We start from the raw sequence: 461,373 nt of genomic DNA, 5'->3' as shown, positions 1-461,373 counted from the left end.
CGTTCAACGTTCCGATCGAACCGGCACCACCGGGTGTGTTGACGATGATGAACTTTCTTCCGAGCAACGGTTCCATCTGGGACGTGATCATTCTCGTGACTTGATCGGTCGAGCCACCGGCAGCCCAAGGAACGATTACGGTGATAGACTTTGCGGGTTTCCATTGGGCGAACGAAATTACGGCAAGAACCGCGATCAGAGCCACCAACAACTTTCTCATGCTGACCCCTCCTTTCGAAATGAAATCTACTGTCAACATTCTACAACAAATTTTAGTGCTCTTCAATGTGATAAACTTTTAGGAAACATGGAGGTGGGACGTTGAAAGTCGGTGTGGTGGGAGTCGGAAACATAGGTGGAATCATCGCGAACAGATTGGTCGAATCGGGACTGTTTGAACCCAGACAAGTGTTTCTGAGCAACAGAACCAGTGAAAAGCTCAGATCTTTCATTGAAAAAGGTTATTCCGTGGCGAGTACGAGTCAGATGGGCACGTTGTGCGATGTCATCTTCTTGTGTGTCAAACCTCAGGACAGCGAGCGGATGTTTGCTGAGCTGGGTAAAGTGGAGGACAAGATGTTGATCAGCACGATGACCGCAGTGAGCATCGAAAGGATCTCCAAAAGGACCGGCGCGAAGAGGATCGTCAGGATCATGCCGAACGTTCCGGCGATGATCGGAAAAGGTTTGGTTGGTGCCTGTAGATCTGTCCATATCGATGATGGAACGTGGCAGACATGCTTGAAGCTGCTATCCTGTCTGGGAACTGTCGTCGAAGTGAAGGAAGAACAAATGGAAGCGGTGACTGCGCTTAGTGGCAGTGCGCCTGCGTTCATCTTTGTCATCGTGGAAGCTTTGATAGATGCTGGTATAAGAATGGGATTATCGTACGAAAAGTCTCGTTTGATGGTGCTCGAGACGATGGCAGGTTCTGCGGAACTTTTGTTGAAGCTTGACAACCACCCCGGCGAGTTCAGACATGTCGTGACCTCGCCTGCAGGTACGACGATCGAAGGCATCTACAGGATGGAAAGAGAAGGTGTTAGAGGCGCTCTGATGAAGACCATTCAGGAAACGTACTTGCGTGCGTTACAATTGAGAAAGGAACTCAACGACCAATTTGGGGGGTGAACTCGTGGCGAACGCGAAGAGGGTCGGTCTTCTTTTCGGAATCGTTTTCACCATTCTTGGAGTCGTTCTGTTGACGAAACTCAGTGCGAATTATTTTTGGTCGATTTTCTTGATTCTTCTTGGTCTCCTCTTCGAGTTCGGCGTTCTCGGCAGAGGTGCCGGTAGTTTCGTACCAGCTGGGATCCTTCTCGTGATAGGCTCAGTGCTGTTGGTCTGTAACATCTTCGGCTACGATAAGATGAACTATCTGTGGCCAGCGTTCGTGCTTGCACCTGGATTTGGACTGTTTCAAGCTTATCTGGTGAAGAAATCGAAAGGACTCTTGACCGCTTCCATAGTCTTGATCGTTCTTTCAGCGATCCTCTTTATGGCTACGTTTTTCCATGTCAGTTGGGCGAGGGTGTTGTTTGGCATCGTTCTCATAATTTTCGGCGTGGTAATCTTAGTCAAGAGTTTAAGGAGAAAAGTTGAATGAAGCGAATTATCATCGTCTTACTGTTCTTCACAATCTCGATCATCGCACAAACATCGACGAAGATTCTGCTCAGAGAAGGATGGAAAGTCGTTGGAGAAGAAATTTTCGTTGAGAAACCCACCTTACCTCTGACGATGATCGTGTATGGAGACTCGAGATGGGGCAACGCAACGCACCGAAGGCTCGTCGAGATGATGGATAGGTACAAACCTTCCATCGTGGTTCATCTGGGGGACATGGTGAACAGTGGCGACAACAGAGAAGAATGGGAAATCTTCTTTGAAATAACGTCACCTTTGAGGAGTTACGCTTTCTTTCAACCCGTGAAGGGCAACCACGAAAAACCCGACGTGTACTACAGACAGTACTTCGGCTTGTACAACTACTGGGCTCGTGTGGGAAATTACGTGCTCATCTTTTTGGATCCCGACGTCGGTGTGAAGGGATGCGAAAGTTTTCTCAGATCTGTAGACCTGTCGAACAAGATTCCCATCGTCTTCTCTCACTATCCCATCTTCAGCGGCGGACCTCACGGTACCACACAGACGGTCAAGAACCTACAGGCCCTCCACGATGTACTTCGAGAGTTGAAAGTGCCACTCGTCTTTGGCTCACACGATCATAATTACCAAAGAGTAGTCAGAGACGGTGTGACATATGTCGTGACAGGTGGGGGAGGTGCACCGCTCTATCGAGTGAACCCCATCGAAGGACTCTTGGTGAGCGCAGTGGTTCATCACTTCGTGAAGGTCAGGCTCGAGGAAGATCGGATCGAGTGTGAGGCGATCTCCATAGACGGCAAGATCATTGATTCTTTCACGATCTCTGTCCGTAGTTCTTTCTGAGAAACTCCATCGCCTCGAGTGCATCCTTTTCATCGATCGTAAAGATCGTTTTGCCTGTTGATAGTGCCAAAACGTACATCTTCGCAGTTCTCTCTATCGTTTCACACATGTCGAAGGCTTCTTTAAGACTTTCCCCTGCACACACCAAACCGTGGTTCGCCATTATGACCGCTCTGCTCTGTCTCATCGCTGAAACAACGTTCCTGGCGAGCTGTTCAGTACCGGAATTTGCGTATTCGCTCACGGGCACGAACACAGAATACATCAGCATCGTTTCGTTCAAGGCGGGCAAGGGCAATCTCAGGATCGAAAGCACTCCACAGTAGATGGGATGTGCGTGCACGATCGCTTGAACATCTGAAAAGTTCTTGTAGATTTGCAGATGCAATCTGAACTCTATGGATGGTTTTCTGCTTCCCTCGACAACGTGTCCTGTCATGTCGAGGATGGGCACATCATCGCACTCGATTTCGTTGTACGGCATCCCACTGGGCGTTATCGCGAAAAGTTCCTCACTGACTCTAACGCTCAGATTTCCCGCCGTGCCACCCACCATGTTCGATTCGAGCAATCTTCTCCCATATTCAACCAACGATCTCTTCGCTTCCTCGAACACGTTCTTTCCCCCTCTTCATAGACTTGGCTCGGTACATGGCCTTGTCGGACGCTTCGATCAGATCCTCAAGGCTCTCCCCGTCCTTTGGATAAACTGCCGTACCAGCGCTCAAGCTCAGTTCGATCCTGACCCCATCTATGCCGAAAGGTTCTTTGAGTTTTTCGTTGATCCTTTCCAACACTTCTTCAGCCATCCTGACATCGGCACCAGCGAGAAACAGAACGAACTCGTCTCCTCCTATTCTACCCAGAAGGTCGCTTGATCGTATCGAAGATTTGATTCTCTTGGCAGCCGCCTGTAGTAACTTATCACCGAAAGAGTGGCCAAACTCATCGTTGACTTTCTTGAATCCATCCAGATCGAGATACAACAGACACGCCGTTTCATTTTCTTTGAGTGATTGAAGTTTTCTGCTGGCGAGTTTCATGAAAGTCTGACGGTTGAGCACACCCGTGAGATAGTCTGTGTACAAAAGTCTGTGGAATTCCTCGCTTATGAAGTCTTTGAACAACCACAACAAGCTGATCGCCACAACAAAACAGCCAGAAAGGCTCGACAGGGTCTCGATCAGTTCAGATGCCGGTAATATCAGATAACTGTCCAAGAAGTTTATCAGCGCAGAGAAGCTGATCAGAGACATCCCAATTTTCATTGGAACGTACCGATAACCGTAGACGATGTAGACCATCAAAACCCTGAAACCGAAATCCAGAAGCTTCAGATAGAGCAAAATCTCGTCAACTTCACCCCGTTTTGGAAGGACAAGAGATGAAACGATGATTAGAACTAAGAAGATGAGAACGGTCCTCAAAAACCCGGAACGAGCCACCTTGTTGATGTGTTCACCCCCGACCCTCAGAGACACCCCACGTTTTGATTTTATCAAACCACAGTTCCAAGATTTTGCTTTCCTACCTTCTTGTTGTTCTATAATAGTAGCAGACTTTCCAACGAAGGAGGGATCGCTGGTGGTGAAGAGACTGTTCGTGGTTATGCTGTTGGTTGTTTCGCTACTTTCGTTCGCCGCTGTCAAGATAGGATTCTTCGCGCCACTCACAGGTCCTGCGGCGGCGGATGGTGCGAGCGCGTTGCACGGAGCGCAGTTGGCCGTGGAGTACATCAACGCGCGTGGAGGAGTGCTGGGTGAACCTGTGGAACTGGTTTGGTACGATGACAACTTCAAGGCAGATCAAGCAGTCAGCATTGCGTACAAGCTCGTGCAACAGGACAGAGTCGCAGTCGTGGTGAGCGGTTCTTACAGCGGTATGACGCGCGCCGCGGCTGGAATATACCAGCAATTGAAGGTTCCAATGATCGCAGCGTATGCGGTTCACCCAGACATCGTGGCGACGGGAGAGTACATCTTCAGAGTGGGAACACTCGCCACAGTTCAAGGAAGAGCAGGTGCACACCTTGCCGTTGAAAAGCTCGGTGCTAAAAAGATAGCCATACTCACCATTGACAACGATTTCGGTGTATCGCTCACCGCGGGCTTCAAGGAAGAAGCTATCAAGCTCGGGGCAGAGATCGTGTTCGAACAGAAGTATCCCCTTGGGGAGACGGATTTCAGGCCACTCTTGACACGAATTAGAAGCGCAAGGCCAGACGTCATATACGCGACGGGTTATTTTTCTGAGGCTGCGAGGCTCGTCACGCAAGCAAGACAGATGGGTATCTTCATCCCGATCATCGGTCAGGAGGGTTACGACTCGCCACAGTTTGCAAAACTGGCCGAAGCTGGTGCCGCAAATGGTGTGGTCATTACAACTGACTTGGACAGAGACAGTGAGAAACCCATCGTTCGCTGGTTCATCGAGGAGTACGCCAAGAGGTACGGCTTGGACGCCGACATGGTCGCCGCTTCGGCCTTCGACGCCGTCATGGCCGCAGCGAAAGCCATCCAGATAGCTGGTAGCTACGATCCAGCTAAGATAAGAGATGCACTGGCGACCATCAAGGCTGGAGATGAAGAGCTGGAAGATTTCGTCACGGGATTCAGAGGTTTTACAGAAAAGAGAGAATCGCTCAGGACCGTGACTTGTCAGATATACCTTGGCAACAGGTTCCACTGGTTCTGGGAAGTTAAGGATCCAAAGATTGTGACTCCGTGAAGAATGGGGGCTTCGGCCCCCATCCTCTTTCTCACAAACTTGAGAAGGTGGGGAATCGAAGTGTTGCAGAACATCGTTAACGCTTTGGTCCTCGGTAGCAGTTACGTGATGATCGCCGTTGGGCTGACGCTCGTGTACGGAATTTTGAAGATACTCCACATAGCACACGCGGGAATATATGCATTTGGAGCGCTCTTTGCGGTTTACCTTTGTGAACTTGGTTTACCCTTGGTCTTTGCAATCGTGCTGTCTTTGATCTTTTCCTCGTTGCTTGGCGCGTTCATTTACAAAGGTTTCTACAAGCATGTCTTGGATAGGGGACGTATCGTTCCCCTCGTGATGAGTGTGGGTTTGTTCGCAACGCTTGAAGATCTCTACAGACTCATATGGGGACCGTACAAACGTCCCTTCGATGCCTACATCGGTTTACCGGATGTGATGAGCCCAACGCTGTATCTCAGTTCCAAAGGCGTCCTGATGCTCATCGTCACAGCCGTTGTCATCGTGTTGCTCTATCTATTGTTGATGAGGACGAAGCTTGGAAAATCTCTCAGGGCGTGTTCGAACGATCTCAGCCTCGCTGGGGCATTTGGTATAAACACGGACAGGAGTGTGACGTTCGCATTCCTGATCGGTTCGTCCCTTGCAGCTCTGGGTGGAATTCTGGTAGGACTTTACGACAACACGGTTTATCCAACGATGGGTAGTGTTCCATCTTACAAAGCCTTCGTTGTGGTTGTGCTCGGTGGTTTCGGGAGTATCAAGGGTGCGGTGCTCGCCAGCTACATTCTCGCATTGGTGGAAACCTTCGTTGTTTATTACTTTGGCTTTCTCTTGCCCAGGGATGCGATCGCGTTTCTAACGATGATCTTGCTACTGATGTTCAAGCCTGAAGGCTTGTTCGGGAAGGTGCGAAGATGAGCCTGGACTATTTCTTGACGGTTTCGGTTTTCACCATGATAAACATGATACTCGCGCTGAGTCTGAACATCCTGACCGGCTATGCGGGTCAAGTTTCTTTGGGACATGCAGCATTCTTTGGCATTGGAGCCTACACTTCAGCGGTTCTCACCGTTAAGCTCGGCATGGGTTACTGGCCCGCTCTGTTGTTGTCAGTGCTGATAAGTGGCTTGGTTGGACTGCTCCTTGGTCTGCCAGCACTCAGGGTGAAAGAAGATTTCCTGGTTCTGGCAACGATCGGGGTCAACTTCGTCGTTGTATCGATTTTCAACTACGTGCAGTTCTTCGGTGGACCTTACGGTATCTTGGGTTTGCCCAGACCGAGTCTGTTCGGTCACGCTTTCACCACGAAGGAATATGCACTCTACGTGCTCGTATGGACGCTCGTGGTCGTGTTCTTTGTGAAGTATCTTTCCAACACTTATTCGAAACTTGGATTCGATGCTCTGAGAGAAGACGAAGACGCTGCCGAATCTGTGGGTGTTAGCTCGCCGAGGTACAAGATGTACGCTTTCGCGATAGCAGGTCTTTTAGCGGGGCTGGCAGGCAACCTCTGGGCACACTACATGACTGTGGTCTTTCCAGATAATTTCTCTTTTCCCGTGTCTATAGGTATTCTGACCATGGTAGTCATCGGTGGAGTTGGAACGCTCGTTGGACCGATGATCGGTGCAGTCATAGTCACTGTTCTGCCTGAGGTGCTGAGGTTCGCCAGGGACTACAGAATGTTGATCTACGGTTTGATCATAGTCTTCACGATGTTCTTCATGCCGAAAGGAATAGTCGGGAGCATAAAGGGGTTGATGTTCGGTGACACTCCTCTCGGTAAGAAACGTGTCGAAAAGATTCGGAGGATTGCAAGCACTTAAAGATGTCTCGTTCGACGTCGATGCCGGCGAGATCAGGGCGATCATAGGACCGAATGGGGCGGGAAAGACGACACTTTTCAACATAATAAACGGTTTTTTGAGACCGGATTCAGGTAGCGTCGTATTCGACGGGAAAAACATTGTCGGTATGAGACCGAGCAAGATCACAAAAATTGGTCTGGGAAGAACTTTTCAGATCGTGAAGGTTTTTGCCAGCCTGAGTGTCCTGGAAAACGTTCTGGCAGGTCTTGGCGTGGATATCTATCCGAACATGGATGCCTTCCTCCGTTCGCCTTTCGAAAGAGAGTACATACGGCAGGCCTGGAGAATAATAGAAATGCTTGGAATAGAAAAGTACGCGTTCGCGGCTGCAGGTACCTTACCGCTGGGACTGCAGAGAAAAGTGGAAATTGCACGGGCTCTCGCTGTGAAACCGAAGCTCTTACTTCTGGATGAACCCGTGTCAGGTTTGAACGATCTCGAAACTCAAGAAATGATCGACGTGGTGAAGAAGATAAATCAATCCGGAGTGACGATCCTGTTCATAGAACACGACATGCACTTCACCGTGAAGGTTGCCCAGAGAATAACGGTTCTCGACTACGGCGTGAAGATCGCCGAAGGAACACCTGAAGAGGTCACAAAGGATCCGAAAGTCATAGAGGCTTACCTTGGGAGTGAGGAAGTTGCTTGAAGTGGAAAAACTCTGCGTTCGTTACGGTAAGATCGCGGCGGTCAACGGTGTCAGTTTTTCACTGAACGAGGGCGAGCTTCTGGCGATCGTGGGGGCGAATGGAGCCGGTAAAACATCGGTCTTGAACGCGATAATGGGACTTGTGAAGGTACACTCTGGCAGGATAGTCTTCGATGGCGTCGACATCACGCACTTAGAACCTTGGAAGCGTGCTCGTATGGGTATCGTTATAGTGCCAGAGGGTGCACGACCCTTTGCCGATATGAGCGTTATGGAGAACCTCGAGGTCGCAGCGATGAACATCGATAAAGCTGAAATGAAGAGAAAGATGGAATGGGTGTTCGAGCTCTTTCCGAGGCTGGCGGAGAGGAAAAAGCAACCTGCGAAGACCCTGAGCGGTGGGGAAAAGCAGATGCTCGCGATCGCCAGAGCGTTGGTTGGACCTGTGAAACTTCTCATCATGGACGAGGTTTCTCTCGGTCTGATGCCACGGCTCGTGACCGAGATGTTCAAAGTCATCGAGAGGTTGAAGCGAGAGAAACTGACCATGCTCTTGGCAGAGCAGAACACGAAAAAGGCACTTCAGGTGGCAGACAAGGTGTGCGTGATGCAGAACGGTTCGATAGTCCTTGAAGGAAAGCCACAGGATCTACTGGACAGCGAGGAGATCAAAAGAGCGTATCTGGGAGTTTGAGGAGGTGGACGAATTGGCGCCTGTGAAGATCAGTATCATTGGAGCAGGAAGCGCGGTCTTCTCGATGAGGCTCGTTAACGATCTGTGCAAGACTAAAGGTCTTGCGGGGAGTTTGGTTTCACTCATGGATGTTGACGAGCAGAGGCTGAACGGTGTGCATGAGCTGGCGAGCAGGTACGTCAGAGAACTCGGTGCCGATCTCAGGTTCGAAAAGACGACGTCCTTAGAGACCTGTTTGCACGAAGCGGATTTCGTGATCAACACTGCACTCGTTGGGGGTCACGCGTATCTCAACAAGGTGAGAGCGATAGGTGAAAAACACGGCTACTACAGGGGCATCGACGCTCAAGAACTGAACATGGTTACAGATTACTGCACGATAACGAACTTCAACCAGCTGAAATTTTTCGTCGACGTGGCGAGGCTCATGGAGAAGATATGCCCGAACGCTTGGTTGCTTCAGACGGCGAACCCCGTTTTTGAGGGTACAAACCTCATCAGTCGCTGTTCGAACATAAAAGTGGTCGGCTTCTGCCATGGTCACTACGGTGTCATTGAGATGGCAGAAGCTTTAGGGCTTGATGAAAACAAGATGGATTGGCAAGTTGCAGGGTTCAATCATGCGATATGGCTGAACAGGTTCATCTACGATGGAAGGAACGGTTACGAGTTACTCGAAAAGTGGATACAGGAAGGAAATCTGGAGAAATGGAGACCGAAGAATCCTTTCGATCTACAAATGAGTCCTGCGGCCATCGATATGTACAGATTCTATGGAATCATGCCGATAGGGGATACTGTGAGGAACAGCACGTGGTATTACAACAAAGACTTCGAAACGAAGAAAAAATGGTACGGCGAGCCATGGGGTGGGCCCGATTCCGAGGAAGGCTGGAAGTGGTACGAGCAGCAGCTGAAAACGACCACCGATGCGATCGATTTTCTCTCGAAGAACAGAACTTTGAAGTTGCTGTCTCTAAACACGTATTTGAAGTTCTTACCGAAAGGTGCCGTCCCAGTGGAGATGAAGAAAGAAGTCGAGGTCTTCTCCTCTCCGGACAAGTTGAGCGGCGAACAACACATTCCATTCATTGATTCGTTGGTGAACAACAATGCCAGAAGGTTCGTCATAAACGTGCCGAACGAAGGTTACATAGAGGGAGTTCCGAACGGGGTGTTCGTGGAAGTTCCCGCGATCGTGGACAAAGACGGTTGGCACGTGGAGAAGATCGAACCCAAATTGACGGACAAAGTTTTGAGGTTCTACCTGTGGCCAAGGATGATGAGGATGGAGTGGGCGTTGCATGCCATCATGAACGGCGATAAGGCGGCTTTGATTGAATTTCTGATGAGAGATCCGAGAACGAAGACTTTAGAACAAGCGAAGGCTGTCATTGAGGAAATTCTGAACTTGCCAGAGAATCAACAAATGAAGACGCACTATGAGAAAGGCTTGAAATTGTGATATACTTTCAGTAAGATGTCGGAAAGGAGGAGTTCGGAATGAGAAGGCTTGTCGTCATGGCCGTGCTCGTTGTTTCCGCGCTTGCGTTGGCAGCGGTGAACCTGGACGTCTTTGGAAACTACCACTTCACGCTCAGTGCAACCCCAACAGCCGCGGCGAGCATCAGCTATCTGAGTTTTGGCCTGCAGGTTGGTTATGAGGTGACGGAGGGCGTACAGATTGGAGGAGGCGTGGGCCTCGCGTACTTCCTGCCCGATGCAACAGCTGCAACCGCTTTCTTGGGAGTGGCGAGTCCAACACAGTGGACGCTGGATCTCACAGTCAGCGCCAAGTATGCCATACCGATCAACGACTTCTCAGCAGTTGTCGTCAAAGGTTACGGCGGATTGTCCATACCTGGTTTCACTGGATTCGACAAACTTGGCTACATCGTGGGAGCGAAGGTTCTCTACGTCTTCGACATGGTCGACTTCAATGTTGGCTTCGGTGCGGGCATCGAGATGAGAACCTACGGAACATCTTCGATCACCACAGTACCGGTTGGAGTTTTGGCAAACATAAAGTTCTGAGAGGCATCAAAAGTTTTAAAGCCCCGGCGAACGCCGGGGCTTAATCATGGTCAGGAATCACTTCACAACTTTCACGTGAGCAGCCTGCGGGCCCTTGGGACCTTCTTGGATTTCGAACTCGACTTCCTGACCTTCCTTGAGGGTCTTGAAGCCTTCCATCTCCACTGCGGACCAGTGGACGAAGACGTCTCCGCCCTCCTTCTTGGTTATGAAGCCGTACCCCTTCTTGGGGTCAAACCACTTGACAGTACCTCTCATGACACAACTCCTCCTTACTTGAATAACTCCCCTCTCGGGGCTTGAGACAATTATACACCTTTCACATGAAAAGTGAAGCTACACGGAAAGCATGAAGTTCACCACGCTGAAATATATCGCTATGCCCAGCAAGTCAACTATAGTTGTCAGAAGGGGGCCAGCCATTATTGCGGGGTCGATCTTCAAAGACTTAGCGATGAACGGCAAGAGTGCTCCAATGATGTTCGAAACGATGACAACGACAAAGAGCGCCGTCGAGACAGCCAGCATGATGTGTGTTACCCTCGTGACGAAGACCACGCGCAGTAGAACAGCGACAGCCAGAGTTGAAGCAAGCATCGCACCGATGAGCAATTCCCTGGTGAGCACTCTCCACCAATCCTTCTGATCGATCTCTCCCAGAGCCATTCCCCTTATCACGAGCGCAGATATCTGAGAACCAATGTTGCCTCCGGTGTCCACCATCGCTGGCATGAAGGCTGCGATTATGGGTAAAGAAGCGAGGAGGTGTTCAAACCTTGCGATGATCCCACTGCTCAGAGTTCCAAGCAACAGTAGCGCGGCGAGCCACGGCAAACGATTTATGAAGAACTGCCAAGAAGAAGTGTGAAAGTATGACTGTTCGGTGACGACGATCGAGCTCATCTTTTGGATGTCTTCCGTTGCCTCTTCGTCTATCACGTCCACCACGTCGTCTATGGTAATGATGCCTATGAGCCTCTGCTCGCTGTCAACAACAGGAACCGCAACCAGGTCATACTTTCTCATGATCTGAGCCACTTCTTCTTGGTCCGTGGTCGCGTAAACGTACACAGGCTGATCGTCCATCACCTGCTCTACGAGCATGTCTGGATCGGAAAAGATCAGGTCTTCGAGGGTGACGACACCAAGAAGTTTTCTTTGGTGGTCTATCACAGGCATAAGGTAAATGGTCTCCTTATCTCTGCCTTCCCTTCTGATCTTCTCGAGAGCTTCTTTCACCGACATCTCCGGATGCAGTTCGACGCATTTTGGAGTCGTCAGACGACCCGCCGAGTTTTCGGGATAGTTGAGCAGAGCAAGTGTTTCTTTTCTTTCTTCTGGGGTCAAATAAGAGAGGAGTCTGTTAACGACGTTCGCGGGCATCTCTTCAAGGAGCTCAGCGCGATCGTCGGGACTCATCGACGAGATGATCTCTTTCAATTTTTCTTCCTTGAACAACTCGATGAGGGCTATCTGATCGTCAGCTTCCAGTTCGCTGAAAACTAACGCCGCCTGATCTTTTGGAAGAAGACGAAAAACGACGATTTTCTCGTCGGGGGGTAATTCTTCAATCATTTCCAGTATGTCGGCAGGTTCTTGCTGGGAAAGGATTACCTTTAAGGTGCGAAAATCTCCTCTTTCGATGAAGCTCTTGATGTCGAGTTTCACCTTCACTTTCATCGATCCACCTCCTGACGCAGTTTATGGCGGTAAACTTAACGAACTACTGGTACCTTCCAAGGCATTTCACCTCCTGAAAGTGGTCTTCCTCATGCCTATTTTACGTTTCAGTCCGAGGGGCTTTGCCAATAAAAAATTGAAGATATGTGAATGAAAGCGTTAAGAATTCTCGGCATACGACAGGTTCGAACGAAAGAAGATTACAGAACAATGACTTTATCGAATCAAGAATTGCGTATCTGAAATAGTATGGTAAAATACAAAACGAAAAAGGACCATGAATATTTTTGAAAGGAGTGAGCACGTTGAGAAGGTTTTTCGTGTCCACGTTAATCACAGTTCTTTCTCTGGCTCTGATCGTGTTCATGTACGGCAACAGTTCCAGCAGAGTCTATAGGGATGGGACCTTCACCGCTGTCTCTCAGGGCGACAAGTACGGATACGCGATGGTCACCGTGACGCTCGAGAACGACAAGATCAAGAGTGTGGCGATCAAAGAATTCGACGGTTTCGGAGTCGAGAAACTCTACGAGGTTTACGGTCAGTTCTTTCCAGCGATAAGAGAAGCGCACGAGACCTTGGCCAAGCGCATCGTCGAGGCGAACAGCTATCAAGTCGACGTCTTCACAGGTGCCACTGGTACATCCAAAAAGGTCATGGAAGCGGTGAAGTTCGCGCTGGAAAAGGCGAAGATCGAACCGAGCAAGACGAAATACTTGGACGGCACCTTCATGGGCGTCTCTGACTTCACGGCCAGAGGTCATGCGGTGGCTTGGGTCACGATCGAGAACGACACGATAGTCAAAGTTGTGCTCGAAGAAACAACACCCTCGGTGAAGGACGGTAAAACCGTTGTGGATGCGGCTGGAAGAACGGTATGGGTTTTCAAAGGTGGAGATTATCCTTGGCCAGAATTTCACGAAGCGAAGACGGCCATAACGAAAGCCGTCATCGAAAAACAGACGTATCAGGTGGACGTGTACACGGGGGCGACTTCCAGCTCGAACAAGTTCATCCAGGCAATTCAAAGGGCTTTGGAGTGGGCCAAAGCGCGACAGTGAAGCAAAGATTTTTGGAAAGGGCGCCTCGGGGCGCCCTTTTCGTTTTATACTTCAACTTGGAGGTGTCGAAGAGTGCCACTCTACAGATACGTCTGCCCAAACTGCAAGGAAGAGCAAACTTTCTTGATGCGAATGAACGATGAAGATCCAAATTGTCCAAAGTGTGGCTCGAAAATGGACAAACAAATACCCCGGGTGCAGCTGAAAGGTGTGGGTGGTTCTTCCTGCACCTCCAACAGTTGCTCGGGTTGCTCGTCTTGTAGTTCGCGCTCTTAAGGGGGAATGACGTGTGGAGATCAGCTATCGTGACTTGATATACAGACTCGATCATATGCCCAGCTTCAAAACCACCGAGGAAATAGAGCCGGCACACGGGTTCATAGGGCAAGACAAAGCAAGAAGAGCGATCGATCAGGCTCTCGAGATAAAGGGGAAGGGGTTCAACGTCTTTGTTGTTGGGTTGCCTGGTACGGGTAGAAGGAGTTTCGTTAATTCTTACTTGAGACAGATCGCCGCGAACATGCCGACACCCAAGGACTGGGTGTACGTCTACAATTTCTCGAACCCATCGGAGCCCGAGGCCATCTCTTTGGAAGCGGGCAGGGGAAAGATCTTCAAGCAGGATATGCAACGGCTCGCGGATGAAGTAATGGAGGCGCTGGAGAAGATTTTCGAGAGCGACGAGTACGCACGGAGAAAGTCCGAGCTCGAGGACGAGTACATGCAAAAGAAAACACAACTCTGGGAAGAGTTGAAGCAGAAGGCCTCGGAGCTGGGTTTCGCAGTGCAGATAGCGCCCACCGGTGTGGTGACTGTTCCCGTCTACGAGGGAAAGCTCCTGACTCCAGACGCATTTGAAGCGTTGCCAGATGAAGTCAAGCAGGTCTTCAACGAAAACAGCAGGAAGTTGAAACTTATCGTTGAGGGAACGCTTTACAAGTCGCGCAGGCTGGACAGAGAGTACAAAGAAAAGCTCATGGCTCTGGACAAAGATGCGGCTCTGTTCACCGTTGGAGCGATGTTCGAGGAACTGAAGAATCAGTACGAGTCCAACCCGCACATCGTACGCTACCTTTCGAACGTTCAGAATGATATACTCGAGAATCTCGCACAACTGCGCAGCGGTGATGAAGAGGTCCGGCAGGCTTTCAAGAAGAGATACTCCGTGAACCTCATCGTCGACAACTCCGCGGTCGTCGGATCACCCGTGGTCTTCGAGAGAAACCCCACTTACGCGAACCTGGCCGGCAAGGTCGAATACTACAGCAAGGGTGGTATGCTGTTCACGGATTTCACGATGATAAAACCTGGAGCTTTCCACCGTGCGAACGGTGGCTTTCTCATACTGGAAGCTGAAAACGTGTTGAGGTATGCCTATGCCTGGGAATACGTGAAAAGATGCTTGATGACCGATCAGATCGTCGTCGAGAACCTGGAGACGGCCCTCGGACTTTCCAGCATAGTGTCGCTCCGGCCACAACCCATACCACTCAACGTCAAAGTGTTTCTGATCTGTTCACCCAGACTGTACTATCTGTTACAGATGTACGATGAAGATGCGGAGAAACTGTTTCGTATAAAGAGCGAGTTCGACTGGGAGATGGATGCGAGCAGGGAAAACATTCAAAAGTACCTCGGCTTTGTTGCTTCCACTTGTTGTAGATTGAACGCACCACATCTCGAAAGACAAGCGGTGGAGAAACTCATGTGGTACTCTGCGAGACTTGCAGGTGACCGAAACAAGCTTTCCATGAGGCTCGGTGAGATCAGCAGCCTTGTGAGGGAAGCGTGCACCGTTGCGATGAAAAGAGGTTCGAACGTGGTGAAGAGAGAGGACATGGTCGAGGCTATAAGGCAGCGCGAAGAAAGGGTGAATCTGCTCCAGACGAAATACGACGAACACATCAAAAATCGCGATCTGATGATAGAAACAAAGGGCAGTCGTGTCGGACAGATAAACGGTCTTACAGTGATAGATCTGCACGATCATTCCTTTGGTGTACCTGTGAAGATCACTGCGAAGGTTCACGTTGGTGAGCGTGGAGTCATAGACATCCACAGGGAGGTCGATCTGAGTGGTAGCATACACAACAAAGCTGTCCTAACGATCGAAGGATTCTTCAGAGAAAGGTATTCCAAGCACGTTCACTTCAGTCTCAATGCGACTTTAAGTTTCGAACAGGTCTACAGCGTTGTGGAAGGCGACAGCGCTTCGGTGGCGGAAGTACTCGCTTTGATTTCGGCCATCGCCAACGTGCCTCTGAGGCAAGACATAGCGGTGACCGGTTCGATGAACCAGCACGGTGAGGTTCAGCCAGTTGGTGGTGTCACAGAAAAGGTGGAAGGTTTCTACAGGGCTTGCAAGCTCCGGGGTTTTACCAAAACGCAGGGTGTGGTGATACCGAAAGCGAACTTGAAGAACCTCATCTTGAAGGACGAAGTTCTTGAAAGTGTCAAAAAAGGTGAGTTCCACATCTGGACGGTGGAACACATAGACGAAGCGATCGAATTGCTCACGGGTAAAAAGGCCGGTCGAACTACAAAGACTGGGGGCTTTGAGAAAGGCTCGGTGAACTACTTGGTGGTCCAAGCTCTAAAGAGAGCTGAAAGGATGAAAGAAGCCAAGAAGACCAAGAGAAAGAAAAAGAGTCACTGACCTTTGAGACGTTTTTCCAAATTCATCTCCGCTATGGATTTCTGTAGATAGAGTGGTTCAACCTCGTGAGGTTTTCTCACCACGTTCGCTTTGAAATTCTGCATGACCTCGTGCAGGAGAAACTCACCCCGTGGATATTGGAGTTCTTTCTTGCCGACGAGAGCGACCGATTCGAACATGTGGGCTGCGTCTCCGACCACGACGGGATCTTTGAAGTTTCTCAAAATATCGAACGCTTTCTCAATTTCCAACACGCTCGGTGCGAGAACTTCTTGAAGGCTTCTGTAACAAGAGATGTAAACGAAACCTTCTCTTGCCTTCTTCACTATGACCACGTCCTGCTCACAACCAGAAAGATTCATGGCAACGACTTTTGAAGAAACAACTGGAACGATGGGTTTAGACGTGACGCAAGCCATGGCCTGAACGAACGCTAAGCCTATCCTCAAACTCGTTAAACTACCTGGCCCGATGCCACAACCGAACACGTCGATGTCTGAAACTTTCACATCGCAGAGTTTTAGAAAATCGTTGACCAAAGGCGCAAGTTTCACCGCGTGTTTCTCAACACCAAAGTAGTTCATCGAATAGAAATTCTGTCCGTCGGTGTAGCCAACACAGATCGCCTCTGTGGACGTGTCCAGAGCGAAGATTTTCATTCGAGCGTATCCTCCAACCTCTCCAAGATTCTTTCAACGGAATCGATGGACAAGAAGATCAACCCTCGTTCCTGAAGTGAGTCTAAGGTCTGTCCTTCGCGTGAGACGAGGATTCTATCATCCTCTTGGATCAGTTTCGCGTCTGGAACAAGGCGTTTGCAAAGTTCTTCAAAGCCTCTGGGAACAAAACTGTTCGGCAGAGCGAGCAACAAGATCTTTCCACCAGCAGAAACGTAGTCCACCAACACATCTATCTCGAAGTCGTTCAGATCACTCGTTTCTGCAAAAGCACCCTTCTTTGGAAATGGAAGGATCACGAGAATGGCTTGTGGAACCCTTTTGAAGTATCTGTTGTTGAGAACAACTTGATAACCTTTTCTCTCAAGATATGCCTTCACGGTCTGCAAGAATTGTGGATGGTCGTTCTCGTGGGAAATATCGATCAATACAGGCTCTTTCTTGATCTCGACCTCGCTTTTCCAGCCAATCAAATCGTTCACGAGGATCGTGACGGAGTGTTTTCCAACATCGAGACCGCTGAAATCCACCGCAAAGCTCTTTTTTTCCTTTCCAGTGATGCGTTCTTCAAAGTTCTTCTCTAACCCTCCAACCTTGACGGTCAGTCTGACATCGCTCGCATCGCTCGAGTAGTTCACAAGATCGAAGAAGATTCCCACCGTGTTTCCTTGTACCCTCGTTCTTTCGTTGACGACGTATACCAGTGATTGCTTCACCCATATGGGTGAAGAGACGATCCTATCTCCATCACATTGGACGGCGAGCACGTAGTACCATTCGTTGATTTCCTTTGGTTCGAGCACAAGATCGATTTGAAACTCCTTTTCGTTCACTTTCCAGACTCTCTCCACACCGTGTTTGGAGATCAATCTGATTTCGTCGAAGGACTCAGTGTCTTTGAGAACAATCTTGAAGTTCAAACTCTTTTCTCCGAACAGGATTGAACCCATGGGATGCGAGTTGCATTCAAAGATCAATTTTGCGTTTTTGTCCTCGCTGGCATAGACTCTCCTTGACCAGAGGGCTTCCATTATCGCTTCGAAGCTCAACTCTTCGGCCAAGACGACGGTTCTGGTATCGTTTGCAGAGCCCCACTCTGCCCTGTGGTTGTCTTGGTTCGCCGTCGCGCCAAGATGCCAACCCTTTTTCAGTGCGAGTTGGTAATTTGAGAGCATCTCGTCTGTTATGGTCCTACCCCTCCAACTTCCATTTCCAACTTCTATGAGATTCATGAAATCGTCCACCAGTGGGTCGTATTCGAACTCGTTGAAGGTCCCAAAGGTTGATATCGGATGATTGAACTGCGCCAAGGCCCTCTTCTCGACGATCCATCTGTAAAGGCCCTTCAGGTCGACTTGGTTTCTGCTGATCCATTCATCTGTGCAGTAGACGTTTATGTGCCCGACTCCACCGGTCCATTCGAATCCCCACAGCGCGACGAATTCACCAATCTTAGTAGATTTCATGGCCTGTTCTTTCGTGAGAAGCAGTTTATCCAGGCCATTGAGCTTCTGTTCAAAGTAGTAGGCGTGGTCCGTGATCGCCTGAACGTGCACGTATCTTCTTGCATGTTGGAAAGCTTCTAAGGGTGTGCCGACCCCGTCCGAATAAGACGTGTGCGCGTGAATGTTGGCAAAATAGAAATTGTAGGCAAAGACGAAGATCGTCAGGGACAAAAGCACAAACAAGAAGATCTTTCTCATATCTATCACCCCGCATTCAGAACTTTTCTGAGAAACCTGCCTGTGTGTGAGCCCTCCACCTTCGCCACTTCTTCAGGTGTACCACAGGCAATTACATATCCTCCGTCGTCTCCACCCTCGGGCCCGAGGTCGATGATGTAGTCTGCGTTTTTCACAACGTCTAAATTGTGTTCTATCACGATCACGGTGTTTCCCTTGTCGACGAGCCTGTGCAAAACGTTGATGAGTTTCTTGACGTCTTCAAAGTGCAAGCCGACCGTTGGCTCGTCGAGGATGTAGATGGTCTTTCCCGTCGCTATCTTCCTCAGCTCAGAAGCGAGCTTTATTCTCTGGGCTTCTCCTCCGGATAAGGTTGTGGCAGGCTGGCCGAGCTTTATGTAACCGAGTCCAACCTCGTTGAGGAGGCTCAAGGTTCTATAGATCGTTGGAACGTTCCTGAAGAACTCCAAGGCTTCTTCCACAGACATCTCAAGCACTTCGTGTATGTTCTTTCCTCTGTATCTCACTTGCAGGGTCTCTTCGTTGTAGCGTTTTCCTTTACAAACATCGCACTCGACGTAGACATCAGGAAGAAAGAGCATTTCGATTTTCACAAGGCCATGTCCCTGACACGCTTCACACCTGCCACCCTTCAAGTTAAAACTGAACCTGCTTTTGGTGTAACCCCTCGCCTTCGCTTCGGGGGTCATCGCGAAGAGTTCTCGGATATCGTCGAAAACTTTCGTGTAGGTGGCCGGATTGCTTCTGGGTGTTCTACCTATGGGCGATTGATCTATCGCTATGACTTTGTCGACGTTCTCCAGACCCTCTATTCTGTCGTGTTCACCCACGAAAAGTTTGGTCCTGTAGATGGCGTTCATCAGGGCGGGATAGAGTGTGTCTATGATCAAGGAAGATTTTCCCGAACCAGAAACGCCGGTGACACATATGAAAGTGCCGAGCGGGAAGCTCACCGTTATGTTCTTCAAATTGTTGTGTCTGGCGCCGACGATCGTCAGAAATTTTCCGTTTCCTTTCCGACGAGCCACGGGATGTTCTATCTTCTTGATCCCTGCAAGGTATTGTCCCGTGAGAGATCCGTCCGGATTGTCGATCAAGCGTTGCACCGTGCCTGCGAATACGACCTTGCCTCCGCGTTCTCCACCGTACGGGCCAAGATCGACTATGTAATCTGCGCTCCTTATGATCTCTTCATCGTGTTCGACAACGATCACGGTGTTTCCAAGGTCTTTCAGTTTCTTCAGCGTGTTTATCAACCTGAGGTTGTCCCTCTGGTGCAACCCGATGGTCGGCTCGTCCAAAACGTATGTGACGCCGGTGAGTCCAGAGCCGATCTGAGTGGCGAGCCTGATCCTCTGTGCCTCTCCACCGGAAAGGGTGTTCACAGGCCTTGAGAGCGTGAGATAGCCCAGTCCTACATCGAGCATGAACTGAAGCCTTTTCTTTATCTCAATCAGCAAATCTCCCACGATTTTGGTTTCTCTGTCTGTGAGAGAGTTTTGCAGCTCTTCAAAGAAACTGTAAGCTTTTTCGATCGTCAAATTGGTCACATCGATGATGTTGAGTCCCCTTATGGTGACGGCGAGTGCCTCAGGTTTGAGCCTGTTACCGTTGCAGACAGGGCACACCTTTTGAACGATGAAGTTCTTTTCGATCCACTGCTTGATGTCTTCGGATGCGGTCTGCTCGTAACGTCTTTCGAGGAAATTCACCGCACCCTCGAAGTCCGCGTATCCGTAAAGGAGTGCCTCCTGAACGATGGTGGGCAATTCTTTGAAAGGCACTTTACTGGACGCACCAAACATCTTCACTATCTTTCTGAGAATGGGCATGTAGTACTCGCTTTGGCCGAAGGGAAGAAGCGCACCTTCCTCTATACTGAGATTCTCGTTGACCACGAGCGAGGGGTCTATTTGGAGATTGTAACCTAAGCCGTGACAGTTCGGGCACGCACCGTAGGGATTGTTGAAGGAGAAGAGCTTCGGATTTATCTCGGGAAGTCCTATGCCGCAGACTGGACACATCATGTGCTCGCTGAACATGAGGCTTTCGTTCGTGTCAACGTTCCTGATCTCGACGAATCCGTTGCTCTCTCTGAAGGCTATTTCTATATCGTCTGCAATTCTGTGTCTTTCCGTTTCCTCCAGAACAAGCCTGTCCACGACAAGCTTGATCGTGTGACGTTTGTTCTTGTCGAGTTCACCAACTTCCTCTATTCTGAACAGTTGTCCATCGACTTCGACGCGTACGAAACCTTTCGAGGCGAGATTCTGCAGTTCCTTTTTGAAGGTACCCTTTTTGTCGATTGCGATGGGAGAAAGCACGTAGATGCGTGATGATTGCGGAAACCTCGAAAAAACATCTTTGACGATCTCATCTATGCTCTTCTTCTCCACGGATCTGCCGCAGGAGGGACAATGGGGTTCTCCAATCTTGGCGAAGAGCACCCTTAAATGATCGTATATCTCCGTCGTAGTGCCCACCGTGGAGCGTGGATTGTGCGATGCGCTTTTCTGATCTATCGCGATCGCTGGGGACAAGCCTTCTATGTTGTCCACATCAGGTTTCTTCAATTCCCCGAGGAACTGTCTGGCGTAGGCCGAAAGCGATTCCAAGTACCTCCTCTGGCCTTCAGCGTAGATAGTGTCCATCGCGAGGGAAGACTTGCCAGAACCAGAGACACCCGTTATGACGGTTATCGTGTTCTTTGGTATCTCAACATCAATACTCTTCAGATTGTGCACACGTGCGCCCTTTATCCTGATGGAGTTCAAAGTGGTACTCCCTCCACGAACGATTATCTTCCACAGACGGTGAAACGATGTTGAAACTGCTTGAAAATTGTCTTAACATCAAACCCGGCCAGGCTCAACGAAATAAAACCCCCTGCGATGCAGGGGGTTTATCTTGGAGCGGGCGACGGGTTTCGAACCCGCGACCTTCTGCTTGGCAAGCAGACGCTCTACCGCTGAGCTACGCCCGCAATCTGGTGCGAGAGGTGGGACTTGAACCCACACGGACTCATCGCCCACTGGATTCTAAGTCCAGCGCGTCTGCCAGTTCCGCCACTCTCGCCCTGGTGACCCGCCTGGGACTCGAACCCAGGACCCCCTGATTAAAAGTCAGGTGCTCTGCCTGCTGAGCTAGCGGGTCAACCAGTCGACAGTGCAACTTAGATCTTACCACAGGTCCGAGACATTTTCAAGGGTCAAAAAAGATCTTCAAACTCTCTGCAACTTTTCGGCCAACTCTTTTATCGATTTATCCTCGTCGACTTGCCGATTGAAACCATGAACACCCAGAAGATTGTACTTCCTCTTCAAAGACCTGTACACGTCCTGCGGTTTCGTCACCTCCGAAACGGTCACGAGCAGGACCTTAGAAGGATCGAAATGGTCCAAGAACGACTTCGCCGCAGGTGTGATGGAACCTGCCCAGATCGGTGTGATCAGAACAATGCGATCAGATTCAAGCTTGCCCTCAACCTTGATCTTGGTTCGCTTTCCTGTGAGTGCGTAGAAACCAGCCTTCATGAAACCGAAGAAGCCCGACCAGTTCACATCGTCAATCATTCGTAGCGCGGGATAACCCGTCGTCTCCGCGAGCTTCTTGGCAATGCGCTCACAATTGCCGGTGCGTGTGAAGTAAACTATCATCCAGTCCATGCGATCACCGCAATGAATTATATCATTCCTGTTGCAGCTTGTACTGGATCGCCTCCGCCACGTGCTTGTAGTTCAGAGCCTCAGAACCCTCCAGATCTGCGATCGTTCTGGCCACCTTCAGTATCTTGTCGATGGATCTTGCGGAGAGGTTGTACCTCGACACCGTCAACTTCAACAGTTCTTCGGTTTTCTCGTCGAGCTGGACGAATCTCTTGATCAGTTTTGCGTTCAACTGCGAGTTGGTCGAAATGCCGATTTCTCTGTACCTTCTCTTTTGGATCTCTCTGGCCTTGATCACTCTTTCTCGAATCCTTTCACTCTTCTCTGAGGAATTCTTCGAAAAATATTCCTCAGGTTCGAGTCTTGGAAGTTGAACGAGAATGTCTATCCTGTCGAGTATCGGCCCGGAGACCTTCTTGTTGTACCTGACGATGTCATAAGGTGAACAGTTGCATACCGCCTTCGGATCACCGTAGTTTCCACACGGACAAGGATTCATCGCGGCGACGAGCATGAACCTCGATGGGTAGGTCACCGTCGTTTTCGCCCTCGCAACCGTGACGAAACCTTCTTCCAGAGGTTGTCTGAGTGCCTCAATCACGTCACGTCGAAACTCGGGAAATTCGTCCAAAAACAAAACACCATTGTGGGCCAGACTGATCTCTCCAGGCCTGGCATCGTTTCCGCCACCTATGATCGCAACAGTTGAAGCCGTGTGGTGTGGAGCGCGGAATGGCCTGGAGAGTTTTTTGATATCCGCTTGTCCAACGGCGCTGTAAATCGTCAGCACTTCCAAGGCTTCCTCATCGGAAAGCGGTGGAAGAATCGTACAGATACGTCTGGCGAGCATCGTTTTTCCCGCACCGGGGCTTCCTTTCATGAGCACGTTGTGCGCTCCAGCGGCTGCGACCTCGAGCGCCCTTTTCGCCAACGTTTGACCTTTCACGTCAGCGAAATCTACATCTTCATCGTAGGAGAATGGTGGCAGACCTTCGAACTTCACTGGTTCGTACTTGACGAGTCCGTTCATGAACTCAACGAGTTCTTTGATGTGCTCAAAGCAAAAGACCTTAAGGTTTTTCACCATCTTGGCTTCCGTCTCGTTCTCCTTTGGAACGACGATCGGTTTCGAGAAACCTTCTTTCGACAGCTGTGCGAGGATCGTGAGAACACCTTTGACCTTTCTGATGTGTCCATCCAGAGACAGCTCACCCACGCACAGAAAATCGCACTCGTTCAAATGTCCACAGGCTTGAAGTATTCCCATAGCCATTGGAAGATCTAACAGAGATCCTTCCTTTTTCAAATCGGCCGGTGCGAGGTTCACCACGATTTTGCCGTGAGGAAAGTCGAAACCGGAATTTTTCAGCGCACTCTTGATCCTCTTTTTACTCTCCTTGACGGCCGTGTCCCCCAGACCGACGATATCCACATCGTGTATCACGCTTTTTTTGTCTATGTCGACCTCAACCTCGACCAAAGACACGTTCAATCCCACGAGCGTTGCAGAGGAGAGCTTCGCAGGCATTTCTATCCTCCTTCACCAGAGTGGAATCCTTGCAGGCAAAAGGTGTGAAACAAGGAAACCAACACCGATCCCAGCGAAGGCTTCGATCCAACTGTGCCCCAGATCTTCACGAACGTACGGCCTTAGATTGACCGCGTCTGAGACCACGACCATAAGTAAAGCAACTGCAACCGCGGTGATGGGCGATGAGTATCCGACACACCTGCCAAGTGTAAAAGCCAGCCCGGACATCGCCGCGGCGTGACCTGAAGGCATCCCACCGTACTTCTTGAAGGCTTTCAAACTGCGGTGTGTGATGATCTTTATGAGCTGAGCGGTCAAAAAAGAAAGTACTGTAGCTACAAGTGGTGTGTTCTTGAACAGATCAAGCATGGAACAGAAAATGGACAACGTCTCCCTCCCTGATCACGTAATCTTTGCCATGAAATTTGACAGCTCCCGCTTCGCGCGCTTCTTTGAACGAAGAATAGCGAAGGAGTTCTTCGAAAGCGATGACCTCAGCCTTGATGAAGCCCTTTTGGATGTCTGAATGTATCAAGCCGGCGGCGTCGTACGCCGTGGTTCCTTCCGGAATCAACCAGCTTCGAGCCTCGTTCTTGGTCGCCGTGAGAAAACAGATGAGCCTGAGAGCTCGCTTGATGTGATCGAGAAATCTCTTTTTGAGACCCTCTTCGAAACCGTACGCCGAAAGCAACTCTTTCGCTTCGTCAAAGGGAAGCTCCCTCACTTCGCATTCTACCTGTGCGTTCACAACGATAGCTTCAGAAGATCTTTCTTTCGCCATCTTCTCGACGATCTTGTCCAGTTCCTGTTCCAAGCCCCATTCATCGACGTTCGCAACGTATATGACAGGTTTTTCTGAGAGCAAGAACAGCGAATCGAGAACAATTTGTTCTTGCTCGTTTCTTTCCAGAGTCCTTGCCGGTTTCCCAGATTCCAAATGATGCTTCAAGCGTTCAAGAAAATACAGCTCGAAGCGAGCATTTTCATCACCCGTTTTTGCTTGCTTCGCAATCTTCTCGATTCTCCTATTCACCGTCTCGAGGTCCTTCAACATCAGTTCGATCTCGACGACCTCGATGTCTCGTGCAGGATCAACACTTCCCATGGGATGAGAGACATCGTCGATCTTGAAACATCTCACGACGTGGAATATCATATCGACCTTACTTATGTGGTCCAAAAACTGGTTTCCCAAACCTTCGCCCTTGCTCGCACCTTTGACAAGGCCTGCGATGTCCACGATGTGGAAGAAGGGGTGGACTTTGTCCTTTGAACCCTCCAACTGTGCGAGCTTGTTGAGTCTTTCATCCTCGACGACGAGCACGCCCACATTGGGATCTATGGTGCAGAACGGGTACTTCTCGGCGGGAACGTTTTGGTTCGTGAGCGCGTTGAAGAGGGTCGATTTTCCACTGTTTGGAAGTCCAACGATGCCAGCCTTCTTCATGATTTCGCCTCTTTCGATTTGCTGTATTGATTGACGTAGTTCAGTTTCAAGTTTGCGACAACTCCTTCGAGCTCTCTCTTGATTTCATCGTCCAATTCGTCCTCGATTACCCTGAGCACGGCGTCCAGCACGTCGATTCCCAGACGCGCTTCCTTCAAGTCCTGTCTCAACTCTCCATACTCGTCCCTCGTGAGACCGAGCCTCGCCCAGCAACGCGCCGCGATCGTGTTGAAGAAAAGGATTATGAGCTGTTCCATCGAGAGTTTCACTGTTTCCTTTTCTTCCTCCTGCACCCTCTCACCTCCAGTACTTCTCAAAGACCGACAGGAAAATCTTACTTGTTTCTTCGTCTATGTTGCAGAGTCTTACGAGCTTCAAAGACGTGTTTTGATGCTCTTCGAGAAAATCTCTGATGGCTCTGCAGAAAACCTCCGCGCACTGATCCTTCGGAAAACCGAAAATACCACTGCTTATGGCTGGAATGCTGATCGAGCTGAGCGATAGCTCTTCGGCTTTTTTGAGAACGTTTTGCACCGCCATGTAAAGCTTTTCGTGCTCGTTCCCTTCGCCCCAGCGTGGTCCGACGACGTGCAACACGTACTTTGCCTTCAGTCTTCCAGCCTTCGTCACGGCGACTTGCGAGACGGGAACCGGCCCGTGCGTCTTCACGTATTCATCGCTTTCTCTTTGGATCTCTTCCCCTCCCGCGCGCACGATTGCTGCCGCGACACCTCCGCCGTGTTTCAGATAGGAATTGGCGGCGTTTACGATCGCCTCGGTGTCCTGTTTGGTTATGTCGTCCTGAACGATTTCGATGACAGTGCCCTGAAAGGTGAAACTCTTCAGGAGCATCGCACCACCTACTCGTAGACGATCTCGTAGGTCAGCTCAGCAGCTTTCTTCAACATTCCAGCGACGCTGCAGTACTTTTCCTGTGACAGTTGAACGGCCTTTTCGACCTGCTCCTTGAAAGGCTGGTTCTTGAACTTGAAGATGTACTTGAGGTGGATCTTGGTGTACACCTTCGGATGATCCTGAGCGCGTTCGGAAGAAACTTCCATCCTGAAGCTTTCGACCTCATCGAGCACTTTCATCTTCGAGAGGATCGAGACGACATCCATTCCAGTGCAACCTGTGAGTGCGACGAGAACCAATTCCATCGGGCTGGGACCGGCTGAAAGTCCTCCGCTTTCCTTTTTCGCGTCCATCAAGACTTGCCTTCCAGAATCGGTGTGTGCCAGAAAAGTCATTTTGCCGAGCCATTCGGTTTGCAAAGTCGAACACCTCCACTTATAATGATAACAGACAAATTCTGTGAGGAGGGATGCGCAGTGAGGAGATTTCTCTTTCTCGCTCTGGTGGTTTTGATTTCTGCGTTTGTTTTTTCTTCGCAACTGAACGTCGCTGTCCTTGGAGAAGTGAGATCTCTGAATCCTTTCTTGGTGAAATCCGCCGCCGAACGTATCGTCGTGGGTTACCTCTACGAAACGTTGCTCACCCAGCGATCAGGGCAAGTCGTCGGTGCGCTCGCGGAAGACTTTCAGGTTGACTTTTCGGACAACAGCCTGATCCTCAAGCTGAGGGATCGAAAGTTTCACGATGGTTCACCCGTGAGCGCCGACGATGTGGTGTTCTCGTTCAACTACATCCTTCAGAAGAGGTTGCCGTTGGGACCCATCTTGGCCTATTTCACGGGTGCTGAGAAGATCGATGAGAAGACCGTCAAGCTCAAGTTCAGAACGATGAACGTGTCGATGCTCTCCTTCGCACCCATGGCGATACCCATAATTCCAAAGTCAGTGTGGGAGAAGATCGAAAAACCGCTCGAATTTCCGAACATCGAAAGACCTATCGGTAGCGGTGTGCTCATGTTCGAAAAACTCACACCGCAGAGTGTGGTCATGAAATTCTTCAAGGATCATCCCGACGCCCCGAAACAGTTGGACGGCATGGTGTTTCACATCGTTCAGGACGAGACGATGGGATTTCTCGGCCTTGTGAAGGGTGATTACGACTATCTCTTCTGGAACCTCGATCCCGAGCTCGCAAAGCAGATCATGGAGAATCCGAACAAGTACCCGAACGTCAAGGTGGCACTCATCGAGGGTGGAGTCGTAAATGTGATTCTGTTCAACCACAGAAAGTTGCCCATGGACGATGTGAATTTCAGAAAGGCCGTGCTACACGCGTTGAACTACCGAGAACTGGTTGAAAAGGTCTACAGTGGGCTCGCAGACGTTGCATCGCTCGGTTTGATCCCAAAGAGGGCCAAAGCGGTCTACGATGAGAGCGTTGGACCTGTTCAGCAGAACGTTTCCATGGCGAAGGAACTTTTGAAAAAGAGCAATTACGATGGCAAAAAGCTGACGCTCTTGGTGTCTTCGGATAGGAAAGCCATGGACATGGCAGAGTACATAAAACTCTATCTGAAAAACGTGGGGATTCAAGTTGAACTCGACGTGCAAGGTCCAGAAGGTCTCACCACCAAGCTGAAGAAGGCGGATTTCGATCTCGCCCTGTACTCTTACAGTCTGGGAAGCCATCCGGAGATGGTGTTCTACCATCTGCACTCTTCCAGAGGTGAGATGAAGAATGGTCAAGTGGTTGGATTCAACTACGGTGGGGTGAACATTCCAGAGCTGGACAGCGCCTTACAAGCGATATGGATGGCGTTTTCCGAGAAGGACCGAGTCGAAGCTTTCTCAAGGTTGCAAAAGTTGCTCGCCGAAGTTGTCCCCGTCGTGCCACTGCTCGTACCGGTGGACATCGAAGCTTACAGTGTGAAGAACTTCACCGGTTGGGTCGTTTCTCCGACTGAGGGTGTGATGAACGTCGAGACGCTGAAATCGTTGAAGCCTGCAAGGTGATCCCATGAGCTTTTCGTACCTCGTCAAGAGAATAATTCAAATGCTCTTGACCATTTTGGTAGCGGTCACCGTCAGTTTCATACTCATAAGGGCTCTGCCGGGAGATCCGGCAGAGCGTTTCTATGGTGATCCCAGGATCCCGGAAGAAGTCAAACAGGAGATAAAGGCCGCTTTTGGTTTGGACAAACCAGTCTTGATACAGTATCTGAGCTTTTTGAAGCAGTTTTTGAAAGGTGATCTTGGGGTCTCTTACACTTACAACAGACGTGTCGTGGGTGTGGTTTTGGAAAGACTTCCATGGACCCTTCTTCTCACGGCGGTGCCTACGATTCTGGGAATGATCACATCGCTGAGTTTGGGCGTGTACATCGGTTGCAAGAGGAATTCTTTCGTCGACAAGTTGGTCCGTTACGTGGCGTTCGCACTCCATTCGGTTCCAACCTTCTGGTTTGCGCTCTTGCTCGTTTTGCTTTTCTCTTTCAAACTCGGCTGGTTCCCACTTCAGGGTATGATCGATCCTTCTGCGAAGGGTTTTTCAAGTTTCGTCAGCCTGTTGAGACACGCCTTCTTGCCTTGGCTGGTCATTTTCGTCGTCAATGTGCCTGGCTTTGCGGTGTACGTGCGAAACATGGTGATATCAATTTTGAACGAGGAATTCATTTTGACGGCGAAGGCGAAGGGGTTGACTGAAAGGCAGATAAGAAAGAGGCACATACTGAGGAATGCGCTTGGACCCCTCTTCTCGATGCTCACGTTGCGCATTGCAGGGATGCTCGGTGGAGCTGTGCTCATCGAAACTATCTTCTCTTGGAAAGGTATGGGCCTTCTCGTGTTGGAAGCATCGAGGAACTCGGATTATCCACTCTTGCAGGCAACGATCATAATAACGATCGTTTCGATCATAGTTGCGAATTTTCTTGCCGATGTGCTTCAGGCGGCTTTCGATCCGAGGGTGAGGTTCGAATGAAGAGACGAAAACCGAACTTTTTCCGCGAACTGTTCAAATCCTTTGAAGGCACGGTTGGTTTCGCGATTCTCTGTGTGATGGTTTTCTTTGCGATCTTTGCACCCATGATAGCTCCCTACGATCCTTACGACATCACACAGAGGAGCCGAAGGTTGCAACCACCTTCGCGGCAGCATATCATGGGCACGGACTGGTACGGTGTGGACATATTCAGCCAGATCGTCTACGGTGCCAGAACGTCCCTCACCGTCGGTGCGCTCACAGCAGTTGGAGTTACTGTCATAGGAGGTTTTCTCGGTGTTACTGCTGCGACCTTCGGTAGAGGGGTCGACGTCTTGATCATGAGAATCGTCGACTTCGTGATGGTGCTTCCGGGTTTACCCATAATGATAATGATCATGACCTATCTTGGGAGCAGCTTTTGGACGCTCGTGTTTGTGCTCGTCGTTTTTGGTTGGGCGGGCATCTCCAGGGTCGTGCGTGCGATCGTGCTCTCCGAGAAGAGAAGAGGCTACGTTGAGGCTGCCATCTGTGCCGGAGCGAGTAAGTGGTACATCTTGAAAAAGCACCTCTTACCGGCGTCTTATTCGGTGCTGGTCGTGAACGCCGCCTTCTCAGCGGCGGGCGCAATGCTCGCAGAGGCGGGGCTTTCCTTCTTGGGTTTTTCCGATCCACGCGTCGTGTCCTGGGGAAAGATGCTCAGCCTGGCGAGGACTTGCAACGCGCTCGTTCTCGGCGCTTGGTGGTGGATACTCTTCCCAGGATTGGCCATATTCTTGGCTTCTTTTTCCATCATGTCTCTGGGTGTGGCGAGCGAGAGGATACTCAATCCGAAGATCTCTAACAGGAGGGAGTAGTGTGAGGATCGAAAACGGTACGGTCCGATTAACGGTTCGTGGGCAAGAGAGAATTTACAAACTCCATGAGTTGGACGGGGAGTTCTTCAACTGGCAGATCCAGACTCGAACAAAGAGTCTGAAGATCTTTCTCGGTTTGGAGAAGGGTGTTCCCAACTTCTCACCACACACGGTCGTCATGTCGACGTTTTCAGACGAGGAAGAATTTCCCATCAACAGTTGTATCAAGGGCCTTGGCTTGGTGCCGAAAGAAGAGCACCTTGCAAGGCTCGCGAGCAGAGCCATGGAACTCATAGACCTTGCAAGACAAAAAGGTGTCAACGAAACCTTCAGAGAAAGAGTGAATTTCCTTTTAGAGCTTTACGAAAATCCTGATGTTTTCGATAGAAGTGTTCTCTCCATCATAGAGATGTTTTACAAGAGAAGCTACAAGAACGTTCTGAAAGATCCACGGGCAACGTTGTTGTTCTACGACCAGATGAGTGGTTACAGTGTCATGTTCAACGTGATCGTCGAATTGGTACCGAGGGGCACTGATTTCTACAACTACGTCACGGCGGTGCACGATCTTTTCCACGTGCCCAGGGATCCGAGTGTTAGGACGGACAGGTACGAGTATGTTTATAGATTTTGGCCTACTGAAGCGTACGATAAAACCCCAGGTCCGAAGGCGAGTCAGAGATTGTTCTGATCCAAGTGGCAAGTATCGTTCAAATAAACCAACCTTATTCTGTCCTGGAACTCGATCAAACTTACAGAGCCGTTGTCGAGCTTGAAGTTCCTGTGCTCGGTCAAGGATAGCCTCAGAACCCAGCAGATCAGTGTGCGCAGTGATAGGGCATGCGACACCACAACGACCGACTCGAAGGACTTTTGAAGTAATTCATTGAAGAACTGAACGATGCGGTTTTGAACGTTCTGCAGAGATTCGACTCCGTCTATCTGAGCGGCAGGATCGGTAGACCAGATTAGATACTCTCTTTCGAATCTCTGCAGCGTTTCTTGCATCGTCAAGCCGTTCCATAGGGATATTTCGCACTCTTTCAATCTTTCGTCCAGCACGACAGGAACTTTAAGCATCTCACTGATGACCTTCGCGGTCTGGTGGGCCCTTGACAGCGGGCTCGAATAAACGATCTGCACGTTCTGTTTCGAAAATCTTTCAGCGATCTTTCGAGCCTCTTCGAAACCTGCCCGGTTGAGCGGAACATCGCAGTTACCCTGCCATAAACCCAGATCGTTCCAATCCGTTCTGGCATGGCGAACGAGAAAGATTTTCAAGTCTACCACCGTCCTGTGTCGCTGATCACGATCCATTATATCCATAATGAAGACCCCCTCTCGTTTCACAGTTGAGTTTTTTGTGTTGCTGAAACATGCTGTATGTTATCTATGAACCAATAGTTGTAGATCGAGCCGAATGGATGAGAAACGCATATACTCATGATGTTGACATGAGATCGATCACTCTGTAGGCTAAGTTCGATGGTGAAAACACTTACGACTCGACAGATCCTGAGTAACATTCGTGGAATGTGTAAGTTTGGGGATACCAGCGTTTTGGCAGGTCAGGAAAGGAGAAGCGGGAAGGTCAACCGTTGGTAGAATTTTTTAATCATGGGAATTTTCCATTCGGCATGTGGGGTTGCGTTTTCAGCTTTGAAGAAGCTACAGCTGTGGACAGCGTAACAAAACCGCAGAAAATGGACATTCTCATCCACTGACAGAAACAACAACCCATCAAGTTTTCCCTTTCGGAAATGGCAAAAAAGCTTTGTGATATGTTATGGCTGCACGTTCTAATATGAACAATCCAAAGGGCAGAAACTACAAGTGTGATGTCTGTGGGTTTGGGTTTCACAGGAGTAGGAGCGGGATTGGCACTCATTAGAGGCGTAAACCTCTGTGGGCATGAAGTTAGAGTAGCTACAAAGAATCCCATTCGCTCCAGAAAACTGTGAGTGTGTCAAAACAACATGAGCCTTCTATTCGAGAGAGTTCGTTTGTCTTCTCGTGGCTGAAGACAAAAGGATCACCTTCCTGTCTATTTCAAGCAATGTCTGTTTTTAATCAATACGTTAAACAAGTGTGATCTATGGTATAGTAAAGTTAAGGCAAGACGAAAGGGGGATTTTCGTGAAGAAGTATTTGTTACTTACACTCGTACTTTTCGTGCTCGTTGTGGGCTATGCGAAGACACCCAAAGACACGCTTGTTATCGCAGGTAACACTGGTATCTTCACCACATTGGATCCAGCCGCGTGTTACGAAGGCTTTGCTATACAGATTGTGAGGGCTGCGTATGCCGGTCTAACGAAATTGCAAGTTGTTGACGGTGTAATAACACCCGTACCAGATCTTGCCGAAAGATGGGAGGTTTCACCAGACGGTACAATCTGGACTTTCTATTTGAGAGACGGCTTGATGTTTTCCAACGGAGATCCTCTTACGGCAGAAGATGTGGTTTTCTCCTTCAAACGAGTTTTAACGATCAGAAAATCTCCTGCATGGCTTTTTGAGATGCTTGGGTTGACGGCAGAGAACATGAACGAAACCATTGTTGCCGTTGATGGACGCACGGTCGTTTTGAAAACCAAACCAATGGCTCCAAACATACTTCTCTCGGTCATCGCTCCTCCCTGGGGTGGAATCGTTAATAAGAAGGTTGTGCTTGCGAATGAAATCGATGGTGATCTTGGAGAATCTTATTTACAGGACAAATCTGTCGATGCTGGTGCCGGCCCGTACGTCATTTTGGGATGGAAAAGGAATGAGGTCGTGACGATGACGGCCAATCCGAGGTACTGGGCTGGTTCAGTGCGCATCAAGAACATCGTAATTCGAGACGTTCCTGAAGAATCAACTCAGTTCTTACTTGTTCAAAAAGGAGACGTTGATGTTGCTTGGAACATAACGACAGAACAAGCGGCTCAGCTTCGAGACAACCCACTGCCGAATGTGAGACTGGTGACCACTTTATCACAGACGAGCGAATATCTTGGTATGAATGCTGGTTGGGGCCCGTTGGCTGATGAGAGAGTCAGGCTGGCCATCAAGTACGCCATAGATTACGATGCGATAATAAACAACGTAATGAGAGGTTTTGCGGTGCTCAACCAGAATTTCGTACCGATTGGATACTTTGGTTATGTCGAGATGAACCCGTACAAGAGGGATTTAGAGAAAGCAAAACAACTGCTGGCTGAGGCAGGTTATCTCGATGGCTTTGAAGTCGAACTTTTAATAGCGCCATACGATTTCAGAAAGAACGAAGCTGTTGTCATTCAATCCAACCTTGCGGATATAAACATAAAGGTTAACATAACGATCATGCCAGCGAGTGAAATGTACGCCAAATATCGTCGGCAAGGACACCAGTTGGTCCTCGCGGGTTGGCCTCCAGATTATCCAGACGTTGACAATCTCGCGAAAGCGTTCGCGAACTACAGAGTCAAGCAGCTCGCATGGCGAAACATGTGGTACGACGATTATGCGGCAGACCTTGCGGAGAAAGCAGGAATTGAACAAGATCCTGAAAAACGTGCGCAGTTGTACAAGGAATTGCAAGAGTACTGGATCTACAAAAGCCCGTTCGTCATGCTGTACCAAACCATTAATTTTTGGGCTGTCAGCAAGGATGTTCTGCATTTTGAAGAGGCCTGTCAGGGTTATCCTATGATCTTCGATTTCATCAAGATCGAGAAGCAGTAAAAGTTTCATGCTGGGTCGTACCATCTTGAGAGGATTTTGATCGTGTTCTTGTTTTGTTTGAAGCTTTCGTTCAGTGCACCGGGTTGAGGTCATGGCATATCGTCTGCTTGGATTGATGGATGTCTTTTCATGAGAGTAACTTGAACAACTGTGGCCAAATGTGGTATAGTACATTTAAACCAAGACGAAGGGGGGATTTTTGTGAAGAGGTTTTTAGTGCTGGCACTCGTAGCTCTCACACTCTTTGTGGCATATGCGAAGACGCCCAAGGACACGCTCGTGATCGCTGCCAACACGGAGATCTTCATCACGCTCGATCCGGCTGTGTGTTATGAGACCTTTGCCGCCGCAGTGGTCACCGCTGCTTATTCTGGTTTAACCAAGATCGAGCCAGTCAACGGTGTTCTGACTCCTGTTCCGGAGCTCGCAGAACGCTGGGAGGTTTCTCCAGACGGTACCGTGTGGAAGTTCTACCTGAGAAAAGGGCTCAAGTTCTCGAATGGAGATCCTCTCACGGCAGAAGACGTTGTGTTTTCGTTCAGAAGGGTACTGAAGATAAGGAAATCTCCAGCATGGTTGTTCGAAGAGCTCGGTTTGACCGCTGAGAACATGGAAGAAACGATCTACGCAGAGGATGACCATACAGTTGTTCTCAAGACCAAGCCTCTCGCAGCGAACATCGTTTTGTCTATCATTGCACCGCCATGGGGAGGAATCGTGAACAAGAAACTCGTGCTTGCGAACGAAGTGAATGGAGATCTTGGCGAAGCGTACCTGACAGACAAATCCATCGGAGCAGGAGCAGGTCCCTATGTGGTGACCGAGTGGAAGCGTAGAGAAATGATCACGATGGAAGCGAACCCGAACTACTGGCGTGGTCAACCACCGCTCAAGAAGATCATCATACGCGATGTCCCCGAGGAAACGACACAGTTCCTGCTGGTTCAAAGGGGTGACGTGGACGTAGCATGGAACATCACGACGGAACAGGCAGCACAGCTCAGAGACTCGAAGCCATCCAACATCAGACTGGTCACGACACCTGAGCAGTCCAACGAGTACATCGCAATGAACGTCGGTTGGGGTCCATTCAAGGATGAGAGAGTGCGCTTGGCGATCAAATACGCGATCGATTATGATGCGATAATCAACTCTGTCATGAGAGGTTTTGCTGTTTTGAACCAGAACTTCATGCCAATAGGTTACTTCGGTTACATCGAGTTGAACCCGTTCAAGAGGGATGTAGAGAAAGCGAAGCAACTTCTTGCTGAGGCAGGTTATCCAAACGGTTTTGAAGTTGAATTGATAACGAGCACCACAGAGATCAGAAGGAACGAAGCTGTGATCGTGCAAGCCAACCTGGCAGAGATAGGTATAAAAGCGAACATATCCTTGATGCCATCGGGAGAGATGTACAAGAAATATCGTCAGCAAGGTCATCAGATGATCATAGCGGGTTGGGGTATAGACTATCCAGATCCAGATGCGCTGGCGAAACCTTTTGCGAACTACAGAGTCAAGCAACTCGCATGGCGAAACATGTGGTACGACGATTATGCGGCAGACCTTGCGGAGAAAGCAGGAATTGAACAAGATCCTGAAAAACGTGCGCAGTTGTACAAGGAATTGCAAGAGTACTGGATCTACAAAAGCCCGTTCGTCATGCTGTACCAGCCCGTGGGATTCTGGGCGGTGAGCAACGACGTTGTGGGGTTTGAGGAAGCGTGTGAAGGTTACACACTCGTGTTTGACTTCACGAAAATAAGGAAGAAGTGATCCTGGCGGCCGGTGAAGGCCGGCCGCTTGCTCTCAATTTCTTCTAAGGAGGTCAACTCAGTCGCATGAAGCTTGCGTCTTTCATAATTAAAAGGCTTTTTCTGATGTTGCTCGTCCTTTTCGGAGTTTCCGTCTTAGTGTTCGTGATTTCCAAAGTCATTCCTGCAGATCCGGTTGGAGCGATTCTTGGGGGAAACGCACCTGTTGAATTAGTAGAAGACTTGAGAAGACGACTCGGCCTTGATAAACCATTGATCAATCAGTTCTACGATTACATGTCTGGCTTGTTGAGGGGCGATCTTGGCACATCGTTGAAAACCAACAGACCCGTGGTCAAAGACATCGCAGAGTTTTTCCCAGCCACTCTTGAACTTGCAATATCGGCGACGCTGCTCTCGATCGTTCTGGGTATCCTGCTGGGTATATTGTCGGCTGTCTATCGGAACAAATTCATAGATCATTTCTCCCGTGTTTTCTCGATACTCGGTGTGTCCATGCCAGTGTTCTGGACGGGTCTTTTGCTACTGCTTCTGTTCTATTTCCGCCTCGGTTGGTTACCCGGAGGAGGAAGACTCAGTCTGTTCGTAACACCCCCAACGAAATATACAGGTTTGTTGGTGCTCGATTCGCTTCTTTCGGGTAACATGGAGGCTTTCAAGGATGCCCTGGCTCACCTCGTCTTGCCCACGATCGTTTTGGGATACTCGGCAACTGCATCGATTGCCAGGATAACGAGAGCCAGCATGCTCGACGTTCTCCGGCAGGACTTCATCAGGACCGCTAAAGCGAAAGGTATAGGCAAACGCCTTGTTATATACAGACATGCTCTGAGGAACGCTCTCATACCTGTTGTAACGATCGTGGGTCTCACGTTTGGAGGCTTGCTCGAGGGTGCTGTACTGACAGAAACGATCTTCAGCTGGCCCGGTCTGGGCAGGTACATTGTGAACGCACTCCTTGTGCTCGACTACCCTGCGATAATGGGTGGCACGTTGTTCGTTGCGATCATATATTCACTCGTGAATCTCGTGGTGGACATCGTGTATGCAGTGCTCGATCCGAGAATGAGGATTTGAGAGGTGGTTTCGTTGGAGAACATGCAGGTTGAGAAGACGGAGATTTCGCGATGGAAACCGATAATTGAAGATTGGAAACACAGCCTTTATCTGTGGAGAAGAACCAAGCTTGCGATGGTTGGAACGTTCATCGTCATCGGTTTTCTCATCATGGCCCTTTTGGCACCGGTGCTTGCACCTTATGATCCTGTGAAAGTGGATCTGGTTAACAGGTTGAAACCACCGAGCCGACAGTTTCTTTTTGGAACGGACCAGTTCGGCAGAGACATACTGAGCAGAGTGCTGTACGGTGCAAGGATCGAGGTCTGGATCATATTGCTTGTGACGGTGATCAGCGGAACAATAGGCACAGCGATCGGTATCGTCGCGGGATACTTCGGTGGCTGGATCGATGAAGTCCTCATGCGAATCACTGATATCTTTCTGGCTTTTCCAAGGCTGATACTCGCAATGGCGCTGTCTGCTGTCCTTGGCCGTGGTTTGACCAACGCCATCATCGCGATCTCGCTCGTAGAATGGACGGTCATAGCGAGGCTGGCAAGGGCAGAAGCGATGCGCGTGAAGTCCCAACCATTCGTGGAGGCAGCGAAAGCTGTTGGTGCGAGCGATTTGAGAATTCTGCTCTTTCACGTTCTACCCATGTGCGTCTCACCGATTCTTGTGCAACTAACGATGAGAATGGGAACGATCATCCTCACTGCGGCAGGCCTTGGATTCCTTGGTCTTGGCGCCCAACCACCAACACCCGAATGGGGTGCTATCGTCAGCGATGGAAGAAGCTATCTGATAAACCATTGGTGGATTGCCACCTTTCCTGGGCTCTTCATAGCTTTAGTGGTTTTGGGATTCAATCTTTTGGGTGATGGCATCAGGGACATTCTCGATCCGAGACTGCGAAGGTGATCGAAGGTGCGCGGATCTCTCCTGAACGTAGAAAATCTGAGAGTGGTGTTCTACACCTATCGTGGGGTCATAAAGGCGCTCAACGGTGTCAGATTGTGGCTCAACGAGGAAGAAAGGCTTGCAGTGGTTGGTGAAACCGGTTGTGGAAAATCCGTAACGGCGTTGTCGATCATGAGGTTGATAGAACCACCCGGCGAAATAACGAGTGGTAAAGTTGAATTTCTCGGCGAAGATCTGTTGAGCCTGCCTGAGGAGGAGATGGAGAAAGTCAGGGGAAAGTCCATTTCCATGATTTTCCAAGAACCCGTTGCGGCGCTGAACCCTGTTTTCAAGGTGGGTTTTCAGATTGCCGAGGCGATAGCGCACAGTCAGAACATACCAATAAAAGATGCCTATCAATTGGTTCCAGAAGCCCTCACGATGGTGGGACTCGACTGGAAGAGGACGATGAATCTGTACGCTCATGAACTGAGCGGTGGCATGGCGCAGAGGGTGATGATCGCTATGGCACTGGCGGTGAAACCCAAGTTGCTGATAGCCGACGAACCCACTTCGGCGCTCGATGTGACGATTCAGGCGCAGATCCTTGAGTTGCTCGATAACCTCGTGAGAGTCGGTAAGAACGCCGTCATCTTCATTACTCACGATCTGGCGGTGGCTTCGGAATTCTGTGACAGGGTCGCGGTTATGTACGCCGGGAACGTAGTTGAAGTGGCGAAGAGCGATGAGATATTCGCGCGTCCTCTTCACCCTTACACGGTCGGTTTGATCGACTCGATACCACTCGTTGGACAGAGAAAGGAACTCAAAGGGATCGCTGGTGTGGTTCCAGACCTGGTCGATCCACCCAGTGGTTGCCGATTCCATCCAAGATGCCAAAAAGCCTTTGAAAGATGCAAGGTCGAACTTCCCGACCTGATAGAAGTCTCTGAGAACCATTTTGTGGCATGCCATCTCTACGCAGCGGGTGATCAAAATGGCAGTGTTGCTGAAAGTTGAAGGGTTGAAGAAGTATTTCGAGATCAGAAAGTCCATGTTCTCCAGGCCAATCTACGTGAAAGCGGTGAACGACGTTTCTTTCGAAATACAAAAAGGTTCGATCTTTGCAGTGGTCGGTGAATCGGGATCCGGTAAGAGCACGCTTGGCAGAACGGTGATCAAACTCATCGAACCCACCTCTGGAAAGATACTTTACGATGGACGCGACATCACACAAATTGAAAAGAAAGATTTCCTCGAGTTCAGGCGGCGAATGCAGATAGTTCAGCAGGATCCTTACAACTCGTTGCATCCAAGAAAGCTCGTCAAAGACATCGTTGGTGAAGGTCTGAAGATCCACTTCAAAATGCGTTCTGATGAGATCTACGTTCGCATAAAGGAAATTCTCGAGCTCGTCGGTATGCGCGAAGAGCACATGTTCAGATACCCTCACGAGTTCTCGGGAGGTCAGAGACAGAGGATAGCGATCGCCAGGGCGCTGGTTCTAAGGCCAGAGTTCCTGGTGTTGGACGAACCGACGTCTGCGCTGGATGTGTCGGTTCAGGCTCGAGTGCTCGCCCTGTTGAAAGAACTCAGGGAGAAGTTTGGTTTGACCTACATGTTCATCACGCACAATTTGGCAGTCGTTGACCACATGGCCACACACGTCGTCGTCATGTACCTTGGAAAGATTATGGAGATGGGTTCAAAGCAGGACATATTCGAGAGGGCCTCGCATCCTTACACGAAGGCCCTGCTCGATTCGATACCCTCCTTCGGCACGGGCAGACGCATCAGATCGATCCCGAGGGGTGAGATACCCAATCCAGCCAACCCTCCGTCCGGGTGCGTCTTTCACACGCGGTGTACCCAAGCCGTTGAAATGTGTAAGGTTGAGGAACCGAAACTCGTTGAAGTATCACCGGGTCACTTCTGCAGATGTCACTTTTGCGCTTGAGCTGTAGAAAATTCGACTTGTTCCTCCAGTTTGGCGACGTTCAAATTCACACCCGCGATGCCTTTGAATCTGCCATTTTCACGGATCGCGAAGGCGATTGTGATGACCATGTTGCCTGTTGCACGCGAACGTATCGGATCTGACATGGTCCATTCAAGATCGCTGTTCCTCAGGCGATGAAAATAGTTTCTGTCTTTGATGGAACCCTTCGTGCCTGTCGTGGTGATGAAATTTCCTTCGCTGTCGGCTATGAACGCAGCTTCGTAGATGCCTTGTTTTTCTGCGAGGAAGCGTTTGGCAATGGGTTCAAAGGCGTTCCAGTCGAGCTTCTGACACTCAGGTTTTGCAAACAACTCGGAGAGTTCTTTCACACGCTGCATGATCCATGATCTTGCCCCGGCTAAGCTTCTGAGTTTGAGCGATCTCAGAGTCAAAATCTGGGCCTTTTCTGCCAACTGGGAAGCCACCTTCTCGAGAGATGTTGCATTTTTCTCCATCTCCATGCTGAATTCCATCAGCTGTGATGCGGCGTTGGTGTTGCTGTTCACTGCGAGCTCGATCTCTCGCGTGGAGGTGACCTGACTCTCTATGGAATGAACTATTTCTTCTAAAGTCCTTGCGAAACTACCTGCCTGTTCCTTGAACTTTCCCAATTTCTCGGCGAACGTCTGACTCGTCTGAGCTGTTTCTTTCATCGTCCTGGCAACTTCCTCGTTCTTCTTCACCGAATCGGTGACCGCCTGTTCAACAGCTTGCACGTTCTCAATTATTGAACCGGCGAACTGTTTCGACTGTTCGGCGAGCTTCCTAACCTCTTCTGCGACGACGGCGAAACCTCGGCCATGCTCTCCCGCGCGCGCTGCCTCTATCGCTGCGTTGAGAGCAAGCAGGTTTGTTTGCTCTGAAATGTTCCTGATCAGTTGAACAGCCTGCACGATCGCTCCAGTTTTCTCCCTGAGATTCTCCATGGATGAGAGAAGTTCGTTCAGTTTTTCGAAAGTTTCGATGTTTTCCTTCGAAAGTTCGAGCAAGGCATCGTGTATTTGCTTCACCTCCAGTTCGAACGAGCTGAAATCCTGACGCATCCTCTGCGTATCCTCTCCCACAACCTTTGCGGTTCTCGCGATCTCGCTCGCACTGGAAGATGTTTCCTCCAGAGCGGCTGTCAAAGACTGGATCAGCTGGGAGATCTTCTTCGATTGTACTGAAAGATCTGCGGACATAGTTTGAGCTTGCTTCGAGATGTCACCGAGTTCATGAGCATCTTGTTTCAAAGTGTCTGCAGATGTGAATATCTCTTCGAAGACTCTCTCGTTGTTTGTGTCCTGAGTCACATTCTCGGTATGCCTGATGCGGTGGATCATCGATACTACCGCCAGAGCGACGAAGCAGCCTGCGACAACGAACTGTGACGATGGAAAGCCCCACAAGACTGAGACAACACCAACTGCAGCAACAGTAATAATTACAAGTCTCACGTTCGATCGCCTCCATTAGTAGATTTTATGAGCTCAAAAATATCGCTGCCCTCAGAGTCAATGGCCACTATGAGAGGAAAGTCTTTCACCTGGATTTCGTACACTGCTTCGGTCCCGAGATCTTCAAAGGCCAAAAGTTCTATGTTTTCAACATGCTCCGAGAGTGCCGCCGCGGCTCCACTCGGTGCGACAAAGTATATCCTGCGGTATTCTCGACAGAGCTTTCTCGCTATCTCGCTCCTTTGACCTTTCCCGACGGTGGCCAGGACTCCGAGTTCGAAAAGCATTTTCACATATCTATCCATTCGCTCGCTCGTCGTTGGACCTATGGAGAACCTGCCGTCCACGATTCTGGTTGGTCCAGCGTAGAAAACAATCTTTCCTTTTAGATCGATAGGCACATTTGACCCCTTTCTTAGAAGCATTTCAATCCTCTTTTGTGCAGCGTCTCTCATCACAATCATAGCACCTGTGTAGTTAATTCTTTCACCTGCTTTCAATTCTAACAGGTTCAACTTCCACCACCCCAATCCTGGAGAGATAACAGTCAAACGAAACGGCGACAGGAAGATTTGCTATATGTGTTGGTGCCTGCAGAACGTGAACAGAGAAGATCGTAGGACCAACTCCAAGGCCCTGAAAACCTATTCTCAGCTGGTTCAGTTTCTCCGAAATTCGTCGTTCGAGCGATTCGTAACGTGGATCGGGATTTACATCGCTTAAACTGTAAGTGAGTGCGAGCCTCGAAAGTAACATGGCCTTGTCTGCACTCCCACCCACGCCCACACCAACTCTGAGGGGCGGACAACCTTTCGAACCGTGCCGTGCGACGTGTTCGATTATTTTCCCCATGAGTTCCTCCTCGCCAGCTGTCGGCGACAACATGAAGAGCGTTGTCAGATTCTCACTCCCCCCGCCCTTGATCAGCAACCTGATCTGCACCTTTTCTTCGTCCCAGTGAAAGATGTGGCAGATCGAAGGCGTGTTGGTTCGAGTGTTTTTACGTTCGTAGAGTGGATCGGTCACAATGGAGTGACGGTAAGGCTTGGAGGAGTAAACCTTCTTGACAGCCTCATCGCAACTCTCTTGTATGGGTCTTTCGAAAATCGCGTTGAACGGAATGAAGATGAAGAACTCCACGAATCCTGTGTCCTGACATAAAGGAAGATCTTTGGTCCTTGCCACCTCGGCATTCCTGCGCAGCACGTCACAGAAAGGACCTTCGTAGGAGAGAACTTGCTGAAAGATCTCTTCGCGCATGATGTTGTTGGCTTCGATTATCTTTTGGGAAATCTTTCCCACGAGCTCTTCGTGCTTTATCAACAGCAATTTCACATACACTCACCTCTTTGTACCGTTTCAGTTCAGATGATACAATAGAGACGAAGGAGGTCGAAAGTGTGGAAATTGTGGAAAAACAAAAGATCATCAGGGCGCCGAGAGGAAATACCCTGACTTGTAAAAGCTGGCAAACAGAAGCAGCGATGCGCATGCTCATGAACAACCTCGATCCAGAGGTGGCGAGAGATCCGGCCAATCTGATCGTGTACGGCGGAACCGGGAAAGCCGCGCGCAACTGGGAGTGTTTCTACAAGATCGTTGAAACGCTGAAAAAACTTGAGAACGATGAAACGTTGCTCGTTCAGAGTGGAAAGCCTGTGGCGGTGTTCAAGACGCACGAATGGGCACCGAGAGTTCTGATAGCCAACTCGCTTCTGGTTCCAAAGTGGGCCACGTGGGAATACTTTAGAGAACTCGAAGAGCGCGGTTTGATAATGTTTGGACAAATGACCGCAGGTAGCTGGATCTACATCGGAACTCAGGGAATACTGCAAGGTACCTACGAGACTTTCTACGCCGTGGCCCAAAAGTACTTCAACGGTACTTTGAGAGGTAAGTTCGTCCTCACAGCTGGCCTCGGTGAGATGGGCGGTGCTCAACCTCTGGCGGTGACCATGAACGACGGTGTCATGCTCGCCGTGGAAGTGGACAAAAGAATGATCGACAGGAGATTGAAGACAGGATATCTTGACACCTGGACTGATGATCTTAACGAAGCACTGAGACTGGTCAAAGAGGCGCAGAAAGAAGGTAAACCTTTATCTGTTGCTCTGCTCGGCAACGCGGCAGAGGTCCATCCGAAACTTGTCAAGATGGGCATCATTCCAGATGTCGTGACGGATCAAACGGCAGCACACGATCCTTTGAACGGTTACGTTCCCAAGGGATTGAGCGTCGAGGAAGCCGCGGAGTTGAGAAAGAAGGACCCACAGGACTACCTCGAGAGAGTTTACGAATCCGTGGTCGAACATGTGAACGCCATCCTTGAGATGAAAAAACAGGGTGCGAAGGTGTTCGAGTATGGGAACAACATCCGAAGGCTCGCTTACGATCATGGCGTGAAGGATGCCTTCCAGATACCTGGTTATGTACCTGAGTACATAAGGGAATTGTTCGCGCAGGGTAAAGGTCCGTTCAGATGGGTTGCCCTTTCGGGCGATCCTGAGGACATCTACGCGACGGACAAAAAGGTTCTGGAGCTCTTCCCCGAGGATGAACATCTACGCAAGTGGATAGAGATGGCTCACGAGAAAGTCAAGTGGCAAGGCTTGCCTGCAAGGATCTGTTGGCTCGGTCAGGGTGAAAGAACGCTAATGGGTCTTGCGATGAATGAAATGGTGAAGAGGGGAGAACTCAAGGCGCCCATCGTGATAGGTAGAGACCATCACGACACAGGTTCTGTCGCGTCACCTTACCGTGAGACTGAGGCAATGAAGGACGGTAGCGATGCGATCGCCGATTGGCCCATTCTCAACGCTTTGCTGAACACGGCCAGCGGTGCCACCTGGGTTTCCGTACACCACGGTGGAGGTGTGGGTATTGGTTATTCGATCCACGCGGGTATGGTGATCGTCGCAGACGGAACGGATTTGGCTCGTCAGAAGCTCGAGAGAGTCTTGACGAACGATTCTGGCATCGGGGTCATAAGGCATCTCGATGCAGGTTACGAGATCGCTTTGGAAACGGCAAAGAAGAAGGGTTTGAGGTATCCAATGATGGGGTGATCATGAAGATTGGGAGGATTGTGCGATGCTGCAAGGTATCCTGGAAATGTTGAAACAGACAGCGTTCGCTCATTTCACCTTTGGAAACCTCCTCATGTTCGGAGTCGCCGCAGCTTTGCTCTACGTTGCTGTGAAGAAGGACGCCGAGCCGTTGCTACTGGTGCCGATCTCCTTTGGAATAATACTTGGAAACGTGCCGCCACAGCTGACCGGAATTCTGAACGAGGGCGGTCTTCTATGGTATCTGAACTACGGAGTGATCAAGGGCATCTATCCTCCGCTCATATTCCTGGGGATAGGTGCCCTCACAGATTTCTCCTTCATGCTCTCTTATCCGATAACCATTTTCCTCGGAGGGGCCGCACAAATCGGAATATTCACCGCGTTCATGCTCGCAAGGACCTTAGGCTTCACTTTGAAACAAGCTGGAACCATCGGAGTAATTGGTGGTGCAGATGGTCCAACGACGATCTACGTTGCAAGTCGGTTCGCTCCAGAGATACTCTCTGCCGTCGCCATAGCAGCTTATTCTTACATAGCCTTGATTCCAATCTTGCAGCCTCCTGTCTCTAAACTCTTGACGACGAAGAAGGAAAGAATGATAAGGATGGGCCCTCCAAGGAAGGTTTCCAAGTTCGAAAGGATCGTATTCCCGATAGTGGTCACGATCGTTTCGGCAGCCCTTGTGCCTCAATCCCTGTCCTTGGTTGGTATGTTGATGCTTGGTAACCTTCTCAGGGAAGTCGGTAACGTGAAGAGGCTCGTTGAGGCTGCGAGCAGGTTCATACTCGATACGGTGACAATCATACTCATGGTGTGCGTTGGAGCTTCCGCGAGGGCGGACATTTTTCTCAAGCCTGAGAGTTTGAAGATATTCAGTCTGGGTGCGTTCGCGTTCGTTTGCTCGCTCACAGGAGGCATCTTGTTCGCCAAGTTCATGAACTTGTTCCTGAAGGAAAAGATCAACCCACTGATTGGAGCTGCGGGCGTCTCGGCAGTTCCAGATTCGGCACGTGTGGCACAGAAACTCGCCAGCGAAGTCGATCCAACGAACTTCATACTGATGCACGCGATGAGTCCGAACGTTGCTGGTGTGATAGGTTCAGCCGTTGCTGCGGGTGTTTTCTTGACGTTACTCAAGTGAGGAGGCGAAAAATGTGAAGAAGCAGTACGACATACACATCAACTACGAATGGTGTAAGAGATGTGGGATATGTTACAGTTTCTGTCCGACGGGAGCGTTAGCGAAAGGCGAATTACTCAAACCAATTGTCACCGATCGCAACAAGTGCATCGGCTGTTTGATGTGTGAGAACCTCTGTCCAGATTTCGCCATCGCCATCAAACAACTCGAAGTGGTCCAAGGGAGTGTTGATAATGCCTGAACGTTTACTGGTGCAGGGAAACGAAGCGTGCGCTTTAGGTGCCATAAGGGCTGGGTGTCGCTTCTACGCAGGTTATCCAATCACCCCTTCGAGCGAGATCGCCGAGGTCATGGCGCGAGAGTTACCAAAAGTTGGGGGCGTGTCATACAGATGGAAGATGAGATAGCCAGTGCCGCGGCAATCATTGGTGCATCGCTCGCAGGTGTCAAGTCCATGACTGCAACGAGTGGTCCTGGTTTCAGTTTGATGCAGGAAGCGATCGGTTATGCTGTGATGACCGAAACACCCTGTGTCTTCGTCAACGTCATGAGGGGAGGTCCTTCTACAGGTCTTCCCACACAGCCGGCTCAGGGTGACATCATGCAGGCTCGCTGGGGCACCCACGGCGATCACGAGATCATCGCACTGTATCCCTGGAGCGTTGGAGAAACCTACAGATTGATCATTACAGCATTCAACTACGCTGAGAAATACAGAACGCCCGTGATCTTTCTGATGGACGAAGTTCTTGGGCACATGCGTGAGACTTTTGAACTCCCGGACGAAAAGGAGATCGTTGTTATACCCAGACTGCAAGAAACACAACTTGAAGAAGAAGAGATCTATACACCGTTTGTTGAAAAGGATTTCGGTGAACCAACACCTGTACCGCTCGTCGAGATGGGAAAGGCGCGGTTCCACGTGTCGGGGCTCGTTCACGACGAAGCTGGTTTTCCACAATCGAGCTTTGAGGTGAGTGACAAGCTTGTACGGAGGCTCTCGAACAAGATTCGCATACATGCAGATGAGATAGCAATGTACGAAGAGTACATGACGGATGACGCGGAGATACTCGTTGTCGCATACGGTTCCGTTGCCAGAAGCGCGATCAGGGCGGTCAAGATCGCAAGGCAGAGCAAGGTCAAGGTTGGTCTCTTCAGGCCCATAAGCATCTGGCCCGTACCGGCGACGAGGCTCAAGGAGTTGCTGGGTCGTGTCGAAGCGGTCTTGTTCGCCGAGATGAACCTCGGTCAGTACGCGAAGGAAGTTTTGAGCTTGACCAAGAAGAGTTTGAAGGTCAAACTGGTAACCAAAGTCGGGGGTGTGCTCATAACGCCTGAGGAAATTCTGGATGGCATCAACGAGCTTCACTTGGAGCTGAAAGAACTCTAACGGGAGGTAAGAGGGCATGGTGAACTTGTCGGAACTGCTTTCGATAGCTTTGAACATCGAGGCGGAAGGCTACGCGTTCTACACCAATCTCGCTTCGGCTCAGACTGATGAACAATCAAAGCAACTATTTCAGAACCTGGCACAGCAAGAAAGGGAACATCAGGAGATATTCAAAAAGCTGATCAATGAATTCTCTCAACCTGATTCTTCAAAAGACAACTGGGTTTCTGAAGAGGTGGCGGGTTATTTGAAGAGCTACGCCAACATGTCCATCTTTCCGACGATGACGAAAATGAAACAGATGAGTTCAACAGAAGCTCTCAAGCTGGCTGTGGAGGTTGAGAAGGACAGCATCATATTTTACTCGGAGCTTCTTCCGTACGCAGGAAACGAAAGAGAGACGATAAAGAAGGTCATATCAGAAGAGAAGCGCCATCTGATGGATCTTCTGGCCTTGCTCTCTTGACGATCCCAACGATCCTCGGTCTGAACTTTTTTCTGAAGCGTTTATCGTAGAGCCTGAGGAGAAAAAAGTAAGCCGCAACGAGCGATATTCCAAAGAAAAAAGCGGTGAGCTCGCCGAGTTTTTTCACCGTCAACACCACGGCGAAGATGAACAGGATCGTCGGGGCGGTGTAAACGAGGAAGGCTGTTCTGGTAGCACTTACTGCTGGTGTTTCGACCAGAACGACGTCACCTTCAGCTAAATCGAGACCGTTCCTCTCAACCACGAGGCGCACCTTCTGAGCCTCACCGGTGCACAACATGTTCGCTGGGCATTTTCCACACATGGAGGTTCTGTCTCTCTCCAGTACGACGTCGTCGTTCAGGATCGTCTTCACCACCATCGTTTCACGCGCCATGGTATCGTTTCATCCTCCTTTTCTTCAAGTTTCTTCTTCACGATTCTTAAGACCTCGTACACGTTCGATCCGTTCGATCGTGTCAGGCCACCTTCTCTCGAGAGGAAGAGAGCGCTCGCGATGAGAGTTCTCAGTGGAACGTAACGTCTCGTTCCAACTCTGCCAAGCAATCTCAGCGTGAATGCCCTGAGCAATCCCGAGGCCAAAAACATCAACTGAATTCCGTATATCGGAAGGTTGCTCGTGCCAAGGTGCACGTTCGCGAGAAGTTTTGCAATCGTTCCACCTGAGAGTGCACCGATCAAACCGCCGATGCCACCGAGAGCCGCATAAGTCGCGAAGTAGGCGCTCGAAGAACTCTGTGCGACTTCCATGGGTAAAGTCAGAAAAGATAGGTTTATCGCTGACCAACCGATGGCCGTTATCACTGCGTCCGCGATCATGAGGTAACGATAAGTGAACGTGTTCATGAAAAACCACATTGGAGGCAGGAAGCTGACGATCAACACACCCACCATGGCAACGGACTTGTGTCCAATGTTATCGGAGAGCCTGCCCCAGATGAAATAGAAGATTATTGCCACAATACTGCTGAGCACACCGGTGAAACCTATGTAGGAGAACGGTACCTGCAGGTTCTTCAGGAGGTGGTAAGTGAAGAATGGGGATGTGAACGCAATCACGACGTTCCAAACGAAATAGAACGAGCAGAGTTTCATGAAATTCCTGTCCTGAAAAACGAACTTGACTTCGGCGCTCGCACTCGAGCTCTTCAGCGGGACCTCCGGCACCTTTAGCATCGCCCAGAAAGACAGAAATGTTCCGAACATCCCAATGGCTATCGCAAGCTGATAACCCAAAGGATCTTTCAATTGATCGATCAGGAGCGAGTAAACGTAGAAAAACACGAGTGATGTGAGCGATACGTAAACGTTCCTCCGACCGAAGAACGTACCCCTTTCGGATTCTGGGATCAGATCTCTCACCAAAGAAGTCCAGGCGTTTCCCGCGAGTGTTCCAAAGATCTGCGAGACGGCGAAGATCAAAACGAAGAACATGGGACTGCGTCTTTCGAACGCAAGAAACACGAGCAAAAGCGCCCAAGGCAAGCGTGAGAGCAAGTTAAAGATGTTCACGAGAGTTCTGCGTTTGGGGAACTTCTCGACAACCAAAGGGGAAAGGATCTGAAATATCTGAGCTACCATCGGAAATGACGCGGTAACTCCTATCAGAAACTCATCGAGATTGAAGGCGATCGCCAGACCTGTGAAGATGGCACCCTGAGTCAGGAGAATGTACAGTGTCGAGGCGACGCCTTCAAGGTTCAAATAAAACTTCATCCTTTGACCACGCCCAAAGGAACGAGTCTTGCCACCTTTCTACTGAGGCCCACTTGATCGACGATCTCGACCACACGGTCCACGTCTTTGTAAGTTTCCGGAGCCTCTTCGACCAGTGTCTTCTTGCCTTTGCTCATGACTTCGATGCCTTTCTGTTTCAGTTCATTCAACACTTGTTCGTAGCTGAGGCTTCGCAGCGCTGCGCGCCTCCCGAGAGTTCTGCCAGCACCGTGTGCCGTGCTGCCGTAGGACATTTCCTCAGCCTTCTTCGTGCCGACGAGCACGTAAGAAGCACTGCCCATGCTCCCTGGGATGAGCACCGGTTGACCGACATCGCTGTAAAGACTTGGAAGCAATGGATTCTTGGGCCCCAAGGACCTGGTCGCGCCTTTCCTATGGACGATCAATTTTCTGTTGTTGTAGACTTCTACCTTCGCTATGTTGTGTGCAACGTCGTAGAGCAGCCACACCTGGGCTGTGGGAAAGATTTTCAAAAGGGCCATTCGGACCGCGTGTCCAATCATCTGCCTGTTCGCGAAGGCGTAGTTCGCTGCGCAGTTCATCGCGCTGAAATACTGCTGGCCTATCGGATGTTCGAACGGGGCATTTATAAGTTGCTTATCCGGCAAATCTTTGTTGTGGTGGGCAAGTTTGTCGCGCATGATCTGTATGTAATCCGTCGCGATCTGATGGCCGAACCCTCTGCTGCCACAGTGGACGGAGATCGCGACTTGCCCTTCGAAGATGCCAAACGCTTCTGCGACCTTTGGATCGAATATCCTTTCCACCTTCTGTATCTCTATGAAATGGTTTCCCGCTCCAAGGGTACTCAGTTCGTCGAGCCCGCGTTCGAAGGCTTTGGAAGAAACGTGATCCGGATTGGCGGGCGAAAGTTTGCCCGTATCTTCTATGCGCTCGAGATCTTCCTTGAAACCATAACCGTTCTCGACAGCCCAGTGCGCACCCTCGATGCATACCTTGCGTAACGTCTTCGCACTGACCTTCACTGCACCGCTCGCACCGACTCCCACGGGAACAGCGTCGTAGATCGCTTCAACGAGTCTGCGCAACTGCGGTTTGATCTCTTCAAAGGTCAAAGAAGTCAACATCAGACGAACACCACAGTTGATGTCGAAGCCTATACCGCCCGGCGAGATGACACCATCCTTCGCGTCGAAAACTCCAACACCACCGATGGGAAAGCCGTAACCCCAGTGGATGTCGGGCATCGCCAGTGCTGCGACGATCCCCGGCATGTGTGTGACGTTCACAATCTGTTGTAAGGCTTCTTTGAACTCTGGATCGTTGATCGTCTCTTGGTCCGTGAAAACGATGGCATCCACGTTCTTACCTTTGATACTGAAGATATACTTATCGATGCGCTTGATGTCCATGAAGACCACCTCGAGGGAGGACCGAGCAAAAAGGGAGGGAAGACCCTCCCCTGGAGGCGACGGTGGGATTCGAACCCACGCATAGGGATTTTGCAGACCCCCGCCTTAACCGCTTGGCTACGTCGCCTTCCGGCCACATTATAACACATCGTCGGGACAGGTCAAGCGTTGAAAACAAAGCTGGTCCAAACCTTTAAGATTTTCTCACCACGAAAAACAAAAAGCCCCGTTTCCGGTGCAGGACCTTACTCGTATTCGGCTGTCCATAGATAGTCTCAGCGTTTTTCGATTCCCTGTTTCGTGGTGGGTCTCAATAGCTCAATTGTGCTTTCGTTCAGATCGTTGAAGACACCACCTTCGCAGGTGTTCACACTCGGGAGCGTGAGCTGTATCCTAATTCATCCGAGCCATTACTTAGGATGAGACCAATGTACGGGCTTCACCGTCTGAGCGGTGCACTTTCTTAGGGGATGGCTGTTGAGGAGACGTAACGAGATAAAAGCGAAAAGGTGAAGTACAGAGTGCGCGGGGTCTGTGAATTTGAATGATGCTTGGAGCAAAGTAAATTCTCTGTCTGCGTTTGATGTTGCCGATTTGAAAGGAGGGGCCAGTTCACGAACGAATGGTATCATTTTAGTTGAACAACGTGTCGCGAAGCTTGGCGCACCGTGCATCGGTTTTTGAATGTCGTGTGCAACCGAACAGGTTCGGGGAGGTCTGAAAGATGAAGTGGGTCTACGTGGAGGATCTGAAGAATCACATCAACGAGGAAGTTGAACTGCGTGGATGGGTCTGGAATCTCCGCTCGAGTGGGAAGATACACTTCCTTCAGTTCAGAGATGGTACAGGCTTCGTGCAGGTGGTGGTCGAACGCTCCACGGTTCCCGAAGATGTGTTCGAGGTCGCGGGGAAACTCCGCATCGAATCGAGCGTGATCGTGAGAGGTTTGGTTAAGGAGGACAAGAGATCGCCTTACGGTGTCGAGGTACTGGCAACGGACATCGCAGCTGTTCAAATCCCCAAAGAACCGTACCCCATATCCAAGAAAGACCATGGGATAGATTTCCTCATGAGCTGTAGACATTTGTGGTTGCGTTCAAGAAGGCAGTTCCACATCCTTCGCGTCAGGGATGCGATCATATGGGCTATAAGAAAGTTCTACAAAGATAGGAACTTCGTCCTGATCGATACCCCAATCTTCACAGGTTCGATCGGTGAAACGGCCGGTAATCTCTTCGAACTCGATTATTTCGATTACGGAAAGGTCTATCTAACGCAAACGGGTCAACTCTATTTGGAGGCTGCCTGCCTGGCCTTCGGTAAGGTGTACAACCTCGGTCCAACGTTCAGAGCAGAGAAGTCCAAAACCAGAAGACATTTGATAGAGTTCTGGATGCACGAGGCCGAAGTAGCGTACTATGAGCACGAAGACAACCTGAGGCTCCAAGAGGAGCTGGTCTCTCACATAGTCAAATACGTGCTCGAGAACGCCTCTGATCATCTTTTGGCGCTCGGTAGAGACATCTCGAAGCTCGAGAAAGTGACCGTCCCATTCGAACGCATAAGCTACGATGAGGCAATAAAGTTCTTGCAGTCGAAAGGCGTGGACATACAATGGGGTGACGACTTCGGCGGAGACGAAGAGACCCTGATCGCTTCACAGTTCGAAAAGCCTGTCTTCGTAACTCACTATCCGCGAAAGGCGAAAGCGTTCTACATGCAACCGGATCCTTCCAGGCCAGAAGTCGTTCTGTGTGCGGATCTGCTCGCACCGGAAGGTTACGGAGAGATCATAGGAGGTTCTCAGAGGATTCACGACTACGACTTGTTGGTTGAAAGACTCAAAGAGTTCAACCTGCCTATCGACAAATACCAGTGGTATCTGGATCTGAGAAAGTGGGGAAGTGTGCCTCACAGTGGCTTCGGACTTGGTATAGAACGCACCGTTGCATGGATCTGTGGATTGGAGCACATCAGAGAGGCCATACCGTTCGCAAGGACACTCTACAGGGTGTATCCGTGATGAAGGAAGTTGAATCGATACTGAACTTCAGGCCGAACAACTTGGACGAGTACGTGGGACAGGAAGAAGTGAAGAGGAGACTGAGAATTGCTCTGGAAGCAGCGAAGCTTCGTGCAGAACCTCTCGACCACATCTTGCTCGCTGGACCTCCCGGTTTGGGGAAAACAACGCTCGCACACGTGATAGCCAAAGAGCTCAGGAAGAACATATACGTCACGAGCGGACCTGTCATCGAACGCGGTGGCGACATCGCTGCGATGCTTTCGAGCCTCGAGGAGGGCGATGTGCTCTTCATCGATGAAATCCACAGGATGAACAAAACTGCCGAAGAGGTTCTCTATTCAGCGCTGGAAGACTTCCAAGTAGATGTGATGATCGGCAAGGGCCCCACGGCGAGGTCCGTCAGGATAAGGTTGAAACCCTTCACGTTGATCGGTGCAACAACGAGGAGCGGCTTGCTCAGCTCACCTCTCAGAAACAGGTTTGGAATGATATTCGAGCTTGATTTTTACACTGTGAAAGAGCTGACGCTGATAATCAAACGAGCTTGTGAGATCATGAACATGTTTATAGAGCAGAAAGCAGCCGAGCTGATTGCTCAGCGATCGAGGGGTACTCCTCGCATCGCGCTCAGACTCTTGAAGCGCGTGAGGGACGTGGCAACCGTACGTGGCGAAGAGACGATAACGCAATCGATCGTTCTTAAAACCATGGATATACTGGAGATAGATGCGCTGGGATTGGACGAGATGGATCGAAAGATATTACGAACGATCATCGAAATCTACGAGGGAGGCCCCGTGGGTTTGGAAGCACTCGCGGCGACGCTGAACGTCGAGGTTGACACACTCAAAGAAGTTTACGAGCCATACCTGCTTCGCACAGGTTTGCTCGTGAGAACATCGCGCGGCAGGGTGGCCAGTGATCTCGCGTACCGTCATCTTGGATACGAGAGCAGGGTGAGAGGTGGACTCTTTGATGGCTATGTTGCAGAACATTCTGAAGATCAAAGAGAGGATAACTCAGGCGGCAGTCAGGGCTCATCGTGATCCAAATTCCGTTAGACTGATCGCAGTGGTGAAAGAGGCGAGTCTTGAGCAAGTGAAGGCTCTGGTGGATTTGGGATTGAGCGATCTTGCAGAGAACTATGCCCAGCAGCTCGTGAAGAAGTTCGAGATCGCTCCGAACGCCACATGGCATTTCATTGGGAGAATCCAGACCAACAAGGTCAAATACATCGTTCCGAGGTGTGAATACATACATTCTGTGTGCAGAGAGGAGGAGATCGTTGAGATAGATAGGATCGCTTCGAAACTGAAAAAGGTGCAGAAGATTCTCATCGAGGTCAACGTATCTGGTGAAGAGAGTAAAGCCGGCGTTGAACCAGAAGAAATTAGTCGACTTTTGAACTTTGCAAAAAACTTTTCGTCCATCGAAGTGGTAGGCCTGATGACAATGGCACCCCTGGTAGAAGATGCGGAGCAGGTCCGCTGGGTCTTCAGAAAGTTGAGGCAAATGCGCGACGAGATCGCGAAAGAATGGCCCAGCGTCGTTCATCTGTCGATGGGTATGACCAACGATTTCGAGGTGGCCATAGAAGAGGGAGCAACGATGGTTCGAATCGGTAGGGCAATCCTGAAGGGAGGATGAAGATGTTCGTGATCTCGAATCTCTTGTACGCAATCGCTGTGGTGCTGCAGCTTTTTATCTACGTGGAGATCTTCGCCGTGATTCTTTCAGCGCTGCTGAGCTGGATCACACCTTTCAGGTATTCCTCGTTCAGACAGTTCGTTGATGCCGTTGCGAACATCGTGCTGAGGCCTCTCAGAAAGTTCATTCCCCCGATAGGGCCTGTGGACATCACACCAATGATAGCCATCTTTGTGCTCGTGTTTCTGGAAAATTTCGTTGTCAGGACTCTGTTCGATCTGGCGGTGAGGCTACGTTGAGTACGTGTATCGTTCTGTACAAATCCGGAAAGGATAAGGAAGCACAGGAACTGTACGAACGCGTTAAAAACCAACTGAACGTGCTGAAGGTTGAGGAACTTTCCTGCCGACGCATTGAAACTGATTGTGACTTTGCAATCGTGGTGGGCGGTGACGGTACGGTTCTGAGGGCCGTGAAGTGCGTGTCGGTGCCGATAGTTGGCTTCAAGGCCGGCAGGATCGGTTTCTTGACGCCGTACAAGATAGAAGAGGCGGAACAGTTCCTCACGGATCTGCAGGATGGGAGCCTCGTGCTCGAGAAAAGATGGATGTTGAGAATCGTGATGGGTGAAAGGGAGTTCGACGCCGTGAACGATGCGATAGTGCGTGCGAAAACCAAGCCTATGAGCGAGTTCAAGGTTTCCATAGACAGTTGTAGCGATCTGGATTTTTTTGCAGATGGCGTGCTCGTGTCCACGCCCACGGGTTCCACCGCTTACAACCTCTCTCTGGGTGGGGCGATCGTCATACCAAGTTGTGAAGTTGTACAGATCATGCCTGTGGCACCGTACTATCTTCAGAACCGTAGCATAGTGTTGCCTGCGGACAGGAACATCCACATCGTGAGCCAGCTCGAGTCTGAACTCGTGGTAGACGGTGTCTGTGTGGGTACGACGAAGGAGATTTTCGTGAGCAGGTCCAGCAGAAGTTTTTCGTTGCTGAGACCCAAAAGGTACGACTTCTTCTCCGTGCTGAAGAACAAGGTTGGTTATGGAAAGGGTGTGAACGAATCTTGAAATGGCTTCTGGATCAGAAGATCGAGAGATTCAAGAAAGCCTTGATGAAGATGGGCTGGTTCGCCGAAAAGATGATGATAAGAGTGATCGAGTCGATGGAGAGCAGACAGATTGTTGCGGCGAAGCAGGTCGTTGAAGACGACGACATGCTTGACGCTATGGAGGTCGAGTTGAGAGAGGAAGCCACCGTGCTGCTCGGTACGTACACACCCACAGGTTTCAATTTGAGGTTCATAGTCAGTTCACTGGAAGTGGCAAACATTCTGGAGAAGATAGGTGACAAAACACGTAGGATGGCTCAACTCCTAATTTCTTTCTACACAGAACAGTCTGCAAGCATCGATCCGAACATCGTCAGAATGGCGAAAAATGTTGCGACGTTGTTTAGAGAAACCCTCGGTGTCGTGGCAGACATGCAATCTGAAAGGGCCTTTGAGGTGTGCACGAGGGACGAGGAGATAGACGAGTTGTTTGAGGAAATGAGATCGGAGCTCACGAACTTGCTGAAGGAGAAACCGGAGCAATCAGAGCGGATCCTTTGCTTGTTGGAGATCGCGCAGGAACTCGAAGAGGTGGCGGACCTATGCACGAACGTCGTTGAATCGGTACTTTACGCCGTTTCTGGGTCCAACTATAAGTGCTTCAGAGACCAGATGAAGCTTTTCAAGAAAGGGGAAGGTGTCCTGTTTGGCGATTCTGACTAAATATCTGTTCAAACTCTCGTTGGGTCCAGTCCTCATCGGTCTTGGGGGCTTCATAATTTTTGTGAGCGTTGAGATACTCTATCAACTTTCCGACCTGATCGTCAGACACAGAGTCAGTTTCTTCGTGCTTTTGAGAATCCTGTACTACTATCTTCCCTACTTCACCGCGCTCGGGGTACCTGTTGGTATCCTTCTTGCAGTGTTCTGGGTGCTATCGAAACTGTCCAACGATCGCGAACTCATGGCTATGCAAGTGCACGGTATTTCGATGAAGGTCTTGATCGTTCCTTTCTTGCTGATTGGCGCGATATTGAGTCTCGCGGCCTACGTGCTCAACGACAGGATCGTTCCCGTGTTCAACCAGAAGGCGGACCAAGTGCTCTCCAAGTACGTTTACAGAAAACCGGAGGTGTTCATCAGCGAGAACGTTCTGACCAAGGTGGATGAGAACCAGTACTTCTACGTGAAGAAGTACGACAGGCAGAACGGAGTTTTGGAGAATGTGGTCCTGTTCAGGAACGAGCCTTCAGAAGAAGAGATCATCACGGCACGACGCGTGACGAAAGAGGGAAACAAATGGTTCATGTACGACGGTCGAATGTACAGAGTCGATAAGGAAGGTTTCTTACGTTTCGACGTGAGTTTTTCGAAGGTTGAACTCGATCTCAAGCAAGACATCGAATCGATCCTGAGAACTGGTAAGACACCGAGGGACATGAAGAGCGAAGAGCTGAGGGAGAGGATCTCCACGCTCAGGAAACTCGGTATAGACCCGGCACCGTGGGTGGTCGAACTGCATTCGCGCTATTCCGTTGCACTCGGTCCCATCATAATAGCGCTCGTGGGAGTTCCTCTGTCCCTCATGTTTAACTTGAGGAGTAAATCCTGGGGTGTCATACTCACCTTCGTTCTGATCGTTCTGTACCAAGGCTCTGGTGCCTGGATCAGTGCCATGGGGAAGGAGAACCTCATCAACCCAGTCCTTGCGGCCTGGCTGCCTGATCTCAGCTTCGGAGTCGTCGGCACGGTGTTGTTCATATTGCTCGACACGCACGTCAGTTACAGATTGAGGGAACTCTTGACCAGATTTTTGGCCGTTCTCTTCGTGATACTTCTCGCCTCACATGCGCAGGCTGCGACTATGCAGCTCAAAGGTGGCAACGTGGTTTTCGAGGAGGGAAAGTTGATCCTCTCACAGGGGGTCGAAGCATCTTACGAAGACGTCTTCATCCAGTGCTCGACGTTGACCGCTTTTCTCAACGATGCGAACGAGGTTGAAAAGATCCTCGCAGAGGGAAACGTGTCGTACAACAGGAAAGATACTCAAATAAGGGCTCAACAGCTCTACTATGTCTTTTCCGAGAAATTGGCGCTCATCGTTGAAGCCAGAGGCAAGACGATCTTCTCGGACGAAGAGAAAGTGAAGCATACGATCTACTTCACCGCGAAGTCTTCACAAATGAAAGAAGGCATCGGAGAACTCCGAAGATCCTACCTGACGACCTGCGATCTCGAACGGCCACATTACAGGCTCCAGGCAACCAACGTGGAGATAAAGGAGAATGACTATCTCGCCGCTTACAACGTCGTCTTGTTTGTCTTCGATGTTCCCACGGTTTATTTTCCCGTCTATTTCGTCTCTCTGCGTGAAGGCCCACAGCCGTTCTCCGTGAAGATGGGTTATTCGAAGGGTGAGGGCTTCAACATCGAAAGCGTCTACAATTTGACGTACCCGAACGGGTACGTATCGGCTCGCGTTGGTTTCAGAGAGAAAGGGGACAAAGCTGGAAACTACTCTCAGTTGACGGTGAACTACAAGGCGAGCGAATGGGAGCTCACCAGCAATCTCTACAACCTCGAAGGACCGAATGGAAAAGATTACGAGATCAACGCGACGTTGTCCGTGCCATCGTTGTATTCGAAGTTGACGACGTATTTCAGCGATGAAAGATTCTCTCTGCAGCACACTCTGAATCCAGCCAAAGACTTCGTGATCCAGAGTTCGATCACAAAGACGCAAACCGTGACGCGTTGGACTTTGCCGAGTGTGTCGATCAAGAAGTTCACAGTGCTGAAAGATCCGTTCTCATTGATCATCAACTCCTTTTCACACGTTTCGTCGTCAGAATACACCGAAGGTAACCTGTTCGATCATTTGGACGAGTTCTACACCTTCGGTCGGTACAGCGCGTCGATGCAGTTCAAACCCGCTCACGTTTTCAAACAGATCGGTGTGTTGTTGAGCGGTGCTTACGAGCTGAGTGGAACGAATATTACGAGCAATTACTCGAGGAACTATTTTCAGATCGATTCGAGTTTGCCTTTCAAAACGGCGCTGCTGCGCGGAGGCTGGTTTGATCTTTCGTTTGACTCTTCTCTGCGCGTTGGTGTTTGGCTTGCTCAAGGAATGGATCCGGAATATCTTTTCTCTCAGACGAGCCGAACGGCTTTCACGATCAAACCCGTCGACTTCTTCTCCGCTTCGATTGGTTATCAGAATAGAGCCTCCCTGAACAACGTTTTTCGTTCGAGCCTTTCGGACTTTTCTGACCTTTCCAAGGCCACGTTTTCGACGAACTTGAAGGTTCCGACGAGCAGTGTCGAGCTTTCCACAAGCTACGATTTGATCGGGTACAAGTGGGACGATCTTTTGATCAAAACGTCGAGCACCTTCGACGTGTTTTCGCTCCGTTGGTCCATCTACACGGAAACAGTCTATCAAATTGAGAACGAGAGGTTCTACAAGACGGACTGGGACATAACGATGGGCTTGGGTTCCTTCAGTCACGAAACGAAGTTCACCTACCGATACGACAGAACAATCCCTGTGGACGTAGTGGAAAACAAACTGAACATCAGGGGTAAAAGCTTTCTGTTCATGGAAAGGCCGAATCTGTCCGTGAGATACAACTTGAGTGTTCAACCCTTCGATCTTCTCACCATCCAGGCCAGGGGTTCTTTCTACACGGGTCCTGCAAAGCACGCGTTCTCTGTGACCTACACGAGAAGTTCTTACAGACTCAGAGCTTCGTACGAACTTTCCAACTTCGACCCGTCGGTGAAGATCTCTTTTTCGGGCAGACTCGAGCCTTTCCAGATAAATTCTCTCGACCTGACGATGACCAAGGACCTACACTGTTGGGGATTGGTCTTCGAGACGAGTTTTTCGACGGTCGGCGGGTTCAGCCTTGAGAAACTCTCGTTCAAATTCTTCATAAAGGAATTTCCGAAGAAGAGCTTTTCGTTCGATCCCATCACTGGGTCGATCGGGGCTGACGTGTTCTGACGGCGGTGAAAAGAAGTGAAGATAGACTATCTGCAAGAACTCGATGAAGAACAGAGAAAGGCCGTACTGGAATCCGAAGGCAGGTCTCTCGTCATCGCGGGACCCGGATCTGGAAAGACCCGGGTCATCACGTACAAGTTGTTGCACCTTCTGATGAACGGTGTCAAGCCTTCGCAGATTTTGCTTGTCACTTTCACGCGCGCTGCAGCGAACGAGATGATAGAGCGAGCGAAGCAGGTCACGGGCATGGACCTCGAAGAACTCACAGCGGGGACCTTTCACCACGTGTGCAACTTGTTGCTGCGAAGATACGCCAACAGAGTGGGCATCTCGCCGAACTTCACGATACTCGACGAAGAGGACTCCTTGAGTCTCATAAAGCACGTCAGAACGAGAGTGCTCGACAGAATCTTCCAGGACGAAAAGGAGAAGCATTTTCCAGCACCATCTATCCTACAGAAGGTTTTCTCGTACAGTGTGAACACGATGAGCTCGCTCAGGCAAGCTCTGCTGACGCTGTATCCGAAACATGCCGAGTTTGAAAAGATCATCGAGGAGATCTACAAAGAGTACACCATAGAAAAGAGAACTCAGAACTGCGTCGACTACGACGATCTTTTATCTCTGACAGTCTTCCTACTCGAGAACGATCCACAGGTCAGATACAGGGAAGCCTCCAAATACAGATGGTTGCTCGTGGACGAATTTCAGGACACGAACATTCTGCAACTGAAGATGGTGGATCAACTGTCCAGCGTTCATAAAAACGCGTTCGTTGTGGCGGACGACGCTCAAAGCATATACTCTTTCAGAGGCGCAAGGTTCGAGAACGTGAAGGATTTCGCTCGATCCGATGCCAAGATATTCAAGATACAGACGAACTACAGAAGTACCCAGAGAATCGTCGAGTTCATCAACGCGATGATCCCAAGGACCAGCGTGCCGAAACTGCTTCGTTCGGTGAAACCGGACGGTCCAAAACCGAAGGTCGTTAGCACGTGGGACAGAGCGAGTGAAGCGAGCTTCGTGGCGAGACAGATCTTGAAGCTGATCGAGTTCGGATACGAGCCGAACCAGATAGGCATCCTCTACAGGAGCCACTCGCACTCCTTTGACGTACAACTGGAACTGACGAGGAATCAAATCGCCTTTCGGATCCTCTCTGGTCTTCGTTTCACGGAGACCGCTCACGTGAAGGACGTGCTGGCTTTCTTGAGGTTGTTGCAGAATCCAAAAGAGAAGGTCTCCTGGATCAGAGTGGCAAGGTTGTTCCCTGGTATAGGAGCAAAGACGGCCTCGGCTTTCGCTGATCACGCTTCTTCGGTGGAAACAATGGACTTTCAGGAGATGTTCGAGAGTTTTCCCTTGAAGAAACCCTCCTTGAGCAGACTCCGGGAGATCTTTTCTGAGTTAATGAAGGAAGAGGCTGTTTCAAAGAAAATAGAGAGACTCTACGAATCTTTTTACAAGGAATACTTGGAGGAAAACTATTCGGACTACACAGAAAGACAGCTCGACATTCAAAGGCTCATAGAAATGGCCGAGCGGTACAGGTCTCTGGAAAGGTTTCTGTCGGATCTGATGATCAGCGAAGACGTGAATCAGGAAAGGGGCACCAACAAGGTCACCTTGACAACGGTTCACCAGGCGAAGGGTTTGGAATGGGACGTTGTGTTCGTTCTCAGCGTGAATCCAGGAGATTTTCCAAGTTACTACGCCGTGATTGATGGGAAGCTCGATGAGGAGGAAAGGATCTTCTACGTTGCTATAACGCGAGCCAAAGAATTGCTCTACATCATGCGGCAGGAATCTGTACAGCGAAACTATTTCTCGTGGATGAAGTTGCCAGACTTCATCGATGGAATCCCGAGGGAACTCGTTGAATGGATCGATGCGACCGATTGAGAGAGTGGTGAGCCGATGATTCTGAGGTTTGCTGGGAAAAACCTGCTCTATTTCGATTCCTTCGATCTCGAGTTCAGTGAGGGACTGAACGTCATAACTGGTGAGACGGGTGCGGGCAAATCGATACTCTTGAAAGGTCTGCAGGCGTTGCTTGGAAAAAGAGTCGAACTGTTTGACAACGATGAGACATGGCTCGAAGCGCTCGTGCTGATAGACGCCGTTGACGAAGAACTCAAGGAACTGGGCATTCAACGAGGAGAGCACATCGTGAGTTTGAGCGCCGGTAAAAGGTGGATATACCGCATCGACGGAAGGATGTATCCCCAGAGTGTCGTCGAGAGAATGTTCGAAAATGATGTTCACTTTCACCAACAGAACACCCACGTGAACTTGCTCAGGAAGCGTTATCAGCTGTCTTTGCTCGACAGGTTCTGTGACAATCCTCAGCTCTTTTCTGATTATGCTGAGGCGTACGGAAGAATGATCGAACTTCGAAAAATCGTGGAAGAGCTCAACGTGGAAAATTTGGACCAGAGAATCGAGGAATTGAACAGAGAACTCGCTCTTTTCGAAAAGTACAAACCCAGCGAAGATGAAGAAAAAACTCTGAAAGAAAGATTTGAAAGGATCAACAAGGCCAAGCAAATCGTAGCACTCGTGGAAGAGATTTTGAACGCGCTCGATGAAGATCTCACGACACGAGTTTGGCGCTTGAGCTTTTCGGCGGAAAAAATGGCATCGCTCGTGCCGAAAGGCCTGCCCGGACTGTTGAGAGATATCGCCGAAAAGTCTGACGAGGTCAGGAAGTTGGTCACGAGGTTCATCAATGAAATGCAGCTTGAAGATTCACGCGAGGTGGAAGCAAGACTGAGTGTGTACAACGAATTGAAGAGACGTTTTGGACCTGATTGGGAAGACATAAAAAAGAACTGGGCGAAGTTGGAGAGAGAAAAGAGTGAGTTGCTCAGTAACAAAAGACAGCTGGAGCTCGCAGATCGTGAGCTTCGTTCGATCGAGAAGCGATGCTGGGATCTTGCGGAGAAATTGCACGATAACAGACTCAAAGCTGCTGGTGAGTTTGAAGGTTTCGTCAGACAGCATCTTCAAGAACTTGCGATGAGTCTAAAATTTTCGGTGAAGATCGGAAGACTGAATCAGCTGACTCCCAGCGGTATCAGTGATGTCGAATTTGTCGTCGAGGCAGGTGGTGAAGAGAAACCTCTCAGAGACGTACTTTCTGGAGGAGAGCTTTCCCGTATGGTGCTTGCGGTGCATTTGTCGGTCGCGAACCAAGCAGGCAACGTCTTTATCTTCGACGAAATAGACAGTGGCATAGGGGGCATGACGGGAAACGTGCTGGGAGAGAAGTTGAAGTCGTTATCGAGAACATCTCAGGTCATTGTCGTGACTCATTTGCCTCAGATCGCAAGGTACGCAGACACGCATTTCGTGGTGCTCAAGGAGGACAGAAGCATGCGAGTGAAATCTCTGACACCGGAAGAAAGAAGGTACGAGCTGCTGCGCATGATCGGTGGAGAAGACCTGTGGGGGGATGTCATGTGATTCTCTTCGGTACGGGTGGTGTGAGAGGAATCATGAGAGATGGTGAGTTCGACGAAAAGCTTATCGTTGACGTTTCGCGCGCCGTTGCCTTGTGGATGTATGAGGAGAAACTGGATGGAGTGGTCATCGCATACGATACGAGGAGGAACTCTAATCGTTTTGCAAAATTGGCTGCGCAAACTTTCGCGGACTGTGGCATAGAGACGTACCTTTTCGATGCTCCCACGCCGACACCCCTTCTGTCTTTCGCCGTTCGAGAATTGAGAGTCGGGGCTGGCGTGGTGATCACGGCGAGTCACAATCCTCCACAGTACAACGGTTATAAAGTTTACACAAGTGATGGGGTGCAAGCCGTTCCTAGCCACACCGAAAAAATCTCATCGTTAATGGGAAAATCCTTCAGAGTGAATAAAACTGCTCGAGTGCAACCTGTACCAAAGCAGGTCGAGGAGCGTTACATTGAAAGGCTCGTCCGACTGGTGGGGAAACACGTTGAAGGATCAACGAAGATCGTGTATTCCCCTCTTCAGGGTACGGGCGCTCGCTTTGTTCCTAAGGTTTTACGTGAACTCGGGTGTGATGTTATCTGTGTCGAACAGCAGATGGAATTCGATCCGAATTTCTCGAAAGTGGCATCGCTGAATCCCGAAGACGAGAGAGCCTTCGATATGGTGAGAAGAGTATGTCAGGAAGAAAAGGCGAGGTTTGGTATCGCAACCGATCCAGATTGCGACAGGGTTGGGCTGATCGTCGATGGAAAAAGGTTGTCGGGCAATCAGGTAGGGGTGTTGCTGACAGAAATGCTCAGACACGGTGCGAACCCTGAAAGTAACCTGATCAAAACCATCGTGACCACAGACATGGTGAAACCTATGTGTGAAGAACTGAATCTGCACGTGTTGGAAACCCCCACAGGGTTCAAATACATAGGTCATCTGATCGAGACCAAGTCGAAGGAGCCCAGCTTCAGCTACTTTCTCGCCTTCGAAGAGAGTTGCGGGTATCTGATTGGTGATCTGGTGAGGGACAAAGACGGCGTTCTGGGTTCTGCGTTGATCGCCGGGCTCTGTTCGAAGTACGACCCGATCGAACTGTTAAACAGCCTGTACGAGAGGTACGGTTACCACATCGAAGAACTGATCTCGATGTCTTTCGAAAGTCCGGAGCAAGCCAAGCAGAAATATGAAGTGCTGAAACTCAACCCACCTACGAGAATCGCTGATCAGGAGATTGTTCGTATCTTCGACTATGAAAACGATCCACAGATGCCGAACGAGACGCTTCTGTTCGAAACTGGAAGTGTTAAGATTTATGTCAGACCCTCTGGAACCGAGCCGAAGTTGAAGATCTACGTGAAGGTCGTAGGTTACGACGAACACGAAGCAAGATCGATTCTGGGATCCGTGAGAAAGGCTGTGACGGAATTATGAGAGCCTTGTTGAAAAACGCCTTGCTTATGTGCGATGTTCGTTCAGAACCGAAGGTTTCAGATTTGCTCGTGGAAGATGGTAAGATCGCTGGGATAGGGAATTTCACAGAAGGGGCTACCGACGAAGTTCATGATATGTCTGGAAAACTCATCATGCCGGGTTTCGTAAATGCGCACACGCACGCGGCAATGACACTCATGAGAGGCTCTGCGGAGGATATGAGACTGCAGGAGTGGCTTCTGACGAAGATATTCCCGATAGAAGAAAAACTGACCCCAGAGGACGTCTACTATGGGACGATGGTGGCTCAGCTGGAAATGGCGAGAAAGGGCGTTGTAGCTTATGTGGATATGTACTTCCATTGCGATGCGGTCGCGCAGGCGGTTTTGGACTTCGGGATGAAAGCTCTGATAACGCGTGGCTTGACCGATCACGATGGTGATAATGGTAGATTGAAGCAGAACATCGAGTACTTCGAGCGTTGGAACGGCAAAGAAGGTTTGATATCGATCGGTTTTGGTCCACACGCACCTTACAGCTGTTCACTGTCGTATATAGATCGAATCGCTCGTGTCGCTTTGGAGCTGGATGCTCCAATCACGATGCATCTTTTCGAGTCGTCCAAAGAGAATTACTCGCTAAAAGAGATAATGAAGACCAAACTCAGAGAGTGCAAAGTGATCTTCGCACACTGTGTTCACATCCCGGAGAAGGACATCGAACTCCTTTCTTCAGAAAACTTCTTCGTCGCACACAATCCAACGAGCAATTTGAAACTTGGAAACGGTGTGGCTCCACTTCAAAAGATGATCGAAAAGAATGTGCAGGTCTGTCTGGGCACAGACGGTGCTGCGAGCAACAACACTCTCGATGTTTGGTACGAAATGCGTTTAGCTTCCTTATTGCAGAAGGCTTCAGATCCGAGGAACATTTCCATCCAGCAGGCGTTGATCATGGCGATAGAGCAAGGTGCCAAGGCTGTGGGTCTCACGCCTGGCAGGATTGAAGTTGGCGCGGACGCCGATCTGATCGTTATCGATCTGAACAAACCGTGGTATGTGCCGTTGGATAGGATCAAGAATCACATCGTTCATTCTGGAAATTCGCTGGACGTCTTCGCCACGATGATTAAGGGTCGCTGGGTCTATTACGATGGAGAGTATCCCACGATCGATGCAAAGTATGTCTTCGAAAAATGTGAGGAGGCGATCGGCAGATTGATAGGTACAACAAGCTGAGCGAACATTTAAAACGCCGTTACGGTGCGAGGGTTCACAGGCTCGTCATAGACGCAGGTTTCACGTGCCCCAACAGGCAAAAGAATGGTCCGTGTATCTTCTGCGATCCTACAGGCAGTGGGTTCAACACGCTTCGTGGTCTATCTATCCGCGAACAGGTGCTCAGACAGAAAGAATGGGCGAGTAAGAAGTATGGCGCAAGCAAATTCATAGCTTACTTTCAAGCTTTCACAAACACCTACGCACCAGTGGATACACTTCGTGAGAGGTACTCACAGGCCTTGGTGGATGATTCCATCGTTCAGCTCGCAATCTCGACCAGACCCGACTGCGTTCCAGAAGAAGTGCTGAACTTGCTGGACGAGTTCAAAACTCGAGTGGACGTCTCGCTCGAACTCGGCCTTCAAACGATCAATTCAAAAACGCTGAGGATACTGAACAGGGGTCATGGTGTTGCCGAATTCGTGGATGCTGTACTCAGGGCAAAGGAACACGGTTTCGAGATCGTCGTTCACGTGATCGTCGATCTGCCGTGGGACGAACTGGAAGATGTCGTCGACACGGCGAAAACTCTCTCTTATTTGAATGTGGATGGTGTGAAGATCCACTCGCTATATGTTGTAGAGGACAGCCCTCTGGGGGCGATGCTCAGGGAAGGGAAATTCCAGCCAGTGAGTCTCGAATCTTTTCTTGAAAGGATCGTCGCCTTCCTGGAACATCTTTCTCCCCGCATCGTGATACATAGACTGGTCTCAGATCCTCCCAGGGTCGGGACGCTGTTCGCACGATGGGGTCTTTCGAAGAGTCAGCTCGTGAACATCGTAGAAACCGAACTCGAGCGAAGGAACACTTTCCAGGGTGCGAAATTTAAGCCCGCCAGAGGCGGGCAGGTCAATCCAGCTTGAAGCATTTCTCGGGATCGAAGATTTCGCTTTTCAGAAGTAGCTTTTGCTTGAAAAACTCAACGATCAATTTGTATCTCTTCAATCTGTGTGAGTAACTCGCCTGAACGCTGTGACCGTGTGCGCCTTTCTTGAAAATTGCTATATAGACTTCCTTTCCAAGATCCTTGAGTACGTGATAAAACATCAGCGATTGATCGAGTGGACAGCGATAGTCTTCGAGGCTGTGTATGAGCAACAACGGTGTTTTCACGTTCTTGGCGTGGAACAGAGGACTGAGTTTTCTGTAGTTTTCGTTCGTCAACGGATCATCGCCGATGAGACTTTTGTCGAACCAGAAGCCGATGTCAGAAAAGGCGTAACTCGTGAACCAGTAACTTATACCGTTCTCGCTCACCGCCGCTCTGAACATATCGGTCTGCGTTATCGCCCAGTTCGTCATGAAACCCCCGTAGCTGATCCCCGTGATGCCGATGTCCGTGACGGCTTCTCTTCTCTTCAGCTCCTCCACACCGCTGAGGATGTCTTTGAAATCCTCCAAGCCTGTCCTTTCTTTCACCGCGAGGGCGAATCCTTCGTCGTAGTTATCGCTACCGCGCGGGTTCGTGTAAAGAACATAGAAACCTTCCTGCGCGAGCAATTGTCCCATGAAATAGAGGCATCTACCGTACGCACCCTTCGGACCACCATGCACGAACACGATCAGAGGCGCTGGTGAGCTGTCGGGTTTGAGATACCAAGCATCGATCTTTGTCCCATCGAAACTCGCGTACTCGAAATGGTTCAACCTTTTCACAGTGACGGTTGCCAGGAACTGTTCGTTCAAGGATGTGATCCTTTCGTTTTTTCCGTCATGTAGAATGCAAACCTCTGCTCCGCGTTCATCGTCAACGGCCACGTAAGCAACCTTTCCGTCTTCACTTGCGTCGAAACAGCTGACAGCACCTTCGCTGAAAAGAGTTTCTTTCGCAAAGGAGCGCAGGTTCATTCGTTCCAACTTCACGATGCCGCGTTCACCACTCTTGAAGTAAACCCACTCACCAACGGCGATGGGATACCCCTCGCTGTCAGATGCCCACACCTCAAGGCTGATGTGTCCAGAATTGTCCAAACCGTACCGTTCGGTGAGTGGAAGGATCTGACCGTTCTTCAATAAATACACGTAGTCGTGCTGAAAAGCGTTTTTCTTCTCCCTTCCAAGTAGTATAAAACCCCATTGTGATTCGCTCGTTGCGATGAATCCAACGTCCTCAAGGACAGTCCTCTTCGATCCGTTGCTGTGAAGGAAAATGTCGAAACGCGTGAACGGAGCTTCCTCACGAAAGACCGTGTAGACTATGCCTTCTTTCGACCAAAATGCGTACGCCACGTTCTTTTCCTCAAATTGGGTCAGCTCTTGACGGGATTCAACGTCGAAGATGTGGAAAACATCCCTTTGATCATCGAGAAATCCCTTTGCATCGAACCAAACGGGAATACGCGTCTCAAAGTACAGGTCCGGGTCGTTCCTCTTCTTCTGGGTGACGACGAACAAGTTGCGCTCATCGTGGGACCAGCCGAAGAAACTCACGTTTGGGGTGGTCAACAAAGTGTAGCTTGAAAAGTTCGAAAGTTCCATGATGCAGAGACTGCTCTTGTCGTCCTCTTTCTTCAAATATGCCAGTTTTTTTGAGGTCGGCGAGAAGCGAGGTTTCGAAGTGTCTTCGGACAGGAAGAAACGTTCCCTGGTCTTGAGGTTGTACAGAATCAGCTGTCTAATGGCCCTGTTCTTTTCAGGATCGATCCTCTTAATTGTGTACGCGACCCAAGTTCCGTCCGGACTCATCCTCACCTCAGTCGGGACAACCAGCTTTGCGAAACTCGATACGCTCCACATTTTTCTTCCCTCCTACTGCGAGAATTCGAAACTGTTGATCCTGAGTTTCCTCTGCACCTCGAATTCCCTCTTGATTTGCTCGGCTTTCCGCTTCAGCCTTCCAACATCCACGTTGGGTTCGTACCCGACAGGTTCGCTGTTCATGAAAATCCGTGCTGTTTTGGTCACAAGTATTCCGACATTGTACGCATCCATGATCGCTTGAAGGTCCTCGGTTGGATCCTGCGAATGCGTGTACGCCATGGACCATGGTACGATGTGAACACCCATACTGTTGAGTGCCACGATCAAGTACGATATGGCCATCATGACACCGCTGTCCAGACCGGCCGCAATGAAACCCGCGACTTTCCCTTCGAGCAAACTCTTGCCCGCATGGTCAATCATGTTCTCCAAGCTCGTGAGTCTGTCGATGAAGTGTTTCAAAGTTCCGTTGGGTGCATACCAATACACAGGTGTTGCGATCACGAAGCCCTGTGCCTGGATCAGTTTGGAGGCGATCATGTTGAAATCGTCGTCTTGGATCAAGCAAGGATACTTGCAAAATTTCTCTTCGTCCGAGGCGCATCCTATGCAAGATTTGATGGTGTGATCCGATAGATGAACGATTTCGAACTCACCCTGTGCATCGCGCACACCCTCCGCAGCGATGTGAAGAAGTTGAGATGAGGAACCATACTTTCTCTCAGAGGCACTCAAAAGAACAATCACAGGTTTCACGGCAAACTCCTCCTTGAGTCTCTCTTGTAAAGAATCTTATCTCAAGGAGGGGCAAGCGTGTTGAAGACAAATTTACAGAAAGGGCCGTTGCCGGCCCTCCATAGTGACTCAGATCGATCTTGCTATCTTTGCTTGCACGTGCACAGGTTCTGTGAGAACTCTTTCGATTCGTTCCAGTGCCCAGTCAATCTCTTCCTTCTCAATCACAAGCGGTGGCGCGAATCTGATGACCTGTTCGTGAGTCTCTTTGCAGAGTATTCCCATCTGTGCAAGTTTCTCACAGAAGGGACGAGCAGTGCCGAACTCTTTCTTTATCTCGATACCTATCAGTAAACCTTTCCCTCTGATCTCCTTGACGTAATCGCTCTTGATGTGCTTGAGCTGGTTCATGAAATATTCGCCAAGTGTTCTCGCCCTCTCGTCGAGTTTCTCTTCCACGAGCACGTCTATCGCCGCCATACCAACTGCTGCGGCGAGTGGATTTCCTCCAAAAGTTGAACCGTGGTCTCCCGGCGTGAGCACGTCCATCACATCGTTGTTCGCAAGGACCGCAGAAACTGGATAGATCCCTCCACCGAGCGCCTTTCCGAGTATGAGCACGTCGGGTTTAGCATCCTCCCACTGCCAAGCGAACATCTTTCCGGTCCTGCCCAATCCCGTCTGAATCTCATCGAACATGAGCAGGATGCGATGTTTCGTTGCTATTCTTCTCAGTTCTGCCAGATACCCTTGCGGTGGTACCCTGACGCCGCCTTCACCTTGGATTGGTTCAACGAGTATCGCGAGCGTGCGATCGTCGATGAGGTTTTCCAGGGCACGTGCGTCGCCGAACGGAGCGATCTTGAAACCCGGCGTGTAGGGACCAAACCCATCTTTGTACTGATGTTCCGTCGAGAACGAGATTATGGTGATCGTTCTGCCGTGAAAGTTTCCCTCCAGAGCGATGATGTTTCCTTCGTTCATGGGGATGTTGCGCTTGTAATACGCCCACTTCCTCGCGATCTTCAATGCGCTTTCCACCGCTTCGGCACCTGTGTTCATGGGCAACACTTTTTCGTATCCCGCAAATTTTGCGAGTTTCTCTTCGAAGAGGCCGAGTACGCTGTTGTAGAAGGCGCGGGATGTGAGTGTGACCTTTTGAAGTTGGCGCTCGAGCGCCTCGATGATTTTCGGATGTCTGTGTCCATGGTTCAGTGCTGAGTACGAAGACAGCATGTCCAAATATCTTTTCCCTTCTACATCCCAGACCCAGACGCGTTCCGCTCTATCGATGACGACAGGTATCGGTTTGTAGTTGTGTGCACCGTAATTGTACTCCAGATCCATGTAGTCTTGACTCCTCATGAGCGGTCCTCCTTTCCATGCAACAAAATGATAACACTGGAGCCAAAAAAATCAAAGTCTGGCAAAATATGCCAATCATTTACCAGGAGGAACTAATCTTGACCAAGATGCTTATTCTTTCTCTTTCTCACGTATGCTCACGTATGCTCTCTTTTGCTTTCTTATGCTCACACCTTCGAATGGCGTGGTAAATTCTTCATGAGGTGATGCATATGAAGAGGTTCATGACTCTGGTGTGGCTCCTTTCTTTTGCAGTGGTTTTCGCTTGGTCTGCACACGAGACGCTGACCTATTTGGTGGTGAAGTCGTGCTTGCCGAACGCTGACGACCTGGTGGAAATAACACCTTACAGCTACGAAGAGAAAAGAATCTACAACACTGAGAGGTTGATCTTGGACGATGTTTGTGGTCGGTTCATGGTCAATTTCATTCCAAGCTGGGCCAGGTTCTATCCACCGGATCCTGCTCCCATCGATGGTAAGGTGCCGGTGTGGCAGGTACTGACCGTCTATTCGGTTGAACCCGATCTTGGAATGGATGAGGGTTTGAATCTGTCACCACTTCAGTCAATCATAGGTAACAGTCAGGGCGTCAGGCACATGAAGTACAAACTCCTCTTCTTTGATTTTTTCGAGGGGAGCGAGTCCTTCCTGTACTTCGTGGAGATGTCCAAGCAAGCTTTTGGCAGAAACGATCGATACTGGGGTTACAGGTTCCTGGCGAGGGCGATCCATCACTTGGAGGATCTGTCGATGCCCTACCACAACGCACCGGGCCGACTCGGAGAAGTTCTGGAGTCACTGCTGTGGAACAGAGAAAAAGGTATGGAACTGGCTTACAGACACTTCTCGTACGATGATTATTTGGCGTACCTGCTGTACCTCGAAGACGAGGAAGTGATAAGTTCGATCGTGGAATCTCAGCCGAAACGAGCGAGGAACATGCGAGAACTCATTCAGCGCGTGAGGTTGCTCGGTCTGAGAAATTTGGAGGCTGTGGACAGAATCTTTTCAAGCGTCTATTCGGGTCTCGACAGAACCCTCAGCTGGAACGATTTTGAAGCGAGCAGTGAGCAGTTGAAAGAGCTGAAGAGCATCACAAAACTTATTATGAAAGAGTTTTCTGGCTATCTGAAGGGGTTCCTTCTGGATTTTCTCACCCAGGTCGGCGAAATCTGAGGAAGCAGAAAAAACAATCTGGCCCTTTCGTCATTCGTCTGTTATAATGTTAACATGGTGAACGCTCACGAAAGGAGGTGTACCCGAAAGGGTGTGATTATGGCGAAAAAGAAGATCTTGGTTGTTGACGACGACCCTTCGATCATCGAGTTGGTGAGTTACAACCTGGCCCGTGAAGGCTACGATGTGCTCAAAGCCTACGACGGAGAAGAGGCACTCAAGGTTGCAACAAACGAAAGCGTGGACATGTTCATTGTGGACATCATGCTCCCACAGATGGACGGATTCGAACTCGTCAGGCAGCTCCGAGCCATGGAGAAGTACAAGAACACACCGGTCATCTTCTTGAGCGCCAAGGGCGAAGAGTTCGACAAGGTACTCGGCTTGGAACTGGGTGCCGATGACTACATCACGAAGCCTTTCAGCGTGAGAGAGATGATCGCTCGCGTCAAGGCGATCTTCAGAAGGATCCAGCTGAGCGCTCAAGAGCGGGAGGAAAGGCCCAAAAAGATCGTAGCCAAGGGGCTCGAGATCGACGTGGAAAGGTACGAAGTGAGGGTGAACGGCCAGAAGGTCGCGTTGACCCCGCTCGAGTTTGAATTGCTGAGGTTCCTCGCGGAGAACGAGGGCAAAGTCTTCAGCAGAGACGTTTTGCTCGACAAGCTTTGGGGTTACGATTACTACGGTGATACGAGGACTGTGGACGTGCACATCAGAAGGCTGAGAACTAAGATCGAAGAGGATCCATCGAATCCCAAGTACATCATAACGGTGAGGGGCAAGGGATATAAGTTCAGAGATCCTGGGAAGGAAGAATAATTCGTGATAGTCTTGCTCATCGTCGCCGCAGTCGCAGCGATAGGGTTTTTTTTGTACTCACTCTCGTTGCTGAAGATCAACAAAAATCTTCTTCGATTCTTCAGGAGGGTGGCAGAGCTTGCGGACGTGGTTGAAGACTCTCCACCCTCTTACGTCTTAGAACGACTTCGCAAAAAACTTAGGACGATAGAAGAAGAACTGTCGATAGCCCAGAGAAGCAGGGAGAACATATTGACTTTGCTCGATAACATCTCTGATCCGATAATCTTCGTTGAAGCGGACGGTACCATAACGTTTGCGAACTTAGCGGCTCAGAAGATCACGCGTTCCGAACCTATAGCGAGGAAGATATACGAAGCAATCGAGGATTACTACGTCATAGAAATGTTCGAAGAAACCGTGAGGACATGGCAAGCGCAGGAATCCAAAATAGTCCTGTACGTGAGCGACGAAAAGAGATACTACTCATGCAACATGATACCCGTGATACTGCCAAGGGGAGAACGAAGGGTAGTCATCATGATGAGGGATGTGACGAAGGAACACGAGCTGAACGAGCTGAGAAAGCAGTTCGTGTCCAACGTTTCTCACGAGCTGAGAACTCCGTTGACATCCATCCACGGTTATGCCGAAACTCTTCTCAGTGATCCAGAAATGGACGCAGAAACGCGCAAGAGATTCTTGACGATCATCGAGAACGAATCGGCAAGGATGTCGAGGATGATAAACGATCTGCTCGACTTGGAGCGCTTGGAGTCCGGTGAAGCGAGGTTCGAGTTCAAGGAAACGGACCTGTGTGTGGTCGTCAACTATGTTTTGTCCATTGTTGAGCCTCTTGCGAATGAGCACGGTGTTCAGGTTGAGATTCAGTGTGAACCTGTCAGCATATGGGCCGATCAGGACAGGATGGTGCAGATGATTCTTAATCTGGTTGACAACGCCATCAAGTACACTTCTTTGAAAGAGATTGGAGACAAACGCGTCAAGGTCAGGGTCACCAGAGAGGGCAAACATGCGATAGTTGCGGTTTCCGACACGGGTCCTGGAATCCCAAAAGAAGCGCTTCCGAGGCTGTTTGACAGGTTTTACAGGGTGGACAAGGGAAGGAGCAGGAAGATGGGAGGTTCCGGACTGGGGCTTTCCATAGTCAAATCGATCGTCGAAAGGCACGGTGGGGAGATCAGTGTGAACAGTGAAGTAGGTGTTGGGACAACTTTCATTGTGAAGTTGCCCATCGAGCGGGAAGTGGAAGCATGAGAATGTACGACATCATAAAGAAGAAACGAGATGGGGAAGAATTGACGACGGAAGAGATTCGATTCGTTGTGCATGGTTACACTCGCGGGGAAATTCCGGACTATCAGATGGCTGCGTTTCTCATGGCTGTCTACTTCAGGGGTATGAACGAGCGGGAGACCTACGATCTGACCATCGCGATGCTCGAATCTGGCGAACGACTGGATCTATCGTCGCTGAAAGGCGTCAAGCTCGACAAGCATTCGAGTGGGGGTGTGGGAGACAAGATAACGTTCGTTGTGCTTCCCATTGCGGCGAGCTTCGGTGTGAAGATCATCAAGATGTCTGGTCGTGGACTGGGACACACGGGTGGCACCATAGACAAACTCGAATCTATACCTGGAATGAAAACATCCTTGACAAGAGACGAGTTCATAAGGATCGTTGATGAAATAGGCTTCGCCGTTGCGAGCCAGACTGAGAACCTTGCCCCTGCCGACAAGAAGATCTATGCGCTCAGGGACGCAACAGCAACGGTGGAAAATTTGTCTCTCATCGCTTCGAGCATAGTCAGTAAAAAACTTGCCGCTGGTGCCGACGCGATAGTGTTCGATGTGAAGGTTGGATCCGGTGCCTTCATGAAAAATGTGGATCAGGCCAGAAGACTCGCACTCTTGATGCTGGACATCGTGAAGCGCAACGGGAGGAAAGCCAGGGCCGTGCTCTCCAACATGGATCAACCGCTCGGTAGGATGGTTGGAAATTCTCTCGAGGTGATCGAGGCTGTGGAATGTTTGAGAGGGGAAGGCCCAGAGGACGTCATGCAACTGTCCTTCACTCTCGTGAAAGAGATGCTGGATCTTGCAGGTGTGAGGGTGAATCTCAACGATATCGAAAGCATGGTTCGCTCACATGAACCGTTGAATCGCTTTAAGAAGTTCATCGAGCGTCAGGGAGGAGATCCGTCGGTCGTTGATGATCCTTCCAGGTTGCCGATCAGCAGAGATATCGTTGAGGTGCGAGCCGATAGAGACGGTTACGTCGCACGCCTTGACGCCGAGGCGATAGGCAGAGCCTGCGTGCTGCTCGGTGGAGGAAGGTCGAAAAAGGAAGACAGCATCGATCATTCTGTTGGTATAGAGCTTTTAAAAAAGGTCTCGGACCACGTCAAAGCAGGGGACGTGCTCGCGAAGGTGTATCATTCGAAAAGAAGTGATCTGAATTCGGCGCTCAGTCTTGTTCAGTCGGCATACGTGATTTTTGAACATCCAGTTGAATCACCACCGACTGTGCTTGAGGTGATCGGATGAGACATCTGTTCTTCCTCGTGCTCGTTGTTGTGGCGTCTTGTGCGCTGGGTCAAATCCTTGTGGGACTTCAAGGGAAGTTCGTTGTGCTGCAGGAATCGGAAGGTTACGTTGACGTGCAGGGTTTGCAGCAGCTGGGATTGACCTTTGTGCTTTCGGAAGTTTCCGGGAGGGCCTATTTGATCTTCGAAAAAAAGATCATTTTGCTCAACAAAGACGGCACAGTGAGTGTAGACTTCCTGGACGTCTATGAAGAATCTGCGAAGTTTGTCGGGAAAAGGGTCTTCATCAAAGCAGAACTTCTACAGAACATTCTTGGACTGAAGGCTTATAAAACGGTGTCCGGCCAGATTGTGCTTCTTGACAGTGTTCCCATCCTTGTTTCCGCAGTTTTTGAAAAGAACCAGCTGAAGTTAAGATTCGCTGGTTTCATCTCTGAGCAGATGGTTTCGGCTCGCACGTCCAAGGGTAAACTGACTGTCGAGATCTCGCCGTGTTTAAGTTCCGCGATGTCTCTTGAACCTGTGAAAATCCTGGCTGAGGGCACAAGTGTGATCATCGATGTCGATCTGGGCGTGGACGTCGAACCTGTGATGGTCATGAGAATGGAGGCGAGCGCTCTTGTCTTCGAACTCAGGATGCCCATGCTCGGCAAGGAATGGATCGCCAACGGTGTTTACTGGCAGCAGACGAGTGAACGTATCGGCAATAAGGAACTCTTAGTGAACTATTTGTGGATAGATCCGAGCATTGTCGAGCTGAAACCAGCGATCAGTTCTTCTGGCATCGGGACGATGGAGAGCGTGGAGTCAATGGTGGCAAGGAACGGCGCCATAGCGGGTGTGAATGCGAGCTACTTCGATCCAAACACCGCGATTCCGATCGGTTTGTTGATCGTGGATGGTAAGGTGTTGCAGAGCATCTACGGAGACAGGCCGATCTTCGTATACACTTACGCTGGAACGGCGCACATCGAGAGGTTTTACTTCGACCTGAACGTGCGTGTTGGGCAACTCTTGTTCATCGTGAAGGGTGTCAACACGGTTGCTCTGGGGGACGTACTCATCTTCACGAGAGAATTCGGCCTGCCGATTCCAAAGAGAGATGATACGATCTACCTTGTTGTCGAAGAGGGCAAGGTTGTGTCAAAGGGCTGGACGTCGAAAGCCCCAGACAGCGGTTTTGTGCTGGCGATTTCGAACAAGTACGAGAGATACCTACAGGAAGTCAGGCCTGGCGATCCGGTTGAGTATGTCGTCAACACCAACTTTCCTTACAGGATAAAGCATGCCGTTGAAGCTGGACCCCTGTTACTGTACCAGGGTGCTCCGATACCAGATCGGAACCAGGAAAAGAATCGCTATGGAGGTAACATCGCGAGAGTGAATGCGACCAGAACGCTGATTGCCACGACGCAGGATGGCAAGGTCGCCCTGATAGTCATAAGCGATCAGAATGGATCTGGGGGGGTCAACTACGATGAACTGGTTGACTTCTGTCTGAGTAAAGGATTCTACTCGGCCATGAACTTCGACGGTGGAAGTTCTTCGGTGATGGTCATAAGGGACAAGATCGTGAGCAGGACTCCAACTGGGTGGACGAGGGCTGTCCCTGTTTCACTGTTGGTGGTAGAGAAATCCGAATAAAAACGAAGAAGGTGGAGGTGTACAGGAATGGCAATCGCTGCTGAGAAGAAGAGAAACTTCGTACTGATTGGTCACAACGGTTCGGGGAAATCCCTTCTGACCAGCTCGATGATCAAAACAGCTGGCCTGGCTGACCGGATCTCAAACAAGCTCGTGGACGTTGATCCGCTGGAAGAAGCGAAAGGTTCGAGTATCAACTCACACGTGTTCACGTTCATGTGGAAGGACCACCTTTTGACTGCGATAGATACCCCTGGTTTCGGTGATTTCATTGCTGAGGTGATCAATTCCATCTTCGTGAGTGAGAACGTGGTGAGTGTGATCAACGCGGTTTCAGGGGTCGAGATACAGACCGAAAGAACTTGGCAAATAGCCCAGCAGATGTCTAAACCCATCATGGTTTTTGTGAACCAGATGGACAAAGAGAGGGCGAACTTCGAAAACGTTTTGGAATCAGTGAAGTCAGCGTTCGAGTGCAAGATCGTTCCACTCGTCTTACCGATCGGGTCTGAAGCCAATTTCAAAGGAATCGTTGATCTGGTGGGCATGAAGGCTTACGTCTATGAAGACGGTAAATCCAGAGCTGTGGAAGTGCCGTCAGACATGGCAAAACAGGTGGAAGAAGCCAAACTCAAGCTACTGGAAGATATCGTGGAGAGCGATGACGTCTTGATGGAGAAGTATCTGGAAGGACAGGAGATCAGCGAAGAAGAGCTCAGAACAGCCCTTGTTAAGGCCTACAAGTCTGGTGCCATCGTGCCCGCGCTCTGCGGTTCTGCCGAAAAGGGAATAGGAGTCGATCTGCTGCTGGACGCAATCGTCGATCTCGGAGCGAATCCGCTCGAAGCAAAACCATTGAAGGCTGTCCTCGAAAGTGGTGAGGAAACGTTGGTTTCAGCAAGTGAAACGGAGCCTTTCTGTGCTTACATTTTCAAGAATGTGGTGGATCCGTTTGTTGGTCGAGTGAGCTACATAAAGATCATTTCAGGTAACGCAAGGCCCGGAGACAACTTTGTGAACGCGAACCGCGGGACGAGCGATAGGATCAGCAAGCTCTATTGGGCTCGTGGAAAGGAACAAGTGGAGATAGAAGCGGCATCCTGCGGCGAAATCGTGGTCTTACCGAAGCTCAAGGAAGCCAGCGTTAGCGAGACGCTGACCCACAAAGACAGGAGGCTGAAGATAGTTCCACCACAATTTCCTGAACCCATGTTCTCCAGGTCCGTGAACCCCAGGAGCAAGACGGACATAGACAAGATAAGCAACGGTCTCTCGAGGCTCTCCGAGAGCGATCCCACTTTCAAGTGGGAATACGATCCTGAAACCGGCGAAACTGTCGTTTCCGGTCTCGGTACGATACATCTCGACGTGATGATAGAAAAACTCAAGAACATCTTCAGTGTGGATGTGGAGGTCGGCAAACCCAAGATCGCTTACAGAGAGACTATCACAAGAAAAGCCGTCGCAGAGTACAAGCACAAGAAGCAAACGGGAGGGCACGGTCAGTACGGTCATGTGAAGATAGAACTGGAGCCACTTCCGCGTGGAGCTGGCTTCGAGTTTGTCGATAAGATTTTCGGAGGAGCGATTCCGAAGAACTTCATCCCGTCCGTGGAGAAGGGGATAGTTGAAGCTATGAAACGTGGCTCTCTCGCTGGCTATCCTGTGGTGGACGTACGCGTGACACTGTTCGACGGATCTTACCACGAAGTCGACTCTTCGGACATCGCTTTCCAGATTGCAGCGATCCAGGCCTTCAGAAAGGGTATGGAAGAAGCCAGACCCGTCATACTCGAACCCATCATGGAGGTAGAGATATTCTGTCCGGACGAGGTTGCAGGAGATGTCATGGGTGAAGTAACGAGCCGCAGAGGAAGACCACAAGGAATGGAGCCAGCCGGTCGTGGTATGTCCAAGATAAAAGCCGAGGTTCCTTTAGCTGAGATGCTCGATTTCTCTGGTAGGCTCTCTGGAATCACGAGCGGTCGGGGTTACTTCACCATGAAGTTCTTGAAGTATCAAGAGGTTCCGCCGAACATTCAGGAGAAGATCATTCAGGAAAGGAAACAGGAGCAACAGAATGCCTGAGGTGAGAATCGGTCGATGCACGTGGCCGTGGTGAGCTTCAAGATCAAACTGTTCGGTATCAGCAGTTTGAAGGAGAAGCGCAGTCTCATCAAAAGACTCATGAACGAACTGAGGAGCAAATACAACGTCTCAGTTTCTGAAGTTGGCATGTGTGATTCGAAGGGTTGGGCTGAAATAGGCATCGCCGTCGTGAACTCTGCGAAGGAGGTCGTTGACAGCACGGTGGAACAGATAAGCAACGTCCTTGAATCAACGTACGGTCTACAGATCGTTGAACTGGAGAGAGAAGGATGGTGAGACGTGCAGCATATTGTCGAAGAACTGATCCAGACACTGAAACTTTTGGTGACTCCAAGGCGACTCCGTCACATATATTCTTGCTGTAACTTTGCAAGGAAACTTGCAAAATTACACCGTGTAGACGAACAGAAGGTTACGGTTGCCTGTTTGGCGCATGATGCGTTCAGGGACGTGCCTGCATCGAAGCTGTTGAAAATTGCCAGGGCATATGGGATCGAACCCAACGAGATGGAGCTGGCACATCCTGTGCTCTTGCACGGGAAAGTTGCGGCCGAGTATTTGAAAAGAAGATTCAAGATTGAGGATCAAGAGATTCTCGAAGCTGTTTCTGCCCACACGAGTGGAAAGCCATACATGAGCGAGATCGCGAAGATCGTTTTCCTTGCGGACTCACTTGAAGAGACAAGGGTTTACGAGGGCGTGGAGGATTTAAGAAAGCTGGCAGAGCAAGATCTGGACGAGGCCGTGATTCAGACGCTTCGAAACAAGATTTGTTACGCAGTGAAAAAAGAGTACCTTCTTTTTCCACAAACGGTTGAAATGTGGAACTGGTTGCTTTGGAACAAGAGGCCCAGGCCACTGACAGTGAACGATCAAGATGGAGTCGAAGGAGGCTGAGGTATGGCAATCAAGAAGAGAAGGACCGGGCTGTTCTGGGTGCTTTTAGCTGTTTTGATCGCAGGTGCGGGTTTCGGTCTGTGGTTCTTTTTGTCTTTGAACAGTCTGAAAGGATCTGCCGAATTCACTTCACCTGTGGTTCATTATGCCTTCATTTTGAAAGACCAACAGAAGGCTTACTTTATAAGAGTGGATTTGAGCAAACGGATGATATACGTGATCGAGTTACCTCAATATGCGTTCAATCCGTTGAACAACAGGTTGCTCGATGTTCAGAATCCTTTGGAGGTTTTCAGTTTTGCCGAGTCCATGATCGAACTTTCTTCCAGTTTCCGATACTACGCAGTGGTTGATTCAGAACAGATCAAGAGGTTCTCCAAGGCTCTTTTAGGTAACGGTGCCGAGAGCTTTGAAAACCTTTTGAGAAATCTCGCTGTGAGGAAATCAAATCCATTCGACCATGTCCTGACTCGAAAGTGGCTGGGGGAGTTCAGGAATGAAAACACAATGACCGTCGCAGCTCTCTACAAACTCGTGTATGAGTCTGGTAGGAACGCCTTGAGGTTTTACACGGTAAAAGGAGTACTCGAAAAGCCTTTGACGATAATCGTCGATGGTAAGAAGTACCAGAGACTGTACTTGAACGTTGAAAGCATTGAGGCAATCAAGCAGGATATGAGGAGGTGAGTGAATGCAACACATCAAAATAACAATTTACACCACACCCACGTGCCCATACTGCGCGAGGGCAAAAAGTTACTTGAGACAGCTCGGTCTCAAATTCACCGAGGTGGATGTCTCGCGTGATCCAGTGGCGGCGGAACGCTTGGTCAAAAAGACTGGTCAAACGGGAGTTCCCGTGATCGAGATCGGCAATCAAATAGTCATAGGTTTTGATAAAGAGAAGATAGACAGGATCTTGGGAGTGAGATGAAGGTTTGATCGACGTGATCTTTGTTCCGAAACAAAAGGTGAAATCGGATGTGTGCGTTCTGATAGACGTGCTCAGGGCCACGAGCGTCATAGTCACGGCTCTTGCGAACGGTGCAGTTTCTGTGAAGCCTGTCTCGAATGTGAGAAAGGCACTCGCAGAAAAAACATCAAACATGCTCGTGTGTGGAGAGAGGAAAAGTGTCAAGCCGAGAGGCTTCGATCTTGGAAATTCACCAACTGAGTATTCAAGGGAGAGAGTTGCCGGTAAGAGAATCGTTCTGACGACCAGCAATGGCACGCGTGCGGTCGAAAAGATCGAGTGCAAGATCCTCTACGCAGCGAGTTTTCTAAACCTTTCTGCCGTGGTTCAACAACTGAGAAGACACCGTCATTTCACGCTGGTTTGCTCTGGGCAGAACGGTGGCATCGCCGTAGAGGATGTGCTGTGCGCTGGTGCGATCGTCGCAATGTGTGGTGCGAAAGAAAAATCGGACTCGGCACTGATAGCCGAGTCCGTTTGGAAATGTAGCGATTCGGTTTTTCGAAGCCTCTGTGAATCAAAGCACGGCCAGGAACTGATTGAAATAGGGTTCCTGAAAGACATCGAATACTGTTCTCAAATCGATATTCATCCGATCGTACCTGTTTTCGACGGAACTTCTTTCACACTGCGAAAGACTGCACAATCTGGGCAAGTTTGACGAACTGTTCGTCCAGGCTCGCACCACCCACCAGGCCTCCGTCCACGTCAGGCTGAGCCATGATTGCGAAGAAGTTATCAGGTTTTATGCTTCCTCCATACAAGATCGGTATGCTCTCTGCGAGCTTTGTGTCGTAAAGTTCTGAGAGTAATTTTCTTATGAACCTGTGGACCTCTTGGGCCTGTTCGGGTTTGGCAACGACACCGGTGCCTATCGCCCAAACTGGTTCGTACGCTATGACGATGTTCTCCACTTCCTGCCTCGAGAGCCCATAGAGAGCGTGTCTGATCTGCATCTCAACAACGCAGAACGTCAAACCTTTCTCGCGTTCTTCCTTGGTCTCACCCACACACAGTATAGGTTTCATGCCCTCAGAGAGCACGGATTTCACCTTTCTGTTGATCATCTCATCAGTTTCGTTGAAGTATTTCCTTCGCTCAGAGTGTCCAACGATCACGTACTCGATGCCAATCGCCTTCAGCATCGCAGCGGAAACTTCTCCAGTGAACGCTCCACTGCGCTCGAAGTGGCAGTTCTGCGCGCCAATTGAGATGTTTGTGCCACGTGTTATTTCTACAACGTCTGTCAGAGAAACGAAAGGCGGGCAAACAACGATTTTGAAACGCTTGCCCGCCAAATCGTTAATCAATCGGTTAACGAAGAGCTTAGCCTCTTCGTTAGTTTTGTGCATCTTCCAGTTACCAGCGAGGATCAGTCGCTCTATTTTTTTTTATCGGCGATGCTCTTTATGCCAGGCAGTTCTCGACCTTCCAGGAACTCGAGCGAGGCGCCACCTCCGGTTGAAACGTGCGAATAGGCAGATTCCAGGTTGAATTTGGCAACGGCTGCCGCTGAATCGCCTCCGCCGACCACGGTTGTTCCCTTCACTCTGCTGATTGCGAGGGCGACTCTCTTGGTACCTTCCGCAAAGTCATCTATTTCGAAAACTCCCATTGGTCCGTTCCAGACAACGGTCTTCGCGTCTTCGAGTTCTTTTTCGAACAATTCAACCGTCTTTGGACCTATGTCCAGCCCCATCCAACCTTCAGGTATTCCATCCTTCAGATCGACGATCTTCTTCTCGGCATTTGCTTCTATCTTCTGTGCGATGACGCAATCCACGGGCAGAACCATTTTCACCTTCTTTTGTTCTGCTTGCTCGAGTATCTGCTTGGCCAGATCGAGCTTGTCATTCTCGACGAGTGACGAGCCAACGTTCAGGCCTTGCGCCTTGAGGAAGGTGAACATCATCGCTCCACCTATGAGGATCTTGTCGGCCTTATTCATGAGGTTCGTGATGACACCAATCTTGTCAGACACTTTCGCGCCACCGAGTACGACAACGTAAGGATGATCAGGTTCATAGGTCACTTTGTTGAGAAACTCGATCTCCTTTTCCATCAGGAATCCCGCCACACTCGGTATGAAAGAAGCAATGCCGACGTTCGATGCATGTGCCCTGTGGGCAGTACCGAACGCGTCGTTCACGTGGATGTCGGCCAACTCAGCCCAGGCCTTTGCCAGCTCAGGATCGTTCTTTTCTTCTCCGGGATGAAATCTCGTGTTCTCCAGGACGATGACGTCCTTGGGTTTGGCCTCCTGGACGGCCCTCTTCACCTCTTCCCCAACAACGTGTGGAACGAAGATGACGTTCAAACCCGATATCTGCTTCAGATGTTCAGCCACGGGTTTCATGCTGTATTTCGGGTCAACACCCTTCGGTCTTCCTAAATGTGAAAGCAGTATAACCTTTGCGTTGTGTTCCACAGCATACTTTATCGTTGGCAGGGCGGCCACGATGCGCGTGTCGTCTGTGACCTTGCCGTTTTCTACAGGAACGTTGAAGTCTACACGCATGATGACAGTCTTTCCGTTCAAATCAACATCCCTTATGGTCATCTTCTTCATCGTTTCACCCCCTCAAGAAATGAGGGAGCAACGCTCCCTCACAGAAGTTTTGCGAGCAATTCTACTGTATCGACGACCCTGCAAGAATAGCCGTACTCGTTGTCGTACCAGGAAAAGACTTTGATCAGCTTGCCCTTAACGTTTGTCAAAGTGGCATCGAAGATTCCAGAATAAGACGTTCCAATTATGTCACAGCTCACGATGGGATCGGTGTTGTACGCTATGATGCCCTTAAGTCGTGTCTCGCAAGCTTCCTTCATGACCTGGTTGACTTCTTCTATACTTGTCTCCTTGCTCACGAGGGCGACGAAGTCCGATATGGAGCCGTCTGGGACTGGTACCCTGAGAGCAACTCCATCGAGTTTACCTTTGAGTTCTGGGACCACGAGTGCCACGGCTTTCGCGGCTCCCGTAGTCGTTGGGATGATGCTCAACGCGGCAGCCCTCGCTCTTCTCAGATCTTTGTGTGGCAGGTCGAGCACCCTTTGATCGTTCGTGTACGCGTGTACCGTCGTGAGAAAACCGTTCTCGATGTTGAACTTCTCGTGGAGCACCTTTATGATTGGCGCGATGGAGTTGGTCGTACAGGAAGCACAGGATATGATGTCGTGTTCGGCCGTGAGTTTGTCTTCGTTGCAACCGATGACGATTGTGGTGACACCTTCACCTTTCGCTGGAGCGGTTATGACGACTTTCTTAGCTCCTGCTTGCAGATGTAGCGAGGCTTTCTCTCTATCGGTGAAGACACCGGAGGACTCGATGACGACATCCACACCGAGATCTTTCCATGGAAGCTTTGCAGGATCCTTCTCACTGAAAACTTTGTACGCCTTACCGTCGATGATTATGGAGTCATTCTCAGTTCGAACCTCTCCCGGGTAAATCTTGTGAACAGAATCGTACTTGAAAAGATGAGCCAATGTTGCGGCATCCGTGATGTCGTTGATGGCTACCACTTCAATGTTTGAAGAATTCCTCTTGAGAATTTCTCTGAACACCAACCTTCCAATCCTACCGAAACCGTTGATCGCTACTCTCATCCATTTGAACCTCCTTTCAGATTCGACGTTCATGAGAATGATACAACAACTCATTTGAATTAAGGGCACCATTGTGTAAAAATTCACAAACGCAACTGATCTTGCGTTATCCTCATCATCTCTTCATCTCTGCGTTTTTGAATCTCTCTGAGCGCCTCGTTCACCGCAGCGATGATCAGATCGTTCAGCATGTCCTTGTTCTGTAGCAATTCATCGTCGTACTCGATCGACACTATGCGATAGTCGCACGTGGCCCTCACCTTGATTGCGCCACCACCTGCCGTCCCAGTTACTTCCATCTGGCTGAAAGAAGCTTCGAGCTGTTCCAACTTCTTTGCCATCTCCTGCTGGACCTTCTGCAACGAACCCAAGTCGATTTCCTTCCCTTCTCCCTTTGCCGCTCCGTAACTTCTTCCTCCAAAGCCTTTGATCTTCTTCAAGCACATCACTCCTCTATCTTGATTCTACCTGGGAACAACTTCTGAAGTTTTTCGAGCAACTGTTTCTCGCGTTCTTCGTCAACCTTGAGCTCAACGGTAACGTTAGACTTGAGCTGAGTTTTGAAGAGATACTCCAGCTCGAAGAGTTTTTCTCTGAGATACTCGTATTGAAATCTTTGAGACGGAAGGAACGATACTTCTACTGTACCATCTTTCTTTGTGATGTTCGCCTGCACCAGTGCCACATACATCGCCATGTCGCCCTGATTTCTCAGATAGTCCAGTAACGGGCTGACATCGATCTGGTCAGAAAGGTCTGATTGTACCTTTACAGCTTCGTCTTTCTGTTCAATTGGCTCGATGCTTTTCGCCTGCTCCTTTGCAGACTGCGTCGGCTGCACCTTTGTTCCTCTCCTGGCTGCGATGTCGATTGAAAGCAGCTTGCAGGCGATTCGTTTGTTTTCGAAGAACCTCATCTCGCTTGCCAGGTTCATCAGGTCCCTGGCGAGAGAGATCGTCTCCGTGGATGGATGAGAAGCGATCTCTTCCTCCATTCGTTCCAGGCAGACCTGAACGAACTGTTCGATGTCGTAACCTTCTTCGTACATTCTGTCTACGATCTCTCCAACCTTCGTCGCATCGCCGTTCATCAACGCGTGAAGGTATTCTTCCACCGCTCCTGACGGAGCCAAGCCCAGCGCTCGCTCCACCGTTTCGACTGTGATTCTATCGCTGAGCGCATAACTTGAAACCTGTTCAAGCATCGTCAGCGCGTCCCGCATGCCACCCGATGCACGCTTGGCGATGATTTTGAGAGCCTCTTCCTCGGCAGGTATGTTTTCTTTGGATGCAACGAGTTTCAGCTGCTGTAAGATATCGTTTTCCTTGAAACTTCGAAATTCTATCAGTTGGCACCGCGATACTATCGTTGCTGGAACCCTCTCTAAGTTGGTTGTGGCCAGCACGAAGACCACACGCTCGGGAGGCTCTTCAAGCGTTTTGAGCAACGCGTTGAAGGCTTCTCTCGTGAGCATGTGAAACTCGTCGATTATGTAAACTTTGTACATTCCCATCATGGGTTTGAACATCACAGCATCTCTAATCCTTCTTATTTCGTCTATGCCCCGGTTCGATGCTGCGTCCAACTCGATAACGTCGGGGTGATTTCCCTTATCTATGGAGATACAGCTTTCACACGTGCAACAGGGTTCAAAATCCTTCCTGTTTGGACAGTTCAAGGCCTTGGCGAGTATCCTTGCAAGTGTGGTTTTCCCGCTTCCGCGCGGACCAGAGAATATGTACGCGTGCGATACACGATCGGTTAAAATAGCATTCTGGAGAACCAGCTTAGCTTGAACCTGGTCTATTACCTGGGAGAAGCTCTTGGGCCTGTACTTCCTATAGAGCGCTTCCATGCGATTCACCAACAATAGATTATATCAGAAACGGAGGATGAGCGAAGAATGAGAAGCTTGAAGTGGCTGACGACGCTGTTCTTGCTGCAGACATTTTTCGTTCTGGCGATCGAGGTGCCGGACTGGTTTGCAAAACTGATGGTCGAGACGCGTTCGAAACATGGATTGCTCACGGACGACGTATACGTTGCGAGCCTTTACGAAACGATACTCGAAGTCAGTGAGAAGTACGGTGTGGATCGTCTGTTGATAATTGCACTCATAGCTGTAGAAAGTGAGTTCAGGAATGTGGTGGGAATGCATGGTGAGCTGGGTTTGATGCAGATCAAGCCCGAGACCGCAGAGTTTGTGTGTCGAATCTACGGCCTTGATGAGCCCGAAGAGGGTTGGGGTAGACTGCTCTGGGATCACAAACTGAATGTGGAGCTTGGTACCCTTTATCTGAAATACCAGCTTGAAAGATTCTCAGGCAGCGTACTCAAGGCTCTCGAGGCTTACAACGGTGGCAATTCGAAAAGCCGTTACGCTGCCAGAGTGGTGGACCGCTACAGGGAGTTGATGAACCATTCGCTTGCTGATCGTGGAGGATGATCCGAAGATAGCACGACTTTTGCAGATCCTGTTTGAAAGCCATGGTTATGAAGTCAGGATCGCCAGGGACGGTGAAGAGGGTTGGCAGCTGTTTCACCTTTTCGATCCTGTGGTGGTCGTCCTGGATTTGATGTTGCCTGGTATGGATGGGTTCGAGGTGCTCGAAAAGATCAGGTCCATCGACGAGGAAGTTGGAGTGGTCGTGCTCACCGCGCGTGGTGAGGTCGAAAACAAGATAAAGGGTCTCAAGAAGGGAGCGGACGATTACGTACCCAAGCCGTTCCACCTCGACGAGTTACTCGCACGTGTGGAGAGTGTGGCAAGAAGAGTTAGAAAGAAGGACATCTTTCATATTGGCGATGTGATGTTCGTGCCGAAGATGAGGAAGCTGAGTTTTCCTGATGGAAAAGAAGTGAGCCTTTCAGATAGAGAAGTAGCCATACTGGAGTTGTTTTGCGAAAAGAAAGGCAGTGTGGTCAGCAGGGAGGAACTGCTCGAAAAGGTGTGGGGAGACACCTACAACATCAGTCGTAACGTGGTGGACGTGTACGTGAAGTATCTGAGAGACAAACTTGGAGAGAGTGCGAAATTTTTGAAGACCGTGCGAGGCGCTGGATATGTTCTCGACACTTAAATGGAAACTGACCGTAATCCAGACGGTTCTCTTCTCTCTCGTGCTGGGACTCGGATTGTTGCTGACCTACAACGTGACCAAACAAGTGCACATATCACGGTCCGTGGCACTTTTGAGGCAGGCGGTTTCGGCTTATCTGCGCAATCCGATGAGGAACGCGCCAAGATCGGGTTTACCGGCTGGAATTGCCATCATAAGCAGTACGGGTGAGGTGATCTTTGGTACGATAGACACACAACATGAGAGTTTCGAGAAGTTCCTTTCCCATGTTCTCTCAGTCAGGAAACCTTCGTACATCAAGTTGGGTAACGATGAGTATCTCGTTGTGAAACTCTCGGTTCAGACGTTCGCTGGGCAGAGTGAGTTGTTCCTGCTCTCACCTGCGGGAGGAATGGGTGACTTTCTTAAGCTTCTTTCACGCATGTTCTTGATCCTGTGGGCCATTTTCTCTCTGGCTTCTTTCTTGCTGGGGCACTATTTTGTGAACAGATCGCTCGCCCCAATGAAAAGGATCACCGAAGAGCTGAGAAACATAAGCGCATCGGATCTGAGCAGGCGCGTCTACGATCCGGGCACAGAGGACGAAGTTTCCAATCTTGCCAAAACGATCAACGACATGCTGAACAGACTTCAGCTTGGTTTCGAGATGCAGAACGACTTCGTGAACGACGTTTCTCACGAGTTGAGGACACCTTTGACGAGCATTCAAGGTTATGCCGAACTGATCGAGAAGTTCTCAAAGAACAGCGAGATCGTCACCGAGTCGGCGAGAACCATAAGAGAGACCGTTCAGCAGATCATAGATCTCACCGAGAACCTTCTGACACTCTCAAGGCCAGTCTCGAAGGTGGAACTCGTGAGGCTGGACCTGCGCAAATTCCTTCACGAAGAGGCTGAAGAATTTTCCAGACAGTTCAGAGATTTCACGTTCGAAGTCGAGGGCGAAGGTGAAGGTTGTAGTGATACGAGGGCGCTGCGGATCGTTCTGAAAGCGTTGGTGGAAAACGCGGTGAAATTCTCCACAAACGATAAAAGGATCATACTGCGCTGCGGAGACGGATGGATCAGCGTCAAAGATTTCGGAATCGGCATAGAGGACTCTGAAAAGAAGAAAATTTTTCAGAAATTCTACAAATCTGATCGATCGCGCTCAACACCGGGTTATGGACTGGGACTCGCACTTGCGGACAAACTCGTCAGGGCCATCGGTGGCACCATAGAAGTGGTGAGCGAAGTGGGCAAGGGCAGTGAGTTCATCGTGAAACTTCCAAAATGTTGAGGAGGTAGCGATGTGAAAGTTGGAGGGCAGGCAGTCATCGAGGGTGTGTTGATGCTTGGAAGCAGGGTGTCAATGGCAGTCAGGAACAAAGACGGTGAGATCGTCCTTGAGGATCTTTCACAAGGTTCTGTGGCGACGAAGAAGCTTTTCAGAGTTCCTTTCCTGAGAGGTTTCGTGAGCCTGTACTATTCTTTGTACTTCGGTATCAAAGCCTTGAACAGATCTGCAGAGATCAGCAGTGGTGAGAGTGTTAAGAAGTCGGAGCTCTTATGGACCACTCTCTTCGCTTTTGGTTTGGCGATAGGACTGTTTGTACTGCTACCCATGTGGATCACGGGATTGTTCGATGCTTTGAGAAAGAACGAAGTTCTCTTTGCCGTCGTTGAGGGGGCTCTGAGATTGACATTTTTCGTTCTGTACGTCTGGATCATATCGTTCTTTCCAGACGTAAAGAGACTCTTTCAGTACCATGGCGCGGAGCATATGGTGATCAACGCTTACGAAAACTCTGAACAGCTGGAGCTGGAGAACGTCAAGAAGTACGGCACGATCCATCCACGTTGCGGCACGAGTTTCATCATGATATTCTTGATCTTCTCGGTCGTGGTGCTCTCTCTCGCAAGCCCGATCGCCTCAAAGAGTTTCGTTTGGAGACTGGTCAGCAGGCTCGTGCTTCTTCCGCTCACAGCAGGTTTCGCTTACGAATTACTCAGAGTATCCTCGAAGAATCCAACTTTGCTCAGGATTCTGTTCTATCCTGGATTGTTCTTTCAAAAACTCACGACGGCTCAGCCAGACGATTCGCAGCTCGAGGTGGCCATCGCTGCACTGAAAAGAGTGTTACCCGACTCATCCAAGGAAGAAGGTCCCGACTACTTCGGTTGATTCACCAGCGAGTGGTGAGTTGAAGTTTCGCACTCGGTATGACGTTGTATCGGGTGAGCAACTCTCTCACGTCTTCAGTGACGTAGATTCTTACGATCTGGACAAGATTGCTCGCCAAAAGCCGATAGGCCGGATAGCTCTTAACGTAGTCTTCCAACGTGATAATGGTGTCCGTCTGCGGATCGTAAAGGAACACGTTGCTGTTCACAAACTCCTGCGGGTGCACCAGTGAAAGCTTGTAGGGAGTGTCTGACTTGAACACGACCTCGAAATCATCGAGAAGTCGTCTCATGATTTTTCGATCCTCGTCTGGAACGTCTTTCGAATCGACGAGTTTTTCCAGTCTCAGCCTGATCTTCTGCAAGGTGTCTGCCACTATTCCAACACTCAGCACGTAGGGATCCGCACCTTCTGCTGTAAAGGCGATCTCCACTATCACTTTCCACAAATCTCTGGTTTCAAGTCTGCGCAGGATTCTGTACGCTTCAATGAGGTTGTATTCGTCATCGCTCAGATCCGCAATCTCGATCTCAGCCTCGCTGTCGACCTTGTGCTTTTCGAGGATTTTCCTGGCTTCGAGCTTCACCTCAGCGAGCAGGGATTGATCGGTCAGGTCGAGGAACTTCTCCAACTCGTTCACCCTCTCTGGCAACGTTAGGGGTTTGTAAACCAGCGAGAGTATTTCCTGTATCATGAGATCGACAGCCCTGGAAGTTTTGTGGAAGTAGACGTTCTTGTACATCATGAACCTGCCAAACAGACTGGTGTAGATCTGGTCGAGTACCTTCACGTGGTAACACAGGATGGTTTTTGAATCCTTCATCTTAAGGTAAGCATTTCTGATGATCCGATCGACGGCTCCGACACCGAAATGGGTGGTCCCACTGTAATAGGCGTCCCGCAACAGAAAATCCAGTCTGTCCGCACCGAGTGGCCCCTGAACAACGTTGTACTCTGCGCTTCCTGACTCTTCACCCTTGAAGACGTTGTTCACTTCTTGCATAAGATGTGTTAAACTCTCGATGGAGACGTCCTCAGTGCCAATCGTTTGTTTCAGATCTTTTCGTATTGCTTCTTTTTTCCCGGGGTCAGACATCTTTTCATAGGCTCTGAACATCTCTTTTGGCATCAGTTCAAGCAAGATCCTTTCTCTGTGTCCATCGTGACCATCCTGCAAACCCATCCGCCTGTAAACTACGTCGTCAAACTGGTGGCTGAATGGTCCATGCCCCACGTCGTGTAGTAAACCTGCGAGCCGTACGATTCGCCGTCTGGAATGCTCTTGGAACAACCTTTCCGCATAAAGACCTGCAATGTGCATGACACCGAGCGAGTGTGCAAAACGAGTGTGGCTCGCCCCAGGATAGACCCATTCTGCACCCGCAAGCTGAGAAAGTTGCCTCAACCTCTGTACAGGTCTGGTATCGATCGCGAGTATCTCAAGAGGATAAAGAAATATTTCCGAATGTATGGGATCTCTCGAAACCTTGTGGTACAAGTTTTCGCCTCCAAGCATAGTATAATCGAGCGGACAAGATTTTGTCATGGACGTGATGAGAATGCGTGCCGTTGTGAGATACAAAAAGACTGGCCTGCTTCGTTTCCTGTCAGCCATAGAAACGGCAAACGCCATAGAAAGGAATCTGAGAAGGGCTGAAGCACCACTCGAGTTCAGCCGGGGTTTCCACAAGAAACCTAAGGTTTCGTTTCTTGATCCCACACCAACCGGTGTTTTCAATCTGGCACTCTACGTGACGGTCCACTTGCAGAGATACGATGAGAACCTGTTGGATCGGCTCAGGCGAACCGCAGTCAAAGGTTTGGAACCAGTCCAACTCTGGTGGACAGATTTGGACGTGAACAGAATCGTGAACGGCTATCTCTTCAGAGTGCTCTTACTGGAAGACTGCGTCGATCCTTCCCGGTTTGATCCACAGAGACAAATTTCCATTCTTGAGAAGAACAAATCCGGCAAATTGGAGGACTTTTTCAAACATGTTCACTTTGAAAAAGTTGGCAAATTCTTTATCGTAGTGTATTATCAAAACAGAGAGAACCTTGTCAGGGCGAGGCACCTGTACCAACCGATCCTTGTGAAGGAATGCCCTTTGGTGCTCGTGCAGAGACTGGAAGCGATCTGCGGTGAAAGTCAATTGAGCGAAGTTCTGGGGGCGAAATCTTGGGCTGTCGAGTGTTAGTCGTCGACGATTCTGATGTCTTGAGAAAGATCGTCAGTTTCAACTTGACCAAGGAAGGTTACGTTGTTGAAGAGGCACGAGACGGTTTAGAAGGTTTGGAAAAGATGAAATCGAACAGGCCGGATCTGGTGATCCTCGACGTTATGATGCCTCATCTGAACGGTTTCGAGGTGCTAAAACGTATGCGTGCCGATCCTGAACTTTCAAACGTACCCGTGATCATATTGACCGCCAAAGGTGGAGAAAACGATGCGAAGATGGCTCTGCAGAGTGGGGCTAACGGATTTCTCACCAAACCGTTCAGTCCTTTGAAGCTCCTCGAAGAAGTGCGGAGAGTGACCCAGCGTGGTGGATAACTTTGAAGCGCTGTACGAGAAACTGAACCGTCTTGCAAAAATGGCGTCGGATGACAGGATACTGAGCAAGAAAGAAATGTTCGGCTTTCTGGAGCAAGTTTTGAAGCAGATGGACCAGCTTCGCGAAGAATACACGAAACTTCTGCAGGACCATCTGGAAGAGTTGTCGAGGACCTACCAAGAAATAGCGACGCTCTTCGAACTGAACAGTATGTTTGCGAACGTCGTTGATCCATCGGAAATCTTTGAGCCTTTGACGCAGACGTTGAGACAAACGGTGGCGTTCAAAGCAATCATGATAGAACTTACTATACTGGGTAACGTCCTGGAATACGAGAAAAGCTTCGACCGGCAAAATTTGATCGCCCAGGCGAAGCATTTACTCAAGGACTTTGAAGGTGTTGTGCTCATAGAACCCGAGCATGGGATGGAACTGAAAAACTTGCTCTCTGTTCCCGTCAGAAGTGGTGGAACCGAATGGGGACGCATAACGTTGATCGAAAAGGAAGATGGTATTTTCACCGCGGCTGACAGAAAGATACTGGAGGCCGTGGCTTTCCAGATGGCCGCAACGTGCGAGAGATACACACGATTGCGAAGAGAGATTGAGAGGCAGAGAATCCGGGAACAACTGGAAATTGCCAAACGTATCCAGACAAGCCTGTTACCAAAGCGTTTGCCTCGAAGCCATCACTTCGAAATCGCAGCACAGATGGTTCCCGCCATACAGGTCGGTGGAGATTATTACGACGCAATATTGATAGGACAGTGTGTGCTTGTGACGGTTGCCGACGTGTCTGGCAAGGGTATTCCCGCAGCTCTGCTCATGACGTCCCTGAGAAGTACGTTGAGAGCACTTGTGAAGAACGCTTTTGGACTCTCGCGCCTGGCCGAAGAACTGAACAGCGTTTTGTGTGAAGATCTTGAAGAGGACAGGTTTGTGACCATTGTTCTGATGTGTCTTCATGAGAACGGTGAGGCACACATCATAAATGCGGGGCATAATCCCATTGTACACGTGCGCAACGGACAAATCGATCTGCTGGAAGCTCGCACGCTTCCCATGGGAATTATGAAGGATGTCAATTACGAGGAGACCGTGCTGAAGCTGGATCCATTGGACACACTCGTGATCTACACCGATGGCGTCACGGAAGCACGGAACCAGGCTGGGGAAGAGTTCGGTTTCGAAAGGCTTGTGAAAACTGTAAAGAAATGCTGGAACAAGAGTGCCGACGCGGTGATGAAAGAAATTCAGGACGAGTTGAGGTTTTTCTGTGGCGACGCACCACAGCATGATGATTCCACGTTGGTAGTGGTAAAATATTTTGGATAAGATGAAACTGAACTTTTGAAAACGGGAGGTTGGAACATGTCTGGTCACAACAAATGGGCAAACATAAAGCACAGGAAAATGGCCCAGGATGCGAAGAGATCACAGCTCTTCACGAAACTCATACGTGAGCTGATCGTTGCGGCTCGTGAAGGTGGTGGAAATCCCGACACCAATCCACGTCTCAGGGCTGCGATCGAGAGGGCGAAAGAGGCGAGCATGCCGAAAGAGAACATCGAACGAGCCATCAAACGTGGAACGGGAGAAATAGAGGGCGCCGAATTTCAGGAGATCATTTACGAAGCTTACGCGCCAGGTGGAGTGGCACTGTACATTCGTGCGTTGACGGACAACAAGAACAGAACAGCTCAGGAACTCAGACACATTCTGAGCAGGCACGGTGGCAGCCTCGCGGAACCAGGAGCCGTAGGATGGGTCTTCGAGAGAAAAGGCATAATCCAGGTACCGAGAGAACAGGTTGCAAACGTTGAGGAACTCATGATGATGGCCATCGACGCAGGTGCGGAGGACATAAAAGACGAGGAAGATCCGATCAGGATTTTGACGAGCCCCGAAGATGTGATGAAAGTCAAGGACACGCTCGAAGCAAGCGGTTACAAGGTCGAAGCAACCATCGGTTACGTTCCGAAGAACACGGTGCGGGTCACCGGGAAGGACGCCGAAAGGCTGCTGACGCTCCTGAACGCTCTGGAAGACATGGACGACGTGCAGGAAGTTTTCTCCAACTTCGAGATGGACGACGCCGAGATGGAGGCCCTCTTGGCACAGCTCGGGCAATGAGATTTTGCCTCGCTTCGCTCTTGATCTTCGCGTTTGTTGGTGTCGCATCGACAGTCAATTTTGATTATACCTTGGGCAGCGACGCGTATTTCGGGATGAGAATAGTTCCGCACGTCGAGTTCTGGCGCGTCGAGGCTCTTCTTGATTTCCCATTTGGTTTGAAACTGGCGGGAGGATGGTTCAGTCCCATCGTTTCTCCTCTTGAGAGTTTGAAATACCTCAACGTTGACCTCGACCCGGGAGGCGTACGTTTTAACGCGCCACATTTGGTGCAGACGAGTTTTGCGAACATCGATTTTCATGAACGTTCCTTGGTAGGCTGGGCTTTCAACGGAAGCCTCGGTGCGGTGGTTGGCCCGGAGAATGCACTGTTCTTCAAGACTTCATTTTTCAACGCGTGCATAGACTCTACTGGGCAACACCATGTGGGTTTGAATTTCCCGATCGGTTCAATCGAACTCGGCGGTTTCACTTCGAGTCGTGGTTACGGTTTCAGTGTACTGGTGGATCCGTTCATGTTCTTCTACATACCGGAAAGCGGTTTTCGATTCGCAGTAGAGAGAAAGAACGTTTATCTTGTTGGGCAATACCTGGATGAAACCTTCTCTGTCTCCATGGGCTGGTTTGGGAAAGAAGAATGGTTCCTGATAGGTACAAATGGTGTGGAAGCGAGGTTGAAATTCGGCGAACTCGCCTTAGTGATGAAACTTCAGAAGGAGCGGTGGTATGCAGGATTTTCTTTCCCAATCGTCTGGTGAACTACCGATCGAAGATTTTCAATGGTTCGTTAAAGAGGTACACAGGCACTTCGGGCTCGATCTGAGTGGATACAAGCCACACCGCATGAAACGCCGAATCGAGATACTGATAAGGAAGTACAGACTGTCCTCCTATCAAGAATATCTACGCTTGCTGTTGACGAACAGTTCCGCGAAGGAAGAGTTCCTCGATAAGATCACGATAAACGTCACAGAGTTTTTCAGAAATCCAGAAAAGTGGTGGGAGCTCAGAGACAAATACCTTCCGGAACTTCTCTCTTTTTCCAGATCGAGGTTCAAGGCATGGAGCGCAGGTTGCGCGAGTGGAGAAGAGCCTTACTCACTCGCCATACTTCTTGAAGAGCTGAAGGCGCCTGCCGGGGCGTACGTTCTTGCGACGGATATAGACGACAAAGCCCTTCAGGAAGCTAAGAACGGAGTTTACGAATCGCGTTCGATGATAAGCACACCGAAAGCGTACGTCGACCGTTACTTTGAGATCGTCGATGGCATGTACAAGGTCAAAGATGTTGTGAAGAAACGCGTGACGTTTCAGAAGCACAACATGTTGCAGGATCCTTTCCCGCAGGGTCTGGATCTCATCGTGTGCAGGAACGTCGTCATCTATTTCGAGGAGAACGCGAAAGCGCAGCTGTATCAGAATTTTGCCAAAGCTTTGAGGCTTGGAGGACTGCTGTTCGTTGGGAGCACCGAGCGCATCTTCAATCATGCCGAGCTGGGTCTGAAGATCGTGAGCCCGTTCTTCTACCGAAGGGTGACGTGAATGTTCTGGGTCACTTTCGTCGTGTTGATGGATCAGCTCAGCAAGATGTTGATCGAGAGATTCTTGACCATTCCGACCTTCGTCGTTCCAGGAATCTTGTGGTTCACTTACACGAAGAATACTGGCATAGCCTTCGGAATGTTCGCAAGATCTGGCTGGATCGTTTGGGTCACTTTCTTCGCAACGCTCTTTCTCGCTCTTGTCCCAAAGTTTGTGAAATGTTCAACGCTGACGAAAGCAGGTCTTCAGATGATCGTGGGTGGTGCCATTGGAAACGTGATAGACAGATTCAGGCTCGGATACGTCGTAGATTTCATAAACCTGAGATACTTTCCGGCCGTCTTCAACGTGGCGGACCTTTTCATCACCATCGGGGGGATACTCGTTCTTGTGAGTCTTTTGAGAGGTGAGCAGCCTCTTGACAATAAAGGTGAACAGGAATGAGGCTGGAGAGAGGCTCGATCTTTTCCTGCTTTCCAAATTGCCAAAAATTGTTTCGCGTTCTTTCCTGCAGAAACTCATTAAGGACGGACAGATCAAGGTAAACGACAGACTCGAAAAACCAAGCTACAGGGTCAAAGCCAACGATATCATCTCGTTGCCGGACCGTCCTGTACCCCAGCAGATAGAGATCCTCCCCGAACCCTTAGAGTTGAACGTTCTGTACGAAGATTCCGATATCATCGTTGTCAACAAACCTGCAGGAATGATCGTTCATCCGATTCCATCACACACGAGCGGTACACTCGTGAACGCCCTGCTCTATCACTGTAAGGACCTGCAAGGTATTGGAGGGGAACTCAGACCTGGTATTGTCCATCGTCTGGACAAGGACACCTCCGGGGTCATGGTGGTTGCGAAAAACGATCTTGCTCACAGGTCACTCTCACAGCAGTTCAAGAACAGAGAAGTGTTCAAGATGTATTTGGCAATCGTACAAGGTAAGCCAAACGAAACCGAGGGAGAGATACAGATCAAGGTGGCAAGGCATCCAACCTTGCGGGTGAAGATGACAGTCGCAGCGGAAGGAAGAATCGCCGTGACCTCTTACAGAGTTTTAAAGAGTTTCGATGATCTTGCTTCGCTCGTTGCCGCGTATCCCAAGACGGGTCGGACGCACCAGATCAGGGTTCACATCAAATACATCCAGCACCCCATATTGGGTGACAGGCTCTACGGCAGAGCCGACCCCATTTACGTGGAAAGACAGATGCTGCACGCCGCAATCTTACAGTTCAGACACCCAAAGAAAAACGAACAGATGAGATTCATCGCACCACTCCCTGAAGATTTCAAAGCCGCGTTGAGACGTCTACACGAGGTGTCGTCAAAATGATCTTCTGTTTCGTGTCTCCCTGCTCGTTCGACGGTTCGGTGATCCGACTGCGGCAAATGATAGAGTTTGCAAAAGAAAGAGGCATGAAGTCTTTGCTGCTGGCCGACACCAACTTTCACGCTGCCGTTCGTTTCAACAAGCTATGTCAAGAGAACGGTCTGATACCAATCCATGGTCTTCGAAAGGGCCAGAAGATCTTCTATGCACGTGATCGCGAAGAGTTCGAAGAGCTGGTGAGATCCTACAACGAGAATCGTGAGCCACGTCTTAATTCTTTAGACGTTAAAGAAGTGAGGCTCGTCTACTATCTGGATCGTTCTTCATTCGAGGCACACCGGTTCATGACCCGTTTGGTGGGCTCTGAGCCGTGCGAAGACTGTGAACCCTTTGGCAAGTTTCTCGATCCCGCGGAGGCTCTGGGGGCACGCCTCTATGATTTGAAGGTCAGTCACAAACTTCTGAATCCACCGGAGGGATGGCTCGACAAGCTTTTCGAAGAGCTCGATCTGGAGCGTAAGACAAGACTCATGCGCGAGGTCGAGGTTGTGAGGAAACTCGGTTTTGAATCGTACTTCTATACGGTGAAACGCATCGTGGACATCGCCACGCAGAACGGCATCTTGATAGGTCCGGGCAGGGGAAGTGTGGTTGGAAGTCTTTTAGCCTACCTTCTTGGCATCACATCGATCGATCCGATCTCTCACAATTTGATGTTCGAAAGATTCTTGCACGAAGAACGCAGAGAACCGCCCGACATCGATATCGATGTGGCAGACGAACAACGAGACAAACTGCTGGGTTTGTTGAAGGATGCCTTCCCTTATTTTGCCCAGATCTCAACGTTCGTGACACTGACTGAGAAGGGTCTCTTCAACGAGGTCAGCAGGTTGAAATTGGATGTGAGTTCAAATGTGACCAAAGCTCTCATCGGACTTCCCTTGAGAAGGAGTATTCACGCGGCAGGAATAGTCCTCGCGGCTGAGCCACTCAATCTGCCGCTCGTGCCATCCTCCGATCAACCCGTAATTGAGTACGATATGGATTCTCTCGAGTGCATTGGCGTGGTGAAGATAGATGTGCTTGGTCTGAGAACTCTGACGGTTCTTGACAAAATACGAAAGCGCGTGAATGTGAAAACGATGCCTTTCAACGATGGGGCAACTTTTGAACTTCTGGGACGTGGAAACACGTGTGGAATTTTTCAACTCGAATCGGAAACGGCGAGGAACCTGTGCAGGTTAATAAGACCAAGCAATCTGGAGGAGCTTTCCGTTCTGCTTGCTCTCAACAGACCTGGTCCGCTCGCTGCCAAGTTGGAAAAGACTTATGCTGAACGAAAGCGAGGCTGTCAGCGAGCCGAAGAAGACATGTTCCCCGAAACACACGGTGTCATTGTCTACCAGGAACAGGTTATGAGACTCGCCATGAGGACAGCAGGCTTCAGCGCTGCTGAAGCGGATCTCTTCAGGAAAGCGATTTCCGAAAAGGACCCGCGGATCCTTGAACCTGCACTGCAAAAGTTCAGGGATGCGCTCCATAAGAGGGGCTACAGACCAGATTTTGTGGAAAAACTGTGTGACGTTCTCGTCAAGTTCGCCGGTTATGCCTTCAACAAGTCCCACAGCGTGGCCTATTCTCACCTGAGTTACGAACTGGCGTATTTGAAAGCTCATTGGCCCAGGGAATTCTTCGATGTTTACGTGCGAGAGCATTCGTCGGAACAGTTCAAGGTCTTCCTCGCGGTGCAGGAGCTTCGTTCGTTAGGCTATGAAGTGCTTCCACCAAACGTGAACTTTGGAGGTTCTGAGGATAGAATTTTCCGCTTACCTTTGGAAGCCGTCGGTGGTATCGGTGAATCCTCCGCCCGCATCTGTCGAGAGCTGGCTCCCTTTTCCAATTTGAAGGATTTCGCCGAGAGGACCAGACTGCCCACTTCGACGATCCAAAGACTCGTTTGGGCGGGAGCTTTTGACGAACTCTATGGGAGCAGGTCGGCCGCCTTGGAAGACTTTGAAGCGTTTCAGAAGGGCCACGACCCAGAATTGAGCTTGGTTGCCGCCAAAGTCTTCGGCAAGCAAACCGAAAGGAAGCAGAAACTCTCTTACGACGAAGTGGATCTTGCGGAACTTGAAGAAAGAGCCTTCGGCTTTGCTCTCACACCGTTCGCGTTCGAAAACGAAAAAAAGTTTGCACCGCTCGCCGAGGTGTTCGCTTCATCTCGCATCTTACCTGTCGCGGTAAGAATTTCAAAAAATTTCGCGAGCGATGGGTACACGATTGCGCGTTTGAAGGATCGCCTTCCTGATGGGTACTACGCGCTGATACTCGCTCCCGACGGACGGATCGTTCAACATAAAAAGTTGGACGAGGTTCAGCGCGTCGTGTACAAGATTGAAAATTGTTTCGACGAACGAGACGTCGAGAGAGCTTCGGAACTCGAGTGTGTGGAAACGGTTCTGTGTGGCAAAAAGATCACCCTTTTTGGCCTCAGACCGCTCGTGGATTGGTACAGGATCGAATTCATATGAACGCACGAGTTTCGAACACACTTGCACCCTTCGGAACTTTTTGATATACTTGAGACGGTGCAGGCGTAGCTTCAAGCGGTGGAGCGCCGCCTTGGTAAGGCGGAGGGTGTGGGTTCGAGTCCCACCGCCTGCTCCATTTTATTTCTCGTACACCAGTTCTCCCGCCACGTACACCGCCACTGGGTCTTCATCCAGATCGAGAGGGTTTTTTTCGTAGAGGCAAAAATCTGCGAGAAAACCAGACTTTATTTCGCCGAGGTTGTTCAAACCTGCCATTCGTGCACCAGCAACTGTGTACAGCTCTATTGCCTGCTGTTTTGTGAAGCCCAGTTTCATCGCACACTCGATAACGTACTTCGGATCCTCTGGAGAAACCGGTGCGTCGGTGGAGAACGCGATCTTGAATCCCTGCTGGAAGAGCATCAGAAATGGATAACGCAGGGCTTTCAAGTTTTTAGGCAACACCGATTCGATAAGGTGACGGTCTTCAAAGGCGAAGTGGGGTTGAATCGAAAAGAAGCTTTTCCTCAACAGGGATAAGTCTTCGTTTCGAACCAGTTGTGCGTGTATGACCCTGTGATTGGGATGTCTGCTGAAAACCTTGCCCACCATGTGAAGCGCTTCGTCGCCTATTGCGTGTACGCAGAGCTGAACATTCTTTCTCTCACAAAGGATTGCGAATTTCTCGAGCTCCTCTTCGTCAATCAGCTTCGTTCCAAAGTTCGACGGATCGTCTGCGTATGGAACGCTGAGCCAGGCCGTTCTTCCTCCAACAGATCCATCCGCGAACAGTTTCACGGCTTTCACGATGACACGGTCGGAGATCTGACCGAAATCGTCGAATTTCTCAAGGTCACTCAAAGATGGAAAATACACCTTCTCGAAGACTCTCATCTTGGAGTCTTTCAAGATCTCCTTTAGATTCTCCCAGCTCAAACCGTGCAGATCGTCGGAATGGACGAAAGTCACCCCGTGCATCAAGAAATGTTCTTGCCCGATCTTGAAAAACTTCTCATCTTCCCGCGATGGCAGATCCTTCCTCAACTGCTCCAGATCCTGTTCCTTAAAGACTCCATCTTCCCTCCATCGTCCAGTCAACTCCATGAGGGATCTATTCGCAACCGCGACATGCCCGCACCTTCTGATGAGAAGAACAGGCTTCTCCAACAGGTCGAGCAGCTGCCTGGTAGGTCTCGTTCCAAGTTTTTCTTCACTCCATCCCCTACCGATGATCACACCGTGGTCTTCTGCCTGAAGTATTTGCAAAAGTTCTTCGATCGAGCCGACGTTCTCCAGATTCACATGGCCGTACTTGTGTCCTGTGCCTATCACGTGCGCGTGTGAATCCACAAAACCGGGCATGACATAATAACCAGTTGCATCGATCAGTGGTTCCGAAGGATTATCGACAAAAATACCTTTCTCGACGTTGAGGTCCATTTTGACGAAGTTTCCGTCTCGGTACACCAGACAGTTCTTCAAAGTCATTTCAGTCCCCTCCGTACGCTCTCTCCTCAAGCGTTCTTCTTTCCTGCTCGCTCATCGTGTACGCATCGTCTTCTCGCGTGCACCAGGCAGGCAACGGGAATCTCACGGTGATCGGTATCCTCATGAAGGGCTGGTCCACGATGACTTCTCCTTGTTGAAGCAACGCAGCCCTGGCCTTTTGTTCATCCGTTAGGTGTGAATACTCAGGTTTTGCGAGTTCGGCACCTTTCTGCCTTCCAACCACCGTCGTCGAGGACTGAGTTATGATTCGATAGTCAACCTCCGAAGCCGTCTGTTCCGCACCGATCAGTATCACTCTGAACGACCTGCCGCGTTCCGCGATGTCTCTGAAGATGGAAGAGAGTGGGCCCCCTCCAAAGCGTGGCGCGTACTTGTTGAGCTCGTCCAGGAATATGAACACAGGATCTTGGTTAGTTTTCTCCTCTCGTGATCGCATCACTTCAAGCAACACAGCACCAACCACGAAGCTTTGCGGACGGTTTTTCAGCTTGGAGATGTCGATAACCGTCACCTGGCCAGGTTTGTCCCAATCGATGCGCCTTGTGGCGTTGTAATTGAGGAAGTTCGTCCGTACCCAGAGAAGATCAAACCCAACTGCTTTTGCTGCCTTCAGCCTCCTGATGAGTGCTGCGACTGTGGCTTTTCCCTGCACCTCTTGTGCGATTCTCGTTTTGAAGTCTTCGTCCTCGTCAAACATCTTTATGAGTTCATCGAGTCCGTCAGGCAAGCGCGCCATCGTACTCACGTCAAAGCCATTCGCGATGGCCGTTCTGATGATCATCTCTGGATCGTTCGGAACCTTTATGCGGTTACGCTCACAGAATCTCTTCGCCTCCAGGATGGCCTCCTCGAAGCGCGATTGCAAAACTTCCTGAACGCTCGTGACGGCGAGTTGAAGGTTCTGGTTCTTTTCCAGTTCTTCCTGATCGAACAAAAGTTCGAACAGACCCAGTTTCATAATGTCAACGATGTCCCAACCATAGATCTGTACACCCTGGGACCTCTTGTTCACCCACGGTTCATCCTTGGCGAGTTTCCTGGGGGCAAAGAAGGCGACTTTTTCGAACGGTTCGGCTTTCATCTGCAGAGCTTCGTACATTCTTTTCCACGATTTTCCTGTGTTTGTTTCCTCCTTCTCTTTCCAATCCTTCGACCACTTGTCTAAGAACAACAACCCCTCACCTTTGACGTTGAAGATGATGAACCGCGACCTTGACAGGCATGCCATGAGTTCGTTCTTTTCCTTCAACCTGTTTCCCGTGTCGAGGAAAGACTTCACGAGAAAGGTCGCGTAGGAAGTCTTGGCTGCCACTCCGGATTGACCCGATATGTTTATGTGTGCACCGTTCTCGCCAAGTATGTACCTGACATCTGCGTATGCGCATCTGTTGTTTCTGAACAAACCTATCGGGATTGCACAGTGTTTCTGCAAGAGCTCGTCGAAACCAAGCGCCACATCGAGCTCCGATTCGCTTGCGACACTCACCTCTGATCCAGGCGGTGGTGGCACCTGCGGTGCGTCGGGTAGAATCTTTCCGCTTTCGATCTTCAACATTCTGGTGGTCATGACTGTGGCTATGAAGATAGGATTCGCCGGAGAGAGGCCCTTCAAGGCGAGCTCTTCTTCGTAGCCGGATATGGGACCAAAGTCCCACCTCGCCATTATCTTCACCACGATGCCGTAGTAGATGAGTGAACCTTGGGGATGGTAGTCGAACTGAACTTTGACGACATCGTCTATCTGGAGCATGTGACGAGGTCTTCCATCTTCCTGCTCGAGCCTCACGTAGAACACGTACGGATCGGAACTGTTAATACCCGTCACGACACCTACTCTCACAATCTTCCCTCCATGAATCTCAGATACAAGTACGTTCCCGGTGCGAGCCTCAGATCCTGAGAAACCAGCTTCGTTTCACCATTTAGGATCAAGGTTCCCCTGATTTTCAAGCTTTGTTCCTCGATCTGAAAAGCGCCAGATTGAGGTTTAACCAATTCCTTTGCAGTGTGCAGGAGAGCCACGCTCCTTGAGTTGAAACTGCTCACGTTCAAAACAACCGCTTCGAGCAGGTACTCATGTCCCAACAATCTCTCGGCTTGCTCAATTCTCCCATCTCTTATCATGTTCCTGATGCGAGAGCTGCTTATGCGTTCTTTGTTTTCATCCAAAACATCAGGGAAGGTCCTGAGAGTGATTTTTCTATCTTCACAGAGCTTCTCGAGCAAACTGAGATCTCCCAGAGCGTTCCTGCCAAATTTGAAGTCCCTTCCCACGACGAGCACGGCGGTATCTTTCGCGAGGATTCGTTCGAAAAAGTCGTTCGCTGTCATGTCTTTGATGCATCGCAAATCCAAAAGCTCGACTTCGTCCAAGTACTGCGAGAGCAAAAGGATTCGTCTCTCGTGACTCATGATCAGACCATCGAAGTTGCCAGTGAGATGTTCAAAGGGGTGAGAAACCACGAAAGCCCTTGATCTAAGATTCCTCTCCTGCGCGAGACGATTGACCTCTTTCAACAACGCCTTGTGTCCCAGATGAACCCCATCGAAGACTCCTATCGTCGTAACGTACATGATCAGCTCTCCCTGAAGACCTTGAACGGTTTGAGGACCGCTTCGTTTCTTTCCTGCTGTAACAAAGTTCTCAGAAACGTCGAACGGCGTTCGGCGCGTGCAAGGCACAAAAGCTCTTCTTCGTTGAACACTTGAACGATTGAGTCTTTCTCAAACTGTTCGTGATACAGAATGTCCTTCACATGGATCTTCATCCCGTTCAAAACTCTCTCTTTCGCTTCGTTGTTGATCCAGACTTTTGGAAAGTGGAGCACTTTCGAGATAGGGATGATTTTTTTCGTGATCTCCTCAGCGCTCAGGTTGTAAACGTCCACAGCGTCTTCAACCTTGAAGGGCCCAACGCTGAGTCTTCTCAGTTCCACGGCTGTTGCTCCACAACCAAGCTTGTAGCCGATGTCCATGCAAAGGGACCTCACGTAAGTGCCCGGACTCGTCTCAACTGTGAAGGAAACGAAGAGATCTTCGATTTCGATGTCCTCTATGCGATGGATCGTTACCTGTCTGGGTGGTAATCTCACGATCCTGCCCTGTCTCGCCAACTCGTAAAGTCTTTCACCCTTGTATTTCTTAGCTGAGTACGCGGGAGGTACTTGAACATAACTTCCCACAAAGCTTTTGATCGTTTCTATGATCTCCTCCCTTGTGGCGTTGCACGGCCTTTCTTCTTCGATCTTCCCAGTTATATCGAACGTGTCAGTGATGAGCCCAAGCTTCATCTTCACTCTGTAGACTTTGTTGTGGTTCATGAGATATTCCAGCAACCTGGTGGCATTTCCCACACCAACTATGAGCAAACCCGTGGCGAACGGATCGAGTGTCCCGGCGTGACCCACACGCCTCTGGTTGAGCTTTTTCCTGACTTCATCAACTACGTCGTGGGAAGTGGGTCCTTTTGGCTTGTCCACAAGCAGAATACCAGACACGCTCACTTCTTTTCCTCCTTGAGCCTGTTCAGCAATTCTTGCACGCGAACGCTCGCCTCTATACCTGGATCTTCCTTGAAGCGAACTTGGGGTGCGACGAACAAATCCAGATTGTTCGCCAAATAGGTCCTGAAATAACCCTTGATCTTGTTGAGATGTTCGACCAAAGCCTTCCGTTCGCTTTCATCTCCTATCGAACTGACGTAAACGTCAACGAACCTCTTGTCGGCGAAGAGTTCTGCGCGCGAGACTGTGATGATACGATCCTTGAGTTTTGGATCCTTCGCTTCCCTGAGCGCTTCGCTGATCAGTTTGACGATTTCAGATTCGAGCATAGCCTTTCTGTAATCTGGCCTCACGATACCGCCTCCTGCTCGATTTTGAGAAATTCATCTGCAGTCATTAACTTTTCCTTCAGCTTCTTCAGATAGTTTGTCAGCATCCTCGGCTTGAGCCCCAAAAGGTTCAGAGCGTACGGCGACAGCACGAACCCACCATACGAATATGACTCCCCGTAATTGATCGTGTTCACAAAAAAGTCGCTGACGTGGATCATGCTTATGACATCGGAATACAGACTCTCGGAGAAGGACTCCGGTGTGTGGTGACCACCACAGGATTGAGACACGAGCTCGGGAAGCCCCCATCGCTCGATAGTCTTCATACTTATTAAAGCGTGGTTTGGGAGATTCAACTTCTTCTCCGCTTCGAAAAAAGAGATCTTCAACGTTTTGGTGAGTTTTGCCACGGCCGCGAACATCTCCGGTGAGACGAACTCGAGTGTGACCTTTCCTATGTCGTGTAACAAACCCGCGACGAAAAGTTCCTCTTTGTTAGGATAACCCACCACCTGAGCCATCAACTCTGATGCGACCGCAACGCCTATGAAGTGCTTCCACAGCGCCGTGTGGTCTATCGTTGATCTTTTCCTTCTCATTAGCGAGTTGTAGGTGAAGACGCTCAGTGCCAAGTTCCTGACGGTCTTGAAGCCAAGGATCATCACCGCCTCGCTCAGTTGAGCGATCTTCCTTGGTAGACCATAATAGGCCGAATTCACGAGCCTCAGAACGCGCACAGACAAACTCGGATCGAGCTTGATGACATCAGCCAGATCCTTCGCCGAAGCGTTCGGATCGGAGGCCACCGCGATGATCTTTTGAACTATTGGATCGGGTGTAGGAAGTTCCTCTATCTTCGTGATGATCTCTTCCAGCTTCACCGTTCGTCACCCACCGGTAATTCCACGAAAACCGTCGTACCAACGTTCGGCTCGCTCTCCAGCCAGATGCGACCACCATGAAGTTCTACGATCTGCTTGGCGATGGTGAGTCCCAAACCGGTTCCCTCCACTCTATGGTCCATAACGGTTCCAACCCTGAAGAACCTCTCGAAGACCTTTTCGTGATACTCTTTGGGTATTCCTAAACCGTTGTCCGATATCTCGATCAGGACTTTATCGCCCTTTCTCTCTATTCTCACCCTCACGTACTTTTCCTGCGAATCTTCTTTCGAGTACTTGATACCGTTGTTCACAAGGTTCGTTATGACCTGTTTGATGCGCTTCTGGTCTGCTCTGATCAACACGGGTTCTTTGGTCAACAGTTCCAACCTGACTTGCTTCGACCTGGCGAGTTCCTCGATCGATCTCATCGTCTCCCTGACCAGTCCGGTCAAATCAAAGGTGGTTTTTTCGAGTGTCATCATCCTCTGCTCAAGTTTTGAAAAATCGAGCAAGCCTTCGAGGATGGATTCCAAATGCTGACTTTCCTTGTAGATGATCTGGACGAACTCGTTCAGAGTCTGTTGATCCAGCATTTCGATACTCATGAGTATGGTCTCCGCGTAAGCTTTGATCGCTGCGAGTGGTGTTTTCAATTCGTGAGAGATGTTCGCCACAAACTCCGTTTTCAGTTGATCTATTGCCTTGAGCCTCTCCACCTCTTTCGTGTTCGTGACGTCAGTGATGACGAGCAACACCTGAGGCTGGCCTTCGTATTCTATGGGTTCAGCAACGATGGAGTAAAAGTTCGCACCTTCTTCGACTTCGAGCGTCTGTCGTGATCCTGTCAGGAACGTCTTCTGAACCAATTGAGTGACCTTTGAAGCGATGTCTTCACCGAAAGATGACAGCGAGTAGCCTTTGTTGGCAAAGACGATCCTTGAGTCTTGATCAAACACGGCGATGTGCTGAGGGAAAGAGTCCAAGATCCTCTGCATGTAGTTCTTAGTTGCCTCGAGTGCCATGTGCTGTCTCTGCAAAGAAGAATAGAGTTCGAGGTTCTCGAGAACAACTGCGGACAAAAAGGCAAAGGTACGCAGCAGTTCGGAAGTCTCGACCACTATTTCTTCATTACTCCAGGCGAGCAGCACACCCAGAGTTTTGCCTGCTTTCACCAGCGGAAAGATGTGTATCATTGCATCACCTTTGGGCAAGGACATAGGAGAATGATTGTTCATGACCCACTGGATCATCTTTTTCAGGTCTTCATCGATTTCAGCTGTGTCTCCTTTGATCTTCTTGACATTCAAGTCGTTGTCCAGCACGACTATGCTTTCGCAGTCCACGAACCTTTGAAAGATCTTCATGAGTGCGTCGAGCAAAAGATCTGGCTCCGTCGCGTTCATTATTTCCCTTATGAAGCTTGAGAGGAGCGAATACAGCCGGTGAGAAGATATTTGATTCAACATATCGCACACTTCTCCTCAAAAACTTTTTCCTTAGTATTATACCCTGTTTTGGGGCCCTTACCGTTTTCATTCCGGGGGACTTGAAATCTTCGGTTAACTTGACTATAATTCTGGTCAGGGAGGAATGAGGTGAAGAACCAGCTCGAATTCTTCAGCCTTGCGGATGCGAAGGCAAAGCTTTCTGAAGTTCTGAAGAGAGTGCAGCAAAAAGACGTTGTGATAACGAAGAATGGAGTACCCGCAGCGGTTCTGATCGATTACGAGCGCTACCGAAAGATCATGAACTTTCTGGATCAGGTGTACGATCTTTACTTGCTCGACGTGGGTGATCCCTCAGCCCATGGGTCAGTGAATCAGAGAGAACTCTTTCAGGAAGACATCGAGGAGGTGTGAGTCAATGGCTAAGGTGGAACTCGAGAATGTAACGAAGATCTTTGACAACAAAGTCGTCGCGGTGAAGGATGTGACGTTGACCGTCGAGGACAAAGAGTTCGTGGTGCTATTGGGACCGTCTGGTTGTGGGAAGACCACGACGCTCAGGATGATCGCAGGTTTGGAGGAGATCACGAAGGGAACGATAAAGATCGATGGAAAAGTCGTCAACGATGTTGAACCCAAAGACAGGGACATTGCGATGGTTTTCCAGAACTATGCCCTCTATCCTCACATGACCGTTTACGAGAACATGGCCTTCGGTCTGAAGCTGAGAAAGTTTCCAAAAGACGAGATCGACAGGAGGGTCAAGGAAGCGGCAAAGATTTTGGGCATAGAAGAACTGCTCGACAGGAAACCCAGGCAGCTTTCCGGTGGTCAGAGACAGCGCGTCGCAGTCGGTAGGGCCATCGTGAGGAATCCAAAGGTGTTCTTGTTCGACGAGCCTTTGTCTAACCTCGACGCAAAACTTAGGGTTCAAATGAGAAGCGAATTGAAAAAACTCCATCACAGACTCGAAGCAACTATAGTTTACGTCACCCACGATCAGGTCGAAGCCATGACGATGGCCGACAAGATCGTCATCATGAAGGACGGAACTGTCCAACAGATAGGAACTCCCTATGAAGTCTACAACAAGCCGGCGAACACGTTCGTCGCAGGATTCATCGGAAGTCCTGCTATGAACTTCTTGAATGCTGTCGTGGTTGCAGAAAAAGGTGGTATCTGGATAAAGACGAGTGGCTTCAAAGTGAAGGTCATAAAAGAGCACGAACCTGTCCTCGAGCCATGGATCGACAAAGAGGTCATCTTTGGCATAAGACCCGAAAACATCTTCGACAAACTGTTTGCTATAGCACCGCAACCTGAGAACACCATCACAGGCATAGTGGACGTGGTTGAACCGCTCGGTAGCGAAACTCTGTTGCACGTCACGTGTGGAGAAGACTCACTCGTTGCCAGAGTTGATCCAAGAACGAAGGCTAAAGAGGGTGAAAAGATCGATCTTGTCTTCGACATGAATATGATACACGTGTTCGACAAAGAGACGCAGAAGGCTATTCTGTGAGCTGAGATAAAACCACCTTTTTGTTGGACTCGGGGGCCGTTGGCCCCCAAAGTTTTTTGGTAAGATAAAATCAACCAAGTTGTGGGGGGGTTCGAGTGCCGAACGTCTTGAGGTTGCTGAGGATAAAACAGTGGGTGAAGAACCTTTTCGTGCTGGCACCTTTAGTTTTTTCAAAGAGATTTTTTGATCCTTCATCATTTCTTCTTTCTTTCACAGCTTTCTTAATCTTCTGCTTAGCTTCGAGTGCTGTTTACATTCTGAACGACATAAGAGATGCGCCACTGGACAGGTTGCATCCGAAGAAGAGAAACAGGCCCATCGCGAGTAACCGTGTCAGCGTTCGAACGGCCTACGTTGTCTTTTCTATTTTGCTGTCTGCATCTGTCCTCATGGCGATCGAGGTCGGCCTGAAGTTCCTCGCCTGCATCGTGGTTTATCTCTCTTTGAACGTGTTCTACACTTTCTGGGGAAAGTATCTTGTCCTGATAGACGTTTTCTGTATCGCAGCAGGTTTTGCACTCAGAGTGATGGGTGGTAGCTATGCAATCCGGGTTTCACCTTCGGGCTGGTTGATCACCAGCACCTTTTTCCTGTCGCTTTTTTTGGGATTCAGCAAGAGAAAGGCAGAACTCGTATCTCTGGATGGAAACAACCATTTTCAGCGACCATCTTTGCAGTTTTACGATCTCGATCTGCTCACGAACGTTGTAGTTTCGACCGGTACTGGCGCGATCGTTTTCTACACACTCTACACACTCGACGTTCGAACCATAGAGCAGTTCGGTACGGACAAGCTGTATCTGACCGTTCCCTTCGTCTGTTACGGAGTATTCCGGTATATGTTCCTCTCCATGCATCGAGGTGAAGAAGATCCCACCGACGTTCTGACCAAGGATAGATCCCTTTGGATAGCGATCGGGCTTTGGTTCTTCAGCGTGATGATGATTCTGTACTTGGGGAGGTAATGCGATGAAAAGCTTTCTCGTCTTGCTGATGGCATTGACAGCGAACGCATTGGCAAACGTGTTTGTGAAAGTGGCAGCAGTTTCGTTGGTCAGAAGTGAGAACATCGCGCACTTCTTCCTCAACTCCATGAAAAACCTGTACACCTGGCTCGCTCTCTTCTGCTTTGCTGTTGCTTTTGTCCTTTACGCCCTGAGCCTGACGAGACTGAAGCTGAGCGTTGCGTATCCGATCATGACAAGCGCGGGATTCGTCTTGGTGTCGCTCTTCTCTCATTTCTTGTTCAAAGAGAGCGTAACGGTAACGAAGATCATCGGTATGATCGTCATCGTCGCAGGAATCTGGCTCGTCTCGGTGTGAAGGAGGTCTTCGCATGGGTAAATCGAAGGTCTTCGTGCTGAGAACCACACCAGAAAGGGTTGTTGAAGACATCGCTCAATTGCTGAAGGAAGCCAACGTCGATGTAATTCTTGACAAATCGCGCCCAGTGATCCTGAAGGACAACATCTCCTGGCATTTACCCATGCCATCGTCGAACACGACACCGTGGCAGCTCGAAGGAACCATACTGGGTTTGAAAAGACTCGGGTTCGAGCAGATCATCGCCGTCGAAAACAAGACTGTCGTGACGAAACCGCAGAAGGGTGCCCAATTGAACAAACTGGCATCTGTGTACAAGAAGTATAACGTACCAATCCTCCACAACTTCGAACCGAGTCATATGAAGTGGATCGATTATCAACCCAGGTGCGAGCTGAACGTGCTCCACAAGATATTCCCCGAAGGAGTGAAGATACCTGACTTCTTCGTAGGTAAAAACATCGTCCATCTACCAACGATGAAGTGCCACATCTACACGACGACCACCGGAGCCATGAAGAACGCTTTTGGAGGTCTTCTCAACACGAAACGACATTACGCGCACAGCTGGATCCACGAAACGCTCGTGGACCTTTTGAAGATACAGAAAGAGATCCACAGTGGTATCTTTGCCGTCATGGATGGCACCACTGCTGGGAACGGTCCAGGTCCGAGAACGATGAATCCTGTACGAACGGATCTGGTATTGGCGAGTGACGATCAGGTTGCCGTAGACGCGGTTGCAGCAAAGATAATGGGCTTTGATCCGATGTCGATAGACTACATTCGCATCGCGAATGAACAAGGCTTGGGCAACGGAAGGTTGGAGAACATCGAGATCGTTGGTTACGACGTGTCGAGTTTGAACTATCGTTTCAAAGTTGGTGACAACCTCGCGAGCAGGGTTGGGGACGTGCTGTGGTTTGGCCCTTTGAAGAGGCTTCAGCATCTGTTTTTCAGAACACCTCTGGTGTATCTGTTCGTGCTCGCTTCAGAAGTTTATCACGATGTTTTCTGGTGGAACCTCAAAGGTAGAAGAATCCTCGAAGACTGGAAAAAATCGAGTCCATGGGGAAAACTGTGGGAGAATTACACGTGAACAGGAAAACACTTCTCGTTCTACTGACCGTCGTGGTTCTCTCGTACGTAGTGACCTCGATTGGGTTTTGGATGGTAGAGGACACCTTCAGCATAGCTGGAAGGATCTTTCTGTATCACACGCACCGTAAATTGATCGAAGGCGTTGGACCTGCACCAAATCAATACAGATACGTTCCTTACCCACTCGTAGAGTATTTCTTCAAACATTCACCGATCAGGTGGTACAGCAACACTTACGTGAAGTTGAAACAGTGGCTCGGGTTCGATGCGCGTGAAATTGTTAAAAGAAACAACCAGCTCAGTTTGAACGCCCACGTCCCACCTGAGGAGAGAGAAAAGATGCTCACGGATGTGGAGAATTTCCTCAGGGAAAAACTTTTAGAGATAACGAAAAACCCCCTTACCAGCAATATCTTGCTTGGGATCTTGAACAACCTTGGTTGGAGAGATTGGGTGAAAGATCCGTTTAACGCTTTGGAAAAGATTTCTAAGGAACTTCCCAGCCCGATCATAGATGTGTTCGACAACGACAGCGATCTAACCAAGGTCGTGAATGGCTATGCCACGATGAGGTTCACGTTCACGATCTTGCTGTTCTTGGTCCTTCACGCTTGGATGAAATTCTTCGTTCGCGATTTCACTGCCTACGTTTCTCTGTTCGCATATTCCATCTTCCTTGCCTTCGGATACGGAGACTTTGCTCAGCAGGAATTCATCATCTCTTTACTCTTTTTCGTAGCTGGTTTGATCTTGATATATCGAAGGAAACCTTGGTGGGTCGTTTTGCTGCTCGTCATCGGCCAATGTTTCGTGAGAACGGACCACGCACTGTTCACGGCGGTGATCTACAGCCTGTTCAACTTCTCACGAGAGAAGAAGAAACTTCTTCGGCAAGGAGTATTGGTCGTGATCCCAGTTTTCATGATCCTCGTGCTCAGCGAGGTGATCTTTCCAAAGGCTGAGTACTACATCTCTGCCGTGATGATCATGGAAAACGTTCAAGATCCTTGGGCGTTAGTCTATCCTCTCTTCTTCTTCGCACTGCCACTCTTTTTTGTGAGAAAGATTAGGAACAACGATTTCTTCAGAAAAACCTGGCTTTGGATGATCCCCTTCATCGTCATGAACTTTGTCATGGGGTGCGCGAGGGAAGTGCGGCTTTATTTACCGATCATGGCGTACATCTTCCCAATGTTTTGGCTTGGTGTTGAGTCGTTGTATAATCGAACTGAAAAGTGAACAGCGAGGCGTCGGAGGGTACCGACGAGGTTCAAAAGGGAAGCCGGTGAAAGTCCGGCGCGGGGACGCCACCGTAACCGGGGACGAAACCCACAAGAGCCACTGGCGTAAGCTGGGAAGGCGTGGGGAGTAGGATGATCCGGAAGCCGGGAGACCTGCCCTTCGACAGAAACACCACCTTCTCCGGAACCGAGAGGGTGGTGAAAAACTTTGCCGGGAGGTGTTGGTATGAGAAGGTTTGCAACTTTGTTGTTGCTCATCGTGTTTCTCGCTCTGGTGTGGTCTTATCCGATCACGGTCGTGGATGACGCAGGAAGAACAGTCACGATCGTGCAAAAGCCGGAACGCGTCATTTGCGCTGCGCCTTCCACCACGAAGTTCTTGCAGTATTTGGGCCTGGAAGACAAGATAATCGCGGTGACGAACTGGGACGATTTCGAGGCCGAGAGGATCGGAGATCTGTTCCCGATAAACTTGGAAAAGATCGTCAGTCTCAATCCGGATCTGATCTTCACCTTCGGTGGCTTTCAGTTGCCTGAGGTTGTCAAGCTCGAACAGCACGGCCTGACAACCGTGGTTCTGAACGCCAACAGTGTGCAGCAGATTTTGAACGACTTGGTGTTGGTGGGGATCATCATGGGCGTTCCAGAGAAAGCCAAAAAGCTCGCCAACCAGTTGCAGGAACATTATCTGAACATCGCAAAGAAGGCCTACAACATACCTCTCGACAAAAGGGTGAAGGTGGCGTATCTGATGGACATCCCCGGTCCAGACGTGAGAGAGGTTTGGACCTGTGGTCAAGGCTCGTATCTGAACGATTTGATCGTGCTCGCTGGTGGAGCGAACATCGCGGCACTTTTCACAGGGCCAAACGGTTTTTTGCCCATCTCTCTGGAATACATAGTTTCGCAGGATCCGGACGTGCTCATTGTCGCAAGTTACGTCCCCAATTCCGAGGAACAGATCAAGGAGAAGGTCTCTAACCATCCGATACTCAAGTCCTTGAAAGCGGTCAGAAACAAGCGTATCTATGTTTACGACAACTATCTGTTGAGTTTGCCAGTTCCGCAACTCGTGGAATACATAGAGAAATTCTACAACGACTTTTACGGTGGTAAATGATGAAGTTTGGCAAATGGCTCGCCCTGGTCACGGTTTTTGTCGTTCTCGTTCTTCTGTGCTTGTCCGTTGGATCGGTTAAAGTTGATTTTGCTGACGTGCTCAGAGCTTTGTTCGACCAGACTTCCAAACACAGATCGATCGTTTGGGGTTTGAGACTTCCTCGCGTGCTCATGGGACTCATCGCGGGGGCGAGCCTTGCGGCTGTTGGAGCCGCCTTTCAAGGTTTACTGCGTAATCCTTTGGTCGATCCTTACCTCCTCGGTGTTTCCTCCGGCGCCTCTTTTGGTGCAGTCCTGTCCATTTACCTGGCTACGGTGAGTGGTTTTCAGTTTCTCTACAGACTGCCGACTTTGAGCTTCGCTTTCGCCATGATCGCATCGCTGGTAGCGATCGTCCTGGCAAAGAAGGATGGGACCATACCGATCGTGGAGTTGGTTCTCAGCGGTGTCATGGTCAGCGTGCTGTTCAGCTCTGCTACGATCACGTTGTTGATGCTACTAAGAAGGAACATAACGCACGCTTATGTTTGGTTGTTCGGAAGTTTGTCTGGTATGACTTGGAACGATCTGCTCAGTCCGTTCGTCTTTTTCCTGCTCTTCTTTTGGGCGAGCCTGGGTTTATCGCAACAGCTGAACGCGATGGCGATAGGCGAGGTTCAAGCGAAAATAAGCGGTGTGAACACAGAATTCGTCAAGCTGATCGTATACAGCCTTGGAAGCCTCGCAGCCGCTTCGGTGGTGTCAAAGACAGGTGTGATAGGTTTTGTGGGACTCATCACACCACACATGGCTCGAAAGCTCTTCGGAAGCGATCATAAAGTTTTGCTCGTCTCGAGCGCCTTGATCGGTGCGATCTTACTGTGCGTGTGCGATGCGATCGCAAGGGTGATAGTGAGTCCCTCGGAGATGCCCATAGGTGTCGTCACGGCTTTCGTTGGGGTGCCCGTCATGCTGGTGCTGCTGAAGAAGGGTGAAAACCATGGTTGAGATCAGTTTGAGGAACGTCGATTTTGCTTATGTGAAGGACCCTGTTCTGAGATCGATAGACCTGCAGATCAACAAAGGCGAGTTCGTTTCGCTCATAGGACCCAACGGTTCAGGTAAGACCACGTTGCTGAAGTTGGTGGCGGGTTTGTTGAAACCAACGTGCGGGACCGTGTTGGTCAGGGGTATGGAGCCTGGCAGAATGAGAAAGAGACAACTTGCGAGGATTGTGGGTTTCGTGACGGAGGATCTCAATCCTATCTATCCCTTTCAGGTTAAACAGATCGTGCTGACTGGAAGGCTCCCGTACAAGAGCAGTTTTTTCGCATCCTGGGACGAGCTGGACTTTCAAAAAGTGAAGGAAGCTCTTGCAAAGGTCGATGCACTCGAATATCTCGACAGATACTTCGGTCAACTGAGTGCCGGTGAAAAGAAAAGGGTGTCGATCGCTCGAATTTTGGCTCAGGACACACCGATTCTGCTTTTCGATGAGCCCACAGCTCATTTGGATCCCGGACACGCCGTCGAGGTGCTCGAGATAATGAAGAAACTACATGACGAAGGCAGAACCATCTTGACTGCATTCCACGAGATCAACTTTGCCGTGAGACTCTCTGACAGGATCGTGATGATGAAGGAAGGAAAGATATTTGCGGAGGGAAAGGCAGAAAAAGTGCTTACGAAAGAAAACTTGGAGCAAGTTTACAACACTCGCTTCAGACTCGTAAATGATCCTTCGACAGGTTTGCCTTACGTTATTTACTGAACCTGCGCACCGCTCAACATGTCTCGCTGAATCTGTAAAGCTCTTTCCAACTCATTCCTTCCGATGAGGTTGAGTTTGATCAGAAGTCTTCCTATCACGAGGTGTTCTGTCATTTTTTCCTGGACCTCCAGGGCTCTTTTCAGATCCTGTTCGCTCATGATTCCTAAGGCGATCAGGATCTCTCCCAGTTTCATAGGCGGCTGGACTCTGAGAACTGTACCACCGCATTTCTCGCACAGTGGAAACTTTTGCAACTCTAAAGGTGCGGCGGAGTAACTTATGTCCCCACAATTAATGCACTTGAACTTGTACGCCATCCTCGCCACCTCGTTTTCCACACTCAGTATAACGGTGACGCTCAAAAATGGCTGATTGTCCGCTCAAAAAAACCTCAAAGAATTCAGAAAATCAGCGAGCAAGTCTGAGAGAGATCTTAACTTGCATGGATCCTCCATCGAAGGCTTTCTCAACTCTCTTTCGAATCGATTCCGCAACTTCTCTGTCGACGTCCTTCACGAACAGCCCGATCTTTTGACTTGAAATGATCCTGACTTCGTCGTCTCCCCTGAGAACACTCTTGAGAATCTGCATCGCCTCGCTTACTGAGTTCGCTTCGATAGTGACGATCCAGATCATCCTCTTTCGGTGCGTCAAGAGTTCATCACGAAGATCTTTGACTTGCTGAGGCGGGAGAACTCCAAGTTCTTTCTCCATCCTCTCTGAAAAAGACTCATAGAAGCGCAATGCCTCCGTTTCTTGTCCAAGCTGGGCCAGAGCCTTCATGTAACTGAGGCAGGCTTGTTCGTTCAGGGGATCCTTTTCCATAGCACGTTTCGAAAGATCTTGAACTTCCGCGAAACTACCACTATACTCAGCATGTGCTATCAATTCCATCAGAACGTCGATGAAAAGATCTTTGTAGTGTTCACGCGCATGGACGATCCATTCTTCGTAGCAGTACTCGGGTAAAACATCGTTCGTGTACCCTTCGACGATTTGTTTCAGTCTCAGTATCTTCTTTTCCTCGTTTTGACAACTTCTCGCACTTACGATTGAACTTTCGAATTCTTCAGCATCAACTATCACTTTATCGTCCTTATCGAAACAGTATGTTGCATCCGAGTAAGTCAAAACCTCTTTGCCGAGAAAACGCCTGATCAACGACACCGCTGTCTGCAAATTACCTCGAGCGTAATCTTCCTCCATGCCGGGCCAGAAAGTTTCACACAACAGTTCTGCGGGGGATTCTTCTTTTGTGAAAGATGATGAAGTAAAGCAACAGCTCTCGAGCCTTTCTTGATCTGATTTTAGTTATATCTACGTTGTTTCCTCGATCGTCTTCGATTCTCAATTGACCAAAGACGTATACTCTCACAGCGTCCCCCCTTGGCTCAAATCATTATAACACCACTTTGAGACTTCCTATCTCGTGTGCTAATATTGAAACGTACGGGGGTAGAATATTGCTAAGCAAAACAGTCGTATTTGTGGTTCTGATATTAACTTTGACATGTTGGGCACTCCAGCTGCCCGATGCTTTGAACCTTTACCTTGAGCTGGTTCGCGAGTACGAGACCGGCTCGATCCAGAATCCATTCCTGATCAAAACCGTAGAATCTTTGGAGCACTTCGCGCTCTATCGTTACTACAGGTTTTTGATCGCTGGCAGCGTGGACAAGAGGGAAGCCACGCCCGATCTTGGTTATTATTTGAGTTTGATCTACTCCTCGTACGACTTCGAAACCGAGGAAGAACAACTCGCCGCAGCACTTTTTCTTTCGTACCTTTCCAGCAAACTCGCCAAGACTCGTTTAACGGCAGACTACGTCATGAAGGACGCTTCTTTCATCGACTTTTTCACACGATACAGGGACGTCATCAGCAGAGAAGCCAGATCCTTCTTTGCATGGATCATTGCCTACCAGGTTGGACTTACGGATGAGAAACCGCCACTGGATTTGGTTCAGAGATATCGGATAGAGATCACCGATTACAGTTTCACGCCTCCAATCGACTTGAAACACCTTGTCGATCTCACCACTTTTTATTCTGATCCCACCATTCAGTCAATTCTAACCCAGGCTCTGGAGAGGGTTGTGGAAAACGCAAAGAAAGACCCTGCAAGAATCGCCGCGCACATAAACAGAGAAGCGGCCTTTGTGGCGAGAGACATCGTCAAACCCATCACGAACTTTCAGACGTACGTGGCGCAGACGGTGCAGAAGATCACGCCAGCCGAGAAGAACTACTGGTGGTTGAGGTTGATAGTTTATACGTGCGCACTGTTCGCGGCCATCAGATTCGTAAAGCTTAGAAGTTTGCTCTTAGGTTCTGTGTTGGGCTTCGAGGCGATATATCTGTTCTTTTTCTTCGATCCGACTTCCATGTACGAGTCCTTGACTTACGGTCTGGTGTTGATTTTTGGCTTTGCGTTCGCAGCTCTGAGGTTGCCAAAAAAGCGCCCGATATGGTTAAACGTTGTGTGCATCATCCTGATAGTGCTCGCGGCTATCTTTCCACTGGTGCCCAGATGCGAGGAACTGTCTATGGATAAGCGCGAAGAATTCCTTGGTTCCAGATACTACGACCTGTTGAAACGAGAACTGTACGTCGATGAACTTTCTTTGGTCTCGCAGTACGTGAGGCGATTGTCTTCGACCATGTACACGAGTATGGAAGACACCAAAGCGATCGTCAACGATCTCGTCGAGACACTGGCAAATTTGAACTCACGCGGTGTTGTGACGGAAATTCTCCTCTCGTCGAATTACGGAGCGTTCTTCAACGATCTTTCCAGTTTCTTCCGCTATGGCGGCTCGAAGGGCAGAATGGAAATGTTCCAGCCTCTGTCGAACACGCTCAGGTTCTACCTGCTCGACGAGAGATCGAGAATGAAGAGCTTCGAAAGGGACCTCGATTCTTTGCTCAAATACAGTAAGAGGTTGGTGGAGTACTCGGCGCCCAGATTGAGACAAGAATTCAAACAACACATCGAAGGTTTGTTCAGCACGAAGTATCCCATTCTTTCGGATTTGCAGAGCACGTTCGAGAAACGAATTTTTCAAAATTCTCAGCGAACAGCATCCCCTCATATCAGAATTTTCAACAACAGAAGTTCGCTTTCCATCATTTTGATCACAATCCTGGTGTTTTTGACAAATTTCTTTCTGAACCCTAAAATATCTGTTGGACCATCGATCGTTCTCTTGATTGTCTCAGTGATGGGATGGTTGAACGTGCGCAATTTGATGTTGATCGTCGAGCAGACGTCACCCTTGCTCCAGTTACAGACATCTTCATCGATCAACCCGCTGGTCTTCTTGGTCGCCATGTTCGTGGCGAGTGTCAATCTTTTAAAACTTTTCAGAAAGGGGGAGTCAAGGTGAAAAGGCTGATCGTTCTGTCGCTAATAGTTATGCTCTCAGTCTTCGCAATGGCGTTCAAGGTCATCATGGTCACAGACGTTGGAGGTCTCGGTGACAAGTCGTTCAACGACGGAACCTGGGAAGGTATAGTCAGAGCAGCAAAGGAAATTGGTGCCGAGTACAAAGTCATACAGTCTTACGAGCAGGCGGACTACATACCCAACCTGACGAGAGCGGCACAGGAGGCCGATGTGGTCTTCGCAGTTGGGTTCATGATGACCGACGCGTTGTTCAAAGTCGCCAAGCAGTTCCCGAACGTGTATTTCGTCGGAATCGACATCGTTCCACCCGAGGGTACGAACTTGCCGAACGTGCTGTGCTACGTGTTCAAAGAAGAACATGCGGGCTTCTACGCGGGCTACATCGCAGCGGCGATGACTTCGACGGGAAAGATCGGTTTCGTGGGAGGCATACCAATTCCACCGGTCGAAAGGTTCCGCTACGGTTACGAAGCGGGTGCGAAGATCTACTCCACGCTTCACAAGAAAAAAGTGGACATCTTAAAAGGTTACACGAACGACTTTGAGGATCCTAAGAAGGGTAAGGACCTCACGATGGCCCAGTATGCGCAGGGCGCAGACATCGTCTTCTTGGCGGCCGGTGCCTGTGGAAATGGTGGCATCGAAGCTGCGAAGGAAAAAATGGTTGCCCTCGTCGGTTCTGACAAGTTGGTAGACATAATAGACTATGTTGTTATGAACAACAAAGGTTTCTTCGCGATCGGTGTGGACGTCGATCAAGACTACATGGCTCCCGGAGTCGTTCTCTGCAGTGCCATGAAGGGCATTTCCATGGCTTCGTACTACGGTGTCAAGTCTGCCTGGGAAGGCACCTTCGAAGGAGGATTGAAGGTCCTCGGTGTGAAAGAAGACGGTGCAGGTGTGAGCCCCATGAAGTACACCAAGGGCATGATACCGAACAGAGTCATCGCCGAGCTCGAATATCTGACAAAGCTCATAAAGGATGGCAAACTGGTGATTCCAGACACCGAGGATGCTCTCAAGGCCTTCCAAGTTCCTGCGATAACCTTCCCGTTCTGAAAATCGTGGGGCGCCTTCGGGCGCCCCTTTTCGAAGAGAGGTTTTTGCCGTGGAGAAAGCTGTCGAGATGATCCAAATAGTAAAGCGTTTTCCCCAGGTGGTCGCGAACGATCATGTGGATCTGACGGTGTTGAAAGGCGAGATACACGCGATCGTGGGAGAGAACGGTGCGGGAAAGACCACGCTGATGAACCAACTGTACGGCCTTCTGAGACCTGACTCTGGTGAGATACGCATCTTCGGCAAGAAGGTCAACTTCAGAGGTCCTCGAGACGCCATTTTGATGGGTATCGGGATGGTTCATCAGCATTTCATGCTGGTCAACAACCTAACAGTGGCAGAGAACGTCGTGCTCGGTTCCGAGACAGGTGTTGGCCCTCTTTTCGATCTCAAGCGTGCGCGTAAGAAAGTTTTGGAACTTTCGAAACTTTATGGCTTGCACGTGGACGTCGATGCGAAGATAGAGGATCTACCGGTTGGAACGCAACAGAGAGTCGAGATACTCAAGGTCCTTTACAGAGGTGCTGAGATACTGATTCTGGATGAGCCCACAGCGGTGCTCACACCTCAGGAAACGGAAGAACTCTTTGAAACGATGTTCAAGTTGAAAGACACTGGGAAAACGATCATCTTCATTTCGCATAAATTGAACGAGGTGATGCGCGTCAGTGATCGTATCACGGTGATGCGCCAGGGTAAGGTCACCGGTGTACTAAAAAAGAACGAGACCGATCCCAGACAGATAGCACGCCTGATGGTGGGTAGGGATGTGGTCTTCACGGTGGAGAAGACGCCCGCCAGACCCGACGGTGTGGTTTTGAAGGTTGAGGATCTCCACGTTAAGGATTACAGAAACTTGGAAGCCGTCAAAGGTGTTTCCTTCGAAGTGAGGGCCGGTGAAATTTACGCGATCGCTGGTGTTGCGGGCAACGGTCAGACGGAGTTGGTCGAAGCGCTCACGGGTTTGAGAAAACCCGTTTCGGGAAAGGTGTATTTCTTGGGAAAAGATATCACCCACGCAACACCCAGAGAGCTGAGGGAAATGGGCATGGGGCACATTCCTGAAGACAGGCACAAGTATGGCCTGATTCTCCAGTTCCCCGCTTATTACAACGTGATCTTAGGTAGGCACTACAGACCTCCTTTCGCAAACGGAGAGTTTCTCTCTCATAGCAAAATCTTGAATTTCGCAGAGGAACTGCTCAACAGGTTCGATGTTCGACCAAATAACGTAAGGATGCTCGGTGCGAACTTCTCAGGAGGCAATCAGCAAAAGCTCGTCATCGCGAGGGAAGTGGGACTCGAACCGAAGCTCATGGTGATTTCTCAGCCGACGAGGGGTCTGGACGTTGGTGCAACGGAGTTTGTGCACAGAACTCTCATTCAGTTGCGAGATTCAGGTGTCGCGATACTGCTCGTTTCGATGGAACTTGATGAGGTTCTTTCACTGGCGGATCGGATTGCCGTCATGTACAACGGTCAGATCATGGGAGAAGTGGAACCAAACGCTGTCTCCATCGAAGAGATAGGCCTCATGATGGCTGGCCACAGATTAGAGGAAATCAGGGGGCGTGTGGCTTGAACCAGAAGGTTTGGTCGTTTCTCGTACCCATACTTTCCATCATCGTTGCGTTGATAATCGCATCCTTCGTTATTCTGATGATAGGAAAAAATCCCATCATTGCGTACGCAGCTCTGATAAGAGGTGCTCTCGGCTCGAAGATGGCGATCGCATCGACGATCGTGAAGACGACGCCGTTGATCCTCACCGGGTTGGCCGTCGGATTTGGTTTCAGGGCGGGTCTGTTCAACATAGGTGCGGAAGGTCAAATGATCATGGGCGCTATGGCCGCAACGGCTTTTGCGATCAACGTTGGTTGGATGCCGGCAGTTCTGGCGATACCACTGACGATGCTGGTGGGCATGCTCGCAGGTGCTGGCTATGCTTCGATCGCAGGTTTTTTGAAGGCCAAAACTGGTGCGCATGAAGTTGTGACTACGATCATGCTGAACTGGATCGCGGATTATCTTTCGAGCTATGTCGTGACGGTACCCATGGGCGTGGGTTTTGGTACGCCCAAGAGTCCCGAGATAGCATCGAGTGCAAAACTACCACCATTGATGGTGGTCCAGGCAACGGAACTCACGAGCGGCATTATAGTCGCCGTGCTGGCCGCCGTTTTCATTAAGATCTTGCTTGACAAGACGAGCAAAGGGTACGAGTTGAAGGCGGCGGGTTTCAACCCGTACGCAGCGGAGTACGGGGGAATAAAACTGGCAGAGAACATAGTTCTGGCGATGGCGATCAGTGGTGCACTCGCAGGACTTGCGGGTACACTGGAAGTCATGGGTGTACATCACAGATTCTTGGGAACTCTCTCTGGTGGAAAGGGTTTCGACGGTATCTCCATAGCTCTGATAGGGCAGAACAATCCCATAGGCATCATCTTTGCTGCCCTGCTCATGGGCTCGTTGCGTAACGGCTCGAACGAGATGCAGTTCGTGGGGGTTCCAAAACACATCATCATGATCGTTCAGGCGATCATCATATTCCTTGTTGCCGCAGACCGCATCGTCAGAACGATCTTCTTGAGAAAGAAGGTGGCCAAATGAGGCTCTTCCTCGCTCTGATAGACATATTCACCAATCCAGCGTTCTACAAACTCACTCTGACGGCCGCCACACCGCTCGTCTTCGCTTCATTGGGTGGAGTTTTCAGTGAGATAACTGGTGTTGTGAACATCGCCCTGGAAGGTATCATGCTCATGGGTGCCTTCGTGTCAGTGGTCTTCACCTGGTTGACGGGAAATGCGTGGATCGGGGTTCTTTTCGCCGTTCTTGTGGGACTGGGCATGGCGTGGTTACACGCGTGGGCAAGCATAACGTGGAGGGGAAACCAGATAGTTTCAGGCACGGCGCTCATACTTCTCGCACAGGGGGTCACGGGCTTTCTAATGGAACCCATCTTTGGAAGACCCGGTCAAACAGACATCGTGGGTAAGATCCCAGAGGTCAGGATTCCACTTTTGATGAAGAACAGATTCTTAGCGCAGTCCATTGGTGAGCTGAGTCCGATGATATACATTGCTTTCGCTTCCGTTTTTGTTGCTTGGTTCATCATCTACAGGACGAAACTGGGTCTGAGAATGAGGGCTGTGGGAGAAAACCCGGAGGCTGCGGACACACTCGGTGTGAACGTGTACGCGGTGAGGTATTTTGGTGTGCTCATGAGTGGTGTGATGGCCTCGTTAGGAGGGGCATTCTTGAGCGTGGGTGAGGTTGGAAACTTTCGCGAGCTGATGACCGGTGGACGTGGTTTCATAGCGCTCGCCGCGATGATTCTCGGAAACTGGAATCCCGTGGGAGCGATGTGGGCCAGCCTACTGTTTGGTTTTTCGGAAGCCTTCGCAAACCAACTGCAGAGCAGTCCACTGCTCAGGGTTGCATCGACGACGAAACCGTTGTTCAACATGTTTCCGTTCATTGTCACGTTGATTGTCATTGCTGGCTTCATTGGAAAGACGCGACCACCTGCGGCTGACGGTGTGCCCTACGAGAAGTGAAGTTAAAGAAAAAACATACCCACCGATGTTGATGCTTTTCATGTTAGATGGTATTTTATGCGTTTGAACGATCGGTTTTGAACGTGACAGAAAATACTGCCCCGCAAGCCCTTCTTCTTCAGGGGAATGGGTAAGGGGCTTGATTTTTATTAGCACTTGTGTTATCACTGTAGCACGGGAACCATGCCATTTGGCATAGGTATCTTGGGAAGAAGTCCCAAGTAGTAGCGGGATTGGCACCCGCCAGAGGTGTAAGGTTTAAACCGCACCTCTGTGGCCATGGAGTATCAAATGCTCCATGGAAGGCAGCCTAAAGAGCTGCTAAGAATCCCATCCCCTTCAGGGGATTGGGAGTGTCAAAGGGGAGAATCTCTCTTCTTCAAAGTAGCAGAAAACGTGAGGTGAATGGAAAGATCGTCGCGTGGATGACCGTTGCAAATGAAGGTTGGAGCAACAGGCTCGGAATACACGAGTTGTTGGTTCTTGAAGATTACCGTGGCAAAGGCGTTGGCAAGATGCTCATCGAAAAAGCCAAGCAAGTTACGCAAGGGCTGAACTGTCGTGCGATCGTGTTAGAGACACAAACAAACAACAGCGCAGTTGAGTTTTACAAGAAACGTGGAAAAATTCCTCGGAGAAGTCTTCTTGGCGATGGATTCATTGGATTCATTCTCTGGAAGGTTCAGATGACTTTTCTGGCTCATCCAAAACCTTTGGGCTTGCGATGAATTCTATTTCGTCCCCTTCCTTGATTGGGTCCACGAAACTTGCCTCTCTTCCGTTCAGTGTGATCCTGTAGTCTTTCAGGTTTCTCGTGTTTATCTCCACGCAGGCCAGTACGTCGGCCACGATGGGTTCGAACCGAGGCAGTTGAATGCTCATGCCATCTGAAAGAACCCTGTCTGAGCTGACATATTCGCCGTTGACCATGACCATGTGGTTCTTCTGAGTGATCTCGATCTGCCTGCCATTGAACTTCACCCTGACACTGAGAGGTTGAGCAAGAAGATCTTTCACTTTCATCTCGACTCCTTCGAAATGGTAGAAAAATCCCTGTTCCGTTTCTTCAAACCTTTGGAGCGTCAACTTGAATCTTGGCACGACTTTGATTTCACCGTTCACGGTACATTTCACAAGGCCAACTTTTTCGTTCAAAAGCTGCTCTATCTCCTCTTTCTTTGGCCAGGAAACGACGATGTCGTCACCGTCGCTGACGAACCTTTCCAGATCTGCGACGTTCTGGCCGTTCACCAAAACGGTGGGAAGAATTTCAAAGATCTCGCTCCCGTTGAGAAAAACTCGAACAGGCTTGACCAAATCCTTCAACATCGGTGATTCGGGTGTTTCACCCTCAAGAAACTCCACTTCGACTTCATCTCCAGTCTTCAACGTTTCATGAAGCGCGCATTCCCTGCCGTTGATTTTTACACGATACTTCTTTCTGATAGATCCCCGCACGAGTCTTGCCTCACCGTTCAGCGTGTAGACGAACGACGGCCTGACTTCGCCTATGAGGTCTCTTATACTGTAACCAGACTGGGTGAGCAGCTGCAAGACCGTCGGAGCTCTACCGAAATTCAACAAACGCACTTCTTCGCCGTTCAATCTAACCACGTCGTAGATGGAACCAAGCTCTTTCGCCTTCATGTACGCAATGCCCGCCAGAGTGACGAACTCACTTCCGACGAAACCTTCCTTGATTGACTTGATCCTTTCAAACTCCTCAACCGATTTGAGCGCTACCCGCTCTTTCGGAAGTTTCAGCACTTCAGCGATCCTTTCTCTCAAAAGCGAAAGCTTCGCCCCTCCACCAACCAGCAGGACGGCGCTGGGTTTACCCAGGTTCAACGCCTCTATGCGCTGAGCTATGTTCTCTGCGATCTGTGTGACGATCGGATCTATAATTCTCTCCAGTTGTGATCTCTCTACGAGTATCGCTTCACCTGTGAGGTTGTTCACCTCGATGGTCTGCGTGGACTCGATTTTTCTCTTGAGCATCTCTGCCGTTTTGAAGTCGAGCAAGTAGTGTTTCGCTATGGCCTCCGTTATCTCGTCGCCGGCAAGTGCGACCATGTCGTAACCGAGGACCGTGCCACCCTTCGCGATTGCGATGTCGCTCGTGCCCGCCCCGATGTCAACCAAGGCTATGTTCAAAAACCTCAGATCATCTGGCAGAGCCACCTCCAGTGCTGCCATGGGTTCGAGGGTCAGAAAGGAGCACCTCAAACCGGCGAGATGAAGTGCGCTGATCATCGCATCTATGACTTGGTTGGGCAACATCGCAACGATGAGCTTGGTGTAAAGCTCATCGCCTCTATGGCCAAGAGGGTTCTTGATCCAGAAACCGTCGAGCTTGTATTCCAGAACAGAGTAGCCCGCACAGTAGAGATTGACCCCAGATTCGTCTGAAAAAGAAATCTGCGCCAGAGCACGTGCTTCAAGTTCTTTCAGTATCTTCTCATCGACCACGCCGGTGGGAACCTTTGTGCTGGCTTCGACGATCTGTGTCTTCAGGTATCTTCCTGCGACCGCAACTGCAACTTCTTCGAGCATGGTATCATTCCGACTCTCGAGGTTCTTCTTGATCTTCTCAACAATCCTCGCGACGCTCCCGATGTCGTGTATCTGGCCATCCAGCATGCTCCTCACCGGATGCTCCATAGATTCGTAGTCGACGACAGTCAAAACTTCGTCTTCGAAAGTTCCGATGAGTCCCGCTACCTTCCTCGTTCCAACGTCTAACGCGAAAACACTTTTCATATTTCGACCACCGTCACACCTGTTCCACCCTCGCTTGAGGTACCAAACCTGTAACGCTTGACCCTGCTATCTCTTCTCAATATTTCCCAAATACCAACGGCGAGCCTGCCCGTCCCCTTGCCGTGTATGATGTAACCGATCCTGAAATCAGACATGAGTAAATTGTCGATGAACTTCTCTATCAAAGGTTCTGCCTCCTCGACGGTCAAGCCACGCACATCAATCTCTGGTTTTTTCAAATCAGGTTTGATCGCATGGATTGCCTGTTGAACTTGTGTTCCTTTTCGGGCCACTTTTACCAGGTTCTTCGCACGTGCCTCCAGCCTCAATCCGTTGAAATCGACGATATACCTGTCATCCCTCACTTCGACGACCTTTCCAATCGCATCCCCGCTTCTCAGTCTCACCGTGTCACCGATCGATATCTGTGATTCTTCAGCGGGTTCCTGATTGAGTTGTATCTGTTTCACCTTCACCACATGGTTTTCGAACTGCTTCGATGCGCTCCTGAGGCTCGCCAGATCTTTCTTACTTCTGATCGAACGTATGGTCTCATCGACATCCCTTTTAGCTTGCTTTATGTAATCGTACAGTTGCTTGAGTTCTTTGTCGAGCTCTTCTATCTTTTTTTGCTTCAGTTCCTGATATTTCTGTTCGTAATCCTGCTTTAGCTTTTCGAGCTCGGCCCGCTCGGCCTCGAGTTCTTCGATCCTCTTTTCCATGAGAACCAACTGTTTTTGATACTCTTCCACAACTTTTTCCACTTCAAAGTAATCTTTTCCCAGATAATTCCTGGCCATCTCGAGTACAGTCTCGTCGAGCCCCAGCCTCTGGGCTATCTCGAGTGCGTGGGAACCACCGGGCACACCCATGAGGATTCGATAAGTCGGCCTCAGCGTTTCGGGATCGAACTCCAGAGAAGCGCTCATCAGTTTTTCGTCGTTGACAGCGCGGAGTTTTATCGGTGTCAGGTGGGTTGTTACAATGAATTTGCAACCTATCCGTTTCAACTGTTCTATCACGGCGAGTCCAAGAGCAGCCCCCTCCACTGGGTCGGTTCCAGCGCCCAGCTCATCGAGGAGGACCAGGCTATTCTCGCTGGCCGATTCGAGCGCAAGCACGATGTTTCTCAAGTGTGATGAAAATGTGCTCAAGTTCTGTTCTATGCTCTGCTCGTCACCGATATCCGCAAAGATGCTCTCAAAGGCAAAGATCTCACTTCCGTGTTCGCAGGGTAGGGGAATCGCAGCCATCATCATGCAGCAAAAGAGGCCTATCGTTTTGAGGGAAACCGTCTTTCCCCCAGTGTTGGGCCCTGTGAGGATCAAACCGTATTTGTCTTCGGGTAGGACCAGATCTATGGGCACGACCCTGGAGCGATCGAGCAAGGGATGTCTGGCCTGAACGACTCTCACGACCTTTCTCGATGAGGGATAGACGACGATGGCCTTCTGGTCGATGGCGAACAGGCCCCTGGCATGGAGAGAATCGACAGTCGCAACGAAGTTCAGGCCCTCTTCGATTCGTCTGACGTTCTGCCTGACGAGTGTGGTCAGTTCCCTCAGAATCCTGTTTATCTCTCTTTGTTCTTCCTCCCTGAGCTCGTAAAGCGTGTTGTTCAGGGGGACGAAATCGTCGGGCTCGACGAAGCAAGTCGCTGATGAGGACGAAAGCGCATGAACAATTCCTTTAACCTGTCCTTTGTAACTGGCCTTAATGGGAAAGACGTGCCTACCGTCTCTGAGAACGCAGATGGGATCTTGCAAGAAGACTTTGTTCGCCTTAATGAAAGAATCACTCTTCTTCTTGATTTCCGACAGAGTGGACCTCATCTGGTGTCTTATCTCCTTCAAGTTCTCAGACGCTTCGTCTTTTACCCAGCCGTTTGTATCAACGCATCTATGAATCTCCTCAACAACATGCTTGGCAGGCTCGACAGCTTGAGCCAGCATCTTCATCGTGAAGGTATCTGGCAGTCTCTCGAGCCTCTCCTTCAAAACTCTGACCACAGCAACGGCATCTGCGATCCTCAACAGCTCCTGTGGTTCGAGGATCGAACCCGAGTTCAGTTTCGTCAAGACATCTTCTACGTCCACACTGCCAGCGTTACTGGGAAGCAAGCTCTCGGAAGACCTCAACAACTCTATGGTTTCTTCCACGAACTTCAGTTCCTGTGTGGGATCTTTCTTGGGTCTCAACGAACGAACAAACTTTTTTCCAAGCTGTGTGACAGCATAGTTTGCGAGCAAGGATAAGAACTTGTCGTAGTCGAGTCTTTCCAACGTGTGAACTTCTATGTGAGAGCACCTCCAAATGATATTCTACTCGTTCACCTGCAATGTCGTTTCAAAGTCGAGTCGATCGTTTTTCGTGGAGACCTTTACCAAGAGTTTGTAGTTTCCTGGTTGGGTGATGGCAGGCACACTGTAAGGATAGAATCTGAAGATCTCGTACTTCGAATAGGGAGTCAGCCACATGCGCACGGGCCCTTTCTTGAAATTCAAAGAAGTGGGAAGCAGCGATACGATAATTTCTTCTATCTCAAGGAAGACATCGTCTCTCGATTCGTTCAAAAGATACACCGAGAACTGCAGAGGAGTCCTCAAGTTGTATATTTTTGGCGCATCCGTGTAGATCTTTACCTTTTTCAAGTTCTTTTCGGCATTACTGATACACGCGACCGGTAGGAGCAACGAATTCGTCGAACCGTTCACCACGCATTCGAGCTGTATCGAGTACACGCCTTCTCTGTCGAAGGGCACGACCAGGGCTTCCACCAATTCGACGATCTCACCGACCTTCACATCCTGCCAAAAGGGTTTGACCTGGACCGTGGTCTGCCAAACGATTTTCCCGTCTTGTTTCAGAGTGACGCTGAGAGAATCTATCCTCAGGTCTTGAGAACGCGAGGTTTGGTTGAGCAGGCTCACTTTCAACTGGGCCTTTTCACCAACGTAATAGAAGTCGTTGAAGTTTTCCACGATCAGCTCGTAACGTTCCACACTCGTGAACCTCTTCTCTGCGGAAACTTTTTTGCCATCCACAGTAGCTTCCACGTGTATGGTGTATTCCCCAGAAGGAAGATTGGTTATCTCTTTTTCCCTCTTGAGGTCGAAGAGCAACCGGCTCGTGAATGGTTCAAAAACGCTTCTCACAGGCTGAGTTTGTTTGAAACTGTAGACTTGCTGCTTCTCAGCGTTGAATATCTGAAAGGCGAAGTCCGATATGACGATCTCGCGCTTCTTTTCTGAATTGTTGTAGAGTCTGATTTGCACATCGAGTGGAGCACCAGCGCTATGGGTGTCCTCACACTGTATCAAAAGCTGATTCAGTGGGGACTTCTCTATGGAAAGCTGAGCATAGTAACTCCTGATGCCGAAAAAGAAGACGAACACAGCAACGAGGTTCAGCAATAAAAAATAAAACCCACGTCTGCGATACTTCTGGGTTTTCTCTTGCTCTCTCCTGGCGATCTCCTGTTCTTTTTTCCTCCAACTTTCAGGATCCCTTGAGTGATATTTCATATCGACGTCGTCACCCTTAGCACTTCCTCGAAGGATGTGATCCCCCTCAGGACCTTTTCAAAGCCGTCTATGAACATGGGGCGCATACCCTTTCGCAATGCGAGATCGTATATCTCCCTCTCGCTTCCACCAGCCACTATCACATCCTTGATCTCTCTGTCAAGAACCAAGACCTCACCGACTGCAACCCTTCCTTTGTAACCCATACCGTTACATTCTGCACACCCTGGACCAACTGTATATTCTACCGGATCCAGTTCCGGGAAGACTTCTTTCCACATCTGCAAGTATTCCGGCCTGAGCTGCGCTTTAACTCGACAGTTTTCACAGAGTTTCCGCACCAGTCTCTGGCTCACAACACCGACCAACGCTGTGGACAAAAGGTGCCTGTCGACACCGAGGTTGACCAGTCTGTCTACAGCGGCGGCAGCACTGTTCGTGTGAAGCGTGCTGAGCACAAGATGTCCAGTGAGTGCAGCTTCGACCGCCAGATTTGCTGTCTCTTTGTCCCTCATCTCACCGATCATGATGATATCTGGATCTTGACGCAGAAAAGACCTCAGAAACCTCGCAAAAGTTAAACCGATTTCCGGGTTCACTTGACACTGAGTTACGCCATCTATGGTGTACTCCACCGGATCCTCGGCGGTCACTATGTTCACGGTGATATCCTTCAATTTGTTTATCATAGCAACGAGCGTGGTGGACTTGCCACTACCAGTGGGCCCTGTGACCAGGATGATACCGTTGGGCCTCATGAGGAGCTGAGAGATCAACTTGTAATTGTACTCACTGAAACCAAGTTCTTCAAGCTGCTTGTACGCCGCAGAGACTCTGAGTATCCTCATCACCACTTTTTCACCGTGGACCGACGGCATCGTCGAAACACGGAAGTCGTACTGTTCACCATGTATGCTCATGTAGAACTTTCCATCCTGGGGCAGGCGCTTTTCGGATATATCCAGTCCCGATAAGATTTTTATTCGTGTGACCACCGCTCCGTGTTGAGCCTTAGGATAATCTATTATCTTGCGGAGAAGGCCATCAATTCTGTACCTCACACGCACGTAGTTCCTGAAGGGTTCTATGTGAATATCACTCGCTTCCATCTGCACGGCCTTCTGGATGAGGGCGTTCACCATCTTGATGATCGGCGCTTCAGGTTCTGCTTCGAGCTCTTCAGTTTCCTCGATCGTTAAAACCTCGGGTTCAACCTCTTCCGCAACTGGTATCTGTTGTGCCAGCTCAGCGATACCACCCTGAACGTGTTGTTTGTACATGAGTGCGAACAAAGACGGTGTCACAAGATAGATCAGTGGTTCCTTTCCGGTGATGAACTTGACTTCCCCTCTGATTCTGCTCAGGTTGAAAACGCTGTCGGTAACAAGCACAAGTTGATCATCGCGCTTATCGATAGGAATGATACGCAACTCCTCAATCAAAGCTCTGGGCAAACTGTTCAAAACTTCCGCAGGAATGGACCTGGGAAAATCTTTGAGCATGGGCAGGTTGTACTGTTCTGCCAGCGCTTCTGTGAGTTCTTCCCACGTCACGAACCCCAACTCGACTAAGATCTCACCGAGGGGTTTTTTGGTATGTTTTTGATGCTCCAGAGCTCTGTTGAGTTGTTCCTTCGCGATGATACCCTTCTCGAGGAGAACCTCACCGATCCTTCTGTACCTAATCCTGTCAGGCATTCGTCATGTCCTCCAGGCCCAACCTGTAGATCGCCGGTATGTCCGTTTCCGGGAAGAGTATCCTCTCTTCCTGATCGAAACCGGTCGCTATGACTGTGACTTTCATTTCGTCTTCCTTAAGATCATCGTCGATGATCAAGCCGAACTTGACGTCCGCTTCTTCGCTGCAACTCTGCCTCACAATTGAAGCGGCCAGATGGAGTTCCCTGAGTTGCACAGTCTTCGGTGCGGAGACGTTCAGTATTATTGCCTTAGCGTTCTCCACAGGTTGCTCCATCAACCTGCTCGTCATGGCTTTTTTCGCAGCCTCTGCCGCTCTGTTTGCGCCTTTTCCTATGCCTATACCAAGCATCGCAACGCCTGCGTTGCGCATGACCGATTCTACGTCAGCGAAGTCAAGGTTTATGTAACCCCTCTTAGTTATGAGTTCTGAGATGCCCCTCACACCCTGATGGAGCGTCTCGTCGGCCGCCGCGAATGCTTCGACTGCCGTCACGTCTGCGGGCAGCTCTTCGAGCAACTTGTTGTTGGATACCTTGATGAGTGTGTCCACACTCGACTTGACTTTTCTCAATCCTTCCATTGCCCTCTGCCATCTTTCCTTGCCTTCGAAGTAGAAAGGAGTGGTGACAACGGCAACCGTCAGCACACCCAGCTTTTTTGCCGCCTCGGCTATTACCGGCGTGGCACCTGTTCCAGTCCCACCGCCAAACCCGGCGGTGATGAAGAGCATGTCAGTGTCTTTGAGGACTTGTTCTATCTTGTCCAAACTCTCCAGGGCGGCTTCCTCTCCAATCTTTGGATTTCCCCCCGCTCCAAGACCACGCGTCCTGCGTTCTCCTATTTGAATCTTCAGATCCGCTTCGGTTTCTTCAAGAACCTGCACATCAGTGTTCACCGCTATGAGCACAACATTTTTCAAACCCATCTTGGCCATGCGGTTCACCGCGTTGTTGCCCGCACCCCCCACCCCTATGACCTTTATGATGGGGATTCGCTTTCTTGTCAGCTTCTCAGCTTCTTTACCTTTCTCTTGCTTGCTCAGCTCGAAAGGCATAGGATCGCCTCCTCAAGTTCACCACAAACTCTTGAACATCTCAACGAGCTTCCTGAAGAAACTTTCTTTCGAACTCGATGTTTTTGCTGAAACGATGGGTTGACTCTGCCTCAAGAGTTGGACTATTCCACCCAGCACACCACACAGTGCGGGATCGTCCGCAGCCTCGTCATCGTTCAAAATGGGCACGTTCGTAACGTTGAACGTTCCAACGCGCGCCGGACCTTCGAACACGTCTAAGGCCAGGTCTATGAGACGGGGTATTTTGGCTCCACCACCCACGAACACGATCCCACCGGGTAACTTTCCTACCATGTTGATCGGGCTCTGCATCGTGAACTCTCTGATCGTTCTTCTGACCTTCGTGAGAATCTCCCTCAAACGGGCGTGTATTATCCGTGCGAGTTCCTCCTTCGTGGTGGTCTTCAGGGTTCTGCCATCCAGTCCCCTGTACTCGATCTTTTGTTGCGCATAAGACGATTCTCCGTAAACGGCGCTTCCTTCGGACCTGAGCAGTCGCTCTGCTTCTTCTATCGATGTTCCGAGCACGATCGATATATCGCGAAGAACGTTCTTAAGTCCGAGCGGTATCACATGCACCCTGGTGGGAACAGAATTAAGGTAGATCACCGTGAAAGTGTGGGAGTATCCGAGATCGACGAGGCAAACACCATTCTCCTTTTCCACATCGCTCAAAGCACAATCAGCCGCGAAAAGGCTCGAATGTCCAACAAAAAGAGGCTCTGGAAGTGTATCGGACAGAAAATCGAAAACCGAACTGGAATCCTTTTCCATCACGACGGCGGCCGCTTCGAAACGAACCTTGTTTGCGTTCATTCCCACCGGGTTCAGCACATACTTTGTCCCGTCTACGATGTACCTCTTTGGGTAGAAATGCAACAGCCTGTAGTTGCTCGAGAGTTCTTCTTCTGCAGTTGTACTGAGCGAATCAGCTGTTGCTTCGTCCACTGTCTTCTTATCGTTTTCGGACAGGATCAACTCTGTGCCGTGATCGATCAATCGAACGTTACTGTGGCTGCTCGAAACTATGAATTCTGCACGCTTGATCCTCGATTCCTGTTCAAGTTCGTTGACCAGTGACTCGATCACTTCGATGATGGCAGCCACATCCCTGACATCGCCACCCTCTATACCCCTGGACTTCACAAATCCTTTCGCCAGCACTTCCAAACCTTGCGGTGTATGTCTGAGGACCACACCTTTACACGTGTGACTCCCAATGTCAATCAAACAGTAGTTTTCACCTTTTCTCATCGTCCCCACCCCTTAGCTTGTAGAAGAGCCCCTGTGGGGACAAAAAATATTCCCCTCTGGGCTCCATCCTTTTGATCGCCTCGGGTAACGCTTGCAGGTTCCTGAGTAAATCTTCCCAATCGTTGAACCTCAGCGACACACCTTTTAATAACATAACCCTCTTCTCGTTCGGAATTACCTCGACAATGTACAAACTATCCAAAGCTGGTTTCAGCTTTTCGATCAGATGCAAACTGCTTTCGTCGAGACGCGCGTTCACTATCTCCAAACCACTCACGTACGCTTTTGACAGAACATCCTGCGTCCTGGCAACCTCCAGTAATTCCCCGCTTCGTCCCACCCACCACAATCTTCCTTTGTGAGCTACCAAGAAAACACGCTCTCCACTCGTCGGTTTGGCTGCAACGTTCACAAATTTCGCCGTAAAAAAGAAGATACATAGTGAACAAAAAATACCAACCAAGGTCACCGCTTTCTTAAAATTATACATCCAAATAAGTCACCTTCAAAGCGTGTCGCTCGATGAAGTTCTTTCTCTCGACCGTGTCTTGGCCCATGAGTATCCCAAACAAAGCGTCCGCTTCCTCCGCATTCTCTATCGTAACACGAATTAAACGTCTTGTGACAGGATTCATCGTTGTCTCCCAAAGTTGTTCGGGGTTCATCTCCCCCAGGCCTTTGTAACGCTGCACTTCAACTTTCTCTGAACCGTTGAGCTCTTTCATCAAAGCTTGGTATTCATCGTCGCTGTACAAATACAGGATTCTGTTTGAAAACTGAACCCTGTAGAGTGGTGCAACGGCTATATAGATCCTTCCTTCTTCTATCAGTGGTCTCATGTACCTGAAGAAAAAGGTTAGAAGGAGAACTCTTATGTGCGCACCGTCCACATCGGCATCCGTCATGATGATGATCTTGCCGTAGCGCAATCTGGTCCGATCGAACTTCTCTCCAATCCCGGTTCCCACTGCGACGATTATGTCCTTTATTTGCTCGTTGCTGAGCAACTTTTGTATCGAAGATTTTTCAACGTTAAGAATCTTACCCCTCAGGGGTAATATCGCCTGGAATTCCCTGTCTCTCGCCTGCTTCGCAGAACCGCCAGCGGAGTCACCTTCGACAATGAAGAGCTCGGATTTTTCCACATCGTTCGTTACACAGTCTGCGAGCTTTCCGGGCAACGCTGCTCCATCGAAGGCGCTCTTGCGTTTCACGAGTTCTCTCACTTTTTTGGCCGCTTCTCTTGCCCTCTTTGCCTGTTGCACTCTCTCGAGTATGATCTTCAACACAGGCTTGTTGATCTCAAAGAATTCCGTCAGGCGTTCCTTTGCGATCTTGCTCACGGCTGTTCCTGCACTCTCGCTTCCCAGACGGCCCTTCGTCTGACCTTCGAATTCCGGATTGGGCATGAGAACGCTCACAACGGCTACAAGACCCTCTCTGACGTCTTCACCCAAAAATGCTTCATCTTTGCGCAGATAGCCCAGGCTCTTTCCATAATCGTTCAGCAACCTCGTGAGAACGTTTCTGAACGCTGACACGTGTGTTCCGTGGTCTATCGTTCGAATGTTGTTCACAAAAGAATACAGCGTCTCCTCGTCCTGCGAGGCGATGTAGACTAAGGCTATATCTACCTTTATGTTCTCGTATGAATCCGAAATGTATACGATGTCGTGCAACGGCTTTGAGTTGGTATTCTTCACTATGTAACTCACGTATTCTTTTATGCCACCCGCGTAGCTCATCTTAGATTTGTAGTCGTTGATCTTATCTTCGAATTCTATGGTCAAGCCCGGGTTGAGAAAGGCGAGCTCTCTCAGCCTGTTTTCGATGATGTCCGGATCGAACTCCGTCGTTGAGAATATCTCTGGATCGGGTCTGAACCTCACGACGGTTCCGCGTTCGGTTGTTTCACCGAGCTCTTTCACCTCGCAAATCGGCTGGCCCCTCGAGTACTTCTGATAGTAAATTCGTCCGTTCCTACGCACCCACACTTCCATGACTTCGGACAGTGCGTTCACCACAGAGGCTCCCACTCCGTGGAGTCCCCCACTGACTTTGTAAGCGGAATTAGAGAACTTTCCACCGGCGTGGAGCACCGTCATAACCGTTTCCAGAGTGCTCTTTCCGGTCTCGGGATGGATTTCGACAGGGATACCCCTGCCGTTGTCTTCAACTTCGGCGGAGCCGTCCTCATGAAGCACAACTCTAATTCTGTCACACGCTCCAGCCATGACCTCATCCATGCTGTTGTCGATGATCTCGTACAGCAGATGATGGAGCCCGCTCTTTCCAGTTGAACCTATGTACATACCGGGTCTCAGGCGGACCGCTTCGAGACCTTTGAGTACCCTTATGTCTTCCGGTCTATAATCGATCGCCATTTCGATCCCTCCTGAAGACAACGTCGTTGACCATTTTTTCACCCAGCTTTTCGTTGATTTTCTCGGTGATCTTCTTCGACATGAAGCGAGCTTCGGTCAACCACACATCACTGTCGCACACGAAGAAAACAGTTCCGTTGGAGAACTCCACGAAACGACAATGCTTAGCCAGTGATTCGCCCAAAATACCCGCAAGATCTGAGACCACCAACCTGAGTTTCAGCTGCTTGAAAAGTGGGTCGTGTCTGGTGAGACCTTCCAAAACATCGCTCAACTTCTTCATTCCCAGTTCTCCTTGACAGTCTTTATGAATTCCTCGAACCTGCTCGCCAAAAACTGTCCGATCCTGGTTTCGTAGCGCTTCCATTCATCGATTTCGTTTACCGGGACTATGCCCCTGCTTGTGTGTGTCAAAAACACTTCGTCGGCACCGTAAAGCTCAGCCAGCTCAACCCAGCGTTCTTCGACCGTCATACCGAGAGTTCGACAAAGTCTCAACGTGTTCAGTCTTGTTATTCCAGGCAGAATACCACTCTCAACGCTTGGTGTGATCAGCCTGTCCTTTTTCACGAGAAAGACGTTCGTGAAGGTTCCTTCGCACACCTGTCCACGATTTCCAATCATTATGACGTCGTAAGCGTCGCCTTTGGAACGTTTGGCCAAGAGTATGTCCGTTCTGCCTGCGACCTTCAAATCGGCAGGTGTAGACAGCGGATCTATTTTCCTCACGTTGCTCACCTTTATCTTAACGTAACCCAGTGGTTCCACCTTCAGCTCGCGCATGTAAACGATCAGCTCGCCGTGTTCGGGTGAGTACTCGAAGGCACTGAACCTTCCCCTTGGAACAACAATGACCCTGATTGAAGCCTCTTTTCCAAGCTTTTGAACACCTTCTTCCAGTATCCTTCTGAAGGTTGGATAGTCCAAAGGCAGTTCAAGGCCCAGATATGAGAGAGTGTTCAGCAGCCTTTCATAATGATATTTGGGGGCGAAGAGTTTCATATCGTACGTTCGCAAAGTTTCGTAAGCCACTCCTCCGTACAAGAACCCTGGTTCGTCTATATCCAGCTTGGTTTCAGCTTCAGTCAACCACGCTTTTCTCCAAACTAACAACCTGCGACACCACCCCTGCTCCGTTTGGTTTCTTCACGACAACTTTCGCGAGAACGTTGGTACTGAGGGAGACAAACTCGTGACGAACGTAATATTGGTCGTATCCGTAACTCACACCGTCCTTGTTCATTTCCACGAGCACCGTTCTGATCTTTCCCACCGATGCCGCACGGTAATCCGCTGCGACTTTCTCTGCGATCTCTCTGAGCAGTTTCATTCGTCTGTCTTTTTCTTCTGGTGGAACCTTATGTCTCATGCGTGACGCAGGTGTGTTCGGCCTGTCGGAATACTTGAACGCATGTACTCTGGAGAACATGGCTCTTTTGACGAGTGCCAGAGTTTCTTCGAAGTCTCCGATGGTCTCTCCGGGGAAGCCCACTATTATGTCGGTAGTTATAGAGAAAAACGGATCCAAGCTGCGCAGGCGCTCAAAAAGTGCCAAAGCTTGTTCGACAGTATAGCTTCGGTTCATGGCTTTCAAGATCTTGTTCGAACCACTCTGGATCGGTATGTGCAGATGGGGACACAACTTTTCATTGTTCTTGAACAGTTCTATGAGCTCAGCAGATATGTCCTGAACGTTGATCGAACTGAGTCTGATTCGAAAATCTTCCACGACCTCGTTCAGCAATCGTCTCACAAGATGGGCCAAGCTGGTGTCGATGTCTCGACCGTACCTGCCCAGGTTCACGCCGGTGAGAACGATCTCCTTGTAACCTGAGTTGACGAGGTTTTTGACTTCTCGTATTACGACTTGTGTTGGTTTACTTCTGATTTTTCTGCCTCTTGCGAGTGGTACGATACAGTAGGTGCAGTATTCGTCGCATCCGTCCTGCACCTTCACATAAGCTCTGACTCGGTCTGCGAGGAAACTGCTCACTTGTTCGCTGATTTCATAATCTGGTTGTGAGATCAACACTTTCTGTTCCTTGTTCCGGAACCATTCGTTGATGTGCTTCACGAGCTCCTTCTTTTCTCTGTTTCCAAGGACCAGGTCAACTCCACAGTCTTTTATGGACAGCGCGTCCAAATGGGGATAACAGCCCGTGGCTATGACAAGGGCATCTGGGTTCATTCTCCTAAGTTTTCTCAAAAGTTGACGGGACTGTCTCGCAGCCTCATTGGTTACCATGCAGGTGTTCACAACACATATGTCGACATCGACTGGTTGTGACGAAACCACTATTCCAGCACGTTCAAGCTGCTCAATGATCAGCTCGGTCTCGTACTGGTTCACCTTGCAACCCAAAAAGGTTACGAAGGCCCTCATAGATATCCTTCCATGGCCGCTCTAACGATATTCGTCCTCGTGATCACACCCAACAGCCGGCCGTGCTCGTCCACGACCGGGAGAATCTTCACATTGTGCTTTATCATCAGATCGGCAACGTGAGCCAGAGAAGCGTTCTCGTTCACAACGAGTGGAGGATGCGTCATGATTTCTCGAACCGGTTTGTCCCTCAACTTGGCAGCCATTTTGAGAAACTGGCTCATGTCGGGGATGAAAGTCGTAGATTGCAAAAGCGAAAAGTATCCTGGTATCGCGGCCCGGATTATATCGCTTTCGCTCACAAAACCTATCACCCTCATGTCTTCGGTAACGACAGGAACCCCACTCAAAAACTGAGTGGCCATGATCCGTACGACGTTTTCGACACTGTCTTCCTGCGTGACGGCGGTCACATCCCTGACCATGACATCGTAGACCCTCACGGCATCACCTCTACCTCATCTGAGACGCTCCAACTTGCATGAATTGAGAGCTTCACCTATTTCATCGTACTCGGGCATTTCCTTCGTGAGTTTCTTGGTCTTTGCAAGTGCGGCAGCGTAACCGAACTTTGCAGTCTCCAGCATGCTCGTATTCCTGTCTGTCAGTCTCTTGTAAACCATCGCCGCAACGTAAGCATCACCAGCACCTAAGATGTTCTCAGGCTCGACCTTCTCTTTGGTGCTGATCAACCATACACCATCTTGAGTAGCAACCACGTCGTTCTTGATTTCGTAGGAGACAACCACCAACTTGCAGCCCCTCTTCACGAGGTTGGCTGCGGCCTCAACGTAATCCTCAAGGCTTTCCAAACGTTGTTGCAAGATTGTGTAACTCCCTCTCACGTCGGGCTTGACCACATCCGGAACGCAGATCTCCAGAGCTTCCGTCAGGTACTCGTCAATCATATCGAAGAACACCATTCTACCCTTTTCCCTGGCCATTTTCGCCATCTTTCCATAGATTTCGCCCGTCAGTCCCTGGGGCAAGCTTCCAGACAGCACAACCGCCTCAGCTCTGGAAAGGTATATCTCGTAGCGTTTCAGGAGCAATTCGACAGCTTTCTTGTCCACTCTCGGACCTGGAGAGTTTATAGATGTCATGGTATGGTTGACGGGATCGACGATCACGATGTTTTCTCTCGTCTCCTCTTCTATGTGCACGAAGCTGGTGCTGATGAGTGGGCTCGTCTTGTTCAATTCGGTTAGGAGCACACGACCCGTGTATCCCCCGATGATACCTATGGCGATCGAGGAAACTCCCAGCTTCGCCAAAGCCATAGAGACGTTGATACCCTTGCCGCCAGGATTCATCACCATGTGGTCCTGAGTCTTGATCCTGTGATAGGCGTTCACGGCAAACCCTTCGATTATGAATTCCCTGTCGAGGGCGGGATTCAGCGTGACAGTTATGACCTTCAACGTTTCACCTCTCCAACACGAACTCTCTCGCAGCCCCTCTGTACTCAATTCTACCACTCTTCATCATCACGAACTGGTCAGCGATCGGTAGGAATCTCAGTTTTTGTCTGGTGCTGAGAACAACGATTCTGTCTTGCTTTATGTTCAACAACTCCTTCAGCACGGGAACCAGTGTGTCGTCGTCCAGGTGGTCCAGTATGCAGTCGAGCACCACCACGCTGGATTTCCTAACGATCGCCGCGAAGAGCAACAGCATGATCTTTTCCATCGTGTAGAACTGCTTGATCGGTGTTTTTAGCTCACGCTTGAGAAATTTGAGTATCCCGAGTCTGTCGAGTTCCGAAGCGAAATCTTCCAAGGAGGCTTCGGAGTCCGACAGGGTTATCTTTATGAAATCGGCGAAGGTCAGCTCGTCCATGGCTTCCACGAAAGATGGTTCAACGTACGAGACCATCTGTCTGAGCAGTTTCTTGTCGTAAGCCTGTATGGGCTTCTCGTTTATGAGCAGTTCTCCTGACCAATCAACGTTTTCATAGATTTCCCTGTTGAGTCGCAACAACGACCTCAACAAGGCAGATTTGCCCGCACCCCTTGGACCGTAAATGACCGTGAGCTGCCCCGCTTCAAAGGACAGATCTACGTCTTTCAGCACTACCACGTTGTCTATGATAAGGGAAAATTTTCTGAGTTCTACGCAGCTACGGTTCCTTGTTTTCTTTTGATTTTCTTGCATTTGTCTCACCGTTTTCCAAAGACATTCTTCTGAACATCTCCTCTTTCGCTTCTTTTTGCCCATCTTTGAGGAGTTTTAACAACTCGTATTGGGACAAAGTCTTGAGGTTCTTTTTCGACCTCTGCACGGAATCACCTCTCATTACAAATACTACGACTCGTGAATTACCTTAGCTTTTAGCAAAGTTTAAGACTGACGTCTCTTGCTCATCGGCCTGACGATCTGCAACAGTTTCATCCTATGATACAGCGTTCTGACACTCATTCCGATCTCTCTCGCGGTGTTTTGCACGTCCCAATTGTTCCGTTCCAGTGCCTTCATTATTAACCCCTTTTCGTACTCTCTCAATGCGCGTCTGAGATCTTTCACGTCACCCGGCACTTCTTGGGCTTGATAGGAGAGTTTCAAAGGTGGTAAATGATGTGCTCTGATGAACCTCTCATCCGGTTCCATCGTTATCATGGCTCTGCCTATGATGTTTTCGAGTTCCCTCACGTTACCGGGCCAATCGTACGACATGAGTCTGTGCAGAGCCTCGGGTGATATACCCTCGACGATCCTTCCATACTCCTGGTTGAGTTTCTTTATGATGTGTTGCACGAGCATTGGTATGTCCTCTCTTCTCTCCCTCAGTGGGGGTATGTGTATGGGGAAGACGTTCAACCTGAAGTAAAGGTCTGGCAGGAAGGAACCTTCCTGCACCATCTTCTCCAAGTCCATGTTCGTCGCTGCGATGATCCGAACATCGATCTTTATGGGTTTTGTGCCACCGACAGGTGTTATTTCCTTCGTTTCTAAAAACCTCAGTAATTTCGGCTGCACAGATAAGGGCATCTTCCCTATTTCGTCCAGAAAGATCGTGCCTTTGTGTGCTTCTTCGAACAGACCCTTTTTCCCCTCTCTCTTGGCACCAGTGAAGGCACCTGGGGCGTATCCAAAGAGTTCCGACTCCAGGACCGATTCCGGTATCGCCGCACAGTTCACACTCACAAAAGGTTGATCCTTTCTTTCACTGGCGTTGTGTATCGCATGCGCAAGCAGTTCTTTACCTGTACCGCTCTCACCCCTCAACAGGACCGTCGCGGGGGTCTGCGCGACTTTCATGGCCTGTTCTATGATGATCTTCATCTTGGTGCTCTCCGCAACTATGTCGTCGAAGGTGTATTTCGCACTCATGCGTCTCATGATCCGACGCATCTCTTCGAGTTCTTTGCTTAAACGGACGATCTCCGAAACGTCGTGTATCACACCCACACTCCCTCTGAACTCGCCTTTGACAAACAGAGGCGTGACATCCACCACGACCTCTTTTCGGGTCGGTCCCACGAGGAGTCTCGCTCCATAGATCGGCTGTTTGGTTTGTGCGACCCTGATGTGCATGCTTTCGCCCTCGGCGATGTCTATTGTGGCGGGCTTACCTATGACCTCCTGTGCCGAATAACCTGTTATCTTCGTGTAAGCCTTGTTCACCATGACGATCTTACCGTCAGCGTCTGCAACGGATATCGCATCGTTCGTGGACTCTATGATCGCCTTGAGCAGTGCTTCCATCTCTCTGAGGTTTGTGACCTCATCGAGCATCCTCTGCACACTCGTGATGTCCCTGAAGATTGCGACGGCACCTATGATTTCTCCGTTCTTGTCCTTGATGGGTATCCTCGAAGTTATGATCTTCACGTCTCCTATGTCCTGAACGTTGTCTATCTCAGCCTTGCCCGTCTGAACGACTATGTGCAACCTGGTGTTCGGTATGGCGTCGACCACATGTTTGCCAATCACACTCGAGGCTGGTATACCGAGTATGATGGAAGCTTGCTTGTTCATGTAGAGGACTCTTGCGTTTCTATCCACGATTATGATGCCCTCAACGATCGAATTCAGAACGGTTTCGAAGAGTTCTTCTCTCGTCATCCGACCACCTCATATAAATACTGAGCGCCTGTTCGACATTCAAATCCCAGATTCTCGCATCTTCGAAAGCCTCACACTGGTCCACACCCATCTCTTTGAGAACTGCCTTCGCGCTCCTGTTCGGCCTCAAGAAAAGCCTTTTTAGGAAATCTTCGTAGCTGTCCAGATCCACTTCTACATCTTTTCTAACGAGCTCGATCATGACTGAATCAACTTTTGGAGGAGGTTCGAAGCATCGTTTTGGCACTCGCCGAAGGATTGAGACATTGAAGTACGTCTGGCTCAGCAGAGTGATCAGAGTATGCTTTCTTCTTTCTCGACCCAGGACAAGCTTCTCTGCAAATTCTTTTTGAACTATGAAAAGACATCTCTCGAAACCAAGCTCGATCATTTTGCGAACGATTTTTGAAGATATTTGGTATGGGATGCTACCATAGCACAGTCGTGCACTCTCGATTTCTTTGGTTCCTACCTCGAGGAAATCTTTCAATCTGAGCTCGACGTTTTCGAAAGGTACGTTCCTCTTGAACTCTTCGCTCAGAGATTCGTCGATTTCGTAACAGACGAGCCGACAACCCCTCTGGGCAACAAACCTTGTAAGGAAGCCTTTCCCGCAACCTATCTCGACAACAACGTCATCGGTGCGGGGGTTCAACCTGTCCACGAGTTCGAGCGCCACATCTTCACACTTGAGAAAATGTTGACCGTAAGGTCTCACCGTTCGATCAGAACTTCCGCTTGTCCCTCGATCGCAAGTGTTCCATCGCTTTTGAACACGTTTGTTTGAAGGATGAGTCGTTGTTTTTCTTCTTTCTTGTCCATAACACTCACGCGAACTTCAACCGTTTCTCCAACAAAGACCGGAGCCCTGTAAGACAGTTGCTGCCTGACCAAGATCGTTCCAGGGCCGGGGAAATCCATACCCAGCACCTTTGAAATCATCGATGCCACCAGCATACCGTGACATATTCTCTTTTTGAACCGCGTCTTTTTCGCGTACTCTTCATCCAGATGGACGGGGTTCTTATCGCCCGTGATCTCTGCGAACGTTTTCACCATCTCATCAGTTATGGTGAAGCTCGCCGCGTGCTCTTGACCAATTTGCACTTCAGACAACTTCATCGTTTCACCCCACGACACATATTATCACGTCTCAGAGTAGAATGTTAATCGGAGGTGCGGTGTTGGAAAGGAAGATATACCTCAAGAAAATGGTGCTGGATAGAGCACTCGAACTGTATCTGAGCCGTTTGAAAGAAGCGGGCTTTTTTGAGCCGAAGACACAGAAAGTCAAAGTCGGCGAGGCGATCGACAGGGTTCTGGCCCGTGCCATTTTTGCACTCAGAAGTGTTCCTCATTACAACTCCGCCGCAGTGGATGGAATAGCAGTTCGGTCCTCTGACACGGTTCAAGCTTCAAAGCATGCACCGAAGAGACTCAACAGAGAGCAATTCATGATCGTCAACACGGGTCAGCCGATGCCCGAAGGTTTCGACGCGGTGATCATGATTGAGGACGTCCATTTCTTAGAGGATGGTTCGGTAGAAATCTTCGAACCTGTGCCGACCTTTCACAATGTCAGAACGATCGGTGAGGATGCCGTGGAGTACGACATGCTTTTCTGTAGATACCATCGGCTCACACCGCAGGATCTTGCATTGTTGCTGGCCGCCGGTGTGTTCGAGGTGGAGGTGCTGAAAAACCTCGAATGCGCAGTCGTACCCACGGGTGATGAGATCGTCGATCCTTCCAGTGAGCTGAAGGAAGGTTTCATACCTGAGACCAACTCCGTGCTCGTCAAGACTTTTCTCGAAAAGCTCGGCGTCGCTGTGAGGGTTCTCGATCCGGTCGGGGACGATCCAGAAAAGTTGGCATCGACTCTGCAAGGACTTTTGCCAGCGTATGATCTTGTTCTTTTCATTGGAGGTTCTTCGGCGGGGCGGAAAGATTTCGTCTATCGTGCGCTTGAAAAGCTCGGTGAAATTGTGGCGCACGGTCTCAGCATCAGACCCGGTAAGCCTACGGTCCTTGCCATCGTGGAGAAAAAGCCAGTCATCGGTCTTCCCGGTTTTCCAGCTTCGTGTTTCACCGTGCTCGAACGGGTGGTCAAACCTGTTGTGGAAGCTTGGTACCATCAGAGTGATTCAGCCGAGGATTTTCTGATAGCCGAGTGTGCCACGAGGATCTTCTCTTCCGCCGGTGACGATGAGTTCGTCAGGGTCGCTCTGGCGAAGGTGAAAGATCGTTACGTCTGCATTCCTCTCAAGAGGGGCGCTGCCACGATCTCTTCGTTGACAAAGATGGATGGTGTGCTCGTGGTACCCAGAGGTCAAGAAGTGATCGACGAAGGAGAGAAGGTTGAAGTTCGGTTGCTGGCCACAAAGAAACGAATAGACAACACTTTGCTCTTCGTCGGTAGCAACGATCCTCTCATCGATAGACTGAGCGATCTTTTGATCGAGCGCGGTGTGAGACTTTCGGTGGTGAACGTTGGTAGCCTTGGTGGTGTCAAGGCTATAGCGAAGTCTCATGCGCATCTTGCCGGCATTCACTTGTTCGACAGTGAGAGTGAAACGTACAACTTGCCTTTCTTAAAAAAGATGCTGAATGGTTTCGTCTTGGTGAAGTTTGCGAAGAGGCTCCAAGGACTCGTGGTTCAGAAGGGAAATCCAAAATCGATCAGGACACTTCAGGACCTTGTTAGAAAAGATGTGCGGTTTGTGAACAGGCAGAAGGCCTCCGGAACCAGGATCTTGCTGGACTACTACCTCTCAAAGCTTGGGATAGAACCGCGTCAGATAAATGGATACGAAAACGAGGAACTGACACATATGTCCGTCGCACTCAAGGTTAAGAGAGGCCTCGCAGATGCAGGTTTGGCCGTCGCGTACGTGGCGCAACTGATGGATCTGGACTTCGTACCTCTATGCTGGGAAGAATACGATCTTCTGATTCTGCCAGAGTTTCTTAACGATGAACGCTTTCAAACCATTTTCGATGTGATGACGTCGAGCGATTTCAGAAATGTTGTTTTTCAGTGCTCGGGATACGATATCTCCGATCTGGGAAAGATCGTCGAGGAGGATGAATCGAAATGAGGGTGGCCATTTTGGTGGTCAGCGACAGGGTGAGTCAGGGTGAGATGATCGATAAAAACGCACAGATCGTCAAAAAGCTCATGGGGCAGATCGGTGGAACGATCGAGGTTGAATCGATTGTCCCAGACGAGGTTGACTTGATAAAAAACGAGCTTCTCAAGCTGTGTGAAGCACAATTTGACGTGGTGATCACCTGCGGTGGCACTGGTGTATCTCCCAGGGATGTTACACCGGAGGCGACAATGAACGTGATCGAGAAAAGACTTTATGGAATGGAGATGGCGATGATGCTCGAAGCGATGAAACACACACCCACCGCCATGTTGTCACGAGCAGTTGTGGGGGTCAGGAAGGAGACACTGATCATCAATTTGCCGGGAAGTCCGAACGCGGTCGAACAGAATCTGAAGGCAATACTTCCAGCGATACCACACGGTCTGGAAAAAATCAAGGGTTCGACCAAAGATTGCCATCAAGAAGGTGAAACGCCTTGAAGTTTCTCAAACTGGCGAGTTTGGATCAGGTTTATTCTGAATACTTTCACAGAGTGAAACCGATCGATGAAACTCTGGAAGTTCCCACGTTGGAATCGCTCGGTTTTGTGTGTGCTGAAGACGTGCTCGCTTCGCAGAATCTTCCGGGTTTCGACAAATCCTTGGTGGACGGTTACGCTGTGAGGTCCAAAGACACGATTGGTGCGAGTACGAACTTTCCAGTCATGTTACGCGTTGCCTTCGAGGTGAAGGTGGGCGAAGAACCGAAAAGAGCGATCAACGAAAACGAAGCCGCTTGGGTTGCGACTGGGGCAATGTTGCCAGAGGGAGCGAACGCGGTGGTGATGGTAGAACACACGCAGAGGTTCGACGAGTACGTCGAGGTGATGAAGCCAGTAGCAGTCGGAGAAAACGTGCTTCGAATGGATGAAGATGTGAGAAAAAATGAGTTGGTGCTTGCGAAGGGTGAAAGGATCAAGCCAGGTCATCTTCAGTTGCTGCTTCAACTGGGTGTGGAGCGGTTGAAGGTGTTCAGACGAGCGAAAGTTGGCGTGATCTCCACAGGCGATGAGATCGTTGAACCTTTTGTGGAAAAAAAATCTCTCGTTCAGGTGCGGGACAGCAACGGCTATGGCCTCGTCGCGTGGCTAAGATCTTTGCATTTTGAGGCGAATCGTGTAGGTTTGTGCAGGGACGATGAAGATGAATTGTTCCGAACGCTCAGAAGTCGCTTTGACGAATACGACGTTTTGGTGGTCAGTGGTGGAAGTTCGATAGGCGCGAGAGATTTCACCGAAGCAGCTATCAACCGACTGGGAAAACCCGGCGTTCTTTTTCACGGAATCTTGATTCAGCCCGGAAAGCCCACGGTGCTGGCTATCGTGAACGGCAAACCCGTCGTTGGTCTTCCGGGGAATCCGGTCTCTTTCACGATCAGCGCCAAGTTCGTGCTCATACCGATCTTGAGGAAGCTGGAGAACGAAAAGGACTTTCTCTTCAAACCCTCTGGCATGGTGAAGCTGACGCGAAACGTGTACTCCAGACAGGGTAGAGAACAGTTCATCAGAGTGAAGCTTCTTGTGAGACACGGTCAGGTTTGGGCGGAACCTTTGGAGAGTGAGACCGCGCAGGTGTCCAATCTTGTGAAGGCGGAGGGCGTCATCAGGGTGCCCCCAGATGTTGAAGGTTTGTATGAAGGAGAGCTTGCAGAGTTCTACCCGCTATGGCTTGGATGGTGATCACACATGGTCAAACAGATCGTTGCGATGTTTTTGTTCTTCTTGGCCTACTACGTGATTCTCAGCAGGTCTCGGCGAACCTCGGTCAAGGTTTTCTTGCTGGGTCTAATCGCAGCCGTCTTGAAGCTATCGGAAGGTTTGACGACGGAAAATATATCCCGCGTGGTCGATTTCAACACCATAGGCCTCTTGCTTGGCATGATGATCATTGTCTCTGTTTTGAAGAGCACAGGTTTTTTCCAGATGGCTTCCGTTTATGCGGTACGTCTCGGTAGAGGAAATCTGAGAAGAACGGTGTCTATGCTTGCAGTCTTCATAGCGATACTTTCTGCGTTCCTGGACAATGTCACAACGCTCTTGATATTCGCACCGATTCTCTTTCTGGTCAGTGACGCAGCTGAAGTCGATCCGTCGAAGGTACTCGTGCTCGGCGTGATCGCGTCGAATGTCGGTGGGATGGCGACGATGATCGGTGACCCTCCGAACATCGTAATTGGCAACGCGAGTGGCCTTAGTTTCGCGAGCTTTATCGTTCATCTGGCACCGATGTCTTTCTTGATGTTGCTCATATCGCTTAGGATGCTTTCAAGTGTGGTTTCTGTTGATCGGGCGAGTGAAGCGGGGCTGAAAAGACTGGCTGCAACGAACCCGAGAGAGGCCATCACTGACAAAAAGTTGCTCTTGAGGACTGCGACGATCTTCGTAGCCACCATCTGTGCTTTCGCTTTTCACGAAGCGCTGGACATCGACATGGCTTTCATTGCTTTGCTTGGAGCGACCCTCAGTCTCATCGTCGCAAACAAGAGTTTCGAAGATGTGGCCAAGGAAATTGAGTGGGACACACTGTTTTTCTTCATGGGACTGTTTTCGCTCACGCACGTGATGCAGGAGCTTGGCCTTCTCAGCGGGTTCGCGAGTCTTATTTCGATGGTTCGTTCTCGCTCACTGCTACTCGTCGTCCTCGTCTGGCTTTCAGCTGTTATGGGTTCCCTGCTCAGCGCAGTGCCGACGACAGTCGTTTTGGTTCCAGTGGTAAAATACCTGATTGGGTTGGGCTACTCAACACATTTGTGGTGGGCTATAGCGCTCGGTGTGGGACTTGGAGCGAATCTGACGCCGATCGGCGCGGCTGTCAACATAGTGGGTATCTCTTTGCTGAAAAGATTCACGGGAAAGAGCGTATCGTTCAGAGAGTTCTTTCAAACATCTTTTGCCTGGGTCTTGACGGGCCTGATAATCGCCAGCCTCTACATGGTTGTGATGGCATTTGTAGGATGGTGATAGAGTCTTGGAGGATTTGCTCCGTGAATACGTGGAGTATCTGAAATACGTGCGCAGAGCTTCCGATCACACCATCATGGCATATGGGATCGACGTGTCGCAGTTTCTGAAGTCCTTAAAAGAAAGAAAACTGAGACTTGAAACTTTCAGTGTGAAGGACGCGGAGGACTATTTGAAGCACCTTTCGAAAAGCTTCGGCAAACCCTTGAGTGTTTCCACCTTGGCACGGAAGATATCCTCGCTCAGAAACTTCTTCGATTATTTGGTTCTGCGGAACTACGTGTCGAGCAATCCCTGGATGAAAGTGAAAGTACCAAGGCTCAGAAAAAGATCGCCGGATTTCTTGACGAAACAAGAGATGGAGAACATGCTGAGAGTTAGCGAGCAAAAGGAGAGGGATCATCTGGTCCTGTCCTTGCTATACTACTGTGGCCTGAGGGTCAGCGAGTTGTGCAATCTCAGAGTTTCGGACGTCTCCTTTTCACCTGCGTTCGTCAGGATCGAGATGGGCAAGGGAAGGAAAGACCGAATCGTTCCACTCAACAGCAGCCTTGCAAGCGAGCTGAGAGTGTACATAGAAAAATACAAAAAAGAGGCCGACGAATACCTTTTTGGAACTTCGTTGAGACTGCATCCAAGCACGGTGTTCAGGATCGTACGGAAATACGCAAAGTTGTGCAACATAAGGAAGAGGGTGCACCCGCACACCCTGCGTCATTCTTTCGCGACACACTTGTTGCAAAGAAGGGTGAACGTGAGAGTCGTTCAAGAGCTTTTGGGTCATGCGAATCTGTCAACCACGAGCACGTATCTGCATCTGCTGGATGAGGAAAAATTCGCGGCGGTCAACGCTTTGGTGGAGGAGGAATGAACGTTGTCTGGAAAGCTCACAGTGATTGTTGGACCGATGTACTCGGGGAAAACCACAGAGCTGCTCTCCTATCTGGAGATCTACAAGCTGGGTAAGAAGAAAACGCTGCTTTTCAAACCCGCTCTGGACGTTCGTTATGGCACTGACGTTGTCAAGACGCATTCTGGCCTCGAAGCACAAGCCGTGTCGGTTGAATTCTCTAAAGATATGCTCCCTCACCTTCAGGAGAAGATCGATGCAGTGTTCATCGACGAAGTCCAGTTCTTCGACAAGGACCTGATCAAGGTGGTCAGAAAGCTTCTGGACGAGAACGTCAACGTGTTCTGCGCAGGCCTCGACATGACCTTCAAGCAGAACCCCTTCGAAACGACCATGCTTTTACTCGCACTCGCGAACGAAGTTATCAAGAAGAGGGCTGTGTGTCACGTCTGTGGGGAGCACAACGCGACACTCACCTACAAGATATCAGATAACGATTCGGAGATCGATGTGGGTGGAAAGGAAAAATACATTGCAGTCTGCAGAGACTGCTACAACAAATTGGCGGGGAGTGGACATGGAGCAAGTTCTGGTGGTTCCGACGAAGATAATCGATGACCTGGTGAACGGCACCGATGGGATCTTCCCAATCGATTTGGAAAAGTTGAGAGATCTGATCGAAAAGAATGCGTTCTTCATCGACAGAGAAATCGCCGAGAACGACGAAACGCTCCACCAACTGATCCCTTACGTGTTGATGCGTCAACAGGGAAAGTTCCTCTTGCTCAGAAGAACGAAAAAACAGCAGGAAAGAAGACTCCATGGAAAGCTGTCTCTCGGTGTGGGAGGTCATATCAATTTAGGCGATGGTGACGCACCCTGGCGGGCTTTCTTGAAAGGCATGGAGAGAGAGATGCACGAAGAGGTCAACGTGGAAGTTCTTCAACTCTCCTACGTTGGCCTTCTGAACGACACGAGCAGCCCGGTGAGCAGAGTGCACGTCGGGCTGGTTTACCTGGCAGAGGTGAAGTTCCTGGGTCTGAACGAACCGGACATGTTTGATTTCTGGTTCATGGATCTGAAAGAGATAGAACAGCGAAGGGAAGAACTGGAAGGATGGTCGAAGTTGGCGCTGGATTTTCTGAAAAAGCTTATGCCAAATTGAACCTCTATCTCGACGTGGTCGGCAAACGTTCTGATGGTTACCACGACATAGTGGGTCTGTTCCAGACGATAGACATGTACGATGAACTGTTTTTCATTCAGACTGAAGACGTTGGCCAAATCGTTGTAGAATCGAATGTTCCCATCGAAGGTCAGAACCTCGTGGAAAGAGCCTTCAGAAAATTCAAGGAGTTTTACCCTGTCGATTTCGGACTCAAGGCGGTTCTGAAAAAGCGTATACCAATGGGATCGGGCCTGGGTGGTGCCAGTTCAGATGCTGCTGCCACGCTCAGGTTCCTTGCGCAAAGGTGTGGGATACCGCATTCGGACATTCTTGAGATCGCTGCGGAAGTGGGCTCGGATGTGCCTTTCTTTCTCATTGGTGGCACGGCGATCGTTGAAGGAAAAGGTGAGAAAGTCACGCCACTACCACAAATAAGTGGTTACACGGTCGATCTTTTCTGTCCGGGTGTGAGTGTGAGCACAGCGAAGGCTTACAGCATGCTGAAGGAAACGGACTTCAAAAAGGGACCAAGGCCGATCGAAAGACTGTATGAGGCCTACGTGAAACATGAGCATGAAGTGATCCTGCGTATGTCTTACAACGTCTTTCAAACCATAGTGTGTGAGGTCTATCCGGAAATCAAAACAGCTTTAGCTCAAGCGTGGAGTACTGATCCGATCGTTGCTCAGTTGACTGGCACAGGTTGCTGCGTCTTTGCATTGCGCGAACATTCGGGACTCTATAGTTTCTGTTGAAGCCCCATCAGTGCCGCACCGAGCGCGCCGGTCGTGACGGGATTTTTCGGGACGATGATCTCTACTTTGAGCAATTCTTCGAGAGCACGCTTCAGTCCCTCGTTGAGCGCCACGCCACCCGTGAGTACAACTGGTGGACGTCCTTTTACCCTTTCGTACATGGTCACGAGCCTTCTTGCAATTGCGTTGTGAGCAGCCCACAGAATCTCTTGCTTACTGTAGCCCTTGCTTCGTAGACAGATGATCTCGCTTTCGGCGAAAACCGCACAAACACTACTGATACTCAACTGAGTTTTCGCTTTCAGAGATTCTTTGCCCATGATCTGTAAAGGTGTTTCGAGTATCGAGGAAACGATCTCCAGAAACCTCCCAGTTCCAGCGGCGCACTTGTCGTTCATGACGAAGTCGACGATCTTGCCCTCTTCGATTCTCATCACCTTGCTGTCCTGACCACCGACGTCTATGATCGTTCTAACGTCTGGATACAAATGTTTCACTCCGACGGCGTGGCAAGTCAGTTCTGTGACTCTTGCGTGTGCGAAATCGATCGCGTCACGTCCGTAGCCCGTGGCAACTACAAAGCTCTCCTGCGGATCGAATTTCAGATGTTTCATAGCCTGAATCATCAACCGCTTTGCTGATTCTTTTGGATCTGCGCCCGTCCTGCACACCTGTTCGAATAAGATATCGCCGCGATTGTTCACAACCACTATCTTCGTGCTGGTAGAACCACTGTCGATCCCAACAAAGTGAAAGGCCTTGACGGAAACTCGTGGTCTGTCTTTTGTGTCCTCGAGAAGTGCCTCTATTCTGGTTCTGGCTTGTTCTAAGGCGTTGGTGAAATCGTTTTCGATCGTAACGAACGGAATTTTCAATTCTCTCAAGAGTCGCTCATCAAAATGGTAAAAATCACAGAACTTCGCCGTGTGCAAGACGATCGCTTCCGGTCTGAATCGTTCTATCAGCATCTTCAATTCCCTGGTTGAAGCGAACCTTCCGCAGGGAAGCCTCTTGTTCAAGATTCTTCTCGCGATGGATTCGAAGATGTCTCGAGCTGGTTCTGCCTCAAAGATCAAACTGTACGGCCCAGAACATGTCGCATTGAGTGCGAAACCTCCCGCCTTCTCCACGATCTCCACCAACTTGCTGTTCGCCCAAGAACCGAGCAACAAAACAGATTTACCTTTCCTGGCAACTGAACCTACCCACTCTTGGTTCGATAACTCTTCAAAGATCGTTTTCGCTTCGTTCAAATCTTTCTCGATGAGCCTTTCCAGATGGATCGACTTCTCAATGAACCACCTGTGCACTCTTTCAAGTTCGCTCAGAGGCACTTCGCTGTTGAAAACGGTTTTGAGAAACTCCCAGAGTCTCTTCAAATCTCTCGAAAGTGACAGCACGGCGAGTTCATCGTTCTTCACAGGTATGTGCAGATAGAACGATACGTTCTGGCTCAAGAAATCGTATGCCCGGCGCATCGAATCACACGAATCGGTCCAAACCAAAACGTCGGTGGGCTTCACGGAGCAAACAGCGCTCCTACAAAAAGAGCAGACGTTTGGATGGAGCTTCTGAAACTCAATCGAGATGGGTTCGATCCTTTTGAATGGAATTCTGAGTGCATGGAAGAACTCGAAGGGTACCAGAGGACAGTTGTAAACGATCATTCGATCATCTCCAGAAAGGCTTGGACTCTGGTTTTGAACTGCTCTGACGAACTGCTGGTGTGATCGACGCAGTCTCCGTCCAGAGAGAGAAAAGGAATTTTCAATTCGTCGAAGACACCCTTGATCAGCTCGATGGAGCCTGAGGACTGTTTACAACCGAATTGGTTGAAGTGTATCACCCCGTTGACTCTGAAATCTTTGGCCAGCTTCACCGCGAACTCTGCCCTCTTTCTGGCATCGTTGAGCAGGGGGTTGAGCAACAGCTTTTCAGCGATGCTCTTGAAACCACGTCGCACATCTATTCTCCAATCGAGCCAATCCCAGCAAAGTTCGCTCGCCACCACCGTGTGAGGACTGTCTTTGGAGAAGATCTCGTTGAGAACGTTGTCGTAGTAGGGGCTCAGATGCATCCAAAGGATTCTCTTAGCATCGTCGCTCGTTTCTGCTTTCAGATCCCTTTCGAGAGCTCTAACGGCTTTCAGCAGGTGAAAATCTGGTCTGACATGGATCGTGTACAACAGATTCACATGCTGATAAAGATGCATCTTGATCGGTTTTTCACACAGCTTTGGATAGAGTTCTCTCAGCGCTTCGAAGATCTCTGACTCGATCTTCATCTGTTCTTCGAACTTCTTCCAATCGAACCGCCTGTTCAACTGGTTTTCAAGTTCGTAAACGGCTTGTTCAAGCTGTTGGGAAACGTAATCAACGTTGAATTCATCCAGATTTCTTGGAACATCCAGAACGATGAGCTTTAGTCCGTACAGCGATGCGATCGTTCTGAAAATCGGTACGTTTCCATCGCACAGCATGTTTGTTACCGCAACAGCTCTCACGTTTTTCATCATGTTCAACAGGTTCAAACCCAACCCAGCCCTGTGGAAAGAACAAGTGTTCTTCGAAACACCGATCGACTCGGCACGCGCGAGTGCGAAGTCTTCCAAATGCATGGCCGCAAGCATTCCTGACAATCCCTCTGCCGAAACGCTCTTCAAAGCAAAACCAGCCATGATCTCACTCGGAAAGAACAGATTCACCAAAGCGACCTCTTCACCGCTGAATGCCGACGCAACGATGGAAAGTGCCGCAAAGTCCACCCAGCTTGAAAAGTCATTTCTGGTGGTTGCGACCACCTTGCGTCTCGTGTTTTCGAGCTTCAATCCCAAAGTGAGCAGATTTAGTGCCACCGTTGGTTTGTTCCAGAAGAATCTGACGAACTTGCCGTACGCGACACTTTTCTTACTCATATCATGGACAACCGAACAGAAGATCTTTGAACGAAACTCCGTTAGCCAGCTTTTCAACCTGGAAGATGTCGGCCACGGTTTGACCGAAATCAGCGAAAGATTCCCTAATGCCGAGGTTCACGTTTCGACAGACTTTTTCACCACACACCAGGATGGGCACTCTCTCCCTCGAGTGATCCGTCGAGGGCGTTGTGGGATCGCACCCGTGGTCCGCGGTTATGAAGAGCACATCGTCGTGTTCCATTGAGTCCCAGATCTCGGGCAACCTCGCATCGAACTCTTCGAGTGCTTTCGCATAGCCTTTCACATCGTTTCTGTGACCGTATTTCATGTCGTAATCGACCAGGTTGGTGAAGATCATGCAATCTTCTCTTTTGTTCCTCATCACCCAGATTGTTTTATCAACCCCGTCCATGTTGTCCTCGGTTTTGAAACTCTCAGTTATGCCCCTCCCTGCGTAAAGATCGTAAATCTTACCCACTGCGTACACTGCGATCCCGCTGTCCGTCAAGATGTCCAGAAGCGTTCGACCTTCCGGTGGCAGTGAGTAATCGTGTCTTCGAGGCGTACGCACGTAGTTGGGCCACTCACCCGTGAAGGGCCTTGCGATGACCCTTGCCACTTTGAACCCCATTTCGTCGAGCAACCCTCTCGCGATCTCACAGTATCTGTAGAGCTCTTCAACTGGGACGATTTCTTCCTTTGCTGCAATCTGAAAGACGCTGTCTGCAGAGGTGTACACGATCAAAGCACCCGTTCTTTCATGTTCCAAACCGAGTTCTTTGATGATCTCAGTACCGGACGCAGGCTTGTTGCCCAGCACCTTTCTATTCGTCCTTCGTTCGAACTCTTCTATCAGCTCTTTTGGAAAACCGTTCGGGAAAAGGTCGAACGGTTTTTTGAGCACGATACCCGCAAGCTCCCAATGTCCGGTGGTTGAATCCTTTCCTGGGCTCTTTTCCATCATGATGCCGTAAGCACCGATTGCATCCATCTTGGGCACACCCATGATCTCGTCCAGATTACCCAAACCCATCTTGGCCAGGTTTGGCAGGTTCAGCCCGCCGACGGCCCTCGCCGTGTTGACTAAAGTGTTGCTCCCCTCGTCTCCATAGAGGTGGGCATCAGGAAGTTCTCCTATACCGACGCTGTCGAGAACGATCGCAATAACCCTCATCTCCAGATCCTCCTCACGCGTACGCTTTTCTCGCGCGGCAGCAGTAGTGTTAGCAACACAACGCCGAGACAGAACCAGACGATCAAATCACCGTAGCGTGTGTAAAACGTCTCGTTCTTTTTCGGAAGAAGCTCTATTTCCATGGAATCGTACCTCTTCACGGGCAGGGTCTTGACGATCCTTCCGTAAGGATCCACCGCTCCCGTCACGCCAGCGTTGGAGACCTGAATCACCTGACGTCTCGTCTCCACCGCTCTGAAAACGGATTTCGAAAAATGCTGAATCAGGGCGGTGTTGTAATCGAACCATCCGTCGTTCGTACAAACTATGAGAACTTCCGCACCTTTTTTCGCAAGTTGGCGCGACGGCTCGCTGAAGTAAGACTCGAAGCATATCTGAATTCCGAGTGTGGGATATTCTTCAATCTTCAAAGGAAAGAAGCCTTCGCCGGGTTGAAGATAGACCAGTCCCCGCAGGAATTTGAACACAGAAAAGATCCTTTCGTACGGCAACATTTCTACGAAAGGAAAGAGTTTCACCTTCGAATACACCCGTCGCACACCCGATTCATCCGCGAGAAAGATGCTGTTTTTCGTCCCACTGTCTGTTGATATCGCTCCGAGGAGAATCTTGATGTTTCTTCTCTCTGTCAATTCTCGGAGCAATTCTCCAATTTCGTTGTTCCTTGGATCGGTGAAAAACACGTCCTCGGGAAGGATTATCAGCCCGTTCGAATGTTGTTCCAGATGTTCTACGAGTTTCGAATAAAGATCTATCGAGGAAGAAGAGTATTTTTCCTCCGGTCTGACGTAAGTTTGCAGAGCAACGAGTTTCGTTTCACCCTTCGCTGGAAATGGTAAGGCACGTTCTACCGTGTACGATATGAGCACGATCGCAAGAACGACGAAGGCTATCTTTTCGATGGATCTGGAACTCTTCTTCATCATAGTGTAGAGCAGCCTGTTCGTCAAAACGATCAAAAACGTCAGACCGTAGGAACCTATCAACGGGGCAAGTTGAAGCAATCCAACATCTTTGTAAAGTGCGTCTGCGAGTGTTCCTCCCGTGAAACCCATCTCACCGATACCCCTGAGAAAGTCCATCAGAGTGTAGAGTGACGCCACAAACAGAGCGTCCAGCCATGGACGGTTTCTGATCGAGTTTTTTCCGATCGAGTACAGCAGACCAAACAGTGCGAACGGCAGCGCTTCAATCGTGAGCATGAGTAAGAAAACGAAGAAACCCAGCCAGCCTGGAAACCTTGAAAAAGTCCTCGGCAAATTCTTCACCAGTACGGGCAAGACCCAGTACAAATTGATCGCGCTGAAGAAGTAGAAGTACAGAAAACCGTAAAGAGTGCTTGTGAGAACGTTCTTTTCTTCCAAAGCGATGAAAAGAAAGATCAAGCTGAACCAAACGAGGAAGCCAAAGAGAAAGCCTGGCATGGAGAGAGCCGTGACAACACTCGAAAGGACGAGAAAGAGAAAACTCATTCTTCAACACGCTCCCGAAGTACGAGTTTTTCCAAAGCTTTAGCGACACCGGACTCGTCGTTGCTGTCGGTAACGTGTGTGGCGATCCTCTTGATCTCGTCGGGTGCGTTCATCATAGCCACGGAGGTTCCCACCATGCGCATGATCGACGCATCGTTGAGGTTGTCTCCTACGTACATGACCTCTTCCGGCGTGACGGCATACATTTCGAGGAAGAATTCGAGCGCCCTTTCCTTTCCAACACCGGGTCCAAAGATCTCAACGAACGCTTCTGTATCTCTCTTCTGGTTCTCCACGACCGTGTAACCATTTTTCAGTTTTGCAGACGCTTCCTCGATCACGCGATTTACGTTCTCAATCTTCCCAACGAGCGCAACCTCTACGACGCTTTTCCTTTTGCTCAGTTCTTTGCTCAGATCTTCAACCATCCTGATGCGGTGCGAGTTCAACTGGAAGTATCTTTCAAAGGCACCCACGTATGGTCCCTCGACGAGCATGTCCTTCTCAAAAAAGAATGACTCATAGACCACTGGATAAACTGAATTCTCTCGCGCCTCCTCTACGAAATGTCTCGCCAAACCGGATTCAAGTTCGATGTTCCGAAAGACCTTCATGCTCACCGGATCGATTATCAGCGCACCGTTTTGAAAGACTACCGGTATTTTGATGCCAAGCTCCCTCACATAATGTGCGGCGGAGCCGAAGCTTCTACCTGTGAAGATCGTCACGTGCACGCCCAACTCGACCACACGCCTGATGGCCTCAATGTTATGCTGTGAGATGCGCTTCTCGCTGTCCAAGAGCGTTCCATCCAGGTCTATGCACACGAGTTTGATCAAGAAGATCACCTTTCAAAGTATAACAAAAAGAGGGAGCCTTCGCTCCCTCTGGTGCCGAGGGCGGGACTTGAACCCGCACGGGCCGAAACCCACATGGCCCTCAACCATGCGTGTCTGCCAATTCCACCACCTCGGCAGACCCTATAAAATTTTACCACGTGCCCGTTCGAGCTGTCAATCCACACACAGCGATCCCTTACCCAAGCTCTTAGCTTTGTACAGTCGCCGGTCTGCAACGTCTATCAGAGATCGAAGATCGTTTCCGTCGGTTGGGAATTCTGAGAGCCCCATCGAGGCGCTCAAATTCAAGGTCAGGTTCTCAAGGTGAAGCGGTTTCTTCAACACTTCTTGAAGCCTTTGAGCTATTTTCAAACCGGTTTCTCTGTCGGCGTTTGGAACGATCACAAGCATTTCATCACCACCGAAACGCACCAAGATGGTGTCTTTTCTGGCATTGTTGCTGAGTCTCCGTGCGAACTCTTTGAGCACTTCATCACCGACGCTGTGACCGTATCTGTCGTTTATCTCTTTGAAACCATCCACATCGAGCATGATCACACAGAATTTCTCACCGAGTACGTGTTGATCACTCAAAATTACGTCAAGAACGTTCCTGTTGGCCAAACCGGTGAGCGGATCGGTCTCTGCGCTGAACCTCCAGAATTCAATCTGTTTCACCTGATGTGTCGTCTCCACAAAAAGCAACACAGTTTCCACGACACGTTCACCACTGAACAGGGGCACGGCGTGTACGTCGAACCACTTCTTCTCTTGCCCCAACGCGATCTCCAGCGCTTTGACCAAGCCTTTCTTGGTCTTTCTCACCTCGTTCAAGGTTTCTTCGATCACTTGTGAGATCTTCTCTTTCAGCGCAGGTGAACTTTCAGCTTCTCGCACGAACGTCTCCTCAAAGGACTGGTTCATGAAAATGATCTGCGAATCTTTCAAGACAGCCACAGGTTGCGGGATCGAACTGAGAATGGTTTTCAGCCTTTCTCCTTCCTGCAAATGCAACGTCAAAAGTCTTTCCCTCTCTTTGTACTGACGATTCAACAAAACCAGCAAGAACGCAACGATGGCCGAATACATAGTCATCAAAAGGATCGCCACAGACTGAAACTCTCGCGCGATCTTTTTCGACTGTTCCATCAAAGTTTCACTGTAAAGACCGGTTCCGATTATCCATCCCCAAGGTTCGAAGACTCTGATTGCAGAGAATTTCTTTTCGACCTTCTTTTCACCGTAAAGATACCAATCGTACTCTACAAACTTCTTGCCTTCCTTTGCACCCTCAACGATGGTTCGAATCGCACTGGTGAAGACCGCATCGTCAGACATGAAAGCGTTCTGCCCTTCCAGGTCTGAACGGTACGGATGAACCAGGAGTACTCCATCCAGATTCAGCACGAAGAAATAGTCCTTCCCCTCAGGACCGTAGAAGAGGCTTTTCAGATGTCTCATAGCGTTTTGTTTAGCGGTCGATTCGTCTTCTAAACCTTGCACGAAATTAGAATAGTGAATGTTCACCATGGAGATGGCCAGATCCAGCTGATGGGTCAAGCTGTTCATGTGATAGTTCAGTAGAGTTTTCTGCAATCTTGGAAACATGAACACGATCCAGTAGAATATCAATGTGAAAAAAGCCATGAGAACAACCAACAATATGAATAAAACGCCGGTGATTTTGCGTCTCATCTCAATCGCTCCCAAGATGGGGTCTCGAGAAAATTATACAACTGTTATTGTGTTGGAGTGATCCGAATGCGCCTTCTTGGTGTAGATGTTGGTGGGACGAAGATGCACATCTTGATCGTGGACGAACTGGGCAACGTGATCGTTTTTGAAGAAGGTCCCGGAGCTAACTATCAAGGAGTTGGTGTTGAGAAAGCATACCAGACTCTGAAACGATTGATTGAGAAAGCTTTGAAAAGTGCCTCTTTGAGCCTTGATGAGTTGGATGCGGCTTTCTTTGGTGTTGCTGGTGCCGACTTCGAGTATGAAAACAGAATAGTTCGGTCCATACTGGAGCGACTCGGACTGAAGAGATACGCTTTCGACAACGATGGTAGAATCGCCCTCAGATCTGGAACTTTTGACGACGTTGGCATCATGATAAGCTGTGGTACAGGAGGCATCAACTATGCGTGCGACGGGAAAAGGATGGAAAGGATCGGAGGTTTTTCGTCCTTCTTTGGCGAGCGCCTGGGCTCTTACATCATCGCGGGGAAAGTGGCTTCCGCGATCGTGAGGGCGAAGGATGGCAGGTCCGAAAACACCGTGATGGTTGAAATGTTCGAATCACAAATTGCCTCAAAGATTGAAGATATCATGCATTATGAATACGAAGGTGACTATGAAAAAATGAGAGACTACGCTGTTCTGTTGATAAGAACACTCTATTCTGCTGCACGTGATCACGACTTCGTTGCTTTGAAGATACTGTGCGAGATTGTCGATGAGGTTGTCCGCATCGTCGAAGCGTTCAGAAAGAAGTTGAACTTCACACCTCCCATAAAACTCGTGCTCGAAGGAAGCTTCTTCAAGAACGCAGATCCGATACTCTTGAACATGATCTGTAGTGCACTGGGGAGAGATTATCGCTTGATCGTTCCAAAACATCCGCCCGTCGTTGGTGCGGTGCTCTTGGCCAGTGAGTTGGTGGGTTGCAGTTTCACCGATCGTGCGATTGAAAAATTGATAGGTTTCTGGGGGGATCAAACATGAAGATCGCGGTCATCGGGGCTGGAAGCAGTTACACGCCGGAACTGATCTCTGGTCTTTTGGACGTTTCCGAGCAGATCGATTTGCGAGAAGTCTGGATGCACGATATCGATGAGAGAAAACTTCAGATTATGTATGGTTTCTGTCAGAGATTGGTGAAGAACCGTTTCAAGTTGTTCGAAACGAAGGATTTCGTCGAGGCCGTCAGAGAATCGAGTTACGTGGTCTTCCAGTTCAGACCGGGTGGATTGAAGGCGCGCAAGTTGGACGAGGAGATCCCACTCAAGTACGGTTTGATTGGTCAAGAAACAACCGGCGTTGGTGGATTTGCAGCCGCGTTGAGGGCATTCCCCATAATGGAGAGGTACGTCGACTCTGTGGACAAGCACAGCGAAGCGATCGTGATCAACTTCACGAACCCGTCTGGTCATGTGACCGAGTTTGTCCTGAACTATCTCGGTTTCGAGCGATTCATCGGGCTGTGCAACGTACCGATCAATTTTCTCAATCATCTCGCGAGTCTTCTTTCCTGCGAGATGGAAGAAATTTTTGTCAAGTACTATGGTCTGAACCACTTGAGCTTCGTTGAAAGGATCTGGATGAACAACGAAGATGTTACGGAAAAGGTCTTTCAAATGCTTTCCAAGTTCGAAAGTCCCGAGCTTCCAAGTTGGTTGATCCTCTCTGCGAAGCTTCTGATGAACCCGTACCTTCGCTACTACGTCTCGACACAACAAATGTTCAAGAAGATTTACGAAGAGGGCACGCGTGCAGAGAAGGTTATCGAGATCGAAGAACGGCTTTTCAGGAAATATGAAACGGAGAACGAGATACCTGCAGAACTTTCACAAAGAGGTGGAAGCCTCTATTCTACCGCTGCGGCGAGGTTGATAAGAGATCTAACACTCTCGAACAACTCCGTGCACATCGTCAACACGAGAAACATGGGTGCGATCGCTAACTTGCCGGACGATTACGTGCTGGAAGTGCCGTGCTTGACAAAAGCCAATAGAGTTTTGCCCATCACCGAGGGCAGTGCCGATCCGTTCGCCGTTGGCTTAATCCACACCGTCAAGATGTACGAAAGACTCACCATCGAGGCCTATTTGAAAAAGTCAAAGGCTACGGCGATCAAGGCGTTACTTTTGCACCCTCTCGGTCCCAGATCGCACAACGTGAGAGAACTTCTGGAAGAGATATGCCAGGCAAACAGGGAGTACTTCGAGCTTCTTTGAAAAGGAGTGCTGTCCTTGCTCCAAATCACTGGAGGCTTTTTGAAAGGCAGGAAAGTGCAGCCTGTGCCGGATCCAAGAACACGCTACACGAGCTCCATGGTGCGCCAGGCACTCTTCAGCATGGTAGATGTGACCGATAAAAGCTTTTTAGAACTGTTCTGTGGCAGCGCAGTGGTCTCGCTCGAAGCCATCAGCAGGGGTGCAAGGAAGGCCGTCGCAGTAGACGTTTCGAAACTCGCCACCAAGGTTGCAAGACAGAACGCAGAGAAACTGGGGGTGCAGTTGACCGTTCTGTGCGTGGACTACAGAAGGTTCTTGGAGAAGAACTCAGAAAGCTTCGATGTAGCTTTCATCGATCCTCCGTACGAACTTGGCTTCGTGAATGAAGCGGTAAGACTGCTCAGTGAAAAGAAGGTTGCCGAAACGATCGTCGTGGAAAAATCGAAGAGAGAAAAGATCATCGTCCCCACAGAACTCGAAGTTCTGAAAGAGAGAAGTTACGGTGACAGTGATCTCGTCATTCTGAGACGTCGACCTGTTTAGGCCTGAGAAAGTATGGCAACTCACCTGGTTTGAGGTTCAATCTTACCCTCACGTCCGAGGGTGTCGCGTTCACCATGTCGAAACAGAGCTCGCCGATCTTCACACCCCAGATCCCCGTTTCTTCGTAAAAACTGATTGGCTTTTTCGATCTGTAGACCACGTTGGTGCCATCATTTGCAACCCTTTTCAACACGTAATCTCCTTGTTCCATTTCCACCCTGTACCACACTTTTTTCTCCTTGCCATCGACCTTCTCCCAAAAACTCATCGCGGAGGAGCTCACCTGTGCGGTGCTGATCGATTTGAACCAAAAATCGTACCTGAGAAAATCGATCGCCATCATCAGATCGATGTCTTCTTCCAACCGTTTCGTGATCTGAAAGAAATGCGTGATCACCGTGCTCAGACACATACCCGCGATGGCAATGAAACACAGAGAAACGAACAAATAGATGAGTAACTGAACCGTGATGAAACTCACACGCCCCTGCCGTAAAGAAATTCGTAGATTTCTGTGTTCAACACGGCACATCCCGCAGCACCTCTGATGGTATTGTGAACCAGCGCGACGAATCTCAAAGCACGCTCCGAGACCTTCACTAACCTTCCAACGCTCACCGTCATGCCGCCACCCAGATCTCTGTGGAGCCGTGGTTGTGGGGCATCTTTATCTGGTAGGTACACAACAGGGTTGTCTGGGGCCGTGAAAAGCTTGTAATCCTTCAGAGGGTTGAAATTATCTATGGCTCTTATCAGTTCGTCCAGATCCACCTTTTCACTCGTCTCGACGTAAGCACTGATCATGTGACCGTCTTGGACGGGCACCCTGTTGCATTGAGCGACGACGTCGAACGTCGCAAGATCGACGCCATCTTCCGTCAATCTTCCAAGGATCTTCTTTGGCTCACTGCACATCTTTTCTTCTTCGTTCTTTATGTAGGGTATCACGTTGTCAAGTATATCGAGCGATGCCACACCAGGATAACCTGCACCTGAGACAGCCTGCATGGTCACAACGTTCACGAACTCGATTCCAAAAAGGTCCATGATGGGTTTGAGTGCCATCACCAGACCAATGGTGGAACAGTTTGGATTCGTGATCAACCTGCCCAAAGTTTCCTGACGCTCAACAAGTTTGATGTGATCCAGGTTCACTTCAGGAACCAACAGTGGCACATCCTGGTCCATTCTGTGACTCGCCGCGTTCGAAAACACGATGTAACCTTGTTCTACCAGACGCGTTTCTATGGGTCCAGCCACATCGGAAGGCAAGGCGGAGAAGATGTAATCACACTCGAAGGTTGAGTCCATGCCAACGATCTTCATGTCGCGCACGTCTTCAGGAATCTCACAGGGAAGATGCCAGTGAACCGCTTCTGCATATTTCTTTCCAGCGGACGCTTCAGATGCAGCAAGTGCGACCACCTCGAAGAAGGGATGGTTTGCCAGCAACTGTACGAAGCGCTGTCCCACCGTACCCGTCGCACCCAGGATCACGACTCTCCTCTTCTTCATCCTCCACACCCCTCACACTTGTTTTGAATACAAAAGTTGCAACATTGCTTTGGTCGCCTTAGCCCTACCCATGGTGAAGACGTGAATCCCTGGAGCACCTGCTGCGAGCAGATCTTCCGCGAGTTTTGCGGCGAACCTCACACCGATTCTGAACTCTTCTTCACTGCTGCTGGCCTGATGCATCTGCGATACGAAGCTTGCCGGTATGGTCACGAAAAACTTTTTGGGAATCGAATAAATGCTCTTCAAATTCACTACAGGTTTCACGCCCGGAATGATGGGAACATGGATGCCAAAACTTCTGGCCATCTGGACAAATCTTTTGTAGATCTCCACATCGAACACCATCTGCGTCACAACGTAGTGAGCTCCGGCGTCAATTTTTCTTTTCAGGTTCATCAAATCCTCTTCCATGTTGGGTGCCTCGAAGTGTTTTTCCGGATAACCCGCAACGCCGATGCAGAAATCCGTTGGCTCGCTTCCCTCGGTGGGATAAAGGTAAACACCCCTGTTCAGGTTTGCGATGTGCTGAACCAGTTCAACGGCGTGCCTGTAAGAGCTTCTATCCTGTTGCTCGCTCAAAGGATTTTCGTACTCCCCCCTCACCACGAACACGTTCCTTATGCCGATCAAATGCAAGTCTATCAGTAAATCCTCAATCTGGTACTTGTCCATCCCGTAACAGATCACGTGCGGCACAACATCTATTCTGTAGCGGTGCATGAGTGCGGCAGCCAAACCCACCGTGCCTGGTCGTTTCACCTTCGTAACCTTGACGATCTGGCCATCAGATTCAACGTAGGCCAGCTCTGGTGCGTGTCTGGTCACGTTGATGAAACTTATCGGAAACTCCATCAGCTGATCGATCGTTCTGAAGATTTCCTCGACACCATGGCCCCTGCTTGGTGGTAGTACCTCTATCGACAAAATCGGTCCTTCCTTCAACTTATCGATGAGTTTCATCGCCATCACCATCCAACAGGACGATCTCGAACTGTCCTCTCACACCGAGCATATCTTCAAAGATCACCACTACACCCAGCACGTCTTCGTTGATCGCGGTCCTGAGCAAATCTTCGACGTCGTTCTTGTTCTTGACCATGTTACAGTAAGCTGTGGCGAATGCGTCGGCGATCGTTGCGTTCCTGCAGACCACAGTAACGGCGTCAGCGTTGCCGAAGCTCAAAGAGTGCCCCAACTTTGCCGAGGAAGTGCACACACCCCAAGTTCCCGATGGCAACTTCAACGCGATCTTGTTGGAAAGTGGAGAGTTTCCAGCGTAGATGAGCGAAGTTATCGGTCTCTCACAGTTGATGAAGATATCTCCCCCATTCTCCACCACAACTTCGTTACACTTGAACTCTTTCAACAGAAGCTGGCCAACCTCATCGGCGATGGCTCCTGCCACCGCCGCTGTAGGGCCAACGTTGGCACGATTTGCGGCCTGTGCCATTTTCAAAGCGATCTTCGGTCCTTCGAACAGCTGCACGGGCTCCAGCGATGAGAAGAACTGCGGCGCAACCTTCGCCAGTTCGTACAGTTCACAGTGGAGTTTCTCAACCAGTTCGAGCACCATGTCTGGCATGGTGGAATCGAACCTGTCCACACCAATCCAAAGGTCTGTCTCTCTGTACTGAACAGTGAAGGATTGAAACCTGCCTTCAGAACATTCCCTGTAAAACTTTTTCATAGTGGTGGCAATTTCACCCCGACAGGGCACACATCGTTACACAGACCACACTCTGTGCACAGCTCTTTTTCGAAAGAGAGTTCGTCGTTCACCAACTTCAGCGCATCGTACGGACACACACTCACACACATGCCGCAGTTCACACACGTTGGTTCTTCCATGTCGAATTTTTCGGCTTCTTTCACTTCCTCGAGCCCTTTCAGGCTGCGATGCTCATCGAACAACTTCGCAGGAACGGTAAGCGTGAATCGAGCTTCGGCGATCCATTTTTTCAGAAGCTGCGCAATCTCTCTCGCCATCGCAAGACTCGAGATCGGAGAGGTCTTCACCTTCTTGCCCTCTATCTCAATCCAGCCGGACCTCAGCTCCGCATAATTCGTCAATCTGATGACAGGTCTTCCGGCTTTACCGTAATCTCTGAGCTCCGTTGTTATTTCTTCGTTCGATCTGCTCACATAATAAGCGATCTCTTCGTTCAGCACAGGAATGGGCACACCTATCCCGATGAAGATCGTCACTCCGTAGTTTTTGAAGTAAGCGGCTCTCAAATATCGCGGATTCATCTTTTTCGCATCACCAATGACTGCCAGCGTTCTTGCGGCAGAAATGGGTATACCGTGCTCGTTCAACTTTACATCGTTTCTAAACTGTGTACCGGGCCAGACGATGTAACCTTCCGTGCCACAGAGGAATATCTTCGTTCCGAGACCGATCGTGAACATCTTTGGATCCTTCAGCAAAGGACTGAGCTCTCCAGATGTGGAATAGGTCACGTTGCCAAAACGTGGGAGCAGCTTGCCCATGTAAGTGTAGATAGTTCTGTCAGAACTGTTCGTCGCCGCCGCATAATTCTGGTAAGCATTCCTCGGGTTGAACATGAAGAAGTCGTTCACCATGTCTCTGTTTATGAAACCTTCGAACTGCTTTCTGGGATAACAATCTGTCCCCTTTCCTTCGGCCTTGAACCTCAAATTTTTCCCTTTGATCAAAAGTTCTATGATGTGCGCGCCTCCGAAACTCTTGTCGTGCTTCGACTCCTGTGTCGCGCCGATGTAACCATCCACCGCTGCTAAGCCACCGTAGACCTCCACGCCTTCGATCTCTATCTTCTCCATCCTCATCGGGGGCCTCGTGTGACCGAAGTTCACAAACGCACCGCTTGAACACATCGGAGCAAAGGTGGCTGTCGTCACCACATCGACCTTTTCAGCCACTCTCTTGACGCCCTCTTCCTTTGCGAGCTTCACGACCTCTTCCGCGGTGAGCACCACCGCTTCGCCACTCAGGATTCTCTTGTTGATCTCTTCAACGCTCTTCATTCTCTTTCATCTCCAAAAAATTCTTCGTGGATGGCCCTCAAGGCCCTGTCTCGGTCCTCAAGGTTTACGATGAAGTAGACTGTTACCTCTGAAGCGCCAGCGGAGATCATCAGCACGTTGATCTTTTCCTTTGAAACGGCCGTGAAAATCCTCGCCGCAATGCCGTGTCTCTGAAGGATACCGTTCCCAACGGCCGCGATCAGCGAGATGTTGGTCTTGAAATCGATCTGTTCGACTTCAGCAATCTTGATTCTTGAAACGATTTTTTGAGATTTTTCCAGATCCTGACGAGAGATGAGCACGTTTATACTCGTCTGAGCCGTGATCACTGATTTTATGTTCACGTTCTCTGCACCGAAGGTGGAGGCTATCTGTCCGAGCAGGCCGGGCACACGACCCACGTTAGAACCTTTGAACTGTATGACGGCGATGTCGTCGGTGAAGGAGATACTTTTCACCACGTCTTTTGTCATCGAACCGTTCGCTGTTATTATCGTGTCAGGCTCATCGATGCTTTTGAAGTTGTTTATGTTGAATATGTAAAGTGGTATGCCCTTCTTTCTGAGAGGTTCAACGGTCGCGTGGTGTAGTATCTTCGCTCCGAAATAAGAAAGCTCCGCAGCTTCATCGTAGGAGAGAGATCGTACGGGTTTGACGTTGTTCACGTGTTTCGGATCACAGGTCATGAAACCCGAAACATCCTTGTACAGATCGACACGCTCTGCGTCCAGACAATACGCAAGACAGGTTGCGGTGTAGTCGCTACCACCACGGCCCAGTATCGTGACTCTTCCCTCATGAAGGCCATAAAAACCCGGAACCACGTAGTTTTTTCCCCGCTCGAAGAACGAAATCGCGTTCTTGCGGCTTGTCTCCAATTCGACAGTTGCATTGCCAAATCTTCCGTCCGTCACGAGCCCAAACAGCTCTGGAAGAGCTTCTTCACAGTTAAATCCATGATCTTGCAGAAACTTGGTTAGCATCAGCGAGGAACATCGTTCTCCGTGACTCACGATACGGTCCTGGACTTGCACGGGAACTTCTCCTAAGAGTTTCGCACCGAGAAGCACGTTCTTGATTTCGAAAACCCTTTCTTTCAGTTGTTCATCATCTCTGCCAAGAAAAGAACGATAACGTTCGTAAAGAGACGTCAAGAATTCGTCGACGTTCAGTCGATCAATCTTAGCAACGGCGTCTATTAACTGGTTCGTTACATTGTAAGCGGCGGAGATCACGATGATCAAACTCTTGTTGTACATCTTGTACATCCTCACGACTTCTAAGATCTTCAAAAGGTCTTCTTTGTTCTTCAAGTTCGAACCACCGAACTTGACAACGAACACGCTCAAGCTTTCTCACCTCCGAGCAACTCTTTACACAATTTGAGTGCCTCGAGCGCATCTCTTGCGTAATAAACTCCGAACTGCTGTGCCAGCTGCTGGTTCATCGAAGCCCCACCAGCGATCACGAAAACTTCTACACCGTTCTTTTTCAACAGGTCTGCCGTTTCTTTCACGTACCCCACCGTTGTAGTCATCATCGCCGAAAGGCCGACTATGTTGGGTTTGAGCTCTTTCACGGCTTCCAGAACTCTTTCGGCCGGCACGTTCTTTCCAAGATCCACGACTTCGAAACCCCCACTCCTCAGGACTGTCGCGACGATCTTCTTTCCTATGTCGTGTATGTCATCCTGAACAGTTGCCAGGAGCACCTTTCCAAGCCTGTTCTTACCGGTTGCAATCAAGCTGTTCAGATGATCGAACACTGGTTGTACCGTCTCGGCAGCGAGTAACAGATGTGGTAAATAGATCTTGCCCGTGGCGTAGAGTTGCCCAACACGCTCCATTGCTTTTGCCAGCACGTTCTGGCTCACATCGAGCGGTTCACGATATTTCAACATTTCTTGAACCAGGTTCATTACTTGCTCGCGCTGTCCCTTGAGTATGTACTGTACCAAGGGTTCCTCTTCGATCTGGTCGATTTGCACCAACTGCTCACCTTTCAGCGTGAGCGCACCTCTTAACACGTTCATGGTCGTCTGCTCTTTGCTGTTCAGGATGGCCGCACTCAAACCCGCATCCACGCAGAGTGAAAGAAAAGCCGCGTTGACGCTTTCTCGCTCTGGTAAGCCGAAACTCAGGTTTGAAAGGCCTATGGAAGTCTTCAACCCCAGCTCTTTGAGCTTCCTGACAGTTTCCACCGTGACGCGATGGTCCTTCTTGGCGCCGATTGGGAGAACGAGCGGATCGAAGAAGACCCTTTCCAGCTCGATTCCTTCCGCCTTCAAAATCTCCACAGCCTTCTTTGCGAGTTTCACTCTCTCCTCACTGTGTTCCGGTATGTCTTTCTCCATGCACAGCACGATCAGCATACCACCATAGCGCTTTATCAACTCGATTCGTGGAAGCAAGTGTTTCTCGTCGCATGTTGCCGAATTCAGAACAGCTCTGCCTACGTACTCTCTGAAGCAGATTTCGAGAAAATTGAGTGTTTGAACATCTATCGAGAGCGGTAAGCTCGCATATCTGTCCAGTTCGTTGATCACACCTCGGAAATGCTCTTCGCTGAGTACTTTCTCAAGGCCCAAATTCACGTCTATGGCAGCACAGCCTTCTTGTTCCTGCTCCTGCGCGAGCTTGACCAAATGTGAAAAGTTCATCTGCCTTATCTCTTCCTGAAGCTTTTTCTTTCCCGTGGCGTTGATGCGTTCTCCAATGATCAGAAATGGTTCGGTTGGCTTCAAAACAGTTCTCGAAGCGATGAACTGCTCTTTTGTCACGGCTCTCTGTACGGGAGTTCTCTCTCCTATGTAGTTTCTCATCAGCTTTATGTGCTCTGGGCCCGTTCCGCAACAACCGCCGACGATATTTGCGCCTAACTCGACGAAATCTCTCATGTAAATGGCGAACTCCTCAGGACTGGTTCTGTAAACAAGCCTGTTGCCGACAAGCATGGGTTTTCCCGCGTTCGGTTCCACGCAGAGAGGTTTTTTGCTGTACTTCGCAAGCTTCGAAAAGACTGAAAGCATCTGTTTTGGTTCCAACGTGCAGTTGATACCAACCACATCCACATCGAGATCGTTCATGACTGTGGCAAAGATTTCCACAGACGTTCCCGTCACCGATTTACCGTCTTCTTCGAAGGTCATCGAAACGATCAGTGGAATGTCTCGTGAAACGTCACGCACCGCAAGCACAGCCGCCTTGAGTTCTTTCAAGTCACTCATCGTCTCGATTATGATTCCGTTCACACCAGAATCGATCAAAATTTGCGCTTGTTCTTTGAAAATTGTGTAAACTTCATCGAAATCTATCTCCCCAAGGGGTTTGACGAATGTTCCAGTGGAAGACATATCACCGAAGACGAGTTGGTCAGTCTTGCACGCGGACTTTGCTATCTCCACAGCCTTCGCGTTGATTTGTTCAATGAACTCGGCAAGTCCATACTGAGTCAGCTTCATTCTGTTTGCACTGAACGTGTTCGTCAGCAGTATGTCCGCTCCCGCACCCGTGTAGTCACACTGAAGTTCTCTGACCATCTCGGGGTTTTCCAGATTCAAAACCTCGACCAACTTTCCCCGAAAGCCCCTCTTGAACAATTCTGTTCCGTATGCTCCGTCGAGAAAGAGCACCCGTTTTTCGAGAAGCTTCAGAAATTCATCTCTTCTCATCGTACCACCCTATCATGCACGTCGTTGTTTTTCGAGGAAGCATGATCCCACTGCTCAGCACTTCGATACCTTCAACGTTCAGAAGTTCCACGATGTACTTGTTCCAACGCACATCAACGTTGCCATAACCTGGAGAGAAGCGCATCGTTCCATCGCCGAATCTTTCTCTCAACCTTCTATCGAAAGCTTCGTTCAGTGCCTCGAGCGCTTCTGAAGCCCACGCGTCGAGCACGGTTGCATCGTGAGTTTTACCCTCTTCGAGGAGTGAATTTATCAGTTCGTCTATGTCTTTTCCCAGGGTAGAGAGAAAGAGGCTGACTTGCTTCACACCGCTGAAGGAGTCGGGTATCAAAGCGCTGGGGAGTTCTTCGATGAGGCAAACGCGATGGTGAACGATCGGTCTTGAGATCTTCAGCCCTTGGAGGAAGAGTTCGTTGAAACGTACGAGCAAATCCGTCTCGCCAACGATGTTTTTGTAGCGCGCCCTCATTCGCGCGAGGAATACCACCTTGTCTGGCATGTACTCTTCGATCTTAGGAACGTAGAGTTCGACCAATTCTCATCCTCCTTTGATCACGATGATACAATGTCCGGTCAAAAATGTTTGTGAACTGCGTACGAACATAATTTGAAGGTTCTATTCGATCACCTGACTCGCAGCCTTCCTCAACCTGTTCATCACAGAAAAGAGTATGCCCCTTTCTGGTAAACCCACCACAATGGCAACGTCAGCAACTAACGTGTCGAGGGACCTGAGAACCCTGAAGAGGTTCTGCGCGATCGTGTAAGGTTTTGAAAGCTTCCCCATGTTGATGATCCTTCTGCCGTAGAAATTCTGCACCATCTCTTCGGGACACACTATGGGTGCGTCGGGATATTTCATCAGCACGATGTCCAACTTGTTCTCGTCTAAGACAAGAATGATCGGTTTGTTCGGTGCGTAGTGCCTGTACATCATGCCCGGTGACAGAGGTCTTTCGACCTGACCTTTCCCGAATAAAAAGTCCGGTACGTACAGATCGGGAACTACCCGTAGTATTTCCTCAACCGTTGCGGGTCCAGGCCTGAGCAGGGTTGGTCTGTCTCTGGAAAGGTCTATCACCGTAGATTCTAATCCCAAAGGAGTTTCTCCCGCATCGATGATCACGTCTACCATTCCGTAAAGGTCTTCTATGACGTGCTGAGCGTTCGTCGGACTTGGCCTACCCGAAAGATTCGCACTCGGTGCGGCGATGGGTACGTTGCTCAAGTCTATGAGCATCTTCGCCACGGGATGGCTCGGCATCCTGACCGCCACCGTTTCCAAACCTCCGGTGACTTCTTTCGGAACCTCAGCCTTCTTCTTGAATATGAGCGTCACCGGTCCGGGCCAGAATTTTTCGATGATCGCTTCGGCTCTTTCAACGTTGTCGTCGATGAGTAGATCCAGCTGGGCCAAACTGGACACGTGCACGATCAAGGGATTGTCCGGCGGTCTTCTCTTGATTTCGAATATGCGCAAAACCGCTGATTTGTCGAAACAGTTCGCACCAAGACCGTAGACTGTCTCGGTAGGAAATGCGACAGTTCCTCCTTTCTTTATCACCTCGGCTGCTCGTTTCATCACCTCTGCAGCCGGATTGATCGGATCGACCTTCAGTATCATGCTCAACTCGAACACCCCTCTCAGTTTATCAAGTCGATTCTACCTTAGGACTGACGCACATTCGTGTAGAAAAGTTCATCGGGAGGCGGAGCATGTTCAACACGAACTTTCAAACTCTGAAGGTTGCGATGGATGTTTCGATGCTCAGACAGAGCGTTCACGCTCAGAACATAGCGAACGCTGAAACGCCAGGCTACAAAAGAAAGTACGTTGTATTCGAAGAACTGCTCAAGGAAGCCTCGAGGATCAGACTTGCCACAACGCACGAGAGACACATACCCTCGAGCCAATCTCTACCGCGAGCAAGGATCGAATTGGACAAGCAAGCTTTTTACAGGAACGATCAGAACGGTGTCGACGTAGACTACGAGGTCACACAGATGGTCGCCAATGGCTTGAGATACGAGGTGCTCGCCAGACTCATGTCCAAGAACATCGAATACTACAACACCGTTTTGAGAGGTGTATAATATGAGCGAGTTCACGATATTCAGCGTCAGCGCTTCGGGCATGACGGCTCAACGTCTAAGGCTCGACGTTATTGCGAGCAACATAGCGAATTCTGAGACCACGAGAACGGAGCGTGGAGGACCTTACAGAAGAAGGGTTCCGATCTTCGCCGAGCACCTTTTAGACAAGAATCGTACTTCGGCGGTGAAGGTCGTGCGAATAGAAGAAGATCCTTCACCTTTCAGGCTTGTTTATGATCCGTCGCACCCGGACGCCGATGAGAACGGCTATGTGAGTTATCCCAATGTGAACGTGCTCAGAGAGATGGTGGATCTCATCAACGCTCAGAGATCTTATGAGGCGAACGTTTCGGCTTTCAACGTTACCAAATCGATGATAAACAGTGCGTTGCAGATCGGAAGGGGTTGATTTGAATGATAGATGGGATCAGCGGGGTCGGTCCATCCAACGTTCAAAGGCTGCAACAGGATAAGACGTTGAAGAAAGCTCCTGATTTTGCTGAAATACTGAAAGAGGCCTTCGACAAAGTCAACCAGGTTCAGAAGAACGCCGAGCAGATGGCTTCAGATTTTGCGTTGGGTAAGATAAGCAACATCCATGAAGTCATCATCGAGGCGGAGAAGGCCACGATCGCGCTGAGACTCACCACAGAAGTTCGAAACAGGATCGTCGAAGCTTACAGAGAGATCATGCGCATGCAGTTGTGATAGTTTTGTTCCTTTGAAGAAAACTTCTTTGGACACAAACATCGATCCTTTGCAGTCCAAAAGTGGCACAACGTAAGGGCTGCTGTTGTTCTCGTTTCAGCGGCTCTTGATTTTACAGACTTTAAGAACCCATCATTCTCGAGGATCGACAGTTAGAAACTCCAATCCAACCGTCGTTCTTGGTTTGAACCCCGGCCAGCTCGTGGGTGTCACCTCGAGATAAGTTTTGGCATTCTCGTCTCGCTTGAGGTAATAGTCGAAAAATGCAGTGACAAAATGTTGGTTGATGTTGTTTATTCTCCAGATGTCCCAAACTGGATCGGCGAAGCGATAATAATCGTCGAATTCCTTTGCGATCGGTGGTGCAGGATGTGGTGCCACGTTGTGCAGGGCGTTTAGGTAGGTGAGCAAATAGCGTTTCGAATTAACGGCGGATTCGAAGAGATTCACGATACCTCTGTAACCCGCTACATCGTCTTGAGAACCTGCGATCCACAAGGTTGGAACGTTTATCTTCGCGAGTGACTCCTTGTTCCATACACCGGTGGGACTCGTCCCGACAGCACCTCCCCAGGGGGCGAACAGTACCGCAGCTTTGAAGAGAGGATCAGGTTCATCCGAGGGTTTCGCAACAATCATTGGGGTGAACCTTCCAAAGTATCTCTTGACGATATCGTTTTCCTCAAGACCCGCACCAAGGGTTCTCAACGCCCCGAAAGCTCCCATCGAGTAACCGATGATACCCACAGCGTTGGGATCGCAGAGATCCTTCCAGATAGGCATTTTGAGTATCTCACGAGCCACGAACCTCTGGTCCAGAGATCTATTGACGACCGTGCTGACAAAACTTGCAACGTCCCTGTAAGTCGAATCGGTGTGATCGATCGAAGCCACAACGTATCCCTTGGAAGCGAGGTTCTCACAGAGATACGCGAGTAGATAGCGTGAACCTGGATAGCCGTGCGAGACCACCACGAGTGGATAGGGACCATCCGTGGTGTTTGGACGCGCGTCTCGCGTCGCCCGTCCCAAGAACGTGTACGGTCTCAACGAGCCAGGCTTATCGGACCGACCAAGGAAATCTGTGTAGATCGTCAACTGAACTTGTCCAGGTTCAAGGATCGCGGGGTACCACACTTCAACGATGAGTGGTCTGTCATAGACGATCGTCGAATCGCTGGTGAGAGTGTTGATCACGTCGATTTGGTTGGGATTGAACAGCTGAAGCGTTCGCACACCTACCATGAACTTCCCCCTCGCTGCGAGTGCTGGTGCGTCCGGTAAGGGATCACCCCATACCGTTCCCAGTGGGTGCTGAGTGTAGGCGAAAGGATCATAAGAGGTCGTACCGTGAACGTTACCGGAACTCTGAGCAACCACAAACGTGCCAAGAACAAAGAGTAACACCCAAAGAAATCTCCTTTTCACTTGCACCACCCCCCTGTAGTGAGGATCTGAACGTATTTCATCATGATCTTACCACAACACATGGTACAATACACAGCAAGGGGGGTACTTTCGATGAGAACGGCGGTGGCGATCCAGTTCGCACTGAACGTCGTTGAACCGATGATGTCCGGCATCGGTGGCGGAGGCTTCATGATGATTTACCTTGCCAAGGAGAACAAGATCGTCGTACTCGATTATCGTGAACAAGCACCGGCTGGTGCAAAACCAACGATGTTCCTCGATGCCGAAGGAAAACCGCTGCCGTTCAGAACAGCTATTCAGACTGGGCATGCCGTCGGCATACCTGGCACTTTGAAGGGTGTGGCGACTGCACTGGAGAACTTTGGCACGATGAGCCTCGCGCAAGTCATTGAACCAGCAATCGAGCTTGCTGAGAAGGGAATCATGGTGAACAAAGTTCTTGCTCAGTCCATTGTTGATAGCATGTACAAATTCAACGACGCGGCCAAGCAAGTTTTTGCACCCAACGGTCAACCTCTGCCAGAAGGGGCACTCTTGGTCCAGCCGGACCTGGCAAAGACCTTCAGGTTGATCAAAGAACGCGGAGTGGATGTCTTCTACACCGGTGAGATAGCTCAAGCGATAGTCGAAGTTGTCCAAGCCAGAGGAGGTACTATGACTCTGGAAGATTTGAAAAACTACGAAGTCAAGTTCCGAGAACCGATCCGTGGGACTTACAGAGGCTACGAAATTGTCTCCATGCCACCTCCGAGCTCTGGCGGCCTCACGCTCATTCAGATGCTGAAAATACTTGAAGGATTCGACATCAAGGCGCTTGGCCACAACACGACCCAGACTCTGCATTTGATGATCGAAACCATGAGATTAGCCTACGCAGACAGGGGAAAGTACCTCGGAGACTCCGATTTTGTGAAGATACCCTTCAAAGGTTATTTCGACGAGAAGTACATCGAAGAGAGACGCGCTCTGATAGATTGGCAGAAGGCCAATCCCAACATCAAGGCGGGCGATCCTTGGTTCTATGAGGGAAGCCCGACCTGTCCTGCGTCCCAGTTGAAGAACGTTTTCGCGATGGTCAACGAAAACGAGACATCTCAGACAACCCACTACACTGTGATAGACAAATGGGGCAACTTGGTCGCTTGCACGACGACCATCGAGGACGTGTTCGGTTCTGGGATCATGGTTCCAGGCTACGGGTTCATGTTGAACAACGAAATGACGGACTTCGACTTTGTTCCGGGTGGTGCCAACGAGGTACAGCCCGGCAAGCGTCCAAGGAGCAGCATGACGCCCACGATCGTGTTCAAAGATGGCAAACCTGTCTTCAGTGTCGGTTCGCCCGGCGGGGCAAGGATCATAACCACCGTCATGCAGGTGATCATGAACATGATCGATCATGGTATGAGTGTACAAGAAGCCATAAACGCACCTCGTATCTTCAGTTCGAGCTATCCAACCGTTCAGTGGGAGGCGGGTCTACCCGAACACGTGAAAAAAGAACTGGAGCTTCGCGGGCACAAGATCGCGGATGCACCGAGAATCATGGGAAGTGTTCAGAGTATAGTGATCGATCTGGAGACTGGAAAGATCTATGGTGGTGCGGATCCGAGGAGGGAAGGCACGGTCATAGGCGTGCCCTAAGGTTCTACACTTGACTGACATCACCATAACGTTGTAGACTGTTTATGGTGCCGGGGTGGCGGAACAGGCAGACGCTGCGGACTTAAAATCCGCTGGGGCGAGGCCCCGTGTCGGTTCGAATCCGATCCCCGGCACCATTTTTGTTTCAAGGGGGCGTGAAGATGGATCCATCGTTCTCTCTCCGACAGGCTCAACCAGAAGATGGGCCCGACTTCAGTGAACTCTTCTTGATTTCGGCACCATTTTTTGTTGAGCTGTTCAAGGATGATACGAAGAGAGTTTTGAAAAATCTTTTTGTCTCACCAAGAAATCTGTTTTCTTTTCAGCATGTCTGTTTTGCCGAAATTGATGGACAGATCGCTGGCATGATACTTTCCTACAGTTGGGAAACACACCGAAAGGAGTATCTCAGAACGGGCCATTTGTTTTTCAGAGTGCTGGGTTTCAAGATGCTTCGAATTTTCCGTGTTTTGCTCCGATTAAACGCAGAGCTTTGTAAACTTGCCGAAAGTGATTACTACATAAGCAATCTTGCGGTGTATCCCAGGTTCAGAGGAATTGGTATCGGCAGACTTTTGATGGAAAAGGCGGAAGAAGATGCCAAAAAAATTGGATCGAGAAGACTGGTTCTCGAGGTCGAGGAGAGCAATACTATCGCTCTGAGTTTATACAGAAAACTTGGGTTTGAAGTGGTAGAAAAATTCCAGACGAAACTCTCGAAAGATCATAGCCTGAACTTCTGCAGAATGATCAAACCTTTGGTCTGACCTTTTTGCGGTCCAAAAAACGCATCTTCAGTCTTCTTCGATCGCAAAGAGCAATTTTCCCGCTTGACACGTCCGGGGATGAGTGATATACTTTTGGCAAAGATCAAAACAGTGCGAGCGGGGGTTACTATGGACGTAAAAAAAGATCTCAGGTTTGGTGAATTTGCATACGCTTATTGGTGGTTTAGGGGAAAGCCCTCTTCCGGGATTCCCCCCAAACCACTTGGTACATAGAGGGGAATCTTAACAGAAAGGAAGAGGGCATCCAAAAAAGGATGCCCTCTTTTTTTAAACAATCCAAAGCGTGGAGGTGTGGGTATGTTGAGCAAATCTTTAGCCGCCGTGGTAGCTTTGCTGATCGTGTCAGTTCTGAGCTTCGGAACCGTGAAGATCGGTATCACGCAGATCGTAGACCATCCGGCACTCAACGCAGTTTTCGACGGTATCATCAAGGCAATCGAGGATGCAGGGTTCAAAGTCGGCACTGACGTGGTCATCGACAGACAGAACGCCCAAGGTAGCGTGCAGAACGCTGCGGCGATCGCACGAAAGTTCGCAAGTGAGAGAGTCGACATCGTTGTTGCTATCGCGACTCCGAGCGCCCAGGCTTGCGTTCAAGTGATCACCGACAGGCCCGTGATCTTCTCCGCGGTGACAGATCCGGTGGGAGCAGGCTTGATCAAGCAGTTGGGGAAAAACGAGTCGAACGTTGTTGGTATCTCTGACATGGTGCCGGTCTCGACCCATCTGAAACTCATCAAGGCGGTCTTTCCAAACGCAAAGAAGGTAGGGGTGCTCTACAATCCGGGAGAGGCGAACTCCGTTACGCTCACCAACATGGCGAAAGCCGCTGCTCCATCGCTCGCACTCACCATCTTGGACATGACGGGTACCAACGCGAGCGAAATGGTCGCGGCGGTGAACAGCGTAGGACCGGATGTCGATGTGATCTACATAGGAACCGATAACACCGCGGCTTCTTCGATGCAGGCCATAGGAGCGGCAGCTCTCAGATTGAAGAAACCAATCGTGGCTGCCGACATCGACATCGCCCGTCAAGGAGGATTGATAGGCTTTGGTTTCAACTACTTCCAAGTGGGAGTCGAGACGGGGAAGTTGGTTGTCGAGATCTTGAAAGGCAAAAAACCCAGCGAGCTCGAGTCACACTTGCTCGGACCCGAATCGCTGATGCTTTTCATCAACCTCGATCTGGCGAAAGAGTTGAACGTGAGTATTCCACAGGAACTCATTGACAGGGCGGACATCATCGTTCAAAACGGTCAAGAGGTGAAAAGATGATAGCGATCCTCGAACAGGGATTACTGCTCGCCCTGGCCGCCATGGGTGTTTACATATCGTTTCGACTCGTTGATCTTCCTGATCTGACGCCCGACGGTTCCTACATCGTTGGAGGGGCCGTCGCGGTGGTTCTTCTCCGCTCCGGTCATGGGTGGGTAAGTGCAACACTCCTGGCTGCGCTCGCCGCCGGCGCAGCTGGGTTCATCACCGCTTTGATCAGCACGCGTTTCAGAATCCATACGCTCCTGGCTTCCATCATGGTGATGACGGGTCTTTACTCGGTCGCGATAAGGGTCATGAACGCTCCGAATCTACCGATCCCCCGTTTCAGTACCGAAAAGATCCTTTCTTATGAACAGGTCGTTGGAAAAACTCCCCTGGACGACATACTCGGAGGGATTGGAAATCTGCAGTATGAGAGTCAGGGTATGAAGGCGGTGACAGTACCGTTCAACAACAAGGCTGATGGCCATGATCTGATTCTCATCGCTTCCTTGCTTCTGTTCATCAGTTTCCTGTTCTGGCTCTTTTTGCGCACCGAACTCGGCACGATGCTGAGAGGTTACGGCCGCAACAGGTTTGCCGTCAAGGTGCTCGGTGTGAATCCTAACCTCTTCGCACTCATGGGTCTGACCGTTGCGAACTTTCTTGTGGGTTTGTCGGGGGCTTTGTTCAGTATGTACAGCGGATTTGCGGATGTGAACATGGGCACCGGCATGGTCGTGGTGTGTTTGGCTTCGGTGATCCTGGGAGAGATCATCTTCGGTTCCAGAGAAGTTGCATACGGATTGTTCTTTCCCATCGTGGGTGCAGTGGTATATCAAATCCTGTTGACACTCGCGATGAAGTACGGTTATCGGATCGGCTTCAAACCAAGCGACATGAAGTTGCTCACCGCGATGTTCGTCGTCAGTGTCATAGCTGCGAGAAGACTCAAGAAGAGCGAGGTGACCGTATGATACAGCTCGAGCGTGTCACCGTGATCTACAACAGAGGCACTCTCGATGAGAAGGTCGCACTGAAGAACGTCGATCTTTTGGTGGAAGAAGGCCAGTTCGTGGTGATCGTTGGCGCGAACGGTGCGGGTAAGAGCACGCTCATGAAAGTGGTGGTTGGAGAGGTCAAACCGACCTTCGGAGTCTGCCGCATCATGGGGCAAGTACTCAGAGAAGAGAAGATTTTTAAGTGTGGCAGCATAGTCTGTCAGGATCCAAATTTGGGAATCTTTCCGAATTTGAGTATCGAAGAGAACCTCATGCTCGCCAGAAAGAAAGGCTTCAGGGGTTTGAGCTTCGGTCGTGTGGATCCGAGGGCGATCGAACTGCTCAGGTCCTGTGAACTTGGACTGGAGGAGAATTTAAAGAAAAAGGCCTCCAAGCTTTCTGGGGGTCAAAAACAGGCTCTCGCCATGGTGATGGCCGTCTCTTCAAACCCCAAGCTGCTCCTGCTCGACGAGCACACAGCTTCGCTGGATCCCAAGAGCACCGAGAAGATCATGGAACTCACCGACAGGATAAACAAGACACTCGGTACCACGATCCTCATGATCACGCACGATATGAACATCGCCGAACAGTACGGTGACACCGTGATCGTCATGGAGGATGGGAAGATCATCGCACGTATCGACAAATCGAAACAAAAAGTCCAAGCGAGCCAGCTCAAGTCGATGATAAAATCCAAACTAACAGCGACAACCTGACGATGAGGAGTGGTTGGTGAATGATCGATTCTTCCATTCTCCTTTCTGCAGCCGAAGTATTCGGCACGCCTTTTTATTTCTACGATCTGGACTTCATTCGTGACAGAGTCAGGAAGGTCTACGACTTTTTCAACCAGTTCGACTTTCACCTCGCCTACGCAGTGAAGGCCAACTTCAACTTTGAAATCCTCTCCATGCTCAACGAGCTCGGTACTATGGTGGATGTAGTCTCTTTCGGTGAGTACGAGCGCGTAAGGAAGGCTGGTTTTACTCCCGAGAGGATCGTCGTGAACGGGAACTGCAAGAGTGTAGGAGAACTGAAAAAGTACGTTGAAGATTCTGTCTATTGCATCAACCTCGACAGTCTTGAAGAACTGCTGAGACTTGAATCCATCGCGGACAGACCCGTGAGGGTTGCGATAAGGGTCAATCCAGATGTCGATCCAAAGACGCACCACCACATCGCAACGGGTTTGAAAGAGAACAAGTTTGGGGTGGATTACGACACTGCGGAAAGAATGATTCAGATCATCTCCAGAAGCAGGTTCGTTCGACTCGTGGGCTTGCACTGTCACATAGGCTCTCAGATCGTCGAGGTTGATCCTTATCGGCAGGCCTTCGAGTCCATGAGGGACTTCGCCTCGAAGTTGAATCTTCAGCTCGAGCTCGTCAACCTCGGTGGCGGATGGGGCATAGACTATGGAGATGGAAAACAGCTCGATCTGGAAGAGTATCGAAGAAACGTATTTCCAATACTTGAGGACTTCAACTGCAGAATTGTTCTCGAGCTCGGAAGATGGATCGTAGGTCCAGCGGGTTATCTGATTTCGAAGGTTGAGTACGTGAAGAAGACGAAGAACAAAAACTTCATCGTGATCGACGCGGGCATGTCGCATTTGATCAGGCCAGCACTTTACGGTGCAAAACACAGGATAGAACCGCTCTACGAGCAAAAAGATAGGCCCACCATCGTTGCGGACGTGGTCGGCCCGGTGTGCGAGAGTGCCGATACTTTTGCGAAAAATCTTGAACTCCCCGAACCACAAGAGGGAGAACTTCTAATCATAAGAGACGTCGGTGCGTACGGCTACGTGATGTCCTCACACTACAACTTGCTGAGAAGAGCACCCGAGATCCTGTACAGCAAGGAAACAGGTTTCAGAGTTTCCTCAGCTTGACGGCCGTACCGTAGGCGAGTACCTCGGCGGCCGATTGCATGATCGAGGAACCTCCAAATCTAAGGCCAATCACCGCATCGGCATTGAGTTTTTCAGCTTCGGCTATCATTCTCTGCAGAGCTATGTTCCTTGCCTCGGTGAGTAACTCCGTGTAGGACTTGATCTCACCTCCAGCCAATGTCTTGAAGGCTGCAGCGATGTCTTTGCCAAGGTGCTTCGAATAAACCACGTTGCCCATCACCAGTCCAAGCGTTTCTACAACTTCGTAACCCTCGAGCTTCTCCGTTGTTGTTAGAATCATGCTGACACCTCCTCAGAATTCCTTCTTCAAAAATATGGCATAACTCGACAGCAAGATGACAGCAATCACTGTCAGCAGGCTGACCGTGTAGATGACATCCATTTTTCCTGTGGAGATGATCTTGCTTCCCAGTATGTAGGAATAGGTGTTCATGAACCTGAGGGGTTTAAAAATTCCTATCACGGTGCTGCTTGCGAGGATTCCCACCGCAGTAAGGATGGGCTTGACCTGATCGTCGTACATCACGGAAAACAACATTGTGAGTGTGAACCAAAACAGTGCGCCGACGAGCGTGTGGATCGTGTAAGCACCGAGTAATTCGTACTTGAGATCTTTGGAGGCGAGCAAAGAGTAAATGCCTGGGAGTAAAGAAAACACGAGCATCTCAACGGTCAGGACAGCTATTGCGATGCATGATTTCGACCAAAACACTTTTTTTCTACTGCTCCGAGCCAGCAAGAACTCCATGGTTCCGTTCTCTGTCTCTCTTGCAAAAAGCGGAAAGGCTATAATGATTGCGAGAATGGGAACAAACTGGCCCAGATTCTTTCCGAACCACTGCGTATAGATGTAAAAGCTCCAGTCGGAGAGTCTCTCAACGAAATTCTTGGGAACAAATCTTTCGAGCAACTTTGGCATGTTCTCCAGCTGTGTGTATTCGTTCAGCATTTCAAGTGTCAGTCTATGAAACGGTGCGACAAAGAAAAAGAGGCCTGCACCGAGGAAGAATATCACTATGGATCTGAGTTTCATATCGGCAAGTTCCTTGTGTATCATATTTTCACTCCTTTCACTAAAGCTTCGAAGATCATGTCAAAATCCGCGGGCTGAATCTTCCCGTTTGCTTCACTCCTTTTTACAATGTACACGTCTTCCTCCTTTGTGGATCTGTAGAGGTAGCCGTTCAATTTCTCGCCTTTTGGTACGACGCACGCGACGTACTTCTCTTTCAGGTTGTCCAGGTTGTCCATTTCCACGATTCTGCCCTTCACCATGATTGCTACAATGTCTGCGATCTTCTCAACTTCGGATAAAATGTGGCTCGTGTAAAGAACGCTCTTTCCACTTTGTGGCATCGTTCTGACGAGCTCGAGCACCCTGTTTCGCATCAGTGGATCGAGTCCCCAGGTGGGTTCATCCATGAGGTAAAGATCGACGTCTTCCGCAAGTACCAGAGAAAGGTAAGCGAGCGTGTTCATGCCATGTGAGAGGTTCGCGATCTTCTCCTTCAAAGGTATCTGAAACTCTTCGAGCAGGTCGAGAGCCTTCTTTGCATCGAACCTCCGATTGATCCTGTTGTTGGTGCGAACCATCTTTTCCACAGTTAGATATCGATAAAGCTCTTTTTGCTCGGGCAAATACGAGTACGAACCGTTGATCGTTATCTCACCGGAATCTGCTTTCCTGAGTCCGAGGACACATTTCATGGTCGTTGTCTTGCCCGCGCCGTTTGGACCGAGCAAAGCGAAGATCTGACCCTTTTCGACGTCGAAAGAAACACCTTCGACAGCGCGTTTGTTCCTATAGCTCTTCACCAAGTTCTTCACGCTCAGAACCATCGTCCCGCCTCCCATAGATCTCTTTCAGTAGCGACATCAAACGTTCAATTCCTATCCCAACTTCCTTACACCTCTCAACGGCGTCAATGAAGTTCTCGATGTTGGAGCGTATGAACCCTTCTCCGTTCAACTGTCTGACAAGGTAACCTTCTCCACGCACAGGTTCCAGCACACCTTCCATGGCGAGCTCTCTGTACGCCCTCGCAACGGTGTTGACGTTCACCTTCAAGTCGTCGGCGAGCGTTCTTATGGATGGAACGAAATCACCTGGTTTCAACTCACCTGTGAGTATCAGCAGTTTAAGTTTTTCCTTTATTTGTTTGTACACAGGAACGTGGGACGTGAAGTCTATCTTGAACCACACACTTCTCACCACTGTAATATTACACTATGACAGTCTCGTTGTCAATGCAACGTCTGTCTACTTGATTTCATACTCTGAAAAATGTTACTTTAACCCATGAGAAAAATCTCACATAGGAGGGATCGGTGTGCTAAGGGTTCTCGGTGATGCTTTTTCAAAGTTTGCTAAAAAGTACCTGCCAGATGCTCTGATCTTCGCGATGATCCTCACTCTCATCACCTTCATCCTCGGAATAGTCATCCAGAAGAAGAGCCCCATCGACATGATCGTGTACATGGGCGATGGGTTCTGGAGCTTGCTGGCGTTCGCAATGCAGATGTGTCTCGTGCTCATGACAGGACACATTCTTGCCCAAACAAAGCCGATGGCTGCTGTTTTGAAGACGATCGCCAAGGCTGCGAACACACCGTTCAAAGCTGTCGCACTCGCGTGTGTTGTGATGATCGTCACGAGTTATCTGAACTGGGGCTTTGGACTCATATTCACTTCCCTGCTGGCCATAGAAATCGCCAAGAACATGAAAGGCAAAGGCTTACACTATCCGTTGCTGGTTGCCTCTGCTTACTCTGGTTTTCTCGTTTGGCACGCTGGTTTTTCAGCATCCGCACCGTTGTTGGTGAACACGAAAGGTCACTTTCTGGAATCCAAGATTGGCTTGATACCCGTCTCCCAAACGATCTTTTCACCTATCGGTTACGTTCCGGTGCTGGTGTTGTTGGTCACTCTGCCGTTCATCATGGCCGCAATGCATCCGAAGAAAGAGCAGGTCATAGAAGTTGATCCATCAGTGTTTGCTGAGAAGAAGGAAAAACCAAAGAAAGATCCATCACAGATGACGCCCGCCGAGAGAATGGAAAACAGCATGGTTTTGTCTTTGATAATCGCCATCATCGGCTTGATATACGTCTTCTACTATTTCTTCGTCAAAAAAAGGTTCTCTGGATCTCAACATACTCAACTTCATCTTCCTCATGTTGGGTATCCTGCTACATGGGACACCGAGGAACTTCATCGATGCGGCCATTGAAGCCGGTAAAACTGTGTGGGGCATTGTGATCCAGTTCCCGTTTTACGCGGGTATTATGGGTATGATGGTCAAATCGGGTCTGGCCGCAACGATTGCGAACTGGTTTGCGTCGTTCTCCACGGCAAAAACGCTTCCTCTTTACAGCTACTGGAGCGCGGGTCTCATCAACCTGTTCGTACCATCCGGTGGAGGTCAGTGGTCTGTTCAGGGTCCAATCATGGTCGATGCGGCGATGAAAATAGGCGCGTCCGTACCGAAGGTGGTCATGGGCGTCGCTTGGGGTGATGCATGGACGAACATGATTCAACCTTTCTGGGCTCTTCCGCTGCTCTCGGTTGCAAAGTTGGAAATAAGGGACATAATGGGTTACTGCGTAATGGCACTGATTTGGAGCGGTATCGTCACAAGCATCCTGCTCCTCATTCTTTGATCTGGAGGTGATCCCATGAGAAAGGTCTACATCGTTGGAGCAAAGAGAACCGCAATAGGAACCTTTGGAGGAAGTTTGAAGGACGTACCCGCAGTACAGCTCGCCGTCACTGCAGCAAAGGCTGCGATGGAACAGGCGAATGTTAAACCTGAATGGATTGACGAAACCATCGTAGGTAACATCCTCATGGCTGGCCAGGGCATGGGTCCAGGTAGGCAGGTTGGGATATACGCAGGTATTCCCGCGGAGAAACCCGGTTATACGGTGAACATGCTCTGCGGTTCTGGAATGAAAGCCATCATGATTGGAGCCACAGACATCATGATGAACGAAGCAGAGATAGTTCTTGCAGCCGGTATGGAAAACATGTCCATGGCACCGTACTTGCTTCAAAAGGCAAGGTTTGGCTACAGGCTTGGCAACGGTGAGATCGTCGATCACATGGTTTACGATGGCCTCACGGATGTGTTCAACATGTACCACATGGGTGTGACCGCAGAGAATCTGGTCGAAAAGTACGGCATAAGCAGAGAAGAGCAAGATCTCTTTGCTTACAAGAGCCAGATGAAGGCAAAGAAAGCGATCGAAAGTGGAAGGTTCAAAGACGAGATCGTGCCTGTGGTCATCAAGGAAAAGAAAGGTGAGAAGATCTTCGATACCGACGAACATCCAAGGTTTGACACGACGCTTGAAGCGCTCGCAAAGCTCAAACCTGCTTTCAAACCTAACGGAACCGTAACTGCAGGTAACGCTTCTGGTATCAACGATGGCGCATCCGCTGTGATACTCGCTTCGGAGGATGCTGTGAAAAAATATGGGCTCAAACCCATGGCGGAAATCGTCTCCTTCGCTCAACATGGCGTTGATCCGGCAATCATGGGCATAGGTCCGGTTGGCGCCATATCCAAAGCGCTCGCAAAAGCAAAGATGAAACTCACCGATATTTCCCTGATCGAACTGAACGAGGCCTTCGCTGCGCAGTCGATCGCCGTTCTGAGGGACGTCAAAAAAGAACATGGTGTCAGCGATGAATGGCTCGAAGAGCGCGTGAACGTCAACGGTGGTGCCATCGCACTTGGCCATCCAATAGGTGCCAGTGGAAACAGGATCGTTGTGACCCTGCTGTACGAGATGAAGAAACGCGGTGTTGAGCTTGGACTGGCGAGCCTGTGTATAGGTGGAGGCATGGGAACAGCCATAATCATCAAAAACGTTTGAGGAGGTTTCAGTGTATGAAAAACAAACTCATCAGTGTCGAGCAAGCGATCGAGATGATACCGGACGGTGCCGTGCTCATGATCGGAGGTTTTCTGGGTGACGGTACGCCCGAACTTCTCGTTGATGGCCTGATCAAGGCTGGTAAGAAGAACTTGACTGTAATAGCCAACGATACGGCCTTTCCCGACAGGGGCATTGGCAAGCTCATCGTGAACAAACTGGTCAAGAAAGTGATCGTGTCGCACATCGGCACAAACCCTGAAACCCAGAAGCAGATGATCGAGGGTACACTTGAAGTCGAGCTCGTACCACAGGGAACACTTGCCGAGCGTGTCAGAGCTGGAGGTTTTGGCCTCGGTGGTATTCTCACACCCACCGGTGTGGGAACAGTGGTGGAAAATGGGAAACAGAAGATCACCATAGACGGCAAGGAGTTTCTTGTTGAGACGGCTTTGAAAGCAGATTTCGCACTCATCAAAGCTAAGAAAGCAGATTTTCTGGGTAATTTGGTTTCAATTACACGGCGCGCAATTTCAACCCGCTCATGGCCTTCGCCGGAAACGTGACGATCGTCGAAGTTGAGGAACTTGTTCCCGTGGGCGGCATTGATCCGAACGAAGTTCAGGTGCCACACGCAGTTGTGGATTACATCGTGAGGGGGAATGCGAAATGATCCAGGATCCCAAGATCGCAAGAACTGTCATAGCAAAGAGAGTGGCGCTCGAGTTGAAAGACGGTGACATCGTCAACCTGGGTATAGGCATTCCCACCTTGGTGGCAAACTACATACCGAAGGGTGTGACGGTGTTCTTCCAGTCAGAGAACGGTATCCTTGGCATGGGTCCAGCGCCGGAACCTGGATACGAACATCCAAACTTGACCAACGCCGGTGGAGGTCCAGTGACGTTTCTACCGGGAGCTGCGGCCTTCGATTCTGCGACCTCATTTGGGCTGATTCGTGGTGGACACGTCGACATAACCGTTCTCGGCGGACTTCAAGTGGATGAAGAGGGTCATCTTGCGAACTGGATGATTCCTGGCAAACTCATACCTGGCATGGGTGGAGCGATGGACCTTGTCACTGGTGCGAAAAAAGTCATCGTGGCGATGACACACATTGAGAAGAATGGGGTTTCCAAGATAGTCAAGAAGTGCACGCTTCCTTTGACATCCGTTAGGAGGGTCGATCTCATTGTCACGGACATGGCGGTCATCGAAGTGACGGAAAAAGGCTTGCTCTTGAAAGAGATAGCGCCACAGACGACTCTGGACGAAGTACTCAATTACACCGCGGCAAGCTTGATCGTTCCAGAGAACATTCCCACGATGCCGATAGATCTGTAAAAAGTTTTGAAAAACAATAGAGGCGGGCAAACGCCCGCCTTTTCATTTGAGTGATGGAAGCATCTTTTTCGAAACGAAAGAAATGTTTTTTTGTGATTCTCGATGATTTCCAGCACATCTCGCTGTAAATCAGGTTGTGTTTCAAGTTCGATGTTCACTCATTCGTTGTTTAAGATCCTTTCAGTTGGGAAGATCAACACTTTGTTCATGTACATCACAGCAGAGTTCGAAGGCTTGAAGTATAACCCATGAGCTTCAGCATTTGCCAGGAACCTTTCCAGCTCTCTACTCTGCTTATCAGTTGAATCGATTCCCCATACGAATGTTCATAACTTCAACCTATGCTCGAGATCATGAGCTGAACCATGACGGAATAGACCTATCCCAGATTGCGTTTGACCTGTTCGGGATCTTGGTCGGTGCGCCTTTCCATTTCAAGGTCAATTCATGAGGCGTCGAATGCGTTGCTCTTTATCATTTACATATGCATCGGATTAGTGGCTGCGCGAGATTTGCTCAGTTTATACATCTTTACAAAAACCAGATTCGGTGGTAAAATTCAGATAAGAAAAGGGAGCTATTCGCTCCCTTCTTGGTGGGCTCGGGAGGCTTCGAACCCCCGACCACCCGGTTATGAGCCGGGCGCTCTACCTACTGAGCTACGAGCCCGTAACCACAGTTCATTATACAGCGAGCCCTTGTTCGTGTCAAGGGCATGAGGACGGTGATCACCTTGGAAACGAAGACCCTGAAACCCGACCCGATCCAAAGACTCATGAAACACTATCCTCGAATCGTTGTGATCAAAGCAGCTCTGATGATACTCCAGTCTGGACAGAAGATGAGCGAAGAAAACATAGAAAGAGCACTCAAACAGATACTCAGCGATGACGAGGAAGAAAGCAGGGATTAGTCCCTGCTTTCTTCGTTGTTGTGAAGGGAGGTAGGTGAATGCAGGAGAAGCTGGAAAAATTGCTGAACTTTTTGGTGAGCAAGGGTGCTCGGTACGCAGATGTCCGTTACGAGGAACATGCAAGGCAGGAGCTTTTTGTCGAGAACGGAGTTCTCAAGAGCTTCACACATTCCGTCGACGTAGGAACAGGCGTAAGAGTTCTGTACGAGAACGGTTGGGGATTCGCAGCAACCGATGAACGAGGTGACTCAGCGCTTGAGCGGACAGCACTGAAGGCCCTGGAAATCGCTATAGCTTCTAACAAGAGGGCGAACAAAGAAGTCAAACTGGCACCGGAGCCAGTCCACAGGGCTGCGTTTAAATCCTGGGTGATGAAAGATCCTTTTCTGATCAGTGACAACGAAAAAATCGAACTGCTCAAGTCGGCGACCTTGAAGATGAAGGAAAATCCAAGAGTGGTTCGTGCCACGGGTTCGATGAGTTTCCGAAAGATCGATAAACTGTTTCTGAACACGGAAGGTTCTGTGATATACCAGGAAATATACGTAACGGGCGCTGGGATCGAGGCGGATGCGCTTGGAGAAGCCGGTTTCCAAAGGAGATCCTATCCAGCGAGCTTTGGGGGCGATCATGCCACGAGAGGTTGGGAGTTCATCGAGGAGATGAAATTGCTGGATCACGCACCAAAAGTAGCCGAGGAGGCGGCCATGCTTGTGGACGCACCGGAGATAGAACCTGGAGAGTACGATGTGATCATCTCTGGCAATCAACTTGCACTACAAATACACGAATCGTGTGGCCATCCCAGTGAACTTGACAGAGTGATGGGTTCTGAGTTGAGCTTTGCAGGTGGAAGTTTCCTCACGCTTGACAAGCTTGGAAAGCTCAAGTACGGTAGTGAACACGTAAACATCACGGCAGATGCTACGATCGCTGGAGGACTGGGGAGTTTTGGATTCGATGACGAAGGTGTCGAAGCGCAGAAGAGCTACATCGTGCAAAACGGCTTGTTCGTCGGTTATTTGATGGACAGGCAAACTGCGGCTGAGCTGGGTCTGAGGTCCAACGGTGCTGCCAGGGCCGACAGCTGGTCTCATCCACCCATCATAAGGATGACGAACATAAACTTACTGCCAGGCAATTGCACGCTTGAAGAACTGATCGCCGGGATCGATTATGGCTTTTTACTGGACACAAACAAGAGCTGGTCGATAGACGATCTCAGACTGAACTTCCAGTTCGCCACCGAGATCGCTTACGAAATAAAGGGTGGCAAACTCACTGGCAAAATCTTCAAGAACCCAGTTTATTACGACATCACACCGAACTTCTGGAACAAGTGTGATGGAATTGCCAATGAGTCCTACTGGCACGTATGGGGTGTTCCGAACTGCGGTAAGGGTCAGCCCATGCAGGTGATGCACGTGGGACATGGAACATCTCCAGCCAGGTTCAGAAGGGTTAAGGTAGGTGTTAGAAGATGAGGGGCGAAGCGTTCTACAGGAACCTGTTCAGGCTCATGAACGAACACTTCATCGGTTTGAAGTTTCTTGCGGTTGTTTGGGAACAGGATCAGGCGCTGACGCGCTTTGCCAACAGTAGGATCCATCAGAACGTGGCAGAACGCAAAGCTTCACTTTCAGTCCTGGCTACCAGAGGCAACAAAATCGCACTTGCAACGAGCAACGATTTGACCGTTCCGGGTTTGAAGGCCTTGAAAGAGAAGCTTGAAACGATGCTTGAATTCGCAACACCTCTCGATTACGAGTTCAGTCTTCCAGAAGTTTCTGTGGGTTATCCCGTGGAAAACGTGGCCGAATCGCTCAAGAAAGTTTTCGCAGAGCAAAGAGCCAGCGTCTTTGATCGAATGCTCAAGATCGCGCCGAATGACGTTCAACTCTTTGGTTATGTGAGCGATAACGTGACTGAGAACGTCATCATGAGTTCGAACGGAACGTTCCTGTACCAATCTTTCGGTGGTGTTTCCTTCAACGTTGTTGCGATGTGCGATTCAGCGAGCGGCTATGCCTCTGGAGTAGCAAAAAGTTACGAGGAATTGAGCGTGGATGAGAAGGTCGAACGTGCTGTGAGGTTCGCGAAGATGTCAAAGAATCCTGTGGAGATAGACCCCGGAAGCTACACCGTTATACTCGGTCCGGAGGCGGTGAGTGATCTGTTCATGTACTTTGGCTGGCTCTGCACCAACGGATACACGCATGAACTCAAAATAAGCCCTTCTGCGAAGTATCTGGGCACCAAGATAGGTCCGAGCGAGTTAAACGTCTACGACGACCCCACACATCCGCTGCAGCTGCCGTTCGTCTACGATCTATGCGGAAAGAAGAGAGAGAAGATGGCGATCATAGAAAACGGTGTGTTCAAAAACGTGTTGTACGCGCATGGTGCGGCATTGAGGTTCAACAAGAAGCCTACAGGCCACACGTTCAGCTTGGACGATCTGGACAACAGTGTGCCTGTGAACCTGGTTGTGGACGCAGCCAATACGCCCGTCGAAGAGATACTCAGCAATACGAAAAGCGGGATCTACGTGAACAGATTCCATTACATGAACATCGTCGATCCGCAAGAGGCTATCTTCACGGGTATGACGCGAGACGGAACGTTCCTCATCGAGAACGGGCAACTCACCAAAGCCGTGAAGAACATGAGATTCAACGTCAAGTTCTTCGAGTTCACTCAGAACATAGAGGCGATCTCCAAAGAGATCGAGACCGTCGCCTCGGAGTACTTTCCACAGATCGCACCGTACATGAAGGTCCAGCAGTTCAACTTCACTTCGAAGACTGCGTGAAATCGAGAAAGAAGTGGCCGAAGGGTCTTGAAAAGAATTTTCCGTGATGGTATGATTTTTAACGTGGTCGGGGCGTAGCGCAGACGGCAAGCGCGCCTGCCTTGGGAGCAGGAGGTCGCTGGTTCAAGTCCAGTCGCCCCGACCAATTTTATTTGAACCCGACCTTCAAATTGGTCTTGGTAGCGAGCGCTTCGTCCAGATGGAGTTTTAGATGCTCGAATTCCACGTCTCTCAGCATCGAGCAAAAGATGTTTCTGTACTCTTCGTTAAGGAACATTCCACCGAAACCGAGCACTCTGTCGGCATTCGTTAGGGCAAGCACCTGACGGACCCTGTCCGTGAAGAGTTTCAGTTCTTTCTTCATAATTCTCTTCACCAGTTGGGTGTTTGGCATCACTCTGGCGAAGGAGGCAATCTTTTCTTTGAAATCGCTGAACCTTTGTAAGTTTGCCAGCTGTTCGAGCTTGTCAAAACCATAGTAGTTCAGCAGCTCGTGGAAAACTGGATCGTGACCAACAAGCCCGTCCACGTGTAGTAGTGCCTCCACTATGATACTTTTCACGATGCTGAACGCACTCGCTTCGTCATCGAAGAGATGACCCCAGCCACCTGCACGAACGAACCTGCCATTTTCATCGATACCGACCACTATCGAACCGGTGCCTGCGATCGCGATCGTCAAAGGTTTTCCCTCGTACAGGCAAGCGATTAGGGCCTCGGCGTCCGATAGAATCATGCGAGACGACTTTGCAAAGAACTTCTCCAGAACAGCTGTCAAGACTGCCTTCCGCTCGGGATCACCCGCGCCAGAAAATGCCGCCCTCACTTCATCCACCGGTCCAGACCAACCTCTCACTTCTTTGATCGTTCTTTCAAGCTCCTCAGCGCTCACTGCGCTTATGTTGACACCCTTTTCGAAGATCTTTCTTTTGATTGCCCTGCCATCCTTTGCAAGCGTGGCTTTGAGACTCGTTCCACCACCGTCCAGTCCGAGTACCAGCATTTGTGCACCTCCTTTTCAACGGCTCCACTTGCGAGTATAATATGAAATGGAGGCGTGTCCGAACTGGCTAAGGAGCCGGTCTTGAAAATCGGTGGGGGTGAAGCCCCCTTGTGGGTTCGAGTCCCACCGCCTCCGCCAGCTTTCAATACACCAATTGGGAGGTCTGCGTATGCCACTCGTCAGCTCGAAAGGAATGTTCGAGAAGGCTTACGGTAAGTACGCCATAGGGGCCTTCAACGTCAACAACATGGAGATTCTTCAGGGCGTCATTGAAGCAGCGAAGGAGGAAAGGGCACCCGTGATACTGCAAATCTCCGCGGGCGCCCGCAAGTACGCGAAGCAGGTTTATTTGATCAAGCTCATTCAAGCAGCCTTAGAAGATGCTCCGGACATTCCCATATGTGTGCACTTGGACCATGGAGATTCGTTCGAGCTCTGCAAGGCGGTAATCGACACCGGCTTCTTCACTTCGGTTATGATCGATGGCTCGCACCTTCCGTTCGAGGAGAACGTCAAGCTCACCAAACAGGTCGTTGACTACGCACACCCGCGAGGGGTCGTGGTGGAAGGAGAACTCGGGAGGCTTGTGGGGATTGAGGAGCACGTCGTGGTCAGCGAGAGAGAAGCTTTTATGACCGACTCGGACAAGGCTGTGGAGTTTGTGGAGAGGACGAATGTCGATTCACTTGCCATAGCGATTGGAACCAGTCACGGCGCTTACAAGTTCAAGGGCGAAGCGAAACTCGATTTCGATCGCCTGAGAGAGATTGCAAATAGGTTACCCAACTTTCCGTTGGTCCTTCATGGAGCTTCGAGCGTTTTGCCGGAGTTCGTCGAGAAGATAAACAAATACGGTGGAAAGGTCGAAGGCGCTCAAGGTGTACCTGAAGACATGATAAGGAAAGCCACAACGATGGGTATATGCAAGGTCAACATCGACACGGACTTGAGGCTTGCGATGACCGCCACGATACGAGAAGTGTTCGCACTGCATCCTGAGGAGTTCGATCCGAGAAAATACCTTGGACCTGCGCGCGAAGCGATAAAGCAACTTGTCAAGCACAAGATGAGGAACGTTCTTGGTTGCAGCGGTCAAGCTTGAAAGAGCTTGACCGCATCGCTCCATAGACCTTCAAGATCGTAGAATTCTCTGCCGCGTGTAGTGAAGATGTGCACAACGATGTCTCCAGCGTCTATCAACAGCCAGTCGTAGCCTTCTCCCTTGTCGTAGTAGATGAGCGAGTGACCGTTGGTCAAAAAGAACTCGACCACTGCATTTCTCAGAGTACCCATGTGTGTTTGAGAGTTCGCAGTGGCGATCACGAAGAAATCCGCTGGCATCGGTGTTTTTCTCATGTCAAGCACCACAGTGTTGATTGCTTCCTTTTCGTTCATGAGGTCGAACAGTTTCTTTAAAAATTCCATTGCATCACTCCACCGTCACGCTCTTCGCCAAATTTTTTGGTTTGTCCGGATCATGTCCAAGGGCATCGGCGATGTAGTAGGCAAAAAGCTGGATCACTGGTGCCATGAGTACGGGATACAACTGCTCAGAAAACGAGTTCACACTCAGCACATCGTCCGCGATCTCACGGACATCTTCACAGTCATCGCTGGTTAGCACTACAAGCTTCGTCTTTCGAGCCTTGCATTCGATCATGTTGTTCTTCATTTTGGCATACAGCGCATCGAATGGCGCGATCGCGAAAACCGGAAATTCTGGCCCAAGCAGTGCGATTGGCCCGTGCTTCAACTCACCTGCAGGGTACGCAGTCGCATGGATGTAACTTATCTCTTTGAGCTTCAGCGCTCCTTCGAGTGCCGTTGGATAGCCCAAACCCCTTCCTATGTACATGAAATGCTGAAAATCCTTGTACTTCAAGGCGACCTCCTTTATGTGTTCTGCCCTGCTCAACGTTGCATCCAGAACTTCGGGAAGCCTCAGCAAACTATCGATCAGCTTTGTGCAACGCTCGTTCCACTGATCTCTCAGCTCAACTATCTTCAGCCCAAGCAGGTACAACAGCACCAGTTGCGTCACGTAACTTTTCGTTGCCGCAACACTTATCTCAGGCCCTGCGTTGAGCAACAGCGTGTGATCCGATTCTCTCATCAGAGTTGAACCCACGACGTTGGTGATCGCCAGGACCTTCGCACCTTTCGACTTTGCCAGTCTCACGGATTCCAGAGTGTCCGCAGTCTCTCCAGATTGTGAAACGGCAACCAAAACAGTGTTTTCGTCAAAGTTCGGCCTTTTGTATCTGAATTCGGAAGAAACTTCCACATCGACACACACGTCGCTCAGATTCTCGAGAAAATACTTGAAGGAAAGCGCCGCGTAGCTGCTCGTTCCACAGGCAACAACTTTCAACGTTTTCGAACTCGCGAGCAGATCCTGTAGCTCTTCGATTTCCGGCAAATGTACCTTCGCAGATTTGATCCTTCCGGACAATGTCGCGGCAACACAGGATGGTTCTTCGAAGATCTCCTTCAACATGTAATGTTTGTAGCCAGACTTCTGTGCCGTCTCGTACGTCCAGTCGATGTGTGTTGGCTTTCTCTCTTTCTTGCGTCCGACCACGTCGAAAACTTCGAAACCACCCTTCGAGACGCAGAAAATGTCTCCATCTTCGAGAAAAACCATGTCCTTAGAGTACTTCAGTAAAGGTGTCACATCCGAAGCTATTCCTGCGACTCCGTTGCCAACGGTCAAGATCAAGGGAGAACCCTTCCTTGTACCCACGATGATGTCCGGATGATCAACGTGGATGACGGCTATTGCGAAGCTACCTTCGAGCAGTTTCACGGCTTTCCTCACAGCTTCCACGAGGTCTGTTGTGTAGTACTCTTCGATGAGGTGTGGAATCACTTCGGTGTCGGTGTCGGAGACGAACCTGTGGCCAACTTCCTCAAGTCTCTTTTTGAGCTCTTTGAAGTTCTCTATGATTCCGTTGTGTACAACACAAAGTTTTGATTGGCAATCCGTGTGCGGATGTGCGTTGATGTCATTTGGTTCTCCATGTGTTGCCCAGCGCGTGTGCGCGATACCCAGTGTGATCCTTTCGTTGAGCAGTTCGGAAAGCTTTTCCTTCAGCGAGGCAACCCTGCCCTTGTTTTTCTCAACACATAAAGAAGAGTCTCGAAGGAAAGCTACACCCGCCGAATCGTAACCTCTGTATTCGAGTTTCTCAAGGCCTTCTATGAGGTCAGAAACGACGATCTCACCTACCAGCCCCACTATCCCGCACACGAGCGATCTCCCCCGCAATCTTCTCAACGAGATTCATCTGAACACCTTTCAGTGCAACTTCCAGCGCGTTTTTTATCGCCTTCCTGTCGGAGGAACCGTGCGCCTTAATGACCAATCCGTTGACGCCCAGTATGAAACCTCCACCGTAGGTTCTTGGATCGAGTTTTTCCATCATTTTTCTCAGCGTTCGCGACAGCATCAATGCACCCAATTTTGCAAAGAAAGACGAACGCTTTATTTGTTCCTTGAGAATCGTAACGATCATCTTCGCTGTGCCTTCCATAGTTTTCATCGCCACGTTACCAGAAAAGCCATCGCATACGACCACATCTACCTTTCCAGCGTTTATGTCGTGTCCCTCAACGTTACCAGCGAAATTTTCGGCGAGGTGAGTCCTGAGAAGTTCGTAGGCCTCCTTCGTGGTCTCGTCACCTTTGTTCTCTTCTTCTCCCACGTTGAGCAATCCAAGTTTTGCCCGATCCTTCCCCAGGACCTTCGCGTACGCAAGACCCATGACTGCGAAATCCAGAAGATGTTCGGCCCTCACACGAACGTTTGCGCCGGCATCTATCAAGATCGTGAAATCTTTGAGAGATGGAACTGGAACGGCCAGCGCTGGTCTATCCACATGCTCGATTCTACCGAGCACGAACGTTGCTCCAGCAAAAAGAGCACCGGTATTCCCGGCGCTCACGAAGGCGTCTATCTTTTTCTCTTTGAGGAGTTGCAGGCCCACGTACATGGAGGAGTTCTTCCTGCGCAACACTTCGGTGGGCCTTACGTCCATGGGAAGGAAGTCGTTCACTTCCACTTTTTCAACGTTATCTATATCCTTGAGCGCCTGTTTTGTTCCGACCAGTATCAGTTCAGCTTTTCCATCCGCAAGAAACTGCCTGGCGCCCTCAACGATCTCGACAGGCGCCTTGTCCCCTCCCATGACGTCGAGACCTATTCTCGGCATGCCTCACTCCGCTACTTCGAGGATTTGTTTGCCGTTGTAATAACCACAATGCAGACAGACTCTATGCGGCAATTTGGGTTGACCACAGTTGGGGCAGACAGCCATCGGGACACTTATGGGTCTGTAGATCTTGGCCCTCTTCATGTGCGTTCTCGACCTTGACCTCTTTTGTTTTGGATTCGCCATGGTTCAGCCCTCCTTCGTCAGGTTCTGCTTCACAAGGAAAAGTTTTTTCCACCTCGGATCGACGCTTTCCTCAGTGCACTTGTGGTCCTTTTCCTCGTTCAGATCGGCCCCGCAGTAAGGGCACAGTCCTTTGCAGTCGTCACTACACAGGACCTTCATGGGTATTTCGACCACGATCGCTTCAATTATCCTGTCTGTCAGATCGATCCGGTCCGAATCGTAGTATAGCACGTTCCTGAGAGACTTCAACTCCTCTTGATCACTTACGGGCATCTCTGAAACGGGTTTATACAGCGCCTCTATCGTGCCGTTGATCGGTAAAAGAACTGGCTTCAAACACCTGTCACAAGGATGCTCGATCGTCGTTCTGGCATATCCTCCGATCGCTATGCCATCACGCGCCGCAACCACCACGATCTTCACCTCTATGGGTTCGATCACTCTGCAACGGGCGTTAGGAGCGTCCACGTACTCGGTCTCAAAGATACCCTGGATGATCAATCTTTTCTTCAACAACACGTCTTCCACACTTATAGTCCAATCCAACGCACTCACTCCAACTCCATTTTACACCCGCGAAGATCTTCCAAGCAATTTTAAAGGCTTTCTCGGTTCGGATCATTACAAAATTGTTTCGAGAGATCTGGAAAGCAACTTGAACGGCACGGCCCTGTCGATGGTAAAATAGTTTCACAGGAGTGGTCCTTCTGGATTTTCTCGGGAGGCTTAAGGAATTTTTCTCCAAGCTCCTCGATAAATGGAAAGGCCTGCCGACCGCAAGCAAGATCTTGTTTGGCGGTATCGTTGTTTCGATCATCGTTGTGATCGTGATCATGGCTATTGTGTTGGCTGCGCCTGGGTATGTGCCTCTGGTGAGTGGTCTCACTGAGGAGCAAGCTGGTTACATAGCGCAGCAGCTCGATGCGATGGGTATCAAATACAGGGTCGAGCCTGGAAGGATACTGGTCTCCAAACGCTACAACGTCTACGAACTGCGCATGAGGCTCGCCTCTGCGGGGATTTTGGGCCCAATGACGCGGGGTTTTGAAATTTTGGACCAGCAGAGCCTTGGTGCCACAAGTTTTGACAGACAGGTGCGTTACCAAATCGCACTTCAGGGAGAACTCGAGAGGAGCATCATGACGATCTCTGGTGTGAAGAGCGCGCGCGTTCATTTAACGCTTCCGAAGTACACCTACTACGTGCGTGGTGAAATGGTCGAGCCCAGGGCATCAGTCCTCGTGGTCTTGGAGCCTGGCAAAGATCTCAGTCAGACTCAGATCAAGGGTATCATGCAACTCGTTGCGGGAGCGGTGGAAGGATTGAAGCTCGAAAACGTTCGTGTGATCGATCAGTATTCACGTGTTCTGAGCGACAGGGTCACGAGTTCCGCTGAAATGCTTGTTGCTGCCGACAGGACAGAACTGAAGATGAATTTGGAGAGCTATTACGCCAAGAAGATCAAGCAAACGCTTGAGGCCGTTTTTGGTGCTGGAAGAGTTGAGGTGATACCGGACATCAAGCTCGATTGGGAAAAAATCGAGCGTCAGATCACCAAGTACGAGCCAATCACCAGACAGGGTGGCCTGATCAGAAGTCAGGAACAAGAAAGCGAAAAGAGTGTTAACATACCCCCCACTGGTGGTCCTGTGGGTACCGAGGCGAACATTCCCCCAACCTACCCCAGTTTAACACCGCAGGGTACGGCCACGTACGAAAGGACAAGAACGATCACCAACTATGAACTGAGCTCAATCGTCGAGAACTTAGTTCAGAACAAAGAGGGTGAAATAAGATCTGTGTCGTTATCGGTCATCATCGACGCTTCATCGAGCGTTTTCAGTGGCTTCAACGAGACCGAGATGAATAGGTGGGCCAGGATCGTTTCCGATCTCGTGGAGAAAGGCATAGGGGCAAGTTCTTCAGAGCAGAATCTGTCTGTCTCCGTGGCTTTTCTTCCATTCGACAGAAGCTTGGAAGAAGAATTCAGAAAGAGTCAACTCGAACTGGAACAGCGTAGGAGATACACCGCGATGATGCTCGGTCTGTCTTTGCTCGCAGGCCTGTCGTTCTTGCTGATCTATTTGATCATCCTGCAAGTCAGACGTGTGAAGGCGAGAAAGGCAATAGAGACAAGGAAAGTGAAGATGGAAGAGGAGCTGAAACGAATGCTCGAAGAGGAGAAGGTGAAGGAAGTGCCGTTGTCACCCGAGGAGAAGGCTTTGCAAGAGTTGAGGGAGAATTTGGAAAAGGTTTTCAAACAAGATCCCGAGGAGGTTGCCAGCGTGATAAAGCTTTGGCTGGTTGAAAGAGGGACCTGAGGTGCCAGAAAAGAAGCAGCTCACTGGAAAAAGGAAAGCCGCAATCCTGTTAGTCATGCTTGGTCCGGAAAAGGCCGCTTTGGTTTTGAAACATCTCGATGAGTCCGACGTGGAGCAGCTCACGATCGAGATAGCGAACCTCGGTAAGATAACGGACGAAGAGAAAAAGCAGGTTTTGACAGAGTTCCAAGATATCGCAAACGCAAGGCAGATGATCGCCCAGGGCGGAATAGAGTACGCGAAAGAGGTGCTTCAAAAGGCGTTTGGACCCGAGAAGGCGATGAAGATCATAGAACGGCTCGTTTCGAACCTTCAGGTGAAGCCGTTCGATTTCTTGAGACAGGCGGACCCTCTGCAGTTGGTGAACTTCCTTCAGAACGAGCATCCGCAAACCATTGCGGTGATACTGAGCTATCTCGAACCTCAGCTCGCAGGTAAGATCCTCTCGGCGTTTCCAGAAGAACTGCAGATCGAAGTAATAAAGAGGATCGCGCTGCTCGAGCGTACTTCCCCGGACGTGATAAGAGACATAGAGAAAAATCTCGAGCGTAAGCTGTCAGGTTTCGTCATGCAGACTTTCAGCCAGGTCGGTGGCGTGGACACCGCAGCGGAGATCATGAACAGCATAGACAGAAGTTCCGAGAGGAAGATCATGGAGAAGCTGTCTTACGATTCTCCGGAGCTCGCAGAGGAGATACGCAGAAGAATGTTCGTGTTCGAAGACATTGTCAAACTGGACGATAGATCGGTGCAGATCGTGCTCAGAGAGGTCGAGACGCGTGATCTGGCACTCGCACTCAAGGGCGCATCCGAGGAAGTCAAGCAGAAGATCTTCAAGAACATATCCAAGAGGGCTGCACAACTCCTGCAGGACGAACTCGAGTACATGGGACCGGTCAGGTTGAAGGACGTTGAAGAAGCACAGCAGAAAATCATAAACGTCATCAGAAGACTCGAAGAAGCTGGAGAGATCGTCATTGCGCGTGGTGGCGGTGAGGAACTGATCGTATGATCATCAAGAAGAAACAGCTCCTCATAGATGCTCCCTGTATCATTGGAAGGAAAGAACGGCAGAGCAACGATTCAAACAACGCGTTCGATCCCGCGACTGTGGCAAGAATATTGGAAGAAGCTAAGGCTAAGGCCGACGAGATTCTTCGCCAGGCTGAAGCCGAAGCGTTCAAGCTGTTGAACGAAGCGAAAGAGAAGAGACAGAAGATGATCCAGGAGATGGAACTCGAGAGACAGCAGTTTAAAAAACATTTAGGAGAACTTTCTCAGCGGCTCAACATCTTAATGTCGAACTTTCAAAAGCAGCTTGAAGACGAGAGGGAAGAAATATTCAAAGAGCTGATCGATGTGCTGAGAATCCTGATAGAAAAGATCGCTTTCAAGTCTCTCGACGAGGTTGATTTCCGACAGAAGATGAACAGGATTTTTGCGAAATTATCCGAGGTCAAAAACGCCAAAGTGATACTCAGTGAAAAAGACGCAGAGAGTTTTCCAGAAATTCTGAAGCAGTGCGAAGAAATGGGTTTCGAGGTCGTTCGATCCTCATCTTTGAAACCAGGAGAGGTGCTCGTAGATACGGAACTTGGAGTCCTCAATGGAACCAAAAGGGCAGCCGTCATGTTAGTGGAGAAGCTGATAGAGGAGGTCTTTGGCCCTGTCGGAACCAGCGAAGTTTCTCAGACAGTTCAAAGAGAAACTCAACAGCACTGAGTTTCCAAAGTACAACGGAAAGATTGTCAGGATCGTGGGCTTGACCGTTGAATCCATTGGTCCGGATGCGTTTCTGGGCGAAGTTTGTGAGGTTGACCTCGAATCGAGGAAGGCGCTCTGTGAGGTTGTTGGCTTTAAAGACGGACGTGTCCTCTTGATGCCCCTCGAGAACATTTCTGGTGCCAAGCATGGCACTCTGGTCTTCGGTACGTCCAGGCAGCTGGGTGTGGCCGTGGGTGAAGACATGCTCGGCAGGATCCTGGATGGGCTCGGGCGTCCAATAGACGGCAGGCCTTTGACCACGTCAAAAAGATATCCTTTGTTGAGAAACGCCCCGCACCCACTGAAAAGGATGCGCATCACGGAACCCCTTCCCGTTGGAGTACGCGCCATCGATGGTTTTATCACGATCGGGAAAGGTCAAAGGATCGGTATCTTCGCCGGCAGCGGTGTCGGAAAGAGTACCTTGCTCGGCATGATCGCGAGAAACACGATCGCCGATGTCAACGTTATCGCTCTGATCGGAGAGCGTGGAAGGGAAGTGAGAGAGTTCATCGAGAAGGACCTCGGGGAAGGGCTCAAAAGGTCTGTCGTAGTTGTTTCAACGTCCGATCAACCTGCATTGTTGAGAGCCAAGGCTCTTTACACTGCCACGAGCATCGCTGAATTCTTTCGAGATCTGGGATACAACGTCCTTCTGATGGTGGATTCACTCACGCGCTGGGCGATGGCACAGAGGGAGATCGGCCTGGCGATAGGTGAACCGCCCACATCGAGGGGATATCCTCCGAGCGTTTTTGCAGGTTTACCCAGTATCCTCGAAAGGGCAGGAAACTCTGACAAGGGGAGCATTACGGGCATATACACCGTCCTGGTGGAGGCAGACGATTTCAACGAACCGATCTCCGACACGGTGAGGAGCATCGTTGATGGGCACATAGTGCTTTCGAGAAGACTGGCGGAGTTGAATCACTATCCGGCGATAGACGTCTTGGCGAGCATAAGCAGGCTCATGATAGATGTGGTGAGTGAGGAACACTTGAAGGCCAGTAGAACGCTGAGAAGCCTCATGGCGGCCTATCAGGAGGCAAAGGATCTTATAGACGTGGGTGCGTACAAACCGGGTTCGAACGAATTGATAGACAAGGCCATAAAGATGAAAAGTCTGCTGGATGCCTTTCTAAAGCAGGATATTGGGGAAAAACCGTCCTTTGAGGAAACGGTGAGCACGCTTGTGAAGCTCGCCTCGATGTGAGTTCAGAATTTTTGCTGTTTGAGTGATGCAATCTTCACCATTTCGAGGTGGAAGATCTGATCGTATAATTCTTCTTTCGTCACTTTGAACCCCCTTTCTCTCGCAATCTTCTTCACTAAGCCAACGGGCTGTTCCCGCCTCCACTTAGTGACATGGACTGTCCTGATCAGCTCCTGCCCCGTGTCCATCAGCAGAGGTACCACGAAGAAACTCTTGTGCGCCATCTTCTTCGGTATTACCGCGTCCCAGATGTAGAGTTTCCCCCATTTCTTCAGGACACGATTGACGTTCTCGATGATCGCTTCGTGTTTGGGCAAATAGAAGAACGTGAAGAAGAGGACCGCAGCGTCAAAGGTCTCTGGGGCGAATGACAGCTTCGTAGGATTCATCACCAGCCTGATCGATCTTGGATCGGCGAGCTTCAAGAATTCCTCATCCGTTGTTACGAAGACAGCCCTATCGAGCAGGAGCTTCGTGAACACATCCTCCGCGCCCGTGTTGATGACGATCACGCGCTGACCATTCACTTCTGATGTGATCCTCAGAGTCTGATCCTTTAAACTGTAATAACCTCCCATGACACCAATTGAGTATAACAGAATCCACTTCGCAAAAAGTTAACTATGCGAACCAATTTCGCAACCCACTTCTGCTATGAGTATTCTTGGGTGGAAACAATTGAAATATTCTCTGCTGAAACATTCTGTTCGTGGGAGCGAACTGAGGTTCATTTCGAAGCAACTCTTGAAGCTTGCCATCCCTTCGATGGCTGAGAATTTGCTTCAAATGCTCTTTGGGATGGTCGATACGGCCTTCCTTGGACATCTGTCATGGCAGGCAATGAGCGGAGCTGGATTGGCGAACCAGTTGATTTTCGTTTTCCAGGTCGTAGTCGTGGCAGCGGCTGTGGGCGTGAACGTCATCGTTTCGAACGCGACAGGTGTGGGCAACAAACACAAGGCGAGTGGTTCGCTGTGGAACGGGGTTCATCTGTGCCTGCTGTGGTCAGCCGCTCTCATGATACTTGCACCTTTCTCTTCTAATTTCTTGAAAATCTTTGGCAACGTCGACAGTGTTGTGTTTGACTACGCTTCCACTTATTTGAAGACGATACTGTTTGGCATGCCGAGCATGGCGATGATGGCAGTGCTGGGTGCTGCCCTGCGCGGTTCGGGCGATACGAAAACTCCCATGTTTGTTACAGGAATTGCGAATTCGCTCAACGTATTTTTGGACTATGCAATGATCTACGGTAAGTTTGGTTTCCCAAGGATGGAAGTCTTTGGTGCAGCGTTGGCCACAGTCATTTCGAGGTTCGTGGGATCGTTCATGCTCTTGCTCGCCATCATGAAAAATCCACATCTCAACGAAGATGTTAGGAGGGCTATAAAACTGGATCTGGCAAACTTCAGGGACATCGTTTCGGTGGGTTTACCAGCCGCAGGGGAAAACTTCATGTTCTCTTCGGGCCTGTTGATTTTTGCGAGCATACTCTTGGCGTCTGGTCCAATGGCCTACGCGGGTCACAGGATCGGTATCAGCATTGAGTCACTGTCTTTCATGCCGGGTTGGGGCATCTCGGTGGCGGTCACCACGCTGGCGGGTCAGTACAACGGTAGAAGACGGCTCGACAAAGTCACGGCGGTGGCAAGGCAGGGTTTCATAATAGCTGCGCTGATACAGGTCTCGGTGGGCGTGTTCATCTTTCTGTTCCCTGAGCTTCTGATAAACCTCTTCACGAATCAAGCTGAGATTCTTCAACTTGCGAAGATACCCGTGCGACTGGTTGGACTCTTTCAGATTTTCCTCGCGCTGGAGTCCAGTATGAACGGGGTACTGAGGGCAACCGGGAACACGACTTTCGGTATGATCGTTTCCACTGTCTCGATGTGGGCCATCAGATTGCCTCTGGCGTACCTCTTCTCAGTGAAGCTGGGTTTGGGACTTCTGGGTGCGTGGCTCGGTATGATGATCGACATGAGCTTCAGGAGTGTGGTCAAACTTCTATTCTACATGTCGGGTTCGTGGGAAAAGATGGCGATGAAGGTGTCTTCGAAGGTCACGCACGTGGGAGGATCCGATCTTTCTTAACCATACGTGACAGGTCACGCACGATTTTGTACTGCTGAAAAGCTTTCTCGTTCTCACCGATGCGCTCGTAGAACATGGCGAGCTGAGTCCTCAAGCGTATGTCGGTGGGGTCCTTGCTGAGTTCCTTCTGACAGAGCCATATAGCGATTCTGTAAGCCTTGAAGAAAGCGAAAAACGATATTTTCAATTTTCTGGGTAACAGGAATAACGTTACGAAAAATGCTGAAACGACCAGGATCATCAAATCAACACGGAATTTCCAACGCGCCACGACTCTCTGCAGGTTGCTGCGGTCATTTCCAAGCTCTCTCATCACAGCGTCCTGGATGCCAGATCTTTCTGCAAGGTGCGACAGGATCGCCTTCAAGTTGTCTTTCTTCAAGTTCAACGCGTCGATCGCCCTGGAGAACTTCTCGAACTCTTCCTCAGAAAAACGCTCTGCTGGAAGTCTTTCCAAAGCTGTCATGAGCTCTATGTACCTGCTCAGCTCGTTTTCGAATTGCGAATCAAGTCCATCGAGCTGTTTTGCCAGGACCATCAACCTGTACAGAGCCGAATAACTTTCCTCTTTGTCCTTTAATTTTTCACATTCTTGCCTGATCTGTCGAGCAACGTCGTTTTTGTTCAGCGAATTCTTCAGAAGGAACACTAAGTTCCAGTCCACCAGGAAGGGGTCACTCAGGAACCTCTGGACCAGCCATTCGGCAAAACCCTGTGGCAGAATCGCTCTGTATCCGAGCTTCCATAGGGCAGAAACGCTGTTCAGTTTCAAAAAATCACCATGCTCAAAGTTCGCAACATCTTCCTTCAATTTCGGAAAGAGCACGAAGCATTCGTCCAAAAGATCCTCTCTCGTCTCACTCATTTCGGAAAGGTCTCTGACGAACTTGTCAAGCTTCTCCTCAAGAACTGAGTCTCTCAAGCTTTCCAGTTGCGCAAGTCTTCTCTTGGCGGAGAGCTTTTTACCAAGTTCTATGAGCTGGTCCGACTCTGGTTCACGCAATATCCTCTGCAGCAGTTCGTCCCAATTCTTCTCGAGTTCTTCCAAACTTTGCGCGAGTATATTCAGGACGAAGAGGAGCAAAACAATCAGAAGAAAGCTTTTCACAGTCATGTTTCCTCAAACCTTGCCTTCAAAAAGTGTTTGTAGAAGATCGTGGCGTATGCCGCCATGGGTGCACCGACGAACACTCCTGCGAAACCGAACAACATGCCTCCTAACGCGATGGACAGGATCATCAAAACCGGATTGACTCGCATCGTGGTCTTCGTTACCTCGAAAAATAACACGAATACAAAAAGATGCACTATGAAAGCAAATACGAAAACCCACAGTAGTGTTCCGAGGCCTAAGGTGAGAGAAAACAAAAGAATCGGTACCAGTTCAAGCGGGACACCAACTATGGGGATGAGATTCGTCACGAAGGCCCATATCCCGATCAGCGGAGCGTAGCGTGGACTCAAAAACGTAAAAAGGACGCCAAAAGCCAGACCAACTATCATCGCGTTCAGCACCAACACACCTATGAACCTTCTCATGCTCACCTTGAAATCGTTCACGAACCCGTCTACAAAGCTTCTACAGGTCGCCGGGTATAGATTAGGGATGAACCGAGCAATCGCACCAGCGTGGAAGGAAGCGTAGATACCGCATAGAATCGTGAAAAAGGTGACAACGAGGAAATTCGGAACATTCGCTGCGATCCACTTCAAAACGAACTCCAACAACTTATCCAGATACGGTACCAAAAAGTCGGCCAGATCGTTCAACAGTTTTGCAAGACCCTCCTGCTGAGCAAGGTATTCTTGCCAAGCCTTCTCACGGATCACCTTTGACACCAAGTTATAAAAATCGGCAAGCTGTGTGAACGCCTTCGGTAGAACTTCGACGAGCGCCCAAGCAAAGAGAAAAAAGAACACAACCATGGCCAAGATCGTGGCAATTCTTTTGCGTTTCAACCTGAAAAACTTTTTCAGAAGACTCGCGATCGCATCAACGAGCATCACGAGGATGAAGCTGAAGAGACATATCTGAAAGAACGGCTTGAAAACGATCCACAGAAACATCACAATAGCTGTGTAGAGCAACGTGTAATAGAGGGCGACATTTCTTTCCTTCAATAGCCTCCCCTCCCGTTCAGAACCGTGTGATTTCTTTCGATTTTCAGCACGGAGATTGGTACCATGACGATCGAAATGACAAAGAGCACAATCAGCTGCGCCATTATGTTCTCCCCAAACGGGAGTATCAAAAGATACCTGAGTGCGACGCCGCACGCCCACGCGAAACCCATCACCGTTGAAGATGCGAGCGCCGCGTTCTCGGGCATCAACTGTTGTGCGTGTGCAACGTTCGTGGACATGGTCAGATAACCACAACCGTTGACAAGCAGATAACCCACAACCAGCATCAACGCAGACACTGGCTGGGCAAGGATCAGAACACCGATCGCCATTCCAGCGAAACTGACCAGATTCGTGATGTGGTTGCCGAATCTTTCGCTCATCCATGTACCCACCATCGTTGTGGCCACACCAAGCCCAACCCCCAGTGTCAACAAGAGTCCTCCAAAAGTCAGGGGGAGCCCTCTCTTACTTGCTATTATTGGTCCATAAGTGTTCGACAAGGTGATCACCAGGGTCCTCACGGTCACAACGAACCAAAGCACGATTATTCTCCTGAGTCCCTGCAGATTGTCTCTGAACCTGGTGTGATCTTTGACTTTGCTCGCGTTCACCTTCTCTGGCTGTCTCATGTACAGCATCAAAAAGGTCACAACACTCACAATCGAAACGATCCAGAGCTTTTCGAAGTCATAGCGAGAAACGAACTGCGTTACAAAAACTGGCCCAAGTGCTGTTCCCAATGTTCCCGCAGCCACGAAAATTGATAGAGAATAGGGACTGCTTCCTCGCGCCATCACGGCGCCTATTGGATGAAAGGCCGAGTTACCGAAATATGCCATCAGAAAGAGCAAGAGTAAAACGACGATGTTCCGTGAGAAACCCACCAGTGCCATCGAACCGACCGTGAGCAACATGCTCGCAAGCAGGCCGCGCTTCAGGCTCTCGAGTCTGGAGGCGATCATGCCAAAAACGATTTGGAAGATGGAAGAAAAGAAACTGATCGATGTTATGAGCAGTGCTATTTCTTTCACTCCGATGTCGAACTTTCGCATGAAGAAAGGTGCGAGTGGGTTGAGAAAAGAAACGAAGAAATCGGTTATGAAATGTGACACAACGGCCAGAAGGTTTATGCGCGTTCACCTCCGAGCCTTGAAAGTATGTTCGCTGCTAACTCCCTGAAGGCTTTTTCGACTTCAGTACCCCTCATGTACATCAGAGCGGTCTTTCCCTCATCGAGAAACTTTGCCAGCCTTGGTTCCAAAGGTATCGTTGCGAGACACTCCAGACCCAGAAGCTGTGAAAGCACGCTGGAAGAATCATCACCAAAGGTTTCTATTCTCTTACCACAATGCGGGCATATCAAATAGGCCATGTTGTTGACGAAGCCAAGCACCCGATGGCCCATTTCCTGGCTGAAGTGCATGGCGCGCAGAACGTCGTCCACGGCCACCCTCTGTGGCGTTGTCACCAGAACGATCCCGTCCAGCTTTACCAGCTGCATCAGGCTCATAGCTTCATCGCCAGTCCCAGGTGGCAGATCAAAGATCATGAAATCGAGATCTCCCCAGTCTGTGTCTGCCAGGAACTGCATTATCGCAGAATGCTTCAGCGGCCCTCTCCACGCCACTGCTTGCTCGGGCTCAACGATCATGCCGATGGACAGAACTAACATGTTGGGTCCGTATTTCACGGGCACGATCAAACCATCGCGTGCAGACGGAGCGTCCTCGATTCCCAGCATACGAGGCACGTTCGGTCCGTGAAGGTCCAGATCGAGGAGTGCCACCTTGAAACCTTCTTCGGCGAGCGCGACCGCAGTGTTCACAGCGACGGTCGTTTTTCCTACGCCGCCTTTACCGCTCAGAATGGCTAACTTGTGCTTGATGCGTGCCATGTTTTCTTCCAGTCTTTTTTGTCTTTCTCTGACTTGCTCGAAGCGCTTGCTGGTTTCCATCCAGATCACCTCTCTTTTTATTGTACACAAAGTCTTGATGATAAAATGAATTCGGAGGAACGAATCTTGGAGCCACTGAGAGTGGAGAACGTTACGGTTGTTCTGAACGGACAGGAAGTGATCAAAGATGTGAGTTTTTCAATAAAGAAGGAAGGTTTGTACGTGATCGTTGGGCCCAACGGCGGTGGGAAGACCACCCTCGTGAAGACGATCATGAACCTTCTGAAGCCTTCTTCTGGCAGTATCCACATCTTTGATCAACCCAACCATGAATACCTTCAGAGAAACGTCGTCGGTTATCTGCCTCAACGTTCGAGTTTCAGAAGGTCTTTCCCGATAAGGGTCTATGATGTTGTGAAAATGGGCCTACGAGAGGGGAAGAACGAAAAGGATCTGGTCCTGGCGGCTCTGGAGAAGGTCGGTATGCGCCAGTTTTCTCAGGCTAACTTTTCGACCCTGAGTGGGGGACAACAGCAAAGGGTGCTCATCGCAAGGGCCATCGTTTCACATCCAAAATTACTGGTCCTGGATGAACCTGTCACGGGACTCGATTATGAGAGTCAGAACGAGTTTTATCTGTTGATCAAATCCCTCGTTCAAGATGGGACCACGGTCTTGATGGTAACTCATGATGTTGGTTTCGCAATGGATTTCAGCGATCAGATATTCTGCATAAACAGAACGCTCGTCTGCCACGTTTCTGCACAGGAAAAATTTTCGATGGACTCCTTCTTGGTGAAGCTCTACGGTTACGGGGTCAAACCCTTGACACACAGGCACGGTGAAGGCGAATGACAGGCCTTTTTGAAATTTATCAAAAATCGCTCCTGGCTGGGATCCTGACGGCCATTTCGACTGCTATCATGGGTGTTCATGTCGTGTTCAGAAGGATGGCCTTCTTTGGGGATGCGATCGCTCACGTTGCGTTCGCCGCGGCGGCGATCGGAGTGATCTTAGGTTTCTCGAGTTTCTTCAGCGCAGTTGTTTTGTCCGTGTTGGTTTCCCTCTTGCTGGGAAAGCTCTCTCGAAAAAGCGTGAGCGAAGATGCGGCGATCGGCGTTCTCTTTTCGCTGACCATGGCTGTCGGCATCGTCCTCTTCTCTGTTGCGAAGAAACAGCGAAGCCTGACAGCGTACCTCTTCGGAGATGTTCTGACTGTAACCAAGAGCGATCTGTTGCACCTTTCGATCGTGACAGGCATCGTCATTCTCTTCAACGTCGTCTTCAGGGACGCGTTGATCCATTTCACCTTCGATGAAGACTTCACCAGGCTCATGCATCCCAAGATAGATGTTGTCTACCAGCTGTTCTTAGCGATCCTTGCCATCAGCGTGGTTGTGGGCGTTCGAACGGTTGGCGTGATACTCGTTTCGGCTTTCCTCATTATCCCAGCTTCGACGGCAACGATGTCCTTCAAAGATTACCGCTGGGCCTTCATCTTTGCTCCGTTGATCTCTTCGATCAGTGTAGTTCTGGGATTGTTTCTATCTCTTGTCATCGATGCGCCGCCCGGGGCACTCACAGTTCTCATTCAGGGTGTGATGTTCTTTACAGCGTTATTTGTGAGAAGGTGATGTGATGTTCTTCCTGTCAAAGGAGTTCGTATTCGATGCAGCACATAGACTGGACAAATACAAAGGCAAGTGTGAAAATCTCCACGGTCATACCTACCGTTTGCGCGTCACGTTGGTTGGACTTCCAGACGAAGAAGGCATGATCATGGATTTTGTGGAGCTCAAACGTCTGGTGCACGAACAGGTGATCTCTTTGCTGGATCATAATTATTTGAACCAGATCATCCCCCAGCCAACGGCTGAAAACATAGCCAGATGGGTCTGGAACAAGCTTGAACCACTACTGAAGAATGAGAGAAGGAAACTCTACGAAGTGACGGTCTGGGAAACTGCGGACTCTTTCGTCACGTACAGGGGATCGAACGATGAAAGATGTGCAGAATCAGAAGGATGACAGGAACGTTTATCTTCAGAGGGTAGGCATAAGGAACCTTTCCTACCCCATAACGGTGATGGACAAGACTAACGGTTATCAAGACACCGTGGCGAAGATCAACATGTACGTGGACCTGCCGGAGCATTTCCGTGGCACGCACATGAGCAGGTTCGTGGAGGTGCTGAATAAATATCGTTTGGGAATCGATCCTAAACTGATCAGACAGATGCTCGAAGAGCTCAGAACCAAGTTGAAAGCGTCCACTGCAAGGGTCGAGATAGAGTTTCCATATTTCTTGGTGAAAGAAGCCCCGGTTTCTGGTCAGAAGAGTTTTCTCAGTTACACATGCAGAATCGAAGGGCAAAAAACCTTTGAAAAGTACGATTTCCTCGTGGGTGTGGGTGTTCCCATACTCACGCTATGTCCCTGTTCAAAGGAAATAAGCGAATACGGTGCGCACAACCAGCGTGCCGTTGCATGGATAAACATAAGATCCAGGAAACTTGTCTGGTTCGAGGAGCTCATCGAATATGCAGAACAAGCCGCGAGTGCGCCGGTCTATACTATACTCAAGAGGTCGGACGAGAAGTACATCACCGAGAGGGCTTACGAGAATCCTCGTTTCGTCGAGGATGTAGCCAGGGAAATTGCGTTGAAGCTGAACGCGGACGAGAGGATCTTCTGGTACCGGGTTGAAGTGGAGAGTTTCGAATCTATACACGCTCACAACGCTTATGCGTGCGTGACGAAGTACAAGGAGGAATGAAAATGCGCATCGATGTCCTGGATCACGGCTTTGTAGAGCTGGTCGATCACATGGGTGACGACACTTCCGTGGTGAGAGCTGCAAGGATATGTCATGCATCCCAGCCTGGCGACGAGGAACGCGACAGACAGTTGATCGAGTTCCTAATGAAGAACAGGCACGAAACTCCTTTTGAGCACGTGACGTTCACCTTCCATATCAAATGCCCTATCTTCGTTGCCAGGCAGTGGATGAGACACAGGATCGCTTCCTACAACGAGTTGAGCGGCCGTTACAGTGAGTACGAGGATGAGTTCTATGTTCCAGGTAAGGACAGGCTCGATGAGAAATCGATAGAGAAGATCGAGAAGACCTACAGACTCGCTTATGAAACCTATCAGGAACTGATAGCTTCTGGAGTGCGTAGGGAGATCGCCCGAATGGTGCTCCCCGTCGCACTGTACACGCAGTTCGTCTGGACGGTCAACGCGAGAAGCTTGATGAACTTTTTGTCTCTCCGCGCCGATTCGCACGCACAGTGGGAAATGCAGCAGTACGCTCTCGCGGTTGCACAGATTTTCAAATCAATCTGTCCGAAAAGCTACGAGGCGTTTGTGAGGTACACCTACAGGGGTGATCTTCTGAAGGGGTGAGCCGAATGAAACTCGCGGAGATCTTGGCAGAGCTGAAGGCCAAGGTCCTGGCCAACGCGCACAAAGTGGATCAGATGCAGTTCGAACATGCGGCTGCTTCCGATCTCATGAGCGAAGTCCTGGCAATTGCCAAACCTGACGTGATTTTGATCACCGGTCTGTGTACACCGCAGGTCGTCAGGACGGCCGAGGTGGTTGGTATACCGGCGGTGATAGTCGTGAGAAGAGAAAGCCTGCCGTCTGAAACGGTCGAAATGGCAGAGGTTGCTGGCATTGTGCTTGCCGCAACCAAGATGTCCATGTTCGAAGCGTGTGGAAGATTGTACGCAAAGGGCATCAGACCTATCTGGGAAGTGTGAACGATGGAAAAGGTTCTCGATCATGTTCAAAGTTTCTTTTTGGACATGCCGGTGCTTGAAGTGATGAATCCGAATGTTATTTCGGTACGTCCGGATAGAACGCTTCGGCAGGTCAAGGAGATACTGAGGATAAAACGCATCTCCGGTGTGCCGGTCGTTGATTCCGAGAGAAAGATCGTTGGAATAGTAAGCATCGAAGATATCATAAAGGCCCTCGAGGGCGGCTACATCGACGAAAAGGTTCAGGATCATATGACGAAGAACGTTGTGTGCCTGAAGAGCTCAGACACCCTGAAGGAGGTAATAGAGACGTTCGAAAAGTATTCTTATGGACGCTTCCCCGTCGTGGACGAGAACAACAGAGTGCTGGGTATCATCACGAAGAACGACGTGATGATGGCACTACTCGCGAAGCTTGGACTGGTCTATCTGCACGATGAACGAAGGAAAGAGGTGCTCGAGAGCCCTGACTATTTCGGTAGATCGTTGATCACTGGCGAGAGCCTCGACAAGAGCGGGGCCGATTTTTTCTTTCCCATAGATTATTACGACATCAATCTTGCAGGTGTGGGTGCGTCGAAACTGAGACAGTTTCTACTTTCTAAGGGTGTCGATCCTGAGACGGCGAGAAGGGTGGCGATCGCTACCTACGAGGCGGAGACCAACGTCGTGATACACAGTGGAAGCACGGGTGCGATCTACTGCTTCATAAAGCCTGACAGCATCTTCGTGCGTGTCGAGGACACAGGAAAGGGCATCGACAACGTTGAGCTTGCCATGAAGGAAGGTTACTCGACCGCACCGGATTACGTGCGAGAATTGGGTTTCGGTGCGGGGATGGGTTTCACAAACATGAAGAGATGTTCGGACAATTTGATGGTTGTCTCCAAAGTTGGTGCGGGAGTAGTCGTGGAGATGGAATTTCGCAGAAACAAGGAGGGAAGCAGATGAAGCTTTCTGAGATTGTTAAAACCTTGAACTTGGAAATTTGTTGTGGCAACTGCGAGGTCGACGTGCGCTACGGCTGTGTGGGGGACCTTCTGAGTGAAGTGATGGCACACGCCAAATCGGACTCGATATGGGTCACGGTCCAGTCGCACGTCAACATCATCGCCGTTTCGGTGATCACGGGAATACGTGCGATCGTCCTCTGCAACGCTCACAGCTTTTCAAACGAGACAATTGAAAAAGCAAAGGCCGAGGGCGTTTGTTTACTGAGGACGGACAAGAGTCCTTTCGAAATCGTAGGAAGGTTGTACGGGATGGGCATAGAGCCGTGATCAAAGCTGATCTTCATGTACATTCTTGTCTTTCGCCCTGCGCCGATATAACCATGGTTCCCAGTGTGGTGTGTTCAAAAGCAAAAGAGAAGCGACTCGACATCATAGCTATCTGTGATCACAACAGCTGCGAGAACTTAGAATCTTTCACAAAAGCGTGTGATGTGCCCGTGTTAGGGGGTATAGAGATCACGTCTCAAGAAGAAGTCCACGTGCTTGCGTATTTTCGTTCAATCGAGGTGGCAAACACGTTCTGTGAAGTTTTGAAACGGCACCGACTGAAGGTCGAGTTCGATCCGGAAACGCTGGGTTATCAGCTCTTAGTGAACGAAAACGACGAGTTCATAGCCATGGAAGAAGGATACCTGCACATAGCTGTCGATATGAGTCTGGAGAAGATCGTGGAACTGATTTTCGCTTTCGATGGCGTTCCAGTTTATGCGCACGTCGATAGGCAGTTCGGTGTGCTGTACCAGCTGGGTATCTTTCCAACAAACGATCGTGTGAGGATGGCTGAGGTCAGAACGAAGGAAGGATGGCAAAAAGTCTTAAGGTCAGGCTATGTGCCTTTGACCAACTCCGATGCACACAGACCGGACGAAATTGGTTGCAGGTTCACACGTTTTGATCTCGACGCGTTGAGTATAGAGGAATTCTTCGATTTCTTGAAAAATCCTGACCCAAGCAAGGTGTTGACGATATGGGACTGAGAACGATCGTTGATCACGTGATGGACATAGTTCAGAATTCTTTCAAGGCGGGGGCCAGAAACGTGCATCTGAAGATCTCTCAAACGCGCGATACCTTCTGTTTCACTGTGGAAGACGACGGGACAGGGATGACACAGGATGAACTGAACAGGGTTTTTGATCCTTTTTACACGACTCGCGATCCAAAAGTTAGGAGGGTTGGATTGGGCCTTCCGTTCTTGAAACAGGCGTGTGAGGCCACTGGTGGGTTCGTAAAGCTTGAGAGCGAAAAAGGCAAAGGCACGAAACTGACGGCATGTTTCAACACCTCACATGTCGACTGCCAGGAAGTGGGTGATCTCGTGGGTTGTTTGGTCACGTTGCTGACTGGGACACCAGAGGGTGTAGAATTGTGCATAGAGAGGTGCTACGAGGATGCGTGCTATGAGATATCGACGTCGCGGTTGATCGAGATCTTTTCTGATCTTTCCTCTCCGATCGTGATCAGTTCCTTGTACGATGTTATCGATCAACTGGAGAAGAGCTTGTTCGAAGGGGAGGTATCGAAATGAAGAGGGTTCTCACGTTGTTGCTCTCATCGATCCTGGGATTGCTTCTCTTTGGTATTGTCATATCGGACGTGAGATTCGTGGGGTTGGTGACCATATCCGAAGCAGAACTGTTGCCTTTGGTGAAGAATTACCTTGGAGTGGAGCTGAAGGACGAAGCCATTCAAGACATTGCTAAGCAGATCTTCGACACTGGATATTTCTCCTCACTCGAACCGAAGTTGGTCGCCTCTGAAGGTCGCTTCGTACTTCAGATTGTAGTTCAGGAAAACCCTATCGTCAGAGACTGGAAGATCAACCTTGAAGGTGCGGAGATAGTTAAGGCGACAGAGCTTGCCAGTGCTGTCACGCTCGAGAAAAATAAGGCGCTCAGCATGGTGAAGGTCAAGGAAAGCCTGAGCGCGATGAAGAAGATGTTCGAAGATGCAGGCTATTTTCTCGTCGAACTCAGTGGAGATTTCAAGGATAGTGTTTACGTGTTCAACGTCGTTCCTTACGCACTGTGGGACATATACTTTGAGGGTGAAACGGAAGGTTTGGACATCTCACAGGTGCGAAATCAGATAAAGATCAGTACACTCAAAGATTTCTACACCACTCCAGCGTTTCTGAGATTCCTGATCAAGGACATAAAACGTTGCTATCCGACCGTCAGTGACATCTCTTCCGTTTTTTCCACACTCGCAAACTATGTGTACTTTGGCAAGGAAACGTCCGTCGATTTTGAGAAGATAGAAATACCAAATGTTTCTGAAAAAGCCGTTGTAATGAAGGTGAAGGTCGTCCAACCGAAGTTCGTTCCCGAGGAAGGCAAGGTGTATGAAAAGATCGAGTTCTCGGGAAACAATCTGATCGGTTCCGAGCAACTACGCAAGGTTGTGTCCGTGAGCGAGTACAGACTCGTTAGAAATCCTGACGTTTTGCGGTCGATGCAGGCTATAATCGATCTTTACAAACAGAACGGCTATCCCATGTGCCATGTCGTGCCAGTGGACGAAGACGAGACGCTCCGCTTCAACATAGTTGAAAAGTACGTTGCGAACGTGGAGTTCAAGGGCTTTGATCGGACGAAAATCTATGTCGTCGAAGATCTTGTAACCTTTCGATCTGGTGAACCTCTCACGGAGAAAGATTTCTACGACACCACGTCGGCTTTGAACAGAACGCAGTTCTTCGACGGCGTGGCGGTTTATCCCGTCGGTACGCCGGAAAACCGTGACGTGACCGTCGTGGTGGAAGTCAAAGAGAAGGACAAAAAGTTCACACTCTCTGGCGGAATATCCTGGAGCCCCGTCAAAGATAGACCGTGGTACGAGGGTTTCTTCGGAGAACTTTCATTCTCGACGATGAACCCGTTCGGCTATGGCCAGACCTTCTCGACAACGTTGAAACTCGGATTCGAGAGTAGGCTTGTCCAGTTCGACTACTCGATCAGAAAACCGTTCCAAATTCCTGCGACTCTCGGTGCGCTGTTCAGTTACGAATGGACTGATGGCACGCAAGTTCTCAAGGTCGGAGGTAACGCATCCACACTCAGATTCTCCGGACATGCCTTCGGTGGTGGCGTGACGTACGAGAACAGAATGTACAGTGATTTCAAGGAGAACACGCTCATTCTTTCCGGCAACTACTCTTATGATACGAGGAGCGATCCTATATTTCCCGCGCGTGGTCAGTATATATACCTCGGTGTAGACAAGGCCGGCTTGTTCGACTTTCTTGCCGATCGAGACTACTGGAAGTTCCGACTGGATGCGCGCATCTTCGTACCTGTGTGGAACGATCAACTCGTCAGTGCGTTCAGATTCTTCACGAGCGCTGTGCTTTTTGAACAGTACGAAAACCCAGGTACCACTCCGGAGACGATCCTCTTCTACGGGATCGACTCGGTGCGAGGCATGGATGGAGGTAAAGCGAAGGCGGGCATCTTGGCCAGCGGAGAGTTGAGGTACAATCTCAAATCTCAAACGCTTCCGATGTACGCGCTTGTTTTCGTGGATGTCGGTGGAACAGGTGAGACGCTTTCCCAACCAACTTTGAGTCTCACTGCCGGTCCGGAGCTTGACGTGGCGATACCACTTCTGGGTGTGCTGGGCTTCGGAGTCGCGTACAACTTCAACGGTCAGTGGACCTGGGATAACTTCAAGCCTTTCTTCAGATTTGGCGCAGCTTTCTGAAGAAACGGCGAGATTCTAAAAGAAAACGGGCCCATTTCGGGTATTATCTGCCGTGGAAATGCTATAATTCATAAGGAAGTGATATGATTGCCAAAAAGCATGACGGGCTATGCTAAGGTCGAAAGGATCTCGAAAGAATATAGGGTAAGCTGCGAGGTAAAAGCTCTCAATTCTCGTTATCTGAACATTGAACTGAACTGTCCGTCTTTTCTTTCTTCGCGCGAGATAGAGTTGACCAAGTTGATCCAGCGATACGTCAAGAGAGGTAAGGTTTTTTTGAAACTGTTCGTCGAATTCTTGGTCCCACCAGCGGACGCACTCCGTATCGATTTTGGGTTGGCAAAGGCGTACTACGATGGGCTCGAAGAGCTCGTCACCAAACTTGGAATTCCAGAGCCGGTAAATCTCGATCAGTTGCTCAGATTCAGAGAACTGGTGAAGTTTGAACTTTCCGAGGAACAAGAAGAACGCATCTGGAAGATCTGTGAAGAAGTGGTTGAGGAAGCTCTTCAGAAGCTCGATTTGGAACGTGAGAGAGAAGGCCAGCAACTCTCCAAGCAGCTACAAGCGATCGTGGAAGGGCTGAATGCTCTCACCGACAAGCTGAGGGAAACGGCAAACGGTGTGCTACCACCTCTGAAGGAGAAGCTTCGCAATCAGATCCAGCAACTTTTGGACAACGCCCAGATCGATGCAAACCTTTTCGAAAACTTGGTTGCGATGAGTCTGCAGAAGCTGGACATTCGTGAGGAGATCGACAGGCTGGAGACTCACCTGAGTAAAACGATGGAGTTGCTGTCGAGCAAGGAAGCCGTTGGAAGTCATCTGGATTTTCTCGCTCAGGAGATTCTTCGAGAACTCAACACAGTGCTTTCCAAGTCAGAAGATGCAGGTCTGATAGATCTGGCGCTGAGGGGAAAGGTACTGATATCACAGTTCAGAGAACAGGTTCAAAACTTGGAATGAAATATTCCAAGGAGGTATAGAGCGTGTACGGTTTGATCAACATAGGTTTTGGAAACGTCATTTCTGGAGATCGAGTCATCGCAATAGTGAACCCCGAGTCTGCCCCTTTGAAGAGACTCAAAGAGGAAGCGAAGGACGAGGGAAAACTCATTGACGCGACCTATGGGCGAAAGACACGTGCCATCATCATTACAGACAGCAACCATATCATTCTCAGTGCGATTCAACCTGAAACCATAGCACAGAGGTTCAAGCAATCCATGGTGGAGATCGAGGAAACCCTGAGCAAAGTGAGGTAGATCTGTGGCGGGAGTTCTCTATGTGATAAGTGGACCTTCCGGCGTTGGAAAAACTTCGATCATCGAGGGTGTGATGAAACGAGTCAAGAACCTGGTCTTTTCGGTCTCGTGCACGACGAGGCCCAAGAGACCTAACGAAGTTGAGGGTCGAGATTATTTCTTCGTGGACGAAGAGACTTTCATGCGCATGATGAAAGAAGACGAATTCTTAGAGTGGGCCATTGTTCACGGCTACTACTACGGTACACCACGCAGGTTTGTGGAAGAACAGCTCAGAAGCAACGTCAACGTCATACTGGACATAGACGTTCAAGGTGCAACGACGGTTATGAAAAAGGTCAAAGATGCCGTCTTCATCTTCGTGGCTCCACCTTCTTTCGATGAACTCAAGAAACGTTTGTTGAAACGTGGTACCGAACGCCAGGAGGATATGATCAAAAGACTCGAGGATGCCAAGAAGGAGCTGGAACAGATACCGAAGTTTCAGTATCTCATCGTCAATGTAGATCTTCAGGAATCGATCGATCAACTCACTTCTATAATCGTTGCCGAGCAGTTGAAGGTCAACAGGGTGATCGAACGGCTCGGATTTCACAAGATCTTTTCGGACGGAGGTGATTCCAAATGAGCAAGCAGATACTGCATTATGACAGACTGTCACAGAAGATACCTTACAAGTACGCTATACCGATAGCCGTAGCCAAGAGGGCAGAGGCACTCAAAGAGTATGCAAAACCTTATGTCACACCGATTGAAAACAACCCTGTTTCGATCGCATTTCAGGAGATTCAGGCCGGTTACGTGAGAATAAAGAACGAAGAGATCCTGCGCATACTGCTTCCCAACGTGAAGTGAGCCCATGAAGGTCCTCGTCGGCGTGACGGGCTGCATCGCCCTGTACAAAGTCTTAGGGCTTGTGAGTAGTTTGCGCAAAGACGGGCACGAATTGAGGATCATCATGACAGAGAGTGCGCAGAAGCTGGTCTCGAAGGATCTGTTTTCTGCCGTTGGCAACTGTCCGGTGTACACGGATGAGGACGCATTCAACATAAAAGATGGCTGGATACCGCACACGGAATTGTCCAGATGGCCAGACGTGTTCGTGGTTGCACCTGCTACGGCCAACACGATCGCAAAGATCGCACACGGCGTCGCGGACAACTTGCTCACGATGGTATCTCTCGCTTTTGCGAAGGACAAGAGGCTTTTAGTCCCTGCCATGAATGTGCGCATGTTCGAAAATCCTATCACACAGGAAAACATCGAAAAACTCCGTCGGATGGGATGGTGGGTCTTGGATCCCGCAGAAGGACACCTCGCGTGTGGTGAAATGGGTCGTGGAAGGTATCCAGAGAACGAGGTTGTTCAGGAGGCCATATACATACTCGGTAGCGACAAGCCCCTCAGGGATCTTCGCTTGCTGGTGACTGCTGGGCCCACCTGGGAGAGCATCGATCCAGTTCGCGTGATAACGAATCGTTCCAGCGGAAAGATGGGTTTTGAGATCGCCAGGATGGCTGCACGGCTCGGAGCTGAGGTTACGTTGATCGCTGGTCCCACGTGCTTGAGACCGCCGTTCTTCATCAAAGAGTACGTCAGCATCGAGAGTGCTCAGCAGATGTTCGAGGAAACAATGAAGAGGTTCGAATCCGTCGATGGCGTCATCATGGCGGCGGCTGTAGCAGATTACACCCCCGCACTGAAGAGTAGTTCGAAGTTGAAGAAATCGGAGGAGAGACTCTCCATCGAGCTCATCAAGACGAAAGACATACTCGAAGAGCTCGGTCGAAAAAAGAGCAAGCAGATCCTGGTTGGTTTTGCTGTGGAGACCGAAGAGCTGGAGACCTACGCGGAACAAAAGTTGAGGAAGAAGAATCTTGACATGATTGTTGCGAACGAAGTGCAGGCAATGGGCAGCGATCAAAACACTGTGACGATCATAAAGAGAGACGGTTCGAAAAAGCGGGTTGGTCCAGATGCGAAGGATCGTATTGCTCTGGCTATTCTTGACGAGCTCGCTCATCTTTGGCGCGGCTCATGAACTGTTCGTCAGGTCTTTTGAGAATAACATGATGGAACTTTCCCTGCGGCCAATCTACACGGCCGGTGAACAACCGAAACTGTATTTGTTCACTCAGACGGGCCACAGGCTCGCAAAGGTCACCAAGGAAAATTCCTTCACCTTCGATGTCTCAAGCACCGACTGGATCATAGTGGAGGGTTTCGGCAAAAGCAGTCTCGGTTATCCCATGCGCGGTGTTCGACCAACGTTTTTGAAGCTCTCGAGTTACAGGCAGGATCCACACGTGTTCTTCTTCACAGATCCGGAAAAGTATCTGTTCTACATAGGCGTGAGATTGCCGCAGGATTGGAAACTTTTGGACTGCGATTTTCAAAACCTCAAATTCAGAAGATTCTCCTTCAACGGTCTTTTGTACCTCTACACACCCGACAAACCTAAGGATGGCATACACACCCTGAAACTGACCTTCGAACTACCGTACGGTTTGCGCAAGACAACCAGTTTGGATGTGTTCGTCTTCCACGGCTTGGTGAACTCATTGAGGGGTTCCACAACTCCGATGCGCGTTGAACCAGTGGCTCCCTACACCCACGTCGTCAAACCGGGCGAGACTCTCTGGTCGATCGCCAACATGTATGGTCTCACCATCCCAGACCTTGAACTGGCGAATGGTATTTCTGACGGCAATCGTATCGTGTCCGGTACCGTGCTCAAACTGGCGAAAGTCTACTTCGATTCTTCTTTGACGAGCATAGTGATCAACACAGCGACAGGCAGGTTGGCGCTTTACTACAATGGATTCCTCGTCAAGGTTTTCCCCGTGGCGGTTGGGCGCAGCGATATGACCCCACCCGGGACTTACTGGATCATGAAAAAGGAAATTGACCCCGCACTCTACTGGTTTGGTGAGTACATTCCACCACGTTCTCCCATAAATGGTCTGGGAACGAGATTCTTTCAGCTGTCGAATCCCACTTACGGCATACATGGGACAACAAAACCGTGGGAAATCGGAAAAAGGATCTCCCACGGTTGTATCCGCATGTTTAATCAAGATATAGAAACCATCGACGCCTTCATTGATGTCGGAACCAAGGTGGTGGTGGTCAGAAACACGGAAGAGTTCCCAATCAACTGGACTTTCTGATCAGAACCTTCCTCCCTTTTTCTCTGCCCTCTTCTTGTACTCGGCGAACTTCTTCTCACTGTCCCTAAGAAACCTTGCGAGCTTCTTCTCGAACTCCGCTTTCTTGGCGTCTTTCTGTTCCTCCTGGCTCTTCTCTTCCTTCAGCGACAGTTCCCATTTGCCGTCGCGCGTCTTGCCGATGATCCTTGCTGTGACTTCCTGGCCTTGCTTCAAGAAATCTTCGACGTTCTTCACGTACTGGTTTGCGATCTTCGAAATGTGAATGAACCCTGTCTCTCCGTTCTCGAGTGTGACGACTGCTCCGAATTTTGTTATTTGTGTGACTTTGCTCTTCACAACGTCGCCAACCTTTACCACAAACTAACCCTCCCTAAGGATTTATGAAACCTCAGTATTCGACACCTTCGTATCTGCGTTTGAACTTCTCGATGCGTCCTTCAGCGTCTATGACCAAACCTGCGGCGCCCTGACCTCTGTAAAGCGGATGGCAGTTCGAGCACACATCTATCCTGATGGTGTCCCTCGTCGTGTAGAACCTGTGCTCCGCACCACACGCACACTTCACTGTCACAAGCTTCATTTGTGGGTGAATGTCCTTCTTCATTCAGCCTCACCTCTTTCGAACTTTTTGTTACCCTATAGATGATACCACAAGAATGTATGCCGTCAATATTTTACGGCGCAGAAGTTGAACAGCTCGAAACTCACATTTCACCTGCATGGTATAATTTTTGAGAAGTTCGACGCAAAACAACGATCGCTTTTGACTCGTTCAGTAAGACGATGTGCAACGCAATGAAAAGATTGAGGATGTTGAACGACAGAGCAGGGAGGGAAGTTTCGTGGAAGAGAAAGAAGAACTTCTCCAGAAAATCAGAATGTTGGAGGATCAACTCGAGTATTACCGAACTCGCGAGGCTCAGATGGAGCAACTGATCAGAGAGTACAATGAGTTCATTCGTAGACAGTTCGACATCTACGATCAGTTCGTTCGAGACATTGGAACCAGCAGAATCATCGATCCGTACACGAGGGTGTATTCTGCAGAGCACATAAGCAAGCTCGTCAGTTACTACCATCAACGTGCTTTCGAGGAAAATCGCGAATACGGTTTGATACTGGTACGCCTGGTCGAGAAGGATGAGAACTTCGATGCGAACCTGCTCGCGCTTGCGAAGTTGCTGAAAAATGTTATCAGAGTACCCATGGACAGCGTTGGAAGACTCAACGAGGACACCTTCGTTCTCCTGTTGACCGAGATCGGTAAAGAGAACACTCGCAAAGTGGTGGAGAGAATTAAAACCTTCATCAATCAGCATCTTGCGATTCCCGTCAAGATTTCTTTCAGATCCTATCCCGACGACGGTTCAAACCTCGAAGACATGATGAAGCAGTTGCAGGCGGAGGTCAGCTGAAGTGGGCAAACTCATCGTTCACGGTGGTGCAAGGCTAAACGGCTCTGTGAAGATCTCCGGTGCGAAAAACGCCGCTCTTCCCATCCTTGCGGCCACGATTTTGCTCGATGAACTGGTCGTGATTCACAATGTTCCGGATTTGCTGGATGTGCGTACGATGCTGGAGATCCTTCAGTCGGTTGGTTGCGACGTGAGGTTCGAAAAAAACACGGTCTATTTGAGACCCTCGACAAATTTGAAGGGCGAGGTACCCTACGAACCCGTCAGAAAGATGCGAGCATCCTTCAACGTTCTTGGCCCGCTGGCAGTCAAGTGCAGCGAAGCTTCGGTCTCGCTCCCCGGAGGATGTTCCATCGGTGTCAGACCTGTGGATTTTCATCTTGAAGGTCTTCAAAAACTTGGCTTCTCCATCGAGATAGAGCATGGTGTCGTCAGGGCAAAGAGAGAGAAGAAACTTAAAGAATGCTACGTGTATTTTCCTTTCCCCAGCGTTGGGGCGACTGAACACATAATGACCACCGCGACCCTGCTTGGAGGAACGAGAACGATAATCGAAAATGCGGCTATGGAGCCCGAGATAGTCGACCTCGCAAATTTCCTTGTTAGTTGTGGAGCCAAGATACTTGGAGCTGGGAGTAGAAGGATCGAAATCGAAGGCGTGGATCGATTGAAAGCTTGTGAGCATTCGATCATTCCAGACCGTATAGAGGCCGGCACGTACGCAATAGCGACTGCAGCGACACGGGGCAAGGTACTCTTAGAGGGGGTCAGGTCCGATCACATGATGGCCGCCATCGAGGCGTTGAATCAGTCCGGTGCTCGAATCAAGTTTGACGGTGAGAACCTTTTGGTCCAGATGAACGAGCGACCCAAGCCACTCAAGCTTCAGGTATCTCCTTATCCAGGTTTTCCAACGGATCTACAACCTCAGATGATCGCTTACCTCAGTGTGGCCGATGGCACTTCCGTGATCGTTGAGACAGTCTTCAAATCGAGGTTCCAACACGTTGATGAACTCAGAAGACTCGGATGTAAGATCGAACTCACAGATGGAACAGCGATCGTCTATGGAGTGGAAAAGTTGCAGGGCACAATCGTGAAGGCCACAGATCTTAGGGCTGCAGCTGCGCTGGTGATTGCGGGCCTCATGGCCGAGGGAACAACGATTGTCGAAGATGTCGATCAGATCTTCAGAGGCTACGAGGATCTGACGAGAAAACTCACCGAACTTTCCGCAGTCGTGGAGTACGAGAATGGTTGAACGTGTGATCGATTGGTTCAAAAACAATCTATCGAACTGCAGGCTCTGTCCTCTCAGCTGCGGTGCCGATCGGCGTCGGCGAGTTGGCCACTGTGGAGTTGGTGCCAGACCGAAGCTTTCCAGCGTGGTTCTGCACTTTGGGGAAGAACCTCCGATCAGTGGAGAAACTGGCGCTGGAACGATCTTTTTCACCGGTTGCAACATGCGCTGTATTTACTGTCAAAACATGAATTTCAGTCAGAAAGGTTTGGGCACCGAGGTGAGCACGCAAGAGCTCGCAGAGTTCTTCCTGGATTTACAGCAAAGTGGTGCGAAAACGTTGAACCTCGTCACCCCAACTCCGAACATCACGTTCACAGTGGAGGCTTTATTGTTCGCAAAGGAGCGCGGGTTCAACTTACCCGTGGTTTACAACACGAGTAGCTATGAAAATGTTGAGACACTGCGCAGACTCGAAGGGATCGTAGACATATACCTTGCGGACTTGAGATACGCTGACGACGAAACTGGATGGAAGTATTCGAAGGTCCCCAACTATTTCTCTGTGGCGAGCAAGGCTCTGGTGGAAATGCACCGGCAAGTCGGGCCATTCGATGAGAAAAGAATGAAGGGCCTAATCGTTCGTCATTTGGTGCTTCCCAACGATGTTGCAAAATCTCAACGTGTGCTTGATTTCATCTATTTTTGCCTGTCACCTTCCGTACCCGTGTCGATCATGTCACAGTACAACCCTGTCTTCGGTGCGCGAACAGACCCGGTCATAGGAAGAAGGATCAACAAAGAAGAGTACGAGCGCGTCATAGATTATGCGCTCAAACTGGGTTTGAACGGATGGATGCAGACCGACGAAAAAAAGCGAGTCACGGTCAAAGCGGTTACGTCCGCCTACAAGATCATCGAGAAGATGAGATCAAGAGCATCAAGAGAACCGCTCCTAAACCGATAGCAGATACCGTCAGGATCTTCTCTTTCGTGTAGGTGTAAACGCTCCTGTCCACGGCGACAGTTTCCCTGGCGGTGTAGGATTCTTCAGTTGTGTTCGCGACAACTTCCACCACGTATTCGCCATCTTCGACACCGGTCCCATACCAGGCCAGAACGTTGGTACCAGCTTTGCCTTTGAGCGATTTTGTCCAGACTGTCTTTCCTGATTTGTCCATGATGTTCACAGTCAAATCCGCTGGCTTAGACAGGTATATGTAGAAGCTCGTTGCGTCTTGATACCAGTCGTTGTTAGGGGAAAACGTTTTCGGCTCGATCTTGAGATTGACTGTGAGTGTTTCCTCGACAAGGGTCAAGTTCACAGCTGTCTCTTTCGCGTAAGCAACGTTCACCAGATGCGTCTGTGGCTGATAGCCACTCGCCTTAAATGTCAAATACTGGCTCCCCTCTGGCACCAGAACTGTGTCCTTCACGCTCCTGATGGTTCCAAGGTAGTAGTCTTCGGCATACACCTCGACGGGATAGACATTCGAGAAGACCCTCAACTGTCCCGCCCGTTTCAACGGTGCTTGCACCACGATTTGTCCCGCTTGCGTTACAAACACGATTCCTTCGAAAGGCAGGTAGAAGGATTTGGTCACACTAATTTTGTACTGGCCCAGCGTTTGAAACGTGAGCACCAGAACACCGTTCATGTCGGCAATGCCTCTGTAGATTCCGTCTACGTAAACCCAGGAGAAGGGCTCAGTCCTCACCACGACGACATATTCCGCAAGCACAACTGTGTAAACAAGAACCAGAACCAACAGTAAAAGGCGTTTCATGGCCTCTCACCTCACTCGCCATCTTTCCGGATCGACACTTTCAACACAAAAACGCAGGTTCGAAAGCCATGTGCTGTAAGCTCTACTAATTATAACCCACGACGGTATGAACGAACCAACTTGAAAACGACCAAAAATGATGGTAGAATAACAAAGGCGATGGGAGGTCGTCTAACGGTAGGACAGCGGACTCTGGATCCGCCGGTGGAGGTTCGAGTCCTCCCCTCCCAGCCAGGATGATGCGGGGCGGGACGATGTGCCCGCCCTTTTTGTGATCGTTGTATAATGTGGCGTGTGAAGGAGGAGGAGCGATGGAAAGAAACGTTGTGAACGTCGACGAGAACGTTGTGACGTACGAATACCTGTTCAACGATGAAGAAAAACGTGCGGCAGAATCGGTGGCGCTTAAAAAGATCGCAAGAGATGTCGAAGTTCCCGGTTTCAGAAAGGGAAAGGTCCCGGAGTTTATCCTGCGCGCGAGGTTTCCAGAAACGCTGAAGGCCGAAACGCTCGAGGAACTGATGTCAAAGGTTTTGGAAGATTTGAAACAAGAGGATATCATTCTGCCCGTCTATCCCATAGACATCGATTTGGAAGCGAACGGTGCGAGGTTGGTCGTCGAGGTGCACAGAAGACCTGAGGTTCAACTCAAACCGTTCGAAGAATTCGAACTGAAGAGAATCGACAAACTTTCCGTGTTGAGCAAATACGTTGAGGATAAGTTGAAGGAGCTCCAGGAACAGCACGCGATCGTTCAGCCCAAGGAAGGTCCAGCAGAGTATGAAGACCTCGTCAGGGTGAAGATGACGATATCAACAAACGACAAGGTGCTCTTGGACAGCAAAGAAATCGAGTACGTGCTCCACAAAGACGACGACAGACCCATCGTCACCGAACTGATCGGTAAAAAAGCTGGCGAAGTCGTCGAGTTCGAAAAGACCTTCGAAGATGGCAAGACCTACCACTATAAAATAGAGATCTTGCAACTCAACAGCCGAACGCTCCCGATCGTCTCCGACGAATTTGCCAAAATGGTGAACTCGCAGTACGAAACACTCCAGCAACTCAGAGAAGCCATCGAGAAAGAGGCCAGCGAAATGTACGACAGGGACATCAAACATTTCTTGCGAGATCAAGCAATAGACGTGCTGATCAGAACGAGCGAATTAAAGATCTCAGACAAAACACTCGAGAGACTTGCAAACCGTGCACTCGAAGAGATCAAATCCAACCGTGGAGAGTACGAAAGATTGCTGAAAGAATACGACAACGACGAAGAAAAGGCCTTCGAAGCGATCAAGCGCTATTATTTGCAGGATCTCAAAGTGGAATATGCCATTGCGGAGGCGGTTCGTCAAAACAATATCGAAGTCAGCGATGAAGAGATCATGGCGCAGGCGGAGAAGCTCGCTCTCGCCTGGGGTATTTCGGTGGAACGTGCCAAATCGCTCCTGAAGAACAGAAGAGACATCTACGAAGAGGTTAGGGACGAATTGATCAAGGAAAAGATAACCGACAGGATCCTCGAAAAATGCAAGATCTTCGATGTGAAACCTGAGGAGGTGAACACAAATGAGTCTGGAACAGATAGGGCAGCTGATACCGACGGTGATTGAATCCACCGGTCGTTACGAACGTGCCTACGACATATATTCGCGCCTTCTGAAAGATAGGATCGTCTTTCTGGGTTATCCCATCGACGATCACACGGCGAACCTCGTGGTGGCTCAACTGCTCTTCCTCGAAGCTGAAGATCCCGACAAGGACATACAACTCTACATCAACAGTCCGGGTGGCTCGGTCACCGCGGGCCTCGCGATCTACGACACGATGCAATATGTGAAGTGCGACGTGGTGACCATATGTGTCGGTCAAGCTGCTTCCATGGCAGCTGTCCTCTTGGCGAGCGGGACGAAGGGCAAGCGTTTCGCACTACCGAACGCAAGAATCATGTTGCATCAACCTTTGGGTGGTGCCGAAGGACCAGTGAAGGATGTGGAGATCATCACCAAAGAGTTGCTCAGAATAAAGAGTCTCATAAACCGGATACTCAGTGAAAAGACGGGTCAACCCATAGAACGGATCGAGAAGGACACCGACAGGGACTTCTTCATGGACGCTTACGAGGCCCTTCAGTACGGACTCATAGACAAGGTGATCGAGCCGAAAAGAAGGTGAGTTCCTTGAAACTCACCCCGATGATGGAACAGTATATGAAAATAAAGTCCAAGCACAAGGACGCGATCCTTCTGTTCCGTCTTGGAGACTTTTACGAGGCTTTTTTCGATGACGCAAAGATAGTTTCTGAGAAACTCGACATCGTTCTCACACAGCGTCAGGGTGCGCCCATGGCGGGCGTTCCTTACCATGCGTTGAACACCTACTTGAAAAGGCTTGTCCAGCTTGGGTACAAAGTCGCGATATGTGACCAGGTGGAGGATCCCGCAACAGCTAAGGGATTGGTCCGCAGAGAGGTTACCAGGATCGTCACACCGGGAACACTGCTCGAGGAAGAACTGCTGGAAGGAAGTCTCAACAACTACCTTGTGGCCGTCTGCAAGCAGGACGATCGTTACACTGTTGCGGGAGCGGACGTGTCGACGGGTGAAACTTTCTGGACTTCTTTGAACGATCTCGACGAGCTGTGTGATCTTTTGAAATCCATCGGGGCCAGCCAGATCCTATACGAACCTTCGCTGAAAGGTCAACTCGAGGATAGATTCACGAATAACATCGTTCTTGAACCACTTCAGGATTGGCATTTGAACCGTGCGAACATCGATCAGGACATCGCTCAGGCATTGAACGTGGCGATAGTTGATCATTTAGAACTTTCAGAGGGAAGACTCGCCTTTGCCGCCCTGGTGAGGTATATCAGATACACCCTCATGTCAGAGCAGATCTTCTTGAAACCTCCAAGGCTTCTGAGATCCGACGACTACGTGTTTCTCGACGCCTCTACGATAGAACAGCTTGGACTGTTGATGAAGAATGGGCAAACGAGTCTGTTCGATGTTCTCAACTTCACAAGGACATCTATGGGTGCAAGGCTCTTGAAACAGTGGCTACTGCAACCACTCAGGGACAGGGGCAAGATCGAGTGGAGGCTGAACAAAGTCGAAGCCCTCGTTAAGGACCAACTCTTGCACAACGAATTGACCGAGTATCTGGCAGCCGTGAAGGATCTTCAGAGGATCTTAGGCCGTCTCGAGTACAACAAAGCCACGGTGAAAGATTTGGTGCACATCAGATCGACTTTATCCGTGTGCCCAGCCATCAAGATGGCGATGCAAACGAATGAAGCCTTCGACGATATGTCGAACTTAGACTGCATTGAAGACCTTCACGACGAACTGAACAGGGCGTTACAGGAAGAGCCATCCATGAACGTCGGTGAAGGGAACGTGATCAAGGTTGGATACGATGCGGAACTCGACGAACTCAGAAACTTGGTCTTCAACGCCGAGGATTTTCTCAAACAAATCGAACAACGCGAAAAGATGAGAACCGGTATAAGCAACTTGAGGATTGGCTACAACGAGGTGTTTGGCTATTACATAGAGATCACGAAGTCCAATCTCTCGAGGGTGCCGAAGGAGTACATCAGAAAACAGACGCTCGTCAACTCTGAACGTTTCATCACCGAAGAGTTGAAACAATTAGAAGAGAAGATCATCACGGCAAAGGAAAAGCTCGAAAAGAGAGAGAAGGAACTTTTCAACGACCTCTGTTCGAAGGTTCGGAAGAACTCCACAAGGCTTGCCAAGCTTGCGGACGTGCTTTCCACACTCGACGTGCTCTGCTCACTCGCCACGGCGGCCGTTCGTCATAACTACGTGAGACCCTCTTTTTCCGATGGTGAACTCGTGCTCAAAAATTCAAGACATCCCATAGTTGAGACGAAAGTTGAAGGCTTCGTACCCAACGACCTGACTCTCGATGAGAAGAATTCCTTTGTGGTGCTGACTGGCCCGAACATGAGCGGTAAATCTACTTTTGTCAGGCAGATTGGGCTCATCGCAGTCATGGCCCAGATGGGAAGCTTTGTCCCCGCGGAGCAAGCCATTCTGCCGATTTTCGATAGGATTTTCGCAAAGATGGGTGTGCGTGACGACGTCGTCGCTGGTCGAAGCACTTTTTTGACTGAGATGAACGAAGTTGCGAAAATCGTCTACCATGCAACGAAAGACAGCTTGGTCCTGCTCGACGAAGTTGGTCGGGGTACGAGCACGTTCGATGGCATCAGCATCGCTTGGGCGGTGAGTGAGTACATACACAACAAGATCAGTTGCAAGTGTGTCTTCGCCACGCATTTCACCGAGCTCACGGAGCTCGCCAACCTTTACGAAGGTGTCCTGAACAAGACGGTACAGGTGGCGGAAGAGGGATCAACGATCGTGTTTTTGCACAAAGTCGTTGATGGAGTGGCAGACAAAGTCTACGGGATCGAGGTGGCCCAAATAGCTGGCCTACCGAGAGAGATTGTGGACAGAGCACGGGAAGTACTCGAGACGATATCTGAAAAGAGTGAACTTGAAAACAGATTGCGTGTCGTTTCTACTGAGAGACTGAAAAAGATCAAAAGGAGGAAGGTGCATCCGGACCAATCAACTCTGTGGTGATCTTCCTTTTCTTCACCTTACTCACAAGAGAGCAGACGCCGACAGCTTCGCGAGCGCTTACTGGGGTTACAGACTGTTCGGTGGGGGAATCTATATAGACGAACCGGATCTGACCGTGCGAAAGCTTATGCAAAGATTCTGTGTGAAGAATTGCTTTCCCCCACACATTCAACTTTTCTTCGTTTACGACACCTCGGACCCACAGCAGTTGCCCTTTCTTGTTCCTCATTACTGTATCTTCGACCACCACAACAATCCGCACAAAGGATTCGTCGAAAAGGCCTTTTACTCTCATATCAGGCTGAGGAGTGCCAACGTGTTGAACCTGTACGATCTCTCTCGCCAAGTTCTTCCCGATGACGTGCTCTTCTGTTTCGCTGTTGCCTTAGTGAGTGAGACTGCGTTTCTGAGGACCGCATGCTCTGAAGACCTGATGTACCTTTCCAGATTCCTCTCTGGTCACGTGCTGGAGGATGTTTTCGAGCTGATTCTGGAGGGTCGCGTCAAGGACATCAGCGATTTCCTCACAAGACTTTCCAGGATCGAGATCGTTGACTCACGAGAGAGGATCGGGATCATCGAGTGCAAAGACGACGACGAGTTTCTCTGTGTTGTTGATTTGGCGATGTATCCGCTTTCTCTTTCGGTTCTGCTCGGGAAGATGCCTTGGGGTGTGTGGGTCTACTGCAAAAAGAAACTCGTTCAGAAGGTTTACAGCGCTCTCAGACGTTTCGAAAACAGAAAAGCTGGTAGAATATATGAAACAAAAGACGTCCAGGCGGTCTTGAACGCCATCCTTGAGACGTTCGAGCCAACTTAAAAAGAGAGAACCTTTCATGTTTTTCACGGGTCCAAAAGAATGGACGCTCTGTTATGGTAAAATGTTTTTGGAACCATGGTCGACGCCTATAACATAGTTTCTGATTATGCACACCGTGGAGGGTCAGTTTTGACGAGAGAGGAACTCATTCAAATCCTGACGGAACGAGTTCAGGAATGTGAAGCCTGTCAGCTCGCTCAAGGTAGGACCAACGTGGTCGTCGGTGAGGGCAGTCTCTATGCACCCATCATGTTCGTTGGTGAAGGTCCAGGTGAAGAAGAGGACAAGACGGGTCGACCGTTCGTCGGCCGAGCGGGTCAGTTGCTAACGAAGATCCTCGAGTCCGTTCAACTGACTCGTGAGGAAGTCTACATATGCAACGTCGTCAAGTGTAGACCACCCAATAACAGGGTCCCAAACGCGCAGGAACAAAAAGCGTGTGCGCATTTTCTTTACGCGCAGATCATGATCGTCGATCCAGCGATCATCGTTCCTCTTGGTAGCACGGCACTCTCGTTCTTTCTCAACCAAAATGTCTCGATCAGTGATTATCGTGGCAAGGAGATTCAATGGAAGGCAGGCAAGAAACTGTTTCCCATGTTCCATCCGAGTTATCTGCTGAGGAATCCTTCGAGAGAGAAAGGCTCTCCGAAGGATCTAACTTGGCAGGACATCAAGAAGGTCCGAAAATTCTATGATGAGCTGAAAGGGAGGTATCAAGATGCCAAGGGGTAGGAAGAAAACTTTGACACCCGCACTGGAAGACTACTTGACGGTGATCTACGAGATCCAGCAGAAACAACCTGCTGCAAGAATCAGCACGATTGCGAGAAGGGTAGGAGTCAGTCTGCCGAGTGTCACGAATGCGGTCAGAAGGCTCGCAGACCTCGGGTACGTCGAGTACGAAAAGTACGGTTTGATCATCCTCACCTCACGTGGAAAAAGGAAGGCTCAGAGTCTGTACGCCCTACAGAGACGCATCAAAAATTTCTTCCACTACGTGCTCGGTATCTCCATAGACATCTCAGAGAAGTTGGCAAGGCATTTGTCACACTATCTTACTGCGAGAACACGCGAGAGAATAAAAGATTTCTACAGACTGATCATCGATTTCTCCGAGGACAAGGCGAAAGAGCTTAGAGAGTTCATAGAAGAGAGTCGCAAATTGGTGAACGCTCCAACACTTCCTGAAGAGGTACTCGAAGACCTCAAGGCCATGGAGAAGGAAACAGAGGAAGAAGAGGGTGAATGAGTGTGGCTAACGTCTTGGTAACGGGAGGAGCAGGATTCATAGGTTCACACCTGGTCGATGCCTTGCTTCGTGAAGGTCACAGGGTTGTCGTGGTCGACAATTTGAGCAACGGTAAGATTGAGAATTTGAACAGGCAGGCTTTGTTTTATCAGCAGAGCATTCAGGACGAGGAAATGATGGAACGCGTGTTCATGCTCCATCATTTTGATTACGTCTTTCATCTTGCAGCGCAGGCGAGTGTGAGTGTATCGGTCAAAGAGCCTGTCAAGGACGCGATGAGTAACATCGTTGGTAGCTTAGTTTTGCTCGAAAAGAGTGTGAAGTACGGTGTGAAAAAGTTCATCTTCTCTTCCACGGGCGGAGCCATCTACGGCGACGATGTGCCCGTACCAACGAACGAAGAAGTCTGCCCAAAACCCGTCTCACCGTACGGCATCGCAAAGAGAAGTGTGGAAATGTATCTGGATTTCTTCAAGAAGGAAAAGGGCCTCGATTATGTTTCTCTTCGCTACGGCAACGTGTACGGACCAAGACAGGATCCCAACGGTGAGGCCGGCGTGGTAGCCATATTCACGTCGAGAATGTTGAAGAATGAAGAGGTCCACATCTTTGGCGATGGTGAATACGTGAGAGACTACGTGTACGTATCGGACGTAGTCGAGGCCAACTTACTGTCTCTGAAACCTGAGGTCAGCGGCATCTTCAACATCGCAACGGGTGTCGGCACGACGGTGAACCAGCTCTTCAAGATGCTCGCGGAGTTGACGAACTATTCGAAAGAACCCGTTTATGCGGAACCAAGGAAAGGTGACCTGAGAAAGAGCATCTTGGATTGTTCGAAGGCTGAGAAATTGCTCGGTTGGAAACCCAAAATCGATTTGAAAACAGGCTTAGCCCTCACGTTGGAGTTCTTCAAATCTGGAGGGTGATGTTCACGCAAGGTTCGGAGCCTCTCGCAGAAAGGATGAGACCCAAGGATCTCGACGAACTCGTGGGTCAAGACCACGTGCTCGGTGAAAGCGGCGTTCTTCGCCGTGCGCTGGAATCTGGGTCAATTTTCTCGTGCATACTCTACGGTCCTCCGGGTTGTGGTAAGAGTTCCATCGCCGAGCTGATCAGAAAATACGTCGATGCAGAATTCCATTCTCTGAGCGGGTCGCTCCACGGTGCTGCAGAGATAAAGCAGGTGCTCAGTAGGGCTCAGGAACTCAAAAAGTACGGTAAACGGACCATACTGTTCATCGACGAAATACACAGATTGAACAAGGCTCAGCAGGATCTTTTACTCTCGCGAGTGGAGGATGGAACGATCGTACTCATCGGTGCGACCACGGAGAATCCGTCTTTCGAGATCATCGCACCCTTACTTTCGCGTTGCCGAGTGATCCAGCTCAAGCCACTCACCGCAGAGGATCTGCTGAAGATCATGAAACGCGCCGTTGAAAGAGATGAGCTGTTCAGGAGGAGTCAAGTGGAAATAGAAGAAGAGGTGCTCTCGTACATTGCGAAGGAATCGAACGGTGATGCAAGATATGCGTTGAACACGCTCGAGACGATCGTTGAAACAACGCTGTCTAAAGGCTTGAAGAAGCTTCGTCTCGAAGATCTGGCCGAGCTTTCACCGTCGAAGATTCTAACTTACACAGAAGAGAATCACTACGATCTGGCCTCGGCGTTCATAAAGAGTCTCAGAGGAAGTGATCCAGACGCGGCGCTCTACTACATGGTTCGAATGCTCGAGTCTGGGGAAGATCCCAGATTCATTGCAAGAAGAATGATCATCCTCGCGAGTGAAGATATAGGTTTAGCAGATCCCTTCGCCCTCGTGATCGCAGTCAGTGCTGCGCAGGCGGTGGAACACGTGGGTATGCCAGAATGCGCGCTGAACCTTGCAGAGGCGGCGATATACCTCGCAACAGCCCCAAAGAGCAATTCTACTTATGAAGCGCTGTCTCGAGCAAAAGAGCTGGTAGCAAAGACGAAAGATGCTGAAGTACCGCTGTTCTTGAGAAATCCTGTGACCAAACTCATGAAGAATATGGGCTACGGTAAAGGTTACGTTTATCCACACGATGTTGGAGGTTTCGTTCAAAGAAGCTATATGCCCGAAGGTCTTGAAGATATCAGACTGTACGTGCCAAAAGACGTTGGCAAGGAATCGTCGATAAAGAAGAGGTTGGAACAGCTGTGGGGAAAGAGAGAGGGTGATAGCGGTGAAAGTCATCCCAAAGGATAACGTGATTTACGCCTTCAGCCCCGGCATGAAGCCTGTTGCACATGTTCACGCCGGCGAAACGGTCCAGTTCGAAACACTCGATGCGCTCGGCGGACAGATTCAAGACGAAGCAAACGTGATGAACCTCGATTTCTCAAAGGTCAATCCCGCCACAGGCCCGATCTACGTTGAAGGTACCAAAAAAGGTCAAACGCTCGTGGTGGAGATCCTCGACATAAACATCTCATCGGACCGTGGTGTGATAGTCGCTGAGGAAGGCTTCGGTGTGCTCAAGAATGTCGTCAAGGGTTTCAAAGCGAAGATCTTGCCGATTCGTGATGGTCATGTCATCTTCAACGATCTTTCGATCCCAATCAGACCAATGATCGGGGTAATCGGTGTGGCACCCGAACGAGAAGAGTTTCCCACCGGTACTGCACACAAACACGGCGGCAACATGGACACGAAAGAAATATCCATCAGGTGTAAGATCCACCTTCCCATCTTTCAAGATGGTGCGCTTTTCGCTCTGGGCGATGTTCATGCCGTGATGGGTGACGGTGAAGTGTGCGTTTCTGCATGCGAGGTTCCAGCGACCGTGACAGTGAAGATAGACATTGAGGACAGAACGATCGAATGGCCCATCGTGGAGACTGAGGAAAATGTATACGTACTCGTTTCTCTGCCAAAATTGGAGGACGCGCTCGAAGAAGCCACGCGCGTCGCAGTGAAGATGATCAGTGAAGCAAGAAAACTCTCTTTCGAAGAAGCTTACATGCTCGCAAGCTTGATCGTCGACGTGGGCGTGAGCCAGCTCGTCGATCCGAATTTAACAGCGAAGGCGAAGATTCCAAAGCGTTATCTTGTGTGAACGTACTGCGCAGATTTCGAAGCGTTTTTCATACTGATGTTCAGTAACAAAGCTTTTCTCGAAGAACATTGTGGCTTCTCATTCTAAAAGCAATTTGCAGAGATATTTCTTTGTGCCACCCTGCGTTTTTTCACAAGAGTTGGTGATTAGAAACGCATGGTCTGCTTTTTCCGAAACCACTCATCTTGTGACAGACTCATCAGCACGAGTCTTCATGATCTCTCATTCTCCGGACATTTTTTTGATCTTTTCTCGAGTTCCCCGATCACGTCGTTCCAGGAAACATCCTCGGCGCACATCAACACGATCAGATGGTATATGAGATCTGAAATTTCGTTGATGAGTCTTTCCTTTGTCTGGTGTTTCGCTGCCAGTATGACTTCTATGCTCTCTTCGCCAAACTTCTTGAGGATTTCGTCCAAACCTGTCCTGAACAGGCTCGTCGTGTAAGAACCTTCTGTGGGATTGTTTTTCCTGTCTTCGACGATCTTGTGGAGTTTTTGAAGAAATCCAAGTCCGTCCTTCACGTTTTCTCCATGGACGACGTTGAAGAAACAACTCCTTCTTCCTGTATGACACGCCACCTTGTTCTCTGGAAATTCCACAAGGTACAACAAGGCATCTCTGTCGCAATCTTCAACGATCTGCAAAACTCTCATCGTGTTCCCCGATTCTTCACCCTTCTTCCAGATCTTTTGTCTCGATCTCGAATAGAAGTGTGCAAAGCCAGTTTCTTTCGTCAATCTCAAAGCCTCTTCGTCAGCGTAAGCCAGCATGAGAACTTCTTTCGTGAAAGCTTCTTGGACAACTACGGGTCTCAGCACGTCATTCGACCTCCCAACAATCCAGTCTCACGTTGATTTTGTTCTGAGAAAGGTATCTCTTCAAATCTTGAACATCGATCAAGCCGAAGTGGAACACCGATGCACCGAGCGCCGCATCCGCACCTGCCTTGAACGCTTCGAGAAAATGTTGTTTTGTTCCGGCACCGCCCGATGCGATCAGTGGAATTTTCAAGACCTTTCTGGCCAACGAGATGAGTTCAAGGTCGAAGCCTTCTTTTGTGCCATCTTTGTCTATGCTTGTTAGAAGGATTTCGCCCGCACCGAGCTCTTGAACATTTCTTAACCAGTCTTCCAATTTGATACCTGTCGCCTTCTTTCCAGAAAGGATGAAGACTTCGAAGCCCAGTTGAGTCCTCTTAGCATCGACTGCGACTACGACAGCTTGAGAACCGAACTTTGATGCAATTTTTTCTATCAGCTTCGGATTCTCTACCGCGGCGGTATTGATGCTCACCTTGTCTGCACCGGCATAGATCAACTCCGATGCAGTTTCGATGTCACGAATACCCCCACCCACGGTGAAGGGAATGTTCGTTTTCTCCGCGACCTTCTTCACCACGTGAATCATCGTCCTTCTCGATTCCAAGGAAGCGGTAATATCGAGAAAGACCAACTCATCAATGCAAGAGTCGCAGTACTTCTGTGCCAATTCCACAGGATCTCCACCGTAAACGAGGTTCTCGAACTGTCTTCCCTTCACGACCACACCATCCTTCACATCCAAGCACGCGATGATGCGCTTAGCAAGCATAACTCTTCATCTCCTTCAGTGTTATCTTTCCCTCGTAGAAGGCCCTGCCCACGATGACGCCATCGACGAATGGAACTTCGAGGTTTAACCTTCTGACATCCTCGAGGTCTTCAACGCCACTTATCCCACCTGCGACGATGAAGGTCAAATTCGTTTTCTGTGCCAAGTGTTTGGTGAAATCGAGTTTTCTTCCCTTGAGTGTTCCATCGGCTTCGACATCGGTGTGAATCACCTCTTTCAAGCCGAGCTCTTTCAGTGTTTTCAAAAGCTCCACGACGTTCAGCTCGCTTGTCTCGTTCCATCCCTTCGTTCGTACCCGTTCATTAGCGGTGTCGAGCGAGAACACCACGTCGATGCCCTGCTGCATCAACTTGCAGATCAACGTCGGATCTTCGATCAACGCGGAACTCAGTATCTGCCTTCTGAACCCCATCTGTACCAGCTGAATCGCTCGCTCCAGGCTCCTGATGCCGCCACCGATTTGAACGAATCTTGCGAGATTTCTCCGTGAGATCTTCTTCAACACGACCTCGTTTGCCATTGATCCATCGATCGCGCACGACAGATCCACAACGTGCACGAGTTGAAAACCTTCTTCTGCGAAGAGTTTCAACAATTCTACAGGATCGTAATCGTAAAGATGAATCTTCTTTTTGTCGCCTCGTTCGAATCTCACGACGCGACCATCGTAAAGATCTATCGCTGGGATGACGCGCATTCCAACACCCTCTTCAAAAAGGCTTTTCCCACCGCATGGCTCTTCTCCGGATGAAACTGAACTCCCAAGACCTTGTCCTTCATGACAACCACTGGGAACTCTTCTTCGTACTCACAGGTTGCGACAACCAAAGATTCTTCGCACAGGACCCTGTACGAATGAACGAAGTAAAAATACCTTCCATCCAGGTCCTTGAACTTGTCGTTCTGAAATCTCACTTGATTCCAACCGACGTGGGGTAAAACTTGTGCCTTCAGTTTCGTTACCTTGCCCTCGAGCAGACCAAGGCCTCGAACCGATCGGCTTGAAACACTCTCTTCGCTCTCTTCAAAGAGGATCTGCATACCAAGACATATTCCCACGATGAAGCTCTTTTCAGCTTGGTTCAGCAAGAATTTGTCCATTTCGTTCTCTCCGAGCCGTCGCATCGCTTCTTCGAAGTGCCCAACGCCTGGCAAGAAGATCACGTCGAAAGAGCTTTGTGACGGTTTTTCCAAAAGTTCCACGTTCAAGCTCTGTTCGAGCCCCTTCAAGGCCCTGTACAAGTTCATCACGTTTCCAGGCATGCTTGAAACGATGGCCACGTTCAATCTATCACCCCTTTCGTGCTCTGGGTAGATTCAATCTTCTCGATCGCGCTTCTCACAGCAATAGCAAAGGCTTTGAACATCGATTCGGCGATGTGGTGTGAGTTCTTCCCAAACAACTTCACAATGTGCAGAGTTATCCTTGCGTTGCTGGAAAAGCTCCTGAAGAACTCTTCGATCAATTCGACGGGGAAATCACCGATGCTTTGTGTTTCAAAAGAAGCCTGAAAATTCAAGAAGCTTCTTCCAGAAAGATCGATCGAGCACATCGTCAGCGCCTCGTCCATCGGAACGATCGCATAGCCAAAACGTTTCGCTCTGGAATAGTCTAAGAGCTCTCTGAAAGCCGTACCCAAGACAAGTGCAAGGTCCTCAACCCCGTGGTGCATGTCCACGTGCAAGTCCGCCTCGAACTGTTCCAAGCTCAAAGACAGGGTCGAAAATCTACAGAACGTCTTGAGCATGTGATCGAGAAAGCCGATCCTGCTCGATCCAGTGAACTCTCCCTTCCCATCGTCTATGAGCCACAGCTTTATATTGGTCTCGAGGGTTTCCCTTTCCACGCAGCATCGATTCGTTTGTTTTTCTATCTTCACAACGATCCCTCCAATGTCTCGATTAGAAGATCGTTCTGTTTTGGCTGACCGACGGCCATGCGAAGCCCGAACTCTGTCTTTCTCACCGTGATTCCTCGCTTCAGTAAGGCTCTGTAGACTCTCTCAGTTCGCTCCCGTTCGAGATAGACGAAGACGAAGTTCGCCTTCGAATCGTTCACCTTCAAACCCATGCTCCTCAACGCGTTCTTGAGTCTTTCTCTTTCCTCGATGATCTTTCTCACACGTTCTTGGAAAATACGTTTGTTTCTCAACGCTATCGTCGCAAAGGTTTGACCCAGATAGCTCACGTTGTACGGCAGACGGACCCTGTTGTAAGCGTCGATCAAAGAAGGATTCGCGACGATGTATCCGATCCTCTGAGAAGCGAGGCTGAAAGCCTTCGAGAAGGTTCTCAAGATCGCGAGGTTCTGGAATTGTTCTATCAGAGGTGCAAAGGTTTTTCCAGAGAACTCGAAATACGCTTCATCGAGAATCAAGAGAGCCTTGGTCTTCAACAACCAGAAGATCTCCTCTTCCTCGAAGAGATGACCCGTCGGATTGTTCGGATTCGGCAAGAACACGACACAGTCTTCGTTCAGCAGACCTTTCAACGTCTTCGTGTCGATTCTTTCTCCTCTGAGCGGCACTTTGTTCACTTTCACACCCAACGCGTTGGCGAAGATCTCGTAGCAACTGTACGTTGGAGGAAAGACGTATATGGAGAGGTCTTTGAACATCAGCAAGAGCACGTATATGATCTCGTCCGCTCCGTTTCCGACGCTGATCTGCTCTTCTCGCGCTCTCCAAGAATCAGTCGAAAGGTAGTCCACGAGTTCTTTCAAAAACTCCTTCGAAGGAGAATCGACGTACAGGTTCACCTTCGACGGATCGATCGATTCGAAACACTGTCGGATCAGCTCCTCTGGAAAAGGATAAGGATTCTCGTTCAAGGCCAGATAGATAGGAGATCTCGTTTCGCTCTGGTACGCTTCGACGTCTTTTCTAATCCTTTCAACCACCGCTTTGAAACTCACCTCGATCCCTCCATCCTCACTTCGATCGAGCGAGCGTGTGCCTCGAAGCCCTCAAGCCTCGCCAAGGTTGAATAGAACCTTCCTTCCTTGAGGACTTCTTCCTCGCTCACGCGCGTTACGAAGATCCTCTTCAAAAAATCTTGAACGCTCAAGCCAGAAGAGAACCTTGCGCTGGTCGAAGTCGGAAGCACGTGGTTGGGTCCTATGCCGTAGTCACCGAACGCCTCCGCCGACCAACTTCCGAGGAATACGGAACCTGCGTTCTTGACCTTTGGTAAAAGTGAGAAGGGATCTTCTAAGAACAATTCGAGATGTTCTGGAGCGAAAAGGTTGACGAACTCGATCGCGTTGTTCAAATCTTTCGTCAAGATGGAAAGTCCGTTTCTCTCGAGCGAAACTTGAGCGATCGATCTGTTCGGCTCACTCAATTCGTTCAACTGTTTTGCGAGTTCTTCGAGCGTTCTGTCCAACAGATCTTCGTCGTTCGTCAAAAGAACGCTCATCGCCATCTCGTCGTGCTCGGCTTGTGCGAGCATGTCGATTGCCACCAGTTTAGGGTCAGCAGTTTCGTCTGCGACGATCAAAAGCTCCGTGGGGCCTGCTACCGAGTCTATACCACAATCACCGAAGACCAACTTCTTCGCACAAGAAACGTAGGCGTTGCCGGGTCCGACGATTTTGTCGACTTTCTTTACAACCTCCGTTCCGTATGCGAGTGCTGCGATTGCGTGCGCACCACCCATCTTGTAAACTTCCTTCACACCGAGCCTTCGACACAGATGCAACACGTATGGCGAAAGTTTACCCTCTTCGTCAGCTGGGCTTGCTACAACGATTCTTTCGATTCCCGCGATTTTCGCAGGAATTGCACACATCAGAAGTGTTGTGAAGTAGACCTTCTTTCCCGAGGGCACGTAGATCGCGACGCTCTCGATGGGCCTAACCAACTGCGCCGTGAAGGAGCCATTTTTTGTCAGGCTCCACACCGATCGTTCCAGTTGCATCGAATGAAACGCTTCGAGCCGTTCGATAAGCTTCTCACACGCCTCTTCGAACTCCGGCTCGACCTTTGCCGATTCAAGCTCTTCCTGTCGAACCAAGATCTGCTCACCTTTGAGCGCACATTTTTCGTACTTGGAAATGTACTCATCCAGAGCGCTCTGACCGTTCTTTCTGACGTTCTCGACGATGAGCCTCACATTTTCTTCGATATTCAGAAAGTTTGTCTTTCTCTCTTCCAAGATTTCGAAAATCTGACCTTTCGTTGGTTCAACGAGTACCCTCACGCTCAAGCCCCCTTTCCAACCTTCCAAGGAAGTCCAGAATCTCGGCACGTTTGATCCTGTAAGCCACGTCGTTCAACGTCACAACCGCGCTTATGGGGTACACTTCGTCCAAGATCGAAAGTCCGTTTTCCTTCAAAGTCCTTCCCGTCTGGACGATGTCCACAATCAAAGGTGCGAGCCCCACGATCGGTGCGAGCTCCACTGACCCGTGCAATTTTATGATCTTCACGTCCAGCCCCTTCGAATCGAAATAGAGCTTCGCACTAACTGGGAACTTCGTCGCCACACTGACACTTCCGTTCTTCACCTTGAAGCCTTCCAAGCCCGCCACGACCATCCTCGCTTTCCCAAACGGCAGTTTCATGGGCTGAACGAGTCTGAACTGCGATTCGACTATCGAATCCGTGCCGCAGATACCGACGTCTGCAACGTTGTTGAACACGTAGGTTGGAACGTCCGAAGGTTTCACGATGAAGATCTTCAACTGCTCCTCCACGTCCTCGACGATCAGAGATCTCTCACTCCTTTCTTTGAATTGAAAATCACATCTTTCCAAGAACGCGAACGCTTCATCTTCGAGCCTTCCCTTCGCGAGCGCTATCTTGACCATGCTTTCTCCTCCAAGAAGATCGTTCCACCGACTCCCAGTGTGCGTTCGTTCACCCTGTACCTTCCACCGGCGGCGATGAGTGCAGGGTCTTTCAGATCGAAAAAGATAAAAGTGGGTCCATCGTACTCTTCAACGGTTCTGGCGAGTGAAAAATCTATCTCCACCGTTACTCCGGAAAATCCCGACAGAAAATCCACGAGCTCAACTATTTCTCTTTCGATCGATGGATCCAGCTCGAATTCTTTCAGCTGGTTCACGCTCCTTTTGGTGAAACTGGCTTCAACGAGTTTCAGCACGTCGCTCAGATCCAGGTCGTTCAAAGATGCGAAAAACTCCAATTCAGACACATCCTTTCTGTCTATGAGCTCGAAGAGTTTTTTTCTGAACTTCTTTGGCACGTGCTGGACGCACTTTTCTATCACCCGTGAATCACCTATCTCAACGAGCAATTCGTCTGTGAGCGAGCGGAGGATCGATTCGAGCATGACCCTCAAGACCACGAAACTGTCTTGGGGTGAGTTGTAGGGAACGATTTCCAAACCGAGCTGAAAGGTGTTCTGAATTTGCCCCGTTTGATCGTAACGATAAACGAAACCTGAGTACCAAACTCTCAGCGAATCTGATGCGTTCTTGTTGAAGAACTCGACGATGGTCGTTGTGTAATCGTCTCTGAGCTTGAACAACTGTCCGTTCTTGGCCTGGAAGAACACAACGTTGTCGTTGATCTGCGAAAGATCTCTCAACACTTCGGTTTCTGGACTCAGAAACAGCTCGAAGCCTTCAGCCATCGCTTGATCAACGAAAGAACGAACGAGTTTGTCGATTCTTTTCAAGCCTCTCCCTCCTTAAAAGAAAAAGGGTCACACCCTTTCGGATGTGACCCGGTAGCCTTCCAAATTCCACCATCACGTGACGCCCGGTGGGAAAGCTACCGGGTCAAACACGTGATGGTGCACGAGATTCAGAGTTTCAAGTTTGCGATCAAACACACTCATGATCGTTCACCTTTGACAGTATAATACCACGGCGGCGTCGTGTATTCCAACGTGCGCGATCGAATCGTCATCAAAGTTGTACATTCTTGTTGCCTTTTCATACCTTTGATTTAAAATAATACATGAAAAGCCGACTTGTCTCAAGGGGGCTCTCGGATGTTGAAAGAGGGGGATATTGTAAAAGGGAACATCGCGAACGAACCGGTGAGGGTGGACAAAATCGTGGACTTCGGTGAGCACGTTCAAATAGTTGGTTCCACCCTACACACCAAACGGTATGTCAACCGCTTTCTGAGAAAGTCAGAGTTAACGCAGCTACAGATCGTCAGCCAAACCATTGACTTTTCCTTTCCGGCGAGAGACGCTTTTCTCTTCATAGAAGCCACCCGCCTCAAATACGCGTCTTTGTTTGATCCATTCCTTGCGATGAACGTTTCCAAGATCGACCCACTGCCCTTCCAGATAGAGGCGGTCTACGGATATGTTCTGAAGCAACCGAAGGTGAGATTTCTGATAGCCGACGACCCGGGTGCAGGGAAGACGATAATGGCGGGTTTGATAATTAAGGAGTTGAGGCTGAGAAAGCTGGCCTCACGGATATTGATAGTGGTACCAGGACATTTGAAAGACCAGTGGCGGCGAGAACTTTCCGAAAAATTCGACGAGAAGTTCACGGTTTTGGATAGACACACGTTCGATGCCCACTACGGTGAAAATCCCTGGGAAATCAACGACCGGGTGATCACATCCTTGGACTTCGCGAAACAGGACGACATCCTACCAACGCTGAACTCGGTCCGGTGGGATCTAGTCGTTGTCGACGAAGCCCACAAGATGGCGGCTTACTCTTATGGAAACAAGACCGAGAAGACCAAGAGGTACAGGTTGGGAGAGGTTCTTTCGAAGGTGGCAAATCACTTGCTTTTCCTTACTGCAACTCCACACAGGGGAGATCCGGAGAATTTCAGGTTGTTCTTGGACCTGCTTCAGCCAGGTTTCTTCGCAAATCCTGAGATGGTTGAGGAATCTTTGAAAAACCGAGACAATCCGTTGTTCATACGTAGGCTCAAAGAAGACCTTCGAGACTTCAACAACAATCCGATTTTCACCAGGAGGTTCACAAACACTGTCAAATTCAAGCTCTCCGAGAGGGAGAAAGAGCTCTACAACGAGGTGTCGCGCTATGTGATCGAGCAGTACAACAAGGGACTGAAGAACGACAAGAAGAAAAACGTGGCCTTCGCACTCGTGATTCTCCAGAGAAGAATGGCATCGAGCACGTTCGCACTCATGAAGTCTTTGGAGAGGAGAAAGAGAAGGCTCGAAGAAATACTCGCAAAAGGACAGGAAAAGCAGAAAGAATACCACTTGGACTACGAAACGCTTGAGGATCTTGAGGAGGAGGAAAGGTGGAAAAGGGAGGAAGAGTGGGAAACATTGACGTTTGCTACGGATCGAGATGAGCTCACAGGCGAGATCAAGATCATCCAAGAACTGATGAAGAGAGCTGATGACATCGTACGCAGCGAGAGTGAGGCGAAGCTTTCGAAGCTCAGAAAAGCCATTGAAGATGGGTTCAAAAAATCGAGCGAAATGGGTGGAAACGCCAAGGTATTGATTTTTACTGAATCGAGAGACACCTTAGAATACCTCGTTGACAAGATAAGAAAGTGGGGTTACAAAGTCAATTACATCCATGGGGGAATGAAGCTTGAAGAGAGAATCAAGGCGGAGAAGCTTTTCAAAGAAGAGACCCAGATCATGGTTGCGACTGAAGCTGCGGGCGAGGGTATCAACCTGCAGTTTTGTCACGTCATGATTAACTACGACATCCCTTGGAGTCCAGTGCGCTTGGAGCAGAGAATGGGTAGGATCCACAGGTACGGTCAGCAGAAAGACGTGTACATCTTCAACCTGGTCACGGAGGACACCAGGGAGGGCGAGGTCTTAGCGAAACTCTTGAGCAAGTTGGAAGAAATAAGAGAAAAACTTGGCAGCGATAAGGTCTTTGACATAATCGGTCAGATCTATCCTGACAAGGACTTCCACCAGCTGATCGTCGATGCCGTCACGAACGCGAAAACCATGGACGAAGTGTTGAAGGAGTTGGATGAAAGAGTCAAGGTTGACCCAGAGTACATCGAAAGGATCAAGGAGATGCTGGGCGAAAGCCTCGCAACAAAGTACATAGATCATTCAAGAATCAAAGAAATGTTTGAGAAAGCCGAAGAATACAGACTCGTACCCGAGTACGTTGAGGAGTTCTTCAAGAGGGCATTCAGAAGGCTTGGAGGTGAATGGGAAAAAACCAGGGATGGCTTCTTGACGGTGCGATCCATCCTCTACGAAATTAAGAAAATAGCAGAAAAATTGGAGTTCAAGAACAAGTTTGGAATACTCATGAAAAGTTACAGAAAGATCACTTTCGACAAAGAAAAGGCCTTTCGAGAACCAGATTCCGAGTTCGTGTCCTTCGGTCATCCGCTCTTGGAGGCGTTGATCGAGTGGGTGGTGACAGAATTTCGCGAGGGTGTCAAGAAGGGCTCGACCTTCGAAGATCCTTCTGGAAAATACGACGGGCTCATCTGGTTCTACATGGGCGAGATCGTCGATGGAAGAAGCGAGGTCGTGGCGCGCAAGATCTTCGCCATCTACGATGATGGAAAAGAGAAGAGGGAAGTAGACCCAGCCCTCCTCTGGGATCTGGTCCCGTTCGAAGGGACAGTCGAACCGTTGAATGCGAGCGAGAGCGAGGTTCTACCGTTCGTGATAAAAGCCGTGGAGAAGTACAAAGAGCAGCTGCGCAGGGAGAGAGAAAGACAAGCAGAAATCAAGAGGAAGTATGGTTTGCGGTCCCTCGACTACCTAATAGGTGAACTGGACGCGGAGCTCTCGGAACTCTACGAGAGACAGTCCTTCGGGGAAAAGGTGGATCTTGCGATCCTAAACAAGGATCAGCAGAAGAAAAGCTATGAGAGGGCAAGAGAAGAACTCGAAAAAGAAATCCAACAAGAACAACACTTGGTTATCTCCTTCCTGGAGCTCTTGACGGTCGTGAGGGTTGTCGCTCGAACGGCCGACGAGATGATTCGAGATGAAGAGATCGAACGGATCGGAATACAGATCGCCATGGAATACGAAAGAAAGCATGGAAGAGAACCAAAGGATGTCTCGAGGGAGAACCTCGGATTCGATATTCGTTCCAAGGGTGAAGGGGAAGTCAGGTACATCGAGGTGAAGGCGAGGGCAGGGTGTGGTCAAATAGCCCTGACTCCGAACGAGCTAATGAAGGCCAAACAACTCAAGAACGATTATTGGTTGTACATCGTTGTGAACGCAGCGACGAACCCTGAGCTCTACGTCGTCAACAACCCAGCGGAGAACTTGAAGTTCTTCGAGAAGGTCGAGGTCGTTCGTTACCTGGTCGAACCGGAAGAATGGAAGAGCAAAGGAAAAAGAGAGGTGTGATTATCGTGGAAAGAAGGTTCATAGAACAAAGCTTTCCCCTCAAGGAAGTGAGCGATATCTCCCGAAAAGAAAAGCTCGTAAGACATGGACATATCTCCACACTTCATATTTGGTGGGCAAGACGACCCCTTGCGAGTTCGAGGGCAACGTCCTACGCTGCGTTGATCTTGGCCGAGGATGATCCTGCGGAGTGGAACAAAAAGCAACAGTTCATAGTGGAGCTTTCGAAGTGGGAAAACTCGTTGAACCGACAGATCGTCGAAAAGGCGAGGCGAGACATACTCAACGCCAACGGAGGAAAACCACCGAGGGTTTTGGACCCATTCGCGGGAGGAGGCTCGATACCTCTGGAGGCTCTCAGGCTCGGTTGCGAGACACACGCCGTCGAGTACAACCCAGTAGCGGTGCTCATCCTGAAGTGTACCCTCGAATACCCCCAGAAGTACGGAAGAGTGACGAGGATCAAAGAAAGAGTGGGGATGGTCGAGGTCGAAAGACAGGCCAATCGGCTGGTCGAAGACGTAAAGAGATGGGGTAGGTGGGTTTCGGAAGAGTCGAGGAAGGAACTTGGCGGTTACTATCCAGAGGACGAAGACGGTTCGATCCCAGTTGGATACATCTGGGCGAGGACAGTGCCATGCCAGAATCCGTCCTGTGGAATAGAAATACCGCTGATGCGACAATACTGGCTCGCGAACAAGGACAAGAAGAAGATCTTCCTCTACCCGTATGTGGATGGAAAACAGGTCGAATTTAAAATTGTCGGGGATGGGTACGAAGCGATGCCGAAAGATTTCGATTCATCCAAGGGTACCGTCTCCAAGGCATTCGTTGTTTGTCCCGCGTGCGGTAACGTCATAGACGACAAGGCGACTCGAAAACTGTTTCAAACTGGCAGAACAGGGGAGAGGATGATCGTCGTCGTTCTGAGAAAGAAGAATTCAGACGGCAAACACTACAGACTGGCGACGGAGAGAGACTTAGAGGTGTTCAGGAAGGCGGAGGAGCAGCTTAAGGTGAAGAGGCAAAAGTTGATGGAAGAGTGGGGGATCGATCCTGTGCCAGATGAGCCATTACCACCAAAAGAGACACTTGGTTTTCGTGTACAAAGGTATGGCATGTTCAAATGGGGCGACCTTTTCAACCCCCGACAAAAGCTCGCTCTGATTACTTTCACAGAAAAGGTGAGACAGGCATATAAAAAGATGATCGAAGAGGGGTACGATGAGGAGTATGCAAAGGCAGTGGTGAGTTATTTGGGGCTTGGGATAAATAGGTTGGCTGATAGGAATTCTTCCTTATGTCGCTTAATTCCACAAACTGAGGCAGTCGGGTTTACCTATAGTAGACAGGCATTGCCGATGTTATGGGATTATGTAGAAATGTGCGTATATGAACATCCAAGTGGTTGGAATTCTGTACTTGATGAGACGCTAGAGAACCTCTCCCACCTCTCCCAGATTCCGCCTGTCGAATTGGAGGAGGAGAAAGGATGAAGAGCTTAGAGGAGATTAAAGAGATTCTCAGTGAGCACAAAGAGGAGATAAGGGAAAAATACGGTGTAGTTATACTCGGAGTATTTGGCTCTTATGCAAGGGGTGAGCAAAAAGAAACAAGCGATGTAGATATTCTTATTGAAATTGAGAGACCAATTGGGCTCAAATTTTTTGAGTTGTGGGATGAACTTGAAAAGCTTCTTGGTTGTGAGGTTGACCTTGTGAGGGAAAAGCTTCTTAGAGAGGAAATTAAGAGTGATATATTAAAGGAGGTTGAGAGGGTATGAAACGGAAATCTTCCCTTTACATAAAGGACATACTTGAAGCCATGGCAAGGATCGAGGAATTTACGCAAGGAATGTCTTATGAAGATTTCATACAGGATGACAAGACATCGAGCGCAGTAGTTAGAAAGCTTGAGATTATAGGCGAAGCTGTAAAACAACTTCCCAAGGAAGTGAGAGATAGATTTGAGGAAATTCCATGGAACTCTCTGGCAAAGACAAGAGATAAGATCATACATTTCTACCATGGTGTGGATCATGAAATAATCTGGAAAATCATAAAAGAAGAACTCCCGTCCCTGAAATCGTCCTTTGAAAAAATATATGTTGAACTTTTGGAGGGAAAAGAATGAAAAAACTCTTGATCCCCAAAGTTATTCAAGGCTCCGCCACAGAACTTCCCTACCCAGACAACTACTTCGATGCTGTTTTCACTGATCCGCCGTACTACGACAATGTGGGTTACTCTTACCTTTCGGACTTCTTCTACGTGTGGTTGAAAAGAAGTGTTGGAGATCTATACCCCGACTTGTTCGTAACGCCGTTGACGCCAAAATCCAAAGAGATCGTCGCCTATTCCCACAGAGAAGGAGGCCGAGATGCTGGTAAAAGGTACTTCGAGGAGATGCTCAAAAAGGCTCTCAAAGAGATATACAGGGTTTTGAAACCGAACGGCATCGCGACGATCGTCTACACGCATAAATCTACCTCCGGATGGGAAACACTCATCACATCACTTCTGGAATCCGGACTCGTGGTCACCGCCTCGTGGCCCATCGACACGGAGATGGAGTCGAGACTTAGGGCGAAAGAATCCGCGGCTTTGTCCTCTTCCATCTACTTCGTGTGCAGAAAGATGGAGAGGAAGTCCATCGGTTGGCTCAAAGACGTTAAAGAAGAGATAAAAGAACGCGTGCGACAGAGACTTGATAGGCTGTGGGAAGAAGGCATCAGTGGTGCGGACTACTTCGTTGCTGGGATAGGGTCAGCGATAGAGGTGTTTGGAAAGTACGAGAAGGTCATGGATTACGAGGGGAACGTCATGACGGCGGCGAAGCTGATCGATCATGTTAGGGAGATCGTCACTGATTACACCGTGAAGAAGATTCTACACGACGGCATTTCAGCAGAGCTTTCTCCGCTGACGAGGTTCTACGTGCTGTGGAGGTGGACCTACGGAGAGTCGAAGGTCGAGTTCGACGAAGCGAGAAAACTTGCCCAATCAACTGGAATCGACATAGAAAGAGAGTGGAACAAGGGTTTCATAAAGAAAGAAAAAGAGTTCGTGAGGGTCCTTGGACCCCACGAGAGGAATCTGAAAGATTTGGAGAACAAAACTGAAATGATAGACGTCCTGCACAGAGTGCTTCTGCTTTGGAAGAACGGGGAAAAAGAGGAGATGAAGAACGTGCTCTTCGAAACTGGATACGGTTTGAGAGACGCGTTCTACAGAGTGGCTCAAGCGATTTCGGAAACTCTATCGATCGAAAGCAAAGAGAAAAAGTTGCTGGACGGATTTTTGAGCGGTAAAGACAAACATTTAGAGGAACTGAAAAGCTTTAGGAGGGGGTTGTTCGGATGATCGCCTTCACGCAGGTGGCGATACCCCACCGCGACATAATAGAAGGAAGACTCACCATGGACGTTTTCGCCGCCGATCTGTGGCAGGTGAAGAACAACAAGGGACCAATCGAATACACAGATAAAGACCTGTTCTTCAGGAAAACTTACGAAACGAAGGGCCTGAGAAACCTCATCGAGGTGGCTGAGAATCGTTTGATGAGGGGCACTGGAGATCCCGTGATTCAGTTGCAAACGCCGTTCGGCGGTGGCAAAACTCATGCCCTGATCGCTCTCTACCACAAGGCTAAAGAGTGGGGAGTGAATGTCGTCGTACTTGACGGGACAGCCTTCGATGCGAAGGAAGTGCGGCTCTGGGAGGAAATGGAGAGACAGCTCACAGGTTGCGAAGACAAGACCAAGGGGGACTCCGCCCCAGGGAAGGACAAGTTGATCGAGTTACTCTCTGAAGGTTCACCGGTTCTCGTGTTGATTGACGAAATCTTGGAGTACGCGACGAAAGCTGCGGCGATAAGAGTCGGTGATTCGAATTTGGCGTCCCAAACGCTGGCTTTCCTGCAGGAGTTAACGGGTGCTGTTTCTTCTGTGGGAAAAGCTCTTGTGGTTTTGACCTTGCCGTCGAGTACGCCAGAACACTACGACGAAAACGCGGCGAATCTGTTTCTACAGTTGCAAAAACTGGTGGGAAGGACCGAGAGAATCTACACACCAGTTTTAGATGACGAGATAGAGTACATCGTGAGGAAGAGACTCTTTGAAAGGGTCGACGAGGAGAAGGCGAAGCAGATCGTGGACGATTTCGTGCGATACGCTGTGGAGGAAAAACTCTTGAAGAGCGAGGAAGCATCGTGGTACAGGGAGCGTTTCTTGAAGAGCTATCCATTCAAGCCTGATGTGATCGAAGTCTTGTACAAGAGGTGGGGTTCTTTTCCCACGTTCCAAAGGACGAGGGGAGTTCTGAGGTTGCTCGCCTTGGTCGTTCGCGATTTGATAGATAAAGAAATCCCGTTCATAAGACTTGGGGATTTCAATCTGAATGATCCGGAGATAGAGAGAGAACTGACGAAACACCTTGGACCCGAATGGGAAAGCGTCATTTTTCAAGACATAACTTCGCCGAATTCCGGTGCAGCGGCGGTGGACGAGGAAATTCAGGTTTCTTACAAATCCTACAAGCTCGGGAGTGTCGTGAGCACCACGATCTTCATGTATTCATTTTCTGGCAAGGGAGAGAAAGGAGTGACGGCACAGGAAATCAAGAACAGCGTGGTCTACCCCACGGTGCCAAGTTCGATCGTGGACACAGTTCTGTCAAAATTGAGGGAGAAACTCTTCTATTTGTCCGAGGAAGGGTGGTTCTTCACCAATCAGCCGAACTTGAACAATATGTTGATCAGCAGGGAACAGAACATAGACGACGAGAAAGTCGTGGAGAGGGAAAGACAGATCATTCAAGAATTCGCGAGGAAAGATGATAGAACGCTCAAAGTTTACGTTTGGCCAGCGAATCACAAGGATGTTCCCGACGACGAGCGTTTGAAGCTCGTTGTGTTGAAGGAACCCGAGTCTCGAATGGAGTTCCTGGAGAGTTGTGGCGATAAACCTCGCGTGAACCGCAACGTGCTGTTCTTTCTCTGTCCAGACGAAGATCAAAGAATAGAGTTCGAAAAGTTCTTGAGGAGTTTGATAGCCACAGAGCAAGTACGGGAAGAAGTGACCAGTTTAACGGAGAATCAAAAAAAGCAGTTGGAAGAAAAAATAAAGTCGCTCAAATCAAGACTCTACGAAGAGCTAAGGAAGTACTATCGTAGGCTCTTCGTTCCTGTCGTTGCTGATTTCCAAGAAATCGATCTCGAGATTCCAGCTTTCGGTGCAAATTCGTTGGTATCCGAGGTATGCGAACGGTTGAGAAGTGAGGGACATATAGTTCAAAAGATAGCGCCGGTCTTGATCAAGGGGAGGTACCTGTCGAACCAGGACTATGTCGAGACGAAGAAACTGTACGAAGCTTTGTTGAGAACACCTGGAGAAACCAGGGTAGTTTCGAAGGAAGTCCTTGCGCAAGGTTTGGCAGAGGGTGTAAAGATAGGTCTATTCGGACTCGGAAGACTTGGAGAAAACGGGCCGATGTGTGATCATTTCAAAAAGGAAGTTCAAGTTCGACTTGACGAGGGAGAGATCGTAGTTTCGAGCGAGTTATGTTCGAAAATCTCCAGTTCGAAAGAAGACGCGTACAAACCCACGGTCCAGAAAGAAACGGATCAGAGGATTTCGGAGGATGTCGCCGAACTGAAGCAAGAGAAAAAGCCAGAACGTGCTTATAAGAGCGTCCACCTGAAGCTGAACGTTCCTTTCGGAAAGGTCTCAGAGGTCGTTAGAACGATCAACTATTTGCAAAGTAGATTCAGTAGCATCAACCTTCAAATCGATGTGAAGGCGACTGGCGGAAGCTTGGATAAAGACGAATACGAGAACAGAGTGAAAGAAGCACTGATGCAGAGCAATGTCAAGATCGAAGAAGAAGAGACTGAGCCATGGTGATGCAACCGATCATCAAGAAACTTACTCGGGATGGGTTTCTTTGAACAATTGAGCTCGCCACTTGGAACTGGTTTGGCCAACTCTGTAATGGAGTAACGCAGTGAATCAAAAGAGTGAATTCTTTGCTGTCCATGTAAGCGCCCCACGCAGTATAATAATCCTACTGAAACTGATCTGCGGGGCTTTGAAGCACATTTGGTCCTGACTCTGGAAAAGTCTTTAATCTTCTGAGAAATTTTCTCGTACGGATATTCGCGAAGACCTTGGTCGTAATTCTTTGTACCAGTCAGCGTTTTTGATCTGTGATAAGAGCACGGCAGAAGCCAAAATCGACTTCTGCCAAACAATAGAAAGGGGAGATTTCTGTGAAAACAAGTTGGAAGGTCTTGCTGGCGTTGTTGCTTCTCGTCGGGACAGCTTTGTTCTCGGCAAAGATCACGATAACTTGGTGGATCAATCCTTGGAGAATAGCACCTCCTGGTCATCCTGCCGACAAGCCACTGACGGGAGAAGAATTTCCCAAGTGGATTTCAGAAGAGTTCATGAAACTACACCCAGACGTGGAGGTCAAGTATGTCCTCGTGACGAACCAGGAGTACGCGCAGAAACTCGCAGCTGCGATCGCAACAAAAACCCAGCCAGATTTCTTCAAAGGGCCTGTTTGGGACAGTCGCTGGGCGAAGAGCGGTTTGCTGGAACCCATCGATGATTATTTGTCCCCAGAAGATTGGAAAGACTTCTACGAACAGTGTCTGAAGGCAGGTTACGTCGACGGTAAACACTACATGTGGCCCTGGGTTTACGGAACCAACGGAATGGGTGCGACGATGCTTCTGTACACACCCGATTTTGAAAAGGCTGGCATAGACTGGAGAAAGATCGTCAACGAAGGCTGGACGATGGAAGAGTTCGTCGAAGTTTGCAAGAAACTAACCTGGGACAGCGATGGGGACGGTCAGATCGATCATTATGCCATTGGACTCGGCGCAAAAAGTGACATGGTGCACAACGTTTTGAACTTCATCTATGCACACGGTGGCAGATTGACCAATGAAGACGAGACTGAAGTGATACTGAACAGCCCCGAGGCGATCGCAGGACTTCAGTTTGTCCTTGACCTTATAGAAAAACACGGAGTTGCGCCGAAGGGTGCCGAGGCTCTCGACATCTATGGTGTTATAAATCTTTTCCATACCCACAAGGTGAGCATAGGCTTCGGTGGCCCGTACGAGATAGGAAGAATCACACGTTATGTGAGAGAGGGCCGTCTCTCAGAGGCTTTCTATCCAGTAGTTGCACCGTTCCCGCACGTTGAGGGAAAGGACCCAGTCGCGTACGCTCGAGGTAGTGGTTTCATAGTCTTCAAGCAGAGCGATCCGAAGAAAAGAGACATGATCTTCGAGTTCCTCAAATTCATCACCAATCATGAGAACATCGCTCTGTTGGAAACACTTAATTATCTCACCGCGAGAAGGTCCGTCAACGAGCTTCTTTACAAGGACGATCCCTACATGAACGAACAGGTCAGAAGGTACGCCCAGATCATGGATAAGTACGGGATGGAATTCTTTGGAAGTCAGGAGTTCCCGTGGTCTCAAATGAATGCACACTTTGTCGCCGCACTCGAAGCTACTTTTTCTAAGTCGAAAACACCTGAGCAAGCTTTGAACGACTTCGTCAGAGAAGCGAACAGGATCCTCAAGAAAGTGAAGTGAAACCAAGGACCGGAAAATTTGGGACGGCCGTCGGGCCGTCCCATTTCAATATTCTCGAGGTGATGCGACTTGAATCTTTTGAAAAGGATTTACAAACACAGATACGCTTACTTTTTCTTGCTTCCACACTTTGCGTTTTTCCTCATCTTTTTCCTTCTTCCGGTGGGTAACGGAGTCTATCTGAGTTTGTTCGACTACAATGTTTTCTCGAAGACGTTCATCGGGATTGAAAACTACAGAGAGATATTCAGCGATTGGCTCTTCAGGAAAGCACTGCTAAACACTTTCATCTACACCTTTGGTGTCGTTCCGTTGTGGCTCGGCAAGGCGTTGCTCGTCACCGTTCTCATTTATCCTTTTCGAAAGCCGATCAAGACGTTCTTCAAAACGGTGTTTTACCTTCCACACGTCACTTCGTCGGTGATAATCTCCCTGATATGGTTGTGGATCTTCAACCCGACTTTTGGCTTGCTCAACTATTTCATGAAACTGCTTGGACTCAATCCGGTCATATGGCTTGGGAACAAGTTGACTGCTATGCCTTCTCTCATCGCCATGCAGGTCATCATGGGTGGAGGTTCTACGATCGTTTTACTCTCTGCAGCGATGGCGTCGATACCGGAATACTATTTTGAGTCTGCGAAGTTGGAGGGGGCGAGTTCGTGGAAGATCTTCACGAAAATCACAGTTCCACTGCTCAAGCCAACGATTCTCTACGCACTTGTGATGGGCACGATTGCGAACTTCCAAACTTTTTCAAACATCTACGTGATGACGCAGGGCGGTCCAGAGTTCTCCACAATCACGGTGGCGTATCTGGTCTACACAACCGCGTTCAGAGATTACAACCTTGGTTTGGCGTCGGCGATGTCGATGGTCATGTTCGTGATACTTGTTGGGCTGGGAATACTCCAATTCAAATGGCTTGGCTCAAACGTTCAGTATTGAGGTGATCGCATGAGAAAACTTAATCGAAAACGTTTGATCAAAAACGTGGTTTCTCTCATAATACTATCGTTGCTCGGTTTGATGGCTTTCATACCACTTTACTGGATGGTCGTTACGGCGTTGAAGCCGCCAACACTGGTTTTGAAGTTTCCTCCGGAGATCCTCCCGAAAAGCGTTACTCTGACGAACTTCAAATATTTGTTCCACAGGCCCTACATTTTGAGATGGACCATCAACAGCTTTGTTGTGGCTGGCTCTGTGACGGTGGCCAGGATTGTTCTCTGTGCGATGGCTGGCTATGCTCTGGCAAAGAAAAAGTTCCCCGGTGCGAAAATCTTCTTTTGGCTCTACATAGGCTCGATGATGATACCAAGCCAGGTCACTCTCATACCACTCTATGTGATAGTCTCAAGCCTTAGGATGATAAACACCTACTGGGGTTTAATTCTACCCAGTGTGGCGGCGCCGTTCGGTGTCTTTCTGATGAGACAGTTCATGGTAACGTTGCCGGATGAGATCATTGAAGCCGGAAGGATAGATGGTGCTTCGGAATTTCAGACGTTCTGGAAAATCATCTTTCCGATTTCAAAACCAGCGATAGCGGTTCTTGGAATCTTCACATTTGTCAACGAGTGGAACGCTTTTCTCTGGCCACTGATCGTGACCAACACAACGGCGATGAAGACGCTTCAAGCTGGTCTTGTCATGATAAGAGAAGAGGTTCCCTTAGAGTTCGCTCTACACATGGCCAGTTCGACCTATGCTGCGATACCGATGCTGATAGTCTTCTTCGCTTTCCAGAGATACTTCTTAGAAGGAATAACCGTGGGGGCGATAAAGTGATAGCTCCAGACCCCCTCTGCACCCTTCGAAACGTTTGGACCATCCAAAAGTCTCAACAAGTCCTGTCATTTGCTCGAAGCAAGTTCTTCAAACCATTCCTTTGGAAAAAGAACGCTGTCTGGAGGTAATTGCAGTACTTGTTGAAAGTATTTGATGGCCCTAAGTTTGTCATATGTTGCAAGACAAGTCAATAAAAAAAGCGTCTTTCCCTTAACTTGGAGTCTACTGTAATTCAAAGGATTCACGCCAGATGGCAGATGGTCGAAACATATTAGGGGCTGATTTTGCGCCTTTGGAAACTTGATTGGCTCTTTTATCTTCTCAGCATAAGCGATCACGAACTCACGGTACACTTGTGTCCAAGACTCCGCACTCATTGCTTTGGAGTTTATCATGACCTTCTCGGGACATTTTATGAACTTTCTGATGTTCTTGTCTTTCATCAGTTGAAGCAGTCGATCAAGATCGATCCATCCCTCAGTGATGGATGGTGGGGACGGTTCCTTCGTGCCGATCTTTTCAATGTACTCTTTGGCTGTTGTGTCCAAGAACTTCTCCTTGAGCGTTGGTGTCAGATCCAGTTGCAAGATTTTTTCCACGTTTTGAGCGAACTCCTCGAGCAGATGAAAATTCTGTGGTGACAACAATTTCAACAGGGACACTCTTTCGGAATCGAGCGAGAGCTTGAAGAACACGCGCTGAGGGTTCTGCTTCCATTGTTCATCCACAAGCCACCAGTCTTTCCCGTTGGTGATAACACCGAATCTCACGTTGCCATAGTTGCAGTAATCTATCAACTGTTTCAGACCATCTTCGATATTTTCCTCCGTGCCTTTCGCTTCGATCGCCAAGATCGGCTTGCCATCCTTCATGATCACGTAGTCTGCACGTGTGAGTGCCTTCACTTGCGGAATCTTGAATTCCTCTCTCAAAACTGCTGGGTCGTACACGTCTATCCCGATCCACAACAGTACGGGTTCGACAACCAATCTTTTGAGATCCTGCTCACTCGATGCGTTCTGTTCTCTCAGGTACCGAAGATTCCTTAGGGCCGTCTCAAGATAATCCCTCACATGCGGTCCCCCCAACTAATGCTTCAAAACCTCTTTACTGTATTGTAGCACAGCGAACACACAGAATCGAATCTCGCGCAGGCAGAGGAAGATTGGTGATTTGCTTTTTGAACTCTTAACATCGCAGGCTTTCAAAGCTGACGCAGCGGAACTTTCACAACGGATACATCTATGCCCCACGATCTCAAGCCTCAAGTACCCTACGTGTTGGTCTAATCGTCGAATTCTTGATCAGCGCACAGATCGAACAAAACATCAGCCTTGAAGCTAATCACCAATCGCTGAGCATTTACCCTACTTCACTCTTCAAAGAGGGACAAAGAACAAGCGTTTCGCCCTCTTGAGAAACACACTCTCCCGCGTTCGAAACAGTCTTACCATACAGCCGTTCCCGACCGTTAAAGTATACTTTCGTATATATCTTTATGGGAGCGCTCCCAAAATCGAAGGGAGGTGTTGAGCATGAAACAGATCAGGATCGTTTACAACACGGGTGAAGTCGACGAAAGCGGTAGGCCGGTCCTCAGACGTGGCACCTTTGCCGTGGAAGATTCCGTCACCACTGTTCAGGCTGAACAGATTGCCAACCTGATCGACTCTCTGAGCGACTACACCGTTCAAGAAGCGTACCTCGTCACCACGACACAGGTAATATGAGGAGGTGTGAAGCATGAAGAGATTGTTCCTCGATTTTGTGAACGAAGAGGACGGTAAGAGACGCAGGATCACTATACCCAACCCTAAGGAAGACTTGACGAGCGAACAGGTATCCGAGGCCATGGACATGCTGATAAGTCTTGGAGCACTTCCTTCGACCTTCGTCAAAGACAGAGCCGCGATAGTCGAGACGGTCACGAACGAATTCTTCAACTTGCTCTGAATCTGGGCCCCCGCGAGGGGGCCTTTCATTTTTTCCAATCATTTGAAGATGAAGCCAACGCGAAGTCTCTGCTGTGAAAAGCCCGCCGTTATGTAGAACCTCCACACTCGAGCCAGCGCGTTCACATCGAGTTCGTTCTTTCCTACAAGAAGTTGTATGCCGAAATCGGGCATCTTTCGGAAGAAAAAACCTCCGACCAGGTTGAGATCCCTCTCGCCAAGAATCAAAGAGACCGAATCGGTGATGTTCGGATACACAAACACATGTTGAGAGACCCTGTCAGAAACGTTCAAACCACCAGTCAGATACGCTACCCCGAGCAAAGAAAGATAGAAGTTCACACCACCCGAAAAGTGTTTTCCGAGCTCAAAATAAGGTTCAAAGTACACCGCATCTTTGAAAAAGGCCGTTCTGTTTTCGAAATCCCTTGCACTGTTCAAAACCTTTTGAGCGTACTTCAATCCCTCAACGCTCGGACCTTGTCTTGCGACTCTTGTTGGTCCTTCGTAGTAGGCAGCAAGGGCAAGATTGACGCTGTTAAACCGCTTCTGAAGATCTTTCAAATAACGGTTGGCACCATCCACAGACTGGAAGACGTTGAACGGGTTCAGCACACCGAGTTCTTTAGCCGTGGATGGCATCAGCTGGGTCAAACCCATCGCGCCTTTTTCTGAGAGCGCATGCACGAAGAAATCAGATTCGACTTTGATCAGTCCTTTCAGAATTACTGCGTTCTCTTTTGGCAAAAACCAATCGATTGGTGCGATGGATCGTACCAATGGCAAGAAAAGAGAGAACCTGAAGCGATCAACTTGAAAGTCGAAACAGAAGGTAGTCCGTGGATCGTTCAAAAACACCAGCGGATTGGAGACGAGCACCGAAAATACGACAGATAATAAAGACAGGCACAAGATTTTTCGCAACCTTCATTCCTCCCCCCGAGGTGTCTTCATTTTTGAGTTTACCATTCGAAAGTAAAGGCAGATATCTTTTAGATGGGTGTATCATCGAATGTAGCGAGAAATCTACACTATCTCGCTTCGTGAGGTGGAGCATGGAGATCAGAAAGATCGTAGGCCAAGTCTGCTATGTTCCCAACCCCGTGAATATTTGTATCGTCTACACAAAGGACTCGGCTGTGCTCGTGGACAGCGGGATAGATGAAAACTTCGCGAGAAAACTCTGTCGACTCCTGGAAAAACCAGCGAAGTTTCTCATCAACACGCATTCCCACGCTGATCACTGTGGTGGCAACGCATTCTTGAAGGACAAGTTTTCGGTTCACATAATGGCTCCAGAAATAGAAAGACATATCATAGAAAGTCCGATCCTGGAACCGTTTTACCTGTTCGGCGCTGCTCCGCCGAAGGAACTCCAAACCAAGTTCCTCATGGCGAAACCGTGTCGAGTGGACGAAACGCTTGAGCCCGGCACGATCACACTTCAAGACGTAACTCTAAACATTGTTCCACTCGCCGGCCATTCACCCAACCAGATCGGTGTTGCCGTGGACAAAGTTCTCTTCTGTGCGGATGCCTTGTTTTCAAAAGGAGCTATCGAGAAATATAAGATGTTCGTTGTGTACGACGTGAAGAATTTTCTGCAAACACTCGAGCTACTCGAAAAATCGAACTACGATTTCTTCTTACCATCCCATGGTGATCTCACCGGTGACATAACTGAGTTGTTGAACCTCAACAGAAAGGTTGTTCAAAACGTCTCGAACGAGATTCTGAATCTTTTGAGAACACCACACACGTTCGACGAACTTTTTCGAATGCTGCTGGGTAGATTCGACATCGAAGTCAAGAACTTTGTGCAGTTTGTTCTGTACAGATCAACGGTTCACGCCTATCTCAGTTACCTCCTGGACGAAGGTCACGTGGAAAAAGACTTGATCAAGAATTCGTTGCTGTGGCGAATTAAAGCGTGAATGAACAACCTTTGGTCGCTTGATCCGAGGCATGCCAAGAAAACTTTGATCGCTGTTTCACCTTTTCTGCCCGACCACTCAGTTGAGTCGTGTAAAAGCATCCGTTTTGTACCGGCAGGTTACTAACCGATTTGTTCAAAAACTTTTATACCCATGAGGTGCAATATCCTCGAGTGATTGCGTGAACCCTTTCTGGTTCGGACAGTGCGATCCAATCCGAAGGTCTCATGTGTCATTCTGGAATCAAGATCGGTTTGATTTTGCCAAAACGAGACGCGATAGACTATCTGGTGCAGAAGTTAAAAGGTTTTGGTGAGCTCGTTCCGTCCGATATCGCAAGCTGGTTCCACGACCAGATCGAACACAAAGGGTTTAACACAGAGTACTGATCTGTAGTACGATCTGTTGGGAGGTTGCGTTGTCTTTGATGAACTTTCTGAAGTTTTGGCGTACGGATGTGAAAAGGCTCACAGAGAAAGATTATCGCTGGAACTTCGTTGTCAATTCGATTGACAACGCTTTTTTCAGCGTCGGTATGACCTTTGGCTCCGTCTTCACGATTTTCCCAGTTTTCGCTAAGAACCTTGGTGCGTCCAACATCGAACTTGGTTTGATCTCGGCGATAACGAACCTTGGTTGGGGCATACCTGCGATCTGGGGTGCCAAATACGCAGAACGTTCGGCCAAAAAGCTGGACCTCGTGCTCAAGGTGACGATGTTGGAGAGAATTCCGTATTTTCTCATTGGACTCATCGCATTGTACTTGGTTGGTTTTTCTCCCAAGCTTTCGCTCTATCTTTCAATCGCAACTATGGGTATCGCCATCTTTGCCATGGGTTTTCTGGGTCCACCATGGATGAGCATGATAGAAAAAGTCATAGATTCACGCAGGAGGGGAACGTACTTCGCCGTGGGAAGTGGTCTGGGTGCGATCATGGGTATAGGTGGATCGTTCATCGCGAGGAATTTGCTCGCGAACCATCCATTTCCCAAGAACTTTGCTTACGTGTTCTTCACAGGCTTTGTTTTCTTCATGTTGTCCTTACTCTTCTTGTCGCTCACCAGAGAGGTGCCAGACGAGCGGATTTACGACGATGAACCGGTCCTCAGTTACATAAAAAAGATGAGACACGTTTTCGCAGACAAGAACTTCAGGAACTTCTTGATAGAGAGGATCATCAGTAGCTTCATGTTCAGTTCGGGTGGTTTCGTAACGGTTTACCTTCTCAAGAAGTTCTCACTTCCTGACGACTCAGCCGCGATCTTCACTGCTATTGTCTTGGCTTTTCAGGGTGCTTCATCCTTCCTGTTCGGACCAATTGGTGACAAGATGGGGCACAAGCTGAACCTGATCGTGAGTAAGGTTTGTTACGTTTCAGCGACTCTCCTTGCCGTGTTTTCTAAGCGTGTGGAGCAGGCCTACGTTGTATACGCACTCATGGGGGTGGTGAACACAACGGGCAACGTTGGAAGCATGGCAATCACATTGGACATGACGTCGAGCAAGCGCAAAGAACTCTACATGGGTTCGCTGTATTTTCTGATAGCACCGTTCTCTTTTGTTGCACCGCTCATCTGTGGAAAGATGATCGATCTTCTTGGACATACCCTCGCCTTTTTGTTGACAGGTGTGATCGGAGTGTTCAATCTGTTTTATCTTTTAAGATTCGTTGTGGATCCCAGGATGAGAAGACGATTATGATCGATCTGAACGCAAAACTTAGCAAAGGTACGCTCAGTTCAAGAATTTCGAGCCATTTCACATATACCATGAACAATGAGGGCACGTACGAACGGACACATGGTGTTTTACACAAGAAGCTGGGTGCACAACATTGGATCTGTACGAAGAATCTTCAAGATTCAAGAGCTCGCCGGAAGAAATAAAAGGGTATCATTTCAATGCTGACTATCGGTTCTCTTTTGCTGTAGAGCCTTCAAAGCCTCTCTGATTTTGTCAATCTGGTCCATCTTGCATACCAGGATACCGTTCTCGTTCTCAACTATGACCACGTCGCTGACACCTATCACTATCGCTGGTTTACTTGTTTTCACGAAGAGGTTTTCCCCGTTCATCACAACAGTGAGCTGCGAGTTCTTCACACCAAGGTCCTTAAGCGAATTGAAGTTGCCAACATCCGACCAGACGAAGTCAGCTTTCACCATGATGATCCTGTCTGCCTTCTCCATGAGCGCATAGTCTATGCTTATCGAAGGAACTTCTTGATAGATCTGTTCCAAGTCTTTTTTCTTCAAAAATGGTTCGATCACCTGAGGAGCATGCTTTTTCATCTGCTCGGTGAAGTAGCCAGCCTTGTACATGAACATACCACTGTTCCAAAAGTAATTTCCTTTCTCCAAGTAGGACAGAGCCGTCTGATGATCGGGCTTTTCGTGGAATTTGATCACTTCGAAGATGTTCTCATCGATTCGTTCTCCTGCCTCGATGTACCCGTAGGCCGTTTCGGCTCGGGAAGGAACTATACCAAACGTGATGATCGCCTCATACTCCTGCAAAGTGTTTTGACCAAGCTGGACGCAACACCAGAATTTTTCAACGTTTGAAATGTAATGATCGGCAGGAACGATGAAAATCGTTTCACTCGGATCGAACTTCAATGTGGCATAGGTACACGCGGGTGCGGTGTTTTTCTTCAATGGCTCGAGAAGGACATTTTCCCTGGGAATCTCTGGTACATCCATGTGAGTAAGCTCGGCGTAGGCCCTGTTGGTGACGATGTAGATGTCTTTTGGATCGAGCCTTGCCGCGATCCTTTCGAAAGTTTCTCTCAACAAAGTTTTGTCAGAAAAGAGTTTCAAAAACTGTTTTGGAGTTTCTCGTGTTGAAAGCGGCCAAAAGCGCTCTCCACTACCACCCGCCAAGATCACACACTTCATCAGCGTGCACCTCTCTTGAAAACGACGGCTTCCAATGTTTTGAGTATCACGCTCAGATCCAGCAAGATCGAGTGGTTCTTGACATAATACAGATCGTACTCCAACTTCGTTTTGTACTCTTCGAACGTCGTTGTGTGCTGGTAGTTTATCTGTGCCCAACCGGTCAAGCCAGGTTTGAGTATGAGTCTGTAGTGATAGTAAGGAATCCTGTTCACGTACTGCAGATGATACTCTACCATCTCCGGTCTTGGACCAACAACGCTCATGTCACCCTTCAGCACCAACCAGAACTGTGGTAACTCATCAAGTCTGTACTTCCGAATGAACTTTCCTATTTTCAGCATCCTCTGCTCGATATTCCTGTTTGGATTGTCTGGGTCAAAATCTCGCTGTTTCAGCGAACGCAACTTCACAAACTCGAACTCTTTGCCATCCTTCCCAACACGTTTTTGCCTGTATAAGATCGGTCGTCCATCTTCCAGAAGGATCAATATCGCAATGATCAGAACGATGGGAGAGGTGATAACGAGCGCCAAAGTGGCCAAGGCCACATCCAAGATCCTCTTGTAAGCATCCTCCACGATGGCGTTGAAAGAAGTTTCATAATAAGCTTTGAATTTCTCTACGAGTTTTAAAGGAATCCTCTTCAACACAGTCTCGGCGATGTGCGGAAGAAAGATGATGTTGTTGAGGTTCAGCCTCGCGAGCTCCGGTTGAAAGAATTCGTAAAGGTTGTAGTCTGAAACAACAATACCATCGATCTCGTCATTGAGTGTTTTCAGCTGGTCTTTGTTTTCGATGAACTGAACGAATCTGTACTCGTCGCTCTTCTGTTCTATCTCTTTGAGCAATTCTTTTATCTCTTTTTCCCCGCCGATCACGGCGTAACGGTATGGCCTGATCTTCCTTCTCAATACACTGAACAGAGAATAACCAATCAGAGCCACCGCTGGTCCACAGATGATCGTGTGCACGGCAAGCGCCGTGAGCCTAACTCTTCCAAAGCCTTGGAAGAACGACAGGTAGATCAAGCGAAGGATGATGTAGTTAATGATGTTGGAAAGGGCAATTGCAACGAACGATCTTACGAGCAGCTGGTTGAAATCGGTTAGGTGCTCTCTGTCGAAAGTTCTGAACGAGAAAAGCGCCAAGCAGCACACCAAAGGCAAAAGAAGAGAACCGCCGATTGAACCGCTAAGAAGGAAATAGACAAGACTAAGAACGCCATAGCCTGCCAGATACAGCACAAGAGGATTGTACTTTCTCACGGATTTCCCTCCAGGTTTGCCCTACTTTTGGACCGTCGTTATTTTAACACACAACTTGTTGGTGTCTCAACGCTTTGCGCTATTATCGAATTGGGGTGAACGGGTTTGAAGCTCGCATTCAATGGTGCCACAATTATTAAGGCGACCTTGGCCGAAGACATTGTTTGTGCGCGTTTGGCGGGATTTGAGATGATCGAAATCTGGAAGAGCAAACTGCTGAGCACGCTCAAGACTGGTGGAGTCGAGGTTGTAAAACAACTGCTCGAACAGAACGCACTGAAGCCTTTGACGATCAATTCCATCGAGCAGGCCACCTTCTCTGAAAACAGACAGGAGAAGCTCAAAGAATGTGAAGAACTATGTGAAATCGCAAGGGAGCTCGGCGTGGAAGCCATCGTCGTCGTGCCAGGATTCTTGAGAGAAAAACTCGATGAAGTGAGAATCGTGAAAGAGTCTGTGGATGTGTTGAAAGAGATGTCGAAGATCGCTGGTCGTTTTGGCGTGAGACTTGGATTCGAATTTCTTGGTTTTTCAAACTGCTCTGTGAACAAACTGACCGTAGCGTGGGAGATTGTTCGCCAGGTGAATGAAGACAACGTCGGCCTGATCGTGGATACGTGCCACTTCTTCTCAGGTGATTCACGGCTTGAGGAACTCGAGGAGATAGATGCTCGAAAGATCGTTGTCGTACACGTGAACGATTTACCAAAAGTCGAAGACGTCAAAGATTCAGACAGGATCATGCCGGGCGATGGCATACTCCCGCTCAGAGACTTCTTCGAGACACTGGAAAAGATTGGATACGACGGGCCGGTCAGCGTGGAGCTCTTCAACCAAGATTACTGGGACAAGCCGGCCTGCGAAACAACGCGAATAGCTTTTGAGAAACTGATGCGGTTTCTTCATTGAAGAGGGCGCAGAGAAGCGCCCTCAAATCTTTTCCGCTCTCATAGAAAACTGTGCGAAAACAATTGCGAAAGCGACGATGCACAGAATTTTGAGCCAGAGTATGGGAAAGAGCACTAACACACCGATCGCACCCAGCAGGATCCTTGATACCAAATTGAGCTTCGTCTTGAGGAAACCTTCGATCGCGTAGCTGAGCGCCATCGCCGAGACTAACCCGGCGGCGAGTGAGAGTAGATTTCTCATCCAGCTTGCCTGCAACAAGAACCCAGTATCGTACATGAACGCGTACGGTATGATCATGGCGATCAGGCCAAGCCGAAACGCCTGATAACCCGTTTCAGAGGGCTTCGCACCGGAAATTGAACTCGCCGCATAAGCTGCGAGCGCCACGGGCGGTGTGATCGCCGAGAAAACAGCATAATAGAAGACGAACATGTGGGATGGTAACGCTTTGAAACCGAGCCTTATGAGGGCAGGAACAGCCAGTGCGGAAGCAACTATGTACGCCGCGGTCGTCGGTAAACCCATCCCTAAAACTATAGACATGAGCATGACCATGACCAGCGCCAAGAAAGGTATGTTCTGCGCCAGGCTGAATATGAAGCTAACCAGCTTGAAGCCTAAGCCCGTCAGGGTTACGGCACCAACGACGATACCTGCTGCCGCACAGGCGATGGCCACAACGAAGACATTCTTTGAACCATCATAGATAGCATTGAGTACGCCTTTTGGACCCATGCGATACCTCTTGTCAAGCAGTGAGACAAACCAGCTCACGATTATCGCGATGAGTGCAGATCTCATGGGAGTGTAACCTCGCATGATCATGACCACCAGAACGATTATTGGTGCCAGCACGTAGAGTTTCTTCAAAACGTGTTTTATAGACGGGATCATTTCGGCTGGAAGGCCCCTCAAACCACGTTTTATAGCCCTCGTGTGAACTGACATGAACACATAGAAATAATACAGAAACGCAGGTACAAAGGCAGCGATCATGACCTGCTTGTAGGGAATCCCAAGGAAGGAAGCCATGATGAATGCTGCTGCACCCATGATTGGTGGCATGATCTGTCCACCACTACTCGCCACGGCTTCTACAGCACCAGCGAACACCGGAGAAAAGCCCAGCTGTTTCATCATCGGGATCGTAAAAGTGCCGGTTGCGTAAACGTTAGCAACAGCTGAACCAGATATGCTCCCGAACAACCCAGAGCTCACAACCGCGATCTTTGCTGGCCCACCGATCGTTTTACCTGCGAGTGCCTTGGAAAGGTCCATGAAGTACTCGCCAACACCGCTGTGTTCAAGAAAGCCTCCAAGGATAAGAAAAAGCATCACAAAGGTGGCAGACACTCCGAGCGGTGTCGAGAAGATACCTTCCCCGGTCAGGTAGAGATGTTCTATGATTCTGTCATAGGTGACGTACATTCCCTTTAGCTGTCCTGGAAGGAGATGTCCCACGTACATGTAAAACACAGAGGCTGCTGCAAGTATTGTCAACGCGAGTCCGACGATCCTCCTGGTCGCTTCCAGTACCATGACGACCAGAAGTGTTCCAAGGACGATTTGAGCAGTCGTGACCTCTTCAACCTGGACCATCCTGTAGATGATCATTTCATAATTCAAGATGGCATACAGACCAGGCAACACAGACAAACCAGCAAAAATCCAGTCGTACCACGGTACTCTATCTTTTGGACTGTTCTTCGTGGCGGGATAAAAGATGAAAGCCAGCGGCAACGCGAAGATCAAATGTACGTTTCTCTGCAAATAAGCTTCAAACGTGCCAAATATAGCAGTATAGATGTGGAACACGCCCATCGCCACGAGTGATAAGAATGCGAAGTAGTATGTTACTCCTTTGAGTTTCCGCATCTCTATCACCTCATTGAAAGGCTGAGGGGGCTTTCGCCCCCTCAAATCTCATTTGAGCTGAGACCAGAAATTCACTGAACCGGGATGTGCGGGAACACCTTGGCTGATCGCTTCTTCTGGGTTCAATTCAGCCATGTCCACGAAAGCCTTCGCGATCTGATCTTTCTTGTTCCAAAGCGCCTCTGCAAGTTTGTACACCAGATCTTCCGGCAGGTTCTCCCTTATCACCAAGCACGTGTAGTCTCCCACCGTTGGAACGGGTTCGGTCACACTCTTGTAAACGCCAGGTTCTATGAAGAACTTTGTTGTTCCAAGATAGTTTGCGAGCGCTTGGATAGCCTCTTCATCGACGGGTAATATGACGACATCGATTCGGCTCTCGATGTCCATGATGACGGATGCAACTCTGCTTACCTGGAATGCAAACATGTCCAGGTTGTTTTGACACTCCCAATTCCCTGAAGGAGATGGGATTCTTAGCAGCTCATTTAGGCTGCCTTCCATGGAGCATTTGATACTCCATGGCCACAGAGGTGCGGTTTAAACCTTACACCTCTGACGGGTGCCAATCCCGCTACTACTTGGGACTTCTTCCCAAGATACCTCTGCCAGATGTTTATCGCTCCTACTCCGTCCCTGTGATAACTAAATCCACAACTTTTACACTCATAGTTGCGACCAACCGCATGATTCTTGCTACCACATACAGGACAGACCTGAATCCCCAGTAGCTGTGCTTTGTAGGTTAGAACTATAGCCTGTTTGGAATGGGTATGGATATTGATAGTGCTACTGCTGCGCAGGATATATTTTTGTGTTGCTCCTGGTGAAAGCCAGAAACCTTTCTTGCTTTTTACTTTCTTGACCAGCGACATGGTTTTGTTGTAGATTCGACCAGCGAGCCTGTTCAGCTCAGAACACAGAGGATACAATTCTCTCGGAACAGGCACTTTATAAGTTCTGACTATATATCTTGACATTCTTCGATGTACCTGCTGATAGTCTCTTCTGAAACCGTTCCTGCTGAGCCAACATAATATGTTCTGCTCCATAATCCTTCCTTTGTTCTTAGATGTGGAAACTTCTCAAGAAGTTTTTTAGAAGACACTCCTTTAAACAAATTGGCTATTTGAGCTGGGGATAAGCGCGGTGGTGCTGAAACAAAAAGATGGACATGGTCTGGCTGAACTGATAGAGATAGGACTTCAATGCCATGTTTTTTGGCGATTTCAAAAATAAGTTTCTCGAGCTCTTGCCTAACGCTATCTACCAGAATCTTTTTGCGGTATTTAGGTATCCACACAAAATGATAGTTCAAATTATAAAGACTCCATCTTGTTTTTCTTAATTGCATAGCTTTCACCCTATACAATTATAACACATGCTAATAACGAACAAGCTCCTTACCCATCCCCTGAAGGAGAAGGGCTTGTGGAACACTATTTTCTGTCATTCGAACGTGGTTTCGACACGGAAGCTTGTTCAGCGAAAACTTCCAATCAAACATTTTGGAGAGCGCGAGATTGAAATGTCTCGAAAAGGTAGACCAAGGCCAATGTAAGATTCGACTTTTCCCGGGCAGATTTTTTCTCCGAAGAGCGCTCTCCATTAATATGTGTACGGACGAGCGTGTTAAGCTCGTGTAACGATATCGGTCCACGAAGGTTAACCCTCAATGAAACAGCGAATCCAGCCAGTCGAGCCAACCTGTGTGTTCCGAAAACGAGAGTTGAGAGTACATCTCGCGGTATTGATCAAGTTGGTTACTGTTCTGCGGTAGAAACACACTCAAATAGAGCAAAGCGTTTGTTGTCTGGGGGATGCGTGCTGACTGAAACTGGCTCAAAACATCGGACCAGCCAAAACTGTACAGAACTTCACCGAGATCGCACAATCTTGGGGAAGTTGAATACACCGTGTTCACTTCTGGTAGGCCGTTGGCAGGATTCATCTTCTCAACCAAGCTGCTGACAGCTTTGCTCAGTTTCTCAGAGTCCCACGCGTTCAAGAGTGGTTTGTAAGATCTGTTGGTGTAAAAACTCCTCCATCGATCGATGGCTTTCTCACAGAAGCCTTTCGAGTCCAAATCTGAAATGGACGCAAGAAACCTGTAGTCCCACCCTGAGGAGGGTATCTCACCCGGAGATGCGAGAAAGTAGTCGGCCAAATCCTTCAGTTCGTAAAGGACCTCCACCGAACCCATCAGACACGCATCGAAGCCGAGTACGTCCCAACGAGTGCCTTGAAGGGCGTTCTTCAGTTCCAAGGTCGTGAGAAAGTCTTTGCTCTGATCATCGTAAGAGATGCCTTTTGCTCTGTACGGATCTGTGTCGTCCCACGCGCTTCCATGGTTCCAGAGTATCAACGACTTTTTGTTCGCGTCGCAAGTTCCGTACTTGTTAACGAACCACGAGAGGTTCGTTCCAGAACCACTGTTGGTCTCATTGAAAAATTCTATTCTGACGAAGACCGAGTCCATCGAGAGTGCGTAAATACCATCGCTCATCGTGCCGTCTCGATCCACGAAGGCGATGACTGCAACGTCCTTCGCCGCGCTCTTCATCTCTTCGAGATCGCTGTTCACGTACTCCCAGAGGTTGTTGTCCGCCCCAAACCAACAAAGGACCAACCAAGAAGCTGGTTTGACGTTCAGAACGATTTTCGTGCTCACATCTCCATAGCTCAAAATCACAGCGTAAGAACCTGCGTCGAGAAAGAAAAATGGGACGCGGGCATAACCGGATTCGTCCGTTGTGTAGGTTTGTCCATCGATCTTTACTTCAACATTCCTCAGTAAGAAACCAAGTGGTCCAACCACGCCGACTTTCATCTCGAAAGGTTTTCCGGCGTAAAGCTCACTCGGCAGGACGACTCTGATCGTCGAGCTGTTCAAGCTCATGCAAGACGCAAGCAAGAGCGTCAATGGGATGACGGCCAAAAAAGCGATCCTTCTCACGGCTCTATGAACCTGTACGCCTGCGCGAACAAACCGAAGGTCCCACCGGTGTGGATGAACAGGATCCTCTGACCCCTCTTGCTCGTCTGCAACATGCCTCTGAACGTCTTTGCGGTGTAGACCGGATCGAGCACGAGTCCCTCCATGGACGCGACCATCTTTATACACTCAATATCTGCCTCGGTCGGTACCGCGTACGCTGGCCCACTGAAGTCGTCCAGGATCTTCACTTCGTCGGGTTGTACTTTCACTCTTATTCCGTATTTGGAAAGATCGTCGATGATCTTCAGCACTTTCTCAGCGAAGTGACTTGCCTCTCTCTTGGTGACGTTGATGCCCACGACGGGCGTATCGTAACCGAGGAACCTCAAACCCGCGAGCAAGCCCGCATAAGTACCACCACTGCCAACGGCACAATAGATCGCGTCAAACTGCGACAGATCGATCTGACCCGTCATCTCAGCTACGGCCCACACGTAACCAAGTGCACCGAGCGCATTCGAGCCACCTTCCGGTATCACGTAGACTCTGCGCCCCTGAGATTCGTATTTCTGCCTGTACTCTTCGAACACTTCATCTATTCTCGAGTACTGTTGCTGTGTCACAAAAACGATCTGTGCACCGAGCAGTTTGTCGATCAAGAGGTTCCCGTTGACCACTTCTTTGAAGTAACTTCGTTCCGCCTCATCGCTCGCGAAGAAGTTCCTGATTTTTCTCATTGAGTTGTTGCCCTGTTCGGGCTGACTCTCCCTCAGAAACAAAACCGGTTTCAAACCCAACTTGACGCACAGATGGGCGGTTGCGCGTGCGTGGTTCGACTGTTCTCCTCCACAGGTGAAGACCGTGTCACAACCCTGGCGAAGCGCATCCGCCAGAAGAAATTCGAGTTTTCGAATCTTGTTGCCGGACGAGATGAACTCGGTCATGTCGTCCCTCTTGACGAGTATTTCACGCTCATAACGTTTTCCAAGTCGCGTGAGCATCTCAATCGGTGTTGGAAGTTTCGCAAGCGAGATCTTCATTTTTCCACCTCCAAGGCTTTTTCGAGAAGATTCAAAAACTCTTCCATGTCCATGCTGATCTTGATCGAGCCTCGTTTCTTCCCACCACCACCCGGGACGTTCAGGACGGATCTCAGCTTTGAAACGATCTGGCCACAATCGATCCTGTCGGAACTGATGGCGAACTCGTCTTCGAGTTTGCAGACCAAAAGATCGGCAAGAGGTTGTTTCAACAAAGCCCTCGCCACGCTCGGGAAACCTTCATAAAATGCGACTTCGTATTCGAAGATCTTCCTTTTTGGTAGATTCGTGCTGATGAAGCGTGCATGTTCCTCTGAGAGTCGATCCAGTGTAGACGAAAGAGATCTAATCTTTTCGATGAGGGCCTCGATCCTGATCGCAAGATCGCTAAGAGAACAGGTGAGTGTTTTTTGAAGGTTTTTTGTCACAAAAACGCACTGTTGAAAATGCTTGAGGGCCCTCTCGCCGGCAACGAAATGAACTCGCGTCAGATTCTGCTTGACTTTTTCCCAATCAACGATCTTGATGATCCCAATCTCTCCGGTGTTTGCCACGTGGAAACCGCCACACGCCGACAGATCGAAATCCTGAACCTTCACAACTCTGACTGTTTGTCCAACCTTCTCGCTGAGGGATTTTCTTAAATTCATCTTCTCAGCTTCTTCTCTCTCGACGAAAAGAATCTCTACATTCACACAGCTCTTAACGATCTCGTTCGCAAGTCTTTCCACATCTTCGATAGTTCTTTCTGTGAGGACGGGTAAATCAATGTCGATCGTGGACGTCTTCTCTCCCATGTGAAAACTCACAGTTTGCGCCTGAACGACTTTCAAAAAGGCTGCAGAAAGGATGTGCTGTGCTGTGTGCTGCGTGGCGATGTCTTTTCGCCTGGCTTGATCGATCTCGAAGTCGTACTCTCCCGGCTCAATGGGCTCATCGATTTTGTGATGGACTTCGCCGTTCACTTCTTTCACATAGAGTACCTTGGCCGGTCCAATGGTGCCTCTATCTCCCAGCTGACCGCCTTTGCCGTCCGGATAGAACGGGCTTTCATCGCTCACGGCAAACAAGTCTTTGCCTTCCTCATACAATCTCTTAATTTTGATCACATGCGCTCACCCCGTGTGAATATTAGAATCTTCTGTGGGAGGAATCTTGTGGTCACTGTCTCCGTTGTCCTTTCGCTGGTCTTAATCGTAACGGTGCAGAGACTCACGAAAACTTTGCTCCTATCTATGATATCAGGTTTTGGCCTGTTTGTAGCCATGAACAGCGTCTTGAGAGGTGCGCTCGTGGAACTTTTCCTCGCTACCGTTCGTGACAGATCCTTCTTGACACTGATTCCGACGATCTTCTTCATATACTTCCTCGGCGAGATCATGGATGTATCAAAGGATGCTCGAAGAATGACGGAGTCTTTTCAAAAACTCTTTCAAGGATCAATGGGAGCGGTGGTGTTCATACCGTCGGCGATCGGCCTTATGCCCATGCCCGCAGGTGCGATGTTCACTGCACCCATGGTGGACCGAATGGGCGAAGGCATGTCCAACCTCGACAAGCTGTTGACCAATTACTGGTTCAGACACTGCTTGGAATTCTTCTGGCCAGTTTATCCAGCGATGTACCTGCTCGCGGGTCTCACTTCAACGAAGATAGGTTCCGTATCTTTGAAGCTCTCCCCGCTGTTCTTCGTGTCCTTCTTGGCAGGCTGGGTATATCTGAATGGCTTGAAGTTACCGAAATTCAACAAATTGAGTCGTTCAGAGTGGAAACAGCTGTGGCCGTTGATTTTGGTTCTCTCTGTTGGATTCATGATACTCCTGTTCAAAATGGAAGGATGGCTCGCTCTCCTCTTGGTGAGCCTTTCGTATGCGTTTCTGAGGACAAACCACGTGTCTGAGGCAGTGAAACGGACTTTGAGAAGGCTCGATGTTGTTCCGATCATTCTGCTCGTTTTCATGTTCAAGCATGCGATGATGGATTTTGGTTTGGGTGAACGTGTCAGTCTTGAATTGACGAGCCTCGGTTTGAGCACGAAATTCGTCGCAATACTTCTGCCACTTCTTTCTGGCATGTCCACGGGTATAACTCACGCGAGTCTGGGCATATCCTACCCAGTTGTCGTTGGCATGGGTGGTGAACGACTCGGCCTTCTTGTCTACGTCTTCTCTGTGCTTGGGGTTCTTCTGTCGCCTGTCCATTTGTGCCTGATCCTGACACTGAACTACTTCAAGGTGGACCTTTCGAAAGCCGTTTTGAAAATGCTACCGCTGATCGGCGTGACTGCCTTCGTAGCGTACCTATTCTATGCGTGAAGTGGGGTGCAAACCATGACGAGGTTCCTCGGAAAACTCTTTCCGCAAGAATCACCCTTGAAACTGTTGTATGAACACGCGCGACTCGTTGAAAAGTCCGCAGAACAGATTCCAGTGGCGCTGGGAAAGTTCTTACGACACGAGCCGGTTGAAGATCTGGCGCAGCTGGTGGACAAACTGGAGGACGAAGCTGACGAAATAAAGGTTCGCATCAGGGAAGTTTACTCAAAGCTCAAGTTCGTTTATTTCGACAGAGTGGATCTTCTACTGATACTCCACGATCAGGATGCTGTGATCGATGCGGTGGACGATTTTTTGAAAATGCTCTGCATCTACAGATTCGACAAACCTTTGCCGAAGGAACTGACGGACATGTTGTTTGAACTCGCAGAAAGAGTTCAGGACGCCATCAAATTCATGGTCGAGTCGGTACACGAACTTCTGAAGCTCGTTGAATCTTCCTTCTCTCCTGTTATTGCCGGCGAGGAAAACGCGCTGACGCAAAAGGTTGAATCCGACGAAAGCGGAACAGACAGACTGTCCCTCGCTTTGGCAAAGAAGGTCTTCTCGCTGAAGAACGTGTTGCATCCTGTGGACATCATGTACCTCGAAAAGCTGACGCGACTCTTGACGCGAGCGGCGGACCACGCTGAGAACGTCGCTGAAAAAGTGCGAATGATCGCAAAAAGTTGAAGGAGTGATCCGAGTGATACTGCTGGTAGCGTTCATCGTAGGTTTCTTGATGGCCTTCTCCATAGGGGCAAACGACGTGGCAAACTCCATGTCGACGGCTGTTGGTTCTCGCGCGATAACTCCCAGACAGGCAGTCATGATCGCGGCAGTTTTGGAATTTCTCGGCGCGGTGATGTTCGGTTCACACGTGGTCACAACGATAACCAAAGGGATCATCAAGGTGGAATTCATGAACGATCCAAGACAGGTCCTCGCCGGAGCGCTTGCAGCACTGCTGGGTTCATCGGTCTGGATCTTGCTCGCGACGGTTTGGGGAATGCCCGTATCGACGACACATTCGATCGTCGGTGGTATGGCGGGTTTTGGTATAGCAAACGCAGGTCTGCATGCGATCAACTGGAACAAGATGGCCAGTATAGTCATCAGCTGGGTTCTGTCACCAATCGTTGGGTGGTTGTTGGCGTACACAGTGTTCAAGATCATTTCCTATGTGATCTTGAGAAAGTCCCATCCGGCAATGGCGATGAAGAGATCGATACCGTTGATCATCTTTACGACGTTTTTCATCGTCTGTCTGTTGTTCGCACTGAAAACCTTGAAGATGCAGTTTGACAGGGCCTTAGGATGGTCTTTGATCATAGCAGCTGTGATCGGTGTTCTGGGGACAACGTTTTTCAGAAAAATACAGCCGGCTGGTTCGGACGAATATGAATATGTGGAATCGATTTTCAAACGTCTGCAGATCATGACGAGCTGTTATGTGAGCTTTTCACACGGAGCCAACGATGTTGCGAACGCCATTGGTCCGGTGGCTCTCGTTTACTGGATCGTCTCGCATGGAAACGTTGCCCAGAAAGTAGGAGTGCCGATGTGGTTGCTGGCGCTCGGTGGACTCGGTATTTCTGCGGGAGCACTTCTTCTTGGGGCACGCGTGATGAAAACGGTAGGAGAAGAAATCACGCAGCTGAACAACTCTCGAGGTTTCTGTATCGATTTCAGCACTGCCTCAACGGTGCTCTTCGCTTCGGTACTCGGCCTGCCCATCTCGACCACGCACGTGGTGGTTGGATCAGTCGTTGGTGTCGGGACCGCACGCGGAGTAGAGCTCGTCAACGTTGGGGTCCTGAAGAACATCCTGATCTCATGGTTCGCGACTGTTCCTGTGAGTGCACTTGTCTCGGCCGGATTCTACCTGCTCATCCTTCGATTCATTTGAACTGCTTTCTCACCGCACGTGCCTGGATCAGGCCCACCAGACCAAGTAGAATCAAAAGAGTCCTGGACAGGTTGAACTTCAACTCAAACCTCGCCAGATCGTTCAGAAAGGTCAAAACTGCGGCAACGAAGAACATGATGCCCCCAACCATGCCGTGTGCGTGTATCCTCTGAGGATCTTTCCTTGATTCCAAGAGACCGAACAAATAGATGAGCGAAAAGATGAGCACACAAAAGGCAAGCATGGCGTCGTCTTTCAGCATCAAGAAAAACAGCAAGAACGCTGCCAGCCATTCAATCAAGAGAAGGAACTTCATACGAAGATACCTCCCATCATTCTCACAGCGAGTGCCAACACGTAAGCGATGAAGAGACTGTAGAAGATTGTGATGACTACGTACTTGGTACCGATCTCCGACTTGATGGTCGCGAGCGTTGCGAAGCACGGAATGTACGCCATGACGAAGACGATGAAACTGAACGCCGTCACGGGGTCAAACAACTGTGAAAGTTGTGCCGCCAGGCCTTCGTCCGTCGTGTTGAACAGCATGCCGAACGTCGAAACTATGATCTCCTTCGCCGCGACACCGAAGAACAGGGCCGTAGAAGCACGCCAGTCGAACTTCAAAGGCTTGAGAACGAACGAGACCGCTCTACCAATCTGTGCAGCGAACGACTGTGTCACATCGTTTGGATTTGGAAAGTACATCAGCGCCCAGAGGACGAGCGAGGATACGAAGATGATCGTGCCTGCCTTGACAAGGAAATGTTTACCCCTCAGCCACGTGTACAGCGTAAGATTCTTGAAAGACGGCAGTCTGTACCTTGGAAGTTCGAGAATGAAAACGCTGCGTTGACCTTTGAAAATGACCTTGTTCAAGACGAGTGAGCTGATCATGGCGGCGAACATGCTCAGCAGATAGATTGAGAAAACCACCATACCTTGGTTTCGGCTGAAGAAGATCGATGCGATCAGAAGATAAACCGGCAATCGAGCACTGCAGGAGATGAAGGGAACAGACAGCACGGACACAATCCTCTCCCGTGTGTCCGGCATGCCCCTGGTTGAAAGCACCGCGGGTACAGAGCATCCGAAACCGAGGAGGAAGGACATGAAAGACCTGCCTGACAGTTTCAGACTGTACATGACTCTATCCATGACGAAAGCGGCTCGTGGTAGATAGCCTGAATCTTCCATTATTCCAAGCAAGAAAAAGAGCGCGAAAATGTTCGGAACGAAAACGAGTACGGCACCCACGCCACCTAAGACTCCATCGGCGAGCATCGAGGCGATCATTCCATCACCCAAGTGAGCCGTCACGAGGTCTGCCAAACGACTGAACGTGTTCTCGAGTAGATCGCTCAGCGGTTGGACCGTTTCAAAAGCAAACTTGAACGCCAGATACATCAGTGCGAGGAACACTGGTATGCCAATGAATTTGTGGGTCAGAACGTGATCGATGGCTTCGCTCATGGAAAGTTCCTTGGAAATTGCCGCGACCGATTCCTTGACGATGAGCTGGATGTGATCGTAACGTTCTCGAGCGATTTGGCTCTTCAAACTCCCTGGCTTGACGCTTGATTGAAGATCGAAACGCGAGAGTTGTTCCACCGTGTGCGGATCTCCCTCGAGGTACTTTATAGCGAACCAACGTGAAGCCGATTCACCAACCTGGGTTTTTATCAACGTGGCCAGTTGTTGGATCATTTTCTCGGTTTCGTCGCTGAAGTTGAAGAGCACCTTCTTCTGTTCCGTGGAGGCCGTTGAGACTATGCAATCCAGCAGCTCATGTATGCCCTCGCCGGTCAGCGCGCTCGTGAGCACGACGGGCACCTTCAGATGTTTCGAAAGTTCTTGCTTATCTATGATCAATCCTTTCTTTTTGGCCTCGTCTATTGCATTCACAACCAAAATGGCTCTGGCCTCGAGTTCGAGTATTTCCAAAAGAAGGTACAATCCCTGTTCCATCGAAAGTGCATCAGCGACCACCACGACAACGTCAGGGGTGTTGTAGAGGAGAAAATCTCTCGCTATCTTTTCGTCCAACGAAGTGGCGAACAAGCTGTAAGTACCCGGTAAATCTGTGATGATGAGCTGATGACCCTTCCAACTCCTCACACCTTCTTTGACCTCGACTGTTACACCCGGCCAGTTGGCAACGTACTGTCTCATGCCAGTGAGTGCGTTGAACAAACTGGTCTTTCCAACGTTGGGATTTCCGCAGAGTGCGACCCGGATTGTCAAACATCATCCCTCCTGAGGTAGATCCTTCTGGCCATCCCCAAGCCTATCCTGAACACTCCTCTGTTCGTTTCGACGACACCCTTCGAAATGACTTTCACGGTGCTGCCGATGTCGATGCCCATGGATCTGAGCTTGTCACGAAAATTCCGCCCTCCGACCAGATGAATAACCCGCCAGCTTCCCTCGGTAACGTTCGAGAGTTGTTCTATTTCATCCTCCATAGACACTTGGATTCGCTTGGCCTCATCGTTTCTCAGCGTCACCATCTTACCCATGACCATGTAGACTCTCGGATCGCCTAAGGGAGCACAGCTGATCACCTTCACGCTGTTGCCCGGAACAAAACCTATGGATAACAGCCTGCTGCCCACGTCATCATCCGGTACGGAAATTATCTTTGCCTCAAAGCCTACGGGAACATCCGAGAGCGACATGGTGCCATCTCCCCTCTTCTTATTGAGATTCATTCTCAATAATAATATTACCACCACCCCTTGGGAACGTCAAGGACTTTTCTTGCCAGTGAAGAACGACAGAGTAAAATAAGAGGTTGGAGGTCAAACTGTGGATCTTCGAAGGAAGGCAGAGCTCGCTCCGAATAAACCAGGTGTGTACATCTTTTATGGAGACAAAGAGTATCTTTACATAGGTAAAGCCAAGGATCTGCGCCGCAGATTGATGACTTACTTCAGCGATTCGTCGCATAGAAAGAATGCGAAGGTGCAGGCACTGATGAAGGAAGCCCTCGAACTGGACTATCTGGTGGTTTCCAACGAAAAAGAGGCACTCTTGTTGGAAGCCAGTTTGATCTTTCAGCACAAGCCCAAGTACAACGTCATGCTCAAAGAGAGCGAGTATTATCCCTACGTTGAGATCACGAAGGAAGACTTCCCCTTGGTGAGAATAGTGAGAAAGCGAAGTCTCGAAGGAGAATACCACGGTCCATACACGAACATCACGTTGTTGAGAAACTTGCTGGACTATTTGCAACAGGTGTACCAGTTCAGAACGTGTGAGAGAGATTTGAAGAGGGTGAAGAAACCGTGCGCGGAGTACCACCTACACAGATGCCTTGCACCCTGTTCTTCAGGGATAGATCCAGAAACGTACGTCAATTTGAGCATCGAACCGCTGAGAAGGTTTTTGAAGGGTGAGACACGGGAAACTTTCAAACTTCTTGAAGAGAAGATGAAAAAGCACGCCTCCATGCTTGACTTCGAAAACGCCGCCAAGTACAGAGATCTTCTTCTGAATCTGCAGCGACTTCTGGAAAACCAGGGCGTGGTGCTCGAACCGTGGCGAAATTTGGACGTCATCGGAAACAATGGCAGATGTTATGTCGTGCTGCGCGTGAGAGGTGGAAACATCGTAGCGAAACTCAACTACAGCCTGGATTCAACCAGGATCGAAAATTTTCTGTTTCACTACTACGTAGTCAACAGAAACGAACTTCCGGAGCTGGTTCTGACAAGAAGACCTGTAAAGTTGAAGCTCCAAGCACAAATAAGGCCTCCGGCAGATGAAACGGAGGCAGAACTGCTCAGGAAGGCTTTGGAGAACGCTCAGCTGAGCGCACAGAAACTGGAACTCAGCATCAAAGCGCTTGAACAGCTCAAAGAACTGCTTAAACTTCAGAACGTTCCGAGGACCATAGATGGTATCGATGTGGCACACCTGCAAGGCCAACTCACGGTGGCTTCCCTCGTCGTGTTCAAAGACGGCCTGCCCATTAAATCGTTGTACAGGCATTACAAACTCCAAAGCGTGGCTAACGACGATCCGGCCGCCATTCGGGAAGTGGTGAAACGTAGATACTCAAAGCATCAAACCCCCGATCTGGTCTTCGTGGATGGAGGAATTGCACAGGTTCGGGCAGCATTCGACGGTCTGCGTGAGATCAAGAAAGAGTGTGCCGTTGTCGGTTTGGCCAAGGCAGAAGAGACAGTTTGCACGAACGAAGGTGAAATGTCTCTGCCAAAGGATCATCCCGTGATACGCTTACTCGTGGTGATAAGAGATGAAGCACACAGGTTCGCCAACACTTTCCATCAAAAATTGAGAGACAAGTATCTGCTCGAGTCGATCATAGAGACAATACCAATGATAGGTCCGAAGAGGAGGAAAAAGTTGTTGCAGAAATTCAGCAGTCTTCAGCAGATCAGGGAAGCTTCGATCGAGGAACTGGCAAAAATCTTGGGAAGTGAACGACTGGCAAAATTGCTCGTATCGAAAGTATGAAGCGAGGTGGTGTCTGTGAAAACCGTGCTCTATTTGGCCCTCATCATAGGCGTACTGTGGAGTACGTTCGGTCTTGTCATGCTCATCGGCTATTCACTCTTGAGCTACGCTTCACCCTTCCTGAACGACATTTTGAACGTTACAGTGAAGAGTTCGAGGTGGTTCTTGGCCTTCGCATTGTCTTTCTTGGCTTCAGGAATGTGCATTTGTCTTTATTCGCTGGCGAAAGCGAATGGGGACAACCATGTTGTTTTTCTCTCCTTCGCGTTTTCTTCGAGTGCGCTCTCGATAGCTATTCAGATCTACAGAATGGTTGTGAGCGGTTTCGGATGGTTTGCCTATGATCTACTTGGATCTTACGGTGAGATCGGCCTGGTGAAACTCGTGTCGGTTGGTTTGCTGGCGTTATCGTTGATCTTCTTCTCTTTCCAGTTCAGTTTGATCAGGATGGAGAGGTACAGCTCATGAGAGTACTCGGCGTGATAGTGGAGTACAACCCCTTTCACAACGGTCATCTTTACCATTTGACGAAGGCCAAGGAGCTCATCAATCCAGACTACGTTGTGGCTGTGATGAGTGGCAGTTTCTGCCAGAGGGGCGAGCCGGCCATAATAGACAAGTTCTCACGTGCTGAGATAGCTCTTTTGAACGGTGTGGACGTTGTTCTGGAACTTCCGTTCATCTACGCGGTTCAGGATGCCGGCGGTTTTGCACGCGGTGCGGTGTGGTCACTCCACAACACTGGCGTCGTGACCGACATAGTTTTCGGGAGCGAATCGGCAGATTTGAGTTTTCTTCAAACGATCGCGGAGGTTATGGTGAGACAACCCGATCCTTTCCCCGAGCTGATGAGAGAGGAGTTGAAGAAGGGACACTCTTTTCCAAACGCGAGAAAGTACGCCTTGATGAAGTACTTCGAAATCACCAAAGCGATGGAACCGAAGGAAGTGCTGAAGATCGAAAAATCTAACGATATACTCGGCATCGAGTATATCAGGTCAATCATGCTCTTGAACAGTCCGATAAAACCACACGTCGTGAGGAGGGTTGGAGCAGAAGACAGGGATGAAAGGTTCCAGGGGAAGTTCTCAAGCGCCACTGCGATAAGAAAGTGCATTTCCAATGGAGAATGGGACAAGATAAGCAAAGCCTTGCCAACGAGCAGCCTCAGGATCATCTCGCGCGAGCTGAACGAAGGAAGAGGCCCCGTGTTTCTACAACACATGGAAACGATGATCCTGTCCAAGTTGAGACTTATGGACAGATCGCAGCTTCAAAGATTGCACGGGTTCGATGAGGGTTTGGACAAACGTTTCGTCGACTGCGCAGTGAAAACGACGAACTTGGAAGATTTCTTTTCCTGCGTGAAGAGTAAGCGCTTCACCCTCAGTAAGATCAGGCGACTCTGTCTCTATGCGCTGTTCGATATCACAGGCGAGTTTGTCGAAAGATCAAATTCACTCGGACCACAGTATCTAAGAGTTCTGGGGTTCTCATCCAGAGGCAGAGAACTGCTCTCGAAGATGAAGCGAGTTTCGCGCGTGCCGATCATTTCTCTCTGTTCACTGTACAGAAAGGTGTTAGAGCAAGCGATGAAGAAACCTGAAAGGTTCCAACTCGATCCTCAACTGTTCGAGCAACAACTGCTCTACGACATCAAGGCCACCTCGTTGCACGCGCTACTGTTTCCAAAGCACTCAGAAAGGATCGGTGACAAGGATTTCAAAATTCCACCGATCGTGATTGGATAGGAGGCGAAGTTATGGGATACGTCCACGTCTACACGGGGAACGGAAAGGGTAAAACGACCGCGGCACTCGGTCTGGTACTGAGGGCGCTCGGGCACAAGATGAAGGTGTACGTCGCACAGTTCCTGAAAGGAATGGACTACGGCGAACTACACTCATTGCAGTGCTTCGAGAACGTCACCTTGGAGAGGTTCGGAAGGCCGAAGTTCATCCACGGAGAACCCGACGAGGAAGACACGAAGTTGGCCAAGCAGGGATTAAATCGTTGTCGTGAAGTGGTCAGCAGCGGTGAGTACGACATCGTCGTGATGGACGAAGCCAACGTGGCCGTCTATCTTGGTTTGTTCAACGTGCAAGATTTACTCGACGTCGTTTCGAACAGGCACGAAAGAACCGAGCTCATCATCACGGGAAGGTACGCTCCTCCAGAGTTGATAGACGTAGCGGATCTGGTGACAGAGATGGTAGAGGTGAAACATTATTATTCGAGGGGAATCCAAGCGAGAAAGGGTATAGAGTACTGAGTTCAAATGAGCGTTAAAGATAATTTCAAACCGTTGTTGTATTTTCTGCGTTGCCGGGTAGTATAATGAGTCTCGCGAACGCTTTTTGCATGATTGACAGAACATGCGTTTTGTAATAAAATGACGAGTCGGTGTGTCGTTGAAGGGAGGTTTTTCATGCCGACCATAAACCAGTTAATCCGATTTGGTCGCGAGAGGAAGGTAGAAAAATCGAAGGCACCAGCCCTGATGGGGAACCCTCAGAAACGCGGTGTTTGTATTCGTGTCACCACGATGACGCCAAAGAAGCCGAACTCAGCCTTGAGGAAGATCGCGAGGGTCAGGTTGTCCAACGGTATCGAGGTAACGGCATACATACCCGGAATCGGGCACAACCTGCAGGAACACTCTGTTGTCCTCGTCAGGGGTGGAAGGGTCAAGGACCTTCCCGGAATTAGGTACAAGATCATCCGTGGAACTTTGGACGCGGCAGGCGTTGAGAACAGAAGACAGTCCAGGAGCAAGTACGGTGCCAAGAGACCGAAGAAGTGATGTTTGGAGGTTGGTAGCGTGAGAAGAAGGAGAGCAGAGGTCAGAAAAATAGCGCCAGACCCTGTTTATGGTGATGTGTTGGTGGCGAAGTTGATAAACAGGATCATGTGGGATGGCAAAAAGACTGTTGCGCAGAAGATCGTCTACAAGGCTTTCGACTACATTAGGGAAAAGACAGGTAAAGATCCGCTCGAGGTCTTCCAAAAAGCCCTCGATAACGTCAGACCGGTGCTCGAGGTTCGACCAAGACGAGTTGGTGGTGCAACGTACCAGGTACCGATCGAGGTGCAGGAACCGAGGAAAACCTCGCTTGCCTTGCGCTGGATAGTCAACGCGGCGCGAGCAAAGAAAGGACGTCCCATGTATTTGAAACTCGCCGAAGAGCTGATAGCTTCGTATCAAGGAACGGGAGCCGCTGTCAAGAAGAGGGAAGATGTCCACAAGATGGCGGAGGCGAACAGAGCGTTTGCCCATCTGCGGTGGTGAAAGGAAAACTTATGTTAGAAGTTCAAGCCCTGTACGTCCCTCTCGAGAAGCTTCGTAACATCGGAATAATGGCCCACATAGACGCCGGCAAGACGACGACGTCTGAGCGCATACTCTATTACACCGGCCGCAAGCACATGCTCGGCAGTGTGGATGAGGGAACCGCAACGTTGGATTGGATGGAGCAAGAAAAGGAGAGGGGCATAACGATACAGGCGGCGGCAACGACGTGTTTTTGGAAAGGCCACAGAATAAACCTGATAGATACGCCCGGGCATGTGGATTTCACTATAGAGGTCGAGCGCTCCCTCATGGTCCTGGATGGTGCGATCGCAGTGTTCGATGCTACCGCTGGCGTAGAACCACAGAGCGAAACGGTTTGGCGTCAAGCTAACAAGTACGGTGTGCCAAGGCTGGCATTCATGAACAAGATGGACAAAACGGGTGCAGATTTCGACATGGCGATCAAGACGATGATCGATAAGCTTCACGCGAAACCCGTTGCGATACAGATGCCGATCGGTTCTGAGAAAGATTTTGCTGGTGTCATAGATCTTCTGAAGATGAAAGCGATATACTGGATCAGCGAGGATGGTTCGCAGTACGTGGAGGAAGAGATACCTGCTCACCTTGTCAGCGAAGCTGAAGACAGGCGCGAAGAGTTGATATCGGCGCTCGCGGAAGAAGACGAGGAGATCCTGAACCTCTACCTCGAGGATGAGGACATACCCATCGAAAAGTTGAAAGCAGCGATCAGAAGGTTAACTATAGAGAACAAGATAGTGCCGGTTCTCTGCGGAGCTGCTGCGAGGAACAGGGGTATTCAACCGTTGCTCGATGCGGTCATCGACTATCTTCCATCACCCTTAGATCTGCCGCCGTTGAGGGCTCAGACTCCAGATGGCGAAGCTGTGGAAATCGTTCCTTCCGAAGAGGCTGGTTTCACGGCACTCGCTTTCAAGATACAGGTTGATCCATACGTCGGTAAGCTAACTTATCTGCGCGTTTATTCTGGTAGACTGAACAAAGGTTCCTACGTCTACAATTCGACGAAGAACATTAAGGAACGCGTCGCAAGGTTGATGTTCATGCACGCGGACAAGAGGGAAGAGGTGGAGTTTGCAAGGCCTGGTGACATAGTCGCTGTTGTTGGATTGAAGAACACGACGACCGGAGATACGCTGTGCGATGAGAATCGTCCGGTGCTCATAGAGAGGTTCAACTTTCCAGAACCTGTTATATCCGTCGCTATCGAGGCGCCAACGAAAGAAGAGGAAGAAAAGATGGTCCGAGCCGTGACGGCACTCAGTGAAGAGGATCCCACACTCAAAGTTGGTGTCGACAAAGAAACAGGTCAGATCATTCTGTCTGGAATGGGTGAGTTGCACCTGGAGATCGTGACGGACAGATTGAAGAGAGAATTCAACGTGAACGTGAGGGTGGGAAGACCCCAAGTTTCCTATAGAGAGACCATCACCAAGGCTGCCGTTGCCGAAGGCAAGTACATAAGACAAACAGGTGGTAGGGGTCAGTACGGACACGTCGTGGTGAGGTTTGAGCCTATCCCGTACGAAAAAGGAAAGCATTTCGAATTCGTGAACAACATCGTTGGTGGTACAATACCGAAAGAGTACATTCCCGCAATAGAGCAAGGCATACGCGAGGCCATGGAAACGGGTTACGTGGCAGGTTATCCAATGATTGGGGTACGAGCGGTACTCGTGGACGGCTCTTACCACGAGGTAGATTCTTCGGAGATCGCTTTCAAGATTGCGGCCAGTTTGGCCTTCAAGAACGCGATGAAAGAATGTGAACCAGTCTTGTTAGAACCGGTCATGAAACTGGAAATCGTCACACCCGAAGAATACCTGGGCTCGATCATAGCCGATCTGAGTTCTCGAAGGGCCAACATTCAGGGTCTGGAAACGAAAGGGAACACGAAGATCATCAGGGCGACAGCTCCCATGTCTGAGCTTTTCGGTTACGCCACGGTCCTGAGGTCGTTGAGTCAGGGCAGGGCTGCTTACACAGCTCAGTTCTCACACTATCAAGAGATACCGGACAGGATACTGGAAAGGATCTTGAAAGCTGTTTAAAGGTGAAGGAGGGAGTTTGAATGGCTAAGGAAAAATTTGTGAGAACCAAACCACACGTCAATGTTGGAACCATAGGTCACATCGACCATGGTAAGACGACACTCACAGCAGCGATCACTAAGTATTTGTCTTTCAAGGGTTTGGCAAACTATGTGCCTTTCGAGCAGATCGACAAGGCACCGGAAGAAAAGGCCAGAGGAATCACGATCAACATCACGCACGTTGAGTATCAGACTGAAAAAAGACACTATGCCCATATCGACTGCCCGGGTCACGCTGACTACATAAAGAACATGATCACTGGTGCCGCACAGATGGATGGAGCCATTCTGGTCGTTGCCGCAACGGATGGACCGATGCCGCAGACGCGCGAGCACGTGCTACTTGCAAGACAAGTCAACGTGCCATACATCGTGGTCTTTTTGAACAAGGTCGATGCCGTTGACGATCCAGAGTTGATCGACCTCGTCGAAATGGAAGTTAGAGAGTTGCTGTCGAAGTACGAATTCCCTGGCGATGAGGTTCCCGTGATCAGGGGTTCTGCTCTCAAAGCCCTTGAGGCTAACGATCCAAACGATCCAGCATACAAAGCCATTCAGGAACTCCTGGATGCGCTGGACAACTACATTCCCGAGCCTGTCCGTGATGTTGACAAACCGTTCCTGATGGCCATAGAGGACGTGTTCTCCATCACGGGAAGAGGTACGGTCGTCACTGGAAGGATCGAACGTGGACGCATCAGGCCGGGCGACGAAGTGGAGATCGTCGGTCTGAGCTACGAGACCAGGAAGACGGTCGTGACGAGCGTTGAAATGTTCAGGAAAGAGCTCGAGGAAGGAATAGCAGGAGACAACGTTGGATGTCTGTTGAGGGGTATCGACAAGGATGAGGTCGAGCGTGGTCAGGTGCTCGCTGCACCCGGTTCGATCACGCCTCACACCACCTTCAAGGCGAACGTGTACGTGCTCAAGAAAGAGGAAGGTGGAAGGCACACACCGTTCATGAAGGGTTACAGACCTCAGTTCTACATAAGAACGGCGGATGTCACCGGTGAAATTCTCGAACTCGGAAACAACGCAGAAATGGTCATGCCCGGCGACAATGCGATACTGACCATCAAGTTGATCTATCCGGTTGCCATAGAAAAAGGAATGCGCTTCGCTATAAGAGAAGGCGGAAGAACCGTTGGAGCAGGAGTCGTCGCGGAGATCGTAGAGTGATCTCGAGTGGGGGCTCGGCCCCCACCCTTTGGACGAAGAGGAGGGAACGAGACTCATGCCTGGACAGAAGATCAGGATAAAGTTGAAAGCTTACGATCACGAACTTCTCGATGAATCCGCGAAGAAGATCGTGGAGGTCGCGAAGTCCACGAACGCGAGAATATCCGGTCCCATACCATTGCCGACGGAGAGGACTCTCTATGTGGTGCTTCGATCCCCACACAAGCACAAGGATTCGCGTGAGCAGTTCGAAAAGAGGGTCCACAAGAGACTGATCGATATAATAGAACCTTCGCCGAAGACGATCGACGCACTGATGAAGATAAACCTCCCAGCAGGTGTCGACGTAGAGATCAAACTCTGAACCTTCGGAGGTGTTGGAGCATGAAGATGATCATAGGCAGAAAAATGGGGATGACCCAGCTGTTTGAGGGTAACGAGGTCGTGCCAGTAACGGTGATAAAGGCTGGCCCATGTTACGTTGTGCAGAAAAAAACCCCTCAGGTCGATGGATACTGCGCAGTTCAGTTGGGTTTTGAGGAGATCAAAAAAACCAACAAGCCTCTCGAGGGACACTTCAAAAAGGCCAATTTGAAGGCTCTGAGGGTTCTGAGAGAGATGAGACTTGAAAGCGAAGAGGAGCTGAGCAAGTACGAAGTGGGACAGACCATAAAGGTCGACATATTCCAACCTGGAGAGTTGGTAGACGTCGTCGGCTGGACGAAAGGTAGAGGCTTCGCAGGTGGCGTCAAGAGATGGGGATTTTCCGGAGGCCCAAAGACCCACGGATCGAAATTCCACAGAGAACTCGGCTCTCTCGGTCAGCACACAGAGCCAGCAAAGATTTTCAAAGGGAAAAAGATGCCAGGACATTACGGGAACGAGAGGGTAACGATCCACAACCTCGAGGTCGTGAAGCTGGATGTAGAAAACAACCTCATAGCGGTCAAAGGTTCTGTCCCTGGTGCGAGGGGTGGCTTGGTGCTCATCAGGAGCCCCAAGAAGACCCGAAAATGAGGCTGAGGAGGAATCAAGCGTATGGCTATCGTAGACCTGTACAACATGAAAGGGCAGAAGATCGGTGAACAGGAGTTGAAGGACGAGATATTCAACATCGAACCCAACCTTGATGTTATGTGGCGCTACGTTGACTATCAGCTATCCAGAAGGCGCGCAGGAACCGCTTCGACCAAGACTCGAGCAGAGGTGAGCGGTGGAGGAAGAAAACCTTGGCCACAGAAACATACCGGTAGGGCCAGGCACGGATCGATAAGATCTCCCATCTGGAGGCACGGTGGTGTCGCACACGGTCCCAAGCCAAGGGATTGGAGCAAGAAACTGCCGAAAAAGATGAAGAGGTTAGCCATAAAGTCAGCACTTTCTCAGAGGTTCAGAGAGGGAAACTTGATCGTTTTGGATGACATGAAGTTCGATGAACCAAAGACTAAGAACATGAGGCAGGTCTTGAGCGATCTTCAGCTCACCGGTAAGAAGGTTCTTTTCGTCTTACCGTGGAAGAAGACCGAGTATGAGAACGTGAAGCTCGCATGCCGAAACATATCCGGTGTCAAGGCTATAATTGCAGACAACACAGGTGCATCCCAGAACGGTGAAGTAAGGGTAGACGGCCTGAACGTTTATGACATCTTAAACCACGAGAAACTTGTCCTGACCAAAGACGTGGTAGCTAAGATCGAGGAGGTGCTCAAATGAACCAGCAAAAACTCACACCATACGATGTGATTGTTAGACCAATCGTGACGGAAAAGTCTACGGCTGCGAGGGAAGATAGAAAGTACATCTTCGAAGTGAACCTTCTGGCAAACAAGCATCAAGTCAAGATGGCGATCGAAAAGTTGTTCAACGTGAAAGTTGAGAAGGTCAATGTGCTCTTGGTAAAGCCGAAACCGAAGCGCAGGGGCCTGTTTGAGGGAAAAACCCGGCAGTGGAAGAAGGCCATCGTCACCTTGAAGGAAGGCTACACGATCAAAGAGCTGGAAGTCCAGCAATGAGAGGTGAATTCCGATGGGTCTGAAGAAATTCAAACCGATCACACCAGGTCGAAGGTTCATGGTGATACCAGACTTCTCCGAGATAACGAAAGAAGAGCCCGAGAAGTCCTTGCTGGTACCCATCAAGAAGACGGGCGGAAGGAACCACTACGGACGCACGACGGTTAGGTTTCGTGGAGGAGGTCACAAGCGCAGATACAGAATCATCGACTTCAAGCGCGACAAGATAGGCATACCTGCGAAGGTCGTATCGATCGAGTACGATCCAAACAGAACCGCGAGGATCGCACTGTTGGTATACGCAGACGGTGAGAAGAGGTACATTCTTGCACCCAACGGTCTTCAGGTTGGCGACACTCTGATGGCTGGACCAGAGGCAGAGATAAAGGTCGGGAATGCGTTGCCGCTGGAAAAGATACCCCTTGGAACGATGATACACAATGTTGAGATAAGACCTGGTTCCGGTGGAAAGATCGCGCGTTCTGCGGGCGTCGCGTGCCAGCTCATGGCAAAGGAAGGCGACTATGCTCTGTTGAGGATGCCTTCCGGTGAACTAAGAAAGATTCACATAAAGTGTTACGCAACCATCGGTGTCGTTGGTAACGAGGACCACAAGAACGAAGTCGATGGCAAGGCGGGTAGGGTGCGCTGGAAGGGTAGAAGGCCACATGTGAGAGGCATGGTCATGAACCCAGTCGACCATCCGATGGGTGGTGGAGAAGGAAGAGGTAAAGGTCAGCATCCCGTGACGCCATGGGGAGTACCATGCAAAGGATACAAGACCAGAAGAGGCAGAAGACCATCGGATAGGTTCATAGTCCGCAGACGCAACGAAGTCTGAAGGAGGTGTTCGTGTGTCTCGATCTAAGAAGAAAGGTCCGTACGTTGACCCGAAACTTTTGAAGAAGATAAGGATGCTGAACGAGACGGGAGAAAAGAAAATCATCAAGACGTGGAGCAGGGCATCGACGATAGTCCCAGAAATGGTCGGCCATACCATAGCTGTTCACAACGGATTGAAGCATATCCCCATTTACATAACCGAGAACATGGTCGGTCATAGATTGGGCGAGTTTGCTCTCACCAGAAGGTTCGGAGGTCATGCCGACAAGAAGGCTGCCTCTAAGGGTCAAGTCAAGTGAGGAGGGAGCAGCGTATGGCTACTGAGAACCAGACCAAGAGACCCAAAAGATCCGTCCAGTACAAACAGCAAGAAGAAATTCAAGTAAAAGAAGCGCGAGCTGTCGCTCGATACGTGAGGATATCACCGCGAAAGGCCCGTTGTGTCGTGAACGCGATCAGAGGCAAGAGTGTGGACGAAGCGTTCCAGATTCTTCAGATGTCACCGAAGAAAGCCGCACGGCTCGTGGAGAAAGTTTTAGCATCTGCTGTGGCCAACGCCGAGAACAACGCTAAACTCTCCAGGGAGAACCTTTACGTTTCTCACTGCGTTGTCGACGATGGGCCAAGAATGAAGAGAATCTGGATGCGTGGAAGAGGAAGGGCAGACATAATTCAGCGGCGAATGTGCCACATTACTGTAGTGGTGCGGAGTAAAGACTAAACTTTGGAGAGGTGATACGGTGGGTCAGAAAGTACATCCAAGAGGATTCAGACTGGGCGTAACGTCGGAATGGCAGGCGCGTTGGTTCAACGAGAAGAACTACGGACCATGGCTGAAAGAAGACGAAGAGATACGCAAACTGGTCAAGTCCATGTACAGCCAGGCCGGTATCAGTGAAGTTTTCATAGAAAGACCTGACAACGAAACCGTGACAGTGATCGTCAAAACTGCGAGGCCCGGGGTCATAATAGGCAAGAAGGGTGCCGAGATCGGCAAGTTGAGGGAAGAGCTTGAGAAGAGGCTCAACAGACGCGTTCTCGTGAATGTGGAGGAAGTAAAAACGCCCGAGCTTGATGCACAACTGGTTGCCGAGAGCATAGCGACAAGAATAGAGAAGAGAGCCTCATACAAGCGCGCAATGAAGCGAGCCATTTCAGACGCGATTCGAAAGGGAGCCGTAGGAATAAAGACGATGGTTTCAGGCCGACTCGCAGGGGCAGAGATCGCAAGACGGGAATGGTACCTCAGAGGCAGATTGCCACTTCAGAAAGTCAGAGCAGTCATAGATTACGGAACCGCCAAGGCTGAAACGAAGTACGGTACGATCGGTGTAAAAGTCTGGATTTACAAGGGTGATGCGCAGATTTGAAGTAGGGAGGGAAACACGATGTTGATGCCCAAGAGGGTCAAATACAGAAAGCAGCAACGAGGAAGACTCAAGGGCGAGGCAAAAGGTGGAACAACCGTCGCTTTTGGCGAATGGGGTTTGAAGGCACTCGCTCCGTACTGGATCACGGCCCAACAGATAGAGGCCGGCAGGATCGCCATCATGAGGGTGCTGAAGAAAGGTGGAAAACTCTGGATCAGGGTCTTCCCCGATAAGCCTTACACGAAGAAGCCTGCTGAGTCCAGGATGGGTAAGGGAAAAGGTAACGTGGAAGGTTGGGTTTGTCCGGTGAAACCTGGGAAGATCATATACGAGATCGCCGGTGTCGACGAAGAAACGGCTAAAGAAGCCCTCGAATACGCCGCAAGCAAGTTGCCGATACCAACCAAGATAGTCTCGAGATCCTCTTTCGGGGGTGAAGCCGTATGAAAGTGACAGAGCTCAGGAACTACACTGATGACGAACTGAAAAAGCTACTGGAAGAGAAGAAGAGACAGCTCATGGAGCTCAGGTTTCAACATGCTTTGGGACAGTTGAGGAACACATCTCTCATAGAAGAAACGAAGAGGGACATAGCAAGGGTCAAAACAATACTCCGTGAACGAGAACTTGGAATAAGGAGGTAATCGACAATGCCGAGAAGGAGATTGGTAGGCGTCGTGGTCAGTGACAAAATGGACAAGACCGTGGTCGTCAGCGTCGCAAGATGGCTCGAGCACCCTGTTTACAAAAAGCACATCAAGCGATCCAAGAAGTACCACGCACACGACGAGCACAACGAATGCAAGGTTGGCGACGTCGTTGTCATAGAGGAAACGCGGCCTTTGAGCAGGACCAAGAGATGGAGGGTCGTCGAAATACTCCAGCGTGCGTATCAAGCTGAAAATATACCCGCGGTTGAGGAGAGTGAGGAAGCATGATCCAGACGGAAAGCTATCTCAACGTCGCGGATAATTCGGGTGCGAAAGTCTTGAGGGTCATCAGGGTCTTAGGAGGGCACCACAAGAAGTACGGCAGGGTTGGAGACATCGTTGTGTGTTCCGTCAGGGACGTCATACCGAATACCGGAATCAAGAAAGGTGAGGTTGTCAAGGCAGTCATCGTTCGGACGAGGAAGCCAATAAGAAGACCGGATGGAACCTACATAAGGTTCGATGACAATGCCGCTGTCGTTCTCGACAAGTTCAATGAACCAAGGGGTACACGCGTTTTTGGACCGGTGGCCAGAGAGATCCGTGAGAAAGGTTACATGAAAATCGTGTCTCTGGCGCCAGAGGTCCTGTGAGAGGTGAGGAAGATGCGCATAAAACGTGACGATCTGGTCCAAGTCATCTCAGGCAAAGACAAGGGCAAGAGAGGCAAGGTTCTCAAGGTGATACCGAAGGAGGACAAGGTCGTAGTACAGGGAGTGAACATGGTTAAGAGGCACCAAAGACCCATACCACAGCTGAGAGAGGGAGGCATCATAGAAAGGGAAGCTCCGATCTATGCCTGCAAAGTCATGGTTGTGTGCCCAAGCTGTGATAAACCAACGCGTGTCGGTATGAAGTTTCTGGAAGACGGCACGAAGGTCAGATTTTGCAAAAAATGCGGCGAGATCATCGATAAAGCGTGAGGAGGAATCCTAAGATGGCTCAGTACGTGCCTTTGAAGGAGAAGTACGAAAAAGAGATAGTACCGATAATGATGAAAGAATTTGGATACAAGAACATTCATCAAGTTCCGAAACTCGAAAAGATAGTCATAAACATGGGGATCGGCGAAGGGGCACGGAATGCCGATCTACTCACGAAACATTCGAACGAACTCGCGGCCATCACTGGACAAAGGCCTGTGATCACGAAAGCCAAGAAGAGCATCTCGAACTTCAAGATAAGAAAAGGGATGAACGTCGGCTTGAAGGTGACGCTTCGTGGTCTCAGGATGTGGAACTTTCTATACAAACTTGCGAACATCGCTCTACCGAAGGTGAGGGACTTCCGTGGCTTGAACCCGGACTCTTTCGATGGAAGGGGTAACTACAGTTTCGGCCTGAGCGAACAGTTCGTATTTCCCGAGATCACACCGGACCAGGCCACGAGGGTACAGGGCATGGACATCATCATAGTTACCACGGCCAAGAACGACAGGGAAGCGAAGAGGCTGTTGGAACTGCTGGGATTGCCTTTCAGAAAATGAGGAGGAGATAGAGAATGCCAAGAAAAGGTTTGATAGAGAGATGGAAGAGACCAAAGAAGTTCAAAGTCCGCGAGTACACAAGGTGCGTCATGTGCGGTAGAGCCAAGTCTGTGTACAGGGAATTCGGTCTCTGCAGAGTCTGTTTCAGAAAGATGGCGTTGGAGGGCAAGCTCCCCGGAGTCAGGAAGGCAAGTTGGTGAAGAGGAGGGAGAACGATGTGGAGCGACCCGATAGCTGATATGCTCACGCGAATCAGGAACGCCAACGTCGCGTTCAAAGAGTACGTGGACGTGCCAGCCTCGAACATGAAGCGTGCGATTTGCGAGATACTCAAGCGCGAAGGATTCATTCAAGATTACAAATACATCGAGGATGGCAAGCAAGGCATACTGAGAATACACATGAAGTACAAAGGTTTGAGGAGAAATCGTGAGAGAGTGATTCACGGAATCGTGAGAGTATCAAAGCCTGGAAGAAGGGTTTACGTTACGAAAGACGAACTACCGAAAGTCAAGAACGGTCTCGGCATAGCGATACTGACGACTTCGAAAGGTATCGTGACCGACAAGGAAGCCAGGGAACTCGGAGTCGGTGGAGAAGTCATCGCCTACATTTGGTGAGGAGGTGAGAACATGTCCAAGCTTGGAAAGAAACCCATAGTCATCCCCACCGGTGTCGATGTAAAGCTCGAGTCTGATACGATAACGGTGAAAGGACCCAAGGGGACGCTTTCACAGAAGCTATCTCCGTACGTGAAGATTGAAATAGAAGACGGTAAGATCTGGGTGAGACAGAACGAAGAGAGGATGATCAGGAAGTCTTTCAGGCGCATCTTGAGGATGTTCCAAGGCACCTACTGGTCGTTGATAAGGAACATGATACACGGTGTGACGAAGGGTTTCGAGAAACAGCTCGAGATCGTTGGAATTGGCTACAGAGCGCAGGCACAGGGCAACAAACTGACACTTCAGGTGGGTTACACGCATCCCGTGGTGCTCGAAGCTCCAGCGGGCGTGAGTGTTGAGACACCCTCACCCAACCTCATCGTCGTCAGGGGAGCGGACAAGCAGAAGGTTGGTCAGTTTGCTGCTAACATCAGATCTTACAGAGAGGTCAACGTCTACACAGGCAAAGGTATCAAGTACAGGGACGAAGTGGTGAGAAGAAAAGAAGGTAAGAAGGCGTAAAGGGGGCATTTGACGTGATAAAGAAAGAGGATCGAAACCTGAAGAGGATCAAGAGACATCTGAGAATCAGAAAGAAAGTGAAAGGTACACCAGAAAAGCCTCGTCTGGCCGTGTTCAGGAGCGAAAAGCACATATATGCTCAAATAATCGACGATACTAAGGGTCATACGCTTGTCTCGGCTTCCACACTGGACAAGGAGTTGCGACAAAGATTGTCAAAGACGTACAACACCGAGGCAGCAAGAGAGGTTGGCAAATTGATTGCTCAGCGCGCTCTGAGTCTGGGAATCAAAACGGTCGTGTTCGATCGCGGAGGGTTCAAGTACCACGGTAGAATCAAAGCGCTGGCCGACGCCGCGAGAGAAGCAGGCTTGCAATTCTGAGGAGGTGTGTGTAAAAAATGGTGGATGAAATACTGGAGGAAGAAGTTATCAAGAGAGAGTCTGAAGAATTTGAGGAGCGTATCGTTGAGATAAGAAGGACGGCAAAGGTCACGAAGGGTGGAAAAACCCTCAGCTTCAGAGTTCTGGCGGTTGTTGGAAATAGAAAAGGCAAGGTGGGCGTTGGTATAGGAAAAGCCAGAGAGGTCCCAGATGCGATAAGAAAAGCGTTGAGTGCGGCGCGTGCGGCTCTGATCGATGTTCCTCTTTACAGGGGAACCATACCCCACGAGGTCACTGCAAAGCAAGACGCATCCGTCGTTCTGCTGAAGCCCGCAGCACCCGGTACGGGAATCATAGCTGGATCGGTCGTCAGAGCCGTTGTAGAGCTTGCGGGGGTTCAGAACGTGCTCACCAAATCTTTAGGTTCAACGAACCCAGTGAACTTGGCTCTCGCTACTCTTAAGGCTCTCAAGGGTTTAGTTCCACCCGATAAAGCTGCAAGATTGAGAGACTTGAGTGTAGGACAAGTTATTCGCGGAGCGAAGAAGGGGGCTTGAGCTGTGGCGAAGATCATCGTGGAACTCGTGAAGAGTCCCATAGGTTACAAGTACGATCAGAGAGCAACTCTAAAGGCACTTGGTCTGAAAAAACTGCACGACAGAGTGGTCAAACCCAAAACGCCTCAGATACTCGGCATGATTGAGAAAGTCAGACACCTCGTCAAAGTCGAAGATGTATCGGAGGAGGAATGAGCTATGGCGTTGAGACTCGAAGATCTCAAACCCACACCCGGTTCGGTCAAAGAACCAAAGAGGGTGGGTAGAGGCATAGGCTCTGGTCTTGGCAAGACCTCTGGCAAAGGTCACAAAGGTCAGAAGTCGCGAGGCACTGGAAAAGTCCATCCGTGGCACGAGGGTGGTCAGACTCCCCTGCACAGAAGATTGCCCAAAGTGGGTTTCAAGAGCTTCGTTCACAAAGATTATGCGATCGTCAACCTCAGAACACTCGAAGAGAGGTTCGAATCGGGCGAAGAAGTCACACCCGAGAAACTGATAAAGCTTGGGATAGTGAAAAAGCTCAAAGATGGTGTGAAGATTCTGGGGGACGGTGAGTTGACCAAACCCTTGATCGTGAAGGCCCACGCCTTCAGCGAGACAGCAAAGAAGGCCATCGAAACGGTCGGGGGAAGGGCAGAGGTGATATGACGTGTGGAAAGCCCTTCGAAACGCTTTCAAAATACCTGAACTACGTGACAGGATAGTTTTCACCGTCCTAACGCTGATCGTCTTCAGGTTGGGCGTGTACATTCCCGTACCGGGCATAAATATCCAGGCCTGGGCCGAAGCGTTCAAACGTTTCGCCGGAGCGGCAGCCGGCGGTATCATAAGCTTTTACGATGTGTTCACCGGTGGGGCCCTGGAGAACTTCTCGATCTTCGCCATGAGCGTCACACCCTACATAAATGCGTCCATAGTCTTGCAGTTGCTCTCCTCCGTGATAACCAAGCTTCGTGAGATGCTCAGAGAGGGTGAAGAGGGCAGGAAGAAGTTTGCCAAATACACACGCAACCTGACGATCGTGCTCGGTGCCTTTCAGTCTTTCATCGTGTCCTTCAGTTTAGTGAGGCAGAGCCCAGACATAGTCGCTTACGGTCTCAACCCCATGGTCTTCGTATTGATCTCCACCATTTCGATGCTCGCAGGCACGATGTTCCTCCTCTGGTTGGGAGATCGGATCACCGAGAAGGGTATAGGCAACGGGATTTCTATCTTGATCTTTGCAGGTATCGTTGCAAGATATCCAAGCTACTTCGGAAGCGTGTTACTGGGTAACTTGAACCTGTTCGGCTGGATCTTCCTGATCGCGATCGCCGTGGTAACAGTTGCGGGCATCATATACGTTCAGCAAGCAGAGCGTAGGATCACGATACAGTATGCCACACGCGTCGTTGGAAGGCGTGTGTACGGCGGTGCGTCCACGTACATCCCGATCAAGGTGAACCAGGGAGGCGTGATACCGATCATATTCGCCAGCGCCATAGTTATGATCCCCGCGGCCATCGCCGAAATGACTGGACTTCAATGGTTACGTGCCATCTTTTCACCGGGTAACGCCTTGTATATAATACTTTACGGTCTGTTGGTGTTCTTCTTCACATACTTTTACAGTGTCGTTGTCTTTGATCCGCACGAAGTATCAGAAAATGTGAGAAAATATGGTGGATTCATACCCGGAATAAGACCTGGCAAACCCACGGAGGAATACATCCAACGCGTCTTGAGCAGAGTCACGTTCCTCGGTGCCGTGTTCCTGGTAGTCATAGCGTTGCTGCCACACTTCGTCGAGGCAGTCACCAGGGTCAACATCGTTATAGGTGGTACTTCAACGCTGATAGCCGTCGGTGTGGCGCTCGACGTGTTACAGCAGATGGAAGCGCACATGATCATGAGACATTACGAAGGATTCGTGAAGAAAGGGCTGAAGTGAAATGAGGATCGTCCTGCTTGGAGCACCGGGAGCGGGGAAAGGCACCCTTGCAAAAGACTTGGTCGGTTTGTTCAACGTGCCTCACATTTCCACTGGAGACATGTTCAGAGAGGCGGTAGCATCTGGTTCTGAGCTCGGTAAGCAGGTTCAACACATATTGAGCTCCGGTGCGCTCGTACCAGACGAAATAGTGAACAAACTGGTGAGGGAAAGGATTTCCAGGCCCGATTGCAAGGATGGTTTCATCCTCGATGGGTATCCCCGCACCGTGCAGCAAGCTTCTGCGCTCGACGAAATGCTGAAGGAGACGGGTCAGAAACTCGATGCGGTGCTTTATTTAAGGGTGAGCGAGGACGTTGTAGTCAAGCGACTGACGAACAGAAGAGTCTGTCCAAAGTGTGGTAGAATCTATAACTTGTTGTCCATGCCACCAAAGAACGATGAGCTCTGTGATGACTGTGGAATCAGGCTCGTTCAACGCGATGACGACAAAGAGGAAGTCGTCAGAAACAGATTCAAGGTTTACAACGAGATGACGGCTCCTCTGATAGATTACTATAAAAAGAAGGGCACATTGGTCGAGGTCGACGCCGAAGCGGATCACCAGAACACCGTTCAGAAGGCTGTCGAAGCGTTGAAAAAGGTGATAGCTTGATCAGAGTGAAATCACCTCAGGAGATAGAGAGGATGAGGATCGCCTGTAGATCTGTGGCGGTCGTTCTCAAGGAAATCGAAGCGATCGTTGTGGAAGGCGCCACAGCTGCGGACGTGGAACATTTCGTTGAGAAGAGGTTCAAAGAGTTGAAAGTGAAACCGGCTTTCAAAGGCTACAAGGGATACAAGTACGCAACCTGTGTGTCGGTCAACGAGGAGATACTGCACGGTGCTCCTCTGAAAAAGAAGGTCTTTAAAAAGGGAGATATCGTCTCAGTGGACGTGGGTGCCATCTACGAAGGTTACTATGGGGACGGAGCGACGACTTACTGTGTCGGTGAAGTCGACGAAATCGCGAAGAAACTGGTCGATGCTACGAGGTTGGCTCTCGAAAATGCCATCCGCTTCGCGAAGAAGGGGTATAAGGTTGGAGACATATCGTACGCCATTCAAAGCGCTGTGGAAGCTGCCGGTTTCAACGTGATCAGGGACTACGTCGGTCATGGGGTCGGCAGACAGTTACACGAGGAGCCCGAGATACCCAATTACGGCAGGCCTGGAACGGGTGTCTCGCTCATTCCAGGTATGACGTTGGCGATAGAAGTGATGGCGTGCGAAGGAGATTGGAAAACCATGCTGCTCGACGATGGCTGGACCGTGATCATGGCCGACCGAAAGAGGAGCGCACATTTTGAACACACAGTGCTCGTGCAAGAGGATGGAGCCGAAGTTCTAACGGTTGACAAGGAGTGATGCAATGCCCAAGGAAGACGTGATCAAAATGGAAGGTACCATCGTTGAAGCTCGGAGAAACGCGACGTTCCTCGTTGAACTTGACAACGGTCACAAGGTTCTGGCCCAGATCTCCGGGAGGATGAGGAAGAACTTCATCAAACTCCTTCCTGGGGACAGGGTCGTTGTGGAACTTTCCATATACGATCTCACCAAGGGAAGAATCGTGTACAGGAAAAAACTTGACAAGAAATCAGATGTGGATTAGAAAGAAAGGAGCTGATCGACTGTGAAGGTTAGATCCTCCGTCAAAAAGAGGTGCGAGTACTGTCAAATCGTGAGGAGAAAAGGCAGAGTATTGGTGATATGCAAAGCGAACCCCAAACACAATCAGAAGCAGGGTTGAGGAGGGAAACGAATGGCGCGCATCATGGGAGTCGAGTTGCCCGCGAACAAGAAATGCTTCGTTGCTCTCACGTACATATACGGTATCGGCAAGACGCGGGCAATGGAGATACTCAAGAACACTGGCGTCAACATGGACAAACGAGTGAAAGATCTCACTGACGAAGAAGTCAACAGGATAACGAAGTACATCCAGGATCATTTCAAAGTAGAGGGAGAATTGAGGGCCGAGGTGAACAGGAACATCAAACGCTTGATTGACATAGGCTGCTACAGGGGTATTCGTCACAAGCTCGGCCTGCCGGTGCGTGGTCAGAGCACACGTCACAACGCTCGAACGAGGAAGGGTCCAAGACCAAGCAGGATCAAGACCAAGAAGAAGAAGGAACAAGCCGTTTGATCTTGAGGAGGGATAAAGAATGGCAAGAAGATCCGAGAGCAAGAAGAGAAGAAAAGTACTGATCGATCGGGCGATCGTTCACATAAAGTCCACGTTCAACAACACCATCGTGACCCTGACGGACCAGGATGGTGCCGTTTTGACATGGGCAAGCGGAGGAACGGTCGGTTTCGAGGGAACCAGGAAAGGAACCCCGTATGCTGCACAGCTTGCAGCTGACAAAGTGGCGAAGGAAGCTTTGAGGATGGGCATAAAGAGAGTCGACGTGCTGGTTAAGGGACCAGGCCCTGGTCGAGAAGCGGCGATCAGAACCCTGCAGGCTGCCGGTCTGGAAGTGGATTCGATCAAGGATGTCACTCCGATACCGTTCAACGGTTGCAGACCGAAGAAGAAACGGAGAGTGTAAGAGGAGGGAAATTGGATGGCCAGATACACGGGACCTGTCTGTCGTCTCTGCAGGCGAGAAGGTATGAAGCTGTATCTGAAAGGCGAAAGGTGTTTCACGGAAAAGTGTGCGTTCGACCGCAGACCTTTTGCACCGGGAGATCATGGCAGAAGCAGAGGCAAGACGTCACAATACGCATTTCAGCTGAGATCAAAACAGGTGATGAAGAGAATCTATGGAATTCTGGAACGACAGTTCAGAAGGTATTTCGATCGAGCGTTGAGAATGACTGGCGATACGCGAGAGAACCTCGTTAGACTTGTGGAATCGCGCTTGGACAACGTCGTCTTCAGGATGGGTTTTGCCATCAATCGTAGACAAGCAAGACAGCTTGTCACGCATGGACACTTCCTGGTCAACGGCAAGAGAGTCAACATACCTTCTTACCTGTTGAAGCCAGGAGACATCGTTGAGGTCAAGGAATCGAGCAGATCGATCGAGGTCATAAAGAGATCCGTGGAACTCGCCAAAGGTAGAACGATCGCTCCATGGATACAAGTGGACTTCGACGCGTACCGTGGTACCTTTGAGAGGGCGCCGAAGCTCGAAGAGCTCACCGATCTGCCCGTCGATGTTCAGGCGATCGTCGAGCTCTACTCGAGGTGATGTGAATGGAATTCATGATACCCAAGAGGTTGAAAGTGGAAGAAGAACGATCGGAGGCGGATTGCTACTACGCCAGATATGTTTTCTCGCCACTCGAGAAGGGATACGGTATCACCATAGGCAACGCACTGAGAAGAGTGCTTCTGTCGTCGATACCTTCCATAGCCATCGTGGGTCTGAGGTTCATAAAGCCCGAAAGATACCACGAATTCGACACGCTACCGGGTGTCAAAGAAGATATCTTGGAGATCATCCTCAATTTGAAGAAGGTCCAATTGAGAGCGGAAGTCCCCGTCAGAGAGAGAATCAAGATAATGGTTGAAAAGAAAGGGCCGGGCCTGTTGCTGGCCGGAGACATAAAGACACCCGCGGGTATCGAGGTCGTCAACCCAGGATTGAAAATAGCCACACTGGACGAAGAAGCAGATCTGTTGTTCGAACTCTACGTTCAGGCAGGAAAAGGCTTCGTGCCGGCTCAGGATATAGAAGAACACCCGGAGATAGGTTCCATACCGATCGATGGGGTCTTTTCGCCGGTCCTGCGGGTGAACTTCAAAGTTGAGAGCGCGAGGGTGGCCAAACGTACCGACTATGACAAACTCGTGCTCGAGGTCTGGACGAAGAAATCCATCTTTCCGCATGAGGCACTGAAGCGAGCGATTGATACCCTTATGAACCACTTCAAGGTCATAGACGAAAGTCTACCATCGACTATGGCACCGCTGTCTGCGGAGTTCGTCACAGTGACGGCACAGGAAGAGACAGTCGCCGAACAGATGCCACATGTTGAGGAGGAATCCATCTATTCTAAGAAGATAGACGAGCTCGAACTGTCTATAAGGTCTTTGAACTGCCTGAGAAGGGACAAGATCGAGACGATAGGTGATCTTTTGAAGCGCACAGAGGAAGATCTTTTGAAGATCAAGAATTTTGGACCGAAATCCCTCGAAGAAGTTAAGCAGAAACTGATGGAAAAGTTCGGTTTGACGATCAGGAAGGGAGGATGAACTTGTGAGACATCGAATGGTCAGGAGCAAAGTGGGCTCGTACGGTAGCCACAGCCGTGCGCTGATCAAAAACCAACTTCGAGAGCTCGTTGAGCATCGAAGCATCGTAACAACAGTGGCAAAGGCAAAGGTCGTGAAGCGTTTCTTTGACAAGCTCATGGTTAAGGCTGTGAAAGCCTCGAAGAGCAACGACAGGGCCGAAAGTGTGGCTTTGAGGAGACAGATCAACCGGTATTTGTGCGATAGAAAGCTCACGAACAAATTGGTGGACGAGATCGCTAAGAACATCGGCGACAGAAACAGTGGGTTTTCAAGAATCGTCAGGATCGGCCAGAGGAGAGGCGACGGAGCTGAAATGGTGCTTCTCCAGATAGTTGAGAAGACCAACGAGTGAAGCCTCTCCCCGCCGGGAGAGGCTTTCCTCTTGCCAAAGACGTCGATGTTTGGTAAAATATTGTCGAACAGTGAACTTCCGCTGACTTGCCTTCCACAACGTACATTTCAATCCTAAGGACAAACATACTGAATGTTTTTTCAGATTTGCTGGTCTGTGATCATCCAATTACATCCGGAGGTGTTCGAACTGATGGGCAACGGACAGGAAAAGAACGAACCAATCACCGTGAAGATCAACGACTTAGAGCAGATGACGATCAAACAGCTGTACGAACTGGCAAAGCAGTACGATATTCCTCGTTACACGAGCATGCGCAAGAGAGACATCATATTCGCTATCTTGGAGGCTCAGGCCAAGTCTCACGGTTTGATCTTTGGAGAAGGTGTCCTCGAGATCCTACCGGACGGATACGGTTTTCTGAGAAGCAGCGACAACCTGCTCCCTGGCAACAACGATATCTACATCTCGCAGTCGCAGATAAAGAAGTTCAACCTCAACACGGGTGACATCATATCTGGTGTCATAAGGCCTCCAAAAGAGGGTGAGCGCTACTTTGCGATGATCAAGATCGAGGCGGTCAACTACAAATCGCCCGAGCTAAGCAACGAGAGGGTCAACTTCGAGAACCTGACGCCCGACTATCCCAAAGAACGCTTCATACTCGAGACGAGTCGCGACGTGCTTTCCACACGACTGATAGACCTGTTTGCCCCCATGGGTAAGGGACAGAGAGGCCTCATCGTGGCACCACCCAAGGCGGGAAAGACGACACTCCTGAAAGAGATCGCCAACGGCATAGCGATAAACCATCCAGACACGATCAGGATCGTACTCTTGATCGACGAGAGACCCGAAGAGGTCACCGACATCAAAGAGTCCGTGAACGCGAAGGTGATCGCAGCTCCGTTCGATATGGCCCCAGACAAGCAGATCAAAGTCGCAGAACTCACTCTCGAGATGTCGAAAAGACTCGTTGAGTACGGTTACGATGTGGTCATACTGCTCGACAGCTTAACCAGGTTGGCGCGCGTTTACAACATCCAAGTTCCACCGAGTGGCAAACTTCTGAGCGGAGGTGTGGACCCCGCTGCCCTGTACAAACCGAAGCATTTCTTCGGTGCAGCGAGGAACACTCGCGAAGGTGGCAGCCTCACGATAATAGCCACCGCCCTCATAGAAACCGGTTCGAAGATGGACGAGGTCATATTCGAGGAATTCAAAGGTACGGGTAACATGGAATTGGTTTTGTCGAGGCAGCTCGCCAATAAACGCATCTTCCCCGCCATAAACCTGCAGCTCTCTGGAACGAGGAAGGAAGAACTCCTGTTGAACGAGGACACGCTCAAGAAGGTGTGGATCTTGAGAAGGATGCTCTCCGGAATGACGGAAGAGGAAGGTCTGACATTGATTTTGAAGAAGCTTCAAGAAACTGAGACGAACGAAGACTTCCTCGCGCTGATAGACCAGCAGAAGGTAAAGTACTGATGATGGGAGGTAGTCCACGTTGAACATCGTAGGCGTCGATCTGGGTGGAACCAACTACGCGGTCGGTCTCGTCGATGAGAATGGTAAGATCCTGGCAAGGATCGATGGAGAAACGAAGGTTCACGAAGGACCAGACGCGGTCGTCGAAAGGCTCGCAAGTTCGATCATGAGTCTGAGTGAGGGCAAGTCAGTCTTGGCTGTGGGGATCGGCTCTCCTGGAAGCATCGATCATCTCACCGGCACTGTGAAGTTCTCACCGAACTTTCCAGGCTGGACAGATTTTCCGCTGGGTGAAAAGATAGAAAAGCTCACATCGCTGAAAGTCTTCGTCGAAAACGATGCCAACGCTTATGCGCTTGGCGAGCGAACGTTCGGAGTTGCGAAAGGATTGGACCACGTAGTTTGTCTCACGCTCGGAACTGGCATAGGCGGAGGCGTTATAACGCATGGAGTTTTGCTGAGGGGGAGCACAGGTATCGGCGCCGAACTCGGACACATGAACGTGATGCCCAACGGTCCAAAGTGTGGCTGTGGCGCACGTGGATGTCTCGAAGCTTTAGCGTCGGCAACGGCCATAAAGAATTTCGTGAAGGATGGTTTCGAAAGGCACAAAGATTCATCGCTGTTTCGAAACAAGAGCGCAGAAGCGGTGACACCGAAGGATGTGTTCGATCACGCTAAGAAGGGCGATCAGTTCGCGCTCGAGATCTTCAACATCGTCGTCGATGCGTTGGCTGCGGCAGTGGGAAGTCTGATAAACATCTTCAATCCACAGATCGTTGTCCTCGGTGGAGGTATGGCGAACGCCGGTGAATTCTTGCTCGCACCGATCGAAGAGCGCGTCAAAAACTACGTCTTGCCGACCATGTTGGGCACCTATCGCATTGCCTTGAGTCGACTCGGCAAGGATGCGGGCATACTGGGAGCCGCTTCCATCGTTTACGAAAGGTTGGGCAAAAAATGAAACTGCTCTTGGTGAGCGACACGCACGTGCCCGTTTATTTGAAATGCCTACCGGCTGGTTTGATCGAGCTCGCAAAACAAGTAGACATCGTGGTGGGTCTGGGCGACTATGTGGATTTGAACACGGTGCTCGAACTGAAATCCGCTTCTCGGAACCTCTATGCGGTTCACGGCAACATGGACGAAGTAGACGTCAAAGACACTTTGCCGCAAGTGCTCACAGTTCACATTGGTGGGTTGAACGTGGGTTTGTGCCACGGTTGGGGTCCACCTCAGCAGATAAGAGAAAGGATATTGAAGCTTTTTGAAGAGAAACCACACGTTATCTTCTATGGACACACACATTTTCCTGACGACTCACAGCTCGAAGGAACACGTTTCATCAATCCCGGAAGCTTCGGTGAAAACGGCAGTGTTGCCATTGTTGAGATATGCGATTCGCAGCTGAAAGTGAACTTCAAGAAACTGCCCATCGTTTGATCCAAGAGATAAGAAGCGTCGTTTGGGACAAGAACGTCATTGTGGCTTTCTCTGGTGGTGAAGACAGCAGTCTTGCGGCTTTCCTCTGTAAGCTCGCACTCGGACCAGAACGCGTGATCCTTTCCACCGTCGATTGGGGACAGTTCACCTACAGAACGATCAAGGAAAATGTGGCTGCTTCGGCGCTGAGACTTGGCCTGAGACACATCGTCTTGGACGGCACCGAAAGACAGAGGAAAGTGTGGAGGTACGGTCCAAACTGCAACGAGTGTACGAGGTTTGCAAAACTGCTCACCATCCGAACCACTTTCCCAGACAGTGTGATCGTCACCGGTTCGAACCAATTTGACAGTTGGGGAAGGATTGGACCCAAAGTCCACGACAACTTTTATTCACCGTTGAAGGAACTCACGAAAGATTCGATCAGACAACTGCTGAAGCTTTTTCAGATCCAGCCTGTGAAGGTCGGTGAGTCCTCAATTCGCGAAGGTTGTAAACTGAAACATTTGATGAAGATGTTGATAAACCCTGCCTACCATGGTAGGGCCGTCGCGGAAGCAAACGAAGTCTTGCTCGAGTTCCTCCAAAGGAACAACAAAAACGCACAGCTCGCCAACGTGAAGATCATCGGACCGCTCTCGAAGAACGTTGCTCTCGTCAACGTGCACCCACAGCTCAGCGACGAAGAAAAGCAAGAACTACTCTCGTTGCTCAAAAACGTTGACACGATCGATGAAGCCTACATACTCGATAAACCTGTGAGACTCAAAATTCTTGCGAATCCTGGCCTGTACAACGATCCAAGTGCACGCGAGGACGTCTTCAGAGGATTCATCGAGAGGGATTTCGCCGTTTCCGTGACGCCCGTTTGGATCAAGGCTCGAAACAATCGCTTGAGAACCTTTCATGTGGTGGACTTCGAATATGAGTAGCTTGAAAGATCTTTTGAATCGTCCCTCTGAAAAACCGATCCTCTTGATAGTCCCCACCGAGAAAGAAGCATCACAGATCGCTTCAACCTTGAACGCTCGATACTTCCCAGGTCCAGACGTTTTCCCCTTCGAGGAAGTGCCCGTCTCTTTTTTTGTTCGCAAAGGTCGTATCGAAACGCTCTGGAGCCTCTTGAACAAAGAGTGCAAGCTCGTCGTGACGAGTGTGCATTCTGCGAGCCGCTACACGATGAGTGTTGAGTCTTTGAAGAGTCTTTCGATGAGGTTCAAGCGGAACGAAAGGTTCGTCGATGCAGATTGGCTCCAGAGGCTTGGCTACGAGAGAGCTTACTTGGTGAGGTCGGGTGGCGAGTTCGCCATCAGAGGCGACATCATCGATGTGTTCCCACCGGTCTACGAAAGACCCGTACGGATTGAGTTATTCGGAAATTCGATTGAAGACATCAGAAGTTTCGATGTCATCAGCCAGACTTCAGTTGAGAAGTTGGAGGAATTCGTTCTTTTGCCCGCACGAGAGTACGCGTGTGAGAGTCACGACTACGATACGATCGTCGGAAAAGCCGGCTCGAACGGCACGATATTCGATTACGCAGACTTCGAAATTCTTCTGGTGGATGCAGATAGATGCTTCGAAGAGTTCGCAAAGCTGGAAAGACAGATCAGGGAATTTCTTTCGGACGAACAGTACGAAGAGTACAGAAAATATTCTAGATTGAACCTCGCTGAACTTCAGCGAAGGCTCCAGGTTGCGAAAGAGGTGCAACTCGACCTTCAAGGGCTCGAATACTCCGAAAAGAAGGGTAGTTTGCTCCAAGTTCCCATCATCGATGAGGAAGAACTCAACGTGGGCGATTTCGTGGTACACGAAAACTATGGCGTGGGAGTCTTCGAGGCCGTCAAGCCGGTGACGAACGCCCTCGGTACGAAGGAGTACATCGTGATAAGGTACGAAGATGCAACCATCTATGTGCCCGTCGAAAGATTGGACAAGATCCACAAGTACATTGGCGATCCAGATGTGAAGATCGATCGGCTCCACGGAGGAACGTGGAAGAGAAGGCTCGACAAGGTCAAAGAGGATTTGAGGAGGAAGATAGCCGAACTCGTAGACATCTACATGAGGAGGCAAGAAGCTAAGGGACTTGGACTTGTAGGCGATTTCGACTTGGAACGAAGGTTCGCCGAGACCTTCCCGTACGTTGAAACCCACGATCAATCTGTTGCCATCCAGGATGTTCTGGAAGACCTTGCGAGCGATCGTCCGATGGACAGGCTTCTCTGTGGTGATGCCGGTTACGGCAAGACCGAGGTAGCTCTGAGGGCAGCGTTCAGATGTGTCGTGAGTGGAAAACAAGTTGCCTTGCTCGTCCCTACGACGGTGCTGGCAAAACAGCACTACAGGATCTTCAAACAGAGGATGGAACCATTCGGTGTGTCTGTAGCCCTGCTGGACAGATCGGTTCCAAAGTCTGAGCGAAACAAGATAGTCGAAGATCTCAGAGCAGGGAAAATAGACGTGCTGATAGGAACGAGTGCGTTGCTGTCCGACAACGTCAAATTTTCTGACCTTGGGCTTGTCATCATCGACGAGGAACAGAACTTCGGTGTGGAACAGAAAGAGAGCTTCAAGAAGATCAGGCTGAACGTGAACGTTCTGTCCATGAGTGCCACACCCATACCGAGAACCTTGCACATGGCGATGAACGGTATGAGAGACATGAGTGTCTTGACGACTCCTCCTTTGGGAAGATTGCCCGTGGTGACGTACGTTGCCCGTTACGATGACAGACTCGTCAGAGGTGCGATACTGAGGGAGATCAACAGGGGGGGACAGGTGATCTACGTGCACAACCGTGTTGAAGATTTGCGCGAGGTCTACGAAAAGATCTGTAGACTGGTACCCGAAGCGCGTATCGTCATGGCACACGGTCAGATGCCCACGAGGAAGTTGATGGAGGCGGTCAGAAGCTTTTACGAGAGAAACTCGGACGTGATCGTTTGCACTTCGATCATGCAAAACGGGATAGACGTGCCTTCAGCGAACACGATCATCGTCGACGATGCGCACCGCTATGGTTTGGCCCAACTTTACCAGCTCAGAGGAAGGGTGGGAAGGAGTGACAAAAGGGCCTTCGCGTACTTCCTATTCGATTCCGAACTTAACCTTTCCGCGTTGAAGAGGCTTCAAGTCATAAGGGAATTCTCTGGCCCTGGGAGCGGCTTGAAGATTGCACTCAAAGACATGGAAATAAGAGGCATAGGAACTATCTTTGGTTTTGAACAGCACGGCAACGTGAACGCTGTCGGCTTGAACATGTACTTGCAGATACTCAACGAAGAACTCAAACATACGATGCACGCCGAACCTCTCGAACGTGTGGACGTTGAGATCGAAGGTGTTCCAGGTTCATTCTACATACCTGAAGATTTCATCGAAAACGAGATGGAGAGGCTCAGGACGTACCGAAGAATGGCTTCTTGTGAAAGTCTGAAATCGCTCGACGAGCTGAAGGCCGAGTTGAGAGACAGATTCGGTGAACTGCCCGAACAGGTGGAACAACTGATCGATCTGTTCAAGATAAGGCTCGTGGCGATCCAAAAGAAGATCAAAAAGATCGCTTTCGACGAAACGACTTTGAAGGTTTACACCGAAAACGGTTCACTAAAACTGCCTGGAAAGTTCATCTACAACGAGAAAGAGAAGGTGTATCTGCTCTACAATGTTCCCGCGGAAAGATGTCTTTTATTGCTCAAAAAGATCTTCCTAAGGGACTGACAGAAAAACGTAACCTTCCTCGGTGAGCAACACTGCCAGGTCCTTCTTCATACCCTTTGCTCCCTCTTTCAGTTCGACTATGAGCTGTCTGTCGAGCACGATCATTTTCTTCGCACAATCGCTCGGGACGTTCCTGTAGAAACCAACGAATTTGAACGAATCGATCTTTTCTTGTGCGAGAAAGGTCTGGATCGCTTTTAAAACCCTGTTCCTTTGCTCCTCGCTCATGCTGGACGGCTTGAAGCGGACCGTTCGAAGCAAAGGAACATTTCTGCTGCGCACGTTCACTCTGAACAGACTCTTTCTCAAGTCGAGCGCAAGTTCCAACACGACCTTTTTCAACGAAGGTGTGACTTTGAGAACGGTGGAATGGACTTTGCTCGATGTCTCCTCAAATTTCATTCTCTCCATCAACGGTTCTTTCACTTTCAAGGTCTGGTCGACCATCTTCACAGAGGAACTTTCAATGAGATGTGACAAAACCCGAGCGGAAGTGTGCAAGGATAATCGTTTCAGTTCGCAGCTCAGAGTCGCACTCGAAAGCCTCGGCTTCACCATCGATCGTTCTTCTTTCACGTTGAGGCTCGGAAGGGAGGGATCGAGCGCATGAACTTTTATGAAGCCGAGTTCAAGTTTCAGAGTATCAACGATCTGTTTCAGGAACGACATACGAACTCGAGTGCTTTAGCCAACCTTTGAAAGGGTTCCATCACGTCGAATTCTTCCACAATCTTCTTGAGCTTTTCTACCTTGTCTTGGCTGAAGTTGGACTTGGCTATGAACTTCAGACTTTCTGTTTGCGAGGAAATAACGCACTCGTTCGGTTCCGAATCGTGATCCTGTTCGGACTTGGTTGCCGGATAGGACGATACATAATAGACTTGGTCGGAGGATTCCACGAGCGATACGTTGTCGGTCAGAAAGATCTCAGGTTTCTGCTCGACGTTCTTCAGAAGGCTCTTGGCGATGATCTCGACCGTCAGGTACAGGTCCAAAGATTTGCCGTACAGTATCTTCTGGAGTGGCGTGGGTGATACAGGCTCTGTGTACTTGAACTCCTGAGGGATTCCAAACTCATCGACTATCAGAACCGCACCAACATATTTTTCGTCTATCTTTCTAACGCTCACATAGCCGATCTTCACAATCTCACATCCAGTATTGTTCCTTTTTCGGATTCGTGCGCTTCATTCACAGGAACGTTTCGACGGCTTGAGGGTCTGTAAAAGCTGGAAGAACTCCTCTCTTCGGTGGAAGAGCCGACCATTTTTTGCTCCACAGCCTCGCGTGGATTGACCATTCGTGAATGCTGAGCAGATTTTTGGATCATCTGCGCGTTCGTCATTTGAGCCAATGCGATCTGGGCATTCACTTGTTGAGAGGCGCTGGATGAAACATCCACACCTCTCACGATCATCGTTTGCAGATCAACTGGATTTACCATCTTCCTCCCCCAGCACGTGTTTCTTAATCTTGATCAGGGCACTGGAGAGTATCTGAGAGACTCTCGATTCGCTCACTCCAAGGATGAGACCTATTTCCTTCAAGGAAAGTTCTTGTTCGAACCTCAGCGACAAAACCAACTGTTCACGCTCGGACAACTGCTTTATCGCTTCAGTCACCTGTTCGAGCAGTATCTCTCTGTAAGCAACCTGCAGTGGTTCCATGCTGTCCTCCACATCCAAGCCATACGAATCGTAGGTATCGTAAAGATATTCGTCCAACCTCAAAAACTGTTTTCGTACCATTTCGTTCTTGGCGCGCATCACTTCTTCGTTGCTCAAGTTTGTGTAAAGGCTTATCTCTTCGTTCGTCGGGTGCCTACCCAGCTTAGATTCAAGCTCGTAGATCGCCTTCTCAACCTCTTTGATGTTCTTCCTCAGATTTCTCGGCATCCAATCTATGTTCCTCAGATAGTCGTACATGGCACCTTTGATCCTCTTTATAAGGAATGTTTTCAAATTCACTCCTCTTCTCGGATCGTACCTACGAACAGCCGAGATGAGCGCGAGAACACCTTCTTGTATGAGATCCTCAACTTCGACGTTCTTCGGCAAATGCTGCACCAGATCGTTCGCGATCCTCTTCACCGTGGGCAACAGTTCTTTCACGATCTGCTCTTCGTCCATGTCGTACACGTTGCACCGCCTCACTCAGATTTCGAGCACCTGTATCGTTTCTCCGCCTCCCACTTTTCTCACGAGCAGTTTTCCAGTCTCTATGTTGTATTCTATGCTTCTGGCTCTGTTTCCTCCCACGTCTTCAGCCTTGAGCGGAACTTGATGGTACTTCAACCAGTATCGCACAGCCTCAACGTTCCTCGCACCGACGTTCATCCCAGAAGTTTCAAACATCGAAGCTCCACCGGCTATCTTTGCCTCGAGTCTCGATTTGGATCCACCCAAGGAAAGAAGTCCTTCTATCAACGCCGCGATCGCGGTGTCCGCGTACTTGCCAGGCAACTGAACGTCTCTTCCACCGCTGTCGGGCAGCATCACGTGTGCCATTCCTCCCACCTTGGCAACGGGATCTCTCATGCACACACCGACACAAGAGCCAAGCCCGAGCGTGATGATCACGGCGGGATTGCGCTCGACCGCGAGCTCTCCTATACCGATGACAACCTTCTTGTTCATCTGAGTCCCACCTTCTTGAAGACTATTTCCAAGCTGTTTTCTCCGGGTATCAGCAACATGTACGAGGTGATGGTTTGCAAACCCTCTATGCTCAGTTCGGTCTCAACGTATATCGCACTGTCCTCGTAAGATGCGGTGGGCAACAAAGCCTCAGAAATGATTGCCGCGAGCATATCCACAATGAGATCTGGTGGCAAAGGATCGAGGTACAAGCCCGTGAATTCCGCGAGGGCGGTTATGTAAGAACCACACATTATGTTTCCGACTTCCTTCAGCGCAGACTGCGAAAGTTCATCGAGCTGAGTCACATCCTCGCAGGGTGAACCTAACAGATCTTGGAGGATCCTCTTCGCCGCCAACCTGTTCAACACGAGCAAGACATCGAAGTTGATATCACCGTGCACCGACATTCTCACGCCCACGACGAGATCCTCAGGTTCTGGGAATATGAAAGGTATCTTAGATATCGGAACAACCTCGGCTTTGGGCACAGTGATCTCAACCTTTTTGTTCGTCAGCTGCGACAGAGCCGTCGCTGCGTTGCCAGTCCCAATGTTTCCAATTTCTTTGAGCAAATCGAGCTCCTTCTCTGAAAGGATCATTCTACACCTCCTCCCGTAACTTCCTCAGTTTGATCTCTTGCTGGAAGACGTAAGAAACTAAGGCTTTTTCAAGCTCGGCTGGTACATCCAAAAACTGTACACCGTACTCGTGAAAGCCCGTCGTCTGGTTCAGACCAGCGTAACGAACGATCTGCGACCTTTGGTTGGAAAGCCTCAAGTCCGTCAAATCCAGTTCGACATAGATGATCTGTCCCACCTTTAAAAACTTCGAGGTGCACATCAACATTCCACCGGCGCTGAAATCCCTCGTTAAGAAAGAATATTTTCCTTCTTCATTCTCGATCGTGAAACTTCCGCTCAAAACTAAAGGTATGCGAACGTATCTTCTCCTTTGAACTCTGTTCACTTGTTCTGGAACAGTGATGTACATGATCAGAAGGTTCGATTCCTGATCTCTCCCATAATCTAGCACGCGGCTGCTGAACGCGTAAACTACCTTGTCAGCGATCACCGTCACACGAATGAATTCGCCACGAGGCAGTGGCAAGAACCTGCCTTGGTAACTCGGCATCGCGATCTTGAGTATACCCCTGTCGAAGTAGGTGTCGTGCACACTACTCTTCAGTTTCAACTTCTCACCCTTCTTGTCTTCGAAGTCTATCGCAAGTGGCATGCCAGGTTTGATCACATCTTTTGCGTTGACCTTCACCACGTATTCCGCCATTGACCTTCATCCCATGCCGAACAAGAGTTTGACTCTCTCTATGAACGATAGTTTCTTTGCAACGATCTTGTTCGTTATCCTATCGGCGATACCATGTATAGCCAGCGATGGTTGAGAGGTCTTCTTGAGGACCACGAAAGGAATCTGCCTTGCGACACTTTCTCTGACTAAAGGTTCGAACTTCATCAAATGCGTCGAATCGAAGTTCACACCGACGAATTTGCTCACCACCGAGCTGAACTTCTCGACGACTTTCCTGCCTTCCCTCAAATCCTTCACCATGTTCATCACAACGTGGAAACTGACAGGTTCGAGCCCTTTCAAGACCAGTATCTTGACGAAGGTGTAAGCGTTGACCAGCGCAGTTGGCTCAGTCGCCGTGAGGACGAGCACATGATCACTGCTCAAGTAAAACCTCTCCAGCTGTTCGTTGAAGCCAGGCGGAAAGTCGAAGATGATGTAATCGTAATCTTCTCCGATCTTTCTCAGTTCGTTCACCACCCTACCTTTGTCTTCCACGTTGAAAGTGATGAGGTCTTCCACGTCCATACCCGTGCTTATGAGGTCCACACCGTACGGAGTTCTGAAGATCACCTCTTCTATACCAACCTTCTTTTTGAGAAAATCTTTCAGCGTGAACTTGGGTGTGACACCCATGAGTATTTCCGCATTGGCAAAACCTGCATCGGTGTCGAAGAGGAGTACCCTGTGCCCACGCTCCTGCAAAACTACGGACAGGTTGACGGCAACCAGTGTCTTGCCGACTCCACCCTTACCACTGGCGACGCTCACCATCCTTGCGCGAGAACCGTAAAGCCCCTCAGCTTGATTGGGCAATTCTCAACACCTCTCTCGAGAGAAGATGAGCGATGTCCTTCGCGTTCGCTTCCACGATGTCTTCAGGTACCCTCTGGCCGTTGGTGATGAAAGCGACAGGTATCCCACCTATGAGCGGAGCGTTGATGAGATGTCCAAAGGTTCGTGTCTCATCCATCTTCGTGAGGATCAGATGTGTGTGTCTGGCGACTTGGAACCTCTCGAGTACGTCCTTAAGGTCTGAAAACCTCGAATTCATACTGATCACCAAGAAAGCCAGGTTTGGCTGTATCACCTCGAACAGAGCTTTGAGTTCGCTCATTTGCATATCGTTGTTCTGACTCCTACCAGCCGTATCGATCAGCACGACGTCGAAAGACTTCATCGCATCGAGTTCCATCTTTGCTTCTTTCGGCGTGTAAGCGACCCTCATGGGTATGTCCATGATAGTTGCGTAGGTTTTCAGCTGGTCCGTCGCCGCGATCCTGTAGGTGTCCAGCGTGAGGATGGCCAGCTGCTTCTTCTCAACGATCTTCAATCTCGCAGCGAGTTTTGCGAGCGTCGTGGTCTTGCCGACACCCGTTGGCCCACTGAAGAGGACTGTGCCTTCCAAGGCTGGTACTTCGGTTTTGACGAAAGCCAAAAGATGCTCTGCCAAAGACCGTCGCAAAGAATCGTCCAAGCTCACGTCCCCATAACTTATCCTCAAATATTCAACTATTTTGCCCGCAATCGTTTGATCCACCTCTTGAGCCTGTAAGCCCTTCAGTATCCTTTGAAGGTTCTGCGGCAGGTCGCTCAACCTCTGCATACCGAGCATCTGCTTCATCTCTTGCAACATCTGCTTGAGTTCCCTGATCTCTTCCTCCTGCCTTTTTTCTCTGTTCTTCACGAGCAGTTCTTGCAGCTTATAAACTTCACTGCTCTCAGTCTTCTCCTGTTCTTTGTCTTCACAGACGGCGGTCACTTCGAGGTATCTTTTGGCACCTATTCCGAGGAAGCCACCCTTCTTGACGCTGCGCGTACTGAGTATGATGGCGTCCTCACCAAGATCTTTCTTTATTTGCTCGAGCGCTTCCTTTATATCGTTGACGATGTACTTCTTCATCTTCACAGCCTCACCACACCCTCAACTTGAAGCACACGATCTTCAGGAACCTCTTCATAGGCGATGACGGGCACATTCGGCAGGAATCTTTTGACAAGTTGGGCTAAGTACGGCCTTATCGCACCAGAACAAACAACGAGGGGGAAAAACCTTTTTTTCATAAGTGTTTCAAGCTGTTTCGATAGGTTCTCCATGATCTCTCTCAGTATCTGCGGGTTCAGCACGATCCTTTTCTCGCCAGCGACGTCTTGAAGAGATTCGACAAGCCTTTTTTCGAGTTCCCCGTCGAGCGCCACAGCGTGGAGTTTACCATCCTCACTGGTCAGAGACTGAACGATCTGTCTCTTCAAAGCCCTTCTCACCTGTTCAGTCAGATAGACCAAGTCTGTGGATTTCTCTGCGTACTCGAGTAACGTTTCGAATATCAACGGCAGGTTCCTGATGCTCACACCCTCGTTGAGTAGTCGCTGCAAGATCTTCTTCACATCGGTGGCCTTTAGGATAGAGGGTATCAGATCGTTCACCAACTGTGGGAACTTCTCTCTCAAACCGTCGAGCAGCATGTTGAACTCTCTCGAACCGAGCAGATCAGCTGCGTTTCGCTTCAAAGTCTCCGTCAAATGAGTTATGAAAACCGTTGGTGGGTCGACCACCGTGTAACCTAACCTCGTTGCCTCCTCCTTGCGCGAGGAGTCTATCCAGAAGGCTTGAAGACCGAAGGCAGGTTCCTTCACCGCGATGCCCGTCACCTTCTCGGTCGCAGTGCCTGGATTGATCGCGAGCAACCTGTTGGGTATCAGTTCGTAGCGTGCCACCTCCGCGCCCCTGATTCTTATGAGATACTCGTTGGGTTTCAAAAGCACGCTGTCTCGAACTCTGATGGGCGACACGACCAATCCCAAATCGTACGCGATCTGTTTTCGAACCATCGCGATCCTCTCCAAGAGATCTCCACCCTGAGATGGATCTGCCAAGGGGATCAGTCCGTAACCTATCTCGACTTCCACGGTGTCACTCTGGATCACTTCGGCGATCTCCTGAGGTGTCGTCAAGATCGGCTTCGACGGCGCAGGAGCAGCGGGTGCACCGGCTGGAGCCGGTGCAACTTGTTTCGGCGCGACCCTCGAGGAATAGAAAGCCAGAGCAAGGAACGCAGCACCTATGATCGAGGCGGTGATTGGCAACGGTGTGGCCAATCCTAAGAACAAGAGTATGAACCCAGTTATGGTTATCACCTTTCTTTCGCTCGAAAGTTCCTTCACAAGGTCTTGGCCGAGGTTCTCCTTGGCAGCGGCACGCGAGACCAATATGCCCGTGGCAGTTGAAACGAGCAAGGCTGGAATCTGTGTCACGAGGCCGTCTCCCACGGTGAGTAATGCGTAAACCTGTGCCGCCTGCGCAAAGCTCAAATTGTGCTTCAAAACACCTATCAGGATTCCTCCGATTATGTTCACAAGCACGATTATGATGCTCGCGATGGCGTCTCCCCTCACGAACTTCGAAGCACCGTCCATCGCGCCGTAAAAGTCCGCCTCGCGCCTTATGAGCTCTCTTCGTTTTCGTGCCTCTTCCTCGGTGATCAGACCCGCGTTCAGATCCGCATCAACACTCATTTGCTTTCCGGGCATTGCGTCCAGCGTGAACCTTGCCGCGACTTCCGCTATGCGCTCGGCACCGCGCGTTATCACGATGAACTGAATGATAACCAGTATGAGGAAGATCACGAGCCCAACGATGTAGTCGCCCTTGACGACGAACTCTCCGAACGTCCTTATGACCCTACCGCCGAACTTCTCTCCTTCAAGGAGTATCAGCCTCGTCGAGGCCACGTTCAACGCCAACCTGAACAGGGTGATTATGAGCAAGAGCGTGGGGAAGGACGACATGTCGAGCGCATGTCTGACGTACATCGACGAGAGCAGAACGATCATCGACAGTGCGATGTTGAGCAGCTGGAAAAAGTCCAGCGCGAAATCCGGTATCGGAATGATCATCAAAAGAACGATCGCAACGACCGCGACGGCAACAAAAACATCTAAGCCCTTCACACTTTCGCTCCCTTAACATCAAATTATAGCAAGCATTTCATCTCAGCGAGTACACGTACGCGAGGATTTCTGCGACGGCCCTGTAAAGAGTCGGTGGGATCTGATCTCCGACCTCACAGGTTCTGTAGAGTTCCCAAGCAACCTGCGGGTTACGAACGATGGGCACGTTGTTGTTAGTAGCGATCTCGACGATCCTTCTGGCGAGTTCATCCGCTCCCTTCGCCACGACCTCGGGAGCTTCCATCTGTTCAGAATCGTACTGCAGAGCGACAGCGATGTGCGTTGGGTTTGTTATGACGACGTCGGCCTCCGGGACCTTCTGAAGCATCCTTCCCCGCGCGAGCCTCATCATGATCTCGCGCTGTCGTCTCTTCACCTCGGGATTGCCTTCAACCTCTTTGAACTCTTCCTTAAGTTCCTGTCTGGTCATGCGCAAGCTTTTTTCGAACTCCCATCTTTGAAAGAGATAGTCCAGCAAGGCTAAGGCCAGAATCGCTATCGCACATCGAAGCAGCAAGGCGTAGATCAAATCAGCAAGGTACCGGATGGACTCGCTTGGCTCGAGGTCCGTGAGATTAGGCAACTCCCTGTAGCGCTGTCTGATCACGACGTAAGACACGTAACCCACGATCACAAGTTTGACGAACGCCTTGAAGAGTTCAAAGAGATTCCGCAAAGAGAACATCCTTTTGAGTCCTTCGATCGGATTGATCCTGTTCAAGTCCAACTTCAGAGGTTTGAAGGAGAACAAGAACTTGGTCTGCAGAGCGCCCGCAATTATTCCAACCAAAGCGACGAGACCCATGAGAAGGATCAAGAGAATCAAAGGATCTTTGAAGAGCTGGAAAATGTGACTCAAGAGCGTTTCTGAATCCATCGGATCGAGTGCCAGAAAAAACGTGGACGTGTTCGCCAAGGACCTGCTGAGTTGAGGCAGGATCAGTCTCAGAATGATCGCCGCCGCAAAGAAACTCAAGGCCATGTTGAGCTCGCGTGATACGGCAACTTGTCCTTCTTCTCTGGCCTTCCTTCTCCGTCTGGGAGTGGGTTTCTCGGTTCTGTCTGGATCGGCGAAGAGCTGTAGGTCGATCCTCAGCGACTCAGGAAGAACTCTATGAAATTGACGGTCTTTTCGGCCAAACTTGCGCTCATCTGTGCCCATACACCTATCATTCCCGCCATCAAGAGCATACCAACGAGCACCTTCAAAGGCAAGCCCACCATGAACACGTTCATCTGTGGAACCAAGCGAGAAAGGATACCGAGCGCCACCGAAACTATCAGCATGAAGCCGATCAGCGGCATACCAAACTTGAGTGCAACAACCAAGCTCTCCGAGGCTTTATCGATGAGCACGTCCATGAAGCTCAGTCCTGAGAGCGAAGCCGTGAGTGAAAAATGTTTGAAGGAATCAACGATTGCTTGATAGACCAGCAAGTGTCCTTTTATGGTCACAAGAACGAACAAACCTATGGTGTACAGCAGTTCTCCATGCAGTGGAACTTCCTCGCGCTGTGGATCGAACAGCGAAGACATGGCGAATCCCATCTGAGTGCCGAAGACTTCACCAGCCAAACTGAGCCCCGCGAGCGGTAAGAGTGCCAAGAAACCTATCACGAGGCCGTACAGATAGTTGTTCAGCATGCTGAGCACCAAGGTCAGAACAGGTGTGTCCAAAGGTATACTCTGCTGCAGGATGGGGCTAATCAACCAACTCAACAGTACCGTGAGCGACACTTTTGCCTGCAACGGCAAGAACCAATCCCCAAAAAAAGGTGCCACTGTGAACATGCCTGCGATTCTGGTCAACGCCAAGGCCCACACCAAGAACTTTTCTTGGACGAACTCGTACAGATTCAGGTCAGATCATCCCCATGAACTTCTCAAGGATCTGTTGCATGTACTCGACCAGTTTTTGCAGCATCCAAGATCCAAGCAGCATGATCGTAAGGAAGGTCAAAATGATCTTTGGAGCGAAGGTCAAGGTTTGCTCATGAATCTGCGTGGCGGCTTGCAAGACTCCTATGATGAGCCCAGCGATCAGACTCACCAACAGCGGTGGAGTTATCAAGATAAGGATGAGTTCGATGCCCTCCTTCATGACATCCACGAAGACATCCACGGTCAAGTCGATCACCTCGCGAAACTCTTGATCAAACCACTGACCAAGAGGTCCCAACCGTTCACCGCTATGAAGAGCAAGACCTTGAAAGGTAAAGAGACCAGCACCGGAGGTATCATGATCATACCCATCGACAGTAGGACGCTGGCGACGACCATGTCGATCACGATGAACGGTACGTAGAGCAAGATGCCCATCTTGAAGCCAATCTCCAGCTCTCCGAGGACAAATGCAGGTATGATCACACTGTTTGGAGCATCCTCGACTTTATCGAACTTGCTTCCAACACTCGAGGCCAGCAAAAAAACGTTGTCTTCGTTGTGGTGGTTTTTCAGCTCGTTGATCATGAACTGCCTCACGCGGTTCATCGTTCGATCGAACATCTCTTGATAGCCTATCTTCCCGTTCAGATAGGGCGTGAGCGCATCGTTGTATATGTCGTTCCAGACCGGCTGCATAATGAAGAAGGTGAGAAACAGCGCAAGACCCACAAGCACCTGGTTGGGTGGGGTCTGTCTGGTGCCGAGCGCGTTTCTCAAAAAAGAGAAAACCACTATGATACGTGTGAAGGACGTGAACAAAACCAGTATGCTCGGTGCGAGTGTGAGGACGGTCAGTATGAGAAGAATCTCCAAAGTGACGACCAGATCGCGCTGGTTCTGTGGTGGGTTCACTCTTATGCTTATGGAAGGGAAAGGGACCTCCTCTTGTGCGAAAGATAGGCTCACGAGCAGAAGCAACGCCAAAACGAGCCATCTCTTTTTCATTCTTTCTCTTCCTTATCCTGACCTCGCATCTTGGAGAGCCTCTTGAAAAGGATCTTCGAAAAAGGTTCCCTGACTTCCAAGTGAGCTACCTCTTGCTCTGAGAGCTTCTTCAAGACACTGGAGCTGGAATGTGAAAGGAGCAGATAATAATATTCATCAAGGACCTTGACCAAGACTATAGAAGTGTTCCTATCTATGTAGTGCCTCTGAAGCACCTGTACATCCCTTGAGGCGACGAAAGGAACACGCTTTCTCACAAAGATGTACATCACATACAGCAAACCTATCAGAATGCCAAGGGCGAGGAGAAACTGCACTATCAACTTGCTTATGCTTCTCACATCCTCAGCTCAATTTCTGTAGAGCCTCGATCACCCTGCTGTGCTGGAAAGGTTTCACGATGAAGTCCTTTGCACCCGCTTGTATCGCTTCGATCACCATGGCTTGCTGACCCATCGCACTGCACACGATGATCTTGGCGTTTGGATCGATCTCTCTGATCTTCTTGATCGCCGTGATACCGTCCATCTCGGGCATCGTTATGTCCATCGTGACCACGTCTGGCTTCAATTCCTTGTACTTTTCCACGGCCTCGACACCGTTCGCCGCTTCCCCCGCCACCTCGTATCCGGCCTTCGTGATTATGTCTTTCAGGAGCATCCGCATGAAAGCGGCGTCATCCACTATGAGCACTCTCTTCGCCATTCCGTTTACCTCCCCAAAACGTTCTTACGAAGACATTGTCAACTCCTCAAGTATTTTGCCCACGCTCAGATGAATTATCAACTCTTCTTGCTTCTTTATGATTCCCTTCGACTTCTCACCAAAACTGTCGAATTTGTGCATCTTTTCGACATCCTCGCTTTTGACCCTCATCACACCTCTGACCTTCTCTACAAGAAAACCCGTCTCGATGTCTTCATAGTTCACCACCACGATCTTTCCCTCCGCACTGTCCTTGCAGGACAGACCGAGCATGGAAGCGAGATCGATAACCGGAACGATGCGACCCCTCAGGTTCATCACCCCAAGCACATTCTTCTTCGCACGAGGTACGGGGGTGATGTCAGTCTTCTCTATGACGATGCTCACGTGTTCCACATCGAAAGCCATCTCCTGACCACCCACACCGAAGACGAAGACTTCGAATTCTGAAAGCTCAGCCATGGTCTCCCTCCTCAGACGATGTTTGAAACATCGAGTATCAAGGCTATGCTTCCATCACCGAGTATTGCACCACCACTGAATATTCTCACGTCGTTGAAGATCTTTCCGAGCGACTTTATCACTATGTCTTCCTGACCTATCAACGAGTCAACGACCAAACCGTACTTCCTGTTTCCCATGCGAACGATGACCGTGTTGTAATACTGCTCTTCCTTGTGCCCATTGAGTCCAAACACTTCCCACAGTTTCACCAGTGGAACTATCTCGCCACGTATGACCGTAACGAGCTTGTCTTGGAGCTTCTGTATCTTGTTGGCAGGAACGTTCAACGTGCTGTCTATGTTGGCGATCGGAATGGCGTAAACGTGCTTGTTCACCGTGACCAAAAGCGCCTGGATTATCGCGAGTGTCAACGGTAGTCTTATCGTGACAGTTGTTCCTCTGTCTTTGACGCTCTCTATCTTTACCGTTCCGTTCAGAGATTCGACCACGTTCTTGACAACATCCATGCCCACGCCCCTGCCAGACAACTCCGTGGCGTTGGACCGCGTTGAGAAACCTGGCAGGAACAGAAATTCGTAAACTTTCTCATCCGAGAGGTTCTCGGCTTGAGCTTCACTGATGAGCCCTTTTTCTATCGCCTTCTTGAGCACCGTTGCTCTGTCGATACCCCTACCATCATCCTTCACTTCGATCACGACGTTGTTACCTTCGTGTCTGGCGGAGAGCACAACCGTACCAACGGGAGGTTTACCCTTTGCGATGCGTTCTTCCTTCGTCTCTATACCATGATCTATCGCGTTCCTCAGTAAGTGCACGAGAGGTTCTCCGATATCCTCGACGAACGTTCTGTCGAGTTCGGTGTCTTCACCCTCGATGACGAAGTTTATCTCTTTCGAAAGCTGTTTTGCAAGATCTCTGACCATCCTGGGGAACCTGTTGAAGACGAAGGCGATGGGAACCATCCTGATCTTCATCACAACGTTCTGCAGATCGAGCGTTATTCGATTCAGTTGCGAGAGGCTCTCGTCGACTTCCTTTATGTTGTACTTTCTGAGAATGTCGGAGATCCTGCTCCTCGATATGACGAGTTCCCCCATGAGGTTCATCAACGTGTCGAGCTTGTCGATGTCCACGCGAACCGTTTGAACGAGTCTCCTCTTCTGGGAGATCTTTTGTTCTTGCGCCTTCTCTTCCGCGATCTTTGCTTCCTCATGCACTTCTTTCTTCTCTACTTCTCTTTCTTTTTCTTCTTCCTTCAACCTCTCCTGAACTTTCGCTATGGTCATCACCGTGACCTTCTCTATTTCAGATATGGAAGCAATCATCTTGTGCAACGATTCTGCATCCTGCTTCGCGATGACCACGAGCTCGACTTCCCTGTCAAACTTCTCCTGTTCTATATCCTCGACGGGTGGAACGCTGCTCAAGATCTGACCACCGGAATCCTCTATCGCCTTGAACACCATGTACATCCTCACGGCCTTCATGATCGTTCCCTCGGCGAGTGTAACCCTGACTTTGAAGGCACTGTAACCTTCCTTCGAGGCTTCCTGGATGACCTTCATCACTGAATCTTCAACATCGACAGATTCCTTCTTCGTTTCCGACTGAACCTTTTGTTCTTCAACCTTCTCCTCTTGTACCACTTCGAACGCGTCCATCAAACTTTTCAGATCCTCCTCGTTCACTTGGTCGTTCCCACCCGAGGCGATGTTGTTGACCATCTTATCTACCATGTCAACACCAGCAAACAACCGATCGAGCAGGTCGCTCGTCAGTGCGATCTTTTTCGATCTCACCTTGTCCAGAAGTTGTTCCATCCTGTGGGTGAGCTTGGCCATGCGTTCGAAGCCCATGGTGCCCGCCATGCCTTTGAGGGTGTGAAGGATCCTGAAAGTTTCGTTCACCGTCTCTTCATCACGAGGATTCTTCTCGAGTTTCAACAACGATTCATTCAAACTCTGGACGTACTCTCTACTCTCATCGATGAAAATGCTGAGATATTGTTCGTTCATACGGATTCCTCCTGGCTGGCTTTGTCAAACTATATCATACCACGCAAGCGGATCAACAACAAATACAAAGCGTGCGTGGCGATCCTCGATCTGAAGATGTTTCTTTCTTGTGGATAGAAGATTTTTTCGACGCTGTCTCTCTTACCGTCCGTGACGCAGAAGTACGCCGTGCCAACGGGCTTTTCCTGAGTGCCCCCCGTTGGTCCAGCGATACCGGAAACGGAAACAGCTAAATCGCTGCGGGTCAGCTCCTTGATTCCATGAGCCATTTCAACAACACACTGCTCGCTCACCGCTCCAAAGCGTTTCAGCGTTTCCTCTCGAACGTTGAGTATCCTCATTTTCACACTGTTGTCGTACGCAACGACACCCCCAACGAAGACTCTCGAAGCCCCAGAAACCGACACGATCTTGGCGCTGACAAGCCCACCGGTACAAGATTCTGCAACTGAGAACGTGAGGTTCCTTTTTTCCAGTTCCTCGAACAGCGCCCTTTCAACACTCGTGTCACCGTAACCTACGAAGTTACGTTGGAACTTCTCAACGAGTCTCTGCGCAAGATTCTCAGCTTCAGCAAAACAATCCAGAGGCGCCGTGAGCCTCACCCACACGCCTTCACTGAAAGATGCCTGTGTGGCGATCTTCACACAACCCTTCACCGAGGTGTCTGTCATGAACTGGTCCAAAACTGACTCAGGCACGGCGAAGAAGAGCATCTTGATAGTTTTGAAATCTTGTTCTGTTTTCAGCTTCTCAAGCACGCTGTCCAACATCGGCCTCATCTCTTGTGGAGGTCCCGGCAAGAGCACGATCTTCTTGCCTTCAAAATCGATCAACTGACCGGGTGCCGTGCCTACAGGGTTTGGAACGATCTGCGCGTTCTCGATGACAAAAGCTTGCTTGTCCAAGTTCCTGGGAAGATTATTGTAATATCGTGAAACTCTTTCGTGGATTTTCTCTCTGATACTCTCGTCCAGAATCAACCTTCGTGACAACGCCTTGGCAACCGCCTCACGCGTCTTGTCGTCTTCGGTCGGCCCCAGACCTCCGCACAACACGAGCACATCGCAAGAAGCAAGCAAACGTTGAACCTCTCCTTTGATGGAATCTTCCTCGTCGTCCACGCTGACCACTCTGTTCACCCTGTAACCGTTCTCAGCAAGCCTTTGACAGATGTACTGGGCATTCGTGTTGAGAATGATGCCTTCAACGATTTCGCTGCCTATCGTCAAGACGGCGGCCGTCTTCAACAAATCTCCCTCCGCTAAAAATTATACTTTCTTCCTCGAAAGGATTTTTGTCAACGGTGGAACGATCAACACCAGAACTATCATCACGAACAGCATTAGTGATATGGGGCGACTCAAGAACGGAAGGAAGCTTCCCTTCGTCTTGATCAGACCAACCCTCAGATTGTCTTCGACTGTCCTGCCAAGGATCAAACCCAAAATCATTGGCGCAAGGGGGATTCTCAACTTTTCGAAGGCATAACCTATGAGACCGAAGACGAACATCACATAAACGTCGAAGACGCTGTTCCTCAGAGCGTAAGAACCTATGATGCAGAAAACCGTCACCGCGACCATCACGAGGCTGGTTTTGAGCTTCACGAAGAGTGAAAAAGCTTTTATCCCAAGCCAGCCTATCGGTAGCAACAGAATCTGTATCAAGACTGCGACTGTGAAAAGCTGTGTGACGAGGTCTTTGGACTGGGTGAAGATCATCGGACCTGGCCTGAGACCGTACATGAGCATCGCACCAAGAACGATCGCGGTGATCGAGTCACCGGGCAGACCAAACACGAGTGCAGGAATCCAGGTTCCTCCAATTGCTGCGTTGTTTGCGCTCGTAGGAGCGATGACACCGCGCACGCTGCCCATACCCAGTTCTTCGTCTTTCGACACGTTCTTTTCGACGCCGTACGAAACCCACGCCGCAACGTCCGCACCGGCACCCGGTAAGGCGCCTATGAAGGTGCCTATCAGAGCACCACGGATGAGTGTGAACTTGTGCTTCCATATGTGTTTGAATGTCTCTTTTAGATTCGGCTTCACCACTTCCGAGACCGCGGACAGTTGGAGCTGACTCTTTTCGGTGACTCTCTTGAAGACTTCTGAAAGTCCAAACAAACCGATCATCGCAGGTATGAAACTCACACCGTCCATCAAATCCGTGACACCGAAGGTGAACCTCGGATAACCTGTGGTCACGTCTATGCCGATCGTGGAGATCAACAAACCGAGTGTGGCCGACATCAATCCCTTGACGGTGTTGCCCCTGCTCAAAACGGCAGCCATGCTGAGTCCGAAGATACCGAGCCAAAAGTACTCGAAGTGCGTGAACTTCAAAGCGAATTTCGCCAGTGGTGGCGAAACCGTTATGAGTATGATAACACCTATCAAACCCCCAAGTGCGGAACAAAAAAGATCGAGCATGAGCGCCAGCGATCCTTTCCCCTTCTTACTCAGTTCAAAACCATCGAGGATCGCCGCACCGGACGCAGGAGTGCCCGGAATCCTCAAGAAGGTGGCGGGTATGTCACCGGCGAAGATGGCGGTGAAGGAAACTCCCAAGACCATGGCGAGCCCCGCGATCGGCTTCATGTAGTAGGTTACGGGTATGATGAGAGCCACGGCCATCGTTGCGGTCAGGCCTGGTATGGCTCCAACGAAGATCCCGAAGAACATGGACAGCAACAGAGGAAACAACACATCTGGTTTCAACACGGTGAAGAGCTGCATCTGTTTCACCTCAGCTTTGCGAAAAGAACTCCCACAGGCAATGGGATCTTGAAGACGACACTGAAAACGAGATGAACGATCAAAGACACGCTGAGTGAGAAGACCAAAGCCTCATACCATTTCGATTTCAACACGACCATCAAAAGGAACGACAGCGTGATCAAGGCAACGAACGTTCCTATCAAGTTGGCCAGCGGAAAGAAGAAAAGAACCATGAGAGAAATCCAAAGAAGGTTCAAAAGGCTCTTTGCATCAACAGGATATTTCTCGTCGGAGGTTTTCCTCTTTCGGAGAAGGAAATACTCCACGAACATGTAGGCAGCGAAGATCAACAACAGCACCGCAAGAATGCGTGGAAAAAAACTGGGACCAGGTAAGCGAACCCCTCTCACCACGAAACGCGGGAACTTTCGACTGTACAACAGCACGAAGAAAGAGATGAAGACCAACACGAATCCCAAGATCAAATCGGCGATCGACATCTTCACCTACCCCTCAAAGAAGCGATGGCCCTTGAGGGCCATCGCTGTCATTTTTGCAAGTACCCTCCAAGTTCGAGCACTTTTTTCCAGGCTTGGTCCTGCTGTTTGACGAATTCGTAGAACTCCTGGCCTCTTCTGATCTTTATGCCGAACCCGTTCGTCTGCATGAAATTTTTGAAAGATTCGCTGTTCGCTATCTCGATTATGGCATCTTCAAGAATTTTCTTGATCTCGCTGGGTGTTCCTTTCGGTACCGCGATGCCTCTCCACGTACCGGCGGTCCAGTTTATGCCGAGTTCTTTCAAAGTTGGTACATCTGGGAACATGGGGTGACGCTCGTCCGCCATCACGGCAAGCGCCCGAGCTTGACCGCTCTGAATTTGAGACACTGCCTCGGCTATGGAACACGTCACAACGTGTACGTGTCCTCCGAGCAGTTCAACCAAACCTTGCGCGGCTCCCGTCGTCGGTACCCACGTGACTGCGTCCGGAGAGATTCCAGCGGCGTCGAGCATGCCTATCCTGGCGAGGTCCCATATGCCTCCAGCCGCGGTACCGGAGAAGAGATACTTGCCAGGGTTCGCCTTGATATCCTTCAACAGATCGTGCAACGTTTTCCATGGTGCGTCGGCCTTGACGATGACTCCCGCAGGATCTTCATTCACCTGTGCGATGTAATCGAAGGCTTCGAAGGTCAGCTCGGTCAGACCCATCCAGTGCATCGTTGCAATCTCGAGTGTCACCAGTGTCAGAGTGTAACCATCCGGTGCGGCGTAGGCACCTGCGGCATGACCCACAGCTCCTCCCCCACCGGTTCTGTTCACAACGGTGAAGGGTTGACTAAGTTTCTTCGATAGTTCATCTGCGAGGAACCTCGCCAATCTGTCAGTTCCTCCACCAGCACCCCATGGACAGATTATCGTGACAGGTTTTCGTGGATAATTCGCTGCGAAGACTGAGAGCATAACGGCTGTCAGCAACACCAAAAGCAGCGCTCTTCTCACCACACTCACCTCCCGGCTATTTCACTTCTGGCTTGCTTGATGAGTTCCACAAAACGTCTCGCCCTGTCTGTGATCTCTTCCTTACTTCCCTTCGTCAATCCTCCGCCCACACCAACTGCAGCTGCTCCTGCTTTGATCCATTCCTTGACGTTTTCAAGCTCTACACCACCTGTTGGCATGAGTTTCGCCTGTGGGAGAGGACCATGAATGGCCTTGATGTAACTCGGTCCGACTGCGGAAGCTGGGAACAATTTGATCAACTCACAGCCGACCTCGAGTGCCTTGACGATCTCAGTCGGTGTGAGTGCACCCGGGATATAAGGTATGCGATGTTTGTTGCACAACAACGCAGTTTCTTCGGACAGGTTGGGAGCCACGATGTACCTTGCACCAGCCTCGATCGCGATCTTTGCAGTGTAAGGATCGAGGACCGTACCTGCACCGAGCAAGATCTCATCACCCAACTCTTTCGAAAGCTGACTGATGACTTCAACGGCTCTGGGAACACTGAAGGTCACTTCGATGGCAACGATTCCGCCTTCCTTGCACGCTCTGCAAACTTCGATCGCCCTGGCAGGACTGTCCACCCTGATGACCGCTACTATACCACTCTCGATGATTTTCTCAACGATACTGTTCATAACGCACCCTCCTCTCCACAACGAATATTATAGACGCAGCGTTTAAGATCTGGCAAAAAGATTAATCAGTGGTAAATTATTGCTTTCCAGCGCAAAGTCTCGATTTTTTGCCAGCTGAGAAGTATAATTCAACGTGGAGGTGTCACGACTGTTCTACGCGCTCATGGGTTACGGTGTCAGCAACAGATCTCTCTGCAAAATGCTGGTTGAAATGGGACACAGAGTCTTCGTTAGTGAAGCAAAGGCTTTGAGCGAACAGGACAGGCGAGATCTTGATGAAATGCACGTTGAATTTGAAGACAACGGAAACACCGAACGTGTTCTGAAAGCCGACTGGATCGTGGTCAGTCCTTCTGTCAAGCCCGATCATCCCATCGTTTCAAGGGCACGTGAGAAAACCTTGACAGATCTCGATGTTGTATTGAATATCAAGAAGCCTGGTTTCATCGTGGCTGTCACAGGCACGAACGGCAAGACGACCACCTGTCACATGTTTGAGCACGTGTTGACGAAGCTTGGCAAGAGAATAATCGTTGCCGGTAACATTGGAAACCCTATCGCCAACGTTCGTGACGAACAGCTCGACTATCTCGTGCTGGAAATCAGCAGTTTCCAATTGTTTTGGTCAAAGAGTTTGCCGATCGATGTTGGAGTTATCCTGAACATAGAGCCGAACCATCTGGATTGGCACCCGAGTTTTGAGCACTACGTCGAAAGCAAGCTCAAACTGTTCACGTTCGCCGGAAAAAGGTTCTCGCACGAAAGCTGTCGAAAATTCATCAATAAAAGATGGACGGACGTGGTCGGTTTTTCCACAATGCATCTTGTTAACGAGCATCAAGTGGAATTTCACGGCCAGATCTATCCATTGCGAAATGGGTTTCTCAAGACCCACCAGAACCTGCAGAACCTTTCGGCGGTTCTCACGGTGCTGGAATCACTCGGTTTTGAACCAAGAATGGTTCTTGAAGCGCTCGAAGACTTCACGCCGCCGCAGCACAGGATGCAGCTGGTTGCAATCATAGACGAAGTTCACTTCGTGGACGACTCCAAATCGACGAGCGCTGCCGCGACGATCGCCGCACTCCAGAATTACCAGGACGGTAAGGTTGTGCTGATCCTCACGGGCAGAGGCAAGAACGAAAACTACGACGCCCTCGTTGGTCAGGTCAAAAAAAAGGTCAAGTTCGTTGTGGTCTTCGGTGAAATTACTGCCCTCATCACCCCACTTCTGCGGGCGTCGAACGTACCATTTCGCGTCGTCGAGAACATGGAAGAAGCTGTCTTCGAAGCCTTTAGGAGGGCCAGTCGAGGCGATATTGTTCTGCTGAGTCCTGCCGCGGCAAGTTTTGATCTGTACGCGAACTACGCTGAGCGTGGGGAACACTTTGTCCGGGTGGTAGAATCTTTGAAGGAGGGCGCATAGTGCCAAGCCACGCCTTGGCGCTTTTGATCATCACGGCCGTTCTGATCGCCGTGGGGTTGATAGTCATCTCAAGTCTTGAAGTTTCCGCGCAAATGAACCTGTACGGTGGTGTCGCACGCGACATCTTTCGTTCGCATGTGACAAAACTCTCCATAGGTGTTGTCCTGATGATCATTACGTGTTTTGTTGATTATAGATACCACGAAAGGTACGCTTGGTTCTATTACGTGTTGGCGTTGTTTCTTCTTTTGATCCCGTACACCCTTCCGCCCGTGGCCGGCTCGCGCAGATGGATTTTGCTACCAGGTTTCAGTTTTCAACCTTCCGAGTTCGCCAAGTTCGCAACGATCGTTTGCTGCGCAGCTTACATGAAAAAGCGCAGGGAGAAGTTGAACAGTTTCATCCATGGCTTTTTGAAACCTCTGCTTCTCGTATTACCTGTACTGCTTTTGATAGCCTTCGAACCGGACCTGAGCAGTTCACTCATCATCCTTCTGGTCGTGCTTTTGATGTTGTACTCGCACGGTGGTAGGCTTCTCTATCTTCTTTCGACATTCGGTTCGATGGCACTCCTCTTCTTCATAGCGGAGAAGTTTGGAATTCTGCTTAAGGGTTATCAACTGTCGCGACTGAAGGCGTTCTTCTCGGGGGATCTACCCGAACAGGTTCTGCAGGCTGTGAGGGCTTTCAGAGAAGGTGGTTTCCTCGGCAAAGGTGTAGGACTTGGCGAGGTGAAGCTGTCCGTACCGGCCGTTGTCACTGATTTCATATTCGCTGCCATAGGCGAAGAACTCGGCTTGATTGGCATTGTGGGTGTGGTACTGCTGTTCTTCTTGCTCGTTTGGACGATGCTCAAGCTGGTGGAGTCGTCGAGCGACACGTTTGTCACGGCGTTCGTTTCTGGCCTCGCTTTACTCATCATGGTCCAGGTCTTGGTGAACCTCGGGGTAACTTCGGGCACGCTTCCTGTCACGGGCGTGACGCTGCCGTTCGTCAGTTACGGCGGCAGTTCTTTAGCTATGATGATGGCGAGTCTCGGTGTTGTGATCAACATGGCAACCAGCGGGAGTGAGACCAAGTGAAGGTTCTGGCTGCTGGTGGTGGTACGGGTGGGCATCTGTATCCTGCGTTGGCCATCTTGGAGGAGCTTTCGAAACACGTGAAGCTGAAAGTGGTTTACTTCTGTACACCGAGGGGTATCGAGAACAAGATAGTTCCTGCTGAACATCCGGAGTACAAGCTCGTGAAGTTGGATGTGCAAGGGCTCGAAAGACCTATCTTCAAGCCAACGAACGTGAAAAGGGTATTGAAAATTCTCAGGACTAAGAGTATCATAGCTTCGGAAACCGACGGATCGAACTGTTGTCTCGTCACGGGCGGTTATGTGTCGTACCCGCTCGGTTTGGTTTGCGGAAAGAAAAGAATACCTCTTTACATCCAGGAACAGAACGTTGTGCCAGGTCTGGCGAACAGGTCGCTCAGCAGGTACGCGAAGAAAATATTTGTTGGCTTCGAAGAGGCGATCATCAACTTTCCAAGGTCTGTGAGAAACAGAATAGTTGTTACGGGAAACCCGATAAGAGTCAGCAACGTGAACCGTGGCGTTTTTGGAGAAGGTTACGTGCTGGTGTTCGGGGGAAGCAGGGGGAGTGATCTGATCAACACGGTCATGGAGAAGATCTACCGAGAAGAGAAAAACCTGAAGTTTGTTCATGGTACGGGTGATCCTGTCTGGACCAAGAGGCTTTCGATCTTCGACAACGTTCTTGCCTTAGACTACATCTACGACATGCCCTCGGCCTGGCGAGGCGCAATCGCCGTTGTTTGCCGTGCGGGTGCCCTGACGATCAGCGAGTTGCTCCATTACGGTGTTCCAGCGGTTCTCATACCTTGGGAAGGAGCCGCTGAGGGCCATCAAGTTCGAAACGCAGAGTTCGTTGCGAAGATTGGTCGTGGTGTGATCGTGAGAGAGAGCGAGGCAACACCAAGGAGGGTTCTCGAAGCCATTGAGGTGGCCATCGGGTTAGGAAAATTGCCCGAAAAGGAAACGAATCCTGCCGATACGATCGCAAAAATTATTTTGGAGGAATGCCTATGAGAATTCACTTCGTTGGAATTGGCGGTGTGGGAATGAGTTCTTTGGCGATACATTGTCATTTGATGGGACATGATGTGTACGGTTCGGATATAAGCAGAAACGAGCACACAGAGGTTCTTGAGAGACTCGGTGTGAAGATTTTCTTGGGACACACTCGTGAGAACTGGCTCAATCCAGAACTCTTAGTCCACACACCCGCGGTCAGTGCGAACAACCCTGAATTGTTGAGAGCACAGGAAGAGAACGTTCGTATCGTCACGCGTTTCGAACTGCTCAGACAGCTCGTTGAAAGCTCAACTCAGTTTGCGGTAACAGGCTCTGACGGTAAGACCACGACCACCGCAATGCTCGCACACGTCCTGAAGGCGATTGGTGCAGATCCGACGGTGTTCTTAGGTGGCATGAACCCCTCGCTCGAGTTTGGAAACTACAGGAAGGGAAGCGGGCCCTTCGTTTACGAACTGGATGAGAGTCAACCGAGTTTTTCTTCCTTCCATCCAACGCACCTCATAATCACGAATGCCAGAAGAGACCATCTGGAGAACTTCCATGGCGATGAATCTTACTATATGTCGTGCTTCGAAAAATTGGCAGAATCTGCGCAGAACGTTGTCACCTTTCGTGAGGATCGGTTGACTTCGCATCTGGGTCATCACACGTTTGGTTTGAACGAGGGAACTTGTGTTCTTCTGGACAGAAAGGTCGAACGGTTTGAACAACTTGCAACGATCAGACTGGATGGGAAGACTCACAAGTTGAGATTGAGAGTTCCCGGTCTTCACAACGTCTTGAACGCAATGGCGGTTGTGACTTTGCTGTGGGCTGCAGGGTTCAACCCCGCAGACGCGGTCAAGGCGTTGTCGAGCTTCGTTGGCACATACAGAAGGTTCAGCGTCACAACGATCGATGAGTCGAAGAACATATACGTGGTGGATGACTATGCGCACACACCTGACGAGATCGCTTGGTTGATTCGAACATCGCGTGAAGTTTTCACCGGATTGAAGCAGGTGATGATCTTTCAACCCCATCGCTACACGAGGCTCGCCAGAGAGGACGGAAACTTCGCCAAGGCTTTGATGGACGCAGATGAAATTTATGTTACAGAGGTCTACGGCGCATTTGAGCAGGTTCTTCCGAACGTTTCCGCACGAATGATCGTGGATGGCCTGAAAAATCACGGCAAGAAGGCTGAGTATGTTCCATCACCTGAAGAGCTACTGATGAAAGTAAAACCCGCACCGAACACAGTGTATCTGTTCGTTGGTGCGGGCGACATAATAGACTATTCGAAAAAGTTTGTTCGGGAAAGTATCTCAACCTAAGGACCTTGGATCCAATGCGTCTCTCAGAGCGTCTCCCACAAAGTTGAACGCGAGAACCGTCACGAAGATGAACACACCTGGTATCAAAAGCCAGGATGCTCTCGTTATCACGTACACGTCCTGCGCCTGAGCGAGCATCAATCCCCAAGACGCCTGTGGTTCTCTTATACCCAATCCCAAAAAGCTCAAGCCCGCTTCACCGAGTATGTAACCAGGTATCCTCAACGTTGCGTTGACGATCAGGTACGTTGTCGTGTTGGGAAGCACATGTCTTGTGAGTACTTTCCAGTTGGATAATCCTATCGCGACGGCTGCCTCCACGAATTCTCTTTCTCTTATCGAGAGCACCAAACCTCTTATGACACGGGAAGTCCCAGCCCAACCTATGAACGAGAGGATGAACACGATGAGCAAATAGATTTGCGTGGATGGTAGATCGAGCGGTAAGACGGCTCTCAGCATGATCATGAGATAGAAACCTGGTATCGACATGATGATCTCGGCGAACCTCATGAACGCCTCGTCCACCAGACCACCGTAGTAACCGGATATACCTCCGAACACCAAGGCGAACGCGATCGTGATGAAGACACCTATCAAGCCGATGGATAGGGAGATCCTTGAGGCGAAGACTATCCTCGAAAAGACGTCCCTCCCGAACAGATCGGCACCCATTATGTAAAACTTCACGAATTGATTGTTGTCGTAATTGTCGACACCGAAAAGGTGCAACTTCGATGGAAAGAGCCAAAGCAACTTTCCTGTCCAGCTTTTGATGAACCATTTGATCGGGTAGGTTTTGTAATCGTAGTCGACCACCTTACCCTTGATCATTTCGAACTTTCCATCTTTCTTGATAACGATGCTGTCGAGAATTTCCGTCACCGCTACGGCTTCCACATCGTACTCGCTCGTCAAACCGAACCTATCCTTGTATGTCTTGAAAAACATTTCCTGTGCCACGGCGGAAGTCGTCTCGAAACGCGAAACACCTTTGTTCAAAACGTTTTCGTTGTAGTTGAACAGGAAGTAATCGGTGATGGCAGGACTCTTTTTGACGTCGTACCACTGACCGTTCACCTTTATGCTCTCAACTCTGTTCACAGAGAATTTGAACGATTCGACGCCGTCTTTTCCAAGTTCGTACGTCATTCTCGTACCATCAGCCTTTTCAATGACGAGCCTTCGCGGAAAGAGCATTTCCTTGTACGTCCTTTCGTATGTGATCTTGTCGACGTAACTCATCGACGGAAGCACGTAAGGTTTCGTCCTCTGACCTTTGTAAGTCCTGTAAACCTTCGTTGGGGGCGAGTACGTATGTCTCAAAGATTGTTCTGCGGGATTGTAGGGAGACAAGAAATCTGCGAACAAGGCCATGAGGTAGAGAACTATCAGCACCACGAGCGCTCCAACACCGAGCTTATGTTTGAGAAATGCTCTCCAGATGAGTTGACCTCTGCTGAGATACTTTTCTTGAAAATCCATCTGATTGTTGTTCTGAGCCACCGCCGCTACCTCCTCAAGTCAGACGAACTCGCGGATCGACGAGCGCCAAGAGGATGTCTGCCACCAGATTACCCACGACCAAGAGCACGGCGCTTATGAGACCGCTGGTGATCACCAGATAAAGGTCTTTCTGTATCAAGGCCTGGTATATGAGCCTGCCCATCCCAGGCCAAGCGAATATGTTTTCTATGAACAGTGAACCTCCGAGGATACCAGATATACTGAAACCAAGGAAGGTGATCATCGGGTTGATCGCGTTTCTCATCGCGTGCTTGAACACGACTATTCGCTCGGGCATCCCTTTCGCACGTGCGAAGGTCACATAATCTTCGTTCAGAACGTCCAAAAGCGAACCGCGCATGTATCTCATGAGGCCCGCCATCGAACCGAGCGTCAGAGCCGTCGCTGGCAACGTCATGTGCCACAGAAGATCTTTGAATCTCTGCCACGTGGTCATGGTGTTGTGATCAATCGAGATCATGCCACCGATGGGGAACCATCCCGTGCGAGCTGCAAGGTACAAGAGCAGCAGACCCAGAAAGAAAGATGGAACTGCGATGAAACTGAACGCGAAGACGGTGAGTATCTTGTCTGCGAGCGAGTACTTCTTCAGTGCCGCAAACGTACCGAGCGCAACACCCAAGATCCATGAACCAGCGAGCGAAGTGAGCGACAAGGTGAGTGTTGCCGCCACGCGCTCCCAGATGAGCTTCGAGACCGGCCGTCTGTAGTAGAAAGAATATCCGAAATTACCTCTGACGGCTCCCGACAGCCACTTGAAGTATCTGACAAGTGGATGTTGATCCAATCCCAGCTCTTTCCTCATCGCCTCAAGCGTTTCTTTCGACATCGATGGATCGAGCTTGTACTGATCCAAGAAATCTCCTGGAGCTGCTTCCATGATCATGAAGACCATAAAGGAGATGATTAACAACTCAGGTATCGCTATGATCAATCTCCTTGCGATGTATTTCAGCACAACTCATCACCTCATTGGTCAATGGGGGGCAAGAGCCCCCCGAAAGTTCACTTCTTCCAGTAGATCCAAGGCAACGTCCAGAGCATTCCACCGAAGGCATTTGGATCGATGATGTTCAGATCGGCCTTGTGAGCGTAGAGGTACAGTTGCTGCACCGTGTAAATGAGTGGCAAATGCTCGGAGACGAGTTCTTGGAATCTCGAGAACATTTCGTAGACCTTCTTCTGATCGAGAATCTTGATGTTCTCTGCGAAGATTCTGTCGATCTCCAATTCCCAATCTGGTGCTTCGTAGATCTCGGGCTTGATCTGACCTCCGGGTGCCGCTTCCGGATGGTAATTCCAGAAGTGGAGTGTTCCTTTCTGTGCCCAGACGTTCCTTCCACCCTGTGGCTCGTCCGAACCGGTCAAGCCTATGACGATCGCTTCCCAGTCGGTGGTGTTCAGCATCTTGTTGACCAACAGGTTGAAGTCGAGCGGCACAAAAGTGACTTTGATCCCAAGTTTTCCGAGCTCTTCTCTGATGATGTTGCACATACCCTCTCGGACGATGTTTCCAGCGTTCGTGGAGAGGATGAACTCGACCTTGTTACCATCGGCATCGATCAAGTTGCCATCCTTATCCCAGCTGAAGCCTCCCAGTTGCAGCATCATGCGCGCATAATCCAGATCGTACGGATACTTCCTCAGAGCATCTTCGTTGTAGAAGGGTGACAGCACAGACACGGGACCCCACTGTGCGATACCAAGGCCCGCCAGGAGTGTGTCGATCATGGCCTCTTTGTCCATGGCGTATGCAACGGCTTTTCTGAAGTATTCGTTCCTGAACCAGGATCTCTTCACGGGATCGTCGTGGTTCCAGTTGAAGGTGATGAACGTCGTTCCGTACGTCGGTCCGCCAGTTCCGACGATCCAGTTCTTCTCCTTCGCCTTCGCCTTGATCTCTGGATAGAACTGTGCGGTCACACCGTAGATATCGATTTCGCCGTTCTCGAAAGCGAGTTTGATCGCGTTGAGATCCGGCAGAATCTTGAAGACGAACTCGTCCAAGTAAGGCAGTTGATTTCCGTTCGCATCCTTCTTCCAGTAGTACGGGTTTCTCACTGCCCTGATGTACTGATCCGGCACGTACTCCACAGGTATGAACGGTCCAAGGCCAACCAATTCTTTGTTGTTGATCGCTTCGACGGTCCACTTCTCTCGGAACGTGCCATCCTTGACCCACTGCTCGGCGATGTGCTTGGGCCAGATGTACAGACCACCGATGTACCTCACGGCCAAGCGGTTTGGTTCTTCGTAGATCACCCTGACCGTGTAATCGTCGATTTTTTCGGCTCTCGGCAACCTACCCTGAGAATCTTTGATGACGTCCTGAGTGCTGCTCGGGATATCGGGATTGCAGTAAACATCGTTGACTGTGAAGACGAAGTCATCTGCGGTGAACGGTTGACCATCCGACCACTTGATGCCTTCTCTCAACCAGAACGTGATGATCATCTTACCCTCGTCTGTGAGTTCGACTTCGCACCGCTTTGCAATGCATGGATGCAATCTCGCGTAGTTGTCAAGTTCCACCAAAGTTCCACCGTAGCCCATGAACAGTGCGATGACATCTGTCGAGCTCGTCTCTTTTGCGACCGTGTAGTTCATCGTCCTTGGGCCGCCCAACGCTGCCACAACGATCCTTCCGCCGTACTTTCCCGTGGCGTCCGAACCCAGGTACGGTGTGTTTTCGTCAAACCACACGTACTTTTCTGCCGCGAAGATTGCCACCACCGCGAGTAGCATTAAGACTACTAAAGCTTTCCTCACACCAACACCCCCTTACTTCACCAGGTGGCACGCCACCCAGTGGTTGTTTGAAACCTGTATCATCTGAGGATATTCTTTTTCACAGATTTCGACCTTGAAGGGACATCTCGGGTTGAAGAAACAACCACTCGGTCTGTTTATGGGGCTCGGTACACCCCCCGTGAGTATAATCCTCTTTCTTGCTTTCTCGACCTTTGGATCCGGCACGGGTGTGGCTGAGAGCAAGGCCTTACTGTAAGGATGTAAAGGTTGCGAGAATATCTCTTCCGAATCGCCCATTTCCACGATCCTACCAAGATACATTATAGCAACTCTTTGACTGATGAACCTCACCAAACCAAGGTTGTGCGAGATGAACAAATAGCTGAAATGAAACCTCTCTTGAAAGTCGAGGAACATGTTTATGATTTGCGCTTGAACAGACACATCGAGCGCAGAGGTCGGCTCGTCCAGAACGATGAACTCGGGCTGTATTGCGATCGCCCTCGCTATGGCGACCCTCTGACGTTGACCTCCGCTGAACTGGTGCGGGTATCTGTCCAGATGAAACGTCTTCAAACCCACCATTTCCATCAATTCTTTTGCCCTTTCGTACGCTTCCTGCTTCGTTTTCACAACGTTGTGGAAAATCATCGGCTCAGTCACGATCTGTCCGACCGTCATTCTCGGATTCAACGAGCTCATCGGATCTTGGAAAACGATCTGCATCCTCCTTCTGAAAGGGAGCAACTGTTTGTAGCCCAGTTTCGATATGTCGGTGCCGTCGAAGAAGATCTGTCCCTCGGTGGGATCGATGAGCCTGAGTATGGTACGCCCGACCGTGGTCTTACCACAACCCGATTCTCCAACCAGCGCAAAGGTTTCGCCTTTCTTGATTTCAAAATCCACACCGTCGACCGCTTTCACGTGGGCGACTGTTCTCTTTATGAAGAATCCCTGTTTTATGGGAAAGTGTTTCTTCAGTCCGACCACTTTCACGAGCACGTCTTTCTCGCTCACGTCATACACCACCTTCGACCGGGTTGAAACATCTCACGCGATGACCGGGCGACACTTCCACCATGTCTGGAACACTTTTGGAACACTCATCGACTGACCTTGGACAACGCGGCAAGAAAGGACAGACCTTGGGTATGTCGATCATACGAGGGGGTTGACCTGGTATTGGTTCGAGTCTTTCCACTTTCTTGTCCACCCTTGGAATGCTTTTCAAGAGCATGTTCGTGTAAGGATGCACGGGATTGTAAAAGATATCCTCTGCCGATCCTTCTTCCATCTGTTTTCCACCGTACATGACGATGATCCTGTGCGCCATCGAGGCGATCACACCCAGATCATGCGTGATGAAGATCATCGCCATCTTCAGAGTTTCCTGCAGTTGTTTCATCAACTCGAGTATCTGTGCTTGTATCGTGACGTCCAAAGCTGTCGTCGGCTCGTCGGCTATGAGCACGCTCGGGTTGCAACTGAGCGCTATGGCTATGACGACACGCTGTCTCATACCACCACTGAATTCGAACGGATAGGACTTCATCCTTTTCTCTGGTTCCGGTATCTGTACGAGCTTGAGCATCTCGATGGCTCTCTTGTAAGCCTCTTCCTTTGATACCTTTTGGTGCTGCATGATGGTCTCCATCAACTGATTCCCTATGGTGAACAGTGGGTTCAAAGACGTCATGGGATCTTGGAAGACCATGCTGATCTCTTTACCGCGTATGTTGTACATCTCTTTTTCATCGAGCTTGAGTATGTCTTGGCCTTTGTAAATCACCTCTCCTCTTACGATCTTTCCCGGTGGCTTTATCAAACGCATGATCGATTTGACGGTGACACTCTTGCCTGAACCGGTTTCTCCGACTATGCCGAGCACTTCTTGCGGTTTCAGTTCAAAGCTCACGTCGTCAACCGCAGCGACGACACCTTCTTCCATGTAGAAGTACGTCGATAGATTCTTTACAGTCAAGATGCTTTCCACTCAGCTCCCTCCCGCATCTTCGAAGAGGACCTGTTCGGTTCTTGGGTCGTAAAAGAATATCCTCTTTCCTTCCATAATTGCTTCGATCGGTGCGAGTATGAACCCATTCTCAAAATAATCTCCACGTTCACTCAAAATCGATTCTATCACATCGCTCAGAGCGTCTTTGCCAGCGACTCTTACTTCGACGATACGTACGGAACCTTGAACCATCACTCTGTAACGCTCACTCAGAAACCCCGAAGACAGAGCCTCGATACGTGCGCCTTTGAAGTAGACGGACAGAATCTCTTCGATTCTCTCGTTCAGTCTTTTTTCCCAAGCGAGATTGTATTCCACACCTTTGTATATGATCTTTGATCTCTCAACGATCAAAACTGCCTTCTCACGCTCGCTGAATTCGTATTTCATGCCTTGCTCTCTCAAGACGTTCACGACGATGCTTTTTAGATCATCTTCGCAGTAAAGCTTCAGTCTCTGTCTCGATGTACGAAATATGACAATCGCAAGGGCAAGAAAAGTCAGAAAAGCGATCAGTAAAAGCTTTGATCTCACGTTGAATCATACCTTGTACTTGGCGAACGTCATCGTCAGTTCCTCGAAAACCTTCATGACTTCTTCCAGACTCTGCGATAGTCCCTCGACCCTCTCGGCTTGATCCGTCACACCTTTCGAAAGTTTGTCAATACTGCTGGAAACTTTATCGATCTCTTTAACAATCCTCTCTATAGCAGCGTTGATTTCTTCAACTGCCGCAGTTTGTTCCTGGCTGATCGCTGCAAGATCGTTCGACATACTCGCGACTTTTTCGATTTCCTCCATCATGCCTTCGAGTGTCTTCAGACTCTCGTTGATCGCCTTGTTGCTCTCCTCAGTTCTCCTGGCAATCTCTTCTTCCTGTTCGAGCATGAGCTGAGCGTGCGACTTTATACCGACCAGAAAATCTCCGATCTGCTTCGTAGAAACCCTGCTCTGTTCCGCGAGCTTTCTTATCTCTTCAGCGACAACGGCGAATCCTCTGCCAGCCTCACCCGCCCTCGCTGCCTCTATCGCTGCGTTCAGAGCCAGAAGGTTCGTCTGTTCCGCCACGGAATAGATGGTACTTATCACCTCTTCGATCTTCCCAGTGAAGTCGGCGAGCTCCTGTATGGATTTGCTCACTGTCTGTTGCTGGCGAGCCATGTCCTCAACCGAATCGATCAACTTCTTCACCGCTTGTTGAACCGCTTTGGAAGACTTGCGTAGTTTTTCTGAGTTCTCAGAGAGCAAGAGTGCGCTCTTGGATGTCTGCTCGCTTCCGGATGCCACTTCCCTCGCACCCATGTTCACCTGATGCACCAACTGACCCACACTTGCGATGATCTTGTTCACATCTTCGGACACAGCTTTTGCTTCTTGAGACGCACTTTTTGCCGATTCTGTATCCTTCCGTATTTGCTCATTCAGAGAGCTCATCTTCTGCTGTATCTTTTTGATGTTCATTATACTGTCTTTCAAGCCGTTCGTCAATGTGGAGAAGGCACTCGAAAGCAAGGAGATCTCTCCGCTCGATTTTTTGAACTCGATCATTTGAGAAAGATCACCTTCGGCTATCTTCTGCGAGACCGCTGAGAGCATCGTGATCGGCTTGGTAATGGATCTGCCAAATAGAACAGCTACGATCGTCGCGATGAAGGCAATCAAGGCAGCAACGCTCAAACTCATCACAATGGTTTGCTGGAAAACCGCCTCTATCTCTTTCTTGGGAATGGTCACAGCGATGGACCATCCCACGCTTGGAAGATTTGCGATTGCAGCCAGTTTTCTTTCAGATTGGAAAATGTAATCCACTGTACCAGCTTCGGCCTTCAAAATCTTTTCTTCGACGGTTTTCAGGTTCTCATCAATCTGGCTGAGCTTTTTTCCCACCATGTTCATGTCCGGGTGTGATATCACAACGGCATCTTTGTTCGTTAAGAATCCATAGCCACGCTCCCCATGTTTCACATTCAAAACGAGTTCGTCGATCTTGACCTGGGGCATGAAAGCCGCGTAAACACCAACGATCTCCTGTGAATAACTCAAAACCGGTACGGAGAAGAGCAAACCCTTGGTGTCCTTGATAACCACGTTGTCCTGAACAAAGATGTTTCCATTCAAGGCTTCTTGGAAGAACCTTTCCTTGGACAAATCTTTTTCCAGCTGAAGGTTCAAGGTAAAAGTTTTTCCATCAGGGCTCATCAAGATCTGCCCGACGAAACCAAGTTTTTCTAAGTCTTCAGCGTAGGAGCGCAGGCTCATATCGATCATGTTCACATCGAAAAACAGAAACAGATTTTCCAGGTTCGGAGCTATACCCTGAAGTGTGATGAGCCTTTCTCTGAACCAGTTATCCAGCTTGATTGCTTCCTTTTCAACCTTTTGCAGCATCTCTCCTTCGGCGTAAGCCAGAAGCCTTCCTCTGATCGCCAGCAGATTCGTTATCGTGACCGTCGAAACACCTACCACGAGGAACACGACTACGAGCAAAACTACCTTGAGTTTCAGTGACATTCGTCCACCCCCTCAAGCTCTGGCAATGCAGTAGGCGATCACCTTTTCTGCTCCGGCTTGAAGCAACAATTTTGAACACTCGTTGATGGTAGCACCAGTGGTGTACACATCATCGATAAGTGCGACGGTACCCCTCGGTTTTGCCTTCAGCACAAACATTCCACGCACGCTTTCTCTTCTCTGTTGCCTCGTTAAACCTCTCTTGGTGGAAGGTGCTGCCGATTCTATGAGGGAGACACATTTTGTGTGTATGTTTTTCGAAACAACCTTCGCGATCATTCCCATTGTGTCGAAACCTCTCTCTTCCAAGGCCTTGAAACTTGAGGGAACCCAAGTCAGAACGTCGAACGAAGTTGAGTATCTGCTCATCGTTTCGAAAATGGCCCTCGCCAGAATCTTTCTCAGTCTCCAGTGCCCACCGTTCTTGTATGCTAAGATCACATCTCTAAGCAGTGATTCGTATCTACCATAGAAATATACCTCACACCACTTCGTTTTTTCCACCAGCGGAATTGGCCCACGGAACAACTTGGCCTCGCATTCTTCGCACAGCAAAGAAAACGCTGAAATGGTTCTTCCGCACAAAACACAACTGTTCGGGAAGACAACTTTCAGAATTGTCTCGAAATATCTGTTCATTCCGACCCCCGTTTCAGCTCCGTTGCATCGATCGCGAACAGATCGCACAAGATTCTGAACACGCTCTCGTCGTATCTGTGGCAAAAAAGGAAGGCTTTCACGCACAGATATCTGCGTTTTTGAAGTTCCACATCACCACATCTGTCTATCGATTCAACGATCATGTTGTAATCCTCGGGGTCACACACGGGTACCACATTCCTGTAGTTTTTCGCAGCGGCTCTGAGCATTGCGATTCCGCCGATGTCCACGTTCTTCAGTATCTGTTCCTCGTCCAGATCATCGCCAAGCTGAAATGGCCTCGGGTTCACAACGACCAGATCGAAAGGCTCAACGCTGATTCGCTTAGGGCTTTCTTCAAAAAGATTCATTAAGATCGCGGCAAAGATCTTGGGATGAATCGACTTGATGTTGTATTCCGGCATCTCAGGGAAGTCTGTTATCTGGCTGATGTTTTCCACAACTATGCCATGCGAACGAAGATAGTCAGCCGTACCTGCGGTAGCGAAGATTTTCATGCCCCGTTCCTCCAAAGCCTTCGCAAACCAAACGATGCTTGTTTTATCCCAAACACTTATCAACGCTCTCTTGATGTTCACTATGACATCGCCTCCAAGACCTTCTAATTTGAATTGTACAACAAAAAAGCGGGGTCAAAGCCCCGCTTCGCTGAAATCGATGCTTCATCCCTTCTTATCCGGTACCAGCAAGTTTGCAACGATCCCTATGATCGCAGCCAGGCTGAGACCCTTGAACTCAACATGATTGATCTTCAACACGGCACCACCTATGCCCACGGTGAGGATCAGAGAGGCAACCAGAAGATTCTTGGGCCTGGAGAAGTCCACTTGGGCGTTGACGAGGGTTCTTATTCCGACGGAAGCGATCATTCCAAACAGGATCAGGCTGATACCACCTATGACCGGTGTTGGGATCGTGCGAAGCACGGCCCCAAACTTAGACAGAAAAGCGACCAGCATCGCCAGAAAAGCTGCCCCTCTCAGCACCCTCGGATCGTAAACTCTCGTGAGTGCGAGTACACCCGTGTTCTCACTGTAAGTCGTGTTCGCAGGACCACCGAGCAAACCGGCGAGAGAAGTGGCAAGCCCGTCTCCGATCAAGGTTCGGTACAGACCGGGCTTTTCGAAGAAGTTCTTCCCGACCACAGCCCCGTTGGTCGTGATATCACCTATGTGCTCCATGACGGTCGCTATCGACACGGGGGCGATCGTGGCTATGGCCGTCCAGTTGAACTTCGGAAGGATGAAGTGTGGTACGCTCAGCCAACCGCTCTGCTGAACGGCCGAGACGTCGACCAGACCAAGGGGTAAGGACACAGCGTATCCAGCCAGAACGCCGAACAACACGGGAATCATGCTCCAGAAACCTTTGAGCAGAACAGACGTGAGTATGACGGTCACGACGACCACCATTGCCACCAGCCAATTCTGACTCGCCATCTGGATCGCGACCGGGCTCAACGTGAGTCCTATCACGACGATCATGGGTCCAGTGACCAGTGGTGGAAACAGCCTTTTGATCTTATCCGTGCCAACAAACCACACCAAGAGTGCGAAGATGAGATAGACAAGGCCAGCAACGAATATGCCTCCCGTCGCGTAAGCCAGATCACCGAGCTGTTCCTTCACCATGATGATGGGTGCTATGAAGGCGAAGCTCGAGCCGAGAAAGACCGGGACTATGCCGCCGGTGATCACATGGAACAACAAAGTTCCTGCACCTGCGGTGAAGAGAGCCACGAGCGGGTCCAACCCTGTCAGGAGCGGAACGAGCACCGTTGCGCCGAACATCGCAACAAAGTGCTGCAGTGAGAGAAGGAAAAACTTGAGGCCTCGGACCTGCTGGTGGGCCAAAGTGAGGGAACTGTCAACCATGTTCTGACCTCCTTCTTGCCCTCACTGGGGCAAATTAAAGGACCTTCGTCGAAAGTCTACCACTCGCAGACCAAAAGTGTCAAGTGCCTTTCGTGAAACTGTTAATAACTGCTCAGCGGCGTGGTAACTGGATACATGTTTCTTCGCCCGTCGTGAAACTCTTGTTGAAATTGGCAAGGTAAAAGATCACACCAAAACAAAAAAGCCCCATCTCTGGGGCATTGTTCTCTTCATATTGCACCATTTTCTCTGATCCTCGATCAGTTTCTTTCATCGCTGATCCATCTCAACATTCGGGATCGGGAGCGCGTTCATATCGTCCTTTGAACAGATCTTTTTCACCACTAACCAAAAACTTAGACCAACGCCCATGTACGAAGCCAACCGTTCAAACGGTCCATTTTCCTTGAGAGCGCTCCTATCATGATATATACGGAGCTGAACATTGAACAGAGGTAACAGAATTCAAAATGAAAGCTGAACTTGACTGAGAGCGAACGGGAGAAAGAATATCTTCAAGCGAGAGTCGGAGTCGTATTTTCAAGCCTTGATCGAGGGCCAGAAAAGCTTGATTCTTCCATTGAAACGCATAGAAAAGAACCTTTGCTCAGGTAGAATCAAACTTAGACTACATTCATTTTGGGAGGTGGCCCTCTTGCACAGGTTTTTTCTCTTGCTCGCATGCGTTTCGTGTTTAGTCGTCGTTTCATGTGTTCCCCTGTGTGATGAGACCGGTTCTCTCACTGTGAGTGTTGTGCTCAAAAAGGCGATACCGAGCGTCGAACCAACTCTGGGAGTTGTGACGTTGAAAAAGGGTGCGAGAATTCTTTCTCAAACCTTCAACTTCCCAGGGGAGAACAGCGTGGTCTTTCAATCGATCGAGAGAGGCAACTGGACTGTGTCGGTTGAACTGAAAGACGGTCAGAACTACACGATTTACGTTGGAGAAACGCAGGTGGAAGTTCTTGCGGGAAAGCACAGCACGGTCCACGTACCCGTGACTCTGAATTCAGCCGATTTGACTGTGGACGTGTCGGTCACTTCGAGCGAGGCGAGTACTGTCGAGTTACGCTTGGAACATTCGCAGGACGTCATCCTTGAGAGAAGGAATCTTGAGGATCGTGAGATAACCTTCGAATTTCATAACCTCGCCAGTGCGGTTTGGCAACTCAAGTTGACGCTGTACGATCAGTCCGGCAACGAAATGCTCGTTTGGCCCGAGACTGGGTCGGTCGGGTTGGAACTTCAACCGGGTAGAATGAATACATACTCTGTCAGAATAGACCAGTTCGGGAATGTTGAGATCGTGCTCGAAGTTGAAACGGTACAAACGGTCTCTTCAGCGACTCTGACGAACCTCGACGAAGGTATCCTCATCTCTTGGGATCCAGTCGAGAATGCCGCGTTTTATGAGATCTACAAAGCCGAACAGGGCTATTGGATAAAGATTCACGAGTGTACGTCGACTTCCTACCTCGATCAAGACGTCGTCGAGAACGTCGAGTACAGTTACGTGTTCAACGTTGTTGCTGAGAACGGCAGGCACAGTGGCTTTTCCAGACCGTTCACAGTGGTCAGGGACACACAGAGGATCTTCGTTGCGCTATCGGATCGAAGTGTTGTTCGGTTCAAAGTGAATCAATCACACCTCACGCCCGTAGCCTCCAATGTTGTTTCTGAGGCGAACGATGCGAAGTTACTTCGAGCGATAGGTGACGATCTGTACTTTCTGACTTCAGGATCTTTGGTGCGCTTGAACGCGAACGATTTGACAGTGTTATCCTCTCAAAATGTCTTGCTCTTCACGGGAACAAACTCTGCTTTCAACGATGAGTACTTCTTTCAGGTGGGTTCCAATACATTGAGAAGATACAGTCTCCCCAACTCTGCTACGTATGAAACTGCACCGATAGGTGGGACAGCAGTGGATGCCGATCGATACGTCGTGGTTCTGAACGGTCAAACTGTGTCTTTGGTCGATCCCGTCACGTTGCAGGTCCTCAGCACCAAAACCATTTCGAATGCTCAGAGAATCTTCACTCGGGGGGAATTCGTCTTCGTCTACGTTCAAGACGTTTCACATCGCCTCGAAGTGTACTCAGTCAGCGACAACAATCTCGAATTGGTAAAGACCTACGCCGTCGAAGGAGACGTCAGAAGGCTCGATGCCTCAGAACAGTTCTTCTGCTTGGGCGTCTCCGGCGAAGGAATCTACCTCGGTAGACTGACAGATGCGACCCTGACCAAGATCAACTCGAATTTTCCAGTCTCTATCAAGATCGTTGGAAACTTGTTGTACACTTTGTTCACAGACAGGTTGGAAGTGTACACGGTCGATGTCGCGTCTCTCTCGGTGAGTTTGACTGCCAGAAGCAATTTCACACAACAAGCCTTGGCGATGTTCGCTGACTGAAACGGTTGGGAGGTGAAACTGTGTGGTTGATAATCTCCGACACGCACGACAATCTGCACAGCATCGAGAAATTCGTCGAAGAAGCAAATCGCAGAAAAGTGACGCACGTTTTTCACTGCGGTGATGTGGTATCACCCTTCGCCTTGCTCAGATTGCTGAAACTTGAAGCAGAGTTCCACGGTGTGTTTGGCAACAACGACGGAGAATGGCTACTTTTGAGTCAAAGATCTTCCGGTCGACTCGTGAAAGGGCCGGTTGAACTCGTGGTGGACGGAAAGAAAGTGGCCATGATGCACGAACCCTTCGCGCTGGAAGCTCTTTTGGAATCGCAACACTACGACTTCATCTTCTACGGGCACACGCACAAACTCGACTTTAGAAGACAAGGCAAGACCCTTTTGGTGAATCCAGGAGATGGCAGTGGGTACATAGCTGAAAGACCGAGCGCCGTTTTCTTGGACCCTGAGACTGGGCAGATAGACGTGTATCAAATATGAAGAAAAAATGTAGAAACTGTAAACTCGCGGAGTCCGGCAGTCTTCACATCGTCTGCAACGTGCCATCTGAAGACTCCCCGGAAGACCCGAGAATTTATGGGCTCGGAAGCTTATATTACCTTGTGTCGTACATTTTTTCAGAGAGATACCATGCGTTTTATGTCATGGCGAAAGAAAGACTCTACCAGTATGGAGTTGTGTTAATGTAAGTAATATAGATTTTTTCTTTCTAAAAGGGCCGTTTTGACGGCCCTTTCTTTCACTTCATATAATCCACGTAGACTCGTTCGAGCTTGAGGGAGTGGTCGCATGAGGCGCGTGGTCGTCACGGGAATGGGTATCGTGAGTCCCATTGGGATTGGAAAAGAAGAAGTTCTTATGAATCTGGAGCGTTCGACCGTTGCAATCGATTACATAAGCAGTTTCGATGCCAGCAACCTTCCGGTGAGGATAGCTGCCGAAGTGAAGAACTTCGATGTTGAGAAGTACATCGATAGGAAACTGGCGCGTAGGACCGATAGGTTCGTTCATTTCGCTCTCGCCGCCTTCAAGGAAGCTCTGGATCAGGCGAAAATAGACCTTTCATCGTTTTCGGAGAGAACGGCGGTGCTCGTTGGCTCGGGCATGGGTGGATTCATCACGTTGGATACGGAAAACAACAAGTTTCTTGCGCAAGGAGCGTCAAAGGTCAGCCCGTTTCTCATACCGATGTTGCTGATAAACATGGCCTCGGGCATCATCTCGATAGAACACGGATTGAAGGGTGTGAACTTCGCGCCGGTGAGCGCCTGTGCTTCGTCAGGACACGCGATCGCCTTGGGAACTCTCTTGATAAGGCACAACTACGCTGATGTGGCCATCGTCGGTGGCGCAGAAGCAACGATAGCACCGCTACCAATAGCTGGCTTTGCAAGCATGCGTGCCCTCTCGACGAGGAACGATGAACCAAAGAGAGCATCGAGACCGTTCGACGTACAACGCGATGGTTTCGTGATGGGCGAAGGAGGCGCGATACTCATCCTCGAGGCCGAAGAGATCGCACTGAAAAGGAATGCAGAAATCATCGCTGAGATCAAAGGCTTCGGGATGAACGATGACGCTTACCACATGAGTGCTCCAGATCCCGAAGGTGCAGGTGCGGAAAAAGCCATGAGGCTCGCCCTCGAAGATGCAAACCTCTCACCACAGGATATTCAGTACGTGAGCTGCCATGCCACGAGCACACCTGCGGGAGACGAGGCAGAGGCCAAGGCGATAGAAAGGATATTTGGAAAAGAAATCTACGTGAACAGCAGTAAAGCGCTGATGGGTCATCTGCTCGGAGCGGCAGCCGCAGCTGAGTCCGTCGTTGCAATTCTGCAGATGCAGAAAGGTTTTCTGCATGCGATGCCAAATTTGGACGAAAAAGACCCGCAGGTGAACGTGAACGTCGTTGGTAAAGAACCTGTGAGAATCGAGATCGAGAACTTCGTTAAGAACTCCTTCGGTTTCGGCGGACACAACGTGTCGATCGTGATAGGGAGGTACGAGCCTTGAATGTAGAGGAAATAATGCAAATTCTGCCACACAGGTTTCCTATCTTGCTCGTTGACAGGGTGATAGAAAGAGATGAAAAAAGAATTGTGGCGATCAAGAATGTGACGATCTCTGAGATATTCTTCTTGGGCCACTTTCCAGATTATCCGATCTATCCCGGTGTGTTGATTATCGAGGGTATGGCACAGACGGCGGGGCTGTTGCTTTTGAAACCTGAACAGAAGCTTGTGCCACTGTTTCTGGGCATAGACAACGCGCGGTTCAAATCGCCCGTCAAGCCGGGAGACGTGCTCAAGTACGAGGTGGAGGTCATTGAAAGCAAATTGAACGTGGTGAAAGTGAAGGCGAAGGCGAGCGTGGATGAGAGAATCGTCGCAACCGCGGAATTGTTACTGGGAGTGAAAAAGCGTGAAGAACAGGGTGACTGAACTTTTCAACATCGAATATCCCATCATCATGGGTGGTATGGCCTGGGCCGGAACTGCGAAGCTCGCTGCCGCCGTGTCGAACGCTGGTGGATTGGGCATGATAGGCTCTGGAGCGATGAGAGCCGAACAACTGAGAGATGCAATCGCACAGATCAAGAAACTCACCGACAGACCCTACGGTGTCAACATCATGCTCGCTTCCCCTTACGTTGAAGAGCTTTTGAGAGTCGTGATCGAAGAGAAAGTCCCCGTGGTTTCCTTCGGTGCGGGTAACCCGAGCAAGTACATACCGACTTTGAAGGATCACGGTATCAAGGTCATCGTCGTGGTCGCTTCTGATTCTCTGGCAAAACTCGTTGAAAGGGCTGGCGCCGACGCGGTCGTGGCCGAAGGGATGGAGTCGGGTGGCCACATTGGAGAGGTCACCACGATGGTGCTGGTCAACAAGGTCGCAAGGTCTGTACGCATACCCGTTATTGCGGCTGGGGGCATTGCGGACGGCCGTGGCATGGCGGCCGCATTCGCTCTCGGTGCCGAAGCTGTCCAGATGGGTACAAGGTTTCTCGCAACCGTCGAATCTGAAGTGCACGAGAACTACAAGAGAAAGATACTGAACGCCTCGATACGTGACACGGTGGTGACGGGAGCGAAACTCGGACATGCTGCACGTGTGCTCAAAACACCGTTCGCAAGGCAGGTGGTCGAACTCGAAGTTCGAAGCCCGGAAGAAGCTGAGATGATACTCGTCGGCAGTTTGAGAAAAGCGGTGATTGATGGGGACATCGACTCAGGTTCCTTCATGGCAGGTCAGGCTGTCGGCTTGATCGATGATGTACCTACGGTGAAGGAACTGATCGAGAAGATCATGAGAGAGTTTTTTGAAACTGTACAGAAACTATGTCGGGAGGTGAACACATGACGGCCTTCGTGTTTCCCGGGCAAGGTTCACAATACTCTGGCATGGGAAAAGAATTCATGTCTTATCCAAGGGCAAGATACTTCTTTGAAAGAGCGAAAGAGGTCCTGGGCATAGACATGTACCAGTTGATGAACTCGGACGAGGAAATCCTCAAAATCACCGAGAACGCTCAGCCCGCAATATATCTTGCGAGCTACATAGCTTTCGATGAACTCGTTCGAAACGGTATAGTACCGAACATCGTGGCAGGCCACAGCCTCGGTGAATATACTGCGCTCGCTGCCGCCGACGTTTACGATTTCGATCTTGGCCTGTACCTGGTGAGAAAAAGAGGTGAATATATCTCTCAAGCCGTGCCCCCAGGGTTGGGTAGCATGGCGGCCGTGCTCGGTGTGAACCTGTCCAAGCTCGAACAGACGATTTCGGACATGGACGGCGTGTGGATCGCGAACTACAATGCGCCAGATCAAATTGTGATCAGTGGCTCGGTCGAATCGGTCAAGAAGGCTGTGGAAAGGATCAAAACATTTGCTAAACGCGTGATCGAGTTGAAGGTAAGTGGCCCGTTCCACACGCCTCTGTTGGAGTCAGCGAGAGAGAAGATGGCGAGAGAGCTAAGGGGAGTGAAGTTCAGAAGACCCAGATGGCCAATCGTCATGAACAGCACGGCGAAGGAGACGACGGATCCAGAAGAAATCAGAGAAAACGTGCTCGCACAAATAAGTGGGCCCGTCAGATGGTACCAGTCAGTGGAGAGAATGACCTTGCTCGGAGTCCACAGTTTTGTGGAAGTTGGCCCACAGAGAGTTCTGACGAACTTGATAAAGAAGATGAGCCGCGAAAATTGCAAGCATTTTTCAGAGGTCTTGGCGGAAGAAAAGAGATTGATCTCTGAACCCGTGTGAGAAGAAAGTGCATTCGTCTTTGAGGCGGGATCACCCCGCCTTTTTCGTTTATAATTTATTCAGGGAAAAGTGAATGCTCGCAGTTTTCGTTGGAGGAATCTGTCCAGGTGCACGGTTGTTGTTCGAAGAGCTGAGACGCAGTGGTTTAGACCTCTTACAACTCAACGAGCAGATGAACGATCTCTCAGTGGTTGTCGCTTCGCCACGTGAACTTCAAAAAAGGATCGATGAGGCTCACCAACGTCATCGTTTGGAAGGTCTTCTATTCGTTGGGAACGATGAACTGATGAAAGTCGCATACGGTCTGTGTTCAGCTGGATTTCGGGTGGCTTATGTTCCCTCGGCAGATGCGAGCTTGACCTGGCAGGGGCTGGGATTCAGAACGATAGTGAGCCATCTTGTTCGCGTGGCGACCTTGGCAAGAAGCATGAAGAGTTTGAAAACGATCAAAATCGTGTTGCCAAAAAGTTTGAAAACCCATCTGTCCAGGTTCGAGCCACTGCTTAAGGTGTGCGAAGATCAGAAAAACCTCGTTTTGGTAATACGGGGTGAGCAACGAGGTGAGAGCACCATCAAGTTGGAAGGTTTTCTGAATTGTCTGGAAGCTGACGAGCGCGATAGAGAGTGCATTGCGAAACTGGCTCGGAAGATTTCGGAAGCTTTCGCAAGCTGGAGGAAGGTTCATCACGTTTTTCAGTGCGAGGTCGAGCCGATCCCAATCTCCCAAGCTTACGAACTTTGGAAGAAGGTGAGGGAAGGTGAAGGGGAACCATCCGTTCGTGAAATGGGCGATCAAGAGTATTGAGAGCTACATTCTGGAGAAGAGGATAGTCGATCCTATCAAAGATGGAGCTCCTCAAGAGTTGTTGAAACGCAGAGCGGGGGCTTTCGTCAGTTTGCATCTTCTCGATGGATCCTTGAGGGGATGCATTGGAACCTTCATGCCGACCAAGGCCAACCTGGCCTTGGAGGTGAGAGACAACGCAATTGCCGCTGCCACGGAGGATCCTCGATTTGAACCACTGACGCCGGATGAACTCGACGAAGTTGAAGTCACCGTAGACATTCTGAGTGAGCCAGAGAAGGTGACGGAGCTGAGTCAGCTCGATCCGAAGAAATACGGTGTGATCGTTGCGAGTGGTTACAGAAGAGGTTTGCTTTTACCAGACCTGCCTGGCGTGGACAGCGTCCAGGAGCAACTTCAAATAGCCCTCAGAAAAGCTGGCATCTCAGAGCGTGAGCGGTTCGAAATGTACAGATTCACGGTCGAACGGTACCATTGAGAGGTGATCGGGTGCAGAGGATGGCTCTTTATTTCTCCACTTTGGAGAACAACAAAATCAAATGTGAGCTGTGTCCCCATCACTGTGTGCTCGAAGACGGACAGGTTGGCTTCTGCCTCACCCGTCGCAACCAAGACGGGGCGATGGAAACGCTGAATTACGGCCAGATAACTTCCATTGCGCTGGATCCGATAGAGAAAAAGCCACTTTTTCATTTCAACCCCTCAGAGATGATCCTCTCGGTCGGGACGTTCGGCTGCAACATGAAGTGCCCCTTCTGCCAGAATTGGGAGATCTCACAGCAGGTCGCACCAACGAAGAGTGTGTCACCTCAACAACTGGTCTCGATAGCGCACAGCAGGGGTTCACGTGGAATAGCCTACACCTACAACGAGCCGTTCGTGTGGTACGAGTTTGTACTCGACACCTCGAGGGTTGCAGCCAAAGAAGGCCTGTACAACGTTCTCGTGACGAACGGTATGATAGAGAGAGAGCCGCTCAAACTGCTTCTGCAATCCATCCATGCGATGAACATCGATCTGAAAGCCTTCGACGAAAAGATTTACGCGAAGCTCGGTGGGGATCTCAAAGCGGTGCTGAGAACGATAGAAATGTGTGTAGAAGCAAACGTTCACGTCGAGATCACCACGCTGATCGTGCCCGGTGTGAACGATGATTTGAGCCACTTAGAGAAAGAATTCCAATGGATATCGGCTCTGGACAAATCGATACCGTTGCACCTTTCCAGATACTATCCGAACTATAAGTACCATGCGCCTGCAACGTCACCCGCGTTGCTTATAGAAGCTTACAGGCTCGCCCGAAAGTACCTCGATTTCGTCTACATCGGTAACCTGTGGGACCCGGAGTACGAAAAGACCGTATGTCCGAACTGTGGGACGGTATCGATAGTTCGAAGAGGTTACGATGTCGAAATCGTTGGACTGGACGATGAAGGAAGGTGTAGCAAGTGTGGAAGAGAGATAGTAAGAATATTCTGAAACTTGATAAAAGAATCCTGCTGGTTGGTGTATCGCTTTTGGTCGTGTTGCTAGCCCTTTTTCTTACCTCCTTCTTCAAGGCACCGCCGAGTTACTACGAATTGGACGGTTTCACGTTGGGAACGTACTGCAGGATCGTCGTTTCATCGAAGAAAAACTCCAAAGTCCTGGCGCAGGTCATATTCAACGAGCTGGAAAGAATATACAAAAAGTACAACCCGAACGATCCAAACAGTGTCGTGAGCAAGATAAACGCCTCAGATGACTGGGTTGACGTCGACGAGGAAACCTTTGTTCTGCTCGATGCGGCTGTTCGCTTCAGCAAGCTCACAGAAGGATCATTTGATCCAACCTTAGGTGAGTTGATTCAACTCTGGGGTTTCGACAGGATCGCAGAGAAGCTGCCCAGCAGGGTACCGACGTCAGAGGAGATCAACGAAGCACTGAAGCGCGTTGGCGTTGACAAATTGGAACTGGACTTTCAGAGAAGAAGAGTACGTCTCCTCCACGGCGCGAAGCTGGATCTGGGAGGGATAGCGAAGGGATACGCTTTGGACAGGGCGTACCAAGTGGCCAAAGAGGTTGACAAAGACTGCACAGGTTTCGTCGAGGCGGGTGGAGATATCAGAATACTCGGTCCGAAATTTGGTTCCAGACCCTGGGTCGTTGGTGTGAGAGATCCGAGAAATGCAGGTTCCGCCATAGCTTATCTGTACCTCACATCCGGGGCAGTTGCGACTTCGGGCGATTACGAAAGGTACTTCGAGGCCGAAGGGGTTCGTTACCACCACATCCTCGATCCAAAGACTGGCTTTCCAGCGAGAGGAGCCATCTCAGTCACCGTGGTTGCAGACAATGCCGTCACTGCGGATGCTCTCTCGACAGCTGGTTTCGTGATGGGGGCCCAGTGGGAATACGTAGTGCTCGAGTTTCCAAAACTCGGTGGTAGCGTCCTGATGGTGACGGAAGAAGGATCGATCCGTCGTTCAGCGACGATGGTTGTCTATGAACAGGCGAGGTAAACTCTTCAAAAAATACGATCTGCTTTTGGTCATCGTGATCGTAGTTGGTTTTTTCGTGTTCTATTCGACGAGGTCGCGTGAAGGTCAGTCAATCGAAGTCTTTGTTGAAGGAAAGTTGTTTATGCAGATCACAAAGCCCGGCACTTACGAACTCCACGATGGTGATAAATACTTGATGAAAGTGGTTTTCAATGGTCAGAAAGTTCACGTGGAAGATTCGAACTGTCCTTTGAAAATTTGTGAGAGAACTGGAAACGTTGGACCTGGTGGGACAATCATATGTGTTCCAAACAAAGTGTTGATAAAGTTCAGGACAAACGTTGATACAGCGGTGGACGTGATGACCTGGTGAGCTCTCGAAAACTGGCGCTGATTTCATCTCTTGCTTCATTGGGCAGTGTCATTTATTTTCTCGAGACCTTCATTCCGTTCCCCCTGCCGTTTGGCCGGTGGGGATTATCGAACCTGGTGGTTCTGATCGCCGTGGTTCTCTACGACTGGCAAACTGTCTTCGCAGTGAGTTTGCTGAAGAGCGTCGTGAGCGCACTTATCACAGGACAGCTTTTCAGCATCGTCTCCTTGATGTCCATCGCGGGTTCCATCACGGCAGCCGCATGTGAATACATCACTTTTCGTACCTCTATCTTCGGTTTGACGGGCGTCAGTGTTCTTGGCAGTGTTGCGAACAACGTTGCTCAGTCGATCGTTGGTGCGGTGAGTATAAAAAGCTGGTCCTTTCTACTGGTACTTCCTCACATGCTGATCCTCGGTGTACCGGGAGCAGTTCTCAACGCGTACTTGACTGAAAGAGTGGTGAAGCGTGCGAAGAATAGTTTTGGCCTCAACGTCGCCCAGAAGGTTACGAATAATGAGAATGATTCTCGATGAGTTCGAAATCATCGCTCCAGATATAGAAGAGTCCAAGTTTTCGACACCTCAGGAGACGGCGGAAAAGCTCGCCTTGATGAAGGCAATCAAAGTCTTCGAGCAGAACAAGGATGCCATTGTCATAGCCGCCGACACGGTGGTCGACCTCGACGGTGAGATACTCGCCAAGCCATCAAACGAGATTGAAGCTCGCGAGCAACTCCTCAAACTCATGAAACGATGGCATCTGGTGCACACGGCTGTGGCGATAGCGAGTGAGTCCGAAGTCTGGCTTAAATTGAAGACCGCGAAGGTCAAATTCAGAGAGGTTCCCATAGATTTCGTCTCCATGTATGCTTCTAAGCACTCACTGGACAAAGCCGGTTCTTATGGGCTCCAGGATATCGGTGCAGTCTTCGTCGAGTCCGTCATCGGCGATCCTTATGTCGTGGTGGGTTTACCAGTCTATGAGGTGTGGAGTTATCTTCGCTCGAGGGAGGTTCTTGCGTGCTGAGACCGCGTGAAAGGATGAAGATGGCAGGCCCAGAGAGTTTGTCCGACGTGGAACTTCTCGCGATCATCTTGAGAACAGGTAGAGAAGGTAAAAATGTGAATGAACTTGCACAGGAAATCATGGACAGATTCGACAGTTCTTTGAGATCCCTCTGTAACGCTTCACTCGAAGAGATCGCAGCCCTCGATGGGGTTGGACTGGCAAAAGCGGCCAGCATCAAGGCGGCATTCGAACTTGGAAAGCGCCTTTACGCGGAGCTTTCGAAACCCCGCACGCTTCTGAACAGCCCCTCTGCGATCTTTGAGTTCTGCCACGAGATGAGATTCTACGAAAAAGAGATCGCACGCGTTCTGTTGCTCGACAGCAAGCTTTCTTTGATAACTTACAGTGATGTCACGGTGGGTACAAACAACCAGACCCTTCTTCATCCAAGGGACGTTTTCCGACTCGCGGTGCGGGCCAACGCAAACGCGCTCATCCTCGTTCACAACCATCCTTCTGGCGATCCCTCGCCAAGCAGAGATGACGAGCGAGTCACGTTGAGTATTGCTGAAGCTGGGAAAATCCTGGGCATAAAGCTCATAGATCACGTCATCGTTGGCAGGGAGAATTATTACAGCTTCAGAGCAGCTGGAAAGATCAGCGAAGATTGATCAAACTGTGGTAGAATTAGCGTGAGAAAATAGCTTCGGAGTGAGAGAGTGTGCAGGATGAAAAGGATGAAAGGATCCTGAACTTACTGCGTTTGAAAGAAGAGCTGGAAAAGGACCTCAAAAAGAAAGGCATTCTGCGCGAGCATCGTGCCGAGCAACGAAAGCAAACCAGCCAGCCCAAAATCGAATTCGAGCCCGACATCGATCTGCCCGTGGAAAACATATGGACGCTGCACGACCTGAACCATTATGCCTACGGGATCTCCGATGACGTAATACAGAAATCCTTGCAGAAAAAGCTTCATTCTGTGAAAGACGAAGAACACAGGTACGTAATCACGAACTTGATAAAACTTTTGAGGGGAGAAAAGATAGAAGCAACGAGGACCAATTCGGTTCACGTTGAGTGTCTGAAAATCTTGAGCGAGCTCTACTTCTTGGAAGGCGATGTGGTGAAAGACACGATCCAGTTGCTCAGGAAATACCCTGGACAACCGCTTGTGTACCTAACCGCCGCTGAGGTCTTCTTGGCGTTTGGAAGGTTCAACGAAGCGGTCAAACTCTTCCAGATCTACTCGGAGTTAACGAAGGATCCTTACGCGGCGCTGGTTCTGGAAGCTTACACAGAAGGCCAGGTCAGCTCTTCCACCTTCGCAACTTGCGTTTCAAGGGATGGTTACAAGTCGATGCTTCTGATAATCTCTGCTCTGACGGAAGCTGAAGAAAAACTCATGAAGGTGGCGCCGGTTTTGGAAAAAAGGGATTTCGCTTGCGCACAGTACGTGTCGGCGCGGAGCAAAGGGAAAGTTTCCAAGCCTTTTTTCCATTGCTCGAGGCTGCTGATATATGACGAGGCTCTAAAGTTCGTTCAGAACAAAAGTGTGAACCAAACCCTTCTCGAAAAGATTGCTGTGAAGGATCCTCTGGCGAGGTTGCTGCTGGTGAGTATCAACCTGCAGGACGATCCTGGGAAAGGTTTTGAACACATGAAGGCATTCTTCAACAGTGTCGGTGAGATACTCTATGTCGAAACGGATGCGAGCGACAAACCACGATTGGTAAGGAATCTGCTCGAATTCCAGAAACTTTCGAAGAACTTCAAGAGAGTCACGAGCGAAAGGGATCTTGAACATCTTTTTGAAGCGCTCTCTTCGCAGGATGTATGGATCTTTTTCAAAGATCCGGAATACCTGAGATTGTACTTCGGTGAGAGGCACTGTAAGAACACGTGCTTGTGGGAGGGTTGGACGAATGCTTGATAGGAATGCGGCTTTGGACCTTCTCAACGAACATGTGAAAACCAAGAACCTGGTGAAGCACTGCATCGCAGTGGAAGCCATCATGAAAGCTCTGGCAACAAGGTTCAATCAGAACGCAGAACTTTGGGCTCTGGCAGGTTTGCTGCACGATCTGGATTACGAATACACGAAGGACAAACCCGACCTGCACGGACTGAAAACGGTGGAGATCCTCGAATCCTATGATGTCCCCAAAGAAGTGCTGGATGCGATCCTTGCGCATTGCGAGAAAAAGGAACGTGAGACGCTGATGGAGCAGGCCATCTACGTGGCTGACCCGACCTCCGGTTTCATTGTGGCGGCTGCGTTGATCACTCCCGAAAAGTCACTGTCGGTGATAGACGTCGATTTTTTAAATCGACGGTTCAAAGAAAAACTGTTTGCGAAGGGGGCCAACAGACAGCAAATGATGGAATGCGAGAAGATGGGGCTGTCATTGAACGAGTTCTTCGAAATTTCACTGGAAGCGATGAAGGCGATAAGCAAGGACCTCGGCCTGTAAGAGGGGGTGGTGGGTTGAGTACCCTCGAGGAAAAAATCGAGGAAAGGATAATCGAGTTTCAGAGGAACTACAAATTCGAACTTCCACAGCGAGCAATCCTTGCTCAGGAGGTCGTTTCGGCGATAGAGCACACACTCTTGAGACCCACGGCCACAGAGGAGGAGATAGACAGGCTCTGCGATGAGGCGGTCCAGTATGGTTTCTACGGCGTGTGCGTCAATCCCGTCTACGTTAAACGAGCCGTGGAGAAGTTGAAAGACACCAGTGTCAAAGTGGTGAGCGTGGTGGGTTTCCCACTGGGTGCCAACACTCAGTACTGCAAAGCGAGGGAAGCTGAGGAATTGGTCAGGCTTGGTGTGGATGAGCTCGACATGGTTTTGAACATCTCGATGATGAAATCCAAAGATTACAAGTACGTCTACGAAGACATCAAGTCAGTTGTGGAGGCGAGCCAGGGCAAGTCAGTAAAAGTCATCATCGAGACATGTTATTTGACAGAGGAAGAAAAAATCGCGGCGTGCGTGATCGCGAAGCTTGCCGGAGCTAAGTTCGTCAAGACTTCGACGGGCTTTGGACCAAGCGGTGCGACTGTCGAAGATGTACACCTCATGAAGTGGTGCGTGCCGGAACTTGGAGTCAAGGCGTCTGGTGGGATAAAGAGCTATGAACAAGCGGTCAAAATGTTGCTCGCGGGTGCCAGCAGGATCGGAACGAGTTCTGGGGTGAACATAGCGAAAGAGGGGGTCTCAAAATGAGTTTTGAGAAGATGCAGATCAGAGATTTTGTGGAGAAGGTGGCTGACAAGAGCCCAACACCCGGCGGAGGTGCGGTGAGTGCGGTGGTGGCATGTCTGGCTGCCGCGCTCAACGAGATGGTCGCCCAGTTGACACTCGGCCGGGAAGACTATGCTGAATGGCATGCGGAAATGGAACGCGTGATCGAGGAAATGGAAGAAATCAGGCACGTTTTGCTCGAACTTGCAGACGCGGATGCCGAGGCGTTCGATGAAGTGATGAACGCCTACAAGTTGCCCAAGGGCACCGAGGAAGAAAAAGAAAAGAGAAAAAAGTCTATACAGGAAGCCCTGAAACGCGCGGCACACGTTCCGTACGAGATCTGCAGATGCTGCAGGGACATCGTCAAAGCGGCTCATGTGGTCGCAAAATGGGGAAACGTCAACGCAATATCCGATGCAGTGAGCGCGGCCGAAATGGCTCACGGTGCGTTCCAGTCTGCGAAGGCCAACGTCTTAATAAACCTGAAGTCGATAAAGGACGAAGCCTTCGTTGAGAATATGAAACACGAGCTCAGGACCTTCACGGGAGAGGTGGAGGGAGAGCTGGAGAATGTCAGACAGACCGCCAAGCAACGCGCGGCCATCGAATTTTGAGATAGTTTGCCGCACCGGCTGCGCAAGGTTGGGTAGACTCAAGACGCTGCATGGGACGTTCGAAACTCCGATCTTCATGCCGGTTGGCACCAACGCCAATGTCAAACTCATGAGAAGTGACGATTTGAAGAGGGTCGGTGCGAGCATAATTCTTTCCAACGCCTATCACGTCGCCGTGAGGCCGGGGCTGGAAGTCATAGAACTGCACGGTGGTCTTCACAACTTCATGGCGTGGGACGGTGGAATCCTCACTGACAGTGGAGGATTTCAGATGTTCAGCCTCAAGAACTTCAGAAAAGTTTCCGACGAAGGTGTCACGTTCGTCTCGCCATACGATGGCTCGAAGCTGTTCCTGACTCCAGAGTTGTCCATGGATATCCAGAGAACCCTTGGATCGGACATCGTCATGGTTTTAGATCACTGCCCTCCGATCGATGTGGGCTATACGGAAGCCCTCGATGCCACAAGGAGAACGCACGAGTGGGCAGAAAGGTGTCTGAAGCGCGGGGTTAAAGAAGGACAGTTGTTGTTCGCGATCGCACAGGGTGGAGCATTTGAGGATCTCAGGAGAGCCAGTGCGAGGTATCTCTCAGAAAAGGATTTCGACGGTTTTGCCGTGGGAGGTTTGAGTCTGGGTGAACCTTTCGAAATGACGCTTCGACTCGCTCATGCCACGGTTTCAGAACTGCCGGATGACAGGCCCAGATACTTCATGGGTGGAGGTTCTCCAAGAACGATAATAGAGCTTGTAGCAATCGGAATCGACATGTTCGACAGTGTCTATCCCACGAGGTTAGCTCGTCACGGGGCCGCTCTGACTTCAGAGGGTAGATTGAACATCAAGGCTTCGCGGTACAGGAAAGATCTCTCACCCATAGATCATCGTTGTGACTGTCTCGTTTGCCGAAATTACACAAGATCCTACATTCACCATTTGTTGAACAGGGGTGAAACACTCGCGGGAATGTTGTTGACCTACCACAATTTGTACTACATGTTCAGATTCATGGAACGTGTGAGAGAATCTATACTGAACGGTACACTGGAGGAAATGAGGAGGGAGGTGGCTGAAATTTATGAAGAGCGTCGTGGTAGTCCTGTTGACGTTCTTGCTCTTGACTACAATGGTGCTCGCCGACATAGTTGATTTCACCAATGATGGTCGATCGGTGACGTCATCGGGGGTCTGGTCCTTCAGGACGAACCCCGCGGGCATCGTTGAGAACGAGGTGAGGCAGATTTTGCTTTCGAACACGTTGAGGATCTCCAGCGTACGAAACGTGAGATCCTTCACGTTCGCTCTGATTGAACCTTCGCTCGATACGCTGGCTGGGGTGCTTTCGATCTCCGCGGAGTTCAGCGATTTCAACCAGGAGAGAATGTCCTTCCTCTATGGTGTCGCTGGTACTGCTGGACTGACTTCTTTAGGTGTGAACTTTGGTATCGAAAGGACTGTGAAGAATGCGGCTGTGGACACGTCGATCGTTCTCGATGTGGGAGCTAAGGGAAAATTCGTCGAGAACGGGCCACTGGGCTATGGATTAGCGGTTAAGAATTTCAGGATTTGGTCTTCCGATCCGCAGCTTGCGAACCAGGCAACCTTTGGGGCTGGGCTCTGCTTAGATTATGATCAAATGAAGTTCGCTTTGGACGTCATCTACGGTTTCAACGAACTGTGGACTATTCTGCCAGGGGCGCAACTGAACCTGGAGCCGGTTAGCCTTTACGTGACAATACCTGTGTTCTATTCGCCAGAGAACGATTCTATTTTGGCGATCGACGCTGGTGGTTCTTTCCAGATAGGGAATTTGAACATCCAGGTTTCTGTTTTCTATCCCTTCTCCAAGAAAGAGAGCCCGGATTTCTTCAAGGAGCTCAGCTACGATTATCAGATCGATTTTCGCATCGGCGTGAGATGGTGAAGCGGATAAAAGTCTTGGGCGAGCAAGACATAAGAAGGTCTCTGTTGAGGATCGCACACGAAATTCTCGAGAGGAACCGCGGTCTTGAAGATTTAGTTCTGCTTGGAATCCTGACAAGGGGTGCATACCTTGCCGAGCGCCTCGCAGGCTTCCTCAAATCCGTGGAGGGGAAACCTGTGTCCGTTGGAAAACTCGATGTTGGACCATTCAGGGATGATGAGAAGAGAACCGAGCAGGATTTGAGTGAGATACCTTTCGATCTGCACGATAAGATCGTGGTCCTCGTGGACGACGTTCTGTTCACAGGCAGAACGGTTCGTGCGGCACTCGACGCAGTCTCAAAACGCGGAAGACCGAGAGCAGTTCAACTGGCCGTCCTGGTCGATAGGGGGCACAGAGAACTGCCGATAAGGGCGGACTTCGTTGGTAAGAACTTGCCCACTTCCAAGACGAGAGAGAGAATCAACGTGTGTTTGAAGGAATGTGACGGTGAGGATGCCGTCTACATCGTGCATTTGGAGGAATGAGCTGTGGACGTTGAGAAATACGTGCGGGCTATAGAGAAGAGCTTAACACAGATGGTCTTGCGAGAAATGAGCAGTGTCGATGTGTCTGAGATCTGGATTGACACATCGATTCCAGTGGACCTCATTGTTGAGATCCTGAAGACACAGCAGTTGAAAATCCCACAGGAACTGCAGGCGATCACGAACGCAGGTAAGGTCATCTGGGTGCGGAAGACTTAGCGTCGAGCCTCATGGTGTACGATTTGGCCATCTCCAAGGTTCCTCTTCGTTGTCTCTACTCTTACAAAAGTCAAGAAAAACTCGAACCGGGTGAACGCGTTATCGTTGATTTTCATGGAAGAAAGACGATAGGTTATGTCGTAAAAGTTTCGGACAAACCCGCCAGCCGTGAGCTCAAGGAGATCCTCCAGAGACTGGATCGGGTAAGTTACTTGGATCAGTCCGATGTTGAAGCACTGGAAAGCATCTCCGAGAGGTTCTTCTCACCACCCGGATTGCTGTTCGACCTCGCTTTTCCCTCCTTCATCGACGACTATGCGGAAACCGTTGTCGAGTCACTCACTCCTTTGGTTGGTTTTGAATCGCTTCCCTTGGGCGAGTTCATCAAGAAATACGGTCACGATGCTCTCAAGAATCAGCTGGATAAGGGTTACATTCAGCTGAAGAAGTGCTTTGGAAGAAAGACACCAAGGCCACGCGTTTCAAAATGGTACGTGGTAGTCAGAAATGGGTTGAAAGCGTTGACACGCGTTCACGATGAAATCGAATACGATGTGATCAGCTTCTTGCTGACGAACGGTTATGCGACCGTTGAACAACTGATCGAATCTGTTGGAGTGAGTACGAAAAAGATCAAGCAGATGCAGCAAGAGGGGCTGATCGAACTCACGCAGTTTCTTCCAGTGAACACAGAAAACCTCGAGCTCGCCGAGGCGCAGTTAGAACCGGCACCAAGAGGTGTGACAGTTCTGAGTGGTTCGACGATAGGAGAGCGCCTGCGCAGTGTGATTGCCTTTATGAAAAAGATCACCGACGAAAACAAGAGTGTCCTGATCTTGGTTCCTTTCACGTCGCTCACGTACATGGTGGCAGGATTCATCAGAAAATTCTTAAACGTGACCGTGCAGGTTTACCATGCCCGAATGTCGAGATCACAGAGAGCCAAAGTGTGGCTGGACTCGGTAGGAGACAAGACACAGGTGGTTGTGGGTACAAGAGTTGCGGCATTTCTTCCAATGAGAAACCTCGGTTTAATCGTCGCAGAGGAGAGCGATGATGATGCGTACTATCAGTTCGAAGATCCAGTTTATGATGCGCTTGAGTTGGCCGAAACGAGAGCCCGACTGAGGGACATTCCTTTCGTGATCTGTTCCTCAGAGCCACGCTTGATAGATTTTCATCGAAGAGAACATCTCAAATGGTTGAGAATTCCGAAAGAGAACCTGAACTCAGATGTTTCCATCGTCGACGTCAGGCAGAGTGGATCGATTCTGTCTGAAGATCTTGTGGAAAGCGTGCGGAAGACGATTTCCGAGGAACGAGCATCTGTGATCCTCGTGCGTCGAAAAGGGTTTGCACCCTACGTGGTATGTTTCGCATGCAACCACGTTCTGATGTGCCCGAACTGCGACGTTGCGCTCAGTTTTCATAAATCGCAGAACGTTTTCAAGTGTCACCAGTGTGGATACGTGAGGAAGGCTCAATCCGAGTGTCCAAACTGCGGGGCAAAAGCGCTCTATCCAAAGGGTGTTGGAACCGAGAGGGTTGAGAGGCTGTTGAAATACCATTTGCCTGGCGCAAGAATCGTGAGACTCGAGTCCGAAGAATTAGAACCTTTTGAAGTTCAGGAGCAGTTCTTGAAGTTGCAAACGAACGAAATAGATGTGCTCATAGGCAGCAGAATTGTGCTCCAGGGTTTCGGTACGGACAGGGTGGGGTTGATCTGCATCCTTGACTACGACGGTTTGCTGAGTCAACCAGATTACAACACCAGGTTGAGGATGTTTCAGACGATGAGAAAGATCCGTAGCAACTTCACTTCTGCCAGGATTTTGATACAAACGTTCCAGCCACAAGACGGCTTTTTGAGGGATGTCTTCACTGTGAACAGCGAAGATTTCTACTTGGAAGAACTCAAGAAGAGAAAAGAGGTGAACTATCCTCCCTTTTGTGACTTGGTTCAGGTGATTCTCGAAAGTGATCTTCCTCAAACGGGATGGGAACTCGTGAACTACTGTGTCAGATCCCTTGAAGGCGAAACCGTCCTCGGGCCTGTGGAGCACCCGATTTTCAAGATGGCCGGCAAATACAGATACCATTTCCTGATCAAGACAAAAGACCTTCGAAAAACTCTGTCCAAATTCAACGATGTTTTGATGAAGATCGGAAAAATGGGATGGAGAGTGTTCGTCAATCCTCCAAGACTGTGGTGAGGTGGTGAAAGGATGCGTATCATCATTCTGGCTGCTGGCAAGGGGGTAAGGATGAAATCGCGATCGCCCAAGGTCTTGCATCCCGTGTGTGGAAAGCCCATGTTGCTCTGGGTCATCGAAGCTGTACAAGGTTTGAGTGAGCGCGTCTGCGTCGTGCTGGGCCATTCTGCCGAGCAAGTTAAACAGGTTCTACCATCTCACGTGGAGGTTCGCATTCAAAACGAACAACTTGGAACCGCGCACGCGGTGATGAGCGCTCAAGATTTCATAAACCCTGATGAAGACGTCATGATACTGTACGGCGATATGCCCCTTTTGAAGAAAGAAACATTGATGAAAGTTGTAGATCAGCATAAAAATGATGAAAACTGTGTGACAATCATCTCAACGACCATGGCGGATCCAACCGGTTATGGAAGAATAGTTAGGGATTCGGCGGGTAAGTTCTTGAAGATCGTGGAAGAAACAGAGGCAAGTGATGAGGAAAAAATGATAAGAGAGATCAACACGGGAATATACGTTTTCAAGGGAAGGGCATTACTTGAGACTTTACCCAGGATAAAACCGGACAACACAAAGGGTGAGTACTACTTGACCGACGCCGTGAACATGTTGGACAGGGTCGGTATCCATCATGTTAGCGAGAACGAGCAATTCTTCGGTGTGAACGATAGGGTTCAGCTCGCTGTCGCGCAGAAATTGAAGCAGCGTGAGATCCTCGAAAGACTCATGCTGAATGGTGTTACGGTCGTCGATCCGGACAGTACGTATGTCGAAGCAGACGTGGAGATCGGTTGCGATACTGTGCTTCATCCCATGACTTTTCTGCTGGGAAAAACGAAAATAGGAGAAGAGTGCGTTATAGGCCCCATGGCGAGAATCGAAAACTGTTCTGTGGGAAACAGAGTGCGTATAATCAGTTCGGATTGTGTCGGCGCAACGATCGAAGATGATGTGTCAGTCGGGCCCTTTGCCAGGTTGAGAGAGGGCACTGTGCTGAAGTCGAACGTCAAGATCGGAAACTTTGTCGAGGTGAAGAACTCAAAGATAGGTTCACGCAGCAAGGCACAACATCTTGCTTATCTTGGTGATGCAACGATAGGGGAAGATGTGAACGTTGGAGCCGGAACGATAACGTGCAACTTTGATGGTAAAAAGAAGAACCCAACGTTCATAGAAGATGGAGCGTTCGTAGGAAGCAACAGTTGCCTGATCGCTCCTGTTAAGATTGGAAAAGGAGCCTTTATAGCGGCAGGTTCCGTCATAACGGAGGATGTTCCGGAATGGAGTCTGGCGATCGCGCGCAGTAGACAAACGGTCAAACCGGGATGGGTCATCAAAAAGAGGGAGGAGTCGTAATATGCCTTTTCAGCGTAACGATCTGAAGTTTTTTGCGGGAAACTCCAACCCACCGCTTGCGCAAAAAGTCGCCGAATACCTGGGTCTGAGACTCGGTGACTGTCAGGTGTCGAGGTTCTCGGATGGCGAGATAAACGTGCGGATAAACGAAACCGTTAGAGGACACGACGTGTTCGTTCTACAATCCTTTTCTCCACCGGTAAACGAGAACATCATGGAACTGCTTGTGATGGTCGACGCATTCAAGAGAGCTTCTGCAAACAGCATAGCCGTGGTGATACCGTACTTCGGCTACGCGAGACAAGACAGGAAGGCCAAGGGTAGGGATCCGATAACGGCAAAACTTGTGGCGAACATAATCACCGTGGCGGGCGCCACGCGTGTGCTCACGATAGACCTACATGCTGAGCAAATACAGGGTTTCTTCGACATCCCCTTAGACAATCTGTACAGTTTTCCGGTTTTCATAGAGGAGATCACGCGACGGTACAGCAATTTCAAAAAGGATATCACAGTCGTTTCACCAGACGTGGGTGCAGTGCGGCGCGCCAGTAAACTCGCTGAAAAACTGCAGGTACCGCTGGCGATCTTAGACAAACGTCGGCCGGCAGACAATGTAGCCGAAGTCGTCAATATAATAGGAGATGTCAAAGGGAAGATAGCCCTGATGTTCGATGACATAATCGATACAGGAGGGACCATGATTCAGGGTGCGCAGGCCTTGAAAAGAGCTGGAGCGGTGCGTATACTTGCTTGTGCAACGCACGGAGTCTTATCGGGCAATGCGGTTGAGAGAATTCAAAACAGTGAGATAGACGAGGTCTATATAACCGATACGGTTCATCAAACGAACCTTCCAAGTAAGTTCCATGTGGTGAGTATAGCCAACCTTCTGGGAGAGGCAATCATGAGGATCAGAAAGAATCTATCGGTGAGCATCCTGTTCAAATGAGGAGGAGGTGTCCGAATGCAACTAACGGCTGAGATCAGGACAGAACACGGTAAAAGACCGGTGAGGCGACTCAGGAATCAGGGCATGATCCCTGGCGTCATCTACGGCCCAGAGATGGAACCTGTGTCCATCAAGTTGAAAAAACAAGAAGTGGAAAAGTTCATCCATGCGTTGTCTGAGGCCAAGCCAGTCACCTTGAGGATCAACGTTGATGGAAAAACGCAGGACATAGAAGTTTTCGTCAAGAAGGTTCAGATTGACAAGGTGACTGACGAGATCGTTCACATCGACTTCTACAAACCTGCTATGGGACACGTCATGAGGATCGAAATACCCATACGCGTGGTCGGAAAGCCTATCGGAGTCGAGAAGGGCGGTATAATGGAAGTACTGCACACGGAACTGCCTGTCGAAACGCTTCCCGGTGCGCTGGTCGAACACATAGAAATAGACGTCAGTCACCTGAACCTTGGAGAATCCTATCACGTGCGCGACTTGAAGCTTCCTGAGGAAATGAAGGTGTTGTTGCCTGCAGACGAAGCACTGGTAACTATCATCGTACCGAAAGGTCTGCAGGTGGAAGAAGTCACAGCGGCTGCTCCGGCAGAGACGATTGAGCCCGAAGTTATAAAGAAAGGAAAGAAGGCAGAGGAGACTGAAGAAGAGAAAGAATAATGCACCACATAATTGGGCTGGGTAATCCAGGGCCACGTTATGCCTCAAACAGGCATAACGTGGGTTTTATGTTCCTGGACAGATACGCTCAGAGAGCCGGCTGTACTTCGAGTTTCGTTCGCGAGACCAACTACGAGTTACTCGAGTGTGGGAATGTGAAGCTGGTTAGACCTTTAACCTATATGAACGTCAGTGGTCTGGCCGTTAAGGCTTTGGTCGCAAAGTATGGTGTTTCGGTCGATGATATAATCGTTGTGTACGATGATGTCGACTTGCCACTTGGGAAAATAAGGATCAGACAGAAGGGTAGCGCTGGAGGACACAACGGTTTAAAGTCCATCATCGAAACTCTGAAAACGGACCAGTTCATCAGGATCAGGATCGGTATAGGTCCCAAGCCCGAGGGTGTAGATCTGGCACAATTTGTTTTGACGGATTTTTCAGATCAGGAACGTGTCGTACTCGACAAAGTTCTGGATGTCGCCGTTCAGGCTGTACAGACAATTCTGTCGGAAGGAGTTCAAAAGGCAATGTCTCTGTATAACTCTGTAGAGGTGATCACGTGAGTTGCGACGTGTGCAAAACGGACATCAATGTGAAGGTTTACAAGTTTCTTTCCGACGGGATACCGAAGGAAGTGCACATGTGTTCGAACTGCCTCAGGAAGACGTTGAAAGAGGCAGCCATTTTCAAACGGGAGAATTTGAAGTATCTTGCTGGATACATGCGCGTCGTACAGGACTCGGACATGGGAAACTTTTCTGGAGGCCATCTCTCATCGGGAGATCTCGTCTTCTCGATTGCCCCGGTTGCCGTTCTCAGGGAATTGTTCGCGGGGGAAAGCGAGAGCCAGTTGGAGCAGAGGGAAGTGGCCATGAGACATCTGTACGTTTTGAAGCATAGGCTGGAAGAGGCTTTGAAGAGAGAGGATTACAAATCCGCCCACAAGATCAAGAACCAGATCAGCATGATCGAGAAAACCATGCTGGGGAAATGATCATGAAACGCGCTTTGATTTTACTTCTGTTCTTGATCCTGCTGTCAGTGTTCCTCGCGTACGTGTTCCAGGGTAGGTTGCTTCTCCCACAGTATCTGTTCAGGATTGGTCCTTTCGAGCTTCGTTTCTATTCTGTGTTCATCTTGACCGGCGTCCTCGTTTCCTATTCCCTGGCACGAAAGCAGGCGAAACGAGAGAACGTTAGTTTGGAACAGGTTGATGAGCTGGTTTTTTACTCTGTCGTGTTCGGTGTCGTTGGTGCGAGAGCGCTGTACGTGATCTCGAACTGGAAGTTCTATTCGAAAACACCATCGGAGATCTTCAAACTCTGGCACGGAGGCCTCTCAATCCAGGGGGCCATCCTCTCAGGCATAACGGTCTTCTTGGTGTACTCAACCGTCAAGAAGAACGTTACCTTCAAGCCCTTGCAGGCACTGGACCTGGGCGCCGCGTATCTGCCACTTGGCCAGGCGATCGGAAGGTGGGGAAACTTCTTCAACTACGAGGCGTTTGGAGAACCCACGAATTTGCCTTGGAAAATGTACGTTCCCGTCGCCATGAGACCTCCGGAATTCAAACAGTACGAGTATTTTCACCCAACCTTTCTTTATGAATCCGTATGGGACTTCTTGTTGTTTTTGCTGTTGACACATTACATGAAGCATTACAGGAAGAACTTTGGAGAAGTTTTTTCGCTGTATCTGTGTTTTTATTCGCTCGGTAGAATTTGTATAGAGAGGCTCAGGTTAGACAGCATGTACGTTGGATCGATCAGACTCGCCCAACTCCTCAGCGCTCTACTGATCCTGTTTGGCTTCACGCTGTACGTGCTGCTGAGAGGTGGAACGATTGACGTTCGTGATAGGTGACGTGCACGGTTGCTCAGATTGTTTGAGGAAATTGCTCGGGAAATTGCCACTGACAAGAGACAGCAGACTCATCTTTCTTGGTGATTATGTCGACAGAGGTCCAGACAGCAAGGGTGTGATCGAGACGCTGATCGAGCTCTCGAAGAGCTACGACTGCATCTTTTTGAGGGGAAATCACGAGCAGATGATGCTTGATTATCTTCTGAAGGGCGAGAATCTCGAGCTCTGGATGATGAATGGAGCAGGGGCGACTCTCAGAAGCTACGGAGGCGTGAACGAAATATCGAAACAGCACGTGGACTTTTTAGAATCGACGTTGATCTACCATGTTCAGGGAAACGATCTTTTTGTTCATGCGGGTATCAGACCGAACGTTCCTCTGGAGAAGCAGGATCAATTCGACATGCTCTGGATAAGGTACGAATTCATATACAGTGAGGACCCACTGCCCAACTTCAGGATTTTCTTCGGACACACACCCTTTCATGACGTTATGATATCTAAAAACAAGGTTGGTCTGGATACAGGTTGCGTTTACGGTAACAAGCTTTCTGCAATCTGTCTTGAAACAATGAAAATCTATCAAGTTTCGTGCGGAGGCTGAAGTTTATGAAAGCAATGTATCCAGGTTCGTTCGATCCGATCACCTACGGTCATCTTGATGTAATACACAGGGCCTTAAAAATATTCGATGAACTCTGGGTTGTCGTGATGGTCAATCCGAAGAAGAAACCGTTGTTACCTCTCGCGAAACGTCTGGAACTGATCAAAGAACTGCTGAAGGATGAACCACGCGTTCATGTGGACAGCCACAACGGTTTGCTCGTCGATTATGCCAAGCGTAAAAACATCAAGACAATAGTTCGAGGATTGCGGGCCGTGACAGACTTTCAATACGAACTCGAGATGGCCATTGCGAACAAACACCTGTGGCACGAACTTGAAACCGTTTTCTTGATGACGGACGAGAAATACTCTTTCCTCTCATCAGGACTGGTAAGAGAAGTCGCGTCGATGGGTGGAGATGTCAGCAACTGGGTACCTCCCAACGTTCTGAGAACTTTGAGAGACTTGTACGGAAACGGTGTGCTATAATATCGCTCGGCCTGTTTTCAACAAATCTCTATCGAAGGAGGTTCGAGCAGTGGAAATCAGTGCTGAAATGGTGAAAAAACTCAGGGAAATGACCGGTGCAGGAGTAATGGAGTGCAAGACTGCTCTGAGCGAAGCGAACGGTGATTTCGAGAAGGCAATTGAAATACTGAGGAAGCGCGGAGCAGCGGTCGCTCAGAAGAAGGCATCTCGAACGACGAAGGAAGGTATCGTCACTGCGTACGTGCATTTCAACGACAAGATAGGAGTTCTTTTAGAACTCGGTTGTGAAACTGATTTTGTCGCCCGAATGCCGGAGTTCAAAGAACTCGCCTACAACCTTGCCAAGCAGGTGGCAGCGATGAGACCAAGGTACGTATCGAGAGAGGATGTACCACAGGAAGTCATTGAGAAGGAAAAGGAAATTTATCTGGCGCAACTGAAAGATTCCAACAAACCACAGCAGGTCATCGAAAAGATCGTTGAAGGTAAGCTGGAGAAGTTCTTCGAAGAAGTTTGTCTCTACGATCAGAAGTACATATTTGACGATACAAAGACAGTCAAGCAGGTCATCGACGAGGCTATTGCCAAGATCAGGGAGAACATCAGAGTCACAAGGTTTGTAAGGATGCAGATAGGAGAAGAGTGAGACTCGCATCGAACAGGATGAAGCGGGCCCCGGTTCATCACCGGGGCCTGCTTCATGATATTTCTGTGGAGAAATTCTTCGTCTCCTTCACCGCCTCGATGAACGCACACCTGACGTACGTTTCACTGTAAAAATACCTGTCGAGGTACTTTTCCAGAAACACCACAGGCAGAGTGTCCTCAGGCGTTCTTGGAATGAGACCACTGTCGTCGCTTACTCTCACGAGCGTCCCACAGAGTCTTCCGAAGAGTTCAAAAATGTGCCTCTTTGAACCGGCAAAGCAATCCTTTTGGACCACGGCTTCGATGCGCACCAAACCTCTGAGTCCGGGTGTATCAGAAAGTTTCAGATAACTCATCACCTTCAGAAGTTCCTCACCTTCTGCGAGCTGTGTTGCAAAACACCTTGATCTCTGTCCCTTCTTCATCAATCCGAAGGTTCTGAACTTTTCTGCATCCACGTAAGGCATGTGTATGTTTTTCACCAGACCCAGAGGACCGCGCTCGATCTGGAAGGTGGGCGTCGTAAAGTTGATTGCCCCATCCTTGACAACAAGTGCTTCCTGAAGGAAACGCTCCACGGTCCGCCTTTCGATCTCCTGCATGTACGAGTCCGTCGCATCCTTCGCGGTCAGTCCTACAGCCACGTCACACGAAAGCCTTCCTATGCTCACCTGTTCCCCGTTCAGTACGTTCCAGCGTTTTGCAATCACATCCGGAACACCGAGCACGAGTTTGACCGTTGGTGGTTCATCGGGAGAAAACAATGGTTTGCAACGGTGGTTCTCGAGAAGAACCGCACCCGTCACGATCTGAGTGAGCAGCAGAACGTAGCCTTCAACTTCTATGGATGTGAACCTCCTCCTCCTGCTGTCCACGAAGATGATCTTCTCAGGCCCCTCCGAAACGAACGGCTCTTCTTCTTCGACAAGCCAGCAAGAGGAAGAACCAAATTTCACGTCCTCGGGGAGGATTTCCTCCTGATACTTGATCATGGTGATCCTCGCATTGGAGTCACGTATCAGTTTAGCCACGTCCATCAAAGCAAAGCCTCCCTGAGCAGCTTACCTGTCAGAGATATCAGAGAGATTTTCACCAATTCGTTGATCTCCATGAGCACAAAGGTTGGCTCGGATCCCATTTTGGGTAGAGAAGGGCTACCTGAGTTTATGATCAGTCTGGACTGGATCCAGTCGAACCTCGGAACATGCGTATGAGCGTACAAGAGAACGCGCGCACCGTGCTCCTCAAGGAACGTAAACAATTGTTCTTCGCTTTGAAAAAAATCTCCGTGGCTCATGACGAAATTGACTTGACCGAAGCTCGCAAGCAGAACTTTCGGAGCTTCAGATATTCCGAGCAACATCAAATCCACATCGGCATCACAGTTGCCACGGACCAAGAAGAGATTCTCGCGTCTCAGTTCCCGAGCCAGCTCTGCAGGATTATACCCATCGGGTATGGGGTTTCTCGGTCCATGGTAAAGCACGTCTCCGAGATGGTAGACTTCGTCCACTTGGCCCACGAGCGATTTCAACCGCTGCCAGCTTGTGAGTGAACCATGAGTGTCGGAGACAATTAGGATCTTTCTCAAAATCACCGCCTCCTCAGTTTCGAAGACCCAGCGACTACAGAAAGCACCACAAAAACGACAACGAGCAACGTCATCTTTTTGATATCACTCGTAACATCGAATTCGAAGAGCTGTTGCTTCCTCAACGAGTAAATCGCCAAAAAGAGAGGATAGTTTCGAGCAAAGCTCTGCAGATGTGTCGGCATCGAAGACAGCGGCACAACGCTGCCACTGAAATAAAAGCTCACCACTGTGAGAACAACACTGAGCATCGATGAAACTTGTGTGTTCGGCGAGACCGCTGAAATTATCAGACCAACGCTGGCATGAAACAGGGAATTGAGTACTATCAATTCTATCATGGCTGGCGTGATGAGGAACACCCTGAAACGCAGGAGAATGAGGAGTGCGACCATGGAGAGAGTCAGACCTACCGATGTGTACGCCAAGATCTTTGAGACAACGTAGGTGAACTTTCCCACGTTCATCGACAGGAACAGCTCAGTCAACTTCGACTGTTCGTCCAACTGAAACGAGCCAGAAGCGATGGCGAGCAACACGCACGCACTTGATAAGAACACAGTGACGGGTATCAGCAACGAGGTCAGGTTCAGGACCTTCTCTCTCTCGAGCGCTGAAAGCTTCGGTGCGGGATAACCAGGAGAGCTGAACAGGTACCTGATAACCTGTGGGTCAAAGAACGGACTGCCGTTCAGATCTTCGAACATGGACTGGAAAGTCCTGTACATGACGGTTGAGACCTGCAAGTCCACAGGGCTCGGGATGAAGATCAGTTCAGTTTGCTGTGCCGCGTAGAGTTTTCTGGAGAAATCCTTCGGGATGACGACCACGGCCTGCAGATCACCATTGAGCAACTTCTGTCGATAGTCTTCCGATACATAACTGATGTTCCCACCTTTGAAAAGAGACATCACGATACCCACAGTCAGACGCGACAGAGGATCCGTGTCGAGATTGAGTATTCCTATTTTTGTCTGCAAGAATCCGAAACTCGAGAAAAGCACAATTGCAATGGTGGTGACGACCAAAGGGACGATCAATATGAGCACGAGCGAGTAAGGATTCTTCAGAGTCCTCTTCAGTTCCGCTGAGAACATAGTTAAGAACACTTCATTTCTTCCTCCTCTTCTCGAACTCCTCGACGATGAATCGATGCACGGTCAACTCGTCGGCAATCCCGTTGATGAGAACAAATCTTTCAGGCTCATCTTTCAGAAGTTCCAAATACCCCTGCCTGACTTTGTTCAGGAACTCTTCACCCTCGGACTCGATCCTGTCGAAATGTTTCTTTCGCGACAAAGCCACCGCTACGGGAACATCTATATAGAATGTCAGATCGGGTTTCAGTCCACCCGTTGCAAAATCGTTCAATCGCTTAACAGTCTCAACACCCAGTCCTCTTGCAAAACCCTGATACGCAACACTTGAGTCAGCGAACCTGTCGGCGACGATTGTCTTGTTCTGCGCCAGGGCCGGCTTTATCACGGTTTCAACCAGTTGAGCACGGCTTGCCAGGAACAAGAGCAGTTCTGTTTTTGAGATCATGTTTTGCGAAGACAGCAGGATGTTTCTGATCAGCTCTCCGATGGGTGTTCCACCGGGCTCTCTAACGTAAACGAAGTCTACGCCGTTCCTTTCCAGATAATCGAGGAACAGTTCAACCTGCGTTCCTTTCCCACTCCCATCGATACCTTCGAAGCTGATGAACATCTATACCACCTCAGTGCACTATATCAAAGCTTCTGAATCCTTGAACCGGTACTTCTTCCACACGGACGTCCGTGACGATGGCCATGGTTGGTCCTCTACTGACTTCATCCAAGAAACGTTCCAGAATTTTTTCTTCTCCCTCGGCGTGAATTTCTACCGTACCATCTTCAGCGTTCCTCACGTAACCTGTCACGTTCAACCTCTTCGCAACTCTGTAGGTGAAATATCTGAAGCCAACCCCCTGAACGTGTCCAAAGACCTTCACAAAGACTGCCTTCAAACTTTCACCCCTTCTTCCCACACCAGAGTTATAACAGATGCTATAATTCTAAAAAACATCATACCAGAAGGAGGTGTACTCTTGAAGTACGAAGAGGCACTCACATTTGATGATGTTCTTTTGGTTCCGCAGTACAGCGAGGTTTTGCCTTCGCAAACCGACGTGAGGACCAGGCTCGTCAAAGACATCTGGATAAACATACCGCTGGTCAGCGCAGCCATGGACACCGTAACGGAGGCCGCACTGGCCAAAGCGCTGGCACGGGAAGGTGGGGTTGGAGTCATACACAGGAACATGTCCATAGAGGAGCAGGCGCACCAAGTCAGCATCGTGAAGAGAGCAGAAAACGGGGTCATATACGATCCAATCACCATAGGCCCAGAAGAAACTGTTGAACAAGCATTGAAATTGATGTCGATGTACAAGATAGGTGGTTTACCCGTGGTGGACGAACAGGCAAAGTTGCTCGGCCTAATAACGAACAGAGACATCAGGTTTGAGAAGAACTTGTCCAAACCCGTCAAACTCCTGATGACACCGCGCTCCAAACTCATCGTGGCCCGACCGAACGTCACTTTGGAGGAGGCGAAACAGATCCTCCACAAGCACAGGATTGAGAAGCTTCCCCTCGTGGACGATGGCGACAGACTGGTGGGGATCATAACGATCAAAGACATAATGAGTGTGATCGAACATCCTCACGCAGCTCGTGACGGCAAAGGAAGACTCATAGTCGGGGCAGCGGTTGGAACAGGGGAGGACGTACTCGCGAGAGTTCAAGCCCTGAGGGATGCGCAGGTTGACTTCATCGTAATAGACACAGCTCATGGTCACTCGAAGAGGGTTATCGAGACCGTGAAGAAGGTAAAACAGAATTTTCCAAACCTGCCAGTGGTGGCAGGCAATGTTGCGACAGCGGAAGGTGTCAAAGCTCTGGTTGAAGCTGGTGCCGACGGCGTTAAAGTGGGAGTTGGTCCAGGCTCGATCTGTACAACTCGCGTTGTCGCTGGTGTGGGCGTACCCCAGTTCTCAGCCATCGTGGAGTGCGCAAGGATGGCACGAGAACTTCACGTTACGCTCATTGCTGACGGCGGTATCAGATACTCCGGTGACATCGTCAAGGCTCTTGCTGCGGGTGCGGATTCCGTAATGATCGGTAGCATCTTCGCAGGAACAGAGGAGGCACCGGGAGAAACGATCCTCTATCAAGGTCGAAAGTACAAAGCCTATCGTGGCATGGGAAGCGAGTCTGCGATGAGAAGAGGAAGTGCCGACAGATACTTTCAAAACGAGAACGCGAAGTTCGTGCCTGAGGGTGTCGAAGGCATGGTCCCATACAAAGGTACGGTCAAGGACGTGGTCGACCAGCTGGTCGGAGGGCTGAGGGCCGGAATGGGTTATGTGGGGGCTCGGAATCTTGACGAGCTCAGGAGGAAAGCAAAATTCGTGAGGGTAACGCTCGCGGGTCTCAGAGAGAGTCACCCCCACGACATAATAATCACGAGGGAGGCTTCGAACTACTGGACCTCTTCTCCGCAGGAATGAAGCTTAGTCTCTTCGTATCAGCTGCGTCAAATCTCCGACGAGCATGAACAGCTCGTCTATGTTTTTGAGAAAACCGAGCCTGTTCTGTCTTATGTCTTCTCTGTCGACCATGACGAACACTTCGTCGAAGTATCTGTCTATGTATGGTTTCAAAGAAGACAGATGTCTTATTGCCTCTTCGTAATTGAGTTTCAAAACACTTTCTATCACTTTTGGTTTCACGGATACGAACTGGTTCAGCAGTTCTATCTCTGCGTCTTCTTCGAACAGAGCGCCGTCGAAATGCCTGTCAGAATGATTCTTGGTTATGTTGTGTACCCTTTCGAAACCTATGGCAACATTGTTGAAGTCCTCACTCTGACATGCCTTTGTCAGAGCTTGAGCCGCAAGATAACCACGCAAAGGTCTTGACCAGAGATGGTTCACGGCGCGAGCTATGTCGAACGAGAAACGCTGAGAAAGCAAAAATGCGTAGAAACGTGAGCTCATGAACTCAAAGAGTTTATCAACATCGAAATCGATGTTCAAAAGCTTTTTCGCCGTCAGCAAGAGCTCGACAAGGTCGACGTCCCATCCGTAACGAACGACGGACCAATAGATAGTGTCGGCTTTGGTTCTCAGACCGTATGGGTCCTTCGAGCCGCTCGGCAGGTTGCCCACCGCGATGTTGCCCACGATCGTGTCTATCCTGTCACAAGCGCCTATCAGCGCGCCAAGCTCGCTCTCAGGTTCCTGTGAGTATTGATCCTCGAGCGCGAGTGCCACGGATTCATCCTCACCGTCGAGAAGTGCGTAGATTCTCCCGATCACACCTTGAAGCTCTGGAAATTCGTACACGACGTGCGTTGCGATGTCGGCTTTACTCAGAAAGGCGGCACGCATGGCCTTGTCTTTCATCGATTCCTTGGAGAGCTTTTCAACCATGTACTGAACGAGTTGTTGCGTTCGAACCACTTTGTCGTAAAGGCTACCCAGTTCCTTCTGAAAAACCATTCGCTTCAAGTTTTCGTTGAACTCTTCCAACCTTTTTCTCCTGTCTATCTCGAAATAATACCTTGCGTCTTCCAACCTCGCGTTCACGACGCTCTCGTAACCTCTCACAATGATGGAGAAGTCATCCCTTGGTCTGTCGATGAACGCAACGAAGTGACACGTGAGACTGCCAGCCCTGCTCGTCGAAAAGGCACTGAGATGGTGCTTGACCGTTACGGTTATGAGTTCCTGAGGAAGCTTCAAATAATTCTCGTCGAACTTACCAACGATCGCTTGCGGCCATTCGGCAATCTTGCAGATCTTCTCAATAAGAAGCGGATCTTTCTCACACACCAAACCGTAAGCTCTTTCTATCTCTGTCAGCTGTTCTACGATGAACTGTCTTCTTGCCGTTTCATCGACGATGACCAGATTCTCTTCGAGGACTTGAACGTAGTCCTTCGGATGACGCATCGCGATCCATTTTTCAAGGTATGGATGAGACATGGTGTATCGATCAGAATTTTTATCGAATATCCTCAGCGGTATGACCTCGTCGTTCAACAACGCGAGTACCCACTTCACAGGTCTCACGAACTCGAAATCACCATTTGCCCAGCGCATTGGTCTGGCAAACTTCAAGTTCGTGATGACTTTGACAAGCGTTTCTGGAACCACTTCGCAAACATTTTTACCTTCCACGAGTTTTTTGATGTGAACGTACCCATCTTTCACGAAAACATCCTCCAGGGTGGCTCCGTTGGATGATAGAAACCCGAGCAGAGCCTTCGTGGGCTGACCGTCAGAAAAAGCCACTCTTTCGGAAGGTCCACGCTTTTCGAGCACGACATCCTCTTGCCTGTCTGAAACATTCTGCAACCGCACCGCGATTCTTCGGTTCGTTATGAACACTTCGCAGGAACCAAAAGAGATGCGAGCTTCACTGAACAAATTCGGCACCAGAACTTGGAGCTGTTCCTTTATCGAGTCCATTTCGCTCGCGGGCAGTTCCTCAACACCAAGTTCGAGCAAGACCCAGTTGTTCATTCACTTCCCTCCTCTGAAAGCCTCGGCGCAACGTCTGGCCATCGACCTTATGGATCTTATGAAGTCCTGTCGTTGAGTGACGCTGAACGCGTTCCTCGCATCCAGAAGGTTGAAGACATGTGAACATTTCGCCATGTAGTCGTACGCGACCAGATAGCATCCAGCTTTTATCTGAGACTCGAACTCTGAAGCGAAAATGTCGTACAAAGTGAAGAGTTTTTCAACACTGGCCGTTTCGAAGTTGTATTTCGAAAACTGTTTCTCGTTCTCTCTGTAGAGCTCGCCATAAGACAGCTTCTCGTTCCACATGACCTCAAAGATGTTGCTCTTACCTTGCAGATACATCGCAATTCTCTCCAGGCCGTAAGTGATCTCGAGCGGGATCGATTTGAGAACAATCCCTCCGATCTGTTGAAAGTAAGTAAATTGCGTGATCTCCATACCATCGAGCCACACTTCCCATCCTACGCCCCAGGCGCCGAGGGTGGGTGATTCCCAGTTATCTTCGATGAACCGAACGTCGTGTTTCTTCAGATCGATGCCCAACGCGGACAGAGAGTCCAGATAAACCTTCTGTGCGTTGTCCGGAGAGGGCTTGATGATCACCTGGTACTGAAAGTATCTCTGCAACCTGTTGGGATTTTCACCGTACCTTCCGTCCGTTGGGCGGCGACTCGGCTGGACAAACGCAACCTTCCATTCACCTTCCCGGAGGCATCCGAAAAAGGTGGAAGGATGGAACGTGCCCGCTCCGACTTCCAGATCGTAAGGTTGATCGATCATGCAACCGAGCGAAGCCCAGTATTCGTTAAGTTTGGCGATCACATCCTGCAGATACAACATGTCACCTCCACTGCTTCGATTATAAGCGAGCGTGTGGTAGAATAATCACGCGAAAAAATTAACAAGGGGGCGAAGCGGATGATACTGCGGGTCAACTTAACGACCAAGAAAATCAGTAAAGAACCCATCGATGAAAAAATCCTGGACCAATTCATAGGAGCGCGCGGACTTGCGGCCAAAATTCTCTGGGACGAGGTTAAGGGTGTAGATCCCCTCTCACCGGACAACAAACTGATCATCGCGGCAGGCCCTTTCAACGGATTGAGGACTCCGAGCGGTGGAAAACTCGTGGTCGCGGCGAAAAGCCCTCTCACCGGTGGTTACGGCGATGGTAACATTGGGACCATGGTCTCGATGCACCTGAGAAAGGCTGGTTACATGGCGATCATCGTCGAGGGTGCATCGGACAGACCCGTGTACCTCTACGTTGACGACGATGTGGTTCAGATAATGAGCGCCGAAGGACTCTGGGGGCTGTCGACCTTCGAAACGGAGAAAAGGCTCAAGCAGGTTCACGGGAACGTGGGTGTTCTGAGCATCGGACCGGCTGGAGAGAATCTGGTGAAGTACTCGGTCGTGATATCCCAGGAGGGAAGAGCAGGGGGAAGACCCGGTATCGGCGCGGTGATGGGAAGTAAGAAACTGAAGGCCATAGTTGTGAGGGGTACAAAAGATGTAGAGGTGAAGGATAGAGAAAACTTTGAGAAATACACGCGAGAAGTTTTTAAGCTCATCCCCACCCTACCTGCTTACAGCTTCTGGATACGTCAGGGCACCATGGCCACCATCGAATGGGCGAACAAAAACAGGGCACTCCCGACGAGGAATTTCTCGCAGGTTAAGTTCGAGTACGCCAGAACAGTTGATGGATATGCGATGGAAGCGATGAAGATCTCACGAAGGGGCTGTCCAAACTGCAACATGGCCTGCGGAAATGTGGTGCTGGACATCGAAGGAAAAGAGAGCGAACTCGACTACGAGAACGTTGGAATGCTCGGCCCAAACACAGGAATCGCCTTCCTGAACAGGGTTGCTCACATAAACAGATTGGCCGACGAGTTCGGAGTCGACACGATCTCTCTGGGTGCTGTACTGGGATTTGCGATGGAGGCTGCTGAACGTGGAGCTCTGAAAGAGGCCCCAAAGTTTGGAGATTACGAAGGTGCATTGGAATTGACGAAGAAAATAGTCTTCAGGCAGGGTGAAACGGGCAACCTTTTGGCCGAGGGCGTCAAGAGGGCTGCCGAACAACTCGGACTCGAGGAGATCGCGATGCACGTCAAGGGCTTGGAGGTTTCTGCTTACAACTGCTACATATACCCGGCCATGGCACTCGCGTATGGAACGTGTGCGATCGGCGCTCACCACAAAGAAGCTTGGGTCATAGCGTGGGAGATCGGTTCGACACCAATGGAAGATTCGTCGGGCAAGGAGTACGTGATGAACTATTCGCCAGAGAAAGCCAAAAAGGTGGTTGAACAGCAGAGGATCAGGGGTGGTATGTTTGAGATGCTCACAGCTTGCAGACTCCCATGGGTGGAACTTGGACTCGATCTCGAATGGTACGCAAAGATCTTGAGCAGTATCGTGGGCAAGAATTACACGCTCGATGACATCTACATAGCCGCAGACAGAGTCTATTCTCTTGTAAGGTCCTATTGGGTGAGGGAATTCAAAGGTGATTGGGACAGAAAGATGGATTATCCACCGAAGCGCTGGTTTGAAGATGGTGTGGATGGTCAGCATCTGGATCCTGAACGTTACGATGAACTGCTGAGCGAGTATTACAAAATACGCGGCTGGGACGATCGTGGTATACCGACGGAAGAGACACTCAGAAAACTCGGTCTGGACTTCGTGGTGGAGGATCTCAGACCCTGGCTGAAATGAATTGCAACGCTGAGATAACGAACATTTAATGGCAAATGCCGCAAAGTTGTAGTATTTTAGTCATTGCGGTTGATCATTGACAACACGATGCGCTATCGCGTATAATTTTCAGGGTCACGGGCCAGCGTAGCTCAACCGGCAGAGCGGCTGACTTGTAATCAGCAGGTTGGGGGTTCGAGTCCCTTCGCTGGCTCCAACCCAAACTGGGTGGTGAGGTGCCCGAGTGGCCTAAGGGGGCGGACTGTAAATCCGCTGGCGGATCGCCTTCGGAGGTTCAAATCCTCCCCTCACCACCATTTGATTTCTCAATCGAAAGAGGTGTAAGAGATGACGATTAAGATAGCCCTGAAGTGTTCTGTCTGTGGGCACAAGAACTATTACACGGAGAAGAACAACACCAAGAAGACAAAACTGAGTCTCAGGAAATATTGTCCGAATTGCAATAAACACACGGAACACGTTGAAACCAAATGACGCAGGGCCGTAGCTCAACTGGGTAGAGCGCCGGTCTCCAAAATCGGCGGTTGCAGGTTCGAGTCCTGCCGGCCCTGCCAATTTTTTGCGCCGCGCGGAGGGATAATCGTGGAAAAACTCAAGAAGTTCTTCCGAGAAGTCTGGGGAGAAGCGAAAAGGGCTCACTGGCCCAACCGACAGGAATTGTTGGTCTCCACCTCGGTTGTCATCCTGATCCTCGTCGTGATGGGGGTTTATTTCTTTCTGCTCGATCTGGCTCTCTCCGGAGGTATAAGAGCGATACTGCGCGCACTTGGTATTGGGTGATGTGAATGCGAAAAGCTTGGTATATCCTCAGGACGATGGCGGGCCAGGAGGAAAGCGCGAAAGAAAATCTGCTGACCAAGATAAGATCTGCCGGATACGAAAGGTTTTTCGGCCGTATCGTTATCCCTGAGGAAACGATCATAGATGCGACGGGTAAATCCTTGAAAAGGTTTTCAGTGTCTCCGAACGCAAAACTGCATATCAAGACCGGTTCTGATGTAAAGAAGGGCGATCTTCTCGCAGAAGAACCAGCGATCCACGCAAGGCACAGCGGAACGATAGTGTCCGTGAAGAATTGCAGGAAGATAACGATCGAAACTATAGACAAGAAGTACTCGAAGACGTACGTCATCCCAGAAAGTTCCAAAATCGTGAGCGGTATCAAGGTGGGTGCCCGTATAAGACAGGGAATGCCACTGACCCAGGATGGAGAGTACATTTGCGAAATAGATGGTAAAGTGATTGAGAGCGAACGAGTCAAACGTGTTGAAGTTCAACAGGAAAATGGAGAGATAGATGTTTACCACATCCCATACGAACTGTACGATGCAAACAGGATTTACAAGGGTAAGCAAGTCAGAAACGGTGAATTACTCGCTGAAGGCAGGAAGATATACTCCAGCATAGACGGGCGCGTCGAGGTTGTAGACATGGGAACGCGCAAGGAGATAAGGATCGCAAAGACACAGAAGAAAAGAATGTTCCCTGGTTACATATTCGTCGAGATGATGATGAACGACGATACTTGGCAGTTTGCGAGGACCGTTCCAGGCATAATAGACTTTGTCGCGTCCGGTGGACAGCCTTTACAACTTAAGCAACGTGAAGCTCGAGCGATCCTGAGACTGGCGGGTATCGAAGCGTTCGAAGAAAGAGCGAAACCTGTGCGCGTTGAGATGGATATAAAGGTAGGAGACGTTGTGAAGATAACCTCCGGTCCGTTTGAAGACTTCGCTGGCGTTGTGAAAGAGATAGATCCTGTCAAACAAGAGCTCAGGGTCGCCGTCACCATCTTTGGTCGTGAGACACCTGTGACGGTGAGGGTCTCTGAAGTGGAGAAGATCCAGTGAACGAGTGGGAGGGAGTCGATCCCAGTAACCACAGAGGAGGGAAACTCGAATGGCTAAGAAAGTCGTAGCACAAGTTAAACTGCAACTTCCTGCTGGTAAGGCAACACCCGCACCTCCGGTTGGTCCCGCCCTTGGTCAGCGTGGCGTTAACATAATGGAGTTCTGCAAAAGGTTCAACGCTGAGACCGCAGACAAAGCGGGAATGATTCTGCCTGTCATCATAACAGTCTACGAAGACCGTTCCTTCAGCTTTGTTGTGAAAACGCCACCTGCATCCTTCCTGCTGAAGAGGGCGGCGAACATAGAGAGTGGTTCGGGTGAACCCAAGAGGAAGATCGTTGGGAAAGTCACGAGAAAACAGATCGAAGAGATTGCCAAGCTCAAGATGCCCGACCTGACCGCAAACGATTTGGAAGCGGCCATGAGAATCATTGAAGGCACCGCGAAGAGCATGGGCATCGAAGTGGTAGACTAACACCAAAAGGAGGAGGCTTTATGCCGAGACACTCCAAAAGGTACCTGGAAATCAGACAGAGAGTTGACAGAACGAAGTTCTACAGCATCGATGAAGCTATAGAACTGGTTAAGAAAAACGCAACAGCAAAGTTCGATGAAACCGTGGAACTGCACCTTGCGACAAACATAGATCCAAGGAGACCAGAACAACAACTCAGAGGAACTGTCGTTCTACCGCACGGAACTGGAAGAACAGTTAGGGTATTGGTTTTTGCCAAAGGTGAGAAAGCCGAAGAGGCCAAGAAGGCAGGAGCAGACATTGTGGGGGGAGACGAACTGGTAGAAAAAATCCTGAACGAAGGCTTTACAGATTTTGACGTGGCTATCGCCACACCAGACATGATGAAGTCCGTTGGAAGGCTCGGAAAGATCCTTGGACCTCGTGGCCTGATGCCGTCCCCGAAGTCGGGCACAGTTACTGAGGACGTGGCCTCTGCGGTTAAAGAATTCAAGATGGGACGAATCGAAGTGAGGAGCGACAAGACCGGCTCGATCCATTTGCCAATCGGCAAGTGCTCCTTCGATTCTCAGAAACTGAGGGAGAACTTGATTTCGGCATACAAACAGATTGTGAGCATGAGGCCAGCGGGTATCAAGGGTCAGTTCCTCAGAAAGGCTGTACTGACGTCCACGATGGGAGTTGGTGTGAAACTGAACATGTCCGAACTCGAGGCTGCAAAGATCTGAACATCGTGTTCAGTCGCACGAGTCGCCGAAGAAAGTAGGTACTCTAAAGGGGTTATCCCCGCCTACCGAGGCGAGCCAAAAACTGGTGCTTTGGTTGAGCGGGGGTCTCTTGTGGAGAGACCCTTTTTCTTGAAAGGAGGTGCAACGGTTGCTAACCAGAGAGAAGAAGCAACAGATCTTGGAGAGTTTCAAAGAGGTTTTACCGAAGGCGAACCTGTTGGTGTTCGTGAACTTCTTCGGTTTGGACGTCGCAGCAATCAGGGAACTGCGTGGAAGAATAAATTCGAAGCACGGGGAAGATGCAAAACTGACCGTGGTCAAGAACAGTCTCCTTTCTATAGCACTGAATGAAATCGGTTATCAGGAAGCTCACTACGAAAAGTTTCTGAAAGGTCCGACGGCTGTTTTCTACAGCCTCTCTGGTGATCCAGTGGATGCACTGAGGACCCTGGTGAATTTCGCCAAGGAGAAAAGGCTTGAAAACTTCTTCAAAGGCGGCTTCATCGAACATCAGCCGTTCAATGCTGACCAAGTAGCGGATCTTGCCAACCTGCCAACCAAGAAGGAACTATACGCGATGCTGGTTGGAAGGATACAGGGTCCGATATATGGTCTGGTGTTCGCTTTGAACGATGTTATGAGAAAACTTGTGTACGTGTTGAGTGCAATTGAAGAGAAGAAGAAATCTGAGAATGTCGGAGGTGTTTGAGAATGACAGTGGAACAGATTGTTGAGGCTATCGAGAAACTGACGGTTGCCGAATTGGCTCAGTTAGTGAAGGCACTCGAAGAAAAATTCGGCGTGAGCGCCGCAGCTCCGGTTGCAGTCGCGGCCGTCGCTGCTCCTGTGGCCGGTGCAGCGCCAGCAGCTCAGGCAGCAGCCGAAGAAAAGACGGAGTTCGATGTTGTCCTGAAGAGCCACGGAGCGAACAAGATCAACGTGATAAAGGTGGTTAGAGAGATCACAGGTCTTGGCCTGAAAGAAGCTAAGGATCTCGTTGAGAAGGCTGGTAGCCCCGATGCTATAGTCAAGAGTGGCGTTCCGAAGAACGAGGCAGAGGAGATCAAGAAGAAACTCGAAGAAGCCGGTGCAGAGGTCATTTTGAAGTAATGTGAACAGATTTTCTCAACTGCAAAAAGATTGTATCAAACCTATACCAGCTCGGCTGGTATAGGTTGTTTTATGCTATCATGAATAGGTGTGCCTGCGTCATAGGCTTCGTTCAGTTCCCTGCGTTCCCACTCCGTTGATCTGACGAGGTGATAAAATGCGAACTGCTCTTTACGGTAAGCGCGAACGGTTAACGTTTGGCCACACCGTTGATGCTCTCAAAGTTCCAAACCTGATCGCCATCCAGATCGAATCCTACAGAGAGTTCCTGGAAAAAGGTCTGATGGAGATACTGAGAAAGTTCTCCCCGATAACGTCCCAACCACACAAGGGTGATCTCAGAAAAGGTGAAAAGGGTTTCATACTCGAGTTCGTTTCCACAAGGATCGGCGAACCCAACGCCACAATAGAAGAATGCAAACAGAAAGGACTAACCTACCAGGTACCCATTTATGCGACCGTTAGGATAACGGATGTCAACAGTGGTGAGATGAGGGAAGAAGAGGCTTTCCTCGGATCGATACCGTACATGACTGAGAACGGAACGTTCGTTATCAACGGTGCGGAGCGCGTCATTGTCAATCAGCTCGTGAGAGCACCCGGTGTCTATTTCGTCGATGAAATACCCAAGACTCAAACGGCTGCACCCATATACGTTGCACACTTCTTGCCTGTGAAAGGTGCATGGTTAGAGCTTCTCTACAACACCGCAGATGACATGTTCTACGCGCGCATCGATAGAAAAAGAAGGATCAACCTGTTTTTGTTGTTCAAGGCTCTGGGTTTCGAAAACGACCTCGACATACTCGATTTGTTCCCCGATCCCGTCGATGCCGAAGACGAGTACAGCATGATGAAGGCTGTGGGTTCGATAATACTCGAAGACGTGAGCATTGATGGAAAGAAGGTTGTCGAGCGAGGAGGTGTACTTACAGAACACGCCGCGAGAACGATCCTCGAATCAAAGATATCGACTATCGTCAGAGCACACCCCGTGGCACAGAAGACGTTAGAGAAGCTCAACAGTGCTTACGGAGAAGTTGATTCGAACAGGGCGTACATAGAAATATACAGGAAGCTCAAACCCGGTGAGATACCAAGGGTGAATGCGGCCAAGGCGTATCTCAACAGTCTGTACTTCACACCTGAGAGGTTCGAACTCTCCGAGGTTGGCCGTTACAAGATAAACCGCAAGCTTCAGCAGGCTTATCGAAAATACCTCGTGCAGGTCAAGAAGATGAGCGATTCGGAAGCTGAAAAGATGCAGTACAACCCGACAGAGCTCGTTCTCACACCGATGGACATCGTTTTAGCCACGAGGTACTTACTGGAAGTGAGCAAGAATCCTGAAATCATGGACACCAAGGACCATCTTGGAAACAAACGAGTGAGAACGGTTGGCGAACTCATCAAGCTTGAGTTTGAGAGGGCCTTTTCGAAGGCGCAGCGGTTGATTCAAGAAAGATTGGCGCTCTACAACTCACTCGATAAGATTTCCGTGCAGAGTTTGATCAACATAAAGACCATCATCGCTGGTATCAACCAGTTCTTCGCGACCAGCCCACTCTCACAGTTCATGGAGCAGGTGAACCCACTCGCTGAGCTGACGCACAAGAGAAGGCTGACTGCGGTGGGTCCAGGTGGCCTGAAAAGAGAGAGGGCACGGTTCGAGGTCAGAGACGTTCACCACTCTCACTACGGAAGAATGTGTCCAATCGAGACACCCGAAGGTGCAAACATAGGTCTTATAACTTCTCTTGCAGTCTATGCGACAGTCGACGAATTTGGCTTTCTGACAACCCCGTACAGACGGGTTAAAAAAGGCAGGGTAACGGACGAGATAGTCTATTTGACCGCCGATGAAGAGGAGCATTACCATATTGCTCCGTGCACGGTCAGAGTCGACGAAAACATGATGATCGTCGAAGATAGGGTTCCGGTTAGATACATGCAGAAAATATTGTACGTCGAGAAAGAAAAGGTCCAGTTCATGGACGTTTCCACGAAACAGATCGTCTCCGTTTCAACATCTCTCATTCCATTCCTGGAACACGACGATGCGAACAGGGCCCTGATGGGTTCAAACATGCAAAGGCAGGCCGTTCCCTTGCTCAAACCCGAAGCACCGTTCGTTGCCACCGGGGTCGAACACGATGCGGCCCTCTATTCGGGCTATCTGGTCGTTGCAAAACATGACGGTATAGTCAAGAAAGTCGACGCAAGGAGGATCGTCGTCCACAGGACCGATGAGAACGGCAATTTGATGTACAAAGACGGCAAACCTTTGATGGACGAATACAGGTTGATGAAGTTCGTCAGGACAAACCAGGATACGGTCATAAACCAAAGACCAATAGTGAACGTAGGCGATCGAGTGAAGCGAGGAGAAGTCATAGCTGACGGTCCCGCGACAGACATGGGTGAGCTCGCCCTCGGACGCAACGTCCTGGTTGCCTTCATGTCGTGGGAAGGATACAACTTTGAAGACGCAATATTGGTCAGTGAGGAGTTGCTCGAGGAGGACGCTTTCACATCCATTCACATAGAGGTTTATGAAACTCAGGCGCGCGACACAAGACTCGGACCGGAGGAAATCACCGCGGACATTCCAAACGTCAACAAAGAGGCCCTGAGAAACCTCGATGAGAACGGTATAGTCAGAATTGGAGCGTATGTTGGACCACAGGACATACTCGTTGGAAAAGTCACACCAAAGGGCGAAGGAGAAACCACACCCGAAGAGAAGATCATAAGGTCCGTTTTCGGCGAGAGGGGAAAGGACGTCAAGGATACTTCGCTGAGATTGCCACACGGAACCGAGGGTAGAGTCATCGATATCCAGGTGTTCGACAAAGAAGACGTTGCGGAACTTGGACCGGGTGTGAACAAACTGGTGAAAGTTTACGTGGCGAGCAAGAAGACCCTCGAAGTTGGAGACAAACTTGCGGGTAGGCATGGTAACAAAGGTGTTGTGTCCAAGATCCTCCCGAGGGAAGACATGCCGTTCTTGCCCGATGGAACACCCGTTCAGATCGTGCTGAGCCCGCTCGGAGTCCCGTCGAGAATGAACGTTGGACAGATTCTCGAGACACATCTGGGATGGCTCGCGAAATTGACGAACAGCTGGTTTGCCACTCCAGTTTTCGATGGTGCCAAGGAAGAGGACATACTTCCGTGGTTGTACAAAGAACGGAAAGCCTTGGGTTTGGAAGAAGGCGACGACGAAAACAATCCTTCTGGTAAGGTTCTGTTGAGAGACGGCAGAACGGGCGAGCCGTTCGCAGAACCTGTCGTCGTTGGATACATCTACATGATGAAGCTCATTCACATAGCAAGAGACAAAATCCACGCCAGATCCACGGGACCTTATTCGCTCATCCATCAGCAGCCTCTCGGTGGAAAGGCTCAGTTCGGTGGCCAGAGGTTCGGAGAAATGGAAGTTTGGGCTCTCGAAGCACACGGAGCTTCCCACACTCTAAACGAGATGCTCACGATAAAGTCCGACGACATCAAAGGCAGAAACGAGGTGTACAAAGCCATCCTTAAGGGCAAGAACATACCTGAGCCCGGAATACCTGAAAGCTTCAGGGTGTTGATAAAAGAACTCAGAGGTCTGGCGCTCGATGTGAGGGTTTACGACGAGAACGGCAACGAGGTCGACATCGACAGGTTCTGAATTGAGCGCCGAGGAGGGAAGAGAGATGGCTATTTCCACCTTCAAGCGGAAGATAGCAGCGGTGAAAATAGGTGTGGCTTCCCCCGACACGATAAGAAGCTGGTCGAGTGGGGAAGTCAAAAAGCCAGAGACCATAAACTACAGAACATTCAAGCCCGAGCGTGATGGTCTGTTCTGCGAGAAGATCTTCGGACCGACGAAGGACTACGAGTGTGCCTGTGGCAAATACAAAGGTAAGAAGTACGAGGGCACAGTCTGCGAAAGGTGCGGCGTGAGAGTGGAATCGAAAGAAGCGCGAAGAAAGAGAATGGGTCACATAGAACTCGCCGCACCGGTGGTTCACATATGGTATCTGAAGAGCACACCGAGTATTCTTTCCACACTGCTGAACATACCGGCGCGCGACTTGGAGAACATAGTTTACTATGGTAGCAGACACATAATAGAAAAAGCCTACATCGTCACCAACCCGAAGAAGACTTCGTTCGCCGAGGGAGACGTAATTTACGAAACAGAATACAACATATACAAGAAAGTTCTCGACTTCGAGGCCGAGCAATCGGTGATAGTCAAGAATCCAAAAACCCCGGTGATCTCTGAGATAGACGGTGAGGTGAGTTTGAAGAACGAACGTTCCAACACCGGAAGAACGATAACCTGGATCATCGTGAGAAACGTTGTCAGGTCCCACGTGCAACTGTTCCCCGGTATGATCCTCCTCGTGAAGAATGGTCAGGAGGTATCAGAGGGTGACATTCTCGTTGCAGAGAAAGAAGTTCCAGCGCTCTATGCTCCTTTTGATGGCACAGTTGAGATCGACGAACTCACTTCCAGTCTCACGCTCAAACCTCTTGCAACGAGCAAGGATCAACCTCTGACTGTTTCGATTCCTTACTGTTGCAGGCTCACTGTTAAGAACGGTGCAAAGGTCAAGGCTGGTGATCAGATCTGGACGGCGGGAATGATCCAGGCCTTGACGAGTCCCGCATCCGGAAAGGTCGTGTTCGGTAAAGAACTGAATGTCAGACCTTTAGAGGATGGTTCTTATGAAGTGCTCTCTTCAGGCTCCATATACGTTGAGCAGACCGCGATCGAGAAAAAGTATCCTATTTTCGAAGGCGCTCTCGCCTACGTTAACGACGGGGACAGGGTAAAGGCGGGAGACTACCTGGCGGACAGATTCCTCTTCGAGGATGAACATTTGTCTCTGAGCGAGTACGCAATCTTCCAGCAGTATTATCCAGACCAGTTCACGGTGGAGACAGAGGTCGAGAACGACAGACCGATCCTTGCAATCACGAAGATAGATGAAGAACTCGCCAGAGAGACGTCATTGACCGTGGGTTCCATCATCACCGAAAACGAATACGAAGCTTACAGAGAACTCTATCCTGGCAAGATCGAGGCACACTATGGTGCTGCGGCCGTGAAAAAGTTGCTCGAGATGATCGACCTTGAGAAGCTGAAAGCACAGATAGAGGCAGAGCTTGCGGAGCTTCCCAAAAGCAGTGGCAGGGCCTTGAAGTTACTCAGGCGGTTGAAAATCGTCAAGAGCCTTATCAATTCTGGTGCGAGGCCGGAGTGGATGGTCCTGGAGGCCTTACCGGTGATACCTCCCGAACTGAGGCCCATGATTCAGATAGATGGCGGGAGGTTCGCGACGACCGACCTGAACGACCTCTACAGGAGGGTCATAAACAGGAACAACAGGTTGAAGCGATTCTTAGAGTTGAACGCTCCGGAAGTCATGATCAGAAACGAGATGAGAATGCTTCAAGAGGCTGTCGACAGTCTGATATACAACGGTAGGGTCGGTAGACCCGTCGCGGACAGAAACGGTCGGCCGCTGAAGTCCCTCACGGATCTGGTCAAGGGTAAGAAAGGACGATTCAGAAGGAACCTTCTCGGCAAGCGCGTTGACTATTCTGGAAGGGCTGTCATAGTCGTTGGTCCGGAGCTGAAGATACACCAGTGCGGCTTGCCTAAGAAGATGGCACTGGAACTGTTTAAGCCCTTCGTGCTCGCGAAATTGCTCGAGGAAGGTGGAGAGAGCAGCAAGACGGCGAGAAAGCTCAAAAAAACGATCATAGAACGCGAGATGCCTGAAGCCTGGGACGTCCTGGAAGAAGTCATCAAGGGACAGACTGTACTCTTGAACAGAGCACCGACGCTGCACAGAATGTCCATACAGGCTTTTGAGCCAAAACTCATCGAAGGTAATGCGATTCAGCTTCATCCGCTCGTTTGTCCTCCGTTCAACGCAGACTTCGATGGAGACCAAATGGCTGTGCACGTACCCCTATCTGCTGCGGCTCAGGCAGAGGCACGTTACCTCATGTTATCGAGGTACAACATCATATCTCCAGCGCATGGAAAACCGATATCGATGCCGGGAAAGGACATAATAGTCGGCATATACTACTTGACTGCCGTGAGCAAAGATTATGACTTTGTGAGCACTGACAGGATTGAGTTCAAGTTCAGCTCGCCCGAAGAAGCCATTTTAGCCCATTCACTTGGCTTTGTTGGGTTGCACACGCCGGTGCTCGCCAGAGTCAAGCAAAATGGCGAAGAAAAGACGCTCAAGACTACTGTGGGTCGCATCATCTTCAACGAAATCGTGCCTGAGGATCTCAGAGACTACTCAAAGACTTTCGGCAAGAAAGAGATAAAGGATCTCATCTACGAAACGTTCAAGAGACACGGCATGGAAGCCACGGCTGATCTGCTCGACGACATGAAGGATCTCGGATTCCATTACGCGACCGTGTCCGGTCTGACGATATCTTTGAAAGACTTGGTGGTTTCACCCAAAAAGAATGCCATCATCAAGGACGCGCTGGAAAAAGTCGAGAAAGTCGAACAAGAGTACGCAGAAGGCTTCCTCACTTACGAGGAAAGATACAAGGAGATCATAAGGATCTGGACGAAAGCAACGGAGGAGGTTCAGAAGGTCACGTACGAGGCTCTCGGTGAAAATCCTTTCAATCCTGTCTTCATGATGGTCAACTCCGGAGCGAGGGGTAACATAGACCAAGTCAAACAACTCGCCGGCATGAGGGGCTTGATGGCGGATCCATCCGGAAAGACGATAGAGATACCGATAATTTCCAACTTCCGAGAAGGTCTGAACTCCATCGAATTCTTCATCTCCACGCACGGAGCAAGGAAAGGTGCTGCCGACACAGCGCTTAGGACTTCCTCAGCAGGTTATCTCACCAGAAGGTTAGTCGACGTTGCCCAGAGTGTGTTCATAACAACAACCGATTGCGGAACAGAAAACGGTGTCAAAGCGCTGGAACTCATGAGCGGTACCCTGACAGTCCAGAAGTTGAAAGACTTCTTGTTCGGAAGGATCTTAGCCAGGGACGTCATAGATCCTCTCAGCGGGGAAGTCGTGAAGAACCCAGACAACAATCGAGAGTATGTGAGAAACAGCATGCTGTCCGACGAAGACGCCGAATTTCTGGCCAAATATGTTGTTTCAGTTCCTGTTTGTGTCGAACAAGTTCTCGATCTGCAGAGTTTGCAGTTGCCAGCTTCTTATGCCGTCACCGATGAAGAGATAAGGTTGGAGGACGGCACGGTTTACGAGGTTGGCACTGAAGTCAGCTGGGATCTGGTTCGAAACGCTCGCAACGCTGGCAAGAAGCAGATCAAGATAAAGGTTTATCCAGTGGTCGGAACCATTTCACAGGAGATTGTTTGGGACAAGAAGGGTGAAAAGCAGTTGCTCGTGTACCAGGAAGAGATAGATGAAGTAACTGCAATGCTGCTCGAACAGAACGGTGTGAGCGCCGTAAAAGTGAGACCGAACATCTACGTTAGATCCCCCTTGACCTGTGAAGCTGAACACGGCGTGTGCGCGATGTGTTACGGTATGGACCTCTCGAACCATAAAGTGGTGAACGTTGGTGAGGCTGTGGGAATAATCGCCGCCCAGTCCATAGGAGAACCCGGCACACAGCTCACGATGCGAACGTTCCATACGGGTGGTATCGCGACCACAGCCGACATAACCCAGGGTCTGCCCAGAGCTGAGGAACTCTTCGAGGCGAGGAAGAAACTCAAGGAACCTGAAGGCATTTTCAGCATGGTCTCAGGATTTGTGAAGGACATTAAAGAAGTTGACGGAAAGAAGAAGATCTACATCGAAGACCTTGCCGGTGAGATACACGAGTACGAAGTACCTGAGAAAGTGAAGGAGATCGTGACAAGAGGTCAGAAAGTGCTGCCGGGTCAGATGCTCACGACGGGCGCCGTGAAACTCAGAAGAATGATGGATGCGCTGGGAGTGGAAGCAACGGCAATGTATTTGCTCAGAGAAACGCAGAAAGTGTACGTCGAGCAGGGCGTCGACATCCACAACAAGCACTTCGAGATCATCATCAGGCAGATGCTCGGCAGAGTTGAAATAGTCGATCCAGGCGATACCGACTTCCTGCCCGGACAATTGTTGACCCTCTCAGAGGCTATGAGGATAAACAACGAGATATTGAAAGCGAATGCGCAAGTTCAGAGCAACAGGAACATGGTCGTGGGCAAGATCCTGGCGAAAAAGATCGTCGCAAAGCTCAAAGATGAGGTTGAAGAGATCGCACCGGAAGGAACCGAGGTCAGCGAAGATATCGTTGAAAAAGCCGTTGCTGCCGGTGTGAAAGAGATCGTTGTGCTTGAAGACGGAAAGCCTGTCACCTATCAAATAGCACCCAAGGAACCTATGAAGTACAGAAGAAGGTTATTGAGAATCACGAAGGCTTCACTGGAACAAGAGGGCTGGCTCAGCGCTGCTTCCTTCCAGCAGACGCCACAAGTGCTCACAGAAGCCGCCATCGAAGGCAGAATAGACTACTTGCGAGGTTTGAAAGAGAACGTGATCGTCGGTCAGCTCATACCCTCAGGGACAGGTCTGGAAATCTTCGCGAACATACAGATCGAGGAAACACCGCGCGCCGCAGAAGAAGAAAAGATGGCTTGAACCTCAAACTGGTGGTAAAGGGCCCGTGCGGGCCCTTTTTTCATGACGGTTCAAAGATGTAGTACCAGGTCCAGATTCCACTGTTCTGAAACCTCAACTTTTTCGATGCCTTGATCTTCAAAATTCGCTCCAGGTCTGCTGGGCTCAGGACGCAGATCTTTGAACCTGCAAACTTGTCCAGCAGTTTCGCAAGCTTCGCGAGAAAATTTCTATCGATATCTTTGAGCCTCACACCGTAAGGAGGATTCGTGACCACGTGCACGTTTTTGAAGTCTTCCAGTTCTTCGAAACGTTTACACACGAATTCGACGCTGCCAGCAACGCCGGCACGAACGGCGTTCTCCCGAGCTATCCGAATCATGGAAGGATCTCTGTCGAAACCGATCGCGATCTTATTCATCTTACTCTTCACTCCATCAAAGGAATGTATCGTCATCTTCACATCCGCGAAGATCGGCCAGCTTTGGAAAGCGAACGTTCTCTTGTCGTTCAAGATGCCGAGGGCCATCCTCGCAGCTTCTATGCAAATGGTTCCACTACCACAGAACGGATCTACCAGCAATTTTTGCTCGTCCCAATCGCTCACGATGATCAAACCAGCGGCAATGGTTTCCCTCAACGGTGCCGCGGATGCTTTCAACCTGTAACCTCGCTTGCTCAGTGCACTTTGGCCCGTTGTGTCGAGCAACAACGAGACCCTATCGTTTTTCAAATAGACGTACAGAGGATAGATCGTTCCATCTGGGTCATTCTTCGAGCCAATTTTCTCGTAGATAGCCTTCTTCACGACGGAAGCCACCGCACCCGTTGCGGAAAGCTTTGAATTCCTCACCTTCACCTTTTCGATGACGAGCGTGGCCCGACTGTGTAGAAAATCTTGCCAGTTGGCGCTGAAGGTTCCATCAAACAGATCGTCGAAGGTCTTCGCCTCGAATTCCGCCATTTCAATGAGCACACGTTCCGCGCTGCGAAGCGTCAGATTCAGTCTGGGCACGTCACTCATTTGGCCCAGAAAATTCACATGTCCCGCTGTGACCTTCAGGATTTTGAGGCCCATTCGCTTCAATTCTTTACAGACTGCTCCTTCCAGACCCGATGTGCACAGTGCCACGAACTTCAAGCTCTCACCCAGCAGGAGTATAGACCAAAATCATGTGCGTACTGCGAACTTGGAATGGTACAATCTGATTTAGGGGTGATGAAGCTTGCTGGAGATCAGTTTGATCGAGAAAATCATCGATTACGGAGTGAGTAAAGGGGCAGACTTCGTCGAAATCTTTGTCGAAGACAGGTTCGATACGAGAATAACGCTCATCGATGGAAGAATCGATTCGGCAAGCAGCGAAAGGGATTTCGGACTGGGTTTGAGACTGTTCAAGGACGATCAACAAGTCTATGCTTACACGAACGATCCGACGGAAAAGCAACTTCTCACCATGCTGGACAGACTGATCGAAGTTCTGCAGATAAAGTCTGCGGAACCAAAGACGGTGAATCTGATGAATCTCGACGTGAAGAACTCGCACACGATCATCCTCAATCCCCTGGAAGTTTCGAAGATGGAGAAAGCTAAGATCATGAAACTCGCGTACGAAGGTGCGAAGAATTACTCAGATTTGATCTCACAGGTCGTCGTTCGTTACTGGGACTACGATCAAAAGGTGTTCATAGCCAACTCTGAGGGGACGATGGCGAACGACAGACGAATCAAAACCAGGCTCATGGTCACGGCGGTTGCGTCGAAGGATGGGGAACAGGAATCAGGTTTTTATGGTCCTGGTGCTTCAATGGGGCTCGAATTTTTCAACTTTCATGACCCGAAGGATATCGGAACAGAAGCAGCCAGGATAGCCGACAAGATGGTCAAAGCCGATTACGCCCCAGCCGGTAAGATGCCAGTTGTCATAGCGAACGAGTTCGGCGGCGTCATCTTTCACGAGGCGTGCGGTCACGCGCTGGAAGCCACATCGGTTGCGAAAGGAGCTTCGGTGTTTGCGAACAAGCTTGGACAAAAGGTCGCCGCAGATTGTGTCACCGCCGTTGATGACGGGACCATACCGAACGCATGGGGTTCGAGCAACATCGACGACGAAGGGATCCCGACTCAACGCAACGTTTTGATCGAGAACGGTGTGCTCAAGAGTTACCTCGTTGATAGGTTTCACGCAAAAAAGATGAACACAAAACCCAACGGGTGTGGGCGCAGAGAAAGCTACAAGTACATCCCAACGTCCAGAATGAGCAACACTTTCATAATGCCCGGCAAGTACTTGCCAGAGGAGATCATTTCCGCAACCGATTACGGTCTGTACGCGAAACGTATGGGTGGAGGCTCGGTGCATCCAGCCACCGGTGAGTTCAACTTTGCGGTCATGGAAGCTTATCTGATCGAAAAAGGCAGGATCGTGAAACCCGTGCGTGGAGCAACGTTGATAGGCAAAGGTATTGACGTCATAAACAACATAGACATGGTTGGCAACGACCTTGCGAGAGGCCAGGGCATGTGCGGTTCCATATCCGGTTCCATACCGGCAGATGTCGGGCAACCAACGATTCGTGTGAAAGAACTCATCGTCGGGGGGCGAAAGAGATGAAAGAGAAGCAGTTTGCCGAAATGGTTTTTGTTCTGGCGAAGAAGCAAGGTTTCGACGACTGTGAAGTGCTCGTTTCAAACCACAGAGAATTCGAAGTTGTCGTGAGCAAGGGAAAAATTGAGAACTACACTGACGCCTCATCGAAGCGAGTCACGTTGAAGGCAGTAAAGGATAAAAGATCCAGTTTCGCAACCACGGAGATCCTGGACGAAACATCGGCAAGGTTTCTCGTTGAGAGTGCGTACGAGAATTTCATGATAACAGACACGCTGGACGAAGATGACATCTGGGCCGAACGTCCGGCAAAGGAACCCTTCGAATACGAGGATGCGTTCGAGCGTTTGTCTGTCAGGGAAAAGATAGATCTTGCGAAAACGATGGAAGAAAAATGCTTATCGTACGACAAGAGGATACAAAACGTCATAATGAGTGGTTATGGGCATCAGAGGAGCGAAATCTGGCTGTTCAACACGAAAGGTTTGGAACTGAGTGAAAGTTTTGGCTACGGGGCGGCCTTCGTTTATCTGGTAGCCTCAGACGGCAAGAAACCCAAGAGAGGTTTTCGAGCGATGTACGGTTCACATCCGAACGAGGTCAATGTCGAAAAAGTCGCACTGGAAGCTTCCTCTGAGGCGATTTCACAACTGGGAGCCCAGTCTGTGAAGAGTGGAAAGTACAAAGTTTTGCTGCGTCGAGACGTCTTCGCACAGCTTTTCTTTGCGTTTTCGTCCATCTTTTCTGCTGAAGCTGTACAGAAGGGTCTTTCACCGTTGAAGGGAAAACTGCATCAAAAAATCGCAGTGGAAAGTTTGAACTTGATCGAGGATCCATTCTTTGAAAAACTTCCGATCAAACGCTCTTTTGACAACGAAGGCGTTCCAACTGTGAGAAAGAGTTTTATAGACCACGGTGTGCTCACAACTTTCTTTCATTCCATAAAGTCAGCAAGGAAGGACAACGTTAAACCCACGGGGAACGTTTTCAGCCAAAGGTGTGTACCATTGAACGTGATTTTACCCGAAGGTTCCCTCGGTTACGAAGACCTGATCAAGAGCGTTGGTGAAGGTCTGCTGGTGATTGCGTTCGATGGTCTCCATTCTGGAGTTAGGCCCGTGTCCGGTGAATTTTCGCTGGGAGCAAACGGTTACAGGATCGCAGGCGGCAGGATCGTGGAACCCGTTGAGCAGTTTACGGTTTCGGGCAACTTTCTCGATGTCCTTCAGAAGATCGAACTGATAGGTTCGGATTGCGAGATCGTGTCAGCCAACTGGTTCGGCCCGTCGGTCGTGGTGTCAGAGCTGGATGTAGCTGGCAGCTGAGTTTAAAGATTCTATCTTGACGAGCCGACCTCTGTCGAGGACGATGACAAAGTCCGCTAATTTTTTCATTTCTTCCATGTCGTGCGTGGCGATGATCATCGCCACGTTTTTTTCTTTCAGAGTGCTGAGATGCGACCAGAAAGCTTGCTTGGCCTCCTCGTCCAGACCGCTGGTCGGTTCGTCGAGCACGAGTATCTTCGGTTCTCCAAGCAGTGCGATGCAGAGTGAAAGTTTTCTGCGCGACCCTTTTGACAGGTTTTTCACAAGCTTCTTGCCGTTGGGTTCAAACCGCAAACTACGCAGCAGTTCTTCGCTGTAATCTGCTTTCTTGATCTTGGAGAAAAGTGCGAGATTGTCGCGAGCTGTCAGTGTGTCCATCAGCGCGGGCTCCTCGGGCAGGTACGAAAGCTCTTTCCTGATCAAATGCGCGTGTTTCACAATGTCGATGCCGTTCAGAATCACTCTACCTTCGTCCGGCTTGAGAACGGTTGCGATAAGCTTCAACAACGTGGACTTTCCCGCAGCGTTTCCCCCGACAACAGCTACGCACGAAGCTTCAACATCGAACGTCACATCGTCGATCGCCTTCGTCTGTGCAAACTTTTTCGTTACGTGTTCGAATATCAGTCTCATTGTTCACACGATCCTTATCGGCATCACCACGTAGAGATAACCTTCGACATCGAGTGGGTTCATCTGCAGCGGGCTGGTGCTGTCTATAAAGTTCAACTCAACCTCGTCCGTCTCGATGTGCCGCAATGCTTCGATGAGAAATTTTGGGTTGAACGCGGCAATTATGTCTTCACCTTCTTTTCTCACCTCTATCTCCTCCGTTACTTCACCAAAGTCTGGGCTCCTGCTACTCAGAATCAGGACGTTTTCCATCGCCTCGACCCTGATGGACTCACTACCCCTTTTGGCTATCACCATGGTTCTTCTCAGAGCCTCAACAAGAATGTTTGTCGGTGCCACCAGCTTGGTCTTGAACGCCTTGGGAAGGACCCTTTTATAATCCGGGAATTCCACCTCGACGATTCTCACCAACGTTTCGACGTCCGTTGCAACGATGCCGACACGCTTACCATCGTACTCGAATCTGAGTTTTCTATCTCCGCAGCTTTCGGCAACGCTCATGAGTTCCTTCATACTCTTTAAAGACAACAAGAAGCCGATTTCACCCTGTATCTCCAACCTCTCCTCTGCCAGCGCGAGCCTGAAACCATCTGACGCGACCAGTCTGAGGAAGCCGTTACCAAGTTCCCAGTAGACACCGTTGAGGTTCCTCATGAACTCGTCCGTGGCCGCACAGAAGATCACTTTCTCGATCATCTTATGAAGAAGACTGGCATCGATCTCGAAACTCACGCTGGATTCTGAAAGAGATACCTCGGGAAAGTCGCTTGGATCCACCACGGACAGTTTGAACTTGCTCTTGCCACATTCGATTGACAGGCTCGCCGGCGTGATCTCAAGGCTCGCTCCAACATCCGTCGGCAATGTCTTGACAACTTCATAGAACACCTTTCCATCCACTGCAAACCTTCCGAAACCCTCGTACTCACAATTGAGCTTCGCCTTCACACCCGTTTCCAGATCGGACGCGAGCAGGAACACCCCATCTTCAGTCAGATCGAACAGAACACAACCGAGGATCGGTTTTATCACTTTGGATGGAACCACCTTCGATACCACGGTCACTTTGGTGATTAACTCCTGCATGTCCACCGCTATCCTCGCCACAGTCACACCTCCTCAATCGAGAGTGCATCTTCGATTTCCACCGGCAGATCCTCAACCCAGCAACGCAGAGCTTTCACAAGCCCATGCTGAGCAGATTGGTTGATGAAGATCTTTTCAAGCAAAATTCTGTTCACTGTATATATGTTATCAAAATCGTCTGGTGGTTCCACAACGGCCAGCGGATTCGCCAGACATATTTTCAATCTGTCCCTCAGCCCCAGAATCGACTTGGTGGCAATTCCTGAGACGTAGAGCCATTCAAACTTTTGCTCGCCGAATCTCTTGATCGTCAGGCACGAATCTGCAACCTTCACAAGTTCTCCCGCTTCGTTTATACCCCAGACACCTGCTAAACCGTTGAACGTTGCTTCGATCTCGCGAGGTGGTTTGGCCAACCTGGAACCGAAAAGTATTTTCTTGACGATCTTCAAGCTCTCGGAACCAACACTGTGAACCACCAGGAAGATCTTCGCCCCATCCAGGATCCCGGCATGAACCAGCCTGTCCAGGGCGCCATCAACGAGGATCTTGCTGAAGCAGTGTTTGTCCGTCAGTTGCTTGATGATTGCGGGACTCGCTCCCGCGATCATGACACTCGTTTCGATCAATGGCCTTGCCAGGACTATGTAACCTGCAATCGGATTGTAAGAAAAAACGTCCAACACCTCGAACATAGACAGATTCAGGAACCTTTCTCCCGTCAACACGAAATGGCTTGTGGAGACTGTAACGCGGGGCTTGGGTTCACTCGTCAGGTTGTCCTTCTCCTCACCGTCCACACCCACACTGGTGATGCAACAACCTTGACAGTCCCGCACAAGACTGTTCAGAACGGTGGTCTTGCCAGCACCTTTTTTGGTTCCTAAGATGTAGACGACCTCTTTTCCTTCCATTCCTGGATCCTCCTACTCCTCTCCAACTGTTGAGGAAGTAAGTATTTACCTTTTCCGCTGAGCAATGATGCTATTCCTTCGACATCCTCGTCGGGTTCACACTCACTCCTGTAGTCGGTTGGTTCCTGATAAACGAAAATACCTCCCTCGTAATTCCTCAAGATCACTTTGCCCTCTCCCATGGATATCAGATACTGAGGCCCTACGGGTATCTTTCCTCCTCCCCCGGGTGCGTCTATCACGTATGTTGGGACAGCAAAGCCTGAGGTGTGACCGCGCAGATATTCTATGATTTCTATTCCCTTTGCAACGCTGGTTCTGAAGTGTGAGAGTCCCCTCGATAGGTCACACTGATAAATGTAGTATGGCCTGACACGGTTCTTCACCAACTCATGAACGAGTTTCTTCATTATCTTTGGACAATCGTTGACCCCCCTAAGCAACACAGTTTGATTGCCCAGTGGGATCCCTGCGTCCGCCAGCATCGCGAGTGCTTTCTTCGAATCTTCGGTGAATTCCTTGGGATGATTGAAATGCGTGTTCAACCATATCGGGTGATATTTTTTCAACATCTGAACCAGAGACTCTGTGATTCTCATTGGGAGCACCACGGGTGCGCGTGTACCTATTCGGATGATTTCAACGTGGTCTATCTCTCGAAGTCTTGAAATGATTTCCTCCAGCTTTTCGTCTGAAAGAGTGAGAGGATCCCCGCCGGAAATGAGCACATCACGTACTTTCTTGTTCTGCTTTACGTAGTCAATTGCAGCTTCGATGTATTGTTGTGCGAGCGGTGCGTCTGTTTCTCCTGCAAACCTTCTCCTCGTGCAATGTCTGCAATACATTGCACACTGATCCGTGACGAGGAAAAGCACCCTGTCGGGGTATCTGTGGGTCAAACCTTTCACCGGGGAATCCACGTCTTCGTGCAACGGATCTACCATCTCACCGTCGCTTATATGTAGTTCTCTGGAGGTTGGCACCGCCTGTTTTCTTATCGGACAGTTTGGATCGTCAGGATCCATGAGACTTGCATAGTAAGGTGTTATGGCCATTCGGAGGAATTTGAGGGAATGCTTTATCCCCTCGCGTTCTTGATGGGTCAGGTTGATGATTTGTTCGAGTTGTTCGAGGTTCATTATCCTGTTCGAAAGCTGCCATCTCCAATCTTGCCATTCTTCTTCGCTCACGTTTTTCCACAGAGGAATCTCTTTGAAGCTTCTCATGTGTCTCCCTCCTCAAATGATCTTTTCTCTTCTCTTCAGCTTCTCCAAGGCTCTACCATCAATGAAATAAATCCTCTTCACGAACGTCTTGGCTTCAAACTGTTTCGCAAACTCTTTGACCTTTTCAGGTATCTCGTTGTTCGTAATGACTCCCACATAACCTGTTCCGTATACGGTACCGGCGACAACTGCTTCTTCGACCGCGTCCGTGTCGATGGGTCTGTTGTAGTATTTCGCCTGGAGCACGATCAGTTTTCCACCGCTCTCGATCAAAAGGTCTGCACCGAAGTCGTGGGAGAACTTGGTGGAACGTGCGTTGTAACCAGCCCTCTTGAAAAGCTCGCAGAGAAAGGTTTCGAATTGCTGACCGTTATCAACCTGTATTCCAGAAACCTTTCTTCTTTTGTTCTTTAACAGGATGGCGAGAAAAAACAGTACCAAAGAGCAAAAAACAACTAGCTTCACAGTCATGAGGATCCTCTCCACATGACGATCATCTTCATTTTGTGAATTCTCGCGTTCTTGTTAAAAAAGTACACCGCCTTTTTCGTGTGTGGTGTTATTGACGAGTAGTAAACTTCCACGCGTTGTGCTTCGTTCAAAAGTGCCAAGATCACCGCGCGTTTGAATTTGTCAAAGCCAAAATGCCTCAAGAAAACCACAAGGATGGAATTTCTTCCGCGTTTGAGCAAGACGAATTTTGCACCGTTCTGAACCAGGGACATGTGGACGGTCCAACCGTTCCTCCTCAACCTCTCAAGTACGACATTTTCAAGATTTTTCAGTTGGATTTTACGCTTCTTGATTAGAATAAGAAACAGGACACTCAACCCGATCGCGACAGTCGTTTCGAACAACAACTTCATGTGCGTTGACTCCCAAAAAATTTTACATTATGAAGAGAGGTGTGGGCCAGCTTGGCACGAGTTCGGATCAAGGTCAATCCAGGTGCTCGACACGAATCGATCGAAGTGATGGGAGACGGAACCATCAAAGTGGGCGTCACTGCACCCGCTGTTGAAGGTAAAGCCAACGATGCTGTTTGCGAGCTACTCGCGAAGAGGCTCTCTTTGAGAAAGTCTGATGTGAAAATAGTGGCTGGAAAAACGTCAAAGCTAAAACAAATGGAGTTACCGTTGAGTTTGGAGGAGATCTACAGGCGATTGAACCGCCCGCCAGAAAGTCGTGTGGTAAAATGAACTGTGGAGGAAGACTTCGAAGGTGAAGCTTGTAAGAACTTTGGCGATCTTGACTTTGACGGTCACTCTCTCAGCCCTGTTGTTTCTCACACTGATCTGTGGATGGCTTTTCGAATTCTTCTTGTACAGAGAGCCCGAGGTCAACCCGTACTCACTGTTGGTCGTGGGTGTGGACGCAATGATCGAAGGGACACGTCGGGCGGATGCGATAATGATCGCACTGATAAACCACAAAGACAGAAGGATAATGATCAGTAGCGTTCCAAGGGATCTACTCTTGCAAAACAGCAAGATCAATGCTACCTATGCGAGATCCGGAATTTCAGGCTTGGAGCAGACGCTTTCGAAGTTGCTCGATATCAACTTCAACGGTGTGGTCGTTGTGGATTACGCTGCGTTCAAATATCTTGGCGACGAACTCGGCCCGGTGGAGATACACATCAAGGAACCGATGAAGTACGTAGACAGCGTTCAGAAGCTTTACATCGATTTTCAACCGGGTGTGTACCTGATGAGAGGTGACGAACTGCTTGCGTACATCAGATACAGGAAAGGCCCGATGGGAGACTTGTCGAGGATAGAAAGACAAAAGGAAGTACTGATGAAACTCGTGGAAAACGCCAGGCACGTTACTCTTCAGAAGCTTTTGTCCGTGTTCAAGAATCTCCAAAAGAACGTTGACCTCAAGGTGTCCACGGGGGAACTGGTGTATCTGTTCTCAAAACTGAGAAAAGGTTTCAGCGTTGATTTTGTCTCCTTCCCTTACATGATCAACGAACAGGGCGATGTGGTCCTGGACGAAAAAAAGTTAGCTGCTTACAAGCAAACGCTGAAGGAAATGAAAACTCAGGCTCAAAAAGAAACATTTCGTATTGTTTTGATCAATGCGGGCCCAGACAAGACTCGGGTCTTCCTCGAAAGGCATGTGGTTCTCTGGAACAGGGTCAGTTTGCAACCAAGCCTCATCGTTTGGGAGGATGTTGGCCTATCTTTCAGGGATGATGTTGTATTCGTTTTAGACAAGAATACACAGGAGGCTTTGAAAGGTCTTTTGAAGAGTGTCTATCCGGAAAAAACGTTCACTTTTACCAGTCTCGATGAGCCCAGCACCCTGAAGAATTATTTCGAGCTGATCGATAAGCTGTCGAAGAACAGAATCTATGTGAAATTTCCCATAGATGCTTTCGTAGTGGTGAGGTGAACATGAACTACAGAAACCTCCATGCGTGGGACGTATCGGCCACACGGGCGGTCGAAATCCAAAAAGAACTCAGATCGCTGATAGAATTGACTCCTTTGACAGATGTTGAACTCGTTGCGGGTGCTGATTTGGCCTTTCCAGATGCCAAACACGGCGTCGCTGCGATAGTGGTCCTGAACATTTCGACCATGCGTGTGGTTGAACAGGTGATAGTGCACGAGACGGTGAATTTTCCCTATGTGCCAGGCTTGCTCGCCTTCAGGGAAGGTCCCGTGTTCTTGAAAGCCTGGCAGCAACTGAGAGTGTTACCAGACGTGGTCATGTTCGACGGTCAAGGCATCGCGCATCCCAGAAGACTCGGAATCGCATCCCACATGGGTCTTTTCTTGGACCTGCCCACGATTGGCGTCGCAAAGTCCCATCTTTATGGGAGTTTCATAGAACCTCCAAACGTTCAGGGTTCTTACACCTTCCTCTACGATAACAACGAAGTCATCGGTGCCGTTGTCAGGACCAAGGTTGGGAACAAGCCCTTGTTCGTCTCTCCAGGTCACAAGTGCGATGTCTTGTCCGCCCTGAAATTGACACTCCGTTGCTGCACAAAGCACAGGTTGCCCGAGCCAACGCGTTTGGCACACGAACTGACACAGAAATACAAACACGTGGGACTCTTCGGCTGAGGAGGTGTCGAGGATGTGGCAGTACTTCATGCCTACGAAGGTTTATTTCGGTGAGAAGTGCATCGAGCGAGGAATTGAAGCTCTCAGATCTCTCGGTAAGAGAGCTCTGATACTGACCGGCAGAAGATCCTCAAAGGAGAACGGTTCGCTCGACGATCTTACGAGAGCTTTGTCTCAGATCGGTATCGAATGGGAGCTGTTCGACGATGTGGAGGAAAACCCAACCTTCGCACTCGTCAGAAACATCGTTTCTGAGTATCGGGATGGCTCATTCGATTTCGTGATCGGGCTCGGTGGTGGTAGTCCCATGGACACCGCAAAGGCCATCGCCGTGCTCTTGAAAAATCCAACTTTGAACGTAGAAGATCTGTACGATGCTTCCAGATACAACGAAGCACTGCCCATCTGCGCCATCCCAACGACCGCAGGAACGGGAAGCGAGGTCACGCAGTACTCTGTGCTCACAGACGATGCGGGTTTTAAAAAGGGTTTTTCCCATCCGGCTTTGACGTTCCCAAAGATTGCGTTTCTTGATGCTCGCTACACGTTGAACCTGAGCGAAGCCCTGACGAGGTCCACGGGTCTGGACGCGTTGTGCCACGCGGTTGAAGGTTTTCTCTCCAGAAGGGCTACGGTCCTTTCAGATCTTTATGCGAAAGAATCCATCAGGCTCATTGCGGAGAATCTGCCAAGAGTTTTGAAAGATCCAACGGATCTGCGCGCGAGAGAGAACATGCTTCTGGCGTCCTGTCTCGCGGGCATGGTGATAAGCCAAACGAGTACGACCATAGCACACGCACTTGGTTATCCTCTCACAACCTTTAAAGGCATAAGGCACGGTGAGGCCACCGCGGCGTTTCTGGATGTGATCGTGGAGCAGGCCATGATAGAAGTACCGGAGAAGGTCGATTTTGTCAGATCTGTGCTGGGTGACGTGGCAAAATTTTTGGAATACGTCGGTCTGAACGTCAGAGTTCCCATAAACGACGAAGAACTCATGTTGTGGACAAGCAGAGCCAAAAACGCCCCGCACGTTCAATGGACCAGGGGTAACTTCACCGAGGAACTGATCAGGTATCTCTACGAGAGGGTGAAGTTGCATTAAAGCGCGCGTTCTTCTAAAAAAGGATCAGAGGGACTTTCATCCCTGGATATTTCAAACTGAAATTGCCAAGATAGAGGGCGAGTTTGAAAACGGAGACGTCGTCAATGTTCATCTGTCCAGTGGAAAGTTCTACGGTGTCGGTTACATCAACACGAAGTCAAAAATCGCGATCAGGTTGCTCTCGCTACAGCCCCTGTCGACCGAACAGATAGTGGACCAGCGAATAGCTGAAGCGCTCAAAAGACGTGAAAAACTTGCCGTGGGGCGTGAAGCTCATCGATTGGTGAACGGCGAGGCGGACGGCTTGCCAGGTTTAGTGGTGGACAAGTACGGAGATTATCTTGTGATGCAGATCAACACACTCGGAATGGAAAAACTGAAGAGCTTAATCGTTGAGAAATTGAAAAAGTACACAAGTCCACTCGGAATCTACGAAAAATCCGATGCTCCAGCGCGGTCGAAGGAGGGTCTTGAAGAAAGCTGTGGGTGGATCTTAGGCAATGGACCAGAGGTTCTTTACTTCGAGCAGGATGGGCTGTTGCTCGCCGCAGATTTAAAGGGACAAAAGACTGGGGCCTTTCTGGACCAGCTGCACAACAGTCGTCTGTGTTCGATGTTTGCGAAGGATCAGGTGTGCCTCGACGTTTTTTCTTACACGGGTAATTTCGCACTGCATCTTTTGAAAGCCGGTGCGCAATCTGTAGTGCTGATCGATTATTCCCAGAGAAGCCTGTCCATTGCTGAGCAACTCTTGACACTGAACGGTTTCAGTAACTATCAGATCGTCCAGGCGAACGCTTTCGACTGGCTCAAAGAGAACTCTCGTTTTGAGCGGTTCGATCTCGTTGTTCTGGATCCACCTTCGTTTGCGAAAACTTCAACTTCGAAGGATTCCGCTTTACGCGGGCACAAGGAGATAAACCTGAGGGCCATGAGGATCCTTAAAAAACCTGGAATCTTAGCAACGGCTTCCTGCACTCAGGTCATCTCTGAACAGGAATTCGAATCGATTTTGAACGATGCTGCGAAAGACAGCAAAGTTTTGCTGAGCGTTCTCTACAAAGGTGGCCAAGGTTTCGATCATCCCTTCTTGTTGGCAGTACCAGAGACCAGGTATTTGAAATTCATTGTCGCGGAGGTCAGGAGGCGATATTGATATGCAACTCTCAAAGCGAGCTGTTGAAGTACCGGCGAGCCCTATAAGAAGGCTCATACCATACGCTGAGGAAGCGGTCAGGAGGGGGAAAAAGATTTACTATCTGAACATAGGCCAGCCCGACATTCCGACACCAGCCGTGTATTTCGAATACGCAGAGAAGTACAAACCTTCTGTCGTGGCCTACACACACTCAGCGGGTTTAATGGAACTGAGAGAAGCCTTCGCACGATATTACGCGAAATTCGGCGTATCGGTCAGTCCCTCACAGATCATCGTCACCAACGGCGGTAGCGAGGCTGTGATCTTCGCCATGTCGGTCGTCGCCGATCCGGGTGACGAGATCGTCGTTCTCGAACCGTTCTACGCAAACTACGCAGGTTTTGCCCATCAGCTTGGAATAAAACTTGTACCGGTTCGAACGTATCCAGAGGATGGATACGCTGTACCGAAGAAAGAAAAATTCTTCGAAGTCATAGGATACAGAACGAAGGCCATAATTTTCTCAAATCCATGCAATCCGACGGGGGCGGTGTACGACGAAGCACAGTTGAAGACCATCATAGAGGTTGCAATCGAAAAGGACCTCTTCATCATCTCCGATGAAGTTTACAGAGAGTTCGTCTTCGACAATTACAGGGCCGTTTCCATGCTGACCTTCGAAGAGATATCGAACAGAACGATCGTGGTCGATAGCATTTCGAAGAGGTACAGCGCCTGCGGTGCGAGAATAGGAACGTTCGTGACAAAGAATAAGGATCTCTATGCGGCCGCGATGAAGTTTGCCCAGGCACGTCTGTGTCCTTCGATGACATCTCAGTATGGTACGATCGGACTCTTAACGCTGGATGAGACTTACACGGAACAGGTAAGGCTTGAGTACCAGGCACGCCGAGACGTGGTGTACGAGGAGCTTTCGAAGATAGAAGGAGCCGTGTTCAGAAAACCACACGGTGCCTTTTACATAGCTGCGAAACTTCCGATCGACAACACAGAGAATTTTGTGAAGTTCATGCTCAGCGAGTTCGAAGTTGATGGAAAGACCACTATGGTTGCACCACTGGATGGATTTTATATCAGCCCGAATGCGGGAATCAACGAGATGAGAATCGCTTATGTTCTGAACTGCGATAAGCTCAGAGAAGCCGTTAAAATCCTGGGTCTGGGTATAGAAGCTTACACAAGGAGAATGGCATGACCAAAATTCTCAGATACGGTACTCTCTTTGCCATCGCAACTCTATTTTCAAGGTTCACCGGCTTAATGAGAGATGTCTTTCTCGCCAACAGGTTCGGTGTTGGAATAGAGTTCGATGCTTACTCGATTGCTATAGCGTTCCCTTTCCTTTTGAGACGGGCTTTCGCGGAAGGCGCAATGACGTCGGCTTTCATTCCCCTCTACAAAGAAAAGGCCGACAAAAACGAATTCGCATCGGCTGTCATAACGAGCCTTGGTATTGCGACGATCAGTTTGACGATATTTGTGCAGATCTTTCCGCAGATTGTGCCTTTTCTTCTCTCAAGTGGAGCGAACACGGAGACAAAACTGCTCGCAGCAAAGCTCGCACGCGTAAGCACTCCTTTCATCGTTTTCATATTCCTTTGGGCTGTCCTCTACGCGATACAGAATTCGAGCGAACGCTTCTTTTTCCCCGCGCTCTCACCAATGTTCATGAACTTTGGAATCATAGCTGGAGTGATTTTATGTGAGCTCTTCGATCCACGCATCCTCGGACCCACGATCGGGTTCACTCTTGGCGGTGCGGCGATGTTTTTGAGTTTGATACCAGGCGCGAAGCAGGTGGGCTTTTCTTACAGACCAACGTTCGTGGGGGCTCGTGACTTTTTCAAACTCTTTTTCCCCGCACTCCTTACCATGACGGTCTCCGAATTCAACGTGCTGATAGACGTCAACGTGGCCGCGTTGATTGGTCCTGGAAGTGTTTCCATCCTGCAGTACGCAAACAGGTTCTATCAGCTGCCATTTGGAATTTTCGGTGTGGCGGTTTCAACCGTGGCGTTACCCCTCATGAGCGGTGAGGATGAAGATTCATCGAAACATTTGAAAGACGCGATGAGAACAACGTTCTTTTTCAGTGTTCCATCCACCATCGGATTGATCGTGCTCAGTGAAAGACTCATCGTTCTCGTGTATCAACACGGTGCCTTCACCCATTCTGACTCAATCAGAACCGCAACGGCACTGCTGTTCTATTCTCTGGGACTTCCCTTCTACTCAATGATGGCTCTGCTCTCGAGATCGTGTCATGCGAAAAAGGACATGAAGTTACCATTCAAAGCCACGGTGGTATCGTTCGTTTCAAATGCCGTGCTCGATTTTGTCCTCGGTTTGACCATGAAGACTGCGGGCGTAGCCCTTGCGACGGCCTTAGCTGGTGCCATAGGTGCGGGATACCTTCTGTTCAAACTGCGTCCAGAGATAGACATGAAGCACTTTCAGAAGGTCCTGATCTGTTCTGCGCTGATGGGATTAGTTCTCATGATCGCAGAGCACGTTAGCCCATCCAAGCTTTTCACGCTGGTGCTCGTGCTGTTGGGCGTCGGCGTTTACATGGTGTCATGTTTGATCACAAAGGTGGATGAAGCTTACCAACTCTTACACTTCATTCGAAAATGAAGCTTGCGTATCCCACCACGTGAGACCTGTCACCCGAGGTATCACCGCTCGTCGCATGTTTCAGCAACCTTGCCTTTGAGAAACTCTGCATGTAGAGCAGACATGCCACGGGTGAAAGACCGCACATCGTGATCCTCTCGTCTGCTGCTACTCTGTAGAGCCCTTCTGGATCCTTCCTCAGGATTTCCTCGATGGCAAGCTGATCTTTCCGCTTCGTGGTTGCGTCGTCTTCGTAGTGGTTGAAGTCGCTCGAAACGACAAGTACCGTTGAAGAAAAACTCCTAAACAGTTCGTCCAGGGCGTGCGCCAGCGATTTGCAAACCTGCAAGCTCAGAGGAAACATCGTTATCGGCAGAATCTCGAAGTCTTTGAAAACGTATTGGAGAAACGGCAGCTGCACCTCGAGAGAATGTTCAACCATGTGACATCTGATGTCCGCCGAGGCTTGTCTACATTCTTCCAGAACCTTCTGAGCTGCCTCTTCACAGACTTGAACCTCGCCCAGCGGTGTGGACCAGCTGCCCTCAGCCCAGACGCCGATCCGGGCACCGTAGCCTGTGTGGTTGGGCCCGAGCAGCACCACGAGCTTTGGATTTCCAAGCCTGGCCAATTCTGCATACGCGTGAGCCGCCACAGGGCCACTGTACACGTAACCAGCGTGCGGAACTATCAGTGCAACGTTTCTTTCGAGTGGCCTGTCGGGTTTCTTCGGCAGCTGACCCGGTCCAATCTTTGACGTGAAACAGCTCTCGATGAGCTCGATCAGTGCTTTACGCGATGCCGGATAAAAGCTTCCAGCAACCACAGGCTCCCTCTTCACGGTTCAATCACCCGCGCCGTTATGAAGATGAGAAGCTCTGCCTTATCCTTTCTGTCGGTCACAGATCTGAAGAGTTGACCTATGAAGGGCAGTTCACCGAGCACTGGCACTTTCGCCACGCTCTTCACAGACTTATCCTGTACGAGGCCACCTATGACGAGCGTTTGATCGCTTTTGAGGATCACCTCGGTTTCGGCTTGCCTGGTGATCTTTCCATAAGTGTTCATGCCAGAGAGCGTTCGTTCCTTCACTTCACTCACTTCAGTATAGAGTTTCAACTGTATACTGCCATCGCTTCGAACAATTGGCGTTATTCTCAACTGGATACCGACGTCCATGTAATCGATCAAAATTCGTCCAGCCTCGTCGACGCCTGCCACGAACGGAACTCTCTCGCCTATGAGGATCTTAGCCTCCTTACCGCTGACGGTGACTATCCTCGGACTCGCAAGCAGGTCCGTCAAACTGTTGGAATTCTGGGCCGAGACATCCAACGTTACTTGGGCACCTGCCAGCAGGCTCAGCAGGTTTCTGTAGTCCACCAGGTCGATGACCGACATGGAAAGGTTCAAGGTGCCAGAACTACCGATACCTGCAGATGCTGAGGGCATTTCCAGTGCGAGGTTTGCCCTCCTCGACAATTCGTCCGTGAGGCTTCTATCTATGAAGCGAGCCTCTATCTCGACCTGTTTCAAAGGCTTGGACAGTTCGTCGATGAGTCTCTCGACCTCTTGCTTCGCCTCCACGCTCAAATTCGTCAGTATGAGTAAGTCGTTCAGATCGTCCACATAAACCCTGCCCCCGTAGAACTCAACCACGGACTTGATCTTGTCGAGATTGTGGGAAACCTTGTAGATGAACTTTTGTTCGGCTGTTGTGTCCAAAACAGGCGCAGGTTTCAGAACGACGGTCACTCCCTCTGACTCCACGAAGCTGTATCCGTAGTTCTTCTCGATGACGTCCTTGAACTGTTGCCAGCTTATAGTGGAAACCTTCATCGTGATCGTTTCCTGTGGGAAGGTCACAAAAACGATCGAAACCCCCAGTTCCTCAGCGACCGTCTCGATGACATCTTTGAGTGCGATACCGTCACACTCCACGGAAACAGCGTCTTCAGAAACCCTCTGTACCTTCAGGAGCTTTTCTCGCCTTTCCTTCTCTTCTTCAGCGCGCGCCTGTATCTTCTTCAAAATCGTTTCCGCAAACTTTTCGTACTCCGCAGCGGCTTTAGCGACCGCTCTTTCCTCCCCCGATATGACCACAATGTCCAACGCCGCGAACGCCTCGAAGTCTACCTCCAAGCCTATTTTCGCAAGGTACGCTTTGAATTCGCCCGCCGGGAACTCCGGCACCAGTTCTTTCACGATCACCGTGATCTTCTTCGGTTCTTCCACTTTCACGGGCACGTTCTCTTCAATGAGGGCTACCAGCTCGAGCGCCTTAAAGATCTGAGTCTCTTCACCCTTTATCAGTAGGAGGTTTCCTATGCTGACGATTTCCACTTTCGCAACGCTGATAACTGCACGTATCAACGCATCAACGCTGAGGTCTTCCCTGACTTTGACAAGTCTGTAGGTCGTCTCGACAGGTTTACCAACCAGATCTCGAATCCTATCCAGCAACTGTTTTGCACTTTCCAGTGCTTCTCTCTGTCCCACAAGCAGGTAGAAGAACTGCGTTTTCTCGACTCTAACACCATAGATTTCCGAAAGCAAAAGCCTCAGATCGTTAAAGTCCACTGTTTCGATCACCGGTACCAGTTCGTGAGTCTTCGATGGTCTCTCAGACAAAAGTTTCACCACGGACTCGATCTCTTGCGCGGCCGACTCGAGCTGCTGCTTATCCTCCGAGCTGAGCAACAGCAGGCCGAGTGATCTCAGGTTTGCTTCTAACCTGACATCGAACAGAGATTCTATGAGAGTCTTCAGTTCAGCAAAAAGTTCCTGATCTATCGTCAGCGCCAGAGCCTTTGTGTGTCTCTCTCTCACATAGACGTTTATGAATTTCCTTGCCCTGTCGATTTCTTCATTCGTTCCCACGACCCTGAGTACGTTCTCAACACTGCTTGCATCTATCCCATAAATTTGGTTCAAGATCGCAGACACCTGTTGTGCCGTTTCCCTGTCTTTCAGGAAGAATATCTCCGAAAACCTTGCCGCAGTGAACACACGAATCAAACGCTGACAGAGCTCTTCGGCAACATCCTGGACGTTCCTCGGTGCTATCAAGGCAACGTTGACGACATCCTTGTCCTCTGAAACTAAGATCCGCGACTTAGGTATACTCAAGATCTCTGTGAGTGCATTCAGAATCTTCTCAGAATGGACCTTCGGTATAACAAGTTTTCTCACCTGTTGAGAGTCTAAAAAGCCGAGATCCTCGAGAACCTTCCTCGCAAGCTCGAGCCTTTTTGGATCACCGGCGATTCGAACCAGACCGAACGAGATCTCCTCGGCTTCCAGCTGGAACTTCTTCAAGACTTCGATAGCCTCTTTCGCGTAGATGAGCTGAAGTGTTTCGCTGACCGTTTGTTGAACCATCTCTGGTTCTTGGGTCTCTTCAACTTCCTGTCGACTCTGCTTCAACTTGATAATCCTTTCGAGTTCTCTCAAGTACTGAAACACTTTATCCAAAGTCTGTGGATCGGCCTTCAGGATGAACTTGTTCAAAGCTTCCAATAGATGGTACTCAAAGTTGTACAGACCCTTCAAAGCATCGAGAAGTTTCTTTGCTTCGTCAACGAAACCTTCAGAGAAGAACTCCCTCGTTTCGATCTGTGGCGTGAGCGAAAGGATCTTCGCTATCATCTCTTGCTCCTGTACGTCACCATACACGAACAAAACCGACTTGTTCGCCAGATAACTCATGACAACGTTCGGCGAGAGGAGAGATTCGAGCTTTTGCACAAGGCTTTCATCCTTTACCTCAAAGATCCCCCAGAACTTTTGAAATCTCGCTGCTATTTCGCTGCGTGTACCTATGTGCAGGGTCCCGTCGGGCATGTAACTGTAAGCGAGAGGTTCGTTGCCCACCCTGACCATCACCAAGATGTTCCTCAGCGCGTCCTCTGGCAACACGTCGTCCAGTTTCAGCGAGAGTTTCTGGCTCTTCACTTTTTCAGAGACGACAACGTTAAGCTTCAGCTCTTCGCACAGATATTTCACCGCAGTCTCGACATCACCGTCAACGAGCGCAAGACTCAATTGTTTTTGAGAAGATGGGACGAAAAGTTTGAGTGTTCGCGGAGACAGGCTCATCTCAGGTTCCTTTGGAACAAGAAGCTGAACAAGAACGAGGCTTCCTTGGTGCGTGTTGATGACTCTCAGCGATTCGACGGGACCATACGCGATGGGCAAGAAGAATGAATCCAACGGGTGCCTCACGTCCTGCAGGTAAATCGATACCAGAGAACCCGAAGCGTTCCTCTTCAGATACACGTTTCTCTCGCTCACATCGGAGTCGAATTCCATCACCAAAGTAACCCCAGCAACGCTGAAAGTTGGCGAGATCCTGACCAGGGAGGTTGCGAAAGTGATCATGGCCAAAATCAACATGAGCAACAAAACGAGCCTCCTCATCGTCCCCCTCCTCACTTCACGACCAAAAGATTTCCAGTTAAGAGGTCTACCACGATCGCTGCGAAACTCACTGCGTGGATTATCAGATACCTGTCCTCGAGAGTTGATCCGACGGGTTTCAAAATACCGTTTGAGAACATCACAAAGTTTTCATTTTCACTGACGAAGTAACCCTTGAACTTATATTTGGAGAGCGGTTCTACCTGTGAAAGTGCCTGGCGCACCAGTTGTTCTTTGTCCACTTTCAACAGATAAGGTTCGAAAACGTCCATGATGGGCTTCGGTGCTTCAACATTCTTTCTAAAACGTTCGATATCTGAGTCCGTCAACCTCCTGATCAGAGGCTGTAAAACCTGTTCGCGTGGCTGTGCTGTTACACCCGTCACAGGCGACTTTTGGTAGAAGAACAGTACGTAGATGGCGATGGCCCAAACCCCGACGAGCACCAGAAGCAGGACAATCAAACGCTTATTCATTCGAGCGTCACACCCTTCAGGACCAGCCTGACGCTCACGCGAACGGCCACTTTCATTTCATCGGTGACCACAGGTACAATCTGCCTGGAGTCGATGAGCATGGACTGAACGACAACGTTGGCACTGCTCAAAAGGTGGGCCACGAGGTCTCTCAACTTTTCTGGCTCACAGGTTCCTTCGATCAAATAAGTACCATCCTTCTGCGATGAAAGGTTCAGATTCGCTGCTTGTGTCAAAGATTCAATTTCTTTGAGAGTCGTTCTGGGCTGAACGGCCTTTTCAAGATTGCTCAAATATTCCTTCTTTTCTTCAACGTTCTTATCGTACAGCTCGAGCTTCACGAGTGAGCTTTCAAATTTCGAAATCATATTTCTCGAACTGAAATAATCGTACACATCAAAATAGAGAGCTGATCCCAGCGCGATCAGCAAAGCCAAAAGGATCGCCAATCTGCGTGGCATATTATCTTCTTCCCTCCATGGAAACGCTCGATATTCTCTTTCCAAGAAACGTCATCTGCGCATCGTATTCGTTGCTCTTCGTCACCTTGTATCCAAGGTCGATCAAAACCTTTTCCAGTTGATCAGCCGTTTTAACCGAACTTGGGTCATAGAGCTCGTACAGACTGATCTTTACGGAATCAGCATAAACGAACTCCCTCAGTACAATCCAGTTACTGTCGTTCCTCTGCAAGGTCCTCAAGATGTTTCCCAGCGGTTCCGTTCGCTCGTTGAAGGTTTTGATGTGATTTTCCAGTTGATCTATCTGCGTTTGCAGTCGTTTGCTGGTTTGGACCAACTGGTTGTTGATCGCATCGATTGTTGACAGAACGTTGGGCAGGGATACCGAACGGCTGATTCTGTACTTCTCGACTATCCTGACATGGTTGTTGTATATGGAATCGATCACAGAGCGCTTGTAAAAGTCCAGAGTGAAACGCATGGCAAAAACAGGCAAAAGCAGTGCTAAAGTTAGAGTTAGAAAGGACGAGATTTTGAGAATCGGTTTTTTATATCTGAACAAGTTTATTCTTTCCAAATTCCTCACCTCCTCGAAGCAGAAGTCCTACAATGCCCATGGGTAGATTCTTCGCTTCGATATCGAGACGCAGCGTCTGAATTTTTCCCTGAAAGGTCTCCACAGTTTCGAAGAGTCTTGCGTAATGTGGCGCGAAATCCATAGGATCGCAGAACACATAAAACCCTGCGACGTCTCTTATTAGTGAACCAGGCAACGCCGAACTGAGCAAGAATATGATTTCTCTCTCAATGGCGTAAGGCAGATCGATCACTATGGACTCGAACACGTTCCTCGCGTTGTTAGGCTCCGGTTTGGCCAGTTCTCGGGCTATCTCCTCTTTACTCAATCCCGTTTCTTCACTCACTATTGCGATGGTCTCTTCAACTGAGTGAGAAAACGTCCTTATCCCGAGTGGTGAACCAGCCACACATACGATGGCAGTACTGTAATCCGGCATCAGAAAAATGAGCACACAGGTTTCCCGCACAGGTACCCTGATCAGTTGCAAATACTTGAAGACGTCGGGTATCACAACGTCCGGCAACGGAAATCCTGCGGAGGTGATGCTCGACACCCACTCGTTGAGCCGTCGAGCTTTTGTCACCATGACGAGCGCCTTTCCAACGGGATTCATCATGCAATCGAGTGCCATTTCAGAAGAAGAGAGATTGAGGATTCTCGACATCTCAGCTACAGCGTAGGCTCTCAGTTCCCGTTTCTTAATTTCTTTCGGTACATCCACGGTGTTGAACAACACGTCTTCCATCGGAAAGTTTGTCACGACGATGTCTTCCACATCGGGTTTCAGCTTCGAACGCAGTTCCTTTAGACGCTCGACAACATCTTCATCTTTTCTCACACCTAAGAAAACGGGATTCGACAAGATTCCCCTGAATTTTCTCGCCCTCGAGCCTTGAACCCAATTTTTCCCTATATCGATCGCCGTGATCATCTTGTGGAATATTTGCACCTTATCACCTCTTGATGTTCGCCCTCAAAACCACTGGTGGAAAACTCAACGTCCAGTTCTTGCTCACGATACTTCCTGCTTGAAGGACCGTCGTGGGTGATAAAGTTATCGCTCCACCGTCTTTGGTCACGATCTGTACCTGCTCTTTTGGAACGACACTGATCGTGGTGACACCACTCGTCTTACCTGGACGAATGCACCTCAACCTTATTTCATCGTTTATAACGCTTATCGTCACGGTCCCAGATGGATTGTCGTCGAGAACATAGTGAAGTGCAGAATACGTCAGGCACTTCAAATAGAGCGGTTCAACATAATCTAACATCCTATCCACGACAGGCACGCAGGAAAACATCCCCACGGCGAAGGATGCCAGGACGAGTAACTTGAAAAGCACCTCGATCAGCACTCAAATCACCTGCCTATCGTTTGCTGCAACTGGAATATCGTCGAATACATTGTGAGAGCCATGAAAGCGATGAATCCTCCAACGCCCGCGATCAACATCGGTTCAACCAAGGAGACCAATTTTTTGACCCCCGTTCTTATCTGATCCTCGTAAAAGTCTGCGACCTTCATCAGCACTTCTTCCAACTTTCCGGTCTCTTCACCCGTTCCCACCATCTCGTAAACCAACTGTGGGAAAACGCCGCTTTCGAGCATCGCCTGCCTCAGGCTGGCTCCCTCACGAACCCTCTCGCTGATGCGTTTGCTCACCCTCATCATCCTGGGGCTGTTCGACGCGGCTGCGGCCATCTCTATGGCCATCGTCAAAAGAACGCCACTGCCCGTCAGCGTTCCCAAGATTCTGCAGAAACGCTCCACCGCCATCATGTTACGCAATTTCGCAAGCGGAGGAAACAACCTGGCAAACCATTCCTTCACGTAATTGACGTACCTGGTTTTCGAGAAGATGATGATTCCAATCGCAACCAGCGCTACCGTTATCAGGACCGAAAGCCAGTTGTTAGAAAGGTATCTGTTTGCGTTCATGAGAAACCGAACGATTCCACCTGTAGGTATATCACCGAAGACGGAGATCAACCTCGGCAGAATATAAAACGTTATCAAGAATATGACACCCACAGCGAACAAAAGAACGAACGTTGGGTACGCCATGGCTGCCCTAACCTCATCCTGTAACTTCTTGGAAGATTCGTAAAAATCTGCGGCCTTCTCCAGGGATTTGTCCAGCACGCCGCCTTCTTCACCTGCGGAAACTAAGTTGATGAACACCGGGTCGAACACCTTTTCATTTCTCAAAGCCTCGGAGAAGGACATGCCCATTTCGAGTGATAACACGAGGTTGTTGACGATCTTTCTGAAGCGGGAAGAGAATACATCCTGACGCGCCAGTATCGAGAGGGCATCCTTCAATCTGACTCCTGCTGTGACCATCGTTGCCAACTGTCGACAGAAGATCACCAGCTCGTTCAAATGGACCCCGAACAGTACGATGTCCTTCTTCGAACTGATGGGCTGGATGCGCAAGACCAAGAAGTTTCTTCTCTTTATCAGGTCTGCGGCTTGAGATTCGCTGCTGGCTTGGATTGTCCCCCTTATTCTCTTTCCTTCAGGTGTTAAGGCGGTGTATCTGAAATAGGGCAAAAGTTTCACCTCTAATGAAGTATACTACAAGGTGGGTGAAGGTTGTGCGAATCGACAAATATTTGAAGCAGAATGGACTGATCAAGCGAAGAACAGTTGCGCAACGGATGATAGAGAGCGGGAAGGTCCTGGTCAATGGAAGGGTTGTTAAATCGTCTTATGAAGTGAAAATAGGCGACGCAATAAAGATCATCTTCCCTTTCCGTGAGATCGAAGCAATCGTTGAGGAAAACGGGGTCAAAATCGTTGGTCGAACAGGAAGGAACGAATCAGATCCTCCTAACAGTCCACAATCTCCAGCGAACTGAGGCGCATCGTTTTGTCTTGTATTCTGAGTGTGATCGATTCATCGTCTATCTGAACGATCTCACCCTTCAACGTTTCACCGCCCACGTTCACACAAATGAGCTGCCCTTCTTTTTGAATCAACATGTTTTTCCACACCCGTGTCAAGGCCTCTGGTTTTCTTGAATATACTCTGAGAGCTCTGTTCATCTCTCTGAGGATCATAGACAGCACCGACAACCTTTCGAGTTCTTCACCAACCAGAAGCTTAAGACTCGTGGCTTTCTTCTCAAGCTCTTTGGGGATCTCGTTGTTGACGTTCATGCCTATTCCCACGATGATCGCTCCCAGTCGATCTTCTTCGAAAATAGTTTCTGTGAGTATGCCTGCGAGTTTCTTCCCATCTACGTAGACATCGTTCGGCCACTTCAACTTTGCTTCGACCTTCAATGGTCTTAAGGATCTGACGATCGAGACCGCGCTGAGCTTCGTGTAAAAGTTCGGTCGCATGTTCTTTCTGGGTTTGAAAAGTACCGAGAACCACAGTCCTCCTTCGGGCGAATACCAGGCTCTGTTGAACCTGCCACGGCCCGTGGTTTGAACGTCCGCAACGATTACCGTGCCATGCGGAAACAGTTTCCAGTTTTCCTTGAGAAAATCGTTGGTTGAACCTATGATCGGTACCCTTATGAGTTTTTCACCGATCATCGATAGAGCATGAACCTCCATGCGAGACTGATCAGCAGCCCGCTGGCCGGACTGATCCACCACGTGTGATCGAACTTCTTCACGAAGATGAGACGGTAGAACAAAGCGATCACCAGTGAGAGAAAGACGAAAAGAGGCTTTGAAGCGAGCAGAAAAATGAAGACTGCCAGTCTTTCGGAAATGCCATCTATGTCAGACATGAATTCGTCTTTCGGATAGAAATTTCTAAAGAAGTACGTCACTCCAACCGACACAGCCGACATACCGAGCAGATAGAGAACGAACTCGTTCGACAGATAAGATCTGTTCAACAAGTTCATACCCATCACGTTGAAAATGAAGGCGGAGGCGAGCCCGGCGAGCTCAACGAGGTGCAGCGGCGTGCCTCTCGGATAGACCTTCACCCTGAGAACGTCGAGCAGAGCGTGTATTGCGAAGAACCCGAAGAGCAAGGCCGTGCCAAGCTTCGAGTACAAAAACACATCGAACGTGAAGGCCAGGATTGCAAAGAACGACCAGAGGATGTGCCCAAACAGCTTCGAACCTTTGTAAGTTCTTATTTTCGCATTGTTTGTGAATGCATGGTCAGCGACCACGTGTCCGAGAAAAAGGTGCAAAGCCAGCACGCCTACCACCTCCTGAAGTGAAGATCTTGCTGGAGATCTGTTTCATCTTCTCCACGATGATCTCGATCCACACGCTGGTATAATACTCCACTTCGGCTGGACCTTCGAGAAGGCTCAGCTCGTAAACTTTTTCCAGATCCTGGACCGTTTTTTGTATGGACCAGTGCTGTTTCACGTAAGCTTTTCCTTCCGATCTCATCTCATCGTACAGTCTCGTATCGGAAAGCAGCATTTCCACTTTTTCGACGAACTCTTCCAGTTTTGGTTCCTGTAAGAGCAAAGCACCCTTACGATCCTTCAAAACGTTTGCGATTCCCATTTTCGCGACGGCCACCACGGGCGTCCCTGCCGCCAGAGATTCGAGGACCACGAGCCCTTGAGTTTCAGTCATCGAGGCGAAGACGAACAGATCAGCCTGCTGATAGTAGTCAACGAGTTGTTCTCGTGGAAGGGCACCAGTGAAGGTCACTCTGTCTTCTATTTCGAGCCCTTTTGCTTCCTCTTCCAGCTGGTCTCTCTCGGGCCCATCACCGACGAATATGAGGATTACATCGTAGTTTTTGTTCAACAGCTCTCTGAGCACACGGAGCAGAAAAGACACGTTCTTTTCTTTCGCCAACCTTCCAACGTAGAGCAACAACTTTGTCTGGGGAGATATTCCGTGCCTCTTCCTTACGTCGAGGAGTGAAGGTCTTTCGAAAGATTCCACATCGATCCCGGTTGGTATCACGTGAATGGGTTTCACCACGCCATAACCCATCAGTTCTTGTTTTATGTTTTCGGTCGGTGCGACGATCCTGTTGACCATGTTGCAGAACCAGGCGGAAAACTCCGCAACACTTTCTCTCGAAGGTGTGAGTGGCTTTGGAATGTAGTGTCGGTATTCGACCAGCAAAGTGTGGTACGTGTGAACGTGAGGAATTTTCAGATATTTTTGCGTTGCAAGAGCCCTCAGTCCGAGTGCGAACGGGGCATGGCTGTGAATGATCTCGACTCTTTTTCTGCGAACGAAATCGAGCACGGGGAGTAGCCGACCACTGGTTGGAATTACGTGGTTCGATTCGTACTTGAACTGTGAACTCTTCAGCACGAAAATCTCGTCGTTGGTCTGCCCGACTGTCGTGACAACGTACACCTGATGGCCTCGCTCTTCGAGCGCACGCTTGTATAGAAAGACAGACGTCGCAACGCCATTTTTTTGAGGAACGTAAGTTTCAGTGAACATCGCTATTTTCACGATCTTCACCTCCAAGAACGTGGAAGCTCAAAAGCGCGGTTGTGAAGAAACACATCACGAATCCTATCCCCATGAGAACGCCGAACTCCCTCAGGAGCTGGCCCTGAGCCGTAGAGAAACTTCCAAAAGCCGCTATGGTCGTTATAATAGACAGGAACACCGATTTGAAAGTCCTATAGGTGTGTGTCTCGTCGTTCCTCAAGACCGCGTGTCTCATGTGAATGAAACTGTCCACCCCGAGTCCAAGCAGCAAAGGCACAGAAAGCAAGGTCATGAACGTGGTACGGATGTTGAGCAATGACCCCGCTCCAAACGTTCCAACTATGGAAGCCAAGACTCCCACAGTGATCCAGAGACTGGCTTTTAAAGATCTGACGCTCAGCAGCAACATGAAAAAGATACCACAAACGGTAAGAAATATCACTGAGTACATGCTCTTTCTCATGTCCTCCATGATCATGTAGAGTATCATGGGTGTCCCGAAAGATTTGACGCCATTTTCGGTGACAAAGTTGTGAACGATCTTCAGACGATTGTCTTTGTACAAATCTTTCGTTGTGTCCGTGTAAAGAACGTACATGGTGTGTCCAGCTCTTTGATAGAAAAAGAGAGGAACGTCTTTCTGAAGCTCACTCAGCACGTCGTTCAAATCTTTCGAGCCTTTTAAGAGTCTGAGCATATCCAAAATCTGCGGATACATACCGATTCTTTTGAAAACGGCCAGTAAGAAAGGATTGTTCACCATTTCACTGAGACTCGCGTAGAGATTCTGTGCACTTCCATTACCATCGAACTTCGAGAACTCCATCAGGCTCAGTACCGACAGCGGTGGAATGAAAAGATCAGAGCTTTTCAGCAACTGGTCCAACCGATGCAACTCTTCCAAATCTTCTGCGACCACACAGATTTCTCCGAAGCCAACCCTCTGAAAACTCTTCTTCAGCTCAGCGAAGGCCATGGCAGACTCGGCTCGCTTGGCAACGAGTCCCGGAGGAGTGTACCAGTATTCCTTTAAATTCAAAGCTCCCAATGGAATGAATGCGATCAGTACAGCAGAAACTACAAGCGCAAACCTCCTTGACCGACTCATCGAAAAGAGTCTCCTCAGGAAAGTGAGTTTCTCATGTTCGACGGGCCGAATTCTTAAACTCAAGAGCATCGACGGCAAAAAGAGCATCATGGTCAGATAAAAGCAGATCATACCGATGATGGAGAAGGTTGCCATCTGAACGAAAGGTCTTGAGAGTCCAAGGTACATCGAACTAAAGGCGCCTACGGTCGTCAAAAGAGCAATCAGACTGGGTTTGAGCAATTCCGAGAGAGCTTCCTTGATACCTTCTCTGAGATCCTTGAATCTCGAATATTCTGCGATCCTCGTCATGACATGAATTCCGTAGTCGATCCCGAGTCCCAACACCATTGCGTTCACGAAGGAAGTCACTATGTTGATCTCGCCAACCAGGAGGCCTGCCAAACCAAGGGTCATGCACATGCCAACTACCATCGAGAGGAAAAGACAGAGTAAGACACTCAAACTTCCATAGCCCAAATAGACTATTAAGCTTATTCCGGACAACGATACGATGGAGGTGATGGCGAAATCTCTCTGAACCTGATTGTTCGATTCATATACACCCGCGGGTGTACCTGTGAACGCAAATCGAACTCCGGTAGCTTTGCTCACTTCCTTCGCAGTGTTGCGCAGTCCGGCAACGGCTTGATAGATGGCGTTAACATCGCTCACGCTCGAATTCAAAGCGAAGTTGATGAGTATCAAACGCTGATCTGGAGAGAGCAGTATGTACTGCTCGATGCCCTTCCTGTTGATGTATTCTTCCGCAAGCTCGTTGAGCATTGACAAAGAAGCGAACAAATTTCTCCACTGAGAAAAATCCAGGAAACTTCCCTCACCAAAATCGAAAGCGTTCTGTACCCGGCGTAACACTTCCGAATCGAGGCCCAGAAAGCCGTACTTCACAAACAGCTCGGGATTATCCATCTTCAACGTTTCTGAAACGTATCCGCTCTCCTCGAACCGTTCCTTCAAAAGCTCAACAGCCCTCTTCGCCTTTTCAATGTTGCCGTCTGTATATGCGAGCACCACCAGAATGTTCGAAGAAAGCTTCTCGGACAGGAAGCCTATCTGTTCTTTGTAGTTTTGGTCGAACTTGTCGGCTAAGTTCGTCAGATCAGAATTTATGGAGATTCTCCTGAGTCCAAAAAGAGCGAAGAGAAAAGCTGAAAGCAAAAAAACGACCAACAAGGTACGGTGATGTCTCAACACAAGGTCTGTCATATCCAGTATCTCACCACCGTGAGTAGACCAAGGTAGGCAAAGATTCTCACCGACAGGATCAGTGGATCGTGCTCACTGGCGAGGAAGATTGAATGGACAAACGCGATCGTGAAGGACAGGGCTTTTGGGAACCTGAGCCAGGCCAGCATCACTGCATAAATAGGAGTCAAGATGTAGGGAAAAAACAACAGCGGTACGGAAAGTGCGTCTTGTACATCACGGCGCAACAAGGTCAAGCCACAGAGCAGAAACACGTAGATAAGAAAAGCCACGTTCATCTCTATGTACTTCACAAGCAGGTTGGTTCCAACAAAAACAAGCTGGAAGTTATCCCAGAATGCGATTATGACTGTGTTGAACGTGATCAAAGCGATCAGGAAAGACCAGGTTTCATGAACTTTGAGAAAGGCGTCTTTCACAAAGAGGCATTTCAGAATCCTCATTTTGCCGTTAGCACCTCAATCCCGTACTTCGAAGCTAAGTTTTTCAATGATTCTATGTACTCCTCCCCGCTCTTTACGGCATTCACACGCTGTGACTCACCGTCCAGAACCTGGATCAGGATCTTCGCGACGTCCGAATGGTTTGTCAGTACCTGCCCTTCTTCATCCAAAACTATCGAGGCAGAATACATTATCTTCACACCGTTCTTCTCGAAACTGGCACGAACGATCTTCTTTGAACCTGCTATTTCCACTTCGACTCTGTTTTCGATTGGTTTTTCTTTCTCCTTCATCAGGACAGAATAATAATCCGCAAGTCGCTCCAACCTCAACACCGCAACCGTTCCGCCCTGTGAAGGTATCAAAAAATTGGCGATCGGAAGCTGGTGTAACTCCATCAAGAAGTTCATCTTTTTCCCCAGCGCAGAGAGGAAGTTTTGGAACGGTGAGCGTAGCCTCACCTTCGGGAAAGGTTCTATCCAGATCAAATCTTTGTTCATTCCAAGTTGAAGCTGAAAAAGCAGTGCCACGACCAAACAGATTGAAAAGCAGATCGTGGCAAAGCCGAAAGACGTCATTCAATCAACTCCAGCAATGTTTCTAAGCCTTTTGCGATGAAAGGATCTTCCAAATTGACTTCAACGATTTTCTTCGTGTAGTCGTACACCAGAGTTTCCCTCGGTTTTTCATTCTCCTCTTCTACCACAACATCCGGTTCGATCCCTATCCTGTGGATATCTTTGCCGGAAGGTGTCATGTACCTTGCCGTGGTCAAATACAGCGTCCCACCGTTGGCAAGAGGAAATCCGGTTTGAACAGAGCCTTTTCCGAAAGTCGTCTGTCCAACGATCTTAGCCACGTTGTTGTCCTTCAGCGCTCCGGTAACTATCTCGGATGCCGAGGCGGAACCTTTGTTCACCAAAATCACGACGGGGACATTGGGATACTTGTTGCCCTTCGACTCGTACACTTCTTCAACACCATAAGCGTTCCTCGTTTTCACGATGATTCCCTTGTCCACAAAGAAACTCGCAACGTCTATTGCGCTGTTCAGATAGCCTCCTGGATTGTTTCTCAGGTCCAACAATATGCCTTGAACGCCCTTCTCAAAGATTTCGTCCAGGGCCGAAGCCATCTCCTGGGTAGTCTTCGCACCGAACCGGGTGATCATGACGTAGCCGACGCGCCCTTTTTGTGTCTCGATGTAAGCATGCTTGACCGGTACGATTCGGATGACCTCTCTGACGATCTCGAAGGTCAACAATTCCTGCACACCTTCCCTCAGAACCTTGATCTTCACCTGAGTGCCGGGCTGACCCCTCAGCTTTCGAACCGCCTCCATGTACTGCATCTCACTGACGGGTTGATCGTCTATCGAAACAATCCTGTCACCCGGTTTCAGGCCGGCCCGCCAGGCGGGAGTTCCGTACATGGGCGCTATGACCTTCACTGCTTTGTACTCGCTGTCGTACGTCACTTCTATACCGAGACCTCCGTACTCGCCTTCCATCTCGATCTGCTTTTCCTCAACCTCTTCCGGACCCTCGTAGTAAGAAAAATCGTCGCCGAGACCTTTCACCAGACCATCGATCGCGGAGTCGATGAGCTTGTTCAAGTCGATGCTGTCCCTCTCGTAGTAGGCGTTCAGAATGTAAGAAAGAGTTTGGTAGAAAGGAGTCAAGGCCTTGTCCACATCTTTGGGGGTCACAGCTCCGCTCAGAAGCCATGCTGTGAGGAGTACGACCACACCAACTGTCACGACAACAAACACGTTTTTCCTCATTTCAATCCCTCCAATCGTTCATTACCTTCCGTGCGAAAATCATGTAGGCGGTGTGTGCGACCATCCTGTCAAAGGGTCTGAGTCTATCTGCAACGGGTTTGTACTGCCTGAACAAACTCTCCCACACCTCGATACCCACGAACGAAAACTTCGAGATCTCCTCGAGCACGTGCTGGACTTGGTTCGTCGTGGGACACACGATCGCGATGTTTCCAGAACCGTTCAGTGCCTCATAGCATTGTCGAATGTAGTTCCACGGGTCAGGAACGTCCAAAAAGATCGCATCTACTCGTTCGTCAAAACCTTCGGATATGTCTCTCAGCTTGATCTCAACCCTGTCCGCCAAACCCCACTTTGTCAGATTCTCTTGCGCTAATTTCTTGAACTCTTCTCTTCTTTCGTACGCATAGACCTTACCTTTGGTTCCCACCGCTCGAGCCAGTGCCGCACACATTGCACCACTGCCAACTCCTGCATCTATGACCGTTTTACCTTCGTGCACATCGAGCATCAACAGAATGAAGCCTATGTCCTTAGGATAGACTATCTGCGTCTGCCGTTTCATCTTGTAAATCTCGTCGACCAAACGGGGTTTCATGATGTAAAAACGTTCCTTTGTGTGCGTTTCACAAACGCTCCCGTAGTTCTTACCAACGAGTGATGCCAGATCTATGATCCCGTGGTGAGTCTGGAGCTTACCGTCCTGAACCTTGAAGAGGAACGAGCGACCATCCTCGAACAACGCCAAGACCCTGTCACCGAGCTGAACCGAGTCCATTACTGTTCACCCTCCACTGGCCAGCGGCTCCAAAAGTGCCTTGCAAACCCAAACCTCACGTCCACCATCTTCGTGAGCACATCTCTTCTTGAACCATCCACCAGGAAGTAGACAGCGTCGATCCCGGAAAAGTTCTCGAAGATGGTCCTCAAGAGTTGATGCACGAAGAACCGCTCCTGCGTGAAATCGAGCATGGATATAGGGCCTCTCTTCAGATCGATGACCAGGTAACTTTCCACGAAAAAGTAAGCCCTCAAAACATCGCTTGGGACGAAACTCTTCAGCCCGTTCGGCGGAGAAGCCAACCTGTCGAAGATCGTTTTCACCAGGTCGCTGTCATCACCAACGTTCTGTCGAACAGAAACTGGATTGAGCTTATCATCGAGATAAAAGAGTGTCAACTGTCTCGCCACGAGCTGCGCTGAGAGGACGATCAGCAGAACAAGTACAAACTTCTTCATCTCACGAGATCCTCCAGAAACCCTTTCAGCTCATCGAGTAGTGCTTGATCCTCCACAAGAATCAGCATCGTCATGGTTTGCGGTGGTAGCACGATCAGGGGACAGATCTCAAGCTTGAGGGAGAATCTCTGACACAACTTCTCAGCTATCTTCCTGACCTCAGCGTAAACTGGCCAGTCAGCTCCATCGTACTCTGGTACGTACGGTCTGATTATAACCCTGTTGTCCCCCGGGGCGTACAGAACTGTCAGTTCGTTTTCGCTCACCACTACGTTCTCGCTCAACTCCAAAAAGCGCACACTCGAAACGGAGATTTCCCTTGCCATTACCAGACGTATGAGTCCTTTGAGATCGATCTGTTGCTTGATCGATTCGTTCGAAGCGCGCTCAAATTGTGCCAGGATCTGACCGGGTCTGTACATAACGTTGCCATAAAAGACGTAGCCTTCGCTCTTGAAGTAGACGTATCCACCGTCTTGAAGCGCACTCAATCTTTTTTCCCCACTGTAACTGATTTCGATCACATCCTGAACTTTCTGAATCTCATGTATCCACGTGTTCGGCAAGATCAGTCGATCCTGTTCCAGAACAAAAGGCAGGCCAAAAACTTTCAGTGCCTCGAGCAGATCGATACCCTCACTTCGCTTGCTCACACCATCGAGGCTAACAAATTTCGAGGCCGAGTCATAGCCGACGGTGTGCCCGTTCCAAACGATGTAGTTGAAATCACCCACGTTTCCCAACGTGGGTTGTTCGAAGCCCATGCGTTCGAAGTAGTACTTCAAGAGTTCCACAAAACGATCCCACTTCAGTAGCCAACCTTCACTCGAAATGAGTATTGGTTGATCCCCATAATACACATGCGTAGCAAAGACGTGTATGAGCAAAAAGGAAAAAATTATCACCAATTTTCTCTTCAATACTTGAACGCACTCCTTCCGATAAACTCTCTCAGTATGGAAGTTCTTGGAATGTCCTCCAGGTTCGTGATGGGTAAGAAATAATCGAGCAACTTCATCAGTCTCAGCGCCTCGGTGTATTCCTGTTCCTCGGGTGGCACCTGAACGAGCAGCTGTTCGGCAAAAACCTTCAGAACGGCCCACTCGTAGACTATAGCAGAGTTGAACATGACATCGGCTTCCTCTTGAAATGGGAAGATGTGCCTTTCTTCACCTCTTCTCACACTCGGCCACATCTTCAGAGTATCCAACGCAGAATGGCCCCTGAATTTGTAATCCCTTATGATCCTTCTTAAAAGGCGGGTGTCCGTGGTGGTTATTCTGTTGTGTGGATCCAGGTTCAATTGAGTTAAAGCGCTCACATAGATTTTGAACTTCATGGATCTGTCGATACTCTCGGTTAGTTTTTCGTTCAGCCCGTGGATGCCCTCAACCACTATGGGTTGGTTTTTGTCCAGTCTGATTTTTTGCCCCGTCCAAGTGCGTTTTCCAGCTTTGAAATCGAACTTTGGTAATTCCACTTCTTTGCCCTCTATGAGCATCAACAATTGCTCGTTGAAAAGTTTCAGGTCTATAGCCTCCAAAGCTTCGAAGTCGTAATTCCCCTGTTCGTCTCTCGGGGTAAGCTCTCTGTCGACGAAATAATCGTCGAGAGATACCACCAAAGGCTTGAAACCTTGAACGCGCAGTTGAACTAACAGCCTTTTCGCAAACGTGGTCTTGCCAGAAGAAGAGGGACCTGCTATGAGTATCAGTCTCGCACCGCTGTTTGCGAACTGCTCGGCGATCTGGGAGACTCTCTTCTCATGCAACGCCTCGTTTATGATCATCAACTCGGCGATTTCGCGTTCCCCTCTGGAGATGATCTCGTTCAGATCGGCCACGGTTCTGATGCCTATCACATTGAGCCATCGGGCGTACTCGTAAAACACCGATGAGAGCTTGGGCAGAGGTTTTGGTGGAGATACGTTCAGCGGGTCCTTCTGATCAGGTAATATCAACAGAAAGCCATCGTTCTCCTTCACCAGGTCGAACCACTTCAGTACGCCCGTACTTGGAGGCATGTAACCGTAGTAGTAATCGTAATGATCGCCACACCTGTAAAGCTTGATCGTTTTCTTCTTCCTGAACTTGAACAGCCTGATCCTGTCTTCGTCTCCCTGCTGAGTGAATATCCTGAAAGCTTCGTCTTTGTAATACTCGTTCTTTTCAAAGGGAAGGTCGTGCGCCACTATCTGGTTCATCCTGGCTTTCACTTTTTGAATCTCTTCTTCAGAGAGACTCCGCACCTCTCCAGAACACCTCAGTTCACAGTAGAGCGCGTTACCTAAGGAGTGCAATACCCACAGTTCGCAGTTCGGATACAGCTGCTTCAGCGCCATGTTCAGCACGAAGAGCGTCCCTCTCTGGTATATCCTCAGACCATCCAGAGAGCGAAGATCTATGAACTTGACTGTACCACCCCTGTCCAGCGGCCTTGTGAGTTCTACAATCGTGTTGTCCAAACGTGCAGCAACTATGGGGGTGTCATGGTACTTCCAGCAACGTTTCGCGTGCTCCAGCAGCTTCTCGCCGATTGGGACTTGCAACTCTTCCTGGGTGTCAAAAATTCTCAACACAATCTGTTTCAAGTGGCTCACCCCACTTGAAGGTTCTTCCGATCGATGATAGAATTATATCATGGTGAACACTGGGGCGTAGCCAAGCTGGTAAGGCATCGGACTTTGGATCCGACATTCGGAGGTTCGAATCCTCCCGCCCCAGCCAAAAAAGTGGGCCCTCAGGCCCACTTCATTTTTGTTCCTCTCTGGTGCTTTGTAGCATCTCTTCCAGCTCTCTCATCGCCACCTCGAAATCTATGTAGTTCGGACTCAAACTTTTCAACTGATCCAAATAGAATTTGGCCGACGTGGCGTCACCAAGTTCTTTTAGAAGATCATAGAGGTTGTAACACGCACTCGCACGCAACTCAATCGCCGCGGACGTATCCGAGACGATGGAAGCCAGTCCAGCCTCTATCTCGAGTATGCTCTGAAGCAAAGCTTGAGGCCCAACGAGGGGAATGTAAGGCTTAACGATGGAATAGAGTAACGTGAAATAGTTGTACTTGACCTCAACGTCGTTTTTGTCTATTTCGTACATTCTTCGAGCCACGTACAAGGATGATGGGTACTGCTCATACAGGTAACGAACCAGTGCTTCCCTCCTATTCCTGAGGTTCTCATTCAGCTCGCCACCAAAATCTTCAATCTTTTCCACCAGCACCACGTACGCACTTTTCAACGTATCAGGAGCGTCTATTGCTATGCTCCCATCCTCGAGGAACAGCTTTCTTGATATTTTCCCTTCCAGCTCCGTCAACTCGGACTGACTGGCCGCCTGACTGATCTTATCCCAAACGAAGAGAATCTCGTCCGTTATACGGAGTTCCATCTTCTTACTGTTCACGTACTCTTCGTACCATTTCTCAAACAAGCTGTTCTGGAGGGTAGATTTTTCCGTTTCGTAAAAGTCGCTGAGAGCAAAACTGGCAAAATCACTCACAACAGTGGCTTCTTTCACATGCACAACGAACCAACTTTCGGACAACTTGAATGGGCCAACGACACTGTTGGGTGTCGCAGAGAATATCTTCTCTTCAATCTCCTTGTCGAACCATCCTCTTTTTACGTTGTTCAGGGGCGTGATTTGAACACTCATCTGACTGGCGGCTTGATCGAACGCCATGTTGGGCAACAAAGACATGAACTTCTTTGCGTTCTCTTCATTCTCGAACCAAGCCAGCTCGACGTTGGCGGTGTCGTACTTGGCCTTTATGTCCTCTATGTTTTCCTCAAAGTGCTTTTTCATCTCCTCCTCGCCGACACCGGCCACCTTGTTTCTCACCTTGTCGAGCGTCATCGTCTTCTCAATGGATGGTCTCAGAACCTTGTCCAAGTAAACTTCCAAACTACCGAAGCGTTGCCTCACGTACTGCAAAAAAGCCTGATTTTTCTTTATCTCGTTTTCGTACTCTTTCAACTTTGCGTTGATCTCTTTCTTCGTTGGTAGCAGACTGTTCTCTTTCGCGTACAACAGGATGGCTCGCTCTTTCAAAAGTTCCTTGAGCAGGTTTGCTTTTTGCGGTGGTTCTTCGAACAAAGGATCCAGACTGCCCACAGAATAGTTTGCGAGAAAGTTCGCATACTCAGACTCCAGTTCGGCAGCCGGTACTTTCGCTATCGTGTCTTTCGGTTCCTGTCCGTTGACCGCCACATAACCTACGATCTCCGTTTGAAATTCCGTGTTTCGAGCACGTGAAGAGATGTAACCAGCGACGGACCACCAGGCGATGCCTGCGATGAATGCAACGGCGAGTGCCCAGACAATCACGTTCTGCCATTTCTTGAACCATTTTCTCATGACTCAGCACTCCTTTCTTCCTCATCCAAAGCTTCGTCAAAGCGTTGACTGACGAGTGGAAACGCGATGACATCCCTTATTGAAGGAGAATCCGTTAACAACATGACGAGCCTGTCTATGCCTATACCCAATCCACCTGTCGGGGGCATTCCGTACTCCAGGGCCCTCACGAAATCAAGATCCATCCTGTGAGCTTCCTTGTCACCCGCTTCGAGAAGTTTTGCTTGGGCCAGGAAGCGTTCCAACTGTTCTTGTGGATCATTCAGCTCGCTGAAAGCATTTCCCAGTTCCATACCACAGACGATGGGTTCAAACCTTTCGGTGAGTCGAGGATCCAGTCTGTGCTTTTTTGCAAGGGGTGATATGTCCACAGGATGGTCCATCAAGAAAGTGGGCTGAACTATCTGATCTTCCACGAGATCCCAGAGTTTTTCGATCATTTTGCCCCGGGTTTTGAGTTCCGGTTCCACCCCGCGCTCTTTCAAGAAAGAATAGAGCTTCTCATCGCTGTCCTCGAGTATGTCAACACCCAGCTTTTCTTTTATGAATTCGTGCATTCTTATTCGTCTCCAGGGTGGCGTGAAGTCGATCTCGACTCCTTGATAGGTGATTTTATACGTACCGAACAGGTAATGAACCAGACTCGAGATCATTTGTTCTGTGAGTTCCATCATGTCGTTGTAGTCCGCATAGGCCTGGTATATCTCGATGGACGTGAATTCAGGGCTGTGCTTGTAAGATATTCCCTCGTTCCTGAAGTTTTTCCCCATTTCGAACACTTTTTCGAACCCACCCACTATGTAGCGCTTCAGATGAAGCTCCGGCGCGATTCTCAGATACACATCACAGTCGAGCGCTTCGAGCCTTGTCACGAAGGGTCTTGCGCTGCCTCCACCTGGGATGAAGTTCAAGATGGGTGTTTCAACCTCGACGAAGCCCCTGTCGACTAAGAACTTTCTTATAAAAGCCATCGCCTTGTATCTGATCTTGAATCTCTCTATTGTGCTATCGTTCGCAATCATATCCACGTACCTCTGTCTGTATGCCAGTTCCTTGTCCTTGAGTCCGTGCCACTTCTCCGGCAAGGGCCTCACAGCTTTGCACAGGAGCTGGAATTCCTCAACGAAAATCGTCAGTTCACCGGTTTTGCTCTTGAAAGGAAACCCCCTGATTCCGACAATGTCACCCGTGTCTATGTATCTCTTGAAGAACTCGTACATCTTTTCCCCGACCGCGTCTTGCCTGATGTAAGCTTGAATCCTACCGTCGAAGTCCTTCAAGGTAAAGAAACAAGACTTTCCGTGCAACCTTATCGTCATCACGCGACCTGCGGTGGAGAGTTTCTCATTTTCCAGCACCTCGGCGGGATTCAGATAGCCGAACTTTTCCCGTATCTGACCGCTCGAGTGCGTTTTCTCGAATCTGTAAGGATAGGGGTTGACCTTGATTTCGCGAATTTCACCTATTTTCTGCAGCTTCTGGTTCCGTATCTCCTGAGCCACACGACCACCTCATTCCGTTCTTATGCCTATTATTTCGTACTTCACTTGTCCCGATGGTGTCTTCAGTCGGACGATCTCTCCGATCTTCTTGTTCAGCAGGACCCTTCCCACGGGTGAATCGACGCTTACCTTGTTCGAGAATATGTCTGACTCGTGCGGGTTCACGAGCCTTATGGTCCTCTCCTCTCCCGTGTTGAGGTTTCTGATAACCACCCAGGAACCTATCGAGACAACGTCCGATTCGGCGGATTCTATAATCTCTGCGTTGTTCAGTATCTGTTCCAGTTCAGCGATCCTGCTGTTGATCCTTCCTTGCTCGTTCTTCGCTTCATCGTACTCGGTGTTCTCTGCAAGGTCACCAAGCTCTCTCGCTTCCTTTATGCGCTGTGAGATTTCGTACATGAGCTTCTGTCTCAAACTCTCCAGTTCCTGCTTGAGCGCTTCGTAACCTTCCTTTGTGAGTTTGATCACGCTCTTCTTCATGACGTTCCCTCCTCGTTCTTTTTCAGTTCTTTCACAATCTCTAAGAACTGATCAATCTCTCTGAAATCCTTGTACACGGACGCGAACCTGACGTACGCTACCTGGTCTATGTTTTTGAGCTTCTGCATGACGAGCTCGCCGATCATTCTCGAAGGAACTTCCGTGTAACCCGTCTTCTGTATCGCAAGCTCAACCTCTTCGACGAGCTTTTCGAGTGTTTCATAGGGTATCGGCCTCTTCTCGCAGGCCTTCAAAACACCGTTCAACACTTTGTTTCTATCGAACGCTTCCCTTCGTCCATCTTTCTTCACAACGATTATGGGTAACAGTTCGTAGCGCTCGTATGTGGTAAAACGGGCCCCACACTCCAAGCATTCCCTGCGGCGTCTTATCGCCGTGCCATCGAGGGTCGGCCTGGAATCGAGGACCCTGCTGTCCGGATGACCGCAGTAAGGACACTTCATCCCACTCTCTCCTGGGCCAGGTTCTTGGCTATGCTCATGATTTTCCTCAGGCGCGAGTAGACCATCGATTTACTCATGGGTGGTGTCATGAGTTCACCGAGCTCCCTCAAGCTGAGATCTTCGTTTTCCAGCCTCAACTTCGCTATCTCTCTCAACTCTTCGTCGAGCGAGTCTATACCTATGGTTTTCTCAATGATCTGTAAGGCCTTCAACTGCGCTGCCGTGCTCTTACCTATTCTATCAGCGTTTGCAGAAATGAAATTCATGCTTCTGTTAACATCAGAAGCAATTGAACGCTGTCGAACGAGTTCTTCGACACGGTTGGCAGCCTCTATGGCACCGATCAAGTGTAACACTTCCACGACGTCCTGAGCACGTCTCAGCGACAGCCTGTAGGCATGCTTGAGACGTTTGATCTTCGCTTCTAAGCCCAACGTATGGTTCAGGACGTTCGCTATCTGCTGGAGAAATTCTCCGTCGTGGTACGTGAGCTCCCAGTGATACGTGCGCGCAGGATTCAGGATCGAACCGCATCCTAAGTAAAAACCTCTCAGGAAGGCTCCAAACATTGCAGGATCCCTATGCTCGATAATTTTATCCCAGAGAGATTCCTTAACACCGATCTTTTCCAGGAACTCCAACCCGAGGTTCACTTGTGCACCCCTCGCCGGCCAGAGTCCCTTGGTCGAGAGCACCATCATCTGGTAATCCTTCACAGAGAGAGCCTTCAAGAGTTTCAGAAATCTGCGTGTGGTCTGTATGTTTGGAAACCTCAGCGAAACTTCTGCTCCCGACTGGGAAAGATTCAGAGATCCTCTCGCTTTGACGAATCCGTACGCTTCGTTGGCCGCCAACTGTGGATCGTCCACACTCAAAGAACAAAGTTCGTGGCGCACGAATTCGGAAAAGTTGATCTCACTTCTCATTCGAGGATCGCCCCCCCAGTAGATCTATCACGACCTCGGCCGTCTTGTGCGGATCGTGTCTCGCTTTGGGTCTTGGATCGTTGGCTTCGTAAGTGATTTCTAACAGATCTTGAAAGATATACCTTTCGTCCACCCGACCACGTGGTAACACCGGTTCCGATCCTTGTTTTGCGTAGGACTCCAGCACATCTTTCGGTGGCAAAGTTCTGTTCGCGACGATGTAATCCAGTCGAACCTTCAGATACCTCTCCACTTCGTACACGTGGTCCTCGAGACTGTAACCAATCGTTTCACCGGGCTGAGTCATGATGTTTGCTATGTAGATCTTCTTTGCTCTTTTGTTCTCACCAATCACTTCGGCCATTCCATCCACCAGAAGGTTGGTGATCACGCTCGTGTACAGGCTACCCGGCCCCAGCAGGATCGCGTCGGCTTGAGAGATATCGCTCAGCACCTCGTCCAGCGCGCGCACTTTCTTGTCAAGATCCACCAAGACAATTCTGGAATCGGTCTTCTTGGCGATCTCGGTCTCCCCCACAACGGTAGAACCATCACTGTAGATCGCCTTCAACCTCACGAGTTCTTCGCACACTGGAAGCACTTTCCCTTCGATCGCGAGTATGTCCGAAGCATACCTGACAGCTTTTGCAAAACTACCTGTCATCATTGTGAGGGCTGCGAGTATTATATTGCCAACGCTGTGCTCCGAAAGACTCCCATTCGTTCTGAATCTGTATGAAAAGAGCTTGCTCATCAGACTTTCGACTTTCGCGAGCGCTATGATGTTGTTTCTCACATCACCTGGTGGTGGCACGTTGAGTTCCTCTCTTATTTTGCCGGAACTACCTCCTTCGTCTGTCACGGCCACCACCGCGGTCAATTCGAGGTTCTTACCTTTCAAACCCCTGAGAATGGTTGAAAGACCTGTTCCACCACCGATGGCGATCACTTTCATTTGTTCACATCCCGATGTTCAACTTCGATACCAAATTCGTTCGCGAGCTTCTCGGCGAGTCGTTCCACCACGTAGACGGATCTGTGCCGACCACCGGTACAGCCCACGGACACTGTCATTCCGGCTCTGCCGACCTTTTTGTAACCCATGGCGGCTATATGGATCATCTTTGCAGCGCATTCAATGTACTCGGCTACGTCGTTCTGGTTTTCGAAAAACTGTTTCACTCTTTCGTCTCGCCCGTCGAGTGGTGCGAGTTCCGAACGATAATAAGGGTTCGCCATGAACCTGACGTCCAGGAGGAAGTCGGTGTCGGGTGGCAAACCGTACTTGAAACCGAAGCTCCTTAACCTTATGAGAAAGGTTTTCTCTATCGACAACAGACCGCTTATTCGCTCGCGCAACATCTGTATGTCCATTTCCGTGGTATCTATGACCAGCGACATGTTCCTTATCTCCTCGAGCATTTTCTTCTCTATCTCAATGGCTTCAGACAGACTCAGTTTTCCTTCGAGTGGATGTTTTCTACGTGTCACGGAGAATCTCCTGATCAATTCTTCCTTGGAGGCCTCCAAGAAGAGCACACTGATCGATTCACCATAGCTTTGAAGCAACTTCTTCACGGCGCTCGTCAGATCGCCGAACTGAGCGCTTCTCACATCCAGCACTAAGGCTACGTTCTCCATCGATGAGCTCATAACAACGGCCATGAAATCGTTCAGCAGGGTTGGAGGAAGATTATCTATGCAGAAAAAACCAAGGTCTTCGAGTATCCTTATCGCTGTACTCTTGCCCGCTCCAGAAAGGCCAGACACGATGAGAATTCTCTTCACCCTGCGATCTCACCCCACGAGAATTCTTCGACGGTGTATGGAAGAGCGACACCGTAGCTCAGCACCTTCTTCGAAAAGGATTCCGCGTCAGAAGAAACGTAAAATTTCACGCGTGCCTTTCCATTTGGATTTTTCGAAAGGAACCTTTCGAGTTTTTTCGCCAGCAGTTCAGCCGGATCGAGAACCAAGATTTTTCCAGACAATCTTTCAAAAACGTGCTTTACCAGAGGAAAATGCGTGCATCCTAAGATTATCGCATCGACGCCGACCTGACGCATGGAATCCACAGCTTCGCCGACGATGCGTACGATTTTTTCATCCCGGGCACAGGATTCTATCGCCGCAACCAGCTCCTGACAGGGTCGCTGAAAAACCTCGACACCGATGCGGCGCATTTTGTCAAGATAAACTCCACTCCTCACCGTTGCTTCGGTTGCCACCACGCCAACTTTTCTCAAACCAGCCGGCAGATCGAAGTCGAGAATCCCAAAGAAGTTCTCCTTCGGCTGCACGTTCAAAGCCATCAGAGCCGCTTGAGCAGTGTTGCAAGCGGAGATCACAACATCGGCGCCTTTCCCACGCAGAAAGCGGATACAATCCAGAGCGATGTCTTTAACTTCTTCGACGCTTTTCGTCCCGAAAGGTGCGCGAGCCGTATCGGCAAGGTAGAGGTACTCAGAACCTATCCTGTGCCTTACGAGCTGAGACAGAACGCTGAGGCCTCCAACACCGGAGTCGAAGAGACCGATCTTCAGATGGCATCACCTCTTGAGGTTCATGAAAGCCTTCAATTTGTTCGTAATTTTTGAAATAGTTTCCTCGTACTGTATCTCGTTCAGGACAGAGTTGGCAAGCATGACGACAAGAATTTCGTCAATACTTGCGTCCGAGGAATTGTTCTTGATTTGCGCGAACTGGTTCTGTATCCTGTTGACCACAGCGAGCACGAACTCCTCTGGAACGTCCGCACTCAACTCGTAAGACTTATCGCCAAGCTTGAGAACGAGAGTCCTTTTCATGGGAATCAGGTCCCTGCCAGACTGATCATTTTCTGTAGCTTTTCAACGAGCGAATTCATGGTGTTTCTGTAGGTTTCGACCAGCTTCTCGAGCTCCCTTTTTTCTTTATCCACCTGTTCGAGCTTGGTGAGAGCTTCGTTCATCTGACTCCAGAGCTGTTCGTTCTCTTCCTTTAGACGCTTGTAGTCTTCTAACAACTTATCTACCAGTTCCTGGAGTTCAACGATCTTGTCCAAAGCAGCACACCCCTCTCTGTGTGCCTTTTTCACAAGAAATGATATCACAAGGGCTAAACTTTTTGTCTTTTCAACGACGCGTGTGATAAATTTGCTCTTGGGGTGGTCACGTTTGTTCATCGGTGAGAGCGATCTGAATGTGCGTTCGATCGTCAACGTTTCCAGGCACAACGAACAGGTCAGCTTGTCTCCATCCGCTATCGATAGAATGAGGAACCCTCGGACCGTCGTCGAAAGACTTGCGAGTTCAGAAAAGCCAGTCTATGGTGTGAACACCGGTTTCGGAGCTTTCGCAACAACGAAGATTCCGAAAGACAAATTGCTGTCTCTTCAAAAGAACATCCTCCTATCGCACGCCTGCGGCGTAGATGAGCCTCTGCCCACCGACGTGGTTCGCGCCATGATCTTGATGAGGGCGCACACGCTGGCACTTGGCCATTCTGGGGTCAGACCGATTGTCGTCGAAAAACTCTGTGAGATGCTGAACAAGTCAATAGTGCCGTACGTTCCATGCAGAGGGTCCGTGGGGGCGAGTGGAGATTTGGCACCGCTCGCCCACGTTGCACTCGTGCTCATCGGGGAAGGTGAAGTGTTGATCGACGGTGAGCGCAGGCCAACGCGCGACGCGTTACAACTGTTCGAATTTGAACCCATCCAGCTGCTTGAGAAGGAAGGACTCAGCCTCGTCAACGGTACGCAGGCCATGTCGGCGTGCCTCGCTCTGGCCGTGAACGATGCGCTCAATTTGGTTCGTCTCTCCACAGAAGTCGCCGCGCTGAGTGCGGATGTCCTCTTCGCTTCAACGGACCCTTACGACGAGGCGGTGGCAAAGACGAGAAGACACCGTGGACAAGGCATCATACTCAGAATGATGAGAGAAAGATTCGAATCCAGCCAGCTTAGGGCCTCACATGTGAATTGTCTGAGGGTTCAGGATCCTTATTCTTTGCGCTGTATACCTCAGGTTCATGGGGCCGTTCTGGACGTTCTGTTCTTCGCGAAGAAGATCGTCGAAGATGAGATCAACTCCGTGACGGACAATCCGATCGTCTACGGAGACAGAATGATCTCGCAGGGCAACTTCCACGGAGAACCGCTTGCCTTCGCTGCAGACTTTTTGTGCATAGCGCTCACCGATCTTGGAAACATGATCGAGCGCAGGATCGACAGACTGCTGAATCCCAAACTGAACGAAGGTTTGCCACCATTTTTGGCCTTCGGTGAAGCGGGCGTCAATTCGGGTTTGATGATTTGGCAGTACACTGCGGCCGCACTGTGCAACGAGAACAAGGTTTTGTCGCACCCCGCATCGACTGACACGATCCCAACGAGCGGTTTCCAAGAGGACCATGTGAGCATGGGCATGAACGCGTGTCTGAAACTGCTGAAGGTACTCGACAACGTTGAGACGCTCTCAGCGATTGAACTCATGTGCGCCGCGAGAGCCCTTCAGGCAAGAAGACCCATGAGATCTTCCAAACTCAACGAGGAACTGTTCTCACGCGTGGAGGATCTGTTGGAAGGCACATCGGACGACACCTACTGGCAGAACAGTTTCAGAAGAATCAAGCGTTTCGTTGACCAAACGATCAAGGAAACACACACGGAATGGTGGAGAACGTATGAATGAACCTGTTTGGTATGACGATCTGGAGCAGTTTCTGCTTTGTCCAAGGAGGTTTCAACTTGACAAGGGTACGATCGAACGATCAGAGGCACCGTTGGACTCCTCAGAGTTACTCAGACTCGGTTTCTCCGTCGAAAGAGCGATCCTCGAAGTGGAGATCTTCGGCGTGAGGTTCATCGCAGATCCAGATCTCGCAGTCTTGGAGGAAAACGGTTGGAGATTGATTCTGAAGAAAGAAGCAAAAAGATTCAAGCAAAAATACGCAGTTGAAGCTGCTTACCATGCTTACATCTTCTCTCAGCGAGGTTTCCCTGTGAGTAGGGTCACCGTGAGCTCTCCGTATTTCGAAGTCGACCTCGATTGGCGTGATGCTGTTCCAAGGTTGATTTCACTGCTTGAAAACATCACGACGTTCAGAGAAGAACCGTACGATCCGAGACCAACGTCTCTTTGCAAAACCTGTTCTCACGTGATAGAGTGTAGCGAGGCTTTGATTCGAAAGAAAGATCTGCTCGCTATTCACGGTTTGAACGAACGAACGAGGTTGAAACTACTGAAAGAAGGTGTTGAAGACCTCGAAGATCTTCTCAATGTTCAAAAGCTGAAAGATTTTTCCAAAGACGTCATGGAAAAATTGAAAAAGAAGGCGCAAGCTCTGCTCGAACGACGTCCAATCCTTTTAGCGCCGCTTCCACCATTTCCAGACGGTTTGTTTCTCGACATAGAATCTCATACCGTCGCCGACTACGATTATTTGTTCGGAATACTAAAGGATAACGAATACATTGCCTTCCTATGTGAAGAAAAAGAGCAGGAAGGAACCATTTTCAAAAAAGTCATCGATTTCCTGCTCTCAACGGAAGGTCCCATCTATCATTACTGCGCGTACGAACCGACGCATTTCAGAGAGCTCGCACGACTTCACGGTGTCGAGAGTGATTACACTCGGTTGAAGAAAAGGTTTGTCGACGTGTACCAGATTCTGTCCAAGCACGTCGCACTGCCTTTGTTCAGCTATTCATTGAAGAGCGTTGCCCGTTATTACGGTTTCAACTGGCGCACGAAGCTTGATGGTTGGCGTGCATCCAAATACTTCCAAACATGGCTCGTAACGAGAGAGCCTTCGTTGCTCGATGCAGTCATGAAGTACAACGAAGACGACGTGCGCGCGACGCGTCTCATTGTGGAAAAATTGAGATCGATGCACCTTCATGAAGAAGTTACCAACAAGTAATGTCGAGGCAAAATAGTCCCGTTAGCATTTTACTGACCAGTCGGTAAAGGAGGTATTCTCATGCCAGTCGTTGGAGGAGTGAAAGGTTTCATATACCACCAAGCTGGAAAACTTGTTGCTTCTGTGCTTCGTAACACGGACGAGGAAGGTTTGTACAAACTGTTTTCGACGCTCAGTGCCTTGACGAAGGAACCATCAAAGAGTGGGTTGAAGAAGCTGGCGCTCATGGCCAAGGACAAACATCCGATGATCACAAGCTGGGTGAAGGTGTTCAGGCGTTCCAGTCCCAAGTGCGTTGAGAAGATCATAAACAACCTGATCATCAACGAGTTCGCTCTTGGTGAGCCAATAAGACAGCAGAAGATGCACGAGCACAAAGTCGTTCTGCCAAAACTCGGTGTGATAAGTCCCACGTACGCGTGTAATCTGAACTGCGTTGGTTGCTATGCGGGACTCTACGGAAGAAAGTACGAACTCACGAAGGAAGAGGTCAGCAAAGTCATTCGTGAAGGGAATGAACTTGGGCTCTATTTCTGGGTCATCACGGGAGGCGAGCCGTTCTACTGGCCACACCTGATGGAGATACTGGAAGAGTTCAACGACAACTATTTCTTGATCTACACGAACGGGACCTTGATAACGGAAGAGGTTGCGAAGAGACTGTCCGAACTTGGGAACGCAACTCCGGCGATATCTGTGGAAGGTTTCGAGCTGGACACGGACTGGAGGAGAGGCAGGGGTGTGTTCAAGAGCGTGCTTGAAGCGTGGGATAGATTGAGAAAATATGGTGTACCGTTTGGAGCATCGATAACTGCGACGAGGATGAACCACGACACGCTCATGAAGGACGAATTCTGGCAGTTCCTCGAAGAGCAGCAGGTAGTCTACGCTTGGGTCTTTCAGTACATGCCTGTTGGCATGAACGCATCGATGGACTTGGTTCCGACACCTCAACAGAGGTACGAGAGGTTCTTCAAGACCGACCAAGTAAGACTCGGAGGTAAGTTTGCCTTTGTTGCGGACTTCTGGAACCATGGTTTTCTGACCCACGGTTGTCTTGCAGCTGGTGCGAAGTACTTCCACGTGAACGCAAAAGGTTATGTCGAACCGTGCGTATTCCAACAGTACGCCGTGGACAGCATAAGGGAAAAATCTCTGCTGGAGATTCTCAAATCTCCTTTCTTCGAATCTTACAAGCGCATGGTTCCGTACTCCAACAACCTGTTCAGACCATGTCCGATCATAGACAATCCGAAAGTGTACAGGGCGATGGTCAAGCACTTCAACGCGATTCCACAACACGACGGCTCGGAGCGTGTCGTTGAAGACCTCGCACCTGAGATAGACAAACTTGCTGAGGAATGGAAAGTCTATGCGGACAAACTTTGGTACGAACATGGGTATGTGAATCGATATCCCGTGAACAGGGGCATCTACAACTACGAAACCAGAATGAGGCGTTACATGAACAGAGAAGAGGCGCTCGCTGTCGATAAAACCCTGAAATGAAAACGGGGAGTGGATGAATTGTCCAGCGCCAGGGAAAGGATCTTGGAGGCGGCGAAGGCCGCCTTTTCTGAAAGAGGCTTCGACGGTGTCAGCATGGAGGAAATCGCACAGCGTGCCGGAGTGCGAAAACCTCTCATCTACTACTATTTCCCGAGTAAAGAGGTGCTCTTCGAAGAAGTTTGGAACAGGGCGTTGGAAGAACTCGAGAATCACATTTTCAAAGAAGTTGAAAACGAGAATTACTATGTCAGGAAAATCAAGAGGTTCCTGAGAGCCTACATAGACTTCGTCACGAGCAGAAAGGTCCTGTCAAAGGTGATAGAGAAGGAACGCGCGAGCGTTCTGGATGAATCTGGACAAGGGGACGTTTGGAAGAGGCTCAAGAGACGTTACGACGACTTTTTGAACAGAGTGGCACAACTCATAGAGGAGGGAAAGAAGAACGAACTGGTCAACCCGGAAATAGACTCACAAACCGCAGCAAAATTAATAACGGAAGCTCTCGCGGCGTCCACCACATCTGGTTCTGTTTTGAAGTCGATCGAGTCCTTCATCCTGTCCGGTTTGATGGGAAGAACGGAGCCTTGAAGACTGAAGTTGAACCTCTTGATTTTTGTCGGAGTGCATGGTAGGATATTTAAAGGTGCAAGCCCCTGTAGTTCAATGGATAGAACGGCGGATTCCTAATCCGCAAATGGAGGTTCGATTCCTCCCAGGGGCACCATGGTGTGGGCCGTTAGCTCAGCAGGTAGAGCACCTGACTCTTAATCAGGGGGTCGCAGGTTCGAATCCTGCACGGCCCACCAGAGTGAAAGTGGAAGCCTTGCTTCCCACCCCGAGACTCAGTCGAAGGGGTCGAGAGGATTCCTGAAATTAATCAGGGAGGCGGGCTTTGCCCGCCTTTTTTCATAAGGAGGTAGAGAACATCGAGAAAGAGCAAATCTTTCTGAAGAACGAGCAAATAAGGTTTCCCAAGGTCAGGGTGGTGGGGCAAGACGGCAAGCAAATGGGTGTAATGCCCACGTACAAAGCCATAGAGCTTGCAAGAAGAGAAGGGCTGGACTTGGTTTTGGTCTCACCGAACAGTGATCCACCGGTTGCGAAGATCATGGATTTCGGCAAGTACATGTATCAGCTTGCCAAGAAGCAGAAAGAAGCGAAGAAAAAGCAGAAGGTTCAAGAGATCAAACAGATGAAATTCAGGGTCAAGATCGACGAGCACGATTATCAGACGAAGGTCAGACACATCAGGCGTTTTCTTGAAGAAGGCAACAAGGTCAAGGTGACTGTCATGTTCAGAGGTAGGGAGATCACCTTCTCGGAGAAGGGAGAAGAGATACTCAAAAGGATCGCTCAGGATGTCAGTGACATAGGTGTGGTCGAGGTCGAACCGAAACTTGAAGGAAAGGATATGTGGATGCAGATCAAGCCGAAGGAAGAGTGAGGGAGGTTTGAGGTTATGGCCAAGAACAAGATGAAGACGAGCAAAACGGCCGCAAAAAGGTTTCGAGTGACCAAGAACGGTAAAATCCTTTTCAACCACGCAAGAACCAGACACACCACTGGGAAGAGAAGAAGATCTGCTCTGCGCGAACTGAGGAAGAAGGACGTTCTGGACAAAGGCGATGCGAAGAGAATCAAACGACTTCTCGGAGTCTGAGAAAGGAGGTAAACCATGAGGGTCAAAAGATCTTTGCACGCGAGAAAGAAAAGAAAGAAGATTCTGAAGGCTGTCAAGGGTTTCAGAGGCGCGATCAGCAGGAGATACAAGCTCGCAAAGCAGCACTACATCAGGGCCAAATGGTATTCGTTCGCCGGCCGGAAGATAAAGAAGAGAGATTTCAGAAAGATCTGGATCACGAGGATAAACATCGCCGCAAGAAAGTATGGTCTGAAATACAGCGAACTGATCCACGGTCTCAGGCTCGCAAATGTGAGCATCAACAGAAAGATGTTGTCCGAACTGGCCGTCAACGATCCCAGCGCGTTTGCATCTTACGTTGAACTCGCCAAAGAACATTTGAAGAAGGTGACTGCTTGAATCGTTTGTGATATAATTAACATGGAGCGAGTCAACACCGTTGAAGGGGAGGGTTAAAGGTGGCCGGTGTGACAGTCGAGATCAATGGAAAATCGTACGAGGTGCCGGCTGGTGTAACGGTTCTTGAGGCGTGCAATCAAGCTGGTGTGTACGTCCCAACGCTGTGCAACCATCCGCGACTCGAACCGACGGGCGCCTGTCGAGTCTGTGTGATCGAGGTTGAAGGTGCGAAGAATCTTCAGCCAGCTTGTGTGACGAAGGTTCAAGACGGGATGAAGATCAGAACGAACAGCTCACGCGTCACGAACGCGGTAAAGTTCAACCTCGCTCTGTTGTTGTCCCGCCATCCGAAAGATTGCATGACCTGTGATGTGAATGGAAGATGCGAATTTCAGGACTTGATCTACCTGTACGACGTTCAGGATATTTTCCCCAGCGAGGTCAGAACCATCACGCCAGACATCAGTTCACCAGCTGTCGTGAGGGATTTGGAAAAATGTGTCGTCTGTGGCAGATGCGTGAGGGCCTGTTCGGAGCTTCAAGGCATGGACATCTACTCCATGGTCGATAGAGGTTACGAGACTTTGCCACAAACAGCTTTCGAAATGCCACTCTACGAGACAGATTGTATAAGTTGTGGACAGTGCGCCGCCTTCTGTCCTGTAGGAGCGATCACAGAGAACATGAACATAAGGAGAGTTCTCGAAGAGATCGAAAAACACGACAAGGTGCTCATCGTACAAACTGCCCCCGCGACGCGTGTGGCGCTGGGTGAAGAATTCGGCATGGAAGTGGGCAGCATCTCTACCGGAAAGATGGTTGCCGCGCTGAGACGACTCGGGTTCGACTACGTGTTCGACACGAACTTCGCAGCGGACCTGACCATCATGGAAGAAGGATCGGAATTCTTGGAGAGAGTGAAAAAAGGTGGCCCATTCCCGATGTTCACCTCCTGCTGTCCGGCGTGGATCAATCTGGCGGAGAAGCTGTACCCACAGTTCTTGAAAAACCTTTCGAGTGCGAAATCTCCTCACCAGATGCTCGGTGCTTTGTTGAAGTCCTATTTTGCGAAGAAAATAAACGTTCCTCCCGAAAAAATCTTCGTCGTTTCCATAATGCCATGCACCGCCAAGAAAGACGACATCACCAGGCCCCAGCACATGGTCAACGGCGTACCTGCAGTGGACGTCGTTCTGACAACACGCGAGCTCGGTAGATTGATAAAGATGAGAAAGATTCCTTATGCCTCCTTGCCAGAAGAGAACTACGACGATCCACTCGGTGAATCCACCGGTGCGGCGGCCATATTCGGTGTCACGGGTGGTGTGATGGAGGCGGCTCTGAGGACCGCGTACGAGCTTGGACTCGGCAAGCCACTACCGAAGATAGAGTTCACGAACGTGCGTGGCCTCGATGGCATAAAGGAAGCCACGATAGATTTCGATGGAAAACAACTCAAGGTCGCAGTTGCACACGGCGGTGTGAATGTCAGAAGGTTGCTCGACAAAATAACGAAAGGTGAGGTCTACTACGATTTCGTCGAGATCATGGCCTGCCCAGGTGGTTGCATCGGTGGAGGAGGCCAGCCCAAGAGCTTGGACAAAGACGTTCTGGTCAAACGTATGGAAGCCATCTACACCATCGACGAGAGAAGCGTGCTCAGAAAATCCCACGAGAACCCATCGATAAAGAAGCTCTATGAGGAGTTCCTCGAGCATCCGCTCAGCCACGTCTCGCACGAATTGCTCCACACAACCTACATGGACAGATCGAAGAAGAAAGTTGCGCAGGTTGCTAAAGTGTGAATCCAATGAACGAGTGAAGAGGCGAGGCTTGTTCCTCGCCTCTTTTTAAGGAAGGTGGAAACATGAGAAAATTGTTCATGCTGCTGTTTTTGCTCGCTATCAGTTTCAGCTTTGCGATCAACGTTCTCATACCCGTTGGTCCAACCGTGGTGGCCTTCGTGGGCTTGCTGGAGAAAAAAGTGAGCAGTGAGGTGGAACTCAAGATCGATTTCTGGCGAACACTCGATCAGGTGAGCGCACAGGTTGCGGCGAAAAACGTTGATCTGATCGTTCTACCCGTTTCCATAGGTGCTTCTCTCTACAGCAAGGGGATCGATCTGAAACTCGCTGGTGTGATCCTTTGGAAGGCTTTTTACGTCGTGACGAAAGATTTCGATCTGACGGACCTGAAGACTTTGTCGGGCCAAGAGATTTACACGCCCCAGGGCAAAGGGCAAACCGGTGATGTGTTGATTAGATACTCACTCGAACAGGTTGGGCTGAAACCCGATATCGACGTGAAAATCAGGTACGCCACACCTCCTGAGATAGTATCACTGATGAGTGCCGGGAAAGTTAGGGTCGCCGTGCTTCCCGAACCATTCGTGACGCTCGCACTGAAACAGGCACAGTCGCGCATCGAATACGACTTGCAAGAGCTGTGGTCGAACTACACGCAACTGCCTGCGCGGGTTCCAATAACAGGTCTGTTCGTCACAAAAAACCTGGACGAGGCCACCTTGTACAAAGCTATGACCGCAATAGAGAATTCTCTGAGGTATGCGATGGAGAACAGGCATGAAGCTGCGGCTCTTTCCGTTCCATATCTCGGTGGCATGCCGGCACAAATAATCGAAGAATCTCTCACTCGAACGCTGTACGAGTACAAACGTGCGAACGAGGTGGCGTCCGAGGTGATTCAGTATCTGAAGATCACACAGCAGGTCGATCCGAGTGCGATGCCTTCGATACCAGATGAAAAATTCTTCGCGTTTTGAATTTTCCGTCCTTGGGGTACTGCTACTCTTTGTCGTCTGGTTCGTTGTGTCGAAACTTGTTTCGTCCGATCTGGTCTTTCCTGGACCTGAAAAAGTTTTGCTACATTCGTACCGGCTGCTGGTCGAAGGCAAACTGCTCGAACCGGTTGGCTTAACTTTTCTCAGGGCTTTTTTTGGTATGGGCCTGGCACTGCTCGTGGGTACGATCCTTGGATTCCTAATGGGTCTTTCTGAGCGGATCTATCTCTTACTTCAACCGTTGAACATGGCCATCAGGTCCGTTCCGATCGTCTCGTGGCTTTCGACCGTCATACTCGCCTGGGGCATAGGATGGCGTGGCGTGGTTTTCATAGTTTTCGTCTCACTTTTGCCGATCGTAACGTTCAACGTTTGCGAAGGCGTTCGCGTTGTGGACAAGAAACTCGTCGAGATGGCGAAGGTTTACTCATTACCCAAGTGGAAGATCTTCAGGGCGATCTACATGGGTTCCGTCTGGCCGTTTCTACTGTCATCCTTGAAGTTGAGCATAGGCAGCATGTGGAAAGTGGCGATCGTTGCGGAGTATCTCATAGGCGAAACGGGCCTTGGGGTACAGATCATGCAGGCCAAGTTCTATGTGAACACGACAGAGGTTTTTTCCTACACGGTTGTGGCTGTTGCGTTCGGACTCATCCTGGAAGCGTTATTTTCATTCCTTTGGGAGCGAGGTAGCTTTGAAGTGCATTCTTGAGCTCAAAGGAATTTTTAAAAACTACGGAAAGTTACCTGTACTCGGTGGGATAGATCTCAAACTGTTCGAGTCCGATGCGGTGGCGATCGTTGGGCCGTCAGGCTGTGGAAAAACAACTTTGCTCAGGGTCATAGCCAATCTGGAAAAGCCAGACTCCGGGCTGATCAACAGATTCTATAACCGATTGGGTTTCGTTTTTCAGGAAGACAGACTGATACCCTGGTACAACGTGCGTAAAAATCTTGAGCTCGTTTGTGACGATGAAAGAAAGATACAGCGAACGCTTCAACGGGTAGGGCTTGCTGGCTTCGAACACTACAAACCCGGCCAGCTCAGTGGAGGCATGAAGCAGAGGTTGAATTTTGCACGCGCTTTGATCGTCGAACCGGAGCTACTTTTGCTGGATGAACCTTTCAGGAGTTTGGACACACCGACGAAGATTAGGCTCATCAACGATCTCTCCGTCTTGCTTGAAAACATGAATATCGGCTATGTCCTGGTGACACACGACATGAGAGAAGCTTTGAGCCTGGCGAAGCGCATTTACATCATGCGAGGCCGACCGGCAAAGTTCGTACATCACATCGAACTTAGAAATAAGATGGACTTTTTCGATCCTTCATTTCTGCAACTTGAGAAAACGATCCTGTCACATATGGAAGATGCGGAGGCTTTCCAATGATGAACGTACTCAGGGGCTTTTTGATAGGTCTTGCGAACCTGGTTCCCGGCGTGAGCGGCGCAACGATGGCCGTCATAGTTGGCGTCTACGAACGGCTGATCGATGCCGTGGCAAACTTCGTGAAGTTGAGATTCAAGAGAGAGCAGATCGCTTTCATCGTTGCACTTGGCATCGGTATTCTTGCTGCAATATTGGTCGGCTCTGCTGGTATGAAACATCTGCTCGAAAGATCTCCGGCCGTCGCTTACGCTATTTTCTTTGGTCTTGTTTTGGGTTCGATTCCAAAATTGCGCAGGGAGATCTCAGATTTAAAACTGTTCCACTTCGCAGTTGGTGCGTCCCTGATGCTTATTTTCGAACTTCTGGTTCACACTGTGCAGCTTTCAGGAACGTACGTTTTGTTGACTGGCATCATCGCTGCGTGTGCGATGATCCTTCCGGGTCTCAGTGGTTCCCTTGTGCTCCTGATACTCGGTGTCTACGATGATATCCTTGATGCCTTGGTGAATCTAAAACTCGCAATCGTCCTTCCTTTTGGAATTGGAGTGATCCTCGGTATAGCGTTGATGGCACTTCTGATGAACTGGCTCGTTGAAAAGTTTCCAAACCAGACCCGCAGCTTCACTTTTGGACTGGTTGTTGCGTCGATCATTAAACTCGAACCGTTCACGAAACAGAGCATGAATCTTGTGGGGTTTGCGCTCGTTCTTTTGATTGTTTCTGTTACTGTTTATCTGTCTTTCAGGCTTTCGTACAGATCGTCAGCGCGAAGGTGAGCTACGTGGGTAAATATTACGCCGTCAAGCGTGGTAGGTGTCCGGGGATATACGAAGACTGGCAGCGGGCAAGAGAACAAGTGGAAGGTTTCCCCAACGCAGAATATCGCTCGTTCGCGTCAAAAGCCGATGCGCTCGCTTATCTGAGAGGAGAAACGTGGCGCTGCCCTGATTTTATGAAAGATACGATCCTCGTCTGCGTTGATGGAAGCTACAGAGATGGTGTCTGTGGTTCGGGAATCGTTGTTTGCGATCAAGAAGGTTTGCGCGAGTTCTATTTCTGGACCGATGAACCAGACCTTGCGAAGATGAGAAACGTTGCGGGAGAAATCCTGGCAGTGCTCTTCGCTGTAAATTATGCACTGCAGAGGGGTACAAAACGTCTTGTCATAAGGCACGATTTTGAGAACCTTGATAAATGGATCAGTGGTGAGTATCGAACGAAGACTTTTCTCACGGAGATCTACAGAGAATTCGTGGACTTTGCAAAGAGAAAGAACCTTCGCATCGAATTTGAAAAGATCAAAGCACATTCGAAAGATCCGTGCAACGAGAGGGCAGATGGGCTCGCAAAACTCGCAACTGGAAGAAAGCGTAACGTAGACTGGAAATTGGAGGTTTTGAGGGATGTCATTCGAAGTGACGAAAGCAATTGAAGAGATAGAGAGCTTCATTCAGAGCTTTGTTCGAAACAACGGGTTCGAGGGTGTCGTTGTGGGTGTCAGCGGTGGAGTGGATTCCGCCCTGGTGGTGAGTTTATGCACGAGAGCGCTCGGTAAAGAACGAGTGTTGGGGTTGATCCTTCCCGATCGCGATTCTGCGAAGGAGAGTACGAGGCTCGCTTTGAAACTGTGTCGAGAACTTGGGATCGAACACGAAGTCATTTCCATCACTTCAGCTTTGAGAAAGTTGAGAGTCTACAGACTTTTCCCTCCCGCTTGGTTGTTTCCAAGAAAGGTTCAAGAAAGCTATGTGAAAGGCAAGTGGCAGAGTTTATCGAAAGATCCTTACATCGATGATCTTCTGAACAGAGGCAATGAAACCTTCAGAAAAGGTCTCGCGTACTACAGGATCAAACACAGAGTGAGAATGTGCCTTCTCTACTTCGAGGCAGAGAAGAGAAATTACGCGGTAGCAGGATGCGTGAACAAAACCGAGTTGATGACGGGCCTGTACGTCAAATGGGGTGACAATGCCGCAGACTTTGAACCAATATCACACCTATATAAGACACAGGTGCTTGAACTTGCAAGATGGCTCAGGATACCTTCAGAGATCCTCGAAAGGGCTCCCACACCTGATCTCATACCTGGTATCACGGACGAATTCGTTCTCGGTTTGAGCTACGCAGACCTGGACAGGATACTCATGAAAATGGAAAAGAAAGAAGATCTCTCGAGCGAGGATCCGAAGCTCGTACAACGTGTGAGACAAATATGCGAGGCAGCGCGGCGCAGAAAGATACAGAACGTTCGAATCGATTCATCAAATTGCGTATAGGAGTACTCCAATGAAACCCGCCGCGAACATCAGTACGAGTGGATGTATCTTGAATTTGTTCAAACCAAAGAAAACGAGCGTGGCGATCAGGAAAAACCACGGATCGGTGAGCCTTGGACTCGCAAGTGAGATCAGCGTGACGAGCACCATGACAGTTGTGAACCCCATGAGAGCCTGTGACAACTTGTTGGAATTCAATTTGATCCTCTTGCCCAAGGAGTAGACCAAGATCATCGTGAGTGCCGGGGCCAACAGAAAGAAAAACGTGTTCAGGAAGGCACCCAAGAAGCCGAAATATTTGTATCCAACGTACGTCGCCAGATTCAAAGCGATCGGTCCCGGTGTCATTTGAGCCACGGAGACCATCTCGGTGAACTCCGCTGGGGAAAAAAATCCCGCCGAGATGAGTTCTTTTTGCAGGATTCCAACCACGGCCCATCCTCCACCGAAGGAAAGAAAGCCAAGCTTCAAGAAGATCAGAGCAAGTTTGATCAAGTTCATCGTCTCACTTTCCCCACATGTAGAGCAGCCAGATAGTCGCCGCGAAAACCACGTACAACGTGTTTCGATTGATCAAAAGAAGCACCACTCCAACCCCGATCACCATCAATTTCAGTATCGTCCAACTCTGTTTTTTGATCAAACCCAAAAGCACGTTGAAGACTAAGGCCACGACCGCGGCGTAAACACCGAGTAAGAACGCTCTCACGTACGCATTGTTCAGGAAAGGTTTGAGCAAACTGGCAACGGCGACGATCGCGACGAACGGCGGTAAAGCGATTGCAACACCTGACAGTATGGCGCCAGGAACGCCCGCCACCCTTTTTCCAACGATTATAGCTGTGTTGAACGCGATCGGACCCGGGATGCTTTGTGCCACAGACAACAGGTTGAGAAACTCGTCTCTTTTCATCCATCCAAGTTTTTCAGCCTCCCATTGCATGACGGGCACCATCGCATAGCCACCACCGAGCGTCAGGGAAGAGATCTTTAAAAAGACGCCGAACGCCTTCCACGCACGTTTCCATACACCTTCGCTCACAATCTTTTCACCACCACAGTCCTACCCGCGCTGTCTTCCATCTTGACGAAACCGTCACCGATGCTGATCATGAGCTTGTCACTCATGCGCGCGAGTGCGGACCTCAACCTGTGCGGGGAAATCTCGAATTCGAACTTCAGCGGACAATCGAAAGGAAGGATCGCCTTGTACGACACCCCGCCGTAAGCACCGAAGAACCTCATGCTGTTCTTGACGCACTCGATTCTGACCGTACTCTCCCTCGGCATGAGCCATGCGGCCTTGGATACAAACCTTCGAAAGTTTTTCGGAACGACGTAAGTTTCCTTTCTTTGAAGAAAATCTCCGACTCGGGGATCAAACGCGGCATGCTCCCCACACAATTGCAGAGTAAAGTCGTTCGAGCGTATCAACAGCGCTTCACCTAATCCGAAAGTCAACTGCACATTCTTAGCGTAAACCTCAAATGCTTTGACGATGTGTCGTGCACTCATGTAAGGAAAAGAAAAAGTGAACGGCTTCATCAATTCACCCTGCAGCCTGGTCCTAGGACTGTGGTGGTGAAAAGATTGTGAGCGAAGGTGTCTTGACGAAACCGTCACCGATGCTGATCATGAGCTTGTCACTCATGCGCGCGAGTGCGGACCTCAACCTGTGCGGGGAAATCTCGAATTCGAACTTCAGCGGACAATCGAAAGGAAGGATCGCCTTGTACGACACCCCGCCGTAAGCACCGAAGAACCTCATGCTGTTCTTGACGCACTCGATTCTGACCGTACTCTCCCTCGGCATGAGCCATGCGGCCTTGGATACAAACCTTCGAAAGTTTTTCGGAACGACGTAAGTTTCCTTTCTTTGAAGAAAATCTCCGACTCGGGGATCAAACGCGGCATGCTCCCCACACAATTGCAGAGTAAAGTCGTTCGAGCGTATCAACAGCGCTTCACCTAATCCGAAAGTCAACTGCACATTCTTAGCGTAAACCTCAAATGCTTTGACGATGTGTCGTGCACTCATGTAAGGAAAAGAAAAAGTGAACGGCTTCATCAATTCACCCTGCAGCCTGGTCAGACAGATGATGGAACGCGTTGAGGCGAACATCAGCAAATCTTTTTGAAAAGAACCAAACAGAGCGAAATCACCTTCTTCAAGTGGTGATGTGACGAAATTCAAAGCGCGATTGAAGTTTAGCAGGTCGGATTTCGCCACGGGCTCGTGTTCGACTGGAACCTGTTTCTCCCTTTTTCCCATCAACTTCATTCGAAGAGTTTCGTTTCCCGAACTCAAAGCGATCTCATTTTCCGTCAGCGTTAAGTTCAGAAATTCGCTACTCTCTCCCACCAAAAAACCCTTCAACAACCTCAAAGGTATAGAGATCTCCCCATCGAAGGGTTCACACTCTCCGGTCTTCATCCAACCGTGAAGGCAACCATCCGTCGCGCGCACGACGAGGCCTCCACTGTAGGAAAAATAGACGTTTCCGAAGCTGAATTCGGACGAACCGATCAGCTTGTTGCAGAACTTGAGCCACAACGAAAGGCTCGAAAGATCTATGGTCGCCCTCATCTTCTCACCGTCTTCACTATCGCATCTATCAAATCTTCAAAGCTCATTCCCGCGGCACGCGCCGAGGCTGGCATGTCGCTCAGATCTGTCATACCGGGTATGGTGTTGATCTCCAGAAAATAAAAAATCCCATCCTTCAGAATCCCATCGATCCTCGCAAAGCCCTTGCACTCGCACGCTTTGAAAGCCTTCAAGCAAGATTCACAGACCGCTCTGTACTCTTCCTCGGTGAGTGGAGCGGGTAGAACGAACTCCGTCATGTTCGGTGTGTACTTGGCGATGTAGTCATAGAACCTACGCCTCGGCCTGAGTTCGAGTATGGGTAGGATTCTCAATTCTCCGTCCATCTCGATCAGTGATGCCGTGAGTTCCCTGCCCCGAACGTAACGTTGCAAGACCAGCTCTCCGTAAAGGCTCAACTCTATTTGCGAATAATGTTCGAGCTCTTCAGCATTGTCGCAGATGTGCACACCTATGCTGGAACCTTCTCTGCGTGGTTTCAAAACGCAAGGAAAACCGAACGGAGACTCTCTTGTGGGTTTGTCGATGACGGTGTACTCAGGAACCGGAACGAACTTCTCGACGATCCTGTAGGTCATTAACTTGTCGAAGCACAGGGCGCTCGCGAGTACGCCAGAGCCCGTGTACGGCACACCGATCCAATCCAGCAGGGCCTGAACGGTCCCATCTTCGCCGAACTTCCCATGAAGTGCGATGAAGACAAGATCGAATTGTTTGAGTGAAGGCAAAACGAGAAAAAAGTCTTCCTTCACATCTATTGGGACAACCTCATGGCCGAGCTTCTTCAGAGCTTTGACAACGTTTTCACCGCTTCTCAACGAGATCTCCCGTTCTCGAGACACACCACCCATCAAGACTGCTATCTTCAACCATTCGTCTCCTCCTTCGGCTTTTCAAAGCTCTTTTTGCACCTTTCACAGTACAGCTTTTCCGAAGAGCGAAACCTTCGATAGTGTAACTTTTCACCACACTCCGGGCACGACTCGTTGGATGGTTCAAACCAGCTTATGTAATCGCACGCATCGCTCGTACATTTGAAGAAGTATTTCCTGTTCTTGCTGAGCTTTTTCTCCACGGCGGAACCACACTTCGGGCAAGTACCTCTTGCAAAGTCTCTGTAATTTCTTCCACACTTCTGGCAGTGGTAGTAGGCGCCGTATCTGCCGTTGTATCGTTTGAGTGGTTCTCCACAGCTTGGACAAACGTAGGTCTTCGTCTCTTCTTGTTCTGTAAAGTACAGCACACCTTCGTCCATCACGGCAGGGCTGCTCAAATCCACAGAAGATGTTTTCCCGCACGACGCACACGACAGATACAGTCCGAAACGTCCAATTTTCAGGGTGAACTTTTCGCCGCACTCACAGTCCACGTTCGTTCCGACGTCTATGGACAGCCATTCCTTTTCGGCTTTCGTCAACTGAGTTGAGAACTCCTTATAGAATTCGCTGAGCACCTGCTTGTGATCCTTCTCGCCCCTCTCTATCGCATCGAGTGCCTCCTCCATTCTTGCGGTAAAATCGAGATCCACTATCTTCGGAAATCTTTGCTCCATGTAGTGATTGACGACGAAACCGAGGACTGTGGGTACGAGCTCTTTGGATCTTTTCACGACGTACTTTCGTTCGAGCAAGGTCGAGATGATAGTTGCGTATGTGCTCGGCCTACCGATACCCCTGGCTTCGAGCGCTCTGACCATGGATGATTCCGTATACCTTGCAGGCGGTTTGGTCGCGTCCTGCTGTATGTCCCATTTGGTTACGTTGAAGATCTCACCGTTCAAAGGTTGGATCTGTTCCAACTCTTTTTTCAAGACTGCTTCAAACCCGTCGAAGATCCTTCTCTCAAGCTTGGCTTCGAAACCGTACCTGCCCGATTCAAAACTGTAGATCGTTTCCTCGTACAGCGCCGCGGCCATCTGGGAGGCAATGAATCTCTCCCAGATCAGTTTGTACAGTTTGTAGAGATCTTTGTCAAGAAGTTTTTGAGCCTTCTGTGGCGTCATTTCAACATCCACAGGTCTTATGGCTTCGTGTGCGTCCTGAACGTTGGGTTTCTTTTGTTCCGATCTGAACTCACCGACGTAACGTTCACCGAAGTGATCTTTGATGAACTTTTCAGCTTGGTCTCTCGCGTAATCGCTGACGCGCGTCGAATCCGTCCTCATGTACGTTATGAAGGCTCTGTGGCCTTCAGATGTTTCGACGCCTTCGTAGAGCATCTGGGCAAGCTGCATCGTTCGAGACACAGAAAAACCGAATTTGTTCGCAGCTTCTTGCTGAAGTGTGCTGGTTATGAAAGGCAACGGTGGCTTTCTCTCCACCAGCCTGCTCTTCTTTTGAACGAGCTTTAACTTCCTGACCTCTTGCTGAATCTGTCTTGCGAGTGCTTCGTCCACCTGTTGCATATCGATCCTCTTACCGTCGATGTGGGTCAGATAGAACCTGACGGAGTCGATGTAACCTTGCACCTTCCAAAACTTCTTTGGAACGAATCTGTGACGCTGCACTTCACGCTCACAGACGAGTTTCAAGGCCGCAGATTGCACCCTGCCCGCACTCGAACTGGTTCTCAAAAGTTTCCACAGGAGCGGACTGATTTTGTAGCCGACGATGCGATCGAGAATGCGACGCGCGTGCTGCGCGTACACCTTCTTCATGTCGATGAACCTTGGAGACTGAACGGCCGATCTTATCGTTTGTGGTGTTATCTCGCTGAACACGATCCTATTCTTCTTGTCCAAAACGTTGAGGATGAACGCCAAGTGCCATGCGATCGCCTCGCCCTCACGGTCCATGTCTGAAGCGAGGTACACTTCCTTGCCTTTAGCCTTTTCTTTGATTTCCTCGACGATCTTTTCTTTGCCCTCTATTATCCTGAACTCTGGCTCGAAATCTCTGAGATCCACCCCGAACTCTCTCTCGGGCAGATCGCGTACGTGTCCCTTCGAGGATACGACCTCGTACTCACCCTTGAGAATCTCTTTGATGGTCTTGGCCTTAGCGGGTGATTCGACGATTATTATCTTCTTCGCCATCGTTTCACCTGCTGATCTTTCTGACGAGCATGTTCAGCTTTTGGTAGGTGGGCTCGTCCTTGGCTTCGAAGTACACCCTTATCACGGGTTCTGTTCCAGAAACTCTCACCAACAGCCAGCTACCCGGCTTGTCGAAGAAGTACCTCAGTCCGTCCACCCTGTCGCTCGAGGTTACTTTCAAATCCTCGGAGTACTGCTCGAGATTTTCGAACTTTTCGAACAACTTATTCTTTTCCTCGTCGCTCGACAGTTCAAAATCCACGCGGGAATTGAGAAAGTTACCATACTGTTCTCTGAACTCCTTCCTGATCTGTGAGAGAGGTTTACCCTCGCGAGCGATCATCTCCAAGATCAAAAGGCAAGCTAATATTCCATCCTTTTCTGGAACGTGGTTCGCTATGGAGAGTCCTCCGCTTTCTTCACCAGCGATGACGGCTTTATCGTTCAAAAGAACCGAAGCCAGGAATTTGAATCCAACGGGTGTTTCCACAACCTTTTCCCCGAACGCCTTAGCGACCTCGTCCACAGCGTGGGAAGTCGCAACGGTCCTCGCCACAGGTCCTTTCATGTTCTTGTTCTTGTAGAGATGGTGCGCCAGCAAAGCTATGACCTCGTTGGCCTTGACGTATCTACCCTCATCGTCCACTATACCGAACCTGTCGGCATCGCCATCCACGGCGAGCACCACGTCCCAGCCTTTCGATTTCACCCTGTTCGCAAGCAGTGCGAGTCTCTCCTCATCTGGTTCCGGTCTGTCTCCACCAAAATACGGGTCCCTGTAATTATGGAAAACATCAATATCCGCGACCAGCTTGGAACACAATTCGTCTAAGTATCCTATGGCTGTGCCGTACATGAGATCGACGATGACTTTCAGTTTAGCCTTCTTTATGGTATCAAAGTCGATGATCTTCGCCAAAGCGTTCAAATAGTCGGGTTTGGGATCGAAGATTTCGAGCAGATCCTTCCTGTTCGCTTCAACGAGGGACATGGTAGAAACCTTGCTCTCTTCGAGGGATGCTATGATCGATTCTATCTGCTGAGTGACTTCGGGAGGTGCAGGACTACCATCTGCCGGGTTGAATTTTATACCACAGTACTCCGGTGGGTTGTGCGACGCGGTGATGTTTATTCCACCATCGAGCCTGTGATGACGTATCGTGAAGGAAACGACAGGTGTCGGTGTGGGATTCTCAGGCATGAACACCTTTATACCGTTCGCTGTCAGCACTTCCGCAACCAGGCGTGCGTAACGCTCAGTCATGAAACGCGTGTCACGCGCGACTATCAATCTCTTGCCGTTGGTCTTTTTCACGTAGTCCGCTATGGCCTGCGAGACGATGCGCACGTTTTTGAAAGTGAATTCGTCGCTGATGATGGCCCTCCAACCGCTCGTTCCAAACCTAATCTTCATCTTTCCACCTTCCCAACCAAATGCGTCTTCCCAGATGCTTGTCAAACTCACTCCAGATTTTACCGCCGTTCTTTTGTTTCTCGTTTATGCTCCTGAACCTGGACAACTTGGAATCCATGTTCTCCAGAGCGTGAACAACGTAAGCTTCAGCCGTCTTGGGTAACACCGGCGAACCAAACTCGTACTCACCGTGGTGAGAGAGGACTATGTGTTCCAGCTGTAAAAGTTTCGTCTTAGCTATGTTGACCTTGCTCGCCACCTGATGAAGTATCTCCACACCCAACGCAATGTGTCCCTTCAATTCTCCTTCGGTCGTCACTTCCAGACCTTTCTTGGTTATTCTGTATTCCCTCACCTTACCTATGTCGTGTAGCATGGCACCCGCAACGAGCACATCTTTGTCCAGGAAATCGTAGACGTTGCTCATCCTCTTGCACATGGTGGCGACATCGACCGTGTGTTCGAGCAGACCTCCGACGTACGCGTGGTGGACGCTCACGCCAGCAGGGGCCTGCACGAAGCAAGATACGAACTCTCTATCCTCCACGAACAGAGCTTCGAGCAATGCTCTGATCTCTCTATCCTGAATTTCGCTTATGAATCTCACGAGCTTCTCGTACAACGTGTCGATGCCTCTCTTGGTTACCTCAACGAACCTCTCGTAATCGTACTGTTCCTCGGTGAGCAACACCAAAGCGTCTTTTTCCCTGTCCACATTCAACTGAAGATGACCTTCGAAGAACACCACACGTCCCCTTGCAAGGACAACGTCTCCCTCGGCGAGCTTCGCATCGTTCTCTTCAGCGTTGTACCAATCGACAGCGCGTATGCTACCGGTCCTGTCCATGAGAGTCATGAGGAGGAACTTCTTACCATCCTTAGACTCCTGCAACTTTTTGCTATAGATCCTACCAACCAGTTCGACTGTCTCCTTCATCTTGTCGGAGAGCTCCTGGATGTAAGGACCGGTACATTTCGTGCGCTCTTTGAGCTTTTCGACGACATCTTTCGGTAAAAGGTTTTCCAGCTTCACTCTCTCACTCTCCCAGAGTGATTTTACCAGTTGAATGCTTCAGAGCAACCAATCGTGCCAGTAGATTTTGAATCATAGATTGAGTTTGGCTTATCCTTGATAGAGCCAAGAGGTGTCATGTTTGTGAACGATATACAATATGTAGCGTCTTTATTGACCATACCACTACATATAGTGTAAAATCTACTGGAAAGGTTTCGTGGGAGGTGTGATCATGCTTCGATCGGTCGATTTAGTGGGCGACTATTTGAAGAAAAACGACTGGCGGGTTTATGAGAATTCTAACATGTCCTATTCACTCCAGGGGATGAACCATTATGTTTATTCTTCCATCGTGGCGAGATACTGGCTCGAGGAGATTTATCCTGAAGAGGTCAGTCGTGCACACATGAACGGTGATCTGCACATACACGATCTTGGATCCTTATCCGTTTACTGTGTTGGTTGGAACTTGGAAGATCTGCTCGTGAAAGGCTTCACCGGTGTGGAAGGTAAGATATCCAGTAAGCCAGCCAAGCACTTCAGAAGCGCCCTTGGTCAAGTGGTCAACTTCATGTTCACATTGCAGGGAGAAGCGGCGGGAGCGATAGCCTTTTCGAACTTCGACACACTGCTTGCCCCTTTCATCGCTTACGATGGTCTGAGCTACAGCGAGGTCAAACAAGCGATCCAAGAGTTCATCTTCAATCTGAACGTTCCAACGCGAACAGGCTTCCAAACACCATTCACCAATTTGAGCTTCGATTTGGTTGTCCCGTGGCACATGCGCAAAGAAAAGGTGATCGTTGGAGGGCAACGTCAAACGCACACCTATGGAGAGTTTCAGAACGAAATGGACATGCTCAACAGAGCATTTTGGGAAGTGATGCTGGAAGGAGACGCGCAGGGCAGGATTTTCACTTTCCCTATACCCACTTACGCCATCACGAAAGACTTTCCCTGGGACCTTGAGCAATTCAAACTCCTGTGGGAACTGACTGCGAAGTATGGGGTACCGTACTTTTCGAACTTCGTCAACAGCGACATGGATCCTTCCGATGTCAGAAGCATGTGCTGCAGGCTGCGATTGGATAACGTATCGGTCAAGGCAAGGTTGTCACGGTTTTCAACTCAGAAGGATGAACTCGTCAGAAAAGGTGGAGGCCTGTTCGGTGCCAACCCCTTGACTGGAAGTATCGGTGTGGTCACGATAAACATTCCGAGAATCGCCTATCTTTCATCCGACGAAGACGAGTTCTTCGAAAGGCTCTCTGAGCTCATGGAACTCGCGAAACAGAGCCTGGAGATCAAAAGGGCTGTCTTAGAAGAACTCACGGAGCAGGGGCTGTATCCGTATTCAAAATTCTACCTTTCTGACGTTCACATGCTGACGAACAGTTACTGGTCGAACCATTTTTCGACGATAGGTCTGGTAGGCATGCACGAAGCTTGTGTGAACTCTCTGGGTGTCGGAATAGATTGTGAGGAAGGCAGACAATTTGCGATAAAAGTTCTGCAGTTCATGAGGGAAAAACTGTTGCAGTTTCAAAGAGAGACAGACAATTTGTACAATCTTGAGGCTACACCCGCCGAGGGCGTTAGTTACAGGTTCGCAAGGATAGACAAAAGGAGTTTCCCGGATATCTACACGAGCGGGATCAACGAACCTTTCTACACCAATTCCACACAGCTTCCCGTGGATGGCGACTACGATCTGTCTTACGTGCTCGAACATCAAGATGCGCTCCAGTCTCTCTACACTGGCGGCACAGTGCTACACATCTACCTCGGTGAGGCGATCGAGGCCGAAACGGTTCCAGAACTTCTGAAGTCTGTCTTCAATCGCTACACACTACCCTACTTGACTTTGACACCGACTTTCAGCGTTTGTCCAGACCACGGGTATCTGCGCGGAGAAGTGCGAACATGTCCACGGTGTGGTAAACCTGCCGAGGTCTATTCTCGAGTGGTTGGCTACTACAGACCGGTAAAAAGCTGGAACAAAGGAAAGAGAGAAGAATTCAGCTTGAGGAGGCCTGTGAGAATTTGAAATTCGCAAGAACTGTCTTGACGAGTCTTCTGGACTATCCAAAATCGGTCTCAGTCGTCCTCTTCACTGTCGGGTGCAATTTTTGTTGTCCGTACTGCCACAATCCCGAACTGGTACTGGCGAAGGTGAGCATAGCAGAGGAAGAAGAAATATTTGAAGAAATACGCAAGAGGAAAATCACCAATCGCGTGGTGATAACGGGTGGAGAACCCACGGTGCACGAAGACCTTCCAGCGTTCATTCGCAAGCTGAAAAAGAGCGATCACCTTGTGAAACTCGACACGAACGGGAGCAACCCGAGAATGATGGAGGATCTCCTTTCGGCCGGACTTCTGGATTACGTTGCGCTCGATATCAAATCAGGGATGGAGAAGTTCCACACAGTTACGGGTCTGAGCGAAGAATCTGCGAAAGAGATGTTCAAAAGCGTCCTCGAGACTTTGAGACTCTTGAAACAGTATTCAGTCCCACACGAAATCAGAACCACGTACGTTCCTGGACTGCTGGACGAACGAGACATCGCGGAAATCAAAGAACTTGTTGGAGACAGCACATGGTATTTGCAACGCTTTAGGCCACAAAAGACGCTGAGGTCTTTTACAAACGTTACAAGCTCGACCTATGAGGATCTGTTTAAGCTCGCCTCGAAATTCGGAGCGAAAGTGAGGTGAACTTCAACGCGTTTTGAGCCGGTACCACAGTAAACCCACGATCTCGTGAAGAGCAAGCATGTTCGCTTCGAGCGACTCTTTTGTTGGAACGAAGTCGATCCAGCTCACTGGACCATAATCGCACAAGTAATCCACCGGGTAAGGATGGACTCGAACTTTGAACTTCTCAAAGCTCATCTTCGCTCTCTTCATGTGCACCGCGGATGTGACCAGAACCAATTCTTTCAAGTTCAACTCCTTCACGATCTTGGCTACGTTCTTGGCGTTCTCGTAGGTGTTTTTGCTCTCGGCATCGACCAATACCTTTTCGTTCGGTACTTCGAATCTCTGCGCCAGTTGTGCCATTATCGTGGCCTCGGGTTGCTGAGATGAACCAGGTAGCGTTCCACCGGAGACTATCAAGAAAGCGTTGTAAGTTTTTGCGAGCTCAACCCCCTCGATAAGCCTCTTGAAGGTGTGGGGGCGGAGCTCGTAACCTTCTGGTCCTTTGAGAACGCCCCCACCCAGAACGATGATCGCGTCGCAACGTTGCGGTGCCATCAACGCTATACCGAGGATCACTCCAATTCCAAAAGGAAGGACGATTGCGAGTTTTAGATTCACCAAGGCATCAAGGATATCATCGTAGACACCGAGTATCAGGAGCACAAGGGAACCACTGAGACCCGGAAGGATCATCGCACACGCAGCGATGATGCCAGTCAACAAAACGTACGTTCCTGAAAGCTGCACAGTGTGAACCAGAAGTTCGAAAATAAGCATCAGGGACGCACCAACTGCGAAGTGGAACAGTTTTAAATCTGAGATCTCCCTGCGCAATTTTGGAATCGAACCCAAAACAAGACCAAAGAAAATAGCGTAAGCGACGGCCGGAGATCTTTCGAGCAGATGTTTCATACCAGCAGAGCCGACCAATATTGCAGCAAGAATACCGATGCCAAGTGCAACGATGAAAGCGATCTGCTCTCTCTTGAATCTCAACTTCACGAAGTTTGCCACGGCATCGATCAGCCGTTCGTAGACGCCAACTATGACGGCCATCGTTGCGCCGCTCACGCCGGGAACCAGGTTCGCAAGACCTATCAAAAAGCCCCTGAGTACGTTCATCATTGGAAAGCCTCCGCATCTTCCATATGTGACAGGATCGTTTTCTCAAGTTGCAGAAATGAAGGATCGAAAAAGTCCATCTTATTTCTAAGTTCGATGTGATGTACGAACTTTGCCGGTCGGCCTCGCATGATGTAAATGCGCTTCGCCAGGCTCAAAGCTTCTCTCATGTCGTGTGTCACCAGGACATAGCCGATATTCATGTTTTCAAGCAAGACGGAGAGATCGTTGATGAGCCTAATCTTCGTCGGTGTGTCCAAACTCCTGAAAGGTTCATCCAGCAAAAGTAGCTCCGGTTCGACGATCAAAGCGCGTGCAAAATTCAACCTCTGCTTCATGCCTCCACTGAGCTGGCCGGGTTTGTAGTGTTCGAAGCCAGCAAGCCCTACCCGTTGAAGCGTTCGCTGTATCTTTCTTTCATCGTCACAAACGAGCTCAAGATTTTTACGCACGTTGTACCAGGGTATCAGTCTGTCTTCCTGAAAAACGAAACCCAATCGGTTATAGAATCTGTTGATCAGCCCGGAGTCTGGCTTTTCCAGATTGGCTATGACCCTGAGCAAAGTTGTTTTTCCACAGCCTGACGGCCCAACGATCGCCACCGCATCGGACTCGAACAGTTTGAGATCTATCCCACCGAGTACAGGTAACTTTCCGTAGTTTTTAAAAATTCCTTTGAGCTCAAGAATGCACTTCAAAGCTACCTCGCTCCCAAAGGAATGAAAATAACGCTTCCAGGATGAGTCCGAACGCAACAGCCACAACCGTGTAGGAAAAAACCTCTGTCGTGTTCACATAGAACTTGGCCTGCATGATCTGTACCCCAAGGCCCGTTTCGCCTATGAGATACTCCGCAACGATCGCCACTTTCCACATGCTGCCTATGCTCAACTTCAAGGATGACAGTAGAAACGGCCAGACGGAACCCATGTAGATCGCCCTGAAGATCTTCCACTTGGGTAATGAGTAAACCTTCGCCATCTCGACGAGTTTCTTGTCCACAACGCGAACGCCTTCGCAAACGTTGAACGTTACGATCGGCAAAAGTGAGACGAAAACTATGAAAACCACGCCACGCCATCCTATGCCCCAGGCGAGTATGACGGTCGAAAGCCACGAGACGATCGGAACGGACCTGATGGCCATGTTCAACGGTTGAAGTAAGAGATAGATCCGCTCAGAAAGACCCATTAGGAATCCAAGGATCGTACCCACGAGCAGTGCCAGGCCCATACCAAAAAAAGCCCTGAGAAAAGTTAAGCCAACCGGTTCGAGCAGTTTGCCTTCGACCAGCAGCCGGTACGAATGTAGCAAAACTTTTTCAGGTCCAGGAAAGACCAGATCGGACGAAACAAGTTTCGACACAACGAACCAGACGACAAAGAGTAGCAGTACCCCAAGGACGGAAAATTCAAAACGCGAAGAATTTTTCATCTGGTATCGAAGGCATCGCACTCGGATCGACCTGCTGTGTGATCTTCAGATACTGAATCACCTCGGACGCCACCTCGTTCGCACGTTTGTACTCGTACAGCGTTCGAGTGAGAGATTCTTCGATTATTTGTGCCGGCATGCCACCGAGATATGGAACGGAAAGAGCCGCAGCTTCATGCCTGTTCTCCATCGCATACCTCAGAGAATTCTCTATTGCGGTCATAGCTTTGTACAAGGTGGCCTCGTCCAGGTTTTTTGTGACGAACAGACCTGTTATTGGAACCCGCGCAGGCAGTTGCGTGTAGTTCGACCACAGCTCTTGCAAGTCGTATTCGATGCGCGACTGTGCCTGTTTCAGTGCGAGCGTCACGAATGGTTCGGGAAGCACGGCGACCCTAACTTTCCCGGCACTCATCAGTGATACTATCTCAGGAGGTGTGGCGTACCTGATTTTCACGTCGATATCGGGTTTCAGCCCAACCTGTTCGAGTGAGTATCTAATCAACACATCACCGGTTTGCCCTTTGCCCTGGGGCGTGTAAATCTCTTGGCCCGACAAAGTCTTCAGGTCCGTCAGATCGAAATCTTTCGTCACGACGTAAAAAGCCTTCCAAAGGATCACACCAGCGAGTTTCAGATCGATCCCCTTGCTGTAGAGAGAAGCACCTATGGAAACGGGTAGAACGATCAGATCAACGTTTTTCGCCGCAACCTGTGCGCTCACCTGATCGAGTGTTCGCCAGAAATCGATCTTGAGTTCCACCTCACTGCTCACTTTTTTCTCCAGCAAGCCCACGAAGGCCACCAC

General features: G+C 49.7%; 479 protein-coding genes, 17 tRNA genes, 4 pseudogenes and 1 riboswitch (1 of these 501 only partly in view). Of the genes and pseudogenes, 291 read left to right on the top strand and 209 right to left on the bottom strand.

What is annotated here, in order from left to right; translation table 11 throughout:
- On the bottom strand, positions 1-220 hold the 5' end (the start) of the coding sequence (locus AJ81_RS02450) for a Bug family tripartite tricarboxylate transporter substrate binding protein (RefSeq protein ID WP_031503752.1). Its footprint begins 767 nt before the window's first position; 220 of the gene's 987 nt are visible here — the first part of the coding sequence; the start codon lies at positions 218-220; its stop codon lies off the left edge, out of view.
- 101 nt (positions 221-321) lie between these two features.
- On the opposite strand from AJ81_RS02450, the gene proC reads away from it, so the two are divergent.
- From proC to AJ81_RS02435, 3 genes are read left to right on the top strand one after another with little or no spacing between them, the layout of a single operon-like run.
- Positions 322-1,131 (top strand): pyrroline-5-carboxylate reductase, encoded by an 810-nt coding sequence (proC, locus tag AJ81_RS02445; protein ID WP_031503750.1) that lies wholly within the window; start codon positions 322-324, stop codon positions 1,129-1,131.
- 4 nt (positions 1,132-1,135) lie between these two features.
- Positions 1,136-1,606 (top strand): hypothetical protein, encoded by a 471-nt coding sequence (locus AJ81_RS02440; protein WP_051368807.1) that lies wholly within the window; start codon positions 1,136-1,138, stop codon positions 1,604-1,606.
- Positions 1,603-2,451, top strand: a complete 849-nt coding sequence (locus AJ81_RS02435) for a metallophosphoesterase family protein (protein ID WP_051368808.1) — start codon at positions 1,603-1,605, stop codon at positions 2,449-2,451. The genes AJ81_RS02440 and AJ81_RS02435 overlap by 4 nt, the downstream gene beginning before the upstream one ends.
- Here the strand turns inward: AJ81_RS02435 and AJ81_RS02430 are convergent.
- Positions 2,423-3,067 carry a class II aldolase/adducin family protein gene (locus AJ81_RS02430; protein WP_031503745.1) on the bottom strand — a complete coding sequence of 215 codons (645 nt, stop codon included), beginning with the start codon at positions 3,065-3,067 and terminating at the stop codon, positions 2,423-2,425. The two genes, AJ81_RS02435 and AJ81_RS02430, sit on opposite strands and share 29 nt — an antisense overlap.
- Positions 3,036-3,878: a GGDEF domain-containing protein gene (locus AJ81_RS02425; RefSeq protein ID WP_031503743.1), complete on the bottom strand. Its 843-nt coding sequence runs from the start codon at positions 3,876-3,878 to the stop codon at positions 3,036-3,038. Before AJ81_RS02425 ends, AJ81_RS02430 begins: the two co-directional genes overlap by 32 nt.
- Positions 3,879-4,035: 157 nt before the next feature.
- Between AJ81_RS02425 and AJ81_RS02420 the strand changes: the two genes are divergently transcribed.
- From AJ81_RS02420 to AJ81_RS02390, 7 genes are all read left to right on the top strand, one after another.
- Positions 4,036-5,178 carry an ABC transporter substrate-binding protein gene (locus AJ81_RS02420; RefSeq protein ID WP_157724353.1) on the top strand — a complete coding sequence of 381 codons (1,143 nt, stop codon included), beginning with the start codon at positions 4,036-4,038 and terminating at the stop codon, positions 5,176-5,178.
- Positions 5,179-5,241: 63 nt separating this feature from the next.
- Positions 5,242-6,099 (top strand): branched-chain amino acid ABC transporter permease, encoded by an 858-nt coding sequence (locus tag AJ81_RS02415; RefSeq protein WP_157724352.1) that lies wholly within the window; start codon positions 5,242-5,244, stop codon positions 6,097-6,099.
- Positions 6,096-7,007: a branched-chain amino acid ABC transporter permease gene (locus AJ81_RS02410; RefSeq protein ID WP_051368810.1), complete on the top strand. Its 912-nt coding sequence runs from the start codon at positions 6,096-6,098 to the stop codon at positions 7,005-7,007. The genes AJ81_RS02415 and AJ81_RS02410 overlap by 4 nt, the downstream gene beginning before the upstream one ends.
- Positions 6,994-7,701 carry an ABC transporter ATP-binding protein gene (locus AJ81_RS02405; RefSeq protein WP_197536844.1) on the top strand — a complete coding sequence of 236 codons (708 nt, stop codon included), beginning with the start codon at positions 6,994-6,996 and terminating at the stop codon, positions 7,699-7,701. The genes AJ81_RS02410 and AJ81_RS02405 overlap by 14 nt, the downstream gene beginning before the upstream one ends.
- Positions 7,685-8,395 carry an ABC transporter ATP-binding protein gene (locus AJ81_RS02400; RefSeq protein WP_081708942.1) on the top strand — a complete coding sequence of 237 codons (711 nt, stop codon included), beginning with the start codon at positions 7,685-7,687 and terminating at the stop codon, positions 8,393-8,395. Before AJ81_RS02405 ends, AJ81_RS02400 begins: the two co-directional genes overlap by 17 nt.
- Positions 8,396-8,408: 13 nt before the next feature.
- Positions 8,409-9,860: an alpha-glucosidase AglA gene (gene aglA / locus AJ81_RS02395; protein WP_031503731.1), complete on the top strand. Its 1,452-nt coding sequence runs from the start codon at positions 8,409-8,411 to the stop codon at positions 9,858-9,860.
- 38 nt (positions 9,861-9,898) lie between these two features.
- Positions 9,899-10,429 (top strand): outer membrane beta-barrel protein, encoded by a 531-nt coding sequence (locus tag AJ81_RS02390; RefSeq protein ID WP_031503730.1) that lies wholly within the window; start codon positions 9,899-9,901, stop codon positions 10,427-10,429.
- A 57-nt stretch (positions 10,430-10,486) separates the two neighbouring features.
- On the opposite strand, the gene AJ81_RS02385 is transcribed toward AJ81_RS02390, so the two are convergent.
- Both AJ81_RS02385 and mgtE read right to left on the bottom strand, forming a co-directional pair.
- Complete coding sequence (locus AJ81_RS02385) at positions 10,487-10,687, bottom strand: cold-shock protein (RefSeq protein WP_031503729.1); 201 nt, start codon at positions 10,685-10,687, stop codon at positions 10,487-10,489.
- Positions 10,688-10,765: 78 nt separating this feature from the next.
- Positions 10,766-12,109, bottom strand: a complete 1,344-nt coding sequence (gene mgtE, locus AJ81_RS02380) for a magnesium transporter (RefSeq protein WP_031503727.1) — start codon at positions 12,107-12,109, stop codon at positions 10,766-10,768.
- 305 nt (positions 12,110-12,414) lie between these two features.
- On the opposite strand from mgtE, the gene AJ81_RS02375 reads away from it, so the two are divergent.
- The 3 genes from AJ81_RS02375 (at position 12,415) to AJ81_RS02370 (ending at position 15,826) form a co-directional block, all read left to right on the top strand.
- Positions 12,415-13,170, top strand: coding sequence for an FMN-binding protein (locus AJ81_RS02375; RefSeq protein WP_031503725.1), 756 nt, complete (start codon positions 12,415-12,417; stop codon positions 13,168-13,170).
- Between the two features lie 72 nt (positions 13,171-13,242).
- Positions 13,243-13,446: an FmdB family zinc ribbon protein gene (locus tag AJ81_RS11090; protein ID WP_031503724.1), complete on the top strand. Its 204-nt coding sequence runs from the start codon at positions 13,243-13,245 to the stop codon at positions 13,444-13,446.
- A 13-nt stretch (positions 13,447-13,459) separates the two neighbouring features.
- On the top strand, positions 13,460-15,826 hold the full coding sequence (locus AJ81_RS02370) for an ATP-binding protein (RefSeq protein WP_031503722.1): 2,367 nt from the start codon (positions 13,460-13,462) through the stop codon (positions 15,824-15,826).
- On the opposite strand, the gene tsaB is transcribed toward AJ81_RS02370, so the two are convergent.
- The 13 genes from tsaB to AJ81_RS02305 all read right to left on the bottom strand — a co-directional run bounded on the left by tsaB (position 15,820) and on the right by AJ81_RS02305 (position 26,123).
- Positions 15,820-16,485 carry a tRNA (adenosine(37)-N6)-threonylcarbamoyltransferase complex dimerization subunit type 1 TsaB gene (gene tsaB / locus AJ81_RS02365; protein WP_031503720.1) on the bottom strand — a complete coding sequence of 222 codons (666 nt, stop codon included), beginning with the start codon at positions 16,483-16,485 and terminating at the stop codon, positions 15,820-15,822. The genes AJ81_RS02370 and tsaB overlap by 7 nt on opposite strands.
- Positions 16,482-18,206, bottom strand: coding sequence for a CehA/McbA family metallohydrolase (locus tag AJ81_RS02360; RefSeq protein WP_051368811.1), 1,725 nt, complete (start codon positions 18,204-18,206; stop codon positions 16,482-16,484). Before AJ81_RS02360 ends, tsaB begins: the two co-directional genes overlap by 4 nt.
- 5 nt (positions 18,207-18,211) lie before the next feature.
- On the bottom strand, positions 18,212-20,980 hold the full coding sequence (gene uvrA, locus AJ81_RS02355; protein WP_031503716.1) for an excinuclease ABC subunit UvrA: 2,769 nt from the start codon (positions 20,978-20,980) through the stop codon (positions 18,212-18,214).
- Positions 20,981-21,114: 134 nt separating this feature from the next.
- Positions 21,115-21,189: transfer RNA gene (locus AJ81_RS02350), tRNA-Gly, on the bottom strand.
- Between the two features lie 4 nt (positions 21,190-21,193).
- Positions 21,194-21,281: transfer RNA gene (locus AJ81_RS02345), tRNA-Leu, on the bottom strand.
- 2 nt (positions 21,282-21,283) lie between these two features.
- A tRNA-Lys gene (locus AJ81_RS02340) sits at positions 21,284-21,359 on the bottom strand.
- 68 nt (positions 21,360-21,427) lie between these two features.
- Positions 21,428-21,871, bottom strand: coding sequence for a flavodoxin family protein (locus AJ81_RS02335; protein WP_031503714.1), 444 nt, complete (start codon positions 21,869-21,871; stop codon positions 21,428-21,430).
- A 22-nt stretch (positions 21,872-21,893) separates the two neighbouring features.
- On the bottom strand, positions 21,894-23,399 hold the full coding sequence (locus AJ81_RS02330) for a YifB family Mg chelatase-like AAA ATPase (protein ID WP_031503711.1): 1,506 nt from the start codon (positions 23,397-23,399) through the stop codon (positions 21,894-21,896).
- Positions 23,400-23,411: 12 nt separating this feature from the next.
- Entirely contained in the window at positions 23,412-23,789 is a 378-nt protein-coding gene (locus AJ81_RS02325) for a divergent PAP2 family protein (protein ID WP_096325174.1), read from the bottom strand.
- Entirely contained in the window at positions 23,764-24,849 is a 1,086-nt protein-coding gene (gene ychF, locus AJ81_RS02320; RefSeq protein ID WP_031503708.1) for a redox-regulated ATPase YchF, read from the bottom strand. The genes AJ81_RS02325 and ychF overlap by 26 nt, the downstream gene beginning before the upstream one ends.
- Positions 24,846-25,142, bottom strand: a complete 297-nt coding sequence (locus tag AJ81_RS02315) for a DUF1844 domain-containing protein (protein ID WP_231845402.1) — start codon at positions 25,140-25,142, stop codon at positions 24,846-24,848. The genes ychF and AJ81_RS02315 overlap by 4 nt, the downstream gene beginning before the upstream one ends.
- 4 nt (positions 25,143-25,146) lie before the next feature.
- Positions 25,147-25,701 carry a macro domain-containing protein gene (locus AJ81_RS02310; protein ID WP_031503704.1) on the bottom strand — a complete coding sequence of 185 codons (555 nt, stop codon included), beginning with the start codon at positions 25,699-25,701 and terminating at the stop codon, positions 25,147-25,149.
- An 8-nt stretch (positions 25,702-25,709) separates the two neighbouring features.
- On the bottom strand, positions 25,710-26,123 hold the full coding sequence (locus tag AJ81_RS02305) for an OsmC family protein (RefSeq protein WP_031503703.1): 414 nt from the start codon (positions 26,121-26,123) through the stop codon (positions 25,710-25,712).
- A 57-nt stretch (positions 26,124-26,180) separates the two neighbouring features.
- Between AJ81_RS02305 and AJ81_RS02300 the strand changes: the two genes are divergently transcribed.
- From AJ81_RS02300 to AJ81_RS02285, 4 genes are read left to right on the top strand one after another with little or no spacing between them, the layout of a single operon-like run.
- Positions 26,181-27,716, top strand: a complete 1,536-nt coding sequence (locus tag AJ81_RS02300) for an ABC transporter substrate-binding protein (protein ID WP_031503701.1) — start codon at positions 26,181-26,183, stop codon at positions 27,714-27,716.
- Between the two features lie 4 nt (positions 27,717-27,720).
- Positions 27,721-28,683, top strand: a complete 963-nt coding sequence (locus tag AJ81_RS02295) for an ABC transporter permease (protein WP_031503699.1) — start codon at positions 27,721-27,723, stop codon at positions 28,681-28,683.
- Positions 28,680-29,540: an ABC transporter permease gene (locus tag AJ81_RS02290; RefSeq protein WP_031503697.1), complete on the top strand. Its 861-nt coding sequence runs from the start codon at positions 28,680-28,682 to the stop codon at positions 29,538-29,540. The genes AJ81_RS02295 and AJ81_RS02290 overlap by 4 nt, the downstream gene beginning before the upstream one ends.
- Position 29,541: 1 nt before the next feature.
- Positions 29,542-30,231: a hypothetical protein gene (locus AJ81_RS02285; RefSeq protein ID WP_031503696.1), complete on the top strand. Its 690-nt coding sequence runs from the start codon at positions 29,542-29,544 to the stop codon at positions 30,229-30,231.
- Here the strand turns inward: AJ81_RS02285 and AJ81_RS02280 are convergent.
- Positions 30,216-30,866: a histidine phosphatase family protein gene (locus AJ81_RS02280; RefSeq protein WP_231845403.1), complete on the bottom strand. Its 651-nt coding sequence runs from the start codon at positions 30,864-30,866 to the stop codon at positions 30,216-30,218. The genes AJ81_RS02285 and AJ81_RS02280 overlap by 16 nt on opposite strands.
- An 810-nt stretch (positions 30,867-31,676) precedes the next feature.
- On the opposite strand from AJ81_RS02280, the gene AJ81_RS02275 reads away from it, so the two are divergent.
- The 6 genes from AJ81_RS02275 to AJ81_RS02250 all read left to right on the top strand — a co-directional run bounded on the left by AJ81_RS02275 (position 31,677) and on the right by AJ81_RS02250 (position 38,942).
- Positions 31,677-33,251, top strand: coding sequence for an ABC transporter substrate-binding protein (locus tag AJ81_RS02275; RefSeq protein ID WP_031503693.1), 1,575 nt, complete (start codon positions 31,677-31,679; stop codon positions 33,249-33,251).
- A 201-nt stretch (positions 33,252-33,452) separates the two neighbouring features.
- Positions 33,453-35,027: an ABC transporter substrate-binding protein gene (locus tag AJ81_RS02270; protein ID WP_038059668.1), complete on the top strand. Its 1,575-nt coding sequence runs from the start codon at positions 33,453-33,455 to the stop codon at positions 35,025-35,027.
- A 65-nt stretch (positions 35,028-35,092) separates the two neighbouring features.
- Complete coding sequence (locus AJ81_RS02265; protein ID WP_031503691.1) at positions 35,093-36,103, top strand: ABC transporter permease; 1,011 nt, start codon at positions 35,093-35,095, stop codon at positions 36,101-36,103.
- 21 nt (positions 36,104-36,124) lie between these two features.
- Positions 36,125-37,006 (top strand): nickel transporter permease, encoded by an 882-nt coding sequence (nikC, locus tag AJ81_RS02260; RefSeq protein ID WP_031503689.1) that lies wholly within the window; start codon positions 36,125-36,127, stop codon positions 37,004-37,006.
- A gap of 6 nt (positions 37,007-37,012) precedes the next feature.
- A complete protein-coding gene (locus tag AJ81_RS02255) occupies positions 37,013-38,005 on the top strand; it encodes an ABC transporter ATP-binding protein (RefSeq protein ID WP_031503686.1) in 993 nt (330 codons plus the stop codon).
- Positions 37,983-38,942, top strand: coding sequence for an ABC transporter ATP-binding protein (locus AJ81_RS02250; RefSeq protein ID WP_031503684.1), 960 nt, complete (start codon positions 37,983-37,985; stop codon positions 38,940-38,942). The genes AJ81_RS02255 and AJ81_RS02250 overlap by 23 nt, the downstream gene beginning before the upstream one ends.
- On the opposite strand, the gene AJ81_RS02245 is transcribed toward AJ81_RS02250, so the two are convergent.
- From AJ81_RS02245 to AJ81_RS02235, 3 genes are read right to left on the bottom strand one after another with little or no spacing between them, the layout of a single operon-like run.
- Positions 38,927-40,420: a methyl-accepting chemotaxis protein gene (locus AJ81_RS02245; RefSeq protein ID WP_031503683.1), complete on the bottom strand. Its 1,494-nt coding sequence runs from the start codon at positions 40,418-40,420 to the stop codon at positions 38,927-38,929. The genes AJ81_RS02250 and AJ81_RS02245 overlap by 16 nt on opposite strands.
- The gene (locus tag AJ81_RS02240) at positions 40,417-40,935 is read right to left on the bottom strand and encodes a FumA C-terminus/TtdB family hydratase beta subunit (RefSeq protein WP_038059667.1); all 519 of its coding nucleotides are present in this window, start codon (positions 40,933-40,935) and stop codon (positions 40,417-40,419) included. Before AJ81_RS02240 ends, AJ81_RS02245 begins: the two co-directional genes overlap by 4 nt.
- The gene (locus AJ81_RS02235; protein ID WP_231845404.1) at positions 40,907-41,755 is read right to left on the bottom strand and encodes a fumarate hydratase; all 849 of its coding nucleotides are present in this window, start codon (positions 41,753-41,755) and stop codon (positions 40,907-40,909) included. The genes AJ81_RS02240 and AJ81_RS02235 overlap by 29 nt, the downstream gene beginning before the upstream one ends.
- A 71-nt stretch (positions 41,756-41,826) precedes the next feature.
- Between AJ81_RS02235 and hutU the strand changes: the two genes are divergently transcribed.
- The 5 genes and pseudogenes from hutU (at position 41,827) to AJ81_RS02210 (ending at position 46,488) form a co-directional block, all read left to right on the top strand.
- The gene (gene hutU, locus AJ81_RS02230) at positions 41,827-43,485 is read left to right on the top strand and encodes a urocanate hydratase (protein WP_031503680.1); all 1,659 of its coding nucleotides are present in this window, start codon (positions 41,827-41,829) and stop codon (positions 43,483-43,485) included.
- A gap of 25 nt (positions 43,486-43,510) precedes the next feature.
- On the top strand, positions 43,511-44,629 hold the full coding sequence (locus tag AJ81_RS02225) for a sodium ion-translocating decarboxylase subunit beta (protein ID WP_031503679.1): 1,119 nt from the start codon (positions 43,511-43,513) through the stop codon (positions 44,627-44,629).
- A gap of 13 nt (positions 44,630-44,642) precedes the next feature.
- On the top strand, positions 44,643-44,870 hold the full coding sequence (locus AJ81_RS02220; protein ID WP_031503678.1) for a 4Fe-4S dicluster domain-containing protein: 228 nt from the start codon (positions 44,643-44,645) through the stop codon (positions 44,868-44,870).
- Positions 44,863-46,022: pseudogene (locus AJ81_RS02215) on the top strand (2-oxoacid:acceptor oxidoreductase subunit alpha). Before AJ81_RS02220 ends, AJ81_RS02215 begins: the two are co-directional and overlap by 8 nt.
- A gap of 16 nt (positions 46,023-46,038) precedes the next feature.
- Positions 46,039-46,488 carry a ferritin family protein gene (locus AJ81_RS02210; protein WP_031503677.1) on the top strand — a complete coding sequence of 150 codons (450 nt, stop codon included), beginning with the start codon at positions 46,039-46,041 and terminating at the stop codon, positions 46,486-46,488.
- On the opposite strand, the gene AJ81_RS02205 is transcribed toward AJ81_RS02210, so the two are convergent.
- The 4 genes from AJ81_RS02205 to AJ81_RS02190 form a co-directional block, all read right to left on the bottom strand.
- Positions 46,436-46,885 carry a SoxR reducing system RseC family protein gene (locus AJ81_RS02205; RefSeq protein WP_031503675.1) on the bottom strand — a complete coding sequence of 150 codons (450 nt, stop codon included), beginning with the start codon at positions 46,883-46,885 and terminating at the stop codon, positions 46,436-46,438. The genes AJ81_RS02210 and AJ81_RS02205 overlap by 53 nt on opposite strands.
- Positions 46,861-48,225: an MFS transporter gene (locus tag AJ81_RS02200; protein WP_038059664.1), complete on the bottom strand. Its 1,365-nt coding sequence runs from the start codon at positions 48,223-48,225 to the stop codon at positions 46,861-46,863. Before AJ81_RS02200 ends, AJ81_RS02205 begins: the two co-directional genes overlap by 25 nt.
- A complete protein-coding gene (locus AJ81_RS02195) occupies positions 48,222-49,619 on the bottom strand; it encodes an RtcB family protein (RefSeq protein ID WP_031503671.1) in 1,398 nt (465 codons plus the stop codon). Before AJ81_RS02195 ends, AJ81_RS02200 begins: the two co-directional genes overlap by 4 nt.
- Positions 49,620-49,670: 51 nt before the next feature.
- Positions 49,671-49,746, bottom strand: a tRNA-Cys gene (locus AJ81_RS02190).
- Between the two features lie 597 nt (positions 49,747-50,343).
- Here AJ81_RS02190 and asnS point away from each other — a divergent pair.
- From asnS to AJ81_RS02130, 12 genes are all read left to right on the top strand, one after another.
- Entirely contained in the window at positions 50,344-51,642 is a 1,299-nt protein-coding gene (gene asnS / locus AJ81_RS02185) for an asparagine--tRNA ligase (protein ID WP_031503670.1), read from the top strand.
- Positions 51,642-52,691 (top strand): Holliday junction branch migration DNA helicase RuvB, encoded by a 1,050-nt coding sequence (gene ruvB / locus AJ81_RS02180; RefSeq protein WP_031503668.1) that lies wholly within the window; start codon positions 51,642-51,644, stop codon positions 52,689-52,691. Before asnS ends, ruvB begins: the two co-directional genes overlap by 1 nt.
- Positions 52,621-53,292 carry a YggS family pyridoxal phosphate-dependent enzyme gene (locus AJ81_RS02175; protein ID WP_031503665.1) on the top strand — a complete coding sequence of 224 codons (672 nt, stop codon included), beginning with the start codon at positions 52,621-52,623 and terminating at the stop codon, positions 53,290-53,292. The genes ruvB and AJ81_RS02175 overlap by 71 nt, the downstream gene beginning before the upstream one ends.
- Before the next feature lie 2 nt (positions 53,293-53,294).
- On the top strand, positions 53,295-53,591 hold the full coding sequence (locus AJ81_RS02170; protein WP_031503664.1) for a YggT family protein: 297 nt from the start codon (positions 53,295-53,297) through the stop codon (positions 53,589-53,591).
- A complete protein-coding gene (locus AJ81_RS02165; protein WP_031503662.1) occupies positions 53,588-54,367 on the top strand; it encodes an NAD(+) kinase in 780 nt (259 codons plus the stop codon). Before AJ81_RS02170 ends, AJ81_RS02165 begins: the two co-directional genes overlap by 4 nt.
- Entirely contained in the window at positions 54,364-55,071 is a 708-nt protein-coding gene (phoU, locus tag AJ81_RS02160; protein WP_031503661.1) for a phosphate signaling complex protein PhoU, read from the top strand. The genes AJ81_RS02165 and phoU overlap by 4 nt, the downstream gene beginning before the upstream one ends.
- The gene (locus AJ81_RS02155; RefSeq protein WP_031503659.1) at positions 55,046-58,357 is read left to right on the top strand and encodes a YjgP/YjgQ family permease; all 3,312 of its coding nucleotides are present in this window, start codon (positions 55,046-55,048) and stop codon (positions 58,355-58,357) included. Before phoU ends, AJ81_RS02155 begins: the two co-directional genes overlap by 26 nt.
- Before the next feature lie 15 nt (positions 58,358-58,372).
- Entirely contained in the window at positions 58,373-60,262 is a 1,890-nt protein-coding gene (locus tag AJ81_RS02150; RefSeq protein ID WP_031503657.1) for an ATP-dependent helicase, read from the top strand.
- 15 nt (positions 60,263-60,277) lie between these two features.
- Positions 60,278-61,825, top strand: coding sequence for an AAA family ATPase (locus AJ81_RS02145; RefSeq protein WP_031503655.1), 1,548 nt, complete (start codon positions 60,278-60,280; stop codon positions 61,823-61,825).
- Complete coding sequence (locus AJ81_RS02140; RefSeq protein ID WP_031503653.1) at positions 61,822-63,255, top strand: phospho-sugar mutase; 1,434 nt, start codon at positions 61,822-61,824, stop codon at positions 63,253-63,255. The genes AJ81_RS02145 and AJ81_RS02140 overlap by 4 nt, the downstream gene beginning before the upstream one ends.
- A gap of 68 nt (positions 63,256-63,323) precedes the next feature.
- Complete coding sequence (locus tag AJ81_RS02135; protein WP_269453369.1) at positions 63,324-64,493, top strand: amidohydrolase; 1,170 nt, start codon at positions 63,324-63,326, stop codon at positions 64,491-64,493.
- The gene (locus AJ81_RS02130; RefSeq protein WP_051368812.1) at positions 64,472-65,398 is read left to right on the top strand and encodes a TIGR01212 family radical SAM protein; all 927 of its coding nucleotides are present in this window, start codon (positions 64,472-64,474) and stop codon (positions 65,396-65,398) included. The genes AJ81_RS02135 and AJ81_RS02130 overlap by 22 nt, the downstream gene beginning before the upstream one ends.
- Here AJ81_RS02130 and AJ81_RS02125 read toward each other — a convergent pair.
- The 3 genes from AJ81_RS02125 to rocD form a co-directional block, all read right to left on the bottom strand.
- A complete protein-coding gene (locus AJ81_RS02125; RefSeq protein WP_031503647.1) occupies positions 65,385-67,271 on the bottom strand; it encodes a S9 family peptidase in 1,887 nt (628 codons plus the stop codon). The genes AJ81_RS02130 and AJ81_RS02125 overlap by 14 nt on opposite strands.
- A 12-nt stretch (positions 67,272-67,283) precedes the next feature.
- On the bottom strand, positions 67,284-67,991 hold the full coding sequence (locus AJ81_RS02120; RefSeq protein WP_031503646.1) for a flavodoxin family protein: 708 nt from the start codon (positions 67,989-67,991) through the stop codon (positions 67,284-67,286).
- A gap of 108 nt (positions 67,992-68,099) precedes the next feature.
- A complete protein-coding gene (gene rocD / locus AJ81_RS02115; RefSeq protein ID WP_038059659.1) occupies positions 68,100-69,335 on the bottom strand; it encodes an ornithine--oxo-acid transaminase in 1,236 nt (411 codons plus the stop codon).
- A gap of 212 nt (positions 69,336-69,547) precedes the next feature.
- Between rocD and AJ81_RS02110 the strand changes: the two genes are divergently transcribed.
- From AJ81_RS02110 to AJ81_RS02060, 11 genes are all read left to right on the top strand, one after another.
- Complete coding sequence (locus AJ81_RS02110) at positions 69,548-70,513, top strand: phospholipase C/P1 nuclease family protein (RefSeq protein WP_031503643.1); 966 nt, start codon at positions 69,548-69,550, stop codon at positions 70,511-70,513.
- Positions 70,514-70,612: 99 nt separating this feature from the next.
- Positions 70,613-71,332 (top strand): response regulator transcription factor, encoded by a 720-nt coding sequence (locus tag AJ81_RS02105; RefSeq protein WP_031503642.1) that lies wholly within the window; start codon positions 70,613-70,615, stop codon positions 71,330-71,332.
- Between the two features lie 3 nt (positions 71,333-71,335).
- Positions 71,336-72,589: a sensor histidine kinase gene (locus AJ81_RS02100; RefSeq protein WP_051368813.1), complete on the top strand. Its 1,254-nt coding sequence runs from the start codon at positions 71,336-71,338 to the stop codon at positions 72,587-72,589.
- Positions 72,586-73,878 (top strand): thymidine phosphorylase, encoded by a 1,293-nt coding sequence (locus AJ81_RS02095; protein WP_031503639.1) that lies wholly within the window; start codon positions 72,586-72,588, stop codon positions 73,876-73,878. The genes AJ81_RS02100 and AJ81_RS02095 overlap by 4 nt, the downstream gene beginning before the upstream one ends.
- Positions 73,875-75,521 (top strand): phosphodiester glycosidase family protein, encoded by a 1,647-nt coding sequence (locus AJ81_RS02090; protein ID WP_031503637.1) that lies wholly within the window; start codon positions 73,875-73,877, stop codon positions 75,519-75,521. Before AJ81_RS02095 ends, AJ81_RS02090 begins: the two co-directional genes overlap by 4 nt.
- A gap of 27 nt (positions 75,522-75,548) precedes the next feature.
- On the top strand, positions 75,549-77,609 hold the full coding sequence (fusA, locus tag AJ81_RS02085) for an elongation factor G (protein ID WP_031503635.1): 2,061 nt from the start codon (positions 75,549-75,551) through the stop codon (positions 77,607-77,609).
- A gap of 15 nt (positions 77,610-77,624) precedes the next feature.
- The gene (locus AJ81_RS02080; protein ID WP_031503634.1) at positions 77,625-77,906 is read left to right on the top strand and encodes a DUF503 domain-containing protein; all 282 of its coding nucleotides are present in this window, start codon (positions 77,625-77,627) and stop codon (positions 77,904-77,906) included.
- A 3-nt stretch (positions 77,907-77,909) separates the two neighbouring features.
- Complete coding sequence (gene yqeK, locus AJ81_RS02075; protein WP_031503632.1) at positions 77,910-78,527, top strand: bis(5'-nucleosyl)-tetraphosphatase (symmetrical) YqeK; 618 nt, start codon at positions 77,910-77,912, stop codon at positions 78,525-78,527.
- Positions 78,528-78,530: 3 nt separating this feature from the next.
- Positions 78,531-79,214, top strand: a complete 684-nt coding sequence (locus AJ81_RS02070) for a hypothetical protein (protein ID WP_031503630.1) — start codon at positions 78,531-78,533, stop codon at positions 79,212-79,214.
- Between the two features lie 4 nt (positions 79,215-79,218).
- Positions 79,219-79,461 carry a glutaredoxin family protein gene (locus tag AJ81_RS02065; protein WP_031503628.1) on the top strand — a complete coding sequence of 81 codons (243 nt, stop codon included), beginning with the start codon at positions 79,219-79,221 and terminating at the stop codon, positions 79,459-79,461.
- A 13-nt stretch (positions 79,462-79,474) separates the two neighbouring features.
- Complete coding sequence (locus AJ81_RS02060; protein ID WP_231845497.1) at positions 79,475-80,161, top strand: 2-phosphosulfolactate phosphatase family protein; 687 nt, start codon at positions 79,475-79,477, stop codon at positions 80,159-80,161.
- Here the strand turns inward: AJ81_RS02060 and tpiA are convergent.
- From tpiA to dnaX, 5 genes are all read right to left on the bottom strand, one after another.
- Positions 80,124-80,876: a triose-phosphate isomerase gene (tpiA, locus tag AJ81_RS02055; protein ID WP_211245178.1), complete on the bottom strand. Its 753-nt coding sequence runs from the start codon at positions 80,874-80,876 to the stop codon at positions 80,124-80,126. The two genes, AJ81_RS02060 and tpiA, sit on opposite strands and share 38 nt — an antisense overlap.
- Before the next feature lie 5 nt (positions 80,877-80,881).
- The gene (locus tag AJ81_RS02050; protein WP_031503623.1) at positions 80,882-82,069 is read right to left on the bottom strand and encodes a phosphoglycerate kinase; all 1,188 of its coding nucleotides are present in this window, start codon (positions 82,067-82,069) and stop codon (positions 80,882-80,884) included.
- A gap of 38 nt (positions 82,070-82,107) precedes the next feature.
- Positions 82,108-83,109 carry a type I glyceraldehyde-3-phosphate dehydrogenase gene (gene gap, locus AJ81_RS02045; protein ID WP_031503621.1) on the bottom strand — a complete coding sequence of 334 codons (1,002 nt, stop codon included), beginning with the start codon at positions 83,107-83,109 and terminating at the stop codon, positions 82,108-82,110.
- A gap of 83 nt (positions 83,110-83,192) precedes the next feature.
- Positions 83,193-83,549 carry a YbaB/EbfC family nucleoid-associated protein gene (locus tag AJ81_RS02040; RefSeq protein ID WP_031503619.1) on the bottom strand — a complete coding sequence of 119 codons (357 nt, stop codon included), beginning with the start codon at positions 83,547-83,549 and terminating at the stop codon, positions 83,193-83,195.
- 5 nt (positions 83,550-83,554) lie between these two features.
- Positions 83,555-84,964, bottom strand: coding sequence for a DNA polymerase III subunit gamma/tau (dnaX, locus tag AJ81_RS02035; protein ID WP_031503617.1), 1,410 nt, complete (start codon positions 84,962-84,964; stop codon positions 83,555-83,557).
- A 48-nt stretch (positions 84,965-85,012) separates the two neighbouring features.
- Here dnaX and AJ81_RS02030 point away from each other — a divergent pair, with 48 nt between their 5' ends.
- Genes AJ81_RS02030 through AJ81_RS02015 form a run of 4 tightly spaced genes read left to right on the top strand, consistent with a single transcriptional unit; the run spans position 85,013 to position 88,353 of the window.
- The gene (locus AJ81_RS02030) at positions 85,013-85,555 is read left to right on the top strand and encodes a lytic transglycosylase domain-containing protein (protein WP_031503615.1); all 543 of its coding nucleotides are present in this window, start codon (positions 85,013-85,015) and stop codon (positions 85,553-85,555) included.
- On the top strand, positions 85,545-86,189 hold the full coding sequence (locus AJ81_RS02025) for a response regulator transcription factor (RefSeq protein ID WP_031503613.1): 645 nt from the start codon (positions 85,545-85,547) through the stop codon (positions 86,187-86,189). The genes AJ81_RS02030 and AJ81_RS02025 overlap by 11 nt, the downstream gene beginning before the upstream one ends.
- The gene (locus tag AJ81_RS02020) at positions 86,173-87,468 is read left to right on the top strand and encodes a sensor histidine kinase (RefSeq protein ID WP_031503612.1); all 1,296 of its coding nucleotides are present in this window, start codon (positions 86,173-86,175) and stop codon (positions 87,466-87,468) included. The genes AJ81_RS02025 and AJ81_RS02020 overlap by 17 nt, the downstream gene beginning before the upstream one ends.
- A gap of 12 nt (positions 87,469-87,480) precedes the next feature.
- A complete protein-coding gene (locus tag AJ81_RS02015; RefSeq protein WP_031503610.1) occupies positions 87,481-88,353 on the top strand; it encodes a DUF1385 domain-containing protein in 873 nt (290 codons plus the stop codon).
- A gap of 1 nt (position 88,354) precedes the next feature.
- Here the strand turns inward: AJ81_RS02015 and AJ81_RS02010 are convergent, their stop codons facing one another.
- Positions 88,355-89,851, bottom strand: coding sequence for an HD domain-containing protein (locus AJ81_RS02010; protein ID WP_031503608.1), 1,497 nt, complete (start codon positions 89,849-89,851; stop codon positions 88,355-88,357).
- A gap of 46 nt (positions 89,852-89,897) precedes the next feature.
- On the opposite strand from AJ81_RS02010, the gene AJ81_RS02005 reads away from it, so the two are divergent.
- The 10 genes from AJ81_RS02005 to AJ81_RS01960 all read left to right on the top strand — a co-directional run bounded on the left by AJ81_RS02005 (position 89,898) and on the right by AJ81_RS01960 (position 98,583).
- Complete coding sequence (locus tag AJ81_RS02005) at positions 89,898-90,551, top strand: TIGR03936 family radical SAM-associated protein (RefSeq protein ID WP_248691110.1); 654 nt, start codon at positions 89,898-89,900, stop codon at positions 90,549-90,551.
- Positions 90,533-90,907 carry a response regulator transcription factor gene (locus AJ81_RS02000; protein WP_031503605.1) on the top strand — a complete coding sequence of 125 codons (375 nt, stop codon included), beginning with the start codon at positions 90,533-90,535 and terminating at the stop codon, positions 90,905-90,907. Before AJ81_RS02005 ends, AJ81_RS02000 begins: the two co-directional genes overlap by 19 nt.
- Positions 90,897-92,243 (top strand): SpoIIE family protein phosphatase, encoded by a 1,347-nt coding sequence (locus AJ81_RS01995; protein ID WP_031503604.1) that lies wholly within the window; start codon positions 90,897-90,899, stop codon positions 92,241-92,243. Before AJ81_RS02000 ends, AJ81_RS01995 begins: the two co-directional genes overlap by 11 nt.
- A gap of 36 nt (positions 92,244-92,279) precedes the next feature.
- The gene (locus AJ81_RS01990; protein ID WP_031503603.1) at positions 92,280-93,041 is read left to right on the top strand and encodes a YebC/PmpR family DNA-binding transcriptional regulator; all 762 of its coding nucleotides are present in this window, start codon (positions 92,280-92,282) and stop codon (positions 93,039-93,041) included.
- A complete protein-coding gene (locus AJ81_RS01985) occupies positions 93,038-93,799 on the top strand; it encodes a hypothetical protein (protein ID WP_031503601.1) in 762 nt (253 codons plus the stop codon). The genes AJ81_RS01990 and AJ81_RS01985 overlap by 4 nt, the downstream gene beginning before the upstream one ends.
- On the top strand, positions 93,768-94,583 hold the full coding sequence (locus tag AJ81_RS01980) for a CheR family methyltransferase (RefSeq protein WP_031503599.1): 816 nt from the start codon (positions 93,768-93,770) through the stop codon (positions 94,581-94,583). The genes AJ81_RS01985 and AJ81_RS01980 overlap by 32 nt, the downstream gene beginning before the upstream one ends.
- Positions 94,584-95,027, top strand: a complete 444-nt coding sequence (lspA, locus tag AJ81_RS01975) for a signal peptidase II (RefSeq protein WP_038059655.1) — start codon at positions 94,584-94,586, stop codon at positions 95,025-95,027.
- Complete coding sequence (locus AJ81_RS01970) at positions 95,002-95,919, top strand: RluA family pseudouridine synthase (protein WP_031503597.1); 918 nt, start codon at positions 95,002-95,004, stop codon at positions 95,917-95,919. Before lspA ends, AJ81_RS01970 begins: the two co-directional genes overlap by 26 nt.
- Before the next feature lie 83 nt (positions 95,920-96,002).
- On the top strand, positions 96,003-98,447 hold the full coding sequence (locus AJ81_RS01965) for a helix-hairpin-helix domain-containing protein (RefSeq protein ID WP_231845405.1): 2,445 nt from the start codon (positions 96,003-96,005) through the stop codon (positions 98,445-98,447).
- 59 nt (positions 98,448-98,506) lie between these two features.
- Positions 98,507-98,583, top strand: a tRNA-Thr gene (locus AJ81_RS01960).
- 2 nt (positions 98,584-98,585) lie between these two features.
- Here AJ81_RS01960 and AJ81_RS01955 read toward each other — a convergent pair.
- Genes AJ81_RS01955 through AJ81_RS01925 form a run of 7 tightly spaced genes read right to left on the bottom strand, consistent with a single transcriptional unit; the run spans position 98,586 to position 106,078 of the window.
- On the bottom strand, positions 98,586-99,935 hold the full coding sequence (locus AJ81_RS01955) for an amidohydrolase (protein WP_031503592.1): 1,350 nt from the start codon (positions 99,933-99,935) through the stop codon (positions 98,586-98,588).
- Between the two features lies 1 nt (position 99,936).
- A complete protein-coding gene (locus AJ81_RS01950; protein WP_081708883.1) occupies positions 99,937-101,796 on the bottom strand; it encodes an ATP-binding protein in 1,860 nt (619 codons plus the stop codon).
- Positions 101,793-102,530 carry an FAD synthetase family protein gene (locus tag AJ81_RS01945; protein WP_051368817.1) on the bottom strand — a complete coding sequence of 246 codons (738 nt, stop codon included), beginning with the start codon at positions 102,528-102,530 and terminating at the stop codon, positions 101,793-101,795. Before AJ81_RS01945 ends, AJ81_RS01950 begins: the two co-directional genes overlap by 4 nt.
- Before the next feature lie 2 nt (positions 102,531-102,532).
- The gene (gene truB / locus AJ81_RS01940; RefSeq protein ID WP_031503586.1) at positions 102,533-103,453 is read right to left on the bottom strand and encodes a tRNA pseudouridine(55) synthase TruB; all 921 of its coding nucleotides are present in this window, start codon (positions 103,451-103,453) and stop codon (positions 102,533-102,535) included.
- Positions 103,454-103,455: 2 nt separating this feature from the next.
- Positions 103,456-103,812 carry a 30S ribosome-binding factor RbfA gene (rbfA, locus tag AJ81_RS01935; RefSeq protein ID WP_031503584.1) on the bottom strand — a complete coding sequence of 119 codons (357 nt, stop codon included), beginning with the start codon at positions 103,810-103,812 and terminating at the stop codon, positions 103,456-103,458.
- Positions 103,809-104,672 carry an HDOD domain-containing protein gene (locus AJ81_RS01930; protein WP_031503582.1) on the bottom strand — a complete coding sequence of 288 codons (864 nt, stop codon included), beginning with the start codon at positions 104,670-104,672 and terminating at the stop codon, positions 103,809-103,811. The genes rbfA and AJ81_RS01930 overlap by 4 nt, the downstream gene beginning before the upstream one ends.
- Positions 104,669-106,078, bottom strand: a complete 1,410-nt coding sequence (locus AJ81_RS01925) for an ATP-binding protein (RefSeq protein WP_231845406.1) — start codon at positions 106,076-106,078, stop codon at positions 104,669-104,671. The genes AJ81_RS01930 and AJ81_RS01925 overlap by 4 nt, the downstream gene beginning before the upstream one ends.
- Before the next feature lie 192 nt (positions 106,079-106,270).
- Here AJ81_RS01925 and AJ81_RS01920 point away from each other — a divergent pair, with 192 nt between their 5' ends.
- The 9 genes from AJ81_RS01920 to AJ81_RS01880 all read left to right on the top strand — a co-directional run bounded on the left by AJ81_RS01920 (position 106,271) and on the right by AJ81_RS01880 (position 114,176).
- The gene (locus AJ81_RS01920) at positions 106,271-106,534 is read left to right on the top strand and encodes a type II toxin-antitoxin system Phd/YefM family antitoxin (protein WP_031503578.1); all 264 of its coding nucleotides are present in this window, start codon (positions 106,271-106,273) and stop codon (positions 106,532-106,534) included.
- A 4-nt stretch (positions 106,535-106,538) separates the two neighbouring features.
- Complete coding sequence (locus AJ81_RS01915) at positions 106,539-107,642, top strand: ABC transporter ATP-binding protein (protein ID WP_031503576.1); 1,104 nt, start codon at positions 106,539-106,541, stop codon at positions 107,640-107,642.
- 95 nt (positions 107,643-107,737) lie between these two features.
- On the top strand, positions 107,738-108,607 hold the full coding sequence (locus tag AJ81_RS01910) for a decaprenyl-phosphate phosphoribosyltransferase (RefSeq protein WP_031503574.1): 870 nt from the start codon (positions 107,738-107,740) through the stop codon (positions 108,605-108,607).
- A gap of 4 nt (positions 108,608-108,611) precedes the next feature.
- Complete coding sequence (locus AJ81_RS01905; protein WP_031503573.1) at positions 108,612-108,965, top strand: DMT family transporter; 354 nt, start codon at positions 108,612-108,614, stop codon at positions 108,963-108,965.
- A gap of 13 nt (positions 108,966-108,978) precedes the next feature.
- Positions 108,979-110,064 carry a DUF362 domain-containing protein gene (locus tag AJ81_RS01900; protein WP_031503572.1) on the top strand — a complete coding sequence of 362 codons (1,086 nt, stop codon included), beginning with the start codon at positions 108,979-108,981 and terminating at the stop codon, positions 110,062-110,064.
- A complete protein-coding gene (locus AJ81_RS01895; RefSeq protein WP_031503571.1) occupies positions 110,061-111,305 on the top strand; it encodes a hypothetical protein in 1,245 nt (414 codons plus the stop codon). The genes AJ81_RS01900 and AJ81_RS01895 overlap by 4 nt, the downstream gene beginning before the upstream one ends.
- Positions 111,305-111,482: riboswitch (cobalamin riboswitch) on the top strand. It overlaps the preceding gene by 1 nt.
- A gap of 51 nt (positions 111,483-111,533) precedes the next feature.
- Positions 111,534-112,427, top strand: a complete 894-nt coding sequence (locus AJ81_RS01890) for an ABC transporter substrate-binding protein (protein WP_031503570.1) — start codon at positions 111,534-111,536, stop codon at positions 112,425-112,427.
- Positions 112,427-113,413, top strand: coding sequence for a FecCD family ABC transporter permease (locus AJ81_RS01885; protein WP_031503568.1), 987 nt, complete (start codon positions 112,427-112,429; stop codon positions 113,411-113,413). Before AJ81_RS01890 ends, AJ81_RS01885 begins: the two co-directional genes overlap by 1 nt.
- A complete protein-coding gene (locus tag AJ81_RS01880; protein WP_031503566.1) occupies positions 113,406-114,176 on the top strand; it encodes an ABC transporter ATP-binding protein in 771 nt (256 codons plus the stop codon). Before AJ81_RS01885 ends, AJ81_RS01880 begins: the two co-directional genes overlap by 8 nt.
- Here AJ81_RS01880 and AJ81_RS01875 read toward each other — a convergent pair.
- Complete coding sequence (locus AJ81_RS01875) at positions 114,170-114,493, bottom strand: hypothetical protein (protein WP_031503564.1); 324 nt, start codon at positions 114,491-114,493, stop codon at positions 114,170-114,172. The two genes, AJ81_RS01880 and AJ81_RS01875, sit on opposite strands and share 7 nt — an antisense overlap.
- Before the next feature lie 91 nt (positions 114,494-114,584).
- The gene (locus AJ81_RS01870) at positions 114,585-115,355 is read right to left on the bottom strand and encodes an AfsR/SARP family transcriptional regulator (protein WP_031503563.1); all 771 of its coding nucleotides are present in this window, start codon (positions 115,353-115,355) and stop codon (positions 114,585-114,587) included.
- 284 nt (positions 115,356-115,639) lie between these two features.
- Between AJ81_RS01870 and AJ81_RS01865 the strand changes: the two genes are divergently transcribed.
- From AJ81_RS01865 to AJ81_RS01840, 7 genes and pseudogenes are all read left to right on the top strand, one after another.
- Positions 115,640-117,562 (top strand): hypothetical protein, encoded by a 1,923-nt coding sequence (locus AJ81_RS01865; protein WP_031503561.1) that lies wholly within the window; start codon positions 115,640-115,642, stop codon positions 117,560-117,562.
- Positions 117,559-118,641: a BMP family lipoprotein gene (locus tag AJ81_RS01860; RefSeq protein ID WP_031503559.1), complete on the top strand. Its 1,083-nt coding sequence runs from the start codon at positions 117,559-117,561 to the stop codon at positions 118,639-118,641. The genes AJ81_RS01865 and AJ81_RS01860 overlap by 4 nt, the downstream gene beginning before the upstream one ends.
- Positions 118,642-118,690: 49 nt before the next feature.
- Entirely contained in the window at positions 118,691-120,223 is a 1,533-nt protein-coding gene (locus AJ81_RS01855) for an ABC transporter ATP-binding protein (RefSeq protein WP_031503557.1), read from the top strand.
- Positions 120,220-121,254, top strand: coding sequence for an ABC transporter permease (locus AJ81_RS01850; RefSeq protein WP_031503556.1), 1,035 nt, complete (start codon positions 120,220-120,222; stop codon positions 121,252-121,254). The genes AJ81_RS01855 and AJ81_RS01850 overlap by 4 nt, the downstream gene beginning before the upstream one ends.
- Positions 121,251-122,204, top strand: coding sequence for an ABC transporter permease (locus tag AJ81_RS01845; protein ID WP_031503554.1), 954 nt, complete (start codon positions 121,251-121,253; stop codon positions 122,202-122,204). The genes AJ81_RS01850 and AJ81_RS01845 overlap by 4 nt, the downstream gene beginning before the upstream one ends.
- 188 nt (positions 122,205-122,392) lie before the next feature.
- Positions 122,393-122,518, top strand: a pseudogene (locus AJ81_RS11070) (RNA-guided endonuclease InsQ/TnpB family protein); the annotation flags it as partial.
- Positions 122,519-122,557: 39 nt separating this feature from the next.
- Positions 122,558-122,932 carry a GNAT family N-acetyltransferase gene (locus AJ81_RS01840; protein WP_041425798.1) on the top strand — a complete coding sequence of 125 codons (375 nt, stop codon included), beginning with the start codon at positions 122,558-122,560 and terminating at the stop codon, positions 122,930-122,932.
- Here AJ81_RS01840 and AJ81_RS01835 read toward each other — a convergent pair.
- The 18 genes from AJ81_RS01835 to AJ81_RS01755 all read right to left on the bottom strand — a co-directional run bounded on the left by AJ81_RS01835 (position 122,871) and on the right by AJ81_RS01755 (position 142,471).
- On the bottom strand, positions 122,871-124,964 hold the full coding sequence (locus AJ81_RS01835; protein WP_038059653.1) for a cell division protein FtsA: 2,094 nt from the start codon (positions 124,962-124,964) through the stop codon (positions 122,871-122,873). The genes AJ81_RS01840 and AJ81_RS01835 overlap by 62 nt on opposite strands.
- Positions 124,961-127,261 carry an endonuclease MutS2 gene (locus AJ81_RS01830; RefSeq protein WP_031503549.1) on the bottom strand — a complete coding sequence of 767 codons (2,301 nt, stop codon included), beginning with the start codon at positions 127,259-127,261 and terminating at the stop codon, positions 124,961-124,963. Before AJ81_RS01830 ends, AJ81_RS01835 begins: the two co-directional genes overlap by 4 nt.
- A gap of 24 nt (positions 127,262-127,285) precedes the next feature.
- On the bottom strand, positions 127,286-128,377 hold the full coding sequence (locus AJ81_RS01825; RefSeq protein WP_144316874.1) for a hypothetical protein: 1,092 nt from the start codon (positions 128,375-128,377) through the stop codon (positions 127,286-127,288).
- A gap of 107 nt (positions 128,378-128,484) precedes the next feature.
- The gene (locus AJ81_RS01820; RefSeq protein WP_031503545.1) at positions 128,485-130,185 is read right to left on the bottom strand and encodes a GspE/PulE family protein; all 1,701 of its coding nucleotides are present in this window, start codon (positions 130,183-130,185) and stop codon (positions 128,485-128,487) included.
- Positions 130,178-131,242: a cell division protein FtsZ gene (gene ftsZ / locus AJ81_RS01815; RefSeq protein ID WP_031503543.1), complete on the bottom strand. Its 1,065-nt coding sequence runs from the start codon at positions 131,240-131,242 to the stop codon at positions 130,178-130,180. The genes AJ81_RS01820 and ftsZ overlap by 8 nt, the downstream gene beginning before the upstream one ends.
- 18 nt (positions 131,243-131,260) lie before the next feature.
- A complete protein-coding gene (ftsA, locus tag AJ81_RS01810; RefSeq protein ID WP_031503542.1) occupies positions 131,261-132,517 on the bottom strand; it encodes a cell division protein FtsA in 1,257 nt (418 codons plus the stop codon).
- The gene (locus tag AJ81_RS01805; protein ID WP_031503541.1) at positions 132,504-133,007 is read right to left on the bottom strand and encodes a DUF4894 domain-containing protein; all 504 of its coding nucleotides are present in this window, start codon (positions 133,005-133,007) and stop codon (positions 132,504-132,506) included. Before AJ81_RS01805 ends, ftsA begins: the two co-directional genes overlap by 14 nt.
- Entirely contained in the window at positions 133,000-134,901 is a 1,902-nt protein-coding gene (gyrB, locus tag AJ81_RS01800) for a DNA topoisomerase (ATP-hydrolyzing) subunit B (RefSeq protein WP_031503539.1), read from the bottom strand. Before gyrB ends, AJ81_RS01805 begins: the two co-directional genes overlap by 8 nt.
- Positions 134,885-135,184 carry a DUF721 domain-containing protein gene (locus tag AJ81_RS01795; protein WP_031503537.1) on the bottom strand — a complete coding sequence of 100 codons (300 nt, stop codon included), beginning with the start codon at positions 135,182-135,184 and terminating at the stop codon, positions 134,885-134,887. The genes gyrB and AJ81_RS01795 overlap by 17 nt, the downstream gene beginning before the upstream one ends.
- A complete protein-coding gene (locus AJ81_RS01790; protein WP_081708946.1) occupies positions 135,181-135,990 on the bottom strand; it encodes an aminotransferase class IV in 810 nt (269 codons plus the stop codon). The genes AJ81_RS01795 and AJ81_RS01790 overlap by 4 nt, the downstream gene beginning before the upstream one ends.
- Positions 135,983-137,284, bottom strand: coding sequence for a tRNA (N(6)-L-threonylcarbamoyladenosine(37)-C(2))-methylthiotransferase MtaB (gene mtaB, locus AJ81_RS01785; protein ID WP_031503533.1), 1,302 nt, complete (start codon positions 137,282-137,284; stop codon positions 135,983-135,985). The genes AJ81_RS01790 and mtaB overlap by 8 nt, the downstream gene beginning before the upstream one ends.
- Positions 137,281-137,727, bottom strand: a complete 447-nt coding sequence (locus AJ81_RS01780) for a CBS domain-containing protein (protein WP_031503532.1) — start codon at positions 137,725-137,727, stop codon at positions 137,281-137,283. Before AJ81_RS01780 ends, mtaB begins: the two co-directional genes overlap by 4 nt.
- Before the next feature lie 15 nt (positions 137,728-137,742).
- Positions 137,743-138,705 carry a 1-phosphofructokinase family hexose kinase gene (locus tag AJ81_RS01775; protein WP_031503529.1) on the bottom strand — a complete coding sequence of 321 codons (963 nt, stop codon included), beginning with the start codon at positions 138,703-138,705 and terminating at the stop codon, positions 137,743-137,745.
- A 4-nt stretch (positions 138,706-138,709) separates the two neighbouring features.
- Entirely contained in the window at positions 138,710-139,357 is a 648-nt protein-coding gene (locus AJ81_RS01770; protein ID WP_231845407.1) for an ATP-binding cassette domain-containing protein, read from the bottom strand.
- Between the two features lie 46 nt (positions 139,358-139,403).
- Positions 139,404-139,565, bottom strand: a complete 162-nt coding sequence (locus AJ81_RS10780; protein ID WP_154655775.1) for a hypothetical protein — start codon at positions 139,563-139,565, stop codon at positions 139,404-139,406.
- A 59-nt stretch (positions 139,566-139,624) separates the two neighbouring features.
- Positions 139,625-141,349 (bottom strand): sigma-54 interaction domain-containing protein, encoded by a 1,725-nt coding sequence (locus AJ81_RS01765; protein WP_051368821.1) that lies wholly within the window; start codon positions 141,347-141,349, stop codon positions 139,625-139,627.
- Entirely contained in the window at positions 141,303-142,067 is a 765-nt protein-coding gene (gene rsmA, locus AJ81_RS01760) for a 16S rRNA (adenine(1518)-N(6)/adenine(1519)-N(6))-dimethyltransferase RsmA (RefSeq protein WP_031503523.1), read from the bottom strand. Before rsmA ends, AJ81_RS01765 begins: the two co-directional genes overlap by 47 nt.
- A complete protein-coding gene (locus tag AJ81_RS01755) occupies positions 142,064-142,471 on the bottom strand; it encodes a MaoC family dehydratase (protein ID WP_031503518.1) in 408 nt (135 codons plus the stop codon). The genes rsmA and AJ81_RS01755 overlap by 4 nt, the downstream gene beginning before the upstream one ends.
- Positions 142,472-142,533: 62 nt before the next feature.
- On the opposite strand from AJ81_RS01755, the gene AJ81_RS01750 reads away from it, so the two are divergent.
- The 8 genes from AJ81_RS01750 to ispE are packed head-to-tail and all read left to right on the top strand — an operon-like array spanning position 142,534 to position 150,233.
- Positions 142,534-144,447 carry a molybdopterin biosynthesis protein gene (locus AJ81_RS01750; protein ID WP_031503516.1) on the top strand — a complete coding sequence of 638 codons (1,914 nt, stop codon included), beginning with the start codon at positions 142,534-142,536 and terminating at the stop codon, positions 144,445-144,447.
- Positions 144,444-144,941 carry a MogA/MoaB family molybdenum cofactor biosynthesis protein gene (locus tag AJ81_RS01745; protein WP_031503513.1) on the top strand — a complete coding sequence of 166 codons (498 nt, stop codon included), beginning with the start codon at positions 144,444-144,446 and terminating at the stop codon, positions 144,939-144,941. The genes AJ81_RS01750 and AJ81_RS01745 overlap by 4 nt, the downstream gene beginning before the upstream one ends.
- Positions 144,938-146,179, top strand: a complete 1,242-nt coding sequence (locus tag AJ81_RS01740; RefSeq protein ID WP_031503511.1) for a molybdopterin molybdotransferase MoeA — start codon at positions 144,938-144,940, stop codon at positions 146,177-146,179. Before AJ81_RS01745 ends, AJ81_RS01740 begins: the two co-directional genes overlap by 4 nt.
- A 6-nt stretch (positions 146,180-146,185) precedes the next feature.
- Complete coding sequence (locus AJ81_RS01735) at positions 146,186-147,460, top strand: SLC13 family permease (protein ID WP_031503509.1); 1,275 nt, start codon at positions 146,186-146,188, stop codon at positions 147,458-147,460.
- 7 nt (positions 147,461-147,467) lie between these two features.
- The gene (gene xerA / locus AJ81_RS01730; protein WP_031503507.1) at positions 147,468-148,331 is read left to right on the top strand and encodes a site-specific tyrosine recombinase/integron integrase; all 864 of its coding nucleotides are present in this window, start codon (positions 147,468-147,470) and stop codon (positions 148,329-148,331) included.
- Positions 148,332-148,334: 3 nt separating this feature from the next.
- On the top strand, positions 148,335-148,928 hold the full coding sequence (locus tag AJ81_RS01725; RefSeq protein WP_051368823.1) for a thymidine kinase: 594 nt from the start codon (positions 148,335-148,337) through the stop codon (positions 148,926-148,928).
- Positions 148,888-149,475 (top strand): NUDIX domain-containing protein, encoded by a 588-nt coding sequence (locus AJ81_RS01720; protein ID WP_031503502.1) that lies wholly within the window; start codon positions 148,888-148,890, stop codon positions 149,473-149,475. The genes AJ81_RS01725 and AJ81_RS01720 overlap by 41 nt, the downstream gene beginning before the upstream one ends.
- Positions 149,427-150,233, top strand: a complete 807-nt coding sequence (gene ispE, locus AJ81_RS01715; RefSeq protein WP_031503500.1) for a 4-(cytidine 5'-diphospho)-2-C-methyl-D-erythritol kinase — start codon at positions 149,427-149,429, stop codon at positions 150,231-150,233. The genes AJ81_RS01720 and ispE overlap by 49 nt, the downstream gene beginning before the upstream one ends.
- Here ispE and AJ81_RS01710 read toward each other — a convergent pair.
- The 7 genes from AJ81_RS01710 to AJ81_RS01680 form a co-directional block, all read right to left on the bottom strand.
- Entirely contained in the window at positions 150,218-151,900 is a 1,683-nt protein-coding gene (locus AJ81_RS01710; RefSeq protein WP_031503499.1) for an acyl-CoA dehydratase activase, read from the bottom strand. The two genes, ispE and AJ81_RS01710, sit on opposite strands and share 16 nt — an antisense overlap.
- Positions 151,897-153,147, bottom strand: coding sequence for a 2-hydroxyacyl-CoA dehydratase subunit D (locus AJ81_RS01705; protein WP_031503497.1), 1,251 nt, complete (start codon positions 153,145-153,147; stop codon positions 151,897-151,899). The genes AJ81_RS01710 and AJ81_RS01705 overlap by 4 nt, the downstream gene beginning before the upstream one ends.
- 1 nt (position 153,148) lies before the next feature.
- Positions 153,149-154,324: a phosphopentomutase gene (locus AJ81_RS01700; protein WP_031503495.1), complete on the bottom strand. Its 1,176-nt coding sequence runs from the start codon at positions 154,322-154,324 to the stop codon at positions 153,149-153,151.
- Positions 154,321-155,817, bottom strand: a complete 1,497-nt coding sequence (lnt, locus tag AJ81_RS01695) for an apolipoprotein N-acyltransferase (RefSeq protein ID WP_038059650.1) — start codon at positions 155,815-155,817, stop codon at positions 154,321-154,323. Before lnt ends, AJ81_RS01700 begins: the two co-directional genes overlap by 4 nt.
- Positions 155,814-156,665: a Cof-type HAD-IIB family hydrolase gene (locus AJ81_RS01690; RefSeq protein WP_231845408.1), complete on the bottom strand. Its 852-nt coding sequence runs from the start codon at positions 156,663-156,665 to the stop codon at positions 155,814-155,816. Before AJ81_RS01690 ends, lnt begins: the two co-directional genes overlap by 4 nt.
- Positions 156,666-156,705: 40 nt before the next feature.
- Positions 156,706-156,792: transfer RNA gene (locus tag AJ81_RS01685), tRNA-Leu, on the bottom strand.
- Between the two features lie 38 nt (positions 156,793-156,830).
- Positions 156,831-158,351, bottom strand: a complete 1,521-nt coding sequence (locus AJ81_RS01680; protein ID WP_031503489.1) for a diguanylate cyclase — start codon at positions 158,349-158,351, stop codon at positions 156,831-156,833.
- A 66-nt stretch (positions 158,352-158,417) separates the two neighbouring features.
- Here AJ81_RS01680 and AJ81_RS01675 point away from each other — a divergent pair, with 66 nt between their 5' ends.
- Genes AJ81_RS01675 through AJ81_RS01665 form a run of 3 tightly spaced genes read left to right on the top strand, consistent with a single transcriptional unit; the run spans position 158,418 to position 161,155 of the window.
- Positions 158,418-159,380 carry a BadF/BadG/BcrA/BcrD ATPase family protein gene (locus tag AJ81_RS01675; RefSeq protein WP_031503485.1) on the top strand — a complete coding sequence of 321 codons (963 nt, stop codon included), beginning with the start codon at positions 158,418-158,420 and terminating at the stop codon, positions 159,378-159,380.
- Positions 159,377-160,612: a 6-phospho-beta-glucosidase gene (locus AJ81_RS01670; protein WP_031503483.1), complete on the top strand. Its 1,236-nt coding sequence runs from the start codon at positions 159,377-159,379 to the stop codon at positions 160,610-160,612. Before AJ81_RS01675 ends, AJ81_RS01670 begins: the two co-directional genes overlap by 4 nt.
- A gap of 6 nt (positions 160,613-160,618) precedes the next feature.
- Positions 160,619-161,155: an RsmD family RNA methyltransferase gene (locus AJ81_RS01665; RefSeq protein ID WP_051368825.1), complete on the top strand. Its 537-nt coding sequence runs from the start codon at positions 160,619-160,621 to the stop codon at positions 161,153-161,155.
- On the opposite strand, the gene AJ81_RS01660 is transcribed toward AJ81_RS01665, so the two are convergent.
- From AJ81_RS01660 to AJ81_RS01620, 9 genes are all read right to left on the bottom strand, one after another.
- A complete protein-coding gene (locus AJ81_RS01660) occupies positions 161,130-161,636 on the bottom strand; it encodes a hypothetical protein (RefSeq protein ID WP_031503480.1) in 507 nt (168 codons plus the stop codon). The genes AJ81_RS01665 and AJ81_RS01660 overlap by 26 nt on opposite strands.
- Complete coding sequence (gene asd, locus AJ81_RS01655; protein WP_031503478.1) at positions 161,633-162,670, bottom strand: aspartate-semialdehyde dehydrogenase; 1,038 nt, start codon at positions 162,668-162,670, stop codon at positions 161,633-161,635. The genes AJ81_RS01660 and asd overlap by 4 nt, the downstream gene beginning before the upstream one ends.
- A gap of 12 nt (positions 162,671-162,682) precedes the next feature.
- Positions 162,683-163,633: a methylenetetrahydrofolate reductase gene (locus tag AJ81_RS01650; RefSeq protein ID WP_031503477.1), complete on the bottom strand. Its 951-nt coding sequence runs from the start codon at positions 163,631-163,633 to the stop codon at positions 162,683-162,685.
- On the bottom strand, positions 163,617-164,360 hold the full coding sequence (locus AJ81_RS01645) for a UPF0280 family protein (RefSeq protein ID WP_038059649.1): 744 nt from the start codon (positions 164,358-164,360) through the stop codon (positions 163,617-163,619). Before AJ81_RS01645 ends, AJ81_RS01650 begins: the two co-directional genes overlap by 17 nt.
- Positions 164,357-165,679: a homocysteine biosynthesis protein gene (locus tag AJ81_RS01640; RefSeq protein WP_031503472.1), complete on the bottom strand. Its 1,323-nt coding sequence runs from the start codon at positions 165,677-165,679 to the stop codon at positions 164,357-164,359. Before AJ81_RS01640 ends, AJ81_RS01645 begins: the two co-directional genes overlap by 4 nt.
- On the bottom strand, positions 165,676-167,022 hold the full coding sequence (locus AJ81_RS01635; protein WP_231845498.1) for an aspartate kinase: 1,347 nt from the start codon (positions 167,020-167,022) through the stop codon (positions 165,676-165,678). The genes AJ81_RS01640 and AJ81_RS01635 overlap by 4 nt, the downstream gene beginning before the upstream one ends.
- A gap of 2 nt (positions 167,023-167,024) precedes the next feature.
- On the bottom strand, positions 167,025-169,349 hold the full coding sequence (locus AJ81_RS01630) for a homocysteine S-methyltransferase family protein (RefSeq protein ID WP_031503467.1): 2,325 nt from the start codon (positions 169,347-169,349) through the stop codon (positions 167,025-167,027).
- Entirely contained in the window at positions 169,336-169,905 is a 570-nt protein-coding gene (locus tag AJ81_RS01625; RefSeq protein WP_031503464.1) for a methionine synthase, read from the bottom strand. Before AJ81_RS01625 ends, AJ81_RS01630 begins: the two co-directional genes overlap by 14 nt.
- An 81-nt stretch (positions 169,906-169,986) precedes the next feature.
- Complete coding sequence (locus AJ81_RS01620) at positions 169,987-171,000, bottom strand: L-threonylcarbamoyladenylate synthase (protein ID WP_031503463.1); 1,014 nt, start codon at positions 170,998-171,000, stop codon at positions 169,987-169,989.
- A gap of 86 nt (positions 171,001-171,086) precedes the next feature.
- On the opposite strand from AJ81_RS01620, the gene flgB reads away from it, so the two are divergent.
- From flgB to fliE, 3 genes are read left to right on the top strand one after another with little or no spacing between them, the layout of a single operon-like run.
- Positions 171,087-171,464: a flagellar basal body rod protein FlgB gene (flgB, locus tag AJ81_RS01615; protein ID WP_031503462.1), complete on the top strand. Its 378-nt coding sequence runs from the start codon at positions 171,087-171,089 to the stop codon at positions 171,462-171,464.
- A gap of 1 nt (position 171,465) precedes the next feature.
- Positions 171,466-171,873, top strand: coding sequence for a flagellar basal body rod protein FlgC (gene flgC / locus AJ81_RS01610; RefSeq protein ID WP_031503461.1), 408 nt, complete (start codon positions 171,466-171,468; stop codon positions 171,871-171,873).
- 5 nt (positions 171,874-171,878) lie between these two features.
- Positions 171,879-172,172 carry a flagellar hook-basal body complex protein FliE gene (gene fliE / locus AJ81_RS01605; RefSeq protein ID WP_031503460.1) on the top strand — a complete coding sequence of 98 codons (294 nt, stop codon included), beginning with the start codon at positions 171,879-171,881 and terminating at the stop codon, positions 172,170-172,172.
- Between the two features lie 132 nt (positions 172,173-172,304).
- On the opposite strand, the gene AJ81_RS01600 is transcribed toward fliE, so the two are convergent.
- Entirely contained in the window at positions 172,305-173,600 is a 1,296-nt protein-coding gene (locus AJ81_RS01600; protein ID WP_051368827.1) for an alpha/beta hydrolase family protein, read from the bottom strand.
- A 93-nt stretch (positions 173,601-173,693) separates the two neighbouring features.
- Between AJ81_RS01600 and ggt the strand changes: the two genes are divergently transcribed.
- The 7 genes from ggt to lysA all read left to right on the top strand — a co-directional run bounded on the left by ggt (position 173,694) and on the right by lysA (position 180,193).
- On the top strand, positions 173,694-175,247 hold the full coding sequence (gene ggt / locus AJ81_RS01595) for a gamma-glutamyltransferase (RefSeq protein ID WP_064462310.1): 1,554 nt from the start codon (positions 173,694-173,696) through the stop codon (positions 175,245-175,247).
- A gap of 49 nt (positions 175,248-175,296) precedes the next feature.
- Positions 175,297-175,384, top strand: a tRNA-Leu gene (locus AJ81_RS01590).
- A 24-nt stretch (positions 175,385-175,408) separates the two neighbouring features.
- Positions 175,409-176,014, top strand: a complete 606-nt coding sequence (locus tag AJ81_RS01585) for a GNAT family N-acetyltransferase (protein WP_031503457.1) — start codon at positions 175,409-175,411, stop codon at positions 176,012-176,014.
- A gap of 318 nt (positions 176,015-176,332) precedes the next feature.
- Positions 176,333-177,313, top strand: coding sequence for an ABC transporter substrate-binding protein (locus AJ81_RS01580; RefSeq protein ID WP_031503455.1), 981 nt, complete (start codon positions 176,333-176,335; stop codon positions 177,311-177,313).
- Positions 177,310-178,272: an ABC transporter permease gene (locus AJ81_RS01575; protein WP_031503453.1), complete on the top strand. Its 963-nt coding sequence runs from the start codon at positions 177,310-177,312 to the stop codon at positions 178,270-178,272. The genes AJ81_RS01580 and AJ81_RS01575 overlap by 4 nt, the downstream gene beginning before the upstream one ends.
- On the top strand, positions 178,269-179,015 hold the full coding sequence (locus AJ81_RS01570) for an ATP-binding cassette domain-containing protein (protein WP_031503451.1): 747 nt from the start codon (positions 178,269-178,271) through the stop codon (positions 179,013-179,015). The genes AJ81_RS01575 and AJ81_RS01570 overlap by 4 nt, the downstream gene beginning before the upstream one ends.
- A 20-nt stretch (positions 179,016-179,035) precedes the next feature.
- Positions 179,036-180,193: a diaminopimelate decarboxylase gene (gene lysA / locus AJ81_RS01565; protein ID WP_031503448.1), complete on the top strand. Its 1,158-nt coding sequence runs from the start codon at positions 179,036-179,038 to the stop codon at positions 180,191-180,193.
- Here lysA and AJ81_RS01560 read toward each other — a convergent pair.
- From AJ81_RS01560 to AJ81_RS01545, 4 genes are read right to left on the bottom strand one after another with little or no spacing between them, the layout of a single operon-like run.
- Positions 180,174-180,494 (bottom strand): YbjQ family protein, encoded by a 321-nt coding sequence (locus tag AJ81_RS01560; RefSeq protein WP_031503446.1) that lies wholly within the window; start codon positions 180,492-180,494, stop codon positions 180,174-180,176. The genes lysA and AJ81_RS01560 overlap by 20 nt on opposite strands.
- Positions 180,495-180,506: 12 nt before the next feature.
- Complete coding sequence (locus AJ81_RS01555; protein ID WP_031503445.1) at positions 180,507-181,271, bottom strand: ABC transporter permease; 765 nt, start codon at positions 181,269-181,271, stop codon at positions 180,507-180,509.
- Positions 181,268-182,053, bottom strand: coding sequence for an ABC transporter ATP-binding protein (locus tag AJ81_RS01550; protein ID WP_031503444.1), 786 nt, complete (start codon positions 182,051-182,053; stop codon positions 181,268-181,270). Before AJ81_RS01550 ends, AJ81_RS01555 begins: the two co-directional genes overlap by 4 nt.
- On the bottom strand, positions 182,016-182,417 hold the full coding sequence (locus AJ81_RS01545; protein WP_031503443.1) for a GntR family transcriptional regulator: 402 nt from the start codon (positions 182,415-182,417) through the stop codon (positions 182,016-182,018). The genes AJ81_RS01550 and AJ81_RS01545 overlap by 38 nt, the downstream gene beginning before the upstream one ends.
- Positions 182,418-182,544: 127 nt before the next feature.
- Between AJ81_RS01545 and AJ81_RS01540 the strand changes: the two genes are divergently transcribed.
- The 5 genes and pseudogenes from AJ81_RS01540 to AJ81_RS01525 all read left to right on the top strand — a co-directional run bounded on the left by AJ81_RS01540 (position 182,545) and on the right by AJ81_RS01525 (position 186,436).
- Complete coding sequence (locus AJ81_RS01540) at positions 182,545-183,444, top strand: TIGR00366 family protein (RefSeq protein ID WP_248691108.1); 900 nt, start codon at positions 182,545-182,547, stop codon at positions 183,442-183,444.
- The gene (locus AJ81_RS10990; protein ID WP_248691107.1) at positions 183,389-183,874 is read left to right on the top strand and encodes a TIGR00366 family protein; all 486 of its coding nucleotides are present in this window, start codon (positions 183,389-183,391) and stop codon (positions 183,872-183,874) included. Before AJ81_RS01540 ends, AJ81_RS10990 begins: the two co-directional genes overlap by 56 nt.
- A 15-nt stretch (positions 183,875-183,889) precedes the next feature.
- Positions 183,890-185,092: an acetyl-CoA C-acetyltransferase gene (locus AJ81_RS01535; protein ID WP_031503442.1), complete on the top strand. Its 1,203-nt coding sequence runs from the start codon at positions 183,890-183,892 to the stop codon at positions 185,090-185,092.
- A 14-nt stretch (positions 185,093-185,106) separates the two neighbouring features.
- Positions 185,107-185,765 (top strand): annotated as a pseudogene (locus AJ81_RS01530) (CoA transferase subunit A).
- Complete coding sequence (locus AJ81_RS01525; protein ID WP_031503440.1) at positions 185,762-186,436, top strand: CoA transferase subunit B; 675 nt, start codon at positions 185,762-185,764, stop codon at positions 186,434-186,436. Before AJ81_RS01530 ends, AJ81_RS01525 begins: the two are co-directional and overlap by 4 nt.
- Before the next feature lie 593 nt (positions 186,437-187,029).
- Here the strand turns inward: AJ81_RS01525 and AJ81_RS01520 are convergent.
- A tRNA-Met gene (locus tag AJ81_RS01520) sits at positions 187,030-187,105 on the bottom strand.
- A gap of 46 nt (positions 187,106-187,151) precedes the next feature.
- Here AJ81_RS01520 and AJ81_RS01515 point away from each other — a divergent pair.
- The 4 genes from AJ81_RS01515 to AJ81_RS01500 all read left to right on the top strand — a co-directional run bounded on the left by AJ81_RS01515 (position 187,152) and on the right by AJ81_RS01500 (position 190,306).
- Positions 187,152-187,349: a hypothetical protein gene (locus AJ81_RS01515; protein ID WP_038059647.1), complete on the top strand. Its 198-nt coding sequence runs from the start codon at positions 187,152-187,154 to the stop codon at positions 187,347-187,349.
- Between the two features lie 38 nt (positions 187,350-187,387).
- On the top strand, positions 187,388-188,833 hold the full coding sequence (locus AJ81_RS01510; RefSeq protein ID WP_031503439.1) for a TldD/PmbA family protein: 1,446 nt from the start codon (positions 187,388-187,390) through the stop codon (positions 188,831-188,833).
- Entirely contained in the window at positions 188,830-190,161 is a 1,332-nt protein-coding gene (locus AJ81_RS01505) for a TldD/PmbA family protein (RefSeq protein WP_031503437.1), read from the top strand. Before AJ81_RS01510 ends, AJ81_RS01505 begins: the two co-directional genes overlap by 4 nt.
- 68 nt (positions 190,162-190,229) lie before the next feature.
- Positions 190,230-190,306 (top strand) — tRNA-Pro (locus AJ81_RS01500).
- Positions 190,307-190,309: 3 nt separating this feature from the next.
- Here the strand turns inward: AJ81_RS01500 and AJ81_RS01495 are convergent.
- Positions 190,310-191,164 (bottom strand): BadF/BadG/BcrA/BcrD ATPase family protein, encoded by an 855-nt coding sequence (locus AJ81_RS01495; RefSeq protein ID WP_031503435.1) that lies wholly within the window; start codon positions 191,162-191,164, stop codon positions 190,310-190,312.
- A 48-nt stretch (positions 191,165-191,212) separates the two neighbouring features.
- Here AJ81_RS01495 and AJ81_RS01490 point away from each other — a divergent pair.
- Together AJ81_RS01490 and fba are read left to right on the top strand one after the other, a co-directional pair.
- Positions 191,213-191,302: transfer RNA gene (locus tag AJ81_RS01490), tRNA-Ser, on the top strand.
- Between the two features lie 31 nt (positions 191,303-191,333).
- Positions 191,334-192,266, top strand: a complete 933-nt coding sequence (gene fba / locus AJ81_RS01485; protein ID WP_031503433.1) for a class II fructose-1,6-bisphosphate aldolase — start codon at positions 191,334-191,336, stop codon at positions 192,264-192,266.
- On the opposite strand, the gene rsfS is transcribed toward fba, so the two are convergent.
- Genes rsfS through AJ81_RS01460 form a run of 5 tightly spaced genes read right to left on the bottom strand, consistent with a single transcriptional unit; the run spans position 192,257 to position 196,116 of the window.
- Entirely contained in the window at positions 192,257-192,589 is a 333-nt protein-coding gene (gene rsfS, locus AJ81_RS01480) for a ribosome silencing factor (RefSeq protein WP_031503431.1), read from the bottom strand. The genes fba and rsfS overlap by 10 nt on opposite strands.
- 4 nt (positions 192,590-192,593) lie before the next feature.
- On the bottom strand, positions 192,594-194,414 hold the full coding sequence (gene glmS, locus AJ81_RS01475) for a glutamine--fructose-6-phosphate transaminase (isomerizing) (protein ID WP_031503429.1): 1,821 nt from the start codon (positions 194,412-194,414) through the stop codon (positions 192,594-192,596).
- On the bottom strand, positions 194,386-195,375 hold the full coding sequence (plsX, locus tag AJ81_RS01470) for a phosphate acyltransferase PlsX (protein ID WP_031503427.1): 990 nt from the start codon (positions 195,373-195,375) through the stop codon (positions 194,386-194,388). The genes glmS and plsX overlap by 29 nt, the downstream gene beginning before the upstream one ends.
- Positions 195,376-195,378: 3 nt before the next feature.
- Complete coding sequence (gene rpmF / locus AJ81_RS01465; protein ID WP_031503425.1) at positions 195,379-195,561, bottom strand: 50S ribosomal protein L32; 183 nt, start codon at positions 195,559-195,561, stop codon at positions 195,379-195,381.
- 3 nt (positions 195,562-195,564) lie between these two features.
- On the bottom strand, positions 195,565-196,116 hold the full coding sequence (locus AJ81_RS01460; RefSeq protein ID WP_051368832.1) for a YceD family protein: 552 nt from the start codon (positions 196,114-196,116) through the stop codon (positions 195,565-195,567).
- A gap of 152 nt (positions 196,117-196,268) precedes the next feature.
- Between AJ81_RS01460 and fliF the strand changes: the two genes are divergently transcribed.
- Genes fliF through AJ81_RS01440 form a run of 4 tightly spaced genes read left to right on the top strand, consistent with a single transcriptional unit; the run spans position 196,269 to position 200,859 of the window.
- On the top strand, positions 196,269-197,882 hold the full coding sequence (gene fliF, locus AJ81_RS01455; protein WP_031503421.1) for a flagellar basal-body MS-ring/collar protein FliF: 1,614 nt from the start codon (positions 196,269-196,271) through the stop codon (positions 197,880-197,882).
- A gap of 1 nt (position 197,883) precedes the next feature.
- Positions 197,884-198,894 (top strand): flagellar motor switch protein FliG, encoded by a 1,011-nt coding sequence (fliG, locus tag AJ81_RS01450; protein ID WP_031503419.1) that lies wholly within the window; start codon positions 197,884-197,886, stop codon positions 198,892-198,894.
- Complete coding sequence (locus tag AJ81_RS01445) at positions 198,891-199,604, top strand: FliH/SctL family protein (RefSeq protein ID WP_031503417.1); 714 nt, start codon at positions 198,891-198,893, stop codon at positions 199,602-199,604. Before fliG ends, AJ81_RS01445 begins: the two co-directional genes overlap by 4 nt.
- Positions 199,549-200,859 (top strand): FliI/YscN family ATPase, encoded by a 1,311-nt coding sequence (locus AJ81_RS01440; protein WP_031503415.1) that lies wholly within the window; start codon positions 199,549-199,551, stop codon positions 200,857-200,859. Before AJ81_RS01445 ends, AJ81_RS01440 begins: the two co-directional genes overlap by 56 nt.
- A 2-nt stretch (positions 200,860-200,861) precedes the next feature.
- On the opposite strand, the gene AJ81_RS01435 is transcribed toward AJ81_RS01440, so the two are convergent.
- Positions 200,862-201,437 carry a class I SAM-dependent methyltransferase gene (locus tag AJ81_RS01435; RefSeq protein WP_031503413.1) on the bottom strand — a complete coding sequence of 192 codons (576 nt, stop codon included), beginning with the start codon at positions 201,435-201,437 and terminating at the stop codon, positions 200,862-200,864.
- A gap of 100 nt (positions 201,438-201,537) precedes the next feature.
- On the opposite strand from AJ81_RS01435, the gene AJ81_RS01430 reads away from it, so the two are divergent.
- Complete coding sequence (locus tag AJ81_RS01430; protein WP_031503412.1) at positions 201,538-202,950, top strand: MATE family efflux transporter; 1,413 nt, start codon at positions 201,538-201,540, stop codon at positions 202,948-202,950.
- Here AJ81_RS01430 and AJ81_RS01425 read toward each other — a convergent pair.
- Genes AJ81_RS01425 through AJ81_RS01410 form a run of 4 tightly spaced genes read right to left on the bottom strand, consistent with a single transcriptional unit; the run spans position 202,919 to position 207,031 of the window.
- Positions 202,919-204,058: a hypothetical protein gene (locus tag AJ81_RS01425; RefSeq protein WP_039658574.1), complete on the bottom strand. Its 1,140-nt coding sequence runs from the start codon at positions 204,056-204,058 to the stop codon at positions 202,919-202,921. The genes AJ81_RS01430 and AJ81_RS01425 overlap by 32 nt on opposite strands.
- 2 nt (positions 204,059-204,060) lie before the next feature.
- Complete coding sequence (locus tag AJ81_RS01420; RefSeq protein WP_031503408.1) at positions 204,061-205,071, bottom strand: AI-2E family transporter; 1,011 nt, start codon at positions 205,069-205,071, stop codon at positions 204,061-204,063.
- Positions 205,068-206,189 (bottom strand): MFS transporter, encoded by a 1,122-nt coding sequence (locus tag AJ81_RS01415; protein ID WP_031503406.1) that lies wholly within the window; start codon positions 206,187-206,189, stop codon positions 205,068-205,070. The genes AJ81_RS01420 and AJ81_RS01415 overlap by 4 nt, the downstream gene beginning before the upstream one ends.
- Positions 206,190-206,203: 14 nt before the next feature.
- The gene (locus AJ81_RS01410) at positions 206,204-207,031 is read right to left on the bottom strand and encodes an Mrp/NBP35 family ATP-binding protein (protein ID WP_231845410.1); all 828 of its coding nucleotides are present in this window, start codon (positions 207,029-207,031) and stop codon (positions 206,204-206,206) included.
- Between the two features lie 66 nt (positions 207,032-207,097).
- Here AJ81_RS01410 and AJ81_RS01405 point away from each other — a divergent pair, with 66 nt between their 5' ends.
- The 17 genes from AJ81_RS01405 to AJ81_RS01325 all read left to right on the top strand — a co-directional run bounded on the left by AJ81_RS01405 (position 207,098) and on the right by AJ81_RS01325 (position 219,888).
- On the top strand, positions 207,098-207,826 hold the full coding sequence (locus tag AJ81_RS01405) for a metal ABC transporter ATP-binding protein (protein WP_051368834.1): 729 nt from the start codon (positions 207,098-207,100) through the stop codon (positions 207,824-207,826).
- Positions 207,823-208,605: a metal ABC transporter permease gene (locus AJ81_RS01400; protein ID WP_031503400.1), complete on the top strand. Its 783-nt coding sequence runs from the start codon at positions 207,823-207,825 to the stop codon at positions 208,603-208,605. Before AJ81_RS01405 ends, AJ81_RS01400 begins: the two co-directional genes overlap by 4 nt.
- Positions 208,606-208,609: 4 nt before the next feature.
- Complete coding sequence (queD, locus tag AJ81_RS01395; protein WP_031503398.1) at positions 208,610-208,999, top strand: 6-carboxytetrahydropterin synthase QueD; 390 nt, start codon at positions 208,610-208,612, stop codon at positions 208,997-208,999.
- Positions 208,971-209,747 (top strand): GTP cyclohydrolase FolE2, encoded by a 777-nt coding sequence (gene folE2, locus AJ81_RS01390; RefSeq protein ID WP_031503397.1) that lies wholly within the window; start codon positions 208,971-208,973, stop codon positions 209,745-209,747. Before queD ends, folE2 begins: the two co-directional genes overlap by 29 nt.
- Positions 209,748-209,749: 2 nt before the next feature.
- The gene (gene thyX, locus AJ81_RS01385; protein WP_031503396.1) at positions 209,750-210,379 is read left to right on the top strand and encodes an FAD-dependent thymidylate synthase; all 630 of its coding nucleotides are present in this window, start codon (positions 209,750-209,752) and stop codon (positions 210,377-210,379) included.
- Positions 210,380-210,384: 5 nt separating this feature from the next.
- The gene (locus tag AJ81_RS01380; protein ID WP_031503394.1) at positions 210,385-210,738 is read left to right on the top strand and encodes a hypothetical protein; all 354 of its coding nucleotides are present in this window, start codon (positions 210,385-210,387) and stop codon (positions 210,736-210,738) included.
- 3 nt (positions 210,739-210,741) lie between these two features.
- Entirely contained in the window at positions 210,742-211,689 is a 948-nt protein-coding gene (locus AJ81_RS01375; protein ID WP_031503392.1) for a CBS domain-containing protein, read from the top strand.
- The gene (locus AJ81_RS01370; protein WP_031503390.1) at positions 211,686-212,018 is read left to right on the top strand and encodes a hypothetical protein; all 333 of its coding nucleotides are present in this window, start codon (positions 211,686-211,688) and stop codon (positions 212,016-212,018) included. Before AJ81_RS01375 ends, AJ81_RS01370 begins: the two co-directional genes overlap by 4 nt.
- The gene (locus AJ81_RS01365; RefSeq protein ID WP_051368837.1) at positions 212,015-212,728 is read left to right on the top strand and encodes a PHP domain-containing protein; all 714 of its coding nucleotides are present in this window, start codon (positions 212,015-212,017) and stop codon (positions 212,726-212,728) included. The genes AJ81_RS01370 and AJ81_RS01365 overlap by 4 nt, the downstream gene beginning before the upstream one ends.
- Positions 212,719-213,279 (top strand): sensor histidine kinase, encoded by a 561-nt coding sequence (locus tag AJ81_RS01360; protein WP_031503386.1) that lies wholly within the window; start codon positions 212,719-212,721, stop codon positions 213,277-213,279. Before AJ81_RS01365 ends, AJ81_RS01360 begins: the two co-directional genes overlap by 10 nt.
- Complete coding sequence (locus AJ81_RS01355) at positions 213,276-215,453, top strand: BamA/OMP85 family outer membrane protein (RefSeq protein ID WP_031503383.1); 2,178 nt, start codon at positions 213,276-213,278, stop codon at positions 215,451-215,453. The genes AJ81_RS01360 and AJ81_RS01355 overlap by 4 nt, the downstream gene beginning before the upstream one ends.
- 87 nt (positions 215,454-215,540) lie before the next feature.
- Positions 215,541-216,419, top strand: a complete 879-nt coding sequence (locus tag AJ81_RS01350; protein ID WP_031503382.1) for a YicC/YloC family endoribonuclease — start codon at positions 215,541-215,543, stop codon at positions 216,417-216,419.
- Positions 216,420-216,442: 23 nt separating this feature from the next.
- Positions 216,443-216,718: an extracellular matrix/biofilm regulator RemA gene (remA, locus tag AJ81_RS01345; RefSeq protein WP_031503380.1), complete on the top strand. Its 276-nt coding sequence runs from the start codon at positions 216,443-216,445 to the stop codon at positions 216,716-216,718.
- Between the two features lie 4 nt (positions 216,719-216,722).
- On the top strand, positions 216,723-217,346 hold the full coding sequence (gmk, locus tag AJ81_RS01340; RefSeq protein ID WP_031503378.1) for a guanylate kinase: 624 nt from the start codon (positions 216,723-216,725) through the stop codon (positions 217,344-217,346).
- Positions 217,343-217,573, top strand: a complete 231-nt coding sequence (locus AJ81_RS01335; RefSeq protein ID WP_031503376.1) for a DNA-directed RNA polymerase subunit omega — start codon at positions 217,343-217,345, stop codon at positions 217,571-217,573. The genes gmk and AJ81_RS01335 overlap by 4 nt, the downstream gene beginning before the upstream one ends.
- A gap of 4 nt (positions 217,574-217,577) precedes the next feature.
- Positions 217,578-218,759, top strand: a complete 1,182-nt coding sequence (gene coaBC / locus AJ81_RS01330; protein ID WP_031503374.1) for a bifunctional phosphopantothenoylcysteine decarboxylase/phosphopantothenate--cysteine ligase CoaBC — start codon at positions 217,578-217,580, stop codon at positions 218,757-218,759.
- Complete coding sequence (locus tag AJ81_RS01325) at positions 218,695-219,888, top strand: L,D-transpeptidase family protein (RefSeq protein WP_051368838.1); 1,194 nt, start codon at positions 218,695-218,697, stop codon at positions 219,886-219,888. Before coaBC ends, AJ81_RS01325 begins: the two co-directional genes overlap by 65 nt.
- On the opposite strand, the gene AJ81_RS01320 is transcribed toward AJ81_RS01325, so the two are convergent.
- On the bottom strand, positions 219,889-220,245 hold the full coding sequence (locus tag AJ81_RS01320; protein ID WP_031503371.1) for a S1 RNA-binding domain-containing protein: 357 nt from the start codon (positions 220,243-220,245) through the stop codon (positions 219,889-219,891).
- A 31-nt stretch (positions 220,246-220,276) separates the two neighbouring features.
- Complete coding sequence (gene rpmE, locus AJ81_RS01315; RefSeq protein ID WP_031503370.1) at positions 220,277-220,492, bottom strand: 50S ribosomal protein L31; 216 nt, start codon at positions 220,490-220,492, stop codon at positions 220,277-220,279.
- Between the two features lie 238 nt (positions 220,493-220,730).
- On the opposite strand from rpmE, the gene AJ81_RS01310 reads away from it, so the two are divergent.
- From AJ81_RS01310 to AJ81_RS01300, 3 genes are read left to right on the top strand one after another with little or no spacing between them, the layout of a single operon-like run.
- Positions 220,731-221,303, top strand: coding sequence for a diguanylate cyclase domain-containing protein (locus AJ81_RS01310; protein ID WP_031503368.1), 573 nt, complete (start codon positions 220,731-220,733; stop codon positions 221,301-221,303).
- Position 221,304: 1 nt separating this feature from the next.
- Complete coding sequence (gene murA / locus AJ81_RS01305; protein ID WP_031503366.1) at positions 221,305-222,564, top strand: UDP-N-acetylglucosamine 1-carboxyvinyltransferase; 1,260 nt, start codon at positions 221,305-221,307, stop codon at positions 222,562-222,564.
- Positions 222,557-223,510 (top strand): radical SAM protein, encoded by a 954-nt coding sequence (locus tag AJ81_RS01300; RefSeq protein ID WP_031503363.1) that lies wholly within the window; start codon positions 222,557-222,559, stop codon positions 223,508-223,510. The genes murA and AJ81_RS01300 overlap by 8 nt, the downstream gene beginning before the upstream one ends.
- Here AJ81_RS01300 and AJ81_RS01295 read toward each other — a convergent pair.
- The gene (locus tag AJ81_RS01295) at positions 223,458-224,330 is read right to left on the bottom strand and encodes a FlgD immunoglobulin-like domain containing protein (protein WP_031503362.1); all 873 of its coding nucleotides are present in this window, start codon (positions 224,328-224,330) and stop codon (positions 223,458-223,460) included. The two genes, AJ81_RS01300 and AJ81_RS01295, sit on opposite strands and share 53 nt — an antisense overlap.
- Before the next feature lie 160 nt (positions 224,331-224,490).
- Here AJ81_RS01295 and AJ81_RS01290 point away from each other — a divergent pair.
- The 10 genes from AJ81_RS01290 to AJ81_RS01245 all read left to right on the top strand — a co-directional run bounded on the left by AJ81_RS01290 (position 224,491) and on the right by AJ81_RS01245 (position 234,110).
- Positions 224,491-224,564: transfer RNA gene (locus AJ81_RS01290), tRNA-Gln, on the top strand.
- Positions 224,565-224,641: 77 nt separating this feature from the next.
- Positions 224,642-225,946 (top strand): trigger factor, encoded by a 1,305-nt coding sequence (gene tig / locus AJ81_RS01285; RefSeq protein ID WP_051368840.1) that lies wholly within the window; start codon positions 224,642-224,644, stop codon positions 225,944-225,946.
- Positions 225,903-226,508 (top strand): ATP-dependent Clp endopeptidase proteolytic subunit ClpP, encoded by a 606-nt coding sequence (clpP, locus tag AJ81_RS01280; protein WP_031503360.1) that lies wholly within the window; start codon positions 225,903-225,905, stop codon positions 226,506-226,508. Before tig ends, clpP begins: the two co-directional genes overlap by 44 nt.
- The gene (gene mutS, locus AJ81_RS01275; RefSeq protein ID WP_306452426.1) at positions 226,505-228,952 is read left to right on the top strand and encodes a DNA mismatch repair protein MutS; all 2,448 of its coding nucleotides are present in this window, start codon (positions 226,505-226,507) and stop codon (positions 228,950-228,952) included. The genes clpP and mutS overlap by 4 nt, the downstream gene beginning before the upstream one ends.
- A gap of 127 nt (positions 228,953-229,079) precedes the next feature.
- Positions 229,080-229,772: a hypothetical protein gene (locus AJ81_RS01270; protein WP_231845412.1), complete on the top strand. Its 693-nt coding sequence runs from the start codon at positions 229,080-229,082 to the stop codon at positions 229,770-229,772.
- Between the two features lie 129 nt (positions 229,773-229,901).
- Positions 229,902-230,507 carry a uracil-DNA glycosylase gene (locus AJ81_RS01265; RefSeq protein ID WP_031503356.1) on the top strand — a complete coding sequence of 202 codons (606 nt, stop codon included), beginning with the start codon at positions 229,902-229,904 and terminating at the stop codon, positions 230,505-230,507.
- Positions 230,494-231,024, top strand: coding sequence for a metal-dependent transcriptional regulator (locus AJ81_RS01260; protein WP_031503355.1), 531 nt, complete (start codon positions 230,494-230,496; stop codon positions 231,022-231,024). The genes AJ81_RS01265 and AJ81_RS01260 overlap by 14 nt, the downstream gene beginning before the upstream one ends.
- Before the next feature lie 2 nt (positions 231,025-231,026).
- Complete coding sequence (locus tag AJ81_RS01255; protein WP_231845413.1) at positions 231,027-231,953, top strand: SDR family oxidoreductase; 927 nt, start codon at positions 231,027-231,029, stop codon at positions 231,951-231,953.
- Positions 231,953-233,260: a replication-associated recombination protein A gene (locus AJ81_RS01250; protein ID WP_031503351.1), complete on the top strand. Its 1,308-nt coding sequence runs from the start codon at positions 231,953-231,955 to the stop codon at positions 233,258-233,260. The genes AJ81_RS01255 and AJ81_RS01250 overlap by 1 nt, the downstream gene beginning before the upstream one ends.
- Entirely contained in the window at positions 233,238-234,110 is an 873-nt protein-coding gene (locus AJ81_RS01245) for an acetamidase/formamidase family protein (protein WP_031503349.1), read from the top strand. Before AJ81_RS01250 ends, AJ81_RS01245 begins: the two co-directional genes overlap by 23 nt.
- Positions 234,111-234,322: 212 nt before the next feature.
- Here AJ81_RS01245 and hisIE read toward each other — a convergent pair whose 3' ends face one another.
- The 9 genes from hisIE to AJ81_RS01200 are packed head-to-tail and all read right to left on the bottom strand — an operon-like array spanning position 234,323 to position 241,370.
- Complete coding sequence (hisIE, locus tag AJ81_RS01240) at positions 234,323-234,934, bottom strand: bifunctional phosphoribosyl-AMP cyclohydrolase/phosphoribosyl-ATP diphosphatase HisIE (protein ID WP_081708888.1); 612 nt, start codon at positions 234,932-234,934, stop codon at positions 234,323-234,325.
- A gap of 1 nt (position 234,935) precedes the next feature.
- A complete protein-coding gene (gene hisF / locus AJ81_RS01235) occupies positions 234,936-235,706 on the bottom strand; it encodes an imidazole glycerol phosphate synthase subunit HisF (RefSeq protein WP_031503347.1) in 771 nt (256 codons plus the stop codon).
- The gene (locus tag AJ81_RS01230) at positions 235,696-236,424 is read right to left on the bottom strand and encodes a 1-(5-phosphoribosyl)-5-[(5-phosphoribosylamino)methylideneamino]imidazole-4-carboxamide isomerase (protein WP_031503345.1); all 729 of its coding nucleotides are present in this window, start codon (positions 236,422-236,424) and stop codon (positions 235,696-235,698) included. Before AJ81_RS01230 ends, hisF begins: the two co-directional genes overlap by 11 nt.
- Entirely contained in the window at positions 236,403-237,008 is a 606-nt protein-coding gene (gene hisH, locus AJ81_RS01225; RefSeq protein ID WP_231845499.1) for an imidazole glycerol phosphate synthase subunit HisH, read from the bottom strand. Before hisH ends, AJ81_RS01230 begins: the two co-directional genes overlap by 22 nt.
- A 2-nt stretch (positions 237,009-237,010) precedes the next feature.
- Entirely contained in the window at positions 237,011-237,607 is a 597-nt protein-coding gene (gene hisB, locus AJ81_RS01220) for an imidazoleglycerol-phosphate dehydratase HisB (protein ID WP_031503342.1), read from the bottom strand.
- Entirely contained in the window at positions 237,604-238,641 is a 1,038-nt protein-coding gene (gene hisC / locus AJ81_RS01215) for a histidinol-phosphate transaminase (protein WP_231845414.1), read from the bottom strand. The genes hisB and hisC overlap by 4 nt, the downstream gene beginning before the upstream one ends.
- Positions 238,638-239,927, bottom strand: a complete 1,290-nt coding sequence (hisD, locus tag AJ81_RS01210) for a histidinol dehydrogenase (protein ID WP_031503338.1) — start codon at positions 239,925-239,927, stop codon at positions 238,638-238,640. The genes hisC and hisD overlap by 4 nt, the downstream gene beginning before the upstream one ends.
- Complete coding sequence (hisG, locus tag AJ81_RS01205; RefSeq protein ID WP_031503337.1) at positions 239,911-240,537, bottom strand: ATP phosphoribosyltransferase; 627 nt, start codon at positions 240,535-240,537, stop codon at positions 239,911-239,913. The genes hisD and hisG overlap by 17 nt, the downstream gene beginning before the upstream one ends.
- Complete coding sequence (locus tag AJ81_RS01200; RefSeq protein ID WP_031503336.1) at positions 240,525-241,370, bottom strand: ATP phosphoribosyltransferase regulatory subunit; 846 nt, start codon at positions 241,368-241,370, stop codon at positions 240,525-240,527. Before AJ81_RS01200 ends, hisG begins: the two co-directional genes overlap by 13 nt.
- A gap of 318 nt (positions 241,371-241,688) precedes the next feature.
- Here AJ81_RS01200 and AJ81_RS01195 point away from each other — a divergent pair, with 318 nt between their 5' ends.
- From AJ81_RS01195 to AJ81_RS01155, 9 genes are all read left to right on the top strand, one after another.
- Positions 241,689-245,000, top strand: a complete 3,312-nt coding sequence (locus AJ81_RS01195; protein WP_031503333.1) for a helicase-related protein — start codon at positions 241,689-241,691, stop codon at positions 244,998-245,000.
- A 5-nt stretch (positions 245,001-245,005) separates the two neighbouring features.
- Positions 245,006-246,496, top strand: a complete 1,491-nt coding sequence (locus tag AJ81_RS01190) for a DUF1156 domain-containing protein (RefSeq protein WP_096325195.1) — start codon at positions 245,006-245,008, stop codon at positions 246,494-246,496.
- Positions 246,493-246,783, top strand: coding sequence for a nucleotidyltransferase family protein (locus AJ81_RS01185; RefSeq protein ID WP_031503330.1), 291 nt, complete (start codon positions 246,493-246,495; stop codon positions 246,781-246,783). The genes AJ81_RS01190 and AJ81_RS01185 overlap by 4 nt, the downstream gene beginning before the upstream one ends.
- Positions 246,780-247,133: a HepT-like ribonuclease domain-containing protein gene (locus tag AJ81_RS01180; RefSeq protein ID WP_031503328.1), complete on the top strand. Its 354-nt coding sequence runs from the start codon at positions 246,780-246,782 to the stop codon at positions 247,131-247,133. Before AJ81_RS01185 ends, AJ81_RS01180 begins: the two co-directional genes overlap by 4 nt.
- Entirely contained in the window at positions 247,130-248,362 is a 1,233-nt protein-coding gene (locus tag AJ81_RS01175; RefSeq protein WP_197536846.1) for a DUF1156 domain-containing protein, read from the top strand. Before AJ81_RS01180 ends, AJ81_RS01175 begins: the two co-directional genes overlap by 4 nt.
- Positions 248,359-250,902: an ATP-binding protein gene (locus AJ81_RS01170; protein ID WP_031503324.1), complete on the top strand. Its 2,544-nt coding sequence runs from the start codon at positions 248,359-248,361 to the stop codon at positions 250,900-250,902. The genes AJ81_RS01175 and AJ81_RS01170 overlap by 4 nt, the downstream gene beginning before the upstream one ends.
- 365 nt (positions 250,903-251,267) lie before the next feature.
- Positions 251,268-252,617: an ABC transporter substrate-binding protein gene (locus AJ81_RS01165; RefSeq protein WP_031503322.1), complete on the top strand. Its 1,350-nt coding sequence runs from the start codon at positions 251,268-251,270 to the stop codon at positions 252,615-252,617.
- A gap of 69 nt (positions 252,618-252,686) precedes the next feature.
- A complete protein-coding gene (locus tag AJ81_RS01160) occupies positions 252,687-253,565 on the top strand; it encodes a carbohydrate ABC transporter permease (RefSeq protein WP_031503321.1) in 879 nt (292 codons plus the stop codon).
- Between the two features lie 9 nt (positions 253,566-253,574).
- Positions 253,575-254,408, top strand: coding sequence for a carbohydrate ABC transporter permease (locus tag AJ81_RS01155; RefSeq protein ID WP_031503320.1), 834 nt, complete (start codon positions 253,575-253,577; stop codon positions 254,406-254,408).
- 65 nt (positions 254,409-254,473) lie between these two features.
- Here AJ81_RS01155 and AJ81_RS01150 read toward each other — a convergent pair whose 3' ends face one another.
- Positions 254,474-255,481 (bottom strand): type I restriction endonuclease, encoded by a 1,008-nt coding sequence (locus AJ81_RS01150; RefSeq protein ID WP_031503319.1) that lies wholly within the window; start codon positions 255,479-255,481, stop codon positions 254,474-254,476.
- A 462-nt stretch (positions 255,482-255,943) separates the two neighbouring features.
- Between AJ81_RS01150 and AJ81_RS01145 the strand changes: the two genes are divergently transcribed.
- Both AJ81_RS01145 and AJ81_RS01140 read left to right on the top strand, forming a co-directional pair.
- Positions 255,944-256,138, top strand: a complete 195-nt coding sequence (locus tag AJ81_RS01145; RefSeq protein WP_031503317.1) for a DUF1659 domain-containing protein — start codon at positions 255,944-255,946, stop codon at positions 256,136-256,138.
- A 13-nt stretch (positions 256,139-256,151) separates the two neighbouring features.
- Complete coding sequence (locus tag AJ81_RS01140) at positions 256,152-256,361, top strand: DUF2922 domain-containing protein (RefSeq protein ID WP_031503316.1); 210 nt, start codon at positions 256,152-256,154, stop codon at positions 256,359-256,361.
- Between the two features lie 38 nt (positions 256,362-256,399).
- Here the strand turns inward: AJ81_RS01140 and AJ81_RS01135 are convergent, their stop codons facing one another.
- Positions 256,400-257,284 carry a lytic transglycosylase domain-containing protein gene (locus tag AJ81_RS01135; RefSeq protein ID WP_051368846.1) on the bottom strand — a complete coding sequence of 295 codons (885 nt, stop codon included), beginning with the start codon at positions 257,282-257,284 and terminating at the stop codon, positions 256,400-256,402.
- 131 nt (positions 257,285-257,415) lie between these two features.
- Here AJ81_RS01135 and AJ81_RS01130 point away from each other — a divergent pair, with 131 nt between their 5' ends.
- The 3 genes from AJ81_RS01130 (at position 257,416) to AJ81_RS01125 (ending at position 259,996) form a co-directional block, all read left to right on the top strand.
- On the top strand, positions 257,416-258,294 hold the full coding sequence (locus AJ81_RS01130) for an MBL fold metallo-hydrolase (protein WP_031503312.1): 879 nt from the start codon (positions 257,416-257,418) through the stop codon (positions 258,292-258,294).
- Positions 258,295-258,521: 227 nt separating this feature from the next.
- Positions 258,522-258,683, top strand: coding sequence for a hypothetical protein (locus tag AJ81_RS10775; RefSeq protein ID WP_154655773.1), 162 nt, complete (start codon positions 258,522-258,524; stop codon positions 258,681-258,683).
- A gap of 38 nt (positions 258,684-258,721) precedes the next feature.
- Positions 258,722-259,996: an MFS transporter gene (locus tag AJ81_RS01125; protein WP_231845415.1), complete on the top strand. Its 1,275-nt coding sequence runs from the start codon at positions 258,722-258,724 to the stop codon at positions 259,994-259,996.
- Positions 259,997-260,193: 197 nt separating this feature from the next.
- Here AJ81_RS01125 and AJ81_RS01120 read toward each other — a convergent pair whose 3' ends face one another.
- Entirely contained in the window at positions 260,194-261,192 is a 999-nt protein-coding gene (locus AJ81_RS01120; protein ID WP_031503309.1) for a mannose-1-phosphate guanylyltransferase, read from the bottom strand.
- The gene (locus AJ81_RS01115; protein ID WP_051368848.1) at positions 261,192-262,460 is read right to left on the bottom strand and encodes an exopolysaccharide biosynthesis polyprenyl glycosylphosphotransferase; all 1,269 of its coding nucleotides are present in this window, start codon (positions 262,458-262,460) and stop codon (positions 261,192-261,194) included. The genes AJ81_RS01120 and AJ81_RS01115 overlap by 1 nt, the downstream gene beginning before the upstream one ends.
- A 105-nt stretch (positions 262,461-262,565) precedes the next feature.
- On the opposite strand from AJ81_RS01115, the gene AJ81_RS01110 reads away from it, so the two are divergent.
- Positions 262,566-263,369 carry a sugar phosphate isomerase/epimerase family protein gene (locus AJ81_RS01110; RefSeq protein ID WP_051368851.1) on the top strand — a complete coding sequence of 268 codons (804 nt, stop codon included), beginning with the start codon at positions 262,566-262,568 and terminating at the stop codon, positions 263,367-263,369.
- Positions 263,370-263,390: 21 nt separating this feature from the next.
- Here the strand turns inward: AJ81_RS01110 and AJ81_RS01105 are convergent, their stop codons facing one another.
- The 7 genes from AJ81_RS01105 to AJ81_RS01080 all read right to left on the bottom strand — a co-directional run bounded on the left by AJ81_RS01105 (position 263,391) and on the right by AJ81_RS01080 (position 270,334).
- Positions 263,391-265,247, bottom strand: coding sequence for a TRAP transporter permease (locus tag AJ81_RS01105; protein ID WP_031503304.1), 1,857 nt, complete (start codon positions 265,245-265,247; stop codon positions 263,391-263,393).
- A gap of 48 nt (positions 265,248-265,295) precedes the next feature.
- Entirely contained in the window at positions 265,296-265,751 is a 456-nt protein-coding gene (locus AJ81_RS01100; protein WP_081708890.1) for a TAXI family TRAP transporter solute-binding subunit, read from the bottom strand.
- Positions 265,736-266,227: a zinc ribbon domain-containing protein gene (locus AJ81_RS10710; protein WP_082019889.1), complete on the bottom strand. Its 492-nt coding sequence runs from the start codon at positions 266,225-266,227 to the stop codon at positions 265,736-265,738. Before AJ81_RS10710 ends, AJ81_RS01100 begins: the two co-directional genes overlap by 16 nt.
- Complete coding sequence (tnpA, locus tag AJ81_RS01095; protein ID WP_039658594.1) at positions 266,212-266,601, bottom strand: IS200/IS605 family transposase; 390 nt, start codon at positions 266,599-266,601, stop codon at positions 266,212-266,214. The genes AJ81_RS10710 and tnpA overlap by 16 nt, the downstream gene beginning before the upstream one ends.
- A gap of 318 nt (positions 266,602-266,919) precedes the next feature.
- Positions 266,920-268,185, bottom strand: coding sequence for a clostripain-related cysteine peptidase (locus tag AJ81_RS01090; protein ID WP_144316879.1), 1,266 nt, complete (start codon positions 268,183-268,185; stop codon positions 266,920-266,922).
- 14 nt (positions 268,186-268,199) lie between these two features.
- Positions 268,200-269,225 carry a D-cysteine desulfhydrase family protein gene (locus AJ81_RS01085; RefSeq protein ID WP_031503284.1) on the bottom strand — a complete coding sequence of 342 codons (1,026 nt, stop codon included), beginning with the start codon at positions 269,223-269,225 and terminating at the stop codon, positions 268,200-268,202.
- On the bottom strand, positions 269,222-270,334 hold the full coding sequence (locus AJ81_RS01080; protein ID WP_031503281.1) for an alanyl-tRNA editing protein: 1,113 nt from the start codon (positions 270,332-270,334) through the stop codon (positions 269,222-269,224). Before AJ81_RS01080 ends, AJ81_RS01085 begins: the two co-directional genes overlap by 4 nt.
- 48 nt (positions 270,335-270,382) lie before the next feature.
- Between AJ81_RS01080 and AJ81_RS01075 the strand changes: the two genes are divergently transcribed.
- Genes AJ81_RS01075 through AJ81_RS01065 form a run of 3 tightly spaced genes read left to right on the top strand, consistent with a single transcriptional unit; the run spans position 270,383 to position 273,449 of the window.
- Entirely contained in the window at positions 270,383-271,540 is a 1,158-nt protein-coding gene (locus AJ81_RS01075; protein ID WP_031503279.1) for a DUF401 family protein, read from the top strand.
- A gap of 15 nt (positions 271,541-271,555) precedes the next feature.
- On the top strand, positions 271,556-272,233 hold the full coding sequence (locus tag AJ81_RS01070; protein ID WP_031503278.1) for a DUF47 domain-containing protein: 678 nt from the start codon (positions 271,556-271,558) through the stop codon (positions 272,231-272,233).
- Between the two features lie 13 nt (positions 272,234-272,246).
- Positions 272,247-273,449, top strand: coding sequence for an inorganic phosphate transporter (locus tag AJ81_RS01065; RefSeq protein WP_031503276.1), 1,203 nt, complete (start codon positions 272,247-272,249; stop codon positions 273,447-273,449).
- On the opposite strand, the gene AJ81_RS01060 is transcribed toward AJ81_RS01065, so the two are convergent.
- Genes AJ81_RS01060 through AJ81_RS01050 form a run of 3 tightly spaced genes read right to left on the bottom strand, consistent with a single transcriptional unit; the run spans position 273,442 to position 276,127 of the window.
- Positions 273,442-273,765 (bottom strand): hypothetical protein, encoded by a 324-nt coding sequence (locus AJ81_RS01060; protein ID WP_031503274.1) that lies wholly within the window; start codon positions 273,763-273,765, stop codon positions 273,442-273,444. The genes AJ81_RS01065 and AJ81_RS01060 overlap by 8 nt on opposite strands.
- Positions 273,762-275,693, bottom strand: a complete 1,932-nt coding sequence (gene feoB / locus AJ81_RS01055) for a ferrous iron transport protein B (RefSeq protein ID WP_031503272.1) — start codon at positions 275,691-275,693, stop codon at positions 273,762-273,764. The genes AJ81_RS01060 and feoB overlap by 4 nt, the downstream gene beginning before the upstream one ends.
- The gene (locus tag AJ81_RS01050) at positions 275,690-276,127 is read right to left on the bottom strand and encodes a FeoA family protein (RefSeq protein ID WP_038059580.1); all 438 of its coding nucleotides are present in this window, start codon (positions 276,125-276,127) and stop codon (positions 275,690-275,692) included. The genes feoB and AJ81_RS01050 overlap by 4 nt, the downstream gene beginning before the upstream one ends.
- Before the next feature lie 130 nt (positions 276,128-276,257).
- On the opposite strand from AJ81_RS01050, the gene uvrC reads away from it, so the two are divergent.
- The 44 genes from uvrC to AJ81_RS00835 all read left to right on the top strand — a co-directional run bounded on the left by uvrC (position 276,258) and on the right by AJ81_RS00835 (position 306,314).
- Positions 276,258-277,931, top strand: a complete 1,674-nt coding sequence (gene uvrC, locus AJ81_RS01045) for an excinuclease ABC subunit UvrC (protein ID WP_031503268.1) — start codon at positions 276,258-276,260, stop codon at positions 277,929-277,931.
- A gap of 15 nt (positions 277,932-277,946) precedes the next feature.
- Complete coding sequence (locus tag AJ81_RS01040; protein WP_031503266.1) at positions 277,947-278,399, top strand: hypothetical protein; 453 nt, start codon at positions 277,947-277,949, stop codon at positions 278,397-278,399.
- Positions 278,400-278,416: 17 nt separating this feature from the next.
- Positions 278,417-279,682 (top strand): nucleotidyltransferase, encoded by a 1,266-nt coding sequence (locus tag AJ81_RS01035; protein WP_231845502.1) that lies wholly within the window; start codon positions 278,417-278,419, stop codon positions 279,680-279,682.
- 11 nt (positions 279,683-279,693) lie between these two features.
- Entirely contained in the window at positions 279,694-280,203 is a 510-nt protein-coding gene (gene cobO / locus AJ81_RS01030; RefSeq protein ID WP_031503263.1) for a cob(I)yrinic acid a,c-diamide adenosyltransferase, read from the top strand.
- Between the two features lie 156 nt (positions 280,204-280,359).
- The gene (gene rpsL / locus AJ81_RS01025) at positions 280,360-280,734 is read left to right on the top strand and encodes a 30S ribosomal protein S12 (RefSeq protein ID WP_031503261.1); all 375 of its coding nucleotides are present in this window, start codon (positions 280,360-280,362) and stop codon (positions 280,732-280,734) included.
- Positions 280,735-280,752: 18 nt separating this feature from the next.
- Positions 280,753-281,220, top strand: coding sequence for a 30S ribosomal protein S7 (rpsG, locus tag AJ81_RS01020; RefSeq protein ID WP_031503259.1), 468 nt, complete (start codon positions 280,753-280,755; stop codon positions 281,218-281,220).
- 11 nt (positions 281,221-281,231) lie between these two features.
- Positions 281,232-283,316 (top strand): elongation factor G, encoded by a 2,085-nt coding sequence (gene fusA, locus AJ81_RS01015; protein WP_031503257.1) that lies wholly within the window; start codon positions 281,232-281,234, stop codon positions 283,314-283,316.
- 20 nt (positions 283,317-283,336) lie between these two features.
- Complete coding sequence (gene tuf / locus AJ81_RS01010) at positions 283,337-284,536, top strand: elongation factor Tu (protein ID WP_031503255.1); 1,200 nt, start codon at positions 283,337-283,339, stop codon at positions 284,534-284,536.
- 55 nt (positions 284,537-284,591) lie between these two features.
- Positions 284,592-284,900 (top strand): 30S ribosomal protein S10, encoded by a 309-nt coding sequence (gene rpsJ, locus AJ81_RS01005; protein ID WP_031503253.1) that lies wholly within the window; start codon positions 284,592-284,594, stop codon positions 284,898-284,900.
- 20 nt (positions 284,901-284,920) lie between these two features.
- A complete protein-coding gene (rplC, locus tag AJ81_RS01000) occupies positions 284,921-285,553 on the top strand; it encodes a 50S ribosomal protein L3 (RefSeq protein WP_031503251.1) in 633 nt (210 codons plus the stop codon).
- 21 nt (positions 285,554-285,574) lie between these two features.
- Positions 285,575-286,249 carry a 50S ribosomal protein L4 gene (gene rplD, locus AJ81_RS00995; RefSeq protein WP_031503249.1) on the top strand — a complete coding sequence of 225 codons (675 nt, stop codon included), beginning with the start codon at positions 285,575-285,577 and terminating at the stop codon, positions 286,247-286,249.
- Positions 286,246-286,548 (top strand): 50S ribosomal protein L23, encoded by a 303-nt coding sequence (gene rplW / locus AJ81_RS00990; RefSeq protein WP_031503247.1) that lies wholly within the window; start codon positions 286,246-286,248, stop codon positions 286,546-286,548. The genes rplD and rplW overlap by 4 nt, the downstream gene beginning before the upstream one ends.
- 13 nt (positions 286,549-286,561) lie before the next feature.
- Complete coding sequence (gene rplB, locus AJ81_RS00985; protein ID WP_031503246.1) at positions 286,562-287,389, top strand: 50S ribosomal protein L2; 828 nt, start codon at positions 286,562-286,564, stop codon at positions 287,387-287,389.
- Between the two features lie 13 nt (positions 287,390-287,402).
- The gene (gene rpsS, locus AJ81_RS00980; RefSeq protein ID WP_031503245.1) at positions 287,403-287,690 is read left to right on the top strand and encodes a 30S ribosomal protein S19; all 288 of its coding nucleotides are present in this window, start codon (positions 287,403-287,405) and stop codon (positions 287,688-287,690) included.
- Positions 287,691-287,704: 14 nt separating this feature from the next.
- Positions 287,705-288,112 (top strand): 50S ribosomal protein L22, encoded by a 408-nt coding sequence (rplV, locus tag AJ81_RS00975; RefSeq protein WP_031503243.1) that lies wholly within the window; start codon positions 287,705-287,707, stop codon positions 288,110-288,112.
- Positions 288,113-288,131: 19 nt separating this feature from the next.
- On the top strand, positions 288,132-288,761 hold the full coding sequence (gene rpsC, locus AJ81_RS00970) for a 30S ribosomal protein S3 (RefSeq protein ID WP_031503241.1): 630 nt from the start codon (positions 288,132-288,134) through the stop codon (positions 288,759-288,761).
- Between the two features lie 18 nt (positions 288,762-288,779).
- A complete protein-coding gene (gene rplP / locus AJ81_RS00965) occupies positions 288,780-289,208 on the top strand; it encodes a 50S ribosomal protein L16 (RefSeq protein ID WP_031503239.1) in 429 nt (142 codons plus the stop codon).
- Complete coding sequence (rpmC, locus tag AJ81_RS00960) at positions 289,205-289,405, top strand: 50S ribosomal protein L29 (protein WP_031503237.1); 201 nt, start codon at positions 289,205-289,207, stop codon at positions 289,403-289,405. Before rplP ends, rpmC begins: the two co-directional genes overlap by 4 nt.
- A gap of 6 nt (positions 289,406-289,411) precedes the next feature.
- On the top strand, positions 289,412-289,699 hold the full coding sequence (gene rpsQ, locus AJ81_RS00955; RefSeq protein ID WP_031503235.1) for a 30S ribosomal protein S17: 288 nt from the start codon (positions 289,412-289,414) through the stop codon (positions 289,697-289,699).
- The gene (gene rplN / locus AJ81_RS00950; protein WP_031503234.1) at positions 289,696-290,064 is read left to right on the top strand and encodes a 50S ribosomal protein L14; all 369 of its coding nucleotides are present in this window, start codon (positions 289,696-289,698) and stop codon (positions 290,062-290,064) included. The genes rpsQ and rplN overlap by 4 nt, the downstream gene beginning before the upstream one ends.
- 12 nt (positions 290,065-290,076) lie before the next feature.
- Positions 290,077-290,394: a 50S ribosomal protein L24 gene (gene rplX / locus AJ81_RS00945; RefSeq protein WP_031503233.1), complete on the top strand. Its 318-nt coding sequence runs from the start codon at positions 290,077-290,079 to the stop codon at positions 290,392-290,394.
- A gap of 14 nt (positions 290,395-290,408) precedes the next feature.
- Positions 290,409-290,957 carry a 50S ribosomal protein L5 gene (gene rplE, locus AJ81_RS00940; protein WP_031503231.1) on the top strand — a complete coding sequence of 183 codons (549 nt, stop codon included), beginning with the start codon at positions 290,409-290,411 and terminating at the stop codon, positions 290,955-290,957.
- Between the two features lie 14 nt (positions 290,958-290,971).
- Positions 290,972-291,157, top strand: coding sequence for a type Z 30S ribosomal protein S14 (locus AJ81_RS00935; RefSeq protein WP_031503229.1), 186 nt, complete (start codon positions 290,972-290,974; stop codon positions 291,155-291,157).
- A 15-nt stretch (positions 291,158-291,172) separates the two neighbouring features.
- The gene (gene rpsH, locus AJ81_RS00930) at positions 291,173-291,577 is read left to right on the top strand and encodes a 30S ribosomal protein S8 (RefSeq protein WP_031503227.1); all 405 of its coding nucleotides are present in this window, start codon (positions 291,173-291,175) and stop codon (positions 291,575-291,577) included.
- Between the two features lie 12 nt (positions 291,578-291,589).
- Positions 291,590-292,144 carry a 50S ribosomal protein L6 gene (gene rplF / locus AJ81_RS00925; RefSeq protein ID WP_031503225.1) on the top strand — a complete coding sequence of 185 codons (555 nt, stop codon included), beginning with the start codon at positions 291,590-291,592 and terminating at the stop codon, positions 292,142-292,144.
- A gap of 14 nt (positions 292,145-292,158) precedes the next feature.
- Complete coding sequence (gene rplR / locus AJ81_RS00920) at positions 292,159-292,527, top strand: 50S ribosomal protein L18 (protein ID WP_031503223.1); 369 nt, start codon at positions 292,159-292,161, stop codon at positions 292,525-292,527.
- A 29-nt stretch (positions 292,528-292,556) separates the two neighbouring features.
- On the top strand, positions 292,557-293,084 hold the full coding sequence (gene rpsE, locus AJ81_RS00915; protein ID WP_282706028.1) for a 30S ribosomal protein S5: 528 nt from the start codon (positions 292,557-292,559) through the stop codon (positions 293,082-293,084).
- 3 nt (positions 293,085-293,087) lie between these two features.
- Positions 293,088-293,279: a 50S ribosomal protein L30 gene (gene rpmD / locus AJ81_RS00910; RefSeq protein WP_031503219.1), complete on the top strand. Its 192-nt coding sequence runs from the start codon at positions 293,088-293,090 to the stop codon at positions 293,277-293,279.
- A gap of 9 nt (positions 293,280-293,288) precedes the next feature.
- Positions 293,289-293,732 (top strand): 50S ribosomal protein L15, encoded by a 444-nt coding sequence (gene rplO, locus AJ81_RS00905; protein WP_031503217.1) that lies wholly within the window; start codon positions 293,289-293,291, stop codon positions 293,730-293,732.
- 1 nt (position 293,733) lies between these two features.
- The gene (secY, locus tag AJ81_RS00900) at positions 293,734-295,014 is read left to right on the top strand and encodes a preprotein translocase subunit SecY (protein ID WP_031503215.1); all 1,281 of its coding nucleotides are present in this window, start codon (positions 293,734-293,736) and stop codon (positions 295,012-295,014) included.
- Between the two features lies 1 nt (position 295,015).
- Positions 295,016-295,669, top strand: coding sequence for an adenylate kinase (locus AJ81_RS00895; RefSeq protein WP_031503214.1), 654 nt, complete (start codon positions 295,016-295,018; stop codon positions 295,667-295,669).
- Positions 295,666-296,421, top strand: a complete 756-nt coding sequence (map, locus tag AJ81_RS00890; protein WP_031503212.1) for a type I methionyl aminopeptidase — start codon at positions 295,666-295,668, stop codon at positions 296,419-296,421. The genes AJ81_RS00895 and map overlap by 4 nt, the downstream gene beginning before the upstream one ends.
- Positions 296,422-296,425: 4 nt before the next feature.
- Complete coding sequence (infA, locus tag AJ81_RS00885) at positions 296,426-296,668, top strand: translation initiation factor IF-1 (protein WP_031503210.1); 243 nt, start codon at positions 296,426-296,428, stop codon at positions 296,666-296,668.
- A gap of 21 nt (positions 296,669-296,689) precedes the next feature.
- The gene (gene rpmJ, locus AJ81_RS10705; protein ID WP_041076706.1) at positions 296,690-296,806 is read left to right on the top strand and encodes a 50S ribosomal protein L36; all 117 of its coding nucleotides are present in this window, start codon (positions 296,690-296,692) and stop codon (positions 296,804-296,806) included.
- A 12-nt stretch (positions 296,807-296,818) separates the two neighbouring features.
- Positions 296,819-297,205, top strand: coding sequence for a 30S ribosomal protein S13 (rpsM, locus tag AJ81_RS00880; RefSeq protein ID WP_031503209.1), 387 nt, complete (start codon positions 296,819-296,821; stop codon positions 297,203-297,205).
- Positions 297,206-297,224: 19 nt separating this feature from the next.
- Positions 297,225-297,611 (top strand): 30S ribosomal protein S11, encoded by a 387-nt coding sequence (rpsK, locus tag AJ81_RS00875; RefSeq protein WP_031503207.1) that lies wholly within the window; start codon positions 297,225-297,227, stop codon positions 297,609-297,611.
- A 15-nt stretch (positions 297,612-297,626) separates the two neighbouring features.
- Complete coding sequence (rpsD, locus tag AJ81_RS00870; protein WP_031503204.1) at positions 297,627-298,256, top strand: 30S ribosomal protein S4; 630 nt, start codon at positions 297,627-297,629, stop codon at positions 298,254-298,256.
- Positions 298,257-298,261: 5 nt separating this feature from the next.
- A complete protein-coding gene (locus AJ81_RS00865) occupies positions 298,262-299,263 on the top strand; it encodes a DNA-directed RNA polymerase subunit alpha (RefSeq protein ID WP_031503202.1) in 1,002 nt (333 codons plus the stop codon).
- Positions 299,264-299,267: 4 nt separating this feature from the next.
- Positions 299,268-299,657, top strand: coding sequence for a 50S ribosomal protein L17 (gene rplQ / locus AJ81_RS00860; RefSeq protein WP_031503199.1), 390 nt, complete (start codon positions 299,268-299,270; stop codon positions 299,655-299,657).
- Between the two features lie 192 nt (positions 299,658-299,849).
- Positions 299,850-301,145 carry a transcription termination factor Rho gene (gene rho, locus AJ81_RS00855; RefSeq protein ID WP_031503197.1) on the top strand — a complete coding sequence of 432 codons (1,296 nt, stop codon included), beginning with the start codon at positions 299,850-299,852 and terminating at the stop codon, positions 301,143-301,145.
- Positions 301,146-301,164: 19 nt separating this feature from the next.
- Positions 301,165-302,109: an ROK family protein gene (locus AJ81_RS00850; RefSeq protein WP_031503196.1), complete on the top strand. Its 945-nt coding sequence runs from the start codon at positions 301,165-301,167 to the stop codon at positions 302,107-302,109.
- On the top strand, positions 302,106-302,588 hold the full coding sequence (locus AJ81_RS00845) for a metallophosphoesterase family protein (RefSeq protein ID WP_031503195.1): 483 nt from the start codon (positions 302,106-302,108) through the stop codon (positions 302,586-302,588). Before AJ81_RS00850 ends, AJ81_RS00845 begins: the two co-directional genes overlap by 4 nt.
- Positions 302,540-303,520 (top strand): adenine nucleotide alpha-hydrolase family protein, encoded by a 981-nt coding sequence (locus tag AJ81_RS00840; protein WP_051368878.1) that lies wholly within the window; start codon positions 302,540-302,542, stop codon positions 303,518-303,520. Before AJ81_RS00845 ends, AJ81_RS00840 begins: the two co-directional genes overlap by 49 nt.
- Positions 303,513-306,314 (top strand): DEAD/DEAH box helicase, encoded by a 2,802-nt coding sequence (locus tag AJ81_RS00835; protein ID WP_051368880.1) that lies wholly within the window; start codon positions 303,513-303,515, stop codon positions 306,312-306,314. Before AJ81_RS00840 ends, AJ81_RS00835 begins: the two co-directional genes overlap by 8 nt.
- On the opposite strand, the gene AJ81_RS00830 is transcribed toward AJ81_RS00835, so the two are convergent.
- The gene (locus AJ81_RS00830; protein ID WP_161687863.1) at positions 306,303-306,767 is read right to left on the bottom strand and encodes a hypothetical protein; all 465 of its coding nucleotides are present in this window, start codon (positions 306,765-306,767) and stop codon (positions 306,303-306,305) included. The genes AJ81_RS00835 and AJ81_RS00830 overlap by 12 nt on opposite strands.
- A gap of 13 nt (positions 306,768-306,780) precedes the next feature.
- On the opposite strand from AJ81_RS00830, the gene AJ81_RS10935 reads away from it, so the two are divergent.
- Positions 306,781-306,924 (top strand): hypothetical protein, encoded by a 144-nt coding sequence (locus AJ81_RS10935; RefSeq protein WP_161687860.1) that lies wholly within the window; start codon positions 306,781-306,783, stop codon positions 306,922-306,924.
- Between the two features lie 46 nt (positions 306,925-306,970).
- Here AJ81_RS10935 and AJ81_RS00825 read toward each other — a convergent pair whose 3' ends face one another.
- From AJ81_RS00825 to AJ81_RS00720, 22 genes are read right to left on the bottom strand one after another with little or no spacing between them, the layout of a single operon-like run.
- On the bottom strand, positions 306,971-307,459 hold the full coding sequence (locus AJ81_RS00825; protein ID WP_031503186.1) for a hypothetical protein: 489 nt from the start codon (positions 307,457-307,459) through the stop codon (positions 306,971-306,973).
- Entirely contained in the window at positions 307,456-307,758 is a 303-nt protein-coding gene (locus tag AJ81_RS00820) for a hypothetical protein (RefSeq protein ID WP_031503184.1), read from the bottom strand. The genes AJ81_RS00825 and AJ81_RS00820 overlap by 4 nt, the downstream gene beginning before the upstream one ends.
- Entirely contained in the window at positions 307,742-308,443 is a 702-nt protein-coding gene (locus AJ81_RS00815) for a FliA/WhiG family RNA polymerase sigma factor (RefSeq protein ID WP_031503182.1), read from the bottom strand. The genes AJ81_RS00820 and AJ81_RS00815 overlap by 17 nt, the downstream gene beginning before the upstream one ends.
- A 24-nt stretch (positions 308,444-308,467) precedes the next feature.
- Positions 308,468-308,950 (bottom strand): chemoreceptor glutamine deamidase/glutamate methylesterase CheD, encoded by a 483-nt coding sequence (gene cheD / locus AJ81_RS00810; RefSeq protein WP_031503181.1) that lies wholly within the window; start codon positions 308,948-308,950, stop codon positions 308,468-308,470.
- Positions 308,947-309,552, bottom strand: coding sequence for a CheY-P phosphatase CheC (gene cheC / locus AJ81_RS00805; protein WP_031503180.1), 606 nt, complete (start codon positions 309,550-309,552; stop codon positions 308,947-308,949). The genes cheD and cheC overlap by 4 nt, the downstream gene beginning before the upstream one ends.
- A gap of 1 nt (position 309,553) precedes the next feature.
- On the bottom strand, positions 309,554-310,237 hold the full coding sequence (locus AJ81_RS00800) for a flagellar brake protein (RefSeq protein ID WP_031503179.1): 684 nt from the start codon (positions 310,235-310,237) through the stop codon (positions 309,554-309,556).
- 6 nt (positions 310,238-310,243) lie between these two features.
- Positions 310,244-311,074, bottom strand: coding sequence for a MinD/ParA family protein (locus AJ81_RS00795; protein WP_031503178.1), 831 nt, complete (start codon positions 311,072-311,074; stop codon positions 310,244-310,246).
- On the bottom strand, positions 311,058-312,167 hold the full coding sequence (gene flhF, locus AJ81_RS00790) for a flagellar biosynthesis protein FlhF (protein WP_031503176.1): 1,110 nt from the start codon (positions 312,165-312,167) through the stop codon (positions 311,058-311,060). Before flhF ends, AJ81_RS00795 begins: the two co-directional genes overlap by 17 nt.
- Entirely contained in the window at positions 312,164-314,209 is a 2,046-nt protein-coding gene (gene flhA, locus AJ81_RS00785; RefSeq protein WP_031503174.1) for a flagellar biosynthesis protein FlhA, read from the bottom strand. Before flhA ends, flhF begins: the two co-directional genes overlap by 4 nt.
- A 37-nt stretch (positions 314,210-314,246) precedes the next feature.
- Positions 314,247-315,371, bottom strand: a complete 1,125-nt coding sequence (gene flhB, locus AJ81_RS00780; protein WP_051368881.1) for a flagellar biosynthesis protein FlhB — start codon at positions 315,369-315,371, stop codon at positions 314,247-314,249.
- On the bottom strand, positions 315,302-316,033 hold the full coding sequence (gene fliR, locus AJ81_RS00775) for a flagellar biosynthetic protein FliR (RefSeq protein WP_231845503.1): 732 nt from the start codon (positions 316,031-316,033) through the stop codon (positions 315,302-315,304). The genes flhB and fliR overlap by 70 nt, the downstream gene beginning before the upstream one ends.
- A 37-nt stretch (positions 316,034-316,070) precedes the next feature.
- On the bottom strand, positions 316,071-316,337 hold the full coding sequence (fliQ, locus tag AJ81_RS00770; protein ID WP_031503167.1) for a flagellar biosynthesis protein FliQ: 267 nt from the start codon (positions 316,335-316,337) through the stop codon (positions 316,071-316,073).
- Positions 316,338-316,342: 5 nt separating this feature from the next.
- On the bottom strand, positions 316,343-317,098 hold the full coding sequence (gene fliP / locus AJ81_RS00765; protein ID WP_031503165.1) for a flagellar type III secretion system pore protein FliP: 756 nt from the start codon (positions 317,096-317,098) through the stop codon (positions 316,343-316,345).
- On the bottom strand, positions 317,095-317,439 hold the full coding sequence (locus tag AJ81_RS00760; protein WP_031503163.1) for a flagellar biosynthetic protein FliO: 345 nt from the start codon (positions 317,437-317,439) through the stop codon (positions 317,095-317,097). Before AJ81_RS00760 ends, fliP begins: the two co-directional genes overlap by 4 nt.
- A gap of 4 nt (positions 317,440-317,443) precedes the next feature.
- A complete protein-coding gene (cheY, locus tag AJ81_RS00755; RefSeq protein ID WP_031503161.1) occupies positions 317,444-317,803 on the bottom strand; it encodes a chemotaxis protein CheY in 360 nt (119 codons plus the stop codon).
- 24 nt (positions 317,804-317,827) lie between these two features.
- Complete coding sequence (locus AJ81_RS00750; protein WP_031503157.1) at positions 317,828-318,265, bottom strand: chemotaxis protein CheW; 438 nt, start codon at positions 318,263-318,265, stop codon at positions 317,828-317,830.
- An 11-nt stretch (positions 318,266-318,276) separates the two neighbouring features.
- The gene (locus AJ81_RS00745) at positions 318,277-320,283 is read right to left on the bottom strand and encodes a chemotaxis protein CheA (RefSeq protein ID WP_031503155.1); all 2,007 of its coding nucleotides are present in this window, start codon (positions 320,281-320,283) and stop codon (positions 318,277-318,279) included.
- 29 nt (positions 320,284-320,312) lie between these two features.
- Complete coding sequence (locus AJ81_RS00740) at positions 320,313-321,533, bottom strand: CinA family nicotinamide mononucleotide deamidase-related protein (protein ID WP_031503153.1); 1,221 nt, start codon at positions 321,531-321,533, stop codon at positions 320,313-320,315.
- A gap of 21 nt (positions 321,534-321,554) precedes the next feature.
- A complete protein-coding gene (locus AJ81_RS00735; RefSeq protein ID WP_031503151.1) occupies positions 321,555-323,024 on the bottom strand; it encodes a tripartite tricarboxylate transporter permease in 1,470 nt (489 codons plus the stop codon).
- A 5-nt stretch (positions 323,025-323,029) separates the two neighbouring features.
- Entirely contained in the window at positions 323,030-323,506 is a 477-nt protein-coding gene (locus AJ81_RS00730; RefSeq protein WP_031503149.1) for a tripartite tricarboxylate transporter TctB family protein, read from the bottom strand.
- Between the two features lie 47 nt (positions 323,507-323,553).
- Positions 323,554-324,510: a tripartite tricarboxylate transporter substrate binding protein gene (locus AJ81_RS00725; protein WP_038059629.1), complete on the bottom strand. Its 957-nt coding sequence runs from the start codon at positions 324,508-324,510 to the stop codon at positions 323,554-323,556.
- Between the two features lie 5 nt (positions 324,511-324,515).
- Positions 324,516-325,151, bottom strand: coding sequence for a bifunctional 4-hydroxy-2-oxoglutarate aldolase/2-dehydro-3-deoxy-phosphogluconate aldolase (locus tag AJ81_RS00720; RefSeq protein ID WP_031503147.1), 636 nt, complete (start codon positions 325,149-325,151; stop codon positions 324,516-324,518).
- A 139-nt stretch (positions 325,152-325,290) separates the two neighbouring features.
- On the opposite strand from AJ81_RS00720, the gene murD reads away from it, so the two are divergent.
- From murD to murC, 4 genes are read left to right on the top strand one after another with little or no spacing between them, the layout of a single operon-like run.
- Entirely contained in the window at positions 325,291-326,577 is a 1,287-nt protein-coding gene (murD, locus tag AJ81_RS00715; protein ID WP_231845420.1) for a UDP-N-acetylmuramoyl-L-alanine--D-glutamate ligase, read from the top strand.
- The gene (locus AJ81_RS00710; protein WP_051368883.1) at positions 326,577-327,659 is read left to right on the top strand and encodes an FtsW/RodA/SpoVE family cell cycle protein; all 1,083 of its coding nucleotides are present in this window, start codon (positions 326,577-326,579) and stop codon (positions 327,657-327,659) included. The genes murD and AJ81_RS00710 overlap by 1 nt, the downstream gene beginning before the upstream one ends.
- Positions 327,656-328,675, top strand: a complete 1,020-nt coding sequence (locus AJ81_RS00705; protein ID WP_031503143.1) for a UDP-N-acetylglucosamine--N-acetylmuramyl-(pentapeptide) pyrophosphoryl-undecaprenol N-acetylglucosamine transferase — start codon at positions 327,656-327,658, stop codon at positions 328,673-328,675. The genes AJ81_RS00710 and AJ81_RS00705 overlap by 4 nt, the downstream gene beginning before the upstream one ends.
- The gene (gene murC / locus AJ81_RS00700) at positions 328,672-330,000 is read left to right on the top strand and encodes a UDP-N-acetylmuramate--L-alanine ligase (RefSeq protein WP_031503141.1); all 1,329 of its coding nucleotides are present in this window, start codon (positions 328,672-328,674) and stop codon (positions 329,998-330,000) included. Before AJ81_RS00705 ends, murC begins: the two co-directional genes overlap by 4 nt.
- On the opposite strand, the gene AJ81_RS00695 is transcribed toward murC, so the two are convergent.
- The 10 genes from AJ81_RS00695 to AJ81_RS00650 form a co-directional block, all read right to left on the bottom strand.
- Positions 329,992-331,485, bottom strand: coding sequence for an ABC transporter permease (locus AJ81_RS00695; protein ID WP_051369020.1), 1,494 nt, complete (start codon positions 331,483-331,485; stop codon positions 329,992-329,994). The genes murC and AJ81_RS00695 overlap by 9 nt on opposite strands.
- Before the next feature lie 34 nt (positions 331,486-331,519).
- The gene (locus tag AJ81_RS00690) at positions 331,520-332,485 is read right to left on the bottom strand and encodes an ABC transporter permease (protein ID WP_031503137.1); all 966 of its coding nucleotides are present in this window, start codon (positions 332,483-332,485) and stop codon (positions 331,520-331,522) included.
- A gap of 47 nt (positions 332,486-332,532) precedes the next feature.
- The gene (locus AJ81_RS00685; RefSeq protein ID WP_031503135.1) at positions 332,533-334,296 is read right to left on the bottom strand and encodes an ABC transporter substrate-binding protein; all 1,764 of its coding nucleotides are present in this window, start codon (positions 334,294-334,296) and stop codon (positions 332,533-332,535) included.
- A gap of 12 nt (positions 334,297-334,308) precedes the next feature.
- Positions 334,309-335,295 (bottom strand): ABC transporter ATP-binding protein, encoded by a 987-nt coding sequence (locus tag AJ81_RS00680; RefSeq protein ID WP_197536847.1) that lies wholly within the window; start codon positions 335,293-335,295, stop codon positions 334,309-334,311.
- A 1-nt stretch (position 335,296) separates the two neighbouring features.
- On the bottom strand, positions 335,297-336,226 hold the full coding sequence (locus tag AJ81_RS00675) for an ABC transporter ATP-binding protein (RefSeq protein WP_174375505.1): 930 nt from the start codon (positions 336,224-336,226) through the stop codon (positions 335,297-335,299).
- A 45-nt stretch (positions 336,227-336,271) separates the two neighbouring features.
- Positions 336,272-336,826: a hypothetical protein gene (locus AJ81_RS00670; protein ID WP_031503131.1), complete on the bottom strand. Its 555-nt coding sequence runs from the start codon at positions 336,824-336,826 to the stop codon at positions 336,272-336,274.
- 6 nt (positions 336,827-336,832) lie between these two features.
- Complete coding sequence (locus AJ81_RS00665) at positions 336,833-338,803, bottom strand: methyl-accepting chemotaxis protein (RefSeq protein ID WP_031503130.1); 1,971 nt, start codon at positions 338,801-338,803, stop codon at positions 336,833-336,835.
- A gap of 12 nt (positions 338,804-338,815) precedes the next feature.
- The gene (locus AJ81_RS00660) at positions 338,816-339,442 is read right to left on the bottom strand and encodes a ComF family protein (RefSeq protein WP_031503128.1); all 627 of its coding nucleotides are present in this window, start codon (positions 339,440-339,442) and stop codon (positions 338,816-338,818) included.
- Positions 339,439-340,041, bottom strand: coding sequence for a hypothetical protein (locus AJ81_RS00655; RefSeq protein ID WP_038059573.1), 603 nt, complete (start codon positions 340,039-340,041; stop codon positions 339,439-339,441). The genes AJ81_RS00660 and AJ81_RS00655 overlap by 4 nt, the downstream gene beginning before the upstream one ends.
- 84 nt (positions 340,042-340,125) lie before the next feature.
- Positions 340,126-341,337, bottom strand: a complete 1,212-nt coding sequence (locus AJ81_RS00650; RefSeq protein WP_031503124.1) for a uracil-xanthine permease family protein — start codon at positions 341,335-341,337, stop codon at positions 340,126-340,128.
- A gap of 655 nt (positions 341,338-341,992) precedes the next feature.
- On the opposite strand from AJ81_RS00650, the gene AJ81_RS00645 reads away from it, so the two are divergent.
- From AJ81_RS00645 to tsf, 32 genes are all read left to right on the top strand, one after another.
- A complete protein-coding gene (locus tag AJ81_RS00645; protein ID WP_031503122.1) occupies positions 341,993-343,750 on the top strand; it encodes a fibronectin type III domain-containing protein in 1,758 nt (585 codons plus the stop codon).
- 20 nt (positions 343,751-343,770) lie between these two features.
- Positions 343,771-344,247: a metallophosphoesterase gene (locus AJ81_RS00640; protein ID WP_031503120.1), complete on the top strand. Its 477-nt coding sequence runs from the start codon at positions 343,771-343,773 to the stop codon at positions 344,245-344,247.
- 309 nt (positions 344,248-344,556) lie between these two features.
- Positions 344,557-345,783 (top strand): beta-ketoacyl-ACP synthase II, encoded by a 1,227-nt coding sequence (gene fabF / locus AJ81_RS00635; RefSeq protein ID WP_031503118.1) that lies wholly within the window; start codon positions 344,557-344,559, stop codon positions 345,781-345,783.
- Positions 345,780-346,211 carry a 3-hydroxyacyl-ACP dehydratase FabZ gene (gene fabZ / locus AJ81_RS00630; RefSeq protein ID WP_031503115.1) on the top strand — a complete coding sequence of 144 codons (432 nt, stop codon included), beginning with the start codon at positions 345,780-345,782 and terminating at the stop codon, positions 346,209-346,211. Before fabF ends, fabZ begins: the two co-directional genes overlap by 4 nt.
- 28 nt (positions 346,212-346,239) lie before the next feature.
- Positions 346,240-347,130, top strand: a complete 891-nt coding sequence (locus AJ81_RS00625; protein ID WP_051369024.1) for a nitronate monooxygenase — start codon at positions 346,240-346,242, stop codon at positions 347,128-347,130.
- Positions 347,127-348,035 carry an ACP S-malonyltransferase gene (gene fabD / locus AJ81_RS00620; protein ID WP_031503111.1) on the top strand — a complete coding sequence of 303 codons (909 nt, stop codon included), beginning with the start codon at positions 347,127-347,129 and terminating at the stop codon, positions 348,033-348,035. The genes AJ81_RS00625 and fabD overlap by 4 nt, the downstream gene beginning before the upstream one ends.
- Before the next feature lie 73 nt (positions 348,036-348,108).
- Positions 348,109-348,840 (top strand): hypothetical protein, encoded by a 732-nt coding sequence (locus tag AJ81_RS00615; RefSeq protein WP_031503109.1) that lies wholly within the window; start codon positions 348,109-348,111, stop codon positions 348,838-348,840.
- A complete protein-coding gene (gene amrA, locus AJ81_RS00610) occupies positions 348,794-349,318 on the top strand; it encodes an AmmeMemoRadiSam system protein A (RefSeq protein WP_031503107.1) in 525 nt (174 codons plus the stop codon). Before AJ81_RS00615 ends, amrA begins: the two co-directional genes overlap by 47 nt.
- A gap of 11 nt (positions 349,319-349,329) precedes the next feature.
- On the top strand, positions 349,330-350,319 hold the full coding sequence (amrS, locus tag AJ81_RS00605; RefSeq protein WP_031503105.1) for an AmmeMemoRadiSam system radical SAM enzyme: 990 nt from the start codon (positions 349,330-349,332) through the stop codon (positions 350,317-350,319).
- Positions 350,289-351,341, top strand: coding sequence for an FAD:protein FMN transferase (locus AJ81_RS00600; protein WP_031503102.1), 1,053 nt, complete (start codon positions 350,289-350,291; stop codon positions 351,339-351,341). The genes amrS and AJ81_RS00600 overlap by 31 nt, the downstream gene beginning before the upstream one ends.
- Positions 351,325-351,693: a NusG domain II-containing protein gene (locus tag AJ81_RS00595; RefSeq protein ID WP_031503100.1), complete on the top strand. Its 369-nt coding sequence runs from the start codon at positions 351,325-351,327 to the stop codon at positions 351,691-351,693. The genes AJ81_RS00600 and AJ81_RS00595 overlap by 17 nt, the downstream gene beginning before the upstream one ends.
- Positions 351,690-352,229: a Gx transporter family protein gene (locus AJ81_RS00590; RefSeq protein WP_038059571.1), complete on the top strand. Its 540-nt coding sequence runs from the start codon at positions 351,690-351,692 to the stop codon at positions 352,227-352,229. The genes AJ81_RS00595 and AJ81_RS00590 overlap by 4 nt, the downstream gene beginning before the upstream one ends.
- Positions 352,210-352,722 carry a Maf family protein gene (locus AJ81_RS00585; RefSeq protein WP_031503098.1) on the top strand — a complete coding sequence of 171 codons (513 nt, stop codon included), beginning with the start codon at positions 352,210-352,212 and terminating at the stop codon, positions 352,720-352,722. The genes AJ81_RS00590 and AJ81_RS00585 overlap by 20 nt, the downstream gene beginning before the upstream one ends.
- Positions 352,719-353,375 carry a RadC family protein gene (gene radC, locus AJ81_RS00580; RefSeq protein WP_031503096.1) on the top strand — a complete coding sequence of 219 codons (657 nt, stop codon included), beginning with the start codon at positions 352,719-352,721 and terminating at the stop codon, positions 353,373-353,375. The genes AJ81_RS00585 and radC overlap by 4 nt, the downstream gene beginning before the upstream one ends.
- Positions 353,376-353,425: 50 nt before the next feature.
- Positions 353,426-354,634, top strand: a complete 1,209-nt coding sequence (locus AJ81_RS00575; protein ID WP_031503093.1) for a hypothetical protein — start codon at positions 353,426-353,428, stop codon at positions 354,632-354,634.
- On the top strand, positions 354,627-355,175 hold the full coding sequence (locus AJ81_RS00570) for an HDIG domain-containing metalloprotein (protein ID WP_031503091.1): 549 nt from the start codon (positions 354,627-354,629) through the stop codon (positions 355,173-355,175). Before AJ81_RS00575 ends, AJ81_RS00570 begins: the two co-directional genes overlap by 8 nt.
- A 14-nt stretch (positions 355,176-355,189) precedes the next feature.
- Positions 355,190-355,930 carry a deoxyribose-phosphate aldolase gene (gene deoC / locus AJ81_RS00565; RefSeq protein WP_031503089.1) on the top strand — a complete coding sequence of 247 codons (741 nt, stop codon included), beginning with the start codon at positions 355,190-355,192 and terminating at the stop codon, positions 355,928-355,930.
- Positions 355,927-356,565: a cyclodeaminase/cyclohydrolase family protein gene (locus tag AJ81_RS00560; RefSeq protein WP_031503087.1), complete on the top strand. Its 639-nt coding sequence runs from the start codon at positions 355,927-355,929 to the stop codon at positions 356,563-356,565. The genes deoC and AJ81_RS00560 overlap by 4 nt, the downstream gene beginning before the upstream one ends.
- Positions 356,522-357,712 carry a tRNA guanosine(34) transglycosylase Tgt gene (tgt, locus tag AJ81_RS00555; RefSeq protein ID WP_051368884.1) on the top strand — a complete coding sequence of 397 codons (1,191 nt, stop codon included), beginning with the start codon at positions 356,522-356,524 and terminating at the stop codon, positions 357,710-357,712. Before AJ81_RS00560 ends, tgt begins: the two co-directional genes overlap by 44 nt.
- Positions 357,642-358,487 carry a hypothetical protein gene (locus AJ81_RS00550; RefSeq protein WP_231845422.1) on the top strand — a complete coding sequence of 282 codons (846 nt, stop codon included), beginning with the start codon at positions 357,642-357,644 and terminating at the stop codon, positions 358,485-358,487. The genes tgt and AJ81_RS00550 overlap by 71 nt, the downstream gene beginning before the upstream one ends.
- On the top strand, positions 358,481-359,014 hold the full coding sequence (gene pyrR, locus AJ81_RS00545) for a bifunctional pyr operon transcriptional regulator/uracil phosphoribosyltransferase PyrR (protein WP_031503080.1): 534 nt from the start codon (positions 358,481-358,483) through the stop codon (positions 359,012-359,014). Before AJ81_RS00550 ends, pyrR begins: the two co-directional genes overlap by 7 nt.
- A gap of 3 nt (positions 359,015-359,017) precedes the next feature.
- Positions 359,018-359,233 carry a hypothetical protein gene (locus tag AJ81_RS00540; protein ID WP_031503079.1) on the top strand — a complete coding sequence of 72 codons (216 nt, stop codon included), beginning with the start codon at positions 359,018-359,020 and terminating at the stop codon, positions 359,231-359,233.
- 23 nt (positions 359,234-359,256) lie between these two features.
- Positions 359,257-361,446 (top strand): replication restart helicase PriA, encoded by a 2,190-nt coding sequence (gene priA / locus AJ81_RS00535; protein WP_169728250.1) that lies wholly within the window; start codon positions 359,257-359,259, stop codon positions 361,444-361,446.
- A 12-nt stretch (positions 361,447-361,458) separates the two neighbouring features.
- Positions 361,459-362,805 (top strand): bifunctional UDP-N-acetylglucosamine diphosphorylase/glucosamine-1-phosphate N-acetyltransferase GlmU, encoded by a 1,347-nt coding sequence (gene glmU / locus AJ81_RS00530; RefSeq protein WP_031503076.1) that lies wholly within the window; start codon positions 361,459-361,461, stop codon positions 362,803-362,805.
- A gap of 1 nt (position 362,806) precedes the next feature.
- Positions 362,807-363,757: a ribose-phosphate pyrophosphokinase gene (locus tag AJ81_RS00525; protein WP_031503073.1), complete on the top strand. Its 951-nt coding sequence runs from the start codon at positions 362,807-362,809 to the stop codon at positions 363,755-363,757.
- A gap of 15 nt (positions 363,758-363,772) precedes the next feature.
- A complete protein-coding gene (locus tag AJ81_RS00520; RefSeq protein ID WP_031503071.1) occupies positions 363,773-364,432 on the top strand; it encodes a 50S ribosomal protein L25 in 660 nt (219 codons plus the stop codon).
- On the top strand, positions 364,432-364,998 hold the full coding sequence (gene pth, locus AJ81_RS00515) for an aminoacyl-tRNA hydrolase (RefSeq protein WP_031503070.1): 567 nt from the start codon (positions 364,432-364,434) through the stop codon (positions 364,996-364,998). The genes AJ81_RS00520 and pth overlap by 1 nt, the downstream gene beginning before the upstream one ends.
- Positions 364,995-365,429, top strand: a complete 435-nt coding sequence (locus AJ81_RS00510; RefSeq protein WP_038059567.1) for a hypothetical protein — start codon at positions 364,995-364,997, stop codon at positions 365,427-365,429. Before pth ends, AJ81_RS00510 begins: the two co-directional genes overlap by 4 nt.
- Positions 365,426-366,298, top strand: coding sequence for a prolipoprotein diacylglyceryl transferase (gene lgt / locus AJ81_RS00505; protein ID WP_407636274.1), 873 nt, complete (start codon positions 365,426-365,428; stop codon positions 366,296-366,298). The genes AJ81_RS00510 and lgt overlap by 4 nt, the downstream gene beginning before the upstream one ends.
- Positions 366,270-366,902 carry a metallophosphoesterase family protein gene (locus AJ81_RS00500; RefSeq protein WP_409371777.1) on the top strand — a complete coding sequence of 211 codons (633 nt, stop codon included), beginning with the start codon at positions 366,270-366,272 and terminating at the stop codon, positions 366,900-366,902. Before lgt ends, AJ81_RS00500 begins: the two co-directional genes overlap by 29 nt.
- 5 nt (positions 366,903-366,907) lie before the next feature.
- The gene (gene coaD / locus AJ81_RS00495; RefSeq protein ID WP_031503063.1) at positions 366,908-367,393 is read left to right on the top strand and encodes a pantetheine-phosphate adenylyltransferase; all 486 of its coding nucleotides are present in this window, start codon (positions 366,908-366,910) and stop codon (positions 367,391-367,393) included.
- 49 nt (positions 367,394-367,442) lie between these two features.
- Positions 367,443-368,039 (top strand): translation elongation factor Ts, encoded by a 597-nt coding sequence (gene tsf / locus AJ81_RS00490; protein WP_031503062.1) that lies wholly within the window; start codon positions 367,443-367,445, stop codon positions 368,037-368,039.
- A gap of 52 nt (positions 368,040-368,091) precedes the next feature.
- Here the strand turns inward: tsf and AJ81_RS00485 are convergent, their stop codons facing one another.
- Genes AJ81_RS00485 through AJ81_RS00465 form a run of 5 tightly spaced genes read right to left on the bottom strand, consistent with a single transcriptional unit; the run spans position 368,092 to position 371,622 of the window.
- Positions 368,092-369,078 (bottom strand): hypothetical protein, encoded by a 987-nt coding sequence (locus tag AJ81_RS00485; protein ID WP_144316880.1) that lies wholly within the window; start codon positions 369,076-369,078, stop codon positions 368,092-368,094.
- The gene (yfcE, locus tag AJ81_RS00480) at positions 369,078-369,632 is read right to left on the bottom strand and encodes a phosphodiesterase (protein ID WP_031503059.1); all 555 of its coding nucleotides are present in this window, start codon (positions 369,630-369,632) and stop codon (positions 369,078-369,080) included. The genes AJ81_RS00485 and yfcE overlap by 1 nt, the downstream gene beginning before the upstream one ends.
- Positions 369,633-369,634: 2 nt before the next feature.
- Positions 369,635-370,741 (bottom strand): ABC transporter permease, encoded by a 1,107-nt coding sequence (locus AJ81_RS00475; RefSeq protein WP_031503058.1) that lies wholly within the window; start codon positions 370,739-370,741, stop codon positions 369,635-369,637.
- A 1-nt stretch (position 370,742) separates the two neighbouring features.
- Positions 370,743-371,342 carry a dTMP kinase gene (tmk, locus tag AJ81_RS00470; protein ID WP_031503056.1) on the bottom strand — a complete coding sequence of 200 codons (600 nt, stop codon included), beginning with the start codon at positions 371,340-371,342 and terminating at the stop codon, positions 370,743-370,745.
- Between the two features lie 10 nt (positions 371,343-371,352).
- Positions 371,353-371,622, bottom strand: a complete 270-nt coding sequence (locus AJ81_RS00465) for an acylphosphatase (RefSeq protein WP_031503054.1) — start codon at positions 371,620-371,622, stop codon at positions 371,353-371,355.
- Between the two features lie 81 nt (positions 371,623-371,703).
- On the opposite strand from AJ81_RS00465, the gene guaB reads away from it, so the two are divergent.
- Positions 371,704-373,167 (top strand): IMP dehydrogenase, encoded by a 1,464-nt coding sequence (gene guaB, locus AJ81_RS00460; protein ID WP_031503053.1) that lies wholly within the window; start codon positions 371,704-371,706, stop codon positions 373,165-373,167.
- A gap of 3 nt (positions 373,168-373,170) precedes the next feature.
- Here the strand turns inward: guaB and glyS are convergent, their stop codons facing one another.
- Together glyS and AJ81_RS00450 are read right to left on the bottom strand one after the other, a co-directional pair.
- Positions 373,171-375,186, bottom strand: a complete 2,016-nt coding sequence (gene glyS / locus AJ81_RS00455; protein WP_031503051.1) for a glycine--tRNA ligase subunit beta — start codon at positions 375,184-375,186, stop codon at positions 373,171-373,173.
- Positions 375,187-376,026: a glycine--tRNA ligase subunit alpha gene (locus AJ81_RS00450; protein ID WP_031503049.1), complete on the bottom strand. Its 840-nt coding sequence runs from the start codon at positions 376,024-376,026 to the stop codon at positions 375,187-375,189. It lies immediately after the preceding gene.
- Positions 376,027-376,107: 81 nt separating this feature from the next.
- Here AJ81_RS00450 and AJ81_RS00445 point away from each other — a divergent pair, with 81 nt between their 5' ends.
- From AJ81_RS00445 to AJ81_RS00385, 13 genes are all read left to right on the top strand, one after another.
- A complete protein-coding gene (locus AJ81_RS00445; RefSeq protein ID WP_031503047.1) occupies positions 376,108-377,919 on the top strand; it encodes an aldehyde ferredoxin oxidoreductase family protein in 1,812 nt (603 codons plus the stop codon).
- 120 nt (positions 377,920-378,039) lie between these two features.
- Positions 378,040-378,115, top strand: a tRNA-Thr gene (locus AJ81_RS00440).
- Between the two features lie 13 nt (positions 378,116-378,128).
- A tRNA-Tyr gene (locus AJ81_RS00435) sits at positions 378,129-378,215 on the top strand.
- A 31-nt stretch (positions 378,216-378,246) separates the two neighbouring features.
- The gene (rpmG, locus tag AJ81_RS00430) at positions 378,247-378,393 is read left to right on the top strand and encodes a 50S ribosomal protein L33 (protein WP_031503045.1); all 147 of its coding nucleotides are present in this window, start codon (positions 378,247-378,249) and stop codon (positions 378,391-378,393) included.
- Positions 378,394-378,396: 3 nt separating this feature from the next.
- A tRNA-Trp gene (locus AJ81_RS00425) sits at positions 378,397-378,473 on the top strand.
- Between the two features lie 28 nt (positions 378,474-378,501).
- Positions 378,502-378,699, top strand: coding sequence for a preprotein translocase subunit SecE (gene secE / locus AJ81_RS00420; RefSeq protein WP_031503043.1), 198 nt, complete (start codon positions 378,502-378,504; stop codon positions 378,697-378,699).
- Positions 378,700-378,704: 5 nt separating this feature from the next.
- On the top strand, positions 378,705-379,769 hold the full coding sequence (gene nusG, locus AJ81_RS00415) for a transcription termination/antitermination protein NusG (RefSeq protein ID WP_031503041.1): 1,065 nt from the start codon (positions 378,705-378,707) through the stop codon (positions 379,767-379,769).
- Positions 379,770-379,818: 49 nt separating this feature from the next.
- Positions 379,819-380,244 (top strand): 50S ribosomal protein L11, encoded by a 426-nt coding sequence (rplK, locus tag AJ81_RS00410; RefSeq protein WP_031503039.1) that lies wholly within the window; start codon positions 379,819-379,821, stop codon positions 380,242-380,244.
- Between the two features lie 20 nt (positions 380,245-380,264).
- A complete protein-coding gene (gene rplA / locus AJ81_RS00405) occupies positions 380,265-380,972 on the top strand; it encodes a 50S ribosomal protein L1 (RefSeq protein ID WP_031503037.1) in 708 nt (235 codons plus the stop codon).
- Between the two features lie 148 nt (positions 380,973-381,120).
- Positions 381,121-381,681 (top strand): 50S ribosomal protein L10, encoded by a 561-nt coding sequence (gene rplJ, locus AJ81_RS00400; RefSeq protein WP_031503036.1) that lies wholly within the window; start codon positions 381,121-381,123, stop codon positions 381,679-381,681.
- A gap of 2 nt (positions 381,682-381,683) precedes the next feature.
- On the top strand, positions 381,684-382,082 hold the full coding sequence (gene rplL, locus AJ81_RS00395) for a 50S ribosomal protein L7/L12 (protein ID WP_031503035.1): 399 nt from the start codon (positions 381,684-381,686) through the stop codon (positions 382,080-382,082).
- 157 nt (positions 382,083-382,239) lie between these two features.
- Positions 382,240-385,758, top strand: a complete 3,519-nt coding sequence (rpoB, locus tag AJ81_RS00390; RefSeq protein WP_031503034.1) for a DNA-directed RNA polymerase subunit beta — start codon at positions 382,240-382,242, stop codon at positions 385,756-385,758.
- A 25-nt stretch (positions 385,759-385,783) separates the two neighbouring features.
- Positions 385,784-390,736, top strand: coding sequence for a DNA-directed RNA polymerase subunit beta' (locus AJ81_RS00385; protein WP_031503032.1), 4,953 nt, complete (start codon positions 385,784-385,786; stop codon positions 390,734-390,736).
- Between the two features lie 40 nt (positions 390,737-390,776).
- Here the strand turns inward: AJ81_RS00385 and AJ81_RS00380 are convergent, their stop codons facing one another.
- Positions 390,777-391,847: a THUMP domain-containing class I SAM-dependent RNA methyltransferase gene (locus AJ81_RS00380; RefSeq protein ID WP_231845504.1), complete on the bottom strand. Its 1,071-nt coding sequence runs from the start codon at positions 391,845-391,847 to the stop codon at positions 390,777-390,779.
- A gap of 94 nt (positions 391,848-391,941) precedes the next feature.
- Here AJ81_RS00380 and AJ81_RS00375 point away from each other — a divergent pair, with 94 nt between their 5' ends.
- Together AJ81_RS00375 and AJ81_RS00370 are read left to right on the top strand one after the other, a co-directional pair.
- The gene (locus AJ81_RS00375) at positions 391,942-393,330 is read left to right on the top strand and encodes a TldD/PmbA family protein (RefSeq protein WP_031503030.1); all 1,389 of its coding nucleotides are present in this window, start codon (positions 391,942-391,944) and stop codon (positions 393,328-393,330) included.
- Positions 393,327-394,649: a TldD/PmbA family protein gene (locus tag AJ81_RS00370; protein ID WP_031503028.1), complete on the top strand. Its 1,323-nt coding sequence runs from the start codon at positions 393,327-393,329 to the stop codon at positions 394,647-394,649. Before AJ81_RS00375 ends, AJ81_RS00370 begins: the two co-directional genes overlap by 4 nt.
- Here AJ81_RS00370 and AJ81_RS00365 read toward each other — a convergent pair.
- Genes AJ81_RS00365 through AJ81_RS00340 form a run of 6 tightly spaced genes read right to left on the bottom strand, consistent with a single transcriptional unit; the run spans position 394,623 to position 399,374 of the window.
- A complete protein-coding gene (locus AJ81_RS00365) occupies positions 394,623-395,282 on the bottom strand; it encodes an ABC transporter ATP-binding protein (RefSeq protein ID WP_051368887.1) in 660 nt (219 codons plus the stop codon). The two genes, AJ81_RS00370 and AJ81_RS00365, sit on opposite strands and share 27 nt — an antisense overlap.
- Positions 395,283-395,285: 3 nt before the next feature.
- Positions 395,286-396,389 carry a DNA polymerase III subunit beta gene (gene dnaN, locus AJ81_RS00360; protein WP_096325172.1) on the bottom strand — a complete coding sequence of 368 codons (1,104 nt, stop codon included), beginning with the start codon at positions 396,387-396,389 and terminating at the stop codon, positions 395,286-395,288.
- A 2-nt stretch (positions 396,390-396,391) separates the two neighbouring features.
- Positions 396,392-397,282, bottom strand: a complete 891-nt coding sequence (locus AJ81_RS00355) for a hypothetical protein (protein WP_031503024.1) — start codon at positions 397,280-397,282, stop codon at positions 396,392-396,394.
- Positions 397,252-398,508 (bottom strand): lysine 2,3-aminomutase, encoded by a 1,257-nt coding sequence (kamA, locus tag AJ81_RS00350; RefSeq protein WP_031503022.1) that lies wholly within the window; start codon positions 398,506-398,508, stop codon positions 397,252-397,254. The genes AJ81_RS00355 and kamA overlap by 31 nt, the downstream gene beginning before the upstream one ends.
- Before the next feature lie 12 nt (positions 398,509-398,520).
- A complete protein-coding gene (locus AJ81_RS00345) occupies positions 398,521-398,979 on the bottom strand; it encodes a restriction endonuclease (protein WP_051368889.1) in 459 nt (152 codons plus the stop codon).
- Positions 398,976-399,374 carry a hypothetical protein gene (locus AJ81_RS00340; RefSeq protein ID WP_031503018.1) on the bottom strand — a complete coding sequence of 133 codons (399 nt, stop codon included), beginning with the start codon at positions 399,372-399,374 and terminating at the stop codon, positions 398,976-398,978. Before AJ81_RS00340 ends, AJ81_RS00345 begins: the two co-directional genes overlap by 4 nt.
- Before the next feature lie 51 nt (positions 399,375-399,425).
- Between AJ81_RS00340 and AJ81_RS00335 the strand changes: the two genes are divergently transcribed.
- The 8 genes and pseudogenes from AJ81_RS00335 (at position 399,426) to murJ (ending at position 406,486) form a co-directional block, all read left to right on the top strand.
- Positions 399,426-399,707 (top strand): DUF167 domain-containing protein, encoded by a 282-nt coding sequence (locus AJ81_RS00335; RefSeq protein ID WP_031503017.1) that lies wholly within the window; start codon positions 399,426-399,428, stop codon positions 399,705-399,707.
- A gap of 22 nt (positions 399,708-399,729) precedes the next feature.
- A complete protein-coding gene (locus AJ81_RS00330) occupies positions 399,730-400,908 on the top strand; it encodes an LCP family protein (RefSeq protein ID WP_031503015.1) in 1,179 nt (392 codons plus the stop codon).
- A gap of 2 nt (positions 400,909-400,910) precedes the next feature.
- Complete coding sequence (gene nfi / locus AJ81_RS00325; RefSeq protein ID WP_031503013.1) at positions 400,911-401,588, top strand: endonuclease V; 678 nt, start codon at positions 400,911-400,913, stop codon at positions 401,586-401,588.
- Between the two features lie 13 nt (positions 401,589-401,601).
- Positions 401,602-402,693, top strand: coding sequence for an iron-containing alcohol dehydrogenase family protein (locus AJ81_RS00320; protein WP_031503012.1), 1,092 nt, complete (start codon positions 401,602-401,604; stop codon positions 402,691-402,693).
- Positions 402,689-402,865, top strand: a pseudogene (locus tag AJ81_RS10985) (class I SAM-dependent rRNA methyltransferase); the annotation flags it as partial. The gene AJ81_RS00320 and the pseudogene AJ81_RS10985, both read left to right, overlap by 5 nt.
- 111 nt (positions 402,866-402,976) lie before the next feature.
- A complete protein-coding gene (locus tag AJ81_RS00315) occupies positions 402,977-403,849 on the top strand; it encodes a class I SAM-dependent rRNA methyltransferase (RefSeq protein ID WP_231845505.1) in 873 nt (290 codons plus the stop codon).
- 1 nt (position 403,850) lies between these two features.
- The gene (locus tag AJ81_RS00310) at positions 403,851-405,047 is read left to right on the top strand and encodes a pyridoxal phosphate-dependent aminotransferase (RefSeq protein ID WP_031503008.1); all 1,197 of its coding nucleotides are present in this window, start codon (positions 403,851-403,853) and stop codon (positions 405,045-405,047) included.
- On the top strand, positions 405,044-406,486 hold the full coding sequence (gene murJ / locus AJ81_RS00305) for a murein biosynthesis integral membrane protein MurJ (RefSeq protein WP_031503006.1): 1,443 nt from the start codon (positions 405,044-405,046) through the stop codon (positions 406,484-406,486). The genes AJ81_RS00310 and murJ overlap by 4 nt, the downstream gene beginning before the upstream one ends.
- Here the strand turns inward: murJ and amrB are convergent.
- Genes amrB through AJ81_RS00265 form a run of 8 tightly spaced genes read right to left on the bottom strand, consistent with a single transcriptional unit; the run spans position 406,473 to position 414,967 of the window.
- The gene (gene amrB / locus AJ81_RS00300; RefSeq protein ID WP_031503003.1) at positions 406,473-407,306 is read right to left on the bottom strand and encodes an AmmeMemoRadiSam system protein B; all 834 of its coding nucleotides are present in this window, start codon (positions 407,304-407,306) and stop codon (positions 406,473-406,475) included. The genes murJ and amrB overlap by 14 nt on opposite strands.
- Entirely contained in the window at positions 407,303-410,884 is a 3,582-nt protein-coding gene (locus AJ81_RS00295; RefSeq protein ID WP_031503002.1) for a type II secretion system protein GspD, read from the bottom strand. Before AJ81_RS00295 ends, amrB begins: the two co-directional genes overlap by 4 nt.
- A gap of 11 nt (positions 410,885-410,895) precedes the next feature.
- Positions 410,896-411,360 carry a hypothetical protein gene (locus AJ81_RS00290; RefSeq protein ID WP_031503001.1) on the bottom strand — a complete coding sequence of 155 codons (465 nt, stop codon included), beginning with the start codon at positions 411,358-411,360 and terminating at the stop codon, positions 410,896-410,898.
- Entirely contained in the window at positions 411,357-411,821 is a 465-nt protein-coding gene (locus tag AJ81_RS00285) for a hypothetical protein (protein WP_031502999.1), read from the bottom strand. The genes AJ81_RS00290 and AJ81_RS00285 overlap by 4 nt, the downstream gene beginning before the upstream one ends.
- Position 411,822: 1 nt before the next feature.
- Positions 411,823-412,398: a hypothetical protein gene (locus tag AJ81_RS00280; protein WP_031502997.1), complete on the bottom strand. Its 576-nt coding sequence runs from the start codon at positions 412,396-412,398 to the stop codon at positions 411,823-411,825.
- Positions 412,370-413,350, bottom strand: a complete 981-nt coding sequence (locus AJ81_RS00275; RefSeq protein WP_031502995.1) for a type IV pilus biogenesis protein PilM — start codon at positions 413,348-413,350, stop codon at positions 412,370-412,372. The genes AJ81_RS00280 and AJ81_RS00275 overlap by 29 nt, the downstream gene beginning before the upstream one ends.
- Before the next feature lie 4 nt (positions 413,351-413,354).
- Positions 413,355-413,759: a hypothetical protein gene (locus AJ81_RS00270; RefSeq protein WP_031502993.1), complete on the bottom strand. Its 405-nt coding sequence runs from the start codon at positions 413,757-413,759 to the stop codon at positions 413,355-413,357.
- Between the two features lie 5 nt (positions 413,760-413,764).
- Positions 413,765-414,967 (bottom strand): type II secretion system F family protein, encoded by a 1,203-nt coding sequence (locus AJ81_RS00265; protein ID WP_248691102.1) that lies wholly within the window; start codon positions 414,965-414,967, stop codon positions 413,765-413,767.
- 35 nt (positions 414,968-415,002) lie between these two features.
- On the opposite strand from AJ81_RS00265, the gene AJ81_RS00260 reads away from it, so the two are divergent.
- Positions 415,003-415,266: an RNA-binding S4 domain-containing protein gene (locus AJ81_RS00260; protein WP_031502989.1), complete on the top strand. Its 264-nt coding sequence runs from the start codon at positions 415,003-415,005 to the stop codon at positions 415,264-415,266.
- Here AJ81_RS00260 and AJ81_RS00255 read toward each other — a convergent pair.
- The 11 genes from AJ81_RS00255 to AJ81_RS00205 are packed head-to-tail and all read right to left on the bottom strand — an operon-like array spanning position 415,238 to position 426,165.
- Entirely contained in the window at positions 415,238-415,951 is a 714-nt protein-coding gene (locus tag AJ81_RS00255; protein ID WP_031502987.1) for a biotin--[acetyl-CoA-carboxylase] ligase, read from the bottom strand. The two genes, AJ81_RS00260 and AJ81_RS00255, sit on opposite strands and share 29 nt — an antisense overlap.
- Positions 415,948-416,577 (bottom strand): hypothetical protein, encoded by a 630-nt coding sequence (locus AJ81_RS00250; protein ID WP_038059566.1) that lies wholly within the window; start codon positions 416,575-416,577, stop codon positions 415,948-415,950. Before AJ81_RS00250 ends, AJ81_RS00255 begins: the two co-directional genes overlap by 4 nt.
- Complete coding sequence (locus AJ81_RS00245) at positions 416,537-417,814, bottom strand: glycosyltransferase family 4 protein (protein ID WP_051368890.1); 1,278 nt, start codon at positions 417,812-417,814, stop codon at positions 416,537-416,539. The genes AJ81_RS00250 and AJ81_RS00245 overlap by 41 nt, the downstream gene beginning before the upstream one ends.
- Positions 417,792-420,110, bottom strand: coding sequence for an efflux RND transporter permease subunit (locus AJ81_RS00240; protein ID WP_051368892.1), 2,319 nt, complete (start codon positions 420,108-420,110; stop codon positions 417,792-417,794). Before AJ81_RS00240 ends, AJ81_RS00245 begins: the two co-directional genes overlap by 23 nt.
- Complete coding sequence (locus AJ81_RS00235) at positions 420,107-420,553, bottom strand: hypothetical protein (RefSeq protein WP_031502980.1); 447 nt, start codon at positions 420,551-420,553, stop codon at positions 420,107-420,109. Before AJ81_RS00235 ends, AJ81_RS00240 begins: the two co-directional genes overlap by 4 nt.
- The gene (locus AJ81_RS00230; RefSeq protein ID WP_031502978.1) at positions 420,550-421,131 is read right to left on the bottom strand and encodes a hypothetical protein; all 582 of its coding nucleotides are present in this window, start codon (positions 421,129-421,131) and stop codon (positions 420,550-420,552) included. Before AJ81_RS00230 ends, AJ81_RS00235 begins: the two co-directional genes overlap by 4 nt.
- A complete protein-coding gene (locus tag AJ81_RS00225; protein ID WP_031502977.1) occupies positions 421,128-422,336 on the bottom strand; it encodes a S41 family peptidase in 1,209 nt (402 codons plus the stop codon). Before AJ81_RS00225 ends, AJ81_RS00230 begins: the two co-directional genes overlap by 4 nt.
- A 1-nt stretch (position 422,337) precedes the next feature.
- Positions 422,338-423,114, bottom strand: coding sequence for a tRNA (adenine-N1)-methyltransferase (locus AJ81_RS00220; protein WP_031502975.1), 777 nt, complete (start codon positions 423,112-423,114; stop codon positions 422,338-422,340).
- Positions 423,114-423,575: a GerMN domain-containing protein gene (locus AJ81_RS00215; RefSeq protein WP_031502974.1), complete on the bottom strand. Its 462-nt coding sequence runs from the start codon at positions 423,573-423,575 to the stop codon at positions 423,114-423,116. The genes AJ81_RS00220 and AJ81_RS00215 overlap by 1 nt, the downstream gene beginning before the upstream one ends.
- Positions 423,572-424,495 (bottom strand): DUF4941 domain-containing protein, encoded by a 924-nt coding sequence (locus AJ81_RS00210; RefSeq protein WP_031502971.1) that lies wholly within the window; start codon positions 424,493-424,495, stop codon positions 423,572-423,574. Before AJ81_RS00210 ends, AJ81_RS00215 begins: the two co-directional genes overlap by 4 nt.
- Positions 424,492-426,165: a uridine kinase family protein gene (locus AJ81_RS00205; protein ID WP_031502968.1), complete on the bottom strand. Its 1,674-nt coding sequence runs from the start codon at positions 426,163-426,165 to the stop codon at positions 424,492-424,494. The genes AJ81_RS00210 and AJ81_RS00205 overlap by 4 nt, the downstream gene beginning before the upstream one ends.
- A 60-nt stretch (positions 426,166-426,225) precedes the next feature.
- On the opposite strand from AJ81_RS00205, the gene AJ81_RS00200 reads away from it, so the two are divergent.
- Positions 426,226-426,301: transfer RNA gene (locus AJ81_RS00200), tRNA-Gln, on the top strand.
- Positions 426,302-426,325: 24 nt separating this feature from the next.
- Here the strand turns inward: AJ81_RS00200 and AJ81_RS00195 are convergent.
- From AJ81_RS00195 to AJ81_RS00150, 10 genes are read right to left on the bottom strand one after another with little or no spacing between them, the layout of a single operon-like run.
- Positions 426,326-427,936 carry a peptidylprolyl isomerase gene (locus AJ81_RS00195; RefSeq protein WP_051368894.1) on the bottom strand — a complete coding sequence of 537 codons (1,611 nt, stop codon included), beginning with the start codon at positions 427,934-427,936 and terminating at the stop codon, positions 426,326-426,328.
- A complete protein-coding gene (lysS, locus tag AJ81_RS00190; RefSeq protein WP_031502964.1) occupies positions 427,933-429,438 on the bottom strand; it encodes a lysine--tRNA ligase in 1,506 nt (501 codons plus the stop codon). Before lysS ends, AJ81_RS00195 begins: the two co-directional genes overlap by 4 nt.
- 9 nt (positions 429,439-429,447) lie before the next feature.
- On the bottom strand, positions 429,448-429,921 hold the full coding sequence (greA, locus tag AJ81_RS00185; protein ID WP_031502963.1) for a transcription elongation factor GreA: 474 nt from the start codon (positions 429,919-429,921) through the stop codon (positions 429,448-429,450).
- Positions 429,918-430,385: a transcriptional regulator NrdR gene (nrdR, locus tag AJ81_RS00180; protein ID WP_031502961.1), complete on the bottom strand. Its 468-nt coding sequence runs from the start codon at positions 430,383-430,385 to the stop codon at positions 429,918-429,920. Before nrdR ends, greA begins: the two co-directional genes overlap by 4 nt.
- Positions 430,382-431,311: a DNA-binding protein WhiA gene (whiA, locus tag AJ81_RS00175; protein WP_051368897.1), complete on the bottom strand. Its 930-nt coding sequence runs from the start codon at positions 431,309-431,311 to the stop codon at positions 430,382-430,384. The genes nrdR and whiA overlap by 4 nt, the downstream gene beginning before the upstream one ends.
- Positions 431,301-432,266, bottom strand: a complete 966-nt coding sequence (locus AJ81_RS00170) for a gluconeogenesis factor YvcK family protein (protein ID WP_038059563.1) — start codon at positions 432,264-432,266, stop codon at positions 431,301-431,303. Before AJ81_RS00170 ends, whiA begins: the two co-directional genes overlap by 11 nt.
- Complete coding sequence (rapZ, locus tag AJ81_RS00165) at positions 432,263-433,099, bottom strand: RNase adapter RapZ (RefSeq protein ID WP_031502955.1); 837 nt, start codon at positions 433,097-433,099, stop codon at positions 432,263-432,265. Before rapZ ends, AJ81_RS00170 begins: the two co-directional genes overlap by 4 nt.
- Positions 433,096-433,809, bottom strand: coding sequence for a glutamate racemase (locus tag AJ81_RS00160; RefSeq protein ID WP_257008781.1), 714 nt, complete (start codon positions 433,807-433,809; stop codon positions 433,096-433,098). The genes rapZ and AJ81_RS00160 overlap by 4 nt, the downstream gene beginning before the upstream one ends.
- A gap of 51 nt (positions 433,810-433,860) precedes the next feature.
- Positions 433,861-434,118, bottom strand: coding sequence for a cell division protein ZapA (gene zapA, locus AJ81_RS00155; protein WP_031502950.1), 258 nt, complete (start codon positions 434,116-434,118; stop codon positions 433,861-433,863).
- 5 nt (positions 434,119-434,123) lie between these two features.
- Positions 434,124-434,354 carry a hypothetical protein gene (locus AJ81_RS00150; RefSeq protein WP_031502948.1) on the bottom strand — a complete coding sequence of 77 codons (231 nt, stop codon included), beginning with the start codon at positions 434,352-434,354 and terminating at the stop codon, positions 434,124-434,126.
- A gap of 112 nt (positions 434,355-434,466) precedes the next feature.
- Between AJ81_RS00150 and hutH the strand changes: the two genes are divergently transcribed.
- The 16 genes from hutH (at position 434,467) to nadE (ending at position 447,235) form a co-directional block, all read left to right on the top strand.
- Complete coding sequence (hutH, locus tag AJ81_RS00145) at positions 434,467-435,984, top strand: histidine ammonia-lyase (protein WP_031502946.1); 1,518 nt, start codon at positions 434,467-434,469, stop codon at positions 435,982-435,984.
- Entirely contained in the window at positions 435,977-437,215 is a 1,239-nt protein-coding gene (locus AJ81_RS00140; protein WP_031502945.1) for a TM0106 family RecB-like putative nuclease, read from the top strand. Before hutH ends, AJ81_RS00140 begins: the two co-directional genes overlap by 8 nt.
- Positions 437,216-437,275: 60 nt before the next feature.
- Positions 437,276-438,724 carry a radical SAM protein gene (locus AJ81_RS00135; RefSeq protein ID WP_031502942.1) on the top strand — a complete coding sequence of 483 codons (1,449 nt, stop codon included), beginning with the start codon at positions 437,276-437,278 and terminating at the stop codon, positions 438,722-438,724.
- A gap of 18 nt (positions 438,725-438,742) precedes the next feature.
- A complete protein-coding gene (locus AJ81_RS00130) occupies positions 438,743-439,312 on the top strand; it encodes a TetR/AcrR family transcriptional regulator (RefSeq protein WP_031502940.1) in 570 nt (189 codons plus the stop codon).
- 61 nt (positions 439,313-439,373) lie between these two features.
- A tRNA-Arg gene (locus AJ81_RS00125) sits at positions 439,374-439,448 on the top strand.
- Positions 439,449-439,454: 6 nt separating this feature from the next.
- A tRNA-Lys gene (locus tag AJ81_RS00120) sits at positions 439,455-439,530 on the top strand.
- 86 nt (positions 439,531-439,616) lie between these two features.
- Positions 439,617-440,168 (top strand): translation initiation factor IF-3, encoded by a 552-nt coding sequence (gene infC / locus AJ81_RS00115; protein ID WP_081708904.1) that lies wholly within the window; start codon positions 439,617-439,619, stop codon positions 440,166-440,168.
- Between the two features lie 15 nt (positions 440,169-440,183).
- The gene (gene rpmI, locus AJ81_RS00110; RefSeq protein WP_031502937.1) at positions 440,184-440,384 is read left to right on the top strand and encodes a 50S ribosomal protein L35; all 201 of its coding nucleotides are present in this window, start codon (positions 440,184-440,186) and stop codon (positions 440,382-440,384) included.
- A gap of 15 nt (positions 440,385-440,399) precedes the next feature.
- The gene (gene rplT / locus AJ81_RS00105) at positions 440,400-440,765 is read left to right on the top strand and encodes a 50S ribosomal protein L20 (RefSeq protein ID WP_031502936.1); all 366 of its coding nucleotides are present in this window, start codon (positions 440,400-440,402) and stop codon (positions 440,763-440,765) included.
- A 59-nt stretch (positions 440,766-440,824) separates the two neighbouring features.
- A complete protein-coding gene (locus AJ81_RS00100; RefSeq protein WP_031502934.1) occupies positions 440,825-442,570 on the top strand; it encodes an NADH-dependent [FeFe] hydrogenase, group A6 in 1,746 nt (581 codons plus the stop codon).
- Positions 442,571-442,632: 62 nt separating this feature from the next.
- Positions 442,633-443,547 (top strand): ABC transporter substrate-binding protein, encoded by a 915-nt coding sequence (locus AJ81_RS00095; protein ID WP_031502932.1) that lies wholly within the window; start codon positions 442,633-442,635, stop codon positions 443,545-443,547.
- Positions 443,504-444,277, top strand: a complete 774-nt coding sequence (locus tag AJ81_RS00090; RefSeq protein ID WP_231845423.1) for an ABC transporter permease — start codon at positions 443,504-443,506, stop codon at positions 444,275-444,277. Before AJ81_RS00095 ends, AJ81_RS00090 begins: the two co-directional genes overlap by 44 nt.
- Positions 444,261-444,959: an ABC transporter ATP-binding protein gene (locus tag AJ81_RS00085; RefSeq protein WP_031502928.1), complete on the top strand. Its 699-nt coding sequence runs from the start codon at positions 444,261-444,263 to the stop codon at positions 444,957-444,959. The genes AJ81_RS00090 and AJ81_RS00085 overlap by 17 nt, the downstream gene beginning before the upstream one ends.
- A complete protein-coding gene (locus tag AJ81_RS00080; protein ID WP_161687857.1) occupies positions 444,959-445,735 on the top strand; it encodes a DUF368 domain-containing protein in 777 nt (258 codons plus the stop codon). Before AJ81_RS00085 ends, AJ81_RS00080 begins: the two co-directional genes overlap by 1 nt.
- A 5-nt stretch (positions 445,736-445,740) precedes the next feature.
- Complete coding sequence (locus AJ81_RS00075; protein WP_031502925.1) at positions 445,741-446,391, top strand: ribonuclease H1 domain-containing protein; 651 nt, start codon at positions 445,741-445,743, stop codon at positions 446,389-446,391.
- On the top strand, positions 446,363-447,235 hold the full coding sequence (gene nadE, locus AJ81_RS00070; protein ID WP_038059561.1) for an NAD(+) synthase: 873 nt from the start codon (positions 446,363-446,365) through the stop codon (positions 447,233-447,235). The genes AJ81_RS00075 and nadE overlap by 29 nt, the downstream gene beginning before the upstream one ends.
- On the opposite strand, the gene AJ81_RS00065 is transcribed toward nadE, so the two are convergent.
- From AJ81_RS00065 to AJ81_RS00030, 8 genes are read right to left on the bottom strand one after another with little or no spacing between them, the layout of a single operon-like run.
- Positions 447,221-447,736 carry a chromate transporter gene (locus tag AJ81_RS00065; RefSeq protein WP_231845424.1) on the bottom strand — a complete coding sequence of 172 codons (516 nt, stop codon included), beginning with the start codon at positions 447,734-447,736 and terminating at the stop codon, positions 447,221-447,223. The genes nadE and AJ81_RS00065 overlap by 15 nt on opposite strands.
- 4 nt (positions 447,737-447,740) lie before the next feature.
- A complete protein-coding gene (locus tag AJ81_RS00060) occupies positions 447,741-448,277 on the bottom strand; it encodes a chromate transporter (protein ID WP_051368900.1) in 537 nt (178 codons plus the stop codon).
- Positions 448,274-448,780: a hypothetical protein gene (locus AJ81_RS00055; protein WP_064462308.1), complete on the bottom strand. Its 507-nt coding sequence runs from the start codon at positions 448,778-448,780 to the stop codon at positions 448,274-448,276. Before AJ81_RS00055 ends, AJ81_RS00060 begins: the two co-directional genes overlap by 4 nt.
- Positions 448,781-448,802: 22 nt before the next feature.
- The gene (locus tag AJ81_RS00050) at positions 448,803-449,822 is read right to left on the bottom strand and encodes a hypothetical protein (protein ID WP_064462306.1); all 1,020 of its coding nucleotides are present in this window, start codon (positions 449,820-449,822) and stop codon (positions 448,803-448,805) included.
- Positions 449,819-450,712, bottom strand: a complete 894-nt coding sequence (locus AJ81_RS00045) for a D-alanine--D-alanine ligase (RefSeq protein WP_031502915.1) — start codon at positions 450,710-450,712, stop codon at positions 449,819-449,821. The genes AJ81_RS00050 and AJ81_RS00045 overlap by 4 nt, the downstream gene beginning before the upstream one ends.
- A complete protein-coding gene (topA, locus tag AJ81_RS00040) occupies positions 450,709-452,877 on the bottom strand; it encodes a type I DNA topoisomerase (protein ID WP_031502913.1) in 2,169 nt (722 codons plus the stop codon). Before topA ends, AJ81_RS00045 begins: the two co-directional genes overlap by 4 nt.
- A gap of 4 nt (positions 452,878-452,881) precedes the next feature.
- Entirely contained in the window at positions 452,882-454,291 is a 1,410-nt protein-coding gene (locus tag AJ81_RS00035; protein WP_031502911.1) for a phosphoglucomutase/phosphomannomutase family protein, read from the bottom strand.
- On the bottom strand, positions 454,281-455,324 hold the full coding sequence (locus tag AJ81_RS00030) for a 3'-5' exoribonuclease YhaM family protein (RefSeq protein WP_031502909.1): 1,044 nt from the start codon (positions 455,322-455,324) through the stop codon (positions 454,281-454,283). Before AJ81_RS00030 ends, AJ81_RS00035 begins: the two co-directional genes overlap by 11 nt.
- A gap of 214 nt (positions 455,325-455,538) precedes the next feature.
- Here AJ81_RS00030 and AJ81_RS00025 point away from each other — a divergent pair, with 214 nt between their 5' ends.
- A complete protein-coding gene (locus tag AJ81_RS00025; RefSeq protein WP_051368902.1) occupies positions 455,539-457,353 on the top strand; it encodes a ribonucleoside triphosphate reductase in 1,815 nt (604 codons plus the stop codon).
- Complete coding sequence (locus tag AJ81_RS00020) at positions 457,350-458,024, top strand: anaerobic ribonucleoside-triphosphate reductase activating protein (RefSeq protein WP_031502906.1); 675 nt, start codon at positions 457,350-457,352, stop codon at positions 458,022-458,024. Before AJ81_RS00025 ends, AJ81_RS00020 begins: the two co-directional genes overlap by 4 nt.
- Before the next feature lie 3 nt (positions 458,025-458,027).
- On the opposite strand, the gene AJ81_RS00015 is transcribed toward AJ81_RS00020, so the two are convergent.
- From AJ81_RS00015 to AJ81_RS10920, 4 genes are read right to left on the bottom strand one after another with little or no spacing between them, the layout of a single operon-like run.
- Positions 458,028-459,131 carry an undecaprenyl phosphate translocase family protein gene (locus tag AJ81_RS00015; protein ID WP_218915835.1) on the bottom strand — a complete coding sequence of 368 codons (1,104 nt, stop codon included), beginning with the start codon at positions 459,129-459,131 and terminating at the stop codon, positions 458,028-458,030.
- On the bottom strand, positions 459,131-459,829 hold the full coding sequence (locus tag AJ81_RS00010; protein WP_031502928.1) for an ABC transporter ATP-binding protein: 699 nt from the start codon (positions 459,827-459,829) through the stop codon (positions 459,131-459,133). The genes AJ81_RS00015 and AJ81_RS00010 overlap by 1 nt, the downstream gene beginning before the upstream one ends.
- Entirely contained in the window at positions 459,813-460,586 is a 774-nt protein-coding gene (locus AJ81_RS00005; protein WP_231845423.1) for an ABC transporter permease, read from the bottom strand. The genes AJ81_RS00010 and AJ81_RS00005 overlap by 17 nt, the downstream gene beginning before the upstream one ends.
- Positions 460,543-461,361, bottom strand: a complete 819-nt coding sequence (locus AJ81_RS10920; protein ID WP_179943916.1) for an ABC transporter substrate-binding protein — start codon at positions 461,359-461,361, stop codon at positions 460,543-460,545. The genes AJ81_RS00005 and AJ81_RS10920 overlap by 44 nt, the downstream gene beginning before the upstream one ends.
- Between the last annotated feature and the right edge of the window lie 12 nt (positions 461,362-461,373).

This window comes from Pseudothermotoga hypogea DSM 11164 = NBRC 106472 (assembly GCF_000816145.1).
Lineage (GTDB): Bacteria > Thermotogota > Thermotogae > Thermotogales > DSM-5069 > Pseudothermotoga_A > Pseudothermotoga_A hypogea.
The sequence above is the reverse complement of the archived record's forward strand: the minus strand, read 5'-3'. Positions and strand labels throughout refer to the sequence as shown.

What these genes read in the sequence shown, in the direction of transcription:
- rplE (WP_031503231.1), top strand. Translation starts at nt 290,409, where the DNA reads ATGGCTCAGTACGTGCCTTTGAAGGAGAAGTACGAAAAAGAGATAGTA.
- AJ81_RS01550 (WP_031503444.1), bottom strand. Translation starts at nt 182,053, where the DNA reads ATGGTTCTGAGCGTGAAGAACTTGGTGAAGAGCTATAGGAACAAACGC.
- AJ81_RS01640 (WP_031503472.1), bottom strand. Translation starts at nt 165,679, where the DNA reads ATGAAGAGCGTTGAAGAGATCAACAAGAGAATCCTGAGTGGCGAAGCG.
- rplA (WP_031503037.1), top strand. Translation starts at nt 380,265, where the DNA reads ATGCCGAGACACTCCAAAAGGTACCTGGAAATCAGACAGAGAGTTGAC.
- AJ81_RS00735 (WP_031503151.1), bottom strand. Translation starts at nt 323,024, where the DNA reads ATGCAGCTCTTCACCGTGTTGAAACCAGATGTGTTGTTTCCTCTGTTG.
- AJ81_RS02385 (WP_031503729.1), bottom strand. Translation starts at nt 10,687, where the DNA reads ATGAGAGGTACTGTCAAGTGGTTTGACCCCAAGAAGGGGTACGGCTTC.
- glyS (WP_031503051.1), bottom strand. Translation starts at nt 375,186, where the DNA reads ATGAACAACTGGGTCTTGCTCGAACTTGGTGTTGAGGAACTGCCCGCG.
- AJ81_RS02065 (WP_031503628.1), top strand. Translation starts at nt 79,219, where the DNA reads ATGCAACACATCAAAATAACAATTTACACCACACCCACGTGCCCATAC.
- AJ81_RS01955 (WP_031503592.1), bottom strand. Translation starts at nt 99,935, where the DNA reads ATGACTTTGAAGAACTGTCTGGTGTACCGAGACGGAAACTTCGTCAAA.
- tuf (WP_031503255.1), top strand. Translation starts at nt 283,337, where the DNA reads ATGGCTAAGGAAAAATTTGTGAGAACCAAACCACACGTCAATGTTGGA.
- AJ81_RS02105 (WP_031503642.1), top strand. Translation starts at nt 70,613, where the DNA reads ATGGCGAAAAAGAAGATCTTGGTTGTTGACGACGACCCTTCGATCATC.
- rpmE (WP_031503370.1), bottom strand. Translation starts at nt 220,492, where the DNA reads ATGAAGAAGGACATTCACCCACAAATGAAGCTTGTGACAGTGAAGTGT.
- AJ81_RS00240 (WP_051368892.1), bottom strand. Translation starts at nt 420,110, where the DNA reads ATGACAGACCTTGTGTTGAGACATCACCGTACCTTGTTGGTCGTTTTT.
- AJ81_RS00560 (WP_031503087.1), top strand. Translation starts at nt 355,927, where the DNA reads ATGAGTTTTGAGAAGATGCAGATCAGAGATTTTGTGGAGAAGGTGGCT.
- AJ81_RS01650 (WP_031503477.1), bottom strand. Translation starts at nt 163,633, where the DNA reads ATGAAACTCATCGATAAGTTGAAGGAAGGACCGATTTTGTCGATAGAG.
- AJ81_RS00895 (WP_031503214.1), top strand. Translation starts at nt 295,016, where the DNA reads ATGAGGATCGTCCTGCTTGGAGCACCGGGAGCGGGGAAAGGCACCCTT.
- AJ81_RS02290 (WP_031503697.1), top strand. Translation starts at nt 28,680, where the DNA reads ATGAAGAGACGAAAACCGAACTTTTTCCGCGAACTGTTCAAATCCTTT.
- AJ81_RS00295 (WP_031503002.1), bottom strand. Translation starts at nt 410,884, where the DNA reads ATGAGGAGGCTCGTTTTGTTGCTCATGTTGATTTTGGCCATGATCACT.
- fusA (WP_031503635.1), top strand. Translation starts at nt 75,549, where the DNA reads ATGGCAATCGCTGCTGAGAAGAAGAGAAACTTCGTACTGATTGGTCAC.
- AJ81_RS10990 (WP_248691107.1), top strand. Translation starts at nt 183,389, where the DNA reads ATGTTGGGTATCCTGCTACATGGGACACCGAGGAACTTCATCGATGCG.
- AJ81_RS01185 (WP_031503330.1), top strand. Translation starts at nt 246,493, where the DNA reads ATGAAGAGCTTAGAGGAGATTAAAGAGATTCTCAGTGAGCACAAAGAG.
- AJ81_RS00745 (WP_031503155.1), bottom strand. Translation starts at nt 320,283, where the DNA reads ATGAACGAACAATATCTCAGCATTTTCATCGATGAGAGTAGAGAGTAC.
- AJ81_RS01670 (WP_031503483.1), top strand. Translation starts at nt 159,377, where the DNA reads ATGAAGATCGCGGTCATCGGGGCTGGAAGCAGTTACACGCCGGAACTG.
- AJ81_RS01120 (WP_031503309.1), bottom strand. Translation starts at nt 261,192, where the DNA reads ATGAAGTGTGTGATCTTGGCGGGTGGTAGTGGAGAGCGCTTTTGGCCG.
- rplP (WP_031503239.1), top strand. Translation starts at nt 288,780, where the DNA reads ATGTTGATGCCCAAGAGGGTCAAATACAGAAAGCAGCAACGAGGAAGA.
- AJ81_RS02280 (WP_231845403.1), bottom strand. Translation starts at nt 30,866, where the DNA reads ATGGATATAATGGATCGTGATCAGCGACACAGGACGGTGGTAGACTTG.
- clpP (WP_031503360.1), top strand. Translation starts at nt 225,903, where the DNA reads ATGAGTCTGGAACAGATAGGGCAGCTGATACCGACGGTGATTGAATCC.
- AJ81_RS01360 (WP_031503386.1), top strand. Translation starts at nt 212,719, where the DNA reads ATGGGACTGAGAACGATCGTTGATCACGTGATGGACATAGTTCAGAAT.
- AJ81_RS01085 (WP_031503284.1), bottom strand. Translation starts at nt 269,225, where the DNA reads ATGAAGATCTCGCTTGCGAAACTTCCAACACCGATTGAGATGCTCACG.
- lgt (WP_407636274.1), top strand. Translation starts at nt 365,426, where the DNA reads ATGATCATGAAACGCGCTTTGATTTTACTTCTGTTCTTGATCCTGCTG.
- AJ81_RS01765 (WP_051368821.1), bottom strand. Translation starts at nt 141,349, where the DNA reads ATGACGAGAGAAGAACTCTTCGAAACCGTTCTGAATTCGATCGTTGAG.
- dnaX (WP_031503617.1), bottom strand. Translation starts at nt 84,964, where the DNA reads ATGGAAGCGCTCTATAGGAAGTACAGGCCCAAGAGCTTCTCCCAGGTA.
- gyrB (WP_031503539.1), bottom strand. Translation starts at nt 134,901, where the DNA reads ATGGCGATCGATTATAGACCGGAAGACATAAGGGTACTCAAAGGTCTC.
- AJ81_RS01680 (WP_031503489.1), bottom strand. Translation starts at nt 158,351, where the DNA reads ATGAGACGCAAAATCACCGGCGTTTTATTCATATTGTTGGTTGTTCTC.
- AJ81_RS02005 (WP_248691110.1), top strand. Translation starts at nt 89,898, where the DNA reads ATGGACGTGATGAGAATGCGTGCCGTTGTGAGATACAAAAAGACTGGC.
- AJ81_RS01140 (WP_031503316.1), top strand. Translation starts at nt 256,152, where the DNA reads ATGAAGAGATTGTTCCTCGATTTTGTGAACGAAGAGGACGGTAAGAGA.
- AJ81_RS02250 (WP_031503684.1), top strand. Translation starts at nt 37,983, where the DNA reads ATGGCAGTGTTGCTGAAAGTTGAAGGGTTGAAGAAGTATTTCGAGATC.
- AJ81_RS01890 (WP_031503570.1), top strand. Translation starts at nt 111,534, where the DNA reads ATGAGAAGGTTTGCAACTTTGTTGTTGCTCATCGTGTTTCTCGCTCTG.
- AJ81_RS01410 (WP_231845410.1), bottom strand. Translation starts at nt 207,031, where the DNA reads ATGGAAACCAGCAAGCGCTTCGAGCAAGTCAGAGAAAGACAAAAAAGA.
- AJ81_RS01380 (WP_031503394.1), top strand. Translation starts at nt 210,385, where the DNA reads ATGAAACTCGCGGAGATCTTGGCAGAGCTGAAGGCCAAGGTCCTGGCC.
- tsaB (WP_031503720.1), bottom strand. Translation starts at nt 16,485, where the DNA reads ATGAAAATCTTCGCTCTGGACACGTCCACAGAGGCGATCTGTGTTGGC.
- AJ81_RS01820 (WP_031503545.1), bottom strand. Translation starts at nt 130,185, where the DNA reads ATGCCTGACAGGATTAGGTACAGAAGGATCGGTGAGGTTCTCCTCGAG.
- AJ81_RS00595 (WP_031503100.1), top strand. Translation starts at nt 351,325, where the DNA reads ATGAACAGGCGAGGTAAACTCTTCAAAAAATACGATCTGCTTTTGGTC.
- AJ81_RS01990 (WP_031503603.1), top strand. Translation starts at nt 92,280, where the DNA reads ATGTCTGGTCACAACAAATGGGCAAACATAAAGCACAGGAAAATGGCC.
- AJ81_RS00035 (WP_031502911.1), bottom strand. Translation starts at nt 454,291, where the DNA reads ATGAAGATTAGGTTTGGAACGAGCGGTTGGAGGGCCATCATCAGCGAC.
- AJ81_RS02020 (WP_031503612.1), top strand. Translation starts at nt 86,173, where the DNA reads ATGTTCTCGACACTTAAATGGAAACTGACCGTAATCCAGACGGTTCTC.
- rpsL (WP_031503261.1), top strand. Translation starts at nt 280,360, where the DNA reads ATGCCGACCATAAACCAGTTAATCCGATTTGGTCGCGAGAGGAAGGTA.
- AJ81_RS10935 (WP_161687860.1), top strand. Translation starts at nt 306,781, where the DNA reads ATGAGATGTGACAAAACCCGAGCGGAAGTGTGCAAGGATAATCGTTTC.
- AJ81_RS00025 (WP_051368902.1), top strand. Translation starts at nt 455,539, where the DNA reads ATGCTTCGATCGGTCGATTTAGTGGGCGACTATTTGAAGAAAAACGAC.
- AJ81_RS00840 (WP_051368878.1), top strand. Translation starts at nt 302,540, where the DNA reads ATGCGATTCGCAGCTGAAAGTGAACTTCAAGAAACTGCCCATCGTTTG.
- coaBC (WP_031503374.1), top strand. Translation starts at nt 217,578, where the DNA reads ATGAAGGTCCTCGTCGGCGTGACGGGCTGCATCGCCCTGTACAAAGTC.
- AJ81_RS01295 (WP_031503362.1), bottom strand. Translation starts at nt 224,330, where the DNA reads ATGAAACGCCTTTTACTGTTGGTTCTGGTTCTTGTTTACACAGTTGTG.
- rplW (WP_031503247.1), top strand. Translation starts at nt 286,246, where the DNA reads ATGAACCAGCAAAAACTCACACCATACGATGTGATTGTTAGACCAATC.
- cheD (WP_031503181.1), bottom strand. Translation starts at nt 308,950, where the DNA reads ATGAACAAGAAGGTTGTCATCGGTATAGGAGAGCTCGCGGTCGAGCGC.
- AJ81_RS01130 (WP_031503312.1), top strand. Translation starts at nt 257,416, where the DNA reads ATGGAGATCAGAAAGATCGTAGGCCAAGTCTGCTATGTTCCCAACCCC.
- asnS (WP_031503670.1), top strand. Translation starts at nt 50,344, where the DNA reads ATGAAGTGGGTCTACGTGGAGGATCTGAAGAATCACATCAACGAGGAA.
- topA (WP_031502913.1), bottom strand. Translation starts at nt 452,877, where the DNA reads ATGGCGAAGAAGATAATAATCGTCGAATCACCCGCTAAGGCCAAGACC.
- AJ81_RS10775 (WP_154655773.1), top strand. Translation starts at nt 258,522, where the DNA reads ATGTGTCATTCTGGAATCAAGATCGGTTTGATTTTGCCAAAACGAGAC.
- AJ81_RS01100 (WP_081708890.1), bottom strand. Translation starts at nt 265,751, where the DNA reads ATGGAAGGCAGCCTAAATGAGCTGCTAAGAATCCCATCTCCTTCAGGG.
- AJ81_RS01145 (WP_031503317.1), top strand. Translation starts at nt 255,944, where the DNA reads ATGAAACAGATCAGGATCGTTTACAACACGGGTGAAGTCGACGAAAGC.
- AJ81_RS00345 (WP_051368889.1), bottom strand. Translation starts at nt 398,979, where the DNA reads ATGACTGTGAAGCTAGTTGTTTTTTGCTCTTTGGTACTGTTTTTTCTC.
- glmU (WP_031503076.1), top strand. Translation starts at nt 361,459, where the DNA reads ATGCGTATCATCATTCTGGCTGCTGGCAAGGGGGTAAGGATGAAATCG.
- AJ81_RS01885 (WP_031503568.1), top strand. Translation starts at nt 112,427, where the DNA reads ATGAAGTTTGGCAAATGGCTCGCCCTGGTCACGGTTTTTGTCGTTCTC.
- AJ81_RS00195 (WP_051368894.1), bottom strand. Translation starts at nt 427,936, where the DNA reads ATGAGAAAATGGTTCAAGAAATGGCAGAACGTGATTGTCTGGGCACTC.
- AJ81_RS01325 (WP_051368838.1), top strand. Translation starts at nt 218,695, where the DNA reads ATGCGAAGGATCGTATTGCTCTGGCTATTCTTGACGAGCTCGCTCATC.
- tnpA (WP_039658594.1), bottom strand. Translation starts at nt 266,601, where the DNA reads ATGCAATTAAGAAAAACAAGATGGAGTCTTTATAATTTGAACTATCAT.
- pth (WP_031503070.1), top strand. Translation starts at nt 364,432, where the DNA reads ATGCACCACATAATTGGGCTGGGTAATCCAGGGCCACGTTATGCCTCA.
- AJ81_RS02330 (WP_031503711.1), bottom strand. Translation starts at nt 23,399, where the DNA reads ATGCCTGCGAAGCTCTCCTCTGCAACGCTCGTGGGATTGAACGTGTCT.
- AJ81_RS01175 (WP_197536846.1), top strand. Translation starts at nt 247,130, where the DNA reads ATGAAAAAACTCTTGATCCCCAAAGTTATTCAAGGCTCCGCCACAGAA.
- AJ81_RS01535 (WP_031503442.1), top strand. Translation starts at nt 183,890, where the DNA reads ATGAGAAAGGTCTACATCGTTGGAGCAAAGAGAACCGCAATAGGAACC.
- AJ81_RS01630 (WP_031503467.1), bottom strand. Translation starts at nt 169,349, where the DNA reads ATGAGAAGAGATGAATTTCTGAAGCTTCTCGAAAAACGGGTGCTCTTT.
- AJ81_RS00290 (WP_031503001.1), bottom strand. Translation starts at nt 411,360, where the DNA reads ATGAATAAGCGTTTGATTGTCCTGCTTCTGGTGCTCGTCGGGGTTTGG.
- rsfS (WP_031503431.1), bottom strand. Translation starts at nt 192,589, where the DNA reads ATGGAATTTTTAAAGAAACTGTTCGACCTCATGAACGAAAAGGAAGCA.
- AJ81_RS01435 (WP_031503413.1), bottom strand. Translation starts at nt 201,437, where the DNA reads ATGGGAGGTTATTACAGTTTAAAGGATCAGACTCTGAGGATCACATCA.
- cheY (WP_031503161.1), bottom strand. Translation starts at nt 317,803, where the DNA reads ATGGCGAAGAGAGTGCTCATAGTGGATGACGCCGCTTTCATGCGGATG.
- rpmF (WP_031503425.1), bottom strand. Translation starts at nt 195,561, where the DNA reads ATGGCGAATCCAAAACAAAAGAGGTCAAGGTCGAGAACGCACATGAAG.
- nusG (WP_031503041.1), top strand. Translation starts at nt 378,705, where the DNA reads ATGCGAAAAGCTTGGTATATCCTCAGGACGATGGCGGGCCAGGAGGAA.
- AJ81_RS00665 (WP_031503130.1), bottom strand. Translation starts at nt 338,803, where the DNA reads ATGTCACTGAAACTCAAGGTAGTTTTGCTCGTAGTCGTGTTCCTCGTG.
- hisF (WP_031503347.1), bottom strand. Translation starts at nt 235,706, where the DNA reads ATGCTTGCTAAGCGCATCATCGCGTGCTTGGATGTGAAGGATGGTGTG.
- greA (WP_031502963.1), bottom strand. Translation starts at nt 429,921, where the DNA reads ATGAAGAAGAGCGTGATCAAACTCACAAAGGAAGGTTACGAAGCGCTC.
- AJ81_RS01250 (WP_031503351.1), top strand. Translation starts at nt 231,953, where the DNA reads ATGTTCACGCAAGGTTCGGAGCCTCTCGCAGAAAGGATGAGACCCAAG.
- fliE (WP_031503460.1), top strand. Translation starts at nt 171,879, where the DNA reads ATGATAGATGGGATCAGCGGGGTCGGTCCATCCAACGTTCAAAGGCTG.
- AJ81_RS00065 (WP_231845424.1), bottom strand. Translation starts at nt 447,736, where the DNA reads ATGAACTTGATCAAACTTGCTCTGATCTTCTTGAAGCTTGGCTTTCTT.
- fabD (WP_031503111.1), top strand. Translation starts at nt 347,127, where the DNA reads ATGACGGCCTTCGTGTTTCCCGGGCAAGGTTCACAATACTCTGGCATG.
- murJ (WP_031503006.1), top strand. Translation starts at nt 405,044, where the DNA reads ATGACCAAAATTCTCAGATACGGTACTCTCTTTGCCATCGCAACTCTA.
- AJ81_RS02210 (WP_031503677.1), top strand. Translation starts at nt 46,039, where the DNA reads ATGGTGAACTTGTCGGAACTGCTTTCGATAGCTTTGAACATCGAGGCG.
- AJ81_RS01915 (WP_031503576.1), top strand. Translation starts at nt 106,539, where the DNA reads ATGGCTAAGGTGGAACTCGAGAATGTAACGAAGATCTTTGACAACAAA.
- AJ81_RS01105 (WP_031503304.1), bottom strand. Translation starts at nt 265,247, where the DNA reads ATGCGGAAACTCAAAGGAGTAACATACTACTTCGCATTCTTATCACTC.
- pyrR (WP_031503080.1), top strand. Translation starts at nt 358,481, where the DNA reads ATGGTGAAGCGGATAAAAGTCTTGGGCGAGCAAGACATAAGAAGGTCT.
- AJ81_RS01905 (WP_031503573.1), top strand. Translation starts at nt 108,612, where the DNA reads ATGAAAAGCTTTCTCGTCTTGCTGATGGCATTGACAGCGAACGCATTG.
- fabF (WP_031503118.1), top strand. Translation starts at nt 344,557, where the DNA reads ATGAGGCGCGTGGTCGTCACGGGAATGGGTATCGTGAGTCCCATTGGG.
- rpoB (WP_031503034.1), top strand. Translation starts at nt 382,240, where the DNA reads ATGCGAACTGCTCTTTACGGTAAGCGCGAACGGTTAACGTTTGGCCAC.
- gap (WP_031503621.1), bottom strand. Translation starts at nt 83,109, where the DNA reads ATGAGAGTAGCGATCAACGGTTTCGGTAGGATTGGAAGGTTGGTGTTC.
- rpmC (WP_031503237.1), top strand. Translation starts at nt 289,205, where the DNA reads ATGAAAGTGACAGAGCTCAGGAACTACACTGATGACGAACTGAAAAAG.
- AJ81_RS01965 (WP_231845405.1), top strand. Translation starts at nt 96,003, where the DNA reads ATGAAGTCTTTGCTGCTGGCCGACACCAACTTTCACGCTGCCGTTCGT.
- AJ81_RS00365 (WP_051368887.1), bottom strand. Translation starts at nt 395,282, where the DNA reads ATGAGACTGATATTCGAACACGTAACGAAAAAGTTTGCACAGACGAAG.
- tig (WP_051368840.1), top strand. Translation starts at nt 224,642, where the DNA reads ATGGAAAGAAACGTTGTGAACGTCGACGAGAACGTTGTGACGTACGAA.
- plsX (WP_031503427.1), bottom strand. Translation starts at nt 195,375, where the DNA reads ATGCCGAGAATAGGTCTCGACGTCATGGGAGGGGACAAGGCGCCTGTC.
- AJ81_RS02050 (WP_031503623.1), bottom strand. Translation starts at nt 82,069, where the DNA reads ATGAAGAAGATGACCATAAGGGATGTTGATTTGAACGGAAAGACTGTC.
- AJ81_RS00820 (WP_031503184.1), bottom strand. Translation starts at nt 307,758, where the DNA reads ATGGTAAATCCAGTTGATCTGCAAACGATGATCGTGAGAGGTGTGGAT.
- AJ81_RS01170 (WP_031503324.1), top strand. Translation starts at nt 248,359, where the DNA reads ATGATCGCCTTCACGCAGGTGGCGATACCCCACCGCGACATAATAGAA.
- rpsQ (WP_031503235.1), top strand. Translation starts at nt 289,412, where the DNA reads ATGCCGAGAAGGAGATTGGTAGGCGTCGTGGTCAGTGACAAAATGGAC.
- AJ81_RS02070 (WP_031503630.1), top strand. Translation starts at nt 78,531, where the DNA reads ATGGCAATCAAGAAGAGAAGGACCGGGCTGTTCTGGGTGCTTTTAGCT.
- AJ81_RS01735 (WP_031503509.1), top strand. Translation starts at nt 146,186, where the DNA reads ATGGTCAAACAGATCGTTGCGATGTTTTTGTTCTTCTTGGCCTACTAC.
- cobO (WP_031503263.1), top strand. Translation starts at nt 279,694, where the DNA reads ATGGGATACGTCCACGTCTACACGGGGAACGGAAAGGGTAAAACGACC.
- rpmG (WP_031503045.1), top strand. Translation starts at nt 378,247, where the DNA reads ATGACGATTAAGATAGCCCTGAAGTGTTCTGTCTGTGGGCACAAGAAC.
- rplX (WP_031503233.1), top strand. Translation starts at nt 290,077, where the DNA reads ATGCGCATAAAACGTGACGATCTGGTCCAAGTCATCTCAGGCAAAGAC.
- AJ81_RS01795 (WP_031503537.1), bottom strand. Translation starts at nt 135,184, where the DNA reads ATGAAGAAGTTGAGCGATGTTTTGGAAGGTCTCACCAGACACGACCCA.
- AJ81_RS00140 (WP_031502945.1), top strand. Translation starts at nt 435,977, where the DNA reads ATGAATGAACCTGTTTGGTATGACGATCTGGAGCAGTTTCTGCTTTGT.
- AJ81_RS00625 (WP_051369024.1), top strand. Translation starts at nt 346,240, where the DNA reads ATGGGTGGTATGGCCTGGGCCGGAACTGCGAAGCTCGCTGCCGCCGTG.
- rpsD (WP_031503204.1), top strand. Translation starts at nt 297,627, where the DNA reads ATGGCCAGATACACGGGACCTGTCTGTCGTCTCTGCAGGCGAGAAGGT.
- AJ81_RS00835 (WP_051368880.1), top strand. Translation starts at nt 303,513, where the DNA reads ATGAGTAGCTTGAAAGATCTTTTGAATCGTCCCTCTGAAAAACCGATC.
- ychF (WP_031503708.1), bottom strand. Translation starts at nt 24,849, where the DNA reads ATGAAGAAGGCTGGCATCGTTGGACTTCCAAACAGTGGAAAATCGACC.
- AJ81_RS01845 (WP_031503554.1), top strand. Translation starts at nt 121,251, where the DNA reads ATGAGGCTCTTCCTCGCTCTGATAGACATATTCACCAATCCAGCGTTC.
- AJ81_RS01980 (WP_031503599.1), top strand. Translation starts at nt 93,768, where the DNA reads ATGCAGGATTTTCTTTCCCAATCGTCTGGTGAACTACCGATCGAAGAT.
- fusA (WP_031503257.1), top strand. Translation starts at nt 281,232, where the DNA reads ATGTTAGAAGTTCAAGCCCTGTACGTCCCTCTCGAGAAGCTTCGTAAC.
- AJ81_RS01580 (WP_031503455.1), top strand. Translation starts at nt 176,333, where the DNA reads ATGTTGAGCAAATCTTTAGCCGCCGTGGTAGCTTTGCTGATCGTGTCA.
- flhB (WP_051368881.1), bottom strand. Translation starts at nt 315,371, where the DNA reads ATGGGCACAGATGAGCGCAAGTTTGGCCGAAAAGACCGTCAATTTCAT.
- AJ81_RS01720 (WP_031503502.1), top strand. Translation starts at nt 148,888, where the DNA reads ATGGAGCAAGTTCTGGTGGTTCCGACGAAGATAATCGATGACCTGGTG.
- tmk (WP_031503056.1), bottom strand. Translation starts at nt 371,342, where the DNA reads ATGTTCATCAGCTTCGAAGGTATCGATGGGAGTGGGAAAGGAACGCAG.
- AJ81_RS00220 (WP_031502975.1), bottom strand. Translation starts at nt 423,114, where the DNA reads ATGGACTCGGTTCAGCTCGGTGACAGGGTCTTGGCGTTGTTCGAGGAT.
- AJ81_RS00050 (WP_064462306.1), bottom strand. Translation starts at nt 449,822, where the DNA reads ATGAGGGCGACCATAGATCTTTCGAGCCTTTCGTTGTGGCTCAAGTTC.
- flgC (WP_031503461.1), top strand. Translation starts at nt 171,466, where the DNA reads ATGAGCGAGTTCACGATATTCAGCGTCAGCGCTTCGGGCATGACGGCT.
- rpsM (WP_031503209.1), top strand. Translation starts at nt 296,819, where the DNA reads ATGGCGCGCATCATGGGAGTCGAGTTGCCCGCGAACAAGAAATGCTTC.
- kamA (WP_031503022.1), bottom strand. Translation starts at nt 398,508, where the DNA reads ATGAGAAGCTTCAAAGAGATTCCTCTGTGGAAAAACGTGAGCGAAGAA.
- thyX (WP_031503396.1), top strand. Translation starts at nt 209,750, where the DNA reads ATGCGCATCGATGTCCTGGATCACGGCTTTGTAGAGCTGGTCGATCAC.
- queD (WP_031503398.1), top strand. Translation starts at nt 208,610, where the DNA reads ATGTTCTTCCTGTCAAAGGAGTTCGTATTCGATGCAGCACATAGACTG.
- AJ81_RS01985 (WP_031503601.1), top strand. Translation starts at nt 93,038, where the DNA reads ATGAGATTTTGCCTCGCTTCGCTCTTGATCTTCGCGTTTGTTGGTGTC.
- AJ81_RS01230 (WP_031503345.1), bottom strand. Translation starts at nt 236,424, where the DNA reads ATGCGCGTCATCCCAGCGATAGATCTTTACGATGGTCGCGTCGTGAGA.
- AJ81_RS01445 (WP_031503417.1), top strand. Translation starts at nt 198,891, where the DNA reads ATGATCATCAAGAAGAAACAGCTCCTCATAGATGCTCCCTGTATCATT.
- AJ81_RS01645 (WP_038059649.1), bottom strand. Translation starts at nt 164,360, where the DNA reads ATGAAAAAGTTTTACAGGGAATGTTCTGAAGGCAGGTTTCAATCCTTC.
- tgt (WP_051368884.1), top strand. Translation starts at nt 356,522, where the DNA reads ATGTCAGACAGACCGCCAAGCAACGCGCGGCCATCGAATTTTGAGATA.
- AJ81_RS00800 (WP_031503179.1), bottom strand. Translation starts at nt 310,237, where the DNA reads ATGGCGGAATACGTGGTGAAGGTCAACGCAAAAGATGTGATCAAACCT.
- AJ81_RS00750 (WP_031503157.1), bottom strand. Translation starts at nt 318,265, where the DNA reads ATGGCTGAGCTTTCAGAATTCGAAGTCTTCGTCTTCGGTGTGGGTGGT.
- flgB (WP_031503462.1), top strand. Translation starts at nt 171,087, where the DNA reads ATGTTCAACACGAACTTTCAAACTCTGAAGGTTGCGATGGATGTTTCG.
- AJ81_RS00285 (WP_031502999.1), bottom strand. Translation starts at nt 411,821, where the DNA reads ATGCCACGCAGATTGGCGATCCTTTTGGCTTTGCTGATCGCGCTGGGA.
- AJ81_RS01880 (WP_031503566.1), top strand. Translation starts at nt 113,406, where the DNA reads ATGGTTGAGATCAGTTTGAGGAACGTCGATTTTGCTTATGTGAAGGAC.
- AJ81_RS00815 (WP_031503182.1), bottom strand. Translation starts at nt 308,443, where the DNA reads ATGGACGAAGAGCAGATCGTGAAAGAACTGTTGCCCACGGTGAAGAGG.
- AJ81_RS01585 (WP_031503457.1), top strand. Translation starts at nt 175,409, where the DNA reads ATGGATCCATCGTTCTCTCTCCGACAGGCTCAACCAGAAGATGGGCCC.
- AJ81_RS01525 (WP_031503440.1), top strand. Translation starts at nt 185,762, where the DNA reads ATGATCCAGGATCCCAAGATCGCAAGAACTGTCATAGCAAAGAGAGTG.
- AJ81_RS01070 (WP_031503278.1), top strand. Translation starts at nt 271,556, where the DNA reads ATGACGAGGTTCCTCGGAAAACTCTTTCCGCAAGAATCACCCTTGAAA.
- folE2 (WP_031503397.1), top strand. Translation starts at nt 208,971, where the DNA reads ATGAAAGATGTGCAGAATCAGAAGGATGACAGGAACGTTTATCTTCAG.
- lnt (WP_038059650.1), bottom strand. Translation starts at nt 155,817, where the DNA reads ATGAGTTTTCTCTTTCTCGTCCTTTCGAGTGTTGTCACGGCTCTCTCC.
- lspA (WP_038059655.1), top strand. Translation starts at nt 94,584, where the DNA reads ATGTTCTGGGTCACTTTCGTCGTGTTGATGGATCAGCTCAGCAAGATG.
- AJ81_RS02090 (WP_031503637.1), top strand. Translation starts at nt 73,875, where the DNA reads ATGAGACATCTGTTCTTCCTCGTGCTCGTTGTTGTGGCGTCTTGTGCG.
- ruvB (WP_031503668.1), top strand. Translation starts at nt 51,642, where the DNA reads ATGAAGGAAGTTGAATCGATACTGAACTTCAGGCCGAACAACTTGGAC.
- AJ81_RS01705 (WP_031503497.1), bottom strand. Translation starts at nt 153,147, where the DNA reads ATGAGTAAGAAAAGTGTCGCGTACGGCAAGTTCGTCAGATTCTTCTGG.
- AJ81_RS02410 (WP_051368810.1), top strand. Translation starts at nt 6,096, where the DNA reads ATGAGCCTGGACTATTTCTTGACGGTTTCGGTTTTCACCATGATAAAC.
- AJ81_RS00225 (WP_031502977.1), bottom strand. Translation starts at nt 422,336, where the DNA reads ATGAGGAAAAACGTGTTTGTTGTCGTGACAGTTGGTGTGGTCGTACTC.
- AJ81_RS00935 (WP_031503229.1), top strand. Translation starts at nt 290,972, where the DNA reads ATGCCAAGAAAAGGTTTGATAGAGAGATGGAAGAGACCAAAGAAGTTC.
- AJ81_RS00570 (WP_031503091.1), top strand. Translation starts at nt 354,627, where the DNA reads ATGCTTGATAGGAATGCGGCTTTGGACCTTCTCAACGAACATGTGAAA.
- AJ81_RS02125 (WP_031503647.1), bottom strand. Translation starts at nt 67,271, where the DNA reads ATGTGGAGCGTATCGAGTTTCGCAAAGCTGGTTGTCCCGACTGAGGTG.
- AJ81_RS02295 (WP_031503699.1), top strand. Translation starts at nt 27,721, where the DNA reads ATGAGCTTTTCGTACCTCGTCAAGAGAATAATTCAAATGCTCTTGACC.
- AJ81_RS01575 (WP_031503453.1), top strand. Translation starts at nt 177,310, where the DNA reads ATGATAGCGATCCTCGAACAGGGATTACTGCTCGCCCTGGCCGCCATG.
- AJ81_RS01400 (WP_031503400.1), top strand. Translation starts at nt 207,823, where the DNA reads ATGACAGGCCTTTTTGAAATTTATCAAAAATCGCTCCTGGCTGGGATC.
- infA (WP_031503210.1), top strand. Translation starts at nt 296,426, where the DNA reads ATGCCCAAGGAAGACGTGATCAAAATGGAAGGTACCATCGTTGAAGCT.
- AJ81_RS00080 (WP_161687857.1), top strand. Translation starts at nt 444,959, where the DNA reads ATGAACGTACTCAGGGGCTTTTTGATAGGTCTTGCGAACCTGGTTCCC.
- AJ81_RS01710 (WP_031503499.1), bottom strand. Translation starts at nt 151,900, where the DNA reads ATGATCGTTTACAACTGTCCTCTGGTACCCTTCGAGTTCTTCCATGCA.
- AJ81_RS01835 (WP_038059653.1), bottom strand. Translation starts at nt 124,964, where the DNA reads ATGAAAAGTGTTTTCGCGTTAGACGTTGGAACGAGGAAGGTAGCGGGA.
- AJ81_RS00340 (WP_031503018.1), bottom strand. Translation starts at nt 399,374, where the DNA reads ATGAAGTTGTTGTTCGAAACGACTGTCGCGATCGGGTTGAGTGTCCTG.
- AJ81_RS01745 (WP_031503513.1), top strand. Translation starts at nt 144,444, where the DNA reads ATGAGGGTGGCCATTTTGGTGGTCAGCGACAGGGTGAGTCAGGGTGAG.
- AJ81_RS00230 (WP_031502978.1), bottom strand. Translation starts at nt 421,131, where the DNA reads ATGACGTCTTTCGGCTTTGCCACGATCTGCTTTTCAATCTGTTTGGTC.
- coaD (WP_031503063.1), top strand. Translation starts at nt 366,908, where the DNA reads ATGAAAGCAATGTATCCAGGTTCGTTCGATCCGATCACCTACGGTCAT.
- rplV (WP_031503243.1), top strand. Translation starts at nt 287,705, where the DNA reads ATGGCTACTGAGAACCAGACCAAGAGACCCAAAAGATCCGTCCAGTAC.
- AJ81_RS02360 (WP_051368811.1), bottom strand. Translation starts at nt 18,206, where the DNA reads ATGAGAAAGATCTTCTTGTTTGTGCTTTTGTCCCTGACGATCTTCGTC.
- AJ81_RS02335 (WP_031503714.1), bottom strand. Translation starts at nt 21,871, where the DNA reads ATGGACTGGATGATAGTTTACTTCACACGCACCGGCAATTGTGAGCGC.
- rplN (WP_031503234.1), top strand. Translation starts at nt 289,696, where the DNA reads ATGATCCAGACGGAAAGCTATCTCAACGTCGCGGATAATTCGGGTGCG.
- AJ81_RS00015 (WP_218915835.1), bottom strand. Translation starts at nt 459,131, where the DNA reads ATGAACGTACTCAGGGGCTTTTTGATAGGTCTTGCGAACCTGGTTCCC.
- AJ81_RS01900 (WP_031503572.1), top strand. Translation starts at nt 108,979, where the DNA reads ATGGGTAAATCGAAGGTCTTCGTGCTGAGAACCACACCAGAAAGGGTT.
- ispE (WP_031503500.1), top strand. Translation starts at nt 149,427, where the DNA reads ATGGTCGAAGTTGGCGCTGGATTTTCTGAAAAAGCTTATGCCAAATTG.
- AJ81_RS00865 (WP_031503202.1), top strand. Translation starts at nt 298,262, where the DNA reads ATGGAATTCATGATACCCAAGAGGTTGAAAGTGGAAGAAGAACGATCG.
- AJ81_RS01675 (WP_031503485.1), top strand. Translation starts at nt 158,418, where the DNA reads ATGCGCCTTCTTGGTGTAGATGTTGGTGGGACGAAGATGCACATCTTG.
- AJ81_RS01700 (WP_031503495.1), bottom strand. Translation starts at nt 154,324, where the DNA reads ATGAGGGTTATTGCGATCGTTCTCGACAGCGTCGGTATAGGAGAACTT.
- AJ81_RS01560 (WP_031503446.1), bottom strand. Translation starts at nt 180,494, where the DNA reads ATGATTCTAACAACAACGGAGAAGCTCGAGGGTTACGAAGTTGTAGAA.
- nfi (WP_031503013.1), top strand. Translation starts at nt 400,911, where the DNA reads ATGAACTACAGAAACCTCCATGCGTGGGACGTATCGGCCACACGGGCG.
- mtaB (WP_031503533.1), bottom strand. Translation starts at nt 137,284, where the DNA reads ATGAGGGCCTTCGTAACCTTTTTGGGTTGCAAGGTGAACCAGTACGAG.
- AJ81_RS01060 (WP_031503274.1), bottom strand. Translation starts at nt 273,765, where the DNA reads ATGAAGTTCCTTCTCTTGATTGAATGGCTGGCAGCGTTCTTGCTGTTT.
- AJ81_RS01805 (WP_031503541.1), bottom strand. Translation starts at nt 133,007, where the DNA reads ATGTATAATTTTAAGAAAGCGGTGACCTTGGTTGGTATTTTTTGTTCA.
- AJ81_RS01945 (WP_051368817.1), bottom strand. Translation starts at nt 102,530, where the DNA reads ATGTACGTTACGACGATAGGAGTCTTCGATGGGGTTCATCTGGGACAC.
- AJ81_RS00235 (WP_031502980.1), bottom strand. Translation starts at nt 420,553, where the DNA reads ATGAGGATTCTGAAATGCCTCTTTGTGAAAGACGCCTTTCTCAAAGTT.
- AJ81_RS01125 (WP_231845415.1), top strand. Translation starts at nt 258,722, where the DNA reads ATGAACTTTCTGAAGTTTTGGCGTACGGATGTGAAAAGGCTCACAGAG.
- ftsZ (WP_031503543.1), bottom strand. Translation starts at nt 131,242, where the DNA reads ATGCCTTTCGAGCTGAGCAAGCAAGAGAAAGGTAAAGAAGCTGAGAAG.
- AJ81_RS01195 (WP_031503333.1), top strand. Translation starts at nt 241,689, where the DNA reads ATGTTGAAAGAGGGGGATATTGTAAAAGGGAACATCGCGAACGAACCG.
- AJ81_RS00355 (WP_031503024.1), bottom strand. Translation starts at nt 397,282, where the DNA reads ATGGAAGGAAAAGAGGTCGTCTACATCTTAGGAACCAAAAAAGGTGCT.
- AJ81_RS01260 (WP_031503355.1), top strand. Translation starts at nt 230,494, where the DNA reads ATGCCAAGGGGTAGGAAGAAAACTTTGACACCCGCACTGGAAGACTAC.
- rpsK (WP_031503207.1), top strand. Translation starts at nt 297,225, where the DNA reads ATGGCAAGAAGATCCGAGAGCAAGAAGAGAAGAAAAGTACTGATCGAT.
- rplK (WP_031503039.1), top strand. Translation starts at nt 379,819, where the DNA reads ATGGCTAAGAAAGTCGTAGCACAAGTTAAACTGCAACTTCCTGCTGGT.
- ftsA (WP_031503542.1), bottom strand. Translation starts at nt 132,517, where the DNA reads ATGAGAAAAGGTGAAAACTACTGTTTGATTGACATTGGGAGTCACACG.
- AJ81_RS01505 (WP_031503437.1), top strand. Translation starts at nt 188,830, where the DNA reads ATGAGGGGCGAAGCGTTCTACAGGAACCTGTTCAGGCTCATGAACGAA.
- asd (WP_031503478.1), bottom strand. Translation starts at nt 162,670, where the DNA reads ATGAAGAAGAGGAGAGTCGTGATCCTGGGTGCGACGGGTACGGTGGGA.
- nadE (WP_038059561.1), top strand. Translation starts at nt 446,363, where the DNA reads ATGTCATTCGAAGTGACGAAAGCAATTGAAGAGATAGAGAGCTTCATT.
- AJ81_RS00170 (WP_038059563.1), bottom strand. Translation starts at nt 432,266, where the DNA reads ATGAAAGTGATCGCCATCGGTGGTGGAACAGGTCTTTCAACCATTCTC.
- AJ81_RS01270 (WP_231845412.1), top strand. Translation starts at nt 229,080, where the DNA reads ATGCAAAGATTCTGTGTGAAGAATTGCTTTCCCCCACACATTCAACTT.
- AJ81_RS00385 (WP_031503032.1), top strand. Translation starts at nt 385,784, where the DNA reads ATGGCTATTTCCACCTTCAAGCGGAAGATAGCAGCGGTGAAAATAGGT.
- AJ81_RS02145 (WP_031503655.1), top strand. Translation starts at nt 60,278, where the DNA reads ATGATTCTGAGGTTTGCTGGGAAAAACCTGCTCTATTTCGATTCCTTC.
- AJ81_RS01375 (WP_031503392.1), top strand. Translation starts at nt 210,742, where the DNA reads ATGGAAAAGGTTCTCGATCATGTTCAAAGTTTCTTTTTGGACATGCCG.
- fliP (WP_031503165.1), bottom strand. Translation starts at nt 317,098, where the DNA reads ATGAAAAAGAGATGGCTCGTTTTGGCGTTGCTTCTGCTCGTGAGCCTA.
- AJ81_RS01510 (WP_031503439.1), top strand. Translation starts at nt 187,388, where the DNA reads ATGCAGGAGAAGCTGGAAAAATTGCTGAACTTTTTGGTGAGCAAGGGT.
- AJ81_RS01355 (WP_031503383.1), top strand. Translation starts at nt 213,276, where the DNA reads ATGAAGAGGGTTCTCACGTTGTTGCTCTCATCGATCCTGGGATTGCTT.
- nrdR (WP_031502961.1), bottom strand. Translation starts at nt 430,385, where the DNA reads ATGAAGTGTCCTTACTGCGGTCATCCGGACAGCAGGGTCCTCGATTCC.
- ggt (WP_064462310.1), top strand. Translation starts at nt 173,694, where the DNA reads ATGAGAACGGCGGTGGCGATCCAGTTCGCACTGAACGTCGTTGAACCG.
- AJ81_RS02200 (WP_038059664.1), bottom strand. Translation starts at nt 48,225, where the DNA reads ATGAAGTTTTATTTGAACCTTGAAGGCGTCGCCTCGACACTGTACATT.
- AJ81_RS00055 (WP_064462308.1), bottom strand. Translation starts at nt 448,780, where the DNA reads ATGAAGCCGTTCACTTTTTCTTTTCCTTACATGAGTGCACGACACATC.
- AJ81_RS00550 (WP_231845422.1), top strand. Translation starts at nt 357,642, where the DNA reads ATGAAGAGCGTCGTGGTAGTCCTGTTGACGTTCTTGCTCTTGACTACA.
- AJ81_RS02265 (WP_031503691.1), top strand. Translation starts at nt 35,093, where the DNA reads ATGAAGCTTGCGTCTTTCATAATTAAAAGGCTTTTTCTGATGTTGCTC.
- rpsJ (WP_031503253.1), top strand. Translation starts at nt 284,592, where the DNA reads ATGCCTGGACAGAAGATCAGGATAAAGTTGAAAGCTTACGATCACGAA.
- AJ81_RS00675 (WP_174375505.1), bottom strand. Translation starts at nt 336,226, where the DNA reads ATGGAAGAAGGTGTCGTCGCTGCGGTTGACGACGTGAGCTTTGAACTG.
- AJ81_RS01925 (WP_231845406.1), bottom strand. Translation starts at nt 106,078, where the DNA reads ATGAACGCGACGGAGCCAGATCTTTTGCTCGACGCACTCATGAAGATC.
- rho (WP_031503197.1), top strand. Translation starts at nt 299,850, where the DNA reads ATGGGCAACGGACAGGAAAAGAACGAACCAATCACCGTGAAGATCAAC.
- AJ81_RS02170 (WP_031503664.1), top strand. Translation starts at nt 53,295, where the DNA reads ATGTTCGTGATCTCGAATCTCTTGTACGCAATCGCTGTGGTGCTGCAG.
- AJ81_RS01555 (WP_031503445.1), bottom strand. Translation starts at nt 181,271, where the DNA reads ATGATACACAAGGAACTTGCCGATATGAAACTCAGATCCATAGTGATA.
- AJ81_RS02030 (WP_031503615.1), top strand. Translation starts at nt 85,013, where the DNA reads ATGAGAAGCTTGAAGTGGCTGACGACGCTGTTCTTGCTGCAGACATTT.
- AJ81_RS02080 (WP_031503634.1), top strand. Translation starts at nt 77,625, where the DNA reads ATGCACGTGGCCGTGGTGAGCTTCAAGATCAAACTGTTCGGTATCAGC.
- AJ81_RS00215 (WP_031502974.1), bottom strand. Translation starts at nt 423,575, where the DNA reads ATGAAGAAGTTTGTACTTGTTCTGCTGATCGTCCTCTCAGCGCAGCTC.
- AJ81_RS10710 (WP_082019889.1), bottom strand. Translation starts at nt 266,227, where the DNA reads ATGTCAAGATATATAGTCAGAACTTATAAAGTGCCTGTTCCGAGAGAA.
- AJ81_RS01155 (WP_031503320.1), top strand. Translation starts at nt 253,575, where the DNA reads ATGAGAAAACTTAATCGAAAACGTTTGATCAAAAACGTGGTTTCTCTC.
- AJ81_RS01335 (WP_031503376.1), top strand. Translation starts at nt 217,343, where the DNA reads ATGAGCAAGCAGATACTGCATTATGACAGACTGTCACAGAAGATACCT.
- AJ81_RS01370 (WP_031503390.1), top strand. Translation starts at nt 211,686, where the DNA reads ATGAAGCTTTCTGAGATTGTTAAAACCTTGAACTTGGAAATTTGTTGT.
- AJ81_RS01300 (WP_031503363.1), top strand. Translation starts at nt 222,557, where the DNA reads ATGGTTGAACGTGTGATCGATTGGTTCAAAAACAATCTATCGAACTGC.
- AJ81_RS02390 (WP_031503730.1), top strand. Translation starts at nt 9,899, where the DNA reads ATGAGAAGGCTTGTCGTCATGGCCGTGCTCGTTGTTTCCGCGCTTGCG.
- AJ81_RS00255 (WP_031502987.1), bottom strand. Translation starts at nt 415,951, where the DNA reads ATGATCGGTGAAAAACTCATAAGGGTACCGATCATAGGTTCAACCAAC.
- fba (WP_031503433.1), top strand. Translation starts at nt 191,334, where the DNA reads ATGCCACTCGTCAGCTCGAAAGGAATGTTCGAGAAGGCTTACGGTAAG.
- AJ81_RS00585 (WP_031503098.1), top strand. Translation starts at nt 352,210, where the DNA reads ATGAGAATGATTCTCGATGAGTTCGAAATCATCGCTCCAGATATAGAA.
- AJ81_RS00845 (WP_031503195.1), top strand. Translation starts at nt 302,106, where the DNA reads ATGAAACTGCTCTTGGTGAGCGACACGCACGTGCCCGTTTATTTGAAA.
- AJ81_RS00310 (WP_031503008.1), top strand. Translation starts at nt 403,851, where the DNA reads ATGCAACTCTCAAAGCGAGCTGTTGAAGTACCGGCGAGCCCTATAAGA.
- AJ81_RS02205 (WP_031503675.1), bottom strand. Translation starts at nt 46,885, where the DNA reads ATGGCGCGTGAAACGATGGTGGTGAAGACGATCCTGAACGACGACGTC.
- AJ81_RS00445 (WP_031503047.1), top strand. Translation starts at nt 376,108, where the DNA reads ATGATACTGCGGGTCAACTTAACGACCAAGAAAATCAGTAAAGAACCC.
- lysA (WP_031503448.1), top strand. Translation starts at nt 179,036, where the DNA reads ATGATCGATTCTTCCATTCTCCTTTCTGCAGCCGAAGTATTCGGCACG.
- AJ81_RS00525 (WP_031503073.1), top strand. Translation starts at nt 362,807, where the DNA reads ATGCCTTTTCAGCGTAACGATCTGAAGTTTTTTGCGGGAAACTCCAAC.
- rplD (WP_031503249.1), top strand. Translation starts at nt 285,575, where the DNA reads ATGGCTATCGTAGACCTGTACAACATGAAAGGGCAGAAGATCGGTGAA.
- AJ81_RS00485 (WP_144316880.1), bottom strand. Translation starts at nt 369,078, where the DNA reads ATGGACGTGGCTAAACTGATACGTGACTCCAATGCGAGGATCACCATG.
- zapA (WP_031502950.1), bottom strand. Translation starts at nt 434,118, where the DNA reads ATGAAAAGGACTCTCGTTCTCAAGCTTGGCGATAAGTCTTACGAGTTG.
- rplT (WP_031502936.1), top strand. Translation starts at nt 440,400, where the DNA reads ATGAGGGTCAAAAGATCTTTGCACGCGAGAAAGAAAAGAAAGAAGATT.
- nikC (WP_031503689.1), top strand. Translation starts at nt 36,125, where the DNA reads ATGCAGGTTGAGAAGACGGAGATTTCGCGATGGAAACCGATAATTGAA.
- AJ81_RS01515 (WP_038059647.1), top strand. Translation starts at nt 187,152, where the DNA reads ATGAGGACGGTGATCACCTTGGAAACGAAGACCCTGAAACCCGACCCG.
- AJ81_RS01755 (WP_031503518.1), bottom strand. Translation starts at nt 142,471, where the DNA reads ATGAAGTTGTCTGAAGTGCAAATTGGTCAAGAGCACGCGGCGAGCTTC.
- AJ81_RS00650 (WP_031503124.1), bottom strand. Translation starts at nt 341,337, where the DNA reads ATGGTTGACAGTTCCCTCACTTTGGCCCACCAGCAGGTCCGAGGCCTC.
- AJ81_RS00095 (WP_031502932.1), top strand. Translation starts at nt 442,633, where the DNA reads ATGAGAAAATTGTTCATGCTGCTGTTTTTGCTCGCTATCAGTTTCAGC.
- AJ81_RS00695 (WP_051369020.1), bottom strand. Translation starts at nt 331,485, where the DNA reads ATGGATTTTCAAGAAAAGTATCTCAGCAGAGGTCAACTCATCTGGAGA.
- AJ81_RS02435 (WP_051368808.1), top strand. Translation starts at nt 1,603, where the DNA reads ATGAAGCGAATTATCATCGTCTTACTGTTCTTCACAATCTCGATCATC.
- AJ81_RS00730 (WP_031503149.1), bottom strand. Translation starts at nt 323,506, where the DNA reads ATGTCGATCGCCGATTTGATCTTGGGATTCGTGTTGGTCTTCATCTCT.
- AJ81_RS01570 (WP_031503451.1), top strand. Translation starts at nt 178,269, where the DNA reads ATGATACAGCTCGAGCGTGTCACCGTGATCTACAACAGAGGCACTCTC.
- rocD (WP_038059659.1), bottom strand. Translation starts at nt 69,335, where the DNA reads ATGAGGAGTCAAGACTACATGGATCTGGAGTACAATTACGGTGCACAC.
- murC (WP_031503141.1), top strand. Translation starts at nt 328,672, where the DNA reads ATGAGAATTCACTTCGTTGGAATTGGCGGTGTGGGAATGAGTTCTTTG.
- AJ81_RS00135 (WP_031502942.1), top strand. Translation starts at nt 437,276, where the DNA reads ATGCCAGTCGTTGGAGGAGTGAAAGGTTTCATATACCACCAAGCTGGA.
- AJ81_RS00615 (WP_031503109.1), top strand. Translation starts at nt 348,109, where the DNA reads ATGCTCGCAGTTTTCGTTGGAGGAATCTGTCCAGGTGCACGGTTGTTG.
- AJ81_RS02225 (WP_031503679.1), top strand. Translation starts at nt 43,511, where the DNA reads ATGCTGCAAGGTATCCTGGAAATGTTGAAACAGACAGCGTTCGCTCAT.
- AJ81_RS00660 (WP_031503128.1), bottom strand. Translation starts at nt 339,442, where the DNA reads ATGAACAGATATTTCGAGACAATTCTGAAAGTTGTCTTCCCGAACAGT.
- AJ81_RS00320 (WP_031503012.1), top strand. Translation starts at nt 401,602, where the DNA reads ATGTGGCAGTACTTCATGCCTACGAAGGTTTATTTCGGTGAGAAGTGC.
- rplC (WP_031503251.1), top strand. Translation starts at nt 284,921, where the DNA reads ATGAAGATGATCATAGGCAGAAAAATGGGGATGACCCAGCTGTTTGAG.
- whiA (WP_051368897.1), bottom strand. Translation starts at nt 431,311, where the DNA reads ATGAGAAGTGAGATCAACTTTTCCGAATTCGTGCGCCACGAACTTTGT.
- AJ81_RS00520 (WP_031503071.1), top strand. Translation starts at nt 363,773, where the DNA reads ATGCAACTAACGGCTGAGATCAGGACAGAACACGGTAAAAGACCGGTG.
- AJ81_RS00370 (WP_031503028.1), top strand. Translation starts at nt 393,327, where the DNA reads ATGAAAGAGAAGCAGTTTGCCGAAATGGTTTTTGTTCTGGCGAAGAAG.
- AJ81_RS00720 (WP_031503147.1), bottom strand. Translation starts at nt 325,151, where the DNA reads ATGAACAGTATCGTTGAGAAAATCATCGAGAGTGGTATAGTAGCGGTC.
- rplL (WP_031503035.1), top strand. Translation starts at nt 381,684, where the DNA reads ATGACAGTGGAACAGATTGTTGAGGCTATCGAGAAACTGACGGTTGCC.
- AJ81_RS02095 (WP_031503639.1), top strand. Translation starts at nt 72,586, where the DNA reads ATGAGAATGTACGACATCATAAAGAAGAAACGAGATGGGGAAGAATTG.
- AJ81_RS02195 (WP_031503671.1), bottom strand. Translation starts at nt 49,619, where the DNA reads ATGGACATCAAGCGCATCGATAAGTATATCTTCAGTATCAAAGGTAAG.
- AJ81_RS02110 (WP_031503643.1), top strand. Translation starts at nt 69,548, where the DNA reads ATGAAGAGGTTCATGACTCTGGTGTGGCTCCTTTCTTTTGCAGTGGTT.
- rpsH (WP_031503227.1), top strand. Translation starts at nt 291,173, where the DNA reads ATGTGGAGCGACCCGATAGCTGATATGCTCACGCGAATCAGGAACGCC.
- hisG (WP_031503337.1), bottom strand. Translation starts at nt 240,537, where the DNA reads ATGGTCAAGATAGCGCTCGCGAAGGGAAGGCTCGAAGATGAAGCGTTC.
- AJ81_RS01495 (WP_031503435.1), bottom strand. Translation starts at nt 191,164, where the DNA reads ATGCTGGTACTCGGACTGGACGGTGGTGGAACGAGTCTCAAAGCCACG.
- rplF (WP_031503225.1), top strand. Translation starts at nt 291,590, where the DNA reads ATGTCCAAGCTTGGAAAGAAACCCATAGTCATCCCCACCGGTGTCGAT.
- AJ81_RS02175 (WP_031503665.1), top strand. Translation starts at nt 52,621, where the DNA reads ATGGCTATGTTGCAGAACATTCTGAAGATCAAAGAGAGGATAACTCAG.
- mgtE (WP_031503727.1), bottom strand. Translation starts at nt 12,109, where the DNA reads ATGAAAGTGAAGGTGAAACTCGACATCAAGAGCTTCATCGAAAGAGGA.
- rpmI (WP_031502937.1), top strand. Translation starts at nt 440,184, where the DNA reads ATGGCCAAGAACAAGATGAAGACGAGCAAAACGGCCGCAAAAAGGTTT.
- AJ81_RS01050 (WP_038059580.1), bottom strand. Translation starts at nt 276,127, where the DNA reads ATGTCGCTCTCGGATGTTCCCGTAGGCTTTGAGGCAAAGATAATTTCC.
- AJ81_RS01180 (WP_031503328.1), top strand. Translation starts at nt 246,780, where the DNA reads ATGAAACGGAAATCTTCCCTTTACATAAAGGACATACTTGAAGCCATG.
- rplB (WP_031503246.1), top strand. Translation starts at nt 286,562, where the DNA reads ATGGGTCTGAAGAAATTCAAACCGATCACACCAGGTCGAAGGTTCATG.
- cheC (WP_031503180.1), bottom strand. Translation starts at nt 309,552, where the DNA reads ATGATCCTTTCAGAGAAGGAGCTCGATTTGCTCAAAGAAATTGGAAAC.
- AJ81_RS02310 (WP_031503704.1), bottom strand. Translation starts at nt 25,701, where the DNA reads ATGCTCCTGAAGAGTTTCACCTTTCAGGGCACTGTCATCGAAATCGTT.
- AJ81_RS01875 (WP_031503564.1), bottom strand. Translation starts at nt 114,493, where the DNA reads ATGGCGTACAAGTTCAAGTGCATTAATTGTGGGGACATAAGTTACTCC.